Source organism: Bacillus sp. ISL-18 (assembly GCF_018613415.1).
Classification (GTDB): domain Bacteria; phylum Bacillota; class Bacilli; order Bacillales; family Cytobacillaceae; genus Neobacillus.
Map to the genome: position 1 here is coordinate 286,732 of NZ_JAGGQG010000002.1, position 461,373 is coordinate 748,104.

Genomic DNA, 461,373 nt, shown 5'->3' on the forward strand with positions numbered 1-461,373 from the left:
AACCAATTCATACCAGGGATTCCTGTAAGTAATTTCAAACATCCAGAGTATTCGCCGCTCCAAGTAAAAGAAAATGAAATCATGAAACAGAATGAAGAAATTGTTGTTCCAAATCCTGCTGCCTCCCTGATTTCTGATGTATACGCGCAAAAAGGACAGCAATTAGACAACATCATCAATGACGCCCGTATAAAATATATTGTTGGCCAAATTGATGATAAAGGATTTAAAGATGCCATTAAATTATGGCGCACTTCTGGCGGAGACGATTATGTTGCAGAAATAAATAAATTATACAAAGAAAACAAGTAATTATTGAGTTAAAAACAGGCAGTTTTCGAACTGCCTGTTCTAGCAAATGAAATAAAAACATAGAAGGAAAGGAGAAAATCAATAATGGAAAAAATCAGTGTACAAGTTGCTGAAACGGACCTATCACAACCGGCAATCGGATCAAAAACGAAAATAAAGTCAGAGCTTTCTCCGATTCAACGAATTATTAGAGATAAATGGCTCTATATCTTGCTGCTTCCGGGGTTGGTATATTTTATTGTTTTTAAGTATCTTCCGATGTGGGGCATTGTGATAGCCTTCCAAGATTATTCGCCTTTTACGGGAGTGCTTGGAAGTAAATGGGTTGGATTTGATAACTTTATAGACTTCTTTAAAAATCCGGATTTCTTTCGACTATTAAAAAATACAGCGATCTTTGCAGTGTTAAACTTGGTATTTTTCTTTCCGGCACCGATTATTTTATCAATCCTGTTGAATGAATTACGGGTTGATTCGTATAAGAGAGTTATGCAAACGTTTATTTATGTACCTCACTTTATGTCATGGGTAATCATTGCGAGTATTACGTATATCTTTTTTACGACAAGCGGTGGCATTGTAAATGAAATTGTCTCCCATATTTACGGGAAACAGATTGATTTTCTATCATCACCAAATTGGTTCCGCCCGTTAATGATGCTGCAAATTATTTGGAAAGAGACTGGCTGGGGAACGGTTATCTTCTTAGCTGCACTTACATCTGTTGATAAAGAACAGTATGAAGCGGCAATTGTTGACGGTGCAGGACGATTTAGACGATTATGGCATGTCACTCTGCCTGCCATTAGAAGTACAATCATCGTTATGCTTATCCTCCAACTTGGCCGTTTTCTGGACACTGGCTTCCAACAAATTTATTTGATGTCCAATTCATTAAACCGTGGGGTTGCTGATGTATTTGATACGTATGTTTATTTTGTTGGGATTACACAGGGGGCGTATAGCTATAGTACGGCTGTTGGGCTCTTTAAGTCTGTTATTGGGATCATTCTTGTTTTAGGCTCAAACAAATTAGCCAAGAAAATGGGAGAGGAAGGAATCTTTTAATGTTCAATGTTCAAGGAGGTGCAGAATATGGCAAATCTTAAAATGCATAATACACGTGGCGGGCGCATATTTGATGGCTTTAACGTTGTTATGTTAGCCATTATCGGGATTATTATGATTCTGCCATTTCTTTATATAATCGCAGGATCGTTTGCTACAGAGGCTGAGTTAACGAGGAGAAACTTTTTTATCTGGCCGGAAACGTTTACGCTGAGTGCCTATAAATATATTTTCTCAACTGCAACATTCTCGCGCAGCATTCTGGTGTCGATAGGTGTGACCTTAGTTGGTACACTGGTTTGTCTATTCTTTACATTTACAATGGCTTACCCCTTATCGAGAAAGAAATTATTGGGACGCAACGTATTTATGAATATGATTGTATTTTCGATGTTATTCAGCGGGGGAATGATCCCGACGTATATCGTAGTAAAATCACTGGGATTGTTAGATTCCTATTGGTCATTAATCTTACCAGGTGCAATCAATCCATTTAATTTAATCATTGTCAAAACTTTCTTTCAAGGTATTCCTAATGAATTGGAAGAAGCAGCGAAGATTGATGGTTGTACAGAAATGGGGATTTTTTGGAGAATTATCTTACCATTGTCAAAACCTGTCCTTGCTACATTTGCCTTGTTTTACGCTGTCGGGATTTGGAACGATTTCTTTCATGCCCTATTGTATATTAGTGACAACACCAAGTGGCCAGTCCAAGTGCTGCTCCAACAAATTATTATTCTATCGCAAGGAAACCTTACTGATGCCGCTTCTCAAGGAGCAGCTTATGTTGAGCCTCCTGCACAATCATTAAAATTAGCAGTTGTGGTTGTAGCTACTTTGCCAATTTTAATTGTTTATCCATTCCTGCAAAAACACTTTGCTAAGGGGATGCTATTGGGGTCAGTCAAAGGATAAAGTCAAACATTTTAATCTTAAGAGTGCAGGCGGTGAGATGACTGATAATCACCGTCTTTTTTTCCGACTTTATTTACGGAAAGAAAAAACACTAATCTGGAAGATTACCAAAATGTAGAACAGCCTGTAGTATATTATCAAAATTGAAGGTGAGCAAATGAACAATTTAACTCAACTAAAACATGATTTTAATAATCCCTCTGCAGAATATTCCATTTTTCCATTTTGGTTTTTAAATGGAAATCTTAACAAAGAGGAGATTTCGAGACAACTGAGAGATTTTAAAGCAAAAGGGGTTTTGGGTGTTGTTGCCCATCCACGTATTGGTATTCCAGCGGATATTGAATATTTAGGCCTGAAATTTATGGATCTAATGCGATTTATTATGGAAGAAGCTACAGAATTAGGCATAAAAGTGATCATTTATGATGAAGGCATGTATCCATCAGGATCCGCCCATGGTAAGGTAGTTGAAAACAATCCGGAATATGCCGCCCGTGGACTGCGAATGTCTATGCATTCGGTAAACGGTTTTACACAAATTGAAGAAAGATTGGAAGAATACGAGGAGATTGTCCTTGCGGTTGCTGGAAAGGTTACAGGGGAATTGATAATTGATCCTCTCTCCTGTATTTCATTAGAGGTTGAAAACAATACAGTTTCATTTGAATCGAAAGATACGGGAAATTGGTCCATTGTTTTGCTTATTTCTACTTTTTCAAAAGGAACCATTCGCGGTCTCCATTTTGGAGAAGACGATGGCGAGCCAGGAGCACCGCCTGCAGGAGATTTGTTAAATTCAGAGGCAATGCAAAAGTTTATCCGTGTAACCCATGATGTCTATTATGAACATTTTAAGGAATACTTCGGAAATACCATAACAGCGCTTTTTACAGATGAACCGAGTGTTGTCGGGCGTTGTGTTGACACGGAAAAAATCAAGCCATGGACGATTGGCTTTATGGAATATTATAAGAACCATGGAAATGTTCCTACGGACTTGTTATCACTATGGTTTGACGTCGGCAGTGACACAAATGTCAAAAGAAAAAAATTTAAAAAAACAGTCAATAAACGCCTCCAACAAACGTATTACCGCCCCATCTCCGAGTGGTGTGAAAGTCATGGTATTCAACTGACAGGGCATCCGGAAACAAGCGATGATATTGGATTTTTAAAATATTTTCAGCTGCCTGGCCAGGATCTGGTGTGGAGATGGGTAGGCCCGGAAGATGATAAGGGAGTTACAGGGCGTGACAGTACGCTGGGGAAATGTACCTCTGATGCGGCAAGGCATCGCGGATTGCCTCGTAATGCCAATGAATGTTTTGGCTGCTGCGGACCAGATGGACATCAATGGCAATTTTCAGTAGCTGATATAAAATGGTTTGTCGATTGGCTTTTCGTCAGGGGGGTTAATAAACTTTATCCCCATGCATTTTATTATTCCATTGAAGGAGAAAGATTAAATGAGCGGGCACCTGACAACGGTCCCCATAACTCGTGGTGGAAATATTATAAATTGATCGCTGATTATGAAAAACGGATGTCCTGGTTGCTGAGTGATTGTACAAACGTTACGGATATTGTCATTTTATGTGAAGAGGATCATATTCCCTGGAAAATTGCTAAGCCGTTATTTACGAACCAAATCGAATTTAATTACCTGGAAGAAGATCTGTTTCTTCACGATTGTATAATTGAAGAAGGTAAAGTGAAAATTCAAAAACAGAATTATCGTGTGATCATTATTGAAAATCTTGAACAACTCGTTTCCAAAGAGCTCGTCCGTAAACTAAATCTATTTCTTGAAAACGGAGGTACAGTGATAGTTAATAATCCCGAAAAGAAAAATCTCCCCTTAAAAGGCAATATCGTCCACATTTATAACTATAACAGCGTAATAGAGGCGATCGATCATGTAGAATCCCGGGATGTTTATGTAATACCGCATAATCCTGGGCTGCGGGTGACACATATCGTCAAAGAAGGCATTGATTTTTATCTATTGGTCAATGAGGGCGATCATGCCATTGAGGGAGAATTTGCTCTTAAATGTAAAGGTGCTCTAGAAAAGTGGGATGCATGGCACTCTGATATAGAAACAATTGAAATTAATGAAGTGGATCATGAGTATACAAAATTCAATCTTTCACTAAAACACCGGGAATCCTTAATTATTTGCGTAAACCGGAATGAATCACCAACTTTTGTAAATCCAAGCAAAAAATCACAACAAGTTATCGATATTAATGTAAACAGTTGGACGATCACAAATCCATTTCGCGATAATGAACCAATCGAAAAATTGGTTCCATTGACTGAGTTTGACGATATGAAATATTTTTCCGGTGAATCTATTTATCAAGCGATCGTTACACTAGATCCCATAGATTGTTATAAAAAGGCTGAGTTAGACTTAGGCGAAGTTTGCGAGCTCGCAGAAGTTGTCGTCAATGGAAAAAGTGCAGGTGCCAAGCTCTGGAGTCCATATTTATTTGATATAACACCAAATTTGGACACAGATACCTTGAATATAGAAGTAATAGTTACTAACAGTAAGGCGAACGAATATGCCAAGGAACCGGTAAAGTCCGGTCTGATTGGCCCAGTAACCTTAAAGCTTTATCAATAATATGGGCAGCTATGCAAAAAAGTATGGTTGTAGGAAAAGAATTAGAAATTTATATTGTAAGGTAAATAAGTATAGATAATCATCTTTAAGGGAGGGCGAGCTTAGTGATATTTAAACAATTTGAAAAAGGAGAATGCCTCTACGCTAATCCTCTTGCAGTTCAAGAAAATATAGCGGATTGGAAATTAGAGGGAAGAGCAAAGATAAGCTTCGAACATAACCGCTTGCACTTAGAAAATGAACTAGATCCAGTTATTTATGGGGACCGGGCACACTGGGTTTATTGGTGTCCAGTGGATTTTCCAGACAAAGTTATGATCGAATGGGACTTTTACCCTGTTAGGGAACCTGGTCTCTGTATGTTCTTTTTCGCGGCGGCCGGAAGAAATGGCGAAGATCTCTTTGATCCAACATTGCCGGTAAGGCAGGGGCGATATCCGGAGTACCATTCAGGTGCTATTAATGCACTGCACTTGTCCTATTTCAGGCATAAGTATGCAGATGAGCGGGCGTTTCGCACCTGTAATTTACGAAAAAGTTATGGCTTTCACCTGGCCGCCATTGGTGCTGACCCACTTCCACCCGTAGAGGATGCCGTATCACCCTATCATATGAAATTAGTAAAGTATGAAGAGATTGTTCAGTTTTCCATTAATGAATTGGTTGTACTTGAATGGGAAGATGACGGACAAACATACGGTCCTATTTATGGAGGCGGGAAAATAGGTTTCAGGCAGATGGCGCCAATGAAAGCAGCTTATGCTAATTTAGTTATTCACCAGGCAATATTAAACTAGATTACACTTATTAGATACATAGGAGGGATAAGCATGCAGATGAAAGGGGCAATCGGTGGATTTTATAAACTTTGTGATTGGATCATGAAGCTTGCCTTTACTAATCTCTTATGGATGGTTTTTTCCATTTTTGGTTTAGTTGTTTTTGGGTTTTTTCCTGCAACGATCGCAATGTTTGTCGTTATCAGAAAAATGCTAATGGGTGACTTTGATACACCCGTATTTAAAACTTTCCTGGAGTCTTTTAAAAAAGACTTTTTTAAAAGTAATCTGCTGGGTCTTATTTTGTTCATACTAGGGTACTTCTTATATGTCGATATTCATTTAATAAGAACCACGGGAGGTTTGCTTACTTTACTCTATTATCCTGCACTAATTATCTGTCTAGGGTTTGTGTTAACTGTATGTTATGCCTTTCCTACTTTTGTCCATTATGATTTGAAGGTACATCAGGTATTAAAAAGTTCTTTTATTATCATGTTACTGAATCCGCTTTCTACAATTTTAATAGGGATAGGGGGGAGTGCGGTCTATCTTTTAATGTCGACAGTACCTGGACTAATCCCATTATTTTGCGGCAGCACGCTAGCAGTTGTTCTTATGTGGTCTTCTTTCTTTGCCTTTTCAAGAATCGAGAGAGCCGAACGGGCTGCTTCAGGGGCTACAGAGGAAGCACTATTCAAAAGGCATATATAAAGGTTTACTTATGGTTATACCGAAATTCATGGAAAGTCAAAGAGCCCTTTAATAAAAGAAAGATTAAACTTGGTATGCATGCTGCTGCCAAGTTTTTTTTGAAAATATAAAATTTTGAAATTAAAGCGCCTTCATTTTTTTGATAAGTTATGCAATAATAGAACTTATCCTATCATGGTTATACTTTATGTTTGGAGTGTTCTTAATGCCATTTAAAAACATTGATATAAATAAAGTAAAACGTCCCCGTTGGAAAGGAAACTTTCATCGCAATAGCTTTGTTCTTATTTTGCTTATTGCTAGCATTCCAGGACTGATCACTGGTCTAGGTATCTATTGGTTTGGTGTCGGAAAAGTAGAAGATGAGCTTAGAGCATCCAATGACAGCCAAATTATTCAACGGGCAAATAATATGGATGAACAATTTCAATATATAGAGGAATATACAACCCATTGGGTGTTTGAACCTAGATTTGGGGAATCTTTAAAAGATATTGATTTTGTTAAGCAGTTTAATGAAACCTACGATATAACCAAAACGTTATCCTTATTGCAAGGAAGCCATAATTTGATAAGTGATGACGAATTGTTTTTAAATTTGGATAAACCAATCTTATTTAAGCCTCAATACAATATATTAGATGAAAAACAGAAAGTTTTTTATAATAGCTTACTTTCAAAAGGAATGGAACATCATTGGGTAGAGTATTCCCCAAGTAAGGGGAGGAAATCACCAACTCTGGCTTTTGTCAGTCCGATTCCAATAACCAGTAAAGACCCATTTGGCGCTTTAATTGTAACAATTGATCATAATAAAGCACTTCAACTATTAAAGACATTAACCCCTTACGAAAATGGAGCAACTATCCTATTAAATGAAGAAAATAAGGTAATACTATCCTCGAACAGTACTAATCAATCTAATTTTATAAATGCCTTAAAAGGAGAAATTGGTAAACACAAGCAAAGCAGTGGGTCTTTTCCATTTGAGTTTAATCATATAATGTATTCCATTTCATTTGGTCATTTTACTAGGATTAATTCTAATTGGACTTATATTTCTGCAGCGCCGATGACATCAATTACAGCACCAATTGTTTTTGTGTCAAGGTTAATTATTATTATCAGTGCATCCGCTCTTATTTTAGCGATTATTTTGTCATGGTTCACTTCAATAAAAATATATGCACCTGTCCGAACATTAGTCAGAAATTTAGTTGGCAATGAAACAGAAAGATGGAATCAAGTCGGTAAAGATGAATTTTCTATTATCGAACAGCAGTGGAAGGAAATGTCTCAAAAAAGTAATTTGTTGCAAAATCGACTTACCGAACAACTAACAGAACTAAAAAATAGTTTTATCTATCAATTAGTCCAAGGGTATTTTTTTCAGTATCATGAAGATGATTTACGTCAGCGAATGGAGACATACGGGTGGAATTTAAAAAATCGGTCTTTTATTGCTTTGGATCTTCAACTCACTGGATTAACCGATTCCAAGGAAATTTTCTCTACGAATGATGATGGGTTAGTTACATTCATGGCGACAAATATTATGGAAGACTTTGCAAAGGAAATGTTTGAACAATTTAATGTTATTAACTTTTCAGATTTATCTGCAGGGATGTTAGTTATTTATCGTCCTGATCATTCGGCCCGAGAAAAATTGCATAGGTTTGCAAAGAATGTGACAGAGGCTGTGAATAGGATTATAAAATTACAGGTAACGATTACAATAAGCGAAAAAACCGAAAGTGTAAAGAAAATACCTTATATTTTTGAAGAAGTAAGGACGGGCAAGCGGTTCAGAACGTTTGAAAACATTAACCAGGTTATTGATTTAGAGGAGCACAAAAATAGCAGAAACGATATTGAGTTCCATTATCCATTTGCAACAGAAAAAGAAATTATTCAAGCTATTCGTATGGGACAACTTGATCAAATTGAAGTGTTGATTAAAAAATTCACCCAGGAATTAACATGTAAAGAAATTAGTGAAATCTATATACAACAGGCTGTCATTCAACTATATAGCAGTATTCAGCATGAGATATTACATTCAGGGATCCATCCGAATGACTTATTTGAAGGGAAAAATATGTTTGAGGAACTCTCTCAAATACGTGATGTTGATAGAATTAATCTTTGGTTTATAAATGATGTAATCAGTCCATATATTCAGAGACTAGAAGGTCGTATGAATATAGAATTAAAGAGAATAATAGAAAAGGTAGTTACAAAAATTCATGAGAATTACATGAACGATATTTCTTTAGAAAGTTGTGCGGATGAAGTCAGTACAAATCCTTATTCTCTTAGTAAAGCATTTAAACAAATTGTTGGAATCAATTTTATTGATTATCTAACACAACAAAGGATTGAGAAGGCAAAAGAACTATTGATCCACTCAGATATGAAAATCAATGACATTGCAGAGGGAGTAGGTTACAGGCATAGTTATTTTAATCGGATATTTAAAAAACAAATAGGAATTCCACCTAGTCAATTCAGAAAGCTTAACCAAGACACAAATAAATTAATAGTAAAAAATGATGATTAATTTAGTTAATCATCATTTTTTTTTTTTTTTTATAGAAAAAAGCCTCCATTGAAAGCTCGATCTAACAATGGAGGTACAGTTTAAATCATTCTCATTTTATTCATTCGAAGCTTGACCATTCCAAGCTTTGATTAATTGGCTGGCATCCGCAGTTAATTTTGTTTTTAGAGCTTCGTTCAGCTTAGTTTCTCCACTAAGCTGATTAACAAAAACCCCCATTAGTTTTGCAGCCTGTTCAGGTCTGCCTTTGTCCAATTGATGCTGTGCTTGATCTAAATTATTTTTTAATACTGAAAACGCTGGGTCATTTAGCTCAAGCCCTACTGTATGTTTCATCGCTTGCAGATTGGCTGTATAGTCGACATCCGGTGCTTTTAAATTACCCGCTAGGACAGAATCTTTTCTATCTTCGCCGAGGTAGAATCCGAGATGAGGAGGCTGATTATAGCCGCTGTTTTGGAAGCCAATCCCGTTTCGATATAAAGGATCCTGCATGAGCGTATAGAGTCTGTATGGTGTAGAAATCGTTGTGCTAAAGATTCTAAGTTCGGAATCGTCGGTTGTCGGCAGAAGAACTTCTTCACGCCAGTCACCCAGAATATCAGCTTGCAGTGTTGGCGTAGCCTTTGTTCCATTATTACTATGAACGTCTGCAAATTTCTTTAGAAGATCGACTTTACCTGTTGTTTCATTGTATTTTGTAATGGAGGTATCATCCAGTAATTCCTGCAATAGGTCGCCATCCCAATACAGTGCGAAATTAGTCGAAAGTCCAGTAGGTTTTTTCGTTAATTCCACATTGCCTTGGACGTTATAAACGCCTCCGCCTGTTTCAGGAGTGTTTCCGGCAGCTCCCCAGAACTCATAACCCGGGCTTGAGGTAATGTTGGCAGCTAATCCACGTCCTGCGTCCGTATAGGCATAATAAGACATCAAAGTTTCCCCTGTTGCAGCATCATGGAGCTCCTCAGAAGCAACAGCTGGAATTTCATGTACCTCCATTGCACTAAGTCCTTCGCGGTCAGGATCAAAAGCACCTAAATGTTGGGCATCACCATGGGAGCCCTGTTCACGTCCCATCTCGCCATCCATAGCATAAAGAATGCTGCCATCCTGATCGAGTGTTAATGAACCGGCAACAATTTCATCACAGCCATCATTGTCGACGTCGCCAACTGACAGATTGTGGAAGCCTAAGGCGCCACCTTTGCCTGCTTTGTCAGAATCAAAAGTCCATTCTTGTTTAAGTTTGCCATTCTCAAGAGTATAGGCTGCAAAAGTTGTACGTGCATAATAGCCTCTTCCAAAGATCGCACTTGGATGTTTACCATCCAAGTATGCCAATCCTGACAGGAATCGGTCAGAACGGTTATACCATGAGTCACCCCAAGAAAGGCCGCCTTCTCCCACTGGGAATGCATAATCAATGGTATCAATCACTTTTCCGGTTTCCCCATTAAAAACGGACATATATTCAGGTCCTCCAATGATATGGCCATTCGTGCCAACATATTTTCCATCATCTGCCGGGTTGCCAATTTCACTGATTACCTTGCTCTTGTCGAACTTTCCGTTTGTCGCTCCGTATGTTTTTGTACCGTCAGCCGTTTTAATCATGAATTCATCTTTGCCGTCACCATCGAAATCGGAGATGACAAATTGATTGTAGTGGGCACCGGAAGTAAGGTTATGTCCCATATCCATCCGCCAAAGAAGAGTCCCATCCAATTTATACGCATCAAAAATGGTTGGGCCTGTGTAACCAGTAAAAGAGCTGTCGATCGCGTTGGATGGGTACCATTTTACAATAACCTCATACTTGCCATCACCGTCTATATCGCCTACACCTGAATCATTCACCGAATAGGTATAAGACTCTCCGGTAGGAGTTGTCCCGCCTTCAGGCTTTTGCATTGGGATCGATAAATAATCCTTATCGGTTGCTTTTACGTCATTTTTCTCTGTCGATTTGCCATTTATAAGCGTTTCAACCGTGTAAGTATCACCTGGGGCACCTTCAGAATCCTTATAGTTTGTAACCTCTAACGGTTGCTTATTTAATTTTTCTCCATTACGGTAGATATTGAATTTTACATCTTTATTATATTCATCGGCAAGCAAACGCCAGCTAACGAAATTACCTGCATCTGATTTAAGAGCAATTAAACCCCTGTCAAGAAACTCCGTCTGTCTGTCGGATTCCGAAGGAGTCAGACGATTATAGACATAGATTTTTGCAGATTTATTAAAGGTGTTGTCGATCCCGTCTGTTTCAGCAAGGGTCCCTTTAAACTCATAGACTCCTGGTTTACTAGGATCCCAAGCTTTATCACCAACGTTTTCCCACTTGCTTACTGCCACTTCTTTTTTACTATTATCTGCAAGCGTTACTCCAACTGTATTAGGAAGACCGATGGAAGAGATGTCCGTTTTCGTTTGATTCACATAAACACGGTGATATGGTAATTTATCTACCAAATAAAGTGTGTTATCTGGAACAGATACATTGGAGACCTCGAAATTATCAAGGAACGTATCCCATGTTTCATTATTGCCGGCTGTACGAACCCCGACCAATTTAATAGCTGCGATCGAACCATCAAAGGATGAGCCCTCTAATGAAAAGGTATGGTCTTCAAGAGGATTACCTTGTTGATCTGCAATATTGGTTGTGACGGAGTTGTTTTTTATATCAAAATGAATGTCAAATTGATACCATGCTTCCGTATTTGAAATACTTGATACTACTGTAGGTTGACCTTTTGCAAAATAGCTCAATTTAGAATTATGGGTATCGTTTATTGTAAAGACGATATTACCGGAACTGTCAATAAGTCTAAACTCGCCGCCATTTTCATCGGGATTAGTGCCTTTATCATTAATCTTGCCTGGATACCAGTCAAATTTCACACGGATATCGCTTCCTTTAACCGCCGTGGCAAAATTCTTTGTCGCAACACGGCCTCCTTTTTGATCAACGATGCTGTATTCAAGCTTTGGTGTAGTATTTCCACCTACATTATTATTGTTTATGGATACGGTAGCACCCGTTGTGGAAAATCCCCATAGATCATTATTGTCAAAATTCGTACTGGATAACACGTTATAAGGACTCGATGCAGTTTCTGCTGCCGCGTATGGCAGGCATGAAAAAACCAAACCTACTGTCGCAGCAATCGAAGCGATTCGCTGTTTCTTTTTATTTTTTCCCACTTTTCATTTCACTCCTTTGTTTTTTGGACCAAGGATTTTAGTTTTTCATGCTGAAAGTATTCCTTTGAAAAAAATTGAATTTTCTGTTTCTATTTTTACATGGGACACGTTCACTCTGATGCATTGGTCAAGCATGTATGTCCCTTCTTTAAACCTCATTTGACCGTTCAAAAATTCCCCCTTTTAGAAAAGCATATACATGGCTCCAGTTGTTCCTTCGGACAAGTTCGCGAATAGTGGTAAGACACTACTGTTTTCAGAAATGCACCCGTATGAGCGTTTACAATTCTGTGTGAAAAAATGTAAAATGCTCTCTTCTATTTTTGAACGTCTTTAAAACAAGGAATCCATTTTGAGTTTATAGTAACTTCCTTTGGACAACCCGTATATCATACATTTTTGCATAACAAAAAATAAGCATTTTGGATTAAGACTTTTACAGTGAAAACAATTTTTGTCCTTAATCGGCAAAAAAGTATTAATTGGTTATGAAAGCGAATTAAAAATGTTTCATTGTTGGAAACGCCTTCATTGATTAAAGTAGAAGGAAAAGGGGGGAAAGCAGTTTTCCGTGTCTTTGATGGGCTTTCCAAAGCGGGCATTGATCATCATGGAAATGTCTACAGTGTATGCCAAGGCTCTGGTTATGCATTTACAAATGATTATTACAAACATGACCTGACATGGATCCTAATTGATACACATGGGATCGGCATCGTTTTACTTTCAGGTATTGAAACATTAAAGTTGAAAAAATGGCTGCATGAATCATCCAATAATCAAATCGAAGGGAGAGTTTTAAATGGCTAATCAAGTAAAGAATGTGCAAATAGCATATATTGGAGGAGGCTCTCGAGGCTGGGCTTGGGGGCTGATGAGTGACCTTGCCTCGGAGCAGAGTATTTCAGGAACTGTTAAATTGTATGATCTCAATTATGAGGCGGCACAGCAAAATGCTATTATTGGAAATCGATTACTTGACCGTGATGATGTAGTCGGACACTGGGAGTATGAGGCAGTAAAAACATTAAAAGAAGCCTTAAATGGTGCCGATTTTGTCATTATCTCCATCTTACCCGGGACATTTTTGGAGATGAAATCAGATGTCCATACTCCAGAACAATTTGGCATCTATCAATCTGTCGGGGATACAGTAGGGCCAGGAGGCATGGTCAGGGCGCTGCGGACTATTCCGCTATTTGTGGAGATTGCTAACCAAATTAAAGAACATGCACCAAATGCTTGGGTGATCAATTATACAAACCCAATGAGTCTCTGTACAAGGACCCTCTATCATGTTTTTCCGGAAATAAAAGCGATCGGCTGCTGTCATGAAGTATTTGGCACACAAAAATTGCTTGTTTCCATATTAGAAGACTTAGAAGGAATTAAAAAAATAGATCGTAGTGACATTAAAGTCAATGTTCTGGGAATTAATCACTTTACATGGATTGACCAGGCATCCTACCAAAATATTGATTTATTTCCTTTATACCAAAGGTTTGTAGATAAATACTATGAGTCTGGATTTGAAGGGAAAAATACAGGAAATTGGTTGAATGATCATTTTGCATCGGCACAGAGAGTAAAATTTGATTTGTTTGAAAAATTTGGGATGATTGCAGCTGCGGGTGATCGGCATTTAGCAGAGTTTATGCCGAATACTTGGTATTTACATAGTCCTGAAAAGGTGAGGGAATGGAAATTCGGCTTGACTCCGGTAGATTGGCGGATAGAAAAAGGTAAGGAACTTTATGAAAAAGGCAAGCGCTTGGCCTCAGGGGAGGAGTCCTTCGTCTTAAATCCTACCGGTGAAGAAGGCGTTCAAATGATGAAAGCTCTTCTCGGATTAGGGGAGATCATTTCAAATGTAAACTTCCCAAATAGGGGACAAATGACTGGGGTACCGGAAGATGTAATTGTCGAAACGAATGCTGTGTTTCGTTACAATAGTGTGCAGCCAATTCATTCGGGAGAATTGCCAACATCGATAAATAATATGGTCTTGCGCCATATTCATAATCAGGAAATGACACTTAGGGCAGCCATAGACCGTGATAGACCATTAGCTCTGAGCGCATTTAAACAGGATCCGCTTTTAAGCTCGATTACGCCGGAGGAAGCGGAAGAACTTTTTGAAAAAATGTTGTTTAATACGAAAAATTATTTACCAGGCTGGGAGTTTGAAACCGTAAAAAAATAAGAATAATAGAAAGAATCCCTTGTTTATAGAAAGAACCTTGCAGGGGTTCTTCATTTATAACTTACAAAAAAATGAAGAGGTGAGTAAAATGCCAAAAGTAATCATGACTTTTCCCGAGGGAAAACATAAAGTGTTAACGATGAGCTATGACGATGGCAGGGCGGCTGACAGAAAGCTGGTGGAGATTTTCAACCGGCATGGAATTAAAGGCACTTTTCATATTAATTCTGGTTTATTAGGGACTGGCGATCGTATTCCTGGCGAGGAGATTGCACAGCTTTATACGGGACATGAAATATCGACTCATACTCTTACGCATCCGACTATTGCCAGGTCACCGAAAGAGCAAATTGTTGAGGAAATAATAGAAGATCGAAGAAACTTGGAGAAAATAGCCGGTTACACCGTAAGAGGCTTATCTTACCCTAATGGCTCCTATAACCAATTAGTAAAAGAAATGCTTCCCTATTTAGGGATTGAATATGCAAGGACGGTAAATAGTACAGGCAACTTCTCTATGCCTGATGATTTTTTAGAATGGAATCCAACCTGTCATCATAAAAGAGATTTGCTTAGGTTTGCCGAGGAATTTGTAAATCTTCATAAAAAGCAATATTTATATATGATGTATGTTTGGGGTCATAGCTATGAGTTTGAGGATGATCTAAATTGGGATTTAATAGAGGGTTTTTGCAGAAATATAGGGAACAGAAGTGATATTTGGTATGCGGCCAATATTGAAATTGTCGACTATATCAAGGCATTTCAAAACCTAAAGTTTTCTGCAGACAGCCATTTTGTTTTTAATCCAGCTGCCATTTCAGTTTGGCTAAGTGTAGACAATGAAATTGTTGAAGTAAAAGGGGGAAACCAAGTTCATTTAGTAGAAGACTAACTGGGCTGTTTTACAACCTAGAAGTTGGAGTATAGTTAGAGAAAATTACATAAAGAACGATTTAATCATATCAGTGCAGTTACTGATATGGTTTTTTTATAGTTTTTAATTTACTTATAACCAACCAAATTTCTATTGAATCGGTGGTTTAAAAAAATTGTAGATTGATATACAATAAAGAAATATGATTACGTTTACAGTGTGCTGAATATTTTTAATATTCATATTAATCAATTGGAGAAAACTCTAATGGAGAAAACTTTAGATTTATTGAAAAGAAATTATGCAAACCTCAAAATTAAATATAAACTGTTTATTTTAGTATCATGGATTATGATTATTTCGTTTTTATTTACCTTTTTTGGATTACAATACGCCTTTCATATTTACGATGAACAAATCTACAGTAAATCTTCGCAAGTGTTGAGTACCTCTTCCAATATCATTGAAAATGAATTACAAAAAATTGAAGATGTTTCATACGATATCTTGACCGACCCGCAAATTCAACAGTACTTAGCTGCAACCGATGACGAGAGGACAGAGTACGAGAAATACCGGATTCATTCCAATATGGTCGATAAATTATTAAGCTATGTTAACAACGAAAAACACATACAATCCGTCATTCTTGTAGATACAAGCGGGGAAGAGTACGTTGCTGGCCCTAGGTCCTTTAAATTACCATCTGTTTTAAAAAAGGAAATCATGCGGGAAGCAATAGTAGCGGATGGGAAAAATGTCTGGCTAAATCCCAAAGGTAACAATTTTACTATTGTCACGGCCAGAGAAATAAGACAATATAAAAATTTGAGTTTTGAACCGCTAGGTACATTAATCATTAATATGAACATGGACAAACTTGTCAGCAGTCTATTCGAGGGATCTAGTAAAATAGATGGCGAATTTTTAATTACGAATGGCCATGAACTTATTTATCCAAAAGAATCTGCTAGTGCTTTGAAGAAAATAGCCCTGTCTATAAATGAAAAACCAGGTTATCAGATAAAAACAATTGGAGGCAAAAATTATTTCCTCGTTCACCTAAACTCCCGTTACTTTGAATGGAGCTATGTGAATGCTATTCCATTTAATCAAATCTTTAAGAATATTGGTATGATAAAAACAATATTAATCTTCCTTTTTATTTTAATGTTTTTTATTGTCACGATCCTTGGAATCAGGTTCGCTAGAAATATAACCATTCCACTAGAAAATTTAGTTGAAGGTATGCAGTATGTACAAAACGGCGATTTTAAAGAAGCACAAAAGGGATTTTTAGAGTCTTCTGATCTCTCCGATGATGAGGTAGGCATGCTGCACAAAAACTTTCAAACCATGACACAACAAATCGATGAATTGGTAAATGAAAACCTCTCCAAGCAGCTTACGATTAAAGAAACTGAGTTTAAAGCCTTACAAGCCCAGATTAATCCTCACTTCTTATACAACACTTTGGAGTCAATCAACTGGCTCGCTAAAATGAATGACCAAGACCAAATATCCAAAATGGTTGAAGCACTAGGTTTTCTGCTGCGAAATTCTATCAGTCTAAAGAAACGGCTCATCCCGATTGAAGATGAGTTAAACATTGTCAAGAATTATATTGTCATTCAAAAATACAGGTTTGAAGAAAGATTGGATTTCAATATGCACGTTGACCCAAATCTATATGATGTTTATATTCCTAAACTTATACTGCAGCCTTTGGTGGAAAATGCTATCCATTATGCACTGGAGAATATGGTAGATGTATGTAAAATAAGAATATATTCGATCGTAAATAAGGAAAATTTTCAGCTAATCGTGGAAGATAATGGTCCTGGAATGGAGCCGGCTTTTTTGGAAAAGTTAAGGAACGGTGAAGTAAAGACAAGAGGGCAAGGTATTGGCTTAGCCAATATTATTGATCGGATTCAACTTTCATTTGGCAGCGAATACGGAGTGGAAATTGACAGTGAGCCAAATAAGGGAGCTAAAATCATTCTAATTCTGCCATATGACAGGGGGGAAGAACATGTACAAAGTATTGTTAGTTGACGATGAAAGAATCATAACTGACGGGATGTCAAAAGTGATTAAATGGGAGTCAATCGGGACTCGTTTAATTGGGACGGCAAAAAATGGATTAGAGGCCTTTGAAAAAATTAGACAGAATAAACCTGATATTGTGATTAGTGATATAAAAATGCCAGGAATGAATGGACTTGAATTGGTAGCAAAAGTTCATGAACATGATCCTGACATTCGGTTTATCTTGTTATCTGGCTTCAGTGAATTTGATTATGCCAAGCAGGCTATGGTGTATGGGGTAAAGCACTACCTGCTTAAACCGTGTAATGAGAATACAATTATAGAAGCGTTAGATGAATTAAGTAAAGAGTTAGATTTAGAGAAAGAGCGTAAACAATTTGTTGAAAATATGAAAGAAACGCTTGAAAATGTTCTTCCCTATGCAAAGGAACAATGGTTGAAGGAATATATCACAAATAGGTATGAAAATAACAACGATACTTACTATCAAAAACTTCTTCAATTAGATGTAGAGATACCCGATGTTCGTCTGTTATTATTCCAAATCGAAGGCCAGTTTGAATTTGAGCAATTGTTTGCTTTAAAAAGTATTGCGGAGCAGATTTTCAAACAATATACCCTTAGTTGTTCAGTGGGAGAATTAATTTTAATCCTTGTAAACGGTGAGGTTGGAAGTAAACAGTTGCACACCAAAATAGAGCAGATTAGAAAAACATTTTTTCAATATTATCAACTAGATTGTACAATTGCAATAAGTGAGTCTGGAAAAACTAGCCATGCCAATAAGTTATATAGGGAAGCGCTAGATTGCTTAAATCATCGATTTTATTTAGGTGAAGGCAGCATAATAACCAAAGAAGACATTAATCATCAAAATGAAAAGTACCGAGGCGAATTTTATTATGATGATCAGAAATTCTGCAGACTCGTCAAAACGGGCTGCTGGGATGAGGTTGAGGAAGAGATGACGGTCTTTTTCACTTATTTAACTAATTTAAGATTCGATATAAATTCAACCAAATCATATGTAATTCAGCTATTTAATAATATGATTCGTTTATTGGACTCCAATAGAATTAACTCATACTTAACCAAACTGCCCATCTTATTGGAATTAGATACCATTCAAAGTATGAAATCTTTTTTCAAAGAAATAGCTATGGAAATAACAAATGACTTTTTTCAACAAAATAAAAATAAGCACTCCGCGATCATTCGAAAAGTCCTTGAAGTGATTGAAAACCATATAGCAGACCCCCAGCTAAGCCTGCAATGGGTTGCAAATGAGATGTTGTACATGAATGCAGATTACCTTGGAAAGCTGTTTAAAAAAGAAACGGGAGAGAAATTCTCTAATTATCTCACTCGGGTTCGAATTGATAAGGCAATTTGTATGATTGAAAAGGAAAGTGATGTAAAAATCTTTGAGTTAGCTGAAAAAATTGGGTTTGGGGAAAACGCACAATATTTTAGTCAGGTTTTCAAAAAGCAAACAGGTTTTACGCCATCAGAATACAAAAGAGAATCTGTCCAAGGTATGTAAAATGAGACAAAAGGGGAATAAACTGATGAAAAAACTATTAATCTCCATTTTACCCCTGGTAGTAATGTTAGCCTTCACCGGTTGTTCAAAAAGCAGCAGTGCCATTTCTTCCAAGAATAGTGAAGAGAAAATCACACTGAGAATTGCCTGGTGGGGAGAACAGCCTAGACACGATTATACACTGAAGGTTATAAAATTGTTTGAAGAAAAGAACCCAGACATTCATATTGAATTTGAATTTTCCAATTGGGACGATTATTGGAAGCGATTAGCTCCTATGGCAGCTGCAAACCAGTTGCCAGACATTATTCAAATGGATCTTCTCTATTTAAAAGCTTATAGCAAGAACAATTTACTAGTAGATTTAACGCCCTACATCGAAAATAACACCATTAATACCAAATACATTGATGAAAAGGTCCTATCAGGAGGGAGAGTGGGGGCCCAGTTATATGGTTTTCCCTTAGGATTAAATGCTCCGGCTGTTATCATGGATACCAACTTAGTAGTCTCCACCACAAATCAGCCTCCTAAACAGAATTGGACATGGGTTGATTTTGAAAAAATAGCACTGGAGGTCCATCGGCAAAAAAATATATATGGAACCAATGGGATGAAACCGCCCGAGGTATTTTTCCCATACTTTCTACGAACGAATGGAAAAAATTTATACAATCAAGAAGGGACAGCCTTAGGATATGATGATGACCAATTATTTGTTGATTATTTTAATAGGCAATTAAGATTATTAGATAAGGACGCATTTCCAAGAGTAGATGTGACGGAACAAATTAAAGGGATAGAGGACGAACTTCTTGTAAACAAACAATCTCCGATGACTTGGGCCTATTCAAATCAATATTATGGTTTTTCTAAATCAGCTGGGCGGCCGCTTGAGATTATGGCTCCTCCAGGGCCAAATCAACAAGATAGTATGTCTGTAAGACCAAGTATGCTCTTTTCCATAACCAAAAGTTCCAAACATCAGGGGGAAGCTGCAAGATTTATTAACTTTTTTGTTAATAATATCGAAGCTAACCAGCTAATAAAAGGAGAAAGAGGTGTACCGGTTTCATCTAAAGTAAGCGTGGCCGTAAAAAATGGTCTATCAACTGAAGAGAAAAAAGCTTTTGACTACGTATTCCATGTTGAAAAAACTAGCAATCATGTTGAGAAAGCAGATCCACTAGGAGGGATTGAAGTAGTCAATTTGTTACAGGATATATCTGAGCAAATCCTTTTTAAAAAAATTACTCCCCTACAAGGGGCGCAGAAATTTAGAAAAGAGGCCGATGAAATTCTACAGAAAAATAAATAAGTTATTTTTAGAAAGAGACATCATCTTGTTTTGAAAAAAACACGATGATGTCTTTTTTTATATCATTCCAAAATAAATGTCTGATTTTTAAACAAACTGCTCGGTTATTTATATTCAGACAATTCTAACAGTGAAGGTATAATTACTAATGTAAACACTTACAAAAAGGACCAAGGGGGATTCAATTAATGAAAAAGTTCATGATTCTGCTGTTTTCACTTATTCTATTATTCTCATTAGCAGCATGTAGCGGAAGCAGTACAACAAGCAAGAGCGAATCTGATGGGAAAGAAAAAGCTGCAAGTAAAGATGAAAAGGTTACACTTCGTATTGCTTGGTGGGGGTCACAGCCAAGACATGATTACACATTAAAAATCATTGATATGTATGAGAAGCAAAACCCTAATGTGAAGATTGAAGCAGAATATGCCAGCTGGGATGATTATTGGAAAAAGCTTGCACCACAAGCAGCTGCCAACCAATTACCAGATATTATTCAAATGGACCTTTCTTATTTCTCCCAGTATGCAGAAAACAATCAAATCGCTGATTTAACTCCATACTTAGGCAAACAAATCGACACCAAAGATACCAATCAAAATATTATTGATGGAGGAAAACTTGGTGACAAATTATATGGACTCAATGCAGGGGTAAACGTTCTTGGTTATCACTATGACCCCGCATTACTTAAAAAAGCAGGTGTAGAATCTCTTGATGAAAACTGGACATGGGATGATTATAAAGAAATCGCCAAAAAAGCAAAGGCTGCAGGTCTATTTGTAGATACTGGTGTTAAGGCAGATGTATTTTTTAATTACTATTTAAGAACACAAGGAAAGTCTCTTTATAGCAAGAATGGTACTGGTTTAGGATATAAGGACGATAAATTGTTTGTAGACTTCTTCAAAATGACTTCTGGTTTAGTAAAAGACAAAGCTGTTCCAACTCCAGACTATATGGCACAGGTAAAAGGAATCGAAGATGATCCAGTTGTTAAACAAAAAGCAATCGGTATTTGGCAATGGTCTAATCAGTTTGTTGGCTTACAGCAAGTTGCAAACCGACCGCTTAATATCAGCAACATGCCAGGGCCAAATAGTGATAAAGGATTATTCTTAAAGCCAAGTATGTTCTGGTCAATTGGGAATAACTCTGAGCATAAAACAGAGGCAGCAAAGTTTATTAACTTCCTGACAAATGATATTGAAGCAAACAAATTAGCGCTTGGAGATCGTGGCGTACCAGGATCTGCAGCAGTCAAGGAAGCCTTAAAGCCGCTGCTTTCTCCAGCACAGCAACAAGTATTTACTTATGTGGAATGGGCTGAAAAACATAGTTCAGCATTTAATGGTCCAGATCCAGTTGGAGCAGGGGAAGTCATCGAGCTTTTTGACAGCTTGAATGAGCAAATGAGCTATGGAAACCTAAAAGTAGAAGATGCAGCAAAACAATTTAGACAACAAGCTGAAAGCATTTTGGCTCAAAATAAGAAATAATTTTAATCCGATAGCTGGTCCTTTCTCGGATCAGCTATCGCCCTTTCAATTTTAGGGTGATGGTCCGGAGAAAAGGAGATGGCAAAATGGCTACACGCGTCGTGAAGGAACACGTTCAAGAAAGTATTTATATCCCACCTGTGACTGCACGTAAACGGGCAATGAAGGAAAATATAAAAGGCTATTTATTTATTAGCCCTTTTGTGGTTGGATTCCTTGCCTTTACATTCATACCTATACTCGTTTCATTATACTTATCATTTACCAAATATAATCTATTTTCCGCGCCACAATGGATTGGTTTAGAAAACTATAAAAAAATGTTTACGGCTGATCCAAGGTATTGGCAATCATTAAAAGTTACCCTCATTTATGTATTTGCTGGTGTACCGCTAAGACTAGCATTTGCACTTCTAATAGCAGCGATTTTAAATACAGCATCTCGGGCCGTTGGCTTATACCGTTCCTTATTTTATCTGCCATCATTGATTGGCGGCAGCGTGGCTGTCGCAATTATGTGGCGTAACATCTTTGGAGATAAAGGGATTATTAATCTCTTATTAGAACTGCTAGGTATCCCTAGTGTCAGATGGTTCGGTGACCCGACAGCTGCGTTATGGATGTTAATCTTTTTGTCAGTGTGGCAGTTTGGTTCTTCGATGTTAATCTTCTTAGCCGGATTAAAAGGAATTCCAAAAAGCTATTATGAAGCTGCAAGCGTGGACGGTGCTAACGGATGGCATAAATTCATCAAAATTACCCTTCCAATGTTAAGCCCAGTCATCTTATTTAATGCAGTCATGCAGACGATTGGTGCCTTTATGACATTTGTTCCAGCGTTTATCATTTCAAAAGGTACCGGGGGACCTCTGGATGGAACACTTTTATACTCTCTCTATTTATTCTTACAAGGTTTCGAATTTTTCAATATGGGCTATGCAGCTGCAATGGCTTGGATCATGCTCATTATCGTAGGGGTTTTAACGGCCATCATTTTTGCAACATCAAAATTCTGGGTTCACTACGAATCAGAAGGAGGGAAATAACCTATGCGGATAAAATCAGTAAAATGGTGGACGTATCATATCCTTGTAGGTGGATTTGCCGTTCTAATGCTTTATCCAGTTATTTGGCTCCTGATGAGTTCGTTTAAAGAAAGTAATGCCATCTTCGTAACAGCCAAATCACTCATACCTGATCCATTTATTTTGGATAACTTTGCGGAAGGCTGGAAGGGGATTGGCGGCAATTCCTTTGGAGTTTTTATAAAGAATACTGCGGTTCTGGTTATCGTAACTTTAATTGGCCAAGTAATTTCATCGTCGTTAATTGCCTTTGGCTTTGCTAGATTAGAATTTAAAGGTAAAGCCATCTGGTTTGGGCTTATGATGGTAACATTGATGCTGCCTTATGAGGTTGTCATGGTTCCACAATATATCATCTTTTCAAAACTTGGATGGCTTAACTCGATTAAACCAATTGCCATACCAGCATACTTTGGCCATCCATTCTTTATTTTCTTACTAGTACAATTTATCCGCACAATCCCAAGAGAGTTGGATGAAGCGGCAACCATTGATGGCTGTAATACCTTTAATATTTTCTATAAGATCATTTTGCCATTAATTAAACCAGCTTTGGCAACTGCGGCGATTTTCTCCTTCTATTGGACTTGGGATTCCTTACTAGGACCGGTATTATACTTAAATAGCCCGGCAAAATATACCGTTTCAATGGCATTAAATATGTTCTTAAGTAATGAGACCGTTTCTAACTGGGGTGCCATGTTTGCGATGTCCGTAGTGACCTTGGTTCCTGTCTTTGTCATTTTCTTTATCTTCCAAAGATATGTAGTAGAAGGAATTAGCACAAGCGGATTAAAAGGTTGATGATTCGTGCCACTCCTTACTATCGGAGTGGCAGGGCTTGATCAACTTTTTAACTATCTGAAGGAGGATGCGTATGGAAACTTCAAGTATTTTGGGCGGTATATATAAACTGATGGATTGGATCTCGAAACTAGCGTTATTAAATCTTTTATGGATTGGCGCTACTATTCTTGGTCTGGGTGTTTTCGGTTTTTTTCCTTCTACTGTGGCGATGTTTGCAGTTGTACGAAAATGGATGCTTGGCGAAGATGAGGTTTCGATTGTTAAAACCTTCTGGGCTTCTTATAAAAAGGAATTTGTAAAAGGTAATCTTCTGGGTGTATTTATTGTAGCTGCGGGATTGGTGTTATATGCAGATCTGTTATTCATTCAAAATGCAGGAAAAGATATGGCCGCATTTCTCTATATACCATTTTTCATCATCACTTTTATTTTTGTATGTACACTTTTTTATCTCATTCCAATATTTGTCCATTATGAGATGAAATTAACCGAAGTAATCAAGAATTCATTTTTTGTTATGATTATGAATCCACTTTCCACTCTATATATGCTGATAGGAAGTTTTGGTATTTGTTTTGTTCTTTCCTATGTCCCGCCTATCTGTATCCTATTTAGCGGAAATTTATTAGCCATGCTATTCATGAAACCTGCATGTAACTCGTTTAATAAGATTCAGCGTAAGCATGAGGTGTATTTACAGGAACAAGGTATATAGAATCGGGTCACCTTAACGGCTGCCCGATTTTTTATATAAAAATTTACGAACAAGGAGGACAGACAAAACTACATCTATGAATCTTTCATAAAGAAATTATTCACTATTCTTTAATTGGAGGAAAATAATGATTAAAAAGTTTTCAAAAAAGTTGCCGGTTGTCGTTAGTTCTGCCATGGTCTTATCAATGTTTGCCGGGGCAGGAGTAGTGCCGACAAAACAAACCCATGCTGCTGAGTTAAATAGTCTAAAATTTGATTTCGGTTCTAGTTCAAGCCCAGTGGCACAAGGATATACCCAAGTTACCAACACTATGCTTTATAGCAGTGATAGAGGTTTTGGATTAAGCAAATCGGTAGATTTTAGGGATAGAGGGGTACCTGATGACCTCCGAAGGGATTTTATTAATGGATCAAATTATACCTTCTCAGTGGACGTTGCAAATGGAGAATATTATGTGAATGTAATAACGGGGGATCAAACAGCTAGTAATAAAACTAGTTTTACCGTGGAAGGACAATCACTAGGTACGATATCCTCAAGTGCAGGCAACTTTGCAGAAAAGTCAAAAATAGTGACGGTTAAAGATGGCCAGTTAAACGTTGATATTGGAGAGAATGGACGGGTCAATGCGATAGAAATTATCCCAATGGCGGCTCCAACTGGATTAGCACTCACAGAAAAGAATCTTTATCCTGATACATCTGTTTCATTAAAATGGACTGAGGTAAATGGGGCACAAAGTTACAATGTTTATCGAAAAGCCGAAGGAGAAACAGCGTCAATTAAAGTAGGAAGCACAAGCACCCCAGAATATAAAGATGAAACGGTTCAACTTGGTTTGAAATACGAATATTCTGTTACTCAAGTAAATGAAAAGGGAATTGAATCAGCAGCAAGTAATCCAATTAATGCAGCTCTAGTAGATGAAACAAAGGAAGTGCCAAAAACTCCTGCAGGTACAACACTCACCCATGCAACAGACACATCGCTCGCTTTCCATTGGAATACTTCGGATGAAGCATTGATGTATTATGTCTACCGGGCAAAATCTCCACAAGGGCCATTTGAAAGAGTGGGGATTTCCAAAAATGGGGAGTTCAATGATCAGTCCGTTTCACCAACAAGACATTATTACTACAGAGTCTCAGCTGTTAACCTAGGAGGTATTTCTGATCCTTCAAACACAATTGAAACACCTATAACAAAGGTGGTTCAACGCCAAATGGAAAAGCTTGATCGGGGCTTAGTTGCTGTAAAAGTTGAAAACGGTGTTTATGTGGGCTGGCGTATGTTAGGGACAGATCCTGAAGGAGTCGCGTTTAACGTTTACCGGGACGGACAAAAGGTAAATAAAGAGCCGATTACATCAAGCACTAACTTTTTAGATAAAAATGGGGAAAAAGATTCGCAATACGATGTTCGTGCCGTTTTTAATGGAAATGAGGAACCGCTCGCGGAAGCTTCAGCTGTTGTGTGGGGCCAAAATTATTACGATCTCCCAATACAAAAACCAGTGGGAGGAACGACTTCTGATGGAAAATCCTATACATATAGTGCCAATGATGCAAGTGTGGGGGATGTGGATGGAGATGGTCAATACGAGATTATTATAAAATGGTACCCATCTAATGCCAAGGATAATTCCCAATCAGGCTATACTGGAAATACCTATGTGGATGCATATAAGTTTGATGGGACAAGACTGTGGCGGATTGATTTAGGCAAAAATATTCGTTCCGGGGCCCATTATACCCAAATGATGGTTTATGATTTAGATGGAGACGGTAAAGCGGAAGTAGCGATGAAAACAGCTGATGGAACCGTCGACGGTCAAGGGAACGTTATCGGTGATGCCAATGCAGATTACCGTAATTCCAGCGGCTATATTTTAAGCGGACCAGAATTTTTAACTATTTTTGATGGCTTAACAGGGAAAGCGCTGACAACGACTGATTATGATCCGCCAAGAGGCAATGTCGCTGATTGGGGAGACAGCTATGGTAACCGGGTAGACCGCTTCCTTGCGGGTATTGCCTATTTGGATGGGGAAAGACCGACCCTTCTAATGGCACGCGGCTATTATACAAGAGCCGTCATAGCTGCATATAACTGGCGTGATGGCAAGTTAACAAAGGTGTGGACGTTTGATAGTAATAAAGAAGGCAATGGAGGGTACGCCGGACAAGGGTACCATAACCTAAGTGTTGCTGATGTAGATCAGGATGGTAAGGATGAAGTCGTCTATGGTGCAGCGGTCATCGATGATAATGGAACGGGTCTCTATACAACCGGTTTAGGTCATGGAGATGCCCAGCATGTCGGTGATCTAGATCCAACCCGACCTGGTTTAGAGATGTTCGCTGTTCATGAGGATAAAAACTCAAAGTATGGGATTGAATTTAGAGACGTCGAAACTGGTGAGGCCATTTGGGGTCAATTTACCGGAAGAGATACCGGAAGAGGATTATCGGCGGATATCGATCCTAGATATCCGGGAGAAGAGTCGTGGGCGGTTAAGGGGGCATGGAATGACCCTACCGGAGATATGTTTACGGCTCAAGGAGAAAAAATTTCGTCGGACATCCCTGGTGCCAACTTTGCCATTTGGTGGGACGGTGACCTGCAGCGTGAAATACTAGACCATGGCAATTTTAATGATGCCGATCAAGTCGGGGTAGGAACAATTGGTAAGTGGGACTACGAGAATAAAAAACTAGTAAATATCTTAACTGCAGATGGAACTTTCTCTAATAATGGTACGAAAGGTAACCCGAGCTTACAAGCCGATCTATTTGGTGACTGGAGAGAAGAAGTCATTTGGAGAACGGAAGATAGCAGTGCATTACGAATCTATACCACTACAGATATGACAGAGAAGCGTATTCGCACATTGATGCACGATCCTGTGTACCGTGCCGGTGTTGCTTGGCAAAACGTCGGGTATAATCAGCCGCCGCATACTAGCTTCTTCTTAGGCTATGATATGCCAACGACGCCTGTTCCAAGTTTATACTTAAATAAGGTGATTTCTGCTGCAGCCGATGTTAATCCAAATGTAATCGATAGAAAACAGACTAATGGTAATGTTCCATTGACTGTCACTATTGAATTGGATAAAGAACATAAAGTTTCAGAGATTAATTCTGCAACTGTTAAAATGGTTGTTAACGGAAAAACAATTTTTGCAAAAGCACATCCGTCTGAAAAGGGCGAGAAAACGAATAAATTAATGGTTAAATTTGATAGACAGCAAGTTTCGGAAGCTTTAAAAGGTTATACAGGAACTGTTCAGGTCCATATTAATGGGTTCTTACAGGATGGGGTAAGCTTTAATTCGAAGGCTGAACTAACTTTGAAATAATGTAAAAAATGGGAGAGACAGCCGTGTAATCGGCTTTCTCTCCCATTTGAATTCTATTAAAAGTGGAGGATAAAAGAATGACGGAAATTTTGCCGCTTTGGAATGATATAAATCTAGAAGTAAGTGGACCAAACGAAAATGCGCCAAGCATCCAGCCTTTCTTACTTGAAGGAACTGGGCCCTTTCCGGTTATTATTGTAGCGGCGGGCGGTGCATACGCAAGACGCGCAGAACATGAAGCATATCCAGTTGCAAAATGGTTAAATTCAATCGGAATCTCATCGGTTGTACTCAATTATAGGGTCGCGCCTTACAAGCATCCTATTCCGTTGAATGATGCAAAACGGGCCATTCGAATGGTTCGATCACTTGCTGGAGACTGGAATCTAGATCCGAGCCGTGTGGGAATCCTTGGATTTTCTGCTGGGGGGCATCTAGCATCCAGTGCTGGGACTCATTATGATCTAGGGAACCCGGAGGCCGAAGACCCTGCTGAGCGGTATAGCAGCCGTCCGGATCTAATGATTCTTTGTTATCCTGTAATCTCGATGGGGGAAGTTGCACACGTAGGCAGCAGAACAAATTTATTGGGAGAATTTCCTGACGCTGAGCTAGTGGAACTTTTATCGAATGAAAAACAAATTACAGGGGAAACACCACCGGCCTTTTTATGGCATACAGCCGATGATGCTTCTGTACCAGTTGAGAATAGTTTACTGTTTGCAGCGGGGTTAGGCCGCCATAAGGTTCCATTTGATTTACATGTCTTTGAGAGCGGCAGGCACGGATTAGGTTTGGCGGAGGAACATTCTGAGGCAAGCGAGTGGACGAGACTATGTGAAAAATGGTTAAGGAAACAGAATTTTTAGCTTGCTGTTTGTAGGGTTGCTTTTTTTGAGAAGTCAGTGGTTTTATGGAAAGTGCCGATAACTGCTGGAAAAGTGTCGATAAGTTGATAAAAAGTGCCGATAAATCCCCAAAAAGTGCCGATAACTGCTCGAAAAGTGCCGATAAAGTAAAAAATTAAAAATCGATAGTTGCTCTCGGGCACCTGTCGATTTATTTTTTTATTAAAAGATTACTATTCAAAAGTAAACAAACATGTAATATAATAAAAACAAAAATAAATAAAAATCTAATTGAGGTATTTAAGATTTTTAGCTTCATTTAAAGGGGATGAAGATTCATGAAGGTCAGCTTATTTGCAACCTGCCTTGTAGATATGTTCCAAAGTAATGTCGGAAAAGCAACCGTTGAATTACTAGAAAGACTCGGTTGTGAGATTGAGTTTCCAGAGTCACAAGTATGCTGCGGCCAGCCGGCATATAACAGCGGTTACACAAAAGAATCAAAAGAAGCAATGAAGCGGATGATTGATACCTTTCAGAATGCTGAATATGTGGTGTGTCCATCAGGATCATGTGCCTTTATGTTCCACGAATATCAACATGTATTTAAAGGAGATCCAGTATGGGAACCAAAGGCCAAAAAACTGGCAGCGAAAACATTTGAACTCACTCAATTCATTGTCGATGTATTAAAGGTTGAAGATGTAGGGGCAAAATTTGAGGGGACAGCCACCTATCATACCTCTTGTCATATGACGAGATTACTAGGTGTTAAAAGAGCACCCATGATTCTCTTAAATAATGTCAAAGGATTAGAATTTACTGAACTGCCAGGAAAAGAACAATGCTGCGGATTCGGGGGAACCTTCTCTGTTAAAATGACACAAATTTCTGAACAGATGGTCGATGAAAAGGTTTGCCATGTGGAAGAAACAGAGGCCGATTATTTAATTGGTGCGGATGCAGGCTGTTTGATGAATATCGGCGGCAGGATTGATCGCAAAGGTAAACCGATCAAGGTTCTTCATATTGCCGAAGTATTAAATAGCCGCTAATAGATTTTGGCGACCAATACGAGATTGCTTGGAATGGGGGAAAAAATAGATGGCAATGAAGATCAGCGACCAGCAATTTAAGGAACGCGTTGATAAAGGAATTCACGATTCCTTTATGCGCGGGGCCGTAGCTGGCGCTCAAGACGGAATGGGTATAAAGAGGCGTGTTGCCGCTGAAGAGCTTGGAAATTGGGAAGACTGGCGTTCACATGGGGAAGAAATCCGCCAGCATGTCTTAGAACATTTGGATTATTATTTAGAACAATTAAGTGAAAATGTGGCCAAAAGGGGCGGGCATGTCTTTTTTGCCCAAACAAAAGAAGAGGCCAATGACTATATTAGGGGCGTCGTTCAGCAAAAAAACGCCCGAAAAATTGTTAAATCGAAGTCGATGGTGACCGAGGAAATCAGTTTAAACGCCATGTTGGAACAAGAAGGGTGCCAGGTTATTGAAACCGATCTTGGAGAATACATCCTTCAGGTTGATGACCATGATCCGCCGTCACATATAGTGGTACCAGCGTTACACAAAAATAAAGAACAGATTCGCGATGTATTCACGGAAAAGCTTGGCTATACAAAGACCTCCAAACCAGAAGAACTAGCTTGGCATGCAAGGGAAACACTCCGTCAGGAATATCTAACGGCAGATATCGGGATTACCGGCTGTAACTTTGCAGTTGCTGAGACAGGGTCTTTCAGTTTGGTTACGAATGAAGGGAATGCTGATTTAGTTACCGCCTTACCGAAAACACAAATCACCGTAATGGGAATGGAGCGAATTGTTCCAACTTTTGAAGAGATGGAAGTGCTCGTCTCTCTATTAACAAGAAGTGCGGTCGGACAGAAGCTAACCAGTTATATCACTGTTTTGACTGGACCTAGAGAAGAATTGGACGTAGATGGTCCTGAAGAATTCCACTTAGTTATCGTCGATAATGGCAGGTCCAATATCCTTGGCGGAGAATTTCAATCCGTTCTCCAATGTATCCGCTGTGCAGCATGTGTCAATGTTTGTCCGGTTTACCGTCATGTTGGGGGCCATTCGTATGGATCGATTTATGCAGGACCAATTGGTGCTGTCTTGTCACCTTTACTGGGCGGCTATGATGATTACAAAGAGCTTCCGTATGCATCGACACTTTGCGGAGCCTGTACAGAAGTTTGCCCGGTGAAGATTCCGTTGCACAATCTTCTTCATAAGCATCGAGAAGTAATCGTAGAAAAAGAAGGAAAAGCACCAATCTCAGAAAAATTAGCCATGAAGGCATTTGGACTAGGCGCAGCATCACCAACCCTCTATAAAATTGGTTCAAAAATCGCTCCAACGGCGATGAATCCTTTTACAGTGGGAGATAAAATTTCTAAAGGACCAGGACCATTAAAAGCCTGGACTGATATCCGTGAGTTCCCAGCCCCAAATAAAGAGAGATTCAGAGATTGGTTTAAAAACAGAGAACAAGGGGGCAAGTGATCATGGCAGGAACTATACAAAATCGTGAAGCCTTTCTTAATCAAATTTCCACTAGACTTGGGCGCCCGCGTATCTCTAATCCAGTGGAAAGGCCAAACTGGAAATTCCGCCCTCAGGATGAGGTATTAAAAGGTGCTAATCAAGATGAGTTGTTAGATGTATTAAAAGAACATTGTAAAAAGACTCATACAACTATTTATACGACGGATCTTAGCGAGCTGTCATCAACCCTAAATGAAGTCGTCACAAATTACGGCGGCGGTCCAATTGTAACATGGAAGGATGAGCGCTTTTCCCAATGGGGACTCGATCCTTTAATGAAACAAGAATGGCCAAATCAAAATATCGATGTGTACGAATGGGATCATACAAAAGGCGAAGAAAACATCTCCAAAGCAGAGCAGGCTAATGTTGGAATAACCATTAGTGAAATCACCCTGGCTGAATCGGGAACTGTGGTTTTATTCAGTGATGAGAATAAAGGACGTACGGTCAGCTTTTTACCTGCTACCTATATTGCTCTAATTCCAAAGAGTTCAATTGTTCCTAGAATGACACAAGCCGCTCAAAAAATGAGAGAAATCCACCAAAAAACAGGCCATGTTGCATCCTGCATTAATTTTATTACAGGACCAAGTAATTCAGCCGATATTGAATTAAATCTAGTTGTCGGTGTACACGGACCGGTAAAAGCGACTTATATCGTCATTAACGATCTTTAAAATGTATAGATTAGCTGTTCTAATGATCAGATTGATCTTTTAGAACAGCTTTTTAATATATGAGAAAGGCCGTTATTTTTTAAAATAATGAAAGCGTTTGATTGCTAAAGGAGGAATTTCCATGAAGATAGGTTTTGTTGGAACCGGATGGTTTACAAGAACACATGCAAGTATTTTAAAAGAAATAGAAGGAGTAGACATTACAGCATTTTGCGGGACTAGTTTGGAAAAAGCGGAAAAAGAGGCAAGGAATTGGTCAAATGCCACTGGCTATTCAAATGTAGAAGAGATGTTGGATAAGCAGAAATTAGATGCAGTCTATATTTGTGTACCACCCCATGCACATGGAGAAATTGAAGCTGCCTTAATTGATCGAAACATCCCATTTTTTGTGGAAAAGCCGCTTGGGAATAATGAAGAACCAAATGATCTTGCTAGAAGAATAGAGGAAAAGGGTCTTATTACTTCTGTAGGCTACCATTGGCGGTATAAGGATACGACTAATAGAGTTTTATCATTACTGAATGAATGTCGAGTTGGAATGGCATTGGGTTATTGGATGGGTTCGATGCCAATGGTTCCCTGGTGGAGAGATGTAAATAAATCAGGTGGGCAATTTGTCGAACAGACTACACATATTGTGGATCTACTACGTTACTTATTTGGTGATGTTAATGAGGTATATGCAGCCTTTAATAACCAGATAATGCGGTCAAAGGTTGAAGGAACGACAGTACCCGATGTAGGAAGTGTGACGATGAAACTTAAAAATGGCATGATTGCCACGATATCCAATACCTGCATTCTAAAAAACTCAAGTAAGGTTGGTCTTGAAATCTATTCAGATGAAGGGATTATTGAACTGAGTAATGATTTATTACGAGTGGTAAGCGGTAATCAAGTAGAGGAATACAAGGAAGAAACAAATCCTTATCTTGCAGAGAATAAGATTTTCCTTAATGCTGTCCAAACTGGAGATTCATCTAAAATATTATCAACCTATCAAGACGCTTTAAAAACGCATCGTGTAACAATTGCTGCTAATCAATCTGCCATCAGCGGCCAGCCAATATATTTGGGGTAAATCCAATAAAACAAAAAAAATGAAAGATTTTTGAACTTTTTATTCAAAAATAAACAAACATATATTATAATAAAAACAGAAGATAACAAACATAAAAACAAAACAAACGGAGGATTTCGGATGGTACAGAATCTTTGGAATCAAGAAACAGCTTCACAGGTAACAAAAGGGGTAGAGGAATTAGTTTACCGTTCCAATTTAATTGGGTCTGATCGTGCGGTATGTAACTATGGCGGTGGTAACACTTCCATGAAGACAATTGAAAAGGACTTCCGCGGCCGTGATGTGGAAGTGATGTGGGTAAAAGGAAGCGGTTCCGATTTAGCAACAATGAAAGCTAGTAATTTTACTGGTCTTAATCTAGAAGACATTCGTCCATTATTCGAACGCGACGAAATGCCAGATGAAGAAATGGTTGCTTATCTTTCACATTGTATGATCGACAGCAAGCACCCAAGAGCATCAATTGAAACATTATTACATGCTTTCTTGCCTTTCAAACATGTAGACCATACACATCCAGATGCAATCATCAGCCTTTGCTGTGCGGACAATGGCAAGCAATTAGCTGAAGAAATTTTTGGAAATCGTTTTGTTTGGGTTCCATATATCCGCCCAGGATTCACTCTTTCAAAAATGATCGCGCAGGGAGTATTAAATAACCCTAATGCAGAACTAGTCTTAATGGAAAAACACGGTCTGGTAACATGGGGAGAAACTTCTGAAGAGGCTTATGCAAAAACGATTGAAATTATTAATGAAGCAGAAGCTTATATTAATGAAAGAATTGAAGAAGCATCTGCATTTGGCGGTCAAAAATATCAATCTCTTACTGATGAAGAAGCAACTAGTATTCTAGCTAAAGTAATGCCAGTTATCCGCGGTGCAGTAAGTGATGAGAAGAAAATGCTTTTAACTTTCGACCGTGGTGAGGATGTACTGCAATTTGTGAACAGCCACAACGCTCCAGAACTTTCACAAATTGGCGCTGCATGTCCAGACCATCTTGTTCATACAAAAATGATTCCACTTTATGTGAACTGGGATCCACAATCCAAAGATGTGGAAGCTTTGGTTGCCAGCGTGAAAGAAGGAGTAGCTAGCTTTAAGCAATCTTACCAGGAATATTTTGAGCAAAATAAAAACGAAGGCGACAAAATGTTTGAACCTGCACCACGTGTTATTTTAATTCCAGGTGTTGGTATGGTGAACACTTGTAAGGACGTTAAAAATTCAAGAATCAGCGGCGCATTATACCATCGCGCGATCGCTGTTATGAAGGGCGCTACAACATTAGGAAACTTTGTTTCTCTAAGTGCAAACGAGTCTTACAATGTTGAATACTGGCCATTAGAATTATATAAATTATCCCTTGCTCCAGCTGAAGCAGAATTCTCTAGAAAAGTAGCATTCATTACTGGGGGAGCTGGCGGAATTGGAAGTGCAACAGCACGCCGTCTTGTATCAGAAGGAGCTGCCGTTGTACTAGCTGACTTAAACCTTGAAGGTGCTGAAAAAGTAGCGGCTGAAATTAATGAACAATTTGGTGGAGATCGTGCGCTTGCTGTAAAAATGGATGTTACAAGTGAAGAACAGGTTCAAGCTGCATTTGATCAAACTGCATTAACATTTGGCGGTGTCGACATTATTGTTAACAATGCAGGTCTTGCTACATCAAGTCCATTTGAGGAAACAACACTTAAAGAGTGGAATTTAAACATGAATGTGTTAGGAACAGGCTACTTCTTAGTTGCCCGCGAAGCATTCAAGCAAATGAAAGATCAAGCTATTGGCGGTAACATGGTATTTATCGGTTCTAAAAACTCGGTTTACGCTGGTAAAAATGCGGCTGCATATAGCTCTGTTAAAGCGCTTGAAACTCACTTGGCAAGATGTATTGCAGCAGAAGGCGGCGAATATGGCATTCGCGTTAACTCTGTCCTTCCAGATGCCGTTCTTCAAGGTTCAGCAATTTGGGGTTCAAGATGGCGTGAAGAGCGTGCCGCAGCATACGGCATTGAACCAGATCAATTAGAAGAGCACTATCGTAAACGTACTACGTTACTAGTAAACATTTATCCTAGTGATATTGCAGAATCGATTGCATTCTTTGCTTCATCAAAATCAGATCGAACAACTGGCTGTATGCTGACAGTTGATGGCGGGGTTCCTGCTGCGTTTACAAGATAATAAGAGTAAAAAAAGTCTGTCATTGACAGGCTTTTTTTATGGCTTTGAAAAGCAAGGTATAAAGAGAACAGTCTAAAGGACAAATTTTTCCTATAGTGGCTGGATTTGTCCAATAGAATTGTTCTATTGGACAAAAATTCGGTAAAACCCAAGCAAACTGTCCAATAGAGAGCTTCTAAAGGACAGATTTGCTGTTTGTGATAGGGGATTTGTCCAATAGAGTTCAATCTATTGGACATTTTACCTACTAGCATTTTTTAAAATTCATTGTTTTCGAATTACTTTCAGCCAACACATCCAAAAACATGGAGATGGACGGATTCAAATTGTTTTTCTTCCAAGCCATAACCAGTTCAAAATCATGCCCCTCCATGCCATCAATTTCGATAAACCGAAGCGATGGGCTTGATACCGCCTCAAAGCTTTTTGGCAGGATAGAGATACCTATTTCAGATTCAACCAGTACTGGAACCGTATCAACAAATCGGGGTTGACTCACAATTCTTGGAGTCAGCCCATTTTGTTCACATAAATGGACGATAAAATCATAGGAACCTATTGGTGAATCATGACGGTTATGGATAATGAATGGCTCTGTTTCCAGATCAACAAGCTTGATTGTTTTGCGACTAGCAAGAGGGTGATTTTCATTCATAACAATACAATATCGTTCTTTTGCTACCGTTCGAATCTCAATTTCTTCAATTCTATGTAGTCCAGTCGGCTGGGTAAGAGCAATGTCTATTTCTCCTTCTTCTAACGCTTCCTTTAACATTTTACTAGGAAAATGGTTTAAATGAAGTTCTACCTTTGGATAAAGCTCACGGAACCGCTTAATGACTCCTGGCAAAAAACTACGTACATGGACACTCAAAAAGCCAATCGACAGATTCCCAATCACACCTGCATCCGTTTGTTTAGCTTTTTCAATCGCCCCAGATGTTTTTTCTACAATCTCCATTGCCTCTTTTAAAAAGACAGCCCCTGCAGGTGTAAGCTGGACGGAGCGTTTATTTCGTATAAAAAGTTTAACACCCACTTGTTCTTCCAAGTCGGCAATTTGATGGCTGATCGCAGATTGAGCGACATAGAGTTGATTGGCTGCTTTTGTAAAATTTAAATGCTCAGCTACAGTTATAAAATAGCGCAATTGTCGAATATCCATAGGATCCTCACTTGTTATTTAGTTATCATTATTTTATCATAAGAAGCAGAAAGTAGTCGAAATTGTGGGAGTATTCTATATTAAACAACCTTTAAAGATTACATACTCAAAAAACATTAATGCAAAAACGTGATTACAGAAATCGAATACCTATATTTCCAATTTTTCTTCATTCGTATTATGGTTAATTTGGAAGCGCTTAATTTAAAATGGAATTTTAGATAAGGAGTGGGGATGATGGTTCTAAATGTCGTTGGCAAATTACCTACCGAGAAGAAACCATATTTTATTAAAAATGGCGAGGGAGAACGATATCTTTTCGGTACCCAAGTTGCCTCCCTGGTTGCTACAACTGAAAGCACCGGTGATATGATGGAGATCGTTCAATTATGGGGAGGAAAAGGTGATAGTTTCCCAGCACATGTTCATGAACAAGCTCACGAGGGCATCATTGTGCTCGACGGAAGATTAGAAGTCGAATTGGATGGACAATTGTATTTATTAACGGCAGGGGACTATGTAAGTATTCCAGCAGGAACTGTTCATGCTTACCGGATGCAAAGTCATCGAACACGTTTTTATTCATTTACTGTGAATGGTCACGTTGCAAAAATATATTCGATTATTGGAGAGCCATTTTCTAAGTTTGAACGCCCTCCTGTTTCTACGAACCTCTTAAACTTTGATATTTTAAACCAACATCCCGCTGGCCTAGATATTAAATTCGTAACTAGTCATCCAACAGAAGGATTATCTCAAATGATTAGAGGCAATGCCATTCCGCAAGAAGTTCAACCTTATGTACTTGAATCAGGTGAAGGGGTCCATCTTCTTAGCGGCGATACGGTTCATACACTCCTAACGACTAAAGCAGCAACAGACAGCAAGTTTCTTGTACTTATTTCTGAAGGACCTAAAGGACAAGCTATTGGTGAACATGCGCATGAATTAACGAATGAGACCTTTATGTGTTTACAAGGAGAAATGACTCTCTGGGTGGATGGTGAAGAGTTGCATTTATCACCAGGTGATTTTGCCTATGTGCCGGCAAATACACCACATCGCTTCCGCTGTGACGCTCATTATACAAAGTTCTTTGGATTATTGACTCCAGGGGAATTTGAAGATTTCTTCCGCATTCTTGGAGATCCTTACGAACATTCAATCTTCCCAAGTGAACCTGCTCCATATCGATTTGACCGAGTGATTCAACGAATCAGTGAGCTTGATTTAAAATTATTAGGAAAGCCGCCAGGTGCTCCGCCAACTGAAGTTGAAGAGGTTCATGGATAATGAGTGAACGTTTTGAAGTAAAGGTGATACCAGATCTTGAATTTGCTGCTCCAAATGGGAAACCCTTACTATTGGATCTTTATTTGCCTATTGGTACAGAAGGGCCTGTGCCTGTCATTGTCTGGCTACATGGCGGCGGCTGGCGAATTGGTGACCGAAAGCTTGGACCGGATTTCCGTGTAAGATTTGCAGAACGGGGTTTTGCCATGGCCAGCATTGAGTATCGATTAAGCAGTGAAGCAACGTTTCCTGCACAGATTCATGATGTAAAGGCGGCCATCCGCTGGCTTCGTTCGGCTGCAAAAGAATATGGGCTTGATAGTGGAAATATTGGTCTTTGGGGCTCTTCAGCAGGAGGACATCTGGCAGCGTTGGCCGGTACGACAGGTTTTGGTAGACTTGAAGGTTTAGAGTTGGGAAATCAAGAATTTTCGAGTGAGGTTCAAGCTGTTGTTGATGGGTATGGTCCGATTGATTTCTTGCAGTTGGATGTGCATTCAGAGTTTACACCTTCTGATGATCCGGAATCCAATCGTTTAAATTCCGTTCAGCGACATACTGACCCGGATTCTCCAGAGTCAAAATTGCTTGGAGCACCCATTGAAATTGTTCCTCACCTTGTTCGTGAAGCAAATCCAATCACGTATATTGATAAGAAAGCACCGCCATTTCTTATTTTGCATGGAATGAGTGACTTAGCCGTTCCTGTTAGCCAAAGTGAGCTGCTGTATAAAGCGTTAAGTGAACAGGGAAATGAGGCAACACTCTGTTTAATTGAAGAACTGGGACATGCATTTTTTAATAAAAATGATCTTGATGACCAGCCTCTCGAAGTTACCCTTCGCAAGGCTGGAAGAGGAGAACCTAAGCAGATAGAGACTGGCAGTAAGAGGATATTTGAGTTAGTAGAAACATTTTTTCGCAAACACCTTATTGAAAAAGGGTAAAAGTCGAATCGATACTCCGTTTAGACGGGGTATTTTTTTTGTTTTACCAAGGAAATGGAAAATAATTTCAATTAATGTAGAATCGAGGCCAGGATTTGTAGAATAAATAAAATATTTGTAAAATTGCTTGTTTATTTCGTTGAATTCCGCATTTACTTTGTAGAATTCCTATGAAATTAACTAAATTCTGGCGCTATGAGGACGAGCAGAGTAGAAAATCATAAGGTTTTGTTCGCATGAAGGGATCGAGTAAGGAAATTATGTTCAATGTTCGTGATTTATAAATTATGAACAATCAACTATGGAAAAGAAAAGTACTAAATTATCGAAAATCATGATTACTCAAATGCAATATGTGTATTTCAAAAAATTTTTAATGTAGCTTATCATTAATTTAAGAGAAAAACACATTATTGTGTTTGAAAAACGAGGAGGAGATCCCATGAAATTACTAACCTATTCCATAAATAATCAACCGTTACGACTCGGAATTCTAGTCGACGAAAATACCATTGTAGACCCGCAGCAAGCCTATATCGAGCTTTTAACTCAAAATGGTCAGCAAAGAGTAAATGAAATTGCAACCGCTTTATTACCAGCTGATCCAACAGAATTTATTGCAAACGGTGACCTCGCCGTAAAGAATGCACAAGAAGCGATTGCCTTTGCCCTTGAGAATGCAGAACAGTCATCTGCTATTTTAAAAAAAGAAAATGTGCAAATTGGAGCACCTGTCCTAAAGCCAAATAAAATTATCTGTGTAGGACTAAATTACAAGAATCATATTCTCGAAATGAAACGTGATCTTCCGGTTCACCCAGTGATTTTTGCCAAGTTTGCTACAGCAATAGCCGGTCCAAATGATAAATTTCCACTAAATTCAAATTTGACCAAAAAGCTAGATTATGAGGCAGAATTGGCGTTTGTCATTGGAAAAGAAGGAAAAGACATTCCGTATGAAAATGCATTGGACTATGTGTTTGGTTACACTGTTGCTAACGATATTACAGCACGTGACATGCAAAAACGGACGATTCAATGGCTGCAAGGCAAGACATTGGATAAGAGTCTTCCACTCGGCCCTGTTTTAGTAACAAAGGATGAAATTCCAAATCCACACAGTCTCGACATTTCGTTAACCGTTAACGATGAATTAAGACAACAATCTAATACTGAGCAGCTTTTGTTCAATGTAAATCATCTAGTTGAATTTTTATCAGGCATCGTAACGTTGGAGCCAGGGGACATTGTCCTTACCGGTACACCTGGTGGCGTCGGTGAAGCACAAAACAAGTTCTTACAGGATGGTGACATAGCAAAAGTTGAAATTGCAGGGATTGGCGCAATCGAGACAACAATCGTGGAGGTGAATAAAGAATGACTATGAATCTTGAACCAATACGAGATGTAGCTCACTTGGCTCATATTGAACTATTAACTCCTAAACCAACCGAGAGTCTTGAATTTTTTTGCGATTTACTTGGAATGGAAGTAGTCCACCGTGAAGGGAAATCAGTCTTTCTCCGCGGCTGGGGGGATCAGCAGTTATACAGCTTGAAGCTGACGGAAGCAGCTCAGGCAGGTTTAGGTCATGTGGGGTTACGGACCTATTCGGAGCAGGCACTTGAGCGGCGTGTGATTGATTTGGAGAAAAGCGGACATGGAATAGGATGGACAGATGGAGATTACGGGCATGGCCGTTCCTACCAATTTAACGATGTAGATGGGCACGTATTGGAAGTATTTTATGAAGCAGATAAATATGTGACACCGCAACATTTAAAACCGGGCTTAAAAAACCAACCTCAAAAATTTTCAGCAAGAGGCGCAAGTGTAACACAACTGGACCATATTAATTTGTTCAGCTCAGATGTTGATGCAGATAGCACATTCTTCCGAAATCAGCTTGGTTTCAGGCTGAGTGAACAAGCAATAACCGATGAAGGCAACCAAACGACGGCATGGCTCCACGTCACCAATAAATCCTATGACCTAGCTATTTCTCTCGATACATCAGGTGCCCAAGGACGTTTTCATCATGCCGCATTTAAAGTGGAAAGTGCAGAAATGGTGCTCCGCGCCGCAGATGTATTTTTAGATAATGGGATATTCATTGAAGCACCGCCTAATAAACATGTGGCCGGTCAAACGATGTTTGTTTACGTCTATGAGCCGGGAGGAAATCGGATTGAGGTGTGCTCAGGAGGTTTTCTCATCTATACACCAGATTGGGAAACAGTTACCTGGACACCGGAGGAACGGAAAAAAGGGTTAGCGTGGGGAACACCGCTTCCATCTACATTTCACACATACGGAACACCAAACTTAGACAAATAAACCAGAGGAGGTTGAGCACATGAATGAAGTGTTAAAGAAGTTTTCTTATGAAGAAGCGATTGACCGTGCAAAAGAGTTGGCTGTTACTTTACAATCCCAGCCAAACCTTGGAGAAGAATTAAGACATCAGCCAGCTGAAACCATCCAGAAAATTATTTCATCAGGCTTAGTTCGATCCTTAGTGCCAAGCCGCTGGGGCGGGCATGAACTAAATTGGAAGACGTTAGCTGATACAGCGATTGAGGTCTCTAAAGGAGATGCTTCTACAGGCTGGTGCTATTCACTGCTTCTCTTGCATAATTGGATGCTGGCTTTTTTTCCAAATCAAGCTCAGTCAGATGTTTGGGGGGATAATCCAGATGCTTGTCTTGCTACATCGATTAATCCTAGTCCTGATTCATCCATCTCCCGTGTGGATGGAGGATATAAGCTAAGCGGTAAATGGGGATTCTCATCAGGGATCAATCACTGTGATTGGGTAATGATTAGTGCTCCAGCTCCAGTTTCGGAAGATGAAACCAAAGCTTTATACTTCCTCGTGCCAAAAAGTGACTTAAAAGTGATTGATGTTTGGCACGTCATTGGGATGAAAGGAACAGGCAGTAATTTATTGCAGCTAACGGATGTTTTCGTTCCGGACTACCGAACAATGGAATTAGAGCCTTGGAATTTACAAGGGATCTCTCCTGGGATGGACCTGAATACTGCACCACTTTACCGTATCCAATTGTCGGCTGTTATGCCAGTTACACTTTTATCCGTTATTCTTGGAGCAACGAAAGGTGCATATGCAATTTGGCGTGACCAGGTCATTGGGAAAAATAAATCAAGGGGCGGCGTGGCAGTCGCGAACTTAACTCATCAACAGATTCGCCTGGCAAAAGTAGCAGCGAAAATCGAAGCGATCGACGCACTTCTCCATAAATCTTTGGAATTAGTTGAGTCTGGCCGGGTACTTGATTATCCAGAGCGTGTACGTTTGCGCTGTAATTATGCCTATTGTGCAGAAATGTGTACAGAGGCAATGGAGACCATATATACTAGTAGCGGTGCGGCTGCTTCTAGTGAGAGGCATCCTCTACAACAGTTTTGGCGTGATATTCATGCTGGCGCACAGCATACCGCTTTCAATTTTGACTGGGTCGGAGAACTCTTCGGAAAGCTTGAGCTCGGTCTTCCAGTAAAAGTGGAATATTAATAGAGAGAAGGAGAGAAACATAATGACTAAAACTCTAGATCGTCTGAGCCCAGCGCTCGCATCTTCTTTACAGGGAGAAAAGATGGTTTCCTTGATCACCGTCGATGCGGAAACAAAACTACCGCAATTGAGTGTGGTTTCTTGGGTAAATGCGAATCCAGATGGTACACAGATAAAGTTAGCCCTTGGTAATAAAGCATCCAGTATTACTAATATCCAAAGCAATCCTACTGTAATCGTTGGAATGATTGGGGAAGGAAGCTGTTATTCTGTCCGTGGAAAGGCTGCTGTTTCTGAAGTAATCGAGAAGACAATGAAGTTTTGTGTGGTTACCATTGATGTAGAAGAAGTGGAAAATGTGATGTTTTACGGTGGTAAGGTGACCGTTGAACCCGAATACGAAAAAACGTATAACCCGGAACTTGCTAAGAAGTTAGATATAGAAGTTTACGAACTTCTTAGGTAGAGGGAAATTATGGATACCAGCACGTTGTGGAAAAATAAATTAGAGAAACAAATAGTTTAAAGAATGAAACAGCAGACAGAATTTTATTTCTGTTTGCTGTTTTTTTATAAAATGAATATATTTTCTTGTTAAAACAGTTTTCTTTTAAAAAGTTACGCGTATCATCAGTTGGCAGAAAATATCATTCACATTAACGTGGGATTTTTCCCAGTCTGCTTGTATCAGCAATTCGTAAAAGCAAGCTACCACTTTTAATTAAACATTAAGTACTTCTTCTTTAGATAAGTTTCTAGCTATATCGTCTTTTACAGTAATACCTGCTGCAACTAATTCTTCAATTTTTTTAGCAAATTGTGGAAGATATTCTTTATGTGCAATTAAAAGCTCATCTAGAACACGCTTTGCCGTTTCACCACTAGGAATGAGCGGATTTATCGTAAATGCTTGCAACGCTAATCCGTAATCACCGGTTATGGCTGCCTCCTCTACACATAGTTCCATATTCTTCATTACTTGAAGCCAGCCTCTTTCGGATGGTGGCAGAGATCCAAAAGCAATTGGCCTTGCACCTGCAGCACCAATAAGTTTGATGTTGTTAAAGTTGAATAAAATCTTTTTTGGTTATACGATCATGAATAGTGCATACGGGCTCATCTAAGTTTGGATACCTATCATAGAGATATCCCTGTTTTAAGGAGCGAAGTTCACACATGATTATGTGTAACATGACAATGTCCCGATCTAATTGTTTGCTGAGTTTTAGGACATCAGGATCAGAGGGTCCCTTATTCCTTTTCAATTCAACCAAACTCTGGCGGTATGAATTGATACGCTTACTTAATTCTATGGCATTCTTTAGAATCATGAGCTTCATCTCCTTTCTATAGTCATCAAATTTTTTTAATCTATATCCTTAATAACTAACCACTATTTGATAAAAGAAATAGTTTAAAAGAAAAGAATACATAACCTTGTGAATTTTACTTTTAGTTATCATGGAAAGATAGGAACAGCGCCTAATGCTAAACAAAATCATTAAAGTAAACAATGTATGAAAGAATCTTGTATCCTTCTAGGTCTTTGAAAGCTTCTTTTGCTTCTTTTTCTGTGTTATATTCATACATGGTTATATTTAAATTTGAATAAAGAGTGATAACCCACATAAAAATTTCCTCCAATTAAAGGCAAATTTCCTTGTTTCACAAAATAATAAATATAAAGTTAAAAGCAAATATAAATTTTCCTCATAAATGGAATCTACTTTTTTTATTGCCATCAAAATTTTAAAATTATAGATTTCTGAACCCCAATCATATCAATCATGAGATGTGTCGATCCTAGGGCTGATCCATTGTTAAAAATGCAGCTAATTCTTTACTTTTTTGTTTTCTTTCTTTACGCATTCTTGCCCGCTCGGGGGCGGTTTCATGTAATTTTTTCTCTTCTTCTGTTTCTGGGATGACATCCGGAACCCATGTTGGGCGCTTATGCTCATCAAGTGCGACAAATGTTAAGAGGGCAGTCGCCGCGATTTTACGCTTACCGCTTTTTAAATCTTCCGCGATAATTTTCACAAATACTTCCATTGATGATGTGCCTTTCCATGTCACATAAGATTCAAAACAGACAGAATCGGTAGGGCGTACTGGATGTAAAAAATCGACGGAATCCGTTGAAGCAGTTACACATTCGCTTCGACTATGGCGCGCTGCGGAAATAGAGGCGACTTGGTCTATATCACTCATTAACCGGCCGCCAAATAATGTATTATGATTATTCACATCGTTTGGGAATACACGACTTGTTCGTATCACTCTTGATTCTTTACAATATTTAGCCTCCATTGATAGATCTCCCTAAAGTTTTAGCTTTCTAATAATAAGGTTTCTGGATCTTCCAACAATTCTTTTACCATAGCCAGGAAGCTAACGGCTTCTTTCCCATCCACAATTCGATGATCGTAAGACAGTGCGATATACATCATCGGACGGTTTGCCATTCGTTCACTATCAATTGCTACTGGCCTTGTTTGGATCTTATGCATACCGAGAATGCCTACTTGCGGACTATTCAAAATCGGCGTAGACATTAAAGATCCAAAAACTCCACCATTTGTAATCGTAAAGGTTCCACCTTGCAAATCATTCAAAGTGAGGGCATTATCACGAGCCTTTTTACCAAGATTACTGATTTCTTGTTCGATCTCAGCAAAATTTTTCTGGTTCGCATTGCGTACAACTGGAACGACCAAACCTTCTGGAGCTGCAACCGCAATTCCGATATCGTAAAACTTCTTAATCAGCAAATCATCTCCTTGAATTTCGGCATTTAAAAGAGGGAATTGCTTTAAGGATGAAACTACCGCTTTTGTAAAAAACGACATAAATCCAAGACGAACACCATGTTTATCAAAAAAGGAATCCTTCCGCTTATTGCGTAACTCCATAATGGCTGACATGTCAACTTCGTTAAATGTGGTTAACATTGCTGCTGTTTGTTGGACCTCTACGAGGCGTTTAGCGATGGTTTGACGTCTGCGGGACATTTTTACACGTTCTACAGGTTTATCAAACTCCACATCTTTTTGTTGTTCCATTCGTTTTGGGCTTGCCTTTTCCAATTTTGGTTCTTCTTCTACCGGAGGTGCAGGTGAATAGGCTTTGACATCATTTGACATAATTCTGCCTAGTGGGTCGCTGCTGTTTACCCGGTTTAAATCAATTCCCAGTTCTCTTGCCCATTTTCTTGCAGCTGGAGAAGCAATCGGACGGTTGGCTTTCGGAACTTCTTGCTCTGACGGGATGCTTTGTTGGTTTAAGGTTTCTTCTACCGGGTGTTCCGGATCCGTTGTTGGCGCAACGGATCCCTCAGCTGTGCTCTCCTCAATAATGGCAATGACATCACCTACCTCTACCGTATCGCCTGTTTCTTTTAATACTTTAGTAACTACACCCGAGTATTCAGTATTTAATTCAATATTGACTTTATCTGTTTCCAGTTCTACTACACTATCTCCTTTTGTAACTTTGTCACCAATTTTAATAAGCCATTGTGAGATCGTTCCTTCTGAAATGGATTCTGCCAACTCTGGTACTTTAATTTTCATCAAGTTTCATATCCTCCTAAGTATATTAAGTAATATTTTTATCTTGGTATTTGCTGTTGATCATTGTTAGCTTCTAACTAAATCTCTTTCTTGTATCTGCGTATCTATTAAAATATGAAAATTCAAAGCCTGTTGGACAATATGTTCTTGTTCCTTTTTATGAACGATTGAATCGCCTACTGCCGTGCTTGAACGCGCCTGTCGTCCAATGTAACCGACTGTCAGTTTGCCGGAAGCAAATTCAAAGAGGGTAGGGGCAATATAATGCCATGCTCCCATATTCTTTGGTTCTTCCTGTACCCAAACGATTTCCTTCAGGTTCGGATAGCGCATTAAAATATCTTCTACTTTTTCCTTCGGGAATGGATACAATTGTTCAATACGAATGATGTGTATTTCGTCTAATTTTTGAATTTCTTTACTTGAGTCAATTTCAGCAGCCAGATCAATGGCCATCTTACCAGTCGCTAACACGAGCCGCTTCACTTTTTCTCTCCTTTTTCCGAGCTCTGGTTGTTCCACAACCGTTTGGAAACTGCCATCGCTTAGAGCAGTGCCAGGAGAAGAGACCAGCGGATGACGAAGCAGACTTTTTGGTGTCATAATGACCAGCGGCCTGACGAATTCTGTTCCTAAGATGGATGCTTGCCGGCGCAAAATATGAAAGTATTGGGCAGCACTAGTCAAGTTTGCTACTGTCCAGTTGTTTTCTGCCGCCAACTGTAAAAAGCGTTCAAGACGTGCGCTGGAGTGCTCTGGACCCTGGCCTTCATAACCGTGAGGCAAAAGAAGAGTAAGCCCTGACTTTTGTCCCCATTTAGCTCTAGCGGATGAAACAAATTGATCAAACAGAGGTTGTGCTGTGTTAGCAAAATCACCGTATTGTGCTTCCCATATGACAAGTGTTTCAGGAGCAAAGACATTATAGCCATATTCAAAACCTACAACAGCCGCTTCAGACAGTGGGCTATTATGCACCGCAAACGAAGCGCGGGCTTGCGTTAGATGATGCAAGGGTGAATAGGTTTCGTTGGTTTCTGTGTCATGCAGCACAATGTGACGCTGAGCGAACGTTCCACGCTCAGAATCCTGTCCTGTTAGCCGGATCGGTGTGCCTTCTTTTAACAATGTCGCGAATGCCAGCACTTCTGCTACCGCCCATTCTACTTTCCCATTTTCCTCCAGTGCTAGTTCACGGCGTTCCAGAATCCGCTTTAATTTTGGATAAACGTGAAAGTTTTCCGGCCATTTCAGCAATTCATGATTTAATTCACAAAGGGTGTTAAGCTGTATATTTGTTTCCAATTGCGGAATTCCTTTCGTGATAACCTTAGGAACCTCTACAACTGCCGTTCGCTCATCATTCTTCGTCTCTGACACTTGGTCATATTCCGCTTGGAGCTTTTCTTGCACGCTACGATTGATTTGTTCGACCTCTTGTTCATTCAAAATACCTTTCTTTCTCAACTGTTCGGAATATAAGGCTTTTACCGTTGGATGGCCCGTAACTTTCTTGTAAACCTGGGGCTGGGTGACCGCAGGGTCGTCCATTTCGTTGTGGCCAAATCGGCGGTATCCGACTAAATCAATCAAAAAATCCTTGTGGAAACGGGCACGGTATTGATAGGCAAGACGAACAGCTGCCAGACAAGCTTCTGGATCATCCGCATTTACATGCACAATTGGGATCTCAAAGCCTTTTGCCAAGTCACTCGCATATCTCGTAAAACGAGAATCATGGCTATCTGTCGTAAAGCCGACCATGTTGTTCGTGATGATATGAATGGTCCCGCCCGTTTGATATCCTTTTAATCCACCTAAATTTAAAGTCTCCGATACAATTCCCTGGCCTGGAAATGCAGCATCGCCATGGACCAGTATCGGAAATGCTTTCTTAACATCTTGCTTGGGATATCCTGCTTTTTGACGTTCTTCTTGGGCTGCTCTTGTAAACCCTTCGATTACTGGATCGACAAATTCAAGATGACTCGGATTATTCGCTAAGGTAATCCGTGTACGAAGGGGACTGTCACACTCGACGAACCGGTTGCACCCTAAGTGGTATTTCACATCTCCTGTCCAACCCTCACTAATATCGACTAAATCTTCCGATGGTCCTTGTTGTTTGGCGTAAGAGTGCTGAAACTCAGAGAAAATCTTGTTGTATGGTTTATTTAAAACATGTGCCAAGACACTTAAGCGGCCACGATGAGCCATTCCAATGAGGATATTTTGTACTTGATCCCCGACACCTTCGCGAATCGCTTCATTTAGCATAGGTACAAGCATGTCTACACCTTCAATAGAAAATCGTTTTTGACCGACAAAGGTTTTATGTAAGAATTGTTCAAATCCTTCCACCTCCGTCAAACTCTTTAATAGGTTTGCTTGTTCTTCTTTCGATAAGGAGCGGTGTATACTCCCTGTCTCCACGATCCTAGTTAACCATGCTTTTTCGTCCATATTATCAACATGGTTAAATTCGTAGGCTAGTGTAGAGGTATAAAGATTCTTTAAATGGTTTATCGCATCCCAAGCGGTTTGAACGCCTTCAGGTGTATCCTTCCAAACGAGTTTAGTTGAAATCGCTTTCAAGTCGTAGTCACTTATCCCATGTTTTTCAGGGTTGAACAAGTCACGGTGTTTTTCATTCCCTTCTAAAGGGTTCATATTTGCCGCTAAATGTCCATGTGAGCGAATGTCTTCTAGAAGTTTTACAACTTTGATCACTTTCTCTATATCTGCTGAATTATCTGGAATAACAGATCCATGTTCGATATTTTCTTTCAATTGACTTGTCTCAAAAGACAAGGGTGATCCCCATGTATTAAATAACTCTATTAATTTTGGCTCGACAGTATCTATACCGTTCATATAGCGCTCATATTGTTCGATTACATAGCCAAGGTTTGGACCATTCAATTTCCTCCATGGATTTCGTTGATTTTCCTGTTCTCCCATTCTGGAATACCCCCATGATTGAGTTTTCGTATAATAATATTTGGATAGGTTATAGAAGTAATTAACATTGATTAAGGATAAGGATAATGCAATAATGAAAATAAATAAAATTGAAAAAAATTATTTTTACTTATAAAAAATCTTTATATCATTACAGGGTGGGACAATGGATTACCGTGACTGGGAAATACTGAAGGTACTTTATAATCAAAAAAATCTTACAAAAACAGCTCGATTATTATTTCTTACTCAACCTGCATTAACGAGTAGATTAAAGCATATGCAGGAAGAGCTGGGGGTTACAATCGTAACCCGTGAAAGTCGTGGCGTGCATTTTACCCCACAAGGAGAATATCTTGTCCAATGTGCTGAGGAGGCCCTTGCTCATTATGAGAAGATAAAAGAAAATGTCCAAAATATGAGTAATAACGAAAGTGATAAAGTGGTAGGTACGTTGAAATTGGGGGTATCTAATTTTTTTGCGAATTATGAACTTCCTTATATTTTGAAACTGTTTAAAAGCCAATTTCCCCATGTGGAATTCAAAGTGATTACGGGGTGGAGCAGAGACGTAACCCAACTTATACACAATAAAGATGTTCATATCGGTTTTGTTCGGGGAGACTATGGGTGCAGGGGGTTATCGACACATCAATTATTTGAGGAAACCATTTGCATTGCTTCAAAGGATGAGATTGAAATTAGGGATCTTCCTCGTCTTCCTAGAATTGAATATAGAGGGGATTACTTATTAAAATCAACCATTGATCATTGGTGGGCTGAAAATTATGCACAAGCACCCTTTATCGGTATAGAGGTCGACCAAGTTGATACGTGTAAGGAAATGGTGATAAATGGTTTAGGATATGGTATCCTTTCCAGCAGGGTACTTAATGGCATAGAAGACTTATCCAAAGTCCTTATAACAGATCAAGAAGGAAATCCTATATTGCGCAGAACGTGGATGTATTATCATAAGGAATCCCTAGAATGGAATGTCGTTAAGGCATTCGTACATTTTATCGAAAATTTTGATTGGAAATATACTGGTACAAAGATAAAATAAAAGTGAATATCCCTAGTAGAATCGCTTCAGACCGACCAGCGTTTTATTTTAAATCAACTAAAATAAAACGCTGGTCGTTATTTTTGTAATAAGTGTTTCCTTCCTCTTTTAGAGTTTTCAATAGTTTTTTTTGGATATTTAACAATGAACCTAAACTACCTTCATCGAGGGGGCTCTGATAGCCCGCCTAATTTAAATACAGAATTATTGTGCTCCATTTATAGCTATTAAAGGTTTTCCTTTTAAAACAAGCACTAGTTTTTAGATGCTTGTTTTTTCTTTAATGAAATGACCTTTCCCTTTTGCAGGAATACTATTGAACTGGATATCTAATATAAAATGCACAGCTCTTGATATATCGTAATATTCAAAAAAATGATCTATTAAGAAATTCTCTCAGCTTTCATTAGCAGTGTTAATTCGCTGATTGCATTTTACGAATTACCACTAGGGTAAGATAGTATTCTAAAATAGGCAGTTTCACTGCGAACGATTCCATCTGTTTTCTTTTAGATGGTATCTATGCTGGTGTTTTTTCAAGCACTATAATATAATCTCGAATTTAAACCCATATTTCCCAATATTTTATTCACAGAAAAAGTTCTAATAAAGTTATGGAAGAAGTTAAACACGATGATGTTTATTTCGGAAATTAAAACCCGAATTACTACTTTAATTTATAGATATTGGATTAATAACCAAAAAGACCCTAAAAAGGGTCTTTGATTAGCCATTCTGACGTGAAGGGTTTAAAAGGTAGTACCAAGCTGGCTGAGAATATCATTTACATCAACATGTGATCTTTTCTCTATGATTTTGCCGTTTTTGAACCGTAAAAACATCATAAGAGAGAACCTAACGGTACTACCGGTTGAAGTAATACTGAAAAATGGGATACCTGTGTGAGTACCTTCAAATATAAAATACACTGCTTCTTGATCACCTAGCCTAAATCGACACGGTTTTCTCTTCTTTCTAGCTTGTCTATTATTTATTGAATGTGTATGATTCTCCGTCTTCTGGCACTAAAACATTAGAAGTAATTCCTTTTTGAGTAATAAAGCTCTTTAATTCTTCTCTGGTTAATCCCCAATGGTTTACAGCTTCCATATGGACACAAATTATTTTTCCATCTGGAGCAGCTTTGTACACTTCATAGACATCATTTTTCCCCATGACTAGGGAACCGCCTTGAAAGAATTGATTATCACCGGCATTTACGACAATAATTTCTGGTTTTTGTGAGTCGATTACTTCTTGAACTGCTTCATACCATACTGTATCACCGGCAACATACAAAATTTTCTCCGATGGGTGTCTGAAGACAACACCACATACTAGACCAGCATGTTTTAAGATTTCGCCTCTCCCATGCTCGCCTTTTGTTTTAACTAATTGGATACCTTCAAAGACTGTATCCTGTTGTAAAACCTCTACATTTTGGAAACCAGTATTTCGAATTTCTGTTGCATCCTCTTCATTTTGTGCAAATACTTTGATCTCTTTTGGCAATGCTTCTTTAGCAACATCATCCCAGTGGTCTAAATGCAGATGAGTGACAATGACAGCATCAATATTTTGAATAATATTGTCAATGGATGTTGGTAAACTTACCAATGGATTATTTTGATCGTGTCTTGATGAATTTGGAAAAGGTGGGTAACTCCCTTTTTCTGCTAACATTGGATCAATTAGAAACTTTTTCCCCGCATATTCAACAACTATTGTTGCATTACGAATTTGTTGTATATTCATATTTTATAACCCCTTTATCTTTGAAATTTCCTTTAAACAATGTATAGTCTAAACTATGGACCCAAGAGGATACATAGATTAAATAAAGTCTTTTGGAGGTTTGACTTTATTTATGAAAGGAATTAAATATATGTTAGATAACACGGATATGAAAATCTTGAAGGAACTAACTAAAAACAGTCGGATTACAATGAAAGAATTGGGTGAGAAAGTACATTTGACTGGACCAGCTACGACGGCAAGAGTGGCAAAATTAGAGGATAATGGAATTATTGAGGGTTATACCATTAAAGTGAACCAAGTCAAATTGGGATATTATATACAAGCTTTTATTACTATCATGACACAAAGCACTAATCATCAGCCATATTTGACGTTTATAAAAACACAAGAGAACTATCTAATAAATAACTATAAAATCAGTGGAGATGGTTGTTATCTCCTCGAATGTAAATTTCCATCCAATGAACTAATGAATCAATTTTTAGAGGAATTAAACGAGCATGCAAACTATAAATTATCGATTGTTATTAGTAAATAGCTATAGTAGTATATCGGTTATGCATGAAAAAGGACCTCCCATTCATGCTTCAGGATGTCCTCTGCCAAACTTTTTTAATGCAGTAATTTGGACGTAGATAAACGATCAAATTCTAATGTTGGTTTTAACACACCGTTTACTCTCTCTAATATAATATCTTGTCCACTTTAAATGCAGCAGTTCCTTTAATATTTGTAGAAGAAGCCCCCACTTTTATTTATTAAGTCTAAATTTGTCCTACTAATTGTCCTCACTGTTTTTTATATCTTCTGGACATTTAACTCGCACTTTTACAGAAATTTCATTTAGTCTATCTCCTGAAATTGCAAGAAATATATTATTGACATCGTTTTCAGATAGATATAAAATAGCACTATCAAAATTATTTGGATAGTTACTGTAAGGCAGGCTATACCATTTATGATATTATTTTTTAGATTCATTATTGTATAACCTTGGAGGAAGATGGTTTTTATGAAGATAGATAAGGTTATTAACAATAATTTAGTACGTTCCTATAAAGATGGTAAAGAAGCACTAGTCATGGGAAAAGGTCTTGGTTTTAAAAAGCAGAAAAATCATTTCATTGATGAATCATTAATTGAAAGAATTTATGTGATTGAAGGAGAAGAAAATGGTAATTATCTAGAGGTGTTACTATCTAATATTCCTTACACATATGTTCAAACAACCAATGAAATTGTTAAATTTGCAACTAATTCCTTGGATAAAAAGTTAGATGATACCATTTGGTTGGGTTTAACAGATCATATTTACCATGCAATTGATCGTGCTAAAAAGGGGAAGACAGTAAGAAACGCTTTGTTATGGGAAATTAGTAGGTTTTATAATCATGAGTATCTAATCGGTAAAGAAGCATTGAAAATTATCGAAAAAAGACATGATGTAAAACTTAATGATTCTGAGGCAGGGTTTATTGCATTACATCTAGTTAATGCGCAAATGGATGATACAGTAAAGATTCAAGAAACAATGGAACTAGTTCGGAGACAAAAAAAAATAATGGATATAGTGAAATACCATTATGGTACAGAACTTAATGAAAGTTCCATACACTATGACAGGTTTATGACACATTTAAAATACTTTGTTAGAAGATTATCTAAAGGAAAAGAAGTTATCAAAGATGACTTAGGATTTTTAGATGTGATCAAAACAAAATATCCGAATGAATATAAATGTGCGAAACGAATTGATGAATATGTTCAAAAAGAACTCAATTGTAAATTGACAGAAGATGAAATTATTTATCTTGCTGTTCACATAAGAAGAGTAATTGCGGAAAGTGTTTAACATTAAACAGGCTTCGCATGTGGGATTGTTACGCAAGGCGGCTATACCCACCAGTTAAGGAAAGAGATCCTATTTTGATTTCCTTAACTGGTGGGTTTTATTTTTGAAAAAAAAGGAAAATTAATAAATAGCGATTTGCTATGTGGGATTGTTACGCGATGCGGCTATACCCACCAGTAAACGAAAGGAATCATTTGTTGATTTCTTTCCTTTGCTGGTGGGTTTTATTTTGGGAAAATCTATCAGGAAATTAAAACAGGGGGAAAAAAATATGGAGTTTAAAAATCTAGCAGCTACTATTTTAGAAAAAGTTGGCGGGAAAGAAAATATCTCATCAGTAGGACACTGTGTGACACGTTTACGATTTAATTTAAAAGATAGTACAAAGGCCGATACTCAGACGCTTAAAAATATGAAAGGTGTTGTTGGTGTTGTTGATCAAGGTGGACAATATCAGGTCGTTATTGGAAACAATGTCCAAAATGTGTATAAAGAGCTTGTAGCATTAGGAGATTTTGATGATTCAAGCAATAATCATGAAAAAGAAAAAGAAAAAGGAATAATCAGCAAAGTATTAGATACAATTGCCGGTAGTTTTTTCCCTATCATACCAGCTCTTGCGGGTGCTGGTATGTTAAAAGCAGTACTTGCATTGTTAATGGCATTTAAATGGGTGACAGTTGAATCACAAACTTATCTGTTTTTAAACTTTATGGCAGACGCAGCTTTCTATTTTCTTCCTATCCTATTAGCAGCCTCTGCAGCTAAAAAGTTTAAAGTCAATCAATTTGCGGCAATGGCTATCGGTGCGATTCTAGTGCATCCAACGTTCATTACCATGACGAATGCTGCAAAAACTGCAGGAACCGATTTGCATTTTTTAGGAATTCCAGTTCCTCTTGTCTCATATGCATCATCAGTTATTCCGGTTCTTTTAGCTATCTGGTTTATGTCTTATGTTGAACCCTTTGTGGAAAAGATTATACCAAATTCTATTAAGACTGTTATTGCTCCGTTATTTACTTTAATTGTCGTAGCTCCAACAACATTAATCGTTATTGGACCATTAGGAAATTATCTGGGTCTAGTACTTGGAATGGGCATTACTTTTCTGAATGCTCATGTGAGCTGGTTAGTCCCAACGTTAGTGGGTACATTTACGCCGTTTTTGGTTATGACAGGGATGCATTACGGTATTATTCCTATCGGTATGAATATGCTTGCAACAAAAGGCTTTGATACAGTTGCAGGCCCAGGAATGATGGTTTCAAATATTGCTGAGGGTGCAGCATCATTGGCTGTCGCCCTTCGTACAAAGAATTCAGATATTAAACAATTAGCTTCTTCGGCTGGTATTACAGCGGTTGTTGGTGTTACAGAACCTGCAATGTATGGTATTAGTTTAAGATTCAAAAGACCATTAGTTGCTACCATGATTGGTGGCGGAGTTGGAGGTCTGTTTATCGGTATCATGGGTGTAGGAAGATACGCTCAAGTTTCTCCAGGTATTTTCTCATTACCTAGTTATATTGGACCGGGCGGTTTTACAAATTTAATTTATGCAGCTATTGGTTGTTCCATAGCATTTGCTACATCATTTATTGTTTCATATATTCTTGGTATTGAGGATCCAGTTGAAGAATCCATAGCGAACAAAACAGAAAACAAAAAAGATGTTATTTCAGATAATGTAATCTATTCACCTCTCAAAGGAAAAGCAGTTGAACTGAAAGAAGTAGATGATGCTGTATTCTCGGAGGGGATTTTAGGGAAAGGTGTAGCGATTATACCGGAAGAAGGAAAAGTTTTTGCTCCTATTGATGGCACTGTAACAGCCTTTTTTGATACACATCACGCAATAGGCATTACTGGTGAAAATGGATCAGAAATTCTAATTCACGTCGGAATCGATACAGTTAAATTAGGAGGTCGCCATTATTCGCCAAAAGTGACAAAAGGACAAACAGTTAAAAAAGGTGACTTAATATTAGAGTTTGATATTGATGCAATTAAAAATGAAGGTTATCAAGTCATTACGCCATTTATTGTAACAAACTCAGCCGATTATGCCGATATTTTAAGTATCACAGGAAAAGATGTACAACCAGGAGAAGCTTTACTTAAATTAGCTTAATAATGGTGGGGATTGGTTGCTCGTAAGGGCACCCAATCCCAATATATAAAGAGAGGAAGTTAGAATAATGGGTTTTCCAAAAGAGTTTTTATGGGGCGGAGCCACTGCCGCTAACCAATGTGAAGGAGCTTACTCAGCAGGTGGTAAAGGATTAAGCACTGCAGATGTGATGACAGCAGCGGCTCATGGTGTTCCTAGAGAGATTACAGACGGTGTTGTGGAAGGAAACTATTATCCTAGCCACAATGCAGTCGATCATTATAATCGTTTTAAGGAAGATATCGTATTGTTTGCTGAAATGGGGTTCAAATGTTATCGCATGTCCATTGCTTGGTCAAGAATTTTTCCAAATGGCGATGAAGAAACACCAAATGAAGATGGATTAAAGCATTATGACGAGGTCTTTGATACATGCCTTCAAGCAGGAATAGAGCCTGTAGTAACAATTTCCCATTTTGAGACACCATTAGGATTATTAAAATACGGTGCATGGGAGAATCGAAGAGTAGTAGATTTTTATTTACGTTATTGCGAAACTCTGTTTAAACGTTATAAAGGAAAAGTGAAATATTGGCTTACTTTTAATGAAATTAATGTCATGTCAACAAAACCTTGGATGGCTGGCGGAGTCAATTCTGATGATGAGCAAGTGCGTATGACAGCTGCCTATCATCAATTTTTAGCCAGTGCAAAGGCTGTCCAAATGGCGCATGAAATTGATTCTAATAATAAAGTAGGGATGATGTATAACGGACACGTTGCCTATCCAGCTAGTTGTGATCCGGAAGATATGCAGAGAACGAATGATTTTATGCATAAAATGCTATTTTATAGTGATGTTCAATGTCGCGGTTATTATCCAGCCTATAAATTAAAGGAATTTGAACGTGAAGGAATCGTTTTACCTATCGAAGACGGTGATTTCGATGATTTGAAAAAAGGAAAGGTTGATTTCCTATCCTTCAGTTATTACATGACTCACGTGGTAGGAAAAAATACCCCTTTAGTTTTTAAAGGGCTGAATGGTGTCAAAACAGGTTACAAGAATCCCCATCTACAAATGAGTGATTGGGGTTGGGGAATTGATCCGATGGGTCTCCGTTATTTATTAAATCTTTTATACGATCGTTATCAAATTCCTTTAATGATTGTAGAGAATGGTTTAGGAGCAGCTGATGAAGTTGAAGAAAACGGAGGAATTCATGATTCCTATCGTATTGACTATTTAAGAGACCACATTAAAGAAATGAAAAAAGCCATTGAAATTGATGGTATTCCTGTGATGGGATACACAATGTGGGGACCAATCGATATCATTGCTGCTAGTACAGGTGAAATGAAAAAACGATATGGCTTTATTTATGTGGATGTTGATGATAAAGGAAATGGGACCTTTAAGCGGATAAAAAAAGATTCCTTCTATTGGTATAAAAATGTTATAGAGTCAAATGGGGAAAATTTATAGTTTATTACTATTAAAAAGAGATTGAGATACTATTTAATCAAATAGTATCTCAAAAGGAGATTGTATGATTTATGTTAGTAACAAAAAATGTTTCATTAGTTAAAAGTCAAAATTTATTAATTGCTGCTATCGCGTTTGGGATAATATTAAACCCATTAAATACATCCATGATAACGGTAGCAATGCCAGAGATCAAAAGTGAGTTTTCTCTTACATCACAGGATATCACATGGTTAATCGCTTCCTATTTCATCGTTTGTGCAATTTTCTTACCGCTTATTGGAAAATTGAGCGACTTTTATGGCAGGAAAAAAATTTTTCTGTCTGGACTACTATTAGTAAGTATATCTTCCTTTGCTGCCCCATTATCACAAAATATGCCGTTTTTGCTGGCAATGCGATCCATACAAGCAATTGGTACATCCGCTCTATATCCTACCGGAATGGGAATTGTTCGATCCTATATCGAAAAAAATCAAAATAGAGTAATCGGATCACTAACTGTATGTGCTACCACCTCGGCAGCATTTGGACCGACAATCAGCGGGCTGCTAATTCACCTAGGCGGATGGCATGTAATCTTCTACGTTAATTTTCCGATTATCATTATTTCTGCCATCTTGGGTTTCTTTTTTATTCCTAAAGATGAAACGATGGCTGTCAAAACTTTCAAGTGGGATGGAATTGGGATTATTATTTTCGGTTGTCTCATCTCTTTATGGATTTATTTTTTGCAAACATTAAAAAGTGGTTTAAGCTTATGGGCATTAATTGGCTCTTTAGCGTTAACATTTTTATTTTACTTCTTTGAAAAAAGAAAGGAAGATCCTTTTATAGATGTAATGCTTTTAAAGAAAAATCTTAACATTTCATTTGTGTATATTCAATATATTTTGGCAACATTGATTTTCTTTGCCATGCTGCTTTCGATGCCAATGTATTTACAATCAGAATTGATGCTCAGTTCAAAGCTTACGGGTTTCATTATGCTTTCACTTTCCATCTTTTCAATTATTAGTACACCACTTGCGACGCGTTGGATAGAAAAGTCAGGGTTTACATCTCCATTACTAATTGGAGTGATTATTGGAGTAATTGGTGTTGCCCTTTTAATGACAATCAAACATAGCTCACCACTTTATTGGATTTTTATTGTGTTATCCATCATTGGATTTAGTAATGGTATGTTAAATATAGGTTTACAAACGCTGCTCTATTCATTTGTTTCTAAAGCGGAAACGGGAACGGCTTCGGGTCTATTTTTGACATCAAGATTTATGGGGAATATTTTGGCTTCCAGCGTATTTGGTCTTATGTTTGCGACCGGAGTCAATGATACGAACCTTAATTTGATGACCATCATTTTAATTGGGGTGTCCATTCTTTTATTATCAGGAATATTATTGATAGCAAAAAACAAAGTTGGAAAGGGTACTAGTGGACTTAAAAAAATGAATGCTTAAAATGTTCGGTAAGTAATAGCAAAAAAATAGCTACACCGTAGCTATTTTTTGATTTTAGTAAACGTACTTATTATTGATATTTCTTCATTAGATTTTTTTAGGTTTATATAAGGAGGTTAGATAGGTGGAAGCTTTAAAAATAAGCAAAGGAAAACAAGATGACAATATAAAATATGCTCAGCAGCATTTAGCAAATGAAAGGACTTATCTTGCTTGGATTCGTACTGCTATATCCATTACAGGCGTTGGTTTTCTAACAACTTCGTTACATTTTACCATAAAGATCAGTTCTAATTCTGCAATTAATACGTTAGCCATACTTCTTGGAATCTTTGCTTGTCTTGTTGGTTTCATCACTGCTGTCTTGTCAACAATCCATTACACCAGGAAAAGAAGGGAAATCCAAGATGGACTTTTTAATCCGTCAAACTACTCTATCATATTTGTTTCTATTTTATTTTCACTCCTAGTTTTTTTGATTTTTATGTATCTGTCTTTCTTATTATTTAATTCATAAAATGAGGGTAAATTAATAGTAATGACCTTTCTTTTTCTATATTAGAAATTAATTTAAGAACTATTTTAAACCTCTTGACATACTATAGGGGGGTATAGTAAATTGAAGATGGAGGTGAGGATAAATGGATGAAAACATGAATCATAGTTGTCATCTTCCTGAAGAAAGAAAGAGTCATCATTCTGATAAAGTAAAGAAAAATTTAGTTACTCGTTTAAACAGAATTGAAGGTCAAATCCGCGGAATAAAAGGATTAATTGAAAAAGATACTTATTGCGATGATGTTATAACACAAATTTCTGCTACACAGTCTGCTTTAAATAGTGTGGCAAAACTTCTTCTAGATGGACATTTAAAAACCTGTGTATTGGAACGAATAAACGAGGGTGATACAGAGGTTTTAGACGAGGTTCTTTTGACAATAGAAAAGTTAATGAAAAAATAAATAGGAGTGATTATTGATGGAAAAGGTTACTTTAAAGGTTACTGGAATGTCTTGTGGCCATTGTGTAAAATCGATTGAAGGAAGCGTCGGAGAGTTACAAGGTGTTAAATCGGTAAAAGTTCAATTGGAAGCAGGAAATGTAGATGTAGAATTTAACCCTGCTGAAGTTCCCTTAAGCAAGATCAAAGAAACAATTGATGACCAGGGCTATGATGTTGAATAGATTGTAAAGATAACGTGCACTAAAAAGGCACGTTATCTTTAACGACAAAGTATACCCCCCATCCGTATAAAAGAGGTGAATATTGATGAGTAATGATATAAAAGAAACCGTTTTTCAAATTACAGGAATGACCTGTGCGGCATGTGCTTCGAGAATTGAAAAAGGGCTTAAAAAAATGGATGGTGTAAAAGAGGCGAATGTTAATTTAGCACTTGAAAAGTCCACCATAAAATATGACCCTGATGTTGCATCTGAATACACTTTCCAAAAGAAAATTCAGGATTTAGGCTATGATGTTGTAAAGGAAAAGGCGGAATTTGATGTTACAGGAATGACCTGTGCAGCTTGTGCAAATAAAGTGGAAAAAAGATTGAACAAATTAGATGGAATAGAAAAAGCCAATGTCAACTTCGCGCTAGAGACAGTCCTTGTGGAGTATAACCCACAACAAGTCTCTGTTCCTGAAATGAAAGAGGCTATTAAAAAGTTAGGATATTCCCTTGAACAAAAGAAAGAAAATACAGAAGGGCAGGTTGACCATCGTCAAAAGGAAATTGAAAAGCAGCAAGGTAAGTTTATTTTCTCTCTTATCCTGTCATTCCCACTATTGTGGGCGATGGTTAGCCACTTTGAATTTACACGGTTTATTTGGCTGCCAGATATGTTAATGAATCCTTGGGTTCAATTAGCGCTTGCTACACCCGTTCAATTTGTAGTTGGTAAACAGTTTTATGTAGGAGCCTATAAGGCGTTAAGGAACAAGAGTGCCAATATGGATGTGCTTGTTGCACTTGGTACATCAGCAGCCTATTTCTATAGTTTATATTTAAGTATTACCTCCATTGGATCCGGCGCTCATATGTTAGAACTCTACTATGAAACAAGTGCTGTTTTGATTACCTTAATACTTTTAGGGAAATTGTTTGAAGCAAAGGCTAAAGGACGTTCATCTGAGGCGATTAAGAAATTAATGGGACTACAGGCGAAAAACGCAACCGTTTTTCGTGATGGTCAAGAAATGATAATCCCAATCGAAGACGTTTTAGAAGGGGATATTGTTTATGTCAAACCAGGTGAAAAGGTGCCGGTTGATGGTGAAATTGTTGAAGGCAGGTCAGCCGTTGATGAATCGATGTTAACGGGAGAAAGTATTCCGATTGATAAAACGATTGGAGATCACGTTATTGGTTCAACGATTAATAAAAATGGATTCCTGAAAATTAAAGCAACAAAAGTTGGAAAAGATACAGCGTTAGCTCAAATTATTAAGGTGGTTGAAGAAGCACAAGGTTCTAAAGCACCGATCCAACGCTTAGCTGACGTGATTTCAGGAATATTTGTGCCGATCGTAGTAGGAATCGCTATTGTCACGTTCCTTGTATGGTATTTCGCAGTAAATCCTGGCGATTTTGCGGACGCTCTTGAGAAATTTATTGCGGTATTAGTTATCGCTTGTCCTTGTGCACTTGGTTTGGCAACACCAACTTCAATTATGGCGGGCTCGGGTCGTGCAGCCGAATTTGGAATTTTGTTTAAAGGCGGAGAACACCTTGAAACCACTCATCGCTTAGATACGATTATTTTGGATAAAACTGGTACAGTTACAAACGGAAAACCATCTTTAACCGATGTTATTTTAGCAGAAGGTATGGATGAAAGGGAATTTCTAATGCTGGTTGGTACGGCTGAGAGAAACTCAGAGCATCCACTTGCCGAGGCAATTGTGGAAGGTATAAAGGAAAAAGGAATGAACCTTGGCTCATCTGATACCTTTGAAGCGATTCCTGGTTTTGGTATCCAATCAACGGTAAATGGTAAGCAGTTATTAATCGGGACACGTAGACTCATGGCGAAATATAGTGTTAATGTTCACGTTGTACTAGCCAATATGGAGAGCTTGGAGAAGCAAGGGAAAACAGCGATGTTAGTAGCCATCGATGGGTGCTATGCAGGGATGGTTGCCGTTGCCGACACCATTAAGGATACATCGAAAGAAGCGATTGCTCGATTACACAAAATGGCCTTTGAAGTAGTAATGATAACAGGGGATAATACTCAAACAGCCCAAGCCATTGCAGCCCAAGTGGGAATTAAGAAAGTCATTGCAGAAGTTTTACCCGAAGGAAAGGCCGAAGAAGTGAAAAAGCTTCAGCAAGCAGGTAAAAAAGTGGCTATGGTAGGGGATGGAATAAATGACGCTCCGGCACTTGCGACAGCTGATATCGGGATGGCAATCGGTACAGGTACGGATGTGGCAATGGAAGCAGCAGATATTACTCTTATTCGCGGCGATTTAACTAGTATTGCGGACGCGATTTTCATGAGTAAGAAGACAATCACAAATATTAAGCAAAATCTGTTCTGGGCACTGGCATATAACGTCATAGGAATTCCAATCGCAGCAGCAGGTTTCTTGGCACCGTGGTTAGCAGGGGCAGCGATGGCATTTAGCTCCGTATCAGTTGTTCTCAATGCACTAAGACTTCAAAGGATTAAGTTAAAGGCTTAAATGGAGAGGAGGATGCTTATATGAAAAAAGGTATAATAATCTGGGCTGTTTCGGCTATTCTTTATCTTGGAGTAGTCATTGCAGGTTATAGTGTGTATGCCAATAACAATCCAAAATCAGAGGAACACGATCATCATACAACTACTACTGAACAGGGGGAAGAAAGCATGAATCATCAATATAGTGATCAAGAGCACGGGAATCATGGTTCAAACACTACCAGTGAGATTACACCCAAAGTATCCTATGCAAATGGGGTAATCACAATTGAATTAAAAGATCATAATAATCATGCTCCGGAACTGGAAGTCTCTCATGAAAAATATATGCATTTGATTGTCGTTAGCTCAAATTTAAAAGAGTACCATCATTTACATCCAGAAAAAAAGGGCGATGGAATATATCAAGTAAAGATAAGTTTGGCAGATAATTCTTATAAAGCTTTTGTTGATATCAACCCAAAAGGGCTTCAATATGCGGTAAGACCTATTGAGCTGCAGGTTGGTGCAACGCATCATGTACATGGAGAAAACAAGCTTATTACTGATAAAGATTTTACCAAGACACTAAACGGTCAAACAGTTGAATTAACCCCTCATTCCTTTGAAGTCAACAAAGAGATTACCCTGAATTTTAATGTAAAGGGTGAGAAACCTGAAGAGTATTTAGGTGCATTAGGTCATGTGGTCATCCTGGACGAAGCAGGAGAGAAATATATACACGTCCATCCAGTTTCGAATGATCAAACTGTATTTGATACACAATTTGATAAACCGGGGATTTATAAGCTTTGGGCTGAATTCAAGTTTCACGGACAGGTCAATATCTACCCATTTGTTATAGAAGTTAAATAATAAAGAATATGGTGAAATAAAATGCGGATAAAATTTCAGACAATTTCAAACATTAAAAGCCGATAGTTCCTGACGCATTATGTAGCGCCAGGTGTATCATTTCAACATTCATATACCTTACCGGCGTATAGTAAATGAATAGACAAAAGGGAGAAAGTATATGATGAATAGTTTAAAAAAATTAAAATCGCCGTAAATGGCGGAATAGGATTTGGGGCTAAACTCAATTCAAAGCAACTTATAACGCTTTCGAAATATATGAAAGAAGATGATGAACTTGAGTTAACAACATTCCAACAACTCTATTTAGTAATTTCAGAAGATAAAAAGGAAGAAATCATAAAAGAATTCGAAAGTGTTGGCTTAGCCTGTTATCCAGTTGGAAACTACGTAAAGAGTTTGAGAACCTGTAATTTTTGTAAAGGGGAAGAGGAGGAAGGAATGCTAGTGGCGAAAGAATTAAATCGCCGAATAGCAGGGAAAGCCGTACTGTTTACCCTAAAGATTGCTTACACAGGGTGTCCCGTAGGCTGTGGTGAACCCATGTTAAGCGACATAGGTATTATGAAAGTTATAGATTACTACAATTTATATGTTGGAGGAAAAGCAAAAGGCAAAGACGCTGAAGTTGGTTCCTTGCTGATGGAGGATCTTACACCAGAGGATTTGTAAGATATGGTAGAAAAGATTATTACTGTATATTCACAAATGGGTAAAAAGCGGGAGACATTCAATAAATTTTTGAAGCGAATAGATAGAGAACAATTATAAGTTAACAAAAATTCCTGAGACCTTGATCGCAGTTATCAATGTTCATATCACTGTTCTAAACTACGTATCTAATTTTAAATTTTGAGGAGGTTTTATTGTGTCTACAAAGTCACAAACGATTTTACACGCTGACCCGAATCGTTGGAAGGCATTGGCTTTATTGGGATTTGCAAATTTTATAGTAATGATGGATTCAGCTGTTGTTCAAGTTGCCTTACCATCTATTAAAGGTGCACTTGGATATACAGAGGCGAATTTACAATGGGTTATGAATGCCTTTCTTATTATGTTTGGGGGATTACTACTTTTAGGAGGAAAACTATCTGATTTGTTTGGTCACCGACGCATTTTTATGTGGGGTGTTTCAATCTTAACTGTTTCGTCTTTATTAGCTGGATTAGCTTGGAATGAAATGTCATTGAACATAGGAAGAGCAATCCAGGGTGTTGGATCGGCTTTAATTGCACCATCAGCACTTTCAATTGTTATGATTTTATTTTCTGCCAATAAGCAAGAAATGGGGAAGGCACTTGCAATCTGGGGGCTTTCTGGTGCAGCAGGCGGTGCGATTGGTATCGTTCTTGGAGGTGTTTTGACGCAATTACTTAGTTGGCGATGGACTTTACTATTTTACGTTCCTGTCGGTATGATCGTTTTACTATTAGCACCAAAGCTTCTACAAAAAGGCATGCCAAAAACAGGCCGTATTGATTATGCAGGTGCTATTGCTGTTACAACAGCACTCGTTTTAATTGTTTTTGGTATCGTAAATGTAGAACATAATGGCTGGCAAGCACTTTCAACTGTATTACCTTTAGGACTTGGTATTGTTTTATTCATCATCTTTATCCTTATTCAAGTGTTTAGGAAAGAGCCATTAGTTCCGCTTAGCATCTTTAAGACTCCCAATTTGGCAGCAGGGAACATTTCGCTTATTTTATTATCGGCATCTTGGTTCCCTTTAGTTTATTTCCTTATTTTATACGTGCAACAAGTATTGAAATTTGAACCTTTTAAAGCGGCAATGGGTATGCTACCGGCGCCGATTCTGATGGCTATATTCATGATTGTTCTAGCTGAAAGGGTTATGAATAAATTGGGTATGAAAATAACAATGATGATCGGATTTATCATACTCGGTATTGCAGGACTATTATTTTCAGGTAATACAGTGGATGGAACTTATTGGGGTGATGTATTTGTCCCACTGGTATTAGCAGCACTTGGGAATGCTCTTACCTATCTGCCAGCAACGACAGCCGCTGTGGCAGAGTCAAAATCAGAGGATTCTGGTCTTGCATCAGGCCTGTATAATACGACCTATCAGGTTGGATCTGCAGTTGGTTTAGCGATTATGGTTTCGGTTGCAGCGGCAGCAACAGCTAGTGTTACAGGAGCGATAGCAGTAAGTCTTAATGAAGGCTATCAACAAGCATTTTTCTGGTCCGGTATGGAGGCTTTTGGTGGCGCAGTATTAGCCCTTCTGTTTATCCGTTCACCCAAGCAGTGAGAATCGAAAATTACAAATAATCTCATTTCCTATTTGTTTTTAGGGATATTGTATTAGGAGTAGGTGAACAATGATTGAAAGACAATATATTTTATCGAGTACGGGATTTGCCCGTCCAGCAAGAATGTTAATAGGTATTTCTAATAAATATTTATCAAAACTAGTTCTTGAATATAAGGGGATTTCTGTTGAATTAAATTACTCACTCGATTCGATAATGGATGTTATGTCCTTGGGAATTATACCTGGTGCTCAATTTATTATCAGGGCTGAAGGGATTGATGAGGATCAAGCTTTACAATTAATAGACGATCATTTTAGTAAAATGAAATTAATTAGTTTGTAGGATGAACAACATAAGTGGAATTGGGGTAACACAGGCTTAGATGTATCTAAAAATCCTAAAAATAGACTATCTGACAATAAATCAATTAATCTTTTATCTGCCACTTCTCTTTCGTTTACGGGACAAATGCAAAAGATAAGTACTATAAATCAGCATTTATTGTCTAGAGGAGTGAATTATAGTACAAAAGAATACTAGTGGTTATTGGATTAGTTGGAATGATTGGTTGGGCAATTTATGATTCTGCTTCAACATCAAAGAAACAAAGAAAAAGCCATTCAGGAGACTCAATCTATTAGTAATAAGTCTGAGGTTCTTGGGATTGAAGAAGGGGATAGAGCGCCAAATTTTTAATTAGACCTTAGATGGCCCAAATGTAAAATTGTCAGATATGCAAGGTAAGAAAGTGATCTTGAATTTATGGGCGACTTGGTGTCCCCCATGTAAAGCGGAAATGCCTCATATGCAGGAATTTTATCAATCCCAAAAAGGAAAAAATATAGAAATCCTAGCAGTGAATTTAACGACTGCGGAAAAAGATGTTTCTAATATTAAACCATTTGTTCAGGATTATGATTTAACCTTCCCTGTTTTATTGGATCATGATGGATTGATAGGAGATACATATCAGGCCTTAACTATTCCTACTAGTTATATCATTGATACGAAAGGGATTATCCGAAAAAGAATCGTAGGTCCAATGGATAAAGAAAGGATGACTGAACTAATCAACAGTATTGAATAAAAGTCGGATTCTTTCATAATTTCACTATCGTCATCGATAGTATGCGTCAAGAAAGTGCATACTTGTTTCGGGATTCATCTGACTATATAATACGTTCAAAACCAAGTAAAGGCGGGAGAAGAGAAGGAGAAAAAATAGGCATCTTTGGATTATCGACAATTCCGGATACGATTACCCATAATCAATTTAAAGTGTATATCACCATTAGTTTAAGCAGTTTATGTTTAGAAATAATAGGATTATAGGGGGAGATTTATTGACTGAAATTACAATATGGGTCGCATTGCAGGGGGATTATTAGCATTTACCAAGTTTTTTAATGAAAGAGCACCGCTTCCAATATACCAAAAAGACAGTGGGATTTTTAAATTCAGTTATTGTGGGAATTATTTTTGGGGCAGGGTGGTCCCCTTGCATTGGACCTATTTTTGGGGCAATTATGTATGCTAATATTATGTATCCTACTCAAACCTTTTTTAATATTGCTGCCTATTCATTGGGGTTCTGCATCCCATTTATAATAATGGCGTTTTTCATCAGCAAGACAAAAATAATATTAAAATATTCAGCGTTACTAATGAAAATCGGTGGCGTTTTAATGATTCTCATTGGATTAATGATATTTTTTAATAAAATGACATACATAACTATATGGGGTTCCCAAATACAGCATTTTTTTGAGGAAATGTTCAGCAAATAAACATATGAAACTCGCAACTAATTAACGAGTATCAATGCGGCCAAATTTAGCCAGCAAAAAGGGAGCTTGTTATTAAAACAAACTCCCGTTTATATTTATTGGTTCTACGAGGTAGTTTTAACTTTTTGCTGCAGGAATTCGTCGGTCGTAATTATATTAGCATAGATACCGTTAAGTGCACTGACAAACGCATAGTGAACCTGTTCAGCTGGTACGACCTTATCTTGATAAGATAAGTCCCTTGTTGCACATGCATCTTCTATAAGTGTGGTTTCAAAGCCTAAATCCACTGCAGCTCTAACAGTTGCATCAATACACATATGTGTCATCATACCTACAACCACTACCTTGGTTACTCCTTTTTCTTTTAATTTGCTTTCTAATTCAGTCTTTAAAAAGCTGTTAGGAAAATGTTTTCTAATAAGACTTTCGTGTTCTAATGGTAGAACACTTTCATGTAGTTGAACTCCCTCGGTATCTGGAAGAAAGAAACCTAACTCTGGGTTAATTGCGATATGCTGGACATGAAAAATATGATCTTTGTTATTCTGTCTAAACCATTCAAGAACTTTTGCAGCATTAGCGGCTGCTTTTTCAGGGTTGCTTAATTCCATCTTTCCATTTGGAAAATAGTCATTTTGAATATCGACAATGATTAAAGCTGTGCTCATTTGTTTCACCTCATTTAAAGATTAAGTACAATAAAATAATAAATAATATCTTGATTTTTATCGATACTTTGATGAAACACTTTTTGATTAAATGATTTCACGGTGAAAGGAATTTATAATGGATATCGATCAAATTGATTTTCAGATTCTCCGGTTACTAACCGAAAATTCACGTGTCCAATGGAAGGACTTAGGCGAAAAAATTCATATGACGGGTCAGGCAGTAGGAAACCGTATTAGAAAACTTGAAGATAGTGGTGTCATTAAAGCCTACTCACTAATAATCGATGAAATGAAGTTGGGGCTGATCTTTACAGCGTTTGTCATTGTTCATATGAAATCAGCAAATCATGATGCTTTTATTTGGTTTATTAAAGATCGAAAAGAGGTAGTTGAAGCTCACCGAGTATCTGGGCAAGGCTGTTACCATTTAAAACTAAAAGTTAAATCCCAAGAACAATTGAATCAAATTCTTAATAAACTTCTCGATCATGGGAACTATAGTTTAAATCTGTCCATACAAGAGATTAAACAACAACACTCTTGGACTAGCACATTACAATAAATGTTTGCTCCGTTAATATGAAAACCAACCAACTGAATGATAAAAACAGCAAAATTCCGTTTTCGCCAACAGGACAATCAAGTAATGGTAAAACGATTGAATGATTCCAAAGTTAAAGTCACTTTCCACGAATCCATTCGGTCCATAACGCCTGGACAAGCAGTTGTCTTCTATCAGGGAGAAGAATGCCTCGGTGGAGGAACGATTAACCAAGTATATCGTGGCGACAAACAATTAACGTATTTAGGGTGAAGAAGAATCGAAACTAAAAACGGTCTCCTGTTATGATTTTATTAAAATTTTACAAAAGTAATTTAATTAGGAGATGATGTTTATGACATGGACAATAATTTCAATCATTCTTATAAGTCTTCTTAAAATATTAGTAACTTGTCTTCCAACCGGTACAGTCGAATGGTTAATGAAGAAATTTGAGACTCATTCAAAACTTAATGTCGAAAATATCACTTTAACCATTGACGGAAAACAACTTGAAGTTGAAGATAAAATCAAAGTGATTAATGATTTTAATGAGGCAATTTTTACAAAGAAACACTATATATTCCCGGGAACAGAAGATGCTTTTTTAAGTCTGGAGGATAGTGAAACACCCATAGTTATTGATACTAAAATAGGAAAAAAAGATGTTAGGTTATTATTGTATAGATACAATGACCGCGTCGATGTTGTTAAACAGTATAAAAAGAAATTGGTGGCATATAGTTTGCTTTCCGAAAACCTTCAAAAACTGTCGTAGCCACTGACATTACACAGGGGATGAAGAAAATCCACGCTTTTTAGGGTGTGGATTTTTTAGTTTTAAAAATGAGTCCATCTTCGTGTCTATTTATAAAGTACTCAAATTCCTTAGTAAATAAAGAGATTAAAGGATTAAGATTATTTTTATTCCAGGCAATAATGAAATCAATTTCCTCTATTTTTTCTTCTAGTTCAATAAAACGAAGTGTTGGAGGGGGATTGACCATTGCAACGGGAAGAATGGAAATACCAATACCGGCTTCAACCATGAGTAACACGGTTTCAAAGTGAGAACATTCCTGTATGATGTTTGGAGAGATACCATACTTAATAAAGAGTTCCGAAATATGTTTGAATCCATCTGGGGACACTTCTGGATTAATAACGATGATCGGCTCAGAGGCAATCGAAGTTATACTAATTTTTCTATGATTCGCAAGAGGATGTTCACTATTCATAACAACTTTAATGGGGATTTTGGATATTTTCCTAGAGATAATTTCGGGGAATTTTTCAATTGTTAACGATAGAGTAAAACCAATATCAATTTCTCCTAGTTTTAAGGAGGCATTAAGTGTATCCCGCGTGTATTGAATTAACTCAATGTTAGTATCCGGATATTTCTTGGTAAATTGATGAATTAATCTTGGTAAAAAGAGTTTCTCAAGTCCCAAATACCCAATTTTTATTCTTCCCGACAATCCGCTTCCTCTAAGTCTGGCATTACTGATCGCTTCTTCATAATGGGCTATAACGTTTTTGGCATCTTTTAATAATTGGGATCCAGCCTTCGTTAATTGGACAGTTCTTCTATTTCTTATAAATAATTGAACTCCAATAAGTTCTTCAAGATTAGCGATTTGTTTACTAATAGCTGATTGAACAACAAAATGTTCCGCTGCTGCCTCGGTAAAATTCAACCGTTCCGCGACGGAGACAAAGTATCGTAATTGTTTAAGATCCATAAGCTAGGCAAAAGCTCCTTTCTTGATGATTATGTACTGTAGACTAATTACCTATATGAAAAAAAGGGATAACTGTGAACGATTAGTTATATTTCTCTCTCGTGTCATTCTAACATATACTATGTTTTGAAGTTAGCGATATGGAAAAGGTAACTTAATAATTAACTAGATTATTAAAGTTAAAAATAAAGGAGGATCACAATGAGTAATTTGTTTACCAATAACCTGCCAAATCATAAGATTCCTTATTTGTTAAGAAATGGAGAAGGAGATCGTTATCTATTTGGCAGACAATTGGCTACTATTATTGCGAGTGGAAAGAGTACGGAAAACTTAGTTGAAATGGTCATTCTTTCAGGAGGAAAGGGAGACTCATTCCCATCGCATAAACATTTACATAGTCATGAAGGAATTTACATCCTTCATGGGCGGCTTGAGCTTGCGATTGCTAATAAAAAATATTTACTGACAGAAGGAAACTATGCTTATATTCCTGCTGGTACGGAACACAGCTATAAAATGCTCAGCCATCGAACTCAGGTTTTATCTTTTACTTCAAAAGGAGCGGTGTCACAACTTTATTCCATTATTGGTGAGCCTTACGACAAGTTTGTTCACCCTCCAAAAGCCGTGAATGAACCATCCTTTGAGAAATTTAAGGCAGCCTCACTTTCAGCAGATGTAGAGTTTTTCTTTGAACATCAAGATCTTGGTCCATCACAACTTGTAGAAAATGGGGAAGTATCTGAGGAAGCTGCGCCATATGTCCTTGAAACAGGAGAGGGGATTCGCTTAGTTACAGGGGATCAACTTCATACCTTGATGACCACTCAAGCCAATTCTAATGGTGAATTTATTTTTGTTGTTTCAGAAGGTCCGAAAGGTGAAGCGATTCCTGAACATTATCATGAAGAGCATACGGAAATTTTCTTCTGTATTGAAGGCCAAGTTACATTGTGGGCAATCGGAGAAGAAGTGGTTCTACACCCTGGTGATATTCTTCACGTGCCTGCTAACACCGTTCATTCTTATCGAATGGATTCTCATTACACAAAAATGATTGGTATCCTCGCCACTGGTCTATTCGAGCCATTTTTCCGTACTCTTGGAGATGTTTATGATGAATATATATTCCCGAGCGAGCCGGCTTCACTCCGTTTTGATCGAGTACTGCAAAATTTAGATATTCTTGACCTCAAAGTACTTGGCGGTCGTCCAGAAAAAGATTAAAGTGACAAGAACATTATTTTCGGTTTGGAGGAATCTCATTGGAAAAGTTAGTCGTTCATTCTGTTGAAATCATAACAGATCTCGTTTATGCGGAGATAAATGGAAGACAGTTATTCGCTGATTTATATTTACCCAAGGGGAAAAATGAACCTCTGCCTGTGATTATTTGGCTCCATGGCGGGGGATGGCGCTTTGGGGATCGAAAATTGGGTCCTGATTTTACCCGTTTTTTTACCAGTAAGGGCTATGCGATGGTAAGTATTGATTACCGATTAAGTGATGAAGTAATTTTTCCAGCACAAATTCAGGATGTAAAAACAGCCGTTAGATGGGTTAAAACCATCGCAGGGGAGTATAGTTTAGACCGTAATAAACTAGGACTCTGGGGTTCATCGGCAGGAGGGCATCTTGCTGCGCTTGCCGCAGCAACTGAACCTAACGAATTTATCGGAGAAAATCCTCTCTATCCTGAGAAGAAAAGTGACGTTCAAGCTGTGGTAATCGGTTATGGTCCAGTTGATTTTCTCAAAATCGATGAACAACGGGAATTAGATGGGATTATTGAAGAAGACCCTGAATCAGTCCAAATTCCGAAAGATAAAAAAACCTCCGATCCTGATTCGTTTGAATCGTTGTTTTTAGGAGCACCAATATTAACATGTCCGGAAAGTGTAAAGGAAGCCAATCCGTTGACGTATGTAAAAGCAGGGCTGCCGCCATTTCTAATTATGCATGGTTTAAGTGATGTAGCTGTACCTGCACATCAAAGTAGGTTATTATATCAGGAATTAGCAGATAAAGAGAATGATGTATCTCTTTATCTAATAAAAGGGCTCGGCCATGGATTTCTGAATCGTACAAATTTAGATGAAAGTGGTCCAAGGGCAGCGGGCTATCATGCTTCATTGAATGGGGAAGAGGAGACTTCTGAAGAAATGACTCTTTTCATTTTTGATAAAATCGAGGAGTTTTTCCGAACACATCTTTCATAATAAAATATGTTTAAAATTTCTATAATTAAACGAAGGGCCATCGGTGGCTCTTTTTTCTTGTTTGAAATGGATAGTTTTTTGTCAGATATCGCTATGGTGATCAGGAAGAGACTCATATAAACTAAAAGTACAAGCGTTTTCATTTGACCGTCAGATACGCATTTTTATTTTTCTATATGAATTTTTTGGAGAGTGAAATTTTATGAAAGAATATAAAGATTGCCACAATCCAGTTTTACCATCAGACTTACAATTCCTGACCCAGAAGCACATGTAATAGAAGCTAGCGGTAGTGGTGAAATTTATATTTATCTAGATTATGAGAAGCAGGCAGCCGGAAGTATCACCTTAGAAGAGGGGGAATGCTGCTTCTTCCTTCCAAGGCCCTTCTGGGAAGCATGAAATTAAATTGCAATTTCAAAGCGTAAAAGAATTAGAGATTTATTCATTGTACTTTAGATAAACTCTTTTTAATCCATATCAAATGTTTGGCTAAATCCACACAGATAATTGTGTGGAATTTTCATAAAAAAGATGATTTCATCATATTTATCATTAATAAGAGGTTAAAGGGGTGAAATTATGTTACACAATGTTGGCAGAAGATTCATCTGGTTTCTGATCGGAAGTACAATCTTTGCTACCTTTATTGGATATGCCCTGATGAAGGCTGGTCTCATATCATTTCCTGATACTCCTAAATCCCAAAGAACACTAAATAATAAAGATTTTAATCTGAATAGAAGAGTGGGTAAAATTCGAGTAACTTAGAGATTCTAGATCAACACTGTGTAATTTAGTTGCTCAAATAGAATTATCCTATAGTTATCACTAAATCCTGTTCAACTATCAAAGAATTCGACAAAGGCAACCTAATCGACACATTTGGTTGCCTTTTGTCTATTATTTGAAGTTTTTTTACGAATCTAAGTGGTATGTTATTCGGCCTTATTGTTTAATTTTAACTAAAGAATTTATTTGATTATGTTTTTAAATTTCTAGTAATTGTTCCGCCATATAACTTGAACTATATTTAAATCCACCTGTGACCCATTCTATGATTAGCCCTAATATAGCATATGCTTGATAACTGGCATACAATTCTGGGTTAATAGACCTATTAGGGGAACAATCAATTAAGTCATTCAAGGCAAGATCCTTTAATACAGCACAGAGCTTACGTTCAAATCCATTTAATGTATCGGATTGAAAAATAAGTGAATAGAAATTGGCATATTTACTAACATGATCAAAAATCTTAATCGCCGAAGTTGTCAGGTTATTCACCTCAAACATATCAATGTTTTTATATGGTTCACGGTAGGATTCGATTAAATTAGTAATTACTTCATCAATTATTTCATTCAATATGTCCTCTTTATACTGATAATGCTTATAAAAGGTCCCTCGGTTCAAATCAGCTGATACCACAATATCCGATATGGTTATATCCTTGAAATCTTTCTCTTGCATTAATGATACCAAGGCGTCCTTCATAGCCTTCTTTGATTTAATAATTCTTCTGTCAAAATAATTAATAGACATATAACTCCTCCAATGTTCATTAATAATTTTTAACACTCATATGAACCTATTTATGTTGATTAATAAACATTTACAAGCTTATTTGCTGATTGAACCGATTAATTAACAACTATTATACTATACATATGTTAATAAACAAATGTTGAATAAAACTGAATATTATAAGTGAGTGGAGGGATTTATATGAGACTTCAAAATAAGGTAGCGGTGGTAACTGGAGCAGGTTCAGGAATGGGAAAAGCAATTGCGAATTCTTTTACAAAAGAAGGGGCAAAAGTAGTAGTTTCTGATATTAACATAGAAGCAGCAAATTCGACAGTGGAAGACATAAATTCTAATGGTGGACAGGCAATCGCGGTTTTGGCCAATGTTGCGAAAGAAGATGATATTCAAAACCTTATTAATACTGCAGTTGATACCTTTGGAACATTAGACATCCTAGTCAACAATGCAGGAATCATGGATAACTTTGAACCTGCGGGTGATATTGAAGATGATAAGTGGGAGAGAGTTTTTGCTATAAATACGACGAGTGTCATGCGAACAACACGTAAAGCTTTACCAATCTTTTTAGAAAAACAATCTGGTGTTATTATTAATGTGGCGTCAGCTGGCGGACTTCAAGGTGCTAGAGCAGGTGCTGCTTATACAGCTTCAAAGCACGCCGTTGTTGGTTTTACAAAAAATACTGGATTTATGTACGCAACAAAAGGTATTCGTTGCAATGCCATTGCCCCAGGTGGAGTTGAAACAAACATTGGTTCATCGATGACGGGTATTAACGAATTTGGTATAGGACGCATTCAAGCAGGATTAGCGATCAATCCACGTGTAGGTAAACCAGAAGACATTGCAAATATAGCACTTTTTCTTGCCTCTGATGAATCAAGCTTTGTGAATGGAACCGTAATTAGGGGGGATGCAGGTTGGACAGCTTATTAATTTATGCATTGTTAAAGTGATAATACCATCGGAATTTATTTGAAAGTTATGCAAACCACGCTTTTACCTGCGTGGTTTTTTTATATATTATTCCAAATCGGAACTATTCCCATGGGACAATCATTAAGCAGGTAACTATTAAAAGCGAAATTCAGACTTTTTTAACAACTTATGTTTGAAATGGATAGGAAATATGTCGCATATGGCTATAGTTAACTAATAACAACTCCCTTAAACTAGGGATAGAAGCGCTTTCAAATAATAAAAGGAAAGAAGGTTGAACAATGAATTCGAATGCAATCAAAACACCTTTTCCTCGTTTAATCACTGGTATTTCGATTGGTAGCTTTGGTTATAATCTTGCTCTTATTACACCAATAGCCTTCCTGCTCACTGTAAAGCTGGCCATGCTCGATCCAGCAAACGTTACCAAGAACTTCAGTATAATTGGTTTAACAACCGGTATTATTGGTATTTTTAGTCAATATTTGGCTGGCGTGATTAGCGATAGAACTACATGGAAATTAGGACGCAGACGTCCTTGGATTTTAATTGGCTCAATAGGTGGAGCGGCTGCACTTTATGGAGTTGGATCTGCTAAATCTTTTACCGTGGTCTTATTGTTTTGGGCTTTAGCTAAACTCTTGTTAAGTTTTATGAGTACGGCTCTAACCGCATTGATTCCTGACCAAGTTCCGGAAAATAAGCGTGGTACTGCTTCAGGAATATATGGTCTTGTCAGTCCACTTGCCATTATGTTTGGAATTAACTTAATGTTTATTTTAAATAGCTTGGCGATCGAAAAGAAATTTTTATTACTTGGAATGATTTGTGTTGTTTTTGCCATTATTACTAGTTTATTGATAAAGGAAGATAAGGTAGAGTATCAAAAAGAACGTGGAAACAACAATGCATTATCATTCGGAGAAAAAATGTCTCGGATTTATCCAAGTCCTAGAAAATATCCAAATTTCACCTTTGGAATGTTAACAAGATTTTTCATGGGGATTGCCTATACAGCTTCTTCTTTTACTAGTGTTTATTACCTAGAGCATTTTCATGTATCGCAGCAAGATCTAGCCGGAATTGTTTCGACTAGCATGAATATAACGATTCCAATCTTAGCAATCGCCAGTATCATCGGTGGTAGTCTTTCTGATAAATTTGGCCGTCAAAAACCATTTGTCTTTCTTGCCGCAGTGGTAACGGCAGTTGGGATTTTAGGCTATGGCTTTGCTCCAAGTATCGGCATTTCCTATGTTTGTGGTTCAATCATTTCCCTTGGCTTTGGAATGTTCCTAGCAGTAGATATTGCCCTTATGTCAAGAGTCCTGCCACATCCTGAAGATGCAGCAAAAGATATGGGAATCGTTAACATTGCCAATGATATTGGCGGATCGCTTGCTAACTCAGCAGCAAGCCCAATTGTTGCGGCAGGAGGTTATCCACTGTTCTTTGGAGTTCTGGCCGTCTTTGGAATTCTAGCTGGAGTCATGGTTAAACCAATCCCTGAATTGGAAAGAAAAGATCCAGCTAATATTGAATTGGCTCAATAAGATGGATAAATCCTCGCTGTGACTAGCGTGGATTTTATCCATATTTGTGGGAGGTTTCAGATGAGTATTACCTTAATGATCATCGCAGCGGCAACGATTCTTTTTGAATTATTCTTAACGCCTCTAATTGTTAACAACATGAGAAGTCGACGGAATTTAAGGAGGAAATAACTTGGTACAGGTCATCAAATTAACAATCGAAAATCAAGAAAGTCTGTTTGGAACGGACATCTTACACCCACGGTTTAGCTGGATACTAGAAAGTGAAAATAAAGGAGTTTTCCAGTCTGCCTATCAAATTAATGTGTTTGAAAAAGAATCCTCTGAGATTAAAAGGTTGATTTGGGATTCTAATAAAATACATTCACAAGTTTCAGTGAACATCGCATACGAGGGTCCCCTATTGAAGAGTAAAGCCATCTACACCTGGAAAGTCCGTGTTTGGTGTTCTAATGGCGAGGAATCGGCTTGGAGCAATGAAGGTCAATGGGAAATGGGGCTTTTACACGAGAGTGAATGGATTGCGAAATGGATTGAGCCACAGCAAGAAAATGTAATCGAAGAACCGGAACTGACCTTAGAGGACATGTTCATTAAAAAGAAGAAGGCGGACCAGCCTTCACCGGAACAGAGATTGCATCCACCTAAATTGGTTCGTAAATCCTTCCAGATCGACCAAAAGAAAATAGAGAAGGCCCGCCTTTACATTACGGCTCATGGTCTTTATCATGCTAAAATTAATGGTCAAAAAATTACCGGTGCAGAATTCACACCTGATTATACATCCTATTCCAACTACTTGCAGTACCAGACTTACGATGTTTTGCCCTTTTTTCGAGAAGGTGAAAATGTATTGGGCGTCATTCTTGCAGACGGCTGGTATGCAGGAAGAATCAGTGTTCCAGGAGGAAGCGCCCAATTTGGAAATAGATTAGGGCTGTTAGCTCAATTGGAGATCACTTATTCTGACCAAACAAAACAAATCATTGCAACAGACGATTCCTTTGTATCATCAAATAGTCACTATGTTTACAGTGATCTTTTTATTGGCGAAAAACAGGATAAAAATCTTGAAAAGACCGGATGGGACCAGCCAGGATATGATGAGTTATCCGATGAATGGGCGCTCGTTACAGTCGTTGGCTATAAGTTTAATAACTTACGAGCCCAATATGGTGAATTCGTAAAACCGGTTAAATCTCTGCCCTCGATTAATATTTGGAGGGATCAAACCCAGGCTTATATTATCGACTTTGGCCAAGTTATTGCCGGACGAATCCGGCTCCATGTACATGGTCCAAGCGGACAGGAACTTAAATTTGAACATAGTGAAGTCTTAAATGAAAATGGAGAGTTTTTTAATAATATAGTAGGAAGAAATAAGGACCAAACCGATTATTATGTAACAAGCGGTGAAAATGGAGAAGTTTTCGAGCCAACATTCACTTTCCATGGTTTCCGTTATGTTCGTCTATCAGGCTACCATTCTGTACTTCAACCAGAGGATATAACAGCAATTGTTTTATATTCAGATATGAAGCTCACAGGTCAGTTCACAACATCTGATCCAGAGATTAATCGACTCTGGAAAAATATTCAATGGAGCCAAAAAGGCAATATGCTATCGATTCCAACAGACTGTCCGCAGCGCGAAAAAGCAGGCTGGACCGGTGACATCCAGGTTTTTGCTCCAACGGCTGCCTTTAATATGGATGTTCAAGCCTTTCTGACAAGATGGCTGTGGAATTTGCAGCTGGAACAAACCGCAGAAGGTGAAATTCTAAATTACTGCCCTGCACCAAAGGATATCTGGAACGATAAGAAATTTACGGGAACCATTTCCTCAGCAGGCTGGGGGGATGCCATTTTGATTGTTCCTTGGGTACTTTTTCAGAGGTACGGAGATAAACGGATCCTTGAACAATCCTTCCAAGCGATGGAAAAATGGCTTGATTATGTCCAAAAAAGTGCAGCGGAGAACAAAGAAAATGCTGAAAATGATTATACTAAATACTTATGGGATACAAAGTTCCATTTTGGAGACTGGATGATTCCTAGTTTTATGCTTGGTCAAGAACCACAAGGACCGATTGCTTCTGCGGTTGCAACAAAGGATCCGATTGCGACAGCCTTTTATGCGCATTCAGCTGGTTTATTAGCTGAAATAGCTAAGATTATTGGAAAACAAGACAAGGCTGATTATTACGATAACCTTCATGCTAAGGTGAAGGAAGCATTTGGAATGGCCTATGTAAACGAGTCAGGGCTAATGACAGCAGATTACCAAGGCGTATACACAATTGCTCTTGCATTTAACCTACTCTCAGGAGAGAAAAAGAAAAAAGCAGTAAAAAGATTAATAGTGTTAATCGAGAAAAATGATTATAAAATCGATACAGGATTTTTATCAGTTCCTTTTATTATGGATGTTTTATGTAAGAACGGCTACGAGGAAATCGCCTATAAGCTGCTCTTCCAAACTGCCTGCCCATCTTGGCTATATGAAGTGGAAAATGGGGCAACAACCATTTGGGAATCATGGGAAGCGATTAAACCAGATGGGAAAGTCGGTGCCTTTTCATTTAATCACTACGCATTCGGTTGTATCGGGGATTGGCTCATCCGTCATATTGGCGGTTTAACTCCAATTGACCCAGGATACAGTAAGTTTAAGGTCGAGCCGCATTATGATGACAGATTAAAATATGCTGAAACCCAATTTGAATCCATTTATGGTGATATTAAGGTGAAATGGGATATACAAGAAGAAAAGAAAATGATCTTACAGGTCTTGGTACCAGCTAATACAATTGCTGTTATTTCACTAACAAATGTAGATCCCGGCTGCCTTCAGGAACTAAATGATTATGTGACTGAGATGGAATATTCAAATTATCAATATGATGAAAAGGAAAGAAGAGTTGAATTCACTGCACCCTCCGGGAAGATTAATATTGAATACCAATTAAATTTAATTTTGTAAAATAAACGGTTAGTGAGTTAAAACTTGGAACCAAGTATAGTAGAAAGCAAAAGGGACCGCCTTTATCATAAGTGGTCCCTTAACTCTACTATAGAATAATAGGTTATTTATGGCTTAACCGTTGACTAAATTTGCTGCCCGAAGCTCTTTCCGTGCGACACCTGTTTCATGGGCGGCTTTGACAACAGCAGCACGAACTTTTTCTACTACTCTTTCATTGAAAACACTCGGAATAATATACGATTCACTCAGTTCCTCGTCCGTCACAACAGAAGCAATGGCTTTAGCGGCAGCGACCTTCATAGCTTCATTAATTTCACTAGCACGACAGTCGAGGGCACCGCGGAAAATTCCTGGGAAACAAAGAACATTATTGATTTGATTTGGATAATCAGATCGGCCAGTAGCTAAGACCCTTACGAAGGGTTCCGCTATTTCAGGATCGATTTCAGGTTCTGGGTTTGCCATGGCGAACACGATTGGATCCTTTGCCATGTTTTTAATATCTTCCACCGTTAAGATTCCAGGTGCTGATACACCGATAAATACGTCAGCTCCTTCAATAACTTCGGATAATGAGCCTTTAAGATTATCCGGATTGGTTATCTCAGCATAGTGATTCCAATACTTATTGTCATAATGAACATCACGGTGAATAGCACCATTTCTGTCAACACCAATTATATTGCGGACCCCTGCGGACAGGAGGATTTTTGTGCAGGCAATTCCAGCTGCTCCAATTCCGGTGAAGACGACTTTGATATCTTCAATGTTTTTGTTAGTGATTCTTAGCGCATTTAACAGCCCGGCAAGTAGAACAACTGCTGTTCCATGCTGATCATCATGAAAAACTGGGATATCAAGCTCTTTCTTTAATCTTTCTTCTATTTCGAAACACCTTGGTGCTGAAATATCCTCTAAATTGATTCCTCCAAAAGCAGGCGCAATCGTTTTAATGGTACGGATTATTTCTTCCGTATCTTCTGTATCAAGGCAGATTGGAAAGGAGTCAACATTTGCTAATTGCTTAAAAAGCATGGACTTTCCTTCCATCACTGGCATTGCTGCAGCTGGTCCAATATTACCGAGACCAAGGACGGCCGTACCATCTGAAATGACCGCAATGGTGTTCCGCTTGATTGTTAAAGAGTAGGCTTTCTCTGGTTCCTCTGCAATTGCCGTGCAGACATTAGCGACACCAGGAGTATAGACCCTTGCCAAATCCTCACGATTTTTAATCCTAGTTTTAAGCGCTGTCTCAATTTTTCCGCCTAGATGCATGAGGAAGGTACGATCGGAGATTTGGATTACCTTGACGCCTTTAAGCTTGGCAATCAATTCTCCAAGAAGCTGGCTATGTTTTAGTCCATGGACATTGACGGTTATGTCGCGTATCGTATGTGTTTTATTTGATGAAATCACATCGACCCCAATGATATCGCCGCCTGCATTACTGATGCAGCTGGCAATGTCAGCGAATGAAAAAACTTCAACATCCAACTGTAAGCGCATAATAATGTGTGTACTCGTACCAGTTCCGATTGACAAATTAACCCACTCCCTAAATTCATATATTTTATATAATCGTTAATTCTCCCTTTAGTAGTAGGGGAGAGTAACAGTAAATCTCGTTCCTTTACCTGCCTCTGCTGACAGTTCAATTTGGCCGTTTAGCTTTTCTAAGCTGGATTTAACTAGAGATAATCCAATCCCTCGATCATTCCCTTTTGTAGAAAACCCTTTCAAAAATACCTGTTCAACCATATCCTTGTCTATCCCAGGACCAGTATCGGCTACCTCAATTAAAAGCTCATGATCGTAATAGTCAAAGTGGATAAATACCTTTTTATTCTCTTGGCCTGAAAGAGATTCTAAAGCATTATCAGTTAAATTTCCGATAATCGTGATTAATTCATGAGTGATTTCAGGCAAAGAAGGTTCTGGTAAAATATCTTCAACTGAAAAAATAAGATCTGCACCAATTTCTCTCGCATAGCTCATTTTTCCAAGAATGAACCCTGCTAGAGCGGGATCCTTTATTTTATTGACAATATAACCGACTTCATTTTGAAGATGATCGGAGATCTGGTCAATATAATCGGCAAGTTTTCCATATTGCTGGAGGTGAACTAATCCTAAAACAACGTGAAGCTTGTTCATAAATTCATGGGACTGTGCCCTTAAGGCTTCAGCATAGAGCTTAATCCCAGTTAATTCCTCTGCTAGCTTATTAATTTCGGTTTTATTTCGAAAAGTAGTAATGACACCAACCATCTGATTACCAACAAAAATCGGTAATTGGTTTGCGAAAAGGGTAATACCTGATAAATCAATTTCTAGGTTTAGTCTTGGTTTTCCTGTCTCCAAGACATTTTTCAATTGAAGTTGAGGCAGGTATTGATCAACTAAGCGGCCAACAGGATTGTCTTTGATTCCCGCTTCATCAAATAAACGAAGCGCTTCATTATTAATGAGGGTAATACGGGCCTCTTGGTCAACAGCTAGAATTCCTTCTTTAGTAGATTGAAGCATGGCACTTCGCTCTTCAAGTAATTTTCCAATTTCAAACGGTTCAAGACCAAACATACTTCTCTTTATTTTTTTTGCTAGAATAATAGCGCCAATTACTCCTATTATAACGCCAAAAATAACAGCAAGATAAATGATTTTTTTGCTATTTTTAACATCCTGTTTGACCTTGTTGAGAGAAATCCCCACTGCAACAGCGCCGATTTGTTTTCCATTGTCTGAGAACACTGGAGTAAAGGCCCTTAAAGAATACCCTAATGTTCCTTTGGCAATGGAAGTCTTCTCATGACCATGGAGAACAGGGCCTTCATCACCACCAACAAATCGTTGACCGATTTTATCTGGGCTAGGATGAGATTTCCGAATCCCATTCATATCCATAACAACAATAAATTCAACGTTAGTGATTTTTACCATTTCGTTTGAATATTTCTGAATAGCAGGCTCATCCTTTTTTTGTTGCAGCGCTTCCAATACAAGGGGAGAATGAGCAATCATTCTTGCAATATTCATTGCTTTTTCTGTTTGATTTTTTTCAGTTGTTTGTCCAATTTCATTACTTATAAGTAAATCGGTGACAAATAAAGCTAGAGCCACAACCCCGCAGACTAAAATGGTTATAGTCGTTTGAAGACGAAACTTAGGTCTTTTATTTCGCACAGGAACACCTCTTTTCTTTTTATTTAAAGGCTATAACCTGTACTTATTCATTGGACGGCCAACGGAACCATATTGAATTTCCATTACAATCTGACCTTTTTTCTCTAGATAATCCAAATAACGGCGAACAGTAACACGTGCTAAGCCAATTCCTGCGGCCACATCTTCAGATGAAAGAGGTTCGGCTTGTCTTTTTAAAAATTGTACTATTTGCTGGAGGGTTCTGTCATTTAGCCCTTTTGGCAAATATTCAGACTCGTCTCCTGTGAGTTTAACTCCCATCAACGCATCCAAATCTGCTTGCTCAAAGGGCTTATTTTCCTTGTATTTTTTAAATGTTTGCCGATATTGCTCAAGTGCTGTTTGAAAACGGTCAAATCGGAATGGTTTTACAATATAATCCATTACACCTGCCCGAAAAATCTCCTGAATATGCTGTGGATCGCGATTGGCTGTTAAGAGTATGACGTCTAAAGGATAATGGTTATTTCTAATGGTTTGTAACAAAGTAAGTCCATTTGTGTCTGGTAAAAAGAAATCTAGTAAAACGAGATTAGGCTTTTCTTTGTTGATGCAGTAAATGGCTTCTTTACCAGTGAAAGCTTTTCCAGCTAATTTAAAGCCAGGAAGCTTGGAAACGAATTGAGCATTAATTTCCATGACCATCGGGTCGTCCTCGACAATCAAGACTTTGATTGGCTCCATGACTTTTCTCCTTAGATATCTTTTCTACCATTATAACCTACTTTTTTTCCTATCCTCAAAGAAACAGCCACGATTTTCGTGGCTGAAGACTTTTTTCTAGTTTTGCAGGAGGTTAGGCTGTTTGACTAATAGATTGCTTAGCCGTACCATTCTCATCGAATTCATTTTCCATTTTCGATACAACCACTGTGGCCACCCCGTTGCCAATTAGATTTGTTAAAGCACGAGCAGTTGACATAAAGCGGTCAACCCCTAGAAGAAGGGCAATTCCTTCAACAGGCACGCTTGGGAATGCAGCTAGTGTTGCTGCTAAGGTGACAAAACCGGAACCTGTTACACCAGCAGCACCTTTTGAAGTAAGCATTAAAACACCAAGTAGTGTAGCTTCCTGACCAAAGCTTAAATGAACCCCAAATGCCTGAGCAATAAATAGAGCAGCCATAGAAAGATAGATTGATGTTCCGTCTAAATTAAAGGAGTATCCAGTAGGAACAACTAGGCCAACAACCGACTTGGAGCAGCCGTATTTCTCCAGCTTCTCCACCATTTTAGGAAGAGCGGATTCTGATGAAGATGTTCCTAGGACCAAGAAGATTTCATCTTTAATATAATTAATAAATTGAAAGATATTAAATCGATAGAACTTAGCAATGCTGCCTAACACCACAACAATAAACACTACCATCGCTAAAACAGTTAACCCGAACAATTTTCCAAGAGACACGAGGGAACCAATACCGAATTCGCCAATTGTATAGGAAATCGCACCAAAGGCTGCAATTGGTGAATAGTACATAATAAGATTTACAATCCGGAAGAAAGTATCCGACAATTTCTCGAACAGGTTAAGGACGACTTTTCCATGTTCACCGAGGCCAGATAAAGCAATTCCGAATAAAACAGCTAAAAAGAGAATCGGTAACAGCTGCCCATTTACCATTGCACCCAGAAAATTATCGGGAATAATTCCCATGATAAAATCCAAGAAACTATGACTTCCTTCGGCTGCTTGTTTCGTGAATTGGGTAATGTCCCCTTTTGCACTGTGAGCATTTACACCTGAACCGGGTTTGAAAATGGTAGCAAAGAGTATCCCAATCGCCAACGAAATAGTGGAAACGATTTCAAAGTATAGTAAAGCTTTTCCACCGATTCTGCCGACTTTTTTCATATCCCCCATGCCAGCAATTCCGACGACGATCGTTAAGAAGATGATTGGTGCAATCACCATTTTAATCATTTTGACGAAGATATCCGATAAAACTTTTAAATCAGCACCTGCTTTTGGAAATATAGCACCAAAAATAATACCAAGAATGATTGCGATTACAACCTGTGTTGTGAGACCTTTAAAATTAATTTTCATTTAACAAACCTCCTATAATAATAAAAATGTAAACACTTACAAAAGTCAATTAAACTAAGATGTAAACTCTAATTGAAAGTATAGATTTTAAAGAATAGTCTGACAATGTTTTGGTTATATCGTTCTTTTTGGTGATTTTGGTCACAATTTGTTCACAAAATAATTCGTAACAAAAAACCACGAAAGTCTACTAAGGAGTAGGCCTTTAGTGGTCTTTTTTGCGATATTCCGCTGGAGTAACAGCATGAATTTTTTTAAATGATTTATAGAAGAATGTAATATTGGTATATCCGACTTTATTAGCAATTTGGTCAATCGTTAAATCGGTGTTCTCGAGCAGCGTACAGGCATTTTTTATTTTTAATTGATGGGATAGTTCAATAAATGTTTTGCCTAAATTGGTTTTTAGTAATCTAGTTAGATGATTCGGATGAAAGTGGAACTTCTCGGCCGTTTGTTCAAGGGTCATTGTCTGATAATTTTGTTCCATAAAACTTAGAATCTCCGAGATAAACGCTTTCTTAAAGGTTGGTTCTTCTTTGTCTTTAGAATAGCTATTATAAATCCTTAAAAGCTCTGTAAAAATTAATAGCATATAAGAATTGATCGCCTCATTCGAGCAAAGCTGTGGATGAAAGAATTCTCCCAATGCTTGGATAATGATTTCTTTGAGTCGATTGTTAGAACCTTTAGGAAATATGATATACCGGCTATTTTGCTTTTGTTGGTAAATGGCATTCACGAAAAAATCGGTTAATAAATCATTTCCTGACAGCCTTTGAAGCAGTGCCGAATCAAAATAACTGGTCCGAATCATAATGTTAATAATAATATCATTCTCAGAGGCGCTTTCAATTCCGTGCAGAACATTTGTATCAAGTAAACAGAGGTCACCTTCTTTGAGAATTACCTCTTTGCCATTTATATACTGTGTACAAGTACCTGAGTAAACATAATTCATTTCAATAAAAGAATGTCTATGTTCGGTGAAATTGATAAAACGAGGGTGTTTTAGAAAAACAACATTTTGCTCAGGTTTAAAAAAATATTCTACCGGTACAATGTCGGGTGCTTGAACATCTTTCGAAAAAGTAAGTTCTGAGTCTTCCAAGCGGGAGTAATGTCTAGGGTTTTCATGTGTTCCTGAATACTTTTTTTCAAAGACATTCATCTCCCTCAATTGTTTCTCGATACCATTTGTATCCATGTTCATCACCCTCCTTTGTTGTTTATCAAATTCTTATAAATATAGTTTATCAATTTCTTATTCTTTTATAAAGTAAGGGATGGCTGTAGGTATGGGTATCTAAACCATTTAACACTATGAAATAATGTTTTATAATCTTTCGCTATGCGAAATAGAATGCTATACTATTAAAAGTTTCCAATAATAACATCCTAGAGGGGTTGTTCATTTAATAATGTCTAGTACCATAAAAGCTTTTATTAGTCTCTTTTTGGTGTCTGTAATGTGGGGTTGTAATTATCCAGTCAGTTCCTATTTGCTGCAAGGATTTTCACCTGTTTTTTTATCAACTGTTCGAATTTGCTCTACTTCACTATTTTTGATTATCTGTGCCTTGATACATAAGGGGTTGAAGCGTCCAACCATTTTAGAGTGGAAATTCCTCATTGGTGTCGGGATATTTGGAACCCTGTTAAATCAAACTTTCTACTTTACGGGTCTTCATCATACAACACCAGCTAACGCCTCTTTAATTATAGCCTTGGCACCGATAGCAACTATTTTGTTGGAACGGATTATTTTTAAGGTCAAGTTTACAATTAAAAAATCTGCAGGAGCCCTGATTAGTTTAATCGGTGTTTTTTCCATTATCGGCATTGCAAATGGCGCTTTAGGAATCTCGTGGGGAGACTTTAACATACTAATCGCCATGCTTTGCCTCTCGATTAGTATTTTATTTATTCGAGGTTTAGCGAAAACCATGGACACCTTTATTATTACTGTTTATTCGACTGTACTAGGAAGTGTATTGATGATTCCTGCAGCCGGAGTTGAGAATTTGGTGAGCGGCTCTGTTATCAGTCATTCTCTGTTTATGTGGATATTGTTAGCTTGTGCTGGGATTATCGCTCAAGGAGTAGCCGGTTTTTGGTGGAATAAAGGGGTAGCGAAAGTCGGTGCAGGTACAGCTTCAATGTTCATGAATATCCAGCCATTTGTCGCCATTCTTGCTTCCCATTTTATTTTAGGCAGCCATATCTCGCTTAATCAAATCTTTGGAGGTATCTTGGTATTACTTGGCGTATTTATAGCGAATATGCCATCGGTTAAAACGGTCGTTTCTACAGGATCAAATAAAGCGGCATTGTAAAAAGTCCTCCTGTTTAGGGAAGACTTTTTTTATTAGTCTAAAAGGTCGCTTTTTCTAGTATCCTTTTTAGTAGTTTTTTGTATAAATCTATAAATTCGCAATAAAAGTCCCAACCCCCTAATAAAGCCTTAAATATGACAGAATGGGATTGGAAATAAGGAGATACAAATGACAAATAATTCTACAGGAATAGAAATGAATCAATCAAAAGGGAATAAATTAACAAAAGGTTTGGTTTTGTTAATGTCTATTACATGTGGTCTAGCTGTGGCCAATCTTTATTACAATCAGCCGCTTTTAGCCGATATGGGACGTACATTTCATGCGAACTCCCACCAAGTAGGAAACATTTCAATGTTTACACAAATTGGCTATGCAATCGGCATGTTTTTGTTTGTGCCGTTGGGAGATATGAAAGAACGTCGTCAACTAATAACTGTTTTATTAGCTTCCGTAACCATTTCACTGATTGGCGTTGCTACAGCACAAAGCCTGCTTGGGATCTATGTGGTTAGTCTGGCTGTTGGAATCACTACGGTCGTACCTCAGGTAATTATACCGTTGGCAGCACAGATGGCTGAGCCGGATGAACGAGGAAAAGTGATTGGAAGTGTGATGAGCGGATTACTTTTTGGCGTTCTCCTCGCACGAACCGTAGCTGGTTTTATTGGAGGCAACTTCGGTTGGCGGATGATGTATTGGGTTGCTGCAGTATTAATGTTAGCATTAGCATTCATTCTAAAACTATTCTTGCCTAAAAGTTATCCGGAGGCAAACTTGACCTATCGTCAAGTTTTAAAATCCATTGGTGAATTAATTGTCACTCAGCCAACCTTACGAGAAGCGTCCTTAGTTGGAGGATTGTTGTTTGGAAGTTTTAGCGTATTCTGGACATCACTAGCCTTTTATTTAGAGGGAGTGCCGTTTAACTTTGGGAGTGAAGTGACTGGTTTATTTGGTTTGGTTGGTGTTGTGGGGGCTTCGGCAGCGCCTCTTGTAGGACGATTAGCTGATCGGTTTAGCGCAAAGTCATTGGTGGGTATGTTCATTATCATTACATTGTTATCCTATCTTTTCTTTGGATTTTTAGGTTCTGCTGTCTGGGGAATAGTCGTTGGCGTTATTCTATTGGATTTAGGTGTTCAGGGAGCACAGATCTCAAATCAAACCAGAATCTATAGTTTAGTTCCGGAGGCAAGAAGCCGGTTAAATACCGTATTTATGGTGACCTATTTCCTTGGCGGTTCGCTAGGTTCCTCACTTGGCAGTTATGCTTGGAACCTATGGCAGTGGCAGGGCGTGTGCTTAACAGGAGGAGCGATGATTGTGTTAGGGTTCGTTGTTTGGGGGATCCACCAGCTAAAATATAAAATCTAATCAATTAACATCACAGGATGAATCTGTGGTGTTTTTTTTATAAAAAAAACAGAGGTAAATGCAAATAAGGACAATAAATTGGTTGAATCAAGTTATAGGAAAATCCTCATTTTCTAGTAAGATATTAATATATTAGTAAGCGTTTCCAACCGAGAGGTGATGTTAATGACAAAATACAGTATTGCTGTTGATATTGGTGCTTCTAGCGGCCGACTAATTTTAGGCTATCTAGAAAATGAGATATTAAAACTAGATGAAATACATCGATTTGAAAACCAAATTGTCAAAAAAGGGGACTCCTATTGCTGGGAAGCCAACCAGCTTTTTCAAGAAATCAAAAATGGATTAATAAAGTGCCATGAACTTGGCATCAAACCGGATAGTATCGGAATCGATACATGGGCCGTTGACTTTGTTTTACTAGATGAAAACGATCAACCATTAACAGAGGCTGTTTCCTATCGTGACCCTCGAACTGACGGGATGATGGAACAGGTTTTTGAGAAGATCATGAAGGAGCGTCTGTACTTAGAAACAGGCATTCAGTTCCAAAAGTTTAATACGATCTATCAATTATACTCGATTAAACAACAGTCACCGGAAATTTTAGATCAAGCTAAATCATTCTTAATGATTCCCGATTACTTTAATTATTTGCTTACAGGTAAAAAAGCTAACGAATACACGAACGCGACATCTACTCAGTTAGTCAATGCCTTTACGAAAAAGTGGGATCATGACCTGCTGGATGTATTGGGGGTTAATAAGGAAATGTTCCATGAAATTAAGACACCTAAAACTGTCTTGGGAACATTAACCGAAGAACTAGTTTCAGAGTTAGGCTTTGACCTTCAAGTCATTCTGCCGGCCACACATGATACAGGATCAGCTGTTATTGCCGTACCAGAAGAAAATGAAACGATATATATCAGTTCCGGTACATGGTCATTGATTGGAGTGGAAAACTACTTCCCAATTTGTGTTACCAAAGCATTAGATTACAATTTTACAAATGAAGGCGGTATCGATTATCAATACCGTTTCTTAAAAAATATTATGGGTCTTTGGATGATCCAAGAGGTAAGACGTAACTACAATAACGAATATTCTTTTGCTGAGCTAGTCGATTTAGCTAGAGAAGCGAAAGACTTTAATGCCATTGTTAATGTCAACGATGACCGTTTCTTAAAACCAGAAAATATGATCCAAGAAATCATGAATTATTGTGTGGAAACAGGCCAGCCTGTCCCTAGCACACCTGGAGAAGTCGCTAAATGCGTATATGATAGTTTAGCAGTCAGCTATCAGGATGCCGTAAATGAAATTGAAGAAATTTTTGAAAAGAGATTTGAAAAAATCAATGTCATCGGCGGAGGCTGTCAGAACGAAATGCTGAATCAATTGGTTGCTGATGTAACAAAGAAAGAAGTATATGCAGGACCAGTTGAAGCTACGGCCATTGGCAATATCGTGGCCCAGTTAATGGCTCTAGATGAGATCCAGGATATTAAAGAAGCTCGTACGATTGTTAAAAATTCATTTGAAGTGAAAAAATATTTGCCCACTGCACCGATTACAAACTAACAGATAGAGAGGAAGAATGACATGACTATTCAAGAAAACTATGAACTTGCGAAAAAGGCTTATGAAAAATGGGGAATTAATGTTGACGAAGTCATTGAAACTTTAAAAAATGTACCGATCTCGATTCATTGCTGGCAGGGCGATGATATCGGCGGATTTGAAGTGAATCAACAAGAATTATCTGGAGGGATTTCCGTTACAGGAAATTATCCTGGTAAAGCGTCAACACCTGAAGAATTACGAGCTGACTTAGAAAAAGCACTTTCCTTAATTCCTGGTAAACATCGTGTCAACTTACATGCCATTTATGCAGAAACAAATGGAGAAGTAGTTGAAAGAGATCAATTAGAACCAAAGCATTTCGAAAACTGGGTGAACTGGGCAAAGGAAAATGGTTTAGGATTAGATTACAATCCGACTTTGTTCTCCCATCCAAAAGCAGATGATGGTTTGACTCTTTCTCATCCAAACGAAGAAATTCGTGAATTCTGGATTAATCACTGTATTGGAAGCCGGAAAATTGGGGAGTACTTCGGTAAAGAACTTGGTACACCAGCCTTAACTAACATTTGGATTCCAGACGGCTACAAGGATATTCCAAGTGACCGCCTAACTCCTAGAAAAAGATTAAAAGAATCATTAGATAAGATTTTTGCTGTTGAGGTAGATGAGAAGTACAATCTTGATGCGGTGGAAAGTAAAGTATTTGGACTAGGCTCAGAATCTTATGTTGTAGGTTCTCATGAATTTTATCTCAACTATGCCATGAAAAATGATAAATTATGCTTGCTGGATACTGGACACTATCATCCAACCGAAACCGTATCCAACAAGATTTCATCCATGCTTTTATTTAGCGAAAAGCTTGCCCTTCACGTTTCAAGACCTGTACGTTGGGATAGTGACCATGTTGTTATTCTTGATGATGAACTAAAAGAAATCGCCTTAGAAATTGTACGCAATGATGCATTAGACCGTGTAATCATCGGACTTGATTTCTTTGATGCCAGCATTAACCGTGTGGCTGCATGGACAATTGGAACACGCAACATGATCAAGGCATTACTTTCTGCTATGTTGGTACCAAACGAATATTTGAAACAGCTTCAAGAAGAAGGAAACTTCACTGAAAGATTAGCGTTAATGGAAGAATTCAAAACGTATCCATTTGGGGCAGTTTGGGATTACTATTGCGAAAAAATGGGTGTTCCAGTAAGAGAGTCTTGGTTAGAAGAAGTAAAAGCTTATGAGCAAGAGGTTTTATTAAAGCGATAAATGAATTTTTTGGGGAAGACTCAAATAAGGAGGATAATAGACTCCTATTTGGGTCTTCTTTTTTAGGAAAAAGAAGGAATTCTACAAAAAATTGAAGAATTCAACGAAATAAAGGAAGAATTCTACGAAGTTTTAAGTTATTCTACAAATTAAAGATGGAATTCTACAAACTAGCGAAAGAATTCTACATTAATTGTAAATAGGTTTCCAGTTCGTTCAATTTGATAGGAGGGTTCATATGAATTGTATTGATTTGCATTCTTTCCTACAAGCTAATAACACCAGGGAGGCACCGGATTGGGAGGTTATAAAAAATACCTATCCACCAGAACAAGTTAATGTAATAAATGGTGAGCCTGTATATAATTTTTATATGATCTTTGATTCCACAATCAATCCGATTGAAGAGAACATTTTCATATCTCAGAGTCCCGTTGCTGCGTTAGTCCCAATGCATATTCATCAATATATTGAATTAATTTACGTCTACAAAGGGAAATGTACAGTTATTATGGAAGATCATGAAATTAACATTATTGAGGGCGGAACAATCATGATAGATAAGAACACCCCTCACACAATAAAAGAAATATCCAAATCAGATATTATCATTGAGATGAAACTCAAGCATGACTACTTGTCAACTGGATTTCTTAGTCGATTTACAAATAAGAGTATTATCTCACAATTTCTAATTGACTCCATAATCGATAGTCGAAGAGCCAATAACTATCTGTATTTTCCTTTTGAACAAAAATCCAAAGTGGTTAGTATGATGGAGCAAATTATGTGTGAGTATTATGATAAGGACGTTTTCACTTCGGAATTGATTGATGCTTATCTGTTCATATTGTTTACTGAACTAATCCGCCACAGTAACCATTCGAATCATGCGCAGAATGACGAAATCACGCAGAAGGATGCCATTGTCCTCGAGTTCCTAAAGTATATTGATGACCATTTCAAGGATTGCAGTTTAACGGAAATGGCAGATCACTATAAATATCACCCAAACTATATTTCTGCTGTCCTTAAAAAGGCAACCGGAAAATCATTCAAGGATCTTCTGCAAATCCAGCGATTGAACAAGGCAGCTCTATATCTAACTAACTCAGACCTCCCAATACCTGATATTGCAGAAGAAGTCGGGTACTCGAGTGTCTCTTTTTTCTATAAGAAATTTAACGAAGTCTACTTTCAGACACCTAAAGAATATCGAGAAGGAAAGTCGAGAAGTTTAATATAGAACTTGTAAACCTTTAAACCGCCTTTACCCGGCGGTTTTATTATTTTACAAAAATATATAAAATCTTTGATTCGAGCAATAAACCTCTTTGTTTTTAATATTAAATCTTTTGAAACCGCTTGCTACAATATAGGTAATCAGCAGGATATAAGTTTACAAGGAGTGTTTAAAATGGAATTACATTTTCCAGTCAATTTTCTTTGGGGATCAACAACAGCCGCTTATCAAGTGGAAGGGAATAATTATAACAGCGATTTCTGGGCAGAAGAGCATGCGGAAGGCTCGCCATATAAAGATAAATCCGGGGATACCATTGACCATTACCGGCTTTATCAAGAGGATATTGCCCTGATGGCCAGTCTAGGATTTAATACGTACCGATTTTCGATCGAATGGTCCAGAATCGAAACAGAACCAGGACAATATTCACGTTCGGCGATTGAGCATTATCGAGATGTTCTTAAAACTTGTCACAAACATGGAATCACGCCAGTAGTAGCGATGCATCACTTTTCTTCGCCTAAGTGGCTAATGAGAATAGGAGGATGGGCTAGCCCGGAGGTTCCCGATCGTTTTGCTAACTATTGTGAAGTGGTATTCCGTGAATTAGGGCATTTAATCCCATACGCATTGACAATGAATGAAATCAACCTACCAGTTATGCTGCGTGAGATTTTCTCGGAAATTGGCTTTATACCACCGGTTGGGATTGAAAGAGATGCTTGGGTGGCTCCAAAGTGGAGAGAGTCTGCCGCTAAATTGTGCGGAACCACCATCGAAAATTATTTTACGTTCCATATGATTTCGGATGAGTCTTCTATCAAAATATTAAAAGAGACTCATCAGAAGGCACGTAAGGCAATTAAGCGGACATCGCCAAATACGAAAGTCGGTTTATCAATGGCTCTATCAGATATTCAGTCTATTCCAGGTGGCGAGGATTTGGCGGAGCAAAAATGGCATAGTTATTTTAGACAATATTTACCGATGCTAGAAGGAGACGACTTCTTTGGACTTCAAAATTATACAAGAGAGGTATACGGACCTGAAGGACAAGTGAGACCTGCTGAAGGGGCAGATTTAACACAGATGGGGTATGAATTTTATCCTGAAGCTCTTGCTAACGTGATCCGAAAGGTTTCAAAAGATTTATCTATTCCAATTATGATCACAGAACACGGTATTGCAACAGATGATGACACGCGCAGGGTAGAATTCATCGGTAAGGCTTTAGAAGGTGTTCAGGCCTGTCTTAACGATGGAATTGACGTCAGAGGATACCTTCACTGGACCACCTTTGATAATTTCGAATGGCAATCTGGCTATTCTATGAGATTTGGTCTTATCGAGGTGGACCGTTCTACGCAGGAACGAAAGGTTAAGGAAAGTGCACGATATTTAGGAAGTATTGCACAATTGAATTCATTGGTTGCCAAATAACTTTCATGGCCTCCGGGTGCAGCTCGGAGGCTGAGCAAAATCTTTGAATCGAGCAAAAAAAAACATTGATTTTACTATTATATTCTTTGAAAACGCTTGCTATAATCGAAAATTAGATAGGTATATAGGAGTAGTCAATTTAAAAAGGATTAATTGTTTTAACCCAAAGCGTTCAGGTTATTTATTAAAGCGTTTATATTATAGGGGGTTAATAATATGGAAACTAATATGTTGAAAAAGACGCCTTTTGTAAGGCTGGTAATCGCCGCAATGCTAGGTGTTGGTACATCGATCGCACCATTAGTATTATTAAGTTTTGGACTTTCTACCTTTATTGTTATTAGAATTGTTGGACAAGAACATGCAACCGCTGCCTTTGCTACTGCAACTGGTATCTCTGGTATAGCTGTAGTTATTTTTGGTCTTTTTAGCGGGGTTATTGCAGATAAAACACGATTAAAGATGGGCAGAAGAAGATTCTGGATGATCGCGGGCAGTATCGGGGGAGCTCTTTCTATGTTAGCTCTTACTTATGCTACGTCCCTTCCTGTTTTTATCATTGCATTGTGCCTAACAAACTTCTTTTATGGTATGGTTTCCCTTTCTTGTTACGCGGTTGTTCCGGAACAAGTAGAACCGGAGAAGTTTGGCCGGGTTTCTGGCCTCATTGGGGCCTCCGCACCTATTTTCGGTATGACCGGACAGATGCTTATGGGAGCCTTTGCTAAATCAACTCTTGAAGAGAAAATGATTTCGATGATTATTGTTCAGGTGGTTTGTGGAATTTTAGCTGCCCTATTAATTAAGGACAATTATTTTGTCGGTGCAGCAAAAAGTGAGAAAAAATCATTTGGGATTCGTGGCTTTTATCCAAGCTTTAAAAAGTATCCTTCCTATACTTGGGCGCTGTTAACAAAGTTGTTTATTAACTTCTCAAATGCTGGAATGGGTATGTTAACCTTGTTCTATATTGCAAGATTTCATTTGAGTGAAACAAAGATTTTTCAGTTAATGGCACTTATGGCACCTGGTATCATGTTAATGGTCGTGGCTGGAATACTGGGGGGCTTTTTATCGGATAAAGTGAAAAAACAAAAGCCATTTGTTATCGGTGCAGCCCTTGTTACAGGCCTTTGTTTAATCGCCTTCGCCTTCTCGTCAAATATTACATGGGTTGTCGTTGGTAATTTTATCTTCAATTTTGGTTTTGGAATGTATAATGCAGTAGATAATGCTCTTGTAAACCGAATTCTTCCATCTAAAGAGAATGCAGCAAAAGATATTTCCATTATGAATACAACAACAAGTTTGTCATCCACATTAGTAAATTTTGCAGCACCTTCTTTAATTGGTTTAGGAGTGAGCTTTTTTGGTGGAGATGGTTATACATTCTTCTTCTTGGTGCTCGCTGCTTTCTCTATCCTTTCTGCTGTTGTAGTCCTGCCAATTCCTGAAATGGAATCTAAAAAGGATAGCGGACATGATTCTACAAGTGAATTAGTTATATAATGAATCATTGAAAAATAAAAAGGGGGGATGAATGTACGTAATATACATTCATCCCTATTGTCTTTATGTCATTTGCAAGTTTTTTTAGTAACAAAGTATAGATTGAAAGGAATATAAAAAATGACGTTATTAAAAGTAGAGGCATTAACATGCGAGTATCGTAGAATTCCACTTGGAATTGATATAAAAAGACCCCGTATTAGCTGGAAGATCCAATCAGATAGACGGGGAACAATGCAAAAGGCCTATCAAATTCAAGTGGCGTATCAAGCGGATTTTAATGAAATCATATGGGATACGGGGATTATTCGATCAGATGAATCTACTCAAATAGAATATTGCGGCGGTCGAGAATTAAAGCCTCGAACAAGGTATTTCTACAGAGTAAAAGTCTGGGACAATTTTGATTTTGAAACAGAGTGGAGTGAAACAGCTTGGTGGGAAACTGGACAGTTAACTTCCGATGAGTGGAAAGCAGAGTGGATTACACCCGATCCAGCCGGAATCGATCCACTGAGTGAGCCGGCATTTCTATTAAGAAAAGAATTTATTCTAAAACCCGGTATTACCTCGGCTCGTATTTATGGCACTGGTGTAGGGTTGTATGAATTATATTTAAACGGAGAACGCGTCGGTGATGAACTACTCGCTCCGGGTTGGACAAGCTATCATAGCCGTCTTCAGTATCAGACCTATGATGTAACTGAGCAGCTTCTAGCTGGCTCCAATGCGATTGGAATAATGCTGGCAGATGGCTGGTATAAAGGAAACCTTGTCAGGGAAAATAACCGTAATATTTATGGTGATAGACGGGCAGCATTTTTTCAAATTCATGTAACCTATATCGATGGGACAGAAGAGATTATTGTAACGGACAACACATGGAAAGCTTCCACAGGACCGATTCTTTTTTCAGAAATCTATCATGGTGAAACGTATGATGCAAGGCTTGAAAAAGAAGGCTGGAGCCAGTCCGACTTCAATGAGCAGGATTGGACCGGTACGATTATTCAAGAAATGCCAATTACCCAATTGGTGGCACAGGAAAACTATCCAACCCGTGTAACGGAAGTTTTGAAACCAATAGATACGTTTGTGACACCAGCGGGTGATACCATTCTAGACATGGGTCAAAACATGGTGGGAAGAATTCGATTTAAAGTGAATGCACCTGCAGGAACACGAATTATTTTACGCCATGCCGAAGTACTGGATAAAGACGGAAATATTTATTTTGGCAATCTAAAATTTGCCAAGCAAACAGTAGAGTATATAACAAAAGGGGAAGGGATCGAGTCCTATGCTCCATATTTCACATTCCAGGGGTTCCGTTATGTGAAAGTAGAAGGATATCCAGGACAGGAAAACGTTCTGCCACTTGAAAATTTTGTGGGAGAGGTTATCCACTCTGACATGGAGAGAACAGGCGAATTTGAGTGTTCCGATCCATTGGTGAATCGACTTCAGCAAAATATTGTTTGGGGACAAAGAGGAAACTTCCTCGATGTACCGACAGACTGCCCGCAACGCAGTGAACGGCTGGGATGGACGGCGGATGCACAAGTCTTCATACCAACTGCATTGTTTAATTATCATGGTGGTCCATTTTTTACAAAGTGGCTTAGAGATTTAAAGGCTGATCAGCTTCCAGACGGCAATGTACCATTTGTCATTCCGAATGTAGAGGGTGGAAAAGGATCTGCTGCTTGGGGAGATGCAGCGACGATTATTCCATGGACCGTTTATCAAACTTACGGAGATAAACGTGTACTTGCTGAGCAATTTGACAGTATGAAAGCATGGGTAGAATATATCCGCAGGCAGGGCAAGAACGAATATCTCTGGAATACAGGTTTTCATTTCGGCGATTGGTTAGCTCTGGATGCGAAAGAAAATAGCTTTGTTGGCGCCACGGCAAGAGATTTTATTGCCACCGTCTTTTATGCCCATTCAACTAGGATTGTAAGAGATGCAGCCGAGGTCCTTGGGAAAGCGGATGAAGTTCAGGAATATAGTTTCTTATTGGATAAAATAATTGAACAATTTAATGATGAATTTGTTTCTCCATTAGGCAGACTAGTGTCACCAACCCAAACGGCCCATGTCATTGCGCTAATGTTTGATATGGTGGAGGGAAAAGCCAAAGAACGGACAGCCTATGAGTTAAACCAGCTTCTCATACAAAATGACTATCATTTGAATACAGGATTTGTCGGAACACCGTATATCAGTTTAGCTCTTTCCAAAGGCGGATATCACGAAACAGCGGTCAAATTATTAATGAAGGATGATTTCCCGTCCTGGTTGTACCAAGTTAAAAAAGGAGCGACAACCGTTTGGGAGCATTGGGATAGCATTAAGCAAGACGGTTCGTTCTGGAGTGATCAAATGAATTCCTTCAATCACTATGCATATGGTTCAATTGGAAATTGGATGTATAAAGTCGTCGCAGGGATCGATATGGATCCAGCAATACCTGCCTATAAGAAGATAAAAATTGAACCAAAATTTGCAGGTATTTCGTTTACCCAAGCAAAAGCTGCCTTTGAATCCATGTATGGAAGGATTTTATCAGCCTGGAAATTGACGAATGAAACAGTAGAGATCGAGGTTGAAATTCCTGCAAATACAACGGCAGAGATTCTATTACCTAAAGCGCGTCTTGCTGATGTGTTGGAAGGAAATAAACCATTGGTTGCAGGGGATATTCATTCATACATGGAAACAAACGAGGGTGTGCGTCTCACTGTAGGTTCTGGATCTTATCATTTTAGGTATCGAAACGAGAGTGGATTGAGACCAAACTTTACTGAGGATACACCAATTATTGATTTCCTTGATTATCATGAAGCGGTTGCTATCTTAGAGAAATTTGCCCCTGGTATCACAAAACCACCTGCTATTTTTTCAACAAAAGCTAGAAGCTTGAAAGAATTGGCGGAATTACAAGAGGCGAATTTAACAGTTGATAAGGTTAAGTCCATTATTAACGAGTTAAAAATGCTGGAATTGGAAGCTGTTTTAGTAGAATAAATAGATGAAAGCCAATCGCTTATTGTGATTGGCTTTCTATAGCGGTTGTTGGATATTTGTTAATAAATTCTGGATTTTGTTAATATGGCCTCAAATTTTGTTAATAAATCCTGGAATTTGTTAGTATCTCTAAATTTTTGTTAATATAGCCCAAGAATTTGTTGATAAAGCGTTAAAGCAGTAAAGTAAAGCCAAAAGGAGCAACCAACTGAGGTGCTCTTTTTTGGCTTCTACTTAATTTCCTTACTATCTAGGTTTCTTTTTAAAGTCACTAGGGGATTTTCCCATGTATTTTTTAAATTGTCTTGAAAAAATAAAAGGATCATGATATCCAACATGGCCGGCTACAATTTTAACAGAATAGCCCTCTGTTAATAGACGTTCGGCTAAATAAAATTTGGTTTGTAGACGATACTGTTTCGGAGAAATTCCAACAGATTCTTTAAATAATTTTCTTAGTTTTTCATAACTCATATGAAAGGATGCCGCAATCTCTTCTAACGATTTATCCTCGTAAAGCATATGTTTTGCCCCTGAAATGATCGTTTCGATGTCTTTGCTTTGATTCACAATGTTTTCCCGGTGCAAATTAATTAATAGTTTTTGTGTATTAAACAGAACTTCGGGAAGCTCAGCCGTTGTGGTTGTCTTTAACTGGAGAATTAAATCAGTGAACCATTGCTCTAGATATGGTTTTAGGTTTAATTCAAAAACAGGAGCTACTAGATTTAGCAGTTCTAGAGAAGCTAGTGAATGAAAAGTGGATTCACCGATACTTACATGAAATTCATACCAAGGCTCGGATGAATCTATGATTAACGAATATCTTTTTCCTGGCAGTTGCTGACAAAGTGAATGTACTGAAAGTGGATAGACTTGTCCCCTTTCCAAATCTATCAAACGCCCTGAACCCTGAAGTAAAACAAAACAATTGTAATATTCATGACTAATCATTGTAGGTAATTCATTACTATTTCTAGTCACAAATCCGCAAGATAAAATGCCATTTTTTATATCATTTGTTAAGTAGCGAGTAAATGTATCTGTCTTTGTTGGTTTAATCAATTCTATTACTCCTCATATCGGTTCTCCAAAAATAACATGATAGTTAAAGATTACAACCTTATAAAATATAAATCAAATGGTTTTTTATAATGATTCATACCAAAAATAACATGAAATTCATGAGTAATGTTATGTGTTACAAAAGTAGTTGATGATAAGATTTTATTGTAAGAGGTCACTAAAAACTAACTAATGAAGGTGTAAAAATGAGGAAAAAAAATCTGGACTCAAATTGGAGATTTAGTTATTCCACAGGCAACTCTAGTAAGGATAAACGAGGAAAAGCATACAAAGATACGGTCAATCTGCCACATGACTTTTCTATTGGATTAGATCGATCAGAATCAGAGGGATCTAATGAAGCAGGAGGTTTTTTTCCAGGGGGAATTGGCACCTACGAAAAAGAGATCTTTATCAATGAAGAGGAGAAAGAAAAAGTATATATCCTGTTGGTAGAGGGCGCATACATGAATGCGGAGGTCTACATCAATGGTCATCTGGCTGCTTTGCATCCTTATGGTTACACCGAATTTAAAGTAGATTTAACCGAATACATTCGCTTTGGTCAAAAGAATAAGCTCCGTGTCGTTGTCAATAACAATGCCATGCCGAATTCCAGGTGGTATAGCGGTTCAGGATTGTACCGACATGTACAGCTTCTAACAGCGGAAAAACTTTATATTGATCCATGGGACCTACTTGTTGTTACTGAGGATTTTAATGAGGATAAAGCAATTGTAAAAATGGAGGCAACGGTTACAAATGCGCTTTCTTCAGATGAAAGCATAGAATTTCAGACTATTATTTATGACTCGCAGGGTAATGAGATAGTTACAGAAATAAAGAGTGGCATCGCTCGCAGAGAAGGAAAAACTAATTTTAGCTCTTTCATCCCTATGGAAGCACCTCAACTTTGGTCTACTGAGAAACCTTATTTATATAAGGCTCGAACAAAGGTTTATAAAAATGGCTCTTTGATGGATGAAACGGAAACAACCTTTGGAATTCGCTCTATTTCTTTTGATGCAAAGAATGGATTTCGTTTAAACGGTACTTCTTTGAAATTAAAAGGAGGGTGTATCCACCATGATAATGGTCCACTTGGGGCAGCTGCATTTGACATGGCGGAGTATCGAAAAATCCGTCTTTTAAAGGAACTGGGATACAACGCCATCCGTACGGCACATAATCCGCCATCACGTGCTCTGCTAGATGCATGCGATTATTATGGAATGCTAGTCATTGATGAGATGTTTGATTGCTGGCGTCAAAAGAAAAATGCCTATGATTATCATCTGTATTTTGAAGATTGGTGGAAACGAGATGTGGAGGCAACTATTTTACGAGACAGGAACCATCCTTCGGTTATCATGTGGTCCATTGGAAACGAAATCGGTGAACGGGATGGCAATTCAGATGGAGTACAGATTGCAGAGGAACTCTGTGCGTATGTCAAACAACTTGATCCTACAAGAGCTGTTACAAATGGTGTAAATGCAATCTTCTTGGATGCGGGTGAATTTGGAGGGATATTGGCCAACATCTTTAATGGCAGCGCTGGTGATCTTTCTGAACTGCCACCGGAAGTTCACGAACTTTTAAAAGAGTGTGATCGCGTGACGGCTGAGTGGGGAGAAATAACAGAACCCTTTTGTAAACCTTTAGATGTTGTCGGGTATAACTATCTTGATAGCCGGTATGAAGAAGATGGCCTAAAATTTCCAGACCGGGTAATTTGCGGAACAGAATCCTATCCCAAAATGATGGCATCTGTGTGGAAAATGGTGGAGGAAAATCCCCATGTCATTGGTGATTTTTCATGGACAGCGATCGATTATATTGGGGAATCCGGGATTGGACGCAGTTTTTATGATGAGACAGGAAACCTGTTTGGAGATTATCCGTGGCACTTGTCAAATTGCGGGGATTTAGATATTTGTGGGTTTATACGTCCACAGGGGGAATATCGAAAAATACTTTGGAATAAGCGGAAAGAACCATATTTAGCGATTCTAAAACCGGAACACTTTAGGAAAAAGGAAATTGTGTCTGCTTGGGGCTGGAGCGATGTCGTTCACAGCTGGAGTTTTCCAAAGCATGTAGGACAAAAGGTTCGCGTTGATATTTACAGTAATGCTGAAGAGGTTGAATTGCTTATTAATGGAAGCAGTATTGGAAGAAAAACAGTAAATGAGGAACTAAAGGCCAGTTTTGAAGTGGACTATACACCGGGTTCCATTGAAGCAATAAATTATAGAAATGGCAGGAAAGCTGAGATTGATAGAATAGAAACTTGCGAGGATCCGTATTCTTTACAACTAGAAGTAGAAGAAGAGAATTGGAATTCAATAAACACTGATGATTTGAAATACATTACCTGCAGTATTAGGGATAAAAATGGATTATTAGTTCCATATGCAGAACATTTGGTAAATATAGAAGTTAGTGGAGCAGGGGAGCTTGCCGCAATTGGTACTGGAAATCCCGTATCAGAAGAAAGTTATAAGGAGTTTTTTAGAAAAGCCTATAACGGGAAATTGTTAATTGTTATAAGAGGGAAAGCGGAGGGAAAAGCAATCATTTCGGCAAGTTCGGAAGGTATCAGAGAAAACTCTATCGAGATACAGATGAACCTTTTTTGGTGTTGTTAGAGGGGATTTGTTAATATATCCCAGATTTTGTTAATATGGTTTTGATTTTTGTTAATATCACTTGGAAATTTGTTAATATCGCAAAATTTTTGTTAATATTTTCCCGAAATTTGTTAATAAAGCGTTAAAGCAGTAAAGTGAAGCCTTCTTTTAGAGAAGTTAGCTCAATTTAAAGAGCCAGATTTAAATAAGATCGATTTCGGATAGGCGTTTGGGAGCGCCTGTCCTTTTTTGACTAAAAAACAAAAATATATGTGTTTGTTTTCCAAAAAAATATGGTATATTTATAATGATAATAAGTAAAAAACAAATATAAAACAACATAAATAAAAAGAAAAGGGGTGGAAGCAATGCTGGTAGCAGAAAGACAAAAAAAGATCGTTGAATTGGTTAATGAACGACTAAGCATACGGGTAACGGAGCTCAGTAAAATTTTCTCCGTGACGGAAGAAACCATTCGCCGGGACCTTGAAAAGCTTGAAAAAGAAAATTTATTAATGCGCTCTCATGGCGGTGCGGTTAGTATTGAGAAGGACCAGGGGGAAGTTTCTTATTTAGAAAGAGAAATAACGAATGCGGAACAAAAGAAGGCAATTGCTGCGGCAGCGGTGCGTTTAATTGAGCCAGCTGATCAAATCGTATTAGATGCTAGTACTACCGCATGGTATGTCGCAAAAGAATTGTCCGATATGCCGCTAACCGTTTTGACAAATTCGATTAAGGTTGCGATTGAACTTAGTAAAAAAGAACAGATTAAAGTGATTTCAACTGGTGGAACCTTACTCTCACAATCATTATCATATGTTGGACCGTTAGCAGAACGATCCCTAAGCATGTATCACGTCAATAAAGCGTTTCTTTCCTGCAAAGGGGTCCATTTAGAAAGAGGATTAAGTGATTTTAATGAATCACAAGCGTTATTAAAAAAACAGATGATGGAAATTTCTGATGAAACGATTTTAATGGTGGACTCAAGCAAATTTGGAACTCGTGCCTTTTCAAGAATCTCACCTGTTTCCAATCTCGACTGCATTATTACTGATTCAAAAATAGAGGAAGAAACTAAAAACGAGTTGGAAGACAAAAATATCAGATTATTAATTGTAAACTAACAGACCAATATCCGGTCTGTTTTTTACACTATTTGATACATAGATGTATACTAGATAAAATAAGTAATTCCATTAAGATGGGTGACCGAAATGAATTTTACCTACGAAATCATTGAAATGAATAAAGAACTCCCCTTGCATATTTTTCTAAACAGTGTGGATTATGTTTCAAACCATTGGCATGACAGCATCGAGATCATCTTTGTCCTTAAAGGAAAAGTGAATGTGTCTGTGAATGATAAACGGTTTGAGTTAAATGAAAAAGATGTAGTTCTCATTAATGCAAACGATATTCATGCGATTCAGCACCAAGATGAGAATTTATTACTTACGATTCAGCTGCCAATTCCCGATTTAAAAGAACATATTAAAGATGTCGATTCCTATGTTTTCTCTTGTAAATCTTTTTTGTATGATGAGCATCATCAAGCAGAGTTTAATGAACTGCGTTCAATGTTAGCTCAGATGATGTGGGTAATTAATAAAGAGAGTGAAGGATATGAATTACAAATAAAGTCCCTTTATTTTCAGTTAATTTATTTGCTAATGAAAAACTTTAAAGAAGAAACAGAAAAGGAAAGCAAGCTTTCAAGCCAAAAACATATTGAGAGGTTATTAAGGATTACCTCCTATGTAAAAGACAATTTTAAACAGCAGATTACTTTGAATGAGTTATCCCAGATTGAATTTTTGTCTGTCCATTATTTATCAAAGTTTATCCAAAAACACCTAGGGATGCCTTTTTCAAAATACGTGGATAGTATCCGGCTTGATCATGCAGTGAAAGATATTGTCTTTACTGATATTCCGCTCACGCAAATTGCCTTGGATAATGGATTTGCAAGTGTTAAGGCTTTTAATAGAGCCTTCAAGGAGTTTTATCAACAGACGCCAAGTGAATATCGCCGTGCGGTAGAGATGGAACCAAAGAAAACGGAAAGTAATAAGGTAACACTTGCTAACTATGTGGAAATTGATAAAACACAGGCCTTCGATCAGCTATTTGCTTTTTTACCGTCTAAAGAACAATCATTAGTAGTTGAAAATAAAGCCGTTTTGAAAAAAACAATCAAAATTAATGTGGAAGAAAAGGCGGATAAACTTAACCATACATGGAAGAATCTTATGACAGTTGGTAAGGCCAAAGAGTGCCTTTATACCGATATTCAAAACCAAATCAAGCAGGTGAAAAAAGCGACTAATTTTAAATACCTCCGTTTTCATGGGATCTTTGATGATGAAATGATGGTTTATGGGGAAAATGAGCAAGGGATTCCTGAATATAATTTTCTTTATACAGACAAGTTAATCGAATTTTTGCGGAGCATACATGTAAAGCCGTTTGTTGAATTAGGATTCATGCCATCAGAATTGGCCGCTAGCCATGAAACGGTATTTTATAAAGAAAGCAATGTAAGTAAACCAAAGGATATCGAGAAATGGAATAACCTTCTAATGGCGTTTATTCTCCGTTATGAGAATCTCTACGGGCAAGATGAAGTCCTTCAATGGTATTTCGAAGTGTGGAATGAGCCTGATTTTTATGTATTTTGGCGGGGGACGTTCGAAGAATATTGCCTATTATATAAAAATACTTACGAAACCATTAAAGGGATAAACCCCCTTTATAAAGTAGGGGGACCAAGTATTGTTTCCATTAATAATAGTGACTGGCTGCAGCAATTTTTAGATTTTTGTAAAAGAGAAAATTGTATTCCTGATTTTATCTCCTTCCATAATTACTCACATGACGAAATGGATATAAATAAGAAAAAAAATTTAACGAATGATCAAGCCATGGAATCCGGTTATATTTCAAGGGATGAACACTTCCTGAAAAACCGAATAGCTGTTCTGAAGAGGAAATTAGCAGAGAATCATTTAAACGACATTGAGGTTCACCTTACGGAATGGAACTCTACGGCCTATCACCGAGATTTAACAAATGATACTAGCTTCAAAGCCGCTTTTATAGTGAAAAATCTCGTGGAAAATATTGATGCCATTCAAAGCTTTGGCTATTGGACGCTAACCGATTTAATTGAAGAAAGAAGAGCTTCCACGAACAGTTTCCATGGTGGATTAGGTTTGATTACAAATAATAATATTCCAAAACCTGCTTTTTTTGCCTATCAGCTGCTTGGCAAATTAGGGAATCAACTGGTTTCTCAAGGCGATGGTTACATTTTAACGAAAAATTCTAAGGGGTATCAGCTGCTTCTATATCATTATTGTCATTATGACCGGCTGTATTGTATGAACCAGCATGCAAACATTGATTTAGAAAATCGATACAATGTATTTCTTAATCAGAATCCGATTGAAATGAAATTCATTATGAATGAATTGAAAAAAGGGACATACAAAGTAAGGCAGTACCAATTAAACAGACAACATGGAAGTTCTTTTGATCAATGGGTCGAAATGGGTGCCCCTGAACTTATGAATCAAGAGGATATCGATTATTTAATTCATTCTAGTATCCCTAAACTTCAAATAAGTGAAGTGCGTATTGAGGAAGATTACATTTTAAGCACCATTCTCGGGGCTCATGAAGTACAATTATTTGAGATTGTTCCCCAAAGAACTCTTTAGGCAGGAACCCTACCTGCCTTTTTTTGTTGCAGAAAACTAGTAAAAAGGAACCATAATAAATTGAAATGACAATTTAGGTACCTGCTTTGAACAAATATCGGATAGTGAAAAGGTTTTCACATCTCTATAATGAAGAACATAAGGAAGCGTTTCCAGCTTGGTTTAGGAATAACTAAGAGTTGTAAATTATAGGGAGGTAAGTAAGATGGAGAATACCGTGATAAATAAGACACCTTTTGGAAGATTGATCGTGGCATCAATCCTTGGGGTTGGAACTGCGATAGCACCGTTAGTACTTTTAGCATTTGGACTTATTCAATTTATTATTATTAAAATTGTTGGACCAGAACATTCAACTGCTGTGTATGGAACAGCATCTGGGATTACAGGTATAGCTGTTGTAATTTTTGGGCTGCTCAGTGGGGTAATTGCAGATAAAACCCGCGTAAAGATGGGGAGAAGGCGTTTCTGGATTATTGGAGGTAGTATCGGTGGAGCAATTTGTATGTTAGCCCTTGCCCATTCTACATCGATCCCGATGCTTGTCATTTCCTGGTGTTTAGCACAATTCTTTTATGGAATGGTTTCACTCTCCTGTTATGCGATTGTTCCGGAACAAGTGGAACAAGAAAAGTTTGGCCGTATTTCAGGCATAATCGGCGCAGCCGCACCTGCTTTCGTTATGACAGGGCAGATGTTAATGGGAGTCTTTGCAAAGTCTACCCAAAGTGACAAGATGATTACCATGATTATTGTCCAATTAATTGGTGGTATGTTAGCAGCACTTCTAATTAAAGATAATTATTTTGCTGGATCAGAAGCAAAAAGTGAGAAGAAGTCGATTGGTATTCGCGGTTTCTATCCAAGCTTTAAAAAGCATCCTTCCTATACATGGGCGTTATTAACAAAGTTATTTATTTATTTTACCAATGCTGGAATGAACATGTTGACTCTTTTCTATATCGCAAGATTTCACTTAAGCGAAACCAAGATTTTTCAATTAATGGGACTTACCGCACCAGCTATCGCTGTAATGGTTGTGGCAGGGCTGCTAGGTGGTTTCTTATCTGATAAAGTAAAGAAACAAAAGCCTTTTGTTATTGGAGCAGCAATTTTAACAGGGATTTGTTTAATCACATTTGCTTTCTCATCTAGCGTTACGTGGGTAATCATCGGTAACTTTATCTTCAATTTTGGCTTCGGGATGTACAATGCCGTAGACAATGCTCTTGTAAACCGAATTCTTCCTTCCACAGAGAATGCTGCAAAAGATATCTCGATTATGAATACAACAACAAACTTGGCTTCAACACTAGTAAACTTTGCAGCGCCTGCTTTAATCGGCTTAGGAGTAAGCTTGTTTGGAGGAGATGGATATACGCTCTTCTTCTTAGTTCTTGCTTGCTTCTCCATTCTTTCAGCAGTATTTGTTCTACCAATTCCAGAAATGGAATCAAAATTGAAAGTCACCAATGATCTAAATGAAAAAGTAGTTTAATAATAATAATTGGGATGAATTATACGAGAGTATGATTCATCTTATCGTTGTTTAAAAAGTATAATATAAACAAAAGGAATGTTATTAAAAGAGGGAGAGATAAGTACATGTTAATTGAAAAAATCCAGCTTTGGGATGAAAATGAAATGGTAACCTTACATACCTACATTCTTAATAACTCTATGGAATTTCAAAAGGACCAGCTCCGCCCTGCGGTTGTTATTTGCCCAGGAGGCGGATATTTAGGAACTTCAGATCGGGAAGCTGAACCCGTTGCGATGCGCTTTGCTTCTCTTGGATACCATACATTTGTCCTTCGTTACTACTTATTTTAAAGAATGGGTTCAAGATTTTCATAATCCTCCTGCTCCTAATGAGAAATCAGTTTATCCACAGCCATTGCTTGATCTAGCAAAAGCGATGTTAATCATCCGTGAAAATGCATCAAAGTGGTTAGTAGATACAGATAAAATTGCTGTATGTGGTTTTTCAGCAGGTGCACATTTATCAGCCAGCCTTGGTGTTCACTGGAATAGCAATTTATTAAATGAAAAGTTTAATGTCGATAACGAAGTGTTTAAGCCTAATGCAGTTATTCTTGGATATCCGTTAGTAGATTACCAGTTAATGAAGGAAAAAGTGGAAACAGAGGCTAATGAGTTTATTAAAGGGTTCTGGGAGATTTCGGGCAAAGCCGTATTTGGTTCTCCAACTCCTAGTGATGAACAACTTTCAGAGGCTAGTCCAGTGAATTATGTATCATCGCAAACACCGCCAACATTCATCTGGCACACGGCTGATGATGACCTAGTTTATGCCGAGAATTCTTTAAGATTTGCAACCATGTTGGCAAAGAATAAGGTTCCTTATGAGCTGCATGTTTTTGAAAGCGGTGTACATGGATTGTCGCTTTGTGATGAGACCACTGCCGGGGAGCCTAGCCATCTAAACGCAGAATGTAAAGTTTGGTTTGATTTAGCGCATAATTGGTTGAAAAAGCATTTTAAATAGAATATCAATATAAAACCATCTGCTTTTGGGATGGTTTTCTTCATTTTTTATGCTTTTCCGTTGTTAAAGTAAAGTAATTTTAATCGGGTGAAAACTAGGTTAAAAGAATTATAGTTTTTCTAAGATTACATTGACAAGACTCTATTATACTTTTACAATTGAAAATGATTATCAACGTCAATTAGGGGGAAGTTAGATGTCTAATACAATAAATAGTCGAAATTTTTTATTAACTTCTGTTTTTATTTTACTATTATCAACAGTATTACTAGGTTGTGCCAATTCTGGTGATAAGGATGGAACATCTGAAAATAAAAAGGATAACATGCTTACCATCGCTTGGGCGAGAGATGTGGGCGAAATGAATCCGCATGTTTATAATCCTTCACAATTATTTGCTCAGTCCATGGTATATGAACCGTTAGTAAGCTACGGAGAAGGTGGCGAGTTAAAACCTCATCTAGCAGAATCATGGGACATCTCTCAAGATGGAAAGGAATATACATTTCATCTGCGTAAAGATGTGAAATTTTCTGATGGAACAAGTTTTAATGCTGAAATTGTGAAAAAGAATTTTGATACCATTTTGAAACATATGGATTTACATGGTTGGTTGGGTTTTCTTTCAAAAATTCAAAGTACGGAAGTTGTTGACGATAATACGTTTAAAATGACATTAACTGAAGCCTATTATCCAACGATTCAGGAGCTCGCTGTTGTTCGACCCGTTCGTTTCTTAGGCGAAGCTGGATTCCCTGAAGATGGTGATACTTCAAAAGGGATTAAGAAACCAGTTGGAACAGGCCCATGGGTTTTGGAAGAGTATAAAGCGGATGAATATGCGATTTTCAAACGCAACGAAAACTATTGGGGTGAGCTTCCGAAAGTAGAAAAAATTAAAGTAAAAGTAATTCCTGATGCTGAAACGAGAGTACTAGCCTTTGAAAAGGGCGAACTAGATTTAATATACGGAGAAGGGGTTATTAGTTTAGACGCCTTTAACCAATTGAAATCAACTGGTAAATATAAAACTAGTATTTCTGAGCCAGTAGCGACAAGACAGCTGGTTATGAATACAAATAGAAAACAGCTTTCCGATGAGCGTGTCCGTCAAGCACTACAGTATGGATTTAATAAGAAAGCAATGGTAGAAGGGATCACTTCGGGACTAGAAGAAGCAGCCGATTTTATTTTACCAACAAACTTGCCTTACACTTCCAAAATCGATGTGAAATCAACTGATTATAATGTGAAAAAAGCAAAAGCGTTATTGGATGAAGCAGGCTGGAAACTTCCTAAAGGGAAAACAGTTCGTGAAAAAGATGGACAACCGCTAGAAATTCAGATGATGTACGATTCAGCCGAATCCATTCAAAAAGCAATGGCAGAAACACTACAGTCAGAATGGGCAGCCATTGGTGTTAAATTAAATATTACGGGGGTAGAGCTGGCGGATCAGGTTCAAAGATTTAAAGATAATGACTTTGATATTAATTTCTTTAGTAACTATGGGGCTCCATATGATCCGCATACATTTATAAACATTGTGGCAAAAGAAGGATTTGGATTTAATGAAGCAATTTCAGCCTATCCGAATAAAGCGGAATTACTAAAGCAAATCGCACTCATTCCGCAGACAACTGACGAAGCAGAACGTCAACAGCTTTACACATCTGTTTTAAAATCACTGCAAGACCAGGGAGCAATTGTTCCAATTTCTTATATTAAGAAAACAGCGGTTTATCAAAAAGATGTCACGAACTTCCATTTCTCTGCGAATCGTGACGAAAATCCATTTACAGGAATTACTATCAAGCAGTAAGAGGTAGGAGGCTTTTATGGGCACTTATATAATAAAACGAATAATGTCCATTATCCCGGTTTTTCTTTTGGCCGCACTTCTAACGACCGGGATGATCCACCTTTCTCCGGTGGATCCGGCCGAGGCCTATTTAACAGCAGCACATATCGAACCGACCGATGAGATTTTGGCTCAAAAAAGACATGAGTTTGGTTTAGATCAACCATTTTTTATGCAATATGTAAACACAATTAAAAAGATAGGCCAACTTGATTTTGGAAAATCTTATGTTTCAAATAAGTCCGTTTGGGACGAGGTTATATACCGAATTCCTGCAACGCTCCAGCTAGCTTTAGGAAGTTTATTCATAGCAGTGCTCATCAGTGTCCCACTTGGCTTTTTGGCAGGGATAAAAAAGAACAGTGCGATTGATCATTTTAGTCGTATACTTTCCTTTGTGGGGGCGTCCATTCCATCTTTTTGGTTAGGTTATCTATTAATTTTTTTCTTTTCTGTAAAACTAGATCTTTTCCCGGTTGAGGGGATTGGGACTTGGCAGCATCTTGTTCTACCTTCCGTTACACTAGCTCTTCCTTTAATTGCAATGTATACAAGATTGTTGCGTACGAGCATCCTCGAAAATCTACAAGAGCCCTATGTGCTTTTCGCAAGAACAAGGGGGATTAAGGAAAAAACGATAATGGCCAAGCATGTCTTAAGGATCGCCATTTCACCAATGATTACGGGACTAGGGATGAATCTGGGAAAACTGTTAACGGGAACGATTATCGTGGAGACCGTTTTTTCTTGGCCTGGGTTTGGTCGTTATTTTATTGAAGCGATTTTTAACCGTGATATACCTGTCATTCAATGTTATGTGTTTATTGCAGCTACCTTATTTATTTTTAGTAATTTGATTGTGGATCTAATTCAAATGTATATTGACCCGCGCATATCCAGGAAAGAAGGGAATCGCTTATGATAACCAGCATACGTAAGAAATTCATAAGTCAAAAAGTGATTCCTATATGTTCGATGATTCTCGCTATCCTTTTTATTATGGCGATATTTGCCCCCTGGCTGGCACCCAATGATCCGACTGCGGTCAATTTAGTATATAAACTACAGCCTCCTTCTTGGGAATTTCCATTAGGAACCGACCATTTAGGAAGATGTAACTTATCACGCCTTTTATATGGGGCACGAATTTCATTAGGTTTTGCCATGCTCATTTTCATTTCATCCTTAGTGATTGGTTTAGTCGTTGGAACCCTCTCAGGGTATAAAGGCGGCTGGGTCGATCATGTTTTGATGAGAATTTGTGATGGTGTGATGGCTTTTCCTAGTTTGATCCTTATTCTTGGTTTGGTTGGTATTTTCGGACCTGGACTTTCACAGGTCATCTTGGCGCTAATGCTTGTTCAATGGGTTTATTATGCAAGAATGTTCCGAGGAATGGTCCTAAGTTTGAAGGAACAGAACTTTATTGCAGCCGCGAAAATAAGTGGCTCCTCTCAATGGAAGATTATGAAAAGACATATTATCCCGAATGTACTCCCTCCATTAGTCGTAATGGGTACATTAGAAATGGGTTGGGCCATTATGGATATATCCGCTATGTCGTTCCTCGGCTTAGGCGTACAACCGCCAATACCTGAATGGGGAGCAATGATTCACGAAGGAAAGTCGTATATTCGTACAAACCCTGCCTTTATGATTTATCCTGGTTTAATGATTATGCTTGTTATTGTAACTTTCAATTTATTAGGAGAAGCGTTATCAGAACGTTACGGAGTCAAACGCGATTTTAAAAAGGAATGAGAATGATGGGTAATGAACAGTCGATTGTGCTACAAGTTAGGGATTTACATGTACAGGTAAAAACAAAGAATGGGGCTGCAACTCTTGTTCAAGATATAAATTTTGAACTGAAGCGTGGGGAGGTTCTTGGTCTAGTTGGGCAAAGTGGATGCGGTAAAACCGTTACGAGTATGTCCATTCTTCAGCTGCTCGATCTTAAAACTACTAAAGTGACAGGAAGCATAAAATTACAAGGACATGAATTGAACGGTTTAGGTGAGAAAGATATGTGTGGAATCCGTGGTAAGGATATAGCCTTTATTATGCAAAATCCAATGAATGCTTTTACGCCTGTTTTTACCATTGGTCATCAATTTATTGAGACGATTCGTTCACATACACACTGGAATAAAAAACAAGCAACAGAGCTGGCCATTGAGGCAATGCATCATGTCAACTTACCAGATCCTGTTAAACTATTAAAGCACTATCCTTTTCAATTGAGTGGTGGGATGCTTCAACGTCTTGTGATTGCGATGGCAGCATGCTTACATCCCGCGGTCATTATTGCCGATGAACCGACAACCGCGCTTGATGTAAATAATCAAAAGAAAGTACTGTATCATTTAGATAAAATTCGTTCTGAGTACGGATCAGCTATCTTATTAATTTCCCATGACCTTGGGGTCATTTCAGAAATGGCAGATGAAGTTGCTGTTATGCAGAATGGCCGAATCGTTGAAAAAGCGGACGTGTTCCAACTATTTGATGAGCCACAGCATGAATATACGAAAAAACTTTTACGTGCACGAACAGTTTTACCATTCGATCAGTCTATCATCCATTTGGCTTAAAGAAAGGCATTTTGTAAGGGGGGAGAAAATGAGTCTATTACAATTAAATGAAGTAACTCAAGCTTATAGATCCCGAAAGTTTATCAACTGGAAAGACCGTTCTAAAAAAATACTTTCCAACATTTCTCTCTCTCTTGAGGCAGGAACTTGTTTAGGTTTGCTTGGTATGAGTGGAGCTGGGAAAAGTACCTTAGGAAAAGTGATTCTTGGTTTGGAACGGCCGCAGTATGGACAGGTTCTGTTTCAGGGGCAAGATATTTATACAGCAGATAAGCATATTCGTCAAAAAATTCGCCGTGATCTCCAGGCAGTCTTTCAGGACTCCTATTCATCGGTTAACCCTCGAATGACGGCGGAACAAATTATATCAGAGCCGTTAGAGAACTTTGAAAAGCTTACTCTCTCTGAACAAAAACGGACCGTTATTGAATTATTGGAAAGGGTAGGGCTAACTGAAAAGGATATGAAAAAATATCCCAATCAATTTAGCGGCGGGCAACTGCAAAGAATCAATATTGCAAGGGCCATCTCACTTAAGCCAAAGCTGATTGTCTTGGACGAAGCTGTTAGTAGTCTTGATATGGTGAATCAAACCCTAATTTTGGAATTACTTAAGCAGTTAAAAGCGGATTTCGGACTATCGTTCCTTTTTATTACACATGATATTAAAGCTGCCTATACGATTAGTGATAGATTAGGTGTATTAGAAAAAGGAGAATTGGTGGAGCTATACGAAGATAAAAATCAGTTTTTTACTTCAGGACATCCTGTAGTAAAAGAGATGAGGGATTCAATGCTTGCTGAGTACCCACGTTTTCGATCGGTTAGACGTGCTTAAATTAATAAGTATCCGCAGTTTAAAGTGCCTCGATTTCCTTTACAAAATCGGGGCTATTGTTTTAATTTAAAGTAATAATAGGAGGTTATTACAAATGAATAATCGGGCGTACCTATCTTTGGCGATTCCCTTAACAATTTCGACAATGACAACGCCCTTGTTAGGTGCTGTAGATACAGCCGTTGTAGGGCAGCTTCCCGATCCAGCTTATATTGGAGGAGTTGCATTAGGGACTTTAATTTTTAATACATTATATTGGGTTTTCGGATTTTTACGGGTTAGTACATCTGCATTTGCTGCACAAGCGAACGGGGCAAGCGACCCAGATCAAGGAATATTTGCTTTGTCTCGTCCCTTTTTATTAGCGATAGTGGTTGGAATTTGTTTTATTCTACTACAATGGCCAATTGAATATTTAGCTCTGAAATTGTTTTCCGCTGATTCTGAGGTCAGTCAGTTTGCCGCAGAATATTTTCGAATCAGAATATGGGGGGCACCCTTTACATTGATGAATTATGTTATCCTTGGCTGGCTAATGGGGATGGCTAAGATTAAAGAATCACTATTTTTACAAGTGTTAATGAATGTTTTGAATATGATTTTGGCCATTCTTTTTGTCCATGTCTTTTCTTTTGCTGTAAAAGGGGTCGCTGCGGCAGCTTTGATTGCTGAAATAACAGCCACTATAGTAGGGTTAGTAATTATAATAAAGGCATCACCATTTGTGTGGCAATTCCCATCCTTTCAAAAACTAATAGATACACAGTCTATGAAAAAGATGTTTAACGTTAACAAGGATTTGTTTATTCGAACCATTAGTTTATTAGTCGTTATTAATATGTTTACAGCAAAAGGTGCTTCGTTTGGTACAGACTTGTTAGCTGCCAATGCGGTTCTATTTCAAATTCATTACATAATGGCATATTTCTTTGAGGGTTTTGCGAACGCCACGAGTATTCTCGTCGGTAAATCGGTAGGATCAAATGACAAGGAACTATATAAAAAGACACTTACTTTATCAAAAAAATGGTCGGTCATTATCGCTTTTGTTATAGCTTGTATTTATGGATTATTTCAAAATCAAATTATTGCGCTTTTTACCAATCTATCAAGTGTTATTGACCTTTCGATGACATATGGTAGATGGCTAATCCTTTACCCGTTTGCCGCATGTTTTGGCCTTGTCATTTATGGTGTTTTTACAGGAGCCACTGAAATTGTTCCTGTTCGAAACTCTATGATTTTCGCAATGATTGTCTATATCCTTTTACAAATGACGGTTACCCCTATCTGGCATAATCATGGCTTATGGCTGGCTTTCATTGTTTATACGGTTGGGAGATCTGGATTTCTAATCATGTATACTCCTAGATTAAATAAAAAATTGTTTGAATCCACAACATGAAAACAACAAACTTTGGTATTCGAAAGTTAACAATAAAAGAAATAGCAAGGGAGCCTTAATTTTCAATCCCTTGCTGTTTATGCTGTTCCTTATAACAATGCGGGGTCTCCTTAAACAGTTCTTTAAACTTTTTATAAAAAAAAGTAACACTGGAATATCCTACTTCTTGAGCGATTTCAGGTATAGGTAAATCAGTATTAGACAAATACAAGGCGGCCTGGTTCAGCCGTTGAATCTGGAGAAGTTCTTTAAATGATTTCCCAGTCCCTTTTTTTAGCAAAGTGGAAAGGTAACTCGGATTAAAGCCAAAGGTCTGTCCCATTTTATCCAGCGAACAATCGCGGTAATTGTCCTCAATATACTTCAAAAAACCTAGTAAAGAGACCATGTCTTTATTATCCTCAGATTTATATCTTGGCTGAATGTTGTTAGTTCGAATTACTGTGGAAAATAAAACGACTAAATAAGAATCGATAATTTCTGCAGAACAAAAGTCACGGTCAAAAAATTCACACATGATATTCTCCATAATTTCCGTAACCTTACTGCCCTCAGGTCTAAAAATCAAGAATTGATTTTGCTTCCGATGGCTTACAAGCGATTCAATCATAAATTGAGAGATAATGCTTTTCTGTGACATTCGTCTTAGAAAGCTTGGTGAAAGATAGTCCTGCTTCAGAATGGTATTGATTACAATATCATCTTTGGTGGTTGCAGCTACGCTATGAGGCACTTCTTTGTTAATGAAAATTAGCTCCCCTTTATGCAAATGAACCTTTTTTCCTCTAATTAAAACGGTGACTGTTCCCCGATAAACAAACATCATCTCTATATAATCATGCATGTGAAGAGGAATATCCGAGCCGTATGGCTGCTGAGAGATGGATATGTTCTCATCAATAGGTATATCGTTTATATCAAATGTTTTATTAAATAGATATACAAGTTCTCCATTTATTATTTCAGTAAAAGGATGATACTCCTTTAAAACTCTTTCTTTATCAATTGGCCCTAAATGATAGCTGTCTAAGTAGCCTTCAAGTTGTTGTCGGTCCATATGTGCTCCCTATGATTAATGATTGGAGTAATCAATTGCTAAATTTTATTATAAGTTGTTTCCTTCCATAAGTAAAAACAGTTGATAAAACGAGGTTTTAATTTAAAAAGTAAATAACTATGATTCGAGCAATCACTAACTCGTTTTTTAACATTATATCTTAAGTAATTGATTGTTACTATTATCTTATTAGGGTTGATTTTTCATTAAGATCAGGAGGTAACTTACAATGAACTATGTTTTTCCTAAATCTTTCCTATGGGGTACGGCTACATCTGCTTACCAGGTAGAAGGGAACAATGATAAATCGGATATGTGGGCTGAAGAATATTCAGAAGGATCACCTTACAGAGATTATTCAGGTGATGCTGTCGATCACTATAATCGGTACAAACAGGATATCGAACTCATGGCAAGTTTAGGTCTGAACAGTTACCGTTTTTCAATTGAATGGTCAAGAATTGAACCGGAGCAGGGGATATATTCTCAGGAAGAATTAGACCATTATCGAGATGTAATCAAAACATGTTACGACAACAACATTACTCCAGTCGTTACGATGATGCATTTTACTTCTCCACAGTGGCTGATGAAACTAGGCGGATGGAAAAATCCAGAGACAGCAGACCTATTCGCGAAATATTGTGAGGTTGTATTCAAGGAGTTTGGTGAGGATATTCCTTACGTCTTAACGATGAATGAAGTCAATTTGCCTGTCATGTTAAAAGAATTGTTTATTAATATGAACTTTATGCCGCCTGTTGGGATGGATGCCAAGTCATGGACAGCTCCAGGCTGGCGTGAATCTGCTGCTGCGAAATGCGGAACAACCATTGATCAATATTTTACCTTCCACATGGCATCTGATGAGGCTTCTTTAGATATTGTAAAGGATGCCCATAGGAAAGCTAGAGAAGTGATGAAAAAAGTGAATCCATCCACTAAGGTAGGACTTTCCTTGGCATTGCCTGAGATTCAAGTAATTCCTGGTGGAGAGGAGCAGGCTGCAAAAGTTTGGCATGATTACTTTGGGCAATTTAAATCTGTCATTGAAGGTGACGACTTTATTGGTATACAGAACTACACTCGTGAAGTGTATGGTCCAGAGGGACAAGTTCCGCTGCCTGAGGGAACAGAAGTAACCGCAATGGGATATGAATTTTATCCGGAAGCACTTGCTGGAACCATCAGAAATGTAGCTGCAGAGTTAGATATCCCTGTTTTGGTAACAGAGCACGGTATTGCAACAGATAATGATAGCCGCCGGATTGAGTTTATCCGGCGAGGACTTAGAGGGCTGCATGCGTGTATCGAGGACGGAATACAAGTGTTAGGTTATCTTTATTGGTCCACATTTGATAACTATGAATGGACATTTGGCTATGAACCGCATTTTGGGATTATTGGGGTCAATCCTGAAACACAAGAGAGAGTAGTAAAAGAAAGCGGCCGTGTTCTAGGAGATATTTCTAAAAATAATGGTGTAAATGAATAGAATTAAACAGATCCGATGAATTGTTTGGACAGGCTGGATGAAAAAGCTGGCGTACTCGTCCGAACCCGAAGCGACTTCGGACGGGTCTGAAGAAAAAAAGGTGTATTTGTCTGAAGCCGAGGCGACTTCGGACAGGCTGGAAAGAAAAGCTGGTGTCCTTGTCCGAACCCGAGGCGACTTTAGACAGGCAGGAAGAAAAAATAAGTGTCCTTGTCCGAACCCGAGGGGACTTCGGACAGGCTGGAAGAAAAAACAAGTGTCCTTGTCCGAAGCCGAGTGGACTTTGGACAAGGCGGTAGAAAAAACAAGTATATTTGTCCAAAGCCGAGGCGACTTCGGACAGGCCGGAAGAAAAAGCAGTCGTAATTGTCCGAACCCGAGGCGACTTTAGACAGGCCGGAAGAAAAAACAAGTGTCCTTGTCCGAACCCGAAACGACTTCGGACAGGCCGGAAGAAAAAGCTGGTATTCCTGTCCGAACCCGAGGCGACTTCGGACAGGCTGGAAAGAAAAGCTGGTGTCCTTGTCTGAACCCGAGGCGACTTCGGACAGGCCGGAAGAAAAAACAAGTGTCCTTGTCCGAACCCAAAGCCATTTCGGAAAGTTTTGAAGAAAATCTAGGATTCCTGTCCGAATTAAAGACTTGTAATAGTCATTGGTGTCTTGTAAGAAGGGTTATTATATATTCCCGCATAAACAAAAATCTATAAATAAGAAAGGGATTTCGGTTATGAAATATCAAAATCCAGTTATAAGCGGCTTCCACCCCGATCCAAGCATTTGTAAAGTAGGAGACAATTTTTACCTAGTCACAAGCTCTTTTGAATACTTCCCAGGTGTACCAATTTTTCACTCAAAGGATCTTGTCAATTGGAAACAATTAGGTCATTGTTTAACTCGTGATAGTCAATTACCTTTACACGAATCTAAGAGTTCCATGGGGATTTTTGCCCCAACCCTTAGATACAACAATGGCCGTTTTTATATGATTACTACCAATCTAACAATCGGAAAAAACTTTATCGTCTGGGCCGAAAATCCAGAAGGCCCGTGGTCAGAACCCATTTGGCTCGATTGGCCTGGAATAGATCCTTCACTTTTATTTGATGAAGATGGGAAGGTTTATTTAACAGGAACACAAGACATCTTCCGTGGGGAACCTTCAGGGATTTATCAGGCGGAAATTAATGTTGAAACCGGAGAGATTCTTACTGAGCGCCGCTTAATATGGCAAGGTACAGGCGGGGCCCATCCAGAGGGACCGCATCTCTATAAAATAAACGGCTTGTATTATTTAATGATCGCAGAAGGTGGAACAGAATATGGGCACATGGTAACGATGGCACGAAGCAAACAGCCTTTTGGTCCATTTGAAAGCCACCCTAATAACCCAATTCTTACCCATCGCAGCAGTGCCAGCCCAATTCAAGCAACCGGACATGCGGATTTAGTTCAATATATAGATGGCAGCTGGTGGACGGTATTTTTAGGAATTCGCCCTGCTCCCATTCCGTTTAGTGGAAAAAATCATCATCTTGGCAGGGAAACTTTTTTGGCACCAGTCGATTGGAACGACGAAGGCTGGCCAATAATTGGCGCTCAAGTCGAATTAGAAATGGACGGAAGAACACTTAAAATCGAGGACAAAGTATCATTGAAGCGTAAAGATGACTTTAATGAGACTACTTTAGATTTCACTTGGAATTTCCTGCGTAATCCAAGCGAAGAAAGCTGGTCCCTAACGGACAGACCTGGATTCCTTGCGTTATATGGATCTTCAAAAAGTTTAAATGACTTAGACTCTCAAGCATTCCTCGGCCGCAGGCAGCAGCATTTTGATTGCAAAGTTTCAACTCTCCTAGAATTCTCTCCAATTGATGAGGGTGAGGAGGCAGGGCTAAATGTCTTTATGAATGATAGATTTCATTATGAAATCGCATTAGGCATACGAGATGGTGTAAAGAAGGTTTTTGTAAGAAGAAGAATTGGTTCACTTTGGAAGGTTGAGGCTGATCATGAGTATGGAGAAGAAGCTATTATTCTAACTGTTCAGGCCGATGCAAAAAATTATACCTTTTCCTTTCAACAGCAAGGCGGAGAATCTACTATTTTAGGTTCGGGAGAATGTTCGCTCTTATCAACTGAAGTCGCCGGTGGATTTACTGGAATATATTTCGGACTTTATGCTGCCGGAAACGGAGAGAAAAGCGGTACCCCTGCATATTTTGAATGGTTTGAGTACAATGAGTGAAATGAAAATCAAAAAAATCTAACAAGACTTGTTTCAAAGAAACGGCAACAATGCCGTTTTTTTGTTTCTTCAACTTTCGTAGAAGATTTTCTTAAAAAAGCCTCCGATAATTTAAGAAGGAATTCGTAATCATTAAGAAGAAACATTTAAATGAATTTTAATAGTACACGTACAAAACAAAAGGAGAATGAATTATGAAATCAACAGATAAATTCACAGACAAAGCTGAGCTATATGCAAAATATCGTCCCAGCTACCCACTTGAATATATTGATTATTTAATTTCTGAAGCTGGTTTAAATGAGGATTGTATGATCGCGGATATTGGCTCGGGGACTGGAATATTAAGTGGCCAGCTGCTCGAAAAAGGATTTACTGTAATCGGAGTGGAACCAAATAATGATATGAGATTTGTTGCGGAACAAACTTTGAAGGCGAATTCCCGTTTTATTTCGTTAAAAGCCACTGCAGAAAACACAACTATAAATGATAATAGTATAGATTTAGTAACAGTAGCACAGGCATTTCATTGGTTTGACATGGAGAAGTTCAGATTGGAATGTCAACGGATTTTGAAACAGGATGCGAAAGTGGCCCTTGTATGGAATAGCCGGGATGGGTCCAGTGATATAAACAAGGAAAGTGCTGATATTTGCCAAAAGTACTGCCAAAATTTTAAAGGTTTTAGCGGCGGTATGGAGGAAACTCCGATTGCATTTCCTCAATTTTTTAAAGATGGAAAGTATGAACTAAAGTACTTTCGTAATGATTTGCCATTTGATTTAAGTGGGTTTTTGGGCAGGTATTTATCGGCCTCCTATGCTCCTAAAAAGACCGACAAGGAATATCATCCCTTCATTACTGCATTATCTAATTTATTTGAAAAATATAGCAATAATGGGAAATTAGTTATACCCAATATTACAAGAAGCTATTTCGGTAAAGTATAATTTTTTAATTACTGATTATTTTCTATTTATTTGGTCTACGTATTGAGACCGCTGTAACATAATGAAAATATAAGCATCTTAATTTTTCCAATACAACGATGTTTAAGACAAAATTTTGCCTATTTTGAGTCAAAAAAAGGGATGCATGATTAATAAAATATGTATATTATAAAAATTTATATAAGAAAGCGTTTTCTAGAAATGGATTCTACTTTAATACTACTAGGTTAATATGTTTTAAATTCATTGAGAAACCTGATGGATGATGTATTGTCTAGAACTTAAGAAAGGAAGGTTTTTATCATGCGCAAATATGATCCAAACGTCATTGACCAACTACAAAAGGAAACTACGATTATCGAAAATAACGGAGTTAAGGTTATCGTAAAACCAAGCCCTGGTGAAGATAGACCAGGATATCTAGATCCGATGGAATTAAGTCTTATGGATAATCATTGGGCAGGAAAGCTAGATGGGGAAGAACCTGCAGCAATTCCGCCAATGGAAGTATTAATTCCCATTATGAGAGACAACATGGGATTCCCCAACTATAATTTAAACACCGTAGAAATACATACAAAATATGAAGAAATTACAGATAGCGGAAATACAGTAGGCTTGTGGCGCTACTATCCCAGAAAATCAGTAAAGAATCCAAAACGGCCTGCATTGGTATTTTTTCATGGAGGCGGCTGGATTGGGGGCACCGTCTATACCGCTGAAAACTTCTGTAAATTGATAGCTGAATTAGCAGATGCTGTTGTGTTTAACGTAGATTATTCTTTAGCTCCAGAAAAGCCATTTCCAAATGGTTTTAATGACAATTATTATGCGGTAAAGCATGTTTATGATTATGCCGAAGCCTATGGAATAGACCCTGGAAAAATCAGTGTTGGCGGAGATAGTGCCGGTGGAAATTATGCAGCGGCAGTCTGTCTAAAAGCAAGAGAGGAAGGAACACCAAAAATTGCGATGCAAGTACTGATCTATCCAGCAGTTACACAAGCGGATGCCATGGTTGACGGATATGAGTGGAGTGAGAACTTCTTTGAAAAGTCAGAGGAGCACAAGGACATCATCAATGGGCTTATTTCACTTGGAAGACCTTCAAAATTTGAAGAGAACCTTTTTTTAGGAGCTTATATTGCAGACAAGGAAGATATCTGTAATCCATATGTTAGTCCAATGCTGGCCGAATCACATGCAGGTCTGCCAAAAGCCATTCTTTCAGGAGCCGAATTTGATGGTTTACGTGTTCATACAGAGTTTTATGCCAAGCAGCTTCAGGATGCAGGAGTAGAAACCACTTGTTTCCGTTATAAAGGGATGACCCATGCCTTTATTGATAAATTAGGCCATGTTCCCCAGGCAGAAGATCTGTGTATTGAGATAGCAAAGGCAATTAGGGAAATATAAATACAAAAAATATATATATGGTTTATTAAATAAACTATAAGAAAGCGTTGACAACTATCTTAGTATGATAGTATAGTATAAACATGAAAGCGATAACAGAATATTACTAGGATTGTTACTGGTCAGGCAGGCAAAACCTAAATCACATGATCGTCCCGAGCGCATTGCTCGAACGGTCCGTGCTTTTGGTTTTGCCTGCCTTTTTGTTATTCTTTCCGCGCGCGAAATTCTATTTTTCTTCTATTTTAAAATTTATGGAGGTTACTAACATGAAATATGAGAAGTTAGCAAAAGACATTCTCGAGTTAGTTGGCGGAAAAGATAATATTAATAGTGTTTTCCACTGTGTGACAAGACTTCGTTTCAAGTTGAAAGACGAAAACAAGGCAAAAACTGAGGATATTAAAAACTTAGATGGTGTTGTTACGGTCATGAAAAGTGGCGGACAATATCAAGTAGTTATCGGAAATCACGTGCCAGATGTGTATGCCGCAGTATTAGAAGTGGGCGGTCTTAGCGGAGTGAGTGAAAGCGCTTCAAATGATGATGATGGTAAAAAAGTCGGTCTAGGTGCCAAATTTATTGATATGATTTCAGGTGTTTTTACGCCAATCTTAGGTGTACTTGCTGCAACAGGTATGTTAAAAGGTTTGGCTGCTTTATTCTTAGCTTTGCATTGGGTGGAAGCGACTTCTGGAACGTATAACCTGTTAAATATCGCTGGAGATGGCTTGTTCAATTTCCTGCCGATCTTCCTAGGTTACACAGCCATGAAAAAATTTGGCGGTACACCGTTTGTCGGTATGGCCATCGCTGCAGCACTTGTTCATCCTGGATTGACAGCGCTGTCAGCAGGAAAGCCGCTTTACACTTTATTTAAAGGAACGTTATTCCAATCTGATATTCATATCACATTCTTAGGAATTCCCGTTATCTTAATGAGTTATGCTTCAAGCGTTATTCCGATTGTATTAGCAGCATTTTTTGCAGTAAAGGTAGAAAAAGGATTCAAGAAAATCATCCCAGATGTAGTAAAAACATTCTTAGTTCCTTTCTTAACCATCATGGTGATGGTTCCATTAACTTTCCTAGTCATCGGACCAATTGCAACATGGGCTGGCAGTTTACTAGGTGCAGCAACGATCTGGATTTATAATTTAAGCCCAATCGTCGCTGGTTTAATCCTTGGTGGTTTCTGGCAGGTATTCGTTATGTTTGGTCTTCACTGGGGACTTGTTCCAATTGCAATGAACAACATTACGTCAATGCATTTTGACCCAGTTTTAGCTACAGTCACTTTCGTATCATTTGCACAAACTGGTGCTGTTCTAGCTGTTCTGTTAAAGACTAAAAACAAGAAGTTGAAATCTCTAAGTATCCCAGCATTCATTTCAGGTATTTTCGGTGTAACAGAACCAGCGATTTACGGTATTACCTTACCGCTTAAAAAGCCTTTCATCATGAGCTGTATTGCTGGTGGAATCGGCGGCGGACTGATGGGTGCTTTTGGAAGTAAATTATGGATGTTTGGCGGCATGGGAATCTTCGCTATTCCAAGTTATATCAAACCAGGTACAGGACTTGATATGCCATTCTGGGGTGCAATGATCGCGATTGTCGTATCTTTCGTCCTAGGATTTGTTTTAGTTTATTTGTTTGGATTCAAAGACACAGCAAGCAAAGAAGAAACAAAAGTAGAAGCAACAAAAGTAGAAGTGAAAAAACAAGATGGACCAGTAGCCGTAGCTAGCCCAATCAAAGGTGAAATCGTTCCTTTATCTGAAGTAAAAGATCAAGTATTCTCAAGTGAAGCCATGGGTAAAGGTGTAGCGATCAATCCATCTGAAGGAAAAGTCTTCTCACCTGTTAATGGAGAAGTAACCCTTATGTTTAAAACATTACATGCGATTGGTCTAACATCTGAAGATGGTGCACAAATCCTCATTCATGTTGGAATGGATACGGTTGAATTAGATGGAAAACATTTCACTGCTCATGTAAATCAAGGTGATTTTGTAAAAGCTGGGGATTTATTAGTTGAATTTGATGTAGAAGCAATTAAAGCAGCTGGTTATCAAGTCGTAACACCGATTGTTGTTACAAACACTCCAGATTATAAAGAAATTAAGGTATTACAAGCAGGAAAAGTTGATAAAAATGAAGAGCTTTTAGTTCTTGTATAAATAATTCAGGTTCAATCTAAAAAGGATATGGTTCCGGTCTTAAAGCAGCTGGAACCATAATCCTACATATTATTGGAGGTAAGAAATAATGACAAACTTTAAATTTCCTAAAAACTTTTTATGGGGCGGCGCAACCGCAGCGAACCAATTAGAAGGTGCATATAATGAAGGCGGCAAAGGTTTATCCATTTTCGATATGGTTAAATTTGTGCCAAAAGAGGAACGCGGAAATGATCCAGAGATGGATGTTAAAAGCGAAAAAGAATTAGAAGAATTAGTATCCTTAGGGGATGGTGAAAACTTTCCAAAGCGACGCGGTATTGATTTTTACAACCGTTACCAGGAAGATATCGCCTTGTTTGCGGAAATGGGCTTTAAGGTCTTCCGTATGTCTATTTCTTGGCCGCGTATTTTTCCAAATGGAGATGAGCTGACTCCTAATGAAGAAGGTCTTGCTTTTTATGACAAGGTGTTTGCTGAATTACAAAAATATGGGATTGAGCCTTTAGTGACTCTATCACACTATGAAATTCCTCTTAATCTAGTTCAAAAATATAACGGCTGGGCAGATCGTCAAGTAGTGGAGTTCTTTGTCCGTTATGCAGAAACCGTTTTTAATCGTTACAAAGATAAAGTCAAATATTGGTTAACTTTTAATGAAATCAATATCTCACAATTTTCACCATATATCGGTTCTGGTCTTCTAATCGACCGCGTAGAGCATAAGGAACAAGCCGTTTATCAAGCACTTCACCATCAATTTGTGGCTAGTGCAAGAGCAGTTAAGGCTTGTCATGAAATCATTCCTGGTGCGCAAATCGGCTGTATGTTAGCTCGGATGGAAGTATATCCAGAAACCTGTAATCCACAAGATGTACTAGCTGCATTGGAAGAAGATCAAAAGAATCTATTCTTCACAGATGTTCAGGTTCGCGGCTATTATCCAAGTCATATGTTAAGTTATTTTGAAAAAAATAATATCCATATTGAGATGCTGCCTGGTGATGAAGAAATCTTGCTGCAACACCCTGTAGATTTCCTTTCTTTTAGTTACTACATGACGATGGTGGCGAGCGGTGATCCTGAAAAATTGAAACAAAAAGGAAACTTCTCCAGCGGGATTTTGAACCCTTATCTTGAAACATCGGATTGGGGCTGGCAAATTGACCCTACAGGATTAAGAATCACCTTGAAAAAATTGTATGACCGCTATGAAGTTCCTTTATTTATTGTAGAAAATGGCTTAGGTGCGTATGACAAGGTTGAAGAAGATGGTTCGATTCAAGATGATTATCGAATTGACTATCTGCGCGAGCACATCAAGGCAATGGGAGATGCCATTCAGGATGGAGTGGACTTAATTGGATACACCACTTGGGGCTGTATTGATTTAATCAGTGCGGGTACCTCCGAAATGTCTAAACGATATGGGTTCATTTATGTTGATCAAGATGATTATGGCAATGGTACATTAAAACGCACTCCTAAAAAATCTTTTCATTGGTACAAAGATGTTATTGCCACTGATGGAGAGAAGCTTTAACTAGAAAATGGATGATGGGGCCATGACATGAGGCCGCAAAAAGAATAACTTTGGTCTTATACAGGCGGGATAAAATTATAAAAGATGACTAAATACAATATGTAGTTGGCTAGAGCTCTTATTATTAAGGGCTCTTTTTTTCATTCTTCCCTAATCTAAGTAGACATCGAAAAAAAAATTAGAACAAATATCTGCCTGTTTTCAGCCAAAAAGGGGAAAGCGATTTAAGGCTGTTTTTTATATCATAATAATAGTGATAGGAAACGCTTTCAGGTGATACCACGATTGGTGGATACATCGCTTACTTTTTGATATAAGGATGGGAACTATGAAAATATCTGCAGTCATTTTTGATTTAGACGGTGTAATTGTTTCGACTGACGAATACCATTACCAAGCATGGAAACGAATCAGCGACCAAGAAAACATCTATTTTGATAGGAAAATAAACGAAAGACTTCGCGGCGTAAGCAGAATGGAAAGTCTTGATATTATTCTGAGTCATTCTGATAAAAACTATAGTGATACTGAAAAGCAATTTCTTGCTCAGCGAAAGAATACGATTTATTGTGAACTGCTAAACAACTTATCTCCAAATGACATTTTACCTGGGGTCATTTATCTATTATTGGCTCTAAAGGCAAGAGATATAAAGATAGCCATTGGCTCTTCTAGTAAAAACACGCCTTTTATTTTAGAACAAATTGGACTAGCTTCCAACTTTGACGCCATTGCGGATGGAAATAGCATCAAAAATAGTAAGCCAGATCCGGAGGTGTTTTTACTTGCAGCGGAGTTGCTAGGTGTACAGCCAGAAAAATGTGCTGTTATGGAAGATGCCCAAGCAGGAATTGACGCTGCAAAGGCTGCTGGGATGAAGGTGGTCGGGATAGGTTCCGCAGCTACTTGTTTAAATGCTGATATCAAATTACAAGATCTAACGAATGTAGATATAGACCACCTGTTAGAAGTTAATGAGATTAGGAGTTGGTAACAATGATAAAACTTAATGCCAGTCTGGCCCATTTAAAAAGTAACCCCTTCTTCCTAAGCGATAAAGACATCGAATGGGTAGAAGAAACCCTTCAATCGATGACCTTACATGAAAAAGTGGGGCAATTATTTTGTCCAATCGGCAGCTCAGACAAAAAACAAGAGTTAGAAGTCTTTATTAACGAATATCATCCTGGCGGCATTATGTATCGTCCCGATACGGGTGCAAAAATACAGGAAACACATCGGTCGTTACAAGAGTTATCTCCTATTCCTTTACTAATTTCTGCTAACTTGGAAGCCGGCGGAAATGGGATTGCTACGGATGGCACTTATTTCGGAAAACAGATGCAGGTGGCTGCAACAGACGATGAAGGTATGGCCTATAAACTGGGATTAGTAGCTGGCCGTGAAGGAAGGGCCTCCGGATGTAATTGGGCTTTTGCACCGATTGTTGATATTGATATGAATTATCGAAACCCAATTACAAACGTAAGAACGTATGGGTCTGATCCAATCAGAGTTGCGCAAATGTCTAAAGCTTTTATGAAGGGAATTCATGAAAGCGGCCTCGCAGCGGCTGTTAAGCATTTTCCAGGGGATGGAGTGGATGACAGAGATCAGCATCTTTTATCATCTGTAAACTCCTTATCTACCAAAGAATGGGACCAAACTTTTGGGATGGTTTATCAAGAACTGATAGACAGTGGGGCGAAATCGATTATGGCGGGCCATATCATGCTCCCTGAATATTCAAGAGAACTATTGCCGGGTATTGAAGATGAGCAAATTATGCCGGCCACACTAGCACCAGAGTTACTAAATGGCTTATTAAGGGAAAAGTTAGGTTTTAATGGTTTAATTGTGACTGATGCATCCCCAATGCTAGGGTTTACTACATCAGAAAGAAGAGAAGTTGCCGTACCTAAGGCAATTGCCTCAGGCTGTGATATGTTCCTCTTCAACCGTAATATAAAAGAAGATTATGAGTTTATGTTAAAAGGGATTGAAACAGGTATTCTAACTTCGGAAAGAGTAGATGAAGCCGTAACTAGAGTACTTGCTCTTAAAGCATCATTAGGTCTTCATGCACAAAAGGAAATGGGGACTTTAGTACCAGGAGCAGCGGAATTGTCCCTTTTACAGTGTGAAGAACATAAGGTTTGGGCAAAAGAATGTGCAGACCAGTCCGTCACATTGGTTAAGGATACTCAAAAACTATTACCTATTAATGCTGAGCAATACAAGAGGGTTCGTCTATATGTATTAGGTGATCAAGAAGGAGGACTAAAGGAAGGCGGCTCGGTAACCCTACCTTTTATCAACTCCCTTGAAAATGCCGGTTTTCAAGTGGAACTTTATAATGACAAGCAAGTAAATTTCCCGGAGCTGTTTATGAGTGTGAACGATTTTAAAGCGAAATATGATCTTATCATATACGTTGCCAACCTTGAAACAGCGAGTAACCAAACGACGGTAAGAGTTAATTGGCAGCAGCCGTTAAATGCAAACGCACCATGGTTTGTTAAAGATATTCCGACACTGTTTATTTCGGTTGCTAACCCATACCACCTGCAGGATGTTCCTATGGTGAGAACCTATATTAATGCCTATTCGTCTAATGAGTTTGTAGTAGAAGCAATCGTTGATAAAATTTTAGGAAAGGCAGCGTTTAAAGGGAAGAGTCCTGTCGATCCGTTTTGTGGCAAATGGGAGACTAGATTGTAAATGAGCAACAGCACTCCATTATCCGTATGGAGTGCTTCTCATCTATATAAACCTAATCTTTGATTCGAGCAATGTTTATATTTCATATGAATATTAAAATAAATTAAAGCGTTTGCTAAAATTAATAATTAGAAATCTACTTAATGGAGAGGAAAGCGAATAAATGAGAATAAAAAATATGAAAACCAACCGGATTACTAATCCACTAGGATTTGATTTAGGGAGACCTCGTTTATCTTATGTAGCCTATGACACCAATGCTGCCAAACAAACAGCTGCACAAATCCAGGTAGCACTCGATGAAGAATTCATAAATAGTGTGTTTGATAGCGGTAAAAGTACGGAGATTGACAGCCTTGCTTTTGAACTTCCGATTACTCTTGAATCATACACCCGATACTACTGGCGTGTTACTGTATGGGCTGATAATGGGGATGAGGCTGTAAGTGATACTGCTTGGTTTGAAACAGCAAAACTAGCTGAATCTTGGGATGCCAAGTGGATTACTTCAGATTTTGATAAAGAGATCCACCCTGTTTTAACAAAGGAATTTGGCCTGTCAAAAGAAGTGGTTTCTGCCCGTGCCTATGTATGTGGATTGGGTTTATATGAAATGGAGATTAACGGTGTAAAGGCTGGGGATGAATATCTTACCCCTAATTTCAATGCGTATGACAAATGGCTCCAATACCAGACCTATGATATTACCAATCTAGTTAGAGCGGGACAAAACTCCGTCGAAGTTAGTCTTGGAAATGGATTATACAAGGGCCGCTTTGGTTTTGAAGGCGGAGAAAATGAAATTTATGGTGATCAGTATGCCTTTTTATGTGAAATTGTTATTAACCATGCAGATGGAACAACTTCGAAAATCAGCTCTGATAATTCATGGAAAGCAAGAAAGAGTCCAATCTTATTTAGTGGTATTTATGACGGCGAAATTTTCGATGCTAATTCAAAAGACGCAATCACTTACGATGTAAAGGAAATTGATTTGGGATACGACAGATTAAAGGCAAGATTAAGTTTGCCAGTAGTCATAAAGGAAGAGTTAAAGCCAATTGAAGTGATTAAAACACCAGCTGGAGAAACCGTGCTTGATATGGGTCAGAATATGGTAGGCTGGGTTCAATTTAAAACCAATGCTCCAAAAGGTTCGGAAATAGTTTTACAGTATGGCGAACTCTTGCAGGAGGGAAATTTTTATCAGGACAATCTTCGGACAGCTAAGGCAGAATTTAGATATATTTCCAACGGAGAAGAATCTGTTGTAAGGCCTCATTTTACTTTCTACGGCTTTAGATATGTAAAAGTCTCCGGCTGGTCTGATGAACTGAATAAGGAAGATTTTACAGGCTGCGTTCTTTATTCTGATATGGACCAAACGGGAAGTATTGAAACAAGCAATCCATTGGTTAACAAATTATTCCTGAACGCATTATGGGGTCAAAAAGGTAATTTCTTAGATGTACCAACAGACTGCCCGCAGCGTGATGAACGAATGGGCTGGACTGGAGATGCGCAGGTGTTTTCAGGAACAGCTGCCTTCAATATGGATACCTATGCTTTCTTTAGCAAATACGGCTATGACCTTGCTCAGGAACAATCTTCACAAGATGGAATGGTTCCAATGGTAGTTCCGATGGCAACTGTTAAAGGCGGCGGTTCAAGTGCATGGGGAGAGGCGGCTACGGTAATCCCTTGGAATGTGTATCTGCATTATGGAGATAAAGCTATTCTCGAACAGCAATTCGATAGTATGAAGGGCTGGGTTGATTTTATCAAGAGAGCCGATGAGGCATCTGGTGCAAAAAGGCTGTGGACCACTGGGTTCCATTTTGGTGACTGGCTGGCATTGGATGGAGATGATCCAAATTCGCCAATGGGCGGAACTGAAACAGCCTTCATCTCTTCAGCCTATTATTGTTATTCCTCTATGTTAGTGGCAAAAGCAGCTAAGGTACTTGGCAAGAAGGAAATTGCCGAGGAATACGAAAATCTATCAAATGAGGTAAGAGCCGCGATCAGGGCAGAATACTTTACTTCAAATGGCCGTCTTGCCCTGAATAATCAAACAGCATTAGTTGTTGCCTTATTTATGGACCTTGTTCCAGACGAGCATCGAAAAAGACTATCTAATGATTTACGTGAAAGATTGAAGAAAGATAAGAACCACTTGAAGACAGGCTTTGTCGGGACACCTTATCTATGCAGAGTGCTTTCTGAGAACGGAAACAATGATTTAGCTTATACTCTACTATTAAATAAGGATTATCCAAGCTGGTTATATGCTGTAACAATGGGAGCCACAACAATTTGGGAGCGTTGGAACTCCGTACTGCCGGACGGTAAGATTAGCGGAACGGATATGAATTCTTTAAATCACTATGCCTATGGTTCGATTGTGGAATGGATGTATCGAAATGTCGCAGGCATCAACCCTGTGGAAGAACAGCCAGGTTTTAGACAGGTCAGACTAGCACCACAGCCTGATTATCGATTGAAGTATGCAAAAGCCACATTGGATTCAGCTGCTGGTTTATACGAGAGTCATTGGGAACTGAATGAAAATGGACAGTTGACATTTAAATTTGTTATTCCCTTTAATGCTACAGCTACAGTTGAATTGCCAGATGCAGACGTAAAAAACGTCCAAATGAACGGTAAATCTTTAAGCGAAGCAGAAGTTAGTGCAATTCAAATTGGGAAAAAAGCGCAAGTGGAGTTACACAGTGGAACCTGGGAATTCGAGTATTTACCTGAAGTTGACTATATTAAATACTACAGTACTCATATGCCTTTAAGTGAATTGGCGGCAAATGACGAAGTAAAAAATGTATTGGAGGAAACGGTTCCACATGCGGCTGCTTTACCTGAAGAGATGGTTACTAACTTAGGTCATCAATCGTTAAGAGAATTGTCCCATATGCCGTTCATGCCAATCCCTGCAGAGGTGTTAGACGATCTTGATTCCAAGCTTGAGAAAATAAAAGTAGTTGTTCAATGACTAGTAAATGTAGGGGAATGACAGATGAAAACAAATTGTTAAATGCTTGACACATAGAGTAAGTGAAATAGAAACCAAACACTAAAACGTGTTTGGTCTATTTCATCTTTACCATTTGATTCATTTTCAGTTTTAAAAAAAGTCGGAATTATGAAAGCAATAAGTCGTATTTACGGTAGGAAAGGATTTTTATTTGTTCTATACTTAAAGTAGAAAAGACTAATAAAAACCGTTGGAAGTAAAAAAAATCGGACGTGATATTGAAATGATCTATTCTAATCCAGTCATAAGTGGTTTTCATCCTGATCCAAGTATTTGCAGGGTGGGTAAAGATTATTATTTGGTAACCAGTTCGTTTGAATATTTTCCAGGCATCCCAATTTTCCATAGTACGGATCTAGTAAATTGGGAACAGATTGGCCATGTATTAACACGGGAAAGTCAATTACCGCTTACACGCATTCATAATATGGGACCTTCACAAGGAATTTTTGCTCCAACGATCCGTTATAATCATGGACATTTTTATGTAATTACAACGAATATATCAACATCGAAGAATTTTTATGTTTTTGCAGAACATTCTGAGGGTCCATGGTCCGAGCCTATCTTTATTGAGGGTTGGGGCGGAATTGATCCATCCTTATTTTTTGGTGAAAATGGAAGGGTTTACATAACTGGAACATGCGATTTTCGTGTTGGTGAACCAATAGGTATTTATCAGGCTGAACTAGATATTGAAACAGGGAAACTCCTAACTGAGCGTCAGTTAATTTGGAAAGGAACAGGTGGCAGCTCTCCGGAAGGACCACATTTATATAAAATAAATGGCTTTTATTACTTACTAATTGCCGAGGGCGGTACAGAATATGGCCATATGGTCACCATCGCAAGAAGCAGAAGTCCTTACGGGCCATATGAGAGCAATCCGAAAAATCCCGTTCTTTCAAATCGAAGTACGGATAAACCAATCCAAGCGACAGGTCATGCTGATTTAGTCCAAGCAGTCGATGGCAGCTGGTGGTCTGTGTTTCTAGGAATCAGGCCTGTCGGTTATCTCAAACGTCATCATTTAGGGCGCGAAACCAACCTAGTTTCAGTCCATTGGAAAGAAGAAGGGTGGCCTATTATGGGAGAAGAAGGGCAGGCAGAATTAGAGAATGATGCAAAATTACTTCCACTAGCCCCATCTCAGCCGTGGCAGGAGATAGAAGATTTTAATACTTCCTCCCTTCCACTAGAATGGAACTTTTATCGTAATCCAGATCCAACCTCATGGTCGTTAATGGAGAGATCTGGCTGGCTAACCCTTCATGGTCAATCATGTACATTGAATGATACAGGCTCCCCTGCATTTGTAGGGAGAAGGCAGCAGCATCTTAATTGTGAGATTTCTACCCTCATGGAATTTATCCCTAATGTGGAGGGAGAAGAAGCAGGCCTGACTGTATTTATGAACGAAAATTTTCATTATGAAATAGCTAAGACTCTTAAAAGTGGAAAAACCCTTATTCAATTCCGCCGCAGAATGGGGAGCATGTGGAAGGTGGAAAGAGAAGTGGAGTATGATTCGCCAAGGGTAATCCTTGGAATAAAAGCTGATGATTTTAGTTTTACCTTTTCCTTTATATCCTCAAAGGGTGAAAAGATTACCTTAGGTAAAGGTGAAAGTTCCATGCTCTCAACTGAAGTGGCCGGCGGCTTTACGGGCCTATTTTTCGGAATGTATGCGACTGGAAATGGTAAAGAATCCACATCTTCAGCGCATTTCGACTATTTTAGCTATAGACCAGATAATGATTCAAAACATGATTTATTAGCTGCTTTAACAGGTAGTAATACAGAGAATTCTTCTTTATAAACATTTTTATAGTTTGTAAATGATTAGAAATTTATAAAATATCAAGGGACTTTAACAGTGGTATTATAGTGAGCTAAAAAACTTGAAAAATCTCAGTTCGCAAAAAAAGTATAAGAAATGGGGTAGTTACGTGATGGAAATCGGATTAAATTTATTTTCAGTATTCAGAGAGTTAAATGAGGATTATTTCGGTACCTTAGAAAAGGTAGCTGAAATAGGTTACAAAAATGTAGAATTGATCTCTGCCAATTTTGCTACGGGTGAACGGTTTACTGATACCTTTACACTTCCCGTAATAAAACAGAAGTTTGACGATTTGGGATTAAAAGCATTCGCAGCACATGAAGGTGTGGCTCCAGGAAAAGCCATCCTTGATGCCAATTGGGATAAGATCATTGAAGAAAATGCATTACTTGGATGTGAGTCCATTGTTTTCCCTATGGCCTTCATATCAGGTCGTGAGGACACTCTTAGAACAGCCGAAGATCTTAATCAATTAGGAAAAAAATGCAAGGAAGCGGGCTTAAGTTTTTATTATCATAATCATGCACATGAGTTTAAAAGAGTAGGAGAAACTTCCTTATTTGACCTTTTAGTTGAAAATACAGATTCAGAGAACGTAAAATTTGAACTTGATCTTGTTTGGGTGATGAGAGGTGGATATGATCCCATCTCATTGCTTGAAAAATTGGGCAGCCGCTGCGATATGATCCACCAAAAGGATTTAGGTAAACATGTCAATCCGGTTAATCTATTTAGCGCTTTCAGCCAAGAGGATAACCCAGATACGATGAAATTATATACGGAGCTTGTGAAGCCAAATGATTTCGTTAATCTTGGTACTGGAATTGTTCCTTTTCATGAAACCTATCAAAAGTTGAATGAATTGGGATCCATCCGTTATGCAATAGTGGAAAACGAAGGACAGCTTGGAAATAAGATTACCAGCATTGCGGACGATTTAAACGTGATGAAGAATTACGTAAAAGGTGCTATCAAAAAATAATTCTAGGGGAGTGTTATTATATGGCTAACAAGTTGAAAATAGGAATTATCGGCTGTGGTGGGATTGCTAATCAAAAACATATGCCTTCATTGGCAAAACTAAGTCATTTAGGAGAAATGACTGCATTTTGCGACGTGGTTGAAGAAAGAGCGGTTAAAGCTGCACAGCAATTCGGCAGCGAAAAGTCAAAGGTTTATACCGATTATAAAGAGCTATTACAGGATGACTCGATTTATGTGGTGCATGTCCTTACCCCAAATTTGCAACACTCCTTTATTACGATTGATGCTCTAGAAGCAGGAAAGCATGTTATGTGCGAGAAGCCAATGGCCATTAATTCGAAAGAAGCACAGGAAATGATAGACGCAGCTAACCGCACGGGTATGAAGCTGACAATAGGATACCAAAACCGTTTTCGTGATGATTCAGAGGTATTGTATAAGGCTTCAAGAGAAGGTGAATTTGGTGATATTTATTTCGCAAAGGCACATGCGATCCGAAGAAGAGCGGTTCCTACATGGGGTGTATTTCTAGATGTAGAACAGCAAGGGGGAGGACCTTTAATTGATATTGGTACACATGCACTTGATTTGACTCTTTGGTGTATGGACAATTATAAACCACAATCCGTAACAGGTTCTGTTTTCTATAAGCTTGCAGATAAGCATGAAGGTAATTTATTTGGTCCATGGGATCCGGAAACATTTAAAGTAGAAGATTCGGCTTTTGGCTTTATTAAGATGCAAAACGGAGCCACGATCATTCTTGAATGTGCATGGGCACTAAATACCACGGATGTTCGTGAGGCGATGACTTCGTTATGTGGTACTGAAGGCGGCGCAGAAATGAAAGCATTACCAAAATCACCTACAAGTGAGCTCGTTTTCAATAGCACGAAATTTGGAAAGCTGGTGGAAACCAAACCTGCGACCGGCGGGGGGATTGCCTATTTTGATGCTGGAGCGGAAGACCCTGGTGTAAAAGAGGCCAGACAGTGGCTTGAGTGTATTATTCATGATACAGAACCACTAGTTAAACCAGAACAAGCATTAGTTGTCACACAGATTTTAGAGGCAATCTATACCTCGGCCAAGACAGGAAAAACAATCGAATTTTAACCGAAAATAGAAATGGGGGATTATTGAATCCTCCTTTTCTCATTAAAGAATGCATATAAAAGCCATAACAATTAAAGGGGAGGGTTTTTGAATGAAAGACCATAAAACGATAATAGAAACAGAAGATCACATTAAATATATAGAAAATAATGATGGACCAACGTTAGGTTATTCCGAAACCTCCGGGGTAACCATCATTGAAAAAGATGGTTATTTTTTTAAAGATTTAAACAAAGATGGAAAAATTGATAAGTATGAAGATTGGAGACTGACACCAGAGGAAAGGGCAAAGGACCTTGCGTCGAAAATGACAATTGAGCAAATTGCTGGACTCATGTTATATAGCAGGCATCAAGCGATACCAGCAGTAAGTCAGGGATGGTTTGCTGGTACGTATGGTGGTAAGTCCTACGAAGAAAGCGATGCAAAGCCATGGGATTTAACCGATGAACAAATCGAGTTTCTGTCTAAAGATAATTTGAGACATGTTCTGGTCACTACCTTAGAAAATCCTGAAACTGCTGCACGCTGGAATAACAATATTCAGGCATTTGCAGAAGGAACAGGACTTGGTATTCCAGCAAACAATAGCTCTGATCCACGGCATGGTTCAGATTCAAGTACTGAATTTAATGCGGGAGCAGGCGGTAAAATTTCCATGTGGCCTGAGCCGCTGGGTCTCGCAGCCACATTTAAACCAGATATAGCAGAAAGATTTGGAGAAATTGCTTCAAAGGAGTATCGGGCACTAGGTATAACAACCGCCTTATCACCGCAAATTGATATCGCAACCGACCCCCGCTGGTTCCGTTTTAATGGGACCTTTGGGGAAGATTCACAGCTATCTGCCGATATGGCTCGTGGGTATGTGAACGGTTTTCAGGATTCAGCGGGGAGTAAAGAAATTGCAGAAGGCTGGGGTTATGACAGCGTCAATGCCATGGTAAAACATTGGCCCGGAGGCGGCTCAGGCGAGAGCGGAAGAGATGCTCACTATGGTTATGGGAAGTATGCCGTTTATCCAGGAGGTAATTTTGCAGAACATTTAATACCATTTACAAAAGGTGCCTTTAACTTAAAAGGTAAAACAAAAATGGCTTCTGCTGTAATGCCTTATTACACCATATCCGTTGATCAAGACCCGGTAAATGGAGAAAATGTCGGGAATTCTTATAACTCCTACTTAATAAATGAGTTGCTTCGAAAAAGATACGGTTATGATGGTGTGGTTTGTACAGATTGGGTTATCACGGCTGATGAACCGGAGAATATTGATACCTTTGTCGGAGGAAAGCCATGGGGCGTCGAAAATCTGACCGTCGCTGAACGTCATTATAAATTAATCATGGCCGGAGTCGATCAATTTGGAGGGAATAATGAAGCCGGGCCCATTTTGGAAGCTTACCAAATGGGTGTCTCCGAACATGGTGAGGCATCTATGCGCAAGCGTTTTGAAGAATCGGCCGTACGATTATTAAAAAATATTTTCCGTCTAGGTCTTTTTGAAAATCCATATTTGAAAGTAGACCAAACTGTTCAAGAAGTCGGAAAACCTGAGTATATGCAGGAAGGATATGATGTACAGCTTAAATCCATCGTGATGCTGAAAAACAAGAATAGCATTCTGCCATTAACTAAGGAAAAGGTTGTCTATATTCCTAAAAAGTATACACCTGCAGGTAGTGATTGGTTTGGTCATCCAACCCCTGAAAAATTCGAATATCCAGTTAGTGTCGAAGTGGCAAAGAAATATTTCAAGGTGACAGATAACCCAGATGAAGCCGATTTTGGTCTGGCTTTTATTAGTACACCAAAATCCGGAACAGGTTATAGCCACGAGGACTTGAAGGACGGCGGAAATGGATATGTACCAATCAGTCTTCAGTACAAACCTTATACAGCGACTTATGCCCGAGAACAAAGTCTTGCTGGAGATGAGCGTCCGAGTGACGTTTTAAACCGATCGTATAAAGGAAAAACAGTGACCCCAAGTAATACAACGGACCTCGATATGGTGTTAGATACAGTGGAAGCCATGAATGGGAAACCGGTTGTAGTGTCGCTGCTGTTATCCAACCCGACCATCGTAGAAGAATTTGAAGGGAAAGTAGATGTGATTATTACGAATTTTGGGGTCCAAGATCAAGCGATTTTTGACATTTTAACAGGCAGAGCAGAGCCGTCTGGCCTTTTGCCAATGCAAATGCCTGCGAACATGAAAACTGTCGAAGAACAACTCGAAGATGTTGCACACGACATGGAATGTCATCTGGACTCTGAAGGACATATTTACGATTTTGCTTACGGTCTAAATTGGGCTGGTAAGATTCAGGATGATAGAACAGAAAAATATCAAATTACTAAATAAATCGTATGCTTTTTGTAAAATCTTGTGAAAATGGTTTCAGTGTTATATGAGCATTTTATTGTGAAATTAATAATTTTTTATCTTGAGGAGGAAATAAAATGGCCAAAAAATTCGTTTGTTCAACCACTGAACCTATCGTTCATACAAAAGCGGGAAAACTTCGAGGGTTTATTTTAGACGGTACCTACACCTTTCATGGAATTAAGTATGCAGATGCAAAGAGATTCCAGATGCCCGCCCCGGTTGAGCCTTGGGAGGGAGTGAAGGATGCACTTTCCTATGGGTACGTATGTCCCATGCTTTCGCAGGAAGTTCCATTAGGTGAAATTATGGTTCCACACCGTTATTGGCCGAAGGATGAAAACTGTCAGTATCTGAATGTATGGACACAGACTATAAGTCCTGATGCAAAAAAGCCTGTAATGGTTTGGCTTCACGGAGGAGGTTTCGCAGCTGGTTCGTCTATTGAGCAGGTAGCTTATGATGGCGAAAACATGAGCAAATACGGCGATGTAGTTGTTGTTTCTATTAACCACCGTCTCAATATACTTGGTTACATGGATTTATCCCCTTTTGGAGAGAAATATGCCAATTCAGCCAATGTGGGAAGTGCTGATATGGTAGCAGCCCTAAGGTGGGTACATGACAATATTGCAAACTTCGGAGGGGATCCGGAGAATGTCACCCTCTTTGGCCAGTCCGGCGGAGGTATGAAGGTGTGGTCCTTAATGCAGACACCAAGTGCAGAAGGATTATTCCATAAAGGGATCATCCAGAGTGGACTGCTTGACGGCTTTTTGAACTCTCCAAAAACTGACGGGACACATATCGTAAATGCCTTGCTGAAGGAACTTGGTTTTGCCGAAGGTGAGGTAGGAAAACTGGAAACAGTACCTTATGACCTTATGGCTTCAGCTTACAATAAAGTTTGTCCAGAAATTGCGAGACAGGGACTCTATGTGGGCGGTAATCCTGTTCCAAATGACTTTTATCTTGGAGATCCACGGGTTGTAGGCTTTACTGAGCATGCCAGGACCATTCCGGTTTTAATTGGAACCGTCTTTGGCGAGTTTGCTTTTGGACCTGGTGTACCACATAAATACGACCTCTTTGATGATGAGATTAAACCAATGATTGTTGAGAAATATGGAGAGTCTTCCGAAGAATTGATCAATTTGTTTAAGGCTGCTTATCCAAACAAGAACCTTACTGATCTACTTGCACTGGATTCCATGTTCCGTTCTCCAACCAAGGATTTTATTGAGAAGAAAGCAATTCATGAAGAAGCACCTATTTTCTCTTTCATGTTTGCCTTTGAGTTCCCTTATGATGATGGAAAACCTGCGTGGCATTGCTCTGAGATTCCTTTTGTATTCCACAATACAGATAAAGTTCCAATTTGCAATGTACCAGACTTTTCAGACAAGCTTGAGGATCAGATTTTCCAAGCATGGATTCATTTTGCCAAAAGCGGTAATCCCAATCATCAGGGACTTCCTGAGTGGTCAGCGTGCAAGCCAAGAGATGAAGCTACCATGATTTTCGACGAAAACTGTGAAGTAAAACATAACTATGATAATAAACTAATAGACTTACATCTTAAGGCAGCGCCTAAATTTATGTTTGGAGAGGAAACTGTGCTCCATTAATATTAAGATAAAAGTTGATCAACTGGTCCGTCGATATTAATAAAAATTTACATGTAACTAAAAATAAATTATTTGAAGAAGCAACATAATTGAATGACTTTTAATGAGGTTTATTGATAATAAAAAGACTCTTTCCATTTTTGTGGAAAGAGTCTTTTTATATGTGCGCTTGCATGGGTATTATCTTGGTGGTGAAAGTCCACTACAGGATTGGCAGTTTGAAAAGTTTATAAAAGATAAGATTATTAAGGAGAAGCAAAAACAATATGATAAGTGGTTGAAACTGCAATAATCCATAAAGGGCAAGGGGGCAATCGATTGCTCCCTTGCCTTTTTATGATATTAAAAGTATTAGAGAGAGGGATCTTATCTTTTAAAAAAAATATATCTGAATTTTTAAAACTGGTATTGCAAGAATATATTCCCTGTAGTAACATAAGAATGTAAATCATATATATGATTTACAATCACATATGTGATTTAAGAGAGGAGGGGGGATGGATGTCTGTCAAATCAGCAGAACGGGTGTTAAGGGTATTTGAGCTGCTTTCACTGTATCCAGAGGGATTAACAATCAAGGAAATAAGTGAAGCTCTTTCCATTCCACAAAGCAGCACCTCTGGGTTAATTGAAACATTGCTAACAAACAGGTACTTGACTGCAGATGCCTTTAGAAAATATAACCTGGGTCCCAAACTGGTTCAACTTGGGAATATAGCAATGGATTCCTTGGATATTTCTTCACAAGGAACGCCTTATCTTAAACAGTTGATGGAAGAAGTGCAGGAGACCGTCTTTATGGCAATGCTTGAGGGTTCCGAATTGGTTTATCTAGTAAAACTAAGCAGTAATCGTTCGATACGTACCACTGCAGAACCTGGAAAAAGCAAGCCTTTGTACTGTACTGGATTAGGAAAGGCTTTTTTATCATTTCTTCCACCGAATAAGAAGGAAGAAATGATTAGTCAACTGAAACTTGAGCCCATCACCCAAAAGACAATCACTAATAAAGAGTCCTTATTGCAGCAGCTGGAATTGTTTGCTCAACAGGGTTATTCCATTGATGACGAAGAGAATGAGGAAGGCCTGTATTGCCTTGCTGCACCTGTATATGGGGTGAACCATACCATTCAGGCAGCAATCAGTGTGGCAGGTCCGAAAGAAAGAATGCTAAAACAAAGGGGAATTATCCTAGAGAAGCTGTTGGAAACTTCTATCAAAATATCAAATAGTCTGGGTTACGGATCCATCTGAATCCAATAGTAGAAAATATTTCTGCAATATAATTATGGTTTATATCTAAACGAATTACAGTAAGAAATTTTTTTTGAAAAATTAATTACTACTAAAAAAATTTTTTTAAATCTATTGTAATTCGTTTTTCTCTAGCATATAATGAAAACGCTAACAAGGTTCACAATCTTTAGTATATTAAAAATAAGGGGGAAGATTATGAAAAAGAGTTTGGTAGGTTTTAAGAAGGCTGCTGGGTTTCTTGCGTTAGCGGTAGGGATTAGTGCTTCACTGGCGGGCTGCAGCGGAGGTTCGGAGACATCCTCTGGTTCAAATTCATCCAATAAGTCTGAGAAAAAAGTACAGGAAATTCGAGTAGTCGCAGCCAACCACCCATGGACAGAATCTATTAAAAAGATGCTGCCAGAGTTTGAAAAAGAGACTGGTATAAAAGTGAAAGTAGATAGCTACTTTGAGGACCAGCTAACACAAAAAACAGCTGTAGAGTTTGCTTCAAACTCTAAGAACATCGATGTAGTCATGTTCCGTCCGCTTCAAGACGGAAAGATGTTCCATAAGAGCGGGTACTTTGCCGATATGACAGGTTATGTTTCAAAAGAAAAGGGATACACGGATGATTTCATTCCGTCCTCTTTAGGCAGTGTAAAGGATGGCGAAAAGCTATTTGGATTACCGCTTGTAACGGAAACGGAAGTTCTTTACTACCGTAAGGACCTTTTAGAAAAGGCCGGTTTAGAGGTTCCGAAAACACTTGAAGAACTTGAAAAGGCAGCTAAGCAATTAAATGATCCTTCTAAAGGTGTATCTGGGTTTGTTGCACGTGGTAAAAGGGCTGCTGCTGTGACTCAGTTCTCCAGCTTCCTATATGGATTTGGCGGCGACTTCATGAAGGATGGAAAATCGTCACTGACTTCTCCTGAAGCGATCGAAGCCTTTAATTATTATGGAAATCTGTTAAATAAATATGGACCAAAAGGTACTTTAAACATGAGCTGGCCAGAGGCAATGGCGGTGTTTACTCAAGGAAAAGCAGCGTTCTATACAGATGCTTCCTCTTTATTCACAAATGCAACGGATCCAGCTAAATCACAGGTTGCAGACAAGGTCGGATTTGCTCCATTCCCAGCTGGACCAAATGGTGCCAAGCCTTATAATGTTACTTCTTGGGCACTTGGTATTGGTGCGAACTCTGAAAAGAAGGATGCGGCATGGCAGTTTATTAAGTGGGTAGAAAGCAAAGAAATGGTTATGAAGCTTCAAACAGAAGGAAATCCTGGTGCACGTATCTCTGTCTGGGAATCTTCAGAAGGAACGGCGAAATTCCCGAAAGATTTAGCAGAGGCGATTGCTGCCAATGGCGGGGAGAAAGGTGTGCCTTATGATCGTCCAGTTGTTATCAATGTAGGAAATGCACGAGACACCATCGGTGATGTTATTCTAGCAGCCATTGAAGGAAAAGATGTAAAGACAGCTGCAGAAAAAGCAGATGGAGAATTCCAAAAAATTCTTGAAAGCGAAAAATAAGTCGATGTAACCTAATTCTTAACGGCTTTCGGTGAGCCATCTGGGTTTTATCTACCGGAGGGCTCTCTGAGGCCGTTTGTCTTAGGTCCAGCCACGACCTGGTAAGGAGGAACAGAAAAATGACAAACTGGATTGATCGTAACATCAAGTGGGTTTTTACTATGCCAGCTGTGATTTTTGTAGCGCTCATGATGGTTATGCCTGTGGGCTATACCTTTTGGCTGAGTTTTCATGATTGGAATATGTCAAACATTACTCCCCCTTTGTGGGTAGCGTTTCAAAATTATACAGAGCTTTTTCATGACGAACTTTTTATAAAATCTTTGAAACTAATGTTCTACTTTACTATTGCCTCCGTCGCAATTGAAACGGTACTCGGAGTGGGCCTTGCCATCTTGATGAACCAGAATATTGTTGGAAAAGGAATTGTAAAGACCTTATTCCTGCTGCCAATGGTGGCAACCCCTGTTGCAGTAGGGTTAATCTGGGTATTGATATATGAGCCAAACATTGGGATTGCGAATGTTTTTTTACATAAGTTAGGGTTGCCAGGACAAGAATGGCTAACATCCCAAAATCTTGTCATGCCTTCGTTAATCTTCATTGATGTTTGGGAATGGACACCAATGATCGCATTAATCGTGCTTGCGGGTCTAGTATCCCTGCCGAAGGACCCCTATGAAGCAGCGATGATTGATGGAGCGAATACATGGCAATCGTTTAGCAAAATTACGCTTCCTCTTCTAAAGCCAACACTTTACTCTGCTATCTTACTTAGAATGATTGATGCGTTAAAAACCTTTGATATTATTTATGCAACCACACAAGGTGGACCAGGTACGTCATCGCAAACCATTAACATTTACGGATATGTCTTAGGGTTCCAATACTTTAAAATTGGTCAGGCTTCGGCCCTGCTGATGGTCTTCTTTGTGATTGTTCTATCCATCAGTATCTTTACAATCCTATTACGGAAAAGAGCGGGGGTAAACCTATGAGCGGAAAAAAACCTAAGAAAATCAGTGTCGTCCTTACTCATGTGGGGGTTTACTTTGCCCTGTTCTTGTTCTTGCTACCTTTTCTTTGGATGATTCTTGCGTCATTCAAAACGCAAGTACAAATATTGAATACCTCTAAAATCTTTGATATCACCGCGAATTTCAGTAACTACATCAGTATTTTTAAAGAATATTCTTTTCTTCAGTTTATTTGGAACAGCTTTGTCGTTGGAATAGGGGCGACCCTTTTCGGACTAATCCTTGGGCTTCCGGCCGCTTACGCAATTGCCAAATATAAGCAGCAGGGCCTGGGACTATTAATCCTTGTTGCCAGAATTGTACCGGGGATATCCTTCCTGATTCCCTGGTTTATTATTTTCTCGAAATTGCAGTTAATCGACACGTATACCTCATTAATATTAAGCCATATGCTAGTCACAATGCCATTTATTATTTGGGTAATGATTCCGTTTTTTGAAGGGCTTCCCCATGAACTGGAAGAATCCGCACGGGTAGATGGCTGTTCGATTCCTACTGCGTTTATCCGAGTAATGCTTCCGATCTCTGGACCGGGGATTGTCACCTCCTCGATTCTGGCGTTTATTTTTTCCTGGAATAACTTTATGTTCTCTTTAATTCTTGCAGGTGATAACACAAAAACATTGCCGATTGCGATCTTTAACTTCATTTCGTACTCTGATATAAACTGGGGAGGCTTAATGGCGGCATCGGTTACCATCACAGCACCGGTGCTGATATTGGCACTATTTGCCCAGCGCTATATTATTGCAGGTTTAACCGGCGGAAGTGTAAAGGGCTAAGGCTGTCGGCAGATATTTAGATGAGCAAATAGGAGATGAGCAGAATGATAACCTTGCCATTAGAAAAAATAAGACAAACAAAACTGGTGGCCATCATCCGCAGTCATTCTCTTGAAGGGCTGGAAAAGACGGTGGAAAGTCTTTATCGGGGGGGCATTCGTGCAGTTGAAATCACGATGAATACCCCTGGAGCTCTTGCCGGGATTGAACGGATGAAGGAGAAGTATCCAGAATTGCTGATGGGGGCAGGGACAGTACTAGATTCAGAGACGGCAAGACTTGCCATTCTGTCTGGTGCAGACTTTATTCTCACCCCAACATCGAAAAAAGAAACAATTGAAACAGCAAACCGTTATAATGTACCGATTATCCCGGGAGTCATGACCCCTACGGAGGCACTGACCGCCCATGAATACGGGGCTCAAATGGTAAAAATATTCCCGATTAGATCGCTTGGACCTAAATATCTATCAGACTTAAAAGGCCCGTTACCTTTTATCGAAACCATGGCTGTCGGAGGGATTTCGCTCGAGAATGCACCGGATTATTTACAGGCAGGAGCAAGCGCCTTGGGAATTGGCAGTTCACTCGTAGATGAAAAGCTTATGATGTCAGGTGATTTTGCAGAGATTGAAAGACGGGCAGCATGTTTCGCAGCCATTGCTCAAACATTTGATTAAGCATATATGAATTTCAAAAGAAAAGTGGTGCTGGCAATGAAGGTAATCCTGATTGATTCTGGAACGACCAACTCCAGAATAAGGCTTTACGATAGAACAACCAGCCAAGTCCTTGATGCTGAGAAGATTCGTGTGGGGGTAAGAGATACAGCGATTTCAGGGGACCATGACCATCTGAAAGCTAAATTAAGTGAGGGAATAGCACGATTACTAATGAAAAATCATTTAGCGGCCTCTGACATTGGATATATTATTGCATCAGGGATGATTACCTCGAATCTTGGAGTATATGAAATTCCTCACATTCCAAGCCCTGCTGGTGTAAATGACTTTGCGAGGTGTTCTAAAGCAGTAATACTCAAAGAATTTTTTGATATCCCTTGTATCTTTATTCCGGGGATGAAAAATTCGGTTATATACGACAGTTCAGATGATCCGATTCCTCCTATTAATGCTTTTGATGTTATGCGCGGGGAGGAAGTAGAAACATTTGGGTTATTGAAGCAATTGAAGGTAAAAGGCAAGGGAATGATGATCCTTCCAGGTTCTCATACCAAGTTTGTATCCGTCGACGAGCACAAGCAGTTGTTATACTGCTTATCCACTTTAGGGGGGGAAACACTTCAATCTCTTCAGAAGGAAACGATTCTTTCCAGCTCACTGGATCAAAAGTTAGTGGAAGTTATTGACGAGAGTATGCTTGAGAAGGGGTTTGAAGCTGCAAAGAAATATGGATTAACAAGGACGTTCTATCATGTTCGCTTGTTTCACTTATTTGCGAATCTGGATGCGAACCAGCGGGCTAATTATTTTACAGGTGCTGTGATCTATACTGACCTTCAGGCTCTTTTTCAATCATTGGAAATGTCTGATGATATCCAATGGTGTATTGTAGGCGGTTCCAATCCATTACGCAAGGTATTTGCCCACTTATTAAGGTATAGCAATAAGGACTGGAAAGTTATGGAGGCGAATGACCAGCAGGTTGAGTATTCCGTCGTTTTCGGGGCAGAAGAGATTGTTTCAAGATGCCCTGATGTTACCAGTTTAATAGATTAATTAGGGGTGTTTTGGATGAAAATACGCAGTTATGAGCTTTTTCAAGTCCCTCCACGGTGGTTATTTTTAAAAATAGAAACGGATGATGGAATCGTGGGCTGGGGAGAACCGGTTATTGAAGGAAGGGCCTCAACCGTTAAGGCTTGTGTGGAAGAATTAATGGAATATCTAATTGGCAAAGATCCCCTACGGATTGAAGATCATTGGAGTATGTTATATCGTTCCGGATTTTACCGCGGCGGCCCAATCCTGATGAGTGCCATTTCTGGAATTGACCAAGCGCTTTGGGATATTAAAGGAAAATACTTTAATGCTCCTGTATACCAGCTTTTAGGAGGGGCCTGCCGGGATTCCATCAGAGTCTATTCGTGGATTGGGGGAGACCGTCCATCTGAAGTTGGTCAGGCGGCCAAGAAGGTAGTCGACGCCGGCTTTACGGCAGTAAAGATGAATGGAACAGAAGAGCTTCAGTATGTTGATTCGTATGAAAAAATTGACCAGGTATTGGAGCGGATAGCAGCGGTTCGTGAATCGGTCGGACCATATATTGGAATCGGCATTGATTTTCATGGACGTGTGCATAAACCGATGGCCAAAATTCTAGCAAAGGAATTGGAACAGTTCCGTCCTATGTTTATTGAGGAGCCTGTGCTGTCTGAAAATAATGAAGCATTAAAAGAGATTGCTCAACATACTTCCATCCCGATTGCCACAGGAGAACGGATGTTTTCACGCTGGGACTTTAAAACTATTCTAGCAGATGGCCATGTAGACATTATTCAGCCAGATTTGTCGCATGCAGGCGGGATTACCGAATGCAAGAAAATCTCTTCAATGGCAGAAGCTTATGATGTTGCTCTAGCACCGCACTGCCCATTAGGACCGATTGCTCTTTCGGCTTGTCTTCAAGTTGATGCAACCGCACATAATGCCTTTATACAGGAGCAAAGTTTGGGGATTCATTATAATCAAGGTAATGACCTGCTGGATTATATTAAGGATAAATCCGTTTTTGAGTATAAAGATGGATATGTTTCGATTCCGCAAGGGCCTGGGCTAGGGATTGAGATTGACGAGGATTTTGTGAGAAAGCAAGCTGTTGTTGGTCACAATTGGCGAAATCCTGTTTGGCGGCATAAGGATGGAAGTATTGCCGAGTGGTAAGCAATTTGGGTTATCTTTTTGCTGGAAAGAGTGTTTTTTTATCATTAAGTAGTAAAGGGCTGTCAATATGATAGCCTTTTTGTTTTGTGTAAAGTTCCTCGAGGGTAATCGATATAGGAATTTAGAATGAATTTGCCGACAATTAATTTAAAATTTTTTCATTATTCGAAAAATAAATCGTGTATAATAAGATTTAGCAGTTTGTAAGGGATTACATCAGGAGGGCTACCTATGTGGACGATGAAGCCTATTTTTAACTCGTTGCTATTTAAACTCTTTTTTAGTGTGTTATTTATTATTGGTCCGCTAATCGTTGTTCATATTGTAAATAACTATTATGCGGTGGAAGTGATAAGGAGTCAGGTAGCCCAGTCAAACAAAAATATGCTGAATATTTATATGGACCAAATTGATAAAGGATTAGATGGTGCGGGGAAATATATCTTTCAAATGACCCAGAACAATACCGACTTATATTATCTTCAATATAATAACTCCTTTGATTCCAATGATTATGAAGAAGCAAAAATTCGTTTATTTAATACGATTACCAATCAATCTTATTTATACACTTCCATTGATTCCATTTTTATCTACTCAAAGGCCCATAAGGATTTATTATTTACCCAAAATTCTTCAGAAGATTATTTTAAGCGCTATGATGCAAGAGATGAAATTTATCAGTTACTTGAAAAGAATCCTAATGAACTTCGAGAAGGGACTTGGAATATCTGGAAGGGGAAACAAAATTATTACCTGATACAATATTATAACGTTAATGGAGTATATGTTGGTGCCTGGGTAAATATGGACAAACTGATTACTCCGTTTAAATATATTGATTTTGGTGATACAGGAAGGGCATTGCTGGCAACTTCTAACTTTGAACCTATTACTAATAAAGCCTTTATTAAGAAGGAAAAGATCGATTTAACCATTAAACAGAAAAGGTATGTCATAACTGGGGAAAAAGATCGGTTTGTATTAATGAAAAAGAAATCATCACAAGCTAATTTCTATCTTGCAGCTTTAATTCCCGAGAAGGAAATTCTCGAGAAACTTCCATTTTTACAGAGGATTTCGTCGTTAATCACTTTATTAGCCGTATTGTTTCTACTATTTTTTATCTTTATTATGAGAAAAGTTTTTCTACAACCTATCAATCAAATTGTTTCCGCTATGAAGAAACTGCGAAAAGGAGATCTCGATATTCGTCTTCCTGCCAATCGGAATTCGACGGAATTTCGGATGATGAATGGTACCTTTAACCATATGGTTTCGGAAATTAAGGATTTAAAAATTAATGTATATGAAGAAAAGCTAAATTTACAAAAGGCGGAATTAAAACATTTACAGCTGCAGATCAACCCGCACTTTTTTCTTAATTCATTGAATATCATTTATAATCTGGCTACAGTAAAGGATTTTTCTATCATTCAGGAGATGGCAAAATGTCTGGCCAACTATTTCCGGTTTATGTGTCGGAGTAATTCGTATTTTGTTAAATTGGAGGATGAATTAAAACACACGGAAAATTATTTGAAAATCCAACAGCTTCGATTCCCTGATTCCTTTAAATATTATATTGAATCACCGCCAGAATTTTTAAATTGCAAAATACCTCCATTAGTCATTCAAACCATTGTCGAAAACTCCATAAAACATGCCTTTAATCTTGATGACTCTCTTAATATTTTTATAGAGGTAATGAGAGAATCAGATTCTAAGTTTTTAAAAATTAAAATGCAAGATACAGGAGAAGGGTTCCCAGAGGATGTTTTACAAAGTTTAAATGAAGAGCAGTCTTTAACCAATGAGGAAGGGGAGCGGATGGGGATTTGGAATGTGAAACAGAGACTAAGTTTGTTATACGGAGAAAAGGCAGCGATACGATTTTTCAATGAACAGGGTAAGGGTGCGACGGTCCTAATACAAATTCCTAATGATTTAATTTAAATTAAAAGGTGGTATGGTTTATGAGTCAATTTCATGTTCTTATCGTAGATGATGAAATTCATTCCATTCGAGGTGTACAAGCTGGGGTAAATTGGGAAAAGCATGATATCACCTCAGTTTATACGGCGAATAACTTAAGACAAGCTCAAGAGGTATTCTTAAATCACAAAGTTGATTTGTTATTATGTGATATTGAAATGCCTAAAGGTTCCGGGCTGGACTTGTTAAAGTGGGTACGTGAACACTACACCGAAACGGAAGCGATTTTTTTAACCTGCCATTCAGATTTTATCTATGCGAAAAAGGCCTTGCAATTGAAAAGTTTTAACTATTTACTTAAACCAGTGGACTATCAAGAACTTGAAGCTGTGATTCATGATGCATTAGAGAAGATCAAAAAAGACCGAGAAACAAGAATGGTAGAGGAATCGTATCATCGATTAAAGGAATCCCACCATTCTGTTATGCAAGAACGGTTCTGGTTAGACCTGATCCAACAAGCTTTCCCAACAACAAAAGAAATAATTAATAAACAAATGATGAGGTATCATTTATCTTATACAGAGTCAGATACTTTTCTGCCTATTTTATTCCATGTTCAAGAATGGAAAGAGAAACTGTCGGTCTATGAAGAAAAAGTGAGCCAATATGCTCTAAATAAAGCTCTTACTGAAATTATCGGAGAATATAAAATGGATGGACATGTCCTTAATTTAGAAGTTGGTTATGTCTTAATGATTATTGCTTTGGAAACACCTATTAATTTAAAAGAGTTTCATGATAATTGTAACGAGTTTATTTTAGAATTTGCTCAGTTTTTTTTATGTGATCTTTGCGGCTATATTGGTAATCCAGTACCTATTGAGGATTTAGTCGGAATGGTCCAAAATTTGCAGGAATTTGATCGAAATAATGTAACCGAAAGTAATAAAACAATGATTTGTACCCGAAATAAAGAATGTTTAGGTTCTTCCCCATTACTGCCTACCACTGATTGGACAAATTTAATGAAAAGTGGTCCCAAAGATAAGTTTTTAAATGCTATTCATCTGTATTTTACCAATTGGAAAAAGTCAAATGAAAATCTAACTGCACAATCGTTGCATTTGTTTTATCAAGATTTTTTGCAATTAATTTTTTATGTTCTTCAGGTAAAAGGAATTCAAGCCAATCAAGTTTACTCACAAAACCTCCTGACTGAAAAGCCGAAACGAGTTTTGAAATCTTTAAACTCGCTCCGTGATTGGGTCATATATATAGCAGATGTAGCCATGGATCAACTACATTTGCCTCAAGAAAAAGGATCGGTCGTGGATATAGCCATCAAGTATATTCATGAAAATCTTGGTGAACAGCGGTTATCGCGTGAAGATATTGCCAATTTCGTTTATTTAAATCCAGACTATCTCACAAGACTTTTTAAAAAACAAACGGGATTTTCTATATCAGACTACCTTCAGCAGCAACGGATTGAATACGCTAAAAAACTATTAATAGAAACAAATTCACCTGTAAGTGAAGTGGCATTATCATCTGGGTATTCAAATTTTTCCTATTTTTCAACAATTTTTAAGAAAATGACAAAATTAAATCCAATGGAGTACCGAAAAAAGTCGATATTTTCGGAAAAGTCGTAATAACAAAAATAAAAAGTCGTATTTTTAGTAAGTGTTTTTTCTCCCATCCTCTATACTAAAAATTAGATCGGTGGTAACGCTTTCAAATAAACGTATCATGGATTCGACAAGATTATAAGGGGGAGAGAAAAGGATGAAGCACTTTAGGGCAATAACAAGGTTTTTACTGTTCGTCATGTCAGCTGTATTAGTTTTAGCCGGCTGCAGTTCAAAGGAAAGCAGTACAAGTAATAATGATGGTACGAACTCAAAGGGTCAGCCTTATCAGATTAACATGGCGTATATTACCTTTACAAAGATAGATGATCTTCCATTAGTGCAGGATGAAATTAATAAGATAGTTAAAAAGAAAATCAATGCAACCGTTAAACTAGTACCAATTAACGGAGCAAACTATCAGCAGCAATCGAATCTAATGCTGACAGGGAATGAAAAATTAGATTTGTTGGTTACCTCATCCTTTTTTGGCTACAGCACACAGGCGGCAAAAGGGCAGCTTCTTGCATTAGATGATTTGGTTCAATCAAAGGGCAAAGATATCTTAAGTACAGTGCCTAAACGGATTTTAGAAGGTAATAAAGTAAATGGTAAAATATATGGAATTCCAAGTATCCGGGACTGGGGTTCTTATTATGGATTTGTCATGAGGAAGGATATTGTCGATAAATATAATATCGATCTTTCACAGGTTAAAACATTTGCAGATTTGGAAAATGTATTTAAAGTGGTCAAAGAAAAGGAACCAACTTTAACTCCAATTGTCAACACTGGAATAACAACGACGGCAACAGTGCTTGCAGGTGGGAAATTTGATGTTTTAGGGGACAGCCTTGGGGTGGTATCCTTTAAAGACAAGAAAGTTGTCAATATGTTTGAAGAACCTGAATATGTGGATGCAGTTAATTTGACTAGAAAGTGGTTCAAGGCCGGCTATATCTTAAAGGATGCAGCGACATCACAAGACGCAGCTGCCAATATAGTTAAGGCTAATAAAGGGTTTGGCTACTTTTCCCATATGAAACCTGGTTTTGATGTTCAAGAAAAAGGAATTACAGGATATGACATGGTATCTGTGAAATTATCTGATGTGTATTCATACACGGATGCAGCAACAGGCTTTAACCTATCCATTGCCAGAAACAGCCAAAATCCAGAAAAAGCAATGGAATTTATTAATTTACTTTATTCTGATAAAGATATTATGAATTTACTTGATAACGGTATCGAAGGGAAGCATTATCAAGTTAAATCTGACGGAACGATTAAATTACCTGATAATGTAAAAGAATCCAAATATGTTTTTGGACAATGGCAAATCGGGAATAACTTTCTAACCTACCCATGGGAAGGAAATCCAGCAAACTACTGGGAAGTCATGAAGAAACATAATGATTCAGCTATTTTCTCTCCTGCCTTTGGTTTTACATTTGACCCAGATCCAGTGAAAACCGAAATGGCCGCTTCCACAAACGTAATTAATCAGTATAAAGTAGGTATTGAATCTGGTACTTTGGATCCAGGAAAGAGCCTGCCGGAGTTTAATAAAAAGCTAAAAGCAGCAGGACTCGATAAAATTATGGCCGAAAAGGAAAAACAGTTTGAAGCCTGGAAGAAAAAGCAATAAGGAACAGAAAAAGAGAGCTAGTGTGAAACTAGTTCTCTTTTTCATAGAATTGGAATCATGGGGACGGTTCTTCCGCTTCCACCCAATATATTGAATATATATTCTGAAAAGTCGGATAAACAAAAATAAGAAGTCGTATTTTGGATAGTTTCAATATTACTAGTTTTATAAAATAAAGATATAAGTTGGAAACGTAAATTGTAAGCGGAAACAAAACAAGATGACAAGGGGGAAAAGGGATGTCAGAAGTGACAGTAAAAAAGGTTGAAGCAGGAATCCAAGCAGTTCCTGCAAATAAAGTGAACACCAAGCTTATTAAATTTAAAAGGGCACTGCCATTATTGATTATGATGCTTCCAGGGTTAGTCTACTTATTGATTAATAACTATTTGCCCATGTTCGGTCTGATTATTGCTTTTAAGGATATTAACTATGCGAAAGGAATCCTCGGCAGTGATTGGATTGGCTTTAAAAACTTTGAGTACCTGTTTAGTACAAGAGATGCGTTTGTCATTACTCGGAATACCATTCTTTATAATGGCGGCTTTATTATCTTAAATACCATTATTGCTATTGCTGTAGCGATTATGCTGAATGAAATTAAAAATAAACTTGCAAAAGGCTTTTATCAAAGTGTCATTCTTTTACCGTTCTTAATCTCCATGGTAATCGTCAGCTATTTGGGATTTGCCTTCCTTAGCGAAGATGTGGGTTATTTGAATAAAACCATTTTACCAATGCTGGGGTTAGATGGGATCTCATGGTATAACGAAGCCAAATACTGGCCTTACATTTTAACTTTTATCAATTTGTGGAAAGGTGTAGGTTTCTTGTGTGTTATTTATTTAGCCGCTATTATCGGCATCGACCAAGAATACTATGAAGCAGCCACACTAGATGGAGCGAATAAATGGCATCAAATCATTCACATTACGATTCCTTCGATTATGCCAGTAATTATTATGATGACTTTATTGGGCATCGGACGAATTTTCTACTCTGATTTCGGATTATTCTATCAAGTACCAATGAATTCAGGGGCTCTCTATGATACTACCAATGTTATTGATACCTATGTTTACCGTGGTTTAATGCAGCTTGGAGATATCGGTATGTCGGCGGCTGCTGGTTTGTATCAGTCCATCGTCGGATTCGTTCTCGTCTTATTATCAAATTATCTTGTACGTAGAAAAAGTAAAGACAATGCTTTATTTTAAAATTGGAGGCGGTAAAGAATGTATAGATCAGATCGAATTACCCAATGGGTATCACATATCGTTTTAATTATACTTGCGGCAGGCAGCATTATACCTTTAATCATTCTTTTATCCTCCTCCCTGAGTGATGAGGCATCCATTCTGAAGGAAGGGTATTCCTTTTTCCCAAAAGAAGTAAGTTTTGCAGCCTATGATTATTTACTCTCTAATTCATCAAGTATTTTACGGGCCTACGGAATTACGGTATTTGTAACCATATTTGGAACTTTTGTAAGTTTGGTAATGACATCGTTTTTGGCCTATGGACTTTCACGACGCGATTTACCTTTTAAAAATGTTTTTGCTTTCATCGTTTTCTTTACCCTATTGTTTAACGGCGGACTTGTTCCTACGTATCTTGTATATACACAGGTGTTCGATATCAAAAATACCATCTGGGCCTTAATTGTACCAGGGTTACTCATGAATGGATTTAACGTTTTGTTAATGAGAACATTCTTTATGACTTCGATCCCGGAGCCGATAATCGAATCCGCACGCATGGATGGTGCTGGTGAATTTAGAACATTCTTTTCGATCATTCTTCCGTTATCTCTGCCAATCTTAGCAACAATCGGCCTGCTTCAAACAATTATTTATTGGAATGATTGGTTCAACGGACTTATCTATATTACAGAACCATCATTATTTAGCATTCAGAACATCCTAAACAGGATGCTGTCAGACATTCAATTCTTAGCAAGCAGCAATTTAGGATCGAACACAAGTACAGCGGCGGCACAAGTTCCTACTACAGCTGTACGAATGGCTATTGCGGTAATCGGTATCCTGCCAATTCTCATCGCCTACCCATTTTTCCAAAAGTACTTGGTAAAAGGAATTGCTTTAGGCTCAGTTAAAGGTTAATTCTATTGTTTTAGTAAAATGGAGGGCTGGGTTGACTATCGATCGCCCTCCTGTATTAATGTGGCAGCCTAGATAAGGAAGCAAAAACAAGAGAAACAAGCAAGGAGGAAATGTTAAATGATTGGTTTTATGCGGGGATTTTATAGTATTTCGGAGTGGATCCTAAGGTTTGCTTATGTGAATGTTCTTTGGATTGCATTTACCTTGCTTGGTTTTGTTGTTTTTGGTTTTTTTCCTTCCACACTGGCTATGTTCACGGTGGTGCGTAAATGGGTATTGAAGCAAACAGATATTCCAGTATTTCCAACGTTTTGGTTCACCTATAAAAAGGAATTTGTTAAAGGCAACCTATTAGGATTTTTCCTCGGCTTATCTTGTTTTCTCATGTACTCAAATATAAGGATAGTCGAAGCAACCACGGTACCCTTATTTAAATTACTTTATATCCCCAATGTTATTGTTATTATCTTGTTTTTCTTTACCCTATTATATATTTTCCCGGTATTGGTTCATTTTGATGTTCGTTTGAAAGAGGGCTTTAAGAACTCATTTATTTTAATGACCATAAATCCAATTCCAACCTTTTGCATGGCTACTTTGACTGGGTTCCTCTGTTTCATCTTTATGAAATTACCCGGAGTGATACCGTTTTTTAGCGGTAGTTTAATCGCATATTTACTGATGTGGCTAAGTAATTTTGTTTTTGTAAAAATGAATAGAGCCTCCGACCTCTCGGTAAAAAGGACCAAAACAGGAGCAATTTAAATCCAGGAGAGACGTTAAAAAAGAACGGAAAGGATCGTTTTCTTTTAAATGAATGGAATAGATCTAGTCTAATAGAACCTAATAATCCTTAGCGAAAGGGGTAACAGATGATATGAGTTATTCACCAAAAATGAAAATGGGTAAGATCCTAGCCAATAAAAAGGCCAAAGCAGTCTTGCTAAAATATGTACCGCAATTATTGGAACCTACTGAATTCCCAATTATGTTTATTAAATTAAGTACTTTGGAACAGCTAATTTCACGGCTGCCTGAGACCCTCCGTACAAAGGGGATTGTGGAAACACTGTATTCAGAGCTAGCTGCTGTAGAAGAGTTGGAAGAAGAAACTGGTTATATAGCACCGGTGTCTAATTACGAATCTGAGTCAGAAAATTTGGGATCGGCCAAGGTTAGTATCCCAAGTACAGTAGAAAAATGGTCTGTTTTTGAGGTTGAACTTGAGGGTCCAGATCACGGCAATCCTTTTACAGATGTCACGTTGCAAGCAGAATTTATCTGTAATGGAGAGAAACGCCGTAAAGCTCTTGGTTTCTATGACGGGAATGGTATTTATCGAATCAGATTCATGCCTGATGCTGAGGGAATCTGGACATTTCAAACAACGAGTAACGCCAGATCTATGGCAGGTATTGAGGGTAAATTCGAATGTATCAGTCCTTCTAAAGATAACCACGGTCCTGTCCGCGTTAAAAATACATATCATTTTTCGTATGAGGATGGCACCCCCTATATTCCTGTAGGAACGACATGCTATGCATGGATTCATCAGGAGGAAGAATTAATCCAACAAACCTTGGAAACTTTACAAACATCTCCATTTAATAAGATGCGAATGTGTATGTTTCCTAAATCCTATCAATTCAATTCTAATGAGCCTTTATATTATCCATTTGAAGGTTCTCTTGAGGAAGGCTTTGACTTTACACGCTTTAATCCTAAGTTTTTTCAGCACCTGGAACAAAGGATTATCGATCTTGGGAATCTAGGAATTGAAGCCGACCTTATCCTGTACCATGCCTATGACAGGTGGGGATTTGCGGAAATGAAAAAGGCGGAAGATGACCGCTATTTGAAGTATCTCACCGCTCGTCTCTCGGCCTATCGAAATCTTTGGTGGTCATTAGCGAATGAATATGACTTAATGTGGGCGAAAGAAATCGAGGATTGGGAGCGCTTTGCTCAGATTATCACGGAAAATGACCCCCACCAACACCTCATCTCCATTCATAACTGTTTTGGATTCTATGATTATTCACGGCCTTGGGTGACACACTGTAGTGTTCAACGAGTCGATGTATATCGAACAGCTGAGAATACGGATCAATGGAGAAAACAGTGGAATAAACCAATCGTGATCGACGAATGTGCCTATGAGGGAGATATTGACCAAGGCTGGGGAAATATCACCGGGGAAGAAATGGTCCGACGGTTTTGGGAAGGATCAGTTAGAGGCGGTTATGTGGGACATGGGGAAACCTATCTTCACCCAGAAGATATTTTATGGTGGTCCAAAGGCGGGAAGTTGTATGGAGACAGTCCAAAACGAATTGGCTTCTTGAAGCGGATCATGGAAGAGGGTCCGGAGGAAGGATTGAATCCTTTAGAATCGGATTGGGATGCGCCTTCTGCGGGAATTCCTGACCAATATTATTTATATTATTATGGCTTTAATCGACCTAGTTTCAGACAGTACCGGATGAAACCTGGCATTCAATATAAAGTGGCAGTCATCGATACTTGGGAAATGACGATTAATGAACTCGAAGGTGTTTATGAAGAGAAATTTAGAATCGACCTGCCTGGAAAACAGTATATGGCTGTTAGGATGACTAAAATTTAGTTTTATCAATAGGAGGAGAGTAAAAATGAATCGTTCTTACATGACTGTGACCGAAGTTACTGACTATGGCCCTTATATTACAAAAATCATTCTTCCGCTTCCCGAATCTATTAAATCAGAGGCACTCTCGGAAGATACTTTCAACGTTTATGTCGAGCGGCGAAGCAAAGAAACAGGCGAGGTGCTTCAACTAAGAAAAGATTGGAATTCGGAAGAACGTTATCCGTCAAAAGGCTATTGTCGTGTGACAAATACGTATGCATCAGATGGTGAAGGGAATAAAACCGAAATTGGCCAATTCGCCACGTTAGAACTTGAAGTTGAGGCGATCAACCGTTTAAACTCGGAAAATGCGTTTGTAAACGAACATAATGTTTATGTTTTCTGCGATTTTCGCATTACGCTGGTAAAAGAAATACAAGCCGATAGTGCTTCTATTTCAGGGCTAGTCTATGATCATTTCAGCGGCGGTCGTATGGAGCAAGTCAAAGGGTGGGTAAATAGTGAGTCATCCTATGCTGAGATGCCCTTACGGTTCGGCTATTTTACACCAAATATGAGCGAAGAAAAACGTCCATTGATTATCTGGCTCCATGGTGCAGGCGAAGGTGGATATGACACCTCGGTTGCCTATACTGGTAATAATGTTGTAAATCTATCAAGCGAAAAAGTACAGAAAATGTTTGGCGGTGCTTATGTCCTTGCTCCACAAGTGCCCACTATGTGGATGGACGACGGCAGTGGTGAGTATACGATTGAAGGAAAGTCAATGTACGTGAAAGCACTTAAAGCACTCATTGATGAGTTTATTCATTTACACCCAGATATAGATACAAATCGAATCTACATCGGAGGCTGTTCTAATGGAGGCTTCATGACGATGCGTATGATTATCGATTACCCTGGTTTCTTCGCAGCAGCCTATCCTGTATGTGAAGCACTCTACGATAATGTGATTACCGATCAAAACATTGATGAGATAAAGAATACCCCTATCTGGTTCACACATGCAAAAAATGATGAAGTTGTAAAACCCGAGATCACAGTGATTCCAACATATGAGCGTCTAGTAGAAGCCGGTGCTCCTAATGTTCATTTTTCCTATTTTGATAAGGTTGTAGATACTTCAGGCATTTTCAAGGATTCTGAAGGCAACCCATTTGAATTTTTTGGCCATGGCACCTGGATCTACATGCTCAAAGACGAATGTGTACTCGACTATGATGGCTCTCCAGTAAAAGTAAATGGAAAAGATGTAACGCTTCTCCAATGGCTGGCGTTGCAGACAAAACAAATAACAGTCACAAATCGATAGGGAAAAGTAAATAAAAAGGTTGTTCTTGTTCGCTAATATTGAGGAGGTATTTAAAGGATGGAAAGAGATATTAAAAAATTAATTGAACAAATGACCCTGGAAGAAAAGGCTAGTCTTTGCTCTGGGCTAAACTTCTGGCAGCTTAAAGGAATTGAGAGATTAGGAATTCCATCCATCATGGTCACAGATGGCCCGCATGGTCTGCGTAAACAGCAGCAAAGTGCCGATCACCTGGGAATATATGATAGTGTCCCGGCCACCTGCTTCCCTTCCGCAGTTGGTCTCGCAAGTACCTGGAATCGTTCCCTTATTAATAAGGTTGGAGTGGCTTTAGGTGAAGAGTGTCAGGCTGAGGATGTCGCTGTTTTACTAGGACCTGGTGCGAATATCAAACGTTCACCCCTGTGCGGGAGGAATTTTGAGTATTTTTCAGAAGATCCTTACCTTTCTTCAGAATTAGCGGCAAGCCACATTAATGGGGTACAAAGTCAGGGAGTTGGGACTTCTCTTAAACATTTTGCAGCTAATAACCAGGAACATCGCCGTATGTCCGTGGATGCAGTCGTTGATGAAAGAACATTTAGAGAAATCTATCTTGCTAGTTTCGAAAATGCGGTTAAAAAGGGCGAACCATGGACGGTTATGTGCTCCTATAACAAAGTAAATGGGGAATATGCTTCAGAAAATAAAACATTATTAACGGACATTTTAAAGGATGAATGGGGCTTTGATGGGTTTGTTGTGTCAGACTGGGGTGCAGTCAATGAGCGCGCAAAAGGGTTAGAAGCAGGCTTAGATTTAGAAATGCCTTCAAGTAATGGGATAGGCGATCGAAAAATAGTAGAAGCCGTAAAAAATGGCCAGCTTTCAGAACAAAAACTAGATAGAACAGTAGAGCGGCTATTAAAAATTATTTTCAAAGCAGTTGATAACAAAAAAGAAAATGCTGTCTATGATAAAGAGAATCACCACCAGCTTGCTAGAAAAGTAGCGAGGGAGGGTATGGTTCTATTGAAAAATGATGATGGTGTTCTTCCGTTAAAAAAGGATGGAACGATTGCCGTAATCGGAGAGTTTGCTGTTAACCCAAGATACCAGGGCGGCGGAAGTTCACATATCAAGCCGACCAAGCTGGATAATATATGTGAGGAAATAGAAAAGAGTGCTGGAAATGGCAGCGTTGTTTATGCAAAAGGCTATCATTTAAAAAATGATGATACAGATGGTCAATTAATTGCAGAAGCAAAGGAAAAGGCGCTCCAAGCTGATGTAGCTGTTTTATTTGTTGGTCTTCCTGATCGATATGAATCGGAAGGTTATGACAGAGAGCATTTAAGAATCCCAGACAATCATCGCATTCTTATTGAAGCAGTAGCAGAGGTACAGCCTAATATAGTGGTCGTCTTAAGCAATGGTGCTCCAATTGAAATGCCATGGCTTGGTAAAGTAAAGGGTCTACTAGAAGGATATTTGGGAGGTCAGGCGCTAGGAGGAGCAATCGCTGATTTATTATTTGGAGATGAGAATCCAAGTGGGAAATTGGCTGAAACATTCCCGAAGGAGCTGCGTCATAATCCTTCCTATCTTAACTTCCCTGGGGAAGGGGACAAGGTAGAATATAAGGAAGGGCTTTTTGTAGGGTACCGCTATTACGATGCGAAAGGAATAGAACCATTATTCCCGTTCGGTTATGGTCTGAGCTATACAAGTTTTGAATATTCCAATCTGCTCATTAACAAAGAATCCATTTTAGATAATGAGACAGTTGAAGTGACTGTTACAGTTAAAAATACAGGTGAGAGGGCTGGGAAAGAAATTGTACAGCTGTATGTTCGTGATACCGAGAGTACTGTGATTCGACCTGAGAAAGAATTAAAGGGCTTTGTAAAGGTTGATTTACAACCTGGTGAAGAGAAAGAAGTAACCTTCACCTTGGATAATAGAGCGTTTGCTTATTACAATGTAGACCTCAAGGACTGGCATGTGGAGAGTGGTTTGTTTGAGGTACTTGTAGGGAAGTCTTCAGCTGACATTATTTTAAAAGGGACACTGCAAGTAAACTCTACTGTTACCATAAACAAGTTAGTCCATCGAAACACGACAATTGGGGATCTTATCACAAATCCATTTCTAGCTCCATTTGTCCAGGAAACTCTTGCCAAGGCAAATGAAGGCAGTCCATTTGCTAATATGGGGGAAGACTCAGATGGTTTTGAAATGTTCGAGGCGATGATGAGATTTATGCCGTTACGAGCCATGGCCGCATTCAATCCAGATAATTTCACAGAAGAAATGCTTAATAGTCTTATAAAACAACTAAATGAAAGATTAGCAAATGCAACGAATGCCCAAACAATAATCAACTAAACATTTCATACTGTAGAGCTTATAACTAACCTAATTAGAAAAATTATTTTAGTTAATTATAACCCGGGTTTATTTCCGCAAAAAAACCTTAGCTTGGTATATATACCGAACTAAGGTTTTTTATTTTTTAGGCTTGTATTTCACTTTCGGTTAATGTGGAAACTACACATGATTTCCTTTCAATCAGTTCTGTATCCACAAACAATTTAATTTTATCAGTGTCATTATTTTCAATCTGTTTAATAAGTTTTTCAACAGCAAGTAAGGCAATCCTATCTTTTTTTACATGGATTGTCGTTAATTCAGGCGTTATCACTTGTGATTCAAAGATGTTATCAAAACCAATCACAGAAACGTCATCCGGAACTCTAACGCCTAATTCAGTGAGCGATTTAATAACGCTAATGGCCATATAATCAGCTTCGCAAAATAAGGCTGAAGGCAATTGGTTTAACCGGTTTTTGATTTTCTCTTTAAACACATCCTGGGATGAAATCACCGTCGGAGATACTGAAAAGTAATTGGTTTCGGCAATCATTAACCCGTTTTCACTTAGTGCTTGTAAAAAACCCTTTTTTCTCATATCAAAATTATACATTCTCGTATTTGATCCTACATAACCAATTTGCTGGTGTCCTAACTCCATTAAGTATTGTCCTGCCTGGTACCCACCATATACGTTATTCATGACGACAAAACTTACGTCCAGCGTCTCAAAACAGGTATCCAGCACAACCATATTTGGCTGTACACATGCAACGATATTAATTTGCTCCGGTGTTAAGTTTGTACCTAACAATAATATACCTGCGGACTTTTGTTCTTGCTCGAGTCGGGTTATTTCATCTTGGAGATTCTCTATACTAATGGAAGAAACCATAAGAGAATTACCACTAGTACCAATTTGTCTATCAAGATTGTGTATTAAATCCGTGAAAAACGGGAGTGATTCATATTGCTCTGTCACAATACCTGTATTCGTGACTGCTACAAATCTCAACAATTTTTTGTTCGGCTGAACAAATTGATCCGCTTTAATAATGGGGCGTGGAATATATCCATGTTCCTGAGCAATTCTAAGTACCTTCTCACGTGTTTTTTGGCTGACACCATTTTTTCCATTCAACGCCAGAGAAACAGCGGATTTCGAAACATTAGCTAATTTAGCAATATCATCTATTTTCATTAAAATATAAACACCTGCCTACATGATAAAAAGTTCTTTTCCGAAGTAACTTTTTTGTATATTTTATTATAGCATAAAATCAAATGGTTTAGTTTATTTTTAGTTGATGTTTAGTTTATGTTTAGTTTATTTTATATATATAAATTGTATTTATTTTGGGTAACAGTATATTTTTAATGATTTACATATAAAAAACACTAAAATTTATATAAACATTTAAATAAATAACTAAAATATTTTATAAAATTAATTGACTAATATTTTAATAGTTGTTATTATTGGTTCAAGAGTTAGGGGATAAACTAAATTTATTTAGTTTATTTAAAAAAACATTATTGTATACGCTTTTAGTATCTTGATGGTTATATTATGAAATTGTTTGGGAGGCGCTGGAAAATGGGGAAAATTAGACTTGGATTTGCTCCAACAAGAAGATTTGTATTTAGTAAAGAAGATGCATTGAAGTATAAACAATTAATTAGAGAAAAGATGGAGAGCTTCGGACTAGGCCTGGAAATTGTTGATTTAGAAGGGATTAATGAAGAAGGGTTGCTGCATGAGCGTTTAGAAGAACCAGCGATAATAAAGCGCTTTAGGGATGCTGAAGTGGATGCATTATTTTTCCCGCACTGCAACTTTGGTACTGAAGATATCGTAGCTCGTGTAGCCAAAGCAATCGGCAAACCTGTTTTGCTTTGGGGTCCGAGAGACGAAGCTCCATTGGAAGATGGGATGCGTCTCCGTGATACACAATGCGGAATTTTTGCCACAGGTAAAGTGCTAAGAAGATTTAATGTCAAGTTTACATATATCACTAACTGCACGGTTGATAGCCCTGTTTTTGAGCGGGGATTTAAGAACTTCATTGCTGCAGCGAATGTGGTAAAACAGTTTAATAATCTACGAATCTTGCAAATTTCCACAAGACCATCTGATTTTTGGTCAGTCATCTGCAATGAAGGGGAATTGTTGGAAACATTTGGAGTTCAAATTCACCCGATTACACTTGATGAGTTGAAGAAGGTCACGTTGAAAATTGAGAAGACTGATAGTCCAGAATTAGATGAAGCAATCGGCTATATAAAAGAAATGCTCGACTGGAGTGCAGTTACGGAACAGGATGTTCGACGGATCGCTTCCTTAAAAGTGGCAATGAAACAACTGGCTGCCGAGACAAGAAGTACAGCAATTGCTATTCAATGCTGGTCAACCCTGCAGGATATTATTGGCATCATGCCATGTCTAGCCAATGCGATTCTGACAGACGAACAGATCCCGGTAACTTGCGAAACAGACATTCATGGAGCGATTACCTCGATTATGGTTCAAGCCGCTACCATGAATACTAAGCCAACTTTCTTTGCTGATATTACGATTCGTCATCCAGAAAATCCTAATGGCGAATTGTTATTCCACTGTGGGAATTTCCCAGTATCGTTAAGTGTCGAAGAAAAGCCAAAGTTAAATAAACACTTTTTATTTGACGATCATTCTCCAGGTACACATGAGGGGGAAATTAAGGGTGGCGAAATGACGATTGCCCGTTTTGACGGAGACCATGGTGAATATTCGATTTTCCTAGGAAAAGCTAAAGGGATTGAGGGGCCGTTTTCAAGAGGATCATATGTATGGATAGAAGTAAATGACTGGCCATTATGGGAAGAAACACTAGTAAAAGGTCCGTATATCCACCATTCAGTAGGTGTCCATGCCAATGTAATCCCAGCCCTGTTTGAGGCGTGCGAATATATCCCAGGATTGAATCCTGACCCAGTTGATCCAACTGTAGATGAAATCAAAGCATGGCTTCGTGGCAGCGACCTTAATAAATAAAGCGAGGGGGCAAAGAGAATGAACAATATTGAATTTCTAAAACGGAAAGCAACTGAAATTCGAATGGAATTGCTAACAATGATTTATGAAGCGGGTACGGGGCATACAGGCGGCTCTCTATCCAGTGCGGATATCTTAACGGTTCTTTACTATCATATTATGAATGTTGATCCTAAGAATCCAAAGTGGGAAGATCGCGATCGTTATGTTCAGAGTAAGGGCCATTCAGTGGAAGCATATTGGGCAATCTTAGCCGACAAGGGATTTTTTCCAAAAGAGGAATTAAAGACATTCTCTCAATTTAATACTAGATTAATAGGTCATCCGAATAATAAAGTTCCTGGTGTGGAAATGAATACTGGTGCCTTAGGACATGGTCTGCCAGTTTCAGTTGGTATGGCCTTGGCTGCTAAAATGGATGGAAAATCGTATCGCGTCTTTACCTTAATGGGAGACGGAGAACAGGCAGAAGGATCAGTTTGGGAAGGGGCTATGGCCGCTTCACATTACAAGCTGGATAATTTAGTAGCTATTATTGATCGGAATAGATTGCAAATCACAGGAGGTACGGAAGATGTAATGTCCCTTGAACCATTCGGCGAAAAGTGGGGAGCGTTTGGTTGGGAAGTTGTTGAAGTAGATGGAAATGATATCGAACAGTTAGCAGAAGTTTTGGAGGGAGCTCCAAAAACTGCAGGAAAACCAACTCTTATTGTTGCCAATACAGTGAAGGGCAAAGGAATTTCATTTGCTGAAAATGTAGCAAAATGGCACCATCATGTCCCAAGTAAAGATGAATATCAATTAGCAATGGGGGAACTTTCTAAGCAATTGGAGGTGCTACAATGAGTATGGTTGCTCTAAAAAGTGCAAAAGGAAATAAGATTGCCAATCGTCAAGCGATCAGTGAGACTTTACTAGATTTAGCGAAGCAAAATAAAGATATTTTAGTCGTAACAAGTGATTCTAGAGGATCGGCCTCTCTTGTAGATTTTGGTAAAGAATTACCTAATCAAATCGTAGAAGTAGGTATTGCAGAACAAAATCTCGTTGGGATTGCTTCAGGTTTGGCTGCGTCCGGTAAAAAACCATTTGTCGCTTCACCAGCTTGTTTTTTAAGCATGAGAAGTATTGAACAAATTAAGGTAGATGTAGCTTACTCCAATACAAATGTTAAATTAATTGGCATAAGCGGCGGCATTAGTTATGGGGCGCTTGGTATGTCACACCATTCTCTGCAGGATCTTGCTGTAACCCGTGCGATACCAGGTCTGGATGTCATGATGCCAGCGGATCGGCATGAGGCCAAAAAGATGATCGAAGCATTAGTGGAATATGATCGACCAGTCTATCTTCGAATTGGCCGTAATCCTGTCGCAGATTCATATGTTTCTGAAGACTATGATTTCCAAATCGGTAAAGCTGTTACGATGAAAGAAGGTACAGATATTACGATTATTTCAACAGGGGAGACAGTCAGAATTGCTTTAGATTCCGCGGAAGTACTTCAAGCAGAAGGCATTGATTGCAGAGTGATTAATATGCATACCATCAAACCTTTAGATGAGGAAGCTATTCTGAAAGCGGCAGAGGAAACAAGAAGAATTATCACCATTGAAGAGCACAGTATTTATGGCGGTTTAGGTTCAGCTGTAGCTGAAGTTGTTTCACAAAATCACCCGGTTCCAGTTAAAATTATTGGTCTTCCAGACGAACCTGCTGTTGCCGGAAAAACAGCTGAAGTGTTCGAATATTATGGATTAAGTGTTGACAATGTCAAGAAGGTTGCCATAAGTATGGTAAATAAAGGATGAGGTGTTCCTAATGTCTCACGAGCAATATATCCTTGCTATTGATCAAAGCACGTCGGGAACAAAAGTTTTGCTTGTTAATTCGAAAGGACAAATCGTTCATAAATGTTCTGCAAGCCATACCCAGCACTACCCTCAAACTGGTTGGGTAGAGCATAACCCGGTTGAAATCTATGAAAATGTAAAAAAACTTTTAACAGAGGTGGTTCAAACTGCCTCTGTTCCAGAAGATGAGTTAGCAGTATTGGCGATAACGAATCAAAGAGAAACGATAGTGGTTTGGAATAAAGAAACAGGAATTCCAGTTTACAATGCGATCGTCTGGCAATGCCGAAGAACATCAGATATGTGTGAAGAATTGAAAGAACAAGGATATGAAACGCTTATCCAATCAAAAACAGGGTTAAAAGTAGATCCATACTTTTCCGGATCGAAGGTAAAATGGATCTTGGAACATGTGGATGGCGTTAAAGATAGAGCGAAAGAAGGTAAGCTCTTATTAGGAACGATTGATAGCTGGCTCATCTGGAAATTAACCGGCGGAAAGGTTCATGCAACAGATTATTCGAATGCAAGCAGGACGCTTCTATTTAATATCCATACTCTTCAGTGGGATGAAGAATTGCTGAACTTATTTGATATTCCAAAGGAGATGCTTCCTGAAGTAAAAGATTCCAATGAACTATTTGGATTAACGGAAGACTCATCTATTCCGTTTACACAACTTCCTATTTCGGGTGTCATTGGTGATTCGCAAGGTGCATTATTTGGACAAAAATGTTTTGAACCCGGAATGGCCAAAGCGACATACGGAACAGGTACTTCTGTTCTTATGCAAACGGGAGAAATGGTAGATGGTACCAATGGTTTGGTTACTTCCATTGCATGGGGAATGAATGGAAAAGTGAGCTATGCACTGGAAGGGATTATTAATAGTACCGGTGATACGATAAAATGGCTAAAGGAGCAGCTTGAATTAATCGATGAAATTGGCGAGGCAGAACAGTTAGCGTGTTCGATTTCAGATAATCAAGGTGTCTATCTTGTACCAGCTTTTGTAGGCTTGGGAGCTCCTTATTGGAAACCGTACACTCGGGCTGCCATTATGGGGATAAGCCGAAATACCGGGAGACCCCATATCGTACGTGCAGCTTTAGAAAGTATCGCTTATCAGGTAAAGGATGTTATTGAACTGATGCAAACCGAATCCAATATTCTGATTCAAAGTGTAAAAGTGGATGGAGGAGCAACAAGCAATCGTTTCTTAATGCAATACCAGGCTGATATGTTAGATATCGATGTAATCGCTTCAGAAGTAGCAGAATTATCTTCGATGGGCTCCGTTTATTTAGCGGGTTTAGGTGTAGGTATTTGGAAATCGACAGATGAGATCAACCAACTAAATCTAGAACACCAATTGTATCATCCTTTTATGACAAGTGATGTACGAAATAAAAATTATCTAGGGTGGAAACAGTCGGTGAATGGTGTTTTAGTATGCTAATAGCGTTTAACAAAGTAAACCCACTGCAATTTGAAAAGGAGAAAACATGGATAGATTAAAAATCTCAGAAAACAGAAGATTTTTTACTTATCAAAACGGGAAACCATTTATTTGGATGGCTGATACGGATTGGACCATCGCACATAGATTAAAATGGGACGATGCCGAATATTTGATGCAGAAGCGAAAATCACAAGGTTTTACTGTATTACAGATTGTAGCACTCGACCCGGAGCAGGATAAGGAAATGAGAAATCCTGCCGGAGAAAAGGCTTTATTAAATGATGATCTGAACACTCCTAATGAAAAATATTTTCAGTATTTAGACTGGATAATCGATAAAGCGGAAAAATATGGTTTTTATGTTTTGTTACTGCCTGTATGGGGAGAACTTGTAGTAGGCCATAACTGGATGGGGGAGTTTTCAGAAAAGATTGTTACAAAAGAAAATGCTTTTGAATATGGAAAATGGATTGGTAACCGCTATAAGGATAGAAAAAATATTATTTGGTGTCTAGGCGGGGACAGGCAGCCCATTCATTTAGGGGTCGATTACAAGGATGTTTGGCGGAAAATGGCGGAAGGGCTTGCAAAAGGGGTTCTAGATAAGGAACTTTCATATAACGTAAAAGACCCTGATTGGCAAAAGCTTTTGATGACCTATCACGCATGCCATGAAGCGGAGACCGGCGAGTGTTCAACTATGTCTTATTGGACTGATGATGAGGCTTGGATTTCATTTATTATGATTCAGTCTGGTCATGGATTAACACCTAGAAACTATGAATTGGTGAAAAATGATTACAATAGAAAAAGTCCTATGCCTGTTTTTGATGGAGAACCCGCATATGAACATATGCCAACATCATGGCCAATTGGAACTGATTTCCACGGTGGATGGATGGTAAGGAAACGTGCTTATTGGAGTTTATTTGCAGGGTCCTTTGGTCATACATATGGGCATCCATCGGTGTGTTGGATGATTTCCGAAAAGGAAAGAGACAGTTTCAGAGAATATTCTTGGTTTGAAGCTTTGGACCAGCCGGGCGCATGGCAGATGAAAATTTTGCGTGATTTTTTAGAGTCTAGAGATCTAAGTCAATGTATTCCTTGTCAGGAATTACTAATGGAACAGAATGATAAGATTGAAGATATTTTAGATGAACACATACAGGGATGTGTAGAAAAAGATGGGGAATTTGCTTGTCTATACTTCCCTTCAGGTGGAGAAGAAACGGTAGATTTAAGTAGATTGAAGAGTGAACAGTTACAAATGTGGTGGTTTAATCCTAGAGATGGACAGTGCTATACACAAGAAAATGTTATATCAGATCAAGCAATTAGTGTAGATGAAAAGGGAGGCGTTTTAAAAATAATAACACCTACTCGTGGAAATGAGCAGGATTGGATATGCTTAATAGAGAGAGGTAATAATTACTCAACTATTCCTGGCAAAGCAAAAATTTATGGAGAATTACCTGTACCTCCTGAAATCAAGAAAACATTTATGTGGTGATTTAAAAAAGAACGAATATGGGACACTTAAATCATTGTTTAACAAATACCATAGTCTTTTGGACTGTGGTATTTTTCATATATATAAAAGTCTATTAAGTGGATGCTGGTTAACGTTTTGTTTAAAAGTAAAAAAAATCTAAAAATTGTGCACTCAAATTACTAAATTAAATGTACTCTGAATTACGCTACAATAAAAATGCGCACAAGAAATAAATGGCCATTATATTAAAGATATAAACTCGTGGGGTGAATGTAATGAAAAAAATGAAAGCGTTTCTATCTGGTACCTTTGTTCTGATACTATCCATCGCACTTTTAGCCGGCTGTTCAAGCTCAAGCTCTAGCGAATCCAAAAGCAGCGGCTCATCTAATTCGAAAAAAGTTACCATAACCATGTTGGTTTCTGGAAATAAAGCGGCCTCAGGTCAAGATTTTGAAGTAGATATTTTACCAAAATTAGTTCATAAAAAGTTCCCGAACATTACATTAGAGGTACAAAAGCTTCCTGATGACCAATATACAACATCAATCAAGACGAAACTAGCTGTAAACCAAGCACCAGATATTTTCCGAGTATGGCCAAGAATGGCAAATGCAGCTTCAGTTATTGACCTTGGAAAAGGTGGATATTTAGCCGATCTTTCTGATCTGCCATTTATGGGAAATCTATCTCAAACAGTGAGAGATGATATGTCATATAATGGAAAGGTTTATGCTATTACTAAAGGATTTGATATGTTAGGTACTTATTACAATAAAGCCCTATTCCAAAAAGTTGGAATTACTGAAGTACCTAAGGATTGGAATGCCTTCCTAGCTGCTTGCCAAAAGTTAAAAGATGCAGGGATCACTCCAATTGTGATGGGGGATAAAGATCCTTGGGTCATTCAGTTTGGTTTATATCAAATTGCAGCAAATACTGTTTATTCGGACGACAAGGAATTCGATACTAAACTTCAAAATGGAAAAGAATCACTCAACGGTCCGAAATGGCAAAAAGCTGTTTCGATGTACCAAGAATTGTACAAAAAAGGTTACATTGCAAAGAATACTCTTGGGCTGGGCGGACCACAAGCAATTCAAATGTTTATCGATGGTAAAGCTGCTATGACCTTAGACGGTACATGGGACTACACCCCATTAACAGCGAAAGGTGCAACTGATTTTGAACGCGGTTTCTTCCCACTACCTGCTAATGAAAAAGGTCAGCCAGTATGGCAAGCAGCTTCAACAGCAGCTGGTTGGGCAGTTAATGCAAAATCCGAAAATGTCGAAGCTGTAAAGCAAATCCTAAACTATTGGTTTGATGGTAAGTCTGACTTATTTAAAGAATGGGTAAAAACCTCGTCTTCAATTGTTGCTTATAACGGAGTTCCGTTAACGAACGAATTATATAAAGATGCTTATGAACAATATAAAAGCACTGGTAATGCCATCTATTTTGCTAACCAAATGTGGCCAAGCGGTGTAGATGCAACGTTAGAAGCAAAATTTGCTGAGATTATTGGTGGACAAAAAACAACTCCAAAAGACGTAACAAAAGCGATGCAAGACAAATTTGACGAGCTTTGGAAAAAGTAAAAATTCATTAAATTAAATATTCGTGTTTGCGAAATAAAACAAATTGAGGTGGGGTGATTCCCCGCCTCAAGTAAATTTTTGAAAGGAATCAGATACCATGAATTCTACCGTCATGAAAAAATCGATGTATTTGTTTGTTTTGCCTGCATTGATTGTATATTTGACATTTTGGATCTTTCCCATTTTAAGACTTTTTCAATATAGTTTTTCAGATTACAACGGAGTACAGCAAAATCTAAATTTTGTTGGTCTAAGCAATTATGTGAAAATATTCCAAGAAGGGATTGCAGGTTCATCTATATCAAATACTTTGATTTATACACTGCTTTCAACAGTCCTTGGAAATATTATTGCTCTGTGTCTTGCGTTTGTTTTGGACTCTAAAATTAAAGGCTTAGGTTTTTATCGGACAGTAGCTTATATACCTACATTGTTTAGTACAATCGTTGTTGGTTATATCTGGTCATATGTTTACATGCCTGATTCTGGGCTTCTCCCAACTGTACTAAGTTGGTTTGGCATACACAGTGAAAATTTAAACATTCTTGGTAATTACAAGACAGCCCTATATGGAATTACCGCCGTAGATATTTGGAAAACCATTGGAACTAGTACAATTATTTTTCTTGCAGGGTTGCAGACTGTTCCACAAGAATTGATGGAGGCCGGTAAAATAGATGGTGCTAACGGTTGGCAATTAACAAGGTTTGTTCGTCTGCCGTTGTTAGCTACATCTATTACAATCAACGTTACGTTAAGTATTATCAATGGCCTTAAAGCTTTCGATTATTCTTTTATTATGACGAACGGTGGTCCAGGCAGATCGACCAGTACATTGGTTTACGAAATTTTTAGAATGGCATTTACAGAAGGGCAGTATGGTAAAGCTGCATCATTGGCAGTAGTCTCCTTTGCCATAATTATAGCCGTTACAGTATTCCTCGTGACGAAATTAAATAAGAGGGAGGTCAATGTATGATGAGTAAGACAATTGTTCAAGGTACTTCCTATGAAATAGGTATTAAACAGAATGAAGCTAAGAAAAAGAAAACATTTGTTAAAAAGACTTGTTACCACATAGGAATTACCGCACTAATGTTAATAAATCTTTTACCACTTTTAATTGCCCTTTCAAGTTCATTACGGACACCTGATAATATGACGAATCCGTTACATTTATTTACACAATTTAGTTTGGAAAGTTATAAGATCGCATTTGAGCGTATGCATTTTCTTCAGGCATTGATGAATAGCGTTCTGTTAACGGGGGTTTCCGTTATTGTAGTTGTCATTTTTACATCTATGGCAGCATATCCAATAGCAAGAATGAATACTCGATTAAGTAAGTTTCTTTATATCTTTTTTCTAGCTGGACTTGTTGTTCCAAGTCAGATGGTTATCATTCCAATAGTAAAAACATTCAATGCATTAAATATTCCAAGTGGGCAGCTAACATCAATCATCATGTTTATCACTTGTAGTATCCCTTTTTCTTCATTTTTATACTCTGGCTTTATTAAAAGCAGTGTACCTATTGAAGTAGAGGAGTCAGCTCTTCTAGATGGAGCCGGTTTATTTCGAAGGTTCTGGCAAATTGTATTTCCTCTATTAATACCTGTTACGGTTTCAGTAGTCATAACACAGGGTGTATGGATTTGGAATGATTATTTCTTTAACATGATTTTTATAACAAAAGCAGATCTGACTCCACTACCACTTGCCATGTTAGGCTTTATGGGTGACCAAACCAATCCAACCGCATGGAACGTTCTTTTTGCAGCATGTTTCCTTTGTGCTTTACCACTTTTGGTTATTTTCGCCTTTTTGCAAAAGTTTTTTATCAAAGGTTTAGCAGTAGGTTCTGTAAAGGGTTGATTATGCCAAATGAGAAGGATTCCATATTGTTATATTAAACATAGAAAAACGGACCATATTGCAAAGTGGTCCGTTTTTTTATATTGTTTTATTCAATCTTAGGAACACATATTTTAATTGTCGTTCCTTTATTAGGTTCACTATCAACGTTTAACCCATACTCTAACCCATAATAAAGTGCAATTCTAGAATGGACATTTTTAAGACCAATACTTTCTTTGCTCCGTTTTCCGAGCTCCTTAAATTCAGGTTGTTCTTGTAAAAAGTTTCTTATTTTATCTAACCCATCCTTATCCATACCTATTCCGTTATCTGAGATTTCAAAGACAATTCGATTTTGGCTAATTTCATATGCCTTTAACTTGACGTTTCCTTTCATTCTTTTCTTTTCAAGTCCGTGAAGAATGGAATTTTCAATAATAGGCTGAAGGATCAATTTTAGAATGCAGCATGAAGAAATTTTGCTTGGTATTTCAAGATTAAAATCAATGCTATTATCATATCTAATGTTTTGAATCGTTATATAATTTTTTACATGATCTATTTCATCACTTAAACGAACTAATTCACTTTCTGTTTTGATACTATATCTAAACATATCTCCTAAAGCTTTAGTCATAATTGAAATACTTTCTATTTCTTCAATTTCAGCAATACTATTAATAGATTCCAATGTGTTATATAAAAAATGCGAATTAATTTGTGCCTCTAATGATTTCATTTGTGAGTCTAACGTAATCAATTTATTTTGGAAACTTTCTTTTATATACCTGTTAATCTCTTCAATCATGTTGTTATATTCGGTATAGAGGATTCCGACTTCATCTTGGCGTTTTAGGTATTTTTCAATAGAAACTGGTTTCAGTTGTTTGTTAGTACGCATAATTTTACTTAACTCAATCGTGGGTCTTGTAAGTTGATTTGATAGGACCAAGGAAAGCAAAATAAAGATAACGGCACATGTTATTGATATATAAATGATTAATTTTTTCTGAAAGGTTATACGGTTTGTATAACTCATTAACGGGAATAGATGCTACAATATTCCAATCATTATCCGAAAATGACTTTATTACGGTTAAATTCCCATCTTGAACATCTTCAAAATGCCCTTGGGAGTTAGTTGAAATTATGTTTCTTAAGTAGCTGGGCAGTTTCTTACCGATATCGCTCATCCTATTATCATAAAGGATATATCCTGTATCATTTGCCAAATATAGATTTGTCATATTTGGAATAATATCGTTATCAAGAGCTTGAAAAATTTTAATGTCACAATCAAGCATTAAAACTCCAATTAATTTATGTGAATTAAAATCATAAATTGCACGTGCAAATGTGACGGAGGGCTGGGCATTAATAATGAAAGACTTTGTAGAGACATGACCAACATAAAGGTCACCTTTCTTATTAAGTGTTTGTTTATACCAATCATCACTAGAAGCTACATAGCCAAATTGGAGATCCGTATTGTTGTTAGTGTAACTGATTGAATTGCCATCTGGAAGGAATAGATAGATACCGTTGATATAGTCATTGCTTAAAATTAAATTATTAAAAAAGAACTGCATGTCCCGTCTGGCAAGATACAGATCGTATGGCCCGACGTTTTTATTGTTAATCAATTTGTACAATTGATCAGCAACTGTGGGGGATCCAGGTGCAGTCGAAAATTGTTGAAATGTTAACGTTATACGGTTGATATTTTGGTAGGTTCTATCTATTTTTTCTAGTGAATTGCTTATAGTATTTGATGTAACAACTGATACTTGCTGATTCACAAGCTTAGTATAGCTTCTATAGGAATTAATTGTGACGATGATGATGGGAATAATAGATATGGCAATAAAAACTAAGAACATTTTTGTTCGAGTAGTAAGTGAATTCATCGGTAGCCTCCATAAGAACAAAACCTAAATTAAAGTATACCTTAAATACTTTATAAAAATAATAGAAGAATGATCTAAAGGGATAGCCAATATTTAGGCTATCTCTTTAGATCATTCTATATTCTTCTGGGGTATATCCGGTCACCTTTTTAAAAACTCTGAAAAAATATTTCGTATTATCATAACCTAATGATTTAGCGATTTTATAAACTTTATCCGAAGAACTTTTTAAAAGGAGCTTTGCTTTTTCAATCCTGATTCTATTAACGTAATCATTGAAATTTTCACCGGTTTTTTCTTTAAATAAATAACTGCAATAACTTGGATTGATATAGAATAGCGTAGATAATTTATTAAGCGTTATTTCTTTGTTATAGTTTTTTGTAATATACGTCTTAATATTTTCAATGAGGTTTTCCGAACCATAAATATTCTTTTCTTTAAAAACCTCTGTTAAGCTAGGTAAAACTTGAAAAAAGTAAAACTTTATCGCTTCAATGTCAAATGCTGTTTCAAGCATAGAATCAAAGCTGGATGAATGAGAATCTCTTGTGATTGTGTCAAAGTAGTTTGAGAGCATATTTCTTACTTCATGGATCATATCATTACATAAATTTTTTAAAGATAAAATAGTCAAGGAAGGTATTTCACATATAAAATTAAAGTAGTCGGTAGTTAATTCAAGAACCTTGTCGTAGTTTCCTGACTCAATGTGGAAAAGTAATTCATCGGTTTTTTCCCAATTTAAAATATCAAATGTTGTTTGTCCTTCCTTATAAAATAATATCTGGTTTATATCCGTAACTAATCTATTATTTAATGCTGAAATGGTTTCTGTATATGCCTCATTTAACTGTAGTAACGTTTTTTTTGTTTTGCTGATTCCTAAAAATATAGAATTTTTAGGGATCACACTGCTAATGCCTTCGTAAAGCAAATTACATTTCAATGAGATTAATTGCTGCAGATCCCTAACATTCTTTTCATAGTAAAAAAGAAAGAAACAAATATTACGATTATCTGTATTCGGTATGTGAATAAAACCGTTAGACTTTATTTTTTGTATAAAAACTGGATCATTTAGATAGTCAACTAGACTGTTAGTTGAATAAAGTGTAAACAATGTAAATTTATGACCATCACCAAATTTTTGAAATATAGTAGATTTTGGCACGAAAATCTTCGAGATGCCTAAGATTACGTTATTTAAAACTTGTAAGTCAGACTGGTATTTTATCTCTTCCTTTTCCGTCTCCGTTGTTTCCAGCTTTTGTTGGTAGGCGCGTTCCTGATTAATCAAATTTATGGCCTTTTGTAAGGCTGAATGGATTTCTTCCCGATTAAAAGGTTTTAATAAGTAACCCACAACCTTTGCAGAGATGGCTTCTTGCATATATTCAAAATCACTGTAACCGCTTATGACGATAATCTTTTTTTCAGGATAATTATTTTGCAGGGTTTTTAAGAAAGTTTTTCCGTCCATTTCCGGCATTCTCATATCAGTAAATATAATATCAGGATCTACTTCGCGGATTAATTCCATGGCATCAACGCCATTGTCCGCCTCTCCAACAAATCGTGCTTCCTTTGAAAACGTTTTTAATTTTTTAAACATTCCTCTCCTGATTAGAGGCTCATCGTCAACGATGATATAGGTGTACATGGAATCAACCCCTTCCTTATCAATTACTACTTTCAATTATAATCTAAAAAAAGTATACCCAAAAGACAAAATAAAGTACACTGCTGTATACGTTATAATTTTTTTATAAATATTATTTTGGCCATTCATTTACTTTGCAAAGATCCAAAACTTAAATTCATCAAGGAGGTACAAGTATGTTATCTACAGAAGGCTTTTTATATAAGATCTGTATTTGGATTTATCAAATAACACTTTTAAACCTGCTATTTCTTATTAGCTGTATACCGATAATTACCGTATTTCCTGCTTTGGCGGCTGCTTTTGGGGTTTCGAGACAATGGGTTAAAAAGCAAGAACCCAATATTATATCAAGCTATTTTCATTTATTTAAAGAAAATCTTAGGCAAAGTATGGTCGTAGGCGTTTTTATTATTATATTGGGTTTGTTACTTTATGTTGATTTCCAAATTATTACACAAACTCGCTCCAATCTAAGTATTGCTCTCTATATATTTTTTTGCTTTATGATGGTGTTTTATATCGCTGCAATTTTACACGTTTTTCCTTTAATGGTTAACGGCTACTATACAATTAAACAGTTGCTGGTTAATTCTATAAAATTTAGTTTTTTTAAATTTCACTTAACTCTATTAAACATAATTTGTATTTATATGATATTTTTTATAGCTTATAAGTTTCCTGTAATATTCGTATTCTTTTTTTCAAGCATTTGTATATTCCTTACTTATTGGCATATCAATAAGAAATTTGTCATTTTGGAAGCTTTTCAGAAAAATTGATTTCCATAACGTAGGTTTCATACTTACCTTAATAATAACTTGGGTATGTAAACAGGGCTTAAAAACCAGTATAAAAAACTATTTTAATAAGACCTTACAGTATAAACAAGGGAGGTAGTTTGGGTGCTAAAACTGAAAACGTTGACATGTGAATACAGAGATTTTTTATTGGGGACAGATCTACCTCATCCGAGGTTTTCATGGAAACTCACTTCTGATAGAAATAATACGATGCAAGAATTCTACCAAATTCAAGTATCTTTATCGGAAAAGAGATTTGAAAACTCATTATTATGGGATACAGGAAAGAATAAATCCGAACAATCTATTCATTTACCGTATACCGGGCCTGATTTGAATCCAGGAACTCGTTATTATTATCGTGTTCGTGTTTGGGACAACTATGGATGTGAAACAGAATGGAGCAACATTCACTGGTTCGAAACCGGGTTAATGTCCTCAAAAAATTGGCAAGCGAAATGGATTACTCCTGACCCTAACTTCTTTGATTTAGACTCAAAGCCTATAACAGTATTCCGTAAACCGTTACAGATTGAAAAAAAGGTCCTGTCCGCTCGAATTTATGCAACATCTGCAGGGATATATGATATTTACCTAAACAATCAAAAAATCGGGGATGATTTATTTGCGCCTGGTTGGAGCAGCTACAAGCATCGTCATCAGTATCAAACATATGATATAACGGACATGATATCTCCTGGTGAATTTGTTATCGGAGCCATGGTCGCAGATGGTTGGTACAAAGGAGAATTAACCTGGCTTTCAAAAAGAAACATCTATGGTAAGGAACGAGCGCTTCTTTTGCAATTACACATTGTATTTGAAGATGGAACAGAAGAGGTGATCGTGACGGATTCAACATGGAAAGCATCGACTGGTCCGATTCTATTATCAGAGTTTTATGCGGGTGAAACTTATGATGCACGATTAGAGATAAGGGATTATCATAATGAGGATAATTCAGTCTGGAAAAAGGCAACTATTTGTGATCTCCCATTTAACCAACTTGTTGCCCAAGAAAACTGGCCGACAAAAGTAACAGAAATCATTACTCCTATTGCGGTTATTAAAACTCCTAACGGCGAAACCGTCCTCGATATGGGGCAAAATATGGTCGGAAGAGTTCGGATGGATATTAACATACCGGCAGGCGAAAAGATTGTTTTATATCATGCTGAAGTATTGGATAAAGAAGGTAATTTCTATACAGGTAATTTACGTAAGGCTAAACAAAAGGTTGAATATATTTCCAACGGAAATGGTCCAGTTTCATATGCAGCCCATTTTACCTTTCAAGGCTTTCGTTATGTCAAAGTAGAAGGTATTGATACCTTATCTGAGCAAGAATTGTTAAACTCCTTTGTTGGAGAGGTCATTCATACTAATATGCCACGAACAGGATATTTTGAGAGCTCAAATGAACTAGTCAATAAATTATATAACAACATTCTCTGGGGGCAGAGAGGAAACTTTATCGACGTTCCCACAGATTGTCCGCAACGCGATGAGCGTCTCGGATGGACGGGGGATGCACAAATTTTTATTCGAACGGCAGCCTACAACTATCAAGTAGCCCCGTTTTTTACTAAATGGGTGAGAGATCTAAAAAGTGATCAAACGTCCAATGGTACCGTTCCGTTTGTGGTCCCAGACGTTTTAGAAGACTACATTTCCGGTATGTGGGGGGATTATAATTATACTTCTTCAGCGTGGGGAGATGCTGTAACCATTTGTCCTTGGACTTTATATCGCACGTTTGGCGATGAAAGATTACTAGAGGAACAATATGAAAGTATGAAAGCTTGGATCGAATATATTCGAGCGCAGGGAGCTAACCCATATCTTTGGAATACAGGTTTTCACTTCGGTGACTGGCTTGCACTTGATGCAGAAGAAGATTCTTATTTTGGAGCTACACCTGAACATTTAGTAGCAACTGCCTACTACGCATATTCCACTCGAATCGTAAGAGATGCTGCACAAGTCTTACATATAGAGGAAGATGTAAGAAAATATGATCAGCTTTTGAGTGGTATTATACAGGAATTTGAAAGAACATTTATTTCAACTGACGTAAAAATGATAGCAAATACCCAAACAGCGCATATCCTTCCATTAGTATTTAATCTAATAGATGGGAAGGTTCGTGAACAAGTAGCTGCTGACTTAAATCAATTGATAAAAGAGAACAACTATCATTTATCTACAGGATTTGTTGGAACTCCTTATTTGTGTATTGCTTTATCTGAAAATGGCTATCATGAAACCGCTCTTCGTTTACTCTTACAGGAAAGCTATCCTTCTTGGTTATTTTCTGTTATACAAGGTGCCACTACGATTTGGGAACATTGGGATGGTATCAAACAAGATGGGTCTTTCTGGAGTGACGATATGAATTCCTATAATCATTACGCTTATGGGGCAATAGGGGAATGGCTGTACCGATATGTAGCTGGGATTGATCTTGAAGAAGCAGGCTATAGAAAAATAAAAATACAGCCACATATTTCTGATTATGGTCTGTCTTCAGCAAAAGCTTCATTGGAATCTCCTTATGGAACGATTCTTTGTTCATGGGAAAGAAAAGAAGCGATCATCAATATTAATGTGGAGATACCTGTAAACTCAAAAGCCGAGATTTTGTTAAAGGATATTAGTAAAGATAAGTTAAAGGTTCAAACTCTCACTCCGGGGGAAGAGAATATTTTGGTTTCAGACACACTAGATGGTTTAGTTTATCTAGTAGGATCTGGTTGTTACTCCTTCCAGCTTAAAACGGGAGATTTGCCTTCAAATTTGTATAGTGCACAAACACCGACATATTTAATTCACAAGTATAACTTGTAAGAGCATAAGAGGGCAATCATATACATAATGGTTGTCCTCCTTTTAATAATTTATTCCATCCCCCAAAAAAAGCATACATTAATCAGAAAAATCTGACACTATCAGACTGCCAAGTTGTACATTATGATATTTATATAGGTAACCGGTCCCTATTTATTTGTATAATGGAAGCGCTTTAAATTTTGGGGGAGGAAGTGTGAATTGGATGAAAAAATCCCAGCTCACTAAGATGGGAAAAAGAACTCTATCTATAATCCTTACTACAACACTTGCAGCAGGTTTAGTTGGTTTCCATGCACCAAAGAAAAAAGCAGAAGAAATTCCCGTATTTAAAAAACAAGTTGGCGGGGTTTTTGATGGGATGCCGTTGTTCGACGGAGTTCCAGCCCATCTAAATGAATATGTGGATGCTTATTTTGATTACACTGGTCTTGAAGGACCTGCTGTTTATGCCACAGGTTCAAGGAACCATTACACACTCCAGCGTGGAGCAAATGCCGGGAAAGTGATTCCTGGCGCTTTATCTGCAGCTGACAATGTTCAGGGGATTTCTACTGATTTCCCGGCGTTAACCGGTATGGGGGAAACTTGGAACAAAGAACTGCTTTCCGATATTGGAAAAGTGATGGGAAGCGAAAAAATCAGTACGTTAAAAGTAAAGCAAGGGGAATCAAACATACATGGTGGTGCAAATGCTTCCGCCACAGTTGCCTTCACAGTTGTCAGTGACATGCGGATCAATCCACTTAGTGGAAGATTTGATGAAGGATTTTCTGAAGATCCAAATATGGCTGCGACAATGGTTGATAACATGGCAGCAGGACTTAGCGGTACAGATCAAGCGAAAAGCGATGATGGATTCTGGATGCGTGCAGTGGTAGGAACAAAGCATTTTTCCGTTTATAACGCACAGTGGTTCCGTCAATCCAGCAGTAATAGTGCGAGTGCGCGTTCTATTTTCGAATATCAGACTAAGAGCCCTTTGAAAGCGCTTAGTTCTGGATCGGTTGGCGGGGTCATGACTTCGTTCGGCCGTACCAACGGAATTCCAAACATTCTTTCTCCTTATCAACGTCACGCAAATAATTTCTCGAAATATGGAGTCTACAGCTCTCCAGATTTTAATGCTGACCAACTGGTGTTCCAAGGTGCGGAAGGGAATGGGTACGATACTCAGTATGCCACTGACAGAACGAATGCTACTATTTTAATGGTTTTAGCCAAGGCAAACGCTGGACGTCCAGGTCCAAATGAGCAAAATGCAAAAGATGATGTTGCTGCATTAGTGAATGCCGTTGAACAAGGTAAATACGGTCTTACAAAAGAGGATTTAATTGAAGCAGCACGGCCTCATGTAAACCAAATGGTCCGCGTTGGTATTTTTAATGAAGTGGACGCAAACGGAATTCCTAAGAATTACCCATTTGCCCAAGAGGCTAAGGATGTAAGATCCGAGCCTGCAACATACAATACTGCTGAGCATCAGCAAGTTGCCTTACGTGCAGCAGAGGAAAGTATCGTATTGTTAAAAAATGATGGAACACTGCCGCTTACCAAAAATAAGAAGGCTACAGTTTCTGGAGTTTATGCAGATTCAAGGTTTAAAACAACTTACTCAGTTGGAACAACACCAAATATCGAGAACTCAGGGATCTCTCCTTTGCTAGCTATTATTAAAGCAAACGGGGCAAATAACGTGTCCTACTCGTCTGGTGCTAAAGTTGTCGCGTTGAAATCCAAACTAAACGGTCAAATGGTATCCGCTGATGTAAATGCTACGGATGTAACAAAAGGATCACAACTAATAACAACATCTGATTCCTTTGATGCAAATAATCCTGCCCAATTATTTGAGGTATTTGATTGGGGCCAAAAGGGTTATAGCATACGTTCTCAAAAGAATGGGCTTTGGGTTACTTCTCCGACTGCAGCTAATGCATCTGTTGGAAATACAAATAATACTGCCTTAAACCTAACAAATAATGATTGGGATCTTGCCCAAATGCTCGGTAGTACAAGTACAATCCCGCCTACAATTCGTGTGGAGGATAATTCAGATCACACTGTATCATTAATTGCTAATGGCTACAGAACAGGATTTTCAGGAGACTTTTCGAATTGGTATTACGCAAATGGACGCTTTATTACGACCAGTTCAGATGGAAAACTGAAAACCTCGTCATCAACACTGGAAAACAAAACAAAAGCTGCCAGTCGAAATGATGATGTGAAATTTGAACAAACCGTTGTTAAGGAAGTTGGCTCAGATGCTGTCAAACGAGCAGATACAGACGACTACGCTGTTGTCTTTGTCGGAGCTATCCCGCGTCATAGTGCAGGAGAAGGTACCGATCGCTCTGATTTAAATATGGGTGAAGCTGACTACCAATTAGTTGATAAAGTGTCATCTGCTTTTGCTGCAAGGGGTAAAAAGACGGTTGTTGTCATTAAATCCAGCTTCCCTGTAGGGATGGAAAAGATTCAAAACAATCCAAACGTGTCTGCGATTGTATACCAGCCATATGGCGGACAATACGATTCATATGCATTGGCGCAAGTGTTGTATGGTGACTATGCACCGACAGGTCGTTTAGCTTCAACATGGTATGCAGGTATGTCGGCATTCCCTAAAATCGATAAGTACTCCATTCCTGAAGGGAATACGAGCATTAAGTTGGATGATATTGATCCACGTTATTCGTTAGATATGACCAATGCTGACCCAGAGGAATCGAAGCTAACCTACATGTATACAAATGCAAAAGTAACCTATCCATTTGGTTACGGTTTGTCATACAGCAAATTCTCGTATAGCGATTTCAATGTACCAGCAACTGCTAACGGGAATTCACCTTTCAAAGTAACCGTAAAGGTGAAAAATGAAGGGAAGGTTAATACATCAGAAGTGGTGCAGTTATATGTCAAAAACAAAAAATCAGCATATGGCAGTCATGCTCCACAAAAACAATTAGCAGGATTCGATAAAGTTTCCTTAGCTGCTGGTGAGACAAAGACAGTTACCCTTACGGTTAATCCAAAAGATTTCTCTATCTGGGATGTAAATAAGGGTGATTTCATTGTTGAGGATGGAAGCTATGAATTGACGATTGGAAGCTCATCACAAGATATCCGTGCCAAGAAAGAAGTAGATATTTCAGGTGATTCACTTGCAGCGCTCCCTGCAAATAAGCCATTTAATGTTTTCGACCATGCATTCGCCGCTCATGAGGTTGTTTATAATGAAGTATCTAAAGCCCGAACAGCTGAAGACTTAAAAGAGAAGAAAGTTGTTGGTGGTTATTATGCAGTGCATTCAAAACAAAACGGTTCTTGGGTTGCCTTACCGAAGTTGGTATTGACTGGCTCGCAGAAAGTGACAGCTTCCGTTGCTTCTGATGCAGCTGGCGGAACAATAACATTGCATGCTGATTCTATAGATAGTGCTCCTTTTGCTACCATTAATGTACCAACTACTAGTAAGAATACGTACACTATCCAAAATGCAGGAGTAACTGTAAATGAGCTAGGGTACAAGGATGTCACAGTAGATTTAGGAAATAATGCGCCAAAAGGACAGCATACGATCTATGTTCAATTCCATGCACCAGATCTTCGAATTGATAGTCTATCCTTCAAGGTAAAATAAATTAGCCTGATGTGATGGAACGAACGGAGAGAGTACATTAAAATGAATGCGTGCCACAGCCCTAAGTAAAAGACAAGGGCTGTGGTATTTTAAATTTTTCATATTTAAATAAAAATCATTTATTTTTAAATACATATAGAAATCCATTTTATTTAGATTTATGATGACAATAAAAAGCAAAAAAGTTAAGTTGTGAAGGAAATAAATTTTTTCTAAGGCGGACAATTATGAGAAAAGTATTCAGAAGAGTTAGAAATTATTTTCATAGTGATAAAATTAGATTTAAATACTTTTTGATTATGCTCTGCCTTTCAATATTGCCCCTTTTATTATTAGGGTTTATCTCCTTTAATATTGCCAAAAATACATTAGTTCAAAATCAAGTAGAAACTACCAGTAATAATCTTCGCACCTCTAGTGAAGTGACAGACCTTTTGTTTCGAAATATTATTAATATGGAACGTGTTATTTCATGGAGCAATAGTGTCAGAGAAGAGTTAATTGACAGCGCAGCCTTTTCGGAAGTTGGTAAAAATGTATTGGACGAGAACACAACCAAACGAATGCAAGATTTAATATCTAGTTATTTTATTGATACGGAAGATATTGATTCGGTTTGTCTATTTGATGTTCATTTTCGCCCTGTATGTTACGGTAACCATAATAGTATAGGCAGTATTGAATTTAATAATAGGTACATGGAAATATCCAAATCAGCTTGGTATAAAAAGAGTGTTAATGCACAAGGAAGGCCGATTTTCTTCAGTTATAATGTCCTAGAAGGGGACAATACCACTTTTTCTTCAGTAAAACTATTACGGGATCCACAAAATGTTTTTAACCCAAAACAAATAGGTTTATTAGTTGTTAATATTAAAAAATCAATGTTTTCTAGAGTTTTAAATGATGACAGTAATAGTGTAATGGCCGTTATCGATTCTTCCAATCATGCGGTAAATACTGTATTTATTAATTCTTCAACACTGGATAAAGAGCTGTCGCAGGGTAAGCATACCTTATCGATTTTTCAAAACTTAGAACAAAAAGGTTATTTAATTAGCAGTTATACCAATAACACAACAGGATGGACATTCGCAAATATTACAAAAGAAAAGATCCTACTAAAACAGTCTAATAAAATAGGCATTATCACAGCTAGTATTTCTGCTATTATTGCGATCATAGCCTTATTAATCTCTTATTTTTTATCCGGAAAAGTTGCGCAGCCATGGGTGCAATTAAAGAAGATGACCGTGGATTGGGCGAAAGGGTTGTGGGGTTCAGGACAAGATAATGAATCTGCCACCATTGGAGTAATCGGCGAAACATTCCAAAGAATCACTGTTGAAAACAAAGAACTAAACGAGAGGCTTATTCATTCGCAGTTAAAAGAGCGGGAGGCCGAACTTCGTGCGTTGCAAGCCCAGATAAAACCGCACTTTTTATATAATACGCTGGACTCCATTTATTGGATGGCCATCTTGGAAAACAATAAGGATATTGCGGAGATTGCCATTGCCCTATCACAAAGTTTCAAGCTAAGTTTAAATAATGGAGAAGATTTAATTCCTATTTCAAAGGAATTAGAGCATATTCACCATTATATGACCATTCAAAACCTTCGTTATCAAAACCGGTTTCTTTATATAGAGGATGTTGACTCATCCTTAATGGAAAAACCTATTCTTAAGCTGTTACTGCAACCCTTTATCGAAAATGCAATCTATCATGGTCTTGAGACAAAAGTTGGAGAAGGGACCATTAAGTTAATAGGAAGAATCTCTGAGGGGTGGATTACCTTTACCATCAGGGATGATGGGGTGGGAATCGATGACATTCAGAAAACGGAAAGCGGCTATGGAATAAAAAATGTACGCGAGAGGCTTAAATTATTTTACGGTGAGGACAGTACCTTGTTTATTTCAAGTAAAGTAAATGAAGGAACTTGTATAGAGATTAGTTTCCGCGATAGCAAAGGGGGAGTAATGGGTGCTAAAAGCCGTGTTATTTGATGATGAATACATTGTTCTTCACGGGTTGCAAAAGATGATAGACTGGTCAAAATACGGAATTGAGCTGGTAGGTACAGCAAGTAATGGATTGGCAGCAATTGATTTAGTTGAAACATATTCCCCAGATATCGTTTTTACTGATATCCGAATGCCTGGAATGAATGGCTTGGAGGTTGTGGAAAAGATTTTAGAAGCTGCACCTGAGATAGTTTGTGTTGTTTTTAGTGGATTCAATGAATTTGAATATGTAAAAAAAGCTATAAAGTTAGGTGTTTCGGATTATCTGGAGAAGCCCATTACCATTCCAATGATAGAGGATACGATCCAAAGAATACTTGAAAAACTACATCATCAAAAAACAGTCCTTTCGTTAGAGGAGAAATGGGAAGATAGTAGAATTGAGCTTATCCAAAAAGCAACCTTGGATTTACTTCTTCAGGGTGATGAGGTATTGCCGAAGTGGAGGAAGAGTTTTGAGGAAGAAGTTAAGGACATTGTGGCGGTTACCGTCTTGGCTCTTTCTGAAAAAGGCCCTGACTTACCGAGCCACCCTACTTACTTTTCTGTATATATTCGCAATGGTGCAGAGCACCTGCTTGTTATTTTTCATCTGGAAGCAGATTCAACAGAACTGATGAATCAATTAATATATTGGCCGAATGAACATGGAATAACCATTGGTTCCGGACGAACCTATCCTGATCTTACTGAAGCACCGAAAAGCTACAAAGAAGCATTACAAGCATTACGATATGGACAGTTTATGGAACATGGAGAATGGACACGTTTTGAGGAAATAGGAGAAAACCCCAATATCCCTAGTGATTTATCGGAACTGGAAGAAGCGATCATTTTCTTTTTGCGAACGGGTAACAAGGCAGGACTTTACCAGCAGCTTGAGGAGTTTATAAGCAAAATTCAATTACAGCGCTTAAATCCAGACGTGATCGAGCGTGAAATATTAAAACTTATTTACCTCGGATTGGAAGTGGCAAAAGAAACAGGAGAAGATATCTCCCATTTAAGTCAGGGAAATTACTTGCCGCACGTAGACATTAGATTATTGAATACTAAAGAGCAAATGTTTAGTTGGCTAAAGCAGCAAATGGAAATGATCATGGATTGGTTCCTGCTAATTCGAAAGGATAAGAAGCATGATGCCGTAGAAAAAGCATGTGCATATATTGAAAAGAATTATTCTAAAGATTTGACGTTGCAGGATGTTGCGGAGAATGTGGGGATGAATCCAACCTATTTTAGTCTTTTATTTAAGGAAGAAATGAAGCAATCCTATATTAAATATTTGACTAAGCTGCGAATGGAGCGGGCCAAAGAACTTCTAAGGGAAGGGAAAAAGGTAGCGGAAGTTAGTGAAAAAGTAGGTTATCATACTTATCGACACTTCTCCGAATTATTCAAAAAACATGCAGGAGTTAATCCAGGGCAATATCGAGATTCTTTTTAATCCTTTTACAGATGAGAGAAAGAGCGGAAATGAGTATGTTGAAATATAGGAAAATATCTTCATTCATGGTAGGAATACTTCTACTATTTTCGTTATTGATAGCAGGTTGCAGCAATAACGATGAAAATGGTTCAACACATTCCAACACAAAGGAAGTTACCTTAAGCCTTTTAATTGATAATCAAGCAGATCAAACGGGAATTCGAGCAGTTGCTGCCAAAATTGAAAAGAAATATCATATAAAAACAGATATTGAAACACGTCCAAGCGGAGTGGAAGGTCATCAGGTCATGAAAACCCGATTGGCTACCGGTGATATGGCAGATTTGGTTATTTATAATTCTGGATCTCTTTTGCAATCACTTAATCCGGAGGAATATTTTGTTGATTTGAAAGATGAGCCGTTTATGCGGAAAATAGTACCATCCTTTAAGGATACAGTTACCGTAAACGGCAAGGTATTCGGGCTTCCAATCGGCAGTGCGATTGCAGGTGGATGGCTCTATAACAAAAAGGTTTATCAAAAGTTAGGCTTAACTGTGCCAAAAACATGGGATGAATTAATCACCAATAGTGAAAAGATTAAAGCCGCTGGTAAAACGGCAGTTATTGGTACTTATAAGGATGATTGGACTTCGCAGTTAATTGTTGTTGCTGATAACCATAATGTTATTTCTGCCGATCCTACCTTTGCAGAAGACTTTTCAGTGAATAAAGCTAAATTTTCTACTACACCTGCAGCATTAAGAAGCTTTGAAAAATTATCGGAGGTGTACCAAAGGGGTTTCTTAAACAAGGACTTTCAAATTGCTACCTTAAATGAGGGCTTGAAAATGCTAATAGATGGGACCGGGGTGCAATATCCAATGTTATCGTCTATGTTAATGGGAATTTCAAAGAAGTACCCAGATAAAATGAATGATATCGGATTCTTTCCTCAGCCTGGAGATAGCCCTGAAGGTAAGGGAGTAACGGTCTTTATGCCCGCTGCACTATATGTAAACAAGAATACACAGCATTTAGAAGCGGCAAAAAAGTGGTTATCTTTTATTGTATCTACTGAAGGGGTGAAAACGTTATATGGTGATAAGAGCCCTGTAGGACCGTTTGCCATAAAAGGGTTAATTGATCCCAAAAATGTTATCCCTGCTATAAAGGATATGTTACCCTATTTTGAAACTGGAAAAACCACGCCGGCCCTGGAATACCTGAGTCCTTTAAAGGGACCTAACCTGCCGCAAATTACCATACAAGTAGGCAGTGGAATCATTTCAGCAAAAGCCGGTGCGGAATTATATGATAAAGATGTTGAAAAACAAGCAAAGCAGCTAGGACTTAAAGGCTGGTAGCTATAACTTGAGAAAAAAGTCTTTCCTTCAATACAAAATTGAAAGAAAGATTTTTTTTATCTAAAAAAAACGGACGTATTTCCAAAAAAAGCACCACTTAAAATATGGTATGAAAGCGCTTAAAATGAAATTAATCACCCAGTATAAATGCCAGAGATATGTATTAGTAAGAACTACATTAAAAAGGGGGAAAAGAGATGATCAGGAATAAAAAGAAAAAGATCGCCTCAATATTGTTAAGTAGTGCACTAATGGCGGGAATATTAGCAGGATGCAGCAGCAAGGAAGAAGCCACTTCAGGTGGTGGCGGCAGTAAAAGTCAAGAAAAGGAAAAACTAACCTTCCTAATTGATAATCAGACACAATTAGATGGTATCAATGCGATTATCGCTGCATTTGAAAAGAAGAATAATATTAAAGTAGAAATTGAGACTCGTCCTGGCGGCTCAGAGGGTGATAATATCATCAAAACTCGCTTAGCAACCGGTGATATGACGGATCTAGTATGGAATAACTCAGGTTCACAGTTACAAGCACTGAACCCTGAACAAAATTTTGCCGACCTAAGTAAAGAGCCTTTCATGGGAAATATCATGGACGATTACAAAAAAGCCGTTTCTGCAAATGGAAAGGTGTTTGGAATTCCGGGGACACCAACCAATGCCGGAGGCTGGTTATATAACAAAAAGGTTTATGCAGAACTTGGTCTTTCCGTTCCTAAAACATGGGATGAGTTAATGGCTAATAATGAAAAAATTAAACAAGCTGGCAAAACGGCTGTTATCGGAACTTATAAAGATACTTGGACATCTCAAGTTATTGTCCTTGCAGATAACTATAATGTTCTTGCTGATGATCCGAATTTCGCAGATGATTTTACAGCTAATAAAGCAAAAATTGCGACAACCCCTGCAGCACTTCGAAGCTTTGAAAAGTTAGCCGAGGTTTATAAAAAGGGTTATATGAATAAGGATTTCCTTGCAACTGGTTATGATGCAGGATTAAAAATGCTAGCGGATGGTACTGGTGTCCAATATCCGATGATCACGTTCGCTTTAGCTAATATAGCAGCAACTTCCCCAGACAAAATGCAGGATATTGGATTCTTCCCACAACCAAGTGACAGTGCTGATAAGAATGGGTTAACAGTGTGGATGCCTGCAGGAATCTTTATCAATAAAAATAGTGAACATATCGATGCAGCGAAGAAATTTTTAGAATTCTATGTATCTCAAGAAGGTATTGATCTATATACATCCAAAATCAAACCAACTGGACCGGTTGCAATAAAAGGAATCACGCTTTCAGATGATGTTTACCCTGCAGTAAAGGATATGCAGCCATATTTTGAATCAGGCAAAACAGCTCCAGCTCTTGAATTCCTCAGCCCAGTTAAAGGGCCTAGCCTAGAGCAAATTACAACACAAGTGGGCAGTGGAATTAGCTCAGCTTTAGACGGGGCAAAGCTATACGACAAAGATGTTGAAAAACAAGCAAAACAACTAGGTCTTAAAGGTTGGTAAATATTTATTAATCTATTGATTTATTGGCCCTGACTAGTTTCTAGCAGGGCCAATCTATTAGAAAGAGTTGAAAGGAGGAGAGGAAGATGAATAAGTTAGCAAACAAAACGTATACCTATTACTTCCTTTTACCAGCAGGTATCGTTTATTTTGTCTTTTTCTTGTTGCCGACCATTATGTCACTTTTTTTCAGTATGACCTGGTGGACGTTAACAGATTGGAAGTTTATTGGTTTTGAAAACTTTAAGACATTCTTATCAGAACCATCATTGAATATTGGTTTTAAGAACACTCTAATATACGCAGTTGTAACATCAGGTTTGAAAGTCATTCTTGGTCTTTTACTAGGTGTCTTTCTTAGTTCTAAATTAAAAACTGTCGGGTTTATTCGTTCGATGATCTTTTTTCCTACATTGTTAAGTACGATTGCAGTGGGTATTGCGTTTACCATGTTAATGCATCCTTCTCAGGGGCTAATTAATATAGTCCTTAAAGGAATCGGAATTGTTGGGCCTGACTGGTTAGGGAATACGAAAATTGCTCTTGTTTCTGTCGCCTTGGTTGATGTTTGGAAAGGGGTCGGAATGGCGACCGTTATTTTCATTGCAGGAATTATGTCTATTCCAGAAGATTACTATGAAGCACTTATGATGGATGGTGGAAATGCATGGCATAAATTTAAGAGCATCATTTTACCTCTTAGCAGACCAGCGATGAACACAGTTATCATTCTTTCCTTTATTGGAGGCCTGCGTTCGTTTGATTTAATCTGGACCATGACAAAAGGAGGACCTGGTTTTAGTACTGACCTGATTGCCTCCATTATATATAAGCAATATCAGGCAGGTTTTTTCGGTCTTTCAACGGCTGGAAATGTTATTTTATTCATCCTCGTTTCTGCGTTAGCCTTTCCTCTTTATGCTTATCTCAATAGTAAAGAGGTGGACTTATAATGAGTAAAGTGGTCATAAGTGAAATCGAAACAAAACCAATAATGACAAAGAAAAGTAAGGTGAAGGTGCGTAAAAAACTTTGGAAAGTTCTAGTCGAATGCTTTGCTGTTATCGCCACACTGGGGATCTTTGGAATACCATTTTATTTTGTTCTTATCAATGCCTTTAAAGATGTAAAGGAATCATCATTATTAAATATGGATTGGCCAAGAACATTTCACATTATGGAGAATTTCCAGGCGGTTATTAGTGCTAGGGATGGAATGATTCTTCGTGCTTTTTATAATAGTGTGATGATAACAGGATTATCGATTATTCTTCTCATCTTACTAGGTGCTGCTGCTGGCTATGTATTACAGCGGAAAGTAACAAAAGTAACACCATTTATTAATTTTTTTATTCTCGCGGGGTTGATCATTCCTCCGGCAGTAGTCCCAACAATCTGGGTGCTTCAAGAAATTGGGCTATTTAAAACAATGCCAGGAATTGTCCTTGTTGAGGTAGCATTAAATCTGCCATTTACGATTATATTGTATCGAGGCTTTATGGTTACAATTCCTAGATCTCTTGATGAGGCAGCTTTAATAGATGGATGTGGAAGGTTCCGCTTATTCTTTAATATTATATTACCATTGCTAAAACCAGTATCCGCAACGGTAATCGTTTTAACAGCAGTAAGTGTCTATAATGATTTTGTGAATCCATTATACTTTTTTCCAGGAGCAGAGAACGCTACATTACAGTTAACACTTTATAATTTTATGAGTATGTACATTACGCAGTGGAATTTACTTTTTACTAATATTCTAGTGATCTCTATTCCACCGCTTATCCTATTTATTATTTTTAACAAGAAAATTGTTGCTGGAATGACGGCAGGATCGGTGAAATAAGGAGTTACAAAAAATTGAAGTTTGATTAAAGACCCGATTTCATCCTGTTCAAAGAATGATCGGGTCTTAACTTTGGAGGTAAATCTATGGAATGGAAAGCAAATTGGATATGGGATAATAGCGGGGACCATCCAAGAAATCATTGGATATGTTTCAGACGGACATTTAGTGTTAGTTCGGAATATGAATCAGCCATATTATCAATATCGGCTGATACTAAATATTCGGTCTATATTAATGGTCAACTAATCGGCTCTGGACCTGTCCGTGGCTGGACATCCGAATGGTATTATGATCGATATGAATTAAGCGGTCTTAAAAAAGGAGAAAATGTGATCGTTGTGTTAGTTAATCATTATGGAATGAGCACGATGCATTATATCGAAGGGCGAGGCGGCTTATTAGCGCAAATTGATTTCTACCATAGTGGCGAGGTGGTTGGTCAGCTGTTGACAGATGAAAGATGGAAGACTGCCACTCATGCTGGATTTATTAAAGAATCTGTCAAAATGTCTAATTGTTTATCATGGGCAGAAATTTATAATGCAACTCTATTTGATCGTGAGTGGGAACAGCTTCTCTTTGACGACTCTGGTTGGGATGATGCAGAAATAATCGGTCCTTATGGAATAAGCCCATGGAAGAGTCTGATTCCTCGGGATATCCCTCATTTGACCAATGAACCCATTTATCCCAAAAGTGTATTATCTTTAAAAGAAGTGAGACCTGTTTCACAACACTTTTCGATTGATTTAAAACCGACTTTTTTTCCTGGAGAATTGGATTGTAATTCGGGGAAAATTATGCAGGGTTATGTCTTGACTGAACTACACTCTAACGAAGATGCAACAGGAGAAATGACTCTCACCTTTGATGCACATGCAGAAGCCAAGTGGGAGTTCTCCCTTAATGGGGAGCAGTACAAAACGCAAAATGGAAAGTATGAAAAAGTAAGTCTAAGAAAAGGAGAAAATTTATTAATCATTGATGTGAGCGGGTTCTTTCACGAACCGACAATCCATCTGACCTTTAATTTCCCTAAAAATTTAAATTTAAAAGCACCATTTAATCAAGAAGAGTCTAAATTCATTGGCCTTGGACCTTTTTATTCAACTACTCAACTGCAAATTGGTAAACCAGTCGAATTTGAGATTCCTTCAGAAAATGAATACTTACAAATGAAGCAGTTATCATCCATTAAAGAATTAGAGCCCTTTAAAAAATGGACGAAAGCTATCCCGAATAACCATGTGTGTACTGATAATGTAAGCTTGCTTTCGATTTTTAAAGAGGATTTAAAAACTTACCCGATAGGATTTGAGCAGCAAAATATGGTCTTGCCTAATCATAGTTTTACACGTGTAGAACCGATGGGAAAAGGGGATCCGGAGTATCTAATTGATTTCGGTAAAGAATACCTTGGCCATATAGAATTTGAAATAGAAGCTAATAAAGGGACCATTTTTGACTTCTTTTTATTTGAAAGTATCCACCATGATGGAAGAATTGAGCATACTTTTTCATTGAATAACTCATTAAGATATGTTGCAAAGAACGGCCGGCAGGTTTATCGTTCGTTTATTCCTAGAGGTTTCCGGTATATGCTGCTTACAATCAGAAATTTAAAAACCCCTTGTAAAATTTTCAGTATGAAAGTAGATGTAACAACTTTCCCAACTGGAAATATAGGATTGTTTAGCAGCTCGGACTATCAATTAAACCAAATTTGGGAAATTTCTAAGCATACCGTTCGGATGTGTGCACAAGACACCATCATCGATTGTCCTGCCTACGAACAGGCCCTTTGGACGGGAGATTCGTATAATATTTCCTTAATGAATTATTATACATTTGGAAACTATGACTTAGTAAAACGATGTTTAAGGTTAATTTCTAAATCAGTGTATCGCTCGCCGCTGCCAGAATCCCATGTGCCTAGTGGATGGCAGAATGTCCTAACGGCTTGGTCAATTTTATGGATGAAGGCATGCCGAGAATATTATCGATATACGGGTGATGTTGAATTTATAAAAGAAGTTTATCCTGAACTAAAGCTTACCGTTCAACGTTTTCAAGAATTTATCAATCAAGATGGATTATTAGAAATTTCTGCTTGGAATATGTTAGATTGGGCACCGATGGATACAGAGCATAATATTGTCACGCATCAAAATGCACTCCTCGTTGATGCACTAAGGCAAACCGCTTACTTAGCGTCCATTATTGGGGAGAATGATGATGAAGTTACCTTTTTAACTTTATCAGATGAATTGAAACGAGCAATTAACAAATTCTTATGGGATGAAGAAGAAAAAGTATTTATTGATAGTATTTATGAGGATGGGACTCGATCTAAAACTCATAGTGTTCAAACAAACTTAATTGCCTATCTTACAAACTGTGTGGAAGGAAAGCGAAGAGATATTATCGAACAATATATAGTAAATCCGCCACAGGAGTTTGTCCAAATAAAAAGTCCCTTTGTCCTATTATTCTATTATCAAGCATTAATGGAATTAGGGAAAAATGATCTAGTACTCGATAATATTAAGAATGTATATGGTTATATGCTGGAAAATGATGCAACAACATGTTGGGAAGGCTGGGAATTAATTGAGGGAGACTTTAGCCGAAGCCATTGCCATGCCTGGTCAGCAGCACCTACCTATGTTTTTGGAGTTCTCTTCTTTGGTGTAAAACCATTGGAATCTGGTTGTACGAAAGTATCGATTGCACCAAATTTAAATGGACTTAAGTGGATAAAAGGCTCCGTTCCCATTCCACAAGGGAGGATTGATATTTATTGTAAAGATTTAGGTGATTATATTGATATGCAAATTACTCTCCCTGAAGAGGTTAAAGCAGAAATATCTTCCTCTAAGAATACAAGATTGCTTGTAAATGGTAAGAAAATATCATTAACAAAACAAGCCAAACTTCTTTAAGCATCCTGGTAAAAAGGATTGTACATTGCACTGGCAGACCGTTGGATTTCGGATTTATCACAAACTCTGCCTTATGAGAAGTCGGCAGAAATTTTTGAAAGGATATTTAATCCAGTCTATAAGAATCAGGAAATCGAGAGGGGACCAGAATTTGTAGTAGATACCACAAAGGCCGGTTATGTATGGCTTCCATTCCGCTTTGATGGAAAAATGGCTTATGTGGATTGGAAAGACGAATGGAGTATCGAAGATTATGATTGATTTTTAATTTTAATATGAAACAAAAAGAAAACAGACCTTAAAGGTCTGTTTTCTTTTGGTTAATGAGATTATCTGTGACGAAAATGTAACAAAACAAAAATAAACAAAAATATATTCTTTGTTTATGTTGATTTGATCGTTGTTTGGGGTTATTATAAACACATAAAGAAGATAACTAAAGGAATCAACATAAATCATTATTTTAAAAGGAGAGATTTGTACATGAGTTTGAATGTGAGAAATTTAATATATAGAGCACCATTTATCCAGGAAATGATGGAAGCCACCTCTAATTTGTATCGGTTGGGCTGGGATGAACGTAATGGAGGAAATATTAGTTATTTACTAAATGAATTTGAGGTTTTACCTTATCTGGATATAGATAGTGTAGTTAGAACAGTACCTATGAATTTTGATGCTTCAGCACTTGCAGGTAGATACTTTGCTGTTACCGGTTCTGGAAAATACTTTAAAAATGTAAAAGACGATCCATCCTCTAACCTGGGAGTTATCCGTATTGGAGAAGATGGAAGAAGCTACGAGATCCTTTGGGGACTTGAAGATGGCGGAGTGGCAACAAGTGAGCTTCCAACACATCTTATGAATCATATAAAGCGGTTAGCAGCTGATAAAAACCACCGTGTCATCATGCACTGCCACGCAACTAATTTGATTGCTATGACATTTTCACATAGCTTGAAGGAAGAAGACTTTACAAAAACGCTTTGGGAAATGTGTACCGAATGTATTGTTGTTTTCCCTGATGGTGTTGGTGTTATTCCTTGGATTATTCCTGGAACAAATGAAATTGGCGAAGCAACTGCAGAAAAAATGGAACATACACGCCTAGTCATCTGGCCGCACCATGGTATCTTCGGAGCAGGCACAACAATGGATGAAACTTTTGGTCTAATTGAAACAGCTGAAAAAGCGGCCCAGGTTTATACGTTTGTATGTGCTCAAGGTGGAAAAAAACAAACGATTACGGACCAACAGCTTCAAGACCTTGCTGACGCATTTCACGTTGTACCTAGACCAGGAATCTTAAATTTATAAAATGGATTTACGATTAGGGGACATAATGTCCCTTAATTTTAAAATAAATTTGTGAAATAGTGAACATACAAAAGGAGGAATAGCAGTGAGTGTTTATTATGTGCCAAGTACAAATTTAATGGGTAGAGGCTGTTTAAAGGAGTTAGCGCCGCTTGTAAAAGATCTTGGATTTAAAAAGGCAATGGTCGTTACAATTTTTAAATCAAAGCGGAGTAGCTGGCAAAGTTCTAGCAGAATTAGAATCAATTAATCTTGAATATATTGTATATGATGAAGTAAAGCCAAACCCAACCATTTAAAATGTCTATACAGGTGTAGATGTATTTAAAACAAATGAATGTGATGTACTTGTTTCCGTTGGCGGCGGTTCCCCACAAGATACAGCAAAAGCGGTCGGTCTTTACGTAACCAATGGTGGAGACATCCGAGATTATGAGGGAGTAAACAAAACAAAAAATAAATCTATCCAAATCATTGCCGTCAATACGACTGCAGGTACATCAAGCGAATTTACAATCAACTATGTGATTACCGATAAAGAACGTGAAGTTAAAATGGTTATGGTTGATAAAAATAGCCTAGTGACCATTTCAGTTAATGACCCTGAATTAATGCTCGATAAGCCAGCCGCCTTAACAGCTGCAACAGGTATGGATGCCCTAACACATGCAATTGAGGCAATTGTTACTCCAGGTGCATATGCAGTCACGGATGCGACTGCTCTTGCTGCGGTTGAAATTATCTTTAATTATTTACCTCGTGCTGTTAAGAATGGTCATGATATTGAAGCCCGTGAACAAATGACGTACGTTATGTTCCTAGGTGGAATTGCTTTTAATAATGCAGGTCTTGGTTTTGTGCATGCGATGGCCCACCAGCTTGGCGGTGTTTATGATTTACCGCACGGTGTTTGTAACGCAATGCTTCTTCCTATCGTAGAAAGAGAAAATGCTAAACGTGACCCAAGGAAATTCCGTGCGATTGCAAAGGCTGCTGGGCTTGAAGTTGCTGGTAAAACGGATGTGCAATGTGCAGAAGAGGTAATTGCAGCGATCAAAACTCTATCAAAAGAAGTTGGAATTCCCAGTAAGCTGGCAGAACTAGGCGTGGATGAAGTGGATTTAGACAAACTTGCTGTTAACTCTTTAAAAGATGCTTGTGCACAAGGAAATCCATTCCAGCCTACAAAGGATGAAGTCATTGCCATGTTTGAGGAAATACTATAGTAAGGAGACGCTTTATAATTGAATATAGTTAACTTAACCTGGGTTCAACATTTCGTTGGCCCAGGTTTTTAATTTTAAAGTTTCTGCATTTATTTTTCAGGTAGTTCGCCTTAATGTGATATGATTTGGCTTAAATAAGAAAAATTGTATTTAGAAAAAGGTGAGTCATATTGAACCAGGACCTTTTAGACGAGCTTCTCGAGGAAACGGATGAAGAAAAACTCATTCTCGATCAGCGCAAGAATGTAAGTAAAGAACTTTACACAAGTAAGACAAACTTTATTATAGAGAGTGAAAAATTCCTTAGTAAAGACAAAATGATCATGGTGCGAAAGCATACCCGTTTTGTGGATTTTCCTTTGCATAAGCACGACTATATTGAGATTAATTATGTCTATAATGGTGAACTGAACCAAACGGCCGGAGGCAGACCCATTACCTTGAAAAAAGGGGAATTGTTATTACTTAATCAGCATATTGAACATGAAATTAAAGCATGTGCCAAAGAAGATATCGTTATCAACTTTATCATTCGTCCTGCCTTTTTTGATTTTATTTTTTCGTTCCTAAATTCAGGCAACATTGTGAGTGATTTTCTAATCAGCGGTCTCTATAACAACACGCAAAATGGACAATTCCTGTATTTTAAAGTGGCTGATGTTGAGCCTATCCAGGATCTGATTGGGAAAATTATTTATGAAATCATGCATCCTTCTGCTTTTTCTGAATCCACCATTAAGCTTTATATGGGTCTATTGATGATTGAACTGATAAAGAATACGGACCTAGTGGAAAGAAAAGAGGATGCATCGATGAATCACTATTTAGTGGTGGAGTCGCTTCAATACATTGAAGAACATTACAAAAATGCCTCTTTATATGAGTTGGCTGAGAAACTTAACCAATCTCACTATGGGCTAAGTAAAACAATAAAAAAAGCAACATCGCACACCTTTAAAGAATTTCTACAGGAAAGACGGTTAGTAAAAGCAAAAGAATTATTAGAGACTACCGATATGTCCATTTCTTCCATTGTAGAAGAGGTAGGCTATGATAATATCAGCTATTTTTATCGTATTTTCAAAGGAAGGTATGGCCAGACACCAAAAGAATTCAGAGAAAAGGCAGGAAAAGAGAAAACCTAACTGACATTAATGAAAGTTTGAATAAATGGTACACGCTTTCATTGTGGGGTATAATGAAAGGAGAAGTAGAAGGGAGGATTTATAGTATGAAATACATAAGCATTGCAAATACAGATCTTCAAGCATCAAACATTATTATGGGGAATATGCGCTTGCCGCAACTTTCTATTGCTGAAGCAGAGACCTTAATACGTTCTGCCATGGAAGAGGGAATTAATTTCTTTGATCACGCTGATATCTATGGGAAGGGTAAATCAGAGGAGATTTTTTCTGAAGCCATTCAAATGAATTCTTCCATTCGTGAAAAGATGATTTTACAGAGTAAATGCGGCATTCGTAACGGCTACTTTGATTTTTCAAAAGAGCATATTATTGAATCAGTGGATGGAATCTTAAAGAGGTTAAATACCGAATATCTTGATATTCTCCTCCTTCATCGTCCTGATCCATTAATGGAACCTGCTGAGGTAGCAGAAGCATTTGAAGAACTCCACACGAGTGGGAAGGTAAGATATTTTGGAGTTTCCAATCATAATCCTGCTCAGGTAGAACTATTGCAAAAATACACTTCACATAAGTTAGTAGTGAATCAACTACAGTTGAGTATTGCCCACACACCAATAATTGACTCAGGGGTCACCCTTAACATGAAGGTAGACCAAGCGATTAACCGCGACATGAGTGTTTTGGAGTATTGCCGCTTAAACGACATTACCATCCAGGCCTGGTCGCCTTACCAGCATGGCTTCTTTGGAGGGTCTTTTTTAGGTGATTTAGAGCACTATCCGGAGCTGAACGAGTTAGTCGACAGTATCGCCGCAAAATATGGTGTGACCAATACAGCCATTGCGACGGCATGGATCACACGGCACCCGGCTAACATTCAGGTGGTGCTTGGAACCACTAAAGTTGAACGCCTCAAAGACGCGTGTCAAGGCTCTGATATCCGATTAACAAGAGAAGAATGGTATCAGATATATAAAGCTGCAGGCAATATGATCCCATAAGGTATAGAAGCAGAAAACGGGCTGAATCATTTCAGCCCGTTTTCAATGGAATCATCTTTTCCTAAGAAACCGATTTTTGGTGGAGTGGGGATGCAAGTTGAACTAGCTTTTTAATTTCAATGAATAAAATATGATGTTCTTCCATTTCCTTAATTTTAAATAAGTAACCATCAAATTCTATAAAGTCATCCATTTGAGCATCAAATTTCTCTGATAAAAACCAGCCGCCAATCGTATCTAAATCTTTATTTGAGATGGAAGTGCCTAAAATATCGTTTACTGTTTCAATTAGGACTTTACCACTGACAATATAGTGCTCATTGGCTACTTTACGTACATCAGGAACTTCGTCACTATCAAATTCATCTCGAATATCACCGACAATCTCTTCGATAATATCTTCTACTGTCACCAGACCAGATGTACCTCCAAACTCATCAATAAGGATCGCCATATGGGTCCTTTCCTTTTGCATTTTTAATAATAAGTGTTGAATAGGAATGGTTTCAATAACAGAGATGACCGGTTTTATGAAATAGGATAGAGATTTTTTCTCTTTCCAGTTCGTATCCAATTTAGTAGTTAAAATGTCCTTGATATTAATAATCCCAATAATATTATCTTTATCTCCATTCATGACGGGGTAGCGAGTATATTTTTGTTCCTTGATTAACGAGAGAATGTCATCACGATGATCATCGACAGATATACTTACCATTTCTGTTCTAGGTACCATAATTTCTTTGGCAATCCGAGTATTAAAATCAAATACGTTCGTAACATAGGTTAATTCCGATTCATTAATTTCTCCGCTTTGATAACTTTCTGAAAGAATAATTCGCAATTCTTCCTCTGTGTGTGCTAACTCATTTTCAGATGCAGGTTTTAAACCGAATAAGCCGACTAACAATCTAGACGAAGTATTTAAAATCCAAATGAACGGATAGAATATTTTATAAAACCAGATCAACGGATGAGCAAAGAGAAGCGTAATGGTTTCTGATTTTTGAATGGCAAAAGACTTCGGAGCTAATTCGCCCACGACTACATTGATATAGGTGACAAGAATAAATGCTAACACGATAGATAAGACATGTGTTACAGCACTATTTACGTGTAATAAGGAGAGGAGAGGCTGTAACAACTTAGAAACGGTTGGCTCTCCTAGCCATCCAAGTCCCAGTGCTGTTACAGTTATTCCGAGCTGACAAGCAGATAAATATTCATCTAAATGTGTAACGACTTGTTTAGCAGCTCTGGCTCCTTTTTTTCCTTCATTTAAAAGTTGATCAATACGTGTGCCTCGTACTTTAACAATTGCAAACTCTACAGCCACAAAGAAGGCTGTAAGGGCAATAAAAATGGCGATGATAATCAGGTTAACTATTTCCAAATGTATAGCCTTAAGAGTAAGGCCTACACCTCCAGTCTAAAACTATTAATCTATTATACATAAAAAAATGAACTATAGTTCAATTATGACATATTGTCATCTTGTTTGTCAACAAAACGTGAACCTAAGTTCATGTTTTGGATTTAGGGTTTAGGTACCAAAGGAGATATTTAACAGTTGTAAATTCTTGACGACTTACCAAAGTCATCAGGTGGAAAATTACTTAGAAGGGTGCTTCGAGATGAGGAAATGATGAAGGTTAAGGCATAAAAATAAACAGAGATAGGCCCGACTTTGTTCTAATCGGACCTTTCTTTATTAGATTTTTTTAAATTTTTTGTAAAAAGTCTAGTACTCTTTCATTTACAAAATCATTCGCCTCGGTTACATAAATGTGTCCGGCACCATTGATCGTCAAAAGTTCAGCGTTTTGAATGCTCTCAGCCAGGGTTACTCCGTTTTCATATGGCACCAGCCGGTCCGCATTCCCGTGAATGACCAAAACAGGAACTTTGATTTGATTAATTTCACTATAGGTATCATGGGCTAAACAGGCTTGAAGCTGCAGCAGGTAAGCATAGGGCATAATAGGAACTTCGACCCGCCTTTGAATATCTTCTGCAACCAAGTTTCGGTGGTTTTCAATAAAATCTCGACTGTAAAGGATTGGTACTGTAGCCCAGGCTATTTCTTCAGGTGTGGCGGTCGCAGATCCTCTTGACAGCATCATCATGGAAACTTCAGTATTAGGCTGGATATGTTGTACCCCTCCGGAAGTTGTACAGCCTAGGATTAACGAACGGGTCCGTTCTGGATATTTTATTACAAACCTTTGGGCAATCATCCCCCCCATAGAAATGCCGTAGACATGAGCAGAATCAATTCCAGCGGCATCTAAAACCGCACGTGTATCGTCTGCCATTAGTTCGATAGAGTAAGGTGTATTGGGCTTACCGCTCGACCCTGTTCCACGATTATCAAAAATAATGACCTTGTACTGTTTACTTAATGCCGGAAGTGTTCTAAACCAGGACTTTGAATTCAGTCCTAACCCCATGATTAATAATAACGGCTCGCCTTCCCCGTGGATCTCATAATAAAGGTCGATCCCATTGGCATTGGTTATTGGCATTCCCTACCACCCTTTCTCTTCCAAATAATAGTAAATAATATGTAGGAAAGTTCCATCGAAGACCTTTAAACAAGTTAGTCTTCCTAATTTTTTATTGTCCTGGCAGATGTAAACTCACAATCCCTTACTTTTAGTAAAAATCTTATAGAAGAATATTAATTATTAAATTTTTGATTCCTCATTTGACAAATAGGATTAAAAGCAGTAAATGTTCAGTCGTGTCGAAAACCTAACTAGAAAATAAAATATTTCGACAAATTTCATCAAGTTGTGGAAGATGTCAAAACCTTCGCATTTAAAAAGTTCTTATACCTAAAGGTTTGTTTATCACGAATATTAATGGAAGACTGGGGAAATTAGAAAAAACGAAGAAAAATGTCGATAAGGAAGGGTTTACAAAATAGCATTTTCCTACAATAATCGTAGTTATATCAATATTCTATTAATAAGTTGATTTACTTCTAAGGCATACGGCGTTATTAAAAGGAATAATTGCTAGGTTACTATAATTTCTTAGGAGGTATCTTTTTATGGTTTATCAGCAAAAGCCGTGGTTAAAAATCTATGATTCAAGGATCGATGAGCATGTGTTAATTGAACACCCATCCCTCTATGATTTTTTACAAGGAGCAGTTACCCAATATCATGATAAACCAGCCTTCACCTTTTACGGAAAGGTTTGGAGTTTTACTGACACCAAGGTGGTTACAGACCAATTTGCTGCAGGCCTATATAAGGAAGGCTTACAAAAAGGTGATCGCGTAGCCATTATGCTTCCAAATTCCCCACACTACATTTTTAGCTTATTTGGGATTTTTCGACTGGGCGGAATAGCAGTTCAGGTAAATCCTATGTACGTAGAAAGAGAAATCGAACATGTTTTAACTGATTCAGGTGCACAGTATATCGTTGTTCTAGATGCTCTATACAATAAAGTTAAAAAAGTCCAACCAAAAACAAGTTTGAAAAAAATGATTGTGGTCAGCCTTGGGGGCGAGAGAGCAGCTCTTGCAGAGGGGGACCAATACTTCGACGAATTCCTTCATGAACCTATAAACATCCCTGAAGTACATATTGAACGTGAAAATGATGTTGCATTGCTCCAATATACTGGAGGAACAACTGGCCCTTCTAAGGGAGTCATGCTTACTCATCTTAATCTACTAGCCAACTTTAATCAGGTTTGTGATTTTGCATATAAAACCTGTAAGAAACCAGATGATTTTAAAATGATAACGGTTCTTCCTATGTTTCATGTTTATGGACTGTCCAGTACGGCCCTGTGCGGGATACGAGAAGGGGCCAACCAGATTATATTACCGAGGTTTGATCCTATTGAAGTAATGGAAACCGTAAAACGAGAAAAACCTTTTCAAATGTCTGGAGTTCCAACCATGTATTTTGCTTTAAACAGCCAGCCAGGTTTGGAAGAATGTGATTTCGATCAGTTGTATTACGTAAGCTGCGGAGGGGCGCCACTGCCTGTAGAAGCAGCTAAATTATTTGAGAAGAGAACCGGGGTCAAATTGCTCGATGGGTACGGTCTTTCTGAATCGGCACCAACGGCTATCTTCAGTCCACCGTTTGTTCCTAGAAAATACGGCAGCGTTGGAATCCCTGTTCAAAGTACGATTGCTAAGATTGTTATTCAACAGGACGGAGAATATGTTGATGCACCTGTAGGTGTTGAGGGGGAACTAGTCATCAAGGGTCCTCAGGTGATGAAGGGTTATTGGAACCGTCCACAGGATACTGAAGAGACAATAAGGGATGGCTGGCTGTATACAGGTGATATCGCCAAGATGGATGAGGATGGCTATTTTTATATTGTTGACCGTAAAAAGGATATGATTATTGCAAGCGGATACAATGTATATCCTAGTGAAATTGAAGACGTCCTATATCAGCATGAAGCCATTGAAGAAGCCCTCGTAATTGGAGTTCCAGACACATACCGTGGTGAAACGGTAAAAGCTTATGTAAAGCTAAAAGGAGGATTTTCTGCTACGGAAGAGGAAATTAAACAATTTGGCAGGGAAAATCTCGCCCCCTACAAAGCACCAAAAGAAGTGGAAATCCGTTCGGACCTGCCGAAATCTTCCGTTGGAAAACTCCTTAGAAGGGTTTTACGGGAACAAGAACTATTAAAAGTATAAGAATACTAGAGAGAAGGAGAACTGATGAATATCCAAGAGCTTTTTAGTTTAAAAGGAAAAACAGCAATTGTAACCGGAGGCGGCAGAGGACTGGGCCAGCAGATTGCCGCGGCATACGCAGAAGCGGGAGCAAATATCGTTATCTGTTCTAGAAATTTAGATGCCTGCAAACAATTTACTGAAGCACTAAAGGAAAAGGGAGTTCATGCCTTAGCATTCAAATGTGATGTCTCTGACCCTGAGGATATTCAACATGTCGTGGACGAGACTCTAAAGGAGTTTGGACAAATTGATATTTTAGTTAATAACAGTGGGACGAGCTGGGGGGCACCGGCATTAGAAATGCCCGAAGATAAATGGGATAAGGTAATGGATATTAACCTTAAGGGTGTTTTCTTATTCTCTCAAGCTGTAGGAAAAATTATGGTAAAGCAAAGGTCCGGGAAAATTATTAATACTGCATCCATTGCTGGTGTAGGCGGCCAAGACCCATTGGTAATGGATGCGATCGGCTATTCTGCAAGCAAGGGTGCAGTAATTACCTTGACTAAGGACCTAGCGGTGAAACTTGCACCCTATAATGTCCATGTAAATGCCATTGCCCCAGGTTTCTTCCCAACTAAAATGGCAAAGGCTATCCTTGATTATTCAGGACAGAAAATACTCGAGCGGACTCCTGCAGGACGTTTTGGATCAGATGACGACATGAAGGGTCCGGCATTGTTTTTAGCCTCAGATGCGTCTAATTATGTATATGGTCATATTTTAGTCGTGGATGGGGGAACTACTGCAGCTGTCCAATAATTTTTCCAATAGGCAGGAATAGAAGAGGTCAAACATGAATTCTAAACAGCAAGATACCATTCAGTTTTATAAACAAATCGAAGCAGAGATAAATAAAAGAATTCATGCTAGTACCAATTCCCGAGCCTTTACAAAAGCAGTTGGCAAGGCAATGGATTCACATCTTCGAGAAGTAAGGATTTATAAGCGATTAACTACTAGATGGCTAAATCGTAGGAATCTCGCCACTAAGGATGAATTTGCTGCCCTTGCAAATAGAAAGATCGAGGTAGTGGAGGAGATTGATTCTTTGGATGAATCCATGTACCAAATTATTAACCTGCAAAAGGCAAACCAACAAAAACTGACAATGGTTCGAGGATCACTGGAAGAATGGTCCACTTTTTTAAATAGTGAGGTAAGCGATAAACGCAGCGATCCTATTAAAACATTAGAAAATGAACTACAGGAATTAAAGAAACTATTTGAAATGGATATTTATTAAGGAGGAAATCAATTATGAGCGAAAATAATCAAACCGTATTAGAAAATCAAGGAACAGAGGAATTAGATAAGGAGCTTTCGAGTCTGGACTTGCTATGGAAGCTTGGTTTTGATGAATTAGATGGATGGGCTGAAAGGTTTAATAAACAAGATGAGCGTTTTTTAGAGGCAGCAAGGAGCTACGTCGAAAAGGCCAAGCAAAATCAGGAAAATGTGATTACTGTTGCGGCCCAATTTGGTTTGGAGTTAAAAGAATGGGAACAGGCAACACGTGAAGAACTCTTAATGACTACTACAACGCTGCGAAGTTTCTTCCCTGTTAAATCCTATGAGGAAATCAATCGAGTAGTGGAAGATATTCAGAACAAATCGGCTCAACTTTTAATTACCCCTGTTCAAAAATTAACAACAGGCCAGATTCAGGCACTTGATAAGCTTTTAGAAACAGTAGAACAGTATATTTCAATCAGAAAAAAGGGACGCGAAAAGTATCTCGAGAGTGTAAAGAAAACAACGAATGTAATCTATGAAAATCAAAAATTATTTGTTGACGTCTTTACTAAACAGGTTAAATCAGCCATTTTACCTTTTCAAAAATATTTGAAAAAGTAAAAGAATAGACAAAATGATATGAGGTGAAGGTAGATGTCAGACAAAAAAAATTACGATCCATATGAATCCCTTCATAAATTTAGTTTATTGTGGGAAAAACAGATTAATGATTTTATCTTTCTATTAACCAATAATAAAGACTTTGTAAAAATGTCGCACAGAGGGACAGACCTGCATTCGCGCTATCTTGATACATTCAAAAAGAATCAAGAAGCATTGGCAAGTGTCCTTAATTTACCAACAAAAAATGATGTTACCAATGTGGCTAACCTAACCCTTCAAGCAGAAGAAAAAATGGAGGCTTTAGAGGAGCAAATTTGGGATTTACAGGATTCTGTAAAGTCACAAAATAAAGAGATTGAAAGTGTTGTCGAAGTCTCCAAAGAAATCATTAAACTCACCAAGCAATTAAAGACGGAATTAGTTAAGACGAAAAAAGAACTAGCAGATACGAAGGGCCTGCATGCCGAACTGCAGGAATTGAAATTTGAATTATTAAAACTGAATGATTTTAAACAGGAATTTGAGACGATTAAAGAGTTGATTAAAGAAGAAAAGTCTATCGAACCTGTGTTAACAGGTACAGCTTCAGGAAACTAACAGAAAGGGGAGAAAACTACATTGGCAGCAGATTCACCTTTAACAGAGTTCATACCCGATTTGGATTATGACAAGGAAAGGCAGCGCTGGGCTAACGTGTTTAAGATTCTAAGTGAACCCGAGCCCAAAATTGGCCATACTCCTAGGAATGAAGTGTGGAGGAAAAATAAATCGGTACTATGGCATTATCCAGCACAAAAAAAGAAATATGAAATCCCCTTATTTTTCGTTTATTCCTTGTTTAATAAACCATACATTTTAGATATCGCCCCTAAAGCTAGTGTCATTGAAGGGCTTACGAACATGGGCTACGAAGTGTATTTATTAGATTGGGGTTCACCGGGGTATGAAGACAAGCAGAAGGGGATTGACACTTACATTGAGAAATATTTACGGACTGCGGTTAAGCGGGCGATTCGTCATTCAGGCGCTAAGGAAATTACGCTAATCGGTTATTGCTTAGGCGGGACGATTGCTTCCATTTATGCGTCGATTGCAGAAGAGCCAATCAAGAACCTCATCGTCGCGACTGTTCCAATTGATTTTCAGCCATTTATGGGACCTGATAAGTGGGCAGAAGGGCTTAGGGAGGGAGATATTAACTTCGAACGCTTTATTGATACGTATGGGAATATTCCTCCTAAATTAGTGGAAGGTATGTTCCGAGCAATCGGTGCGCCAATCTATTTTACTAATTATACAAATCTTCTTCATCGAGCACACGATTCGAAGTATGTTGATAAATGGCGCAGGATGAATAAATGGACCCTTGATCAGGTTCCATTTGCGGGCGAAGCGTATCGTCAATTAGCAGCTGACCTCTTTAAAGAGAATAAGCTCATTAAAGGAGGAATGATGGTTGGCAATAAACAAGTAGATTTAAAAAATATTAAAGCCAACTTATTTGTCGTTTCTGGTTCACGTGACAATTTAATTCTTGAAGAGCAGAGTAAACCGATCATGGATTTAGCCTCTAGTAAGGATAAAACCTATATCACGGTTGAAGCTGGTCATGTCAGCTTGGCCTTATCAGGTTTGTTTGCAAAAATAGTCCATCAATGGGCTTCAAGCCGTTCAAATCCACTTTAAAATTAGTCATAATTTCGGGTACAAGTAAATATATAAAAGGTATAGGCAAAGGGAGGAGGATGCAATTCCCCCTCCTTCAACTTGCTGTTTTATGCTTGTTTAAAAAGCTTCTAAGTGTCCTATTAAAGCTTTCTTTCGCTTCGAGTTTAGCAATGTGCCCGGTATTTCTGAAGATCACAAATTCAGAGTGAGGAATTTGTTTATGCATCAGCAGCTGTACCCAGACAGGAATGACGGAATCATATTGTCCGCCAATGATTAAGGTAGGAACCTTGATCTTAGGAAGTAAAGTTAAATTATTTACTTCTAGGCATGCCTCCATCGATTTAAAATAATATTCTCTATTCGGACGGTAAAATTGGTGGAATTTCTCGAAATTATCTTTGTTCCATGAATAGAGGCAAATTTTTGCGGCCGTTTCTCTTAGTACATCTGGTGATTTATTTGCTGCATGTGCTTTTCGATATTTTAAAAAGAGTTTTCCAAGTGTTTCAGGCGCATAGTGAAAAGTACTGACCAGCATTAAGGAACGGCACATTTCAGGGGCTTGACGGTAGATTTCCTGGGCTACCATTCCACCCATTGACAAGCCGCATATGTGTGCGCTCTCAATCCCAAGACCATTTAATAGGCTAATGACATCCTCGGCAAAGTGTTTTATTGAAATCTCTCCAGGCATTTGATATTCACCATGACCACGTAAATCAGGTATGATTAAATCATACTGATCAGCAAATTCAAATTGGTTTGACCAGCCCTCTTTTACTTCTCCAAGACCATGAATAAAGACTAATGGTTCACCCTCACCAAATCGCAAATAAGGAATTTTGGAGCCGCCAATAAAAAATTCTCCCAATTTTGTTCCTCCTAAGTGTTTTTATAAACATATGTTGCCAATATTTGTAAGGTGTAAACATTTATAAAATTCTGACTAGTTAATTATATAGGGGTAAAAGTTTATTTATTACCAATATATGTAATTTACATATATAAAGAAAATTCAGTAATGCAGGTGCAATTTGTTTTAAGATGGGTGAATATCAGCTAAAATGAATTATTAAGATGATAAAAATCAGTGAGGCAGGATGTATGAAGCAAATGAGGAATTACAAATGATTAAAAAGTATTTAACGTTTGAAAAGAATAATGGTATTGCACCCTATATATGGACCGTACTTGGTATCCTTCCCTTTTACTTTATATTCCAGTCTACTTCGACCCTCGGGATTGTTTTAGGTATTTTACTGACCTTAGTATTCTTTATTCTCTACCGGATTGCGTTTATTTCTAAGGGATGGCCTGTCTATTTATGGACTTTGATTTTAATTGGTATATCAATAACAGCGTCGAGTCTCTATAGCTATGTTTATTTTGCTTTCTTTCTTGCTTATTTTATCGGAAATATTAAGGACCGGATTGCCTTTTTAACTTTATATTTTATTCATCTCATCAGTACGTCAGCATCGATTAATTATAATATTGTCATGCAAGAAAAGTTGTTTGTTCAGCAGCTGCCGTTTGTCATCATCATTTGGATTAGTGTGATCCTTCTCCCTTTTAGTATTCATAACCGGAAAGAGCGCGGACAGCTGGAGGAAAAGCTCGAGGACGCTAATAAGCGAATTTCAGAGCTTGTGAAACTGGAGGAACGAAACCGGATAGCCCGTGACCTGCATGACACGCTCGGGCAAAAACTTTCTTTGATTGGCTTAAAGACTGACTTAGCTCGGAAGTTAATTTTGAAGGACCCTGAGCAGGCACGAGATGAATTAAAGGATGTGCAGCAGACTGCCCGGACTGCCTTAAGTGAAGTAAGAAAGATGGTTTCTTCCATGCGGGGGATTCGGTTGAAAGATGAGATTTTAAGGGTTAAACAAATGATAAAAGCTGCCCAAATTAATTTTGAATGTAAGGGAGAGTTTGCCCTTCAACATGTTTCGCTGTTAACCGAAAACATTTTAAGTATGTGTTTAAAAGAGGCGGTAAATAATGTGGTGAAGCATAGTGGAGCAAAGACCTGTTCTATTTCTATCGCACAATTGTGGAAAGAAACGGTCATGACGATTCACGATGATGGTGTTTTTAAGGGCGATACAGATGAGCTGGCAGAGGGACATGGCTTAATCGGGATAAAGGAACGTTTGGAATTTATTAATGGCAATTTAGAGCTCTTAACAGAGGACGGCACTACTTTAATCGTAACCGTCCCGAATGATGTAAAGCCAATCGATAAGGAGGATGGCAGATGATTAAAATCGTAATTGCTGAAGACCAACAAATGCTGCTAGGAGCATTTGGTTCCCTGCTTAATTTGGAGGAGGATATGGAAGTGGTCGGAAAAGCTTCAAATGGTGAAGAGGCGGTATCACTTGTAAAGAAATATAAGCCTGATGTTTGTATCATGGACATTGAAATGCCTGGAAAAAGCGGGCTTGAAGCTGCAGAGGAACTAAAGGGTCTCGGGTGTAAAGTCATCATTCTAACGACCTTTGCGCGGACAGGATATTTCCAGCGGGCTTTAAAGGCAGGAGTATGCGGTTATTTGTTAAAGGATAGCCCAAGTGAGGAGTTAGCAAGTTCCATCCGAAATGTGATGGCGGGCCGGCGCATTTATGCGCCAGAATTAATGGATGATGTATATGGCGAAGAAAATCCATTAACGGACAGGGAAAAAGAAGTGCTCGAGCTTGTGGCGGATGGGAAAAACACCAAAGAAATTGCGGAAACCCTCAGTATCAAAACAGGTACTGTCCGTAACTACATTTCGATTATCTTAGACAAATTGGAAGTCAAAAACAGGATTGAAGCGATCACTCATTCAAAAGAAAAGGGCTGGTTTAAATGAGGTGTATTCCGAGGAATACACCTTTTTTGCGAGCTTCTAGCCTCTTACTCAATGGCGGTTTGAAATCTATCTAAAAAGTTTTTGATATACTCAAATACTTCAAATGGACGTTCCTCTGGTACAGCATGTCCGGTTTCTTTTAATACGATTAGCTCGGAATTGGCTAAATCTTTATGCAGCTGCTCTCCTACCTTAAGAGGCATGGATTTATCATGATCACCCCAAATTAATAAACATGGTGTTTTGATTTGCTGAAGCACTTCAACGGGAAGATCGCCTTCCCGATCTCTAATCATTCTGGTCAGAGCTCTGAATATTTCATCTTGTAAAAAAGGCTGAAGATAGCCGTTGATCATTTCCTCATTAATGATGGAATGATTATATAAGGCATCCTGCAGATTCTTCCTCACTCCCGTCCGCGCGAAATAGTATTTAACAAAGCGATGGAAATAAGGTAAATAGCTAGTTAAGATTAAAGGTAATTTAAATCGCTTTAAATAGGCGGAGCTGCAAAGGAGAATCGCTTTATCCGCAATATCCGGCATCATATGTAGGATATTGAGAACAATTTGGCCCCCCATTGAATGGCCGATAAAGGTCATTTTTTTAAGACCTAAAGATTCTGTTAATTGGATAACGGTTTGAGCAAGGTTTTTATAGGAATACACATACTGATTGCATTTCTCGCTTTTACCAAATGGAGGGAGATCGATAGATAAAACCTGAAAATCTTTTTTTAACAATGAAATTAAATGGCGAAAGGTAAAGGTGGAAGAAAGAAATCCATGTAATAAAACAAACGTTTTATTCGCTGTTTGATGGGGATAAAATTCATAATAAACATTAATATTATTTACGGTCTGATAACCGGTAAAAGCTGCCTGCTCCATACATCATTCCTCCTGCTCCACATAAAATAGTTGCCTTTAATTTTCCCCACACCCTGAAAGAAATACTACAAGATGCATGAAGAAAATATTAGGAAAACAGGTTAAAAGATTAAAAAAACAGTTGTCCACGATATGTATACAAATGTCTTTTGATGGTGCCTGACACCAAAAAATAAATTTTTTCGAAAAAGTGAAATAAAGTGTTTGAATTTTTAGAAAACTCCATGTATAATGAAAAAAAGCTCAAGGAGTTGATTTCCATGGAAAAGAAATTATTAAATTCACCACAACATTCGGATGAGAATCAAGATGCTGTTATTGCTGAGATGTTCCTAAACAATGCCCTGCTTGAATTTAAAAGGGAGAATATCCGAAAGGAAATCGACCAGACATTACAAAATGGGGATAAAGAATTGTTCCTTAAGTTAACAGAAGAGCTAAAGTTAATTTCTTAATTCATTACTAACGTAATCAAATATCACAAAGGGCAGCCCTATCCTTTAACTGGATAAGGGCTTCTTTCTGGTTTCTGATTAATATGGTATCGTTTAATGGATAGTTGTTTATAGGGATTAATTACAGATAAAATCTTTTCCTTTGTGTTAATTTGCAAAACCAATAAAAATAGAGCTGGGGGATACCATGGATACTAATTTCAATTTGTATTTAATAAGACATGGTGAAACATATTTAAATCGATATAAAAAAATGCAAGGCTGGGCGGACAGTCCACTAACTGAGGAAGGGAAAGCTGTTGCTGCCGAAACGGGTAAGAGATTAGCCGCTGTTCCTTTCGATCGTGTATATACAAGTGATTCCGGGAGAACGGTTGAAACTGCTGAATTAATCCTTCAACAAAATAATTACCAGAATCATTTGGTGATAAATAGGAGAAAAGCCTTTCGAGAGAGTTTTTTTGGAAGCTTTGAGGGAGAATATTCTGAAGTTGTTTTTCGAAAAATAGCCGAAGAAAATAACTGTTCAAGCACGAAAGAATTGTTTCAAAACCATAATCTAGAAGATGTAATGAATTTTTTTAAAAAGTCAGACCCATTTCATCATGCTGAAGATTACAAAGAACTGTGGGGACGGATAGAAAACGGCTTAAATGAGATTGTCTCTAGTAGTCAACGTCATAATGAAAACATTTTACTTGTAACACATGGCGTTATCATAAGAAATATCATTAGTAAACTTTCTAACGAATTTGATAAGGGAATGGATATTAAAAATTCGAGTGTTTCTGTATTAAAATATACAAATAACATGTTCGAAGTTGTTTCCTTTAATCAATAGTAGATTAAACAAAATCGAAAGAGACTGATTTATGGAGAAAGTATCGTGAAAGAAAGGATCATTGAGGAATTAAAAAGAATTGAGCAGGAATTCGATGTAAAAATATGCTTCGCCGTTGAGGCAGGAAGCAGGGCATGGGGCACTTCTTCACAGCATAGTGATTACGATATCCGGTTCATTTATATTCATAAAAAAGATTGGTATTTATCAATTGATCAAAAACGTGATGTCATTGAGGAGCCGATAAATGACCAACTTGATTTAAATGGATGGGATTTGCGGAAAGCCCTCCAGTTATTTAAAAAGTCAAATCCCTCCTTGTTGGAATGGCTTCATTCTGAAATCGTTTATTATCAAGCTTTTTCACTACTTGAAAAAATGAAGGTACTAGAAAATGAAATATTCCAACCCAAGGCGTCCCTATTTCATTATTTAAATATGGCCAAAGGGAATTATCGGATTGGTTCTCAAACTAAACCGATAAACAGTAAGCGCTATCTAAATATCATTCGCCCTATCTTAGCCGCCATGTGGATTGAAAAATATAACAACTTTCCTCCAAATGAGCTTCCACAAATAATGGAGGATTTGGTTAGGGAGAAAGAAGTAAAGTGGGAGATTCATAAACTGATCAAAAACAAAATAAATCAGGATGACCCCTATATTAAACTTAATTTCCCTATTATTCATGACTTCATTGATAAAGAAATGAACGATCTGGAGGAATATGCCGAGAATTTGATTGTAACAACAAGGGACTATACCGATAAGTTAAATGTGTTGTTTAGAAAAATGCTGGAGGAAGTGTGGTCCTAATCCTAGTCTGATTTTTACAACCCCCCCAATGAATGTCATAACTTAAGTCCATCATTTGATGGCTTTTTTTTGTAGGAAATTACATTTTGTGTGCTAACCCTTTCCTTTACTCCTTTAAAAATCTTAAGAGAACGCTGGAAAATAGGGCTTTGAATGAAGGTATAAATAAAAGTAGCCATAAAAACAGGGCCTCCTAGAAAAAGACCGATCACTAAAACAAAACTTTCAACAATGACCCTGGCCTTGCTGACAGATAACCCGGTTTTGTCTGATAACGACAGCATAAAGCCATCACGCGGACCGGCACCAATTCCCGCAGCAACATACATTCCTCCACCTATTCCAGTTATAATGATACCAGAGAGAAGAATTAGATAATCAATCCAAGTATTGGTTGCCTTTGGCAGGATGTCCAGCCAAAGGAAGAAATCCATAATGGGTCCAATACACAAGGCATTTAAGATTGTTCCAATGCTAATATAACTTCTGGCAATAAATAAGGAGATGAAGATTAGCACCAAACCACAAATAACACCCCAAGTCCCAATGGTTAAACCAAAATGCTGATAAAGGGCAACATTTAATACTTCCCACGGATGTAATCCAATATATTTTACTTTTACAGCTATAGCGTTGCCTAAGCCAAAAAAGGTTAATCCTAAAAAGAATAGACAATATTGAAATAATTTCAATTCCACAAACCTCCAGTAAATAACAATTCTGAATATTAAAAACCCACTCTAAAAATCTTAAGATATCTATCGAATATAATCAATGGTTAAATTTAAAATGATTACTATAATCAGAAATATGTTAAAATAATTAAAATTATAAAAAGTAAACAATTAGAGGGGATGTCTATGAATCTCATCGGTTCGGAAAAACTTCAAAAAATGTCAGCTAGTATCTTTCAGGAAGTGGCTGATCGGAAAATGGCGGCAATGAAAAAGGGCAAAGAGGTCATTGATCTTAGTGTCGGGAGTCCGGACTTTCCTCCACCGCCCTATGTCGTTGATGCATTAGTTGAATCTGTTCAAGATACCAGTAAATATGGCTATACATTGAAGGGAATACCGGAATTCAATGAGGCGGTATGTTATTTTTATAAGCAGCGTTATGGTGTTGAGTTAGACCATGCTACAGAAGTGCTGCAGTTGATGGGTTCACAAGATGGTTTAGCCCATTTGGCCACTGCGATTATTAACCCTGGGGACTATGTTTTAGTACCTGATCCCGGTTATCCAATTTACGAGGCGAGTGTCAATTTGGCGGGAGGAGTCATCTACCCAATGCCCCTGCTGGCAGAAAATCGATTTTTACCAAACTTAAATGATATTCCTCTAGAGGTAGTACAGAAAACTAAAATGATGATTATAAGTTATCCTGGAAATCCAGTTACCGCATTGGCGGATAAAGGATTTTTTGAAGATGTTATCTCGTTTGCAAGGACTCATAATATTTTAGTAGTTCATGATTTTGCCTATTCAGAATTGATTTTTGACCATCATCCACAGATTAGTTTTATGGCTGTTCCTGGAGCCAAAGAAGTAGGAATCGAGTTTAACTCACTTTCGAAAACATTTAATATGGCCGGCTGCCGGATTGGGTATGTGGTTGGTAATGAGGAAGCAATCAATTTATTAGCAACCTTTAAATCGAATATTGATTACGGAGTTTTTTATCCCATTCAACAAGCAGCTGTGAAAGCTTTAACTTCTGATTTCTCCTATTTACAGGAGCAGGTAAAGGAATATGAGCTTCGAAGGGAAGCACTGGTTGAAGGACTTAAGAAAAGCGGCTGGCAGGTCGCAAAGTCTCCAGCAACGATGTTTGTATGGGCAAAGATTCCGGAGGGTTGGACGTCCCGTCAATTTGCCTTTGAATTAATTGATCAAGCTGGTGTAGCTGTAATCCCGGGTGATGCTTTCGGTTCACTAGGAGAAGGCTATGTCCGCATTGCACTTGTTCAGCCGTCCGAGGTGCTTTCTAGAGCGGCTGAACGGATTGAACAATTTTTAGCGGATCGTTTAATTGAAAAATAGGATAGTTATCGTATCTAGCAATGCACATACTTTTTTACTTGTTGGTCAAAAAACTAATATTTCTTCTATAAACATCCATGTAAACATATATTTTTAAAAAAAGACCTTCAGCCCTTGAAGGTCTTTTACTTTGATAATGAAAGAGGGATACCGCCATGCCAAGTGAAATACAACATGTAGAATTAGCTATCCCGATTGAGGTCATATGGGACTTTATTCGAGATGAAAACAATTGGGCACCACTTGTCCCAGGGTATATTCAACATCAAAAAGTGAATGACCGGCAAATTAGCTGGGTGTTTAAAAGCGACCTTGGGATTGTCAAAAAAAAGGTCACTTTGCTAATTGATATTAAGGAGTGGAACGAACCAAGTAAGGTAAGCTTTGAATTAAGGCGAAAGAACGAAAAGTACCTGGGAGAAGGATACTTTGAAGCAAAAGCCCTCAACAAAAATAAAACCCTCCTGACAGGTTTTCTAGATATAAATGCAACAGGACCAATGGGTACACTGGCAAATACCCTGTTTAATAAAGCTGTTAATCTATCTGATGAAGAGGTAGCAGCCGCCATATCTTCCAAACTCGAAGAATTTAGCAATAAGTAGATACTAAAGCCTCATCCCTCTATGATGTTGTGGCTTTTTTTGATAAAACTTGGTTTTAATTACCGCTGAATGGGTAATTACTTTGAAGAGTGAACATCTCTCTTAAAAATTAAGATATTCTTAAGCATCCAATGGTAAAGTTAGTCCAAAATCACTTAGTTAAAAGTGGGAGGATTAACAATGCTAACAAAGATACCAAAAAAAGGCCGTAACGCGGTCTTAATTGTTTCATTACTTGGTCTGGGAACTGGATACAATCTGCCAGCAACCGTCTATGCTGAAGGGGTAACCCAAGTAACCCAAACAACAAATACACTCGCTAAATTAGAAATCGAAGGAGTCAAGCTCGACAAAGATTTCTCAGCAGAAAATAATCAATATACAGCTGCAGTAGATAACGAAACAGACTCGATTCATCTACTTGTTGAAGGAACCAATGACAATTCAATCATTAGTATAAATGGCAAAACCATTACAGGCGGCACCTTTGAGCAATACTCACTGCAAGCTGGGCAAAATATCTTCCTTGTCACTGTGAAGGATCCTATCAGCAATCTTACAAATACTTATACGTTAATGGTTACTAGAAAGCAAAATAACCAGAATCAGCTTAAAGATATTAAACTGTCAACAGGGAAGCTTTCACCTGCTTTTTCACCTACAGTGACTGATTATTCTGTTCAACTCCCGAATGCTGCCTCAACGATAACGGTGCTGCCAACTGCTGCTGTAAATTTAGCTGAAATTGAAGTGAATGGGGAAGAAGTGACACAAAAAGGCGTATTAGTAAATGTTCCGGTGGGAAAATCAGATATCCGTATCGTAGTAACCGCTGAGAATGGAGCAAAGTTAAGATATACAATTCATGTCGAACGCCAAGATACATCCACAGGAAATGGCACTGTTCCAGCGCAAACTGGAAGTAATGGATCAGCGCAAACTGGAAGTAATGGATCAAGACCAAATGGAAGTAACAGTATAACGAAAAATGGCAGCGGACTCTCAACTCAGACTGGCAGCACCTTTCCAACACCAACTGCCAGAACAAACACGAATTCTTCTCAACTTGCCTCTACCCAGCAGAGTACAGCAGGGACCGCCCAAAAAACAACCAGGGCTGCCCTTTCAAAACTAACCGTATCTGAAGGAACCTGGGACAGTTCATTTACTTCAAGCGAGTATACTTACCATGTGGCTGTTGCAAGTGATACTAAGACCGTTACGATAAATCCAACGGCAAGTTATAACAGTTCCGAAATTTCGATCGAAGGAGGCACTAGCAAAACCATCCAGTTAGATGACGACAATAAAACTGTTATATCAGTAGTGGTAACCTATAATAATACCGACCGGAAAACCTATGTATTAGTTTTTGATAGAGCAGAGAATTAATGGGAAACCTATTTCATGAATGGGAATAAACCTGAAAAAACTCCAGTCAGGTTTATTTTTTTTAGAAAAAATAGAAAAGCGAGAAAAAATATTTAACATGATTCGAAAAGATATGTTATATTTATATATAAAAAATTTAGTGAATCTTTTGAATAAGGGGAAGGTGATAGAATGACAACAGAATTGAAAGTAAATGACAGCAGTCTTCCATTGCGTCGTGATGTGAAATTACTGGGGAAAATGCTAGGTGATATTCTTGTCGATTATGGCGGTCCCGAGCTTTTTGATAAAGTTGAAAAAATAAGACTCATGTGTAAAACACTTCGGGAACATTACGACGAAGGAATTTACGAGGAATTAAAAGCGGAGATATCCAGCCTAAACTCACCAATGCGTAAACAGGTCATCCGGGCATTTTCTATGTATTTCCATTTGATTAATGCAGCGGAGCAAAACCATCGAATTCGCAGAAGAAGACAGTATCAGTTGAAAGATGATAAAATCGTCCAGCCTGCTTCGATTGAGAGTGCCATTTTAAAGTTCAAAGAACACGATATTAGTGAAGAGATTATCCAAAAATCCCTCAACACCTTATCACTCGAACTAATTATTACAGCACATCCGACAGAAGCAACAAAACGCTCCATTCTTGAAATACAGCAGCGAATTGCTGCCATTTTAAAGAATCTCGATCATCCACTTTTATCTGATCGTGAGCAAAAAAAGCTAGAAGATAGTTTATTCAATGAAGTAGCGATTCTATGGCAAACAGATGAATTGCGTGACCATAAGCCAACTGTGTTAGATGAAGTGCGTAACGGACTCTATTACTTTGATCAGACCCTTTTTGAAGTCCTTCCTGAAATACATCAGGAGGTAGCGGACTGCCTTGAAAAATATTATCCAAGCACAACTTGGAATGTTCCAAACTTCCTTCGTTTTGGGTCATGGATTGGCGGGGATCGTGATGGCAATCCTAACGTAACAAGTGATGTCACGTGGGAAACATTACAAAAACAGCGCAGACTTGTGTTAAGGAAATATAAAAATGTTTTGATTGACATCATGAAACGATACAGCCACTCGACTACAAGGGTAAATGTTAGTGAAGAAATTCTATTATTCCTAAAGGAAAAAGAAGACTTATACTTAGCAGATGATAAAAAGTGGCCAAACAAAACAGAGGCTTATCGACGTGTCTTAGCCGTTATTATTGAACGCGTAAGACAAGTGGGAAAATCCGAAATTGGCTACAAAACATCGGATGAATTATTAGATGATTTAAAGATGATTAACCGTAGTTTGAAAAAACATCATCCTAGTGATCATGAATTAAAGTCGATCCAAAAGTTAATCAGACAAGTGCAATTATTCGGTTTCCATTTGGCGACACTTGATATCCGAAACCATAGCGGAGAACATGAGGCGGCTATGACAGAAATACTTCGGAAAGTCCAAATGACAGATAACTATGCGGCTCTTTCTGAGCAGGAAAAATTACAGTTGTTACAAAATATCTTAATGGATCCACGTCCGCTGCTATTGTTAAATGAGGACTACTCTGCTGAAACGCAAGAAATAATAAAAGTGTTCCAAATGATTAAATCGGCTCATGAGGAGTTCGGCAAGCGTGCCATCACGGTTTATCTTGTCAGTATGACTAGATCAGCAAGTGACTTATTGGAGGTACTTGTTTTAGCAAAAGAAGCAGGTATATACCGTCTGCATGCGGATGGAACGCTGGAAAGCCACCTAAACGTTGCACCGCTTCTTGAAACGATTGATGACCTGACTGCAGGTCCAAAAATTATGGAAACTCTTTTTGAAATGCCAATCTACCGTAACCATCTTACTATTTTAGGGGATCAACAAGAAATAATGCTTGGCTACTCTGATGGTAGTAAGGATGGGGGAACACTAACAGCCAACTGGAAGCTATATAAAGCCCAAATCGAAATCCACGAAATGGCCAGCAGGTACAAAATAGGTCTTAAGTTTTTCCATGGCCGCGGCGGGTCGTTAGGACGGGGCGGCGGTCCATTAAATAAGAGCATCCTGTCCCAGCCAGCAGAAACAATTGGGGATGGAGTAAAAATCACTGAGCAGGGTGAGGTATTATCTTCAAGATATCTGCTTGAGGATATTGCATATCGGAGCTTGGAACAGGCAACATCCACTCTTCTACTTTCAGCTGCACACGTTTCTCAAAAAGAGCAGGGAACGTTACGTGAGCATGTTTGGGAAGAATCGATTGAGGAGATTTCTAGTTTTGCCTTATCAAAATACCAATCATTAGTATTTGATGATCCTGATTTCCTTACTTACTTTAATGAAGCCACTCCATTAAAAGAAATTGGTGACTTAAATATTGGTTCAAGACCAATGAGTCGGAAGAATCGTGGAAGATTTGAGGACTTAAGGGCGATACCATGGGTGTTTGCCTGGACGCAGAGCCGCCAGCTAATTCCGGCTTGGTATGCTGCCGGTACAGGTTTAGATAGCTTCGCATCAAGAAGCGCGCAAAATCTGCAGCTTTTGCAGCAGATGTATGCAAAATGGCCATTCTTCCAATCCACAATAGATAATTTAAATATGGCATTAATGAAGGCAGACATCACAACTGCTAAAGAATATTTAACACTTGTTGAAGACAAGACTATTGCCGACAGAATATTTACGAATATTCTTGAGGAATATGAAAAAACAAAAGCGATTCTCCTTAAAATAACAGGAGATAGCGAATTACTCGACCAGACACCAAACATTAAGGAATCAGTGTATCGACGGAATCCTTATGTGGATCCATTAAACTTTTTACAAGTTGAATTGATTAAAGAATTACGGAAGCAAGATGAGCCGAATGAAGAAATATTAACTGAAGTCCTGCTTACTATTAGTGGTATATCCGCAGGACTCCGTAATACAGGCTGATCAAATTGAAGAAGGTCTTAAACTCTTTTGAAACAGAGTTTAGGACCTTTTTTTATGCAGTCACAGTTATCTTTGAACATTTTGTGAATCTTTTAAAAATGAATGGTTATTCATTCATTTTTGCGCAAATTTCGACAAACTTCGAGAATCTCGCATGATATATTTTAGCCAGAAGAATCCAAGCTCTAAACCCATTGGCAGTCTGTCTTGGGCAGGCAGGAAATTGACAAAATATGAGGTGAACATAAATGGCTGTTGAAGAAAAAGTAGTTCAAGAAAAGCAATTAGTTACAGCAGCAATTGATCGGTTAGCCAATAATGCAGAAAAAGCATTGGGGGATTTTCGCGGCTATACACAGGAAATGGTCGATAAAATCGTAAAGGAAATGGCTTTAGCGGCGCTAGAAAATCATAAAAAACTTGCGAAGCTAGCGGTAACAGAAACGAGACGCGGAGTTTATGAAGACAAGGTTTTTAAAAATATGTTTGCAACGGAATTTATCTACAATAACATTCGAGATATGAAAACGGTAGGGGTAATTCGTGAGGATGAAAATGAAGGGATGGTTGAAATTGCAGAGCCAGTGGGAGTTATTGCTGGTGTTATCCCAATTACAAACCCCACATCTACAGTTATCTTTAAATCTTTAATTTCACTCAAAACAAGAAATCCAATTATTTTTGCCTTTCCGCAATATGGTCAACAATGCTGTACTGAAACAGCAAAAATACTTTTGGATGCTGCGCTTAGAGCAGGAGCTCCCGAAAATTGCATCCAGTGGATTGGATCTCCTTCGCATGAAGCTTTTCAAACCTTAATGAGACAGCCAAAGATTTCACTTATCTTAGCAACAGGAGGACCAAACTTGGTAAAGGCAGCGTATAGCTCAGGGAAACCGGCACTTGGTGTGGGGGCTGGTAATGTACCTTGTTATATCGAAAAAACAGCCAATATCAAGCGTGCTGTCAATGATGTAATTTTATCTAAAACCTTCGATAACGGAATGATTTGTGCTTCAGAACAAGCCTTAATTATTGATCAAGAAATATATAATGAAGTAAAACAAGAACTGCTTGAAAATAATTGTTATTTTCTAAGTAAAGATGAACGAAAAATGGTCGAAAAGGCAGTCATTTTTGAAAAAACAGGTTCCATAAACAATTTAATTGTGGGGCTGCCGGCATCTATGATTGCTAAGTTTGCTGGAATCAAGGTACCTGCTAATACAAAAATATTAATTGCAGAACTAGAAGGAGTAGGTCCGAATGAGCCTTTATCCTGCGAAAAATTAAGCCCGATTTTAGCCTGCTACAAGGTTAATAGTTTTGCAGAAGGCTTGAAAGTTGCTGAGGAGACATTAGAATACGGCGGGTTAGGACACTCCGTTGCGATTCATACCTCAAACCAAGATTTGGTAGATATTTTTTCACTACAGTTAAAGGCGGGCCGAATTATGGTTAATACGCCATCAACTCATGGAGCAATCGGGGATATTTATAATACATCGCTGCCATCCTTAACAATTGGATGTGGAACATATGGAGGGAATTCTGTGTCACAGAATGTCGGAGCCCAAAATCTGCTCAATATTAAAAAGGTTGCGAAAAGAAGAACGTTCACGCAATGGTTTAAAGTACCTTCTCAGGTTTTCTTTGAGAGAAATTCAGTGCAAACCCTCGCAGCCATTCCGGGTATTACAAAAGCTTTTATCATTACCAGCGGAAGTCCTTTGAAAAATGGCTATGTCGATAAGGTTCTCTATTATTTAAAAAAGAATCAAAACAGCATTCAATTTGAAACCTATTCAAATATTGAGCCAGAGCCAACGCTCGAAACCGTTATGGATGGAGCAGATAGAATGCGCAAGTTTCAGCCGGATTTCATTATTGCCTTAGGCGGCGGGTCGGTAATGGATGTGGCAAAAGCGATGTGGCTATTCTACGAACATCCCGATACAGATTTCCGGAGCTTAACGCAAAAATTCTTTGATCCAACAAAACGTGTCGTAAAATTTCCGGAAATGCGGACAAAAGCTAAATTTGTGGCGATTCCGACTACTTCCGGCACGGGTTCAGAAGTTACGGCATTCTCCGTTATAACAGATAAAAAAGCAAATATTAAGTATCCGCTTGCCGATTTTCAGCTTACACCTGATGTGGCAATCGTGGATCCACAGTTTGTAATGACGGTTCCTAATCATGTAACGGCTGATACGGGAATGGACGTCTTGACTCATGCCATTGAGGCCTATGTGTCGGTATTAGCCAATGATTTTACAGATGGACTTGCTTTAAAAGCGATTCAGCTTGTCTTTCAATATTTACCTAGGGCATATCGAGATGGGGTTGATGAACTGGCACGTGAAAAAATGCACAATGCCTCTACGATTGCAGGGATGGCTTTTGCTAATTCGTTCTTAGGAATCAATCATAGCCTTGCCCACGTGCTAGGAGCACAGTTTAAAATTTCGCACGGACGTGCCAATGCCATTCTATTACCACATGTCATCCGTTATAACGCTGCAAAACCAAATAAATTTATGACCTATCCTAAATATGAACACTTTATTGCGGATCAGCGCTATGCGGAAATTGCTAGAATGCTCGGTCTTCCTGCCTCCACTACAGAAGAAGGAATTGAGAGTTTAATAAAGGCAGTAGTATCCCTTGCACAAGAGTTGGATATTCCAATGAGTATTCAAGCGAATGGTGTAAAGAAGGAAGAATTTGAAAGTAAGGTAGCGGAACTCGCAGAACTTGCCTTTGATGATCAAGATACGATCGCAAATCCAAAACAGCCATTTATCAGCGAACTAGCTGAAATCTATCAACAGGCCTTCAAAGGAATTTAGAACGAAATGTTCTATATCAAGATTTCTTTTTTAAAACAATAATTCAAGAGATTACAACATCTTCCATGTAAAATTATAGGAATAAGGTCTAAAAAACTTTGAAAGGGTGAGTAAGGAATGGCTGACAGAAAAGAATCGGAAAAAGATTTATCCAAGCAAGTGGAAAATAGGGAGGAAAATCCAGAAGTGATGAAACAACCAATAGGAGAAGATGCTGTTAAAAAGGATGAAAGCGAAGAACAATTTTCAAGCTTAGACCTGCTATGGCACCATGCCTTTGGTGAACTAGACGAATGGGCGAAACGTGCCAATCAGCGAGATGGGTTATTTTTTAAAGCGGCAAAGCAATTTGCCGATGGTGTTCAGCGTAATCAAGGAAATCTTATTGAACTTGCATCTCGATTTTATCAAGAATTCTCCGCATGGGAGAAAACTGCCCGAGAAGAATTTTTAATGTCTACTACCAGTCTGCAGCATTTCTTCCCGCTTAGATCTTATGAAGATATTAATGCACAAATCGACCAAGTCCAAGAAAAAACATTAAATATTTTAGCGGCCCCATGCGAGCGGTTGGCCAGCACCCTGTCAATGGATAAATATATTGAAATGATAGAGAAATATATTGCGCTAAGAAAGAGAGGCAGAGAGCAGTATATAAAGACAGTCAAACAAGCAGGGAACTTAATTTATGAAAATCAAAAGAACTTTGTAAATCTTTTTGCCAGGCAGATTAAAACATTAATGTTTCCGTTAAGTAAGTACTTGGAAAAATCAGACGAGTTTATTAAATGATAAAACCGAGGAGTGATTTGAGTGACAAATGATAAGACATATCAACCATTCGAGGGAATCAAACGAATGAGCGAAATGTGGGAAAGACAAATAAATGGACTATTATACATGATGAGTGATAACAATGAATTCGTCAAACTTTTAAAGGCAGGCACAGAGGGTCATGCCCGTTATTTAGAACTGCTTAGAAAAAGACAAGAACTAGTGGCCGGTGTGATGAATCTTCCAACGAAAAAAGATGTGGCAAACGTTGCTAAGTTATCTATCCAAGCTGAAGAAAAAATCGATACCCTCGAAGAGCAAATTTGGAATCTCCAAGATAGCCTCGGCACGGTAAATAAAGGGAATCTAGAGATGTTCCAGGAAATGGTGAATATTGTTAAACAAATGAAAGATGACTTTCAACAAATAGAATTAAATCATGCGAACAAACTTTCAGCTGTTCAGGTTGAATTAAAAGAATTAAAGCAAAACTTAAGCCAATTAACTGATATCAAGACTGAACTTGAACAGATGAAAAACCTTTTTCAAGAGGAGAAACTCAAAAACAAAGATTTAGTGCTCGCTGTTGCTGGCACAACCGAGTCCTAATGGAAGGAGCAAATGCCGATGAGTGCAACAGTATCACTTAAAAACTTAATCCCAATAGTAGAATTAGAGAAGGAAAAAGTAAGGTGGAACCAAATCAATAAAGTCTTAACCGAACCTAAACCGGATATAGTTCCAACACCTAGGGAGATCATTTGGAAGAAAAATAAATCCACTTTATATTTTCACCCTGCAAAGGAAAAAAAATATCAGATTCCATTGTTTTTAGTCTATTCACTGCTAAATAAATCATATATTTTAGACATCGGGGAAGGGAGCAGTGTTGTAGGCGGTCTTACCGAACGTGGATATGATGTTTACTTTCTCAATTGGGGTTCCCCAGGCTATGAGGATCATGAAATTACCCTGGATAATTATATTATCGATTATTTGGAAAAAGCCGTAAAACGGGCTTTACGCCACTCGGGCGCAGGGGAAATTTCAATGGTCGGCTATTGCTTAGGTGGGACTATTTCAGCGATTTTTACATCAATCACAAAATTACCAATTAAGAATCTCGTTCTTGCAACCGTTCCAATTGATTTTAGTGTCGGGATTGTCCCTGACAAATTGTTAAAAGGGCTTCAAAATGGTCAAATCGACTTTGGTCGGTTTTCTGATGTATATGGTGTCATTCCATCCGAATATTTATATCTTATGTTTCGGGGGCTTTCACCGGTTTATGTTAGTCCATGGATCAATCTAATCACGCGTGCCCATGATGAAAAGTATGTCGAGAAGTGGCGTCGAATGGACAAATGGACAAAAGATACCGCCTCTTTTGCCGGGGCCGCTTTTAAACAGATGTTCAATGATCTATATAAAGATAACAAACTATTAAAGGGCGAACTTATAATCGGAGGCAGAAAAGTAGATTTAAAAAATATAAAATGCTCTGTTTTCGTTTTCTCAACATCAAGAGACACACTCGTTCTAGAGAAACAAAGCCTGCCAGTTATGGACATGATATCGAGTGAAGATAAAACCTATCAGGTATTCGAGGGCGGTCATGTTTCACTTGCATTAACCGGCAAATTTGCAGTGTTTGCTGACAATTGGCTTAAGTCTCGGTCCAATCAACTCGAGGAAGTGCCTGTTTAATTCTTTAAAAAAAGTAAGTGACGGGAAGAAGGGTGGGGACCCTTTTCTCCCCGTTACTATCATTTACACAGCAGTTTTTTGCTGATTGAGGAACCTGCGCAGCAGTTGGTTAAACCGGTCTTTTGCTTCAAGCTTGGCAAGGTGACCGGTATTCCTCAAAATAATAAATTCCGAATGGGGAATCAGTTTATGCATACAAGCTTGAATCCAAACCGGTAATACAGAGTCATACTGTCCTCCGATAATTAGAGTTGGAACCTTAATTTCGGGCAATAAAGATCGATTATTTACCTCAAGGCACTTTTTTAATGATTCGAGAAAAATAAAATGTTTTGGGCGGAAATAATGGCTAAAGGTAGCCATTGAGTTTTTATTCCAGGAGTAAAGTGCCATATGGGCGAGGAATTCCGTTTGTTTTCCTGCTCTGGTAACATCCTCAAATTTTTCTTTGCGATTATTAAATAAAAGTCTCTTTAATTTTTGGGGGAAGTAATGGAAAGTGCTAACGAGCATCAGTGACCGACAGAGGTCTGGGGCTTGGCGGTACATTTCTTGAGCAACCGCTCCACCCATTGACAAACCAAGAATGTGAGCGTTTTCAATATGCAGTTCCTTTAATAAACCTATTAAGTCTCTGGCAAAGTTGGGTATCGAAATCCCATCTGTTCTTGTACAATCCCCGTGTCCACGTAAATCCGGTATTATCAACTCGAATTGGTCAGCTAATTCATACTGGTTACTCCAGCCTTCTTTGACTTCTCCTAAACCATGAATGAGCACGAGTGGCTCGCCTTCTCCAAAATGTAAGTAGGGTACACCCAATTCACTAATACTAGTATTTACCATTTTACACCACCTTTTCCATTTTTATCAGTTTATAACCAACATAACAGAGTTGTAAATATCCAAATCGATTTTAATATATATTTATTTTAGTTATTGCCAAATATAACCTATAGGTGTAAAATACATATAGGTGAGGTGATAAAGATATGGTGAACCAAGATAACCAATCAGTCAATCCATCCAAAAATTTTGTGCTGCCATTTATTTTATTGCTTCTTAGTAAAGTATCTCTTCATGGTTATGAACTTAGCCAAAAGCTGGAGGCATTCGGTTTTAAAACTCTTGATCAAGGCAACTTATACAGGATGCTACGACAGCTTGAAAAGGATGAGCTAGTTTCATCTGAATGGGATACAACAGGCAGCGGGCCGGCAAAAAGAAGATATTCAATCACAAAAGCTGGGACTACATACTTAAAAGGATATGCTAATCAACTTGAGACGTATCAATCCATCCTAGATCAATTCTTCAAGATGTATTCTAGTTTACTTGAGCTCTATATTCCTTCTTTTCAGATGAAGGATCCGATAGAGAAGGTTAATAATACTAGGAGGAGGAAGAATGATGGTACAGAAAAAAAATGAAACGGTTCCTACTGAAGATTTAGTAGAATCGATACCTGTAGGTTCTTTTGTTGCTACTTTTTGGGATCAGTTTGAACAATCAGGTGAACGTGCACGACAGTTAAGAGAAAATCGAGAAGATGCTTATTTTAATGCGGTAAGAGAGGTTATTAAATTCAATAAGCAATACCGAAAGTCCATTACAGCATTATATGAACAAGCAAGAAAGACAAATAAAGAAGTTGTTTCTGACGTGATGCATCAAATTAACACGGGCATAGAGAAAGAGCAGGTAACATCAGAGGACCGTGAAGAGCTTAAGAACCAGTTTAAAGAAGTTACCGGACAAATGGAAAAATTAGCGTTAACACCAGTTCAGTCCATATTCCATATTATTGATCAATTTGAGGATAATTTTGAGAGGAATGCAGAAGCTGGTATTGCTTATAACCGTGAACGTCGAAATGCATGGGATGAAGTTCGCAAAGAATATGTTAAAAAAGCACGCAATACACAATTAGATTTTATAGATCGAAGTAAAAATAGTTTGAAAGAGCTTGTAAAAACTCGTTAAATTGATGTAACACAAAGGGGAAATAACACCAGTGTTGTTCAATTCTATATCAATGTTAGACCACATTCTCTTATGAAGGAAATAGAGAGTGTGGTTTTTTATCGTTTAAGAAATTATAATATTTTCGCTTGTGGATACCTGTTAATATAAGGACTATCGACGTCTAGCTCCAGCGCCTAGCCCCTCGATGGTCTACAGCCACTCTGGGAATGAAGGCAAGAACCTTATTCCCAGAGCGTCTTATGCTTGTCGGGGCTGTTCAAGGCGCTTGCGCTTTTGTTCTTTTCTAACTAGAAATTTGAACGTTCTGTTACTATAAACCATATTTTCCTTTTGAAATATAAATGTCATATATTCATAACTTATTTGACGAAATTAAATGATATACTTCTAATTGAGATCGTATAGGATGATAAAGGGAAATGCTGATGATACTGGCCTTACATATGGAAGTTAAAAATGAATGAAAAATAAACAGAAATTTTTATGGGTTCTGAAAATCCAGATATTATTACTAGTCTTCGATGCGCTATTTCTATTACTATAGGTAATTTGAAAAATGATGAAGGCAGGAAAAGAAAATGAAAAAGAGACTTGTAGTGCTTTCTACGACGATTATTTTGGGGATTGGCAGTATCTCTTTCCTTCCAGCAGTCCAAGCAGAGGAAACAAGCCTTAAAGGTATCCAGGAAGAGCGGACGGGAATCCAGACAGAGATAATGAAAACAGACCAGGAAATTTTTCAAGTCCAAGATGAATTGGCTAAATTATCAGAGCAAATAAAAAGAGTTGATCAAGCCATTATTGATAATAACAACATGATTACCCAGACGGAAGTAAAGGTTCAGGCTTCCGAAAAAGAAGTATACGGACTAGAACTAGAAATAACCCTTATTAGGGATAGAATCGATAAACGCAATCAACTACTGAAAAAACGTGCCTTAGCCTTACAAGAAAATGGAGGGAAGGTAAAATATATTGATGTTATTTTAGGTTCTGACAGTTTTGGAGACTTCGTCGGGCGTCTTCATGCTGTTGCTTCCATCGTTCAGGCTGATCAAGATCTTGTTAATCAGTATAAAGAAGACCAGAAAGAAGTTGTAAACAAACAAGCTAAAGTTGAAAAAAAGCTAAGTGATTTAAAAGCAATGAAAATAGAGCTTGAAGGGATGCAGGCACAAATTTTAGAACAAAAGGAAGAAAATGATGTCTTGCAAGAAGAATGGAAGAAAAAAGTGCAAGAAAAACTCGCTCAAAAGGAAAAGCTGCAACAACAAGATCTGTCACTTTCATTACAAGAAGGAGAGATTGGGGCAGTAAGCCAAAATACCCATACCATGAATTCAACTCCTATTAATACCGCAATTCCAACAACCACTAATGAAGCAATCAATATTGTTATTCATGCTGGTGAAAAATATATTGGGAATTCAGTATATGTATTCGGCGGAGGAAGGAATGCCTATGATGTTTCACAAGGAAGATTTGACTGCTCTGGGTTTGTAGCATGGGCATTTGCCCAAGCTGGGATTAAAGTTGGGGCCCATACAGATATATTGAAAAATTTGGGCAAAAGGGTATCATTTAGTGAAGTTCGGCCTGGTGATTTAGTTTTCTTTGATACTTATAAAATTGATGGACATGTCGGAATTTATTTAGGCAACGGGAAGTTTATTGGATCACAAAGCAGAACTGGAATTGCGATTGCGTATATGACGAATGAATATTACCTAAAAAAATTTAACGGACGGGTAATAAGAATTATCAATAGCTAAGTAAATAAAGAAGCGATTCTAATCGCTTCTTTTTATGGTTTTATAGTATTTAGAATCTGTTCCCAAGTGAACTACTATCTAAATTTATTGTAGCTGAGATCAAAAAGAGGGATTTGCCTATAGGAGAAGCTGTTTCCTTGTCCCCAAGGGAGACCGAAATCAATAAGCTTTTAGCCGATGGTGCATCCACAGCCGAGGCAGCCTTGAAGCTTTATTTAAGTGAGTTTACCGTTAGGGATTACATATCAAATATTATGAGAAGACTTAATGCTCAAAATAGAACTGAAGTGGCGGTCAAAGCCATTCGGATGGGGATTATCGATTAAACAAGGGCAGCTCTCATTAGGGAGATGCCCTTTTAGTGATTTAAAAAATCGGGGTAGTCACTAATGACCCCTTCAATATGAAATTGCATCAATAGATTTACTTCTTTTCTTTTTCTTATTGTCCATACCAGCGTTTTAAAGCCATGCTGGTGAATTCTTCTAATCAGCCGTTTGTTTACCATGGTGATTTTCGGATTGACATAGGAAGCGAAACTTAAGAAGGAAACCAATTCTTGGTTCGAAATTCCTTTACCGGTGACCCTCTTTAGTAAGACTCCTAGTTGGATGGAAGGAATTAGTTGGTGAAATTTTTTTAATGAGTTTTGATCAAAAGATTGAACGATCACTTGAGACCCTTCTGCGCTTGTAAGTCCTCTGTGTAAAAGCTCATCCGCAATTTTTTCCTCAATTCCAGGGTAAAGAGAGGGATTTTTGATCTCCAGCAATATCCCAACTTTACCTCCAAACTCGTCTAGAAATTCAGATAATGAAGGGATCTTTTCACCACCAAATTTAGGGTCAAACCAGCTGCCTGCATCTAGTGCTTGAATTTCTTTTAATGTAAAATCCTTCACTTTTCCTTTCCCGTTTGTTGTTCGATTAACCGTTGGGTCATGAATGACCACCAACTGGCCATCTTTTGTCATCTGAACATCCATTTCAATGAAATCCACACCCAGTTGCAGTGCTTTATGAAAAGAAACAAAAGTATTTTCAGGGCAGTATCCGGCTGCTCCTCTATGGCCAATTTTTAAAGGAGAACGATTATCAAAAGCATTTCTAATTCTCATTCTTTTTCGAGTTAACAATAAATTGACCCATCTCCAAATGGCTGTAGTAAATGTCAATAAGATTTACCTCCATCGCCTTATTGTGAACATGGTAAGAAAAACTAAACAATTTGTCAACTGGGTATCTGGCTACGTGTCTGCAGTTAAGTTGTTGGAAAAATATAGCTTGTGATCATATGGTGGGAGCTAAGAATGGGCTTATTCTTTTTATTGAGAAAAGCCTAATATGGATTGTGTCTATCGCACATTGATATCTAGGTGAATAGGATATATGGAAATCGATAAAGGAGGTAATGTAAATGTCTGGTGCAGTAGGTGGCTATGGCGGCGGATTTGCCCTGCTAGTCGTATTATTCATTTTATTAATTATAATTGGAGCTTCTTGGGGTTGCGGTTTCTATTAAGTTAGAAGGGAGGAAATAAAATGTTTGGATACGGTGGATTCGGCTATGGCGGCGGCTGTGGCTGTGGATACGGCGGTGGATATGGTTTTGGCGGCGGCTTTGCATTAATCGTCGTTTTATTTATCTTATTAATTATTGTAGGTGCTGCTTGCTTTAGATGGTAGATGAAAGTTAAAGCGTCCTACTTAAAATATCTAATTAGTCAACCCGCTTGGTTAATCAAGCGGGTTTTCGAGTGGAATCGAATTAGTGCTTTTCCATTGCTGAAATTGATCAAGTTCTTTGGCTAGTTTATTTAGTGTAAAACCAATAACAGCAGCGTCATCAAAGAGTCCAAGACCAATTATAAAATCAGGAACTAAATCAATTGGGGAAATAAAATAGAGCAGAGCACCAATTACGGTCACGATGGTACTTGGTTGAACATTCTTATATTCACCTTTAGAGTAGGCTTTTACTAAATCAACAAATAACTGCAGTTTATCCCAAGCATCCCCTAGATAGCCTTTTCGTTCAGTTGCTTTTTCGATCACCTTATGAAGTAAATCTTTTATCTTTTGGGGATTTCCAATAAATTCTTTAGCATTGTGAATGTATTTATGGTGCTCTTTTTCGATTAATTTATCATCGCTGTACATAGGGTTCACTTCCTTTAACGGAATTCAAACTTAGTTTACCACTAAAATTAAAATTCATTAGATATTTACCCCACAATAAAAAAACAAAACCAGGTGCAGAATGTGCACCTGGTACTTTTATGCAATAACAGCATCGTTTGTTAGACCTGTCACGATGGTTTCTACTTCCGTTCCTTCTAATGTTTCTTTTTTTAATAATGCTTCGACTAATTGTTGATACTGTGGTTGATGGTTCCTAATCAAGGTTTCTGCTATTTCTAAACCTTTTGCAAATAATTCCTGCATTTTGATTTCCTTATCTTGCTTGTTAAACGTTAATGTAAACCCATCTTCAAGCATTCCAATGTCGACCATTTGCTCAATCAAATGTTTTGCCTGCTGAACGTCACCGCTCACACCGATGCTATGTTCACCAAGAAACATTCTCTCAGCCACACCACCAGCTAAGACCATTGCGACACGGTCAAGCAAGTCACTAGTTGTTGATAAATGCAATTCTTTTGGAATCGGTGCTACATAACCAAGAGCCTCACCACGAGGTATAATCGTTGCTTTTCGAACGGAACCAGGTTTTGTTAAGGATGCAACAATTGCATGTCCCGCTTCATGGATGGCCACCCTTCGTTTTGTGTCCAGATCCTGTAAGGAACGAGAGGTACTGCCTAATATTGTCCGGTCAAGTGCGTAATCAAGGTCTTGCTTCGTAATTACCTCATGGCCATTTCTTACCGCACGTCTTGAGGCTGTTTCAAAAAGAGACTGCAGCTCAGCACCGGAGAATCCAGAGGTACTTTCTGCTAAATCATCAAGGGATGCAAACACATCTTTTCCAAGCGCCTTTCCATTCGTATGAATCTCGATAATTTCTCTTCTTCCTTTTGTATCTGGAAGGGATACATGGAACGAGAAATCAATACGTCCAGGACGAAGGAAGGCTTCATCCAGCATATCTTTTCTATTGGTAGCTGCTATAAATAAAATACCTTCGTTAGAATGGCCGCCATCAAGCTGAACAAGCAGTTCAGTTAAGGTTTTCTCTGCTTCTTCGCCTCCATGAGCCTTACGCTTGCCCGCTAGTGCGTCTACTTCATCAATAAAGATTACTGCGGGTGCTTGTTTGCGGGCTGCTTGAAAAAGAGAGCGAACCCGGCTCGCGCCAACGCCAACAAAAAGCTCATTGAATGCTGACCCACTTGCAGAGAAGAAGGCTGCATCTATTTCCCGCGCCATGGCTTGAGCTAATAGTGTTTTACCAGTCCCAGGGGGTCCATATAAAAGAATTCCTTTCGGGGGCTTTATTCCAAGTTTAAGCGCCCGTTCAGGTTCTTTTATAGTGGATAAAGTCTGAAGTATTTCCTCTTTCATTTCAGCTCCAATTCCTCCAACATCGTCTAAACTGATAGAAGGAAGAGGGCGTGACTTGGCGACACTATTTTTCATCGAGTTACCTAGGCCAAAGCCGCCCTTTGTTTTTTGCAGGGCAACAGCAGCACCGGCAAGTAAAACAATTACTCCGCCCAGCATCCACTTACCGTATCGGCTGCCGGTTGTATAGGTGTAATTAATATTGTACTTTTCAACAAGTTTCTCGATCACTTGACTGTTTGGAGGGATATGGGATACATATTCGTTACCGCCTGCTTTCATATACAGGCTGCCGTCCGCTTGTTCAGTGAGCGTAACGGCCTTTCCATTTTGCGCTTGAATCGTTTTCTCGACAGAAGAGAAAGGAATCGCGATTTCCTTATGAGTTGTTTGAATGTACCAAATTATACCTGAAATGACTATTATGAACGCTGTAATCAGCGGAATAAACTTTGAAACTATCTTTTTACTTTTATTCAACTCTCTTCATCTCCTCCAATAGAGTAATATAATTATTATAAAGCTATTTCCAGAAAAATGGATATGGGAATCAATGGAAGAAAGGAAATAGTTAATTGCCGATAAAAAGCACACCATCCTGAAAGCTGGATCGTGTGTATAACGTTAGGATAATAAGCGGAGTTGTGGAATGATGGGCGTAAGCACAGTTTGGGCCAAAGTGCCAATGCTCATTCCGACAGATGCTGCCTTACTCCATTTAAAAACATGAACCTTTTCTTCTTTTGTCTCATACAAAAATAATAATTGATCCCCTTCTTCGGCAATGCCAATTTTATGATAGGAGATATTATTTTGTTGAAGTACGATTTCGAAAGCTTTGTGTAATAAGCTTAAGGTTTTCTGATCAACTGGCTGATTTTCCATAGTTCCTCCTGAGGAAAATAAATATTTTTCATTATCTCCATTATATTCCTTTCGCCTCCATCATAAAAGAAAAATCTTAAGTAAACCATCTGAAATATTGCAAAGTTGGCCTTTGCGAGATAAGATTGAAGTTATGGATAAAAATTTCACGCTAAAATTGGTACACATGGCCGAAATTAGCGAAATCGGTTCCTTCCCCGCAGGTTTGAAGGGGCCTTATTTAAAGGAAGTATGATGACTTCTTTGTCAAAGAGAGGAAGACAAGATGGGTAACAATTTTAAAGAAGAAGTATTGTCACGCCGGACATTTGCGATTATATCCCACCCGGATGCCGGTAAAACAACATTAACTGAAAAATTACTATTATTTGGTGGAGCTATTAGAGACGCTGGTACTGTTAAAGCAAAAAAAACAGGAAAATTTGCTACAAGTGACTGGATGGAAATCGAGAAACAACGTGGGATTTCCGTTACCTCCAGTGTAATGCAATTTGATTATGATGGATTCAGGGTTAACATTCTTGATACACCTGGACATCAAGATTTCAGTGAAGATACGTACAGAACTTTGATGGCTGTTGACAGTGCAGTAATGATCATTGACTCAGCAAAGGGGATTGAAGAACAAACCCTAAAACTTTTTAAAGTATGCCGCATGCGCGGTATTCCAATATTTACGTTTATGAATAAGCTTGACCGCCAAGGGAAAGCACCGCTTGAACTTCTTGCCGAACTAGAAGAAGTTCTTGGAATTGAATCCTATCCAATGAATTGGCCAATCGGAATGGGAAAGGAATTCCTAGGCATTTATGACCGTTTCCATAAGCGGGTTGAACAATTCCGTGTAAGTGATGAGGAGAGGTTTATTCCACTAAATGACGAAGGAGAAATTGTTGGAGAGCACCCGATAAAAGATTCCGGTCTATATGATCAAACTCTAGAGGAAATTCTACTGCTTAATGAAGCTGGTAATGAGTTCTCAGCAGAAAGAATTGCGGAGGGGAATCTAATTCCTGTTTTCTTCGGAAGTGCCTTAACAAATTTCGGTGTTCAGACTTTCTTAGAGTCTTATCTGCAATTTGCTCCGCCGCCCAAAGCGCGTAATTCATCCATAGGTGAAATTGATCCATTAGGAGATCAATTTTCGGGGTTTGTGTTTAAAATCCAAGCGAATATGAATCCTGCTCACCGCGACCGGATTGCCTTTGTGCGTGTTTGTTCAGGTAAGTTCGAACGTGGAATGACGGTTAATATACCACGCTTAGGAAAACAATTAAAGCTTTCTCAGTCGACATCTTTTATGGCAGAAGAACGAAATACAGTCGAAGAAGCTGTTAGTGGAGATATTATCGGATTGTATGATACAGGGACTTATCAAATTGGCGATACCTTAACGACTGGTAAAAATGATTTTCAATACGAGCGGCTGCCGCAGTTTACACCTGAATTATATGTAAGGGTTTCTGCTAAAAACGTGATGAAGCAAAAATCCTTCTATAAAGGTATTCAACAGCTTGTTCAGGAAGGGGCCATTCAGCTCTTTAAGACAGTTAGGATGGAAGAATATTTATTAGGTGCGGTTGGTCAGCTTCAGTTTGAAGTATTCGAACATAGGATGAGAAATGAATACAATGCCGAGGTATTAATGGAGCGTATGGGTTCAAAAATTGCCAGGTGGGTTGAAAATGAGACTGTCGATGAAAACCTATCGAGTTCGAGAAGTTTGCTGGTAAAAGACAGATATGATCATTATGTCTTTTTATTTGAAAATGATTTTGCGTTAAGATGGTTCCAGGAAAAAAATCCAGATGTTAAACTTTATAACCCAATGGACCAAAACGAATAGTTCAGTTAGCAAAACAGCGGAGGCATCCGCTGTTTTTTTTCATTAAACAGTGCCTTTACATAAAATGGAAATTTATTGGAAAATATTCAGTGTATCCTCGTTAATTTGGCATAGGAATGGTTAAGCTAAGTGGAGAAGTTTTTCTTCTTAAATGCCATAATGAAACGGGATAGAATAATGAAAAAAATGAGCAGATTGGAAGCAGTTCTCTGGAATATTGCCTTCCCTGGTTTCAGCCAATTATTAACAGGGCAGTATATAAAAGGGGTCTTATTTGTTGTTTTAGAGTTTATTATGAATGTAAATAGTCATTTTAATCGGGCCATTATGCACAGCTTTTTAGGTGAAATAGAACAGGCTGAGATGTTGGTAAATTATCAATGGCTTATGTTTTATCCTTGTATTTACATGTTTTCGATGTGGGATGCCTATCGATTTGCAATGCCAGCGGAGGAAAAGTATTCTTATTTGCCTTTTGTATTCGGGGCTTACTTTGTAACAGTCGGATTAATGGTCTCTCCAAAGGTCACTTTTTTTGACATACATCCAGGACCTATTTTTTTACCAATGCTATTCCTCATCCCAGGTTTACTTGTAGGCGGCGGGATAAAAAGAATTTTAAAAGTAAGGGATAAAAGTCCCAATAGAGCGAATGAAAAGCTTTAAATCAATTATTTGATTTAAAGTTTTTTTTTATATCTGGAGCGTTTAGGTCCAGGTTGCAGCCCGAAAAGCACTTTAAGCACTCCCTCGAACCACAATAGGTGAATATGTTTTTCTGATTGGGAAAAATTTTTATTTTCCAACCCCCAGAAATAGTTCTTATAGAAACGTACCTATGTAGTAAAATGCGTGCATAAAGTTCTTGGGAAAAGATTGATAATGAGAGGAGAACAGTAATAATAAAAAACCTAAACAATAAACGTAAAGAAGCCTGCTGTACTTGGGGTTTTCTATACATGACTGCTTATTTCTACAAAGTCTTAAGTAACTATATATATGTTATAATGGGACGAATAGAGGTGAGCGCATGCTAAGTTTATTGTTTAAGACCAAGAAGAAAAAAAGAACTTTGGAAGAGACTGTTCTATTAATCCAGAATGGTGACCAAGAACTGCTGAATTACTTAATTGATTCCTATAAGCCCTTTATTGCTAAAACCGTTTCTTCTGTTTGCAGACGTTATATTTATGAATCCGATGATGAATTTAGCATTGGACTTATCGCATTTAATGAAGCAATCGAAAAATTTTCCCCAGACCGGGGAAGCTCGTTATTGAGTTTTTCCGAAGTCATTATAAAGAGAAGAGTAATTGACTATATTCGTAAACAAACGAAAGATCAACATGTTAGTATCGATATCACCAATCCATTACAAGAGGAAGAATCACCGGGAACGGTGATTGTCAATGAACTTTCCCTTGATGAATTTCATAAACAGAATGATGACCAATTAAGGAAAGAAGAAATACTTCATTTCCAAAAAGTGCTGACCTCTTTTGGTTTAAGTTTTAGTGACTTAGTGGAAAATTCACCAAAGCATACGGATGCCCGAATAAGTGCTATTCAAACAGCGAAAGTGCTTGTTGCCAATCCAGAGTTAAAAGAAATATTACTGGAAAAAAAACGTCTTCCTATCAAACAGTTAGAGACAATGGTAAATGTCAGCCGAAAAACGATTGAGCGGAATCGAAAATATATCATTGCCGTGGCACTTATTTTATCTAATGATTATGTGTATATGAAGAATTATATAAAGGGGGTCCTGGATATATGAAAAAAGGAATTATCATGGAAATAGACGATGCTTTCTTAACACTTTTAACCCCCGAGGGTGAGTTCCTAAGGACCAAAAAACAAGATCAACTCTATACGATTGGGGAGGAAATACATTTCTTTCCGATTACTACTTTTCAAGCAAGGGAATCATTTTTATTATTAAGGAAAATGTTTAAAGCGAGAAGTGTATGGGCCGTAATGGCTGCCCTTTTAATCTTACTTGGTTCCTTCCTTCCGCTCCATCAGAATAATAATAAAGCATACGCTTATATGTCAATCGATGCAAACTCGAGTATTGAACTTGGTGTAAATAAGAAGATGCAAGTTGTAAAATTAGCAGGGTTCAATAAAGAAGGGCAAGAGGTTATTTCAAAACTGAATGATTGGAAGAAAAAGGATGTTTCGGAAATTACTCAATCTATTTTAGAAGAGATGAAACAAGCGGGTCAGTTAGAAAATAACCAGGAGGTAATAATTGCAACTGTTCGTGCGAGAGAGCAGGATGAGCAATCTGAAAAGGAACTGCAAAAGAATATAGATGAGATTAAAGCGTCCGCGGGTAAGAAAGAGCTAGAGTTGACCGTGTTAAACGCAACCCAGGAAGATCGTAATAAGGCCCACAATCTAGGGATTACCACCGGGAAATATCAAGAGAATAAATATCAATCCAGCCTCCGCCAAAAGGAAAAACAGAAGAAGAGATATGAGAACCAGAAGAATGAGAACCACAAGAATGAGAACCAGAAGCTTAACACATTTCCCTTATCACCAAATGTTGTAAATCCACCGGGACAGCAAAAGAAGATTAATAATGAGAATCCAGCAGCACCTATACAGAAAAAGGCTATTAATTCAAATGCATCAGTGGGAAAGACAGTCCCGCCAGGACAACTAAAAAAAGCAGAAAATCAATTGAAACAAGAGCAGCGAAATAATAACCAACAGGTCAAACAAGAAATGAAACAACAGCCAAAACAACAGCCGCATTCTTTCGCAAAGAATCAATCGAATGCCCATGGGAAAGCTCCCAATCCTAATAACCATGAAAAGAAGCCAAATCAAAAAGAGCCAAATAAGAATAATAATCATAATCATAAATAAAAGTCCGGTCTAAACCGGACTTTTTTCCATATTTATTCAATTATTGGTTATTATTTTGCCCGGATAATTGAGCTTGTGCTTGTTGGACTAATCTTTTGGTGATTTCTCCACCCACAGAACCATTTGCTCTTGAAACGGTATCAGAGCCTAATTGAACTCCAAATTCTTGGGCAATTTCATATTTCACCTGGTCCAAGTACTGCTCGATTCCAGGCACTAACAATTTATTACTGTTATTTGCCATCATTGACACTCCTTTGTCTTATGAAAGTTGAGACTTTCCTTGTTAACTTTTTAAGCCTCGTCGCCACCTATGAGGTGTACGCAGTTGGTACAATTAGGATTCAGAGGAGGTATGTCCTCTGTATTCATAGTATCTATACCCTTTTAAATTTCTATAAGTGGTAATGTTTTTCGGATTTGGATAATTTCATTAATCAGACCCTTTACTAACATCCTTTGTCGGATGCATAAAGGGGTAGGCTTGTGGTTTTCTTTTGCTGTCAAGCAGTTCACGATTTTCAGATGTATTCCAACCGATGTCATTTGTCGGATGAACCCACTCGTCTCCAGACATTATTGCAGGGTCTGTTTCCTCAGACCAATTTTCTAACGGAGAGTTCTCTGAAGCGTATAAACTGTCACCAATGGTCACTCCAAATTCATTTACAAAGGGGACCTCCATTTTAATGCCTGTCCCTTCGAAACTTGGGGCATTTATTTGATGAGGCATGGTTTCATCAATCGTTACTTTTTCGGAGGACTGTTTATGATTTGATTTTTTCATGTTCTGTTCACTCCTTTTTCTTTTATTTTCTGTTTGAACATCAATTTTATTTAAGAAAAATAAGGAAAGGAATGAACCTTGGCACTTTGCTCAAACTAAAGATGTACTATCATATCTTTGGGAGGATGTTAAATGGCGAAACGTAAAGCAGAATTTAATGCAGTGGAAAAATATTCGAAAACCCCTCATAAAAATGTTCAGGAAAGTGAATTTTCTGCAGAGTTTACAGATAACAATAATGCCATTCGGTTCCAAAATCGTAATTCGAAACAAGGTAAAAAAGGTAGAAGCTAATGGTTAAGGAGAATCACAATCTAAGCCCCAAACCTATGGAAGAATTCAGTGTTGAAATAGGTGAGGTAAATGGGGTTAAGCTTTATGAAACGAAAAAGCATTTGAAGAAAATTGGAAAAAATAAATAAGCCGGGGGCTCCCGGCTTATTTAAGAAATTATAAGGGAAATGTTAGGGTTTGGTCATTGCTTGGATCGAAGAATACTAATAGGTAGCCTGTTTTACGTTTCAAGTGACCAGTTGTTAAATACTCACCTAAATCAAAGCTTAACTCCTCAAGCAGTGTATGCTTATATAAATCCTTTTCATCAAGCTGCAGTTGGCTAAAATGATCTCCCAGCATGGCTGGATTGTCCATTATTTGTTTATAAAGCTGGGACCGCTCACCCTTATCCAAAGAGGCCTCCCACCAAGGCTTTCTAGGCTTGTATTTGTGATTTCTTAAATAATCGTACTTCATTAATCCTCCAATAATTTCTAGGTCATCTACGGAGCGCTCCTTTAAAAATGAGTATAATCTCCGAAATAAGTCCTCTAGTTGATGACCAATTCGCGACCATCCTTTATTGTCCCAGTAAGAACCAAACTCTTGGAAAAAGTCAAAAGGGGATGGAAATACATGGTTGACAAGATATTCAACCGTATAATCCATTCGATGGTCATTCCAATATTTCTCTAATACGTCCTCCACCTGTTTAATTCTAACGATATCATCAAACGATAGGACATTATTACTTAATATTTCATATGGTGAATGGTCCATATATACATAGCGATGTTCGTCAGCGCGAAGACGAACCCCAGTCCCCCTCAGCATTTTTAAAAATCCTAATTGTAATTCTTCCGGTCTCATTTCGAATACATCATTGAATGTTTTTCGGAAGGATGAATAATCTTCTTCAGGAAGCCCGGCAATCAAATCAAGATGTTGGTCAATTTTGCGTCCTTCTTTGACCATTGTGACGGTTCTTGTTAGCTTTTCAAAATTTTGTTTTCGTCTTACCAGCTCATTCGTGTAGTCATTGGTAGACTGAACGCCAATTTCAAATCGAAAAAGTCCTTTTGGGGCTTCTTGATTTAAAAATTCAATGACCTCCGGACGCATAATATCTGCCGTTATTTCAAATTGAAAAACGGTTCCAGGCAGATGTTCATCAATAAGGAAACGGAACATTTCTAATGCGTAGCTTCTGCTGATATTGAATGTACGATCCACAAACTTAATGGTTTTAGCACCATGGTCCATAAGATAGCGAATGTCAGCTTTTATTTTTTCACGATCAAAATATCTAACCCCGACCTCGATGGAAGAGAGGCAGAATTGACAGCTAAATGGACAGCCTCTGCTTGTCTCAACATAAGTGACGCGCTTTCCTAAATCGGCAATATCCTCAGGAAAACGATAAGGTGATGGTAATTCTTTAAGATCTAGCTTATTCATTTGAGGGGTTATTTTTACTTCTCCATTTCCCCTATAAGCAATACCATGAACCTTTTGATAATCTTTGGCGCCACTGATTTCATGGAGAAGCTGTTTAAAGGTTTGTTCTCCTTCCCCAATTACAATAAAATCCACATCAGGGTATTTTTCCATCCATTCGACTGTATCGTAGGTTACCTCGGGTCCCCCTAAAACAATTAAAATCGAAGGATCAACCTTTTTAAGCATATTAACTACTTTGAGTGTTTCCTCTATGTTCCAAATATAGCAGCTAAAACCGATGACGTCCGGTTTTGCTTGATAAAGGTCCGACACAATATTTAGGACCGGATCTTTAATAGTATATTCTTTTAACTTAATGGGGAGTTCTGGGGCGGCATAGGCCTTTAAATATCGAATGGCAAGATTGGTATGAATAAACTTAGCATTCAGTGTGGAACAAATTACATTCATGTGAAAGCTCCTTTATAAATTATGACCAAATAATAATTATAGCCTATTTTTGACCAAAAGAGTATTAGCCAAACTTTAAATCGTCCAACTAGTAATATCCCTAGGGATTGTATCGGAAAGATTTATGCTGTTATACCACAGAATTTAATCTGTTATATAATTGAGCAAGCGTTTTAAAGTCTGAGCTAATAATGTTTTAAAAGAAATAAATAAAGTGTTCCAAAAATTTATGGCAGATGTTTGACTTTTATCACAGCTTAAACTTTCTAATTGTCCTACAATAATGGAAGGGAAAAGTGATTAATAGATTATTTCGTAATTTTTGGAACGAAATGGGGAGGGACATTATGTCTATTTTACCGAAAAAGAATGAACTTGGATTTTTTGAAGTCCGTTTGGAATCAATTGGCGGCCTGGGAGCAAACCTGGCAGGGAAAATGTTAGCCGAGGCAGGGGTCTTAAGTCTTGGGTTAAGAGGCTCGAATTTTTCATCCTATGGGTCCGAAAAGAAGGGTTCACCTGTAAAGAGCTTTATCCGTTTTTGTGATCCTGATGTTGAGATTAGGGACCATAGTCCAATTGAGCAGCCTCATATTGTAGGAGTTTTCCATGAAGCCTTATATAAAACGGTAAATGTGGTAAGCGGTTTGGCTGCCGATGGTATTGTTTTAGTTAATACAGCAAGAGAATTCGATGACGTAAAAAAAGATTTGCATTTAGAATATGGCTCACTTGCGATTGTCGATGCCTTAACGATCGCATTAGAGGAGAAAACGAAGGTAAATACAGCCATGCTTGGCGCTTTATATCGAATTTGTGATTTCCTAAATCCCGAATCAATGAGAGATATGATTCGGAAAACTTTTACGAAAAAATATCCCCACCTTGTTGAACCGAATATCAGGACATTTGACCGCGGCTATAATGAAGTTCTATTTAAAATCTACGAAGTGCCAGAAGGTGCTGAAGGAAAATCCTTTACACGTCCGCTTCCACCACTTGGGTTTTTGACACAAGAACTGGGCGGAGTGATGGTTTCTCAGGCAAATAGTATTTTAAAAGATTTAAGTGGATCAAGGCAAGGCTTCCTGCCTGAATTCAAACAGGACAAATGCATAAATTGTGCAGCATGTGATAATGTTTGTCCAGATTTTTGTTTTGTTTGGGAAGAAGGGGAAGATAAACGCGGCAGAAAGCAAATGTTCCTTAAAGGGATTGATTATCAATATTGTAAGGGCTGCTTAAAGTGTGTGGAAGCATGTCCAACAGACGCATTAGGCGATCTTCGTGAAATTTTGGGGTATGCGGGTGAAAACCGTGTGAAGCAAAACTTTCCTTATATTACAGGAGGGGTACAATAATGGCGATTTTAGAAGAGAAATTAACCAAGCAGGGTGTGGCAGAGCAAGTTTCTACCTTTGAATCAGGAAATGAAATGGCGGCAACGGCTGCAGCCCAAATTAATTATCATATCATGGGATATTTCCCAATTACACCTTCTACAGAGGTTGCCCAATTTTTAGATCAAATGAAAACACGCGGCCAGCATGATATAAAATTGATTCCAGCGGATGGGGAGCATGGTTCAGCAGGTATTTGCTACGGAGCCGCTGCGACAGGTGCACGTGTCATTAATGCGACTAGTGCGAATGGTTTCCTCTATATGCTTGAACAAATGCCTGTCCAATCAGGTACTCGCTACCCAATGGTTATGAATCTTGTCACTCGTGCTGTCAGTGGACCGCTAGATATTCGTGGGGACCACTCAGACCTTTATTATGCCTTAAATACCGGCTGGGTTATTTTGACTGCAAAAACACCTCAAGCAGTTTATGATATGAATATTATGGCACTTAAAATTGCCGAACATTCAAAAGTCCGCTTACCTGTTATTGTGGCCTATGATGGTTTTTTCACATCTCATCAAAAGCGCAGGGTAGAATACTTTAAGGACCGAACTGTAGTTCAACAATTTGTTGGTGAATGTCCAACAGATTATAACTTTGTCCGAGATTTGAGCAAACCTGTTACCATTGGTGCTCATATGAGCGGTGACGATTTTATAAATAACCATTACCAACAATCGGAAGCTATTTACAATGCGGGTGAAGTATTCAAAGAAGTAGCTGCTGACTATGCGAAACTATCCGGCAGAGATTATCAAGTACTCGATCTATATAGAATGGAAGATGCAGAAGTTGCATTATTTTTATTGAATTCTGCTGCTGAGTCAGCAAAAGATGTAGTTGATCAGCTTCGTAATAAGGGAATTAAAGCTGGAGTCATCAGCCCTAATATTATCCGCCCATTCCCGGCAAAAGAAATTCGTGAAGCCCTAAAAAATGTTAAAGCCCTATTAGTTGGGGAGCGCGCAGATTCCTATGGTGCCAACGGGCCGAATCTTACACATGAAGTGAAATCAGCTCTACAAGATGACAAGGAAAACAAAACCATTGTGTTAAGCCGTGTATTTGGTCTTGGCGGGAAGGACTTCTATGCGGATGATGCCCAGGATTTCTTTAATATGGCCATTGAGGCAATGGAAAAGGGCTATGCTGAAAAACCTTTTGATTATTATGGACATATTCCAGGTAACCCGGAAAACATTCTTAAGCCTGTGATTTTGCCTCAGCATGGTGATGTGTACAAAACAGGTTTGATTGACGTAAAAATGGATGAAGAAACAAATAAATTAAAGGTCAAAATTCCTCCGCTTCGTGCGCTTACAGGTAAGCCAAAACGCATCGCATCAGGACATGGTGCATGTCCAGGCTGTGGAATTTTTGCCGGCCTGGAGTTATTCTTTAAGGGGATAGAGGGAGATATTGTAACTTTATTCCAAACAGGCTGTGCATACGTAACAACGACTGGGTATCCAAGTACATCCCATAAACAAACGATGATTCATAATTTGTTCCAAAACGGTGCTGCTACACTGTCTGGAACTGTTGAAGCATTCATGGAATTAAAACGCCGCGGTGAAATAAATGTGTCTGATGAGGCAACCTTTGTCATGATTACAGGCGACGGTGGTATGGACATAGGAATGGGCTCGGCAATTGGAACAGCTCTTCGTGGGCATAAACTAATTATGCTTGAGTATGATAATGAAGGTTATATGAATACGGGGTCGCAAATGTCATACTCTACACCAATTGGACATATGACAAGTACATCCGGGGTTGGAAAAGTACAGCGCGGAAAAGCATTCCACCATAAGGATACTGCTCAAATCATGGCCGCAACTAATATTCCATATGTATTTACAGGTTCTGAAGCATTCCCGCAGGACTTAGTAAAAAAAGGTGCAAAAGCACAATGGTATGCACAGAATGTTGGACCAGTCTACGGAAAACTGCTGATCGCTTGCCCATTAAACTGGAAATCAGATGACCGCTATGGTACAAAAATTGTCGAAGAAGCTGTGAATTCCTGTTTCTTCCCACTCTATGAGATTGAACAAGGTGTAACCACTATTACGTACAATCCAGAAGAAAAGAACAAACGGGTTCCACTTTCTGATTGGTTAAAATATATGGGAAAAGCAAAACATCTTTTAAAAGAAGAAAATCTTCCAATTTTAGAAGAGTTTGAGGCGGAAGTTGAAAAAAGATGGCTGCGTCTCAAAGCAAAACACGAAAATCCACTTTTATAAAATACAAAGAAGGTGTCCCAAAAGTATAACTTTTAGGGCACCTTCTTTCTTATACTTTAAACTAGTCTGTTGATTTCCGCTCTATGCACTTCGCTTTCCGCGGGCGGTACGGACGGGGAGCCTCCTCGTCGCTTCGCTCCTGCGGGGTCTCCCCAGCCCCGTACTCCCGCAGGACTTTGAATTTTCATCTTCGAATCCGCCCACGCACGAAGGAAATGCGATAGCATTTTCGAGGAGTCTTCGCGCCTTCCGCTCCAATCAACAGAGTGTGTCAAAATTATTCATCAATCACCATTTGGGTCAGCCTCTTTGTATTTCCAAAAAGTCGGGTTAGTCTGTTTGGAATAGGAAAATTTGCTTGTCGACTAAAAAGGATTTTACTCGATATATGTAGAATATATGGTTTAATATAGTAGAGAGTGAAAAAGGATTTCGCGGGGTGTCTAACGTGGAGAAGCAGGACATAAACGATACTTTACCTATTGGTAATAGTGATAAACAGAATAAAACAGTCAACTTTCAGGACGGAGAACAAAGATATAGACGTATTTTTGAAGATTCAATCGATGGTCTCCTCCTTTGGGATAACGACCACCGTATTATTGATGTAAATCGTTTTGGTGAAAAAATGATAGGTCTACCAAAAGAACGTTTGATAGGTAACCGGATCTATGAGCCGCACACCATTTTGAAAGATGGTAAGCAAGAGATCTTGAGGCATATTGAACAAGTGCTTGAAAAAGGACAAACATGTACCACGATGATTTTCACGGATGAAGAAGGAAATACTAGATATTTTGACTGTTCTTCAAAACTTGATATCCTGAGCGGGATTAATTTTACTGTATTTAAAGATATAACTGAAAAGATGGAAATAGAGGAGCAGCTCCGCAAATCAGATACACTGAGCGTAATTGGTGAACTTGCGGCCGGAATTGCCCATGAAATTCGTAATCCTATGACGGCACTAAAAGGTTTTATTCAGCTGCTTGAGGAAACTATCACGAAAGAACATCCGATGTATTATCAGGTAATCACTTCGGAACTGTCCCGAATTGATTCGATTATAAATGAATTTTTGATTCTTGCGAAGCCGCAGGCTACTAAATTTCAGGAAAAGAATCTTAACCAGATTTTGAAGGAAACAGTCGATTTACTATCTGCTCAAGCTGTTCTTCATAATGTTCAATTTATTACAAACATTGAAAGCCATCTGCCGCCTGTATTCTGTGAACCGAACCAATTAAAAAAGGTATTTATCAATATTATCAAAAATGCAATTGAAGTGATGCCTTTAGGTGGTAATGTATCCATTACTACAAGGATGTTGGAAGAAGAACGCGTTCAAATCAGTATCCAAGATGAAGGGGCAGGAATTCCAAAAGAAAAAATAAAAAAGCTAGGTGAACCATTTTTTACGACAAAGGAACAGGGAACGGGCTTAGGGTTAATGGTTAGTCATCGAATTATAAAAGATCACCAAGGTGAAATTACAATCGAAAGTGTAGAAGGAAGAGGTACCACGTTTTATATCGAGCTGCCCTCTCAATTAAAAGATAAAAAAGAAATAATGTAAAAAAGCAATCCACGTAACCGTTCCGATTGCTTTTAATTATTTTCTTAAAAATTTTATTGATATGAGGTTGGTTTTCTATCTTCAAAAATCGGAATAAGTTTGCGTATTTCTTTGACTTGGTCCAAATCAATCTCAGCAGTGAGAACCTCTTCCTGCTCTGCAGCTTCAGCCACTACTTCTCCCCACGGATCAATAATGAGGGAATGTCCGGCAAATTGGTTATTTGGGTCACTGCCAGACCTATTACAAGCGATGACATAGCATTGATTTTCAATGGCTCTGGCAATCAAGAGAGCACGCCAATGCCCTAACCGTGCTGCCGGCCATTCCGCCACCACAAAAAGGGCTTCAGCGCCTTCTGATGTATGTGCACGAATCCATTCAGGAAAGCGAATATCATAGCAAATGACCCCTGCAAACAATTGACCATCCACTTGGAATAAGCCTTTTTCAGCCCCTGCCTCAAGGTATAGATGTTCATCCATTAATTTAAAAAGATGAAGTTTATCATATTGGTGGGTAACAGTGCCATCTTTTGTAATAATGAGGAGGGTATTCTTTACTCCTTTTTCGACTCGATTTGCAACCGACCCTCCCACAAAATGGACCTGATGTTTCTTTGCAGCTGCCTGGAGGAAGGCAATCGTTTGCTGGGCTTTTAGGTCCGCTATTTCAGCTAACCTGGTAAGGTCATATCCGGTCGTCCAAAGCTCCGGCAGGACAATAATATCCGGATGTGACTCCATGGCTTTTTCAATTAGATTTTCAGCAGCTTGATAATTCTTTTCAGGATCACCGAAGGCGATATCCATTTGGAGACAGGAAACTTTTAATTTCAAAAACCTTCACCTCATTAATTTTCTGAATTTTAACTTTACAAGTCGTTATAAAAGTTATACCATGTATCGATGGAAATTCAATAGGCTTTTAAATTCTATCATTAAATAGTTTAATATAAAGCAGTTGAGTCAATAGGCTGGGATGTGACTCCCCCTAAGGGCTGGTTTTTGCCTGTCTGAAAGATTTTCTTTCAATTTCAGACTATACAAGTAAATTCAACCTAGTTCTATCGTACTAAAAAATATTCCGCAAAAATTTTATTATATCTCTTTAAAGTAAAAAAGCCCCCAAAAATTTAACTTTTCTCTACTTTATTCTCCATACCTGGTTGTGGAGGTATTTGTCGTTTGTATTCGAAAAAAAGAGAAAAAGATGTCGAAAAACGAAAGAAATAGAATGTTTTGTCTACTTTTGCGATTGTATTTACTTTTAATAAAATTCTTGTCATAATTCTTCAAGTAGTCTACTTTTTGAGTAGTTTATAGTAAGTGTGTAAGGTAGGAGGATAAAATTGTACGAGGATAGTAATTATCAATCTGAAATGATTGAAAAGATAAAAGCGAAAAGAGAATTAATGATTAATAGTGCAAATAGGCACGGTTTTACAAGTGAACAAACCATTAAATACAGCCAGGAACTAGATGAATTAATCAATCACTATCAAAAAGTGATCGGACAAACATCTAAATTAAATGAAGAAGTAAAATTTGCTTTTAAACACATGATTATGATCTGGCCAAAGGTTCTTGTTTAAAATATGAAGGTCTTCAGTAACTAATTATATACCATTTCAACCAGAAGGCCTTCCAGTGTCTTTTTTTCTTCAATTATTTGTCAATAAAAACCCCGTTTATATTCAAAAGACCTTTAAAAACTCTAGTTAAAATCCCCCAAAAAAATTCTAATTATGATACCTAATATTTGCAATAATAGTGTCAAGCTGTGATTTTTATCATTGTTTATATCGTCATATTTAATATAGTTATATTAATAGCATTTTGTTGTAAATTCTAACATAGCAAACCCGATCTTCTACATCTAGTATTTCACTATGATTCCGTTAATCGACAAACTTCCTAGAATCCACATTATTCTTACCCATCATTTTACTTTTAAAAAAGGTACAAGAAAAAACTCGTATGTTTGGTACTATGCTTGTGTTGCGATACATATATCGTTAATAAAAGCATTTTTAATAACCAAAGAAAGCAAACGCTTTCAAATAGTATAGTTCATATGGAGGAGGGAAAGTCCTACATGCACATTGTCGTTTGTATCAAACAAGTACCTGATACAAAAATTATTAAAATTAACCCAAAAACAAACACACTTGATCGTCGAAGTGCACCAGCCATTTTGAATCCTTATGATGCCCATGCGGTTCAAGAGGCTGTCAAAATTAAGGAAAAAACGGGCGGAACCATTTCGGTATTGTCAATGGGGCCGCCGCAAGCAACGGCAATTATTAAAAAAAGTATTGAAATAGGGGCAGATAGAGGTTATTTAATTACAGATCGTGCTTTCGCAGGGGCAGATACATTAGCCACCAGTTACGCATTATCAAAAGCTTTAGAACGAATTGCAAAGGAACTCCCTGTTGATATGGTGATTTGCGGAAAACATGCCATAGATGGGGATACTGGTCAGGTGGGACCGGGGATAGCAAGAAGAATGGATATCCCGCCTGTAACAAATGTAATTGAGGTGGCAGAAGTCAATCAAGAGGAAAAAACCGTTTTAATCAAACGAAAATTAACCAATGGTTATGAATTAATTCAATCGGAGATTCCATGCCTGTTGACCGTTGAAAAGGAAATAAATCAAATCGAATATTCACCAATGCCTAACATGATTAGAGCTGCAAGATACGAACCCATTATCTGGGCAGTCAGCGATCTTGAAGATGTTGACCGGACACAGCTTGGTTTAAAAGGATCACCAACGATTGTAGGTAAAATGTTTACACCACCACGTCCTGAAGGCGGTAAAAGACTAGAAGGGTCAGCACATGAGCAAGTAAAACAGCTCATGGAAGTTTTATTAGATAAAAAGGACCTATTTACGATTCAGTCAGCTAAATAATCAAAGTTATTTTTCTGCTTTAGGGAGGGATTTATATGAATCTTGATGACTATCGGGGAGTCTGGGTATTTATTGAACAAAACGGTAATAAAATTGAGGGAGTTTCACTCGAACTGCTTGGTGCGGGGAGAAAATTAGCGGATAAATTACAAGTTCCATTAGCAGGTTTTTTACTGGGGCATGGAGTTAAGCAAATGGTCAACCAAGTGATTTCTTACGGTGCGGATGAAGTTTATGTTATTGATCAGCCGATCTTAACACATTACAGGACTGAATCTTATATGCAGGGCGTTATGCTGTTGGCAAGAAAATATAAACCGGAAATTATCCTATATGGGGCCACACCGAATGGGAAGGATTTAGCGAGTGCAGTTGCAACCGATTTATCGACCGGGTTAACTGCAGATACGACCATGCTGGATGTCGATGTATCAAACCGATTACTTGAGGCAAGCAGACCAGCGTTTGGTGGAAATATCATGGCAACCATTCTATGTAAGAAGCACCGGCCGCAGATGGCAACTGTTCGGCCAAAGGTTATGAAGGCATTAGAGCCGGATGCAGCAAGACTTGGTAAGGTAATTGAAGAGAAAATTGACCTAAAAGAAGAAGATATGCGTACAAAAGTGCTGCAAATTGTGAATGACGTAACAAAAAAGGCTAGCCTTGCTGAAGCTCATGTAATTGTTTGCGGTGGTAAGGGTATGGGGGATTTGCAAAACTTTCAGCTTATTCATGAGTTAGCTGAAACCATTGGTGCCAGTGTAGGCGGGACTCGCGATGTTGTGGAAGCAGGCTGGCTTCTGCACGAACAACAGGTTGGTCAAACTGGTGAAACGGTAACACCAAAGATTTATTTTGCGATTGGAATCTCTGGTGCGATCCAGCATGTGGTTGGGATGAAAAACTCAGAGTTTATCATCGCCATTAACAAAGATCCGAATGCGCCTATTTTTGATGTTGCAACATACGGAATTGTAGGAGACGCGATGGAAATTGTCCCTAAATTAATACAGCAATTTAAGCAGCTCAAGACGGAAAAGGGCGGTGAAATTAGTTATGCCTGAAAAATTTGATGTGATTGTGGTGGGAGCCGGGCCTTCAGGTACAGCATGTGCCCTCACTTGTGCACGAAATGGCCTGAAAACTTTACTAATTGAAAGAGGTGAATACCCAGGAGCAAAAAACGTTATGGGCGGTGTTTTGTACCGCAAGCAGATGGAAGAACTCATTCCTGAGTTTTGGAAGGAAGCCCCTCTTGAGAGACCGGTCATTGAGCAGCGTTTTTGGATGATGGATAAGGAATCGGTTGTGTCTTTTGGTTACAAAGGTCTTGAATGGGCGGTGGAACCATATAATAATTTCACCGTACTGCGTGCCCAGTTCGACCAATGGTTTGCCGGGAAGGCGGTGGAGGCCGGAGCTCTGCTGATCAATGAAACGGTAGTGCTAGAGTGTATTGTTGAAAATGGCAAGGTTGTTGGTGTCCGGACGGACCGTCCAGATGGTGAAGTATATGCAGATGTTGTGGTACTGGCAGATGGGGTAAACTCTCTTCTATCCAAACAATTAGGTTTCCATAAAGAATTTCGCCCTGATGAAGTAGCTTTAACCGTTATGGAGGTTATTAATCTTCCAAAAGAAAAAATTAATGACCGTTTTAATTTAGAGGATAATCAAGGCTGCACGATTGAGATATTTGGAGATTCAACAAAAGGCAACCTGGGAACAGCTTTTCTATATACGAATAAGGACAGTTTAAATATCGGGGTCGGAACAACCCTATCTAGTATGATTAAAGCAAAATTGAAGCCATACGATCTATTAGATTACTTGAAAAATCATCCGATGGTAAAACCGTTGATTGCTGGCGGGGAATCTGCAGAATATTTAGCCCATCTTATTCCTGAAGGAGGCTACCGTTCTGTTCCTAAGGTTGCTGGTAATGGAGTCATTGTGGTTGGCGATGCCGCTCAGCTAGTCAATGCCATCCATCGTGAGGGCTCCAATATGGCAATGCATTCAGGTTTATTAGCAGCTGAAACCGTTATTGAAGCTAAGACGAGAGGTGATTTTTCTGAGTCGAGCTTAAATCTTTACCGTGAAAAGCTGTATGATAGTTTTATTATAAAAGACTTAGAAAAATATAAAGATGCTGCCCATACCTTTGAGAAATACCCGCAATACTTCAATGAATATGTTCCAATGATGAATAAGGCAATGAGTAAATTCTTTACAGTCGACGGAACACCGAAACGGGAAAAACAAAAACAAATCATGAAGAGTGTGACAGCAGAAAAAGGAACTATTCGAGTTATTCAGGATATTTATCGTGCCTGGAAGGCGGTGAAATAATGTCAACGAAGAATATCGAAGAAAAACAGTATCTTCTCCGTTTTAAGTGTGACACGAAATCGCATCTAACTGTACTTGATCATGATGTATGTATGACAAAATGTCCCGATAAAATTTGTACAGTATTTTGCCCTGCTGAAGTGTATAAGTGGGAAGGAACTAGGATGCAAGTAGGTTATGAAGGCTGTCATGAGTGCGGCAGCTGCCGAATCGGCTGCCCCTATCAAAATATAAAATGGGAATACCCAAAAGGCGGTCACGGAATTGTTTTTCGGTTAGCCTAAAAATAAAAAGAAGTGCTGGTTGGCTTGGAGCAACTAGCACTTCTTTTTATGCAGGAAAAAAGTATTTTATCATTCTTGGATTGGTGATAAAAGACATTTGCACGTTTATTACGATATGTAAGTTTTTTCACAAATAGGAGTAAAAAGAAGGTGAAGCAGAGGGTTAGGCTGAAGAGGATTTAGCTGATTTTCTCTAAAAGAGTGGCGGAGGAAAGTTCATCCTTTTTGCTTGATTGAACTAATGAGGAAGCCAATGTATTCGCAGAATCGATTAATTCCAAATGGGGTGAACAATAATAGGGTGCCTTCCAATTAAAGTCTCCCTCGTCTGTTGCAGGATAAATACTGACTTTCCAGTGATAATATATTTTGGGTTGTGGAAGCTGAACTCCTTCAACTGCTATCAGCCAATGGGTATAGGGTTGGTCAGTACAATAAGCTTCGGTATTTTTTAACGACTGCAGGTCATTTAATCCGATGGGAATTAAAGCCTTTTCATAAAAATCATGATAATTTGGAGTTTTCATCTATATCACCCTCCCGAATTAGGTATATCTATATTATATGAAACGATAACCCCTTAATTGTGTGATAATTGTTAAAACTGTTCAAAAAATTTTTAACTTCCTCATAAAATTTTCACAATTACACCCATTTGTAAAAAATGGCTTCTAAAAGTGACCTCCGTCACTACATGGCTAATCGGATATTTATATACTTAAATCACAGGAACGATATAGAGGTGAATGGAATATGAGTAGCTGCATGAGTGGTTTTGGCGGTATGGACCAAGGGGAGTTAAGTGAGGGTCTTGCCCGTTTAAAAGGTGAACATCCTGCTTTAAGAGCTCAAATGGAAGGATTATATAGTTTAACGAAAAAAATGGATCAAGAAATTGATGTGGAAGCAAATTTTAAAGAATTAATTATAAAGGTCAAAGAATTTAAAGGTGCCTTAGATCCGCATTCTGAGAGAGAAGAAGGTGTTCTATTTCCTATGATGGGCGTTTATATTGGTACCACTTCTGGGCCCATTGCCGTAATGGAATATGAACATGAACAGGCAAAGTCAAATATCGGTGCCTTTCTTCAACGGGCTGAAGTTGGGGAATCGACTACTGAGGAAAAGAAGAAATTAGCTGAACTAGTGCAAAATGCTTACTTTATTTTAACTGACCATTTTAACAAAGAGGAAAATGTGTTATTTCCAATGGCTGAAAGAATGCTGTCAGATGAGGAAAAAAAGGAGTTATTACGGAAGATACAAGATATTTAAACGAAAAAAGGATGGGCAGCGCTCATCCTTTTTTCGTTTTTTGATCCATGTAATACTTAAGAAAATTAACCTTGTTGATTCCATTCCGTGACCTTTTGATCACTTGGAAGCAGGAAGGCGATTAGACCAAGTAGCGGAAGAATACCGAGCCAAGTGATCATGGATTGCAAGCCTATCCAGTCAGCAATCGACCCAAGTCCAACAGAACCTATAGCTCCCATTCCGAACGCAAGGCCGACAGTTAACCCGGACATAGTACCAATCTTTCCTGGAACTAACTCCTGGGCATACACAACCGTAACCGAAAAACTAGTCATGAGGATAAACCCTGCAAGAATAAGAAAGATAAAGGCAAATGTTGGCGGTACATGCGGAATAAGAATCGAAAAAGGAACAGTTGCTAACATTGAAAAGGAGATAATGTTTTTCTTTCCAAATCGATCTGAGAGCGGTCCTCCAAAAAAAGTCCCAACCGCACCTGCTACTAAGAATGCAAATAAAAAGAGCTGAGATTCCTTTATAGATAATGCATATTCTTTAATAGCATAGAAGGTATAGAAGTTTGTCATCCCAGACGTATACCAGGTTCTTGCAAAAATTAACAGTAAAATGAATGCGAGCGTGTTTTTAACTTCTTTCGATAATCCCGCGCTCACATTAGCACTTGTTTTCTTTTTCACTTCCCGAGGGGCAATTAGTAATCTTTGTTGATACCAATTTGCGATATATATGAGTAATATAACCGCTATTGCGGCAACGATGGTAAACCACGATGCACCAATTTGCCCGAGTGGAACCAATAGCAGGGCAGTAATAACAGGTGCCAATGCCTGCCCTGTATTGCCGCCTACTTGATAAATAGATTGTGCGAGCCCCCGTCTGCTCCCAGCGGCCATATAAGCCACCCGGGAACCTTCAGGATGGAACACGGCAGAGCCAAGACCAATGAATATAACCGATAGTACAATCAGTACAAAATTACCCGCAAATCCTAAGCCGAGAATTCCAAATAGTGTAAAAGACAGACCGATGGGCAGGGCAAAGGGCATTGGCTTTTTGTCTGTAACAAAACCAACGACCGGCTGCATAACGGATGAAACCATATTTAACGAAAAAGCTATGATACCTAACTGGGTAAAGCTTAAGCCCATTGATTTTTCTAATATGGGGAACATTGCAGGTACAACCGCTTGAATGGCATCATTCAATAAATGGCAGAGGCCGATAATAAGCAGAATTTTAAACATAGTTGATTCCGAAGCCTTCGAAGCTTTTGTTGATAAAGCAGCTGGTTGATTCATATTATCCCTTCTTTTTTGTATTGTTTTTCCTATCTTACTACTTATTTACTAAAATAAAAAACAATTATTTCTATTTTCGAAATTAAAAAATAAAAATATAAAAAAAGAGATGGTTAAAAGGGGGATTTATGGAAAAGTCGGTTGAAGTTTTATTTACCCAGACTATTTTGGATAATTTCTTAGGTTGTTTTCAATTGGAAGATAAGGTTAGAAAGCTGGGGGACTTTGAAAATTATGTATTTGAGGTTTATCAGGATGGAAAACCGCTGGTATTAAGGATTACACATAGTTCACATCGAAAACGAACAGAAATTGGGGCAGAACTCAATTGGATGGATTTCCTTTTTAAAAATGACGTAAATTGTCCAGAGGTCATACCTTTGCCTACTGGAGATTTCATACAAACTGAAAAAGCGGCAGATGGAACTTCTTTTTATGCCTGTCTTTTTTCAAAGGTCAGGGGAGAACCTGTAAAAATAAATTCTCACACCTTCAACGAGGAATTGTTTTATGCCTGGGGGAGAGAAATCGGTAAAATGCACCGGATCACAAAACGGTATCAACCAAAAAAGGGCGATAGCATGCGTCCTTATTGGTACGAAGAGGAATTGCTCCGGGGTGAAGACTTTTTTTCACATGAACCTGAAATAATTGAAAATACACAGCAGCTAATTTGCGAGTTACGAGAGCTGCCGCAGAACCTAGATAATTTTGGTCTCATCCATTCGGATATCCATTCCGGGAACTTTTTCTACGATGGGAAAGAGGTCCATGTGTTTGACTTTGATGATTCCAGTTATCATTGGTTTGTATCTGACATAGCCATTCCGTTATATTATTCGATACTTTATGGATGCAGTAAAGCAAAAGAGGGGGAAAGGAAAACATTTTCTAAGTTTTTCTTAAGTCATTTTACGAGGGGCTATGAAGTATATCATCCTCTTCCGGAGAACTGGAAAGAGCAGCTGTCACTTTTTCTAAGACTGAGGGACATAACGCTTTACTCTGTGTTTCATAAAAAGATTTCTCCGCAGGACCGGAACGACCGGTTAAATCACCTATTGTTGGAATTAAGGAAGAGAATCATTCAAAAAGAGGCAATCGTCCAAAACCCCTTATAAAATAAGGGAATTTGACAGACATAAAAAAATTTTTTATAATTAATTTTGAAATCAAGATAATTTTCTTAATTGAATCCTTCCAGATTTTATTAAAACTTAAAAGGATGAGTTTCTTATGGACAATCAATCAGTAGAAAAGTCATTAAAGTTATTTATAGTCCTTTCTAGAGCATATAAAGCGATTAATGAACATGTAAATAAAGCTATTCAAACAAAAGGCTTGAATCCAACGGAATTTGCAGTGTTAGAGCTTCTATATCATAAAGGTGATCAGCCAATGCAGCAGATTGGCGGAAAAATTCTTCTGGCTAGCGGCAGTATTACCTATGTAGTTGACAAGCTCGAACAAAAGGGACTACTCAGACGAATTGCTTGTCCGAATGACCGCCGGGTCACATATGCCCAAATTACAGAACAAGGAAAAACATTTATTGAGGAAATTTTTCCTGAACATGCCAAACAAATTGATACGCTGATGTCTAGCCTGTCCGATTCGGAAAAAACGTTAGCCATAGACTTACTGAAAAAATTAGGTATACCGGCAGGGAAATTTTAATACGGCCAATGGTCGTATTTTTTTTATTAAAGGAATACTATTAGAAAGTGTCGAATTGATAGACTTGAAAAAATGGAAAGGGGTTCTGACATGAGCTTTGAAAATTATACATATAAAAGGCCAAATCTCGACGAAGTTACAGCCAAGTTTGATGAAGTATTAGAGGGCTTTAAAAATGCGGATACAGTTGAGGCACAAAGCGGGTTTATGAACGAAATTAATCAACTTCGAAATGATCTTGGCACCATGTTTAATCTTTGTTATATTCGCCACTCAATTGATACCACTAATGAGTTTTATAAAGAAGAACAAGATTTTATGGATGAAATTCAGCCTGAGGTAGAGGGCTTGGTAACTAAGTATTACCAAGAATTAGTTGAATCGAAGTTTCGCGCCGAGTTAGAAAAAAAGTGGGGAACGCAACTTTTTGCCTTAGCGGAGGGACAGTTAAAAACCTTTAAGCCTGAAATTGTTTCCTTACTACAAAAGGAAAACCGCCTGTCAACGGAGTACACAAAACTGCTTGCCTCAGCTAAGATCAATTTTGAAGGGGAGGAAAGAACACTTGCCCAATTAGACCCCTTCACCGAATCTCGGGATCGTGAGATGAGAAAAAGGGCAAGTGAAGCAAAATTTGGATTTTTTGCTGAACATGAAGAACAACTAGACCGAATTTATGATGATTTGGTCAAAGTAAGAACAGAGATTGCTCAACGTTTAGGGTTTAAAAACTTTGTTGAACTTGCCTATTATCGTATGATGAGAACCGATTATGATGCAAAAATGGTAGAAAATTTTCGTAATCAGGTAAAGGATTTCATTGTTCCTATAGCTACCAGGTTAAAAGAACGACAGCAAGAAAGAATTGGTGTAGATCAATTAAAATACTATGATGAAGGCTTTAATTTTCAATCCGGAAATGCTGTTCCAAAAGGCGATCCCGAATGGATTATTGAAAACGGTCAAAAAATGTACGAAGACCTTTCTAAAGAGACAGGTAGTTTCTTTAGCTATATGCAGGAAAGTAATTTAATGGATCTTGTTGCTAAGAAGGGAAAAGCTGGCGGAGGCTATTGTACATTTATTGAGAATTATAAAGCTCCATTCATATTTTCAAATTTTAACGGAACATCTGGCGATATAGATGTCTTAACACATGAAGCTGGTCATGCCTTCCAAGTGTATTCGAGCCGTCATTTTGAAATACCTGAATATTACTGGCCAACCTATGAATCCGCAGAAATCCATTCCATGAGTATGGAATTTTTCACATGGCCATGGATGGACTTATTCTTTAAAGAGGATACCGATAAATATAAGTTTACCCACTTAAGCAGCGCCTTGTTATTCCTTCCATACGGGGTTTCTGTAGATGAATTTCAGCACTGGGTTTATGAAAATCCTTCTGCCTCACCTGAAGAACGAAAACATAAGTGGCGGGAAATTGAAAAAAAGTATTTACCACATAAGGATTATGATGGCAATGTCTATTTAGAGAACGGCGGCTTTTGGCAGCGTCAGGGTCACATTTATAATTCACCCTTCTATTATATTGACTATACGCTTGCCCAAATTTGTGCCTTCCAATTCTGGAAGCGTTCGATCGAAAATAGCGAAGAGGCATGGGCGGATTATGTTAAGCTTTGTAAGCTTGGCGGGAGTCTTTCTTTTACAAAACTGGTCAAGGCAGCTAACTTAATTTCACCTTTTGAAGACGGCTGTGTTGAGTCGGTTGTAGGTGTGATTGAAGAATGGCTAAACTCTGTTGAGGATCAAAAACTATAAAAAAAAGCGAAGCCGCTAAAATCGCGGCTTCGCTTTTTTTAGAATTGACATGAGACAGTTTCAGAAACGACCATTAATTCCCCATTTTCTAGGACAGCGACTAATTTTTTAGCGTCAGGTTCTTCTAAAATAAAGTCAGCAATCTTATCCTCGAGCTGCTCTTGAATTACCCTGCGAAGTGGACGTGCGCCAAAAGCTGGGTGATAGCCTAGCTCAGCTAATTTTTCTTTTGTCTCTTTGGTAATACTGAATTCAATGTTTTGCTCAGTTAATGTTTCCTGTAAATCTTGGACCATTAATTCGACGATTGATAAGATATGCTCCTTATCAAGGGCATTAAATTCAATAATGCTGTCGAATCGGTTTAAGAATTCCGGCTTAAAGAAGCTGCCAAGGGAGTCAAGGATGCTTGCTTCCTCAATTGCATCACTAGCTCCAAACCCTACGTGAATGGTTTTGTGACTTACTCCTGCATTACTTGTCATAATAATGACTGTGTCTTTAAAGCTTACCACTCTTCCTTGACTGTCTGTAAGACGACCATCTTCAAGTATTTGCAGGAACATATGCTGAACATCTGGATGGGCCTTTTCAATTTCATCTAATAAAATAATGCTATAAGGGTTCCTGCGGACCTTCTCTGTTAACTGTCCTGCCTCATCGTGGCCAATATAACCTGGAGGGGAACCGATTAATTTAGATACGCTGTGCTTTTCCATATATTCGCTCATATCTAGACGAACCATGGCATCCTTGCTGCCAAATAATTCTTCGGCAAGTGTTTTAGTTAGCTCCGTTTTACCAACTCCAGTCGGACCAACAAACAGGAAGGAACCAATTGGACGATACTTCGATTTTAAGCCAGCACGGCTTCGTCTGATCGCCTTCGCTACTTTTTTAACCGCCTTTTCCTGCCCGATAACCTTTTTATTGAGATTAGCTTCTAATTCTCGCATTTTAAGCTGTTCATCTTGCTGTAGTTTACCAACTGGAATTTTTGTTTTTTCTTCAATGATTTCTTGAATATGAGAGACGGTAACAACAGGTCGGATTCCAGATGGGGCGGCATTTACTGTCTTTTCTAATTTTGCTTCCTCATCACGAAGTACAGCTGCCTTTTCGTATTGTTCATTTTTGAGTGCTTCTTCTTTTTCGTGTGCAATCTCTTTTAAGCGTTGTTCCACTTGTTCCGTGTTTATGTCCTCTAAAGTAAGGTTTAATTTAGAGCCGGCTTCGTCTAGTAAATCAATGGCTTTATCCGGTAAAAAGCGGTCTTGGATATAACGTTGGGACAACTGTACACAAGCGTGAATGGCTTCCTCAGAATAAGTGACGTCGTGATAGTCTTCGTATTTCTTTTGAATACCTTTTAAAATTTCAATTGCTGCTTCTGGTGTAGGCTCAAGAACATGAACGGGCTGGAAGCGGCGTTCTAATGCAGAGTCCTTTTCAATTTGACGGTATTCTTTCAATGTGGTAGCACCGACTACTTGTAATTCACCTCTTGCAAGGGCTGGTTTTAAGATATTCCCTGCGTCCATTGAACCTTCAGCTGAACCGGCGCCAACAAGTAGATGAATTTCATCAATGAAGAGAATGATATTTTTTCGATTCTGTAGTTCTGAGATTAACTGTTTCATTCTTTCTTCAAATTGACCACGGATACCGGTATTTGCAACAAGTGAGGCAACATCTAATAAATAAATTTCTTTATTGCGTAATTTAGCAGGGACATCACCGCTTGCAATTTTCAACGCTAAACCTTCTGCAATTGCCGTTTTTCCGACACCTGGTTCACCAATCAAGACCGGATTATTTTTATTTCTTCTATTTAGAATTTCAATTACTCGGTTAATTTCTTCATCACGACCAATGACAGGATCAATTAAACCTGCCTTTGCCATTGTGCTAAGATTTCTTCCAAACTGATCGATAAAACCGTTATGACTCTTATGCATGTCCCCGTCAGGAGATGGCTGGTCCATCATCGCATCTTTTTGTGGGAATCCTTTAGCGGTAAAAAAGTTATCAAATGGGAAGTTAGAAAATGAATTCATATTTGAACCAAATCCTGCTCCTAGGGATTGCTTTTCTTTTGCATAGCATTCGTGGCAGAGTTTCATTTCCTTACGTTGTCCATTGAAATTTAAGTTTATTTGTACATTGGCCTGATTTTGCTGGCATTGTTGACAAAGCATAAGCAAATTACCTCCTAGTATCGATAAATTATTTATAAGTTTGACTTTGACTATATTTGACCTTATGAACATAGTATACTCTGACCTTTTTTGACTTTCAAGTAGTTTGTTTATAGAAATGATTACCAAAGACAACGTAAATCTCTTTCCTTAAACATAAAAAAGCTCGTCTTTGTTTGTTCCTTGTCACATATATTGATGATAAGGGGGAGATGAGGTGAAGAAGAGTTGGACTCAAGCTTTTCAAATTGCTGCAGTTTATGTGGGAACTGTAGTAGGGGCCGGATTTGCGACAGGAAAAGAAATTGTTGAGTTTTTTTCTCGATTTGGTTTCTTCGGTTTACTCAGTATAATCATAAGCGGATATCTTTTCATTGCTTTGGGTTCGAAGCTTATGAGGATGGCCGCCTATATAGATGCAAAATCCTATCAAGAGTTCAATGCGTATTTATTTGGAAAATGGCCAAGCCGAATTATCAATGTTTTTATGCTCTTTATGTTACTTGGTGTTAGTGCTGTGATGCTTTCAGGAGCAGGAGCAGTATTTGAAGAACAATTGGGTCTATCAAAGAACGTCGGTGTGTTTCTGACCATTATTCTTTCAATACTAGTGATGTTAGTAGGTACAAAAGGGCTATTTGCGGTGAATACGTTTGTAGTTCCCTTAATGATTAGTTTTAGTTTAATCCTGATGGTATTTTCAATACAGTTACCGAATTTTATCGATCAATTATTATTTATCCCTCATGCTGACGATGGCTGGAAAAGTGTAGTAGCGCCTTTTTCTTATGTTGCATTGAATCTTGGGCTTGCTCAGGCCGTTCTAGTACCAATTGCAACGGAGGTCAAAGATGATTGGACGATTAAATGGGGGGGGATTCTCGGAGGTGCTGCGTTAACATTAATCTTATGTGCGAGTCATTTTACCTTAATCATGCTGCCTGATCTTGACATGTACAATATTCCAATGGCGATTGTCATGAAAAATTTGGCACCATTCCTTTATTGGATTTATGTTCTTGTGATTTATGGGGAAATTTTCACATCAGTAATTGGAAATGTCTTTGGGCTTGATCGTCAATTGAAGCAATATTTATCCATTCCTACTATTGTTTCCGTTGCGGCGATTTTTTTAGTTTCCTATCTGATAAGTCTTGTGAACTATGGTACGTTACTATCCTATTTATATCCGTTGTTTGGCTATATCTGCATGACCTTTTTTATATTACTGTGGATGAAGCCTTTTCACATGGATAAAAAAAAATAAACAGCTGTAACGGACAGCTGTTCTTATGTTAATGGCATAATCATAAAAATCATCATATCAAAAATGAGATGTGAGACAATGACAAGCGGCATGCTTCTTTTCCAATAATATAGTCCTCCCCAGGCAGCTCCCGACAGAAAGGCTGCAAAAACCAATAAGAAAGAACCTGAATACATATGAACGGATGCGTAAAGAGCAGCACCAAGTAAAATGCTCCAAATAGGTTTGAAATACTTTAACAGACTTTTTTGAATAAATCCGCGCCAGAAAAGTTCTTCTCCTGGTGCAGCAACCAATATAAGGGCAATATACTGCCAAAAAGCGTTCGGGGCATACCAACGGTACAATCTCTTAATAGATTTTTCAAAAGGAAGATCCATTATTTGGATAGATTTAAATCCAAACCAAAAAATAAAATATAATAAGAAACCTGATAAAGCTCCGAAAAATATATATTTGGCAAATGATGCCTCATCATCCACTTCTCCTTGGAACATGGCATAGGCTATGAGAATAAGGATTGATCCTGTGAAAATATACCAAAATATTGTTTTATCATGGAATGAAAAATAAATAAGTGCATGTGCGATGATGAAACCAAAAATAAGTCGTATATCTAGGAAGCGTTTTTCCATCCTAACTAGCTCCTTTTTTTACAATCAATAAAATTCATTTTAACAAAGATGTTTTTTAAAAGGAAATGATTTCTTTAAACATTTTATCTAATTTTGCTGATAAGAACGTATCCCCAGGTAAAAATAATGAGGAAAGGAGTGAGTTAGTTGAGTAAATCTAAAAGCCAACAAGAACGGGAATGGACAGTTCGGAAACAGGATCAGAATCCCCATGGTAAAGTGAAGTCTTTAAAGCAGATTTCTAAAGAAACGGATCAGGGAAGATAAATAAAAAATCTCGCCATTTGGCGAGATATCTGATGTCTCACAGTAGAAATGGCAGTAAATCGCTGCCATTTCTACCAATCTATTACTTAATAAGCGCTTTCTTTTATCACTTTATAGTTTTTATGATTTACCACTGTACGCTGATCCAATTCGAGGTCACGATAATTATCCATAAGTGTTAGGTCGACTATAACAGAGTTTTCATTTACCTTTTCAACTATCCCTTTCAGGCCACCGCGAAATTCAATGATATTTCCTACTTCTGCTTTTTTCATTAGTCTCTCTCCTTTGCTCTTAAAAACTATTAATGAATGTTTATATAACAGTTTGCACTAACTTTTTCATTTCGTAAAGGCTTTTATTTGTAAATTATGTTAATTATTTTGAATTAATATAGTTTATGAAGTTTCGGTAAAAAAAGAATCGGAAACGCTTACAAAATCTGGGTGGAGAATAAGTATTATTTCCATTAAAATATAGGGTGAAGGTGGTGCTTATAATGAAGGAAGATTTAGTAAAAGAAATATTAGATAAACTTATGACTGGGGAACTTTCTGAGTATTATGTGAGCAATCAAGAGTTTATGGATTTTAGAAAGGTATTAGTGGGCAGGAAGGATTTTAAACATTTCCGTGGAATCGGGCAGCGTGGTGGAGATGTCCTTTATCAATATCTTAAAGAACCAAGAAGTTAGTGAGCCCTGAAGAAAGCTTTAAAGATCGTAGAGGGGACACGTGAAAAGGCGGGCTCAAGGAAAACTGCTATTTGGAACGATTGATACATGGCTCATTTGGAAGCTTTCTGGCGGCAAGGCACATGTAACCGATTATTCAAATGCCTCACGAACGTTAATGTTTAATATCTTTGAGCTAAAGTGGGATGATGAATTATTAACGATTTTAGACGTCCCTAAATCGATGCTGCCAGATGTACGTCCCTCGTCAGAAATTTATGCCACTACCATAGATAGTCATTTTTTTGGTAAAGAGGTGCCAATCGCTGGAGTGGCAGGTGACCAGCAGGCAGCACTATTTGGCCAGGCGTGTTTTGAAAAGGGGATGGCGAAAAATACCTATGGCACAGGCTGGTTTATGTTAATGAATACCGGCAGTAAGGCGGTTCGTTCGGAACATGGGTTATTAACTACCATCGCCTGGGGGATCAATGGGACGGTGGAATATGCACTTGAAGGCAGTATATTTGTAGCGGGGTCAGCCATCCAATGGCTTCGGGACGGATTAAGAATGATAAAAGAAGCAAAAGAAAGCGAAAGATATGCTGAGACAGTAGAATCAACCGACGGGGTGTACGTAGTGCCGGCATTTGTCGGGCTGGGCACACCTTATTGGGATAGTGATGTAAGAGGGGCTGTTTTTGGTTTAACCCGTGGGACCTCGAAAGAACACTTTGTCCGGGCAACACTCGAATCACTTGCCTATCAAACAAAAGACGTATTATCCGCAATGGAGGCGGATTCCGGGATTGAATTGACAACACTTAGGGTTGATGGCGGAATCGGAGCGGCGGAGCATGTTAACCGTAGCAGAAACGATGATCAAGGAACCTCTGATTAGGACGTCTGGTTTAAAAGGAGGAGGGTATTATGTTGAATATCGCACGGACGACGCGCGGTTAACAATAGAGGTAATAAAAACGGCATTTGAAAAAGGCGCAATCGCGTGTAACTATACTAAAATAGAAGAACTTGTATATAAAAATAATAAAATTTGCGGGGCTGTAGCAAAGGACCTAATTAGTGGTGAAACATCTAAGATTAGAGCCAAAAAAGTGGTCAATGCAGCTGGTCCATGGGTGGTTAACAATCCAAGAAGGAGAGAAATTAACCAGATTGTACCGAGCGAACGCTGGAACTGTGTCCTTTATTGGAAAAAATCAGGAGGATGTAAACAAATATGGGCTTCCTCCGTCATTATTTGCTAAGCTGGTCTATGGAATCGAGGAGGAAATGACAGTTACACCAATTGACTTCTTTTATCGTCGGACCGGAGCAATCCTGTTTAATATCGATTTGGTGAACAAGTGGAAAAAGCAAGTTATAGCCTATATGGGAATGCGTTTTAATTGGACAGATCACGATAAGAAGAACTATTCTCAAGAGTTAGAAGAAGCTTTAAGGGCTGCAGTATTTCCTGAAGATAGAGAAGAAGTTTAAAAATATATAAGTATACTTTTCCAGCTGTCTGTGCTTTTGACAGCTTTCTTCATTTTCACCAATAAAATCTTTAAAAGAATGCGGAGGTTTTTGGCAGATTATAAATGTTTTTGACAGATTTGTGAACATTTCAAAAAACTAAACATAAGTATTGTCTGAAAAAGGAGAAAATGTTATTCTAGCATGTATGAAATATTCGCTTATCTAAAATAAAAATACTGTATGATTGTTTTTATATTTGGAAAAATAAAGCGAAATGAACTAAATTTACTTACTAGTCGTTTAGCTTCTTAGTTGACTAAATGATTAGAAATGTTTATTTTAGTTAAGGCAAGTTTTATTCTTACTATTTATAAAGGAGTTTGATTGAGCATGGCAGAAAAACAATTTAAAGTAGTTGCAGAAACAGGGATTCACGCAAGACCAGCGACTTTATTAGTACAAACAGCTAGCAGATTTGATTCTGAAATCACTTTAGAATATAAAGGGAAAACCGTTAATCTAAAATCTATTATGGGTGTTATGTCTCTAGGTGTAGGCCAAGGCGCAGACATTAAAATTGCAGCAGAAGGCAACGATGCTAACGATGCATTACAAGCACTTGAAGATACAATGAAAAAAGAAGGATTGGCTGAATAATGACTTTTTTAAAGGGTATTGCTGCTTCAAACGGTATTGCAATCGCGAAGGCATACCGTCTTGTTGAACCGGATTTATCGTTTGAAAAAAAATCAGTTGAGGATGTAACAGCTGAAATAGAACGATTCCGAAAAGCGATGGAAATTTCAAAATCTGAACTTGAAGCAATTCGTGATAAGGCTCGAGTAGACCTTGGCGCCGACAAAGCAGCGATTTTTGAAGCGCATCTTCTGGTTCTAAGCGATCCGGAACTAAATGCACCGATTGAAGACAAAATTCAATCTGATCAAGTAAATGCGGAATCTGCTTTAAAAGAAACAGCAGATATGTTCGTTATGATGTTTGAACAAATGGATAACGAATATATGAAAGAGCGGGCAGCTGATATTCGTGATGTAACCAAGCGTGTACTTGCGCATTTGTTAGGCGTTCAGCTTGTTAATCCAAGCATGATTGCCGAAGAGGTTATTATTATTGCAGAGGATTTAACTCCTTCTGACACAGCCCAATTAAATCGTAATTTTGTAAAAGGATTTACAACAAATATCGGCGGACGTACATCACATTCAGCTATTATGGCACGTTCACTTGAAATTCCAGCTGTTGTCGGTACAAAAACAGCGACAGAGGAAATTAACAATGGCGATCTTGTGATTGTTGATGGACTTACAGGGGAAGTACATATTAATCCAACCCCTGAACTTGTAGATCAATATCGTAAAACTCATGAAGAATATGAACTACAAAAAGCGGAATGGGCTAAGCTTGTCAATGAGCCAACTATCTCTGCCGATGGCCATCACGTTGAATTGGCGGCTAATATTGGTACACCTAACGATTTGAAGGGTGTTATTTCTAATGGCGGCGAGGCTGTTGGTTTATATCGAACAGAATTCCTTTATATGGGCCGTGACCAGCTTCCAACTGAGGAAGAACAGTTCGAATCTTATAAAGCTGTCCTAGAAGGTATGGCAGGCAAGCCTGTCGTTGTTCGGACATTGGACATTGGCGGGGACAAAGAACTGCCATATTTAGACTTACCAAAAGAGATGAATCCATTCTTGGGCTTCCGGGCGATTCGTCTATGTTTGGAAGAGCAAGATATTTTCCGGACACAGCTTCGTGCACTTTTACGAGCTAGCAGCTATGGGAATTTAAAAATTATGTTCCCAATGATTGCTACTTTAGACGAGTTCCGCTCTGCAAAGGCCATTCTTGAAGAGGAAAAAGCTAAGCTTCTATCAGAAGGTCAAACAGTAGCTGAAAAAATTGAGCTTGGAATCATGGTAGAAATTCCTTCTACTGCTGTTCTAGCTGATCAATTCGCTAAAGAAGTAGATTTCTTTAGTATTGGTACCAATGATTTGATTCAGTACACGATGGCTGCAGACCGTATGAATCAGCGTGTGTCCTACCTTTACCAGCCATACAGTCCATCCATCTTAAGACTAGTCAAGATGGTGATTGATGCTTCACATGCTGAAGGAAAATGGACAGGCATGTGCGGTGAAATGGCTGGAGATGAAACGGCCATTCCAGTCCTTCTTGGTTTAGGGCTTGATGAGTTCTCTATGAGTGCAACTTCTATTTTGAAGGCTCGTTCTCTTATTAGGAACTTGAAGAAATCCGATATGGAAAAATTGGCTCAAGAAGTATTAAACATGCAAACCACGAGCCAAGTTATCGAAGCTGTTAATAATGCAACAAAGTAAATAATGATAGAAAAAAGACCAACTACATGCAGTTGGTCTTTTTTTGATATAAACATTTTGAATTATTTAAAATTAGTAAATATTATATTTTTATAATGGGAAAAATAAGGTATTATAAAGGGTATTAGGACCTTTAATTTCTATTTTTTTATCTGTTTTGTAGGTATAAAGAAGTAAAAATGTTTGATAAGTAAATGGGCCTAAAAGTACATATGATAATGATATGAGTTGATGGAGGTGAATGGGAATGGAACAAAAACCGGTACACTATGATGGAAGTTCACAACTTAGCCAAGCAGCGGAGGCATTGGTTAATGAACCCTTTCAAATGACTGATGAAATGAGACTTAACATTGGTCGTAACCCTTTCTCTTTGGATACACTCGAATAATGTATGGTTAAAAAGGAATTTGCCGGATTTGGTAAATTCCTTTTTTGATTATAATCAGCCTTTTTGATTCATACTAAAATGACTTAAAAATTAACATGAAAGGTGAATGAAAATGGCTAAAGTATTGTATATTACAGCTCACCCGCATGATGAAACACAGTCCTATAGTATGGCAGTAGGTAAGGCATTTATCAATGAATATAAACAAGTGAATCAGAATGATGAAATAATCCACATAGATCTTTATAAGGAAAATATCCCACATATTGATGCTGATGTCTTCAGTGGCTGGGGCAAACTTCGTTCAGGGCAGGGATTTGATCAACTTTCTGCTGATGAAAAAGCAAAAGTGGGAAGATTAAATGAACTAAGTGATCAGTTTGTATCAGCTGATAAATATGTATTTGTTACTCCGCTTTGGAATTTCTCTTTTCCGCCTATTATGAAAGCTTACCTTGATTCTGTTGCAGTAGCAGGAAAAACTTTTAAATATACTGAAAATGGACCAATTGGACTCTTACCGGATAAAAAGGCATTACACATCCAAGCACGTGGCGGTTTTTATTCTGAGGGACCTGCTGCACAACTTGAAATGGGTCATCGCTACATCAGTGTTATGATGAGTTTCTTTGGTGTACCAAGTCTTGAAGGGTTATTCGTTGAGGGGCATAATGCCATGCCGGAAAAGGCGCAGGAAATAAAAGAGAATGCCATTAACCGAGCAAAGGATTTAGCACACACATTTTAATCTGGATATGAAAATGAGACAGAAAACTGTCTCATTTTTCTATTGTTTTTCCAAGGGTTTCCTCCTAAAATCTTGTATAATAAAAATAGATCTATTTAAAAGGAGGGATGGAAGTCTTATGGAATCCCATTCATATAAGACAGGAAATGCCTATCTTGTATTCGGTGGTATGGTAAACGGAAGTTAAGTAGATATATTTTTCCACGAAACGACCTTCTAAATGTTTATTACCAATGTATTATGGCTAGGGTAAGAATAAAAGGGAGTGTTATGGATGAACAAGAAAATCCGACTAATAGGTACCTTTATCATAGGAGTCGTTTGTATTGGATATTTAAGTGGCTGCGGCTTACTTTATTCAAATGAATTGATTGTCAACCGCTATGCAGACGCCCTGCTTACAAAAAATAATGAACTTCAATTTCGATTCCGGATTAATAATGAAATATTAGATGGGCACCAATTATATAAGGTGAAGGTAACCATTCATGATGATAAACTAGCACGTGCTATTGGTAAAAGAGAGATTATTTATGGTGAAGAGCAAGTTCAAAACGGGGATTATTTAGAAACAAAAGGGCTTAGTGAGAAGTACATATTTATGGACCCGCTTCCGTTAAAAGAGGATCTAAATATACAGGAACTTCGCAATTTGATTGAGCAGGATCAGGCTGTTTCAATTGAAGTATTTAATGATAAAGAAGTGTTGGGGCGTGCTTATTTAACAAATTTTTCTTCGGAGTTATAAACATGTTTAAGAACTATTTATATGGGACAATCTTAGTATGTGCATAAATTTGGAGATGGAGCACTAAGACCGGACGTTTAACGTACCGGTCTTATTTATGCTAATTTTGCGGAGAAATGGTAAAATGGAGAGAATTAGTTAAGGGAGGATGAGTTGATTTGTTAGTACCGGAAAATACAGTAATCGGTTTTATTGGAACAGGTGTAATGGGGAAAAGTATGGCAGGGCATTTATTAAAAGCTGGATATCCGTTAGTCGTCTATTCTAGAACAAAGGGAAAGGCTAATGAACTATTAGAAAACGGTGCCGAGTGGGCAGAAACCCCAAAAGCGGTCGCAGAAAAGGCCAATGTTATTTTTACCATCGTTGGTTACCCAACAGATGTCGAGGACATTTACTTAGGTGAAAACGGGTTAATTCCAAATGGTAAAGCCGGTAGTTATTATATCGATATGACTACATCATCCCCGTCACTAGCAGGGACTATTTTTGAAGCGGCCAAAACAAAAGGAATTCAGACCATTGATGCTCCGGTTTCTGGCGGAGATGTGGGTGCTCGAGAGGCAACGCTCTCAATTATGGTCGGAGGTGAAGAGGAAGCTTTTGAAGCCGTTAAACCTTTATTTGAGCTTATTGGCAATAATATTGTTTATCAAGGGAAGGCCGGAGCTGGCCAGCATACCAAAATGTCTAACCAAATTGCCATAGCATCAAACATGATTGGGGTTTGTGAAGCCATCATTTATGCAGAGAAAGCGGGATTAGATCCTGAAACTGTATTAAAAAGTATTTCCACTGGAGCTGCAGGAAGCTGGTCTCTAAGCAACCTTGCTCCGAGAATGTTAAAGGGTAATTTTGAACCTGGATTTTACATAAAACATTTCATTAAAGATATGAAAATTGCTTTAGCGGAAGCTGAGAGAATGGATATGCAAGTTCCTGGTTTGTCTTTGGCGAGATCATTGTATGAGCAATTAGCAGAAATGGGTGAAGAGGATAGCGGTACACAAGCACTATATAAATATTGGAAAAACGAATAGTTTGCGGCCATTTTTTGGCTCGAATAAATTAAACCTGACTTCAAGAAACTAATTCTTGATAGGAGGGATTATGATGGCTAAACGGACCAAAAAGAATGATCCGCAGCAAAAAAATAAAAAAGGCTTTGACTCGGCAGTATTAAATGAAGAATTCGCCCATGAAATGGGTTCTGCTGCTACTAATAAAATCCACAAAGATAAAGCGAAGAAAGAAAAAGCCTCTAAAAATAACGGTAAATATAAAGGACAGTAATCAAACAAGTAAAACCCTCACAAGTCTTGTGAGGGTTTTATACAGTAACCTTATTTCCATTGTTTAAAGAAGGATTCCATTTTGTTGAGTCCTCGTTCTAAATCAGCCATCGAACAAGCAAACGATAATCGGAAGAAACCCTCTCCATATTCAGAAAATGCACTGCCCGGAACGACGGCAACCTTGGTCTCAAGAGCAAGTTTTAGGGCAAAGTCAAAACTGTTTAATGGAATAGCGTCGGGGATTCTTACAAAAAAGTAAAAGGCCCCATCAGGCTTCACAACCTCCAGTCCCATACCGGTTAAACGGTTATGAACATACTCTCTTCTTTTACTATACTCTTCTTTCATTATATCGGCATCATTGATACCAGTCGTCAAGGCCTCATACGCGGCTTTCTGGGCAATGGAATTGGCACAGGACACATTATACTGGTGAACCTTTAAAATATGTTTGGTGAGGTATTCAGGGGCAAATAAAAAACCAATTCTCCAGCCTGTCATCGAATGTGATTTAGATAAACCGTTAATGACAATCGTTTTCTCTTTTATAAAGCTGGCGATTGAAGTATGTTTTTGCTCAAAGGTAAGTTCACTGTAGATTTCATCTGCAAGGATGAAGATGTCCTTCTCTTTTATAAACTCGGCAATCTCTTTTAATTCACTGCTAGATAGACTCACGCCGGTAGGATTAGAGGGATAAGGCAGGACTATACAGCGCGTTTTGTCTGTAATAAATGGTTTAATCATTTCTAATGTAAAACGGAATTGGTTCTTCCGAATATCAACGTGTACTGGGACGGCGCCCATCATCCGAATAATCGGCTCATAGCCTGGATAAATAGGTCCGGGTAATAAAACCTCCGCTTCTTCTCCAAGAATCGTCCGGAAAGCAATATCAATTGCTTCACTAGCACCCATTGTAACGATGACTTCTGAATCTGCTTTGTAGTGTAAATTATATTTTTTTTCAACGAATTCGCATGCTGCTTTTCTTAATTCAAGCGTGCCAGCATTATGAGTATAGGAGGTAAAGTCTTCTTCGATTGCCCGAATTCCCGCTGCTTTTACATGGCCAGGGGTAGGGAAATCTGGCTGTCCAATTGTAAAGGATATAAGGTCTTCTATATCTGCGACGAGATTAAAAAATTTTCTAATTCCAGAGATTTCAATATTCTTAACGCTTTTATTTATTAAGTGCTCCATTATGTACATCCTTCCGCGATACAATAATTATCATGATTATAGACTATTTTGAGGGTGAATTTCTACCATTCCAGTTTTTACATTAATCCAAAATAAAAAAACGGTCTGAATTGTTGATCAAGACCGTTTTTTGTTGGTTATATATGAACTTTTTACTTATCAATATCCGTATGCCCAATCGATTTCATCTTCGTGCCAAAAAACAGGTGACACAGATCCGAAATCTACTGTTTTGTTATTAAGTTTACATATGCAATTATTGCAATCACATTGTTCTTTGATGTTTTCGAAAAAGGAATGTTCAACATCTTCAATAAACGTAATATTCCGTTCCTGAAAAAGGATAGCTGTTCCCTTCATTGTAAAGCACCTCTTTATTAGTTTAATCCTGCTTAAATTTTAGTACGTCATTATTGTAAGTCGAATTCATTAAGTAGTCTATGAGTCGCAACAGTTGTTCACAAAATTCTCAAGAAGATGTAACAAAAATAAGAAAGCGTTTTCGCAAGACAGTTGCTCGGCGTGGAAATTAGGCAGCAAATCGATACTATTAGCAAAAAATTAAAAAAAGCCAGAACACCTCCTGGCTTTGGTTGGATTCATTAGTAACGTTCACCTAATTTTTTGAATATAGGTTTTTGGTAGGTCCGTTGGTTTGTTCGAGGGGAAGAAGCTTGATTCTCCCATTCAGAAATTCCTGTATAGGATTGAAGTAGGGCTTTAGCTGCACTAAGAGAGATATGAGCCTTGGGATTTCTAACACTGCCATCTAGTTTTCCGAGATGGGGAAGATCCTGAAAATCTGATTTTGTAGGGGGAATATGAAAAGTATATTTTCCACACTCAACTAGTACATCGGATTGCTGCTGGCTATTTCGCGGATGATCGGAAAAATGGAGACCAATTTTCTTGGCCTTTCCTTCATCAATCAATTTTTTTAATGATTCTTGTTTTAATTTGTATAAAAATTTGGGGTTTATGGCTGTTTTTGCATGGCGATTCACGATAAAAACAGCTTGGGAGAGGTTCTCAATCGTTAGGTTTAATTTAGTTCGAGGATAACTCTGATCATGATTCAACATATGGACTCCTTTCATTCTGTAAAAACATCTATATTATACCTTCTTTTTAGGAAAATAGAAATAAGTTGAAAATATTTTCCCCCTCTTCGTGCAACTTACCCAGATGATTTAAGTGTAAAAATCGTCAGCTCAGGTTTAGCCATAAACCGAAATGGCAAACGTGTTGTCCCTATCCCTCGATTAACATAGAGAGTCAAGGGATATTTCCCTTCGACCGTATAGAGACCCTCAGGGTACATTTGCGCAAATGGGGGGATTATCAATGCCCCTAGCATGGGCAGTTTAACTTGTCCACCATGACTGTGCCCGCTAAGCTGCCAATGAATAGGATAGCGTGAAACTGCCTCGGCAAGGTCAGGTGCATGAGATAACAAAAGGTTAAAGTGATTGGTTTGCACATTTTTCAAGGCTAATGGTAAGTCAGGATTTCCTAACATCGCATCATCAATTCCAATCAGGTAAAAGCTGCTTCCATCCTTTACTTTAATAGCAATAGACTGGTTTAAAAGAACTTTAAAATTGGTAGATTCCATAATATTCCGATATATTTCTGAGCCATAGCCGCCGTGATCATGGTTGCCATAAATGCAATACTTCCCAAGAGGTGCATGTAATCGCTCTAAAAGTGGGACTAAATCCTTTAATTTGGAATATTTATTGGGTTCATCCATTAAATCGCCCGTAAATAAAATAATGTCCGGATTCAAGTCGTTTATTTTGTTCACTAACTTTTTAAATTGTGCTAAATCGTATTGAAAACCAAGATGAGTATCGCTAAATTGAATAATTTTTATTCCTTCAAAACTCTTTGGGATTAAGGGGTGGTTCATATCCAATTCGTTTATTTCTAGCAGGGAGGGCTCAATGCGATTGGCATAAAAATAGCCCCCTGAACTTAATCCGAGAACCGTCAGGAATGAACCGATTATTCGTTTTAAAAACGTTCTTCTTGTTTGCTTTTTAATCATAGTATAACCATCCTGCCTTTTTAACGATAAAAGTATATCTCTGTCTAATAAAAAGGTTGTTTGTATGTGTTTATTCAAAAAAAGTGAAAAAATGCTAAAAAGCAGCCAAAAAGACTGCTTTCTATTTGTAACTAACCGCCCGCGATTGTAATGCCTTCCATGATCGAATAAATTGTACCTTGTTTACCCTTACTTGTTTTCTTCCTGATAATGGATCATTTAAATATACATGATTGGTATCATAGCCTACTAATACCACTGCGTGCAAATCAAGGGGGGTTTTGATAAATTGATTCCCATGATACCAGCCTTCCCAGCGGTCAGGCAGACGGTAATCTCCAGTTGTCCAGACCACAACTGGATAACCGCTTGAAACATGCGCTAAAACGCTGTCAAAGGGCTGATTTGTTAGATTTACAGCTCTCCCGGGGAGTTTTTGATTGATTAACGTAACCATGGGCTGATCAAATACGGCATAGCCTGCCCGTCTTCCAGTCATGTCTCCAACAAATCCATCGGCAGGGTTCCCCCAGCGTAATATATCGCCTCTAGCCGATTTAATGAGCGGGTCCGGGTCTTTCTGAATCCTTCGGTACAAATCCATTTTATCTGTTTTGGCGCCGGCGTAATGTAAGACCATTGCTAGACTGGTCACTTCGCAGCCATATCTTAATTCAGGGTTTTGTTTAATTAACACCACATTTAGTAAGGTGGATGATTTTCTTGGAATGGTACTAACCGTCTGATTAACTTTTTTCTGCCCCTCTACATTCATTACCTGATCTGTTACATCATTAAGGGTGTAAGATTTCCGGCTATTCCTGTCAGGTGCCGGTTCCTGTTTACTGTTACTTTTTATGTTTGTAGTTTGTTCAACTTTTACTTTTTGGGACTCCTGCTGGTTTGAAACAGTATTGGAGTGGCTGCAGCCAATCATAGTCAGTATAGAAGTTAATAAGTATAACCCTTTCACAAAACACTCTCCTTTGGGAAGCACTGACTATAGGTTATGATTGTATCATGGATGCTATAATGGTATCCTTTTGGAAAAGAACGAGATGGGGAAATTAAGCGTATGGTATAATGAGAAAAATTAGATGGAGGAAGTCGGATGGATGCATTGGAAATCTTATCGGATCTTGAAAATGTTTTTCCTTATTTTCAACCGATATTTAATGCGGATGAGCAAAGTGTAATTGCTTACGAAGTATTGGGACGATACCAATCAAAGGGAACTGTCATTAGTCTTGGACCATTTTTTCATGATGATCAAATCCCTGATGAATATAAATATGAAGTGGACTTATTAGTAGTAAAGAAAGCACTCGAAAAGGTTTTAGAGCTTGACGAGGATATCCTGATTTTTTTAAACCGAAATGCAGAGTTATTGATGTACGGACATGGGGAACCATTTTTACAAGAGTTGTTAGAGTTTGAAAAAAAGGGACTTCGTTTAAGCCGGATTATTTTAGAAATTTCTGATCGGAATTATCAAGGGGATTTAGATCAATTCGATCATCTCCTTCACTATTATCGAACATATGGGTTAAAGATTGCGATGGCCAGTATTGGTGATGAAAGTCATTACTTTGAGCGGATTGGACAGCTTGAACCTGATATTCTTAAAATAAACCTTCAAGCACTAAAATCAACAGCTGTTGGGGTGAATTTTAATGATGTCTTGTTCTCCTTGTCATTCTTGGCAAGGAAAATAGGGGCAACTCTTCTGTTTGAGAATATTGAAATGAATTATCAGCTCCAGTTTGCATGGAAAAACGGAGGACACTATTATCAAGGTTTTTATTTACATCCCCCCACAGATGAATTTATTAACCGGGATCTTCTTAAGTATCGCTTAAAAGAGAAATTTCATGATTTTATTGCCTATGAGAAGCGAAAATTAGAGGCTGTTTATACCACAGTTGAGTATTTTCAATCCATGGTTCAGGACATTGTAAGTAAGAACAAAAAGGCAGGATATGAGGCCTTATTTCAGGCGTTAATTAAGGAAATGGATGACATAGCTTTTCGGATGTATGTATGTGATGAAGATGGATTTCAGAAATCAGCCAATATTTTTAAAGGGGAAAATGGCTGGATGACCCAATCCGTATACTTAAATAAAAATTGGAGTTGGCGGCCGTATTTCTTGGAAAATATCATCAAGATGCGGCATGAACAAAAAGGCAGATTATCCGATTTATATGGTGATATTGAGACAGGCGAAACGATTCGGACCTTTTCTTTCCCAATGAACGACACAGAATATTTATTTATTGATATTTCCTATCGATATTTATTTGAACATGACCAATTATTGTAAGGATTGGGCGGGTATAGAATGATTTATGAAGTGGAATTTTAATGATAACGTTCATTAGAAGGAGTCTTGCTCATGAATCTTTTTGAAAATATCCTTTCCATTGTGATTATTGTCGTCCTTGCCTTTTCACTCATCCACACCTTTTCCGTTGCCAGACAGCATAAAGCAGTCGAAGGAAACGTAGATGCAAAAATTTCAGAACATGTCCAAAAGAGTCCATATACAAAAAACCCAATTTTCCTCGCATATGGAATCTTTTTTGCTCTAGCACTGTTTATCATTCTTTTTTTTGCCATGAAATTTTATTGATAGGTCTCCTGTTAAAGGGGCCTATTTTTCACTGTTTGATAAAAAAATCATGATTTCTTGATTTTTATTTGGACAAATGTGGTCTATTATCTTATTCTTTTAATATTGGCATAAAAACTTGGCTGTCAAATTTTGAAATCAATTGACTGGGATAGAAAGATGCCAAATGAGAAACATAACTGTAGACAGTTTGTTTGTGTTAAAAGGAGGATAATTTAATGTCACAGCTACAAGGTATATTAACTAGGTTAAAAAACCTTCAGGAACAATCAACGAGTGGGGAACCAGCCCAACGTTATTTTGAGGTAAATGGTGAAAGAAAATGTCAGGTAACCTTTCATCCAAAAACGGAAACATTTGAATTGGAAATCTATAACGAGAAGGAAAAACCAAAAAGATACCAATTTGATAACATTGATATGATTACAATTGAAATCTTTGATTTAATTCAGTAGGAGCCTTTCAAGGTTCCTTTTTTTCTGTAGAAAACGGTTTTAAAATTAACCCGGACCCCTGGAAACTGTGATAAAATAGGTCTGTAGAAAAACATAATTGAGGAGTATTCGACGTATGATTAGTCTTCCTAGCGGGGAATTCTTAGAATTAACAATCAAACAATTAATGATTCCATCTGAGCGCGTTGCTCATGTGCAAGTCGGCAACAATCTGGAGCATGCCCTATTGGTGCTAACGAAAAGTGGTTATACCGCTATACCTGTCCTAGATCCACATTATAAGCTTCGTGGGCTGATCAGCACCCCTATTATAATGGATTCTATTCTTGGGCTTGAACGAATAGAATTTGAACAGCTGGAGAACAAACGGGTTGAAGAAGTGATGAAAAGCTCTATTCCGCGCGTGGGAATATCAGCATCTATCAGTCAATGTTTAGACTTATTAGTCAACCAACCATTTCTTTGTATTGAAAATGAAGAAGGCTTTTTTGAAGGAATTTTACCAAGAAGCACTGTATTAAATCAATTAAGTAAAGTCGTTAAGAGATATAAGAAATAGCCGTTAGCGCTCTGCTCCCATTTGGGGGCTCTATTTTTTTACGATAAGAGGTGGGAAATGAGTATGGATATGGAAGCGTTTGGAACTCCGAAAAGAAAGCAAACCAAAAAGCCACTAGTACTAGCTTCGGTAATGCTCGCCATGTTTATGGGGGCAATTGAAGCAACGATTGTTTCGACAGCGATGCCGGCAATTGTTGCGGATTTGGGTGGGTTTACCTTATATAGTTGGGTTTTCTCTGCATACCTTTTAATGAACTCGGTTACAGTTCTGATTTATGGAAAACTATCTGATTTATTTGGGCGAAAACCCATTTTAACTATTGGGATTATTATTTTTTTAGTTGGTTCGATTCTTTGCGGGTTTGCGGGTTCCATGAAAACTCTGATTATTTTTCGGTTGATTCAGGGCTTTGGGGCAGGGGCTGTTACACCCATTGCTACCACCATTGTAGGGGATATTTATACTACTGAGGAACGAGCTAAAATTCAAGGCTATCTTTCTATCGTTTGGGGGATATCTGCCATTACAGGGCCTGCTGTCGGCGGCTTACTGGTTCAATATGTTAGCTGGCATTACGTATTTTGGATTAACATTCCGCTTGGACTGTTATCCTTGGCGGGTCTTTGGTTATTCCTTCATGAAGATATTGTCAAGAAAAAGCACGAAATTGATTATTTTGGGGCGATCCTTTTAACCGTCACGATTTCAACCCTCATGTTTATTCTTATTGAAGGGGAGAACCGCTGGTCATGGGGGTCATGGCAGTTAATCGGGCTGCTGCTTGTAACGGCATTCGCTTTAATAGCCTTTGTCATTCAAGAAGGCAAAGCTGCTGAACCAGTTATGCCATTTTCCATTTGGAAGGAACGATCCATCTTTATCGCCAATATTACATCCCTGACATCTGGGATTATCTTAATTGGGATATCAAGCTTTTTACCAACCTTTGTGCAAGGTGTGATGGAACAAACACCCATTGTGGCAGGATTTACCTTAACTACGATGTCAATCGGCTGGCCGATTGCTTCCACTCTTTCTGGAAAAATGCTTATTACCATCGGATATCGAAAAACTTCTATTATCGGCGGTGCATTTTTAGTACTGGGAAGTGTTGCTTTTGTAACGATGTCTGCTTCAGCAGGACCGATTTGGGCAGCTGTCGGCTCTTTTCTTGTAGGGGCCGGAATGGGATTTACTTCAACCGCCTTCATTGTTTCGATTCAAAGCACTGTTGAATGGCAGCAGCGGGGAATCGCAACAGCCGCTAATATGTTTATGCGGAATTTAGGGAATACCATTGGTGCCGCTTTGCTAGGTGGTATTTTAAATAACAGAATGACTCATTTCTTTACTGAAAATAATAAGTCTTTAACCGTTGAGGATGCCAATAAGCTTTTAAAGGTTGGCGAACGAAATCAATTGCCTGCTTCTGTGAAAACGATTTTACAGGAAGGGCTGACCTTCTCTTTACACTCTGTTTATTATGTTGTATTAACCTTTGCCGCCATCAGTATGCTGTTAATTTTATTTATTCCTAAAAAGAAAGTGGTATCATAGTTCTTTAGACAAAAAATAATAAGGAGGTTGTGACCTTGTCCTCCCTATCAGAATTTCAGTTATTATCGGTTTTAGCTCAGGAAATGAATATGAGAAAGGCCTCAGAACGGCTGTTTGTATCGCAGCCGGCTCTTTCCCAACGTTTACAAACGATTGAAAAGGAATGGGGAACCAAATTGTTTATCCGCTCACAAAAGGGGTTATCCTTAACACCTGCCGGGGAGCATGTAATTAGCTTTGTAAATGAGATTATAACAAAACAGGAAAAGGTTCGTGAAACAATCGATTCCCTTCAAGAAGGTGTTTCTGGTACATTAAAAATTGCTGTTGCCTCCATCGTAGGACAAAATTGGCTTCCAGAGGTTCTAAAGAAATTCATTGATAAATATCCACAAGTGAAAATCTCACTAGTAACAGGCTGGAGCAGTGAAATTCTAAAATGTTTATACGATGATCAGGTACATATTGGGATTATCCGCGGTACTCCAGATTGGAAAGGGATTAAAGTGCATCTTTTTAATGACCCTCTCTATCTTGTCGATCGAGAAATTACCAAGCCGGAGCAAGTTTTAAAAACGGACAGACCTTTTATCCAATTTAAAAGCGATTCTAACTACTATCAAGAAATCCAAGATTGGTGGATGCAAAAATTTAAAACATCTCCAAAAAGAACGGTTGTCGTCGACCAAATCGAAACGTGTAAACAGATGGCTTTTAATGGAATAGGTTACGCTATATTACCATTAATTACTCTTAGAAAAGCGGATCGGGGTATTTTTAAAATCCCTCTAGTGGATGAGAATAATCAACCGCTAAAACGAGATACTTGGTTATTAGGATATGAGTCGGCATTCCAGCTAAAACAAGTTTCTGCCTTTATGGAACTAATTAAGGAATATATCGCTGAATCTTCTGAAGAATAAGGTTGTTTTTTTCTTGTTTTCAGTCCTTTTGTTTGTTAAAGTATTTTTTAGTACATGAATAGGGGGCAAGTTAGAAAAATGATGGATGCACATGAAATTATTTCTTTTATAGCAAATAGTAAAAAATCTACACCTGTTAAGGTTTATTTAAAAGGTGATTTAGAAGGTATTGAGTTCGGAAACGATGCAAAAGCCTTTATTAATGGAAATACAGGTGTTGTCTTTGGTGAATGGTCTGAAATAAATGCAGCATTAGAAGCGAACAAAGGTAAAATTGAGGATTTCGTGGTCGAAAATGACCGACGTAATTCAGCCATCCCATTGTTAGATACAAAGCACATTAATGCAAGAATCGAGCCAGGTGTCACTATTCGTGACCAGGTAGAAATTGGTGATAATGCTGTTATTATGATGGGAGCCGTCATCAATATTGGAGCCGTTATCGGCGAAAAAACAATGATTGATATGGGGGTAGTTCTTGGCGGAAGAGCAACTGTCGGAAAGAACTGTCATATTGGAGCAGGAACGGTATTAGCTGGAGTAATAGAGCCGCCTTCCGCACAACCTGTTATCATTGAAGATGATGTTCTAATTGGTGCCAATGCAGTCGTGCTAGAAGGTGTAAAAGTTGGGAAAGGCTCTGTTGTTGCTGCAGGAGCAGTAGTAACAAAGGATGTACCGCCTTATACAGTTGTTGCGGGCACACCAGCAAAGAAAATTAAAGATATTGATGAAAAGACAAAATCAAAAACAGAAATCATGCAAGAGCTTCGTCAATTATAGGCGGACAAGCATGGAATAATGAAAGCAAAGCGTGGACCTAAATCCACGCTTCTTCTATAGAGATAGAAAGGCAGGTATCTATATGAAATCATTAATCGATATACGCAGGGATCTACATCAAATACCGGAACTTGGTTTCCAAGAATTTAAAACTCAGAGCTATCTTTTAGCAACAATAGAATCTTTTCCGCAAGACCGCATCTCGATAAAAAAGTGGAAAACGGGATTACTAGTAAAGGTTGATGGATTGAGCCCCTCAAAAACCATAGGTTATAGGACAGATATCGATGGTCTGCCCATCACCGAAGAAACGGGTTTAGAGTTTTCCTCTTCACTCAAAGAAAGGATGCATGCCTGCGGTCATGACTTTCATATGACGATTGCTTTAGGCGTGCTGTCTCACTTCATTCATAACCCTATAAATGACAATCTGCTGTTTCTGTTTCAACCTGCCGAGGAAGGCCCTGGGGGAGCAGAGCCTATGTTAAAATCGGAAGAATTGCAAGAATGGATGCCCGATTTAATATTTGCCCTTCACATTGCACCTGAGTATCCTGTTGGTACAATCGCTTTAAAAGAAGGTTTATTATTTGCCAATACGTCTGAATTATTCATAGATCTAAAGGGCAAAGGCGGACATGCTGCCTACCCGCATCAAACAAATGATATGGTTATCGCTGCCTGTTCTCTTGTTAGCCAGCTGCAAACGGTGATTTCAAGAAATGTTGATCCATTAGATAGTGCTGTGATCACGATTGGAAAAATAACCGGCGGGACCGTCCAAAATGTTATTGCTGAGAAGGCAAGACTTGAGGGAACGATTAGAACATTATCTCCTGAAGCCATGAAAAGGGTAAAACATCGAATAGAAGCCCTTGTTAAAGGGATTGAGACAGGCTATGAGTGTGAAACGAGGATTGATTATGGCTCGATGTACCATCAAGTTTACAATAGTGAATCGGTTACAAGGGAATTTATCGAATATATTAGAAACAAAACGGATGTAACAGTAGTTGAATGCAGGGAGGCCATGACAGGTGAGGATTTTGGCTATATGCTTAAAGAAATACCTGGTTTAATGTTTTGGCTCGGTGTAGATTCCCCGTATGGACTTCACCATGCCAGACTTAATCCAAATGAAGAAGCAATTGATGTAGCTGTAAGGGTATTGACAAGCTATATCTCATTTAAGGGTAATTAAACTTGCCTTGCTGGTAAGTCAGATTACTTTCTTCAAATTGGTAAATCGTGCTAAAATAAAAAGGAATAATGTTACATATTGTCGATTATTCTCACGGAAATAGGAAAAACTGACTAAGGGGAATTTTTAGATTGTAATTAATAATAAGTTCTTATTTTAAATTAATTATCATCTAATTTTGCTCGCATGAAGGATTTTTCTATAATGAGAATTGTAAAGGATGGCCCCTATAAATGGCTGTTCATAATCTCATTTAAATAATTTTTTGGAGGGATTTCAATGCCAGAACGCATGGTAGGTAAACAAGCACCTCGCTTTGAAATGGAAGCCGTATTACCAAACAAAGAATTTGGAAAAGTTAGCCTAGAAGAAAACATGAAAAACGATAAATGGACTGTATTGTTCTTTTATCCAATGGATTTTACTTTTGTATGTCCAACTGAAATCACTGCCATGTCTGATCGTTTTGAAGAATTCGATGACCTGGATGCAGTGGTTGTTGGAGCTTCTACTGACACTATTCATACCCACCTCGCTTGGATTAATACAGACCGTAAAAACAATGGTCTTGGCCAATTAAATTATTCATTAGCTGCTGATACGAATCACGTAGTTTCTCGTGATTATGGCGTGTTAATTGAAGAAGAGGGTGTAGCCCTCCGTGGTCTATTCATCATCGATCCAGAAGGTGAATTAAAATATTCCGTTGTTAACCATAACAATATCGGCCGTGATGTAGATGAAACATTACGTGTCCTTCAAGCATTACAAACTGGTGGTCTTTGTCCAGCCAACTGGAAACCAGGACAAGCTACATTGAATGCTTAATTGATTAAGGGCAGACCTAACCTAATGCGTTAGGTCTTTTTTAAAACAGGGGGTCTTACCATGAAATTACGAGAACAAATGCCAGAATTAGCTGGTGCGACCGAATGGTTAAATGGCCAGGTAACAAAAGAAGACTTAGTTGGTGAGAAGCCAACTTTAATTCATTTCTGGTCCATTAGCTGTCATTTATGTAAAGAAGCAATGCCTCAAGTAAATCAATTTAGAGATGAGTATAAAGAAAAATTAAATGTAATCGCAGTTCATATGCCTCGTTCAGAAGATGATTTGAACCTTGAGGAAATTAAAAAAGTGGCTGCAGAACATGGAATTACACAGCCGATTTTTGTTGACAGTGAACATAAACTAACGGAAGCTTTTGAAAATCAATATGTACCTGCCTACTACGTTTTTGACCGTGAAGGTAAACTCCGTCATTTTCAAGCAGGAGGAAGTGGAATGAAAATGCTTGAAAAGCGTGTCAATCGCGTACTCGATGAACTGGAAAAAACAGAATAAATTTACGGAAGAACTGTCCCTTAACGGATAGTTCTTTTTTTGTCGCGTAACCATGTAACCTTCGAAATAAATAAACGTCGATATGATTAAATAGAGAAGCAGGGGGTCAAGCAGATGATAATCTCTAAAAGTACCATATCGATCTTGATAATGGTTTTGTTAATGGGTCTGGCTGGATGCAGCAGTTCTGGGAGTAAGGATGAAAGTGCAAAATTGAGTATGGAAAGTAAACGAGTAATGGACTCCGGCCAGCCAGAAAAAAATGAAGAATCATTGACCTCGGCTGATAGTAAAACAGAAAAATCGCTGGATGCAGTAAAATCCAAGGTGGATGATCAGATGGTCATTTATCAGGCGGAGCTAGAGCTGCGTGTAAAAAAATTTGATCAAACACTGCAAAACCTAGAGAGTAAAGCAAAATTATACGGTGGTTATATAGCGGAATCGACTGTAACCAAAGATGGAAATGAACATGTAAGCGGCAGTTTGAAATTGAGAATCCCTCAAGAACATTTTCAGGACTTCTTAACAGATGCTGAGGGGCAGGCCGCTGAGGTACTGCAAAGGAATATTAACGGGCAGGATGTTACGGCGGAATATGTAGACCTAGAATCGCGTTTGAAGTCTAAAAAGGCAGTTGAAGAGCGTCTGCTTAGCTTTATGAAAAATGCAGCCAAGACAGAGGATTTACTTAAGATTTCTGCGGATTTAGCGACTGTTCAAGAAGAGATAGAGATTATCGAAGGTAGGATGAAGTATTTAAAAAATCAGACGTCCTTTTCAACCGTGAACATTACCCTATACGAAAGGAAAGTAGTGATTCCTAATCTGGATAAGGATCAACTAAATACGTGGGAAAAAACAAAAAAACAATTTATGAAAAGTACAAACCTGTTATTAGCAGGACTATCGGGGTTAGTTGTGTTTATTTTCGGGAACCTGCCTATTATGATTATTTTCATCCTATTGGGCATTCTTATTTATCTATATTATAATAAGAAAAAAAGCCACAACAGGCAGGAGTAAATGTTTTAAGCAATCGTGTTTTTAAGATGCATACTGATTTGATTCATATGGGGGAGTTTTTCTACATGAAAAAGAGTTTTGCAGTAATCGGGCTTGGAAGGTTTGGTGGAAGCATATGCCAAACATTAAGTGAAGAAGGAATGGAAGTACTGGGTATTGATATTAATGAAGAACGAGTCAATCAATATAGCATGATTGCTTCCCATGCAGTAGTTGGTGATACAACAGATGAGAATGTCTTGAAAAGTTTAGGGATTCGTAATTTCGATCATGTGATTGTCGCCATCGGTGATGACATTCAAGCGAGTATCTTAACCACCCTAATTTTGAAAGAATTGGGTGTGGCACGTATTACAGCCAAAGCACAAAATGATTATCATGGTAAAGTACTTAAGAAAATTGGGGCTGATCAAGTCGTTCACCCTGAAAGGGATATGGGAAAACGGATAGCAAACAATATGGCTTCTAATAGTGTGCTGGACTATCTTGAACTATCTGCTGAACATAGTATTGTGGAAATTGTTGCAAATAGAAAACTAAGCGGCAACACAATTATGGATTTAGATATACGTAAGAAGTACGGGTTAAATATCGTTGCGATTAAAAGAGGAGAAGAGATTATCGTTTCACCTCAAGCAAAAGAAACCATTCACAGCAACGATATCTTGATCGTCATAGGCAATGATCAAGATATCGACCGGTTTGAGAAACGAGTATTAGTATAGAAAAAAGCGGAAGGCCTTGGCTCTTCCGCTTTTTTCTATACTTCCATAATGATTGGTAAAATCATTGGTCTGCGCTTTGTCTTTTCATAAAGGAAAGGTGCAAGTGTATCAGTAATCTCATTCTTAATTTCAGACCATTGGCTCGTTTTTCGTTCCATTACTTTATTTAAGTGTTTGGTGATCAGGTTCTGAGCGTCATTAATTAAATCGCCTGATTCCCTCATGTAGACAAATCCTCGGGAAATAAGGTCAGGGCCTGATGAAATTTTAAATTCTTTCATATTGATACTAACTACTACCACGACTAAGCCTTCTTCTGAAAGAATACGGCGATCCCTTAAAACAATATTGCCGATGTCGCCTACACCACTTCCATCAATATAGACGGAACCGGAAGGGATTTTTCCAGCAACTTGTGCTGTACTGTCAGATAAAGCCAGTACTTCACCATTGTCCATAATAAAACAATTTTCTTCCTCAACCCCACAATCAATCGCAAGCTTGGCATGCATTTTTTGCATCCGATATTCACCGTGAATGGGCATAAAGAATTTAGGCTTAATCAAGCGCAGCATTAATTTTTGTTCTTCTTGTCCACCGTGTCCAGAAGTATGGATATTGCTTAACTTACCGTGGATTACTTCAGCCCCGGCGCGGTATAACATATTTATAGTCCTACTTACGCTAATAGTATTCCCGGGAATCGGAGAGGACGAGAAGACCACAGTATCACCAGGGATAATTTGAATTTGTCTGTGGGTTCCATTTGCAATCCTCGATAAGGCCGCCATTGGTTCGCCCTGACTGCCTGTACAAAGTATTGTCACTTTATCGGCAGGTAATCGGTTAATTTGATTGGATTCTATAAATGTTTCTTTAGGGGCAACAATATAGCCTAATTCAAGCCCGATATTAATAGCTGCTTCCATGCTGCGGCCAAACACAGCAACCTTTCTTCCATTCACAACTGCTGCTTCTACTACTTGCTGTAGTCTGTGAATGTTTGATGCAAAAGTTGCAAAGATAATCCGGCCATCCACTTTTCTGAAAATGTCATGGATGCTTTCACCCACACGGCGCTCGGACATTGTGAAATCAGGAATTTCACTGTTTGTGCTATCCGATAGCAGGCATAGAACCCCTTCCTTACCTATTTCAGCCATTTTGGTTAAATTAGCTGGTTCACCTACGGGGGTAAAATCAAATTTAAAATCACCTGTATGGACGATTTGTCCTGGAGGGGTTTTTACAACAATACCATAGGAATCAGGAATACTGTGGGTGGTACGGAAAAACGTTACGGATGTTTTGCGGAACTTAATGATATCGTCTTCTTTAATTTCAATCAGTTTAGCATTTCGTAATAATCCGTGCTCTTCTAATTTATTTTTAATTAACCCAAGGGCAAGTTTGCCGCCATAGATCGGAATATTTATTTCACGAAGTAAATAAGGGATACCGCCAATGTGGTCTTCGTGTCCGTGGGTTACAAATAATCCTTTGATTTTTTCTTCGTTTTTAACTAAATAAGTGTAATCAGGGATAACATAATCGATCCCTAATAATTCATCCTCCGGGAATTTAATGCCGGCATCGATTAATATAATTTCATCTTGGAACTGAACTGCATAGGTATTTTTGCCTATTTCCCCTAAACCACCCAAGGCAAAAACAGCAGTTTGATCATTTTTTACAAATTTCATAAATTATCCAATCTCCAATACTTTAAAGTCTTCATTTTGTTGTTCGTATTCTAAATAAGCTCCGTTAACTTCTTGTACATGTTCCACATTATAACCGCGGTCGGCGATTTTTTTTCGTACATCTCTTACCGATTCACCTTCAACAAAAATAGTTTTAGTGTTTTCTCTAACGGGAACTTCTGTAACTTTTTCTTGATAATACACTTTAAATATCATGACAAATTCGCTCCTTATTGAATCATAACTTTTTCTATTATATAAAATATTTTCATCTTTTTCATTTATTTTCTTTGGGGACGCCGTGGACTATATATGAAAAGTATGTAAATTTAATGCGTATTACTACAATTTACAATAATGAAGGAGCCCTTCGCAAGTTTGAAGGGCCCTTTAAAAAATTTAGGCAATAGATTTTTTTCTAAGTAAATCGTTCCACTGTTTTAAGAGCTTCTTTCTTAGCTTCTTTAACATAGTGGATCATCTCCTTACCTTTATTTTATACGAACCTTGTCCAAAGTAAAGCAGGCTATGGCAGATAATTGAAATTTTTTTACTGTTGATATTTTTTTACTATTATTATATGAGTAAAATAGGTATTCTTTCATGGTATAAGATGGAAGAATAGTGAACAAAAAAACACTGGCCTAATGAAAAGGCCAGTGTCCTATCTTTCGATGGAGATTGCTCCTTCGATTGGTTTATAAGGATCCTTTTTATCGATATAGTCATAAAACATGATGCCATTAAGGTGGTCAATTTCATGCTGGAAACACATTGCCGGCAGACCCTTTAGACGAAGTTTAACTTCTTCTCCCTCAAGAGTCACTCCTTTTACAGTAATCCGAGCATACCTTGGAACATATCCAGGAATGGCTTCGTCCACTGACAAGCAGCCCTCTCCGGATTGAAGGTAGGCCTTCTCAACCGAATGACTGACGATTTTGGGGTTAAATAATGCATAGCTGTATAAAGTTCCTTTATCGTCTGTGAGATGTACAGCAATCATCCTTTTTGACACATTTATTTGTGGAGCAGCTAAACCAATCCCCGGACGAAGGCTATATTTTGCGGCAATTTCACTGTTTTGACTGTTTATTACGTATTCTAAAAGACTGGCTAAGGTTTTTTTATCCTCTTCGGATGGCGGCAAAACTACCTCCGCTGCCACTTTCCGAAGGGTTGGATGCCCGTCTCGAATGATATCCTCCATTGTTAACATGAACATTTCACTCCTATAGTTCCATAAAGTTAAGTCACTAATTAGTCTATCAAACAATAGACAAAAAGTTAATAAGTGTTTACTTTTGTAATTTTGCCCGACTTTCGGTGTTTTGGATATTGTCAAACAAACTTTATACAGATATAGTAGGAATTGCAATAATAAGGAGGTTTGAACTTGTTAGTCAAAGGAAGAAGCAGCATTCTTTTAATTGTCACGGCTATTATTTTTATTTTATCAGGATGTGCAGAAAAAAAGACCACGGTAGAAAAAATGTATGATGTATTGGAAAATGTTGTTAATAAAGAAAAGGTTTTTGAGGAACAGCAAGAACCGTTAGTTACTTTAGAAAAACAAGAAAAAGAAGTATATGACCAAATTATAAAACAAGGTATGAAGGAATATGATCAGATTGTCAAACTCTCAGATGAAGCTCTCGCCTTAGCAGATAAACGAAAAGACCGTCTAGAGAAAGAAACGACAAGCCTAAATGAATCAGAGCAAGAATTTTCAAAAGTTACTGAACTAAAAGGGCAATTAGAAGAACCTGCACTAAAGGAACTAGCTAATGACCTTACTACTATAATGATGAAAAGATATGAAGCACATAGAGAACTGTATAAGCAATACTCTTTGGCTCTTCAATATGATAAAGAATTATATCAAATGTTTAAAAATAAAAATCTGCCTCTAGAAGATTTAGAAGCCCAAATCAATAAGCTAAATGAATCTTATAAAAAGGTATACGCTGCAAATGAGCAGTTTAATAAATATACGGAACAATATAATGAAAAAAAACTTTCCTTTTATAAAAAGGCAGGACTAAAAACGAAGTAAGATTTTAAATCGGCTGACTAACAGCCGATTTTTTCTATATTATAACAAGTGTCTAAAATGTGACATTATATATAACAGTTAGCGTAATTTAGTGATACAGTTATTTAAGAAAATGGATTTTAAGGATAAGTTATTTTTGTAAAAAATAATAAAACTTAGTATTTGACGATATAAAGTAAAAGTTGTAAACTCAGAAGTGTGATAAAAGTTGTACTAATGATGTTACATAAAATAGTGATACAGAATATTGTATTATGGAAGTTGAACTTTTCGTTTTTATCTTACCTTTTCTGTGAAACACTAGTTCATAGTATGTATCCATCCAATTCAGGCCTCAAATCTTATGTAATATCAATCAGATGACCAATTACAAGTTGCTTTCAACTTATGTTTAATCGCAATTTTTGGGTAATCTAAAATAGTGGATTTAATTTTTTAAAAAAAGGCCCCTAAAATAGAAAGGAAGAGATGACACAATGGCTTCTAAACTTAAGAATGCCCAGCTTGATGCCAAGAAAGCACTCGAAGCTGTAGAAGAACAATTCCAAACGCTTCAAATCCTTAATGAACAAGGTGAGGTTGTGAATGAGGCAGCAATGCCTAACCTAACTGACGAACAGCTTCAAGAATTAATGCGTCGCATGGTCTACACTAGAATCTTAGACCAGCGTTCCATTTCTTTGAATCGTCAAGGAAGATTAGGTTTTTATGCGCCAACAGCAGGACAAGAAGCATCCCAGCTTGCCTCTCAATTTGCGCTTGAAACAGAAGACTTTATCTTACCTGGATACCGTGATGTACCGCAAATCGTTTGGCACGGGTTACCTTTATCACAAGCCTTTTTATGGTCTAGAGGACATTTTGAGGGTATGAATATCCCTGAAGGTGTTAACGTACTTCATCCACAAATTATCATTGGTGCTCAATATGTGCAAACTGCCGGGGTTGCCCTTGGAATGAAAAAGCGTGGAACAAAAGCTGTTGCGATTACCTATACAGGTGATGGTGGGACATCGCAAGGGGATTTCTATGAAGGAATTAACTTTGCAGGTGCTTATAAAGCTCCAGCAATCTTTGTTATCCAAAATAACCAGTTTGCCATTTCTACTCCACGTGAAAAGCAAACTGCTGCAAAAACATTAGCACAGAAGGCTGTGGCAGCAGGTATTCCTGGTATCGTGGTAGATGGTATGGATCCGTTAGCAGTATATGCTGCAACACGCGAAGCACGTGAGCGTGCGGTTAATGGTGAAGGACCTACACTTATTGAAACGTTAACTTACCGTTATGGCCCACATACCATGGCAGGGGATGACCCAACTCGTTACCGTACAGCAGATCTTGATAATGAGTGGGAAAAGAAAGATCCACTTGTACGTTTCCGTAAGTTCCTTGAGAACAAAGGGCTATGGAGTGAAGAAAAAGAAACTGCAGTAATTGAACAGGCAAAAGAAGACATTAAAGAAGCGCTTAAACAAGCTGATGCTGCACCAAAACAAAAAGTGACAGACTTAATGTCTATTATGTATGAAGAAATGCCGCAAACTTTAAAAGAACAATATGAACTATATAAAGAAAAGGAGTCGAAGTAAGCCATGGCTCAAATGACTATGATTCAAGCAATAACAGATGCATTACGTACGGAACTGCGAAATGATCCGAATGTGTTAGTTTTCGGGGAAGATGTTGGCGTAAACGGTGGTGTATTCCGTGCAACTGAAGGGCTGCACCAGGAATTTGGCGAAGATCGTGTGTTTGACACGCCTCTAGCTGAATCAGGGATTGGCGGTTTAGCAGTAGGTCTAAGCTTACAAGGCTTCCGTCCAGTACCGGAAATTCAATTTTTTGGATTTGTGTTTGAAGTAATGGATTCCATTGCTGGTCAATTAGCTCGTCAACGCTATCGTTCAGGTGGAAGATATAGTGCTCCGGTTACAATCCGCTCACCATTTGGTGGAGGAGTTCATACTCCAGATATGCACGCGGACAGCTTAGAAGGACTTATGGCTCAAACTCCAGGAGTAAAGGTAGTTATTCCTGCCACTCCTTATGATGCAAAAGGGCTGCTTATTTCAGCAATTCGTGACAATGACCCGGTTATTTTCCTTGAGCATATGAAACTATACCGTTCATTCCGTCAAGAGGTTCCAGAAGAGGAATATACTATTCCACTAGGAAAAGCTGAAGTTAAGCGTGAAGGAACAGATGTATCCATTATTACTTACGGTGCCATGGTACATGAATCTTTAAAAGCTGCGGAAGAACTAGAAAAAGAAGGCTTTTCTGCAGAGGTTATTGACCTGCGTACTGTAAGCCCAATTGATATTGAGACCATTATTGCGTCTGTAGAGAAAACTGGACGTGCAATCGTCGTTCAAGAAGCACAAAAACAAGCAGGTGTTGCAGCTAATGTTGTCGCTGAAATTAATGATCGTGCTATTCTTAGTTTAGAAGCGCCTGTTTTACGTGTTGCTGCACCAGATACAGTATTCCCATTCCCACAAGCTGAATCAGTTTGGCTTCCAAATTATAAGGACGTTATGGAGACAGCTAAAAAAGTACTAACTTTCTAAAAATTGCAGGTTGAGCTGAAAGATAAATAACATAGATAACATAATAATTGGGAAAAGAATCATCTTTTCCCAACTCTAAAGTGAATCGTTCAAAATACATGAAAAATAGGAGATGAATCTCTGTGTCATTTCAATTTAAAATGCCTGATATCGGTGAAGGTATTCACGAAGGTGAAATCGTCAAATGGTTTGTAAAGCCAGGTGATAAGGTCCAAGAAGATGATGTCCTATGTGAAATCCAAAATGATAAAGCTGTAGTTGAAATTCCATCCCCAGTAGAGGGTACTGTTCAAGAAGTGTTAGTTGGAGAAGGAACGGTAGCAACAGTTGGTCAAGTTCTAGTTACATTTGATGCTCCAGGATATGAAAACTTACAATTTAAAGGCGATGATCATGCCGAGGAAGCTCCAAAACAAGCTGAGGCTCCAGCGGCAGTAGAACAAGAAGCGGCAGCTCCAGCAGCTCAAGGTGAAGTGGACCCAAATCGTCGTATTATTGCTATGCCTTCTGTCCGTAAATATGCGCGTGAAAAAGGTGTGGAAATTCGTTTAGTAACAGGTTCTGGGGATAACGGCCGTGTACTAAAGACTGATATTGATGCGTTCGTAAACGGCGGTGCAGCTGCTCCTGCTGCAGATGTAACAGTCCCTGCGGCTGACGAAGCTAAGACAGAAGCACCAAAAGCTGCTGCCCCAATTCCACAAGGTGAATATCCAGAAACGCGTGAAAAAATGAGCGGTATCCGTAAAGCAATTGCAAAAGCAATGGTAAACTCTAAGCACACTGCTCCACACGTAACCTTAATGGATGAAATTGATGTAACTAAGCTTGTAGCACACCGTAAGAAGTTCAAAGAAGTGGCTGCTGCTAAAGGCATTAAGCTTACATTCTTACCATATATCGTAAAAGCATTAACTAGCGCATTAAGAGAATTCCCTGTATTAAATACATCTCTTGACGATGCAACTAGTGAAATTATCCATAAGCATTATTACAACATTGGTATCGCTGCTGATACTGAAAAAGGTCTTTTAGTTCCTGTAGTTAAAGATGCTGACCGTAAATCTGTATTTACAATTTCTAATGAAATTAACGAATTAGCTGGTAAAGCACGTGATGGTAAACTTGCTCCAAATGAAATGAAGGGTGCATCTTGCACAATTTCTAACATTGGATCTGCAGGCGGACAATGGTTCACTCCTGTTATTAACCACCCAGAAGTAGCGATCTTAGGTGTAGGCCGCATTGCCGAGAAGCCAATCGTCCGAAACGGTGAAATTGTTGCTGCACCAGTATTAGCATTATCTTTAAGCTTTGACCACCGCATGATTGATGGTGCGACTGCTCAAAATGCAATGAATCATATTAAACGTTTATTAAACGATCCAGAACTATTGTTAATGGAGGCGTAAGAAAATGGTAGTTGGAGATTTCCCAATTGAAACAGATACTATAGTCATCGGTGCGGGTCCTGGAGGATATGTAGCAGCAATCCGTGCCGCTCAATTAGGACAAAAAGTAACAATCGTTGAAAAGGAATATGTTGGCGGCGTTTGTTTAAATGTAGGCTGTATCCCTTCTAAAGCATTAATTGCTGCTGGACATCGTTATGAAACAGCGGTTCACTCCGAATCATTCGGAATTACAGCTGAAAACGTAAAAGTTGATTTTTCTAAGGTTCAGGACTTTAAAGCTGGAATCGTTAAAAAATTAACAGGCGGTGTTGAAGGTCTTTTAAAAGGAAATAAAGTAAACATTGTTCGTGGTGAAGCATTCTTTGTTGATGCGAATACACTTCGTGTAATGGATGAAAATTCCGCACAAACTTATACATTTAAAAATGCAATTATTGCAACTGGTTCTCGTCCAATTGAATTGCCAACTTTTAAATATACAAAACGTGTTTTAAATTCTACAGGTGCCTTGAATTTAAATGAAGTTCCTGAAAAAATCGTTGTAATCGGCGGCGGTGTTATTGGGATTGAGCTTGGCGGCGCTTATGCAAACTTTGGCAGCCAAGTAACTGTCTTAGAAGGTGCAGACGAAATTTTAGGTCTTGGTGTATTTGATAAGCAAATGGCTTCACTTGTTAAGCGAACTATGCAAAAGAGAGGCGCAGAATTCTTTACAAATGCATTGGCTAAAGGTGTAGAAGAATCTGAAAATGGTGTAGTGGTTACATTTGAAGTAAAAGGCGAAGAGAAGAAAATTGAAGCTGACTATGTATTCGTCATGGTTGGACGCCGTCCAAACACAGATGAAATGGGCTTAGAACAGGCTGGAGTTAAATTAACCGAACGTGGATTAATTGAAATTGACAAGCAATGCCGTACTAATGTTAGCAATATTTATGCAATTGGTGATGTTGTGGCAGGTCCTCAATTAGCACATAAGGCGTCTTATGAAGCAAAAATTGCTGCAGAAGCCATTTCAGGTCATCCATCAGAAATCGATTACCTCGGTATTCCTGCGGTTGTATTTTCAGATCCTGAATTAGCTTCTGTTGGCTATACGGAAGCACAAGCGAAAGAAGAAGGAATTAAGGTTAAAGCTGCGAAATTCCCATTCGCTGCAAATGGCCGTGCATTATCATTAGACAGCAGTGAAGGATTCATGAAATTAATCACTCGTGCAGAAGATGGTGTAGTTATTGGTGCTCAAATTGCTGGAGCAAGTGCTTCTGATATGATCGCTGAATTAGGCTTAGCAATTGAGACAGGGATGACAGCAGAAGATTTAGCACTTACGATCCATGCTCACCCAACTCTTGGAGAAATTACCATGGAAGCTGCTGAAGTTGTTCTTGGAACTCCAATTCATATTATTAAGTAATTTATATTTAAAGTCCTTTCCTAATTTGGGAAAGGACTTTATTTAGTAAGCTCGAATTATTTAGTAGACAATAAATAAAAAGGGAAGGATGATTCGAAAAGAATCCGGAAAGTATCTCTAACTGCCCAGGAAGGAACATATATTTATAACACTAGCTAATGTCTTTGCTCTTCTTGAAAAGATCAATGTATTTTGCGTGGTGATAAAAAATGAAGGTCTATCTTGTTGTCATATTACAATTTATTATTTGGAGCGGCTATACATTAATTGAATGGCTTTCAAAGCATGATCAACTCATTTATAAGGTGATAATGTTTTTTGTTTTTTTTTACTTAGCTTATATGCTGGGAAATTACGTAACCAAATCTCGCAGAAAAACATTATTTATTACTGCTCTAAGCTTGGTAATCTATACCTCGATTCATTATACTCTGGCTCTCTTTGTACATTAAAAAAGCCCCCATGTATTAGGAGCCTTTTCTGTGTTATTTTCTTGGATAATAGTACATGACTCTGTCATTAAAAAGGTGGAGCTCTCCTTGCAGTTTTTTGGCAAGGAACTTGCAAAATTCATTCGCTTTTCCTTTATCACCGTGTGTCGATTGTTCCGGTAATGTAACTTGTATGTATTGCTGCTCTCTTTCTGTGTTATCTTCCTCTATTACGGTTTCCTTATCAACGCCAATTAAAATGGCATAGTAGCGTTCGTTGTCAGAATGCAAATAAAATGCTTTTCCTTTACTTCCTTCTGTTTCTTTAATGTCATATGGAAATGCCGATTCCCCATACTGCCAGTTCAATTGGTTGCCCGTTTTAGCAGTTATATCTTTATAGTAATGAAATAATTCTTTTACTTCTTCGATTGTGATTGTTTGTTTAACAGATGAGGGCACGAGTTTAATAAATGCATTTACAGCCATCACCATTCCCCCTTTTTCGTTCATTTTCTATGTCAATTCTATTCTAGCACTGATTAAAAAGTACTGACAACATTAATTACATTAAAATAAATGATCAATTGTTCTATATATTTTAAAAAGAGTAATAAATGTTCAAAAAGGTCATTTATTATAAAAAATTTAATTAATGTGACATACAATTTAAACTTGAAAAGTTCAATGTGATATATTATTATTAAGTTAAGGATATTAGAAAGCGCTTTAAGATGATTATCATTCAATAAGAAAAGGGGATGGAACAAATGGGTACTCTTGTATGCCAAACATGTAATTCAACTATTGATCACTTTGAAGATGAAAAAGTTACCGTGCTCTATTCTAAATGTAATTGCTGCGAAGATCACAAACACGACGACGAACTATAATAGGATAAAATAAAAAGGATTCCTTTTCTGGAATCCTATTTTTTATCGCTTCTATTGAATTGCTTTATATTCTTTTATCACACGGATTGTTTTAATTTCATCATCCTCAGGACCTTGAACAGGCAAGCCGGCTTCAAGATTTTCACGAATGTAATGGAGATTTTCTTTTGTGATAATTTCGCCTGGAATGAAAATTGGAATCCCAGGAGGATATACCATAATAAATTCAGCTATAATCCTGCCTTCAGATTCTTCAATCGGAACAACCTCTGTTTCTGCATAAAAGGCATCTCTTGGTGTTAAAGCAAGAACCGGAATTTCAGGCAGGAGAACTTCTAATGGTTTAATCTGCCCAACACGATGCTCACATTCGCTTGCAAGCTCTTTTAAAGCATTCACTAAAAGATCTCCTTCAGCTTCCGTATCTCCTAGTGAGATGATGCACAGAATGTTATAAAGGTCTGATAGTTCAACCTCAATATTATGTTTTTCTCTTAGCCATTTTTCTACTTCATAGCCGGACAGGCCTAAATTTTTAACCGAAATAATGAGTTTAGTCGGGTCGAAATCAAAAGTCGCTTTAGAACCAAGGATCTCCTCACCAACACAATAAATGTGGTCGATTTCATTAATTCTTTTCCGAATAGATTGGGATAACCTTATGGTTTTGTCAATTAACTCTTTGCCCTTTGTTGCAAGCTGCTTACGTGCTACATCCAATGAAGCAAGCAGCAAATACGATGTTGATGTAGTAGTAAGCATGCTTAAAATGGATTGAACGTGCTTTGCCGAAACAAGTCCTTCTCTTACATTAAGGATAGAACTCTGGGTCATGGAGCCACCTAATTTATGAACACTAGTCGCTGCCATGTCTGCTCCTGCCTGCATAGCTGAAAGTGGCAGCTGATCATGGAAATGGATATGGACACCATGGGCTTCATCGACAAGTACGGGAACATGATGTGAGTGTGCAATTTCAACAATTTTCTTTAGGTCTGCGGAAATCCCGAAGTAAGTAGGATTAATCACTAAAATCGCTTTAGCATCAGGGTGCTGAGTTAAGGCTTTTTCCACTGAATCAGTTGTAATGCCATGTGAGATACCCAAGTCTTTATCAATTTCGGGATGAATAAAGACTGGAATGGCCCCAGAAAAAACAATTGCTGACATAATGGATTTGTGAACATTTCTTGGGACAATAATTTTATCGTCAGGTCCGCAAACCGCCATAATCATCGCAATAATTGCGCCGCTGGTTCCCTGAACGGAAAAAAAGGTACGATCCGCACCAAAGGCTTCTGCCGCTAAATCTTGGGCTTGTTTGATGATCCCCTTTGGCTGATGTAAATCATCAAGAGGACCGATATTGATTAGGTCTATGGACAAAGCATTATCACCAATAAATTGGCGGAATTCTGTATCCATTCCAGCGCCTTTTTTATGGCCGGGAATGTGGAATTGAATTGGGTTTTTTTTAGCATGTGCTACTAAACCGCTAAATAACGGTGTTTGTTCTTGTGACAATGGTAAATACACCTCTTTATAAAAATGCTCGGAATATTCGTCAGTATTCGACATAAAACAAAAGAATTATATCATTATTCCTTTGTATTTTAAAGGATATATATATAACTTTACTGATAAATTTTAACTATCGTTAGTTTCCCTTAAAGAAAGGAAAATTAACCCGTAAAGACGAATTAACATTTAATAAACGTGAAGGAGGGGTTCAATTGAAATGGAATACACGTATTACTGACCTATTACACATCCAGTTTCCGATTATCCAAGGGGGATTGGCATACTTAGCTTATTCAGAGTTAGCTGCTGCTGTATCAAACGCAGGGGGGCTTGGTCAAATTACTGCGATGTCACTTGCCACACCTGAATTGCTGAGAGCTGAGATTAGAAAAGTTAAGCAATTAACGGATAAGCCATTTGGGGTGAATTTTGCCATTGGACAGCAAGGAAGACCGTTTTCAGATTATCTTCAGGTTGCCATCGATGAAAGAGTTCCAGTTGTTTCCATGACTGGCGGAAATCCAACACCTATCTTTGAACAATTAAAGGGGACAGATATTAAAACCCTTGTACTCGTAGCTGCAAGGAGACAGGCAATAAAGGCCGAGGAGCTGGGAGCCGATGCGGTTATGGTTGTTGGCCAGGAAGGCGGTGGCCATCTGGGCAGGGACGATACCGGTACGTTTGTTTTAATACCACAAGTAGTAGATGCTGTCTCGATCCCTGTGATTGCGTCGGGAGGAATAGGGGATGGAAGGGGATTAATGGCTGCTCTAAGTTTAGGGGCAGAAGGGATTGAAATGGGGACTAGATTTATCGCAACAAAGGATTGTGTACACGCGCATGAAGTCTACAAACGAGCGTTAGTAGAAGGAACTGAATGTGATACAGTCGTCATCAAAAGAACCCTAGGAGCACCTGGTAGAGCCATTGCTAACAATTGGACAGAAAGAATCCTAGAGATTGAGAAGAATCATGGTGATTATCAACAGCTCAAAGACTTTATTAGTGGAAATGCCAATAAACGGTACATATACGATGGAGAAAATGCAGGGGGTTTTGCCTGGGCAGGGCAGGTTATGGGCCTCATAAAAGATGTACCAACTGTCGCTGAGCTCTTTACCCGGATGGTAAATGAGGCTGAACAAATTCGTGCAAAATGGGGAGAATAGAGGTATCATACACAATAGCATAGTAAAGCAGGTGAATGGATGGAATATCAGTACCCCATTGATTACAGTTGGTCGACGGAAGAAATTGTCGATGTGATTAAATTTTTTGAATCCATTGAGAGGGCTTATGAAAAAGGGATTGAACGAGATGAGGTCATGATGGCCTATCGTCGATTCAAAGAGATTGTTCCGAGCAAAGCAGAGGAAAAAACGCTTTGTGGAGAATTCGAAGAAATAAGTGGATATTCTTCTTATCGGACTATTAAAAAAGCAAAAGAGGCCTCTGCTGGAGATAAAATTATCATGAAATAAAGAAGAAAACTCCCGTCGCTGATGTCGGGAGTTTTCTTCTTTATTTCATATTTTGAGCAATTTTATATAGTGGTGCAACTCTGGTAAACACTTCGTCAATTTGTGTTAATAAACCCTCAGCCCCTAATTCGATCACTTTTTTCCCGTTCAATAATATAACCACATAATAATTCAGCCTTTTTAATGGTCTTCAATCGCTCGAATTGAGCAAGTAAATTCGCTTTAGTTAATTGCTAATGTTTAATTGACAGCAAACCAACTAAACAAATGAGTATTCCATAATCCAATTTGGAAATGTGGGGCATTTTATAGCCCGGGGATTATTGGCAAAAGCTACCCATGTATGCTTTGTTCACAAAATACGATAGCCATAAACCTTGATTAGAACATAAAAAGAAGGTCGGTTACTGCGCCTTCTTTCTCCGATAGACTTTATAGATTGTTGCTATTTATATTTTTTCTATTCCAGGGGATATTATTCTTGATGGATGGAATAGGAGGTTGCATAAATGAAACATTCAAAATCATTACTACTGCTAATGGTAATTCTTTCATGGTCGACTGTTCCTTTGCTAGGGAAAGGAGCTTTTAAACGATTTTTACCTGCGGCTATTCTCATAAGTATCGTCTCAAAAGTAATCCACTTATTTGCTCAAAAAAGAAAATGGTGGAAATTTGTAAGATTAAATTCCAAGATAAGTGGTGACACAGCGTTTGTATTCGGCCCTTTCTTAGTCGCAGCACTCTGGATTCTTAAATTTACATACAATAAACTTTTTTTGTATTTGATTACAAATACTATAGGTCATATTTTGTTTGATATTTGGGGGTTAAAATTTTTAAAACGCTCAGGAATAGTTTCGTTAGTGCGTATAAATCCATTCCAGCATTTTTTGTTACTTCAATTTAGAGCGCTGCTTTTATATGGCATTCAGACTTTACTGGATAAAATGAATTTTTTTACTGAAAGACATAAATCATAATGCTTTATATGTGTTTTTTAGCGGTGGATGATTTGTTATTGGCCATTTATCGAAAAGCAATTGAGGAAAAGAGATTTCCTTTTTGAATCTTTGAACCGCCGTTCTAATGAAAATGGTAAATAAGCGGGATTCTAAAGACCAGTGAAATGCTGGTCTTATTTTTTGGTTACATACAGAACGTTAGTTCGTGTATAATAATACCGAAGGGGATGATTCGAAATGGCGATTCGAGACCGTGGTAAAATGAAATGGCAATCGGCTTCATTTTTACCTCTAGCATTCGAAATGACAAGAGAAATGTTCAAGGATCAAGCTCGTACTGCTAAGCCAATATTAGACGAACATCAGACGGAAGAGTTCGACCTTCGTATAGCATACGCAACAGAATATAATCATGAGGTAAAGCTAACTGTATGGGATGACGGTTTTACTCACGACATTACTGGTCGTGTTTAATTACGTAGATCCTTTAACTCATCAGCTTCGGATTGAGGTGAAGCCTGGAGAATTTGAACGAGTGGCATTCGAAAGTGTAGTCGGAGTGAAGGTTTTGAATTAAGCTAACATCTCATGACTAGAGTCAACCTTAAAAGGTTGGTATTTTTTATATCCAACTAAATGGAAGGTTAGTTAAAAAATGACCGCTAAAGATTTTTGCTTATTTTAAATAATCTGGGGATTATATTAGTATTAACAATTTAAAAGAAGGTAAATCGATTGAGTATTGAGAAAAAGAAAGAAATAGTAAGAACTTTTTATAAAGAAGTGGATGCTGCTAACGATAAATATTTTAACTTTTGGAAGGAAAATACCCTATTCCATTGGGATTGGTGGTTATCATTTGGATTAACAATCATTCCCTGGATTTTATGGTGGAAACTTAGAGAGAAAGAAACTACTGCACGTTATATGTTTTCTTCATTTTTTATTATTATAATTACTTCTTGGTTAGACTTTATTGGTGTAGTGTCGGGGCTATGGTACTACCCAAGTAAACTTATACCTACAATTCCCTCCTATGTTCCTTGGGATTTTTGGATGTTTCCTGTATCGATGACATTGTTAATGCAATTTAAACCGCATTTATCGCCATTTAAAAAGGCAATAGTGTACAGTGCCTTTGTATCATTCGTGGGAGAACCATTATTTCAACTCATAGGATTTTATACAATGATACATTGGGAGTATATATATTCTTTTCCGATCTATTTAATAATTTATCTATGTGCGGATTGGATAAGTAAACGTAAAACATTTTAACCATTATCAATTTTTACATAGGATGATTTTAATGGTGTTATTTTTTTATCGATTTTATTTTTCAATACGGTTGCTTATAAAATGAATAAACATCTGACCAAAAATCAGATTGTTCATATTTGGGCATTTTCAATGATATTGGAAATAATTTTTGATATTTTCATTGATGAAAAAACACTTGGCTACTGGTATTTTTGGAAAGGAATTGATTGGACAAATATATTAGTATATACGGTACTAATACCACCTGTATGTGTTATATTTTTAAACTGGTATCCCTTTAATCAATCCTGGAATAAAAGAATTAGTTATATTTGTGCCTGGGTGTTATTTATTTCGGCTTATGAGTTACTATCGCTGCAACAACCTTGGGGGTACTTTCATTACGGTTGGTGGAAATTTATTTATTCGTTATTTCTTGATCCAATTTTACTTTTAACTTTACTGGCATATTATAAATGGATATGTAAAATTGAAAAAATGAACTAACAAAGCTTTCTTAAATAAGCTAGGCAATTTTCTTATTCAAGTAATCTGGAGAGTATTTCTCCAAAGTGAAATAACTGAATAGATAAAAAAAGATTGCAATATAATACCGTTAATATCATTCAATAATGAGGGATTAATTTATGTACAGTCAAACAGATAAAATGGGAAGCAAATATCATTCACTTCAAACAGATATATGGCTTCATCACGATTTGTTTAGTCTTGGGTGGTGGAGTATTATCATTATAAATGTATTATTTCTTATTCTGTTCTTTCTCTTAATTGACCGTTATAGGACGTTGTTAATATCTTTTGCTTTTGTAGTATTACCGTTTTAATGTTTTTTATATTAAAAATTATTGCTAATTTTGTAAGGGATAAATCAAAAAGATATTCGTAGTAAAATTTCGATACTAAAGGCAACATCTTCTCTTTACTCTTCGAATAAATCCTTCAAATCAATTTCAGACCAACGCTTCATTCGTTCTTTTTTCTTCACTTCGTCAATGAATTCATTGGATTGGGATAATCGTTCAACTTCTTTTTCCGCTGCTTTCATTTTTTGTTCTTCGGTGTTTTTCCTTTTTTCGAATTCCTTTCGGTCTATCATTCCGTCAATAAATAATTCCTTTATTCTCTCAATCCGTTGGCTTGCTTTTTCGATCACTTCCATTTGAAGTGCAATCAACGCCTTACCGCCCCCATTTTTGCGTTTTGGAGCGTCTAGGGTCTTATTGTATAATCTTGCTGCAAAGTCTTCCATATCCGCCCGTAGTGCCCTCAGAATGACATCTTCTTGACAACCTTGATTCTTATTACAGCGGTGAATCCCGTCGGGAAGGATATGACGGTACTTTTTCAAATAAACACGATTCTTCGTGTCACGATACCATGATATTCCGTGACCACAAAAGGCACACTTCGATAATCCCGATAGAATGTATTCTCCTTTTCGGGCACGTGGAGGAAGAAGACGGGTTTCTTCTAGTCGTTGGACTATTGTCCAGTGGTGTTCTTCGGTCTTTAACGGTTCATGCAGCCCTTTGACTTTGATTACCTTTGACGGGTCGTTTTCACGGTAATGATGACCGTTCACACGCCGAAATTTGCCGTGAAAAACATAACCAAGATGAAATTCGTGTTTTAAAAGTCTTGCCGTTTGTGATTGTCGCCAAACCGCATTCGGCTTCCCCGAAATTGTTGGGATTCCTTCGACGTTGAAGCGTTGGGCGATTTCTTCCGTTGAAAGCCCTTCTTCAAGAAATAACGTCAACAAGTAGTTGTAAATTTTCCGCCCGTTTTCGTCAACCTTGACCGTTCTTGGATTGCGATCGTAGTAATAAGGAAAGGGAGGCTTTCCGTTGGTGAATTTTCCTTCCTTAGTCCCGTTGATTTTGCCTTGCTTCAAGCTTTTCTTTATTTGGCGATATTCTTGACGGGCAATCAACGATTCGAATTCTGAAAGCATTTCGGAAGATTCTTCGTTCAAATCATAGGATCGATTTGGCGTCATGATAAGCGTATCGGATTCCTTAAAAATTTCGTTAATGATACCAGCGTCTTTTCGACTTCCACGTGTCAAACGGTCAAAAGCAACGACAAGAACAGCATCAAATGCTCCAGCCTCAACTTTATCCAATAGTTCCATAAAAACGGGACGCCTTGAAATGGAATCCGCCGAACCGATTTCTTCATAAAATTCAACGTTCTTGTATCCATTCTTCGCAATGAAGGGAACACACCCGCAACGATTGAACCGAAATTTAGGGGCGACGTTGGAATTGTGCTTTATAATACAAGATTTCTTCCGTTCAAAGTCAAGGTTGGCGACCGAATCGCACAAGCCGTTTTCAAGAAATACGAAGAAAAAATCGAAACCGAAGTTGTTGATGAACTCGACGCTTCGGAACGTGGAACAAGCGGCTTCGGGTCAACGGGTGTGCAAGTCATGGCAAAAGGGGGAATTCGAATGATTAACGAAAAACAAAGTGAATTGAAAGTTGAATTGTTAGCAAGTACACCTAATGCAAGGGAAATCGCATTTACGGCGATTAGAACTTGTTATTCTCACAATAAACCTTCCGATTTGTTTGAAGGTGTGGAATACGAAAAGTATCAACAAAAGACAGCTTCGGATGGGAAGGGCGGAACTGACGCCGATCGATTGTTTCGTCACATTGTATCAAGCGGACACACTTCAACACTGGAACACATTTCTTTTACATTTGCAATCGAAGGCCTTTCCCGTTCGGCATTGGCACAATTGACTCGACACCGTGTAGGTTTTGGATATTCCGTTCAATCGCAGCGTTATGTTTCGGACGCTTCCGATAAGAAGAAAGGTGGATTCCAGATCGTTATTCCGCCGAAAGTTAAAGAAGATCCCGAAGCATTAAAGATATTTCTTGAAACAATGGACGTAATTCAAGCCGCATATGATAGACTTCGAGAAACAAAGATTCCGACGGAAGACGCCCGCTTTGTCCTTCCGAATGCTGCCGCAATCAATTTGACAATGACTTGCAACCTTCGAGCATTACTTGGGTTTTATTCCAAACGTCGGAAAGGTCGTGGGGCACAATGGGAAATCGCCGAACTTGCGGAAGAACTTCATCGTGTTGTCGTTGATAAAGAAATTTGGCTTGACCCTTATTTTGAATTGGAATAAAATTGTAAACAAGTAAACGAATATTAAAAGGGGCTGCTACAAATGAAGAAATTCTTGGGTTGGATTTTTGGAATTTTAGCTGCTTCGGCTGCTTTAACAGTCGTTATGATTTTTGGTTTGAATAGTTTTGAAGGAAAAGCGGAAGCTGACGAAATAACAGTTATGGAGTCAGTACCGACAATTTCGCAAGTTCGTGAAGATGCTTTGGACGAAGAAACTTATCAAAAAATACTACACGCAATGACGCACCAAAAGGTTGCAGCAGACGAAAAATGGGGTGGGTATCGGATTACCGAAGAAGATATTAACCTAATGCTTCGAACGCTGGAAGTTACTAATTACGATCATGAAGATTATTATAGAAAAGTATTGACGTCTTGGAAAAGGGGCGATTTCTCAAACGCAGTTGAAGTTCACAATAAAATTTGGGAATGGCAAGGCGGAAATATTGGAAAAGCGACAAGATTGTTGACACCACAAGAAGAAAAAGAATATATCAAGAAAAACTTCAAATAAGAAGCGGAAAATCCTAACGGGTTCCGTTAGTCTCGTAAAACTTGAAATTGTATTCGAGGATGCACCCCGAATTTGTAATTTTAAAAATGGCTTAGTAAAGTGTTTACTCAGCCATTTTATATTTTATTGTATTAAAACAAATGAAACTAAAGCACCCGTTCTTTAAGTGAGGAATTTCACAATATTCTTAACCCCTACCGAATATTAAAACGTGAATTACCAATTAATATTTTGGCGATTCCTAAAGAATTCACCATTTGGTCCATCTTCACCCAATGTTGCCAACCAAACAGCAGTATCAGCTCCTTCAACGACTGTACTTGGAGCGTTTTCTCCTCCCATATCAGTTTGAACACTGCCAGGGCATACTGCATTTACTTTTATATTTGGTTCTGTAATTTCCAGAGCGACTAGACATGTTAAAGCGTTTAACATTGTTTTGGATATACGGTAAGCTCCCGATGATCCTTTCAAACCTCCAAATCCTTGAAGAATTTCAAATGCTCCTAAACCAGAGGATAAATTTACTATCCTCCCATAACCATGCTCTTTCATTAAAGGGACACTTGCTTGAATCAACCTTAGGGCTCCAAAGAAATTTGTTTCAAAAGTTTCTTTTACCACTAACTCTTCTAATTCTAAAATAGAAATCCCCCTATCAAGGATAATTCCAGCATTATTCACAAGTACATCCAATCGACCATACTCATTCCTTACTCGTTTCATCATTTGTTCGACACTGACTACATTATTTACATCGACTACTTGTAGATCAACAGTCAGTCCATTTTTATACATTTCTGTAACAGTATTTTCCCCTTTTTCTGTATCCCGACATCCAATTAGCACATGGTATCCTTTTAAAGCCAACTGCCGTGTAATTTCTTTTCCGATCCCACGATTTCCACCCGTGACTAAGGCAATCCTTTGATTGATTGAGCTTATTTTATTACTCATTTTAAATATCTCCTTATTTGGTTCTGTTTTTTAAATCTGTTACCACGTCCATCAGCTGGGATTCAGCTCTTCGTAAGATTGCAATTTGTTCTCTGATTTCAGTAAGTTTCATTTCCCCTTTTTTAATTCCATTTTGTATACATGCGTCTTTGATTCGTCCTTCGCTCGCACAATGAAGCAAATCAGCTATCTCATTTGTTTTCAAACCCATGCTTAAATAAAGTTGAATCATTCGAATCTGTTCAATATCAATTTCACTATACTGACGATAGCCATTTTCTAAACGAATTGGATTCAAAAGGTCTTTTTCTTCATAGTACCGTAATGAGCGAATGCTTACTCCTGATCTTCGAGCTAATTCACTAATATGCATTTAAAAGCACCTCTTTTAAATTTCTTCTTGCCTTGGTTTAAATATAAACCATCACATCATGTGAAGGTCAATATCATTTATTCTATTAAACAGTCCGTTATTTGAGAATACTTCAATTACTTACGAATAATTCCTTCTCTTATTAAAGAATATGACCCTATTACTGAATTGTTGTTGAACTAAACTGCCCGTTTGTTCAATAAGGCTTTTCGAAACTGTATTCCAAAAGGTTTGGGTCTAAAGCAACTAAATGGGGTTGCCAGCAATCTGACATTTCTGACACATCCATTTTTTCCGCAACAACGTTTAACCTACTTATGTCTTGATAATATCCAGAATGAATAAGGTCTTTTCGATTTACTATTATTCGATTTCTTATACGAGTTGGAAAAACATCATCACCATTTATTATAAAAAAGCCTTGGGGAATGAAATCTTCTCCATAAGCATCGAGGTTTAATTTTGTTACATCCTCCAATGCATTTAACTCATTTGAAAAACCGTTCTTAAAGGATTTACAGAGTATTCTCAAATAACCACCTTTAACTTTGTCTTGTTCAACTAACCTGCTTAGTTAGCCGAATTGGAACTTTCTCTAATATTTTTCTTCAGTTAATCAACAAAAAATTAAACCTTTTATATTCTACTAGGTTTAAAATATCACAAAAAGGGTATATGTTATTTGTTATGTATCTATAAGGTAGTTAAATTGGGGGCATAAATATGGAGACAAAACTCATCTTAAAGACAGAGATAATGGATTATATATACCAAAACGGCGAAATTTTTGATAATATGCTATTGTCGGAAGCAACAAACGTTTCAGGAAAAATTAAAGAAATATTAGATAAGGGAAATATTGATTTATTAAAAAATGCAAGAAAATTAATTTTTTATGTAGTTGAACAGAATGATTCAGAACTAGTAGCTTTTGCTAAACAGGAGGGAATTGCCTGGGCGACTTACTCTTTAACACTGGCATTAAAATTAGAATGGGTACAAGCGATTAGAAGAACGGTATGGCAGATTATAAATTCAATAGATGAAAAACAGGCTATAATAACAGGAAAAACGGAATATTCAAAACTTGAAAAACTAATAAATGACAGAGTCGATCAATTCCTAAACAACTTTTTCCTTAGTTATTCAGATTACAAAGATAAAATGATCCTTCAACAAAGAGAAATGGTAGAACATTTGTCAGTTCCGATTATTCCTGTAAATTCAATGCTTTCTGTTTTGCCTTTGATTGGTACCATTGACTCGTACAGGATTATAATAATTGAGGAAAAAATTTTAAATGATATAGCTAAATCTAGAATCCAGACACTTGTTATCGACCTTTCAGGAATAGCAATGATGGAAATGGATGTCATAGGTTACTTTGAAAAAATATTAGCTGGTATTTCTATGATGGGATGTAAAGCTATACTTACTGGAATCAGACCTGACCTTGTGAAGAAAATGGTTCATTCTGGAATACGTTTTCAACATGCTGAAACTAGAGGTACGTTACAAGAAACATTAAAGAGATACCTTTAATTTCAGTAACCCCTAATGAGGAAGTAGATCATTCAGATGAAAAATAAGTGGGTTGGGTTTTAGTGGGATATTTAGCTGTTAGGAAAGGACAATAATGAAAATACAAAGGAAGCTAGCACTACGGTACAGATTAGTCATTGTATTAATAGTAAATATAGCTTCCTTTGGGTTGAAACTCGACCAAATCAGCATGCCAAGGGGAATTGCTATGGCATTAATATTAATTTGTTTAATTTTCAGGAATTTAGTCTTACATTATTTATTGTTTTAATGTAAAAAAGACCCTTGATTCTTTGATCAAAGGTAAGGTAGGGGCTTAGTGGTCTAGGCTAAGCCTCATGATTAGGAGGTCTAAACTCCGAAGAATTTAAACATGTGTATATAATACCATTGTCTGAAAATTGTTTCAATGGTTTAAAGCACTAATGCATAAAAATAGTGATTAAAGATTTAAATTTGTTTCCTTATTAATTTATTTTCACTTTACATCTTTGATTCAGATCGTGCCCCCAAACTTTTATAATCCTTTAGTTGAAATAACTTAAAATCTTAAGTGTTTATTAATCATTCACATACAAAAAAGCACAGCACGAATATTTCTGTACTGTGCCTTTTTAATATTTATGCGGAAAAGGTAATTATGAAATACTTAAGCTAAAGTTTGCGTTCTTAAAGAAACAGATTTTAACTTTTTGTCAATCCTTTCAAGTAAGAAGGATAACCTAATCAACAAATTAAGTAGAGTTGATAATAAGCTTTTAATTGAAGTATTCATAATATAATATATCCCCCCACATTGTAATTAAGTGTTATAAACTAACACCATTCTTATATTTTCCTTTAATAACTTATTAATTCAATTACCTTTTATTATTTGTGCCCTATCCTCCATTTGTGGTGGTTCTTCAAACCATCCATGTTTAATCATAATCTCAAGACCTTCTTGTCCATAGAAATAAACATCTTTGACAAGTAATAAAGATCTCATAGTAATATCATTTCTAAGTGTAAAAAATGTACCAAAACTATTTCCAACAATGCTGAAGCCGTTGAGAAAATGTACACATACCATCATAAGCCTTTCAGAAAAGGGGGCTACAGTTGAAGTAGTAACGGTGCTTCCAGAAGTAGCAGAAAATTGAACATCATTATCCAAAAGAATATCTGTCAATACTTTTATTTGTTTTTTCGCAAGTTCTTTACCTTTTACAAAATATTTCTTCACATCTTTATTTTTTGCACATTGGGCAAATCCTGTAATGAGTTGCATACCAATATTATTTGTTTCAATGCCATGATGTAGAAAACCAAGTTCAATATCATTTAAAGCCCTCTTATCACTTAAAGGTTTAAAACCACTCATATAGCTTTTACTTTCTACAAACTCCGTTGTTTTTGGCATTGTTACCTTTGGTGGAAGAGTAAGAACTCCTTTTCTAAGTAAATATTCAGTAGATAACATATAAAAATCTTGGGTTACGTTAGTAAGCCCTTTGTAAATCTTTGCTACATCGTCATTGTAAGCCATATTCATATTAATCGTATACAAGCCCATACTTACCTCTTTTAAAATACGGACAAACATAATATCAAATGCATTGTCGAATAACTTAGGCGCTTCTAAATTTACATCTTCTTTTGTGAATCCTATAGGATAAGCAATTCCTTGTTGTTTAAAGGTTTTTTCAATTTCTAAAACGAAATAATTTAGATGTTGCCATAACCCACCCAAAATATTTCTAGCTTCATCGTCGTCTGTTGTTTTTATAAAATACTCCAGCATTCTCATAATAAGAGTTTTTTCTTGGTATGTAAGCCAAAGAGTTCCTATTTCTGATGAACTTATAGGATTAGTTAAAGACAAAATAATTTACCTCCATAAACCTTTTGGTTATAGTATGCTTCTTTTAAAAGAGGAATTATTCCAAATCAAAAAAACTAGTAAGTAAATAATAATCCAATCATTTTTTTATAAGGCTAGAAGAAATACCTTTTCCCTTCCTTCAAATTAAAAAACTTTTTTCCCTTTCAAGCTTTATTAAACAAAGTGCTACCAAGAATAGTTAAAGAGTTTTATTGAATTAACATTTGTAATAACCACAAATAAATAAAGTTCAGCTAATGGATAACCAATTTAAAAACAACAAGAGACCATCGAAAGATGGTTTTTTTATAAATTTTATATCTATAAATGCAGTTGCTTCTTCAACAAACCTGCCCCGTTAGTTTAGCAAGCCCCTTCTCATTTACCGCACATTTTCATCGAAGTGCTACATTAGCAAAGATTGTCGAACTTTTTGGCTTATATTTTGTTCAATATAATGAACATTTGTATTACAATTGTTTCATAGCATTAACAAAATTTAGAAAAAGGCAAACCTTTCGAAAGATTGGGACGCAAAGCTACAGGTCTAAAGTTATAAACAGCAATGACGGCTGGGCTGCCTAGAATAATACATATTTTAGGAGGGTAACATGTTGAGTGAAAATGATTTAGATATAGAATGGATTGAACTCATTATTAAGGCTCGTAATTTAGGACTTTCTGTTGATGAAATCAAAGAATTTCTAAAAAAATCTTCTTGACCTCATTGAAGGTCTATTTTTTATGTGGTTCGTTATTTGGGTCAAAAAAGTCCTAAAAAAATATCCCTTCTTAAACTATCTGCCCTTTAGCTCAATAAGGAAAGGAGCTGCAGAAGCAGCCCCTTTTTAAATTCTTGCCCGCCGTTAGTTTAGTACACTCCTTCACAATCTACTTAATATTTTAATGGAGAGTAGCCGTTGGTGTATGCGACTTAGGATTAACTCGACGTTTCTTGAAAAAAAAGAAGTAACATTATTTCCTGATTTAAATAATAGTTTTACAAACTCTTTTTCTACACGTCTATACACCAAGAATTAGTATCCACGAGAACTGATATTATTTAAAATTGAATTATATTCTTGGTCACTAATAATACCTAACATTTTACATAGGGAGGAATTTAATAAGATCCTTTTCTTTATTCGTTTAGATGGATACATTCTTATCAACTCCTTTATTTTCATTATATTTTACTCCTCTAAAAAGTTTCCTTCAACCAAAAAAAATTCATAAAGGAAAAAATATTGCCCATAAAATAGAAAAAAACTTACCTGACATTAGGGGGGCGGTATTTTAACTGTTACTAAGCTAAACTGCTATGTTTGTTTAAGTGCAACCTTTCACAATCTTTATTTTAATAAAATATCCATCTGCAACGAAAGTCGCCAATTGAACGGAGGCTTTTTATTTTGCCGTCACAAAACGTTGATTCCAGACCACAAGTTCAAGTGTAACGCAAAACACTTTCGGAAGGGGGAATCACGTTGGGAACTATTAACGGTAAATTAGTCGTCAAAATTGCCTTGTGTGGTAAAATGCGAAGCGGCAAAGACACGGTTGCCAATTTCCTTCGTGAAAAGCACAAGTTCACAGGTTTTCGTTTTTCCGAAGGGATTTGGGAAACGATTCGTCTTTTATATCGGCAAGTTTACGCAAAGCGGCATGAAGAAAAACCACGCAAATTGCTTCAAGATATCGGGCAAAAAATGCGGGAAGTTGACCCGGACGTTTGGGTCAATTACACGTTCAACAAAATCGAAGAAGTCAGGGCAAATCGGGTCGTTGTGTCCGACCTTCGGCAGCCGAACGAATTTAACGAATTGAAGCAACAAGGATTCTTTATTGTCCGTGTAAGTGCGGAAGACAGGATTCGTTTGAACCGTATTCTTGCGGAGAACGACAACTTCGATATTCAAGACTTATATCATGAAACCGAACGTTACATTGACGGGTTCAAGGTTGATTTCGAAATTCAAAACAATGGAACTATCGAAGAACTACTTCAACAATCACAAGCGGCATTTGATAAGGCCGTTCAATATGTGAAAGGGGGAAAACCAGGGGGGCGAATATAATGGGTGCTGCTTCAATTGATTTGAAGTCAAACGAACACACAGAATATCCGATTGAAACGCCGCAAGGGGTGAACGCCTTATTATCAAACATTCATCACGTTCGAAGTGCTGCAATTGATAAAGGCGATTTCGACGCTATTAATTTGTTGATAGACTTCCAAATTGCATATTCAAAAATAAACGTGACCCCACGCCAAAGACAAGCGATTCAGTTAGTCTATTTCGCAGATTTGACGCAAAGGGAAGCGGGCGAAATCATGGGAATTTCACAGCAAGCGGTTCAACAATTGATTCAATCGGTCGTGAATAAAATTGCCGAACAATATAAGAAGGATTTGAACGACGTCAAAGGGGGAAGCAATCATGAATCTATTCCAAGCGATTACAAATAAACACTATTTTGACGGTATGTTTATCGCCAATTACAAGGTTCGTATGGATAAGGAAGTATCGAAATTATTGTCGCTGCTGAACGTGAACGGGCAACCGCCTTCTTTGGATATCCGCAAGCAAGCGATCGAAGCGATATGTGAAGCCTATATCGAACAAACGGGTGAAGTCCCAGACGGCGTTCAAGTTCAACGATTGGGAAATTGGTTATTGCTCGAAGATATGACGAATAATCACCCTGACAAAGTAACCCGTGAAGAATATCCATTCTTGACTAAACGGCAGCTTCGAACCCGGTACAATCGGGAACGGGCAGACGAAACAATCGAAGAAAAACTGACCCGTCAAAATTATCTTGGTGGTAAAAAGCAATCAATGTAAAAAGGCTGAATAATATTCGAGCGTGTCCCAATAGGGGTGGCGTTTTTAATTTGGCAAGAAAAAAAGACCTTCGGCAAAAGGTCGTAAGAAAAAATAACAGAAATTTTCAAAACAATTATAAAAAATTTTTTGTTGCGTCACAATCCCCGATATTCAAACCACAAGTCACGGTGTAACAACGACAAACCGAAAGGGGAAATCGTACGTGACTTTATTGAAAGAACAAACGACGCTAACAAACCAAGCAAAGGAATTCGAAAGTTTCCTTCAAGTAAGTGAGGGATTCAAACGGGGAACAGCTGCATTTTTCGCAAAACAAATCCAAGATTTCGTTCAAAGCGAATTGACTCCGAAGGCATACTTCGAAGCTATTAATCCAAACGACGAGAGGGCAGGAGAAACGTTCTTGATGAATTTCCGACACTTCGTTCAATTCCAGCAAAACCAATATTTCGAAGATTTCCATGAACTTCGTTGGGAACTTGTTCGAAAACATGTAAGGGGGGTCTTTCTAATATGGTAATTCTTCCACAAAACGCAATTATGTTTTCTCACAATGATCTGGACGGAATCGGGGGCGGAATTCTTTTCAAAGCCGCACTTGGTTCACACGCCGAAGTTCATTATTGTTCCTATCAAAATGTGGACGACAAAATCAATCAACGCTTGGACGAATTAGAAAACTCGGCCGACTTTCCGTTTATTCTGATTGCGGACTTGGGAATCAAGGAACAAACGGCGAAACGTCTTGACCGGTATCAAGGCGGAAAACGTTGGCTCGATCATCATAAAACGAATATCGAACTTGTAAGCCGCTTTGATTGGGCGACGATTGACGTTGAAGCAAGCGGAACATTGTTGGTCTTTGATGAATTCGAAAACATTCCAAGAAGTTTCCGTGATTTTGCAATTCTTGTGGAACTCTTGACCAAATAATTCTTGATAGAATTGCCGATCATTCGCAATCCCTTCCGTTGAATCTTATCCTTGAAGCCCGCTTCAATGAACTAATGAAGAAGGGAATCACATTACAAGGTGAAATCGCCTATTTACAAGAGGAAGAAGATTATCAATTCGTTGAAGGTCAAATTGAAGTAAAGAAACGCCGTCTGGATATGATAAAAGGTCAGCTTTCTGAACTTCAAAACGTCGGAGAAATGCTATCAAAATATAATGCATTCGAACGGGAATTCGAAATCTTGGTAATGTAAAATGGCAATTGAAAAATCATTGTCACGAGAAGATATAGCTGAATTGATAACGAGACGGCGAAGACAAATCCTTGTTCATTCTGTGATTTATTATCGTTGGAACGACGGATATGATTGAAGACCATACCTTCGATTTATGGTAGAAAGAACTTGCCGAACTTCAAGGGAAATATCCGGGTATAGCCGCTGAATGTGAATGGCATGAAGCGTTTGCTGATTTCGACGGGGCAACGGCTGCTTTCCTTCCACTTGCAGACCCCGACGCATTGAACATGGCTGGTCGAGTCTTGAACGCCGTGAAAGTTATAAATAGATATCAATAATTGGACGCCGTTCTGTAAAAGTTGGTGAACTTACAGTTGTAGTTCGAAGTAACACACCAAGTGAAGAAGCAATTATAATTTTCAATACTTGGATAAATAAAAAGGGTTACGAAATAGTGAGAAGTGTTCCATCAAATAAATCGAATAAACACTACTGCAACTAGGCAATGTTATAAAAACATTGCTCTTTTATTTAAATTAAATTAACGAAAAAGCCGACAACTTTAATTCCCCGACCATAAATATTATAAACTTTATAAAGATAAAACACCTTGTCTACAAATACGGAAAGGTCTGTGACAGCGCTAATTTCTTTTCCGTTATTGGACACATTAAAAAATACATGCAATATTCCTAGTAGAGGTGAAATCCACGCATGACTTCAAAGAAGCACAAAGTTTTTAATTTAATTTTAATAATGATTCCCTGGTTATCATTATTATTTATAGGTAAAAAGACTTTCAAACGATATTCATTTGCTGGTGTTTTTATATCTATTTTTGAAATTATTAATCATATATATGGACATCAGAGGAAGTGGTGGAAGTTTTATGATAAACCGAAATCATTTTTAAGGGATGAGCTTCCCTTTGATATTGGACCATATATGCCTCTATCTTTGTGGATTCTTAAATTTTCGTATGGATACTTTAAAAGGTTTGTATTAGTTAATGTTTTTGCTAATGCTTTCTTTGCTTTTCTCTTCATGCCTTTCCTTAAAAAATTTAAAATTGTTCGATTAAATCGATTAAACTACTTTCAATTCTTTTTTTACATACACTATAAAGCCTATATATTGTATGGAGTACAGTATTTATTTGAAAAAGTGAGAATAAATAGACCATTTTGATACAATTTATTAGATACCTTTTCTTAACAGCAGAATATGAAAAAGCGTCCGAACCCGTTTCCGCATAGCGGGGGAAAGACGCTTTTTTCTATTTATACGCTAATTTATATAATGGGATAAGTGCTTCAAACGTATTTCTTACAACGTCCAAGAATTCGCTGCCGTTGGTTAAAATCGGGTCATTAGCTGCAATTTGTCGTCCAATAAGGAATTCCGCTTTTTTGACGTCCCGAAAACGTTCAAGTGTAGCTTTTAAGTTGATTTCCTTCATTGAAGTTGCGTCTTTTTTCATATGGTCTTGGGAAACAACAAAATCTTTTGGAACGGTCGTTTTGATCGTTTTCAAGTTCTTCAAAAACGTCTTTGCCATTTCCTCTTTGTTCGGTAACTCGTAAATGAACGCCAACCAAATGAATACATGGTCGTCAAATAAACCAACTTGAAAATGCGGGTGTTGTTTATATCCACGTTTGTTCCCCGCTATTGCCAACCAAGTATCTTTCGGGGCATTTACAGTTCGACGGGCATGTTTTGCTATATGCAAAAACATTTCTTGTCCAAGGTTAACCGAAAGTTCGTCCGTTAATACTTGACCGATTTCACGGAACTTTGGTCGAATCCGTTCTTCAATTGCTTCCATTCTTGCGTCAAGACCTTCTATATTAAAAGTGTCAAAATCAGTCTTTGTAAATCCTTGAAATTGCATTTTTTAGGTACTCCTTCATCAAGTTTAATCGTTTTATTATGGGGGTAAAAGATAGAGACGGAGGGCTTGTAATCAATCATACTTTGCGAACAACCCATGTATCCTTGGGCGGATTAATTGTACGACGAGCATGTTTGGCCACATGGATGAACATTTCATCTCCCGTTAGAGCAGATAGCGTTGGTGCGAATATTCCCCTAATTGTTCTAGTTTCGGGCGAACCGTATTTTTTAAAGCCTCCATCCGTGGTTCTAATCCATCTATTAGAAATACATTGAAATCCTCAGTTGTAAAGCCGCCAAAATCCATTTTGTTACCTCCAACAATTGTTTGTCCATCATTGTAGCATAAGAAAGAAAAACGAAGAAGTTTGTTGCTCGTATGGGTTAACGCACATATTTGTTGCAACATATCTAGGTGGCTCATAGTATACATTAAAACAAAAAAATCAGAAAAGTTAGTATAAAAATGGAAGGGGGAAGGAGTAATGAAGCAGCTAATGAATACATCTCTAAAAAAAGCAAGTGAAAAGGAAAGAACAGCCGTATTAAGATTAGAAATGGATTATGAATTGGCCACATTATTCGAGGCAATTGAAGAGAAGAATGAAAAGAAAATGAAAGAGTGTAAGCAAAAATTAGAAAAAATCCGCATGGAATTGTTACGCTTAAAGGCTTTTTGATCGATTTATAACCTAAGGAGTATACAGAGGGAATGAAACGTGGAGAGATAATAGATCGCTTGTTTTGAACGAACTCCAAATGGGAATAAGGGGAGTTCGTTTATTATTGTGCCCTTATGTGTGATGAGTTGAACGATCTGCTGGTGATGACTAAAAGTTGCTGTTAAAGCTCAATTTGATTAAGCTAGAAGTACATCAAATCATAAAAGGTGCATCATACTACATACATTGAAATAAATGCACGAATGGAGGAAAGGTATGAATTGGGAAACCATAGATGCCAACGCAAAACAATGGGTTAAAGAAGCAGGCGAAAAAATCCGGTTATCCTTTAAGTCCAAGTTAAATATTGAAACGAAATCAAATCCCAATGATTTGGTTACAAACATTGATAAAGAAATTGAACAGTTTTTTATCCAACATATAAGAGCGGTCTATCCTGAACATAAGATTATGGGTGAAGAGGGGTTTGGAGATGAACTTCAAGACCTTGGGGGAATTGTTTGGTTAATTGATCCAATTGACGGAACGATGAATTTTATACACCAGCAAAGGAATTTTGCCATTTCTATCGGGATCTATGAAGATGGAGTAGGTAAAATTGGCCTCATTTATGATGTAGTCCATGATGAGCTGTACCACGCATTTCGGGGAAAAGGTGCTTACATAAATGAAAATCCTCTACCAAAGCTTAAAGAAGCAACCATTAAGGAGTCCATTCTTGCTATTAATGCCACTTGGGTTATTGAAAATAAAAGAATTGATCATAATTTAATGATTCCCTTGGTCCGAGATGCTCGGGGGACAAGATCATATGGAACAGCTGCTCTTGAAATGGTATTTTTAGCAGCGGGCAGGGTAGACGCCTATTTTTCAATGAGGCTTGCACCATGGGATTTTGCCGCAGGAGCAGTTATTATTGAAGAACTTGGTGGAGTGGTGACCAATTTACGTGGTGAAAAACTTGATTTTCTTTCAAGAGATTCTTTGTTCGCAGCTAAACCAGGGCTTCACCAGACCATTTTAAAGGATTATTTAAAAAGTGGGCAATGGTAGAAAAGATGGCTGCCTGCTTAGTGATTAGCAAAAAAGAAGCCCGGGTCCGCCGAGCTTCTTTTATAATTCTCCATTCTGCCGCATTTTTCTTTTGGTTTTAAACCCCATCCCCATAATAACAATCACAGCCGCAATACAGACAATTCCCCCAATTACACTGTGTTCACTAATTGATATTCCAATTCCGACAATACTGACTGCTGCAAGGATTGCATAAATAAGTAAAGGCCATTTCACATTGTTCATCAGCACATTCCCCTTCTGTTCATCTGCGTTTTTGCTTTTTATTTCTATATTACATAAAATCATTTCAGGTTTCCACTTTATTTGTGGTATAATGTTTTAGTTGTATATGAAAAACTATAATTAAAAACAATTTCTTGAATAAAGGTAGGAGTGGAATTTTTTGAATATAAGAAATGATATACGTAATATAGCGATTATTGCCCACGTTGACCATGGTAAAACAACGTTGGTGGACCAGCTGCTAAAACAATCTGGAACATTTCGTTCCAATGAGCATGTAGAAGAACGTGCAATGGATTCTAATGATTTAGAAAGAGAACGCGGAATCACGATCCTTGCAAAAAATACAGCGATTCAATATAAAGATACTCGTATCAACATCTTGGATACGCCAGGCCATGCTGATTTTGGCGGCGAAGTAGAACGGATCATGAAGATGGTTGATGGAGTACTGCTTGTTGTTGATGCCTATGAAGGCTGTATGCCGCAAACACGTTTTGTCTTAAAGAAGGCTTTAGAACAAAACTTAACTCCAATTGTTGTTGTCAATAAAATTGACCGTGATTTTGCCCGTCCATTAGAAGTAATTGATGAAGTATTAGATTTATTTATTGAGCTTGGGGCGAATGAAGACCAGCTTGAGTTCCCAGTTGTTTATGCCTCTGCGATCAATGGTACGGCAAGTACTGATCCTGAGAAACAAGACGAAAACATGAAGTCATTATATGACATGATTGTAGAACATATCCCGGCACCAGTTGATAATAGTGATGAGCCGCTTCAATTTCAAGTAGCATTGCTTGATTATAATGATTATGTAGGCCGGATTGGAATCGGACGTGTATTCCGCGGTACAATGAAGGTTGGACAGCAGGTAGCTCTAATGAAGCTTGATGGTTCTGTTAAGCAGTTCCGTGTTACCAAAATCTTCGGATTCTTTGGCTTAAAGCGTCAAGAAATTGAAGAGGCAAAAGCAGGAGACCTGATTGCCGTTTCTGGTATGGAGGACATTAATGTTGGTGAAACGGTTTGTCCTGTTGAACATCAAGAAGCGCTGCCGATCTTACGAATTGATGAACCTACTTTGCAAATGACATTTGTAGTCAATAACAGTCCATTTGCCGGTAGAGAAGGTAAGTATTTGACTTCTAGAAAGATTGAAGAAAGACTTCGTTCTCAGTTGCAGACAGATGTCAGCTTACGCGTAGATAATACAGATTCACCAGATGCTTGGATTGTTTCTGGTCGTGGTGAGCTCCATTTATCGATTCTAATCGAAAATATGCGTCGTGAAGGCTACGAGCTACAGGTTTCTAAACCAGAAGTAATTGTAAAAGAAATTGATGGTGTTCGTTGTGAGCCTGTAGAACGTGTGCAAATTGATGTTCCTGAAGAGCATACAGGTGCCGTAATGGAATCAATTGGAGCCCGCAAAGGTGAAATGCTTGATATGATTAATAATGGCTCAGGTCAAGTTCGCTTAATCTTTAATGTACCTGCGCGAGGATTAATTGGTTACACAACAGAATTTTTAACGATGACTCGTGGTTATGGAATTATTAATCACACGTTTGATAGTTACCAGCCTATGCTTCAAGGACAAGTCGGCGGAAGACGTCAAGGTGTTCTTGTTTCAATGGAATCAGGAAAAGCTTCTACTTATGGAATTATGCAGGTTGAGGACCGTGGTACGATTTTCGTTGAACCTGGTACTGATATATATGAAGGAATGATCGTTGGGGAGCACACTCGTGAAAACGATATTACCGTTAATATCACGAAGGTAAAGCATGCAACTAACATTCGTTCTGCAAACAAAGATCAAACGTCTGTCATTAAAAAACCTAGGATTATGACATTAGAAGAATCATTAGAATACTTAAATGACGATGAATATTGTGAAGTCACACCTGAGTCGATTCGTTTAAGAAAGAAAATCCTTGACAAAAATGAACGGGAAAGAATGGCTAAAAAGAAAAAAATTGCTGAATTGAGTTAACAATTGAGAGGTGCAAACCCGTGGAAGAATTAAAATCTTTCTCTCCCAGTTTAAGATTTTTTATTGAACTTACGAACGATATTGAAACTGGTGTTATTTTACAATATATCTTTATTGTTATTTTATCAGTCATTGTTTATCGTTTAGGTTTTGCAAAAAAGCTGCCCCTTGGCAAAAATATTGTAATCTATTTCAGCCTATGTATTGGATGCTTAATGTTGCTGTTTTTCTCTTACGCATTACCAATTGCGGAAGGTTTGGGTGTCGCGGCGGTATTATTAATCATTTATAAAATCCGTCTCCATCAATCGAAAAAACAGGCGAATAGTGAAGCAGCAGGGGGGGAATAGAATGCAATCCTTACAGGATGCACTTTATAATTGGCTCACGATAAAAGTGGTTTGTGATGCCCGCCCTGATGACAGAGCAGCGATTGAAACACTTGATTTCTTTGAGGAAATGCTCACTACACAGCATTCTGTCTCCACTATCGAAATAACAAAAGATGATCTGATGTATTATATTTCGTATCAACAGGGAGAGGAAACGAAAAAGGGTCGTTATCCCCGCGAATTAATTGAAATCATGATCAACCAAATTAATCAAGAGCCCGAAAAGTATAAGGACTATCCGAATGATTAAAGCTGCAGAACTGTAGAGCTGCAGCTGGATATTTAAAATAAGTTGTGTTAAGGTTATTGTTGATTTTTAGCATGTTGATTGGAGCGGAAGGCGGCGAAGACTCCTCGAAAATGCTATCGCATTTCCTTCGTGCGTGTGCGGATTCGAGGATGCAAATTCAAAGTCCTGCGGGAGTACGGGGCAGGGGAGACCCCACAGGCGCACATGCGCCGAGGAGGCTCCCCGGCACGCCCGCGGAAAGCGAAGCCGCCTGGAGTGGAAATCAACATTCAAGATTAACACAGCCTAAAATAAAGAACGCTTGTATACGTTGGTATACAAGCGTTTTATATTTGATTCACTAACTAATACTCACCATTCATCCTTATCAGATTTGGGACGGTATAAGTGGAAATTACCTGAATCCCTTCGTGCATTTGTTTTGTCAGCAATTCTAACACTGCAGTCATTACACATATATGTATGAATGGGACGATTCCGAAGTCGTTTAGCAATTAAGGATTCATCGTCTATAGGTTCGATCTTATCGCAAATCACACATTTGACTCTCATTCAAGCACCTCTTTCATTCTTCTTTCGAATAACAGAATGTTTGTATTATAGTATACCATGACAATTCAACTACTGGTAAATCAATTGGTTAGAGTTGATGAAAAATAGGGATAGTAGTAATATGAGAATATCTGTTTTTTATAGGAATAATTAAAGGGGTTGTGTAATATGGCAAATCAAGTAGAACCAAAGCTAATTCAGCCATTATTTGATGAACTGCAAAAAGAACGCTTCGTCACTTTGGCTACGATTGATTATGAAACAGGCGGTCCGAATGTGAGTGCAATATCCTGGGTGCTGGCTAAAGACGAAGGCACCATTTATTTTGCGGTTGATAATCGTTCTAGGATTTTAGAAAATATCAATAAAAATAATCAAGTAGTGATTAATTTAATTGCAAATGAATCTACTTACTCGATTCAGGGGCAAGCGCGTGTTAAAGAAGAACGATTACAAGATGTTCCATTGAAATTGGCAATGGTAGAAGTTTTAATTAATGAAGTGAGAGATGTTATGTTTTACGGATCCAAAATTGTGACAGAAGTTCAGTATGATAAAACCTATGATAAGAAAGCGGCTGAAAGACTTGATAAGCAAGTCATGGATGCAATGAAAAAAGCTTAGTGAAAACTAAGCTTTTTTGTATATGATGGGTGAATGCTGCATGTTTTACTTGTAGTGATTGGATTGGTCCTCTTGTTCTTCATTGAGTTTCTTTTCTTCCTTACCTTTAAGCTTTCGGTCCGGTTTTTCAGTTGCGTTTTTCGGACTTGGTGTGATTAAATCGCCAGGTACTTCAGGTATTAATCGACCTGCTACATCGGCCAGTTCCTCCATAATCCCGCGTATGGGCCTTCCTTTTTTAATATCGGCTTGTATTTCCCGTAAACGCTGATTGGTGTCGGCATCTGCCACAACAATCGCATTGGCCCCATATGGATCCTTTCTTAAACTTTCTGCAACAGAATACTTAATGGAGCCAACCTGTGAACGATCAATTTTCGCATCGACATCAATTCCAACAATGGCATATTTTCCCAAAACTACTGCCGTTGCATCCGACACGTTTGGAATACTAGTTGCAAGCTCAACGAGACGTTTGGAAATTTCCTGCCCGGATTTCCGGTCTACGTGGTTAATATAACTGTTCTTAACGTTCACTAGTTGATTGCCGCTATTGGCATTCTCCTTATGATCCGCAATGCTGCAGCCTGTTAAAAGTAAACTGATGGCAGTTATTAAAAGATTTTTTTTCAATATAATCCACCTCCTAGATGACTTATTGCTGGTTAAATGGGCTTGAACAGTAGACTCTCATACAAGTTATATTGTCCTAATAACAATTATTGTGCGGAACGTCTTCTATCTTTATTCCAATAAACATATATTTTACCAAAGTCCAATCTAGCAAAGGGTTGTTGAAACTAATTTAACAAGCCATACACCAGTGAACCAGGAGGCGTTGCTTTGAGTAAAATATACGTGTTAGATACAAATGTCTTGCTCCAAGACCCGTATTCCATTTATTCGTTTGAAGACAATGAAGTTGTGATTCCCGCAGTGGTCCTTGAAGAAGTGGACTCAAAGAAAAGATATATGGATGAAGTTGGCAGAAATGCCCGGCAGGTTTCGCGTTTGATTGATGGTTTACGGGCCGAAGGAAAACTTTATGAAAAAATTCCTCTTGAGAATGGGGGAACCATTAGGATCGAGTTAAACCACCGATCTTTCCACGAACTACAAGATATATTTGTAGAAAAAACAAATGATAATCGGATCCTAGCAGTGGCAAAGAATTTATACTTAGAGGAACAAGCAAAAGAAAATGGTAAGCCAGTAATAATCGTTAGCAAGGATGCGTTAGTACGAGTAAAAGCAGATGCGATTGGGCTAACAGCAGAGGACTTTTTAAATGACAGAGTGGTTGAAGTGGAACATATTTATACAGGTTTTTTTGAATTACAGCTTCCGATTGAATTATTAGGCCGTTTTTATGAAAAAGGCGAGTTATCACTTTCTGAGGTAGCTAACCATCCGTTCTATCCAAATCAATTCCTAATCATGAAGGATATCCTTGGCAGTTCTGCTTCCGCAATCGGAATGGTTGATAAAACCAGTAAGAAAGTAAAAAAGTTAACATTAAATCAAGAGCATGTATGGGGAATACACTCACGTAACGTGCAACAGACGATGGCGATTGAATTATTGTTACGAAAGGATATCCCGCTTGTTACCTTAACTGGTAAAGCTGGAACAGGGAAAACCTTGCTTGCACTTGCATCTGGTTTGATGCAAACGGAGGATTTTAGAGAATACAAAAAGCTTTTGGTGGCAAGACCGATTGTGCCTGTGGGAAAAGATCTTGGATTTTTGCCAGGAGAAAAACAAGAAAAACTCAGACCTTGGATGCAGCCCATTTACGATAACTTAGAATATCTATTTAATACGAAGAAGCCAGGAGAGCTTGATGCAATTTTAGCCGGCATGGGCTCCATTGAGGTAGAGGCATTAACCTATATCCGCGGTCGAAGCCTGCCAAAGCAGTTTATTATTATCGATGAGGCACAAAACTTAACCAAGCATGAAGTGAAAACCATTTTAACAAGGGTAGGAGAAGGCAGTAAGATTGTATTAATGGGGGATCCTGAACAGATTGACCATCCATATCTTGATGCCTATAACAATGGATTAACGTATGTAGTAGAGAAATTTAAAGACCAGGAAATTTCGGGACACGTTAAGTTGCTAAAAGGGGAACGCTCAGGCTTGGCACGCTTGGCAGCTGATTTGCTTTAGGAGAGAGCTGCACCTATTATAAACGGGTGCCAATTGGCACCCGTTTATGCAGGAATTACAAAATGTGCTTATTTAATGGTAAATCTGGTTACATTTGTAATGGGGGTATCTTTATTAGAGCCATCACCATAATAAATATGGACGGGGCCATTAGAAGTTAATGGTTTCCCATTTTTTGAGTAACCTAATATAAGGTTATATGCCGTTTCCAGTGGAAACTCAATTTCCTCCGTTGTGGTGTGAACAATCAAGCTTTTCGCTTCAGGAGCTGGCTCCGAATTTAACAAAAAAGGTTTAAATGGAATTCCGAAAGTACCTGTCAATACCTTTTCTTTTTCAAATTTCTTTTCGGTCTTTAATGTTGGCGGATAAATTGCCCCTTCCATTATTTCACGGTCCCAGTGTTTAGAGACTGCCTTTGTGTAGGCCTCGACGGAATCGGAAGTCTCCTTTACTTGTGAGAAGTAAGTGGTTAAATCAACCCGGCGGTCGTCAAAAATCCAAACTCCGGGATCAAGCGTAATTGTAAATTTTACATTCCCTGTTATAGTTAAAATGTTTTCCATCATCCATCCCCCTCAAATCTTGCCTTTTGGGCGTTTGTCTTTCCATAACCACTAACTTTTACGAAAAAACCTATATTTGAATATCAATCATTATAATACCGCTTTCTTAGTATAGCTTTTTTTTGCTTTATTGTCATAAAAGTAACTCCTTTTGTCATTGTTCTTGCAATTTCGTGGTGTAAACGGTAAAATTTATAGATAAGTTGAATTATCGCTCTGAAATGGGGGGATCAATGTTGGCGTCTGAAATGATCGTGAATCACCATGAAAAAGCCTATGCCTTGCTCCAGGCTGACGCTGAAAAGATATTAAAGCTTATCAAAGTGCAAATGGACAATCTCACGATGCCTCAATGCCCTCTTTATGAAGAGGTATTGGATACACAAATGTTTGGCCTTTCAAGAGAAATAGACTTTGCTGTACGATTAGGCTTAATAGATGGTAAGGATGGGAAGACAATTTTAGATCAATTAGAGAGAGAATTGTCTGCTCTTCATGATGCGTCCTTAAAAAAATAATGTATAAATAAGAACTCAAACAATACATAGTAATGTTTGGGTTTTTTATTATACATAACAGAAATAATATTTTAACTCTTCATTATTAAAATATTGTAACAAAGGAGAATTTCCTCAAGTATTGCCGCGTATTTTCTATTATAATAGAATGGTATTCTATCAATTTTTGAAAATGAGGACGTCTTAAATGCTGAAAAAAATAGTAAAATCATATGATTATACGTTGATTATTGCCATAATCCTTTTGTGTGCGTTTGGACTTGTGATGATCTATAGTGCAAGTATGGCCTACGCAGTCCAACGGTACCAAGTAAAACCTGACTTTTTCTACCAAAGGCAAAAAATATTTTTATTATTCTTTGCTGTAATCTTTCTCATAACAGCATTAGTTCCTTATAAAATAATGAATTTTACGAAATGGTTTCAGGCACCAATGGTCATTGCCTCAATTGTTTCATTACTAGGCCTTTTTGTTTTTGGACAAGTAAAGAACAATGCCCAAAGCTGGTATCAAATTGGCTCCTTTCTTTTACAGCCATCTGAATTTGTAAAACTGGGTGTCATCATCTATTTGGCATCAGTTTATGCAAAAAAACAACCGTATATTAACCAGTTCAATAAGGGGGTACTTCCGCCTTTAGTATATCTATTTATTGTCTGTGCTATGATTGCCGCTCAGCCAGACTTTGGGACAGCTGTGATTATTGCAGCGATTGCCTGTACCATTATTATCGCCTCTGGTATGAATTTAAAAACCATCTCGAAATTAGCTTTAATGGTTCTTATCGTTGCCCTGCCGCTTATTCTTGTCTCCTGGGGAAAACTATTTTCACCGGAACAAATGAGCCGTTTTGAAGTAATGGGCAATCCTTTTGATGAAAAATATGTAAAGGATGCCGGCTTCCATTTGGCGAATTCATTTATTGCGATTGGCTCGGGCGGAGTAAATGGACTCGGTCTGGGAAAAAGTATTCAAAAACTAGGGTATCTGCCAGAGTCCCATACGGACTTTATTATGGCTATCATTGCCGAAGAATTAGGTATTTGGGGTGTGGGTTTTGTTATTCTCCTCCTCTCCTATATTGTTTTACGCGGAATTCATATCGGGATGAAATGCAAAGACCCGTTTGGCAGTTTATTAGCATTTGGTATCTCTAGTATGATTGGCATTCAGTCTTTTATTAACTTGGCAGGGGTATCTGGTGTTATTCCACTGACCGGTGTACCGCTTCCTTTTATCAGTTATGGCGGGTCATCGCTGTTAATGCTTGCAGGGGCTACTGGCATACTTGTAAATGTTTCGATGTTTGTGAAATATGAAAGTAAATATAAAAATAAACAAGGCCAAACTGACAAAAAGCTTAAGACTGAGGATGGAAAGGTTTATTATCTTTAATGAAAACGCTGGGGAATTAAGTTCCCTTGCGTTTTTAAAAATACATAGAATACGAGGTGCGTTTCATGACTAGACAGATTAATAAAATATTGGTTGCTAATCGTGGGGAGATTGCGATTAGGGTTTTTCGTGCTTGTACTGAACTGAATATTCGGACAGTTGCTATTTATTCGAAAGAAGACTCGGGCTCTTATCATCGATATAAAGCAGATGAGGCCTATTTAGTAGGTGAAGGAAAAAAACCAATCGATGCCTATTTAGACATTGATGGGATTATTGCCATTGCTAAAAAAAGCGGTGTGAATGCGATTCACCCTGGTTATGGCTTCTTATCAGAAAACATTCATTTTGCTAGACGCTGTGAAGAAGAGGGGATTATATTTATTGGACCTGCTTCTAACCACTTGGATATGTTTGGGGACAAAGTAAAAGCAAGAACCCAGGCCGAACTCGCCCATATTCCTGTCATTCCAGGCAGTAACGGTCCTGTAAATGAGACTAGCGAGGTGGAGGAATTTGCTGCTGCACACGGCTTCCCTATTATTATCAAAGCCTCATTAGGCGGAGGCGGACGCGGGATGAGAATTGTTAAAAACAGTGCGGATGTGCGTGATGCCTTTGAACGAGCAAAATCTGAGGCTAAAGCTGCTTTTGGAAATGATGAAGTGTATGTGGAAAAATTCATTGAAAATCCCAAGCATATTGAGGTTCAAATCATCGGGGACCAGCATGGGAACATGGTGCATCTCTACGATCGCGACTGTTCGGTTCAAAGGCGGCACCAAAAAGTAGTGGAGGTAGCTCCAAGTGTATCGATTTCTGAAGACCTGCGGAACTCGATCTGTCAAGCAGCAGTAAAATTAATGAGCAACGTACAATATTTAAATGCAGGTACAGTTGAATTTCTTGTTTCTGGTAATGATTATTATTTCATTGAGGTGAATCCGCGCGTACAAGTGGAGCATACTGTAACGGAGTTAGTTACTGGAGTTGATATCGTTCAAACGCAAATATTAATAGCCGAAGGGCATGAACTGCATGGCCCTATTATAGGTATTCCTGCACAAGAGAAAATAAAGTTGAATGGTTTTGCTATTCAATCAAGGGTTACCACAGAAGACCCGCTCAACAATTTTATGCCTGATACAGGAAAAATCATGGCTTATCGATCAGGCGGGGGATTTGGCGTACGTCTGGATGCGGGGAATGGTTTTCAAGGAGCAGTAATCACACCTTATTACGATTCTTTGCTTGTGAAGCTATCAACATGGGCATTAACGTTTGAACAAGCAGCAGCAAAGATGGTTCGTAATTTACAGGAGTTTAGGATAAGAGGAATCAAGACCAATATTCAATTCCTAGAAAATGTCGTCAAGCATGAGAAGTTTAGAAATGGTGAATATGATACTTCGTTTATTGATACAACACCGGAATTATTTATTTTTCCCGTTAGTAAAGATAGAGGAACTAAATTATTAAGCTACATTGGAAATGTTACAGTAAATGGTTTTCCTGGGATTGAAAAAAAGAAAAGACCTGTTTTCACTCAACCTAGAATTCCGGCGCTAAAATTTGATGTCCCCTATCAAGATGGGACAAAGCAGATTTTGGATAAAGATGGACCTGATGGACTTGTCCAATGGATAAAAAATCAAAAGCAAGTATTATTAACAGATACAACCTATCGGGATGCCCATCAGTCCCTATTAGCGACGAGAATGCGGACAACTGATATTGTGCATATTGCCGAGGAAACAGCCAAATTATTACCGAATTTATTTTCGTTTGAGATGTGGGGCGGGGCCACCTTTGATGTTGCCTATAGGTTCCTAAAGGAAGACCCGTGGGACCGCTTATTAACGCTTCGAGAAAAAATTCCCAATGTTCTTTTTCAAATGTTGTTCCGCGGTGCAAATGCAGTGGGTTATAAGAACTATCCAGACAACTTAATCCGTGAATTTATCAATCAATCCGCTGCAGCAGGCATTGATGTTTTCCGGATTTTTGACAGTTTAAACTGGGTGAAGGGGATGGAAGTTGCCATTGATGCAGTCCGCCAGTCCGGAAAAATTGCCGAGGCAGCGATCTGTTATACAGGAGATATCTTGGATCCAACAAGAGTAAAGTATAATCTTGACTATTACCGAACATTAGCAAAAGAGTTGGAGCAGCAAGGTGCACATATACTGGCAATAAAAGATATGGCTGGTCTGTTAAAGCCGGAGGCAGCGTATCGGTTAGTATCCGAATTAAAAGCAACTGTCGATATCCCAATCCATCTCCATACCCACGATACAAGTGGAAATGGAATTTTTACGTATGCACGTGCAATAGATGGCGGAGTTGATATTGTTGATACGGCTCTAAGTACAATGGCTGGATTGACATCGCAGCCAAGTGCTAACTCCTTATTTTATGCACTTGAGGGAAATACGAGAAAACCACAAGTAAACATTGAGGCCCTTGAGAAGCTTTCCTATTACTGGGAGGATGTTCGCAAAGTGTATCATGATTTTGAAAGCGGAATGATGTCTCCTCATTCAGAAGTGTACCAGCATGAAATGCCGGGCGGGCAATATAGCAATCTTCAGCAGCAGGCTAAAGCAGTTGGGCTTGGGGATCAATGGGATGATGTAAAAGAAATGTATTCCCGAGTTAATAAAATGTTTGGGGACATTGTCAAAGTTACCCCTTCCTCAAAGGTTGTCGGGGATATGGCCTTATTTATGGTGCAAAATGAAATAACGGAGGAAGATGTCCTCTTAAAGGGGGACAGTCTTGATTTCCCTGACTCTGTTGTTGAATTATTTGAAGGATATTTGGGGCAGCCATACGGTGGATTTCCTGAAGAACTTCAAAAAGTCATCCTAAAAGGAAAGAAGCCATTAGAAGTTCGACCTGGTGAATTGCTTGAGAATGTAAATTTTGAAAAGCTTAAGGAAGAGCTGTTTGAAGAACTTGGCAGACAAGTTACTGATTTTGAAATTTTATCTTATGCCCTCTATCCAAAGGTATTTATAGAGTATATCAGGGCAATCGAACGTTACGGAAATATTTCCATGCTGGATACACCCACTTTCCTTTATGGGATGAGACTAGGTGAAGAAATCGAGGTGGAAATTGAAAAAGGTAAGACCCTGATTGTTAAGTTAGTTTCGATTGGTCAGCCCCAGGCTGACGGGACAAGAGTGGTTTATTTTGAACTAAATGGACAGCCGCGCGAAGTATCGATCAAAGATGAGAGTATTAAAGCGACGGTTGTATCAAGATTAAAGGGAGATATGAAAAACGATGAACATCTCTCCGCCTCAATGCCGGGCACTGTCATTAAGGTTTTAGTAGAACGAGGAGAGAAAGTAGAACGTGGAGATCATTTACTGATCACAGAAGCGATGAAAATGGAGACAACTGTACAAGCGCCATTTTCAGGTATTGTAAAAGACCTTTACGTGAAAAGCGGAGATGCTATTCAGACAGGAGATCTCTTACTAGAACTGACAAAAGCATAAATTAAAGAAATAAAAAAGTTGCCGGTAGCTACCGGCAACTTTTTTTAATGCTGATTCCGACGTGATCGCGAATACAAAAGAAGGAAATAACTTAATACTCCAAATAAACAGGTGATAAAAAAAGCATGCAATAGTGCAATATACAAGTTTAACAGGCTAAAGATGATAAACGCACCAGCAATCACTTGTAAGGTAACAAGGATGAATGCAATCATCCAGCCCCAATAAAGCACCTTCTGCTCTTTATAGTGACGTACGGCAAGGTAAAATATATAAGCAATCCAGATAAAAATTAACCCTGCTGCAGTGCGGTGCCCCATTTGCACCCATTGGTATATGTCTGAGGGTAATGAAAATTTGTCATTTGAACAGAAAGGCCAGTCAAGGCAAACCAGACTCGCTTTCATATGGCGGACTAATGCCCCTGTATAGATGACGAGATAACTGTAGATGGAGACCCCCAAAATATGAAAGCCCATTCTTTTATCGATGATTACCTTATCGGCATCAAATTTCTTATCGACTTCAAAGATAAGCAGAGTTAATAAGAATACAGCAGCAAAGGAAACAAGGGATATTCCAAAATGCAAGGCAAGGACAAAACCTGATTGCCCCCATAATACAGCAGCAGCTCCTATTAATCCTTGTAAGAGTAAAAAGATAACTGACAGCAATGAAAGAAATTTAGTCTCTCTAATATGCCCAATTGCCTTCCATGACCAAACCGAAAGGCCGAGAACCATTATACCTCCAACACCTGAGACAAGCCGATGAGCAAGCTCTATTACTAGTTGTGGAGTTATTTCCGAGGGAACAAATTTGCCCTCGCATAAAGGCCAGGATCTTCCACACCCCATCCCAGACCCAGTCTTTGTAACCAAGGCACCGCCAAGTAGAATAAAAATCATAACGATTGTGGTTGCAACCGCCAACCACTTCAAAGAACGCCGCAAAAAATTCACCTCTTAAAAAGTTCAATAATTTGTCATTGGTTAAACCTGACAGTATAATAAATAAAAACGTAACTAGATTTAAAAGTCCCTATTTATCATAACGAAAATAGTTAAAAAAGAACAGAATTTTAGCTGACAATAATTAAATAATAAATGGAAGATGAATAATAACTATATTTCCCTATTATTATAGTGAAAATAGTCAAAAGGCTTGAATCTAAATTTGAAGGTAGTAAAGTTGATGTATGAACAATGTTAAAAGTCCAAATAAAAGAACAAAAAACAAACAAATTGATCGGTTTTAATCTGCTTTCCTTAAGATGCCTCATACTAATAGAGAGTAAATGCTTAAAAGTGTCTGGAACCACGTTAACTTTTGTTTTTTCACAATTTAGTCTAAAATTATTCAAAAAAAGTTCACAAAAATACCAAAAAGTGTGATTTAATATACAGAGAAAGTGTTTTAGAAAATGAAGGATTTTAAAAGTGAAAATACTTTTTATGTTATAGAACTTACTAGAAGTAAAAGATTCCTTTCTTTAATTTTATATCAGTGCTATATATTTAAAAAATCAGGAAGGTATTTATGTCCCTTAATTGGTGAATATTTGTTAGTAGGATTAGGAGGAAAAGAAATGTCCAACTCTAAGACTTATGGTGATTCAGCCATTGAAAATGGTGCTGCAAGTCTGCATGGAACCATCGAAAAAACGACCGTCTGGAAGGACTTCATGGCCCTTATTAAAATAGGAATTGTTAATTCCAATTTAATTACCACATTTACTGGTCTATGGCTGGCGATTCATTTCTCAGGTCAAAGTTTTTTAGATAATTTAGATATTATGTTTTTTACAGTAGTTGGTTCTTCCCTCATTATTGCTGGTTCATGTGCCATTAATAATTATGTTGACCGGGATATTGACCATTTAATGGAGAGAACGAAAACAAGACCTACTGTCACAGGGAAGGTAATGCCTGTAAAAGTCTTAGTTCTTGGTATTTTGCTTATTGGACTGGGGACACTGTGTTTATTCTTTACTACAGTAACTGCAACAGTAATTGGACTGCTTGGAGTTTTTAGTTATGTTTTTCTCTATACACTATGGTCCAAGCGTCAACTGGTATCAAACACGATTATTGGAAGCATCTCAGGTGCAGTACCACCGTTAATTGGATGGGCAGCAGTGGATGCTAATCTAGATATTATGGCTTGGGCATTGTTTGTTTTAATGTTTGTTTGGCAGCCACCTCATTTCTATGCTCTTGCAATGAGAAGAGTCAAAGAATATAGAGCCGCAGGAGTTCCTATGCTTCCGGTGGTTAAAGGCTTTAAAACAACTAAGATTCACATTTTGGTTTGGGTGGCATTACTTCTGCCAATTCCGTTTTTTCTTACTAAGTTAGGAATCCCATTTCTGATTCTAGCTACCGCGCTTAATGTCGGCTGGTTAGCATTGGGGATTTATGGATATAAGGTCAAAGATGACATTAAGTGGGCGAAACTAATGTTTGTCTATTCTTTGCAATATTTAACGATTATTTTTGTGGCGATGGTTATAGTTACATTAATTTAGTTTTGCCCCTAGGTTCATTCCGGGAGATAGGAAGTCTTTACTTTCTTTTCCTATTAGATGATTGATGACGGTTACATATACTAAGATTTAAAGCTGTTACTGTCAGTCGCTAACGAAGGAGTGAACCATCCTACATACTTCTTTGACCAACAATATTTATTTGATTTTATCAGTGAAAGAGGGGATTGATTAAGCTATGAAAAGGCTTGCAAAGTGGCGTTTGATTTCGTTGTTTGCGATTTTAGCGCTTGTACTCTCCGGGTGTGGGAAACCATATTTATCAGCGTTAAATCCAGCTGGAGAAGTTGCAGACACAGAATATGATTTAATGAAGTTAAGTACCTATATCATGGTAGGAGTAATCCTAGTAGTAGTAGTAATCTTTGTTTTGGTATTTCTCCGTTTTAGAAGAAAAGACGAAAAAATCCCAAAACAAGTTGAAGGAAGTCATCGTTTAGAAATTATCTGGACTACGATTCCGATATTATTACTACTCATTTTGGCTGTTCCAACAGTTGCGTCCACATTTAAGCTTGCTGATGTGAGCCCGATGGACAAGAAGAATACAAAAGCACTTATTGTAAATGTACGTTCGCATTTATATTGGTGGGATTTTGAATATCCTGGTCAAAAAATTGTAACAAGTCAGGAATTAGTGGTTCCTACAGATGAAAAAGTTTATTTTAATTTAAAATCTATGGATGTTAAACACTCGTTCTGGATTCCGGCTGTTGGCGGCAAAATCGATACCAACACAGATAATGCCAATAAGTTTTGGCTGGAATTCGATGATAAACGTGCAAATGAAGCCGGTAATCTTTTCTATGGAAAATGTGCTGAGCTTTGCGGACCTTCACATGCTTTAATGGACTTTAAAGTGAAAGCGATGAGCCGTGATAAATTTGATGCTTGGGTTTCTGACATGCAGAATGTAAAAGAGCCGCAAAAAGCTACCAATGATTTAGCAGCTCAAGGTCAAGAAATTTTCAATAAAAGCTGTATTGGCTGTCATGCTGTTACACCAGCTAACAAAATGCCAGATACTGCACGTGTTGCACCTAACTTGACTAACTTTGGTGACAGATCTCGAGTTGCCGGTATTCTTGACCATAATAAAGAAGAGGTAAAGAACTGGATCAAAAATCCTGAAACCTATAAACCAGGTAATATGATGACTGGTAAATACGGAAACTTGACTGATGACCAAATTGATGCCGTTGCAGAATATCTAATGGGCTTAAAGGTTCAGGAATAATAGGGGAATTGGTTGAAAGGGAGGTAAAATTGTGAGTACCATTGCTCAAAAAAAGGGATTTGGCGCAACCTTATGGGATTATTTAACAACTGTCGACCATAAAAAAATTGCCATCCTATACTTTATTGCAGGCGGATTTTTCTTCTTAGTCGGAGGACTAGAGGCGGTTTTTATCCGTATCCAGCTTGCTGTACCTAATAATGATTTTGTTAGTGCAGGTGCATATAATGAAATTCTTACGATGCACGGAACAACAATGATTTTCTTAGCGGCTATGCCGTTGCTAATTGGTTTTATGAATGCTGTAATGCCATTACAAATTGGTGCACGTGACGTAGCGTTTCCTTTTGTTAATGCGGTAGGATTTTGGTTATTCTTCTTCGGAGGAATCTTTCTTAACCTATCATGGTTCCTAGGCGGTGCACCTGATGCGGGCTGGACCTCATACGCATCACTTGCTCTACATTCTAAAGGCCACGGGGTTGACTTTTATGTACTAGGACTACAGATTTCAGGTATCGGTACATTAATCGGTGGTATCAATTTCCTTGTTACCATTATTAACATGCGTGCTCCTGGTATGACCTATATGAGGATGCCATTATTTACTTGGACAACATTTGTTGCTTCTGCATTAATTTTATTCGCATTTCCTCCATTAACAGTTGGTTTGACTTTAATGATGTTTGACCGCTTGTTTGGAGGTAATTTCTTTGATGTAACAATGGGTGGAAATACCGTTATTTGGGAACATCTTTTCTGGATTTTCGGTCACCCAGAGGTGTATATCTTAATTCTTCCTGCATTTGGTATTTTCTCGGAAATCTTTCCGATTTTCTCAAGAAAACGTCTTTTCGGTTATTCATCGATGGTTTTTGCGACTGTGTTAATTGGTTTCTTAGGTTTCATGGTGTGGGCACACCATATGTTCACAACTGGTTTAGGACCTGTTGCCAATGCTATTTTTGCCGTGGCAACAATGGCAATTGGGGTACCAACGGGTATCAAGATTTTTAACTGGTTGTTTACAATGTGGGGAGGAAGTATCAAATTTACTACTCCAATGTACTGGGCTTTTGCCTTTATCCCTACCTTCCTTATGGGAGGGGTTACAGGTGTAATGCTCGCCGCTGCTACAGCAGACTACCAATATCATGATACTTACTTTGTTGTTGCTCACTTCCACTATGTTATTGTTGGTGGGGTAGTGTTCGGTATTTTTGCTGGCATACATCTTTGGTGGCCAAAAATGTTTGGAACGATGTTAAATGAAACGTTAGGAAAAATTACATTCTGGTTCTTTTTCATTGGGTTCCATTTAACTTTCTTTATCCAGCATTTCCTAGGTTTATGGGGCATGCCACGTCGTGTCTTCACATACCTTCCAGGTCAAGGTTTTGAAACTGCCAATATGATCAGCTCTGTTGGAGCCGGATTTATGTCAATTGCAGTAATCATCATGCTTATTAATGTTGTAATGACTTCTGTGAAAAATGTTAAAGTGGGTAATGATCCATGGGGTGACGGCAGAACGCTTGAATGGGCAATTCCATCACCACCGCCATTTTATAATTTTAAACAGCTTCCATTAGTTCGTGGTTTAGATGCTTATTGGATTGAAAAAATGGAAGGGAAAAAAGGCATGACACCTGCAGAGCCGCTTGGTGATATTCATATGCCTAACGCTTCATTTATCCCATTTGTAATTGCATTAGGATTGTTCATTGCAGCATTTGGTGCAATGTATCATGTTGATAAAGTGTCCTGGGCATTACCAGTGATGATTATTGGGCTTCTAATCACTTTTGGTTCATTATTTACTCGTTCGGTTAAAGATGATCATGGATTCCATATCCATAAAGAAGAATTGCAGGAAGAAAAGGGGGCTAAGGCATAATGCACGCTGAAGAAAAAATGACTTTTGAAACATGGCCTGCTGAGCCGGAAAGATCGACCCTTGAGGCAAAAAATAAATTTGTTGGTTTTTGGTTATTCTTAGGGGGAGAGACCGTTTTATTCGCCTCTCTCTTTGCCACCTACCTAGCGTTAAAGGATAAAGTTCCGAATACAAGTCAGCCGTTGGCAAAGGATCTATTTGAACTACCGCTCACATTTATAGCGACAATGCTGCTATTAACCAGCTCGATTACAAGTGTGTATGCGATGTATCACATGAAAAATTTTGCCTTCAAAAAAATGATGCTTTGGCTGGGCGTTACCGTTTTATTAGGTCTTGGCTTCCTTGGCAGTGAGGTTTATGAATTTACAAATTATGTCCATGAAGGTCATAAATTTACCAGCAGCGCGTTCGGTTCCGCTTTCTATTCACTTGTTGGTTTCCACGGAGGGCACGTTGCATTTGGTTTGTGTTGGATTCTAACATTGATGATTCGGAACTCTAAACGTGGGCTAAGTCTTTACAATGCACCTAAATTTTACGTTGCCAGCCTTTATTGGCATTTTATTGACGTAGTATGGGTATTTATCTTTACAGTAGTATATTTAATGGGGATGGTGGGATAAAATGACAAATCAGCCATTAAGCTCAAACAACCCAAGAGTGGACCTAGAATATCGACGTAAAAAAAGCGCAGAAGAAATGCGCTACCAAGTTATCTCGTTTGCATTGATGATCTTTTTAACCTTAGTGGCCTTCGCTTCAGTTGCCATGAAAGGTACAACGCAATGGTTTACCGTACCGTTTATCGTTTTATTAGCTGCAGTCCAAGTTGTGTTCCAATTATTTTATTTCATGCATATGAGTCATAAAGGGCACGAAGCACCGAAACTTTTCTTGTTTTCGGGATTATTTGTCGGACTAACTGCAATATTAGCTTTTAGCACCATTATTTGGTGGTAATGCTTAAAAGGAAAAATCGGCGTTTAGCCGATTTTTCTTTTTAAGGAAAACTCTTTGCGAGGTCTATTTTCTACGGGTATAATAACAATAATAAGATTCTTTTAATATTGAGGTGAGATCTGAGTGCTTTCATTAGATATTTTTGGCTTTGAAGCCCTTTGGAGCCCGTACTTTTTAATTATATTACTTGCCATAACGGTTGCTTACTTTCTAATAACAACAAAATTTAGAATGAAGTTTCAACAAAGTGAGCCTTTAACAGCTAAACAAGCAAGCTTATTTTTAACGGCAATGTTCTTATTATATGCAATCAAGGGATCACCGTTGGATTTAATGGGGCATCTAATGTTTTATATCCATGGCATTACAATGGTTCTACTAGTTTTCCTTGTTCCGCCCTTGTTTATTGTATCTATTCCTAATTGGCTCTGGAGAACAATTTTAAATTTGAAGGTAATTAAAACGGTATTCCAGTTATTTTCAAGACCTGTGATTGCGATCCTTTTATTTAATGCTTTCTTTTCCTTTTATCATATACCACTTGTTTTTGACCACGTTATGCAAAATAGATATTTACATGCGGGTTACTCAATTGTTTTGTTTGTATTTGCCATTGGCATGTGGTGGTCGCTGGTTTGCCCGCTGCCCGAATATAAAAATTTAACTGGAATAAAGAAGGTTGCTTATATTTTTGTAAACAGTATCCTAATTACTCCTTCATGTGCACTGATTATCTTCTCGGATAACTCCCTGTACGCCACATACCATGATCCCAAGGTATGGTCACAAGTGATGAGTTTATGTGTTGGTTCGTCGTTTGATAATCTCAATATAACGGGTCCAGAATTATTTAGTTCCATGTCTGCAGTGGAAGATCAAAGGCTGGGCGGGGTTGTCATGAAAATTCTCCAAGAGATTATTTTTGCCGTTGTTTTAGGACAAGTTTTCTTTGAGTGGTATCGCAACGATCAGGAAGAATCAGAACGTGAAATGAAAAAACATCAATTAAATCCTACTCACTAAATACTCCCTTCATAAGGGGGTTTTTTAATGAGTATTAATTGAAATGAGTTGGGAACTACTCTAAAATAAGGGTAGTACATTTAGAAGAGAGGATCTACGATGAATTCCTTACCAATATTACCTACCATAAGTACGTCTTTTATTGTTTTAAGTGCTATTACGGTTGCCATTGGCTGGTACCAAATAATACAAAGAAAAATTGATGCCCATAGAAAGACCATGTTTACTGCTGGGATTTTTGCCCTTATCTTTTTTATCATTTATGCCACAAGAACCATTTTTATCGGAAACACTTCTTTTGGCGGACCAGCAGATATAAAAATTTATTACACCATTTTTCTTGTTTTTCATATTACATTAGCAACGGTAGGAGCAGTTTTTGGCATCATTTCTTTATTAACAGGATATAAAAACAACCTGCCCATCCATCGTAAGCTAGGACCGATAACCAGTTTTATCTGGTTTTTTACAGCAATAACGGGAGTGGCCGTTTACTTATTGTTATATGTTTTTTATAAAGGCGGAGAGACAACATCAATGATTAAAGCAATTCTTGGATTATAAACAATTTCCAAGAGCACTATGCTTAAGTCTAGCTAAATATCATGCTTAAAAATATAGGTGCTATCTTTGGCGCCTTTTTTTACATCGATCTTAGTTATCTGAATACTAGAAAAATGAGAATTCATTAGAAATCACATATGGAGGAAGAGGAATGGAGATTAAAATACTTAATGAAAACGATTATTTAGAGACATTACGGCTATCTGAGTATGCGTTCCAGTATCATGTCCCCGATGATAAGATTCCTAGCAGATTAGAAAAGTTAAAATCTCATAAATTATTAGGGATAAAAGAAGATAATGTTCTTGCAGCCAAATTACACATTATTCCACTCGCAGTTCATATGAATGGTGATGAGTGGGAAATGGGGGGGATCGCCGGGGTTGCTACCTTTCCGGAGTATAGGCGGAGTGGATATGTTAAATCTTTACTAATGGAAGCGTTATCACAGATGAGTCAAGATGGGCAAATTGTCTCTTTATTAGCCCCATTTGATTTTGCATTTTATCGTAAATTTGGCTGGGAAATTTTAAGTGATGTTAAGAAAGTAATGATTGAAAAAATAAATCTCCAATTCCTCAACCCACAGCCAGGTTTCATTAAAAGGTATGCTAAGTCTAAACACCATGAGGATATAGAGGATATTTATCGGAAGTATAGCCAGAACTATATGGGGCTGCTTGTTCGTGACACGGACTGGTGGAAAGAACATGTTTATGATGAGCAATCACATGCTGCGGTTTACTACAATTCCGCTAAAGAGGCAAGGGGATATATTTTATATACTATAAATGATAGAAAAATGGATATTCAAGAAGTAGTGGTGCTAGACCAGGAAGCAAGAGTGGGACTGTGGAATCTTATTTGTCAGCACGATTCAATGGTCGATCGCGTTACTGTAAATTTGCCAGTACATGATCCATTTTCCTATTTCCTAAACCAGCCGAAATTAAAAACAGAGGTAATGCCTTATTTCATGTGTAGAATTGTTAAGGCAAAAGAATGTTTAGAAAGGTTTCCGTTTGATCAGAAAGCAGAGCCTATATTTCTTCATCTAGAGGATCCTTTTGCTGCTTGGAATAACGCCACCTATCTTATTGGTAATGGTGAAGTAAAAGCGTATAAAGCGAAGCAGGGAAGCCAGTGTGTCAACCCGCCCAAGAAGGGGATCCGTTTGACCATCAATGAATTATCTGCGATTCTCTTTGGCTATAAAAGGCCTGTTGAGCTCTTTGAATTGGGGTTAATAAAGGGGGCAAAACAGGAAATTAACCAATTTGAAACGATGATCCCACAACTAAAATCGGCCTTCTATGACTTTTTCTAATCAAAAGAAAAGAACAAGGCGCATGAAACATTTCATGCGCCTGTTGCATTTTAAATTGCAAATTGACTGATTTCTTTTGTCACGGTTTCAATGATTTTTTTACATTGATTAACAAGGGAAGCAGGGAAGTTTTCCCCCTCACCATATTCTACCCCGTGAGGATAATAATGCTTTCCTAAAAGTGGTGTCAGCAATTGAATCGTTGCCTTAAACGTGTCCACATCGCCTTCAGTCGCTACGCCTTGAATGCGAAGATAGAAAATGCCTTCTTTTAGCTCGAATTTGCGGTCATATGTAACTCGGTCATAATCCCATTGACCGGCCCGGACTAAACCATATTCATGCATTACGTCATCTAAACGGTTTATGTCCGCTTTTAATTTTTCAATTCCAGTATTCTCGAACTTCATCCTAAATCCCTCCTAAAAACAGTTGCCATGCCCCTATGTTCCTAAATTGGTATTGAAGCAAAATATAATTCATTTTAATAATAGTTGAATTTTTAACAACTTGCAATGAATAGATTTGAGCGAATAAAACCGGTTGCATTGGTAAAGCCTAAACTATTGAAAAGGGGTATAAAAATACTTTTGGAGGAAATAATTATGGAAAAAATACGTGACATTATGACAGATGAGGTAGAATGTTGTACATTATTAGATAATATTTTTGAGGTTGCTGTTAAGATGAAGGAGCTAAACGTTGGAGCGATACCAATTGTTGATAAGGAAAAAATAGTAGGGATGATAACAGATCGGGATATTGTTATAAGAGGGGTAGCTGAAAAACATCCTGGGTCTACAAAAGTAGAAGATATCATGAGTAAAAAATTGATATCAGTAAGTCCAGACACTTCCTCAAGGGAAGCAGCAAAACTAATGGCTGATCATCAAATTCGCCGATTACCTGTTGTAGAAAATGAAAAATTAATAGGGATTGTTTCTCTCGGGGATTTTGCCATTCGTGAGCTGACAGATGACCAGGCAAAAGAAGCCCTAAGCGAAATCTCAGAACAGAATTATAATGACTTACAGCATTAGAAATTTAAAATTTTATTAATAACCATTTGAAACAGGTACATGATGTGCCTGTTTTATTTTTAATCAGGTAATAATTCTGAGATTTTTGCTTATCACTCTTACTAAACAGGATATAAATGATATAATTGTTTAATCAAAACATATAATGATAGAAATTGTTACAGAGAGGGTGAGTGCGACTGCGTACTCTAAGCAGAATCTTAATACTCTCAGTTGTTTTCCTAACAATTGGTTTTTACATTAGTATAAATGGAAAAAATGATGATAGTAAAGTACTGATTAAGGAAGATCATACGTCCGAGATGAAACAATCTACGCCACAGGATGCTGATAAAACAAATGAGAGTCCATCACCATTGGAAAAGCCAAAGGAAGGTTTAGCTCTTTTAATCGGACAAGATGTTTCTAATCTCGAAAAAGAGTATGGAGCACCGATGAGAATTGACGAATCGATGTATGGTTATCAATGGTATATTTATAATCAAAGCGACAGCCGTTACTTACAAGTAGGGGTTGAAAATAATCGGGTTGTCACTATTTTTGCCTTAGGGGAAAGTTTAGATGTTGCCCCCTTTGAAATTGGCCAGCCTGTCGAAGAAATATTTAATACGCAATTTTTTGATACAAATATTAATCTTAAAGTAAATGGGAATACTTATCGTTTCGAATTGAATGATACGGATTTAAATCTTCGTCCAATGGTTCGTATGGGGGATATTTATGTCCAGTTATATATAGATAAGTTTACTGGTAATCTTTCAAGTGTGCGTTTTCTCGATGCAGAAACCTTGGTTAAACAACGTCCATATGAACTAGTTTATCGCGGCCAGCTCATTACGCCACCTGCTCTTGATGAAGATAGGATGAAATTAGTAGAACAAAGTACAGAACAAGAAATTTTTGATATTACTAATGCTTTAAGAATTAGGCACAAAGTAAAACCCTTGGTCTGGGATGAAAAAACTGCTGAGGTTGCCTTTGAACATAGCAGGGACATGGCTCAAAACAATGATTTTTCCCATACGTCAAAAAAATTTGGTGATTTGGCCAATCGCCTAAAAACAGCTAAAGTTGCCTATCAAAATGCCGGGGAAAATATTGCTGCCAACTACACGGATGGACCTGCAGTAGTAGAGGGCTGGCTTAATAGTAAGGGACATCGAGATTCATTATTAAATAAAGATTTCTCTCATCTAGGTGTGGGAGTCTACGAAAAATATTATACACAAAACTTTATCCGTAAAACAGCGGAATAAATTGAAAAGAGGTGGCATAATGTCACCTCTTTTCAATTTCCCAGTTAGAAAATAAAAAATGGCTTTTTTCCCAACTGCCATATAAGCGAACGGTTTCCCCGATTATAAATGTGTCTTTTTTAGCGTCTGGAGTAAGGGGAGTTGTTTTTAATGCAGTAATCACCCTGTTGGAGGATTGAAGTTTAATGCTCTGAACCAAAACATACCGGTCATAATAGAACCGCTGCTTCTCTTCGGTGCTATCGATTATCTCACCTGTTACAACTGATTCCTGACGAACGTCCCCAGCCTTAAGCCATTTTCGATTTTGCTCTTTTCTCTCTTTTCTCGTTACCCAAAAAAAGTACAGACATATAATCGGGATCACTATGGCGGTAACCATCTCGATTAAACGCCTCCCTATCCCTTTTTAATGATAAAAAAAGTGCCAGTGGCATAGGCTATTTTTTTTCCATCACTGCGGAAGGCCTCACCAGAAATGACCATTGTTTTCGTGCCTTTATGAATAACCTCAGCTTTGCAGCGAAGTGTTTCACCAATACCCGGTGCTATATAATGAATATTTAATTGATTTGTTACGGCACCATATCCTTCCGGCACTAGCCGATTGACCAGAACCCCCATGGAAGTATCAAGAACCGTTGCGGTAATTCCTCCATGAACAATGTTTAGGTTATTATGAATAACAGGACTAATGGGAATCGTAATTTCATAGCATTCATTCTCGAAGCTTGTTTCCATATGCAAGATTCCATCAATATAGGTACGCCGATTACCTTTTATCTTATTTTGTACACCCTCAAGTAGCTGCTTGATCACACCGAGGTCTTCCTCAGACCCTTTTTGGAGAATGGATTCTAATAAATGACGTAATTCTTCCTTCATATTTTTACCTCTTTCATATCTTTATCTCTTGCCATCTTACCACTAAGAAGGCGAATAATAAATTAATTAACTGCGAAGGCATTTCACACTTCCTCTTTTTATACATATTGTATTATTGGCGATTAATATGGGCAGAGGTGAGAATAAAATGACGCAAAAGAAATTGCATCCTTCCGTGCTCCAATTTAAAGAATTTGTAAAGAACAATCCGCACATCATTAAGGAAGTTCGGAGTGGAAAGGCGACTTGGCAGGAATTATATGAGGATTGGTATTTATTGGGGGAGGAAGATACCCGCTGGCAGACGATGGGTACTGAGAAGGAACAGGAATCTAAAACAGACCAAGAGTCTAAAAATGACTGGTTATCCAATATCATGGGCATGGTGAAAAAAATGGACCCAAATCAAATGCAAGGCCATATAAATAACTTAAGTCAGGCTTTAGGGGCAATCCAAGGCGTTATATCCCAATTCCAAGGTGGTAATGTTAACTCTGTTTCAGGACCATTAAAGCCGCAAGAAGGACCGAAGCATCCATTTGCTTTTCGAAAAGACTAAATGGAAGGGACCCATACAAAATGCGAAGAGATGTACTAGATTATTTGGAACGTCAAAAGGATTTAAAACAATTTATACGAGAACAGCCGCTATGGTATAGAAAACTTACAAGAAACCCTTATGATTTACAAGCACTCGAAGTTGCTTCGTTACACTATTATAAAAAAACAATCCCCGATCATGTAGAGAAATTTTCAAATAGCGTGCAAATGGCTTCGATGATGTACCATATGTTTCAGGCAATGAAAACGCAAAATTAAGAAAAGACCACAGTATTCAATTGTGGCCTTTTTTCATGCTCTCGCTATTTTTAATAGGAGGTCTTAAACCTCGGATGCTGGTTTCCGCTTAGGACATTAGACTGATTAAAATATGAATGGTAAATATCCCTAGGGCAGCAGGAATTTTCGCTTTCTTCTTGTATATATGTTAAAATATCCTTGGAGGTGGGCGAAAAGTGCTTGCTACTTTAGAAAGAATTGAACTATTAGAATACGCCGAAGACTTAGCCAAGATGGTCTTAACGTCTGATATAGCAGAACAATATCAGATTAGTTTATATAAAATGCAAAACAATAAAGAAACACAACGGAAAATCAATCGATTTGCCAGTCTAAAAGAACTTTATGAGGAAGTTCAGCGGTTTGGTAAATACCATCCAGATTATAAAAGAGTGATGCTGCAAATTCGCGAGGCGAAACGGGAAATGGATTTGGATCCGCTTGTTGCAGATTTTAAGCTGGCTGAAAATGATTTGCAAACTCTCCTAGATGAGATTAGTAAATCCATTGGGGGAGCCGTATCAGAACATATTAAGGTGCCTAGTGGTAACCCATTTTTTGAAACGGGTCATAGCTGTGGCACGGGTGGAAGCTGCGGATGCAGTTAGTGAAGGAATCAGCTTTTCGTTAAGCTGATTTTTTCATTTCTTTTAAGCATATTATGATATTAAGAGCTAAAGTTTGAATTGAAATAATACGTTTTGATGTGCTAGACTTATTTTAAATGATGGTTTTGCTGAAGGGGAATATACAATGTTTGTTCAAAGACAAGGATTAGTAGTTTGGCTGTACTCTTTAAAACAAGCCAAAATGCTTAGGCGTTTCGGTAACGTTCATTATGTCTCAAAGAAGTTAAAATATGTTGTCTTATACTGTAATCAGGATGAAGTCGAGGGGATTATGGAAAAGTTAAATTCCTTTTCGTTTGTGAAAAAAGTTGAACCTTCCTATAAACCATTCTTGAGAATGGAATATGAAAATTCTGCCCCTGATAAAGCCAAGGAATATGATTACAAAATGGGAATTTAAAAGGTGAGGGATGCTCCCTCACCTTTTTGCTGTCTGAACTTTGCTCTTACAATCTTTATTGAAAGGGCAAAATATAATGGTTTAATCGCAGAATTCCTATCAAATACTGATAAAATAATTCTTTTTCATTAAAGGTGATAGATGGTTTTACCGTAAGTTCGATGATTTGTTTTCCAATCGATTGCGCTGTTTTGGAAAACAAATCAAATCTTTTATTTGGCAGACTAGCTGGATTTGGAATCCCTTCGCGACATATATATAGCGCTTGGAATTTTCCCGGGTCTGTTGGTTTTAAGATAACAACTAAGGAAGTCATATCTTTACCGTCAATGTGTGTGTGCAGTGCCATCATATGCTGGAGGCGGTGTTGATTGGCTTTTGCAAGTTCAAGCAGCTCATAAATATCTGAATATCCTTCCCCTAGTTCAATAAAACGCTGTATCAATTGACATTCTCCTTTAAGCTTGATTCATCCCTACTTTATCATTTAATGGCAGCCAAATAAAGAACAAAAGCGCAAGCGCCTTGGTTAGCCCCGACAAGCATAAGACGAGCCGGCTGAAAGGTTGCTCTTTAACCTTTTGGACGGATTGGCTTATGACCTCGAGGGGCTAGGCGCTGGAGCTGGACGTATCTAACCCTGAAAAATGTTATCCACAAGTAGTAAATCTATAATTTTCTAGAACATAAAAAAAAACCCTGCAGAATAATCCGCAGGGTCCTTCTATATCCTAAAGCAAAGGATAGAAGGCAAAGGGAGAGGAGAAACCGGAGGAAGAACTTATGGGGAAACGTAAGTCTTCTCCGCGGTTGGCAACAACATCCTCGAATTGATGTTGTTAATTACATTATCTCCACAACAGAAAAGCTTATACGTCATTTCAATAAATTTTCCAACTAGATCGTAAAAAGAGATGAAAAGATATTCGGAACAGATTGTCTTTTTTATAAATTATGATAGGATGTATTAAGAAAAATGATTTTCAAAAATGTGGTGATATGTCCATGAGAGTAGTTTCAGGTATATGTAAGGGAAGACCGCTAAAAGCAGTCCCTGGAAATACAACACGTCCGACAACAGATAAAGTTAAAGAAGCCTTGTTTAATATGATTGGACCTTATTTTGATGGCGGGGCGGGTTTAGATTTATTTGCAGGCAGCGGCGGATTAGGTATTGAGGGACTTAGCAGAGGCTTAGAAAAGGTTATTTTTATAGATCGAGAGTCAAAGGCGATACATGTTATCCAAGAAAATATAAAGGCCTGCAAATTTGAAGATCGATCAGAAGTTTATCGTAATGATGCTGACCGAGCATTAAAGGCCCTTATAAAAAGGGGAATTTCTTTTGATTACATATTTTTAGATCCGCCTTATAAAAAACAGCAGCTTGTCAGCCTGATGGAAAAAATGGACCAACAGGACTTGGTAAAACCAGATGGAGTTATTGTCTGTGAACATAGCTTTGATGTGGAATTACCTCAAATAGTAGGGAGATTTAACCAGATAAAACATGAAAAGTATGGGATTATTGCTGTGACGATATATTCGAATGGCAGTAAGGAGTAAGGAGGAGTCCAGTTGGCTAGAATTGCGGTATGTCCAGGAAGCTTTGACCCCATTACCTATGGTCACTTAGATATCATAAAGAGAGGTGCGAAGGTATTTGATATTGTATATGTGAGTGTGTTGAATAATTCCGCAAAAAGCCCTTTATTCACGCTTGAAGAGCGGATGGACCTGATTAAGACAGTTACAAAGGACCTTCCAAATGTAAAAGTGGATGTTCATTCAGGCTTACTTGTTGATTACGCGAAGTCCGTAAATGCCAATGCCATTATTAGGGGCTTACGGGCTGTATCAGATTTTGAATATGAGATGCAAATTACCTCCATGAACAGGGTTTTGGATGAAGATATTGAAACCTTCTTTATCATGACCAACAGCCAATACTCTTTCTTAAGTTCAAGTATTGTAAAAGAAGTAGCCAAGTATGATGGCGATATTTCTTCATTAGTTCCACCGATCGTGGAGAAACAATTACATAAAAAGTTTGGAAGATAAAAAAGCGGAAGTCCCGTATCGGTGTGACCGTTTTGTGGTATAAGGAAAAGAGCTGGGCTTAAGCCTAGCTCTTTTTTAACCGTGTAAACAATAGGACGGTATAGATTAAGAGTGAGAAGATCGTAATTAGCGGACCAACCTCGATCATTTTATGATAAACATGATTTGCCGTTGAACCATCGCCCAAAGAAACAACCGGTAAGGTATTGGAGGGTTGTTCGTTATGACTAAAACGGATGTAGAGAGGTTTCCATAATAGTAAGGCAAATAAGGCTGCAAAAATTCCTTGGAGAATCCTGGCGATAAAAAAGGGTTTAAATCTAATATCTGTTTGGGCGAGGATGCTTGCAACTTGAGCTTGAATACTAAAGCCGCTAAACGCTAAGATAAAACTAGTAATAATGGCTTTTTGCAAAAGGGTTGCATCTTGAACATGACTTATTAATTGGCTTCCCATTGTAATTTCAAATAGTCCCGAAATAAAGGGAATGCTCAACATATCTGGGAATGACAGAGACGAAAGCATCACTTCAACTGTTTTTGCCAGTATGGCTGTTATATGTAGTAAATAGAGTAATTTGTTAATCACAGAGAACAAAATGATAAAGCCGCCGATCATTAATAAGGTTTGAATCGATGAATTAACTGCATCACCTAAAAGTTTTCCGATCGGCCGATTATCTTTTATTCTCGTTTGATGGAGAACTGAGAGGGCTGTTCTAAATTTGAATTTTTTTCGTTCATGTGAAGTTTCAGGTGTCTCCTTTCCATAAAAACGCATGATGATTCCTACACATATATTTCCCAAGTAGTGTGCAGCTGCTAAGAGTAGTCCAATTTTAGGGTTATTAAAGAAGCCAACCGCAACAGCACTAAATATAAATAAGGGATTTGAGGAATTGGTAAAGGATACAAGCCTTTCTGCTTCTATTTGCGTTAAATGCCCTTCTTGACGTAACCGTGAAGAGAATTTGGCTCCGGCAGGCTGCCCAGTGGCCATCCCCATCGCCCATACAAACCCGCCAACGCCCGGAACTTTAAATAAGGGTCTCATCAGAGGTTCTAACATTACCCCGATAAATTTTACAACCCCAAATCCAATCAACATTTCAGAGACAATAAAAAAAGGCAAAAGGGAAGGAAAGACAATTTCCCACCACATAGTAAGGCCGCGAATGGATGCTTCGAATGACTCCCTTGGAAAGGAGATCAGCGATGCAGCTAAAATGGTAACAGAAACGGATAAAAAAACCGTTTTTAGTTTTGACAGAACCAATCAAGTTCCCTCCTTCCAAACGATTGCTCAAATTGTGCAAATCAATAGTATCAATGCTAAAATATAGATTAATCTTATGAGAAAATCGTTGACCTTGTCCCCATATACATCAAATATACTCATAGAAAAGCAATTTAGACCATAAGATTGAACGAGTTTAGCTTTAATTCTACACTCTTTTATGCAACAGTAATGGGAGGTCAGTTGTGATGGAGCACCCAAAAATTGGCTTGGCACTTGGTTCAGGTGGTGCACGCGGGTTTGCTCACTTAGGTGTAATAATGGCATTGAAGGAAGCTGGAATTCCGATCCATCTAATTGCCGGTAGCAGTATGGGGGCACTTGTGGCCAGTTTTTATGGTGCTGGACTTGATTTCGATCGTTTGTATAAATTGTCCACTGCTTTTAAAAGAAAGTATTTCTTAGACTTTACAGTTCCTAAAATGGGTTTTATATCAGGGAAAAAAATCAAAGAGTTTATACGGGTTTTTACCCATGGAAAAAACATTGAGGAACTTTCCCTCCCGATTGGGATTGTGGCAACCGATTTATTGACAGGTGAAAAAGTGGTTTTTCATAATGGACCTGTTGCTGAAGCTGTAAGAGCAAGCATCTCCATCCCAGGAATTTTTGTACCAGAAAAATATAATGGGAGAATTCTAGTCGATGGCGGTGTTGCCGATCGAGTCCCGATATCAGTCGCCAAAGAAATGGGGGCAGATATCGTTATAGCGGTAGATGTGTCAAGGGTAAAACGAAACGCTGAAATAACAACAATTTATGATGTCATCATGCAAAGTATTGACATTATGCAGACGGAAATTATCAGCCACAGGGAAACAACGGCAGATATCATGATCCGCCCCCCTGTTGAAATGTATAGCTCACGTGCCTTCACTCATACAGAAGAAATCATTACGATTGGCATGGAAGAAACTAAAAAACATATCAAACAGATCAAAACCGTCATCGAAAAGTGGAAGGAGTAACACGAGCAATGCGTAGGAAAATATACACAGGAACAATCATTTTGCTGGCACTTATCTTAATTGGCGGTATGTATTATTCACTGCCCTTTTATGTTTCAAAGCCAGGGATGGCCAAGGAGTTAGAGCCAATCATCACCGTAGATGACGGCTATAAAGAAGAAGGAAGCTTTATGCTGACAACCGTAAGAATGGGAAGGGCCAATATTTATTCCTATCTAGAAGCAAAAATGAGGAAGTATGAGGAAATTTATCCACTGAATATGATTCTAACTGATAAGGAAACAGAGGATGAATACAACGCCAGACAGCTTCATATGATGGCAGGCTCGAAACTAAATGCGATCGAGGTTGCCTATCGAAAAGCGGGCCTTCCAGTTAAATACAAATATAAAGGAATCTATGTGGTCCAAGTTGTTCCAGGAATGCCTGCAGAAGGAAAACTCCAGGCTGGGGACCGGATATTTAAAGTGGACGGGAATAGTTTTCCATCCTCTGAAAAATTCATTGAGTATGTGAGCAAAAAACAAGCGGGCGATAAAATTACCTTAACGTATTTAAGAAATAAGAAAACAAACACTGTTTCGGTTAGTCTGCAGAAATTCAAAGAGGATCCGACAAAAATTGGCATTGGGATCTCACTTGTAGACGACAAATCCATTATTGTTGATCCTAAAGTAAAAGTAAGAACAGATGAAATTGGCGGTCCATCGGCAGGGTTAATGTTTTCCTTAGAAATTTATAACCAGTTAACAAGTGAGGATTTAACAAGAGGATATCAAATTGCCGGTACAGGGACGATTGATGAACAAGGAAACGTGGGGCCAATTGGTGGAATTGAACAAAAGATAGTGGCTGCCGATAAAGCGGGTGCTGAAATATTTATAGCTCCTAACGAAAAAGGCTCTAAAACATCCAATTATCGAGATGCATTGAAAACTGCTCGGGATATAAAAACAAAAATGAAAATTGTGCCTGTGGATACATTTGACGAAGCCGTACAATATCTTGAAAAATTACCAGATAAAGAAAAAGGATGATGAGGCCATCATCCTTTTTTTAACCAGATCGGCTGTTGCGTAAATTCCTGATTCATTAATTCACTTCCTGAATGATTGGCAATACCAAGGGAATAAACGCGTGCAGCTTTTAGGTCAAGCTGAATTTCTTTCTCCTTATAAGAGGAGAGCTTCGAAACGAGGGGAAGGGAGAAGTCTTTTTTTCGCTTATTTAAATATTCTTTGCCTTTATTGGTCATGCCTAAAAGTCTTAAATACGTAGCTTGATCTGAAGGACCTGCCATTTGCCCTTTTTTTGTATTTGTTAAAATATGGACACATAATCGTTGCAGCCTCGTCCACGTGTATCGTTTTGTTTTAATCGTTTCCATAAATTCGTGGAAGCTGCCCGATGTTAAGACTGCGGCTAATAATCTATGTTCCAGTCCCTCTTCCATTTCATAAATATCTCTTAATTCAACGGGACTGCTTGTAAGCAGACGGAATTTGAGATAATCCCAGTAATTTTCCCATTGATGAAAAACCTTATATTCTTTTAGATATTCCATTAACAATTGGTTGGTTGGAGCAGGTACATATTGACTAATAGAATTCTGATTGCCACCCTTCGAAAAAATCGCTTTACGAATGCTTGTCGCACTCGCGATTGTTTCAGAGGCAAAGTGCTCATCGTGATAATCCGCGTTTTTTCTTGCTACTGTTAGAGTTTTAAGAGAACTTTGTTGGTTTCTAATCGCTTTTATGTATTCAATTCCCAAGATATTATTTGGCTTCGCTAAATCTAAATATGAGTTGGAATCGGATAATTGGTGATAGGCTAACGATACTGCTTTTGGATAACTTACTCCGGTAGTGATAAAACGGTGGATATTTTCTTCTAATTGCTGCTTTTGCTCATTTATAAAATCAATGGTCTGAATGAAAGAGGAAAGTTCACCGCTCTCACTTCCAAAACAAACGGAATCACAGCCTGCTGCATCTAAAATAGATATGGCACCACTCGCAAAGATTTCAGCTTTTTGAACGGCAAACATGTAGGGAAGTTCAAAGACAAGATCCACTCCGTTCAGCAGTGCCATCTTGGTACGATACCATTTTGAAACAAGTGCAGGTTCACCTCTTTGCAGAAAATTACCGCTCATTACCGCGATTACAACATCGGCGCCTGCCGCTTCTTTTGATGCATTTAAGTGGAAGGCATGTCCATTATGAAAAGGATTGTACTCCACAATTAAACCAACAGCATTCATATTATTCTCCTTACTAAAATAAATTCACTCCCATTCCATTTAGGAGTTTATATTTTTTTAACATTATAGCAAAATTTTAAGGAAACCAATCAAATAATATGATAAGATGTTCTAGATGTTTGTAAAGGACACATCTGGATACACTAGTAATGGAAATCTTTTTACCGTCAATTTATTTTTGCAGAAAAAATCACCATAATGGGTGTAAAGAAAAAACATTGACAAAAATATTATCGAAGGCTATAATTACCTTTGTTGCCTTGGGGTGATTCAATTGAAATGGACATTAAATCAATTACAAAAATATCGAAACAAGGATTTTATCATTGATGAGATCATTCGTGTGGATGAGATTAAACAAGTTGATCCCACGATTCGGGAAGTTTCTCCGATGCATATCACTGGTCGGGGAGATATTGATTCAACGAAAGTGACGTTTCATTTAAAAATTGAAGGTCATTTAATTCTTCCTTGTTCTCGTACTTTAGTGGATGTAAAACTTCCGATTAATGTCGAAACAACTGAAACTTTCCTCTTACAAGGATCAGTCTATGAAACTGAAGAGGAAACATATCAAGTAAAGGGTGACTTGATTGACGTTACGCCAATCATTAGAGAAATTCTTTTACTTGAGGTTCCAATGCAAGTGTTTTGTGAGGATGTCGATTCTGAAGAAGCTGCACCGCAATCCGGCAAGGATTGGGAAGTTGTTTCTGAAGAAGATCAATCCAAAAAGATTGATCCGCGACTAGCAGGACTTGCAAAGTTTTTTGACGAAAACAATTCTTCTTCCGAATCATAATCGGCAAAATCTAAGAAGCAAAGTGAAGAACCAGTATTCCTGGCCTTCATTACTTTCTTAATACTCTTTAAGGAGGTGGGAAGAATGGCTGTACCTTTTAGAAGAACTTCTAAAACTGCAAAAAGAAAACGTCGTACTCATTTTAAATTAAACGTACCTGGTATGGTAAGTTGCCCAAACTGTGGTGAAATGAAACTTGCACACCGCGTATGTAAAGCTTGCGGAACATACAAAGGAAAAGACGTTGTGAACGACTAATTTCCGTTATGATAAAAAGCACAAGGAGCTATATGCCCTTGTGCTTTTGTCGTTTATAATCAGTTATACAGCGATACATACATCCCAAATAAAAAAGATGAACTAGAGGCAAAGGGGGCGGGAAAAGGCTTTGTCATACACGATTGTTAAATCAAAGAAGGGCTATCTGGTCTTTACGATTACAAGAAAAGAAAAAAGAAATGCAATTAATTATGAAGTGATGAACGGTCTGGCCGAGGCGATAAAAAGGGCGGAAGATCCGGAAATAAAGGCACTTATAATAACGGGGACGGGTGAGACTGCCTTTTGTTCTGGGGGAGATCTATCCGTTTTTCATGCCCTCCATACAAAGGAGGATGCATATCCTATGCTATCTAAAATGGCTGATATCCTATATAAACTCCTGACTTTACCCATTCCTACGATAGCCCTTTTGAACGGAGTTGCTATTGGCGGTGGTTGCGAACTAGCAGCAGCTTGTGATTTCCGATTGGCAAGGAAAGGGATAAAAGCAGGCTTTGTTCAAGGGAAACAAGCAATCACTACAGGATGGGGCGGGGGTTCCATCCTAGCGGAGAAAATGACTGTCCCTAGTGCGATGAAGCTTTTGATGGAAGCAGAGCTGCAAACAGCGGAACAATTAAAAGAGGCTGGATTTATTCATGCCTTTTACGAGACCAGCCCGTTTCAAGCAGGTGAAGAATTTATTGAGAAAATACTAGGGACTGATTTGAAGGTCCTTCAATCCTATAAAAGAATCTGGGTTCGAAAGTGGGAAGAAACTAAACTTAAAGAAAGAATAGAGGAAGAAGTCCGTAATTGTTCCATCCTTTGGGAAAGTGATGCCCATATTGAATATGTAAAGAAGTTTATAAGCAAAAAAACTGTGAATAAAGATTAAAAGACAACTTCTGATTAAGTCTATCTTTTCTAGTAGATGCATATGTATTATAAAAACACTAGGAGGGATGAACAAATGTCACCAACTCGACAAGATGCATGGTCCCAAGACGAGGATTTGTTACTTGCTGAAGTGGTTTTAAGGCATATCCGTGAAGGCGGAACACAGCTCCAGGCATTTGAGGAAGTTGGCAAACAATTAACACGTACCTCGGCAGCATGTGGGTTTCGTTGGAATTCATATGTAAGAAAACAATATAAAACGGGGATTGAACTGGCGAAGAAACAACGCAAAGAATTAAAGAAACAAGATGTCTTGATTGAGGAGACGAATCAAATTGAGCTGGCGGCTGTAGAAACTATACAGTCGGCGCCTCCAGTGGAGCAGGTCGGCAAGGTTACATTTCCTGCTGTCATTCATTTTTTAGAGAATCTTCACAAACAGGCAGAATCTTCTTCTGGTTTTGAAGAAGAGAGGAAAAAGTCGGTCGAAAAAATCAAAGAGTTAGAAAAGAAGACTTACTATTTAGCGGCCGAAAATGAAAGATTGTCAAAAAACCTAAAAGCCATTGAAGAGGATTACCGTTCTTTAATCGAGATCATGGAAAGAGCACGAAAAATGGTTGTCTTGCAGGATGAGGACCGCCAGCAAAAAGTGAAGTTTCAGATGGACAAAAATGGTAACCTTGAAAGGGTGGAAAAATAGGAAAAAGCGGACTTCACGTCCGCTTTTTCCTATTTTAAGGTTAGTTCATTATTTTTAATGATGCTGTGCTTCGACGCCGTCTGGATACCAAACAAGTGGATTTTCGCCGCGGTCACGTTCCATTTCATATTCTACATTGGAGAAGCCCAATTTTTCAAAAAATCCACTAGATTGTACTCTTGGATTTGTCTTAATAGGCAGACCAAAGCTTTTAGCAAAATCCACTAAAGCTTTCCCAAATCCTTTTCCTTGATAGTCAGGCAAAACTTCAAGCTTCCACAATTCTAGGTAATTTTGTGGTGGGGAGAAATAACGGTCAAATTTTGCATCAATCTGATATAAACTCATTCTTGCTACTAGTTTGTCTCCGAAATAGACTCCGTAAAAAGGGGATTCACTATTATTATCTATCATATTTGCTTCTAAATCTTCAAACATCGATAATTCCTGAAGACCGTATTCTTTAAATTTTTTAAACTCTTCCAACGTTTTAAAATTTATTTTTAATTTCTCCACTTTGTACACCATAGCCTGCCTCCTAAATGTTGGTATCTTGTTCTTGTATATAATTATATGCTCTTGAATAATATGAAGAGAATCAAAATTTGCATTATTCAAAATCGATTACTATTATTATATAACAAATAGATAAAAAATTCTTCAATTAAGTTACGGAAGCGTTTACAAAATTTGCAGGAAATTTCTTGAATCGTGTAGAAACAGTTATGGAAGGCGTTAAAAGGGAATGAAAGGGGAAGAAAAGTGCAAAAAATTTTAATTGCCAATCGCGGAGAAATTGCCCTTAGGATTATTAAAACCTGTCAGATGATGGGAATTGAAACGATTGCTATTTATTCCGAAGCTGATCAGGATATGCCTTTTGTAAAAGAAGCAACTAAGGCAATACGTGTCGGAGAACCGCATGTTAGCAAGTCTTATTTGCGAGTTGACAAAATTTTGGAAATCGCCCGTGACGAAAAAGTGGATGCGATCCACCCTGGATATGGTTTTCTATCGGAAAACGCTGCTTTTGCGGAGGAGACCATCAAGGCAGGAATGATTTTTATTGGACCCGAGCCTAAAACAATTGAGTTAATGGGGGATAAAATTGCTTCCCGTCAAACAATGGTGAATGCAGGTGTTCCGGTAGTACCGGGAAGCAGCCATGGATTAAAAACAATTGAAGAGGCATGCAGTCTAGCGGAGACCATTGGTTACCCGATTATGCTGAAGGCGAGTGGCGGCGGGGGAGGAATCGGGATGGTCCTTTGTGAAAATGAGCAAGCGCTCAATAAGTCATATGAATCTACCAAGAAAAGAGCAATGACTTATTTTGGTTCTGATGAAGTTTTTATCGAAAAATATATTACAGAAAGCAGACATATTGAAGTTCAAGTTTTCGGTGATCGGCTTGGAAATATTATTCACCTGTTTGAAAGGGATTGTTCCATTCAAAGAAGACATCAAAAGGTTGTGGAAGAATCACCATCGCCCTTTTTATCTGAACAAGTAAAGCAAAAGATGTTTGACACAGCGATTAAAGCTGCTCGTGCCGTTAACTATACAAACGCAGGAACAGTAGAGTTTATTGTTGATCAAGAGGAAAACTTTTATTTCCTTGAAATGAACACACGCTTACAGGTCGAGCATCCGGTAACGGAAATGATTACAGGGCTTGATTTGGTGAAGTGGCAAATCTTAGTTGCTCGCGGTGAAAAGCTCCCGCTGCAGCAAGCTGAAATTTTATCGCACGGTCATGCAGTTGAATTTCGTCTTTATGCGGAAGACCCTGTCCGATTTTTACCTTCTCCTGGAAAAATTACCACTCTTCATTGGGATGTGGGAGAAGGGATCAGGATAGATTCCGGTTATAGTGAAGGCGGGACAGTAACTCCTTTTTATGACCCGTTGATTGCCAAGTGCATTTTTTACGGGGAATCGCGACAAAAAGCATTAGCTGCTGCCAAACGTTTTTTTAAAGAGATAAAAATTGAGGGCATTAAAACAAATGTGCCGCTTTTTTTAACGATTTTAGACTCTGACTCTTTCCAAAAGGGAGAGTATACCACCGATTTCTTAAATAAAAATCATGTGAAATAAGGGGAGAATTCAAAATGAAGGAAATCACAGCATCAATGGCGGGGACAGTCCTAAACATTTTCGTTGCAGCGGGAGCTAAAGTAAATCCTGGGCAAGAAGTTGTCATGTTAGAATCTATGAAAATGGAAATCCCGATTGAAAGCGGAATAGAGGGAGTTGTCCGAGAGGTAAAGGTAAACAGCGGGGATTTTGTAAATGAAGGGGATGTCTTACTGGTACTAGAATAGCATGTTTAGAAAAGGGGGAGCACGGGTGACGACAATTAATACGTTAGTTGATCAATTAAACGATAATCGGAAAAGGATCGAAGCCGGCGGCCAGCCTAAATATCATGAAAAGGCTAAGGAGCAGCAGAAACTTTTTGTACGTGAGCGGTTATCTCGATTATTTGATGAGGGTAAATATGAAGAGGATGGTAAATTTGCTAATTTCCAAGCCGGTGACCTGCCTGCTGATGGTGTGGTAACAGCAATTGGTAAAATTAATGGTCAGACGGTTTGTGTGATGGCAAATGACTCGACCATTAAAGCTGGTTCTTGGGGAGCACGGACAGTAGAGAAAATCATCCGAATCCAAGAAACAGCTGAAAAATTAAAAGTTCCGTTATTTTATCTGGTTGATTCAGCCGGGGCAAGAATCACGGATCAAGTCGAGATGTTTCCAAACCGGCGCGGTGCTGGAAAAATCTTTTATAATCAAGTAAAGCTTTCTGGTATGATTCCACAGGTATGTATTTTATTTGGCCCTTCTGCGGCTGGTGGAGCCTACATCCCCGCCTTTTGCGATATTGTCATCATGGTTGACCAAAATGCTTCTATGTATTTAGGTTCGCCAAGGATGGCTGAAAAGGTTATCGGGGAAAAAGTAACACTCGAGGAAATGGGCGGTGCCCGGATGCATTGTACGGTCTCGGGCTGTGGCGATATACTCACCTATAGTGAGGAAGAAGCCATTGACTCTGCAAAAAAATACCTCAGCTTTTTTCCTGCCAGCTTTAAAGAAATAACGAAAAAGATTACGGGAATCCAAGCAAAACAAGGCCGAGATTTAGAAACGATTATTCCGGAAAACCAAAATGCACCATTTGATATGCTGGAATGTATTGAGCAATTAGTAGACAATGGCAGTTTCTATGAGATCAAGAAGCTATTCGCTCCGGAAATTATTACTGGTTTAGCTCGCATCGATGGCAGGGCCGTAGGGATTATCGCCAATCAGCCTAAGGTAAAAGGAGGCGTGCTATTTGTAGATTCTGCAGATAAAGCAGCCAAATTCATCCAGCTCTGCGATGCCTTTCATATCCCATTATTGTTTTTAGCGGATGTTCCTGGCTTTATGATTGGAACAAAAGTGGAACGGGCCGGGATTATCCGTCATGGCGCTAAGTTAATTGCCGCAATGAGTTCGGCCACTGTACCCAAAATTTCCGTTATTGTGAGAAAGGCATACGGTGCAGGGCTTTATGCCATGGCAGGTCCCGCCTTTGAGCCGGACTGCTGCATTGCCTTACCTACTGCTCAAATAGCGGTCATGGGTCCTGAAGCTGCTGTAAATGCCGTTTACTCTAATAAAATCAATGACATTGCCGATCCAAAAGAAAGGACCGCTTTTGTCCAAGAAAAGCATAAAGAGTATAAAGAGCAAATTGACATTTATAAATTAGCTTCTGAGTTAATTGTCGATGAAATTGTTGCGCCTTCCGAACTAAGAGAGGTTCTGATTCAGCGGTTTGCTTACTATGAAACGAAAGAGCTTACCTTTAGTGTCAGGAAACATCCAGTCTATCCTGTATAAAAGATGGAACCTTTTCGACAGATATTCGAAAAGGTTTTTTTGTATCTACTAACAAATGGCATCATCTGATAGAATATTAGCAAGCAGTATGACAATGCAGATTTTAAAAAAAGGGGTAAACATCCATGAGGGTTGGGATTATTGGAGCGGGGTCGATTGGATTATTGTTTGCTGCCTACCTTAGCCGAGTATTTGATGTAACTGTATATACAAGGTCACAGGAACAAGCAAATGAAATAAATTTACATGGAATCTCATTGCTTAACAGGATGGACAGAACAGTGGCCGTGGTTAAAGCAGTTCCGATAACGGACTGGCAGGGGTCAGAAGAGTTAACGATTATAGCGGTAAAACAATATCAGCTATTTTCATTTTTGGAGAGATTAAAACAAATACCGGTAATGCCTGAAAACCTTTTATTTTTACAAAATGGGATGGGGCATTTAAAACTGCTTAACGATCTTAAGGGAACGAATGTGTATGTCGGTTCAGTGGAACATGGAGCCCTTCGAGAGAATCTTTATACTGTTCGGCACAATGGTGCAGGTACGACTAACGTAGCCGTTTATAAGGGGGATTCTGAGTTCTTGCAATGGTTGACGGGTGTCGTATCTAAAGTGTTTCCGATGACTTATCAAGAAGAATATTTTGCCATGCTGGAAAAAAAGTTAATTGCCAACGCCATGATTAATCCATTGACGGCAATCCTTCAAGTGAAAAATGGGGTACTAGTTGATAATCCATTTTATTATAAGATATTACAAAATCTATTCGGTGAAATTACTGCCATATTAAACCTTCAGGATCCGGAAGAATATTGGGGACAAGTGATTAAGATTTGTCAACAAACAGCGGATAATCGTTCGTCTATGTTAAAAGATATAGAAGCTAACCGACAGACAGAGATAGACGCCATTTTAGGTTATTTACTTGAAGAAGCTTGCCGCAAAGGGATAACATCTCCTCAACTAGAAACGCTTTTTTATCTTATTAAAGGAAAAGAAAGCCAAGGGGAGAGGTAGCATGAGCACTATTTTTTCGTCTATTCTAACCATATTCTTTGCGATACCGGTTTTAGGGACCATTCTTGTCTATACTGTAATAAAGCTATTATTAAAATCTACAAAAAAAGCACTGCATAGGGCTCTTGATTATACAACTATTTTGTATATTATTTCCGTTCACTTTTTAATTGTCACTCTATGGGGAAAATCGTTTTTTTGGTTAATAATACTAGTAATGCTTTTAATCGCAATGGTGTTTGTTTTCGTTCATTGGAAGGTTAAGGAGGAAATCATCGTCAAACGAGTATGGAAAGGTTTTTGGCGTTTTAATTTTATCTTATTTTTTTTCGCCTATTTTGTCCTTACCTTTTATGGTTTAGTATCCCGAGCCATCACCTTTAGTTTTTCATCCTAATTAGAGCAAAAGTTTTCTTTAATTAGGGATGATAATGGTATACTCGTTTAAGAATGAATCATGGTAACAGAAAGGAAGTACATGGATGGAGATTTTAAATCTCTCTTTGCCGGCAACAAATCGATTTGCATCGAATTATTTGGAACAATCTATGGAAATCCAGCCTTTTTTTCATTATCGCTATAATGACGTCCAAGAAGATAAGAAAAGAATGCTTGAGTTAAACGATAGACCATTTCCACGCATCGAGGTTGCTCAGCATATTGAGAGCTTTATGGAGAGTTTTCCCTCTTCAGAAGCTGTGAAGAAGTCAATTAATAAACTTAAACAACCTGATAGTCTTGTCGTAATTGGCGGTCAGCAGGCAGGAATCCTTACAGGACCCCTCTATTCTATACATAAAGTAATTTCGATTATAAAGCTGGCAGAACAAAAAGAAAGACAGCTTGGTGTTCCGGTTATTCCTGTTTTCTGGATTGCAGGAGAGGATCATGATTTTCAGGAAGTTAATCATGTGTATGTCCAAACAGAGCAGAAGGCAGATAAATGGGTGTATCCTGAAAAGGTCCTTCAAAAGAAAATGGTATCTGATATTGGGTTGGATAAAGACATTTGTCTGTCATGGGTCCAGAACTTAATAAAAAATTTTGGTGAAACCGAATACACCAATGGACTGTTAGCATTTGCGGAAAAGCAAATAGTAAAATCAATCAATTTTGTTGATTTCTTTGCCAACCTTATTATGGAACTGTTTAAGGATTATGGGCTGCTGATCGTTGACTCTGGTAACAAGGAATTTCGTGAGTTACAAAAGGGTTTTTTCGAGCAGCAGATTAACCATCACGACGTGATCACTTTCTCTTTGTTAGAGCAGCAAAAGCAAATAGAAAAGAAAGGATTTCCAAATGCGATTGATGCATCAGAGAAAGCCGCCAATCTCTTCTATTATCATCAACGGTTAAATGAGAGGATTCTGCTGGAGTTTGATCGTGAGAACGATTGCTTTGTGGGTAAAAGTGGGGCAATTTCCTTTTCAAAAGAGGAATTACTTACATTAGCAAATGAAAATCCTGCTGTATTAAGCAACAATGTGGTAACACGTCCCTTAATGCAAGAATGGCTTTTCCCGACCATTGCCTTTATTGCTGGTCCAGGCGAAATCGCTTATTGGGCGGAATTAAAACTTGTGTTTGAGCATTTTCATATAAAAATGCCGCCGATTGTCCCGCGTTTAAATATCACCTTCTTAGATCGATCAATAGAAACGGATTTAGCCGAATTAAATCTAAATCTGAGTGATGTGTTAAGCAATGGTACTAAGCAGGAAAAAGAAAGGTTTTTAGAAGCGATTAAAGACCAAGAACTTGAACAGTTATTTACAAGTACAACAGATCAGTTACTGAAGCAGTACAAACTAATCGAGGCGAAAACGGAGCAGTTAGACCGTGGTCTTTTGCCAATGCTCAAGAAAAATGAAGATTATTTGTTAAAAGAGATTGGTTTCATGCAATCGAAACTTGAAGAGTCCGTAAAACAAAGACACGATACGATCTTAAAAAAATATGCTCGTGTGGATCTTGCTTTACGGCCAGATGGTTCCCCCCAAGAGCGGGTTTGGAATATCTTTTATTATTTAAACCAATATGGTCCACACTTTATAGCAGATATTATGACTGGCAGCTACGAATTCGATGGCAGGCATAAGGTCATAAAACTATAAATTATAACTCCACCTTTAGCGGTGGAGTTTTTCTTTTTTTTTCTAAAAAATCGCGGCTAAAAAAGGATTTTTTTGAAAGTGGGGCGAATAGTTAAAAAATAGGTGGTGGAAAGTGGGGGATTGTGGTACATTTTTAATAGAAAGTGGGGGTAATGGGTATGTTCATGGGTGAGTACCATCACAGCATTGATACAAAAGGCCGTTTAATTGTGCCCTCCAAATTCCGTGATGAACTTGGTGACATGTTTATCATCACGCGAGGATTGGATCAATGTTTGTTTGGTTACCCAGTTTCTGAGTGGGGGCTGATTGAAGAGAAATTAAAAGGCCTGCCGCTTACAAAAAAAGATGCCCGTGCTTTTACTAGATTCTTCTTTTCCGGAGCGACAGAAAGTGAACTGGATAAACAAGGAAGAATTAATATCCCTGCACCACTATTGCAATATGCTAAATTAGAGAAAGAATGTGTTATTTTGGGTGTTTCCAATCGAATTGAAATCTGGAGCAAGCAGATTTGGGAGGATTATTTTACACAATCTGAAGAATCTTTTGCTGAAATAGCAGAAAATATGATTGGCTTTGATATATAATGGGAAAAGTTATATTAATATATTACTCATATATATCGTTCGATTGGAAAAGGAAGGTACGTAAATGTTTGAACATACAACTGTGTTATTAAATGAAGCTGTTGACGGATTAAATATTAAGTCAGATGGCATCTATGTAGATTGTACGCTGGGAGGGGCAGGTCACAGCTCTCTCATTCTTTCACGACTAGGCGCGGGTGGAAGACTCTATGCATTTGACCAAGATGAAATAGCGATTGCTAATGCGAAAGAGAAATTAGCCGAATACGGTGATCAATTAATTATTATTAAAAGTAATTTCTTAAACTTAAAAGAAGAGCTTGAAAACCGTGGAATTGAAAAGGTAGATGGAGTTTTATATGACTTGGGAGTTTCTTCACCGCAGCTCGATACACCGGAGCGGGGGTTTAGTTACCACCATGATGCCCCGTTGGATATGAGAATGGATAATGAAGCTGATATCTCCGCATACAACGTGATTAATCATTGGTCATATGAAGACCTCGTTCGAATCTTTTTTCGTTATGGGGAAGAGAAATTTTCCAAACAAATCGCCCGAAAAATTGAAAGTGCCAGAGCGATTAAGCCAGTTGAGACAACTGGAGAGCTGGTGGAGTTAATTAAGGACGCCATTCCAGCGCCTGCAAGACGAAAGGGCGGACATCCTGCCAAACGAGTTTTTCAAGCGGTCAGAATCGCTGTTAATGATGAACTGGCTGTATTTGAACAGTCTCTCAATCAAGCCATTGACTTATTAAATCCTGAGGGGAGAATAAGTGTGATTACCTTCCATTCCCTTGAGGATCGAATTTGTAAGGCAGCCTTTAAAAAGGCAAGTGAGACACCCCCATTACCACATGGTCTACCCATCATTCCAGATGAGTATAAACCTATTTTAAAACTAGTTTCGCGTAAACCGATTCTCCCATCTGAAGCAGAATTGGAGCAAAACAACCGGGCACGATCAGCAAAACTTCGGATTGCTGAAAAATTATAAAAACTTATATGCGCACGTTTTCCGTGCGCTAAAGCTGACATTTTTGGAGAAAACGAAGATTAGATGATAGAATCTGGAGGGGAAGTATTTGAGTAATCTTGCCAGGAAAGTATTAGAACAGCAACAAGCCGAGCAATCCGTTCAAATTAAACGACAAGTAAAAATTAAAAAGTCCTGGCTGACTCCGGGGGAAAAAATCATTGGAGTGGTCTTTGCTGGAATGGTTTGTTTTGGGGCAATCCATCTTGTCTCCAATCAATCCAAAATCTATGAAGCGAACAAAGACCTCCAATCTGTTCAGGATAAGATAACTGAACAGGAAAAAGTGAATGGGGATCTCAAGGTTCAAGTAAGTGAACTAAGTTCTTATGACCGAATATTCGCAAAAGCAAAGGAAATGGGTTTAGTAAAAGATGAAAATAACATCAAGGTCGTGCAGCAGAAATGAATAGGAAACAGCCATATATGAATGTGGGAGCAGCGATATTGTTTGTGATATTCGGCCTGCTCTTTTTTGTATTGATTTGCCGGTATTTTTCAATTGAAATAACAGGAGAAGTAAATGGACAGCCTCTTGCTGCCAAGGCACAGCAGAAATACAATCGCGAGGGAACCTTGCAGGCTAACAGGGGAATGATCTACGACCGTAATGGCGTAGCGGTTGCTGAGGATACAGCCTCCTATAAACTCATTGCCATCTTAGATAAGAAGATGACAACCAATCCTAAAAAACCGCAACATGTCGTGAATCTTAACAAAACGGCAGAAGAACTATCGAAATATATAAAATTAGATGAATCTGAGATTTATAGTATCTTATCAAATGGGAAAAAGAAGAAAAAGTTTCAAGTAGAGTTTGGTAAGGAAGGCCGGGATATCGATTTCAATACAAAGAAAAAAATTGAAAACTTAAAACTCCCTGGTATTACTTTTTCTCGTGATTCAAAACGCTTTTATCCAAATGGAATTTTCGCCTCGCATGTAGTCGGCTATGTAGACCGGACTGAGGAAAATGACGGAACCTATAAAACTGTCGGGAAAATGGGAATTGAAAAAACCTTTAACAAACAATTGACAGGAAAAAATGGCAGTATTAACTATGAGAGTGACTTATGGGGATATATCCTGCCTGACGGTAAAGAAAAAATATCCGCAGCGCAAAATGGTAATGATATTTATTTAACGATTGATCAAAAGATTCAAACCTTCCTAGAAGATGCGATGGATCAAGTGGTAAAGAATTATAAACCAAAAAAGATAATTGCGATTGTTGCAGACCCTAAAACAGGGGATATTTTAGCGATGGGCCAGCGTCCGTCATTTCAACCGGAAACAAAAGAAGGAATTACGGATAGCTGGCATAATGAAGCGATTGAAACATCCTACGAACCAGGTTCAACCATGAAAATCTTTACTCTTGCAGCCGCTGTTCAGGAGGGAGTATTTAATCCAAATGAAAAGTATCAATCTGGATCATTTAAAGTAACAGAAAAAAGTCAAACGATTCATGATCACAATTATTCAGGCTGGGGATCGATTACCTATCTAGAAGGAGTTCAACGCTCGTCCAATGTGGCGTTTGCTAAAATAGCAAAAGAAAAGTTAGGTTTCGAGAGATTTAGGGAATATTTAACCAAATTTGGTTTTGATAAACCGACAGGAATTGAACTTCCTAATGAGACATCAGGAAAAATTCAATATCACTACCCAATTGAAAAAATCACCACAGCCTATGGACAAGGTACGGCGATTACCGCCATTCAACAAATTCAAGCGGCAACCGCAATTGCAAATGATGGAAAAATGTTACAGCCCCATGTTGTAAAGAAAATTGTCGATCACGATACAGGAAAGACGATCGAGAAAACCTCACCGAAAGTCGTTTCAACACCGATTTCGGCTGGGACGGCTAAAGAGGTGCGGGATATTCTAGAAACGGTTGTGACCTCGCCTAAAGGCACAGGAGCACGTTACAAAATTGACGGTTATAGTGTTGCTGGTAAGACAGGGACAGCTAACATTCCTGGGCCTAATGGTAAATATTTATCAGGTGTGAATAATTACGTCTTTTCCTTCTTAGGGATGGCACCAAAAGATGACCCGAAACTAATTGTTTATGTAGCCGTACAACAGCCTGAGCTTCAAGGGATTGAGGCGGGGCAGGGGGCGATTCCAGTCTCTGAAATTTTTAATCCGGTGATGAAAAGTAGTCTAAATTATTTAAATATCCAACCCTCCAAGGTTGAAGTGGCGTCGATTAATAAACTGCCTAAAATGGTGGGAGAGCCTGTTCAGGATACTGTTAAAAGTTTAAAAGCAGATGGATTTGAAACGGTTGTACTAGGTAATGGTAAAAAGGTAACTGAACAGCTGCCTAAGGCTGGAACCACCATTTTAGAAGGTGAAAAGGTAATTATTAAAACTTCCGGCAAAATGACGGCACCTGATATGGCCGGCTGGTCGCTCCGTGATGTCATGAAGGTTGCTAATCTGGCCAATTTAAAATTGAATTCCAAGGGCAAGGGCTTTGTCACCTATCAAAATATTAAGCCGGATGAACCTTTAAAAAGCGGGGAATACCTCAATATCGAATTAAAAACCCCGGAAGAACAAACGACCACTAATAAGGATCAAGATGCAAATGAACAATCTAATGGTGAGCAAACCGTTCAAGACTAGTAAATGAGGTTGACCCAAAAGATTGTGATGAATAATTTTTGTACACTCTGTTGATTGGAGCGGAAGGCGCGAAGACTCCTGCGGGAGTACGGGGCAGGGGAGACCCCGCAGGAGCGAAGCGACGAGGAGGCTCCCCGTACCGCCCGCGGAAAGCGAAGCGCCTGGAGTGGAAATCAACAGACTAGTTTAATGTATAAAAAAGAAGGTGCCACTAAAAGTTTTACTTTTGGGACACCTTCTTTTACTTTACTACAAAGGTTGTCCCGTTCTATTTAGATAAGTACAAGCATATAAATGAACGATACTGAAAGTGAATGTGGAATAAAGGAGGATCATTCATTATATGCGTGTTTCTAATGTTACTGTTCGAAAGCGGCTAATGATTGCACTATTCGTTGGATTCCTTGCCTTCTTAATTATTGATGTTCGCCTTGGATACGTTCAGTTTGTTCTTGGTGATATGCTGACCGATAAAGCAAAAGGTTCGTGGAGCCGGAATATCCCTTTTGAACCGGAGCGGGGCAAAATTGTAGATCGGAATGGGGTGGCGTTAGCAACCAATATTAGTGCGCCCACCGTCTATGTAATTCCACGGCAAATTAAAGACCCGGCGACCACAGCTGAGAAGCTTGCGTCCGTATTAAATATGTCTAAAGAAACAGCCTACCGAGAAATTACGAAAAGAGCCTCATCAGTCCGGATAAAAGAAGGCCGCAAAATCTCCCATGAAAAAGCGAAAGAAATTAGGGCTCTTGGACTAGAAGGAGTCTATGTTGGTGAAGATTCCAAACGGTATTATCCAAATGGAAGCTACCTCTCTCATGTTCTGGGCTTTACAGGAGTGGACAACCAAGGATTAATGGGTCTTGAGCAGTATTATGATAAAGAATTGAGTGGTGAAAGAGGTGCTGTGAAATTCTATGCCAATGCTAAAGGGGAAAGAATGAATGACATGGCAGATGACTATGAACAGCCCACGAAAGGGCTTGATTTACAATTAACCATTGATTCAAAAATACAAACAATCGTTGAAAGAGAGCTAGATATCGCACAAGCAAAGTATAATCCCGATGGTATCGTTGCCATCGCAATGAATCCGAATAACGGCGAAATATTGGCGATGTCGAGCCGGCCGACGTTTGATCCCGCTAATTTTCGAAATGTTTCTCAAGAGGTCTACAATCGAAACCTCCCAGTTTGGTCGACCTATGAACCTGGGTCAACCTTTAAAATAATCACTCTTGCTGCTGCCTTGAATGAAGGAAAGGTCAACTTGGAGAAAGAGCATTTTCATGATTCAGGCTCTGTGCAGGTAGCCGGGGCAAGGTTAAAGTGCTGGAAAAGAGGCGGCCACGGTGACCAAACCTTTCTCGAGGTTGTCGAAAACTCTTGTAACCCGGGTTTTGTAGAGCTGGGAGAACGGTTAGGAAAGGATAAGCTCTTTAAGTATATTAAGGATTTTGGATTTGGCCAAAAGACTGGTATTGATTTGCAAGGCGAAGGAACAGGAATATTATTTAATTTAAACCGGGTTGGTCCAGTTGAACAAGCGACGACGGCTTTTGGACAGGGTGTGTCTGTTACACCAATCCAACAAATTACCGCGGTATCTGCCGCCATCAATGGCGGGATTCTATACAAGCCATATATAGCCAAAGAGCTTATTGATCCGGTTACAAAAGAAGTCGTGATGAGAAATACGCCTGTAGTAAAGAGACGGGTTATTACAGAAAAAACATCGAAAGAAATCCGTAGTGCATTAGAAAGTGTTGTGGCAAAGGGTTCAGGTGGAAGGGCGTTTATTGAAGGGTATCGAGTTGGAGGAAAGACAGGAACAGCGCAAAAAGCACAGAATGGAAGATACCTTGAAAATAACTTTATTGTTTCCTTTATGGGGTTTGCGCCTGCAGACGACCCGCAAATTGTCATCTATGTAGCAGTTGATAATCCGAAAGGGGTTACTGCCTTCGGGGGTACCGTCAGTGCTCCGATTGTTGGTGCGATTATGAAAGACAGCTTAAGTGCAATGGGAGTGAAACCGCGTAAGGATCAAATAGAGAAAGAAATCAAATGGCCTGATGTACCTTTGGTGAAGTTACCAGACTTTGTTGGCATGTCAAAAAGTGAACTTCAAGAACAGCTTATTAATCTTTCAATTGATTCTAGCGGCGAAGGGGATGTGGTGGTGAGACAATCTCCGGATCCGGGCACGAAGGTAAAAGAAGGCTCGAAAGTAAGACTTTACTTTGGTAAAGGGGACTAAATAAATCAATAACATAAAAATTTTAGGCGGCCGGAATGTTTTCCGCCGCCTAAAATTTTTATTACGGATTCATTACTAAATGGTAAAATAAAATATTTTAATGTAAAATAAGATGGAACTTTCGTAAGGATTTACGTTTAGGCATAAACTACTGATAATAGTTATGCGCAGTAATGAGAGGATTTGAGATAACATGAAGCTACAAAAGCTGCTTGAAAATTTGCACGCCATTTTTCCTTATAACGGGGAAAACCCAGAAATTACATCAATTGAAAACGATAATAGGAAAGTGCAAAAAGGGAGCTTATTTATTTGCATTAAAGGATATACCGTGGATGGACATGATTTCGCGGAATCAGCAGTTAAGAATGGAGCAGCTGCCGTTCTTGCTGAAAGACCATTAGAGTTAGACGTTCCGGTTGTGCTAGTTAACGATACAACGAGGGCGATGGCCGTCCTTGCTGATGCTTTTTACGGACAGCCGACTAAAAGTCTTTATTTAATCGGAATAACGGGAACGAATGGGAAGACGACCACTAGCCATTTAATTGAAAAAATATTTGCCGATGCCGGGAAGAAGACGGGCTTAATTGGCACGATGTATACAAAAATCGCTGACCAGATCATTGAAACTAAAAATACCACCCCGGAAAGTCTGACGCTCCAAAAAACCTTTAATCAAATGGTGGATGCTGGCGTTAATACGGCTGTGATGGAGGTCTCATCGCATGCCCTTGATTTAGGAAGGGTTCATGGCTGTGAGTATAATGTGGCGGTTTTTACTAACCTTACACAAGACCACCTTGACTACCATCAAACAATGGAAGAATATAAGCGGGCAAAGAGCTTATTATTTGCACAGCTCGGCAATACATTTGACTTAAATAAACCAAAATATGCTGTCCTAAACGCGGATGATGAAGCTTCAGAAATGTATAGCCGTTCAACTGCTGCACATGTTGTTACATACGGAATTGAGCAAAAGGCAGATCTCAAGGCGAAAAATATTCAGATGACACCGAAGGGGACCGTCTTTGACCTTGAAATAATGGGCATTACATATCCAATCCGCATGCAGTTAATTGGCAAATTCAGTGTCTACAACGTACTGGCCAGTATTGCAGCTGCATTAGTTTCCGGGCTTGGAATGGAACAAATTATTCATTCCATTGAAAGTGTGGAGGGGGTTGCAGGAAGGGTTGAACTTGTAAATGCAGGCCAAGATTTTACCGTCATTGTTGATTATGCACATACACCGGATAGTTTAGAAAATGTATTAAAAACGATCCAGCAATTTGCTGAGAAAAAGATTTTCGTTATTGTTGGCTGCGGAGGGGATCGCGACCGCACAAAACGCCCATTAATGGCGCAGATTGCCTGTCACTTAGCAACAGACGTGATCTTGACATCAGATAATCCTCGAAGCGAGGATCCGCTAGAAATCTTGAAGGATATGGAAGCAGGAGTAAAAGGGGAAACCTATCAAGTCATTCCTGACCGGAGAAAAGCCATATATACAGCTGTGAGTCAGGCATCAGCTGGAGATATCATCTTAATCGCCGGTAAAGGGCATGAAACCTATCAAATTATTGGTAAAGAGGTTCATGATTTCGATGACCGGCTTGTTGCAAGGGAAGCGATTGAGGGGAGATAGTTATGTTTTTAGCTTTAAAAGATTTGGCACGATTGTTTACCGATAAACGGGGAACTCAAGATGAAATACTGTTCCGTACAGTGTCTGACTCAGCGGCCTTGGAACAGTCAAAAGGATTATTTGTGCCGATAAACAAAGAGTCAGGGGAACTCTTAGAGGCCATTTCCAATGGGGCTGTAGCTGCCATTTGGGAAAAAGATGTTACACTTCCGCACTACCTGCCCAACCAGTTTCCAATTTTTTTAACAAAGGATCCGGCGGAAGCATTAAGAGATATCATTAATCTTTATATAGAAAAAATAGATGGAGAAACGAACAAGCATATGGAGAGAACAATTTTTAAAATTTCAAACAAAAAACTTCTTAATAAAAATAACCAAACATATGATATTGCTGGGCAACTGGCAATGCTAAAATCAGAAAATAATCAGGAAAGGAGGGGATAAAATGAAGGAGCAAGTTATTTTTTTCACAATAATAATGGGGTTTTTGATCTCAGTTTTGCTTTCTCCCATTTTTATTCCCTTCTTGCGAAGATTGAAATTTGGACAAAGTATTCGAGAGGAAGGTCCTAAATCGCACCAGAAAAAATCTGGTACCCCGACAATGGGGGGAGTAATGATTTTATTTTCAATTATCATAACTACGCTGGTCATGATTGCCAAATTTGCAGACCATACACCAGTAACAGCTTTTTTACTCTTGTTTGTCACATTTGGATTTGGCCTGCTAGGGTTTTTAGATGACTTTATTAAGGTTGTATTAAAACGTAACCTCGGACTTACATCAAGGCAAAAATTATTAGGGCAAATTATTATATCTGTCATCTTTTATCTAATCTATAAACATACTGGTCAGTCAACAGAAATCAAGTTTCCTTTTGGGGATTTTTCGATTGATTTGGGCTGGGGATATGTGTTATTAATTATTTTCTGGCTAGTCGGCTTCTCAAATGCGGTCAATCTAACAGATGGTCTCGACGGTTTGGTGTCAGGCACCGCAGCGATTGCTTTTGGAGCTTTTGCTGTGCTCGCTTGGAATCAAAATCAGTTTGAAATCGCCGTGTTCTCGGTAGCCGTTGTTGGAGCGGTGTTAGGTTTCTTGGTATTTAACGCTCATCCTGCCAAAGTGTTTATGGGTGATACAGGATCATTAGCGTTAGGAGGGGCGATTGCCGCGATTGCCATCTTAACAAAGCTGGAAATCCTGCTGATTATCATTGGCGGTGTATTTGTAATTGAAACCTTGTCGGTCATTCTTCAGGTAGCTTCTTTTAAGACTACCGGGAAACGGATCTTCCGAATGAGCCCCTTGCATCATCATTATGAACTAGTGGGCTGGTCGGAATGGCGCGTTGTGGTAACATTTTGGAGTGTTGGATTAATATTAGCGATACTAGGAATCTATATTGAGGTGTGGTTGTAAGTGAAACAGATCGAATCTTATCGTTATAAAAAAATTCTTGTACTGGGTTTAGCTAAAAGTGGTGTGACGGCAGCCTCTTTGTTACATAAGCTTGGAGCGTTTGTTACTGTAAATGATAAAAAGCCATTATCTGAAAATCCCGAGGCTCAAGGATTACTAGAGCAGGGGATAAAGGTAATATGTGGTGAGCACCCAATCGAACTATTGGATGAGGGTTTCGAACTGATTGTGAAAAACCCTGGTATTCCTTATCATAATCCAATGATTGAAGGGGCAATTGAAAAGGGGATTCCTGTCATTACTGAGGTGGAGCTCGCGTATGAAATTTCTGAAGCTCCCTTTATAGGGATTACCGGTACGAATGGGAAAACAACAACGACTACCCTTGTCTATGAAATGATGAAGGAAGGGAACAAGGAGCCGTTAATAGCAGGTAATATTGGTACGGTTGCTTCTGGTGTTGCCCAAAAGGCGACAGAGGACAATACCATTGTCATCGAACTCTCGTCTTTTCAATTAATGGGAATTAACAACTTTACTCCGAAAATAGCGATCATTACTAACCTTTATGATGCCCATCTGGATTATCATGGCACCAGAAAGGAATACATTCAGGCGAAGGCCAATATTACGAAAAACCAGTCTGAACTTGACTATTTAGTCATTAATGCCGACCAAGAAGAAACAATGGAAATTGCTCGCAATTCAAAAGCGACAATCATTCCTTTCTCTACTAAGAAGGAACTCTCAGAGGGAGCTTGTATTAAGGATGGCTGGTTAATCTTTAATCGTGAGCCGGTTATGGAAATAGGTGAAATCGTACTGCCGGGGCTACATAACCTCGAAAATATCTTATCTGCCATGGCCGCTGCCAAACTATCAGGCGTAGAAAACAGCGCAATCCAAACCGTCCTCAAAACCTTTACGGGTGTCAGGCACCGTTTGCAATATGTCGCTGAGGTAAATGGCAGGAAGGTTTATAATGATTCGAAGGCTACGAATATCTTAGCCACCATTAAAGCTTTATCGGCGTTTAAGGCACCGACGATTTTACTTGCAGGCGGACTTGACCGCGGTAATGAGTTTGATGAGCTGCTTCCGTATTTAACCAATGTAAAAGCGTTAATCACGTTTGGTCAGACAGCTCCTAAGCTTGAACGGGTTGGAAAGCTTGCCGGAATAAATTCTATCAGCCGTGTCGATAATGTTGAAAAGGCAGTGCCGGAAGCTTATCGATATTCAGAACCTGGCGACATCATCCTTTTATCACCTGCTTGTGCAAGCTGGGATCAATATAAAAGTTTTGAAGTCCGGGGAGACATTTTTATCGAAGCGGTGCATAAGCTTAAGTAAGGGCTTGTCCAAAGAAAAGCTCAAAGCGCCGCTCGCGCGCTTTGAGCAGGACACTTATCGAAGTTAAGCTTATAACTTTTGATCTAGCGGCCCTAAAACACGTGGTTTGAGGTGGATAGTGGTGCCGACAAAGAGAACAACTCCCGACTTTATCTTAATGATTGTAACGTTCACACTGCTGGCAATCGGGCTCATCATGGTATACAGCGCTAGTGCCGTCTGGGCCGAATATAAATTCCAAGATTCCTTTTTCTTTGCAAAAAGGCAAACCCTCTTTGCTGGGGTGGGAATCGTTGCGATGTTTTTTATTATGAACGTAAATTACTGGACGTGGAGAACTTATGCCAAAACAATCCTCATTGTTTGTTTTGTTCTGTTAGTACTCGTGTTAATTCCCGGGATCGGGAATGTTCGAAATGGTTCAAGAAGCTGGATTGGGGTAGGGGCATTCTCCATCCAGCCATCCGAATTTATGAAACTTGCCATGATCGCTTTTTTAGCAAAATATTTATCAGAACGCCAAAAATTCATTACCTCCTTTAAAAAGGGCCTTATGCCTTCCCTGGGTCTTGCCTTTGTTGCCTTTGCTATGATTATGCTTCAGCCAGACTTAGGAACAGGAACAGTAATGATGGGGACTTGTGTGGTTATGATCTTTATTGCGGGCGCTCGAACCAGTCATTTTGCTTTTTTGGGTCTTCTGGGAGTAGCAGGGTTTGTTGGGCTAATTGCTTCTGCACCCTATCGGATTAAGCGGATCACCTCTTTCCTTGATCCTTGGTCGGATCCATTGGGGAGTGGATTTCAAATTATTCAATCCCTTTATGCGATTGGTCCGGGGGGGCTATTCGGCTTAGGACTTGGGGAGAGCAGGCAGAAGTTTTTTTACTTACCAGAACCGCAGACAGACTTTATCTTTGCGATCCTATCAGAAGAACTTGGCTTTATTGGCGGCTCCTTCATATTGCTTTTGTTTGCCCTTTTGTTATGGCGGGGCATTCGGATTGCTCTTGGTGCACCTGATCTATATGGAAGCTTCCTTGCTGTTGGAATTATTGCGATGGTGGCCATTCAAGTTATGATAAATATTGGTGTTGTTACCGGGCTAATGCCGGTTACAGGTATTACTCTGCCATTCTTAAGTTACGGAGGATCCTCATTAACATTAATGCTAATGGCAATCGGTGTTCTCCTGAATATCAGCCGATATTCACGCATCTAAATTGAATTGATACCCTGTTCACTCGGCAGGGTTCTTTTTATGTTTTAACTGTTATTTAAAAAGGCAGCATTTTAGTCTATCGTTAAATAGATAATGAATACATCTCTAAAATCGGGGTGTACTTTCTTTATTACAATTAAATAACATTATATTTAATGGCATATTTTCTTTTGTTTTTATAGTAGAATGTGTTTAGCAACTTTTTAGAGGTGAGAAAATGAAAGTAGTAGTAAGTGGCGGAGGGACCGGTGGACATATATATCCTGCTCTCGCACTCATTAGAGAAATTCAAAAAGAAAACAAACAAACAGAATTCTTATATATTGGAACAACAAATGGCTTAGAAAGCAAGCTTGTCCCAAGGGAAAAGATCGAGTTTAAATCGATTCATATTACTGGTTTTAAAAGGAAACTATCGTTTGATAATGTAAAAACCATTATTAGATTTATAAAAGGTGTTCAGGATAGTAAGAGAATTCTAAAAGAGTTCCAACCCGATATAGTAATCGGTACGGGTGGTTATGTATGCGGTCCTGTCGTTTATGCTGCAAAGGGACTTGGAATTCCAACCATTATTCACGAGCAGAATAGTGTACCCGGTTTAACGAATAAATTTTTAAGCCGATATGTAAACAAAATCGCTATTTGTTTTGAAGAAGCAAAGGAATATTTTCCAAGTGAAAAAGTTGTTTTTACGGGAAATCCGAGAGCTTCCGAGGTGCTTGGTAAGGATGGAATTAAAGGACGTCTATCAGCGGGACTTAGTGCTACGAAACCAGCCGTTCTTATTTTTGGCGGGAGCCGTGGGGCTCGGCCGATTAATGAAGCCGTTGTAAAAGCACTCGCTGAACTAGCAGAAAAACCATACCAAGTTCTCTATATTACGGGTGACGTCCATTATGAGGCTGTCCAAAAAGAAGTAGAGCTAGTGGGAAATCCAAAAAATGTGGTGATAAAGCCATTTATTCATAACATGCCAGAGGTGCTGGCGGGAATTGATTTGGTTGTATCAAGAGCGGGAGCCACCACACTTGCCGAATTAACTTCATTAGGAATTCCAAGTATTCTAGTCCCAAGTCCCTATGTAACCAATAACCATCAAGAAAAAAACGCCAGGTCTTTAAGTGATCATGGGGCAGCACAATTACTGTTAGAGAAGGATTTAAATAATAAAAGTCTGGTCAGCCAGATTGATCGCATTCTCTTAAACAATGAACATTTAAAAGATATGAAAGCTAAAGCTAAAAAAATGGGCGTTCCTGATTCAGCCGGACGGCTTTATGAGGTAATGAAACAACTTGTAAAAACAAATCAGAAGTCGCCCAAATAAATTTCTTGCATAAACTGAAAAAAACGCATCTAGGAAAGTTAGGTGGTATAGATGGACGCAATTGTAACAGAATTACAAAACTTAAATATTGGAAAAGTGAAGACAAATGAACCATTGTTAAATCATACGACAATAAAAATTGGTGGTCCTGCCGACCTTTTTATTGAACCTTCATCAATTGATAACTTAAAAAAGGCCATGGCAGTAATTGAAAAGAATGGCCTTAAATGGCGGGCCATTGGCAGAGGGTCTAATCTGTTAGTCTCGGATAAAGGGATAGAAGGGGCAGTTATAAAGCTAGGCTCGGGATTAGACCACCTCGAAATCAATGAAACTGAAATTACCGTCGGCGGTGGATATTCCCTTGTCAGTCTGGCTACTTCCATTAGTAAAAAAGGGCTTTCTGGCCTTGAGTTTGCCAGCGGCATTCCTGGTTCGGTTGGCGGGGCAGTATATATGAATGCTGGTGCACATGGATCAGATATTAGCAAAATCTTAACGAAAGCCCATATTTTGTTTGATGACGGGTCGATGGAATGGCTGACAAATCAAGAAATGGAATTTTCGTATCGAACGTCTATTCTTCAAAAGAAACGCCCTGGAATCGTATTAGAAGCAGTTTTTAAGCTTTCCCAAGGTGACCGTGCAGCAATTGTTGCGCAAATGCAAAAAAATAAGGATTATCGAAAAGAAACACAGCCATGGAATTTTCCTTGTGCAGGCAGTATTTTCCGCAATCCCCTTCCGAATTATGCTGGTAAATTAATTGAGGATGCTGACTTAAAGGGCTATAGCATCGGTGGGGCAAAAATATCAGAAATGCACGGGAATTTCATTGTGAATGCCGGCAATGCAACTGCGGAAGATGTCCTATCATTAATACAATATGTAAAGGATACAATCTTTCGTTTATATCAGATTAAAATGGAAACAGAAGTGGAGATTATCGGTAGATAACCTTACTATTCCTGTAAGAAATTTCTTACGAATGACAAAAATTGTGATATAATTACAAATAATAATAATACGTGGATACTAGCAAGAAAATCAGTGACGGCATGAATTTTCGTGCCGTTGTTTCTCTTTATAGTGGCCGTTATGTAAAATGGACAAGCCTTGGGGCAACTGCTTATAGTTTTAAAGTTTCATACATATTTCAAAATTGTACTCACGCTTTTCTTTTGGAGGAGAGTTTAGGGATGGAAAATGGTAAAATCGTTGCTCTTGAGGATCGTATACCAAAACTGAAGGAGCAAAGACGACGAAAGGCAAATAGACGTCTTGTACTCCTGCTGATTTTGTTTTTTACAGTAATAGTCGTTGTTGCCTATTCCCAATCTCCATTAAGTCATGTAAAACATATTATTGTGACAGGGAATGAAGTATATTCTGATCAGGAAATCATGAAGGCGAGTGGTATTACAACACAATCGAATATTTGGAAGGTAAAAAAAAGTAATGTTGCTTCAAAACTTGACCATTTATCAGAAATCAAAAAGGCAACAGTTCAGATTAAATGGCCTAATTCTATTCAAATCCAAGTGAAAGAACATATAAGAGTTGCTTACCTTAAAAATGGTAAAAACTACCTTCCTATTATGGAAAACGGTAAGATTTTAAAGGACAGAAAAACGGAAATAATCCCAGTTAATTCTCCGATTCTTTTCGAATTTAAGGAAGGTTCGGTTCTTAACCTAATGGTAAAAGAGTTAGAAAAACTTCCAATTGAAATTACAAACTCCATTTCCGAAATACATTATACTCCGAAAAAAACTGATCAGTATCATATTTCCTTATTTATGAATGACGGGTTTGAAGTGAGCGCAACGCTAAGAAGTTTTTCAGAAAAGATGGTACATTATCCTTCCATTATTAGCCAATTAGACCCAGCAAAGAAAGGATTAATTGACTTGGAAGTAGGTTCCTATTTTAAGGCTTTTGGATCGGATGTGGAGGGAAAAAACGGTGAATAAGATAAAGGTAAAAGGGAAGTACTTTATCTTGTCACTCGTTTGCTTGGTTTTGGGGTTTATGGTTGCCTTTTCGTATCACCTTACCCAAATTAAACTTCAAAATGAAAAACGGAATCTTTCAGGTACTCAGTATGAAGAAACCCTAGGATTAAGAAACCAATTAATTGTTCAAGAGGAAACAAATCGCAAACTGCAAAAGGAATTAAATCAGAAGCAGGGCGAGGTCCTGAAAAATGAGAAAAATCTTTCGAAGGAGACTGAAAGTTTCCTTAATCTTGCAGAAGATGCAGAGAAATATCGGATGTTTCTTGGAAAAGTAGAGGTAAAAGGGAAGGGTGTGCGAGTGACTCTTTCTGATGGAGCCTATGACCCAAAAGAAGATAATGTGAACAATTACCTTGTTCATGAACAGCATGTTTTTAAAGTAATCACCGAATTGTATATCTCTGGAGCTGCAGTTGTAGCCATTAACGGACAGAGGCTGACCAGCCATTCCTATATTGTCTGTAATGGACCGGTTATTACAGTTGATGGGATGCCGTATCCAGCACCGTTTGTCATTACGGCGATAGGTGATCCGGATGTTCTTTCTTCTTCATTAAACCTTACAGGTGGAGTGAAGGATCAATTAGTAAATGACAATGTCGTTTTTTCGATGGAAAAGGAGGATGAAATCGTCCTTAATCCAATCTTAGGCAGCTAATTTTTGTCCACATGAAATGAATGGAGAAGGTCAGGTGAAAAAAGTGGACAAGCGAAAGATCAATATAAGCTTTACCTTAATAGCGACTTTGGTTGGATTTATGATCGCGATTCAATTTCAAACAGTGAAGAAACCAGTAGAACGTGATACACGAGATATATGGCAGCTTCGAGATGCGCTCCTAAAGGAAAAAGAACTACAATCTAATTTACTAAGTGAGATTCGTTCTAACGAAGAAAAACTATCAGCCTATGAATCTAAGCGACAGCAAAGCAAGGAACAAGCGTTAAATGATACGTTACAGGAGTTAAAAAGGGAGGCAGGATTAACGGACATCACCGGTCCTGGGATCACCCTCTTGATTGAACCGGTAATGGAAGATGTTCAACTGGGAGCCCCGGTGAAAGATTCGGTTTCCCCCGAGCTTTTAAAAAGGTTATTAAACGAACTGAATATGTATGAAGCTAAATATGTGGCGATAGATGGTCAAAGGGTCATTAATACCACTGTCATTAGAGATATAAATGGAGAAACAAAAATTGATGGGCATACCATAAAAGGACTGCCAATTGAGATTAAAATAGGCGTAGATGATATGAATACGGCGGAAAATTTATCAAATCGAATGAAGGTATCAAAAGCCAGGGATGAGTTTTTCACTGAAAGCTTAAGACTTGAGGTGTCGGCATCACATCCCGACATAACGATACCTGCCTATGATAATTCGATCCGGGTGAAGTACATGGAGCCGATTAAAGAAGGAGGCGGTTCCTGATGTGGCTTCCGTTTATGGGACTGGTAATTGGTATCATTCTTGGATTACTAACGGAACTTCGAATCCCTGAGGAGTATTCCAATTATTTGTCGATTGCTATTTTGGCAGCTTTTGACACACTTTTCGGAGGAATTCGAGCATACCTGCAAAATATTTATGATGAAAAGGTGTTTGTTTCAGGATTCTTTTTTAATATTGTTCTAGCAGCAAGTTTAGCTTTTCTCGGTGTTCATCTTGGTGTAGACTTGTATTTAGCAGCAGTTTTTGCGTTTGGTGTCAGATTGTTTCAAAATATTGCCGTGATACGGAGAATATTATTGACAAAATGGTCAACAAACAAAGAAAAAATAGAAAAAAGTTGAATTTTTTAAAGGGAAATATGTAGTTGTGACGAATAATTTTATAAGATATGACTATGAAACTAGTATAGGACGAAAAAGGAAATTGTTGTTCTTCCCAAGGAGATTAAAAGGAGGTGCCATAGAATGAACAGCAATGAAATATATGTTAGTCTTGACATCGGTACATCCAGTGTAAAAGTAATCATTGGTGAAATGGTCAATGACTCTGGAAAAGACACGTTAAACATAATTGGTGTTGGAAATGTGAAATCAGAAGGTTTGCGTAAAGGGTCGATTGTTGACATGGATGATACCGTTCATTCTATTAAGCGGGCAATTGAACAGGCAGAAAGAATGATCGGAATGGAAATCCGCGAAGTAGTGGTCGGTATATCAGGCAGAGACATCATGCTTCATAACTGTCACGGTATTGTAGCTGTTTCAAGCCAAAACCGGGAAATAACAAACGAAGATGTTATTCGTGTAATTGAGGCATCTCACGTCGGTTCTATACCACCGGAAAGAGAAAATATTGGCGTTATTCGAAAACAATTTATTCTTGATGGTAAGGATGAAATTAATGATCCTCGCGGGATGATTGGTGTTCGTCTAGAAATGGAAGGAACGCTGATAACTGGTTCTAAATCGATAATCATCAACACTTTACGCTGTGTGGAACGCGCAGGCTTAGAAATTTTAGATATTATCCTGCAGCCTTTGGCAGCAGGAGATTTTGCCTTATCAAGGGATGAGAAGAATCTGGGTGTTGCCATGATCGATATCGGCGGAGGGTCCACTACGATTGCTGTGTTCGAAGAAGGATTCTTAAAAGCAACCAGTGTGATTCCAGTTGGCGGAGATCTGCTTACAAATGATCTTTCTAAAGTTTTGCATACCTCAACAGAGGATGCTGAAAATATTAAGATAAAATATGGACATGCCTTCTATGATAATGCCTCGGAAGATGAATTCTTCAGCGTACCAATCATCGGCAGTGACCAGCATCAGCAATTTAACCAACTCTATGTGTCTGAAATTATTGAAGCTAGAATGGAAGAAATTTTTGAACTAATCGCAAATGAATTGAAACGTATGGGTGTAATGGATTTACCTGGTGGTTTTGTCTTAACAGGCGGATCAGCAAAAATGCAAGGTTTGTTGGAACTTGCTCAAGATATGTTCCAAAATCCAGTCCGTATTGCCTCACCTGACTATATAGGTGTAAGAGAACCTCAATATACAACAGCGGTTGGCTTAATTAAGTATGCTTACAAGAATGCTAGATTACCTGGGGGAACCAATGGATCAACAACCTCAGCGGTGTCGGTTTCGGAGCCAATCGAAAAAAGAATACCAAAACAACATCAACCTAAAACTAAGGTAGAAAAACAACCTGAAGAAAAAATGTCATCAAAAGTAAAAAAATTCCTTGGTTACTTTTTCGAATAGGAAAAAGTAAATCAACGAATTAGGAGGATTTGTCATGTTAGAATTTGATACAAATTTAGATTCTCTTGCAACAATAAAAGTAATCGGAGTTGGCGGCGGAGGCAATAACGCAGTAAACCGAATGATTGAGCATGGAGTTCAAGGCGTAGAATTTATCGCCGTTAATACAGATGCACAAGCCTTAAATCTATCAAAAGCAGAAGTTAAAATGCAAATTGGTGCCAAACTTACCCGCGGTCTTGGAGCAGGTGCTAATCCAGAGGTAGGTAAAAAGGCTGCAGAAGAAAGCAAGGAACAAATTGAAGAGGCGCTAAGAGGTGCCGATATGGTCTTTGTTACAGCTGGGATGGGTGGAGGAACCGGTACTGGAGCAGCGCCGGTTATTGCACAAATCGCCCGTGATTTAGGTGCCTTAACTGTAGGTGTTGTCACTCGGCCATTTACCTTCGAGGGTAAAAAGCGTTCGAACCAGGCATCAGGTGGAATTGGGTCAATGAAAGAAGCGGTTGATACACTCATTGTGATTCCAAATGATCGTCTTCTTGAAATTGTTGATAAAAGTACGCCTATGCTTGAAGCATTCCGTGAAGCAGATAATGTATTGCGTCAAGGTGTTCAGGGTATCTCCGATTTAATTGCTACACCAGGATTAATTAATTTAGACTTCGCTGACGTAAAAACGATTATGTCTAATAAAGGTTCCGCTTTAATGGGTATCGGAGTTGCTGCCGGTGAAAATCGTGCAACGGAAGCGGCTAAAAAGGCAATCAATTCTCCTCTGCTAGAGACATCTATCGATGGTGCTCAAGGTGTCCTAATGAATATTACCGGTGGATCTAACTTAAGTCTTTATGAGGTTCAAGAAGCGGCCGATATCGTTGCCACAGCAACCGATCAAGAAGTAAATATGATCTTCGGTTCTGTTATCAATGAAACTTTAAAAGACGAAATTATTGTTACGGTTATTGCAACGGGCTTTAATGAAGAAGTGGCCCAGCCAAAAGTTACACGACCATCTTTTGGACAAGTGAAAACGACTGTTAACCCTGTTAAGAGAGAACACAAACGTGAAGAAGCTCCGCAGGAACCAGTCCGCAACAATACCAATGTTTCTCAAGAGGATGCACTAGATATCCCAACATTCTTACGCAATCGCAATAGAAGAAGATAATTTTTTTAGATGAAAGAGGCGCAGTTCCACTAGGGACTGCGCCTTTTCATATTTACAACTATATAAATATGACAAATTCCGTAGGCTTTTGTGAAAATTTCTGATTTTTTGATTACAGAAAGTGACACACTTCCGCTAGTAAAGTACGTTATACTTTTTCGTAAACAGAAGAATAGAAACATAAGCCAATAGCTGAATTAAGGAGGAAGCTGGCTTGACAGTTTATCTTGATGTAATTTGGTCTCTTAATTTGTTATTCGATAGCCTTCTCCTGTACTTAACGGCTATATTTCTTAAAAGAAGAATACAAATCTGGAGATTACTTGCCGGTGGATTTATAGGTTCATTGATCATTTTATTATCGTTTACACCACTAAATGCCTATACCAGCCATCCGATCTCAAAACTTATTTGTTCGATGTTAATGGTACTATGCACTTTTGGATTTAAACGGTTAACCTTTTTCTTTAAAGCCTTAATGACGCTATATGTTTCTACTTTTTTGATTGGCGGAGGCTTGATGGGTGCCCATTATTTCATTCAATCCGATTCAGAGCTGTCCGTAAAGGTTCTGGCTTCCAGTGTGAAGGGATTTGGTGACCCGATCAGCTGGCTGTTTGTACTGATTGGCTTTCCGCTGGCCTGGCACTTCGCAAGAAAAAATGTAGAAGGTATGGAAATGACAAAAATCCAATTTGAACAAATTGTCAGTGTTCAACTCCATATTGCCGACGAAAGGATGCATTTCAAGGGATTGGTTGATAGTGGAAATCAACTGTATGATCCGTTGTCTAAACTCCCTGTTATGATTGTCTCTCTTCAAAATCAAAGTGAAGCTGTTCCAGAATCCATTAGCAGGCTGGCAGCGGCCGATCCAGAACAGTTCATATTAGGAAGTCAGGATGTGGCTAATGATTGGCAGAATAGGCTAAGAATCATTCCGTGCCGAGTCGTTGGACAAGAGCACCAGCTGATTGTTGCCATTAAACCCGATCTCATTTTAATCGAACATAACGGTGATCAATATGTATGTGAAAAGGGTCTTGTTTCGTTTACGTTGCAGCAGCTCTCGGCTGATGATGCTTTCCAATGCATTGTTCATCCCAAAATGCTGACGGGACCTAAGCGGCAAGGAGGGGCTGTGAAGGTAAGTTAATATAACTATACTCAATCAGAACATTTTTTAGAAGGAGGAACATACATGAAAAAATGGAGATTTCGCTTAACTTACTATTGGTATAAATTGCTACTAAAACTAGGTCTTAAAACAGATGAAGTTTATTACATCGGCGGAAGCGAAGCTTTACCACCTCCTTTGAGTAAGGATGAAGAAGAGGTTTTGTTGAAAAAGCTTCCTGGTGGTGATAAGGCTGCAAGATCAATCCTAATTGAACGAAATCTACGACTCGTTGTGTACATTGCGAGAAAATTTGAGAATACAGGCATCAATATTGAGGATCTGATTAGTATTGGAACAATTGGATTAATCAAAGCAGTCAATACGTTTAATCCTGAAAAGAAAATAAAACTAGCTACATATGCATCGCGATGCATTGAAAATGAAATTCTTATGTACTTAAGGCGGAATAATAAAATACGATCAGAAGTATCGTTTGATGAACCGTTGAACATCGATTGGGATGGTAACGAGCTGCTCTTATCAGATGTTTTAGGAACAGACGATGATATTATTACAAAAGATTTAGAAGCAAGTGTCGATCGCAAGCTGCTGACCAAAGCATTGCATCAGCTTACTGACCGAGAAAAGCAAATTATGGAGTTAAGGTTTGGTCTGACAAATGGAGAAGAAAAAACCCAGAAGGATGTGGCCGATATGCTCGGGATATCTCAATCCTATATATCCAGACTAGAAAAAAGAATTATCAAAAGACTGCGGAAAGAATTCAATAAAATGGTTTAGAAACGGACAGGACGTGAGAACAGACTATTAGCAATTACTCTAAGTTTTATCTTTAAAAGAAAAATTTTTCCATCCCAAAAAACCTATTCAATTCATGATATCATCGCATTTTTCGACATTTATGCACCTGTCCGCTGGTAAGGACAGGTGCATATTTTTCCTTCTCGGGGAGATACTGTTTTTTGTACAGCAGCTCCTGTGAGGAGGGAAAAGGATTGACTCGAAATAAAGTTGAAATTTGCGGTGTAGACACATCAAAACTTCCTGTTTTAAAGAACGAAGAAATGAGAATACTCTTCAAGCAAATGCAAGAGGGCGATATAAGTGCTCGTGAAAAGCTTGTCAACGGTAATTTACGTCTTGTCCTTAGCGTCATTCAGCGGTTTAACAATCGTGGCGAGTTTGTTGATGATTTATTTCAGGTTGGCTGTATTGGACTCATGAAATCAATTGATAACTTCGATTTAGGTCAAAACGTAAAGTTTTCCACTTATGCCGTACCAATGATCATAGGAGAAATTCGAAGGTATTTGCGTGATAATAATCCAATTCGTGTGTCGCGTTCCTTACGAGATATTGCCTATAAGGCGCTACAGGTGAGGGAACGATTGATGAGCGAAACCTCACGTGAACCAACTGCAGAGGAAATTGCAAAGGTCTTGGAAGTACCGCATGAGGAAATCGTTTTTGCATTGGATGCAATCCAAGATCCGGTCTCCTTATTTGAACCCATCTATAATGATGGCGGTGACCCCATTTATGTAATGGACCAGCTAAGTGATGAAAAAAATAAAGATATTAATTGGATTGAAGAAATCGCCCTTAAGGAGGGCATGCGAAGATTAAACGAACGTGAAAAACTAATCCTTAGAAAGCGATTCTTCCAAGGGAAAACACAAATGGAAGTCGCTGATGAAATTGGTATTTCTCAAGCCCAGGTCTCACGCCTTGAGAAAGCAGCGATTAGACAAATGAACAAAAACATTCAAAGCTAAAGCTGTCCAACCGGACAGCTTTATTTTTTATAGATAAAATAGCCCGTGCTGACATATAGTGATAATAGTATGGGAGCGGGAGTGGTAATGTGGTAAAAATTTCGGAATTCCAAATAAAAGATGTTGTAAATGTATCGGATGGTAAAAGGCTGGGAAATATTGGGGATATTGAGATTAATTTAACAACTGGGAAAATTGAGGCAGTAATCATATCTGGAGGCGGCAGGGTTCTTGGTTTTTTTGGTAAAGATGAAGATATCATCATACCGTGGAAAAATATCCTTAAAATAGGTCATGACGTCATTTTGGTTAGATATAAAGGCAGCACTGAATTGATAGGGGAGCAGACAGAAGTTTAATATCTTTCATTTGCGGTGACCAAAGTTTCTTTTCATGGTAAACTATAGAAAAACAAAAGAGGTAATTGGATGGAACCCTTTGTTAAAAATAATCAATCCTATTTATCCATTGATAGTTGGATGAGACGTTTCCCGAAGTTGACGGCCGGCTTCACAACCAAAAATGGCGGGACGAGCAAGGGAGACTTTAAGACCTTAAACCTTGGATTTCATGTTGGTGATGACCTAACCGTTGTTTGCTCAAATAGAGAAAAAGTCGCTGAATTGCTGGAGTTCCCGTTAAGCAGCTGGATTGGTGCTGAACAAACACACGATACGATCCTCAAGAAAATAACAAAAACAGATCGTGGAATTGGATCCGATTCATACGAAAATGCCTTTAAAGGTACTGATGGATTTTATACAGATGAAGAGGGAATCCTGTTAACACTTTGTTTCGCTGACTGTGTCCCTCTTTTTTTTATGGCCCCAGAGAGAAGGATGATTGGCATTGCTCACGCTGGCTGGAAAGGGAGCGTTGGTCAAATCGCCAAAAAAATGATAGACACATGGGGCCAAGAGGGAATTAGGCCAGAGGAAATTTATGTCGCAATTGGACCTTCCATTTGCGAAAAATGTTATATGGTGGATCAACATGTTATAAACTTTGTAGAAAAATCACTAGTAGAAGGCGCGGCATTCACCTATAATTTAATTAGTGAAGGGCAATATTCCCTGAATCTACAGGAACTAAATAAACAGATTCTTCTTGGATCCGGTGTTCCGGAACAAAATATTCTTCAAACAGGCTTATGTTCTAGCTGCGATCAAGAGGAATTTTTCTCTCATCGCCGTGATAAAGGCAGAACAGGAAGAATGATGAGTTATATTGGCTGGAAGGAGTAATTATTCACGATGAAAGTAGCTGAAAACCTAAAGCGCATTAACCTGCAAATAAATGAGGCCTGCCATAAAGTAAATCGAAGCAGTGAAGAGGTAACTTTAATTGCAGTGACTAAATACGTCAGCATTGAACGAGCCGAAGAAGCACTGGGGGCAGGTATTCATCATCTTGGTGAAAACCGTGATGACAGTCTTTTAGAAAAGTGGGAAGTATTACAGGACAAGCCTACATGGCATTATATTGGATCATTGCAAACACGCAAAGTTAAAAATATTATTGATAAAGTTGACTATATTCATTCATTGGACCGCTTATCACTTGCAGAAGAAATAAATAAGCGTGCAAACCATCAAATGAAATGCCTTGTTCAAGTCAATGTTTCTGGTGAAGAATCGAAACATGGCCTTTCTTTAGAAGAAGCTATTCCTTTTATCAAAGCACTTTCAAGCTTTGAACACATTGTGGTGGATGGACTCATGACAATGGCTCCATTAACAGATGATGAACAAATTCTTCGGGATTGTTTTCGGAAGTTAAGAGAGCTTCGCGGGCAAGTTCAGAGCCTGCAGTTAGAGTTTGCACCATGTTCAAATCTTTCAATGGGAATGTCCAATGATTTTGCGATCGCCATTGAAGAAGGGGCAACCATGATTAGAATTGGCACGGCACTTGTCGGTGAAGACGGTTAAGGAGAGAAGAAAATGACGATTAAATCAAAACTAAAAACATTTTTCTTTTTAGATGACGAATATGATAATAACAATGATGAATTTGTAGAGAAGACCGCTCCAGTTAAACAAAAACAACAGCCTGTTAAAAGTCAAAACGTTGTTAGTTTTCAAAGTATCCCAAAGCCTGCCGGTACAACTAATGCGACAAATGCAACTAATGCAGCAAAATCCTCAAAAGTGATCATACTGGAGCCAATAACGTATTCAGAATCAACAGAAATTGCCGATCATTTAAAAAATCGTCGCGCTGTGGTTGTGAACCTGCAAAGTATTGACCAGACCGAAGGCCGCCAGATCGTTGATTTCTTAAGTGGAGTCGTTTACGCGATAGGGGGAGACATTCAAAAAATTGGCTCAAGTATTTTTTTATGTACTCCCGATAATGTAGAAGTCACTGGGAATATTACTGATTTCCTTCCTGAACACCATAACCCTAATACAAGGTGGTAATGTGAATGGCTTTTATCTTTACCTTATTAATAAAATTAATCAATATTTATTCATGGGCGTTAATTATATATATATTAATGTCTTGGTTTCCAAATGCAAGAGAAACGTTGATTGGAAGATTTTTGACGAGAATTTGTGAACCTTATTTAGAGCCATTTAGAAAAATCATTCCCCCAATTGGAATGATGGATATTTCTCCGATTGTGGCGTTCCTTGTTTTGAATTTTGCCACCACCGGTTTAGGCAGTGTCTACAGGTGGCTTGTATAACAATGAAAAATAGGTTGTGTTAAAAGGGATGAATATTTATCAGCATTTCCGTCCAGAGGAACGGGAATTTATTGATCAGGTCTTACAATGGAAAAGCAATGTGGAGCAGCAATACGCCCCTAAACTAACCGATTTCCTCGACCCTAGAGAGCAGCATATTCTCAAAATGCTCCTCGGTGAGCATGGCGAGGTAAAATATAAGTTTTTTGGCGGGATATCTGGTTTAGAAAGAAACAGGGCCCTCATTTATCCGGATTATTTAATTCCGAATGAAGATGATTTTCAAATTAGTTTATTTGAGATTCAATACCCGCGAAAATTTGTTGCGATTGAACACCGGCAGGTACTAGGGACGCTCATGTCTGTAGGTCTCAAACGCGGAAAATTTGGTGACATTCTTATAAGTGAGGGGCGAGTTCAATTTTTTGCTGCTAAAGAGATAAGTCAATATATAAAGAACAATGTCGAATCAATAGGCAGGGCAGGAGTAAAATTAGTTGAAACAGGTATCGAAAATGCCGTTACTGCTGCTGCAGTTTGGGATGAGAATGAGTTAACATTGTCATCCTTACGACTCGATACGGTTATATCTGGAATTTATCATCTATCCAGGCAAAAATCCCTTGCCTTAATTCAGCATGGACTAGTCAAAGTGAACTGGACTTCGATCGAGAATCCTTCTTTTCCATGTGAAGCAGGTGATATGCTCTCAGTAAGAGGACACGGACGAGCTAAAATTATCGGTTTGGATGGCAAAACAAAAAAAGAAAAATGGCGAATTACTGTAGGGAAACAAAAATAATCGTAAATGCAGCAGGATTTCCGGAAAAACTTGTCGAATATTTGCTTATACATATGGAAGTACAGAATGCATGGAGGTGGCTTTAATGCCGTTAACGCCGTTAGATATTCATAATAAAGAGTTTAATAAAGGATTTCGCGGGTATGATGAAGATGAAGTAAATGAATTTCTTGACCAGGTAATCAAGGATTATGAACTTGTTCTTAGAGAAAAAAGAGAATTGGAAGAACGCCTCAATGAGATGAATGAGCGTCTAGGCCATTTTGTAAATATTGAAGAAACACTCAATAAATCAATCATTATTGCCCAAGAGGCTGGGGAAGAAGTAAAACGCAATGCCCAGAAGGAAGCGAAACTGATCATCAAAGAAGCCGAGAAAAATGCCGATCGGATTGTGAATGAATCTCTTTCTAAAGCAAGAAAAATTGCTCTAGAAATTGAAGATTTAAAGAAACAATCAAAAGTATTCCGGACTCGTTTTAAAATGTTGATTGAAGCACAGCTCGATATGCTGAATACAGATGATTGGGATCATTTATTAGAGTATGAAGTCGATGCTACAGAATTAAAGATTCATGAAGAAGAAGATTCATTAGCTTGACGAAATGCATTTTATTAGCATATAATTTTTAGACATAGTAAATAGAATGGAAATTGACGATGAAAGGGATAGTACAATTTTTCTCGAGACTTTTCTAGCGAGTCGGGGGTGGTGAAAGCCCGATAAAGTTGAAAAATTGGAAGATCACCCTCGAGTTCCAAGTTGAAACCCCAATCGGGATAGTAGGCTTAGGCGTGTTATTCACGTTACGAATGGTAAAGAGGATAGTACGAATGGGTATTATCTATCAGGGTGGTACCGCGGGAAAAAACCTTCTCGTCCCTATTTGGGATGAGAAGGTTTTTTTATTTGTCTATTCCCGATTCTGATTATGAACAAGGATTTAGGAGGAAAAGGAAAATGGAATATAAAGACACGCTTTTAATGCCAAAAACGGAATTTCCGATGCGTGGCAACCTTCCCCAAAGAGAACCTGACTTACAGGCTAAATGGGAAGAAATGAACATTTATCAAAAGGTACAAGATCGGACGAAGGGACGTCCAATATTTGTTCTACATGATGGGCCTCCATACGCAAATGGAGATATCCATATGGGGCATGCTTTAAATAAGATCTTAAAAGACATGATTGTCCGTTACAAATCAATGAGCGGCTTTCATGCTCCGTATGTACCTGGCTGGGATACACATGGTTTACCGATTGAACAGGCTTTAACCAATAAAGGTGTTAAACGGAAAGAAATGACGATTGCTGAATTCCGGGAACTTTGTACAAAGTATGCCCTTGAACAAATTGATAATCAGCGGACTCAATTTAAGCGTCTTGGTGTTCGGGGGGATTGGGAGAATCCATACATTACCCTCAAACCTGAATATGAGGCACAGCAAATTAAAGTGTTTGGCGAGATGGCAAAAAAAGGCTACATTTATAAAGGTAAAAAGCCTGTTTATTGGTCTCCATCAAGTGAATCAGCTTTGGCTGAAGCTGAAATTGAATACCAAGATAAAAAATCTGCGTCTATCTATGTTGGTTTTAAAGTGAAAGACGGCAAGGGTGTTCTAGATACTGATACACAAATTGTTATCTGGACAACAACACCTTGGACGATTCCGGCTAACCTTGGTATTTCTGTACATCCTGATTTAAACTATGTGGTGGTTGCCGTAAACGGTGGGAAATACCTAGTCGCAGAGGCATTGTTAGAGGCTGTTACAAAAGAGGTAGGTTGGGAAGAAACAGAAGTCGTTCAAAAGCTCAAAGGTTCAGAACTAGAATATATCATCGCTGCTCATCCCTTATACGGTCGTGATTCTCTAGTGATGTTAGGGGAACACGTTACTACGGATGCCGGTACTGGATGTGTTCATACTGCTCCAGGTCATGGTGAAGATGACTTCTATGTTGGACAGAAATATGGTCTAGATGTGTTATGTCCAGTAGATGATAAGGGCGTGATGACAAGTGAGGCCGAAGGGTTTGAAGGTTTATTTTACGATACAGCTAATAAGCCAATTGCCCAAGCCTTAGAAGAGGCAGGAGCATTATTAAAGCTATCATTTATCACGCACTCTTATCCGCATGACTGGAGAACCAAGAAGCCGGTTATTTTCCGTGCGACAGCCCAATGGTTCGCATCCATTAAAGATTTCCGGGATGAACTGCTAGAAGCAGTAAAAGAAACCAAATGGGTTCCTGCCTGGGGAGAAACAAGATTATTTAATATGGTTCGCGACCGCGGTGATTGGTGTATCTCTCGTCAACGTGTTTGGGGTGTTCCTATTCCAGTATTCTATGCGGAGAATGGCGAGGAAATTATTACGGATGAAACAATTGAACATATTTCTAACCTATTCCGTGAGAATGGTTCCAATGTTTGGTTCGAACGGGAAGCAAAAGATTTACTTCCTGAGGGATTTACACATCCAGGAAGTCCGAATGGAACATTCACTAAAGAAACGGATATCATGGATGTTTGGTTTGATTCTGGTTCATCTCATCAGGCCGTACTGCTTGAGAGGGAAGATTTAGTAAGACCAGCAGACCTTTATCTTGAAGGTTCAGACCAATATCGCGGCTGGTTTAACTCATCATTATCAACGGCTGTTGCTGTTACGGGTAAGGCTCCATACAAAGGTGTACTTAGCCACGGCTTTGCGCTTGACGGAGAAGGAAGAAAGATGAGTAAATCAATTGGAAATGTCGTCGTTCCAGCAAAGGTTATGAATCAATTAGGTGCCGATATTTTACGCCTTTGGGTAGCATCGGTTGACTACCAGTCAGATGTTCGTGTATCGGATGCCATCCTAAAACAAGTGGCAGAGGTTTACCGGAAAATCCGGAATACTTTCCGTTTCTTGTTAGGAAACTTAGCAGACTTTGATCCGACTGTAAACAAAGTAGAATACGCAAACTTACGTGAAGTAGATCAGTTTATGCTTGTAAAACTGAATAAATTAATCAATTATGTACGAAATGCTTATGAGAACTATGAGTTTGCGGGCATTTATCATGCTGTCAATAATTTCTGTACGTTAGATTTAAGTGCATTCTATCTTGATTTTGCTAAGGATGTTCTTTATATTGAGGCTACCGATAATCACGAGCGCCGTGCTATTCAAACGGTGTTATATGAATCGCTGCTAGCGTTAACTAAATTGGTTTCTCCAATTCTTTCGCATACAGCTGATGAGGTTTGGCAGTTTATTCCGGCAGTAAAAGAGGAAAGTGTCCAATTAACAGACCTGCCGGAATACCAAGAGTTAGCAGGGGCAGAAGCTCTCGAGGAAAAATGGTCCGCTTTCATGTCGCTTCGGGACGATGTGTTAAAAGCCCTTGAAGAAGCCCGTAATCAGAAAGTAATCGGTAAGTCTTTAACGGCTAAGGTAACATTATATGTAAATGAAAAATCAAAAGCACTGTTGGATTCTATTAGTGAAGATTTAAAGCAGTTGTTTATTGTCTCCGGTTTTGAAGTGGCTGGATCGTATGATCAGGCACCTGAAGATGCTGTGAAATTAGAAACAGCGGCGATTGTAGTGACAAAAGCTGATGGTGAAACATGTGAACGCTGCTGGATTGTTACACCAGAGGTGGGTCAAGATCCAGAGCATAGTACCCTTTGCCCGCGATGTGCCAATGTGGTTAAAGAAAATTATTCACATCTAGCATAATGTTTAGCCTCTTGCCAACCACAGGCAAGGGGCTTTTTCTATATTGTTATACCCTATTCGAGAAAATCAGTATTTTTAAAATTTACCTTTTTCGCTAATAGTTGTAGTCGTTGTCAATTGTTTTACCGTGTCAGGAATGATTCTGCGGAGATAATAGTACAAATGACAAATAACGGAGGTAACAACTATGAATGCCATGCAGGAAAAGCTGTTTTTAGAACTCCGTCAAACGAAGGAAGAAATTGAGAACTCTCTTAAGAAACAAAAGCAACAGTGGCTCACCTCTATTTTAATGGCAGAGCTTAAAGACATTAATACCGCTATTCAAAAGGTCGAGGATGGGAAATTTGGCCAATGTGAAATTTCTGGTGAATTGATCCCTGATGATTTACTTAACATGCTTCCTACCATCAGGTCGGTTAAGGACTCAAAGGAATTAGAACACTATTACAAAAAGCCCCTTTCAACTGCTTTTTTATAATGTTACATTGTCGTTATGCGATTAAGTATGCTAAAATGCAAAGGAGATTAGAAAAGCTTATTGCTGACTCTAGTCAGCTTAATGTGGAGGTATTTTTAAGTGTTTTATTACTTAATCGCAATTTTTGTAATTTTATTAGACCAATTTACAAAATGGCTAATCGTAAACAACATGTTTTTAGGGGAAAGTATTACAATCATTAATAATGTTTTGTATATCACCTCTCATCGCAATCGTGGAGCTGCGTGGGGAATTCTCCAAGGCCAAATGTGGCTTTTTTATGTTATTACTATTGTGGTTATTGTAGCCATTATGTTCTATCTGCACAAAGCTGCACGAGGAAAGATGCTATTAGGAGTTTCTTTAGCCTTAATGCTTGGAGGTGCGATTGGTAATTTTATTGATCGTGTCTTGAGAAAAGAAGTAGTTGACTTTATCCATGCGTATATTTTCAACTATAATTTTCCAGTCTTTAATATTGCTGATTCAGCATTAGTTATTGGTGTCATTTTGTTAATGATTCAAATGCTGCTAGATGAGCGGGGATCAAAGGAGAAATCATATGGAGAAAATGGAACACACCATTCTTGAAGATCAAAAAGGCGACCGAATTGATAAGGTCATCTCAGGTTTAGACGAAGAATGGTCACGAACACAGGTTCAGCAATGGATTAAAAATGGGAATGTCTTGGTTAATGGACAACCTGTTAAAACGAATTATAAATGCAGCTTAAATGATGAAATCGAAATTAATATCCCAGATCCTGAAGAACTGGATGTCATTCCAGAGGAGATGGATTTAGATTTTTATTATGAAGATAAAGATGTATTAGTGGTTAATAAGCCGCGGGGAATGGTAGTTCATCCGGCCCCGGGGCACATGTCTGGAACACTTGTAAATGGACTAATGGCACACTGTAAGGATCTATCCGGGATTAATGGAGTGCTGCGCCCGGGGATTGTTCATCGTATTGATAAAGATACATCTGGACTATTAATGGTTGCGAAAAATGATATGGCACATGAGAGCCTTGTCAATCAATTGGTGGAAAAGACAGTTACACGTAAATATAAAGCGATTGTTCACGGAGTCATTCCTCATGATTTTGGTACCATTGATGCGCCCTTAGCGAGGGATACAAAGGATAGACAAAGTATGGCGGTTGTTGATAACGGCAAACATGCAGTCACTCATTTTCATGTGATCGAACGATTTAAGGATTTTACCTTTGTGGAATGTCAATTAGAGACAGGCAGAACGCATCAAATTCGTGTCCATATGAAATATATTGGCTATCCGCTTGCTGGTGATCCAAAGTATGGTCCGAGAAAAACGTTAGATATTGACGGTCAAGCCTTACACGCCGGTATACTTGGATTCACCCATCCAAGAACAAAAGAATATTTAGAATTTGAGGCTCCCCTGCCAGAAGATTTTGAACGACTTCTTGAACAACTTCGTAAATAATAATTGACGCTAGCCCAAATATAAGGTACTATGAGTATAGTTTAATAAGCCTTTAAATCAGTCCCGTGAGGCTGAGAAGGAGACGGTTAAGTTATAGGCCCGCTATGCCTTTAACTAAAATTAACTTATCTACCTCTCGCCAAAAACGGTGAGAGGTTTTTTATTTTAAGATAATAAAGTAGGTGTAAAATGAACCAAAAAGCTCTGGTCCTTGATGAACAAGCCATTAATCGGGCACTTACGAGGATTGCTCATCAAATTATCGAAAAAAATAAAGGGATTGAGGAATGTGTGCTTGTAGGTATTCGTACAAGGGGAATCTATTTGGCAAAACGCCTAGCCTCAAGAATAGAGGAAATTGAAGGAAATCCAATCCCAGTCGGTGAAATTGATATAACCCTTTATCGGGATGATTTAACCAAAAAAACAGACAATCAAGAGCCGCTTGTAAAGGGTTCAGATATCCCAGTTGATATCAGTGATAAGATTGTTATTCTGGTTGATGATGTATTATATACAGGCAGAACGGTCAGAGCAGGACTTGATGCGCTGATGGATTTTGGCCGGCCGGCAGCAATTCAGCTGGCAGTCCTTGTAGACCGAGGGCATCGTGAACTTCCTGTAAGAGCTGATTATGTAGGTAAAAATGTACCGACATCCAGTGACGAAAAAATTGTCGTTGAACTAGTGGAAGTAGATAAAATTGATCAAGTAGGTATTTTTGACAAATAAATAGCACGCCCTTTTAAAAGGCAGTCCAGTGAGGCTGACAAAGGGGAAAAGCCATGAAACTATTGGCATTTCTATACCCTCTTTGTACCCTCATGTACACAAGAGGGTTTTTTTATAGTCATAAAGCAGACAATATAGATTAACTAAATAAAATTAGGAGTAAACAGAAAATGAAAAATACACCGGTCTTAGATGTTTCGGATATCCCAAAATCATCACAATGGCTCACTTTAAGCTTACAGCATTTATTCTCTATGTTTGGGTCAACGATTCTTGTACCATACCTGGTTGGCTTAAGTCCAGCCCTTGCGTTAATTTCAAGTGGACTTGGAACGCTTGCATTTTTGTTAATTACAAAAGGTAAAGTTCCAGCGTATCTAGGCTCATCATTTGCCTACATCATACCAATTAAATTACTAAATGAAACAGGCGGACCAGGTGCCGCCATGGTTGGAACATTTATAGCAGGAATTCTTTATGGTATTGTTGCCTTAGTTATTAGTAAGTCAGGGCACCGTTGGGTAATGAATTTATTACCTCCAATTGTGGTCGGTCCTGTTATTATTGTTATCGGCTTAGCATTATCATCCACTGCTGTGGGAATGGCAATGAATAACCCTGCTGGAAAATACAGCATGCTACATTTCTCTGTTGGTCTTGTTACTTTGGCTGCTACAATTATTTTCTCCATTTACGCAAAGAAAATGTTAAGTATTATCCCAATTTTGGCAGGTATTATTGTAGGTTATATTTATGCACTAGTGGTAGGAGTTGTTGACTTCACACCGGTTGTAAAAGCACATTGGTTTGAGATGCCAGAATTCGTCATTCCATTTGTAAGCTATAAAGTCAAATTTACTTGGGACATAGTCACACTAATTATCCCAATTGCGGTTGTTACATTGTCAGAGCATATCGGTCATCAGCTAGTTCTTAGTAAGGTTGTAGGACGTGATTACATTAAAAATCCGGGGTTACATCGATCGATTCTAGGTGATGGAACAGCAACTATCATTTCATCTTTAATTGGCGGACCTCCAAAAACCACTTACGGTGAAAACATCGGGGTCTTAGCCATTACTCGCGTATACAGTGTCTACGTCATTGCAGGTGCAGCAGTATTCGCGATTATCTTCGGATTTATCGGAAAGGTAACAGCATTAATCCAAACGATTCCGACACCAGTCATGGGTGGTGTATCCATCCTGCTATTCGGAATTATTGCTTCATCTGGGCTAAGAATGCTTGTGGATAGTAAAGTTGATTTCGGTGACAAACGAAACCTAGTGATCTCATCCGTAATCCTGGTTCTAGGGATCGGCGGAGCGATTGTAAAACTTCCTTATAATATTCAAATCCAAGGAATGGCATTAGCAGCCATTATCGGAGTACTGTTAAACTTAATTCTGCCAGGAAGACAAGAGGCCGATGAGAATATGTTTGGTACAGAAGAAGAAGAAAATAGTAAAACTGCATAGTTGTTAGAACAGAACCTTTTAAATGAAGTCCAGTGAGGCTTCTAAGGGTGTAAAGCTTGAACAAAGAGACGGTTAGGATTTTCGTATCTTTGTGAAAGTACGGTCGTTTACACCCTGATCACAAGGTCAGGGTGTTTTTATTATCTTTGAAAGGCGGAAATTGGATGTTACAACATTTATTAACCACAAATGAATTAAAGGTGGAAGAGATTTATCAAATCTTAAATGATGCTCACAACTTTAAAAAAGGAATGGAGTGGCATCCAGAGGGAAAAATTTTCGCTGCCAACTTATTTTTTGAACCCAGTACAAGAACAAAAAGCAGCTTTGAAGTAGCTGAAAAAAGGTTAGGTCTTGATGCAATCCACTTTGAAGTACTGACATCTAGTGTTCAAAAAGGTGAAACACTTTATGATACAGTGAAAACATTAGAATCCATTGGTGTAAAAACAGTTGTAATTCGACATGATCAGGACCGTTACTTTGATGAATTAGTAGGGAAGGTAAATATACCAATCATCAATGGTGGTGATGGCGTCGGCCATCATCCTACACAATCACTTCTAGATTTAATGACGATTCATGAGGAGTTTGGCCAATTTGCCGGGTTGAAAATTGCGATTATTGGAGATATTCGTCATAGCCGAGTTGCCCGTTCTAATGCGGATGTATTGACAAGACTTGGAGCAGAAGTGATTTTTTCTGGCCCTGAAGAATGGTTCGATTCCCGCAGTGCAGATATTTCGAAATATAGACCGATTGATCAAGCCATTCAAGAAGTGGATGTTGTTATGCTGCTAAGAGTTCAACATGAACGGCATCAAGAAAAAAGCAGTTTCACAGCGAATGAGTATCACAAACAATATGGACTCACACTTGAAAGAGAAAAGATGATGAAGCCGGGCAGCATAATTATGCACCCTGCACCAGTTAATAGAAATGTAGAAATTGCCGATAGTCTTGTAGAGTGCAAGAGATCAAGGATTTTTAAACAAATGGAAAACGGTGTGTATGTCAGAATGGCAGCCATTAAGAGATCAATTGAAAGTCTAGAAGGAGGAAACCAAAATGAAACTACTTATTCAGAACGCGTGCTACATAGCATCTAATGGAGAAACGAAACAAGCTGATTTATTAATAGAGGATGGCATTATTACTAAGATTGAAACTCAAATTGATGCGATTGCAGATCGCACAATTAAGGCGCAAGGAAAATTAGTTTCACCAGGATTTATTGATTTACATGTCCACCTCCGCGAGCCAGGCGGCGAGAAAAAAGAAACCATTGCAACCGGAACAGCAGCAGCAGCAAGAGGCGGATTTACAACTATTGCCAACATGCCAAACACAAGACCGGTGCCTGACACCATTAACAATATGGAGGACTTGCAAAACCGAATTAAGGCGACAGCAAAGGTTAGGGTGCTTCCATATGCGTCTATCACCATTCGCCAGTTAGGTCAGGAGTTAACAGATTTTGAAGGTCTAAAAGCTAACGGAGCGTTTGCCTTCACGGATGATGGTGTAGGAGTTCAGTCTGCAAGCATGATGCTTGAAGCGATGAGAAAAGCTGCAGCACTTGATATGGCGATTGTCGCTCACTGTGAAGAAAACACATTGATCAATAAAGGCTCTGTCCATGATGGTTCATTTGCGAAGAAACACGGATTGAATGGAATCCCATCTATCTGTGAATCTGTTCAAATTGCTAGAGATGTTCTGTTAGCAGAAGCAGCTGATTGCCATTATCATGTCTGCCATATCAGCACGAAGGAATCTGTCCGAGTGGTTAGAGATGCGAAACGAGCAGGAATTAAAGTAACGGCAGAAGTAACTCCGCATCACCTATTGTTATCCCAAGATGACATTCCTGGCCTTGATGCAAACTTCAAAATGAATCCGCCGCTTCGTGATACAGAAGACCGCACAGCTTTAATCGAAGGACTTTTAGACGGTACGATTGATTTTATTGCAACCGATCATGCACCACACACAGCAGAAGAGAAGCTTGAGGGAATGACTTTAGCACCATTCGGTATTGTCGGGCTCGAGACCGCGTTCCCGCTTTTATATACTCATTTAGTATTGAAGAACATCATGACACTTGAACAGTTGATAGACTACTTAACAGTCAAACCAGCAGAGGCATTTGGTCTGCCTTATGGAAAAATTGAAGTGGGGGCACCGGCAGATTTAGTCCTCTTAGACTTAGAAGAAGAATGTGAAATAAACCCAGAAGAATTCTTATCAAAAGGAAAAAATACACCATTTGGCGGTTGGAAATGTAAAGGATGGCCGGAAATCACAATCGCTGGAGGAGAAATTGCTTGGGAAAAAGGAAGTGTGTTGGTATGAAAAAACAGCTTATTTTAGAAGATGGAACGATATTTATTGGAAAAGGGTTTGGCAGTGATACGGAAACAATTGGTGAAGTTGTTTTTAATACAGGAATGACCGGTTATCAAGAAATCATCTCCGATCCTTCCTATTGCGGGCAGCTTGTAACCTTAACCTATCCATTGATCGGAAATTACGGAATCAACCGAGACGATTTCGAATCAATCAATCCTGCAATAAAGGGTTTAATTGTAAAAGAAGCAGCGGATTTTCCATCCAACTGGAGAAATGAGTACACTTTAGATGAATATTTTGACATGAAAAAGATCCCGGGAATTGCGGGGATTGATACCCGTAAATTAACACGGATCATCCGCCAATACGGGACACTGAAAGGGGCAATCTGCAGCATTGAAAAAGATCCAAACGAGGTGATCGCGCAGCTGCAAAAAGCGCCGCTTCAAACGAATCAGGTAAAACAAGTGTCTACAAAAAATGCTTATCCAAGTCCAGGTCGCGGCAAACGGGTAGTCCTTGTTGATTTTGGAATGAAGCACGGAATCTTACGGGAACTAAACCAGCGGGATTGTGATGTTGTCGTTGTCCCGTACCATACAACAGCAGATGAGATCCTGCAGTTACGTCCAGACGGAATCATGCTATCAAATGGACCTGGGGATCCAAAGGATGTTCCAGAAGCAATTGATATGTTAAAGGGAGTATTAGGCAGGGTTCCATTGTTTGGGATTTGCTTAGGACATCAGTTGTTTGCATTAGCGTGCGGAGCTAATACTGAAAAAATGAAGTTCGGTCACCGCGGTTCGAACCATCCAGTCAAAGATCTTTCAACAGGGAAAGTAGCGATTACCTCGCAGAACCACGGTTATACAGTCGAAGAAGAGTCGATTAAGAATACTAGATTAGAAATTACTCATATAGCAGTAAACGACGGAACAGTCGAAGGGCTGAGACATCTTGATTATCCAGCTTTTACAGTACAATACCATCCAGAAGCATCTCCGGGACCTGAAGATGCAAACGGCTTATTCAACCAATTTTTTGCATTGATGGAGAAGAACAAACAGGAGGTTACAGCAAATGCCTAAACGTACAGATATCCAATCCATTTTAGTAATCGGTTCAGGACCAATTGTTATTGGTCAGGCAGCAGAATTTGATTATGCCGGTGCCCAGGCATGTATTGCTCTGAAAGAAGAAGGTTATCGTGTTATCTTGGTTAACTCCAATCCGGCTACCATTATGACCGATACAGAGATGGCAGATGCCGTTTATATCGAGCCGCTAACCGTTGAGTTTGTCAGCAGAATTATTCGCAAAGAACGTCCAGATGCGCTGCTTGCAACACTCGGTGGACAAACAGGCCTTAACCTAGCTGTTGAATTAACTAAATCCGGTGTCTTGGCAGAATGCGAGGTAGAAATTCTTGGTACGAAACTTTCAGCGATTAACCAAGCAGAGGACCGCGACCTTTTCCGCAGCCTGATGAATGAATTAAACGAGCCGGTACCGGATAGTGAAATTATCCATGAATTAGCTGAAGCGAAAGCATTCGTTGAAAAAATTGGTTTCCCAGTGATTGTTCGTCCGGCGTTTACATTAGGAGGAACTGGCGGCGGTATCTGCCATAACGACGAGGAACTCGAGGAAATTATCACCAGCGGACTAAAGCACAGCCCTGTAAATCAATGTTTGCTAGAAAAAAGTATCGCTGGCTTCAAGGAAATTGAATACGAAGTAATGCGGGATAAAAATGACAATGCGATTGTTGTGTGTAATATGGAAAACATTGATCCGGTCGGCGTCCACACTGGAGATTCCATTGTAGTTGCACCAAGCCAAACATTAAGTGATCGTGAATACCAGCTGCTTCGAAATGTTTCGTTAAAAATCATTCGTGCTTTAGGAATTGAAGGGGGCTGTAACGTTCAGCTTGCTCTAGATCCAGATAGCTTCCATTACTATATTATTGAAGTAAATCCACGTGTTAGCCGTTCTTCGGCACTAGCTTCAAAAGCAACTGGATATCCAATCGCGAAGCTTGCAGCTAAAATTGCAGTCGGTTTAACACTTGATGAAATGTTAAATCCGGTTACAGGAAAAACGTATGCAAGCTTTGAACCGGCGCTAGATTATATCGTAACCAAAATCCCAAGATGGCCATTTGACAAGTTTGAATCGGGAAACCGTTCCCTTGGAACACAAATGAAAGCAACGGGAGAGATTATGGCGATTGGCCGTACATTTGAAGAATCCTTATTAAAAGCCATTCGTTCCCTTGAAGCAGGCGTTTATCATTTCGAATTAAATGGCGCAGCGGGGATTGATGATGAATTACTCGAGAAAAGGATTCGCAAAGCTGGAGACGAACGGCTCTTTTACATTGCAGAAGGGCTAAAACGTGGATTAACGATTGAAACGATTCATGAGTGGAGTAAAATTGATTTGTTTTTCTTAAAGAAGATGGAAGGGATCATTGAACTCGAAGCAGCCCTGGCTGACCATCCTTTTGATACTGAAATTTTAATTGAAGCAAAACAAAAAGGCTTTACGGATCAAAAAATTGCTCAAATTTGGAACGTGCCGGAAAAAGAAATTAATAATACCAGGAAAAATCTCGGGATCATCCCAGTTTATAAAATGGTTGATACTTGTGCTGCCGAATTTGAATCGGCTACACCATACTACTATGGCACATACGAAGATGAAAATGAGTCGATTGTAACAGCGAAGAATAGTGTTATTGTTCTAGGGTCAGGTCCCATCCGTATCGGACAGGGAATTGAGTTTGATTATGCGACTGTACATTCAGTAAAAGCGATCAAAGAAGCAGGCTATGAAGCCATTATTATTAATAATAATCCGGAAACGGTATCTACGGATTTCAGTATTTCCGACAAGCTCTACTTCGAACCACTTACTATCGAAGATGTAATGAGTATTATTGATTTAGAGAAACCTATTGGGGTGGTCGTCCAGTTTGGCGGACAAACCGCAATCAACTTGGCTGCTAAACTTGAAGAAAACGGCGTAAAAATTCTCGGTACAAGCTTGGAAGATTTAGATCGGGCTGAAAACCGTGATAAATTTGAACAGGCGTTAGAGCAGTTAAACATCCCGCAGCCACTAGGAAAAACGGCCATGTCAGTAGAACAGGCACTAGTGATTGCCGAGGATATCGGTTATCCGGTTCTAGTCCGCCCTTCCTATGTTCTTGGTGGAAGAGCAATGGAAATTGTTTATCGTGAAGAAGAACTTCTTTACTATATGAAAAATGCTGTAAAAGTGAATCCAGAGCATCCGGTCTTGATTGATCGATATTTAACAGGAAAAGAAATTGAAGTGGATGCTATCTGTGACGGCACCAATGTCTTAATCCCAGGAATCATGGAACATATCGAACGGGCTGGAGTCCACTCAGGTGACTCGATTGCCGTTTATCCGCCGCAAACGCTAAGTGAACAAGTAAAACAAACACTTGTAGAGTACACAGAGAAATTAGCGAAGGGGCTAAATATTATTGGACTTTTAAACATCCAATATGTGCTCGCAGGAGATCAAGTATACGTATTAGAGGTAAACCCAAGATCGAGCCGGACAGTTCCTTTCTTAAGTAAAATTACTAATGTTCCAATGGCCAAAATTGCGACTAAAGCGATTCTTGGGGTATCAATTCTTGACCAAGGCTACATCCCAGGTCTTGTTACCGAAAAAGAAGGGGTATATGTCAAAGTTCCGGTCTTCTCTTTCGCGAAGCTGAAGAGCGTCGATATTACGCTTGGACCTGAAATGAAATCAACTGGTGAGGTAATGGGCAAGGATATTACCCTTGAAAAAGCCCTCTACAAAGGCTTAGTTGCTTCAGGCATGAAAATTCAACAGTTTGGTACTGTATTGTTTACCGTCGCCGATAAGGATAAACAGGAAGCTTTAAAATTGGCAAAACGATTCTCGGCAAATGGCTATCGCTTAATGGCAACAGGCGGTACAGCGGCTATTTTAGAAGAAGCAGGCCTAAGAGTGAAGGTTGTCGGTAAAATTGGTTCAGAAGGAAAAACGTTATTAGATGTCATTCATCATGGTGAGGCACAGTTCATTATCAATACATTAACAAAAGGGAAACAGCCGGAACGGGACGGGTTTAGAATCCGCCGGGAAGCGGTTGAAAATGGAGTTCCATGCTTAACTTCACTTGACACGGCTGATGCAATCTTAAAAGTAATTGAATCAATGAATTTTTCAGCAGAACCAATGACAGCAATGAAAAAGGAGGCCGTGTTTGCATGATCCAAAAAGAGTTATGCAAAATTCTAAGCCAAAACGAAATTGCTTCAGATATCTATGAACTGACCATACAAGGAGAATTGGTAACGCAAATAACTTCTCCTGGCCAATTTGTCCATATCAAAGTTTCAAATGGCTTGGATCCGCTTCTACGCCGGCCCATTAGTATTTCTTCGTTCAATCAAGAACAAAAAACGTTGACAATGATTTACCGTAAAGAGGGAAGAGGAACCACCATGCTGTCAGAATTACGGCCGGGGATGCACGTCGACATCCTTGGCCCACTGGGCAATGGTTTTCCTGTTGAAGAAGTCAGCAAAGGAGATACTGCCTTACTTGTCGGTGGTGGAATTGGTGTGCCGCCACTATATGAATTATCAAATCAATTAGTTGAAAAAGGTGTAAAAGTCATCCATGTGCTTGGCTTTCAGACCGTATCAGCCGTTTTTTACGAAGAGGAATTTTTAAAAAATGGCGAAACGTACGTAGCGACTGTTGATGGTTCTTATGGAAGAAAAGGCTTTGTCACAGATATCATGAAAGATTTGCAGTTTGATTGTATTTATACCTGCGGTCCAACTCCGATGTTACGAGCAATTGAACAGAATTATCAAGATAAAAAAGTATTCTTATCGCTTGAAGAGCGAATGGGCTGCGGTATCGGTGCCTGCTTTGCTTGTGTATGTAAAAAGAAGGATGATCCAACAGGAGTTTCTTATAAGAAGGTCTGCAGTGATGGTCCTGTATTTCGAGCCGGGGAGGTATTGATATGAGGCGATTAAACATTGAATTACCAGGCTTACACTTAAAAAACCCAATCATGCCTGCATCCGGCTGCTTCGGGTTCGGCAGAGAATACAGTCAGTTTTATGATCTGAGTGTACTCGGCGCTATTATGATAAAAGCTACAACTGTAGAGCCAAGGTTCGGAAACGCAACACCACGTGTCGCGGAAACTTCTGCCGGCATGTTAAATGCAATTGGCTTGCAAAATCCTGGACTAGATAAAGTTCTTGGCGAAGAGCTGCCTTTCTTATCTCAGTATGATGTACCAATTATTGCAAATGTGGCCGGATCGCTTGAAGAGGATTACGTGGAGGTAGCCCGTCGAATTTCTAAGGCACCAAATGTACATGCGCTTGAACTAAATATTTCCTGCCCGAACGTAAAAACAGGCGGGATTGCGTTTGGAACCATTCCGGAAACAGCAAAACAATTAACCCGTAAGGTTAAAGAGATATCAGAGGTACCCGTATATGTGAAACTGTCGCCCAATGTAACCAACATTGTAGAAATGGCAAAGGCCGTTGAAGCAGGCGGTGCGGATGGGTTGACGATGATTAATACCCTTATTGGAATGAGGCTTGATTTAAAAACAGGCAAACCGATTCTTGCCAATCGAACTGGTGGATTGTCCGGCCCAGCAATTAAGCCAGTAGCGATTCGGATGATTCACGAAGTCAGCCAGGCGGTCGGAATTCCCATTATCGGTATGGGCGGCGTGGAGACGGCTCAAGATGTCGTTGAATATTTTTATGCGGGGGCTAGTGCAGTCGCAGTGGGTACAGCAAACTTTGTAGATCCGTTTGTTTGCCCAACAATCATAGAAGAATTACCAGGATTACTTGAAGAATTAGGGTTTGAACACATCAGTGAATGTACAGGAAGGAGCTGGAAGCAACATGGACAACTCGCTTATCATCGCGCTTGATTTTCCCGGCATGAACGAAGTTAATCAATTTCTGAAGCCGTTCACGGGTAGAGAGCTATTTGTAAAAGTTGGGATGGAGTTGTTTTACCAAGAAGGTCCCTCAATCATTCATCAGCTTAAAGAGCAAGGCCACCGTATTTTTCTAGATTTAAAACTTCATGATATTCCGAATACAGTTAAAAGTGCGATGAAGGGTCTTGCCCGTCTAGAATGTGATTTGGTTAATGTTCATGCAGCCGGTGGCATAGATATGATGCAGGCGGCCTTGGAAGGTCTTGAAGCAGGTACTCCGGCAGGACGGAAACGACCTTCCTGTATCGCAGTAACACAATTAACAAGTACGTCTGAGGAACAAATGCATAAAGAACAGCTTATTCCGGTTTCCTTAAAGGAATCGGTGCTTCATTATGCCTCGATTACGAAACAAGCTGGTCTGGATGGAGTTGTGTGCTCTGCATGGGAAGCAGCATTGATAAAGGAAAAGGCTGGACAATCGTTTCTGACGGTATGTCCGGGGATTCGAATGGCGTCAGACCAGGTTGGAGATCAAAAACGTGTCACAACCCCTGAAGCAGCACGGACAATGGGGGTAAGTTCGATTGTTGTAGGCCGGTCGATTACCCGTTCACAAGACCCGCTAACAAGTTATCAACAATGGATGGAAGCATGGAAGGGAGTACAACAATGAAAAAAATAATTGCTGAAAAATTACTAGAAATTAATGCGGTTGCCTTGAAGCCCGAGGCACCGTTTACATGGGCGTCAGGACTTCGTTCGCCAATCTATTGTGATAATCGGCTAACTCTTTCCTACCCTGAGGTGAGGAACGCAGTTGCAGCAGGACTGCAGCAGCTGATTCAGGAACATTTTCCAGGAACTGAAGTAATTGCTGGAACCGCAACCGCTGGGATTCCTCATGCTGCATGGGTCAGCGGTCTTATGGACCTCCCGATGTGCTACGTACGATCAAAAGCAAAGGGACATGGTAAAGGGAACCAAATTGAAGGGAAAGCCGAAGCAGGCCAAAAAGTAGTCGTAGTGGAAGACCTAATCTCTACCGGCGGCAGTGTAATCACAGCGGTTAATGCCTTAAAAGAGGCTGGCTGTGACGTGCTAGGGGTCGTATCGATCTTTACATATGGCCTTGAAAAAGGGAAACAATTATTTGAGGAAGAAAATATTAAGAGTTTTTCTTTAACCGATTTTACAACCTTAATTGAAGTAGCCATTTCAAAGGGCTATGTTAGTTCGGAAAATCAGGAAAGCCTGCTTTTATGGAGTAAAGATCCTGCTGCATGGAGTAAAAAGTTCGAAGAGGAAGAATCGGTTATAAAATAAATTTTTCGCTGAGTTAAGAAACCGCCGATAAATGACAGAAAACTGCCGATAAGTGCTGAGAAATCGCCGATAAGTAGCAAAAAACCGCCGATAAACCAAAACGGGGAGCCAAATCAATATGATGGCTCCCCGCTTTTAGTTATGATTTCTTCAATTTTAAAACCATTTCCTCATCCGGAGTCACATAAACCGTTTGTTGATTATCATAAATAACAAATCCCGGCTTTGCCCCATTCGGTTTTTTTACATGGCGGACTTTTGTATAGTCAACTGGCACCGAACCGGAATTACGTGCCTTGCTATAATAGGCTGATAAATTTGCAGCTTCGAGAATCGTTTGATCAGAAGGCTCCTTGCTTCGAATTACTACATGTGACCCGGGAATATCCTTTGTATGAAGCCAAATTTCATCCCGCGCTGCCAGTTTATTAGTTAAATAATCATTTTGTTTATTATTTTTTCCAACAATAATTTCTGTTCCATCGGAAGCAACAAAATGATCCAGTACCGGCTTGCTATTCTGAAGTTTTTTCCCATTCCTTTTTTGGCGTTCACGAATATATCCGCCCTCAACTAGCTCTTCGCGGATTTCCTGAAGATCCTTAGGCGATGCTGCTTGCACCTGCTGAAGTAAATTATCAAAATATGCTGCTTCCTCACGTGCCTTGTCAATTTGTTCAATCACAATCGAGATCGAATTTTTAGCTTTTTGATATTTGGAAAAATACTTTTGAGCATTTTCAGATGGTGTCTTTCTAGGGTCGAGTGGAATGACAAGCATTCCGCCGTTTTCATCATAATAATTAAGAACCTCGATTTCTTTTATCCCTTTTTTGGCCGCATATAGATTGGCAGTTAACAACTCCCCGTATAGTTGAAACTCTTCTGCTTTCTCTGCTTCTTCCAATGTACGTTGGAGTTTGTCAATTTTCTTTTCGTTCTTTTCTTTTTCATTGATGATAAATCTCTCAATATCATGTCCCTGCTGCTTCACCCGGTCGCGTTCTGCCTTGCCGAAATAAAAACGGTCGAGCATTTCACTAAGGGTTGAAAAAGTTTTTACCTCTCCTTTTATATGGTCAAGCGGGAATAAATAAAATAACTCTTTTCCATTAGAAGTCATGATAGAGGGAGCAATATCCCCAGAGCTTATTTTTTTCATTAGTCTTACAAATGTTGCTGGCACTGTTGAACGATTAGCTAATCCGCTCTCAAATATAACTTCCTTTGCCAAAAGGGGTGAAATACCTCCGAAATGTTCAACGATCTGGCGGTCCAGTTTACCGCCCATAAAATCAATCTTCTTTAATACATCCTCTTCAACCGCAGTAAACGGATTGAGTTTATGTTGTTCGGGCGGGTTAATATAAGGCTGCCCAGGAAGAATTGCTCTATGGCTGTTTACCGCAAAAGAAACGTGTTTAATACTGTCAAGAATGATATTGCGTGTCTTATCTACTAAAACGATATTGCTATGCCGCCCCATAATTTCGACAATAAGTTGTTTATAGCTGATATCACCAATTTCATTTCTTCCTTTTATTTCAAACACAATGATCCTGTCATTGTTAACCTGATACAAATCCTCTAATATATGTCCTTCAATATGTTTTCTAAGCAGCATACAGAACATCGGCGGTTCACTAGGGTTATCGTAGGCTTCATTGGTGAATTGGACTCTAGCGTAGCTTGGGTGAGCCGATAATAATAGTTTTTGATTAACTCCGTTTGCACGGACCGTGAGAATGACCTCATTTTTATAAGGCTGATGGACTTTGTTAATCCGTCCGCCCTTAAGGGAACGAACTAATTCATCCACCATTGCTTTTGTAAATAAACCATCAAATGACATGGAAAACATCCTTTTCTAGAAGCTATGTTTCAATTATATCCTATCTGGCTAAAATCTGTCTTAATTTACCCATCAATCACATTTTCATCTAGCATTTTTTTGGACGACCCTGAATAAGCTTTTCTTAGAGCAAGTCTATAAAAGGGGGAAGTGAGATGGTCGGATGAAATTCCATGAAATGAAGATAGATCAAGTAGAAGAGGCTCTAGAAACCGACTTTTCTTCTGGATTATCGCAGGAAGAAGTAAAGCAAAGGGTAAAACAACACGGACTAAATGAATTAGAAGAGGGAGAAAAGCAATCGGCTTTACTCTTATTTTTCAGCCAATTTAAAGACTTTATGGTATTAGTGCTATTAGCCGCGACGCTGATTTCAGGCTTGTTGGGTGAGTATATCGATGCGATAGCGATTATAGCCATTGTCATTATTAACGGATGTCTTGGTTTCTATCAGGAACGCCGGGCAGAAAAATCACTCCAGGCTTTAAAAGAGCTTTCGGCACCACAGGTGTCTGTACTTCGTGGTGGCGAGTGGATCAAGATTCCTTCAAAAGAGATTGTAATTGGCGATGTAATTAAGTTTGCAAGCGGAGATCGAATTGGTGCAGATGTGCGTGTTATTGAATCGAAAAGTTTAGAAATTGAAGAATCAGCATTAACGGGTGAGTCCGTTCCTGTTGCTAAACATATTGATCCGTTAAGCAACCCAAATCCCGGCATCGGTGATATGGAAAATATCGCCTTTATGGGAACGATGATTACAAGGGGCAGTGGACTAGGTGTGGTCATTGCAACCGGTATGAAAACAGCGATGGGGCAGATTGCCGATCTACTGCAAAATGCAGAGTCGCAGGACACTCCGCTGCAGCGGCGCCTAGAGCAGCTTGGAAAAATATTAATTACTGTTGCCTTGGTACTGACGGTCCTAGTGGTGATTGTCGGGGTAATCCAAGGACATGAATTATATGAGATGTTTTTGGCAGGTGTTTCGCTAGCGGTGGCAGCGATACCGGAAGGGCTCCCAGCGATTGTAACCGTGGCTTTATCATTGGGCGTTCAAAAAATGATCAAGAAAAATGCCATTGTCAGGAAATTGCCGGCTGTTGAAACATTAGGCTGTGCATCGGTCATTTGTTCGGACAAAACCGGAACGATGACACAAAATAAAATGACCGTTACCCATCTATGGAGCGGCGGAAATACCTGGACCGTCGACGGGGTCGGCTATCAGCCGCAGGGGAATTTTTACCGAGATGAACAAAATGTCCAGCCTAGGGATGAGAAGGCATTACAGCAAATGTTAATCTTCGGGATGTTATGCAATCATTCAGAACTGGCCATAAAAGATGACGATTATATCCTAGACGGCGACCCAACTGAAGGAGCACTGCTTGTTAGTGCGATGAAAGCAGGGTTTGACCGTACCAAATTATTGGAAGAATTTACGATTGTTAATGAATTTCCGTTCGACTCGACGAGAAAAATGATGAGTATCCATGTAAAAGACAAACAAGGACGCAACTTTATCGTAACCAAGGGAGCACCAGATGTCGTGTTAGGTATCTGTGAGTCGATTCTATGGGATGAGAGAACACAATACTTAAGCAGGGAATCACAAAGTAAGGTACAGGATGCGATTAATGGACTGGCCTCACAGGCACTAAGAACGATCGCGATTGCTTTTAAGCCTATCCCTGCCAATACATTAATCTTGAGCGACCATGAAGCAGAGAAACAATTAACCTTTATCGGCGTCCAAGGCATGATTGATCCGCCAAGACCTGAAGTAAAAGCGGCTGTAAAAGAATGTAAAGAGGCCGGCATTAAAACCGTGATGATTACGGGTGACCACGTCATTACCGCCAAAGCAATTGCCTCACAGCTTGGTATTTTGACTAGGAAGAGTAAGGTACTCGAAGGAAAGGCATTAGCAGAAATGTCTGTAGAAGAATTGGAAGCTGTGGTGGAGGATGTCTCGGTATTTGCAAGGGTGTCTCCGGAGCATAAATTAAAAATTGTTAAAGCCTTGCAAAACAGAGGGCATATTGTTGCCATGACAGGTGATGGAGTGAATGACGCTCCCGCCATTAAAGCCGCTGATATCGGTGTTGCCATGGGGATCACCGGCACGGATGTCGCGAAAGAAGCTTCAGCACTCGTGTTATTGGATGATAATTTTGCTACCATTAAAGCGGCTATTAAAGAAGGAAGAAATATTTACGAAAATATCCGTAAATTTGTCCGCTACCTGCTTGCATCCAATGTCGGTGAGATATTGGTTATGCTGTTTGCCATGTTATTGGCTTTGCCGCTGCCACTTGTCCCGATTCAGATCCTTTGGGTCAACTTAGTGACGGACGGACTGCCGGCGATGGCATTAGGACTTGATCAGCCTGAGGAAAATGTAATGAAGCGGGGTCCACGCAGTCCTAATGAGGGGGTATTCTCACGTGGTCTTGGCTGGAAAGTGGTCTCGCGCGGATTCCTAATCGGGCTAGTTACACTATTGGCGTTCATGATTGTGTACCATAATGATCCAAGTCAACTTCCATACGCACAGACTGTTGCATTCGCAACCCTTGTTATGGCGCAGCTGATCCATGTTTTTGATTGCCGGAGCGAACGATCAGTCCTATCAAGAAATCCGTTTGGGAATCAATATCTTGTCTGGGCGGTTGTTTCATCCTTATTACTAATGCTAGTAGCTATTTACTATCCGCCATTACAGCCTATTTTTCACACACTTCCGATTGCAGGAAAAGATTGGTTGTTAATTTTAGGATTATCCGCCGTTCCAACTTTTTTATTAGCAGGATCATTTTTGTTAAGAAAAACAAAATAAAGTGTGTTATAATCCAAAAGGTGATAGAATTCAGTTCTATTACCTTTTGTTATTTTAAAAAAACAAAGAGCCGATCATTATCTAAGATTGGATGTGTACGTGATGGTTATTAGTATGACAGGCTTTGGCAGAGGGAAGACAGAGTCAGGAGAATTTTTAGTGAATGTCGAAATAAAAACAGTCAATCACCGATTCTCTGAAATGAATATCCGGATGCCAAGACAACTTTTAAAAATAGAAGATAAAATGAAAAAAATATTGAGCTCTCATATTCGCCGCGGCCGAGTAGAAGTGTATGTAAGTGTTGATGGTGAAGGGATTGTCTCAAGGAAGATCCAGCCAGATTGGAAGCTGATTGAGGAATATTTTCAATTCATTAGTGATGCGAAAGGTAAATACGGGATCGAAGGAACCATTACTCTTCAGGATTTACTTAATCGAACCGATCTTTTACATATTGAAGAAAGTGAAGCAGGCAATGAAGAAATCGAAAAACTTGTCCTTACAGCCATAGAAGAGGCTGTAATATTGTTAAAGCAAATGCGGATGGCAGAAGGAGAAGAATTAAAAAAAGATTTACTTGCAATCACTGCCCAAATTGAAAACAATGTATCAGAGCTCCAAAAATTTGCTCCTCTTGTTGTTCAAGCTTTTAAGGAGCGCTTGACGAAAAGGATGCAGGAGTTTGTTAATGGGCAGCTGGATGAAACGAGAATTTTAACAGAGGTAGCTGTTTTTGCTGACAAAGCAGATATCAATGAAGAAATTACACGGTTAAGAAGCCATATCCAGCAATTCTTACAAACCTTAAATGAGTGTGAGCCAATTGGCAGGAAGCTGGACTTTATTGTTCAGGAAATGAACAGAGAGGCCAATACCATCGGTTCAAAAGCAAATGATTCAAATATTGCAAAAAAAGTCGTTGACATCAAAAGTTTACTTGAAAAGCTGAAAGAACAGGTACAGAATATCGAGTAGGATTTGTTTAGAAACTGTTTAACACGGTCAAAATATATTATTAATGATTGGATGAGTAACCATGTCAATTAAATTAATCAATATTGGATTTGGAAATATTGTATCTGCCAATCGCATTATTTCCATTGTCAGCCCGGAATCTGCGCCAATTAAACGAATCATTCAAGATGCCAGGGATCGGGGTTCGCTGATTGACGCTACTTATGGCAGACGGACACGTGCTGTAATTGTAATGGATAGTGACCATGTCATTCTTTCAGCTGTACAGCCGGAGACGGTTGCCAATCGCTTAACTGACCGTGATGATATTATTGATGAAGGGTAGGATTTTCATAATATGCAGGAAAAAGGGTTGCTGATTGTATTATCCGGACCATCTGGTGTTGGGAAAGGAACGGTTCGAAAAGAGATTTTTTCTCATCCAGATACCGCTTTTGAATATTCCATCTCCATGACCACCCGGCTTCCACGTGAAGGGGAAGTGGACGGGGTCGATTATTTCTTTAAGACACGCGAGCAGTTTGAACAGTTAATCGAGCAGGGGAAGTTATTAGAGTACGCCGAATTTGTTGGCAACTATTATGGAACACCTGTTGATTATGTTCGGCAAACATTGGACGCCGGAAAAGATGTTTTTTTAGAAATTGAGGTTAAAGGTGCCCGTCAGGTACGCGAGAAGTTTCCGGAAGGATTATTCATTTTCCTCATGCCGCCAAGCTTGACTGAACTCAAGAACAGGATTGTAACGAGAGGAACAGAAACAGAAGATATCATCCATAACAGGATGTTAACGGCACGTGAGGAAATTGAAATGATGGAATTATATGATTATGTGGTGGAAAACGATCAGGTGGAGAATGCCTGTAAACGCGTGAAAGCCATTGTAACGGCAGAGCATTGCCGCAGAGAAAGAGTCGAACATCGCTATAAAAAACTTCTGGAGGTTGATTAATATGTTATATCCGTCTATTGACTCATTATTAGAAAAAATTGATTCAAAATATTCACTTGTTTCTGTTGCTGCAAAGCGCGCCCGCGTGATGTCGCAGGTAAAAGATGAAAGACTTCCTAAATATGTTTCTTATAAATATGTGGGAAAAGCATTAGAGGAAATTTATAGTGGTGAACTAACATATCGAGTTTCAAAAAAGGCAGAAACATCTGCTGAGTAATGACCCAGCCCACAGGCACAATATATAAATGAAACAAGGTCTGACAAAAGGGAGATTCGCCTGTATGTCAGCCTTTTTATTTTGCTTTAAGTGAATCGCGTGAATTTCATAAGGTAATAGATGAAAAAAAAGATTTTTTCTAGCATAATAAAACTAAAAAGTAATGGACTAGAGTGGGGGCTTAAACAATGAGTAAGGAACGCAACATCCTATTGTGTGTGACAGGAGGGATCGCTGTTTATAAAGCTGCAGCACTAACAAGTAAGCTTGTGCAAGCAGGTTTTAACGTAAAGGTCATCTTAAGTGAATCGGCAGAAAAATTTGTTACCTCCTTAACCTTTCAGGCCTTATCCCGCAATGATGTATATACGGACACCTTTGATGAGAAGAATTCACAAGTGATTGCTCATATTGATTTGGCAGATTGGGCCGATTTAATTCTTGTTGCTCCAGCTACTGCTAATACAATTGGCAAATTAGCAAATGGAATCGCAGATAATATGATTACCACTACATTGCTTGCGGCAACTTCACCTGTGTGGATTGCCCCTGCCATGAATGTACATATGTATGACCATCCAGCTGTAAAAAGAAATCTTGAGGTATTGACCCAGTTTGGCTGTCAATTTATTGAACCTAGCGAAGGATACCTTGCCTGTGGCTATGTAGGAAAAGGGCGCCTCGAGGAGCCGGAAAAAATAGTGTTATTAATTCAAAACCACTTTAATCGACAAAGACAAGAAAAGTTAAAGGGGAAGACAGTCATGATCACGGCCGGACCAACGCGAGAAAAAATCGATCCAGTTCGATTTATTTCCAATCATTCATCAGGAAAGATGGGGTACGCCTTGGCAGAAGAGTCTGCTAAACAAGGAGCGCGCGTGATTTTGGTTTCTGGTCCTGTCTCACTTTCCGCTCCACAGGGGGTAGAACTCGTAAAGGTTGAGAGTGCAGAGGAGATGTACCACGAGGTCTTGAAGCACTATGATGAAGCCGATGTGGTCATCAAGACTGCGGCGGTTGCAGATTACCGCCCGAAAGTGACTTTTGACCATAAGGTGAAAAAGCAGACAGGCGATACTACCATTGAGTTAGAAAGAACAAGTGATATTCTTTTTGAACTAGGAAAGCGAAAAGTCAATCAACTTCTGATTGGCTTTGCAGCAGAGACCGATCATTTAGAAGAATATGCGAAAACTAAATTAAGCAAAAAAAATGCTGATATGATTGTCGCCAATAATGTAAAAGAAGAAGGAGCGGGCTTTGGCACCGACACAAACATTGTCACTCTGTTTAAGCGCTCAGGAGAGATCATTCGTTTACCGCTGCTGTCAAAGAACGAAGTGGCCGTAAAAATTATTGAAGAAATCACTTCACTTTTGAAGGATATGGATGAAAATGGAAATAGCTAGTGTGATCGTTGATGTACCGACTAAACAAACGGACCGGGCCTTCGATTATTTGATCCCTGAACAGTGGAGGGGCACCATTCATCCGGGCATGAGGGTTATTGTCCCCTTTGGTCCACGGCATATCCAAGGCTTTGTCGTGGGATTAAAAGCAGAATCAGACGTAGATGTAAACAAGCTTAGAGAGATCATTGAGCCCATGGATCTAAAGCCTGTGTTGAATAACGAATTATTAAACCTTGGTAACTGGCTGACTGAAAACACGCTTTGTTTTAAAATCTTTGCCTACCAAGTAATGCTGCCGGCAGCTTTAAAAGCAAAATACGAAAAAAAAGTCAGGCTTGCAAACAGGGGGGCTGTCATGGAGTTACCCTCAAAAGTGCAAGTCTACTTTGAGAATGACGGCGAACTCGATTGGGAAGAAGCACTACAAATGGGGATCGGTCCTTTATTACAGCGCGAAGCTGCAAACGGTCATTTAGAAGTCGTTTATGTGGTGAAAGAACGTGTACGGAAAAAACAACGGAAGTTTGTTCGGCCAACTGTCACCAAGCATGAATTAGAAGAGGCGATTCGAACCATTCCGGCCAAGGCGGAAAAGCAAAGGCAGGTTTTGCACTATTTTCTTGAGCATGAGGATGAAGTTGAATTAAAAACCTTACTTGCTGAGCTAAAAACTTCAGGATCGACCATAAAAGCCCTTGTTGATAAAAGGTTATTGACAGAGTTTGATAAAGAAGTTTACCGTGACCCATTTGAAAATCGAACATTCGAGCGGACTAAGCCACTGCCGTTAACAGACTCCCAGCAGAAGGCCATTGCTCCTATTCTTCATTCGATTGAATTGGATCAACATGAGGTGTTTTTGCTGTATGGCGTTACTGGGAGCGGCAAAACGGAAATCTACTTGCAGTCGATCCAAGAAGTTATTGAAAAAGGTCAAGAAGCGATTGTTCTAGTACCCGAAATTGCTCTAACTCCGCAAATGGTCCATCGATTTAAAGGGAGATTTGGTGATTTAGTAGCCGTTTTACACAGCGGTTTATCTGCCGGGGAAAAGTATGATGAATGGCGCAAGATTCAGCGGAAGGAAGTAAAAGTAGTTGTCGGAGCTCGCTCTGCTATTTTTGCTCCGTTTGAAAATATTGGCATTATTATTATCGATGAGGAGCACGAAACCAGTTATAAACAGGAAGAAATGCCGCGCTATCACGCCAGGGATGTGGCAATAGAAAGAGCGAAGACTTATAACTGTCCAGTTGTGCTCGGAAGTGCCACCCCATCGCTTGAGTCTTTTGCAAGAGCGCAAAAGAAGGTCTATCAGCTGTTATCATTACCAAGCCGGATGAACAATCAAGAGCTTCCATCCGTTGAAATCATTGATATGCGCGAAGAACTTCGTGATGGCAATCGTTCAATGTTTTCCCGAAAACTTTTCGAACTGTTAAAGGACCGGATCGAAAAGAAACAACAATCTGTCTTATTTTTAAATAAGCGGGGGCACTCATCATTTGTGATGTGCCGAGACTGTGGGTATGTGGTAAACTGCCCTAACTGTGATATCTCCCTTACCTATCATCGCGTGAACGAACAAATGAAATGCCATTATTGCGGTTATGAAAGTTATGTACCAAAGAATTGTCCTGAATGTACTAGTGAATATATTCGTTATTTTGGCACCGGAACACAAAAAGTGGAAGAGGAATTAGGGAAAATTCTCCCTGAGGCAAGAGTCATTCGGATGGATGTAGATACTACGGGACGGAAAGGGGCACATGAGAAGCTCCTAACTGATTTTAAAGATGGAAAAGCTGATATTTTACTTGGGACGCAAATGATTGCTAAAGGTCTGGATTTTCCCAATATCACCTTAGTAGGTGTGCTTTCTGCTGATACAATGCTCCATTTACCTGATTTCCGCGCATCAGAAAAGACATTTCAATTATTGACTCAAGTCAGCGGGCGGGCTGGCAGACATCAGCTGCCCGGTGAAGTCGTGATTCAAACCTATACACCAGATCACTATAGTATTGAGCTGGCTGGACGTCAGGACTATGATTTATTTTATCAGCGGGAAATGTTGATTCGTAAACTGCATCATTATCCCCCATTTTTTTATCTGGCACTGATCACCGTGAGTCATGAAAACCTGATTAATGTCGTTTCGGCTACTGAGAAAATGGTAAACTATGTCCGCACACAAGTGTCAAATAAAGCGGTCGTTTTAGGACCTGCAGCCTCCTCCATCCCTAGGATAAATAATAGATATCGTTATCAATGTCTGATAAAATACAAGCGGGAACCGAACTTGATCAAAGCACTAAAAACCATCCTTGATCAATACCAAAAGGATGCCAAAAGTGGGTTGCTGGTGTCGATTGATGTCAATCCCGTTATTTTAATGTAACCAATCCTTAATTTAGATTGGAAAAGGTTATGAATGTCGTTTTTGGGTGAAAATGATAAGAAAAGCGGAAGCGCCTTGACCAGGGGCGACAGGCAAAAGTCGAGCCTTCTTGACGGATTGGCTTATGACCCCGAGCCCCTAGGCGCTGGAGCCAGACAATTAGAAAAGCGGAAGAAAAGCGCAGCCTTCAGCTAGACATATCTCGAAGATTAACAGAAATATACAGCTAACTAGATTTGGCATATGGGAGGAACAAAATTGGCAATTAGAAAAATCGTAATGCACCCTGCAGAGATTCTTGAACAATCCTGCAAGGAAGTAGTAAAGTTTGATAAAAAATTAGCACGTATTCTGGATGATATGTATGACACAATGATTGAATTCGACGGGGTCGGACTAGCTGCTCCGCAAATAGGACTCGATGCCCGAATTGCGATCGTGGATATAGATGATGACTTCGGCACAATTGAAATGATGAACCCGCGTATTATCGAAACATCAGGAGAACAAACCGATCCAGAAGGCTGTCTCAGCTTTCCTGGATTATATGGTGAGGTTACCCGTCCTAATTATGTAAAGATTAAAGCGTTTGACAGAAAAGGGAGAGAGTACACACTTGAAGCCGAAGGTTTTTTAGCAAGAGCCATCCAGCATGAAATCGATCATCTAGACGGCATTCTATTTACCACCAAGGTTTCTAAATATCTTAAGGAAGAAGAGTTAGAAGGAGTAGAAAGTGAATGACCAAAATCGTTTTTATGGGGACACCGGATTTTTCAGTTCCAGTTTTACAGCAAATCATTAAGGATGGTTACGAGGTGATCGGGGTCGTAACTCAGCCTGACCGTCCAGTAGGGCGGAAGAAAGTATTAACACCGCCGCCTGTAAAGGTAGAAGCAGTCAAACACGGAATCCCTGTCTATCAACCGGAAAAAATCCGCCAAGAAGAAGAACTAGCCAAAGTGCTGGCCTTAGAGCCGGATTTAATTGTTACAGCAGCTTTCGGGCAAATTTTACCTAAGAAGCTGTTAGATGCACCAAAATTTGGCTGCATTAATGTACATGCTTCATTGTTGCCGGAGCTTCGCGGCGGTGCGCCAATTCATTATGCTATTATGCAAGGGAAAAAGAAGACGGGCGTTACCATTATGTATATGGTCGAAAAATTAGACGCAGGTGACATTTTAACAAGTGTGGAAGTACCGATTAGCGAAGAGGATAATGTGGGGACCCTGTTTGAAAAATTAAGTGCAGCGGGTGCGGAACTGTTATCCGAAACCCTGCCGCTTTTATTAGCCGGACATCTTACCCCTAAGCCTCAAAACGAGGCGGAAGCTACATTTGCCACCAACATTAAACGTGAGCAGGAAAAAATTGATTGGGAGAAAACGGGAGAAGAAATCTATAACCATATCCGCGGGTTAAACCCATGGCCCGTTGCATTTACGACAATGGAGGGTCAGGTTTTAAAAATTTGGCAGTCTGAAAAAGTAACGGGATTAACAAGTGAACCCGGGAAGATTTTAAAAATAGAATCAGATGGCTTCACGGTTGGAACAGGAAATAACACAGCCATTAAAATAATTGAACTACAGCCTTCGGGTAAAACCAAAATGCTCAGTGAACAATTTTTAAGAGGTGCTGGTTCTAAAATTACATTGGGCAGTAAGCTGGGAGAATAAGATGACCTCTACGAAAAAAAATGTACGTGCAATCGCTATGGACCTTTTAGTGACCATCGAGAAAAATCAATCATATAGCAACTTGCTTCTTAACAGCACAATTGAAAAGAATCAATTGTCCGCTGTCGATGTTGGATTATTAACAGAACTGACATATGGAACATTACAGAGACGAACGGTACTTGACTTCTATTTAACGCCTTTTGTCAAAGACAATAAAAAATTAGCTAACTGGATTCATCATTTACTTCGATTAACGCTCTATCAAATGGTTTATCTCGATCGGATTCCGGATCGGGCTGCAATTTTTGAAGCAGTAGAAATCGCCAAAGAACGCGGGCATAAAGGGATTGCCAGTTTGGTGAATGGGGTGCTCAGAAATATCCAGCGGCAAGGACTTCCATCCTTGGAGGAAGTGTCTGATCCAGTTGAAAGATTAGCAATTGAAACCAGCCACCCTTTATGGCTAGTTACTAGATGGGTTAACCAATTTGGGTATGATAAGACAAAAGAAATGTGTGAAATTAATTTAACGGCACCACTGCAAACAGCAAGAGTAAATCTCACGAAAATTTCTAGAGATGAGTGTGTTGCCTTATTAGAAGAGGATGGGTTTCAGATTGAGAAAAGTCCCATTATTCCTGAAGCCATCAGGTCATTAAAGGGAAACTTAGCCTCGACCATTTCTTTTAATTATGGAATGTTCACCATTCAAGATGAAAGTTCAATGCTTGCTGCTTATGCATTGGGGGCAAGGGAAGATGAATATATTCTCGATGCTTGTGCGGCACCGGGCGGAAAAAGTACCCATATTGCAGAAAAAATGAAAAATACTGGCGAAATCATCTCGGTTGACCTCCATCAGCACAAAGTTAGATTAATCAATGATAATGCCAAGCGATTAGGATTATCAAATATTATCACAAGTGTAGCGGATTCTCGCCATTTACAGGAAAAGTTCAAGCTTGAATCATTTGACCGGATCCTTCTTGATGCCCCTTGTTCAGGACTTGGAGTGATGAGAAGAAAGCCCGATATGAAATATACAAAGACCGAACAAGACATCGAACGGTTGAGCACTATTCAGCAAAACCTATTAGAGTCGGTTACCCCGCTCCTAAAAAAAGGTGGTATTCTTGTCTACAGTACTTGTACAGTAGATAAAGGGGAAAATGAACATACGGTTAAAAAGTTTTTGGAGAACCATCCTGAATTCGAAGGGGACACTACCTTAAAAGGCAGGATGCCAGAAGCGGTTCAACCCTTAATTACAAATTTTGATTTACAAATTTTCCCTCAGGATATTGGATCTGATGGGTTTTATATAGCAGCTTTAAGAAAGAAGGTGTAACAGTTGGAACAATTAAATACAACTGAGACAAAAACAACAATGGACACTAAAAAAAAATCAATCTATTCTCTTCAGCTTGATGAATTAAAAAACTGGTTATCGGAGAATGGAGAAAAAGCATTCCGGGCTGAGCAAATTTTCGATTGGCTTTATAAAAAAAGAATTACCTCGTTTGAAGATATGAGCAACCTGCCAAAGGGCTTGCGTGATAAGCTTGATGGTCATTTTCAGATTACGACATTGAATACGATTATCCAGCAAACATCAACTGATGGAACCATTAAATTCTTATTTGAGCTCCATGACGGCTACTCAATCGAAACGGTGCTTATGCGCCATGATTATGGAAATTCCGTTTGCGTCACCACACAGGTAGGCTGCCGAATCGGCTGTACCTTCTGTGCCTCAACTTTGGGCGGTTTGAAGAGACACCTAGAAGCCGGAGAAATTGTGGCGCAAGTGGTTAAGGTGCAACAGGCCCTGGATGAAACAGATGAGCGGGTAGACTCTGTCGTCATCATGGGGATTGGTGAGCCATTTGATAATTACGATAACATGCTTGCCTTTTTAAAAATCATCAATCACGATAAAGCATTGAATATTGGAGCACGCCATATTACCGTTTCGACTAGTGGAATCGTTCCAAAAATCTATCAATTCGCAGATGAAAATACGCAAATTAATTTTGCTATTTCCCTTCATGCACCTAATACCGAACTCAGGTCTAGATTAATGCCGATTAATAAGGCCTATAAACTTGATGACTTAATGAAAGCAGTACGGTATTATATCGATAAGACAGGTCGACGTATTAGTTTTGAATATGGCCTATTTGGCGGTGTAAATGATTCAACAGAACATGCTGAAGAATTAGCAGCGCTCTTAAAAGGACTAAAATGTCATGTGAATTTAATTCCTGTTAACTATGTACCAGAAAGAGATTATGTTCGTACACCACGGGATAAAATTTTTGCTTTTGAAAAAACACTGAAAAACTTGGGTATTAATGTAACAATCCGCCGAGAGCAGGGGTCAGATATTGCTGCAGCATGTGGACAACTTCGTGCAAAGGAGCGGAAGGAAGAGACGAGGTGAAGGGATGAAAGCAGTATTTCAGACAGATAGAGGGAGAGTGCGTCTTCACAATGAGGATGCCGGAGGTGTATTTAGAAATAAGGACGGTTACCGCCTTGCCATTGTTGCAGATGGCATGGGCGGACACCGTGCGGGTGATGTAGCAAGTGAGATGACGATCACGGCATTAAAAGCAGAATGGGAAGCAGCTAATGGGATTACGAGAGCCGGTGATGCGGAGAGTTGGCTTCAGGAGCAAATTAAGAAAGTAAATCTTTTACTATTAGATCATGCAACCAATAATTCTGAATGTGACGGAATGGGGACCACGATTGTTGCTGCAATCATCACGGATACGTTTGCAACCATTGCCAATATTGGTGATAGCAGGGGTTACTTGCTGAACGAATCTGGCTTTAAACAGATCACCGAAGACCATTCCCTTGTCAATGAACTTGTTAGATCAGGACAAATATCAAGAGAAGATGCCGAACATCATCCACGAAAGAATGTCTTATTGAGGGCATTAGGGACTGAAAAAACAGTCGAAATGGATATCAAAACGATCATTTTTGAAGAAGGAGATATCCTTTTACTATGCTCCGATGGTCTATCCAATAAAGTCAATGAAGCAGAAATGATGGAAATACTGCAAAATGATGAAAATTTACAACAAAAAGCAGGCACACTTATCTCACTTGCAAATGAAAATGGCGGAGAGGATAACATTACACTGGCTATTGTCGAGTTTTCTGAACCACGCGAGGATGATGTTTAGATGTTGATTGGAAAAAGATTAAGTGGCCGCTATAAAATATTGGATATGATTGGCGGAGGCGGCATGGCTAATGTCTACTTAGCTCATGATATGATCCTTGATCGTGATGTTGCGGTGAAAATGCTGCGACTTGATTTTGCAAATGATGAAGAATTTATCCGCAGGTTCCGGCGGGAGGCACAATCTGCAACCAGTCTTGCCCATCCGAACATTGTAAGTATTTATGACGTTGGCGAAGAAAATGACCTTTATTACATCGTAATGGAATTTGTAGATGGTCAAACATTAAAGCAATACATACAGCAAAATTCCCACCTTAGAGTGGAGGACGCGCTTGGAATCATGAGACAGCTTACCTCGGCGATCTCACATGCTCATCAAAATCATATTATCCATCGCGATATAAAGCCGCATAATATTTTGGTCGATCACGATGGAAATGTGAAAATTACGGACTTTGGTATTGCCATGGCACTTAGTGCCACGAGTATTACCCAGACAAATTCTGTCTTAGGATCCGTCCATTACCTATCACCCGAACAAGCTAGGGGAGGCATGGCAAATAGAAAGTCGGATATTTATTCATTAGGAATTGTCATGTTCGAGCTGTTGACAGGCAGGCTTCCTTTTTCTGGTGAGTCAGCTGTGTCAATCGCATTAAAGCATCTCCAATCGGAGACACCTTCTGTCAGAAGGTGGAATCCAAGCATCCCGCAAAGTGTTGAAAATATTGTCCTAAAGGCAACTGCCAAGGACCCATTTCATCGCTATAATAGTGTTGATGAAATGGAAGAGGACTTGCGAACAGCCCTTGATCCTGAGCGAATGAATGAACCAAAGTTTATTATTCCGGTTGATGATGATGCCACAAAAGCGATTCCAGTTATTACAGTGAACCAGCCCCTGAAAAATTTGGACGAAACATTGGTTCATAATAATGAAAAAGCAATAAATAATCAGAAAGATACATCAAATAAAGGTCATTCAAATGAGAAAAAACGGAAAAAGTGGCCCATCATTTTAATATCCACTTTTTTAGTTCTTGCCATTCTCGCCATACTTACTTTTACCCTTTTACCTAGTTTGTTAGTTCCTAAAGATGTTAAGGTTCCAGACTTAAGCGGTATGACCTTAGATGATGCCATTTCCAAACTGAAGTTAGAAGGGTTAACAGTCGGTAATCAAATTGAAATGACGGATGAAGAGGTAATTGAGGGGAATGTAATAAAGACAGACCCCGAAAATGGCAGTACGGTTAAAGAAAATTCAAAGGTTACCATCTATGTCAGCACAGGTAAGGAGAAATATGAAATATCCGATTATGTTGGCCGGCAATATGACGATGTTATTCGTTTGCTAGCAGACCAGGGATTTAAAGATATAAAGAAAATAGAAACGAATGATGACAGTGTACCCGGCACAATTATCAGTCAAAATATTGCAAACGGCGAAAAGGTTGTTCCAGATGAGACTAGTCTAGAGTTTGAAGTTAGTAAAGGGCCTGAAAAAATTGTTCTTAAGGATTTAACCCAATACAATTTGAAAGGTGCTCAAGTTTACGCATCCTTGGTAGGCCTAACTTTAGACTCCTCAGAAGAGAAATATGATGACAATATTGCTGCTGGAATGGTGATTTCTCAAGATCCAGCACCAGGAACAGAATTAGAAAAAGGTGACAAGGTTAAGGTCGTCATTTCTAAAGGGAAAGAAGATAAACCGCCAAAAGAAGTAATAATTGAATTGCAGATTCCATATGAACCGGCTGTACCTGGAGAACCTGGGCAAAAACAAAAGGTGACCATATTAATCGAGGATATGAACCACAGTATGACCGAACCTGCTGAGACCTTCGATATTACGGAAAATACGAAAAAGCAAATTAAGTTAATGATTCCTTATGGCAAGAAGGCTGGCTACAAAGTCATTCGTGATGACAAGGTGATTATCGATGAAAATAAAAACTATTCCGATATAGATGCTGACACTGGCACCGATACCACAACAGAAACAAATACACCTTCGAATAATTAGAATTGTTCTAGTCCTGTATAAGAAGGACGGAAATCGCGTAGATTTTAAAAGGAGAAAATTAATTATTGGTAAGTAAAAGGGCAAGGAGTGTAGCTATGCCTGAAGGAAAAATTGTCAAAGCATTAAGCGGTTTTTATTATGTTCTTCACAATGATAACCTGATCCAGTGCCGAGGACGAGGGGTTTTTCGGAAGAATAAAATTACCCCGCTTGTTGGTGATGAAGTTGTATTTCAAGCGGAAAATGATCTAGAGGGATATATTTTAGAAGTAAAAAAGCGTAAAAATGAATTAATTCGTCCGCCAATCGCCAATGTAGAACAGGCAATCCTAGTGTTCTCAGCCGTCGAACCTGATTTTAGCACCGTGCTTTTAGATCGTTTTCTCGTCTTGGTAGAGTTTAATCAAATTGAACCATTAATTTGTATTACCAAGATGGACCTCACCAATCATGAGGAAAGGGCTAGGATTGAAGAATATGCATCCCGATATCGGGATGCTGGATATGAGGTAATTCTCACCTCATCTGAAACAGAAGCAGGAATCGAACGGCTAAATCCACATATTGAAAACAAGATATCAGTTTTTGCTGGTCAATCGGGTGTCGGAAAATCTTCATTGCTGAACGTATTAAGGCCTGACCTTGAATTGAAAACAAATGATATATCATCACACCTAGGCAGGGGGAAACATACCACTAGGCATGTTGAGCTTATAAAGGTTGGGAATGGACTAATTGCTGATACCCCTGGCTTTAGTTCGTTAGAGTTTACGAACATTGAAGTGGATGATTTAACATCTTGTTTTCCGGAAATCCAAAAAGCTAGTGAAAATTGTAAATTTCGCGGCTGTCTACACGTAACGGAGCCTAAATGCGGGGTAAAAGCAGCCGTTGAATCAGGTGAAATTGCGTCCTATCGGTATGAGCATTATCTAGACTTTTTGCAGGAAATTAAAGATAGAAAGCCTAGGTATTAAGATAATAAAATTAACCCTCTATACTTTCAGCTGATTTTTCAAACTACTAGGAGGATAAAGCCAGGCTTCTAAAGCTGGCTTTTTTCCTTTATCGGAAAGGAAATGTGTCATGATCATCAATATACTTGCAGGGGGACCTGAAGAATTACTGCCTGATTTAAGCAGTTATCAAGGAGATGAGACAATCTGGGTGGGGGTTGACCGGGGGGTTTATCATCTGATTAACAGAGACATTATCCCTTCAATGGCATTTGGAGATTTTGATTCGGTAAGTGAAGAAGAATTATCAGCCATTGAACATCAGGTAACCGGCATAAAAAAGTATAAACCCGAGAAAGATGAAACCGATATGGAACTTGCCCTTAATTGGGCGCTTGAACAAAAACCTGATACTATTCATTTGTTTGGGGCCACCGGCGGCAGGCTTGATCATTTGCTCGCCAATGTCCAGCTGCTGCTCAATCCCATTAAAACGAAAAACCCAGCCAATGTTTACTTAATTGATGAAAAAAATATTGTTTTTTTAAAAGAGGCGGGGCACTATACCATTGAAAAAGTCGCCGCCAAAAAATATATTTCATTTGTCCCTTTATCCTTTGACGTTACGGATCTCACGCTTGAAGGCTTTAAATACCCGCTTAAAAACCGTCATATTTATCTCGGTTCCACACTATGTATTAGTAATGAACTTATTAGTGATTATGGTACTTTTTCATTTTCCAAAGGCATATTAATAGTGGTAAGAAGTAACGATTAATATGCACTTCAAAAATGGTACTGATTTCGTTCGTTTGAATACTATGTAGGGGCGTGCGGAAAAAGTGGCTTAAAATAAGCTGTGGGAGATTTGTGAGGAGGGACAGTATGAAATTTTATACAATTAAACTGCCGAAATTCTTAGGCGGACTTGTCCGAGCGATGATTGGGGCATTTAAAAAAGGCGAATAGAAACAGACTTTTTAACATGGGCACCCTTCAATTGGGTGCTTTTTATTTGCCATTTTGGTCATACTAAAAAGCGTAGTATAAAATTGTTCTTTTTTGTTCAAATATCATATAATGAGGCCCGTTTTAAAAAAAGGCTGTGTTAATCTTGAATGTTGATTTCCGCTCCAGNNTCCTCGGCGCTTAAGCGCCTGTTGAGTCTCCCCAGCCCCGTACTCCCGCAGGACTTTGAATTTGCATCCTTGAATCTGCCCACGCACGAAAGGAAATGCGATAGCATTTTCGAGGAGTCTTCGCCGTCTTCCGCTCCAATCAACGTGATAAAAAATCAACTATAACCCTTAACACAGCCTAATAAAAAAGAAAAAGCATCCAATAATTGGATGCTCGCATGTTTTATACGCGTTCTACTTTACCAGATCTTAACGCTCTTGCAGAAACCCAAACACGCTTAGGCTTTCCGTCAACAAGAATACGTACTTTTTGTAGGTTAGCACCCCATGTACGCTTGTTAGCGTTCATAGCGTGAGAACGTGCGTTACCAGTGGTTGTTTTTCTTCCAGTTACTACACATTTACGTGGCATTATGATTTCCCTCCTTAACTACCAAAAGCTTAGAACAACAGCTATAGATGTTCATTTGGATATAGAAAATTGTTATAAAAATTTTCTAGACTTGAGATACTTTAATAATTTATCACACAACGTATCTGATTGCAATACTTGTGGACAAACCTTTCAAGAAAAATTCCTTGACATAGATATTTGGTGAAAGCTCTTATAGTATAAGGCAAGTATCGCTTTCAATATTGGATTGACTATAGTAAAATGACTGTAGTCAAAGAGCAATTATCCAAAGGGGGAACGATTCATGTCCATTGAATTGAAAACAAAGTACGGACAAATTGATATTTCAAATGAAGTAATTGCAACAATTGCCGGAGGAGCAGCAATTGAATGCTACGGAATTGTCGGTATGGCCTCTAAAAACCAAATTAAAGATGGAATAACGGAAATACTACGAAAAGAAAACTTTACTCGCGGTGTAATTGTACGCCAAGAAAACGAGGCATTACATATTGATATGTACATTATTGTCAGCTATGGAACGAAAATTTCCGAAATTGCCCACAACGTGCAATCAAAGGTTAAATACACCCTCGATCAGACAGTTGGACTTGCCGTTGACTCGGTTAATATTTACGTTCAGGGAGTTCGTGTGACGAACACGTAATGAGGAGGAAAGTTTGTGTCAATAACTGTATTAGATGGAAAACGTTTCGCTGAGATGGTGATCCAAGGTGCCAACCATTTGTCTGCAAATGCCAAAATGGTTGATGCATTAAACGTTTTTCCTGTACCCGATGGTGATACTGGTACCAATATGAATCTATCCATGACTTCCGGTGCAAAGGAAGTAAAAAATAATCGTCAAGAACATATTGGTAAAGTAGGATCAGCCCTTTCAAGGGGTTTGCTTATGGGAGCACGTGGAAATTCCGGGGTTATTCTCTCGCAATTATTCCGTGGTTTCTCAAAGGCAGTGGAGTCTAAAGCCGTCATTTCGGGAAGTGATTTTGCCCATGCCTTAGAAGCAGGAGTAGAAACAGCCTATAAAGCTGTTATGAAACCTGTTGAGGGGACCATTTTAACAGTGGCAAAAGATTCGGCAAAGAGCGCTGTAGCAGCTGCTCAAAAGTCAGAAGATATTATCTATATAATGGAAGAAGTTCTTAAAGAAGCTAAGGCATCGCTTAAACGGACACCAGATTTACTACCGGTCCTAAAGGAAGTGGGCGTTGTGGATAGCGGCGGGCAGGGCCTTGTCTTTGTTTATGAAGGCTTTCTATCCCAATTAAAAGGGGAGAGTCTTCCTGAATCATCGGACTTACTGCCTTCCATGACGGAGCTGGTCAGTGCGGAACACCATAAAAGTGTTCAAGGACATATCAACACTGAAGATATTGTCTTTGGTTATTGCACTGAATTCATGGTTCGGTTTGAAGAGGAAAAGATCGCAAACCATCCGTTTAATGAAACGGCATTCCGTAATGATTTAAGTGAGTATGGTGATTCCCTGTTGGTGATTGCAGATGAAGACGTGGTTAAAGTCCACATTCATTCGGAACAGCCTGGAGAAGTGCTCACCTATGGCCAGCGGTACGGCAATTTAATCAACATGAAGATTGAAAACATGCGCCAGCAGCATACAAATATTGTTGGTGAGACACATGTGGCAACGAAATCTGAAGCTAGCCAAGCACCTAAAGAAATGCAAGAATATGGAGTCGTTACAGTATCGATGGGCTCAGGGATTGCCGAGTTGTTCAAAAGTATTGGCGCACATGCTGTAATTGAAGGCGGCCAAACGATGAACCCGAGTACAGAGGACATCGTGAAAGCGGTTAAAGATGTTCATGCGAAAAAGGTTTTCATTTTACCAAACAACAAGAACATTATCATGGCTGCTGAACAAGCTAAAGACGTTGCCGATGAAGAGATCTATGTTATTCCTTCTAAGACGGTACCACAAGGATTAGCTTCGCTCTTAGCCTTCAATCCATCTGCAGCGGTTGACGAAAATGAAGCAGCAATGAAGGAAGCCTTAAATCACGTTAAATCCGGGCAAATCACTTTTGCTGTCCGTGATACCTCTATTGATGGCTTAGAAATTGAAAAAGATGATTTCATGGGAATCTCCGAGGGGAAAATCGTGGTCAAAAGCAAAGATAAGGGAAAAGTAGCCGAAGACCTATTAGCGAAAATGCTTGATGAGGATTCAGAAATTCTAACCATTATATACGGTGAAGATGTGACCGAAGAAGAAGTGGCTGTACTATCTTCATTTGTGGAAGAACATTATGAAGATGTTGAAATTGAAATCCATGATGGCGGGCAACCATTATATTCATATATCTTTTCAATTGAATAAGAAACAGCTAAAATAGAAGGGGGGCCATTTTGGTCTTTCCCTTCTTTTTTTGCCTAAAAACGGATTCGTTTTCCCAAGGGAAACCGTAATATAAGATAGAACGACACTAAGGGAGAGAAACCTAATGAAATATAGAAGTGTGTTCGATATCATTGGTCCGGTTATGATTGGACCATCCAGTTCTCATACAGCTGGTGCTGCGAGAATCGGAAGAGTGGCAAGAAGCTTATTCGGCAGAGAACCGAAATGGGCCAATATTTCGTTATATGGCTCATTTGCTAAAACATATAAAGGCCATGGTACAGACGTAGCCCTAGTTGGCGGACTACTTGATTTTGATACAGACGATACGAGAATTATTGATGCTATTGATATCGCTAAACAAAAAGGAATGAAGCTTCGTTTTATTGAAGAAGATGCTGTAACAGATCACCCAAACACAGCAAGGGTTATTATTGGAGATCATAACGGCGAATTGGAATTGGTAGGGATCTCAATTGGTGGTGGGAAAATTGAGATTATTGAACTAAACGGCTTTCAATTAAAGCTTTCAGGAAACCATCCAGCGATTTTAGTTGTTCATAATGATCGTTTTGGGGCGATAGCCAGTGTGGCGAATATCCTCGCTAAATACGAACTTAATATCGGTCATATGGAGGTTGCCCGCAAAGATGTTGGTAAAATGGCGCTGATGACAATTGAAGTAGACCAAAATATTGATAATAAAATTCTTACAGAACTCGAACAGCTTCCGAACATACTAAAAGTAACAAAGATTGTAGAATGATGCAAAAGCGGGAAGTCTAGGCGTTAATGCTTGCTGTGAGATTATATAAAAGTGAGAGGGGATTGTTTGTGTTTCGTAATGTCGCTGAATTAGTGGAATTGGCCAATAGTCAAAATAAAAAAATATCAGATATCATGGTTGAGCAAGAAGTGACTGTTACTGGCCGGACAAGGGAAGAAGTTCTTTCGTTTATGGACCGGAATTTAACAGTTATGGAGCAAGCAGTCGAGAGAGGCTTAAAAGGGGTTACTTCTCACTCAGGCTTAACTGGCGGAGATGCGGTTCTTATGCAAGCCTACATCGAAAAGGGCAATTTTTTAACGGGTGAAACGATTCTTGATGCGGTAAGTAAAGCGGTAGCTACAAATGAAGTGAATGCAGCTATGGGGACTATTTGTGCTACGCCGACCGCAGGCTCAGCAGGAGTGGTTCCAGGAACCTTGTTCGCCGTGACAAAAAAGCTCAACCCAACCAGAGAGCAAATGATTGCCTTTTTGTTTACCGCTGGTGCTTTCGGATTTGTGGTCGCTAATAATGCGTCCATTTCAGGAGCAGCCGGGGGCTGTCAAGCAGAGGTTGGATCCGCTGCAGGAATGGCGGCGGCGGCAATCGTTGAAATGGCAGGCGGTACTCCAAACCAGTGTGCGGAGGCAATGGCCATCACCCTAAAGAACATGCTTGGATTGGTCTGTGATCCGGTAGCTGGTCTTGTCGAGGTTCCTTGTGTGAAACGGAATGCGATGGGAGCAGCCAATGCAATGGTAGCGGCAGATATGGCTTTAGCTGGAATAACAAGCCGTATCCCATGTGATGAAGTAATCGACGCTATGTATCGAATCGGGCAATCAATGCCGACAGCCTTAAAAGAAACAGCGCAGGGAGGGTTGGCGGCTACACCGACAGGTCGTAGGCTAGAGGCTAAAATCTTCGGTATACCGCTCAAAGAAAAGTGAGTTCAGAACTAAATCAATCCATAACCGCCTTAAAAGGAATAGGGCAAGAAACGGCTGAATCTTTTGCGGAAATGAGGATCTATACAATCCGTGATTTATTAGAATACTTTCCATACCGATATGAAGATTACTCCCTTAAGGATTTAACCGAAGTACAGCATGATGAGAAAGTGACAGTAGAAGGGAAGGTTCATAGTGAGCCTTCTCTTAACTATTATGGAAGAAAAAAATCGAAGCTGACTATTCGGCTTTTTGTCGGTGCATATCTAATAAAAGTAGTCTTTTTTAATCAGCCCTATTTAAAAAATAAAATCAATATGAATGAAACGATTACGGTAACAGGAAAATGGGATGCCCATCGGCAAACGATAACAGCCAATGAAATGCAAACAGGCCCTAACACAAAAGCAAACGACTTTGAACCTGTTTACTCATTAAGAGGCAAAGTGACCACCAAAGGAATGCGAAAATTTATCCATCTTGCCTTCCAACAATATGGACAGCAGATCGAGGAGACCTTACCGGAAACGTTTCTGAAAAAATATCGCCTGATGGGCAAACGGGATGCGCTAAAAATCATGCACTTTCCGAATAGTCCAGCGGAAGTTAAGCAAGCAAGAAGGCGGTTTGTTTATGAAGAATTTCTTTTGTTTCAGTTGAAAATGCAGGCATTAAGGAAATTTGAACGCGAGCATTCACCAGGGATCAAACAAAAATATGATTTGGCCAAATTAATGGAGCTCATCGATAGTCTTCCTTTCCCATTAACAAATGCCCAAAAGAAAGTGGTTAATGAAATATTAGCAGATTTAAAATCTCCCTACCATATGAATCGGCTGCTCCAAGGCGATGTAGGCTCCGGTAAAACGGTTGTAGCCGCCATCGGTCTTTTTGCAACGGTTACAGCCGGCTATCAGGGAGCATTGATGGTGCCAACGGAAATACTGGCAGAACAGCACGCAGAATCGTTAAAGACTATGTTAGAACCCGTTAAGGTAAGATGTGAGCTATTAACCAGCTCCGTTAAAGGTAAGCAGAGACGAGAAATCCTTCAAGAACTAAAAGAAGGAAAGGTAGATATCTTAATTGGAACCCATGCACTAATCCAGAATGAGGTAACATTTAACAAGCTTGGCTTTGTGATTACAGATGAGCAGCACCGCTTCGGGGTTGAGCAGCGGAGAATTTTACGTGAAAAGGGTGAAAATCCTGATGTCTTGTTTATGACTGCTACCCCAATTCCTCGGACCCTTGCCATTACGGTTTTTGGAGAGATGGATGTTTCCATCATTGACGAAATGCCGGCAGGAAGAAAATCAATCGAGACCTATTGGGCAAAACCAGATATGCTAGAAAGAGTCCTTGGGTTTATTGAAAAGGAATTGAGGAAAGGTCATCAGGCCTATGTGATCTGTCCGCTCATAGAGGAGTCAGAAAAGCTGGACGTTCAAAATGCGATTGATGTTCATACCACTTTAAGCCACTTTTTTCAAAATCGCTTTCAAGTCGGCCTGATGCATGGCCGTTTATCATCAGAGGAGAAAGATTCAGTGATGAAGGCATTTAGTGAAAATGTGGTTCAAGTCCTTGTTTCTACCACTGTTGTCGAGGTGGGAGTCAATGTTCCTAATGCGACCATGATGGTTATTTATGATGCTGAGCGGTTTGGTCTTTCGCAATTGCATCAGCTGCGGGGCCGTGTTGGCCGTGGGAGTGCGCAATCCTATTGTGTACTGCTGGCAAATCCAAAAACAGAAGTTGGCCAGGAAAGAATGCGGATTATGACCGAAACCAATGATGGGTTTGTTTTAAGTGAAAAGGATTTAGAGCTAAGAGGCCCTGGCGACTTCTTTGGCAAAAAACAAAGTGGGGTCCCCGAGTTTAAGGTGGCCGATATGGTCCATGATTATCGGGCCCTAGAAACAGCCAGAAGTGATGCGAGTATGTTGATTAGTTCAGAGCTTTTTTGGACAGACCTCGAATATCAATATCTAAGAGATCAAATTAAAGAATCTGGTGTATTAGAAGGGGAAAAACTAGATTAAATCTGTAGAATTTTCTGGCTGCCTCCTAACCGTATCCTAGTGCCCGGCAACACGGTGCGATCCTTTGTAAATCGGGCACTTCTGAAACTTCTTTGAACATATCCAGCTCCGGCGCCCGGCGACTAGTGTACTTCACTAAACGGGCGCTTCCCTTTTCTTTTGTATTTTAATCTTGCAATCTGCTTTTTTAAATTTTATACTACTCTTAGTACCTAGTCATAAGAGCTCGGACGGTGTGAAAAATCATGAGAAGAAGCAAAAAGGATCGACAACAATTATTGACTTCTACAATTAAAGAGAATCCATTTATTACAGATGAGGAATTAGCGGAAAAATTTCAAGTTAGTGTACAGACCATTCGTCTGGATCGTTTGGAGCTATCGATACCGGAATTGCGGGAACGAATTAAAAACGTTGCTGAGAAACGGTTTGAAGATGAAGTCCGTTCCTTACCGTTAGAAGAAGTAATTGGGGAAATTATTCATATAGAATTAGACCAGAATGCCATCTCTATTTTTGATGTAAAAAAAGAACATGTGTTCAAGCGCAATAATATTGCACGCGGACATCATGTTTTTGCTCAAGCGAATTCTCTTGCCGTTGCTGTCATTAATGATGAATTGGCCTTAACAGCAAAAGCCAATATTCAATATATCCGGTCGGTAAATTTAAATGAACGGGTAATTGCCAAAGCAAAGGTAGCCAAAATAGAGGATACAGGGAGAACGTTTGTAGAAGTACATAGTTTTGTCAATAATGAACTGGTTTTTACCGGAGAATTTGAAATGTACCGTTCGAAAAATAATTAAGGGATGAGACATATGAAAATAGCAATCGATGCAATGGGCGGAGATCATGCCCCAAAAGAAGTAGTATTAGGTGCAATGAAGGCTGTTCAGTCCTTTTCTGATATACATATTACCCTTGTTGGGGACGAAAACAAAATCAATGAAACACTTAACGGACACGAAAGAATCTCTGTTATACATACCACGGAAGTGATTCTTGGCACAGATGAGCCAGTAAGAGCAGTTCGCCGGAAAAAAGATGCCTCGATGGTGTTAGCAGCTAAACAAGTGGTTGATGGATTAGCTGACGCATGCATCTCAGCGGGGAATACGGGAGCATTAATGGCAGCGGGATTATTTGTAGTCGGACGAATAGAAGGAATTGACAGGCCGGCCCTAGCGCCGACTTTACCAACCATTGGAGGGGAAGGCTTTCTCCTTTTAGATGTTGGGGCAAATGCCGACGCCAAGCCGGAACATTTAGTACAATATGCGATTATGGGTTCCATTTATAGTGAAAAGGTTAGAGGTATTAATCAGCCAAGAGTCGGGCTTTTAAATATCGGAACAGAAGAAAAAAAAGGTAATGAACTGACAAAAAACACGTTCGCTTTATTGAAAAACAGTAATCTGAATTTTGTTGGTAATGTCGAGGCACGTGATTTACTAGATGGCGTTGCGGACGTTGTGGTGACGGATGGCTTCACAGGTAATATGGTGTTAAAAACACTTGAAGGTACTGCACTATCAATGTTTAAAATGCTAAAAACGGCTTTAATGGGCAGCTTTACAAGTAAACTGGCTGCAGCCGTTCTAAAACCGAATCTAAAGACTTTAAAAAATACAATGGACTATTCAGAATATGGCGGGGCTGCCCTTTTTGGGTTAAAAGCACCTGTCATTAAGGCACATGGCTCTTCAAACGCCCAAGCCATCTTTAGTGCAATTAGGCAGACAAGGGAAATGGTCGGAAACGATGTGGTCCAATTAATTCAAAAAGCAGTTGAACAGTCAGATGCTGTTAAATAATAACGATTGAGGTGTTGAAATGAGTAAAATAGCCTTTGTTTTTCCTGGACAAGGTTCACAAACAGTTGGAATGGGGAAAGAGTTAGCGGAAAAACATTCAGAAATTATGGCGTATTTTTCAAAAGCTGATGAAAGATTGAATGTCCCTTTAAGCAAGCTAATCTTCGAAGGTCCAAAAGAAGAGTTGACGCTGACCTATAATACACAGCCTGCTTTGTTAACAACAAGTATCGCTATCTTAGACTTTTTTCAGCAATCTGGAATCAAAGCTGATTATGTTGCCGGACACAGCTTAGGAGAGTATACAGCTCTTGTTGCTGCCGGGGTGCTATCTTTTGAAGATGGAGTCTACGCTGTTCGCAAACGGGGCGAGTTTATGGAACATGCCGTGCCAAATGGCGAGGGATCGATGGCCGCAGTCCTTGGATTAGATCGAGATGCACTGCAAAAAGTAACAGAAGAGGTTAGTGGAACTGGTTTACCCGTTTCATTAGCAAATTTAAATTGTCCTGGCCAGATTGTTATCTCAGGTTCAAGGGAAGGTGTCAAGATCGCCGGGGAGAAAGCGAAAGAAGCAGGAGCAAAACGAGTACTCCCACTCGAAGTAAGTGGACCGTTCCATTCGACATTAATGAAACCCGCAGCTAATCAATTGCGTGAAGTTCTAGATGGACTTGAAATGAAGAATGCCGAAATTCCTGTCATAGCAAACGTTACCGCCGAACCAATCCGTACGAGTTTGGAAATTAAAGATAAGTTAATTGAACAACTATACTCTCCAGTATTATGGGAAGATTCCGTTGAAAAAATGATCAGCCTTGGGGTTGATACATTTATTGAAATTGGACCTGGTAAGGTGCTTACAGGCCTAATTAAAAAAATTGATAAGACAGTCAAAACATATTCTGTATCGGATGAGGCGAGCGCCCAAGCAGTATTGGACGCCTTAAAGGAGGAAAAACTATGATTTTAGCAGGGAAATTTGCTCTTGTTACAGGAGCATCCCGAGGAATCGGCAGAGAAATTGCGCTAGAATTGGCGAGACAAGGTGCGAATGTTGCTGTCAATTATGCTGGCAGTGAAGCAAAAGCAAATGAAGTTGTCGATGAGATTAAGGCCCTTGGCAGAGATGCCTTCACTGTGAAATGTAATGTAGCTGATTCCGAAGAAGTGATTGAAATGGTTAAAACCACAGTTGACCGCTTTGGAAGACTAGACATCCTCGTCAATAATGCAGGGATTACCAGAGATAATCTTTTAATGAGAATGAAGGAAGAGGAATGGGATGATGTCATCAATACCAACCTAAAGGGTGTGTTCCTCTCTACAAAAGCCGTGACCAGACAAATGATGAAGCAGCGTGTAGGCCGGATCATTAATATTGCTTCTGTTGTCGGGGTAAGCGGCAATCCAGGTCAAGCCAACTATGTGGCGGCAAAGGCTGGTGTGATTGGCTTAACGAAAACAACTGCCAAAGAACTGGCTTCCCGTAATATTACCGTAAACGCTATTGCGCCTGGGTTTATTACCACTGATATGACAGATCAAATATCGGAAGAAGTAAAGGCAGAAATGTTAAAGCAAATCCCTCTAGCACGTTTAGGAGAACCGAAGGATATTGCTAAAATTACCGCTTTTATCGCATCAGATGATTCCGCTTATATTACTGGGCAAACTTTCCATGTTAATGGCGGAATGGTAATGTAATTAGAAAAGCCAAAGCTCCCTGACAGGGCCGCTTGTGCTGGACATTTCTTAGAGTAAAAAATTTCTTATAAAAGATTATGTATTATTTTAATGAAATACTCTATAATAGCTTGAGGGGAGGTGAACAAGCATGGCAGAGGTATTAGAACGTGTTACAAAAATCATCGTTGACCGCTTAGGCGTTGATGAATCTCAAGTTAAGCTTGAAGCTTCATTTAAAGATGATCTTGGCGCTGATTCCCTTGACGTAGTTGAACTAGTAATGGAATTAGAAGATGAGTTCGATATGGAAATTTCTGACGATGATGCTGAAAAAATCAGTACAGTTGGTGATGCTGTTAATTACATAAATAGCAGTAAATAATCCCGTTAGATTTATTCAAAAGCTCCGTTTTCAAACGGAGCTTTATTATGTCTAGCGACGGCGCCAAGGGGCTCAGAGGTCTAAGCCAATCCGTCGAGAAGGCTAAAGAGCAGCCTTCCCGCCGGATTGGCTTATGCCTGTCGCCCCTGAGCATGGCGCCTTTGCTTTTCTTAATGTATGATAGAACTTGGCAGTGAGCTTGGCAAAACTATCTGCCAAGTTTCTTTGCGTTTTCATAAAAACTTTTTTAAACTCATAGTAAGTAGTTTGTAAATTTGATGCAAGGTGGAGAAATTCATGCGCAAGAATGGTAAAGAAAATGAAGTCAATCGCGCAAAAGAAAATCAATTTAAGGATTTTCAAACTTCAATCGGTGTGACGATTGAAAACGAAAAATTATTAAAACAAGCATTTACTCATTCATCCTATGTGAATGAGCATCGCAGAAAGCCATTCGAAGATAATGAAAGGCTTGAATTTTTAGGAGACGCTGTCCTCGAATTAACGGTTTCACAATTCCTATTTAAAAAATACCCTACGATGACGGAAGGAGAATTAACGAAACTGCGTGCTGCCATCGTGTGTGAACCTTCACTGGTAGCCTTTGCAAATGACCTGAATTTTGGTAGATACATTTTGCTTGGCAAAGGGGAAGAGATGACTGGCGGCAGGGAACGTCCAGCACTGCTTGCAGACGTGTTTGAAGCCTTCATTGGTGCGTTATATTTGGATCAGGGAATTGAAAAGGTTGTTGAATTTCTAGAGAGAGTGGTCTTTCCTAAAATAAATGCCGGTGCTTTTTCTCATGTGATGGATTTTAAAAGTCAATTGCAGGAACTTGTTCAGCGCGATGGAGCTGGTATGATTGAATATCGTGTTCTTCAGGAAAAAGGGCCTGCCCATAATAAGGAATTTGTTTCGAGAGTATCACTTAATGGAGCAGAACTGGGTGTGGGTTCAGGAAAATCCAAGAAGGAAGCGGAGCAGCATGCGGCTGAAATGGCCCTTAAGGTATTAAAAACAAAAACAACCTAGAAATGACATGTTGGCAGGAGTAATCCCCGTGCAGCATAGGGAGGATAAAGAAATGTTTTTAAAACGGTTGGACATTATTGGCTTTAAATCTTTTGCTGAACGCATTGAAGTTGATTTTGTTCCTGGAGTAACGGCTGTAGTGGGTCCAAATGGCAGCGGCAAAAGTAATATTACCGATGCCATTCGCTGGGTATTAGGGGAACAATCAGCAAAGTCTTTAAGGGGCAGCAAGATGGAAGATATCATTTTTGCCGGAAGCGATTCTAGAAAAGCCCTTAATTTTGCTGAAGTCACCCTGACATTAGACAATACCGATCAAGGATTAGGGATTGATTTTAATGAGGTTAGTGTGACTAGAAGAGTTTCCCGCTCGGGTGATAGTGACTTTTTCATAAATAAACAGTCATGCCGTCTTAAGGATATTATTGATTTATTTATGGATTCAGGTCTTGGCCGGGAAGCCTTTTCGATCATCAGCCAAGGAAAAGTAGAAGAAATTTTAAATAGCAAGGCAGAGGACCGCCGCACCATTTTTGAAGAGGCTGCAGGAGTCTTAAAATATAAAAACCGTAAGAAAAAGGCAGAAGTGAAACTGTTTGAAACACAGGATAATTTAAATCGTGTCCATGATATCCTCCATGAACTGGAAGGACAGGTGGAACCGTTAAAAATTCAAGCTTCCATGGCAAGGGATTTTCTAGAGAAAAAAGAAGAGCTTGAATCGATTGAGGTGGCCTTAACGGTTTTTGAAATTGAAGACCTTCACCAAAAATGGGAACAACTTTCCAAACAGTTAGAAGAGCACCAACAGGAAGAACTTAAGCTGTCCTCAGAATTACAAGTTAAGGAAGCGGCGATTGTAGAAACAAGGGACAAAATGGCTGCCATGGATGAGTCTATCACAGACTTACAGAATGTACTCTTACATGCCAGTGAAGAGCTTGAAAAGCTTGAAGGCAGGAAAGAGGTACTCAAAGAACGGAAAAAGAACGCATCGCAAAATAAAGAACAGTTAAGAAGTAATATTACAGAACTAACCGAACGCATTAATCAGTTAAAGAATAATCGGGATATACAGGCTGAAGCAGTAAAGGATTTAAAAATCCAGGTTGAAAAACTGCAATCCGAATTAAAAGAGCGCCAAGAGAAGCTGCCTCTCTATTCGGAGAATATCGAAGAAAAAATTGAAGCGTTAAAAAGTGAATATATTGATTTATTGAACGATCAAGCTGGTGCAAAAAATGAACTAAAATATATCGAGCAGCAATTGGAGCAGCAGGCACGTAGAGGAACACGTCTTGATGCTGAAAATGAGAAATATCTCGAAGAGCGTCAAATCACGCAAAACAACAAGATGGAAGTTCAAGCTGCCTTAGAAGAGGTACAAAAGAAACTAGCTAGTCAATTGGTATCGTATCGTGAGGGACAGCGTGAGCTTGAAACCGTTAAAAATAATTACGAGAAACAAGAAAAAACGTTATATCAAGCCTATCAGCTTCTTCAGCAGGCAAAGTCTCGAAAAGAAATGCTTGAAGAGATGGAAGAAGACTTTGCGGGCTTTTTTCAAGGTGTAAAAGAGGTATTAAAGGCTCGTGACCAAAAGTTAAAGGGAATTGAAGGGGCAGTTGCTGAACTTGTAACCGTTCCAAAGAATTATGAAACGGCTTTAGAGACAGCCCTTGGCGGTGCCCTTCAGCATATTGTTGTGGATAACGAGCAGAATGCCAGAACGGCTATTCAATATTTGAAGCAGAATTCATTTGGACGGGCTACATTTTTACCGTTGAGTGTGATTAAAGGGCGGTCGTTATCAACAGCCCAGCTTTCTTCCATTCAAAACCATCCTTCGTTGATTGGACCGGCTGTCAGTCTCGTAACATTTGATTCAAAGTATGCAGAGGTTATGAATAACCTGCTTGGGAATGTGGTCATAACAAAGGACTTAAAAGGTGCAAACGAATTAGCCAAAATCCTTCAATACCGCGCAAGAATGGTAACATTGGACGGCGATATCGTTAACCCGGGCGGATCGATGACTGGAGGAGCGCTTAAGCAAAAAACGACGTCCCTGTTATCGAGAAAAGGGGAGCTTGAAAACTTAAAAGAAAAGCTCACCATGATGGAAGAAAAAACAGCAGGCTTGGAGACGGCTGTTAAAAGGCTAAAAGCAGAGGTTCAACAGGCTGAAAGCCAAGTAGAGGAGATTCGCCAAGATGGGGAGTCCTTAAGAGTAACGGAGCAATCTGTCAAGGGGGAGCTTCGTGAGGCAGAGATGCAGGAGAAGAACCTGAATGATCGATTAGCCCTTTACGACCTTGAAAAAGGGCAATTGACAGAAGAAAGAGAGTCACTTTTAAAAAGAAAAAATGAATTAGCGGACGCTTTCGAGTCCTATAAGGTAACAATTGCCGAACTAGATGCCCAAATTGCGAAACTAACAGAACAAAAGACAAGTGATCTGAGCTCGAAAGAAACGTTGACGAACGAAATTAATGAATTGAAGGTTGAATTTGCTTCAAAGAATGAACAGCTTACACATGCAAAAGAACGCTTAACGATGCTCAATGCTGATTTAAACGAGAGTGAGCAAAAACTTGTTGTTTTTACAGAAGATCTTAACCTGTTAACATCGGAAATGACGAATAGTTCCTCAGGTGAAGAACAATTAGAAGCAGCTGCCAAAAGGAAGCAACAGGATAAAGAAGCAACACTACAGTTAATCACCGAACGAAGACAAGAACGGTTAACCATGCAGGACTCTCTCGAAGATACAGAACTAGATGCCAAAGAGTTAAAGAGACTTCACAAAGGGATGATCGTGGTTCTAAAGGATGAAGAAGTAAAGATTAACCGCTTAGATGTGGAACTCGAAAATCGGCTTGCGCAGTTAAGAGAGGAATACCTCTTATCCTTTGAGGGGGCGAAGGAACAATATCCATTAACCGTTCCCGTAGAAGAAGCAAGGAAAAGGGTCAAATTAATCAAGCTTGCCATTGAAGAGCTCGGCAATGTCAACTTAGGCGCCATTGAAGAATATGAACGCGTGTCTGAACGTTATGAGTTCTTAAATGAACAAAAGACAGACCTGCAAGAAGCTAAAGATACCCTCTATAAGGTGATTGGGGAAATGGATACAGAAATGAAGAGACGTTTCGAACATACCTTTGAGGGGATTCGCGAACATTTCGAACCGACATTTCGGACTCTGTTTGGCGGCGGAAGGGCTGACTTAGTTTTAACCATGCCGGATGATTTATTAAATACTGGTGTAGAAATTGTTGCGCAGCCGCCTGGAAAGAAACTTCAGAACCTTGGACTTTTATCCGGAGGAGAGCGTGCCCTTACGGCAATTGCCTTATTATTTTCGATTTTAAAAGTACGTCCGGTTCCATTCTGTATCCTTGATGAAGTGGAAGCAGCCCTGGATGAAGCCAATGTTCACCGCTTCAGCCAATATTTAAAAAAGTATAGTCAAGAAACACAATTTATTGTCATTACGCACCGAAAAGGTACGATGGAAGAGGCCGATGTCCTTTACGGAGTAACGATGCAGGAATCGGGTGTTTCAAAACTAGTATCTGTCCGTTTGGAGGATACAAAAGAATTAGTTAAATCTTAATATGAAGGAAGTGAAGAGATGAGTTTTTTTAAAAAATTAAAAGAAAAAATTTCAAAATCTACGGATTCGGTGACGGAAAAGTTTAAGGAAGGGTTAAGCAAAACACGAGATAATTTTTCCGGAAAAGTAAATGATTTAGTCGCGAGGTACCGTAAAGTCGATGAAGACTTTTTTGAAGAATTAGAGGAAATCCTGATTCAGGCGGATGTCGGTTTTGATACCGTCATGCAGTTAATCGATGAGCTTAAAATGGAAGTAAAACGGCGTAACATTCAAGATCCGCAAGACGTGCAAAGTGTCATCTCTGAGAAGCTGGTTGACATATATAATGCGGGTGAAGAACAATCCTCAAAAATAAACATCCAAGAAGATGGTTTAACTGTCATATTATTTGTTGGGGTTAATGGAGTTGGAAAAACAACTACGATTGGAAAGCTCGGTCATAAGTTCAAGAGTGAAGGGAAGAAAGTGTTAATGGCAGCAGGTGATACCTTCCGTGCCGGTGCCATTGAACAGCTAGAAGTATGGGGCGAAAGAGTTGGAGTGGAAGTCATTAAGCAGGCAGAAGGATCTGATCCGGCCGCTGTGATGTATGATGCCATTCAAGCAGCTAAATCACGCCGTGCCGACATTTTATTGTGTGATACAGCAGGCCGTCTGCAAAACAAAGTGAATTTAATGAAAGAATTAGAAAAAGTGAAACGGGTAATTGAACGCGAGATCCCTGGCGCCCCGCATGAAGTGATTCTAGTACTGGATGCAACAACCGGTCAGAATGCACTCATCCAGGCAAAGACGTTTAAAGAAGTAACAAATGTTAGCGGAATTGTTCTATCTAAACTAGATGGTACGGCAAAGGGCGGGATTGTTTTAGCCATTCGCAATGAATTAAAAATCCCTGTCAAATTTGTTGGTCTCGGCGAAAAAATGGATGATCTGCAAGAATTTGATGCTGAAAAATATGTATATGGACTATTTGCTGATCAAGTCGAAAAAACAGAATAGGTTGTAAAGGTATTATCTTGACAGATAGGACAGGAGCCTGTAAACTACTTTTGTAAAGGCTTTTCACTTAACAATAGTATCGGAGGGATGACTGGCATGATGCTTGAAAAGACAACGCGAATGAATTATCTATATGATTTCTACTATTCGCTGTTAACTCCAAAGCAACAAAGCTATATGTCTCTCTATTATTTAGATGATTACTCTCTAGGAGAAATTGCTGAAGAGTATGACGTAAGCAGGCAAGCTGTTTATGATAATATAAAACGGACTGAAGCAATGCTCGAGGAGTATGAGGAAAAGCTGTTATTATTTCAGAAATTTCAAGAGCGTACAAGATTAATCAGGGACATGAAAGAATTGCTTAATGAGGAGAACCCATCAAAAGCAGCATTATTAAAAATGGCTACTGAGCTTGAGAAATTAGATTAGGAGGCGGCATAAATGGCATTTGAAGGATTAGCCGACCGACTGCAAAATACGATCCAAAAAATCCGCGGAAAAGGAAAGGTCTCGGAAGCGGACGTCAAAGAAATGATGCGTGAAGTTCGTCTTGCTCTACTTGAAGCAGACGTTAACTTCAAGGTTGTCAAAGATTTCGTAAAAAAAGTCAGTGAGCGGGCTGTAGGACAAGAGGTCCTCAAAAGTTTAACTCCAGGGCAGCAAATTATAAAAATCGTTAACGAAGAACTAACAGCGTTAATGGGGGGCGAGCAAAGCAAAATTGCTGTTTCTAATCGTCCACCGACGGTTATTATGATGGTTGGACTGCAAGGTGCCGGTAAAACAACGACAACAGGCAAGCTGTCGTTGTTACTTCGTAAAAAGTATAACCGGAAACCATTGCTGGTTGCGGCTGATATTTATCGTCCAGCGGCAATTAAGCAGCTCCAAACCTTGGGGAAACAATTGGATATGCCCGTATTCTCGCTTGGTGACCAAGTGAGTCCTGTCGAAATTGCTAAGCAAGCAATTGCCAAAGCAAAGGAAGATCATCATGATTATGTGTTGATTGATACAGCCGGACGTCTCCATGTGGACGAAGCTTTAATGGACGAGTTAAAGGACATTAAAGAACTAACAAAACCAGACGAAATTTTCCTTGTTGTGGATGCAATGACTGGACAGGATGCTGTTAATGTCGCTCAAAGCTTTAACGAACAGCTTGGCTTAACAGGTGTAGTTCTAACGAAGCTTGATGGCGATACCCGTGGCGGGGCAGCCCTATCTATTCGGGCAGTGACCCAGACACCGATTAAATTTGTCGGTCTTGGCGAAAAAATGGATGCACTTGAGCCATTTTATCCTGAACGAATGGCATCGCGGATCTTAGGCATGGGTGATGTGCTGACACTGATTGAAAAGGCACAAGCCAATGTTGACGAAGAGAAAGCCAAAGAGTTAGAACAGAAAATGCGGACGGCTTCGTTTACGCTCGAAGACTTTTTAGATCAACTTGGCCAAGTTCGAAACTTAGGTCCACTGGATGAATTGTTGAAGATGATGCCTGGGGCTAATAAAATCAAAGGTTTGAATAATATTCAAATCGATGAAAAGCAAATTGCCCATGTGGAAGCAATTATCCAATCGATGACAAAGGCCGAGAAAAATAATCCGGAAATTCTAAATGCTAACCGCAAGCGGAGAATTGCCAAAGGAAGCGGACGACCAGTAACGGAAATTAACCGCTTATTAAAGCAATTCGAGGACATGAAGAAAATGATGAAGCAAATGTCCGGAATGCAGATGAAGGGCAAGAAAAAGGGCGGATTTAAATTTCCTTTTAAGTTTTAGAGTTAAAAAAATTGGTAATAATGGTTGTAAAGAAAAAACACTTTACAAACTATAAAAGAATTGATATTATACTATCTTGTGTGAAACTATTCGGAGGTGCTTATTTAAAATGGCAGTAAAAATTCGTTTAAAGCGTATGGGAGCTAAGAAAACTCCTTTCTATCGTATTGTAGTAGCAGATTCTCGTTCACCACGTGACGGACGTTACATTGAAATCGTTGGAACTTACAATCCAGTTGCAGAACCAGCTAAAGTTGACATCAACGAAGAATTAGCTCTTAAATGGTTAAAAGACGGTGCGAAGCCATCTGATACAGTTCGTAACCTTTTCTCAAACCAAGGCATCATGGAAAAATTCCATAATGCAAAATTAAACAAGTAATTGTTAAAACGATTATGAAACAATTAATCGAAACAATTGTTAAGCCTCTTGTTGATTTTCCTGAAGATGTTCATGTGGATGTCTTGGAAGATGACTCGCGTATTACTTATCAACTATCCGTTAATAAAGCGGATATGGGGAAAGTAATTGGGAAACAGGGGCGCGTTGCAAAGGCCATTAGAACTGTTGTTTATGCAGCAGGATCATCACAACAAAAGAAAGTTTTTCTAGAAATTGGTGAATAGCTTTTTGCATCTAGATAAAAGGGAGGGATTGATTCCTCCCTTTTTTGCTACTCGAAAAGCGGAAGCGCCTAGGCGCTGAAGCTTGACAAATTCTCATAGTTCCTATTAAGAACACAGGGAGGCGGATCTATGTGCAGCTGATTCAAACTGTTGTGGTGAAGCAAGTGTTAACGGAGAAAAGTAAGGAAGACCTTTACGAAAAGTTCCATGGGAAAATGCTGCAGTTGAAAAAGGAATGTGATCAGCTTTTATTCGAGCTAAAGCGATTGGAAAAAACTAAAAGCTTTTCTCCGGAGGCACTAAAGAAAAAATTTGAAACAGAAATTCAAACGCGTAAAGAAAAAATCAAGCTTCTTGAGTTTCAAATCGAACAATTACATAACCTACCCTTAGGAAGTGAAATACAGGAAAGAGAAGTTCAGGCCCTCGTGGAAGTAAACGTTGGTGATAGATGGAATGAGAGCATCGAGCAATCAACAATCATTATCGAGGACGGAATTATTAAGGAAATTAAATAGAAGGTGACGTAATATGGAAAAATGGTTTAATGTTGGTAAAATCGTGAATACACAAGGGATTAAAGGCGAAGTGAGGGTAATATCTAAAACAGATTTCCCTGAAAAGCGCTACAAAGCCGGTAATGTTCTCTATCTATTTATGCCAAACTCGAAAACACCGATTGAACTAACGGTGAAAAGCCACCGAACACATAAGAATTTCGAGTTACTAACTTTTGAAGGATACAATAATATTAATGAGGTAGAGAAATTTCGAGATGGGATTTTAAAGGTACCTGAAACCCAACTCGGGGAATTAGAAGAAGACGAATTCTACTATCATGAAATTATCGGCTGCCTTGTTGCAACTACCAAGGGAGAGGAAATCGGAAAAGTGATTGAAATCCTTTCACCAGGAGCAAATGACGTTTGGGTGGTTAAAGGCCAGGGCGGCAAAGAAGTCCTTATCCCGTATATTCATGATGTCGTAAAAAAAGTAGATGTAAAAGAACAAGTCATCATTATCGAACCAATGGAAGGGTTACTTTCATGATGCAAATCGATATTCTGACATTGTTTCCAGAGATGTTTTCTGGGGTCTTTGGTCATTCTATTTTACAAAAAGCGGCTGAGAAATCTGCTGTTCAGTACAATGTCGTAAATTTCCGTGATTTTGCGGATAACAAACACTCTACTGTCGATGATTATCCATATGGCGGCGGTGCCGGCATGGTACTCAAACCGCAGCCGATATTTGACGCTGTTGCCTCTCTTCGAGAACAAGCAAAAAGTAATAATCCAAGGGTCATCCTGCTTTGCCCGCAAGGAGAGCGTTATGATCAGCGAAAAGCGGAGGAATTGGCTAAAGAAGAGCACTTAATTTTCATTTGCGGTCATTATGAGGGGTATGATGAACGGATCAGAGAACATGTCGTAACGGACGAAATATCGATTGGCGATTATGTCCTGACAGGTGGAGAACTGGGCGCGATGGTCGTCGTCGATAGTGTTGTCCGCTTGCTGCCAGAAGTACTAGGAAACGCGGAATCACATCAGAAGGATTCTTTTAGTACCGGTTTACTTGAACATCCTCACTATACAAGGCCGGCAGATTTTCGAGGGTTAAAGGTTCCAGATGTTCTTATGTCAGGTAATCATAAATTAATCGAAGAATGGCGCAATAAAGAGGCATTACGCCGAACACTAGTAAGAAGACCTGATTTATTAGATAAGATCGAACTAACACACGAACAAGAAAAGTGGCTAAAAGAAGTAAAAAAAGATTACGAGTAATATTGCAGGCTCGATATAATTATGTTATGATACATCTTGTGACTTGAGAACTGATCTTTTTTCAGTCGTAGTCTTATAACGATGTTCCGCTGCAATGGAATCGAAAGTAGATATGCATGAGCATCTGTTGGAAGGAGTTGAAAACGATGCAACAATTAATTAAAGAAATCACACAAGAACAACTTCGTACTGATCTTCCTAGCTTCCGTCCTGGTGACACTGTACGTGTACACGTAAAGGTTGTCGAGGGTACTCGTGAGCGTATTCAGTTATTTGAAGGTGTTGTGATTAAGCGTCGTGGTGGTGGAATTAGCGAAACTTTTACAGTACGTAAAGTTTCTTACGGAGTAGGCGTTGAACGTACTTTCCCAGTACACACACCAAAAATTGCGAAGCTAGAAGTAATTCGCCGCGGTAAAGTTCGCCGTGCTAAGCTTTACTACTTGCGTAACCTTCGTGGTAAAAAAGCTAGAATTAAAGAGATTCGATAATACGAAAAGAAAAGGGCTTGCTTGGGCAGGCTCTTTTTTTATACATAACCTTTCATTTTATGGTAAATGATATGTATCGAATTGTTTCACTGCAGGCTGTTTTTTATAATAAATTATTAAAGTTTGGTTAAAAAAATCATCCCATCGTGATAAAAAGGTTTAACTTATGTAAAATAGGCTTGATAAGACATTTTTTAATAGTGATTGGTGGGGAATTGAATGACAAAAAAGAAAAATGAATTGTGGGAATGGACGAAAGCGTTATTGATTGCGGTGGCACTTGCTGCAGTCATTCGATATTTTCTTTTTGCTCCAATCGTAGTGGACGGGCTTTCCATGATGCCGACATTAAAAGACCAAGATAGGATGATTGTGAATAAATTCAGCTACGAAATCGGGGCGCCTAAGCGATTCGATATTATCGTTTTTCACGCACCGGAGGGGAAAGATTACATAAAACGTGTTATTGGTCTTCCAGGTGATACACTTGAGTATAAGGATGATATCCTCTATATAAATGGAAAAGCGTATAAAGAGCCATATTTAGATGAATATAAGAAACAAGTAGAAGATGGTCCGCTAACAGGTTCATTCACCCTTGAAGAAAAAATAGGCCGTAAAACAGTGCCAAAAGGTGAATTGTTTGTAATGGGGGATAATCGCCGCTTCAGTAAGGATTCAAGGCATATTGGAACGGTTCCGTTGAGTAAAGTCATCGGGAAAACCAGTGTTGTATACTGGCCTTTAAAGGATGCCCACATTGTAACCGTTAAGGGGCAATAGTTTAAGCTTTAAAAAGGAGGTGGCGCTTTGACGATCCAATGGTTTCCGGGCCATATGGCCAAGGCTCGCAGAGAGGTCACGGAAAAATTAAAGCTGGTTGATATTATTTTTGAATTGGTGGATGCAAGAATTCCATATTCTTCAAGGAATCCAATGATAGATGAAATTATCCAGCATAAACCAAGACTAGTCTTATTAAATAAGGCCGACATGGCTGATAAAGAAGTTACCAGACAGTGGATTGCGTACTTTGCTGAAAAGGGAATTAAAGCTCTGGCCATTAATTCACAAGCAGGCGAAGGAATGAAAAATATTGTCCAGGCCTCAAACGAAATTCTAAAAGAGAAGTTTGATCGATTAAAGGCAAGAGGGGTAAAACCACGTGCGATTCGCGCGATGATTGTCGGTATTCCAAATGCAGGAAAATCTACGCTAATCAACCGTCTCGCCAAGAAAAACATTGCAAAAACGGGAAATACTCCGGGTGTAACGAAGGCGCAGCAGTGGATAAAAGTAGGAAAAGAACTGGAGCTGCTCGATACGCCAGGAATCTTATGGCCTAAATTTGAGGATCAGGAAGTTGGCATGAAGCTGGCAATCACAGGGGCAATCAAGGATACTTTATTAAATCTGCAGGATCTGACGGTTTACTCACTGCGATTTTTAGAAAAGACCTATCCAGAACGGTTAAAAGAACGCTACAAGCTCACAGAGATACCTGAGGATGTTGTAGCATTATTTGATCATATTGGGACGCTTAGAGGCTGTTTAATGGGCGGAGGCATGGTCGACTACGATAAAGTAGCTGAATTAGTAATCAGAGAAGTGCGATCAGAGAAATTTGGTCCACTCACTTTTGAAAGCCCAAAAGATATTACAGAACCAGTGGAAAACAAAAAATAAGCTCTCCCTTGGGAGGGCTTGATTTTTTTAATTTATAGACAAGGTGACTACATATGAAGAAGCTTTCAATTGCCCAAATAGAAGAAAAGCTGGCTGCTATTTTAGTAGAAACGGATTCCTTTATTGCTGAGCTCAAAAACGATGAGCGAAAAGGTGTCCAACAATGCTTGGCCAAATGGAAAAAACAGCGGGAGCAAGAAAAACGCCTGCAAGAAAAGTTCTTTGAAATGAATCATTTTGAACGAAAGGTACGGTCACAAGGCTTCAAGCTCATTGCAGGGGTGGATGAGGTAGGCAGGGGACCGCTCGCAGGCCCAGTTGTGACAGCCGCTGTTATTTTACCTGAAGACTTTTTCTTAGCTGGGATTGATGATTCGAAGAAACTAACTGAAAAAAAGCGTCAGGAATTCGCTGCCATTATAAAAAAAGAGGCAATCGCGTACAGCGTTGCGATGGTTCATGCCGAAGAAATTGATGAGATTAATATTTATGAAGCCACTAAGAAGGCTATGTATGCAGCAATTGTCTCCCTTGAGCCAAAACCTGATTTTTTACTGATTGATGCAATGAAGCTTGAAACCCCGTATCCGACAGAATCCATTATTAAAGGAGATGCCAAAAGCATCTCGATAGCGGCTGCTTCGATTGTTGCAAAGGTAGCAAGGGATACGTTAATGAAGGAACTATCGTTAAAATATCCTGTCTATGGGTTTCAACAAAACATGGGTTATGGGACAAAGGAGCATCTGCAAGCGATTCAACAGTACGGCATCACTCCGTACCATCGAAAAAGTTTTGCACCGGTAAAGGACTATATCAACATAATAATTTAAACGAACAACAGGTTCCGGCTTTTTTTTTTTATTATCGTGAAAAAATTGAAAAGTAGGGAAAAACCTGTGAAATCGGTTTCTTTCTCGTGCTCTTTTCAGAATATTTTAAAGATGAATATAATTTTAGTACGAAAAGGTAGACAAGGTTTGTATCATTATATAAAATGAAAACGGAGTCAATTTTTTGAAGAGTTTGATAGGAGGATGGGAAATGAATATCCATGAGTATCAAGGAAAAGAGATCCTCAAGCAATTCGGGGTATCTGTTCCAAACGGAAAAGTGGCATTCACGGTTGAAGAAGCAGTAGAAGCTGCTAAAGAACTAGGCACACAGGTATGTGTAGTTAAAGCGCAAATCCATGCGGGCGGACGGGGAAAAGCCGGTGGAGTAAAAGTTGCGAAAAACCTTGATGAGGTTCGTACATATGCAAATGAAATCCTCGGAAAAACTCTAGTTACACACCAAACTGGTCCTGAGGGTAAAGAAGTAAAACGCCTCCTAATTGAAGAGGGCTGCGACATTAAAAAAGAATACTATGTTGGTCTAGTACTAGACCGTTCCACTTCACGTGTCGTGTTAATGGCCTCTGAAGAAGGCGGTACTGAGATTGAAGAAGTAGCAGCGAATACACCGGAGAAAATTTTTAAAGAGGAAATCGACCCAGCTATTGGCTTACAGCCATTTCAAGCACGTCGGATTGCCTTTAATATTAATATTCCAACCGAATTAGTCAACCAAGCTGTTAAGTTCATGATGGGCTTATATAATGCCTATATTGAAAAAGATTGCTCAATTGCCGAAATTAACCCGTTAGTAGTAACAGGTGACGGCAAGGTTATGGCATTGGATGCTAAATTAAACTTTGATTCGAATGCTCTATATCGCCAAAAAGATGTCTTAGCCTATCGTGACCTTGAAGAAGAAGATGCAAAGGAGATCGAAGCATCTAAATATGACTTAAGCTATGTTGCCCTAGATGGAAATATCGGCTGTATGGTTAACGGTGCAGGACTAGCGATGTCCACAATGGATATCATTAAACATTACGGCGGCGATCCGGCCAACTTCCTTGATGTTGGGGGCGGCGCAACTGCTGAAAAAGTTACAGAAGCATTCAAAATTATCCTTTCAGATCCAAATGTAAAAGGTATTTTTGTAAATATCTTTGGTGGAATCATGAAGTGTGACGTCATTGCTGAGGGTGTTGTAGAAGCAGCTAAGCAGGTTGGACTATCGGTTCCGCTTGTTGTTCGTTTAGAAGGAACCAATGTTGACTTAGGTAAGAAAATTCTTGCTGAGTCAAGCGTTGAAATTATTGCTGCTGAATCCATGGCTGACGGTGCACAAAAAATCGTTTCATTAGTCAAATAGGATCTAAAGAAAGGGGAATTCACGTGAGCGTTTTTATTAATAAAGATACAAAGGTTATTGTACAAGGTATTACAGGCGGAACGGCCCGTTTCCATACAAAGCAAATGCTTGAATACGGTACGAAAATTGTCGGCGGTACATCACCAGGTAAGGCCGGTCAAGAAGTCGAAGGTGTACCTGTTTTTAACACAGTAAGAGATGCGGTTGACGCGACAGGTGCAAATGCTTCTGTTATCTATGTTCCAGCTCCATTTGCAGCCGACTCTATTATTGAAGCGGTTGATGCTGAACTAGATCTTGTTATTTGTATTACAGAGCATATTCCAGTATTAGACATGGTAAAAGTTAAACGTTACATGGAAGGCAAAAAGACTCGTTTAGTTGGTCCAAACTGCCCAGGTGTGATTACAGCTGATGAATGTAAAATTGGGATTATGCCTGGATATATTCATACAAAAGGCCATGTCGGTGTTGTTTCCCGTTCGGGTACCTTAACATATGAGGCTGTTCATCAATTAACGCAAGCTGGTTTAGGTCAAACGACAGCAGTCGGAATCGGCGGAGACCCAGTAAATGGTACCAACTTCATTGATGTTTTAAAAGCATTTAATGAAGACCCAGAAACCTATGCTGTTATTATGATTGGTGAAATTGGCGGTACGGCAGAGGAAGAAGCAGCTGAATGGGTAAAAGCGAACATGACTAAACCTGTTGTTGGCTTCATCGGCGGTCGTACAGCACCTCCAGGAAAAAGAATGGGCCATGCAGGTGCAATCATTTCAGGTGGGAAAGGTACAGCTGATGAAAAGATTCGCATCATGAACGAATGCGGTATTAAAGTTGCTGATACCCCGTCTGTTATGGGTGAAACTTTAATTGAAGTATTAAAAGAACAAGGTCTATACGAAAAGTGTAAGACTCACTAAGATGGTTAGCAGATAGTCCCTCAAATTTTGAGGGACTATTTATGATAAATTAATAATATGGAGGTTTTTAATTATGGATGAGTTTAAAGAAAAATTTATTCATTTACTGCATTACCCCAATATCTCCTGGAAAACCGTCTTTCAAATGTTGAAAAAAGATCCATCACTCCAGCCAGTTTACCGAGCACCCTTTTCAACCATGCCTTCTAACCCAATCTACCCAGCGGTTTCCCACGATTCCCCGTTAACTTCGGTTACTTCTTTTTCTTCTGAAAGCATTCACGAACAAATCCGACAATACAAAACCAATGACATTGATGTCATCACGATTTTTGATAAAGAGTATCCTCGTATCTTAAAAGAAATCTATCAGCCGCCATGGGCCTTATACGCAAAGGGTGACATTGCCCTATTAGAAAAAGAACCGAAACTTGCGGTTGTTGGATCCCGTCAGGCCACACCATACGGTAAAAAAGCAATCCGGCACATTTTTCCTGACTTGATCCATCAGGATATTCTGATTGTCAGCGGACTGGCAACCGGAATAGACGCCCTAGCCCATGAAGAGACCATTAAACTAGACGGAAAGACCATTGGCGTTATTGCCGGAGGGCTTTACCATATCTATCCCAAAGAGAATTTGCCTCTCGCTGTAAAAATGATGCAAACGCAGCTAGTACTCTCGGAATACCCCCCTGATACCAAGCCGCTAAGATGGCATTTTCCGGCACGCAATCGAATTATTAGCGGATTATCCACTGGAACGTTTATTATAGAAGCAAAGCGGAAAAGTGGGTCGCTGATTACCGCTAACTATGCCGTCCATGAAGGAAGAGATGTATTTTCATTACCTGGAAGCATTTTTAATCCCTGCTCTGAAGGGGCGAATGAATTGATTCAGCAAGGTGCAAAACTGGTTAGCTGCGCAAAGGACATCTTGGAAGAGTTAAAATATAACCCTATACAGTAGGTGAGAAACTTACCAATAATAAAGCCGTATTAGCAGGTATTTTTAATTAAATGGAGAAATTACCTAAAAAAGGTTGCAAAAATTTCTATTATGTTATACATTTTCCAACAGATGTTAAAATACTAATAAATACATCCATTTTTAAAAAAATGAATAGAATAAAAAATGTCAAATACTATGATAATTACCATATGGTTTAAAAATTTTGGGATAAGGCAGTTTTGTAAAGTATTTTCTCCGGTTAAATGTGTAAAAACTGGAATTTAGGAAAACTTCTCAAATAGTAAGCATCTTAGAATCAGGCTTTTGCCGTATTCAAGGCGCTTTTACACTTTCCCTCTTAAGGAGGATATAGAATGGCAGCAGAATTTCTAGTAATTGTTGAGTCGCCTGCAAAAGCGAAAACAATAGAACGCTATTTAGGAAATAAGTATAAAGTAAAAGCTTCGATGGGACATGTCCGCGATTTGCCGCGCAGTCAAATGGGAGTAAATGTTGAAAATAGTTATGAACCAAAATATATAACCATTCGGGGGAAGGGACCGGTATTAAAGGATTTAAAAACAGCGGCCAAAAAGGCAAAAAAAGTCTATCTCGCAGCTGACCCGGATCGTGAAGGGGAAGCAATTGCCTGGCATTTAGCTCATAGTTTAGACGTAGATGTCCATTCCGATTGCCGCGTCGTTTTTAATGAAATTACCAAGGATGCGATTAAGGAATCTTTCAAGCATCCACGTCCCATTAATATGGACCTTGTTGATGCCCAGCAGGCCCGAAGGATATTAGACAGACTTGTCGGATACAATATCAGCCCGCTATTTTGGAAAAAGGTGAAAAAGGGGCTAAGTGCAGGTCGAGTTCAATCAGTCGCAGTCCGGTTAATTATCGATCGTGAAAAGGAAATCAAAGATTTCAATCCGGAAGAATATTGGACGATTGAAGGAGAGTTCTTAAAGGGCAAGGACCAGTTTAGCGGAGCTTTCTACTCATTAGCAGGACATGAAAAAAATGAACTAAAGTCCGAAGCGGATGTTCAAGCCGTCTTGAAAGAGATGAAGGGGAATAAGTTCAAGGTCAACTCAGTGAGCAAGAAAGAACGACGCAGAAATCCTGCACCGCCTTTTATTACTTCCTCCCTTCAGCAGGAAGCAGCCCGAAAGTTAAACTTTCGTGCCAAGAAAACAATGATGCTCGCTCAACAGCTGTATGAAGGGATTGAGCTTGGCAAGGAAGGTACTGTTGGTCTTATTACCTATATGAGAACGGACTCCACACGAATTTCAGAAATAGCTCAAGCAGAGGCTGCGGGCTATATCAAAGCAGAATTCGGTGAAGAGTTTTTAAAGAATGACCAAAGAAAAGAAAAAAAACAAACGAATGCTCAGGATGCCCATGAAGCGATCCGCCCGACAAGTACCTTACGCGACCCCAACAGTTTAAAAGAATATCTCTCTCGTGACCAGCTGAGATTATACAAGTTAATTTGGGAGCGGTTCCTTGCCAGTCAAATGGCACAAGCTGTTATGGATACTATGAGTGTTGACCTGCAAAATGGCAATGTCATCTTCCGGGCTACAGGCTCTAAGATCAAGTTTCCAGGTTTTATGAAGGTCTATGTCGAAGGCACGGATGACCAAGTGGATGGTCCGAATAAAATGCTTCCAGACCTAAAAGAAGGCGATGAGGTGTTTAAGAAGGATATTGATCCAAAACAACATTTCACTCAGCCGCCTCCGCGTTATACAGAAGCAAGACTTGTAAAAACCTTAGAAGAACTGGGGATTGGCCGTCCATCAACATATGCACCAACATTGGATACGATTCAAAAGCGAGGCTATGTTGCATTGGATAATAAACGTTTTGTACCAACAGAACTCGGCGAAATTGTTCATGAATTAATGGTCGAGTTTTTCCCAGAGATTCTTGATGTAGAATTCACGGCCAAAATGGAGCAGGGATTAGATAATGTCGAAGAAGGTAAAGTCAAATGGGTACAGGTTATAGATGAATTTTACCGGGATTTCGAGGTCCATCTAGAAAAAGCAGAAAAAGAAATGCAATCCGTCGAAATTAAAGATGAGCCTGCGGGTGAGGATTGCGAAAACTGTGGCAGTCCAATGGTATTCAAAATGGGCCGTTACGGAAAATTCATGGCATGCAGTAATTTCCCTGATTGCCGCAATACAAAGGCGATTGTGAAAGAGATCGGTGTAACGTGTCCAACCTGTAAGGAAGGACAGATCATTGAACGGAAAAGTAAGAAAAAAAGATTGTTTTACGGCTGTACGAATTATCCTTCATGTGAATTTATCTCATGGGATAAGCCGCTTCCGAGACCTTGCCCGAAATGTGAAGGCTTGCTAGTGGAAAAGAAATTAAAAAAGGGCGTTCAAGTGCAGTGTGTTAATTGTGATTATAAGGAAGAGCCGCAAAGCTAAGAGTGGGGAAAACCCACTCTTTTGTTTTGGTACGTGGTTGATTGAGTTCCATATGTCCTCAAGTGGTCGTGAGGTTAGTAGAAGGTTGGATGGGTGGGGAATTGTCCTCATGTAGCGGTCATGGGGACAAATAAAGGTCGATTACCGTAAAAAATTGTCCTTATAAAGTGGTCATGGGGACAGATGAAAGCCGATTGCTGTAAAAGCTGTCCACATGAAGCGGTCATGAGGACAGAAGAAGGGCCGAATGGGGTAAAAGCTGTCCACAAAAAGAGGTCATGAGGACAGAAGAAAGCCGAATGGGGTGAAAATTGTCCTCATAAAGCGGTCATGAGGACACATAAAGGTTGGATGGGATAAACATTGTTCTCATATAGCCATAGCCCAACAAACGTGTCGGATCCCCTATTTTTCATAATCCAATCGTTGTGGTAGATAAAAAGCCGCCTTCTAACTTCTTGTTTGTCTCTCTACTCGATTCGAAAAGTGGTTTGAAATTTTTTTACAAAAACAAAAAACTTTTTTGTTCCTCAATCGTATAGTACAATGCAAGATGGACTTATCATGAGGGCAAGGTATATTTATAGTACTTTTTAATCCAAAATGGTTACTAGTATAAATATTGCAGGAAATTGAGGAGGTACTTATTTGAAAGATGTAACGATCAATGTGATTGGCGCTGGTCTAGCTGGAAGTGAAGCAGCTTGGCAGATCGCTAAACGCGGAGTAAAAGTAAGACTGTATGAAATGCGGCCAGTGAAGCAAACACCGGCTCACCATACCGATAAATTTGCCGAGTTAGTTTGCAGTAATTCGCTCAGGGCCAATACTTTAACGAATGCGGTCGGAGTTTTAAAAGAAGAAATGAGAAAACTTGATTCAGTGATTATCGCCGCCGCTGATGCATGTTCGGTCCCAGCTGGAGGAGCATTGGCAGTAGACCGTCATGAGTTTGCCGCAAAAGTAACAGAGATGGTGAAGAATCATGAAAATGTAACGGTAATTAATGAAGAAGTGACTGAGATTCCTGAAGGTCCAACCGTTATTGCAACAGGCCCGCTAACGAGTGAAGCTCTATCAGGACAATTAAAGGGTTTGACAGGCGAAGATTATCTGTACTTTTATGATGCTGCAGCCCCAATCCTAGAAAAAGACAGCATTAATATGGACAAGGTTTATTTAAAGTCACGCTATGATAAGGGGGAAGCCGCTTATTTGAATTGTCCGATGACAGAAGAAGAATTTAATACCTTCTATGAGGCCCTTATCACAGCAGAGACTGCTCCTACAAAAGAATTTGAAAAAGAAGTCTTTTTTGAGGGCTGTATGCCAATCGAAGTAATGGCGTCCAGAGGGAAAAAAACGATGCTATTTGGTCCATTAAAACCTGTCGGACTAGAAGATCCAAAAACTGGCAAGAGACCATTTGCGGTGGTCCAACTTCGACAAGATGATGCTGCCGGGACGCTTTTCAATATTGTTGGTTTTCAGACACATTTAAAGTGGGGGGCCCAAAAGGAAGTTATCCGCCTGATTCCGGGTCTAGAAAATGCTGAAATCATCCGCTATGGTGTTATGCACCGAAACACGTTTATTAATTCACCTAAAGTTCTAAAGGCTACCTATCAATTCCGAAATCGGGAGGATTTATTTTTCGCCGGTCAAATGACAGGGGTTGAAGGCTATGTTGAATCTGCTGCCAGCGGCTTAATAGCTGGAATTAACGCGGCTCGGCTAGCAATCGGAGAGGAGACAGTTGAGTTTCCTGCCGACACAGCGATTGGCAGCATGGCACGTTATATTACAACTGCTAATCCTGAAAATTTCCAGCCTATGAATGCAAACTTTGGTCTATTTCCGGAACTGCCAGTGAAAATAAAAGGTAAACAGGAAAGAAATTTACAACATGCCAATCGAGCGTTAGAAACAATTCAGAACTTTGTGAAAGTTTTGTAAAATTTATTGCAAGGGCTATAGAAGTATGTTACGATTTACTAGCCCTTGTCAGTTTAAATAGTATGTTAATTGTGAATGTTTTATTAAACATATTTACGGAGTGTTTACAAATTGTAAGCTATTCCGCAAAATGACAATTGAACCATTAATAACTTGTTTTCAGTGACTTTCTTTATTCTCATCAATAAGTGGGATTAGGTACCCAGCTCTTACATATCACTCAAACTTTTTAACGGAAATTACTCCAAAGGGAGGAAAATTTAATGAATCAATTTCATGCGACTACAATATTTGCAATCCACCATAACGGTGAATGCTCTATGTCCGGTGATGGCCAGGTGACTTTTGGCAATGCAGTTGTAATGAAACACACTGCCAGAAAAGTAAGAAAGATATTTAATGGTAAGGTATTGGCGGGATTCGCTGGTTCTGTTGCTGATGCGTTCACTCTTTTTGAATTGTTTGAAGGAAAGTTAGAGGAATATAACGGCAATCTTCAAAGAGCTGCAGTCGAGCTTGCTAAAGAATGGAGAAATGATAAGATGCTTCGCAAATTGGAAGCGATGTTAATTGTCATGAATCGTGAAAGCTTGCTATTAGTTTCCGGAACCGGTGAAGTGATTGAGCCTGACGATGGGATTCTTGCGATCGGCTCAGGTGGGAATTATGCATTGGCCGCTGGCCGTTCATTAAAGAAATATGCAGGCGAACATTTGTCTGCAAAAGAAATTGCAAAAGCTTCTTTAGAAATAGCTGCGGAAATATGTGTATATACCAATCACAACATTATCGTTGAAGAGCTGTAACCGGAAGGAGACGGAAAAAATGGTAAAAACTACGGATTTAACTCCCCGACAAATTGTTGAGAAACTTGATCAATATATTATTGGACAAAAGGATGCTAAGAAAGCTGTTGCTGTTGCATTAAGGAACCGTTACAGAAGGGGCCTTTTAAATGATAAGCTTCGTGAAGAAATCATACCAAAAAACATTTTGATGATCGGTCCTACCGGGGTAGGTAAAACGGAAATTGCCAGACGCATGGCTAAACTTGTCGGTGCTCCGTTTATTAAGGTGGAAGCAACTAAATTCACAGAAGTTGGTTATGTTGGGCGTGATGTAGAATCTATGGTGCGCGATCTTGCGGAAACCTCTGTTCGTTTAGTGAAAGAAGAGCGTATGCAAAGTGTCAAGGAACGAGCTGAAGAGAATGCAAACAGCAGGCTAGTTGATTTACTTGTTCCGTCAGCTAAAAAAGCAACGAACTATAAAAATCCACTTGAAATGTTATTCGGCGGCGGCAATTCTTCGTCTGAGCCGGACACACAGCAAGAAGATTTTTCAGCACAGGAAAAGCGGAAGATTGTCAAAGAAAAGCTTGCTCTTGGACAATTAGAAGATGAAATTGTAACAGTTGAGGTAGAAGAGCAAACGCCTTCGATGTTCGATATGCTGCAAGGTTCAGGAATTGAACAAATGGGTATGAATATGCAAGATGCCCTAAGTAGTTTTATGCCGAAAAAACGGAAGAAGAGAAAACTTACCGTTCGTGAAGCTAGGAATGTATTAACAAGTGAAGAAGCTGCAAAGCTGATTGATATGGATGAAGTTTCATCCGAGGCAATCTATCGCGCCGAACAAACAGGAATCATTTTTATAGATGAAATCGATAAAATTGCCAGCAAAAATTCTGGCGGTTCATCGGCAGATGTTTCGCGTGAGGGTGTCCAACGGGATATCCTGCCAGTGGTTGAGGGCTCAACGGTTGTTACAAAATACGGCTCCATTAAAACTGATCATATTTTGTTTATAGCAGCAGGTGCTTTTCATATTGCGAAGCCATCGGATTTAATTCCGGAACTTCAAGGACGTTTTCCAATTCGTGTTGAACTCACTAAGTTAACAGTGGAAGATTTCTTTAGAATTTTAATTGAACCTGATAATGCTTTAATTAAACAATATCAAGCATTATTGGAAACAGAAGGTATACAAATTGAATTTTCTGACGATGCTATTCGTAGAATAGCTGAGGTAGCGTTTGAAGTGAATCAAAATACCGATAATATTGGGGCTAGACGTCTTCATACCATACTGGAAAAGCTGTTAGAGGATTTATCCTTTGAAGCTCCAGACATTACGATGGAGAAAATTATGATCACGCCGCAGTATGTGGATGATAAGCTTGGGGCTATTTCGAAGAATAAAGATTTAAGCCAATTCATTCTTTAGGAATGCTGCTTTTTTGAATTTTTCAGGAGATGCCATTCTTAAATGATACTCATACTAGAAAAATGTTTTACTAAAAAATTTAATAATGGTTGTAGTTACTAGGAGGAAGAAACAGATGGATTTACTTACAAAAACTAGACGTATTAATGTTTTACTACAGAAGGCAGCAGGCAAGCCTGTTAATTTCAAAGAAATGTCGGAAACGTTAAGCGAGACGATTGAAGCAAATGTTTACATCGTAAGCCGCCGCGGTAAGCTTTTAGGTTTTTCAATTTATCAACAAATTGAGAACGAACGAATGAAAAAAATGTTTGAGGATCGTCAATTTCCAGAGGAATATACAAAAGGCTTGTTTAATATTCAAGAAACTTCTTCAAATTTGGATATTGAAAGCCAATATACTGCATTCCCTGTAGAAAATAGAGATTTATTTAAAGAAGGTTTAACAACGATTGTTCCAATTATTGGCGGTGGGGAACGCCTGGGTACATTAATTCTTGCAAGACTGCAAGAAAAATTCCATGACGATGATTTAATTCTCGCCGAATATGGTGCTACTGTTGTAGGGATGGAGATTCTGCGTGAAAAGTCCGAAGAGATTGAAGAAGAGGCAAGAAGCAAAGCGGTTGTACAAATGGCAATCAGTTCATTGTCTTATAGTGAATTAGAGGCAATCGAACATATTTTTGAAGAATTAAATGGCCATGAGGGCTTGTTGGTTGCTTCAAAAATTGCTGACCGGGTTGGAATCACACGTTCAGTTATTGTAAATGCCCTAAGAAAGCTTGAAAGTGCAGGGGTTATTGAATCACGTTCTCTTGGTATGAAAGGTACGTATATTAAGGTCCTTAACGATAAATTCCTTGTAGAGCTTGATAAATTAAGACAACACTAATCAACGATCCCCAATTTGAAAGAATTGGGGTTTTTATTTTTTTAAAAGTATTTCTTGATTGTTAAAGTTACTTATGCTATATTATTTCATGGTGTTAATACACACGCTTGTTGATTTAAATGGATGGTGCTGATTCTTTCAGTTTCTATTTAAAAATGAGATGAGCGGAGGAAAACAAAAACCACTAGGAGGAAAAAACACATGTCAGTTATTTCAATGAAACAATTGCTTGAAGCTGGTGTACATTTCGGACACCAAACTCGCCGTTGGAACCCTAAGATGAAGAAATATATCTTCACTGAGCGTAACGGTATTTACATTATCGACCTTCAAAAAACAGTTAAAAAGGTTGAAGAAGCTTATAACTGGGTAAAAGATCTTGCTGGTAACGGCGGAACGATTCTTTTTGTTGGTACTAAAAAACAAGCTCAAGATTCTGTTAAAGAAGAAGCAGCTCGTTCTGGTATGTACTATGTTAACCAACGTTGGTTAGGTGGTACATTAACAAACTTCGAAACAATCCAAAAGCGTATTGGCCGCTTAAAAGATATTGAAAGAATGTCAGAAGACGGTACTTTTGAAGTATTACCTAAGAAAGAAGTTGTTCAACTTAAGAAAGAACAAGAGCGTCTTGAAAAATTCCTAGGCGGAATTAAAGACATGAAACAACTTCCTGATGCACTTTTCATCATCGACCCTCGTAAAGAGCGTATCGCAGTTGCAGAGGCTAAAAAGTTAAACATTCCTATCGTAGGTATTGTTGACACGAACTGTGATCCAGACGAAATCGATGTTGTTATCCCAGCTAACGATGATGCAATTCGTGCAGTTAAACTATTAACTGGTAAAATGGCGGATGCAATCCTTGAAGCGAAACAAGGCGAAGAAGTAGCACAAGAAGCGTAAGATTCAAAAGGTGATAAGAGGGAGACCCTTTATCACCTTTTTTTAAGAAATGTTTATCTTGAGAATGAATGGCTAAGATATAGTATAGTACATAGTTTAAAAGGAGGAATTTTAAATGGCAGTTACTGCTCAAATGGTTAAAGAACTTCGTGAAAAAACAGGCGCAGGCATGATGGACTGTAAAAAAGCACTTACTGAAACAGACGGTGATATGGACAAAGCAATCGACTTCTTACGTGAGAAAGGGATCGCTAAAGCAGCTAATAAGGCAGACCGTATTGCAGCTGAAGGTTTAACTTCAGTTGTAACAGCAGGAAACGATGCAGTTATTCTTGAAGTAAACTCTGAAACAGACTTCGTTGCGAAAAATGAAGGCTTCCAAACTCTTGTTCAAGAGCTTGCGTCACACTTATTAAAAAACAAGCCAGCTACTGTTGAAGAAGCATTAGCTCAAACAATGGAAAACGGAGCAACTGTTGCTGATCACATCAACGCTGCTATCGCAAAAATCGGAGAAAAGCTTTCCCTTCGCCGTTTTACAATCGTATCTAAGACTGACAATGATGCTTTTGGTGCTTACATCCACATGGGCGGCCGAATCAGCGTATTAACCGTTCTTGAAGGTACTACAGAAGAAAGTGCTGCGAAAGATGTTTCTATGCATATCACTGCGTTAAGACCTAAATATGTATCTCGTGATCAAGTATCTTCAGAAGAAGTTGAGCATGAGCGTCAAGTATTAACACAACAAGCACTTAACGAAGGCAAGCCAGAAAACATTGTAGCAAAAATGGTAGAAGGCCGTCTTGGCAAATACTTTGAAGATGTATGTCTTCTTGATCAAACTTTCGTTAAAAACCCTGACCAAAAAGTTCGTCAATTCGTTGAGTCTAAGGGCGCAACTGTACGTGAGTTCGTACGTTACGAAGTAGGCGAAGGTATTGAAAAGAAAGAAGACAACTTCGCAGAAGAAGTTATGAATCAAGTAAATAAAAAATAAGTCAAATATTCTCTAGCTTAAAAACAAATGCTATATGGGAATGGTACTGTTATAGTTTTTTAATAGGGGACACGGTGTGTTCCCTATTTTTAAAGGGAAATATATAATAAAAATATCTAGCTCGAGCCCCTAATCAAGGCGCTTACGCTTTAAAATAATACATACGGAGGTTTATATGAGCGGTCCAAAATACAAAAGAGTGGTTTTAAAATTAAGTGGGGAAGCACTTGCTGGAGAGTCCAGTTTTGGAATTAAACCTTCTGTTATTAAGTCAATTGCTGAACAGGTAAAAGAAGTAGCAGAACTAGGTGTTGAAGTAGCTGTTGTCGTGGGCGGAGGTAATATATGGCGCGGTAAAATTGGCAGTGAAATGGGAATGGATAGAGCCACTGCTGATTATATGGGCATGCTTGCAACAGTGATGAATTCTTTAGCTTTACAAGATAGCTTAGAGCAATTAGGAATACAATCCCGTGTCCAAACATCAATTGAAATGCGTCAGGTTGCTGAACCATATATCAGACGCAAGGCGATGAGACACTTAGAAAAACAAAGGGTTGTGATCTTTGCAGCAGGTACAGGTAATCCTTACTTCTCCACAGATACAACAGCAGCATTAAGGGCAGCGGAGATTGATGCGGAAGTGATTCTCATGGCCAAAAACAATGTTGATGGTGTTTATTCAGCAGATCCTAGAATTGATCCAAATGCCACTAAGTATGAAGATCTTACCTTCTTAGATGTCATTAAGGAAGGATTAGCGGTTATGGATTCAACAGCTTCTTCACTATGTATGGATAATGATATTCCGCTCATTGTTTTCTCCATTATGGAACAAGGAAATATAAAAAAAGCTGTTATGGGTGAAAAAATTGGAACAATCGTTAGGGGGAAAAATTAATGCCAAAACAAGTCATCGCTTCAACTAAAGATCGTATGACCAAAGCAATCCAAGCTTATACTCGTGAGCTTGCAAGTATTCGTGCCGGACGGGCGAGCGCCTCATTATTAGATCGTATTACAGTTGATTATTATGGAGCGCCTACACCCGTCAATCAAGTTGCGGGGATTAGCACTCCAGAAGCACGTTTACTTGTAATTCAGCCATACGATAAGTCAATTCTAGGTGATATTGAAAAAGCAATCTTAAAATCTGATTTAGGTTTAAATCCAACGAATGATGGTTCGATTATTCGCATTGCGATTCCACAATTGACTGAAGAACGTCGGAAAGAACTCGTCAAGGTGGTAAAAAAAGAAGCAGAAGAAGCAAAAATAGCGATTCGTAACATTCGACGTGATGGAAACGATGATTTGAAAAAGCTAGAGAAAAATGGGGAAATTACAGAAGATGCGCTTCGTGGTTACTCTGATGATATCCAGAAGCTTACGGATGAGTTCATTCAAAAAGTCGATCAAATCACGAAAGATAAAGAAAAAGAAATTTTAGAAGTGTAATTAATCGGTGATGGCAGTTAAAAGACCCTCTTTAAAAGGGGGTTTTTTCTCTATTTTTTTATGATTCCAGACTGTCCCTAAAATTTTCTGAACATTATTCTTAATTACTGTTATTTTACATAGGTTATTATTAGAGATATCTTTAAGGTTTTTTGGTATGATAATATCATCTAACCAGAAGATACTTTTACATATTTGGATAAGTGAATCCATGGTTTATTATCGGAGGATATGATTAATTAACCTGAGGAGCAATGTTATGTTGAATAAATTTGGGCTTTGGAAGAAGCCGGCTAACTCTTCCACACTCCGAGATAAAATAGAAGAAATAAAAGAATCACCTGTTCCTGAACATGTTGCTATTATTATGGACGGTAATGGACGCTGGGCTAAAAAAAGGGCTTTACCACGTATTGCAGGTCACCACGAAGGCATGAAAGTTGTTCGAAAGACAACCATGCTTGCGAACAATCTCGGAATCAAGGCCTTAACCTTATATGCCTTTTCTACTGAGAACTGGAAACGTCCAAAAAATGAAGTGGAATATATTATGAAGCTTCCGGAAGAATTTTTAGGTACTTTTCTTCCTGAACTGATTGAAAATAATGTTCAAGTTAAAATGATGGGATATAAAGATCAATTGCCGTCACATACACTCCGCGCAATCGAGAAAGCGGTCGAAGAAACAAAAGATAATACAGGCCTGGTCCTGAATTTTGCCTTAAATTATGGAAGCAGGGCGGAAATCCTCGATGCTGTAAAACAAATTATAAATGATAGCAAAAATGGCATACTGAAGGATACAGAACTAGATGAACAAGTCTTTTCCTCCTATTTAATGAGTTCCGATTTTCCAGATCCCGATCTGTTGATCCGAACAAGCGGGGAAATCCGCTTAAGTAACTTTATGCTTTGGCAATTAGCATATTCGGAATTTTGGTTTACAGACGTATTATGGCCTGATTTTAATGAAGAGTATTTCCTGGAAGCAATTGAAGCTTATCAAAAACGTCAGCGCAGGTTTGGCGGAATCTAAAGTATACCTCTCTTTAAAACATAAAAGGTGTTGAACTAGTAGATGAAGCAAAGAGTTATTACTGGAGTGGTAGCAGCGGCATTATTTTTGCCCATTGTATTTTATGGCGGACTTCCTTTTGTTCTGTTAACGTACATTCTTGCTACAATAGGGTTATATGAACTATTGA

At 38.6% G+C, this 461,373-nt stretch carries 423 protein-coding genes, 8 pseudogenes, 1 riboswitch and 1 other annotated feature (2 of these 433 cut by a window edge); of the genes and pseudogenes, 357 read left to right on the plus strand and 74 right to left on the minus strand.

Annotated features, from left to right (window positions below; genetic code table 11):
• The 7 genes from J7E81_RS01620 to J7E81_RS01650 all read left to right on the plus strand — a co-directional run.
• A protein-coding gene (locus J7E81_RS01620; protein WP_215040348.1) for an extracellular solute-binding protein crosses the window boundary here: on the plus strand, positions 1 to 312 show its final stretch. The gene continues 1,209 nt to the left of window position 1, outside the view; only the last 312 of its 1,521 coding nucleotides appear in the window; the start codon falls outside the window, past its left edge; it ends in the stop codon at positions 310 to 312.
• An 84-nt stretch (positions 313 to 396) separates the two neighbouring features.
• Positions 397 to 1,380, plus strand: coding sequence for an ABC transporter permease (locus J7E81_RS01625; RefSeq protein WP_215040349.1), 984 nt, complete (start codon positions 397 to 399; stop codon positions 1,378 to 1,380).
• Positions 1,381 to 1,407: 27 nt separating this feature from the next.
• A complete protein-coding gene (locus J7E81_RS01630) occupies positions 1,408 to 2,298 on the plus strand; it encodes a carbohydrate ABC transporter permease (protein ID WP_215040350.1) in 891 nt (296 codons plus the stop codon).
• Between the two features lie 157 nt (positions 2,299 to 2,455).
• The gene (locus tag J7E81_RS01635; RefSeq protein ID WP_215040352.1) at positions 2,456 to 4,933 is read left to right on the plus strand and encodes a glycosyl hydrolase; all 2,478 of its coding nucleotides are present in this window, start codon (positions 2,456 to 2,458) and stop codon (positions 4,931 to 4,933) included.
• Positions 4,934 to 5,037: 104 nt separating this feature from the next.
• A complete protein-coding gene (locus tag J7E81_RS01640; protein WP_308162115.1) occupies positions 5,038 to 5,730 on the plus strand; it encodes a DUF1961 family protein in 693 nt (230 codons plus the stop codon).
• 33 nt (positions 5,731 to 5,763) lie between these two features.
• Positions 5,764 to 6,426, plus strand: coding sequence for a YesL family protein (locus J7E81_RS01645; protein WP_215040354.1), 663 nt, complete (start codon positions 5,764 to 5,766; stop codon positions 6,424 to 6,426).
• 205 nt (positions 6,427 to 6,631) lie between these two features.
• Positions 6,632 to 8,986 (plus strand): AraC family transcriptional regulator, encoded by a 2,355-nt coding sequence (locus J7E81_RS01650; protein WP_215040356.1) that lies wholly within the window; start codon positions 6,632 to 6,634, stop codon positions 8,984 to 8,986.
• 96 nt (positions 8,987 to 9,082) lie between these two features.
• Here the strand turns inward: J7E81_RS01650 and J7E81_RS01655 are convergent, their stop codons facing one another.
• Positions 9,083 to 12,199, minus strand: a complete 3,117-nt coding sequence (locus J7E81_RS01655; protein WP_308162116.1) for a rhamnogalacturonan lyase family protein — start codon at positions 12,197 to 12,199, stop codon at positions 9,083 to 9,085.
• Positions 12,200 to 12,730: 531 nt separating this feature from the next.
• Between J7E81_RS01655 and J7E81_RS01660 the strand changes: the two genes are divergently transcribed.
• The 17 genes from J7E81_RS01660 (at position 12,731) to J7E81_RS01740 (ending at position 35,035) form a co-directional block, all read left to right on the plus strand.
• The gene (locus tag J7E81_RS01660) at positions 12,731 to 13,009 is read left to right on the plus strand and encodes a hypothetical protein (RefSeq protein WP_215040358.1); all 279 of its coding nucleotides are present in this window, start codon (positions 12,731 to 12,733) and stop codon (positions 13,007 to 13,009) included.
• Entirely contained in the window at positions 13,002 to 14,402 is a 1,401-nt protein-coding gene (locus tag J7E81_RS01665) for a family 4 glycosyl hydrolase (RefSeq protein WP_215040360.1), read from the plus strand. Before J7E81_RS01660 ends, J7E81_RS01665 begins: the two co-directional genes overlap by 8 nt.
• An 88-nt stretch (positions 14,403 to 14,490) precedes the next feature.
• Positions 14,491 to 15,297 carry a polysaccharide deacetylase family protein gene (locus J7E81_RS01670; protein ID WP_215040362.1) on the plus strand — a complete coding sequence of 269 codons (807 nt, stop codon included), beginning with the start codon at positions 14,491 to 14,493 and terminating at the stop codon, positions 15,295 to 15,297.
• Between the two features lie 249 nt (positions 15,298 to 15,546).
• Complete coding sequence (locus J7E81_RS01675; protein ID WP_215040364.1) at positions 15,547 to 17,337, plus strand: cache domain-containing sensor histidine kinase; 1,791 nt, start codon at positions 15,547 to 15,549, stop codon at positions 17,335 to 17,337.
• Entirely contained in the window at positions 17,315 to 18,874 is a 1,560-nt protein-coding gene (locus J7E81_RS01680; RefSeq protein WP_215040366.1) for a response regulator transcription factor, read from the plus strand. Before J7E81_RS01675 ends, J7E81_RS01680 begins: the two co-directional genes overlap by 23 nt.
• A 25-nt stretch (positions 18,875 to 18,899) precedes the next feature.
• The gene (locus tag J7E81_RS01685) at positions 18,900 to 20,192 is read left to right on the plus strand and encodes an ABC transporter substrate-binding protein (protein WP_215040368.1); all 1,293 of its coding nucleotides are present in this window, start codon (positions 18,900 to 18,902) and stop codon (positions 20,190 to 20,192) included.
• Positions 20,193 to 20,380: 188 nt separating this feature from the next.
• Positions 20,381 to 21,691 carry an ABC transporter substrate-binding protein gene (locus J7E81_RS01690; protein WP_215040370.1) on the plus strand — a complete coding sequence of 437 codons (1,311 nt, stop codon included), beginning with the start codon at positions 20,381 to 20,383 and terminating at the stop codon, positions 21,689 to 21,691.
• 161 nt (positions 21,692 to 21,852) lie between these two features.
• Positions 21,853 to 22,737: a carbohydrate ABC transporter permease gene (locus J7E81_RS01695; RefSeq protein WP_235744273.1), complete on the plus strand. Its 885-nt coding sequence runs from the start codon at positions 21,853 to 21,855 to the stop codon at positions 22,735 to 22,737.
• A 3-nt stretch (positions 22,738 to 22,740) separates the two neighbouring features.
• Positions 22,741 to 23,580 carry a carbohydrate ABC transporter permease gene (locus tag J7E81_RS01700; RefSeq protein WP_215040374.1) on the plus strand — a complete coding sequence of 280 codons (840 nt, stop codon included), beginning with the start codon at positions 22,741 to 22,743 and terminating at the stop codon, positions 23,578 to 23,580.
• A gap of 73 nt (positions 23,581 to 23,653) precedes the next feature.
• On the plus strand, positions 23,654 to 24,298 hold the full coding sequence (locus J7E81_RS01705; RefSeq protein WP_215040377.1) for a YesL family protein: 645 nt from the start codon (positions 23,654 to 23,656) through the stop codon (positions 24,296 to 24,298).
• A gap of 127 nt (positions 24,299 to 24,425) precedes the next feature.
• Entirely contained in the window at positions 24,426 to 27,662 is a 3,237-nt protein-coding gene (locus J7E81_RS01710) for a rhamnogalacturonan lyase family protein (protein ID WP_285291980.1), read from the plus strand.
• A gap of 77 nt (positions 27,663 to 27,739) precedes the next feature.
• On the plus strand, positions 27,740 to 28,531 hold the full coding sequence (locus tag J7E81_RS01715) for an alpha/beta hydrolase (protein WP_215040378.1): 792 nt from the start codon (positions 27,740 to 27,742) through the stop codon (positions 28,529 to 28,531).
• A gap of 317 nt (positions 28,532 to 28,848) precedes the next feature.
• Complete coding sequence (locus tag J7E81_RS01720) at positions 28,849 to 29,565, plus strand: (Fe-S)-binding protein (RefSeq protein ID WP_215040379.1); 717 nt, start codon at positions 28,849 to 28,851, stop codon at positions 29,563 to 29,565.
• A gap of 49 nt (positions 29,566 to 29,614) precedes the next feature.
• The gene (locus J7E81_RS01725) at positions 29,615 to 31,039 is read left to right on the plus strand and encodes a LutB/LldF family L-lactate oxidation iron-sulfur protein (protein ID WP_215040380.1); all 1,425 of its coding nucleotides are present in this window, start codon (positions 29,615 to 29,617) and stop codon (positions 31,037 to 31,039) included.
• Between the two features lie 2 nt (positions 31,040 to 31,041).
• Positions 31,042 to 31,761, plus strand: a complete 720-nt coding sequence (locus tag J7E81_RS01730) for a LutC/YkgG family protein (protein WP_251028392.1) — start codon at positions 31,042 to 31,044, stop codon at positions 31,759 to 31,761.
• Between the two features lie 121 nt (positions 31,762 to 31,882).
• The gene (locus tag J7E81_RS01735) at positions 31,883 to 32,845 is read left to right on the plus strand and encodes a Gfo/Idh/MocA family protein (protein ID WP_251028393.1); all 963 of its coding nucleotides are present in this window, start codon (positions 31,883 to 31,885) and stop codon (positions 32,843 to 32,845) included.
• A gap of 120 nt (positions 32,846 to 32,965) precedes the next feature.
• On the plus strand, positions 32,966 to 35,035 hold the full coding sequence (locus J7E81_RS01740; protein WP_215040381.1) for a bifunctional aldolase/short-chain dehydrogenase: 2,070 nt from the start codon (positions 32,966 to 32,968) through the stop codon (positions 35,033 to 35,035).
• Positions 35,036 to 35,282: 247 nt separating this feature from the next.
• Here J7E81_RS01740 and J7E81_RS01745 read toward each other — a convergent pair whose 3' ends face one another.
• Entirely contained in the window at positions 35,283 to 36,200 is a 918-nt protein-coding gene (locus tag J7E81_RS01745; RefSeq protein ID WP_215040382.1) for a LysR family transcriptional regulator, read from the minus strand.
• A gap of 237 nt (positions 36,201 to 36,437) precedes the next feature.
• On the opposite strand from J7E81_RS01745, the gene J7E81_RS01750 reads away from it, so the two are divergent.
• From J7E81_RS01750 to J7E81_RS01775, 6 genes are all read left to right on the plus strand, one after another.
• Positions 36,438 to 37,493, plus strand: coding sequence for a quercetin 2,3-dioxygenase (locus tag J7E81_RS01750; protein WP_215040383.1), 1,056 nt, complete (start codon positions 36,438 to 36,440; stop codon positions 37,491 to 37,493).
• Entirely contained in the window at positions 37,493 to 38,440 is a 948-nt protein-coding gene (locus J7E81_RS01755) for an alpha/beta hydrolase (protein ID WP_215040385.1), read from the plus strand. The genes J7E81_RS01750 and J7E81_RS01755 overlap by 1 nt, the downstream gene beginning before the upstream one ends.
• Before the next feature lie 442 nt (positions 38,441 to 38,882).
• Entirely contained in the window at positions 38,883 to 39,821 is a 939-nt protein-coding gene (locus tag J7E81_RS01760; protein ID WP_215040386.1) for a fumarylacetoacetate hydrolase family protein, read from the plus strand.
• Positions 39,818 to 40,777, plus strand: a complete 960-nt coding sequence (locus J7E81_RS01765; protein ID WP_251028394.1) for a VOC family protein — start codon at positions 39,818 to 39,820, stop codon at positions 40,775 to 40,777. Before J7E81_RS01760 ends, J7E81_RS01765 begins: the two co-directional genes overlap by 4 nt.
• A 19-nt stretch (positions 40,778 to 40,796) precedes the next feature.
• Positions 40,797 to 41,975, plus strand: a complete 1,179-nt coding sequence (locus J7E81_RS01770) for an acyl-CoA dehydrogenase family protein (RefSeq protein WP_215040387.1) — start codon at positions 40,797 to 40,799, stop codon at positions 41,973 to 41,975.
• 22 nt (positions 41,976 to 41,997) lie between these two features.
• A complete protein-coding gene (locus J7E81_RS01775) occupies positions 41,998 to 42,441 on the plus strand; it encodes a PNPOx family protein (RefSeq protein ID WP_215040388.1) in 444 nt (147 codons plus the stop codon).
• A gap of 255 nt (positions 42,442 to 42,696) precedes the next feature.
• On the opposite strand, the pseudogene J7E81_RS01780 reads toward J7E81_RS01775, so the two are convergent.
• From J7E81_RS01780 to J7E81_RS01800, 5 genes and pseudogenes are all read right to left on the minus strand, one after another.
• Positions 42,697 to 43,026: pseudogene (locus J7E81_RS01780) on the minus strand (family 4 glycosyl hydrolase); the annotation flags it as partial.
• 10 nt (positions 43,027 to 43,036) lie between these two features.
• The gene (locus tag J7E81_RS01785) at positions 43,037 to 43,306 is read right to left on the minus strand and encodes an aspartyl-phosphate phosphatase Spo0E family protein (protein ID WP_215040389.1); all 270 of its coding nucleotides are present in this window, start codon (positions 43,304 to 43,306) and stop codon (positions 43,037 to 43,039) included.
• Between the two features lie 472 nt (positions 43,307 to 43,778).
• Complete coding sequence (locus J7E81_RS01790) at positions 43,779 to 44,285, minus strand: acyl-CoA thioesterase (protein WP_215040391.1); 507 nt, start codon at positions 44,283 to 44,285, stop codon at positions 43,779 to 43,781.
• Between the two features lie 20 nt (positions 44,286 to 44,305).
• A complete protein-coding gene (gene odhB, locus J7E81_RS01795; RefSeq protein ID WP_215040393.1) occupies positions 44,306 to 45,550 on the minus strand; it encodes a 2-oxoglutarate dehydrogenase complex dihydrolipoyllysine-residue succinyltransferase in 1,245 nt (414 codons plus the stop codon).
• A 63-nt stretch (positions 45,551 to 45,613) separates the two neighbouring features.
• The gene (locus J7E81_RS01800; protein WP_215040395.1) at positions 45,614 to 48,508 is read right to left on the minus strand and encodes a 2-oxoglutarate dehydrogenase E1 component; all 2,895 of its coding nucleotides are present in this window, start codon (positions 48,506 to 48,508) and stop codon (positions 45,614 to 45,616) included.
• Between the two features lie 166 nt (positions 48,509 to 48,674).
• Between J7E81_RS01800 and J7E81_RS01805 the strand changes: the two genes are divergently transcribed.
• A complete protein-coding gene (locus J7E81_RS01805; RefSeq protein ID WP_215040397.1) occupies positions 48,675 to 49,574 on the plus strand; it encodes a LysR family transcriptional regulator in 900 nt (299 codons plus the stop codon).
• A 749-nt stretch (positions 49,575 to 50,323) separates the two neighbouring features.
• Here the strand turns inward: J7E81_RS01805 and J7E81_RS30400 are convergent.
• Positions 50,324 to 50,569, minus strand: coding sequence for an ester cyclase (locus J7E81_RS30400; protein ID WP_215041181.1), 246 nt, complete (start codon positions 50,567 to 50,569; stop codon positions 50,324 to 50,326).
• Entirely contained in the window at positions 50,562 to 51,329 is a 768-nt protein-coding gene (locus tag J7E81_RS01815) for an MBL fold metallo-hydrolase (protein WP_215040398.1), read from the minus strand. Before J7E81_RS01815 ends, J7E81_RS30400 begins: the two co-directional genes overlap by 8 nt.
• A 130-nt stretch (positions 51,330 to 51,459) precedes the next feature.
• On the opposite strand from J7E81_RS01815, the gene J7E81_RS01820 reads away from it, so the two are divergent.
• The 14 genes and pseudogenes from J7E81_RS01820 (at position 51,460) to J7E81_RS01885 (ending at position 66,166) form a co-directional block, all read left to right on the plus strand.
• Positions 51,460 to 51,870 (plus strand): Lrp/AsnC family transcriptional regulator, encoded by a 411-nt coding sequence (locus tag J7E81_RS01820; protein WP_215041182.1) that lies wholly within the window; start codon positions 51,460 to 51,462, stop codon positions 51,868 to 51,870.
• Between the two features lie 474 nt (positions 51,871 to 52,344).
• Positions 52,345 to 53,184: a BglG family transcription antiterminator LicT gene (gene licT / locus J7E81_RS01825; protein WP_215040400.1), complete on the plus strand. Its 840-nt coding sequence runs from the start codon at positions 52,345 to 52,347 to the stop codon at positions 53,182 to 53,184.
• 271 nt (positions 53,185 to 53,455) lie between these two features.
• Entirely contained in the window at positions 53,456 to 55,318 is a 1,863-nt protein-coding gene (locus J7E81_RS01830) for a beta-glucoside-specific PTS transporter subunit IIABC (RefSeq protein WP_215040402.1), read from the plus strand.
• Positions 55,319 to 55,385: 67 nt separating this feature from the next.
• A complete protein-coding gene (locus J7E81_RS01835) occupies positions 55,386 to 56,783 on the plus strand; it encodes a glycoside hydrolase family 1 protein (RefSeq protein WP_215040403.1) in 1,398 nt (465 codons plus the stop codon).
• A 71-nt stretch (positions 56,784 to 56,854) separates the two neighbouring features.
• Positions 56,855 to 58,246, plus strand: coding sequence for an MFS transporter (locus J7E81_RS01840; protein ID WP_215040404.1), 1,392 nt, complete (start codon positions 56,855 to 56,857; stop codon positions 58,244 to 58,246).
• 124 nt (positions 58,247 to 58,370) lie between these two features.
• Positions 58,371 to 58,763 (plus strand): YidH family protein, encoded by a 393-nt coding sequence (locus J7E81_RS01845; RefSeq protein WP_215040405.1) that lies wholly within the window; start codon positions 58,371 to 58,373, stop codon positions 58,761 to 58,763.
• Positions 58,764 to 58,887: 124 nt separating this feature from the next.
• Entirely contained in the window at positions 58,888 to 59,208 is a 321-nt protein-coding gene (locus tag J7E81_RS01850; RefSeq protein WP_251028395.1) for a metal-sensitive transcriptional regulator, read from the plus strand.
• 16 nt (positions 59,209 to 59,224) lie between these two features.
• Complete coding sequence (gene copZ, locus J7E81_RS01855) at positions 59,225 to 59,431, plus strand: copper chaperone CopZ (RefSeq protein WP_215040406.1); 207 nt, start codon at positions 59,225 to 59,227, stop codon at positions 59,429 to 59,431.
• 85 nt (positions 59,432 to 59,516) lie between these two features.
• Positions 59,517 to 61,940, plus strand: coding sequence for a heavy metal translocating P-type ATPase (locus J7E81_RS01860; RefSeq protein ID WP_215040407.1), 2,424 nt, complete (start codon positions 59,517 to 59,519; stop codon positions 61,938 to 61,940).
• A 20-nt stretch (positions 61,941 to 61,960) separates the two neighbouring features.
• Positions 61,961 to 62,794, plus strand: coding sequence for a hypothetical protein (locus J7E81_RS01865; RefSeq protein WP_215040409.1), 834 nt, complete (start codon positions 61,961 to 61,963; stop codon positions 62,792 to 62,794).
• A gap of 180 nt (positions 62,795 to 62,974) precedes the next feature.
• Positions 62,975 to 63,565: pseudogene (locus tag J7E81_RS01870) on the plus strand (nitrite reductase).
• Between the two features lie 97 nt (positions 63,566 to 63,662).
• On the plus strand, positions 63,663 to 65,075 hold the full coding sequence (locus J7E81_RS01875; protein WP_215040411.1) for an MFS transporter: 1,413 nt from the start codon (positions 63,663 to 63,665) through the stop codon (positions 65,073 to 65,075).
• 70 nt (positions 65,076 to 65,145) lie between these two features.
• On the plus strand, positions 65,146 to 65,421 hold the full coding sequence (locus J7E81_RS01880; RefSeq protein ID WP_215040413.1) for an HPr family phosphocarrier protein: 276 nt from the start codon (positions 65,146 to 65,148) through the stop codon (positions 65,419 to 65,421).
• A gap of 391 nt (positions 65,422 to 65,812) precedes the next feature.
• Positions 65,813 to 66,166: a TlpA disulfide reductase family protein gene (locus J7E81_RS01885; protein WP_251028454.1), complete on the plus strand. Its 354-nt coding sequence runs from the start codon at positions 65,813 to 65,815 to the stop codon at positions 66,164 to 66,166.
• 804 nt (positions 66,167 to 66,970) lie between these two features.
• On the opposite strand, the gene J7E81_RS01895 is transcribed toward J7E81_RS01885, so the two are convergent.
• Entirely contained in the window at positions 66,971 to 67,537 is a 567-nt protein-coding gene (locus J7E81_RS01895; RefSeq protein ID WP_215040417.1) for a cysteine hydrolase family protein, read from the minus strand.
• Positions 67,538 to 67,655: 118 nt separating this feature from the next.
• On the opposite strand from J7E81_RS01895, the gene J7E81_RS01900 reads away from it, so the two are divergent.
• The 3 genes and pseudogenes from J7E81_RS01900 to J7E81_RS01910 all read left to right on the plus strand — a co-directional run bounded on the left by J7E81_RS01900 (position 67,656) and on the right by J7E81_RS01910 (position 68,859).
• Complete coding sequence (locus J7E81_RS01900) at positions 67,656 to 68,102, plus strand: Lrp/AsnC family transcriptional regulator (protein ID WP_215040419.1); 447 nt, start codon at positions 67,656 to 67,658, stop codon at positions 68,100 to 68,102.
• A 45-nt stretch (positions 68,103 to 68,147) separates the two neighbouring features.
• Positions 68,148 to 68,354 (plus strand): annotated as a pseudogene (locus J7E81_RS01905) (aminomethyltransferase beta-barrel domain-containing protein); the annotation flags it as partial.
• Between the two features lie 82 nt (positions 68,355 to 68,436).
• Complete coding sequence (locus J7E81_RS01910) at positions 68,437 to 68,859, plus strand: YfmQ family protein (RefSeq protein ID WP_215040422.1); 423 nt, start codon at positions 68,437 to 68,439, stop codon at positions 68,857 to 68,859.
• 40 nt (positions 68,860 to 68,899) lie between these two features.
• Here J7E81_RS01910 and J7E81_RS01915 read toward each other — a convergent pair whose 3' ends face one another.
• Complete coding sequence (locus tag J7E81_RS01915; protein WP_215040423.1) at positions 68,900 to 69,826, minus strand: LysR family transcriptional regulator; 927 nt, start codon at positions 69,824 to 69,826, stop codon at positions 68,900 to 68,902.
• 201 nt (positions 69,827 to 70,027) lie between these two features.
• On the opposite strand from J7E81_RS01915, the gene J7E81_RS01920 reads away from it, so the two are divergent.
• The 4 genes from J7E81_RS01920 to J7E81_RS01935 all read left to right on the plus strand — a co-directional run bounded on the left by J7E81_RS01920 (position 70,028) and on the right by J7E81_RS01935 (position 72,819).
• Positions 70,028 to 71,056, plus strand: a complete 1,029-nt coding sequence (locus J7E81_RS01920) for a quercetin 2,3-dioxygenase (RefSeq protein ID WP_215040424.1) — start codon at positions 70,028 to 70,030, stop codon at positions 71,054 to 71,056.
• A 38-nt stretch (positions 71,057 to 71,094) separates the two neighbouring features.
• Positions 71,095 to 72,048, plus strand: a complete 954-nt coding sequence (locus J7E81_RS01925; RefSeq protein ID WP_215040425.1) for an alpha/beta hydrolase — start codon at positions 71,095 to 71,097, stop codon at positions 72,046 to 72,048.
• 219 nt (positions 72,049 to 72,267) lie between these two features.
• The gene (locus J7E81_RS01930) at positions 72,268 to 72,450 is read left to right on the plus strand and encodes a hypothetical protein (RefSeq protein WP_215040426.1); all 183 of its coding nucleotides are present in this window, start codon (positions 72,268 to 72,270) and stop codon (positions 72,448 to 72,450) included.
• Between the two features lie 180 nt (positions 72,451 to 72,630).
• Positions 72,631 to 72,819 (plus strand): hypothetical protein, encoded by a 189-nt coding sequence (locus tag J7E81_RS01935; protein WP_215040427.1) that lies wholly within the window; start codon positions 72,631 to 72,633, stop codon positions 72,817 to 72,819.
• Positions 72,820 to 73,038: 219 nt separating this feature from the next.
• Here J7E81_RS01935 and J7E81_RS01940 read toward each other — a convergent pair whose 3' ends face one another.
• Positions 73,039 to 73,593, minus strand: coding sequence for a TetR/AcrR family transcriptional regulator (locus tag J7E81_RS01940; RefSeq protein WP_215040428.1), 555 nt, complete (start codon positions 73,591 to 73,593; stop codon positions 73,039 to 73,041).
• A 183-nt stretch (positions 73,594 to 73,776) separates the two neighbouring features.
• On the opposite strand from J7E81_RS01940, the gene J7E81_RS01945 reads away from it, so the two are divergent.
• From J7E81_RS01945 to J7E81_RS01955, 3 genes are all read left to right on the plus strand, one after another.
• The gene (locus J7E81_RS01945) at positions 73,777 to 74,535 is read left to right on the plus strand and encodes an SDR family oxidoreductase (RefSeq protein ID WP_215040429.1); all 759 of its coding nucleotides are present in this window, start codon (positions 73,777 to 73,779) and stop codon (positions 74,533 to 74,535) included.
• 284 nt (positions 74,536 to 74,819) lie between these two features.
• Entirely contained in the window at positions 74,820 to 76,091 is a 1,272-nt protein-coding gene (locus J7E81_RS01950) for an MFS transporter (RefSeq protein ID WP_215040430.1), read from the plus strand.
• A gap of 172 nt (positions 76,092 to 76,263) precedes the next feature.
• Entirely contained in the window at positions 76,264 to 79,074 is a 2,811-nt protein-coding gene (locus J7E81_RS01955) for an alpha-L-rhamnosidase (protein ID WP_215040431.1), read from the plus strand.
• 114 nt (positions 79,075 to 79,188) lie between these two features.
• On the opposite strand, the gene J7E81_RS01960 is transcribed toward J7E81_RS01955, so the two are convergent.
• From J7E81_RS01960 to J7E81_RS01980, 5 genes are all read right to left on the minus strand, one after another.
• Positions 79,189 to 80,586, minus strand: a complete 1,398-nt coding sequence (locus J7E81_RS01960; RefSeq protein WP_374103984.1) for an NAD-dependent malic enzyme — start codon at positions 80,584 to 80,586, stop codon at positions 79,189 to 79,191.
• An 87-nt stretch (positions 80,587 to 80,673) separates the two neighbouring features.
• Positions 80,674 to 82,263: a DcuS/MalK family sensor histidine kinase gene (gene dcuS / locus J7E81_RS01965; RefSeq protein WP_215040433.1), complete on the minus strand. Its 1,590-nt coding sequence runs from the start codon at positions 82,261 to 82,263 to the stop codon at positions 80,674 to 80,676.
• Between the two features lie 30 nt (positions 82,264 to 82,293).
• On the minus strand, positions 82,294 to 82,968 hold the full coding sequence (locus J7E81_RS01970) for a response regulator (protein WP_215040435.1): 675 nt from the start codon (positions 82,966 to 82,968) through the stop codon (positions 82,294 to 82,296).
• 112 nt (positions 82,969 to 83,080) lie between these two features.
• Complete coding sequence (gene dctA, locus J7E81_RS01975; RefSeq protein ID WP_215040436.1) at positions 83,081 to 84,334, minus strand: C4-dicarboxylate transporter DctA; 1,254 nt, start codon at positions 84,332 to 84,334, stop codon at positions 83,081 to 83,083.
• Positions 84,335 to 84,539: 205 nt separating this feature from the next.
• Positions 84,540 to 85,541 carry an AraC family transcriptional regulator gene (locus J7E81_RS01980; protein WP_215040437.1) on the minus strand — a complete coding sequence of 334 codons (1,002 nt, stop codon included), beginning with the start codon at positions 85,539 to 85,541 and terminating at the stop codon, positions 84,540 to 84,542.
• Between the two features lie 214 nt (positions 85,542 to 85,755).
• Between J7E81_RS01980 and J7E81_RS01985 the strand changes: the two genes are divergently transcribed.
• The 8 genes from J7E81_RS01985 to J7E81_RS02020 all read left to right on the plus strand — a co-directional run bounded on the left by J7E81_RS01985 (position 85,756) and on the right by J7E81_RS02020 (position 98,134).
• The gene (locus J7E81_RS01985; protein ID WP_215040438.1) at positions 85,756 to 86,670 is read left to right on the plus strand and encodes a DMT family transporter; all 915 of its coding nucleotides are present in this window, start codon (positions 85,756 to 85,758) and stop codon (positions 86,668 to 86,670) included.
• 168 nt (positions 86,671 to 86,838) lie between these two features.
• Complete coding sequence (locus tag J7E81_RS01990) at positions 86,839 to 88,047, plus strand: MFS transporter (RefSeq protein ID WP_215040439.1); 1,209 nt, start codon at positions 86,839 to 86,841, stop codon at positions 88,045 to 88,047.
• Between the two features lie 165 nt (positions 88,048 to 88,212).
• Positions 88,213 to 89,631: a rhamnulokinase gene (gene rhaB, locus J7E81_RS01995; protein WP_215040440.1), complete on the plus strand. Its 1,419-nt coding sequence runs from the start codon at positions 88,213 to 88,215 to the stop codon at positions 89,629 to 89,631.
• A 21-nt stretch (positions 89,632 to 89,652) separates the two neighbouring features.
• Positions 89,653 to 90,906: an L-rhamnose isomerase gene (rhaA, locus tag J7E81_RS02000; RefSeq protein WP_215040442.1), complete on the plus strand. Its 1,254-nt coding sequence runs from the start codon at positions 89,653 to 89,655 to the stop codon at positions 90,904 to 90,906.
• A 238-nt stretch (positions 90,907 to 91,144) separates the two neighbouring features.
• Positions 91,145 to 92,152, plus strand: coding sequence for an AraC family transcriptional regulator (locus J7E81_RS02005; protein WP_215040443.1), 1,008 nt, complete (start codon positions 91,145 to 91,147; stop codon positions 92,150 to 92,152).
• A 171-nt stretch (positions 92,153 to 92,323) separates the two neighbouring features.
• On the plus strand, positions 92,324 to 93,592 hold the full coding sequence (locus J7E81_RS02010; RefSeq protein ID WP_215040445.1) for a glycoside hydrolase family 1 protein: 1,269 nt from the start codon (positions 92,324 to 92,326) through the stop codon (positions 93,590 to 93,592).
• A 216-nt stretch (positions 93,593 to 93,808) separates the two neighbouring features.
• Positions 93,809 to 95,101, plus strand: a complete 1,293-nt coding sequence (locus J7E81_RS02015; protein ID WP_215040447.1) for an MFS transporter — start codon at positions 93,809 to 93,811, stop codon at positions 95,099 to 95,101.
• 120 nt (positions 95,102 to 95,221) lie between these two features.
• Positions 95,222 to 98,134: an alpha-L-rhamnosidase gene (locus tag J7E81_RS02020; RefSeq protein ID WP_215040449.1), complete on the plus strand. Its 2,913-nt coding sequence runs from the start codon at positions 95,222 to 95,224 to the stop codon at positions 98,132 to 98,134.
• 246 nt (positions 98,135 to 98,380) lie between these two features.
• On the opposite strand, the gene J7E81_RS02025 is transcribed toward J7E81_RS02020, so the two are convergent.
• Positions 98,381 to 99,199, minus strand: coding sequence for a helix-turn-helix domain-containing protein (locus tag J7E81_RS02025; protein WP_215040451.1), 819 nt, complete (start codon positions 99,197 to 99,199; stop codon positions 98,381 to 98,383).
• A 206-nt stretch (positions 99,200 to 99,405) separates the two neighbouring features.
• On the opposite strand from J7E81_RS02025, the gene J7E81_RS02030 reads away from it, so the two are divergent.
• From J7E81_RS02030 to J7E81_RS02085, 12 genes are all read left to right on the plus strand, one after another.
• The gene (locus J7E81_RS02030; protein WP_215040453.1) at positions 99,406 to 101,850 is read left to right on the plus strand and encodes a glycoside hydrolase family 2 TIM barrel-domain containing protein; all 2,445 of its coding nucleotides are present in this window, start codon (positions 99,406 to 99,408) and stop codon (positions 101,848 to 101,850) included.
• A 350-nt stretch (positions 101,851 to 102,200) separates the two neighbouring features.
• Positions 102,201 to 102,962, plus strand: a complete 762-nt coding sequence (locus tag J7E81_RS02035) for a DeoR/GlpR family DNA-binding transcription regulator (protein ID WP_215040455.1) — start codon at positions 102,201 to 102,203, stop codon at positions 102,960 to 102,962.
• Between the two features lie 90 nt (positions 102,963 to 103,052).
• Complete coding sequence (locus J7E81_RS02040) at positions 103,053 to 105,557, plus strand: GH39 family glycosyl hydrolase (RefSeq protein ID WP_215040457.1); 2,505 nt, start codon at positions 103,053 to 103,055, stop codon at positions 105,555 to 105,557.
• A 205-nt stretch (positions 105,558 to 105,762) separates the two neighbouring features.
• Complete coding sequence (locus J7E81_RS02045; RefSeq protein ID WP_215040459.1) at positions 105,763 to 107,055, plus strand: MFS transporter; 1,293 nt, start codon at positions 105,763 to 105,765, stop codon at positions 107,053 to 107,055.
• Between the two features lie 107 nt (positions 107,056 to 107,162).
• Positions 107,163 to 107,390, plus strand: a complete 228-nt coding sequence (locus J7E81_RS02050) for a hypothetical protein (protein ID WP_215040460.1) — start codon at positions 107,163 to 107,165, stop codon at positions 107,388 to 107,390.
• Positions 107,365 to 108,066: an alpha/beta hydrolase gene (locus tag J7E81_RS02055; protein WP_215040461.1), complete on the plus strand. Its 702-nt coding sequence runs from the start codon at positions 107,365 to 107,367 to the stop codon at positions 108,064 to 108,066. Before J7E81_RS02050 ends, J7E81_RS02055 begins: the two co-directional genes overlap by 26 nt.
• A gap of 196 nt (positions 108,067 to 108,262) precedes the next feature.
• Positions 108,263 to 109,888 carry a nickel ABC transporter substrate-binding protein gene (gene nikA / locus J7E81_RS02060; RefSeq protein WP_215040462.1) on the plus strand — a complete coding sequence of 542 codons (1,626 nt, stop codon included), beginning with the start codon at positions 108,263 to 108,265 and terminating at the stop codon, positions 109,886 to 109,888.
• A 16-nt stretch (positions 109,889 to 109,904) separates the two neighbouring features.
• Positions 109,905 to 110,849, plus strand: a complete 945-nt coding sequence (gene nikB, locus J7E81_RS02065; RefSeq protein ID WP_215040463.1) for a nickel ABC transporter permease subunit NikB — start codon at positions 109,905 to 109,907, stop codon at positions 110,847 to 110,849.
• A complete protein-coding gene (gene nikC / locus J7E81_RS02070) occupies positions 110,846 to 111,688 on the plus strand; it encodes a nickel ABC transporter permease subunit NikC (protein WP_215040464.1) in 843 nt (280 codons plus the stop codon). Before nikB ends, nikC begins: the two co-directional genes overlap by 4 nt.
• Before the next feature lie 5 nt (positions 111,689 to 111,693).
• Entirely contained in the window at positions 111,694 to 112,521 is an 828-nt protein-coding gene (nikD, locus tag J7E81_RS02075) for a nickel import ATP-binding protein NikD (protein WP_215041184.1), read from the plus strand.
• Positions 112,522 to 112,549: 28 nt separating this feature from the next.
• Complete coding sequence (gene nikE, locus J7E81_RS02080; protein ID WP_215040466.1) at positions 112,550 to 113,359, plus strand: nickel import ATP-binding protein NikE; 810 nt, start codon at positions 112,550 to 112,552, stop codon at positions 113,357 to 113,359.
• Between the two features lie 94 nt (positions 113,360 to 113,453).
• A complete protein-coding gene (locus J7E81_RS02085; RefSeq protein WP_215040467.1) occupies positions 113,454 to 114,764 on the plus strand; it encodes an MATE family efflux transporter in 1,311 nt (436 codons plus the stop codon).
• 55 nt (positions 114,765 to 114,819) lie between these two features.
• On the opposite strand, the gene J7E81_RS02090 is transcribed toward J7E81_RS02085, so the two are convergent.
• Entirely contained in the window at positions 114,820 to 115,821 is a 1,002-nt protein-coding gene (locus J7E81_RS02090) for an AraC family transcriptional regulator (RefSeq protein WP_215040469.1), read from the minus strand.
• 229 nt (positions 115,822 to 116,050) lie between these two features.
• Between J7E81_RS02090 and J7E81_RS02095 the strand changes: the two genes are divergently transcribed.
• The 32 genes from J7E81_RS02095 (at position 116,051) to J7E81_RS02250 (ending at position 160,536) form a co-directional block, all read left to right on the plus strand.
• Positions 116,051 to 117,316 carry a glycoside hydrolase family 1 protein gene (locus J7E81_RS02095; protein WP_215040471.1) on the plus strand — a complete coding sequence of 422 codons (1,266 nt, stop codon included), beginning with the start codon at positions 116,051 to 116,053 and terminating at the stop codon, positions 117,314 to 117,316.
• Positions 117,317 to 117,416: 100 nt separating this feature from the next.
• Positions 117,417 to 117,707: a hypothetical protein gene (locus J7E81_RS02100; protein WP_215040473.1), complete on the plus strand. Its 291-nt coding sequence runs from the start codon at positions 117,417 to 117,419 to the stop codon at positions 117,705 to 117,707.
• A 338-nt stretch (positions 117,708 to 118,045) separates the two neighbouring features.
• Positions 118,046 to 119,566 carry a glycoside hydrolase family 43 protein gene (locus J7E81_RS02105; protein WP_215040475.1) on the plus strand — a complete coding sequence of 507 codons (1,521 nt, stop codon included), beginning with the start codon at positions 118,046 to 118,048 and terminating at the stop codon, positions 119,564 to 119,566.
• Between the two features lie 194 nt (positions 119,567 to 119,760).
• Positions 119,761 to 120,516: a class I SAM-dependent methyltransferase gene (locus J7E81_RS02110; RefSeq protein ID WP_215040476.1), complete on the plus strand. Its 756-nt coding sequence runs from the start codon at positions 119,761 to 119,763 to the stop codon at positions 120,514 to 120,516.
• Positions 120,517 to 120,819: 303 nt separating this feature from the next.
• On the plus strand, positions 120,820 to 121,932 hold the full coding sequence (locus J7E81_RS02115) for an alpha/beta hydrolase (RefSeq protein ID WP_215040478.1): 1,113 nt from the start codon (positions 120,820 to 120,822) through the stop codon (positions 121,930 to 121,932).
• A 269-nt stretch (positions 121,933 to 122,201) separates the two neighbouring features.
• Positions 122,202 to 124,115, plus strand: a complete 1,914-nt coding sequence (locus J7E81_RS02120) for a beta-glucoside-specific PTS transporter subunit IIABC (protein WP_215040480.1) — start codon at positions 122,202 to 122,204, stop codon at positions 124,113 to 124,115.
• Positions 124,116 to 124,203: 88 nt separating this feature from the next.
• Positions 124,204 to 125,658: a glycoside hydrolase family 1 protein gene (locus tag J7E81_RS02125; protein ID WP_215040482.1), complete on the plus strand. Its 1,455-nt coding sequence runs from the start codon at positions 124,204 to 124,206 to the stop codon at positions 125,656 to 125,658.
• 328 nt (positions 125,659 to 125,986) lie between these two features.
• Positions 125,987 to 126,652, plus strand: a complete 666-nt coding sequence (gene pgmB / locus J7E81_RS02130; RefSeq protein WP_215040484.1) for a beta-phosphoglucomutase — start codon at positions 125,987 to 125,989, stop codon at positions 126,650 to 126,652.
• 2 nt (positions 126,653 to 126,654) lie between these two features.
• Positions 126,655 to 128,379, plus strand: coding sequence for a glycoside hydrolase family 3 protein (locus tag J7E81_RS02135; RefSeq protein WP_215040486.1), 1,725 nt, complete (start codon positions 126,655 to 126,657; stop codon positions 128,377 to 128,379).
• 163 nt (positions 128,380 to 128,542) lie between these two features.
• Positions 128,543 to 131,386, plus strand: coding sequence for an alpha-L-rhamnosidase (locus J7E81_RS02140; protein WP_215040488.1), 2,844 nt, complete (start codon positions 128,543 to 128,545; stop codon positions 131,384 to 131,386).
• A 265-nt stretch (positions 131,387 to 131,651) separates the two neighbouring features.
• The gene (locus J7E81_RS02145) at positions 131,652 to 133,247 is read left to right on the plus strand and encodes a glycoside hydrolase family 43 protein (RefSeq protein WP_215041185.1); all 1,596 of its coding nucleotides are present in this window, start codon (positions 131,652 to 131,654) and stop codon (positions 133,245 to 133,247) included.
• Between the two features lie 133 nt (positions 133,248 to 133,380).
• A complete protein-coding gene (locus tag J7E81_RS02150; protein ID WP_215040490.1) occupies positions 133,381 to 134,253 on the plus strand; it encodes a sugar phosphate isomerase/epimerase family protein in 873 nt (290 codons plus the stop codon).
• 20 nt (positions 134,254 to 134,273) lie between these two features.
• Positions 134,274 to 135,371 carry a Gfo/Idh/MocA family protein gene (locus tag J7E81_RS02155; RefSeq protein WP_215040491.1) on the plus strand — a complete coding sequence of 366 codons (1,098 nt, stop codon included), beginning with the start codon at positions 134,274 to 134,276 and terminating at the stop codon, positions 135,369 to 135,371.
• Between the two features lie 91 nt (positions 135,372 to 135,462).
• Positions 135,463 to 137,739 carry a glycoside hydrolase family 3 protein gene (locus tag J7E81_RS02160; protein ID WP_215040492.1) on the plus strand — a complete coding sequence of 759 codons (2,277 nt, stop codon included), beginning with the start codon at positions 135,463 to 135,465 and terminating at the stop codon, positions 137,737 to 137,739.
• A gap of 98 nt (positions 137,740 to 137,837) precedes the next feature.
• Entirely contained in the window at positions 137,838 to 139,388 is a 1,551-nt protein-coding gene (locus tag J7E81_RS02165) for a carboxylesterase/lipase family protein (RefSeq protein ID WP_215040493.1), read from the plus strand.
• Between the two features lie 103 nt (positions 139,389 to 139,491).
• Positions 139,492 to 139,680 carry a hypothetical protein gene (locus J7E81_RS02170; protein ID WP_215040494.1) on the plus strand — a complete coding sequence of 63 codons (189 nt, stop codon included), beginning with the start codon at positions 139,492 to 139,494 and terminating at the stop codon, positions 139,678 to 139,680.
• Between the two features lie 209 nt (positions 139,681 to 139,889).
• On the plus strand, positions 139,890 to 140,642 hold the full coding sequence (locus tag J7E81_RS02175; protein WP_215040495.1) for an IclR family transcriptional regulator: 753 nt from the start codon (positions 139,890 to 139,892) through the stop codon (positions 140,640 to 140,642).
• Between the two features lie 198 nt (positions 140,643 to 140,840).
• Positions 140,841 to 142,166 carry an ABC transporter substrate-binding protein gene (locus J7E81_RS02180; RefSeq protein WP_215040497.1) on the plus strand — a complete coding sequence of 442 codons (1,326 nt, stop codon included), beginning with the start codon at positions 140,841 to 140,843 and terminating at the stop codon, positions 142,164 to 142,166.
• A gap of 119 nt (positions 142,167 to 142,285) precedes the next feature.
• On the plus strand, positions 142,286 to 143,164 hold the full coding sequence (locus tag J7E81_RS02185) for a carbohydrate ABC transporter permease (RefSeq protein ID WP_215040502.1): 879 nt from the start codon (positions 142,286 to 142,288) through the stop codon (positions 143,162 to 143,164).
• Entirely contained in the window at positions 143,161 to 143,985 is an 825-nt protein-coding gene (locus tag J7E81_RS02190; RefSeq protein ID WP_215040503.1) for a carbohydrate ABC transporter permease, read from the plus strand. Before J7E81_RS02185 ends, J7E81_RS02190 begins: the two co-directional genes overlap by 4 nt.
• A 44-nt stretch (positions 143,986 to 144,029) precedes the next feature.
• On the plus strand, positions 144,030 to 144,665 hold the full coding sequence (locus tag J7E81_RS02195; RefSeq protein ID WP_215040506.1) for a bifunctional 4-hydroxy-2-oxoglutarate aldolase/2-dehydro-3-deoxy-phosphogluconate aldolase: 636 nt from the start codon (positions 144,030 to 144,032) through the stop codon (positions 144,663 to 144,665).
• A gap of 36 nt (positions 144,666 to 144,701) precedes the next feature.
• Positions 144,702 to 145,724: a 2-dehydro-3-deoxygalactonokinase gene (locus tag J7E81_RS02200; RefSeq protein WP_215040507.1), complete on the plus strand. Its 1,023-nt coding sequence runs from the start codon at positions 144,702 to 144,704 to the stop codon at positions 145,722 to 145,724.
• A gap of 15 nt (positions 145,725 to 145,739) precedes the next feature.
• Entirely contained in the window at positions 145,740 to 146,888 is a 1,149-nt protein-coding gene (gene dgoD, locus J7E81_RS02205) for a galactonate dehydratase (RefSeq protein ID WP_215040508.1), read from the plus strand.
• A 231-nt stretch (positions 146,889 to 147,119) separates the two neighbouring features.
• Positions 147,120 to 148,844 carry a sensor histidine kinase gene (locus J7E81_RS02210; protein WP_215040509.1) on the plus strand — a complete coding sequence of 575 codons (1,725 nt, stop codon included), beginning with the start codon at positions 147,120 to 147,122 and terminating at the stop codon, positions 148,842 to 148,844.
• Between the two features lie 20 nt (positions 148,845 to 148,864).
• Positions 148,865 to 150,481, plus strand: a complete 1,617-nt coding sequence (locus J7E81_RS02215) for a response regulator transcription factor (RefSeq protein WP_215040510.1) — start codon at positions 148,865 to 148,867, stop codon at positions 150,479 to 150,481.
• 133 nt (positions 150,482 to 150,614) lie between these two features.
• Positions 150,615 to 152,105 (plus strand): ABC transporter substrate-binding protein, encoded by a 1,491-nt coding sequence (locus tag J7E81_RS02220; RefSeq protein WP_215040511.1) that lies wholly within the window; start codon positions 150,615 to 150,617, stop codon positions 152,103 to 152,105.
• A gap of 347 nt (positions 152,106 to 152,452) precedes the next feature.
• Entirely contained in the window at positions 152,453 to 153,322 is an 870-nt protein-coding gene (locus tag J7E81_RS02225) for an ABC transporter permease (RefSeq protein WP_215041186.1), read from the plus strand.
• 18 nt (positions 153,323 to 153,340) lie between these two features.
• Complete coding sequence (locus J7E81_RS02230; RefSeq protein WP_215040512.1) at positions 153,341 to 154,228, plus strand: carbohydrate ABC transporter permease; 888 nt, start codon at positions 153,341 to 153,343, stop codon at positions 154,226 to 154,228.
• Positions 154,229 to 154,345: 117 nt separating this feature from the next.
• Entirely contained in the window at positions 154,346 to 154,993 is a 648-nt protein-coding gene (locus J7E81_RS02235; RefSeq protein ID WP_215040513.1) for a YesL family protein, read from the plus strand.
• A gap of 112 nt (positions 154,994 to 155,105) precedes the next feature.
• The gene (locus J7E81_RS02240; RefSeq protein WP_215040514.1) at positions 155,106 to 156,854 is read left to right on the plus strand and encodes a DUF5605 domain-containing protein; all 1,749 of its coding nucleotides are present in this window, start codon (positions 155,106 to 155,108) and stop codon (positions 156,852 to 156,854) included.
• A 25-nt stretch (positions 156,855 to 156,879) separates the two neighbouring features.
• Positions 156,880 to 158,169 (plus strand): prolyl oligopeptidase family serine peptidase, encoded by a 1,290-nt coding sequence (locus J7E81_RS02245; protein WP_215040515.1) that lies wholly within the window; start codon positions 156,880 to 156,882, stop codon positions 158,167 to 158,169.
• Positions 158,170 to 158,226: 57 nt separating this feature from the next.
• Positions 158,227 to 160,536 (plus strand): glycoside hydrolase family 3 C-terminal domain-containing protein, encoded by a 2,310-nt coding sequence (locus J7E81_RS02250; RefSeq protein ID WP_215040516.1) that lies wholly within the window; start codon positions 158,227 to 158,229, stop codon positions 160,534 to 160,536.
• Between the two features lie 127 nt (positions 160,537 to 160,663).
• Here the strand turns inward: J7E81_RS02250 and J7E81_RS02255 are convergent, their stop codons facing one another.
• Complete coding sequence (locus J7E81_RS02255) at positions 160,664 to 161,722, minus strand: LacI family DNA-binding transcriptional regulator (protein WP_215040517.1); 1,059 nt, start codon at positions 161,720 to 161,722, stop codon at positions 160,664 to 160,666.
• Between the two features lie 396 nt (positions 161,723 to 162,118).
• Between J7E81_RS02255 and J7E81_RS02260 the strand changes: the two genes are divergently transcribed.
• From J7E81_RS02260 to J7E81_RS02295, 8 genes are all read left to right on the plus strand, one after another.
• Positions 162,119 to 163,555, plus strand: a complete 1,437-nt coding sequence (locus J7E81_RS02260; RefSeq protein ID WP_215040518.1) for an L-fucose/L-arabinose isomerase family protein — start codon at positions 162,119 to 162,121, stop codon at positions 163,553 to 163,555.
• Between the two features lie 18 nt (positions 163,556 to 163,573).
• Positions 163,574 to 164,404, plus strand: a complete 831-nt coding sequence (locus J7E81_RS02265; RefSeq protein ID WP_215040519.1) for a transketolase — start codon at positions 163,574 to 163,576, stop codon at positions 164,402 to 164,404.
• A complete protein-coding gene (locus J7E81_RS02270) occupies positions 164,401 to 165,369 on the plus strand; it encodes a transketolase family protein (protein ID WP_215040520.1) in 969 nt (322 codons plus the stop codon). The genes J7E81_RS02265 and J7E81_RS02270 overlap by 4 nt, the downstream gene beginning before the upstream one ends.
• 10 nt (positions 165,370 to 165,379) lie before the next feature.
• Complete coding sequence (gene glpK / locus J7E81_RS02275; protein ID WP_215040521.1) at positions 165,380 to 166,870, plus strand: glycerol kinase GlpK; 1,491 nt, start codon at positions 165,380 to 165,382, stop codon at positions 166,868 to 166,870.
• Between the two features lie 46 nt (positions 166,871 to 166,916).
• On the plus strand, positions 166,917 to 168,386 hold the full coding sequence (locus tag J7E81_RS02280) for a glycoside hydrolase family 140 protein (protein ID WP_215040522.1): 1,470 nt from the start codon (positions 166,917 to 166,919) through the stop codon (positions 168,384 to 168,386).
• Between the two features lie 257 nt (positions 168,387 to 168,643).
• Positions 168,644 to 169,969 (plus strand): ABC transporter substrate-binding protein, encoded by a 1,326-nt coding sequence (locus tag J7E81_RS02285; protein WP_215040523.1) that lies wholly within the window; start codon positions 168,644 to 168,646, stop codon positions 169,967 to 169,969.
• Positions 169,970 to 170,066: 97 nt separating this feature from the next.
• Positions 170,067 to 170,948, plus strand: a complete 882-nt coding sequence (locus tag J7E81_RS02290; RefSeq protein ID WP_215040524.1) for a carbohydrate ABC transporter permease — start codon at positions 170,067 to 170,069, stop codon at positions 170,946 to 170,948.
• Entirely contained in the window at positions 170,945 to 171,844 is a 900-nt protein-coding gene (locus tag J7E81_RS02295; RefSeq protein ID WP_251028396.1) for a carbohydrate ABC transporter permease, read from the plus strand. The genes J7E81_RS02290 and J7E81_RS02295 overlap by 4 nt, the downstream gene beginning before the upstream one ends.
• Before the next feature lie 88 nt (positions 171,845 to 171,932).
• Here the strand turns inward: J7E81_RS02295 and J7E81_RS30405 are convergent, their stop codons facing one another.
• The 3 genes from J7E81_RS30405 to J7E81_RS02305 all read right to left on the minus strand — a co-directional run bounded on the left by J7E81_RS30405 (position 171,933) and on the right by J7E81_RS02305 (position 175,396).
• Positions 171,933 to 172,727: a sensor histidine kinase gene (locus J7E81_RS30405; RefSeq protein WP_251028397.1), complete on the minus strand. Its 795-nt coding sequence runs from the start codon at positions 172,725 to 172,727 to the stop codon at positions 171,933 to 171,935.
• A 13-nt stretch (positions 172,728 to 172,740) separates the two neighbouring features.
• On the minus strand, positions 172,741 to 173,733 hold the full coding sequence (locus tag J7E81_RS30410; RefSeq protein WP_251028398.1) for a cache domain-containing protein: 993 nt from the start codon (positions 173,731 to 173,733) through the stop codon (positions 172,741 to 172,743).
• Positions 173,734 to 173,839: 106 nt separating this feature from the next.
• Positions 173,840 to 175,396, minus strand: coding sequence for a response regulator transcription factor (locus J7E81_RS02305; RefSeq protein ID WP_215040525.1), 1,557 nt, complete (start codon positions 175,394 to 175,396; stop codon positions 173,840 to 173,842).
• A gap of 176 nt (positions 175,397 to 175,572) precedes the next feature.
• Between J7E81_RS02305 and J7E81_RS02310 the strand changes: the two genes are divergently transcribed.
• The 15 genes and pseudogenes from J7E81_RS02310 to J7E81_RS02380 all read left to right on the plus strand — a co-directional run bounded on the left by J7E81_RS02310 (position 175,573) and on the right by J7E81_RS02380 (position 198,527).
• Complete coding sequence (locus tag J7E81_RS02310) at positions 175,573 to 176,178, plus strand: YesL family protein (RefSeq protein WP_215040526.1); 606 nt, start codon at positions 175,573 to 175,575, stop codon at positions 176,176 to 176,178.
• A gap of 123 nt (positions 176,179 to 176,301) precedes the next feature.
• Complete coding sequence (locus J7E81_RS02315) at positions 176,302 to 179,046, plus strand: family 78 glycoside hydrolase catalytic domain (protein ID WP_308162118.1); 2,745 nt, start codon at positions 176,302 to 176,304, stop codon at positions 179,044 to 179,046.
• A gap of 205 nt (positions 179,047 to 179,251) precedes the next feature.
• The gene (locus J7E81_RS02320; RefSeq protein WP_251028456.1) at positions 179,252 to 182,692 is read left to right on the plus strand and encodes a glycoside hydrolase family 3 protein; all 3,441 of its coding nucleotides are present in this window, start codon (positions 179,252 to 179,254) and stop codon (positions 182,690 to 182,692) included.
• Between the two features lie 227 nt (positions 182,693 to 182,919).
• The gene (locus J7E81_RS02325; RefSeq protein WP_215040528.1) at positions 182,920 to 184,704 is read left to right on the plus strand and encodes a sensor histidine kinase; all 1,785 of its coding nucleotides are present in this window, start codon (positions 182,920 to 182,922) and stop codon (positions 184,702 to 184,704) included.
• Entirely contained in the window at positions 184,682 to 186,169 is a 1,488-nt protein-coding gene (locus tag J7E81_RS02330; RefSeq protein WP_215040529.1) for a response regulator, read from the plus strand. The genes J7E81_RS02325 and J7E81_RS02330 overlap by 23 nt, the downstream gene beginning before the upstream one ends.
• A gap of 65 nt (positions 186,170 to 186,234) precedes the next feature.
• Complete coding sequence (locus tag J7E81_RS02335) at positions 186,235 to 187,518, plus strand: ABC transporter substrate-binding protein (protein WP_251028399.1); 1,284 nt, start codon at positions 186,235 to 186,237, stop codon at positions 187,516 to 187,518.
• A gap of 197 nt (positions 187,519 to 187,715) precedes the next feature.
• Positions 187,716 to 189,041, plus strand: coding sequence for an ABC transporter substrate-binding protein (locus tag J7E81_RS02340; RefSeq protein WP_215040531.1), 1,326 nt, complete (start codon positions 187,716 to 187,718; stop codon positions 189,039 to 189,041).
• A gap of 86 nt (positions 189,042 to 189,127) precedes the next feature.
• Positions 189,128 to 189,994 carry a carbohydrate ABC transporter permease gene (locus J7E81_RS02345; protein WP_215040532.1) on the plus strand — a complete coding sequence of 289 codons (867 nt, stop codon included), beginning with the start codon at positions 189,128 to 189,130 and terminating at the stop codon, positions 189,992 to 189,994.
• Positions 189,995 to 190,035: 41 nt separating this feature from the next.
• Positions 190,036 to 190,887, plus strand: a complete 852-nt coding sequence (locus tag J7E81_RS02350; RefSeq protein ID WP_215041189.1) for a carbohydrate ABC transporter permease — start codon at positions 190,036 to 190,038, stop codon at positions 190,885 to 190,887.
• Positions 190,888 to 190,973: 86 nt separating this feature from the next.
• Complete coding sequence (locus tag J7E81_RS02355) at positions 190,974 to 193,832, plus strand: family 78 glycoside hydrolase catalytic domain (protein ID WP_215040533.1); 2,859 nt, start codon at positions 190,974 to 190,976, stop codon at positions 193,830 to 193,832.
• Positions 193,833 to 193,850: 18 nt separating this feature from the next.
• Positions 193,851 to 194,093, plus strand: coding sequence for a hypothetical protein (locus J7E81_RS02360; protein ID WP_215040534.1), 243 nt, complete (start codon positions 193,851 to 193,853; stop codon positions 194,091 to 194,093).
• Positions 194,094 to 194,315: 222 nt separating this feature from the next.
• Positions 194,316 to 195,149 (plus strand): rhamnulose-1-phosphate aldolase, encoded by an 834-nt coding sequence (gene rhaD, locus J7E81_RS02365; protein WP_215040535.1) that lies wholly within the window; start codon positions 194,316 to 194,318, stop codon positions 195,147 to 195,149.
• A gap of 118 nt (positions 195,150 to 195,267) precedes the next feature.
• Positions 195,268 to 196,375, plus strand: a pseudogene (locus J7E81_RS02370) (iron-containing alcohol dehydrogenase).
• A gap of 170 nt (positions 196,376 to 196,545) precedes the next feature.
• The gene (locus J7E81_RS02375; RefSeq protein WP_215040536.1) at positions 196,546 to 197,520 is read left to right on the plus strand and encodes an AraC family transcriptional regulator; all 975 of its coding nucleotides are present in this window, start codon (positions 196,546 to 196,548) and stop codon (positions 197,518 to 197,520) included.
• Positions 197,521 to 197,606: 86 nt separating this feature from the next.
• Positions 197,607 to 198,527: an aldo/keto reductase gene (locus tag J7E81_RS02380; protein ID WP_215040537.1), complete on the plus strand. Its 921-nt coding sequence runs from the start codon at positions 197,607 to 197,609 to the stop codon at positions 198,525 to 198,527.
• Positions 198,528 to 198,588: 61 nt separating this feature from the next.
• Here the strand turns inward: J7E81_RS02380 and J7E81_RS02385 are convergent, their stop codons facing one another.
• Positions 198,589 to 199,920, minus strand: coding sequence for a hemolysin family protein (locus J7E81_RS02385; RefSeq protein ID WP_215040538.1), 1,332 nt, complete (start codon positions 199,918 to 199,920; stop codon positions 198,589 to 198,591).
• 328 nt (positions 199,921 to 200,248) lie between these two features.
• Complete coding sequence (locus J7E81_RS02390) at positions 200,249 to 201,052, minus strand: alpha/beta fold hydrolase (RefSeq protein ID WP_215040539.1); 804 nt, start codon at positions 201,050 to 201,052, stop codon at positions 200,249 to 200,251.
• 530 nt (positions 201,053 to 201,582) lie between these two features.
• On the opposite strand from J7E81_RS02390, the gene J7E81_RS02395 reads away from it, so the two are divergent.
• From J7E81_RS02395 to J7E81_RS02420, 6 genes are read left to right on the plus strand one after another with little or no spacing between them, the layout of a single operon-like run.
• Positions 201,583 to 203,208, plus strand: a complete 1,626-nt coding sequence (locus tag J7E81_RS02395) for a long-chain-fatty-acid--CoA ligase (protein ID WP_215040540.1) — start codon at positions 201,583 to 201,585, stop codon at positions 203,206 to 203,208.
• 24 nt (positions 203,209 to 203,232) lie between these two features.
• On the plus strand, positions 203,233 to 204,012 hold the full coding sequence (locus J7E81_RS02400) for an SDR family oxidoreductase (RefSeq protein ID WP_215040541.1): 780 nt from the start codon (positions 203,233 to 203,235) through the stop codon (positions 204,010 to 204,012).
• A gap of 34 nt (positions 204,013 to 204,046) precedes the next feature.
• Positions 204,047 to 204,496, plus strand: coding sequence for a hypothetical protein (locus tag J7E81_RS02405; RefSeq protein ID WP_215040542.1), 450 nt, complete (start codon positions 204,047 to 204,049; stop codon positions 204,494 to 204,496).
• Between the two features lie 14 nt (positions 204,497 to 204,510).
• Complete coding sequence (locus J7E81_RS02410; RefSeq protein WP_215040543.1) at positions 204,511 to 205,107, plus strand: hypothetical protein; 597 nt, start codon at positions 204,511 to 204,513, stop codon at positions 205,105 to 205,107.
• 33 nt (positions 205,108 to 205,140) lie between these two features.
• Positions 205,141 to 205,707 (plus strand): polyhydroxyalkanoate biosynthesis repressor PhaR, encoded by a 567-nt coding sequence (locus tag J7E81_RS02415; protein WP_215040544.1) that lies wholly within the window; start codon positions 205,141 to 205,143, stop codon positions 205,705 to 205,707.
• 21 nt (positions 205,708 to 205,728) lie between these two features.
• Positions 205,729 to 206,796 carry an alpha/beta fold hydrolase gene (locus J7E81_RS02420; RefSeq protein ID WP_215040545.1) on the plus strand — a complete coding sequence of 356 codons (1,068 nt, stop codon included), beginning with the start codon at positions 205,729 to 205,731 and terminating at the stop codon, positions 206,794 to 206,796.
• 76 nt (positions 206,797 to 206,872) lie between these two features.
• On the opposite strand, the gene J7E81_RS02425 is transcribed toward J7E81_RS02420, so the two are convergent.
• Positions 206,873 to 207,652 carry an alpha/beta fold hydrolase gene (locus J7E81_RS02425; RefSeq protein WP_215040546.1) on the minus strand — a complete coding sequence of 260 codons (780 nt, stop codon included), beginning with the start codon at positions 207,650 to 207,652 and terminating at the stop codon, positions 206,873 to 206,875.
• A gap of 256 nt (positions 207,653 to 207,908) precedes the next feature.
• Between J7E81_RS02425 and J7E81_RS02430 the strand changes: the two genes are divergently transcribed.
• On the plus strand, positions 207,909 to 209,045 hold the full coding sequence (locus J7E81_RS02430) for a sensor histidine kinase (RefSeq protein ID WP_215040547.1): 1,137 nt from the start codon (positions 207,909 to 207,911) through the stop codon (positions 209,043 to 209,045).
• Positions 209,042 to 209,641 carry a response regulator transcription factor gene (locus tag J7E81_RS02435; protein WP_215040548.1) on the plus strand — a complete coding sequence of 200 codons (600 nt, stop codon included), beginning with the start codon at positions 209,042 to 209,044 and terminating at the stop codon, positions 209,639 to 209,641. Before J7E81_RS02430 ends, J7E81_RS02435 begins: the two co-directional genes overlap by 4 nt.
• A 44-nt stretch (positions 209,642 to 209,685) precedes the next feature.
• Here J7E81_RS02435 and J7E81_RS02440 read toward each other — a convergent pair whose 3' ends face one another.
• The gene (locus tag J7E81_RS02440) at positions 209,686 to 210,531 is read right to left on the minus strand and encodes an alpha/beta fold hydrolase (RefSeq protein WP_215040549.1); all 846 of its coding nucleotides are present in this window, start codon (positions 210,529 to 210,531) and stop codon (positions 209,686 to 209,688) included.
• 260 nt (positions 210,532 to 210,791) lie between these two features.
• On the opposite strand from J7E81_RS02440, the gene J7E81_RS02445 reads away from it, so the two are divergent.
• The 3 genes from J7E81_RS02445 (at position 210,792) to J7E81_RS02455 (ending at position 212,643) form a co-directional block, all read left to right on the plus strand.
• Positions 210,792 to 210,986: an IDEAL domain-containing protein gene (locus tag J7E81_RS02445; protein WP_215040550.1), complete on the plus strand. Its 195-nt coding sequence runs from the start codon at positions 210,792 to 210,794 to the stop codon at positions 210,984 to 210,986.
• 187 nt (positions 210,987 to 211,173) lie between these two features.
• Positions 211,174 to 211,827, plus strand: a complete 654-nt coding sequence (locus J7E81_RS02450) for a histidine phosphatase family protein (protein WP_215040551.1) — start codon at positions 211,174 to 211,176, stop codon at positions 211,825 to 211,827.
• Between the two features lie 45 nt (positions 211,828 to 211,872).
• The gene (locus J7E81_RS02455; RefSeq protein ID WP_215040552.1) at positions 211,873 to 212,643 is read left to right on the plus strand and encodes a nucleotidyltransferase domain-containing protein; all 771 of its coding nucleotides are present in this window, start codon (positions 211,873 to 211,875) and stop codon (positions 212,641 to 212,643) included.
• A 35-nt stretch (positions 212,644 to 212,678) separates the two neighbouring features.
• Here the strand turns inward: J7E81_RS02455 and J7E81_RS02460 are convergent, their stop codons facing one another.
• Positions 212,679 to 213,341: a YczE/YyaS/YitT family protein gene (locus J7E81_RS02460; RefSeq protein ID WP_215040553.1), complete on the minus strand. Its 663-nt coding sequence runs from the start codon at positions 213,339 to 213,341 to the stop codon at positions 212,679 to 212,681.
• 162 nt (positions 213,342 to 213,503) lie between these two features.
• On the opposite strand from J7E81_RS02460, the gene J7E81_RS02465 reads away from it, so the two are divergent.
• The 8 genes from J7E81_RS02465 (at position 213,504) to J7E81_RS02500 (ending at position 224,946) form a co-directional block, all read left to right on the plus strand.
• Positions 213,504 to 214,685 (plus strand): LL-diaminopimelate aminotransferase, encoded by a 1,182-nt coding sequence (locus tag J7E81_RS02465; protein ID WP_215040554.1) that lies wholly within the window; start codon positions 213,504 to 213,506, stop codon positions 214,683 to 214,685.
• A gap of 155 nt (positions 214,686 to 214,840) precedes the next feature.
• Positions 214,841 to 215,290, plus strand: a complete 450-nt coding sequence (locus tag J7E81_RS02470; RefSeq protein WP_215040555.1) for an SRPBCC family protein — start codon at positions 214,841 to 214,843, stop codon at positions 215,288 to 215,290.
• Between the two features lie 180 nt (positions 215,291 to 215,470).
• A complete protein-coding gene (locus tag J7E81_RS02475; RefSeq protein ID WP_215040556.1) occupies positions 215,471 to 216,682 on the plus strand; it encodes a cadherin-like beta sandwich domain-containing protein in 1,212 nt (403 codons plus the stop codon).
• Between the two features lie 171 nt (positions 216,683 to 216,853).
• Positions 216,854 to 219,613 (plus strand): phosphoenolpyruvate carboxylase, encoded by a 2,760-nt coding sequence (gene ppc / locus J7E81_RS02480; RefSeq protein ID WP_215040557.1) that lies wholly within the window; start codon positions 216,854 to 216,856, stop codon positions 219,611 to 219,613.
• Between the two features lie 248 nt (positions 219,614 to 219,861).
• A complete protein-coding gene (adhE, locus tag J7E81_RS02485; RefSeq protein WP_215040558.1) occupies positions 219,862 to 222,465 on the plus strand; it encodes a bifunctional acetaldehyde-CoA/alcohol dehydrogenase in 2,604 nt (867 codons plus the stop codon).
• 117 nt (positions 222,466 to 222,582) lie between these two features.
• A complete protein-coding gene (locus tag J7E81_RS02490) occupies positions 222,583 to 223,257 on the plus strand; it encodes a hypothetical protein (protein ID WP_215040559.1) in 675 nt (224 codons plus the stop codon).
• 21 nt (positions 223,258 to 223,278) lie between these two features.
• Positions 223,279 to 223,848, plus strand: coding sequence for a polyhydroxyalkanoate biosynthesis repressor PhaR (locus tag J7E81_RS02495; protein WP_215040560.1), 570 nt, complete (start codon positions 223,279 to 223,281; stop codon positions 223,846 to 223,848).
• A gap of 18 nt (positions 223,849 to 223,866) precedes the next feature.
• On the plus strand, positions 223,867 to 224,946 hold the full coding sequence (locus J7E81_RS02500; protein WP_215040561.1) for an alpha/beta fold hydrolase: 1,080 nt from the start codon (positions 223,867 to 223,869) through the stop codon (positions 224,944 to 224,946).
• A gap of 63 nt (positions 224,947 to 225,009) precedes the next feature.
• On the opposite strand, the gene J7E81_RS02505 is transcribed toward J7E81_RS02500, so the two are convergent.
• Complete coding sequence (locus J7E81_RS02505) at positions 225,010 to 225,792, minus strand: alpha/beta fold hydrolase (RefSeq protein ID WP_215040562.1); 783 nt, start codon at positions 225,790 to 225,792, stop codon at positions 225,010 to 225,012.
• Positions 225,793 to 225,938: 146 nt separating this feature from the next.
• On the opposite strand from J7E81_RS02505, the gene phaQ reads away from it, so the two are divergent.
• The 4 genes and pseudogenes from phaQ to J7E81_RS02525 all read left to right on the plus strand — a co-directional run.
• Complete coding sequence (phaQ, locus tag J7E81_RS02510; RefSeq protein WP_215040563.1) at positions 225,939 to 226,376, plus strand: poly-beta-hydroxybutyrate-responsive repressor; 438 nt, start codon at positions 225,939 to 225,941, stop codon at positions 226,374 to 226,376.
• Positions 226,354 to 226,929, plus strand: a complete 576-nt coding sequence (locus J7E81_RS02515) for a hypothetical protein (protein WP_215040564.1) — start codon at positions 226,354 to 226,356, stop codon at positions 226,927 to 226,929. The genes phaQ and J7E81_RS02515 overlap by 23 nt, the downstream gene beginning before the upstream one ends.
• Positions 226,930 to 227,510: 581 nt before the next feature.
• Positions 227,511 to 228,704, plus strand: coding sequence for a coiled-coil domain-containing protein (locus J7E81_RS02520; RefSeq protein ID WP_215040565.1), 1,194 nt, complete (start codon positions 227,511 to 227,513; stop codon positions 228,702 to 228,704).
• A 68-nt stretch (positions 228,705 to 228,772) separates the two neighbouring features.
• Positions 228,773 to 229,030: pseudogene (locus tag J7E81_RS02525) on the plus strand (response regulator transcription factor); the annotation flags it as partial.
• A gap of 32 nt (positions 229,031 to 229,062) precedes the next feature.
• Here J7E81_RS02525 and J7E81_RS02530 read toward each other — a convergent pair.
• Positions 229,063 to 229,878 carry a glycerophosphodiester phosphodiesterase gene (locus tag J7E81_RS02530; protein WP_251028402.1) on the minus strand — a complete coding sequence of 272 codons (816 nt, stop codon included), beginning with the start codon at positions 229,876 to 229,878 and terminating at the stop codon, positions 229,063 to 229,065.
• A 242-nt stretch (positions 229,879 to 230,120) separates the two neighbouring features.
• On the opposite strand from J7E81_RS02530, the gene J7E81_RS02535 reads away from it, so the two are divergent.
• Together J7E81_RS02535 and J7E81_RS02540 are read left to right on the plus strand one after the other, a co-directional pair.
• Positions 230,121 to 230,225 (plus strand): YjcZ family sporulation protein, encoded by a 105-nt coding sequence (locus J7E81_RS02535; protein WP_144562660.1) that lies wholly within the window; start codon positions 230,121 to 230,123, stop codon positions 230,223 to 230,225.
• Positions 230,226 to 230,245: 20 nt separating this feature from the next.
• Positions 230,246 to 230,389, plus strand: coding sequence for a YjcZ family sporulation protein (locus J7E81_RS02540; protein ID WP_215040566.1), 144 nt, complete (start codon positions 230,246 to 230,248; stop codon positions 230,387 to 230,389).
• A 51-nt stretch (positions 230,390 to 230,440) separates the two neighbouring features.
• Here the strand turns inward: J7E81_RS02540 and J7E81_RS02545 are convergent, their stop codons facing one another.
• From J7E81_RS02545 to J7E81_RS02555, 3 genes are all read right to left on the minus strand, one after another.
• Positions 230,441 to 230,863, minus strand: a complete 423-nt coding sequence (locus J7E81_RS02545; protein WP_215040567.1) for a YkvA family protein — start codon at positions 230,861 to 230,863, stop codon at positions 230,441 to 230,443.
• Positions 230,864 to 230,980: 117 nt separating this feature from the next.
• The gene (locus J7E81_RS02550) at positions 230,981 to 232,708 is read right to left on the minus strand and encodes an AAA family ATPase (protein ID WP_215040568.1); all 1,728 of its coding nucleotides are present in this window, start codon (positions 232,706 to 232,708) and stop codon (positions 230,981 to 230,983) included.
• A gap of 144 nt (positions 232,709 to 232,852) precedes the next feature.
• Positions 232,853 to 233,113, minus strand: a complete 261-nt coding sequence (locus J7E81_RS02555) for a hypothetical protein (protein ID WP_215040569.1) — start codon at positions 233,111 to 233,113, stop codon at positions 232,853 to 232,855.
• 265 nt (positions 233,114 to 233,378) lie between these two features.
• Here J7E81_RS02555 and J7E81_RS02560 point away from each other — a divergent pair, with 265 nt between their 5' ends.
• The 4 genes from J7E81_RS02560 to J7E81_RS02575 all read left to right on the plus strand — a co-directional run bounded on the left by J7E81_RS02560 (position 233,379) and on the right by J7E81_RS02575 (position 237,839).
• Positions 233,379 to 234,959 carry a peptide chain release factor 3 gene (locus J7E81_RS02560; RefSeq protein ID WP_215040570.1) on the plus strand — a complete coding sequence of 527 codons (1,581 nt, stop codon included), beginning with the start codon at positions 233,379 to 233,381 and terminating at the stop codon, positions 234,957 to 234,959.
• A 177-nt stretch (positions 234,960 to 235,136) separates the two neighbouring features.
• Entirely contained in the window at positions 235,137 to 235,625 is a 489-nt protein-coding gene (locus J7E81_RS02565) for a hypothetical protein (protein ID WP_215040571.1), read from the plus strand.
• A 364-nt stretch (positions 235,626 to 235,989) separates the two neighbouring features.
• Positions 235,990 to 236,736 carry an RNA polymerase sigma factor SigI gene (sigI, locus tag J7E81_RS02570; protein ID WP_215040572.1) on the plus strand — a complete coding sequence of 249 codons (747 nt, stop codon included), beginning with the start codon at positions 235,990 to 235,992 and terminating at the stop codon, positions 236,734 to 236,736.
• Positions 236,733 to 237,839 carry an anti-sigma factor domain-containing protein gene (locus J7E81_RS02575; protein ID WP_215040573.1) on the plus strand — a complete coding sequence of 369 codons (1,107 nt, stop codon included), beginning with the start codon at positions 236,733 to 236,735 and terminating at the stop codon, positions 237,837 to 237,839. Before sigI ends, J7E81_RS02575 begins: the two co-directional genes overlap by 4 nt.
• A gap of 40 nt (positions 237,840 to 237,879) precedes the next feature.
• Here the strand turns inward: J7E81_RS02575 and J7E81_RS02580 are convergent, their stop codons facing one another.
• Together J7E81_RS02580 and J7E81_RS02585 are read right to left on the minus strand one after the other, a co-directional pair.
• On the minus strand, positions 237,880 to 238,083 hold the full coding sequence (locus J7E81_RS02580) for an alpha/beta-type small acid-soluble spore protein (RefSeq protein WP_215040574.1): 204 nt from the start codon (positions 238,081 to 238,083) through the stop codon (positions 237,880 to 237,882).
• 189 nt (positions 238,084 to 238,272) lie between these two features.
• Positions 238,273 to 238,626: a DUF3905 domain-containing protein gene (locus tag J7E81_RS02585; protein WP_215040575.1), complete on the minus strand. Its 354-nt coding sequence runs from the start codon at positions 238,624 to 238,626 to the stop codon at positions 238,273 to 238,275.
• A 132-nt stretch (positions 238,627 to 238,758) separates the two neighbouring features.
• On the opposite strand from J7E81_RS02585, the gene J7E81_RS02590 reads away from it, so the two are divergent.
• Positions 238,759 to 238,920, plus strand: coding sequence for a hypothetical protein (locus J7E81_RS02590; RefSeq protein WP_215040576.1), 162 nt, complete (start codon positions 238,759 to 238,761; stop codon positions 238,918 to 238,920).
• On the plus strand, positions 238,920 to 239,048 hold the full coding sequence (locus J7E81_RS30805; protein WP_285291981.1) for a hypothetical protein: 129 nt from the start codon (positions 238,920 to 238,922) through the stop codon (positions 239,046 to 239,048). Before J7E81_RS02590 ends, J7E81_RS30805 begins: the two co-directional genes overlap by 1 nt.
• Before the next feature lie 28 nt (positions 239,049 to 239,076).
• Here J7E81_RS30805 and J7E81_RS02595 read toward each other — a convergent pair whose 3' ends face one another.
• The gene (locus J7E81_RS02595) at positions 239,077 to 240,813 is read right to left on the minus strand and encodes a B12-binding domain-containing radical SAM protein (protein WP_215040577.1); all 1,737 of its coding nucleotides are present in this window, start codon (positions 240,811 to 240,813) and stop codon (positions 239,077 to 239,079) included.
• Positions 240,814 to 241,160: 347 nt separating this feature from the next.
• Here J7E81_RS02595 and J7E81_RS02600 point away from each other — a divergent pair, with 347 nt between their 5' ends.
• The 3 genes from J7E81_RS02600 (at position 241,161) to J7E81_RS31050 (ending at position 246,044) form a co-directional block, all read left to right on the plus strand.
• Positions 241,161 to 242,174: a 2-oxoacid:acceptor oxidoreductase family protein gene (locus tag J7E81_RS02600; RefSeq protein ID WP_215040578.1), complete on the plus strand. Its 1,014-nt coding sequence runs from the start codon at positions 241,161 to 241,163 to the stop codon at positions 242,172 to 242,174.
• Positions 242,174 to 244,468, plus strand: a complete 2,295-nt coding sequence (locus J7E81_RS02605) for a thiamine pyrophosphate-dependent enzyme (RefSeq protein ID WP_215040579.1) — start codon at positions 242,174 to 242,176, stop codon at positions 244,466 to 244,468. The genes J7E81_RS02600 and J7E81_RS02605 overlap by 1 nt, the downstream gene beginning before the upstream one ends.
• A gap of 448 nt (positions 244,469 to 244,916) precedes the next feature.
• On the plus strand, positions 244,917 to 246,044 hold the full coding sequence (locus J7E81_RS31050; protein WP_215040580.1) for an ATP-binding protein: 1,128 nt from the start codon (positions 244,917 to 244,919) through the stop codon (positions 246,042 to 246,044).
• A 53-nt stretch (positions 246,045 to 246,097) separates the two neighbouring features.
• On the opposite strand, the gene J7E81_RS02615 is transcribed toward J7E81_RS31050, so the two are convergent.
• A complete protein-coding gene (locus J7E81_RS02615; RefSeq protein WP_215040581.1) occupies positions 246,098 to 246,883 on the minus strand; it encodes a carbon-nitrogen family hydrolase in 786 nt (261 codons plus the stop codon).
• A 512-nt stretch (positions 246,884 to 247,395) separates the two neighbouring features.
• Between J7E81_RS02615 and J7E81_RS02620 the strand changes: the two genes are divergently transcribed.
• From J7E81_RS02620 to J7E81_RS02640, 5 genes are all read left to right on the plus strand, one after another.
• A complete protein-coding gene (locus J7E81_RS02620; RefSeq protein WP_215040582.1) occupies positions 247,396 to 247,638 on the plus strand; it encodes an aspartyl-phosphate phosphatase Spo0E family protein in 243 nt (80 codons plus the stop codon).
• A 503-nt stretch (positions 247,639 to 248,141) separates the two neighbouring features.
• Positions 248,142 to 248,966 (plus strand): electron transfer flavoprotein subunit beta/FixA family protein, encoded by an 825-nt coding sequence (locus tag J7E81_RS02625; RefSeq protein WP_215040583.1) that lies wholly within the window; start codon positions 248,142 to 248,144, stop codon positions 248,964 to 248,966.
• A gap of 35 nt (positions 248,967 to 249,001) precedes the next feature.
• The gene (locus J7E81_RS02630; protein WP_215040584.1) at positions 249,002 to 250,033 is read left to right on the plus strand and encodes an electron transfer flavoprotein subunit alpha/FixB family protein; all 1,032 of its coding nucleotides are present in this window, start codon (positions 249,002 to 249,004) and stop codon (positions 250,031 to 250,033) included.
• Positions 250,026 to 251,321, plus strand: coding sequence for an FAD-dependent oxidoreductase (locus J7E81_RS02635; RefSeq protein WP_215040585.1), 1,296 nt, complete (start codon positions 250,026 to 250,028; stop codon positions 251,319 to 251,321). The genes J7E81_RS02630 and J7E81_RS02635 overlap by 8 nt, the downstream gene beginning before the upstream one ends.
• Complete coding sequence (locus J7E81_RS02640; protein WP_066252392.1) at positions 251,321 to 251,605, plus strand: ferredoxin family protein; 285 nt, start codon at positions 251,321 to 251,323, stop codon at positions 251,603 to 251,605. The genes J7E81_RS02635 and J7E81_RS02640 overlap by 1 nt, the downstream gene beginning before the upstream one ends.
• A gap of 179 nt (positions 251,606 to 251,784) precedes the next feature.
• Here the strand turns inward: J7E81_RS02640 and J7E81_RS02645 are convergent, their stop codons facing one another.
• A complete protein-coding gene (locus tag J7E81_RS02645) occupies positions 251,785 to 252,132 on the minus strand; it encodes a hypothetical protein (RefSeq protein WP_215040586.1) in 348 nt (115 codons plus the stop codon).
• A gap of 226 nt (positions 252,133 to 252,358) precedes the next feature.
• Between J7E81_RS02645 and J7E81_RS02650 the strand changes: the two genes are divergently transcribed.
• The gene (locus J7E81_RS02650) at positions 252,359 to 252,880 is read left to right on the plus strand and encodes a hemerythrin domain-containing protein (RefSeq protein WP_251028403.1); all 522 of its coding nucleotides are present in this window, start codon (positions 252,359 to 252,361) and stop codon (positions 252,878 to 252,880) included.
• Between the two features lie 65 nt (positions 252,881 to 252,945).
• On the opposite strand, the gene J7E81_RS02655 is transcribed toward J7E81_RS02650, so the two are convergent.
• Positions 252,946 to 254,181, minus strand: a complete 1,236-nt coding sequence (locus J7E81_RS02655) for an MFS transporter (RefSeq protein ID WP_215040587.1) — start codon at positions 254,179 to 254,181, stop codon at positions 252,946 to 252,948.
• Between the two features lie 128 nt (positions 254,182 to 254,309).
• On the opposite strand from J7E81_RS02655, the gene J7E81_RS02660 reads away from it, so the two are divergent.
• The 3 genes from J7E81_RS02660 to J7E81_RS02670 all read left to right on the plus strand — a co-directional run bounded on the left by J7E81_RS02660 (position 254,310) and on the right by J7E81_RS02670 (position 257,643).
• Positions 254,310 to 255,302 carry a phosphotransferase enzyme family protein gene (locus J7E81_RS02660; RefSeq protein ID WP_215040588.1) on the plus strand — a complete coding sequence of 331 codons (993 nt, stop codon included), beginning with the start codon at positions 254,310 to 254,312 and terminating at the stop codon, positions 255,300 to 255,302.
• Between the two features lie 115 nt (positions 255,303 to 255,417).
• Positions 255,418 to 255,858: a MarR family winged helix-turn-helix transcriptional regulator gene (locus J7E81_RS02665; protein WP_215040589.1), complete on the plus strand. Its 441-nt coding sequence runs from the start codon at positions 255,418 to 255,420 to the stop codon at positions 255,856 to 255,858.
• Between the two features lie 90 nt (positions 255,859 to 255,948).
• A complete protein-coding gene (locus J7E81_RS02670; RefSeq protein WP_215040590.1) occupies positions 255,949 to 257,643 on the plus strand; it encodes a M3 family oligoendopeptidase in 1,695 nt (564 codons plus the stop codon).
• Positions 257,644 to 257,681: 38 nt separating this feature from the next.
• Here the strand turns inward: J7E81_RS02670 and J7E81_RS02675 are convergent, their stop codons facing one another.
• Positions 257,682 to 259,841 (minus strand): ATP-dependent Clp protease ATP-binding subunit, encoded by a 2,160-nt coding sequence (locus tag J7E81_RS02675; RefSeq protein WP_215040591.1) that lies wholly within the window; start codon positions 259,839 to 259,841, stop codon positions 257,682 to 257,684.
• A gap of 217 nt (positions 259,842 to 260,058) precedes the next feature.
• Between J7E81_RS02675 and J7E81_RS02680 the strand changes: the two genes are divergently transcribed.
• The gene (locus J7E81_RS02680) at positions 260,059 to 261,108 is read left to right on the plus strand and encodes a YkvI family membrane protein (protein WP_215040592.1); all 1,050 of its coding nucleotides are present in this window, start codon (positions 260,059 to 260,061) and stop codon (positions 261,106 to 261,108) included.
• Between the two features lie 23 nt (positions 261,109 to 261,131).
• On the opposite strand, the gene J7E81_RS02685 is transcribed toward J7E81_RS02680, so the two are convergent.
• Positions 261,132 to 261,743 carry a CPBP family intramembrane glutamic endopeptidase gene (locus J7E81_RS02685; protein ID WP_215040593.1) on the minus strand — a complete coding sequence of 204 codons (612 nt, stop codon included), beginning with the start codon at positions 261,741 to 261,743 and terminating at the stop codon, positions 261,132 to 261,134.
• A gap of 147 nt (positions 261,744 to 261,890) precedes the next feature.
• On the opposite strand from J7E81_RS02685, the gene J7E81_RS30425 reads away from it, so the two are divergent.
• The gene (locus J7E81_RS30425) at positions 261,891 to 262,010 is read left to right on the plus strand and encodes a DUF6254 family protein (protein ID WP_235743018.1); all 120 of its coding nucleotides are present in this window, start codon (positions 261,891 to 261,893) and stop codon (positions 262,008 to 262,010) included.
• An 86-nt stretch (positions 262,011 to 262,096) separates the two neighbouring features.
• On the opposite strand, the gene J7E81_RS02690 is transcribed toward J7E81_RS30425, so the two are convergent.
• Positions 262,097 to 262,285 (minus strand): YkvS family protein, encoded by a 189-nt coding sequence (locus J7E81_RS02690; protein WP_215040594.1) that lies wholly within the window; start codon positions 262,283 to 262,285, stop codon positions 262,097 to 262,099.
• Positions 262,286 to 262,509: 224 nt separating this feature from the next.
• Here J7E81_RS02690 and J7E81_RS02695 point away from each other — a divergent pair, with 224 nt between their 5' ends.
• The 11 genes and pseudogenes from J7E81_RS02695 (at position 262,510) to J7E81_RS02745 (ending at position 269,714) form a co-directional block, all read left to right on the plus strand.
• The gene (locus J7E81_RS02695) at positions 262,510 to 262,704 is read left to right on the plus strand and encodes a hypothetical protein (protein WP_215040595.1); all 195 of its coding nucleotides are present in this window, start codon (positions 262,510 to 262,512) and stop codon (positions 262,702 to 262,704) included.
• Between the two features lie 18 nt (positions 262,705 to 262,722).
• Positions 262,723 to 263,524: pseudogene (locus tag J7E81_RS02700) on the plus strand (FGGY-family carbohydrate kinase); the annotation flags it as partial.
• Between the two features lie 16 nt (positions 263,525 to 263,540).
• On the plus strand, positions 263,541 to 263,951 hold the full coding sequence (locus tag J7E81_RS02705) for an FAD-dependent oxidoreductase (protein WP_215040596.1): 411 nt from the start codon (positions 263,541 to 263,543) through the stop codon (positions 263,949 to 263,951).
• Positions 263,884 to 264,183 carry a glycerol-3-phosphate dehydrogenase/oxidase gene (locus J7E81_RS02710; protein WP_215040597.1) on the plus strand — a complete coding sequence of 100 codons (300 nt, stop codon included), beginning with the start codon at positions 263,884 to 263,886 and terminating at the stop codon, positions 264,181 to 264,183. Before J7E81_RS02705 ends, J7E81_RS02710 begins: the two co-directional genes overlap by 68 nt.
• 372 nt (positions 264,184 to 264,555) lie before the next feature.
• Positions 264,556 to 264,822: a phosphocarrier protein HPr gene (locus J7E81_RS02715; protein WP_215040598.1), complete on the plus strand. Its 267-nt coding sequence runs from the start codon at positions 264,556 to 264,558 to the stop codon at positions 264,820 to 264,822.
• Positions 264,822 to 266,534, plus strand: coding sequence for a phosphoenolpyruvate--protein phosphotransferase (gene ptsP / locus J7E81_RS02720; RefSeq protein WP_215040599.1), 1,713 nt, complete (start codon positions 264,822 to 264,824; stop codon positions 266,532 to 266,534). Before J7E81_RS02715 ends, ptsP begins: the two co-directional genes overlap by 1 nt.
• A gap of 247 nt (positions 266,535 to 266,781) precedes the next feature.
• The gene (locus tag J7E81_RS02725; RefSeq protein WP_215040600.1) at positions 266,782 to 266,925 is read left to right on the plus strand and encodes a hypothetical protein; all 144 of its coding nucleotides are present in this window, start codon (positions 266,782 to 266,784) and stop codon (positions 266,923 to 266,925) included.
• A gap of 112 nt (positions 266,926 to 267,037) precedes the next feature.
• The gene (locus tag J7E81_RS02730) at positions 267,038 to 267,673 is read left to right on the plus strand and encodes an FMN-dependent NADH-azoreductase (protein WP_215040601.1); all 636 of its coding nucleotides are present in this window, start codon (positions 267,038 to 267,040) and stop codon (positions 267,671 to 267,673) included.
• 274 nt (positions 267,674 to 267,947) lie between these two features.
• Entirely contained in the window at positions 267,948 to 268,421 is a 474-nt protein-coding gene (locus J7E81_RS02735; RefSeq protein ID WP_215040602.1) for a hypothetical protein, read from the plus strand.
• 158 nt (positions 268,422 to 268,579) lie between these two features.
• Positions 268,580 to 269,461: an NAD(P)-dependent oxidoreductase gene (locus tag J7E81_RS02740; RefSeq protein ID WP_215040603.1), complete on the plus strand. Its 882-nt coding sequence runs from the start codon at positions 268,580 to 268,582 to the stop codon at positions 269,459 to 269,461.
• Positions 269,462 to 269,534: 73 nt separating this feature from the next.
• Entirely contained in the window at positions 269,535 to 269,714 is a 180-nt protein-coding gene (locus J7E81_RS02745) for a hypothetical protein (protein ID WP_215040604.1), read from the plus strand.
• A gap of 50 nt (positions 269,715 to 269,764) precedes the next feature.
• Here the strand turns inward: J7E81_RS02745 and J7E81_RS02750 are convergent, their stop codons facing one another.
• The 5 genes from J7E81_RS02750 to J7E81_RS02770 all read right to left on the minus strand — a co-directional run bounded on the left by J7E81_RS02750 (position 269,765) and on the right by J7E81_RS02770 (position 273,942).
• Positions 269,765 to 270,919 (minus strand): aminotransferase A, encoded by a 1,155-nt coding sequence (locus J7E81_RS02750; protein ID WP_215040605.1) that lies wholly within the window; start codon positions 270,917 to 270,919, stop codon positions 269,765 to 269,767.
• A 159-nt stretch (positions 270,920 to 271,078) separates the two neighbouring features.
• Complete coding sequence (locus J7E81_RS02755; protein ID WP_215040606.1) at positions 271,079 to 271,279, minus strand: hypothetical protein; 201 nt, start codon at positions 271,277 to 271,279, stop codon at positions 271,079 to 271,081.
• A 242-nt stretch (positions 271,280 to 271,521) separates the two neighbouring features.
• Positions 271,522 to 272,001, minus strand: a complete 480-nt coding sequence (locus J7E81_RS02760; protein WP_215040607.1) for a YkyB family protein — start codon at positions 271,999 to 272,001, stop codon at positions 271,522 to 271,524.
• Between the two features lie 95 nt (positions 272,002 to 272,096).
• Positions 272,097 to 272,969 (minus strand): metallophosphoesterase, encoded by an 873-nt coding sequence (locus J7E81_RS02765; protein ID WP_215040608.1) that lies wholly within the window; start codon positions 272,967 to 272,969, stop codon positions 272,097 to 272,099.
• Positions 272,970 to 273,090: 121 nt separating this feature from the next.
• The gene (locus J7E81_RS02770; protein WP_308162120.1) at positions 273,091 to 273,942 is read right to left on the minus strand and encodes a C39 family peptidase; all 852 of its coding nucleotides are present in this window, start codon (positions 273,940 to 273,942) and stop codon (positions 273,091 to 273,093) included.
• A gap of 138 nt (positions 273,943 to 274,080) precedes the next feature.
• Between J7E81_RS02770 and J7E81_RS02775 the strand changes: the two genes are divergently transcribed.
• From J7E81_RS02775 to J7E81_RS02830, 12 genes are all read left to right on the plus strand, one after another.
• Positions 274,081 to 275,292: an EAL domain-containing protein gene (locus J7E81_RS02775; RefSeq protein ID WP_215040609.1), complete on the plus strand. Its 1,212-nt coding sequence runs from the start codon at positions 274,081 to 274,083 to the stop codon at positions 275,290 to 275,292.
• Between the two features lie 72 nt (positions 275,293 to 275,364).
• Complete coding sequence (locus J7E81_RS02780; protein WP_215040610.1) at positions 275,365 to 275,601, plus strand: hypothetical protein; 237 nt, start codon at positions 275,365 to 275,367, stop codon at positions 275,599 to 275,601.
• A gap of 218 nt (positions 275,602 to 275,819) precedes the next feature.
• The gene (locus tag J7E81_RS02785; protein WP_098526949.1) at positions 275,820 to 276,056 is read left to right on the plus strand and encodes a YkuJ family protein; all 237 of its coding nucleotides are present in this window, start codon (positions 275,820 to 275,822) and stop codon (positions 276,054 to 276,056) included.
• 115 nt (positions 276,057 to 276,171) lie between these two features.
• Positions 276,172 to 276,615 carry a cyclic-di-AMP-binding protein CbpB gene (gene cbpB, locus J7E81_RS02790; protein WP_215040611.1) on the plus strand — a complete coding sequence of 148 codons (444 nt, stop codon included), beginning with the start codon at positions 276,172 to 276,174 and terminating at the stop codon, positions 276,613 to 276,615.
• A 63-nt stretch (positions 276,616 to 276,678) separates the two neighbouring features.
• Complete coding sequence (locus J7E81_RS02795; RefSeq protein WP_374103985.1) at positions 276,679 to 278,175, plus strand: MDR family MFS transporter; 1,497 nt, start codon at positions 276,679 to 276,681, stop codon at positions 278,173 to 278,175.
• A 35-nt stretch (positions 278,176 to 278,210) separates the two neighbouring features.
• Entirely contained in the window at positions 278,211 to 279,098 is an 888-nt protein-coding gene (locus tag J7E81_RS02800; protein WP_215040612.1) for a transcriptional regulator CcpC, read from the plus strand.
• A gap of 54 nt (positions 279,099 to 279,152) precedes the next feature.
• Complete coding sequence (gene dapD, locus J7E81_RS02805; protein ID WP_215040613.1) at positions 279,153 to 279,881, plus strand: 2,3,4,5-tetrahydropyridine-2,6-dicarboxylate N-acetyltransferase; 729 nt, start codon at positions 279,153 to 279,155, stop codon at positions 279,879 to 279,881.
• A gap of 82 nt (positions 279,882 to 279,963) precedes the next feature.
• Positions 279,964 to 281,082 carry an N-acetyldiaminopimelate deacetylase gene (locus J7E81_RS02810; protein WP_215040614.1) on the plus strand — a complete coding sequence of 373 codons (1,119 nt, stop codon included), beginning with the start codon at positions 279,964 to 279,966 and terminating at the stop codon, positions 281,080 to 281,082.
• Positions 281,083 to 281,361: 279 nt separating this feature from the next.
• Positions 281,362 to 281,910, plus strand: coding sequence for a peroxiredoxin (locus J7E81_RS02815; RefSeq protein WP_215040615.1), 549 nt, complete (start codon positions 281,362 to 281,364; stop codon positions 281,908 to 281,910).
• Positions 281,911 to 281,970: 60 nt separating this feature from the next.
• Complete coding sequence (locus J7E81_RS02820) at positions 281,971 to 282,426, plus strand: TlpA disulfide reductase family protein (RefSeq protein WP_215040616.1); 456 nt, start codon at positions 281,971 to 281,973, stop codon at positions 282,424 to 282,426.
• A gap of 114 nt (positions 282,427 to 282,540) precedes the next feature.
• Positions 282,541 to 283,452, plus strand: a complete 912-nt coding sequence (locus J7E81_RS02825) for a DUF4349 domain-containing protein (RefSeq protein WP_251028406.1) — start codon at positions 282,541 to 282,543, stop codon at positions 283,450 to 283,452.
• Positions 283,453 to 283,517: 65 nt separating this feature from the next.
• Positions 283,518 to 284,177 (plus strand): potassium channel family protein, encoded by a 660-nt coding sequence (locus tag J7E81_RS02830; RefSeq protein ID WP_215040617.1) that lies wholly within the window; start codon positions 283,518 to 283,520, stop codon positions 284,175 to 284,177.
• Positions 284,178 to 284,212: 35 nt separating this feature from the next.
• On the opposite strand, the gene rnjA is transcribed toward J7E81_RS02830, so the two are convergent.
• The 3 genes from rnjA to def (J7E81_RS02845) all read right to left on the minus strand — a co-directional run bounded on the left by rnjA (position 284,213) and on the right by def (J7E81_RS02845) (position 287,099).
• Positions 284,213 to 285,880 carry a ribonuclease J1 gene (gene rnjA, locus J7E81_RS02835; RefSeq protein WP_215040618.1) on the minus strand — a complete coding sequence of 556 codons (1,668 nt, stop codon included), beginning with the start codon at positions 285,878 to 285,880 and terminating at the stop codon, positions 284,213 to 284,215.
• A 3-nt stretch (positions 285,881 to 285,883) separates the two neighbouring features.
• On the minus strand, positions 285,884 to 286,096 hold the full coding sequence (locus J7E81_RS02840) for a DNA-dependent RNA polymerase subunit epsilon (RefSeq protein ID WP_215040619.1): 213 nt from the start codon (positions 286,094 to 286,096) through the stop codon (positions 285,884 to 285,886).
• A 448-nt stretch (positions 286,097 to 286,544) separates the two neighbouring features.
• Entirely contained in the window at positions 286,545 to 287,099 is a 555-nt protein-coding gene (def, locus tag J7E81_RS02845; RefSeq protein ID WP_215040620.1) for a peptide deformylase, read from the minus strand.
• Between the two features lie 177 nt (positions 287,100 to 287,276).
• Here def (J7E81_RS02845) and J7E81_RS02850 point away from each other — a divergent pair, with 177 nt between their 5' ends.
• The 5 genes from J7E81_RS02850 to lpdA all read left to right on the plus strand — a co-directional run bounded on the left by J7E81_RS02850 (position 287,277) and on the right by lpdA (position 293,341).
• Positions 287,277 to 287,936 carry a YkyA family protein gene (locus J7E81_RS02850; protein ID WP_251028407.1) on the plus strand — a complete coding sequence of 220 codons (660 nt, stop codon included), beginning with the start codon at positions 287,277 to 287,279 and terminating at the stop codon, positions 287,934 to 287,936.
• Between the two features lie 476 nt (positions 287,937 to 288,412).
• Positions 288,413 to 289,528, plus strand: a complete 1,116-nt coding sequence (gene pdhA, locus J7E81_RS02855; protein WP_215040621.1) for a pyruvate dehydrogenase (acetyl-transferring) E1 component subunit alpha — start codon at positions 288,413 to 288,415, stop codon at positions 289,526 to 289,528.
• Positions 289,529 to 289,531: 3 nt separating this feature from the next.
• Positions 289,532 to 290,509, plus strand: a complete 978-nt coding sequence (locus tag J7E81_RS02860; protein ID WP_215040622.1) for an alpha-ketoacid dehydrogenase subunit beta — start codon at positions 289,532 to 289,534, stop codon at positions 290,507 to 290,509.
• Positions 290,510 to 290,631: 122 nt separating this feature from the next.
• A complete protein-coding gene (locus tag J7E81_RS02865) occupies positions 290,632 to 291,921 on the plus strand; it encodes a dihydrolipoamide acetyltransferase family protein (protein WP_215040623.1) in 1,290 nt (429 codons plus the stop codon).
• Between the two features lie 4 nt (positions 291,922 to 291,925).
• Positions 291,926 to 293,341 (plus strand): dihydrolipoyl dehydrogenase, encoded by a 1,416-nt coding sequence (gene lpdA, locus J7E81_RS02870; RefSeq protein WP_215040624.1) that lies wholly within the window; start codon positions 291,926 to 291,928, stop codon positions 293,339 to 293,341.
• A 485-nt stretch (positions 293,342 to 293,826) separates the two neighbouring features.
• On the opposite strand, the gene J7E81_RS02875 is transcribed toward lpdA, so the two are convergent.
• Positions 293,827 to 294,261 carry a DUF1885 family protein gene (locus tag J7E81_RS02875; RefSeq protein WP_215040625.1) on the minus strand — a complete coding sequence of 145 codons (435 nt, stop codon included), beginning with the start codon at positions 294,259 to 294,261 and terminating at the stop codon, positions 293,827 to 293,829.
• A gap of 281 nt (positions 294,262 to 294,542) precedes the next feature.
• On the opposite strand from J7E81_RS02875, the gene J7E81_RS02880 reads away from it, so the two are divergent.
• A complete protein-coding gene (locus J7E81_RS02880; RefSeq protein ID WP_215040626.1) occupies positions 294,543 to 294,665 on the plus strand; it encodes a GapA-binding peptide SR1P in 123 nt (40 codons plus the stop codon).
• A gap of 51 nt (positions 294,666 to 294,716) precedes the next feature.
• Here J7E81_RS02880 and J7E81_RS02885 read toward each other — a convergent pair whose 3' ends face one another.
• Positions 294,717 to 296,189: an aminotransferase class I/II-fold pyridoxal phosphate-dependent enzyme gene (locus J7E81_RS02885; protein ID WP_215040627.1), complete on the minus strand. Its 1,473-nt coding sequence runs from the start codon at positions 296,187 to 296,189 to the stop codon at positions 294,717 to 294,719.
• Positions 296,190 to 296,398: 209 nt separating this feature from the next.
• Here J7E81_RS02885 and J7E81_RS02890 point away from each other — a divergent pair, with 209 nt between their 5' ends.
• The gene (locus tag J7E81_RS02890) at positions 296,399 to 297,358 is read left to right on the plus strand and encodes an NAD(P)H-dependent flavin oxidoreductase (protein ID WP_215040628.1); all 960 of its coding nucleotides are present in this window, start codon (positions 296,399 to 296,401) and stop codon (positions 297,356 to 297,358) included.
• Between the two features lie 39 nt (positions 297,359 to 297,397).
• Positions 297,398 to 297,670, plus strand: a complete 273-nt coding sequence (locus J7E81_RS02895; protein WP_215040629.1) for a UPF0223 family protein — start codon at positions 297,398 to 297,400, stop codon at positions 297,668 to 297,670.
• A gap of 240 nt (positions 297,671 to 297,910) precedes the next feature.
• Here J7E81_RS02895 and J7E81_RS31235 read toward each other — a convergent pair whose 3' ends face one another.
• Entirely contained in the window at positions 297,911 to 297,958 is a 48-nt protein-coding gene (locus J7E81_RS31235) for a hypothetical protein (protein WP_374103986.1), read from the minus strand.
• Between the two features lie 221 nt (positions 297,959 to 298,179).
• Here J7E81_RS31235 and J7E81_RS02905 point away from each other — a divergent pair, with 221 nt between their 5' ends.
• From J7E81_RS02905 to J7E81_RS02920, 4 genes are all read left to right on the plus strand, one after another.
• A complete protein-coding gene (locus J7E81_RS02905) occupies positions 298,180 to 298,653 on the plus strand; it encodes a hypothetical protein (protein WP_215040630.1) in 474 nt (157 codons plus the stop codon).
• A 219-nt stretch (positions 298,654 to 298,872) separates the two neighbouring features.
• Entirely contained in the window at positions 298,873 to 299,109 is a 237-nt protein-coding gene (locus J7E81_RS02910; protein ID WP_251028409.1) for a YolD-like family protein, read from the plus strand.
• Positions 299,110 to 299,370: 261 nt separating this feature from the next.
• Positions 299,371 to 299,913, plus strand: coding sequence for a CBO0543 family protein (locus J7E81_RS02915; RefSeq protein ID WP_215040631.1), 543 nt, complete (start codon positions 299,371 to 299,373; stop codon positions 299,911 to 299,913).
• 81 nt (positions 299,914 to 299,994) lie between these two features.
• A complete protein-coding gene (locus J7E81_RS02920; protein ID WP_215040632.1) occupies positions 299,995 to 300,402 on the plus strand; it encodes a CBO0543 family protein in 408 nt (135 codons plus the stop codon).
• 433 nt (positions 300,403 to 300,835) lie between these two features.
• Here J7E81_RS02920 and J7E81_RS02925 read toward each other — a convergent pair whose 3' ends face one another.
• Complete coding sequence (locus J7E81_RS02925) at positions 300,836 to 302,245, minus strand: recombinase family protein (protein ID WP_215040633.1); 1,410 nt, start codon at positions 302,243 to 302,245, stop codon at positions 300,836 to 300,838.
• On the opposite strand from J7E81_RS02925, the gene thyX reads away from it, so the two are divergent.
• Both thyX and J7E81_RS02935 read left to right on the plus strand, forming a co-directional pair.
• Positions 302,153 to 303,070 carry an FAD-dependent thymidylate synthase gene (gene thyX, locus J7E81_RS02930; protein ID WP_308162145.1) on the plus strand — a complete coding sequence of 306 codons (918 nt, stop codon included), beginning with the start codon at positions 302,153 to 302,155 and terminating at the stop codon, positions 303,068 to 303,070. The two genes, J7E81_RS02925 and thyX, sit on opposite strands and share 93 nt — an antisense overlap.
• Positions 303,071 to 303,112: 42 nt before the next feature.
• Positions 303,113 to 303,586: a DUF6241 domain-containing protein gene (locus J7E81_RS02935; RefSeq protein WP_215040634.1), complete on the plus strand. Its 474-nt coding sequence runs from the start codon at positions 303,113 to 303,115 to the stop codon at positions 303,584 to 303,586.
• A gap of 216 nt (positions 303,587 to 303,802) precedes the next feature.
• On the opposite strand, the gene J7E81_RS02940 is transcribed toward J7E81_RS02935, so the two are convergent.
• The 3 genes from J7E81_RS02940 to J7E81_RS02950 all read right to left on the minus strand — a co-directional run bounded on the left by J7E81_RS02940 (position 303,803) and on the right by J7E81_RS02950 (position 305,394).
• Positions 303,803 to 304,543: an SDR family NAD(P)-dependent oxidoreductase gene (locus J7E81_RS02940; protein WP_215040635.1), complete on the minus strand. Its 741-nt coding sequence runs from the start codon at positions 304,541 to 304,543 to the stop codon at positions 303,803 to 303,805.
• Positions 304,544 to 304,556: 13 nt separating this feature from the next.
• Entirely contained in the window at positions 304,557 to 304,916 is a 360-nt protein-coding gene (locus J7E81_RS02945) for a MerR family transcriptional regulator (protein ID WP_215040636.1), read from the minus strand.
• 196 nt (positions 304,917 to 305,112) lie between these two features.
• Positions 305,113 to 305,394 carry a hypothetical protein gene (locus J7E81_RS02950; RefSeq protein ID WP_215040637.1) on the minus strand — a complete coding sequence of 94 codons (282 nt, stop codon included), beginning with the start codon at positions 305,392 to 305,394 and terminating at the stop codon, positions 305,113 to 305,115.
• Between the two features lie 245 nt (positions 305,395 to 305,639).
• On the opposite strand from J7E81_RS02950, the gene J7E81_RS02955 reads away from it, so the two are divergent.
• Positions 305,640 to 306,458 carry an STAS domain-containing protein gene (locus J7E81_RS02955; RefSeq protein WP_215040638.1) on the plus strand — a complete coding sequence of 273 codons (819 nt, stop codon included), beginning with the start codon at positions 305,640 to 305,642 and terminating at the stop codon, positions 306,456 to 306,458.
• 856 nt (positions 306,459 to 307,314) lie between these two features.
• Here J7E81_RS02955 and J7E81_RS02960 read toward each other — a convergent pair.
• Positions 307,315 to 308,322, minus strand: coding sequence for a DUF3231 family protein (locus tag J7E81_RS02960; RefSeq protein WP_215040639.1), 1,008 nt, complete (start codon positions 308,320 to 308,322; stop codon positions 307,315 to 307,317).
• Positions 308,323 to 308,820: 498 nt separating this feature from the next.
• A riboswitch (cyclic di-GMP riboswitch) is annotated at positions 308,821 to 308,907 on the plus strand.
• Between the two features lie 29 nt (positions 308,908 to 308,936).
• Between J7E81_RS02960 and J7E81_RS02965 the strand changes: the two genes are divergently transcribed.
• From J7E81_RS02965 to J7E81_RS03000, 10 genes and pseudogenes are all read left to right on the plus strand, one after another.
• Complete coding sequence (locus J7E81_RS02965) at positions 308,937 to 309,044, plus strand: anti-repressor SinI family protein (RefSeq protein ID WP_374103972.1); 108 nt, start codon at positions 308,937 to 308,939, stop codon at positions 309,042 to 309,044.
• 765 nt (positions 309,045 to 309,809) lie between these two features.
• A complete protein-coding gene (locus tag J7E81_RS02970; protein ID WP_215040641.1) occupies positions 309,810 to 310,400 on the plus strand; it encodes an AAA family ATPase in 591 nt (196 codons plus the stop codon).
• Positions 310,400 to 310,792, plus strand: a complete 393-nt coding sequence (locus J7E81_RS02975) for a sigma factor-like helix-turn-helix DNA-binding protein (RefSeq protein WP_215040642.1) — start codon at positions 310,400 to 310,402, stop codon at positions 310,790 to 310,792. The genes J7E81_RS02970 and J7E81_RS02975 overlap by 1 nt, the downstream gene beginning before the upstream one ends.
• Positions 310,764 to 311,171, plus strand: coding sequence for a hypothetical protein (locus tag J7E81_RS02980; RefSeq protein ID WP_215040643.1), 408 nt, complete (start codon positions 310,764 to 310,766; stop codon positions 311,169 to 311,171). Before J7E81_RS02975 ends, J7E81_RS02980 begins: the two co-directional genes overlap by 29 nt.
• A 205-nt stretch (positions 311,172 to 311,376) precedes the next feature.
• Entirely contained in the window at positions 311,377 to 311,694 is a 318-nt protein-coding gene (locus tag J7E81_RS02985) for a hypothetical protein (RefSeq protein WP_215040644.1), read from the plus strand.
• Positions 311,688 to 312,107, plus strand: a complete 420-nt coding sequence (locus J7E81_RS02990) for a hypothetical protein (RefSeq protein ID WP_215040645.1) — start codon at positions 311,688 to 311,690, stop codon at positions 312,105 to 312,107. The genes J7E81_RS02985 and J7E81_RS02990 overlap by 7 nt, the downstream gene beginning before the upstream one ends.
• A 38-nt stretch (positions 312,108 to 312,145) precedes the next feature.
• Positions 312,146 to 312,382: a hypothetical protein gene (locus tag J7E81_RS02995; RefSeq protein WP_215040646.1), complete on the plus strand. Its 237-nt coding sequence runs from the start codon at positions 312,146 to 312,148 to the stop codon at positions 312,380 to 312,382.
• A 1-nt stretch (position 312,383) separates the two neighbouring features.
• A complete protein-coding gene (locus J7E81_RS31240; protein ID WP_374103973.1) occupies positions 312,384 to 312,500 on the plus strand; it encodes a DNA ligase LigA-related protein in 117 nt (38 codons plus the stop codon).
• A gap of 37 nt (positions 312,501 to 312,537) precedes the next feature.
• Positions 312,538 to 312,705: pseudogene (locus tag J7E81_RS31245) on the plus strand (hypothetical protein); the annotation flags it as partial.
• Between the two features lie 376 nt (positions 312,706 to 313,081).
• On the plus strand, positions 313,082 to 313,555 hold the full coding sequence (locus tag J7E81_RS03000) for a hypothetical protein (protein WP_215040647.1): 474 nt from the start codon (positions 313,082 to 313,084) through the stop codon (positions 313,553 to 313,555).
• Between the two features lie 88 nt (positions 313,556 to 313,643).
• Here J7E81_RS03000 and J7E81_RS03005 read toward each other — a convergent pair whose 3' ends face one another.
• Complete coding sequence (locus J7E81_RS03005; protein ID WP_215040648.1) at positions 313,644 to 314,261, minus strand: YktB family protein; 618 nt, start codon at positions 314,259 to 314,261, stop codon at positions 313,644 to 313,646.
• Positions 314,262 to 314,352: 91 nt separating this feature from the next.
• Positions 314,353 to 314,570, minus strand: a pseudogene (locus J7E81_RS03010) (DUF1054 family protein); the annotation flags it as partial.
• Between the two features lie 178 nt (positions 314,571 to 314,748).
• Here J7E81_RS03010 and J7E81_RS03015 point away from each other — a divergent pair.
• Both J7E81_RS03015 and J7E81_RS03020 read left to right on the plus strand, forming a co-directional pair.
• Positions 314,749 to 314,943, plus strand: a complete 195-nt coding sequence (locus tag J7E81_RS03015; RefSeq protein WP_215040649.1) for a hypothetical protein — start codon at positions 314,749 to 314,751, stop codon at positions 314,941 to 314,943.
• A 258-nt stretch (positions 314,944 to 315,201) separates the two neighbouring features.
• Entirely contained in the window at positions 315,202 to 315,999 is a 798-nt protein-coding gene (locus tag J7E81_RS03020; protein WP_215040650.1) for an inositol monophosphatase family protein, read from the plus strand.
• A gap of 60 nt (positions 316,000 to 316,059) precedes the next feature.
• On the opposite strand, the gene J7E81_RS03025 is transcribed toward J7E81_RS03020, so the two are convergent.
• The gene (locus tag J7E81_RS03025; protein ID WP_215040651.1) at positions 316,060 to 316,245 is read right to left on the minus strand and encodes a YlaF family protein; all 186 of its coding nucleotides are present in this window, start codon (positions 316,243 to 316,245) and stop codon (positions 316,060 to 316,062) included.
• A 160-nt stretch (positions 316,246 to 316,405) separates the two neighbouring features.
• Here J7E81_RS03025 and typA point away from each other — a divergent pair, with 160 nt between their 5' ends.
• The 3 genes from typA to J7E81_RS03040 are packed head-to-tail and all read left to right on the plus strand — an operon-like array spanning position 316,406 to position 318,886.
• Positions 316,406 to 318,244, plus strand: coding sequence for a translational GTPase TypA (typA, locus tag J7E81_RS03030; protein WP_215040652.1), 1,839 nt, complete (start codon positions 316,406 to 316,408; stop codon positions 318,242 to 318,244).
• 20 nt (positions 318,245 to 318,264) lie between these two features.
• Positions 318,265 to 318,594, plus strand: a complete 330-nt coding sequence (locus tag J7E81_RS03035; RefSeq protein ID WP_215040653.1) for a YlaH-like family protein — start codon at positions 318,265 to 318,267, stop codon at positions 318,592 to 318,594.
• Between the two features lies 1 nt (position 318,595).
• On the plus strand, positions 318,596 to 318,886 hold the full coding sequence (locus J7E81_RS03040; RefSeq protein ID WP_215040654.1) for a hypothetical protein: 291 nt from the start codon (positions 318,596 to 318,598) through the stop codon (positions 318,884 to 318,886).
• Positions 318,887 to 319,237: 351 nt separating this feature from the next.
• Here J7E81_RS03040 and J7E81_RS03045 read toward each other — a convergent pair whose 3' ends face one another.
• Positions 319,238 to 319,438 carry a YlaI family protein gene (locus J7E81_RS03045; protein WP_215040655.1) on the minus strand — a complete coding sequence of 67 codons (201 nt, stop codon included), beginning with the start codon at positions 319,436 to 319,438 and terminating at the stop codon, positions 319,238 to 319,240.
• A 168-nt stretch (positions 319,439 to 319,606) separates the two neighbouring features.
• Between J7E81_RS03045 and J7E81_RS03050 the strand changes: the two genes are divergently transcribed.
• A complete protein-coding gene (locus J7E81_RS03050) occupies positions 319,607 to 320,062 on the plus strand; it encodes a pyridoxamine 5'-phosphate oxidase family protein (RefSeq protein WP_215040656.1) in 456 nt (151 codons plus the stop codon).
• Positions 320,063 to 320,107: 45 nt separating this feature from the next.
• Here the strand turns inward: J7E81_RS03050 and J7E81_RS03055 are convergent, their stop codons facing one another.
• Complete coding sequence (locus J7E81_RS03055; protein ID WP_215040657.1) at positions 320,108 to 320,695, minus strand: YhcN/YlaJ family sporulation lipoprotein; 588 nt, start codon at positions 320,693 to 320,695, stop codon at positions 320,108 to 320,110.
• A 210-nt stretch (positions 320,696 to 320,905) separates the two neighbouring features.
• Between J7E81_RS03055 and J7E81_RS03060 the strand changes: the two genes are divergently transcribed.
• Positions 320,906 to 322,234 (plus strand): PhoH family protein, encoded by a 1,329-nt coding sequence (locus J7E81_RS03060; protein WP_215040658.1) that lies wholly within the window; start codon positions 320,906 to 320,908, stop codon positions 322,232 to 322,234.
• 68 nt (positions 322,235 to 322,302) lie between these two features.
• On the opposite strand, the gene J7E81_RS03065 is transcribed toward J7E81_RS03060, so the two are convergent.
• Positions 322,303 to 322,800 (minus strand): peptidyl-prolyl cis-trans isomerase, encoded by a 498-nt coding sequence (locus J7E81_RS03065; RefSeq protein ID WP_215040659.1) that lies wholly within the window; start codon positions 322,798 to 322,800, stop codon positions 322,303 to 322,305.
• A gap of 236 nt (positions 322,801 to 323,036) precedes the next feature.
• Here J7E81_RS03065 and J7E81_RS03070 point away from each other — a divergent pair, with 236 nt between their 5' ends.
• The 3 genes from J7E81_RS03070 (at position 323,037) to pyc (ending at position 328,223) form a co-directional block, all read left to right on the plus strand.
• Complete coding sequence (locus J7E81_RS03070) at positions 323,037 to 323,318, plus strand: Fpa/YlaN family protein (protein ID WP_215040660.1); 282 nt, start codon at positions 323,037 to 323,039, stop codon at positions 323,316 to 323,318.
• A 187-nt stretch (positions 323,319 to 323,505) separates the two neighbouring features.
• The gene (locus J7E81_RS03075) at positions 323,506 to 324,714 is read left to right on the plus strand and encodes an FtsW/RodA/SpoVE family cell cycle protein (protein WP_215040661.1); all 1,209 of its coding nucleotides are present in this window, start codon (positions 323,506 to 323,508) and stop codon (positions 324,712 to 324,714) included.
• A 65-nt stretch (positions 324,715 to 324,779) separates the two neighbouring features.
• Entirely contained in the window at positions 324,780 to 328,223 is a 3,444-nt protein-coding gene (gene pyc / locus J7E81_RS03080; RefSeq protein WP_215040662.1) for a pyruvate carboxylase, read from the plus strand.
• A 44-nt stretch (positions 328,224 to 328,267) separates the two neighbouring features.
• Here the strand turns inward: pyc and J7E81_RS03085 are convergent, their stop codons facing one another.
• Entirely contained in the window at positions 328,268 to 329,176 is a 909-nt protein-coding gene (locus J7E81_RS03085; RefSeq protein WP_215040663.1) for a COX15/CtaA family protein, read from the minus strand.
• A gap of 635 nt (positions 329,177 to 329,811) precedes the next feature.
• On the opposite strand from J7E81_RS03085, the gene cyoE reads away from it, so the two are divergent.
• The 8 genes from cyoE (at position 329,812) to J7E81_RS03125 (ending at position 337,779) form a co-directional block, all read left to right on the plus strand.
• Complete coding sequence (gene cyoE, locus J7E81_RS03090) at positions 329,812 to 330,750, plus strand: heme o synthase (protein ID WP_251028410.1); 939 nt, start codon at positions 329,812 to 329,814, stop codon at positions 330,748 to 330,750.
• Positions 330,751 to 330,946: 196 nt separating this feature from the next.
• Positions 330,947 to 332,005, plus strand: coding sequence for a cytochrome c oxidase subunit II (gene coxB, locus J7E81_RS03095; RefSeq protein ID WP_215040664.1), 1,059 nt, complete (start codon positions 330,947 to 330,949; stop codon positions 332,003 to 332,005).
• A 28-nt stretch (positions 332,006 to 332,033) separates the two neighbouring features.
• The gene (gene ctaD / locus J7E81_RS03100; RefSeq protein ID WP_215041199.1) at positions 332,034 to 333,902 is read left to right on the plus strand and encodes a cytochrome c oxidase subunit I; all 1,869 of its coding nucleotides are present in this window, start codon (positions 332,034 to 332,036) and stop codon (positions 333,900 to 333,902) included.
• Positions 333,902 to 334,528 carry a cytochrome (ubi)quinol oxidase subunit III gene (locus J7E81_RS03105; RefSeq protein ID WP_215040665.1) on the plus strand — a complete coding sequence of 209 codons (627 nt, stop codon included), beginning with the start codon at positions 333,902 to 333,904 and terminating at the stop codon, positions 334,526 to 334,528. The genes ctaD and J7E81_RS03105 overlap by 1 nt, the downstream gene beginning before the upstream one ends.
• A 1-nt stretch (position 334,529) precedes the next feature.
• Positions 334,530 to 334,865: a cytochrome c oxidase subunit IVB gene (gene ctaF, locus J7E81_RS03110; RefSeq protein WP_215040666.1), complete on the plus strand. Its 336-nt coding sequence runs from the start codon at positions 334,530 to 334,532 to the stop codon at positions 334,863 to 334,865.
• 123 nt (positions 334,866 to 334,988) lie between these two features.
• Positions 334,989 to 335,888 carry a cytochrome c oxidase assembly factor CtaG gene (gene ctaG, locus J7E81_RS03115; protein WP_215040667.1) on the plus strand — a complete coding sequence of 300 codons (900 nt, stop codon included), beginning with the start codon at positions 334,989 to 334,991 and terminating at the stop codon, positions 335,886 to 335,888.
• Between the two features lie 99 nt (positions 335,889 to 335,987).
• Positions 335,988 to 336,452 carry a DUF420 domain-containing protein gene (locus tag J7E81_RS03120; RefSeq protein WP_215040668.1) on the plus strand — a complete coding sequence of 155 codons (465 nt, stop codon included), beginning with the start codon at positions 335,988 to 335,990 and terminating at the stop codon, positions 336,450 to 336,452.
• 151 nt (positions 336,453 to 336,603) lie between these two features.
• On the plus strand, positions 336,604 to 337,779 hold the full coding sequence (locus J7E81_RS03125; protein ID WP_215040669.1) for a GNAT family N-acetyltransferase: 1,176 nt from the start codon (positions 336,604 to 336,606) through the stop codon (positions 337,777 to 337,779).
• A 50-nt stretch (positions 337,780 to 337,829) separates the two neighbouring features.
• On the opposite strand, the gene J7E81_RS03130 is transcribed toward J7E81_RS03125, so the two are convergent.
• Positions 337,830 to 338,189: a YugN family protein gene (locus J7E81_RS03130; protein WP_215040670.1), complete on the minus strand. Its 360-nt coding sequence runs from the start codon at positions 338,187 to 338,189 to the stop codon at positions 337,830 to 337,832.
• Between the two features lie 195 nt (positions 338,190 to 338,384).
• Between J7E81_RS03130 and J7E81_RS03135 the strand changes: the two genes are divergently transcribed.
• Positions 338,385 to 338,819: a CBS domain-containing protein gene (locus tag J7E81_RS03135; RefSeq protein ID WP_215040671.1), complete on the plus strand. Its 435-nt coding sequence runs from the start codon at positions 338,385 to 338,387 to the stop codon at positions 338,817 to 338,819.
• A 173-nt stretch (positions 338,820 to 338,992) separates the two neighbouring features.
• Positions 338,993 to 340,075 carry a CAP domain-containing protein gene (locus J7E81_RS03140; RefSeq protein WP_215040672.1) on the plus strand — a complete coding sequence of 361 codons (1,083 nt, stop codon included), beginning with the start codon at positions 338,993 to 338,995 and terminating at the stop codon, positions 340,073 to 340,075.
• 22 nt (positions 340,076 to 340,097) lie between these two features.
• Here the strand turns inward: J7E81_RS03140 and J7E81_RS03145 are convergent, their stop codons facing one another.
• Complete coding sequence (locus tag J7E81_RS03145) at positions 340,098 to 340,457, minus strand: hypothetical protein (RefSeq protein WP_215040673.1); 360 nt, start codon at positions 340,455 to 340,457, stop codon at positions 340,098 to 340,100.
• 17 nt (positions 340,458 to 340,474) lie between these two features.
• Positions 340,475 to 340,960, minus strand: coding sequence for a PaaI family thioesterase (locus J7E81_RS03150; protein ID WP_215040674.1), 486 nt, complete (start codon positions 340,958 to 340,960; stop codon positions 340,475 to 340,477).
• 148 nt (positions 340,961 to 341,108) lie between these two features.
• Here J7E81_RS03150 and J7E81_RS03155 point away from each other — a divergent pair, with 148 nt between their 5' ends.
• The 4 genes from J7E81_RS03155 (at position 341,109) to J7E81_RS03170 (ending at position 342,829) form a co-directional block, all read left to right on the plus strand.
• Positions 341,109 to 341,519, plus strand: coding sequence for a YlbD family protein (locus J7E81_RS03155; RefSeq protein ID WP_215040675.1), 411 nt, complete (start codon positions 341,109 to 341,111; stop codon positions 341,517 to 341,519).
• A 20-nt stretch (positions 341,520 to 341,539) separates the two neighbouring features.
• The gene (locus J7E81_RS03160; RefSeq protein ID WP_215040676.1) at positions 341,540 to 341,779 is read left to right on the plus strand and encodes a YlbE-like family protein; all 240 of its coding nucleotides are present in this window, start codon (positions 341,540 to 341,542) and stop codon (positions 341,777 to 341,779) included.
• 197 nt (positions 341,780 to 341,976) lie between these two features.
• The gene (locus tag J7E81_RS03165) at positions 341,977 to 342,408 is read left to right on the plus strand and encodes a YlbF/YmcA family competence regulator (RefSeq protein WP_215040677.1); all 432 of its coding nucleotides are present in this window, start codon (positions 341,977 to 341,979) and stop codon (positions 342,406 to 342,408) included.
• A 145-nt stretch (positions 342,409 to 342,553) separates the two neighbouring features.
• Entirely contained in the window at positions 342,554 to 342,829 is a 276-nt protein-coding gene (locus tag J7E81_RS03170) for a YlbG family protein (RefSeq protein WP_144562585.1), read from the plus strand.
• A gap of 55 nt (positions 342,830 to 342,884) precedes the next feature.
• On the opposite strand, the gene J7E81_RS03175 is transcribed toward J7E81_RS03170, so the two are convergent.
• Positions 342,885 to 343,274, minus strand: a complete 390-nt coding sequence (locus J7E81_RS03175; protein WP_215040678.1) for a DUF7147 family protein — start codon at positions 343,272 to 343,274, stop codon at positions 342,885 to 342,887.
• 560 nt (positions 343,275 to 343,834) lie between these two features.
• Between J7E81_RS03175 and rsmD the strand changes: the two genes are divergently transcribed.
• The gene (gene rsmD, locus J7E81_RS03180; protein ID WP_215040679.1) at positions 343,835 to 344,395 is read left to right on the plus strand and encodes a 16S rRNA (guanine(966)-N(2))-methyltransferase RsmD; all 561 of its coding nucleotides are present in this window, start codon (positions 343,835 to 343,837) and stop codon (positions 344,393 to 344,395) included.
• Positions 344,396 to 344,407: 12 nt separating this feature from the next.
• On the plus strand, positions 344,408 to 344,890 hold the full coding sequence (coaD, locus tag J7E81_RS03185) for a pantetheine-phosphate adenylyltransferase (RefSeq protein WP_215040680.1): 483 nt from the start codon (positions 344,408 to 344,410) through the stop codon (positions 344,888 to 344,890).
• 64 nt (positions 344,891 to 344,954) lie between these two features.
• Here coaD and ylbJ read toward each other — a convergent pair whose 3' ends face one another.
• Complete coding sequence (ylbJ, locus tag J7E81_RS03190; RefSeq protein WP_215040681.1) at positions 344,955 to 346,166, minus strand: sporulation integral membrane protein YlbJ; 1,212 nt, start codon at positions 346,164 to 346,166, stop codon at positions 344,955 to 344,957.
• A 209-nt stretch (positions 346,167 to 346,375) separates the two neighbouring features.
• Between ylbJ and J7E81_RS03195 the strand changes: the two genes are divergently transcribed.
• Both J7E81_RS03195 and J7E81_RS03200 read left to right on the plus strand, forming a co-directional pair.
• Complete coding sequence (locus tag J7E81_RS03195) at positions 346,376 to 347,155, plus strand: patatin-like phospholipase family protein (protein ID WP_215040682.1); 780 nt, start codon at positions 346,376 to 346,378, stop codon at positions 347,153 to 347,155.
• Between the two features lie 8 nt (positions 347,156 to 347,163).
• Positions 347,164 to 348,192 (plus strand): SepM family pheromone-processing serine protease, encoded by a 1,029-nt coding sequence (locus tag J7E81_RS03200; RefSeq protein ID WP_215040683.1) that lies wholly within the window; start codon positions 347,164 to 347,166, stop codon positions 348,190 to 348,192.
• An 8-nt stretch (positions 348,193 to 348,200) separates the two neighbouring features.
• Here the strand turns inward: J7E81_RS03200 and J7E81_RS03205 are convergent, their stop codons facing one another.
• Complete coding sequence (locus J7E81_RS03205; protein WP_215040684.1) at positions 348,201 to 349,421, minus strand: nucleotidyltransferase; 1,221 nt, start codon at positions 349,419 to 349,421, stop codon at positions 348,201 to 348,203.
• 274 nt (positions 349,422 to 349,695) lie between these two features.
• On the opposite strand from J7E81_RS03205, the gene J7E81_RS03210 reads away from it, so the two are divergent.
• From J7E81_RS03210 to J7E81_RS03225, 4 genes are all read left to right on the plus strand, one after another.
• On the plus strand, positions 349,696 to 350,223 hold the full coding sequence (locus tag J7E81_RS03210) for a YceD family protein (RefSeq protein WP_215040685.1): 528 nt from the start codon (positions 349,696 to 349,698) through the stop codon (positions 350,221 to 350,223).
• A gap of 84 nt (positions 350,224 to 350,307) precedes the next feature.
• Positions 350,308 to 350,481, plus strand: a complete 174-nt coding sequence (rpmF, locus tag J7E81_RS03215; RefSeq protein ID WP_024029176.1) for a 50S ribosomal protein L32 — start codon at positions 350,308 to 350,310, stop codon at positions 350,479 to 350,481.
• A gap of 130 nt (positions 350,482 to 350,611) precedes the next feature.
• Positions 350,612 to 351,382: an enoyl-CoA hydratase/isomerase family protein gene (locus J7E81_RS03220; protein WP_215040686.1), complete on the plus strand. Its 771-nt coding sequence runs from the start codon at positions 350,612 to 350,614 to the stop codon at positions 351,380 to 351,382.
• Positions 351,383 to 351,457: 75 nt separating this feature from the next.
• Positions 351,458 to 352,087 carry an RsfA family transcriptional regulator gene (locus J7E81_RS03225; protein ID WP_215040687.1) on the plus strand — a complete coding sequence of 210 codons (630 nt, stop codon included), beginning with the start codon at positions 351,458 to 351,460 and terminating at the stop codon, positions 352,085 to 352,087.
• A gap of 54 nt (positions 352,088 to 352,141) precedes the next feature.
• Here J7E81_RS03225 and J7E81_RS03230 read toward each other — a convergent pair whose 3' ends face one another.
• Positions 352,142 to 352,615, minus strand: a complete 474-nt coding sequence (locus tag J7E81_RS03230; RefSeq protein ID WP_215040688.1) for an N-acetyltransferase — start codon at positions 352,613 to 352,615, stop codon at positions 352,142 to 352,144.
• Between the two features lie 234 nt (positions 352,616 to 352,849).
• Here J7E81_RS03230 and J7E81_RS03235 point away from each other — a divergent pair, with 234 nt between their 5' ends.
• The 48 genes from J7E81_RS03235 (at position 352,850) to pyrE (ending at position 403,035) form a co-directional block, all read left to right on the plus strand.
• Positions 352,850 to 354,187, plus strand: a complete 1,338-nt coding sequence (locus J7E81_RS03235) for an acetyl-CoA carboxylase biotin carboxylase subunit (protein WP_215040689.1) — start codon at positions 352,850 to 352,852, stop codon at positions 354,185 to 354,187.
• A gap of 14 nt (positions 354,188 to 354,201) precedes the next feature.
• Entirely contained in the window at positions 354,202 to 354,414 is a 213-nt protein-coding gene (locus tag J7E81_RS03240; protein ID WP_215040690.1) for an acetyl-CoA carboxylase biotin carboxyl carrier protein subunit, read from the plus strand.
• Between the two features lies 1 nt (position 354,415).
• Complete coding sequence (locus tag J7E81_RS03245) at positions 354,416 to 355,981, plus strand: acyl-CoA carboxylase subunit beta (protein ID WP_215040691.1); 1,566 nt, start codon at positions 354,416 to 354,418, stop codon at positions 355,979 to 355,981.
• A gap of 125 nt (positions 355,982 to 356,106) precedes the next feature.
• Positions 356,107 to 357,003, plus strand: coding sequence for a 2-dehydropantoate 2-reductase (locus J7E81_RS03250; protein WP_215040692.1), 897 nt, complete (start codon positions 356,107 to 356,109; stop codon positions 357,001 to 357,003).
• Between the two features lies 1 nt (position 357,004).
• On the plus strand, positions 357,005 to 357,400 hold the full coding sequence (locus J7E81_RS03255; protein ID WP_215040693.1) for a DUF3397 domain-containing protein: 396 nt from the start codon (positions 357,005 to 357,007) through the stop codon (positions 357,398 to 357,400).
• An 85-nt stretch (positions 357,401 to 357,485) separates the two neighbouring features.
• Positions 357,486 to 359,120 carry a bacillithiol biosynthesis cysteine-adding enzyme BshC gene (gene bshC / locus J7E81_RS03260; protein ID WP_215040694.1) on the plus strand — a complete coding sequence of 545 codons (1,635 nt, stop codon included), beginning with the start codon at positions 357,486 to 357,488 and terminating at the stop codon, positions 359,118 to 359,120.
• 158 nt (positions 359,121 to 359,278) lie between these two features.
• Complete coding sequence (mraZ, locus tag J7E81_RS03265; RefSeq protein ID WP_215040695.1) at positions 359,279 to 359,710, plus strand: division/cell wall cluster transcriptional repressor MraZ; 432 nt, start codon at positions 359,279 to 359,281, stop codon at positions 359,708 to 359,710.
• 64 nt (positions 359,711 to 359,774) lie between these two features.
• Positions 359,775 to 360,707 (plus strand): 16S rRNA (cytosine(1402)-N(4))-methyltransferase RsmH, encoded by a 933-nt coding sequence (gene rsmH / locus J7E81_RS03270; RefSeq protein ID WP_215040696.1) that lies wholly within the window; start codon positions 359,775 to 359,777, stop codon positions 360,705 to 360,707.
• An 88-nt stretch (positions 360,708 to 360,795) separates the two neighbouring features.
• On the plus strand, positions 360,796 to 361,155 hold the full coding sequence (gene ftsL / locus J7E81_RS03275; RefSeq protein WP_215040697.1) for a cell division protein FtsL: 360 nt from the start codon (positions 360,796 to 360,798) through the stop codon (positions 361,153 to 361,155).
• The gene (locus J7E81_RS03280) at positions 361,152 to 363,386 is read left to right on the plus strand and encodes a penicillin-binding protein (RefSeq protein WP_215040698.1); all 2,235 of its coding nucleotides are present in this window, start codon (positions 361,152 to 361,154) and stop codon (positions 363,384 to 363,386) included. The genes ftsL and J7E81_RS03280 overlap by 4 nt, the downstream gene beginning before the upstream one ends.
• A gap of 343 nt (positions 363,387 to 363,729) precedes the next feature.
• The gene (locus J7E81_RS03285; RefSeq protein WP_215040699.1) at positions 363,730 to 365,649 is read left to right on the plus strand and encodes a stage V sporulation protein D; all 1,920 of its coding nucleotides are present in this window, start codon (positions 363,730 to 363,732) and stop codon (positions 365,647 to 365,649) included.
• A 193-nt stretch (positions 365,650 to 365,842) separates the two neighbouring features.
• Complete coding sequence (locus tag J7E81_RS03290; RefSeq protein WP_215040700.1) at positions 365,843 to 367,303, plus strand: UDP-N-acetylmuramoyl-L-alanyl-D-glutamate--2,6-diaminopimelate ligase; 1,461 nt, start codon at positions 365,843 to 365,845, stop codon at positions 367,301 to 367,303.
• A gap of 2 nt (positions 367,304 to 367,305) precedes the next feature.
• The gene (locus tag J7E81_RS03295) at positions 367,306 to 367,749 is read left to right on the plus strand and encodes a hypothetical protein (RefSeq protein ID WP_215040701.1); all 444 of its coding nucleotides are present in this window, start codon (positions 367,306 to 367,308) and stop codon (positions 367,747 to 367,749) included.
• Between the two features lies 1 nt (position 367,750).
• Positions 367,751 to 368,728, plus strand: coding sequence for a phospho-N-acetylmuramoyl-pentapeptide-transferase (gene mraY, locus J7E81_RS03300; protein WP_215040702.1), 978 nt, complete (start codon positions 367,751 to 367,753; stop codon positions 368,726 to 368,728).
• Positions 368,729 to 370,081 (plus strand): UDP-N-acetylmuramoyl-L-alanine--D-glutamate ligase, encoded by a 1,353-nt coding sequence (murD, locus tag J7E81_RS03305; protein ID WP_215040703.1) that lies wholly within the window; start codon positions 368,729 to 368,731, stop codon positions 370,079 to 370,081.
• A 121-nt stretch (positions 370,082 to 370,202) separates the two neighbouring features.
• The gene (gene spoVE, locus J7E81_RS03310) at positions 370,203 to 371,303 is read left to right on the plus strand and encodes a stage V sporulation protein E (RefSeq protein WP_215040704.1); all 1,101 of its coding nucleotides are present in this window, start codon (positions 370,203 to 370,205) and stop codon (positions 371,301 to 371,303) included.
• A gap of 217 nt (positions 371,304 to 371,520) precedes the next feature.
• Positions 371,521 to 372,633, plus strand: a complete 1,113-nt coding sequence (gene murG / locus J7E81_RS03315; protein WP_215040705.1) for an undecaprenyldiphospho-muramoylpentapeptide beta-N-acetylglucosaminyltransferase — start codon at positions 371,521 to 371,523, stop codon at positions 372,631 to 372,633.
• Positions 372,634 to 372,684: 51 nt separating this feature from the next.
• Entirely contained in the window at positions 372,685 to 373,590 is a 906-nt protein-coding gene (murB, locus tag J7E81_RS03320) for a UDP-N-acetylmuramate dehydrogenase (protein ID WP_215040706.1), read from the plus strand.
• Positions 373,591 to 373,832: 242 nt separating this feature from the next.
• Positions 373,833 to 374,606: a cell division protein FtsQ/DivIB gene (locus tag J7E81_RS03325; RefSeq protein WP_215040707.1), complete on the plus strand. Its 774-nt coding sequence runs from the start codon at positions 373,833 to 373,835 to the stop codon at positions 374,604 to 374,606.
• Positions 374,581 to 375,309: a DUF881 domain-containing protein gene (locus tag J7E81_RS03330; protein WP_215040708.1), complete on the plus strand. Its 729-nt coding sequence runs from the start codon at positions 374,581 to 374,583 to the stop codon at positions 375,307 to 375,309. Before J7E81_RS03325 ends, J7E81_RS03330 begins: the two co-directional genes overlap by 26 nt.
• Before the next feature lie 43 nt (positions 375,310 to 375,352).
• Positions 375,353 to 376,084, plus strand: a complete 732-nt coding sequence (locus J7E81_RS03335; RefSeq protein WP_215041200.1) for a DUF881 domain-containing protein — start codon at positions 375,353 to 375,355, stop codon at positions 376,082 to 376,084.
• Positions 376,084 to 376,446: a small basic family protein gene (locus J7E81_RS03340; protein ID WP_215040709.1), complete on the plus strand. Its 363-nt coding sequence runs from the start codon at positions 376,084 to 376,086 to the stop codon at positions 376,444 to 376,446. The genes J7E81_RS03335 and J7E81_RS03340 overlap by 1 nt, the downstream gene beginning before the upstream one ends.
• A gap of 123 nt (positions 376,447 to 376,569) precedes the next feature.
• Complete coding sequence (gene ftsA / locus J7E81_RS03345) at positions 376,570 to 377,874, plus strand: cell division protein FtsA (protein WP_215040710.1); 1,305 nt, start codon at positions 376,570 to 376,572, stop codon at positions 377,872 to 377,874.
• A gap of 34 nt (positions 377,875 to 377,908) precedes the next feature.
• The gene (gene ftsZ / locus J7E81_RS03350) at positions 377,909 to 379,045 is read left to right on the plus strand and encodes a cell division protein FtsZ (RefSeq protein ID WP_215040711.1); all 1,137 of its coding nucleotides are present in this window, start codon (positions 377,909 to 377,911) and stop codon (positions 379,043 to 379,045) included.
• A 214-nt stretch (positions 379,046 to 379,259) separates the two neighbouring features.
• Positions 379,260 to 380,201 carry a sigma-E processing peptidase SpoIIGA gene (spoIIGA, locus tag J7E81_RS03355; protein WP_215040712.1) on the plus strand — a complete coding sequence of 314 codons (942 nt, stop codon included), beginning with the start codon at positions 379,260 to 379,262 and terminating at the stop codon, positions 380,199 to 380,201.
• A gap of 45 nt (positions 380,202 to 380,246) precedes the next feature.
• On the plus strand, positions 380,247 to 380,966 hold the full coding sequence (gene sigE, locus J7E81_RS03360; protein ID WP_215040713.1) for an RNA polymerase sporulation sigma factor SigE: 720 nt from the start codon (positions 380,247 to 380,249) through the stop codon (positions 380,964 to 380,966).
• Positions 380,967 to 381,181: 215 nt separating this feature from the next.
• Positions 381,182 to 381,961 carry an RNA polymerase sporulation sigma factor SigG gene (gene sigG, locus J7E81_RS03365; protein ID WP_215040714.1) on the plus strand — a complete coding sequence of 260 codons (780 nt, stop codon included), beginning with the start codon at positions 381,182 to 381,184 and terminating at the stop codon, positions 381,959 to 381,961.
• Between the two features lie 89 nt (positions 381,962 to 382,050).
• Complete coding sequence (locus tag J7E81_RS03370) at positions 382,051 to 382,320, plus strand: YlmC/YmxH family sporulation protein (protein WP_215040715.1); 270 nt, start codon at positions 382,051 to 382,053, stop codon at positions 382,318 to 382,320.
• A 69-nt stretch (positions 382,321 to 382,389) separates the two neighbouring features.
• Entirely contained in the window at positions 382,390 to 383,205 is an 816-nt protein-coding gene (gene pgeF, locus J7E81_RS03375; RefSeq protein WP_215040716.1) for a peptidoglycan editing factor PgeF, read from the plus strand.
• 9 nt (positions 383,206 to 383,214) lie between these two features.
• Positions 383,215 to 383,892: a YggS family pyridoxal phosphate-dependent enzyme gene (locus J7E81_RS03380; protein WP_215040717.1), complete on the plus strand. Its 678-nt coding sequence runs from the start codon at positions 383,215 to 383,217 to the stop codon at positions 383,890 to 383,892.
• 12 nt (positions 383,893 to 383,904) lie between these two features.
• Positions 383,905 to 384,384: a cell division protein SepF gene (locus tag J7E81_RS03385; protein ID WP_215040718.1), complete on the plus strand. Its 480-nt coding sequence runs from the start codon at positions 383,905 to 383,907 to the stop codon at positions 384,382 to 384,384.
• Between the two features lie 5 nt (positions 384,385 to 384,389).
• Positions 384,390 to 384,653, plus strand: coding sequence for a YggT family protein (locus tag J7E81_RS03390; RefSeq protein WP_215040719.1), 264 nt, complete (start codon positions 384,390 to 384,392; stop codon positions 384,651 to 384,653).
• Between the two features lie 28 nt (positions 384,654 to 384,681).
• A complete protein-coding gene (locus tag J7E81_RS03395; protein ID WP_215040720.1) occupies positions 384,682 to 385,455 on the plus strand; it encodes a YlmH family RNA-binding protein in 774 nt (257 codons plus the stop codon).
• An 85-nt stretch (positions 385,456 to 385,540) separates the two neighbouring features.
• Positions 385,541 to 386,056 carry a DivIVA domain-containing protein gene (locus tag J7E81_RS03400; RefSeq protein WP_101647372.1) on the plus strand — a complete coding sequence of 172 codons (516 nt, stop codon included), beginning with the start codon at positions 385,541 to 385,543 and terminating at the stop codon, positions 386,054 to 386,056.
• Positions 386,057 to 386,106: 50 nt separating this feature from the next.
• Positions 386,107 to 386,343: a binding site (T-box leader), on the plus strand.
• A gap of 73 nt (positions 386,344 to 386,416) precedes the next feature.
• Entirely contained in the window at positions 386,417 to 389,188 is a 2,772-nt protein-coding gene (ileS, locus tag J7E81_RS03405) for an isoleucine--tRNA ligase (RefSeq protein WP_215040721.1), read from the plus strand.
• A gap of 187 nt (positions 389,189 to 389,375) precedes the next feature.
• Positions 389,376 to 389,669, plus strand: coding sequence for a hypothetical protein (locus tag J7E81_RS03410; protein WP_215040722.1), 294 nt, complete (start codon positions 389,376 to 389,378; stop codon positions 389,667 to 389,669).
• A 99-nt stretch (positions 389,670 to 389,768) separates the two neighbouring features.
• Positions 389,769 to 390,260, plus strand: a complete 492-nt coding sequence (gene lspA / locus J7E81_RS03415; protein ID WP_215040723.1) for a signal peptidase II — start codon at positions 389,769 to 389,771, stop codon at positions 390,258 to 390,260.
• A complete protein-coding gene (locus J7E81_RS03420) occupies positions 390,232 to 391,137 on the plus strand; it encodes an RluA family pseudouridine synthase (RefSeq protein WP_215040724.1) in 906 nt (301 codons plus the stop codon). Before lspA ends, J7E81_RS03420 begins: the two co-directional genes overlap by 29 nt.
• Before the next feature lie 189 nt (positions 391,138 to 391,326).
• Positions 391,327 to 391,869: a bifunctional pyr operon transcriptional regulator/uracil phosphoribosyltransferase PyrR gene (gene pyrR, locus J7E81_RS03425; protein WP_215040725.1), complete on the plus strand. Its 543-nt coding sequence runs from the start codon at positions 391,327 to 391,329 to the stop codon at positions 391,867 to 391,869.
• A gap of 170 nt (positions 391,870 to 392,039) precedes the next feature.
• A complete protein-coding gene (locus tag J7E81_RS03430; RefSeq protein ID WP_215040726.1) occupies positions 392,040 to 393,347 on the plus strand; it encodes a solute carrier family 23 protein in 1,308 nt (435 codons plus the stop codon).
• Between the two features lie 164 nt (positions 393,348 to 393,511).
• Complete coding sequence (locus tag J7E81_RS03435) at positions 393,512 to 394,456, plus strand: aspartate carbamoyltransferase catalytic subunit (protein WP_215040727.1); 945 nt, start codon at positions 393,512 to 393,514, stop codon at positions 394,454 to 394,456.
• A complete protein-coding gene (locus J7E81_RS03440; protein WP_215040728.1) occupies positions 394,416 to 395,702 on the plus strand; it encodes a dihydroorotase in 1,287 nt (428 codons plus the stop codon). The genes J7E81_RS03435 and J7E81_RS03440 overlap by 41 nt, the downstream gene beginning before the upstream one ends.
• Entirely contained in the window at positions 395,699 to 396,790 is a 1,092-nt protein-coding gene (locus J7E81_RS03445; protein WP_215040729.1) for a carbamoyl phosphate synthase small subunit, read from the plus strand. The genes J7E81_RS03440 and J7E81_RS03445 overlap by 4 nt, the downstream gene beginning before the upstream one ends.
• The gene (carB, locus tag J7E81_RS03450; RefSeq protein WP_215040730.1) at positions 396,783 to 399,989 is read left to right on the plus strand and encodes a carbamoyl-phosphate synthase large subunit; all 3,207 of its coding nucleotides are present in this window, start codon (positions 396,783 to 396,785) and stop codon (positions 399,987 to 399,989) included. The genes J7E81_RS03445 and carB overlap by 8 nt, the downstream gene beginning before the upstream one ends.
• Entirely contained in the window at positions 399,986 to 400,759 is a 774-nt protein-coding gene (locus tag J7E81_RS03455) for a dihydroorotate dehydrogenase electron transfer subunit (RefSeq protein ID WP_215040731.1), read from the plus strand. Before carB ends, J7E81_RS03455 begins: the two co-directional genes overlap by 4 nt.
• The gene (locus tag J7E81_RS03460; RefSeq protein WP_215040732.1) at positions 400,756 to 401,697 is read left to right on the plus strand and encodes a dihydroorotate dehydrogenase; all 942 of its coding nucleotides are present in this window, start codon (positions 400,756 to 400,758) and stop codon (positions 401,695 to 401,697) included. Before J7E81_RS03455 ends, J7E81_RS03460 begins: the two co-directional genes overlap by 4 nt.
• Positions 401,669 to 402,385 (plus strand): orotidine-5'-phosphate decarboxylase, encoded by a 717-nt coding sequence (gene pyrF / locus J7E81_RS03465; RefSeq protein WP_215040733.1) that lies wholly within the window; start codon positions 401,669 to 401,671, stop codon positions 402,383 to 402,385. The genes J7E81_RS03460 and pyrF overlap by 29 nt, the downstream gene beginning before the upstream one ends.
• Entirely contained in the window at positions 402,382 to 403,035 is a 654-nt protein-coding gene (gene pyrE, locus J7E81_RS03470) for an orotate phosphoribosyltransferase (protein WP_215040734.1), read from the plus strand. The genes pyrF and pyrE overlap by 4 nt, the downstream gene beginning before the upstream one ends.
• 139 nt (positions 403,036 to 403,174) lie before the next feature.
• Here pyrE and J7E81_RS03475 read toward each other — a convergent pair whose 3' ends face one another.
• Positions 403,175 to 404,887: an Rqc2 family fibronectin-binding protein gene (locus J7E81_RS03475; RefSeq protein WP_215040735.1), complete on the minus strand. Its 1,713-nt coding sequence runs from the start codon at positions 404,885 to 404,887 to the stop codon at positions 403,175 to 403,177.
• 163 nt (positions 404,888 to 405,050) lie between these two features.
• Here J7E81_RS03475 and J7E81_RS03480 point away from each other — a divergent pair, with 163 nt between their 5' ends.
• From J7E81_RS03480 to spoVM, 16 genes are all read left to right on the plus strand, one after another.
• A complete protein-coding gene (locus tag J7E81_RS03480; RefSeq protein WP_215040736.1) occupies positions 405,051 to 407,729 on the plus strand; it encodes a calcium-translocating P-type ATPase, SERCA-type in 2,679 nt (892 codons plus the stop codon).
• Positions 407,730 to 407,831: 102 nt separating this feature from the next.
• Positions 407,832 to 408,707, plus strand: a complete 876-nt coding sequence (locus J7E81_RS03485; protein WP_215040737.1) for a YicC/YloC family endoribonuclease — start codon at positions 407,832 to 407,834, stop codon at positions 408,705 to 408,707.
• 61 nt (positions 408,708 to 408,768) lie between these two features.
• Positions 408,769 to 409,032 (plus strand): extracellular matrix/biofilm regulator RemA, encoded by a 264-nt coding sequence (remA, locus tag J7E81_RS03490; protein WP_098528797.1) that lies wholly within the window; start codon positions 408,769 to 408,771, stop codon positions 409,030 to 409,032.
• Between the two features lie 12 nt (positions 409,033 to 409,044).
• A complete protein-coding gene (gmk, locus tag J7E81_RS03495; RefSeq protein WP_215040738.1) occupies positions 409,045 to 409,659 on the plus strand; it encodes a guanylate kinase in 615 nt (204 codons plus the stop codon).
• A gap of 1 nt (position 409,660) precedes the next feature.
• The gene (gene rpoZ, locus J7E81_RS03500) at positions 409,661 to 409,879 is read left to right on the plus strand and encodes a DNA-directed RNA polymerase subunit omega (protein WP_215040739.1); all 219 of its coding nucleotides are present in this window, start codon (positions 409,661 to 409,663) and stop codon (positions 409,877 to 409,879) included.
• A 188-nt stretch (positions 409,880 to 410,067) separates the two neighbouring features.
• A complete protein-coding gene (coaBC, locus tag J7E81_RS03505; protein WP_215040740.1) occupies positions 410,068 to 411,291 on the plus strand; it encodes a bifunctional phosphopantothenoylcysteine decarboxylase/phosphopantothenate--cysteine ligase CoaBC in 1,224 nt (407 codons plus the stop codon).
• Positions 411,278 to 413,695, plus strand: coding sequence for a primosomal protein N' (gene priA, locus J7E81_RS03510; RefSeq protein ID WP_215041201.1), 2,418 nt, complete (start codon positions 411,278 to 411,280; stop codon positions 413,693 to 413,695). Before coaBC ends, priA begins: the two co-directional genes overlap by 14 nt.
• A 258-nt stretch (positions 413,696 to 413,953) precedes the next feature.
• The gene (def, locus tag J7E81_RS03515) at positions 413,954 to 414,439 is read left to right on the plus strand and encodes a peptide deformylase (RefSeq protein WP_251028411.1); all 486 of its coding nucleotides are present in this window, start codon (positions 413,954 to 413,956) and stop codon (positions 414,437 to 414,439) included.
• On the plus strand, positions 414,436 to 415,377 hold the full coding sequence (gene fmt, locus J7E81_RS03520; RefSeq protein WP_215040742.1) for a methionyl-tRNA formyltransferase: 942 nt from the start codon (positions 414,436 to 414,438) through the stop codon (positions 415,375 to 415,377). The genes def (J7E81_RS03515) and fmt overlap by 4 nt, the downstream gene beginning before the upstream one ends.
• A gap of 1 nt (position 415,378) precedes the next feature.
• A complete protein-coding gene (gene rsmB, locus J7E81_RS03525; protein WP_215040743.1) occupies positions 415,379 to 416,728 on the plus strand; it encodes a 16S rRNA (cytosine(967)-C(5))-methyltransferase RsmB in 1,350 nt (449 codons plus the stop codon).
• Positions 416,729 to 416,731: 3 nt separating this feature from the next.
• Complete coding sequence (gene rlmN, locus J7E81_RS03530; protein ID WP_215040744.1) at positions 416,732 to 417,823, plus strand: dual-specificity RNA methyltransferase RlmN; 1,092 nt, start codon at positions 416,732 to 416,734, stop codon at positions 417,821 to 417,823.
• A gap of 4 nt (positions 417,824 to 417,827) precedes the next feature.
• Positions 417,828 to 418,580 (plus strand): Stp1/IreP family PP2C-type Ser/Thr phosphatase, encoded by a 753-nt coding sequence (locus J7E81_RS03535; protein WP_215040745.1) that lies wholly within the window; start codon positions 417,828 to 417,830, stop codon positions 418,578 to 418,580.
• Positions 418,581 to 420,611, plus strand: a complete 2,031-nt coding sequence (pknB, locus tag J7E81_RS03540; RefSeq protein WP_215040746.1) for a Stk1 family PASTA domain-containing Ser/Thr kinase — start codon at positions 418,581 to 418,583, stop codon at positions 420,609 to 420,611.
• A gap of 95 nt (positions 420,612 to 420,706) precedes the next feature.
• Positions 420,707 to 421,588 carry a ribosome small subunit-dependent GTPase A gene (gene rsgA, locus J7E81_RS03545; protein WP_215040747.1) on the plus strand — a complete coding sequence of 294 codons (882 nt, stop codon included), beginning with the start codon at positions 420,707 to 420,709 and terminating at the stop codon, positions 421,586 to 421,588.
• A 109-nt stretch (positions 421,589 to 421,697) separates the two neighbouring features.
• Positions 421,698 to 422,345: a thiamine diphosphokinase gene (locus tag J7E81_RS03550; RefSeq protein ID WP_215040748.1), complete on the plus strand. Its 648-nt coding sequence runs from the start codon at positions 421,698 to 421,700 to the stop codon at positions 422,343 to 422,345.
• Positions 422,346 to 422,452: 107 nt separating this feature from the next.
• Entirely contained in the window at positions 422,453 to 422,536 is an 84-nt protein-coding gene (spoVM, locus tag J7E81_RS03555) for a stage V sporulation protein SpoVM (protein WP_098528769.1), read from the plus strand.
• 393 nt (positions 422,537 to 422,929) lie between these two features.
• Here spoVM and rpmB read toward each other — a convergent pair whose 3' ends face one another.
• Positions 422,930 to 423,118, minus strand: a complete 189-nt coding sequence (gene rpmB / locus J7E81_RS03560; protein WP_053475625.1) for a 50S ribosomal protein L28 — start codon at positions 423,116 to 423,118, stop codon at positions 422,930 to 422,932.
• Between the two features lie 286 nt (positions 423,119 to 423,404).
• Here rpmB and J7E81_RS03565 point away from each other — a divergent pair, with 286 nt between their 5' ends.
• The 38 genes from J7E81_RS03565 to J7E81_RS03750 form a co-directional block, all read left to right on the plus strand.
• Positions 423,405 to 423,767, plus strand: a complete 363-nt coding sequence (locus J7E81_RS03565; RefSeq protein WP_215040749.1) for an Asp23/Gls24 family envelope stress response protein — start codon at positions 423,405 to 423,407, stop codon at positions 423,765 to 423,767.
• 15 nt (positions 423,768 to 423,782) lie between these two features.
• Entirely contained in the window at positions 423,783 to 425,465 is a 1,683-nt protein-coding gene (locus tag J7E81_RS03570; RefSeq protein ID WP_215040750.1) for a DAK2 domain-containing protein, read from the plus strand.
• Positions 425,466 to 425,589: 124 nt separating this feature from the next.
• Positions 425,590 to 426,252, plus strand: coding sequence for an L-serine ammonia-lyase, iron-sulfur-dependent subunit beta (gene sdaAB, locus J7E81_RS03575; protein WP_215040751.1), 663 nt, complete (start codon positions 425,590 to 425,592; stop codon positions 426,250 to 426,252).
• A 68-nt stretch (positions 426,253 to 426,320) separates the two neighbouring features.
• Entirely contained in the window at positions 426,321 to 427,205 is an 885-nt protein-coding gene (gene sdaAA / locus J7E81_RS03580) for an L-serine ammonia-lyase, iron-sulfur-dependent, subunit alpha (RefSeq protein ID WP_215040752.1), read from the plus strand.
• Positions 427,202 to 429,250 carry an ATP-dependent DNA helicase RecG gene (recG, locus tag J7E81_RS03585; protein ID WP_215040753.1) on the plus strand — a complete coding sequence of 683 codons (2,049 nt, stop codon included), beginning with the start codon at positions 427,202 to 427,204 and terminating at the stop codon, positions 429,248 to 429,250. The genes sdaAA and recG overlap by 4 nt, the downstream gene beginning before the upstream one ends.
• Before the next feature lie 245 nt (positions 429,251 to 429,495).
• The gene (gene fapR, locus J7E81_RS03590) at positions 429,496 to 430,059 is read left to right on the plus strand and encodes a transcription factor FapR (protein ID WP_215040754.1); all 564 of its coding nucleotides are present in this window, start codon (positions 429,496 to 429,498) and stop codon (positions 430,057 to 430,059) included.
• Between the two features lie 12 nt (positions 430,060 to 430,071).
• On the plus strand, positions 430,072 to 431,067 hold the full coding sequence (gene plsX, locus J7E81_RS03595; RefSeq protein ID WP_215040755.1) for a phosphate acyltransferase PlsX: 996 nt from the start codon (positions 430,072 to 430,074) through the stop codon (positions 431,065 to 431,067).
• 19 nt (positions 431,068 to 431,086) lie between these two features.
• On the plus strand, positions 431,087 to 432,034 hold the full coding sequence (fabD, locus tag J7E81_RS03600; RefSeq protein ID WP_215040756.1) for an ACP S-malonyltransferase: 948 nt from the start codon (positions 431,087 to 431,089) through the stop codon (positions 432,032 to 432,034).
• Positions 432,031 to 432,774 (plus strand): 3-oxoacyl-[acyl-carrier-protein] reductase, encoded by a 744-nt coding sequence (gene fabG / locus J7E81_RS03605; RefSeq protein WP_215040757.1) that lies wholly within the window; start codon positions 432,031 to 432,033, stop codon positions 432,772 to 432,774. The genes fabD and fabG overlap by 4 nt, the downstream gene beginning before the upstream one ends.
• A gap of 130 nt (positions 432,775 to 432,904) precedes the next feature.
• A complete protein-coding gene (gene acpP / locus J7E81_RS03610; protein WP_098528750.1) occupies positions 432,905 to 433,138 on the plus strand; it encodes an acyl carrier protein in 234 nt (77 codons plus the stop codon).
• A 297-nt stretch (positions 433,139 to 433,435) separates the two neighbouring features.
• The gene (gene rnc / locus J7E81_RS03615) at positions 433,436 to 434,173 is read left to right on the plus strand and encodes a ribonuclease III (RefSeq protein ID WP_215040758.1); all 738 of its coding nucleotides are present in this window, start codon (positions 433,436 to 433,438) and stop codon (positions 434,171 to 434,173) included.
• Positions 434,174 to 434,225: 52 nt separating this feature from the next.
• Positions 434,226 to 437,792: a chromosome segregation protein SMC gene (gene smc, locus J7E81_RS03620; protein WP_215040759.1), complete on the plus strand. Its 3,567-nt coding sequence runs from the start codon at positions 434,226 to 434,228 to the stop codon at positions 437,790 to 437,792.
• Between the two features lie 18 nt (positions 437,793 to 437,810).
• Positions 437,811 to 438,797, plus strand: coding sequence for a signal recognition particle-docking protein FtsY (gene ftsY, locus J7E81_RS03625; protein ID WP_215040760.1), 987 nt, complete (start codon positions 437,811 to 437,813; stop codon positions 438,795 to 438,797).
• A 99-nt stretch (positions 438,798 to 438,896) separates the two neighbouring features.
• Complete coding sequence (locus J7E81_RS03630) at positions 438,897 to 439,229, plus strand: putative DNA-binding protein (RefSeq protein WP_215041202.1); 333 nt, start codon at positions 438,897 to 438,899, stop codon at positions 439,227 to 439,229.
• Between the two features lie 12 nt (positions 439,230 to 439,241).
• Complete coding sequence (gene ffh / locus J7E81_RS03635) at positions 439,242 to 440,591, plus strand: signal recognition particle protein (RefSeq protein WP_215040761.1); 1,350 nt, start codon at positions 439,242 to 439,244, stop codon at positions 440,589 to 440,591.
• A 109-nt stretch (positions 440,592 to 440,700) separates the two neighbouring features.
• On the plus strand, positions 440,701 to 440,973 hold the full coding sequence (gene rpsP / locus J7E81_RS03640; RefSeq protein ID WP_215040762.1) for a 30S ribosomal protein S16: 273 nt from the start codon (positions 440,701 to 440,703) through the stop codon (positions 440,971 to 440,973).
• 14 nt (positions 440,974 to 440,987) lie between these two features.
• Positions 440,988 to 441,218, plus strand: coding sequence for a KH domain-containing protein (locus J7E81_RS03645; RefSeq protein WP_215040763.1), 231 nt, complete (start codon positions 440,988 to 440,990; stop codon positions 441,216 to 441,218).
• A 131-nt stretch (positions 441,219 to 441,349) separates the two neighbouring features.
• Complete coding sequence (locus J7E81_RS03650; RefSeq protein ID WP_215040764.1) at positions 441,350 to 441,736, plus strand: YlqD family protein; 387 nt, start codon at positions 441,350 to 441,352, stop codon at positions 441,734 to 441,736.
• Between the two features lie 13 nt (positions 441,737 to 441,749).
• Positions 441,750 to 442,268, plus strand: a complete 519-nt coding sequence (gene rimM, locus J7E81_RS03655; protein WP_215040765.1) for a ribosome maturation factor RimM — start codon at positions 441,750 to 441,752, stop codon at positions 442,266 to 442,268.
• Positions 442,268 to 443,008 carry a tRNA (guanosine(37)-N1)-methyltransferase TrmD gene (gene trmD / locus J7E81_RS03660; protein WP_215041203.1) on the plus strand — a complete coding sequence of 247 codons (741 nt, stop codon included), beginning with the start codon at positions 442,268 to 442,270 and terminating at the stop codon, positions 443,006 to 443,008. Before rimM ends, trmD begins: the two co-directional genes overlap by 1 nt.
• Before the next feature lie 146 nt (positions 443,009 to 443,154).
• Complete coding sequence (gene rplS / locus J7E81_RS03665; protein ID WP_098528730.1) at positions 443,155 to 443,499, plus strand: 50S ribosomal protein L19; 345 nt, start codon at positions 443,155 to 443,157, stop codon at positions 443,497 to 443,499.
• A 219-nt stretch (positions 443,500 to 443,718) separates the two neighbouring features.
• The gene (lepB, locus tag J7E81_RS03670; RefSeq protein ID WP_215040766.1) at positions 443,719 to 444,282 is read left to right on the plus strand and encodes a signal peptidase I; all 564 of its coding nucleotides are present in this window, start codon (positions 443,719 to 443,721) and stop codon (positions 444,280 to 444,282) included.
• 27 nt (positions 444,283 to 444,309) lie between these two features.
• A complete protein-coding gene (gene ylqF, locus J7E81_RS03675; protein ID WP_215040767.1) occupies positions 444,310 to 445,185 on the plus strand; it encodes a ribosome biogenesis GTPase YlqF in 876 nt (291 codons plus the stop codon).
• A gap of 53 nt (positions 445,186 to 445,238) precedes the next feature.
• Positions 445,239 to 446,018, plus strand: coding sequence for a ribonuclease HII (locus J7E81_RS03680; RefSeq protein WP_215040768.1), 780 nt, complete (start codon positions 445,239 to 445,241; stop codon positions 446,016 to 446,018).
• Positions 446,019 to 446,229: 211 nt separating this feature from the next.
• A complete protein-coding gene (gene sucC / locus J7E81_RS03685) occupies positions 446,230 to 447,390 on the plus strand; it encodes an ADP-forming succinate--CoA ligase subunit beta (RefSeq protein ID WP_215040769.1) in 1,161 nt (386 codons plus the stop codon).
• Between the two features lie 23 nt (positions 447,391 to 447,413).
• Positions 447,414 to 448,316 (plus strand): succinate--CoA ligase subunit alpha, encoded by a 903-nt coding sequence (sucD, locus tag J7E81_RS03690; protein WP_215040770.1) that lies wholly within the window; start codon positions 447,414 to 447,416, stop codon positions 448,314 to 448,316.
• Between the two features lie 73 nt (positions 448,317 to 448,389).
• A complete protein-coding gene (gene dprA / locus J7E81_RS03695; RefSeq protein ID WP_215040771.1) occupies positions 448,390 to 449,286 on the plus strand; it encodes a DNA-processing protein DprA in 897 nt (298 codons plus the stop codon).
• A 356-nt stretch (positions 449,287 to 449,642) separates the two neighbouring features.
• Positions 449,643 to 451,724 carry a type I DNA topoisomerase gene (topA, locus tag J7E81_RS03700; RefSeq protein WP_215040772.1) on the plus strand — a complete coding sequence of 694 codons (2,082 nt, stop codon included), beginning with the start codon at positions 449,643 to 449,645 and terminating at the stop codon, positions 451,722 to 451,724.
• A gap of 648 nt (positions 451,725 to 452,372) precedes the next feature.
• On the plus strand, positions 452,373 to 453,680 hold the full coding sequence (trmFO, locus tag J7E81_RS03705; protein ID WP_215040773.1) for an FADH(2)-oxidizing methylenetetrahydrofolate--tRNA-(uracil(54)-C(5))-methyltransferase TrmFO: 1,308 nt from the start codon (positions 452,373 to 452,375) through the stop codon (positions 453,678 to 453,680).
• Between the two features lie 263 nt (positions 453,681 to 453,943).
• Complete coding sequence (hslV, locus tag J7E81_RS03710) at positions 453,944 to 454,486, plus strand: ATP-dependent protease subunit HslV (RefSeq protein WP_101647429.1); 543 nt, start codon at positions 453,944 to 453,946, stop codon at positions 454,484 to 454,486.
• Positions 454,487 to 454,505: 19 nt separating this feature from the next.
• Positions 454,506 to 455,909 carry an ATP-dependent protease ATPase subunit HslU gene (gene hslU / locus J7E81_RS03715; protein WP_215040774.1) on the plus strand — a complete coding sequence of 468 codons (1,404 nt, stop codon included), beginning with the start codon at positions 454,506 to 454,508 and terminating at the stop codon, positions 455,907 to 455,909.
• 115 nt (positions 455,910 to 456,024) lie between these two features.
• The gene (codY, locus tag J7E81_RS03720) at positions 456,025 to 456,804 is read left to right on the plus strand and encodes a GTP-sensing pleiotropic transcriptional regulator CodY (RefSeq protein WP_215040775.1); all 780 of its coding nucleotides are present in this window, start codon (positions 456,025 to 456,027) and stop codon (positions 456,802 to 456,804) included.
• 201 nt (positions 456,805 to 457,005) lie between these two features.
• A complete protein-coding gene (gene rpsB / locus J7E81_RS03725) occupies positions 457,006 to 457,710 on the plus strand; it encodes a 30S ribosomal protein S2 (protein WP_098528709.1) in 705 nt (234 codons plus the stop codon).
• Between the two features lie 115 nt (positions 457,711 to 457,825).
• Complete coding sequence (gene tsf, locus J7E81_RS03730; RefSeq protein WP_215040776.1) at positions 457,826 to 458,710, plus strand: translation elongation factor Ts; 885 nt, start codon at positions 457,826 to 457,828, stop codon at positions 458,708 to 458,710.
• Positions 458,711 to 458,885: 175 nt separating this feature from the next.
• On the plus strand, positions 458,886 to 459,611 hold the full coding sequence (pyrH, locus tag J7E81_RS03735; protein WP_215040777.1) for a UMP kinase: 726 nt from the start codon (positions 458,886 to 458,888) through the stop codon (positions 459,609 to 459,611).
• On the plus strand, positions 459,611 to 460,168 hold the full coding sequence (frr, locus tag J7E81_RS03740) for a ribosome recycling factor (RefSeq protein WP_215040778.1): 558 nt from the start codon (positions 459,611 to 459,613) through the stop codon (positions 460,166 to 460,168). The genes pyrH and frr overlap by 1 nt, the downstream gene beginning before the upstream one ends.
• A 259-nt stretch (positions 460,169 to 460,427) precedes the next feature.
• Positions 460,428 to 461,204 carry an undecaprenyl pyrophosphate synthase gene (locus J7E81_RS03745; RefSeq protein ID WP_215040779.1) on the plus strand — a complete coding sequence of 259 codons (777 nt, stop codon included), beginning with the start codon at positions 460,428 to 460,430 and terminating at the stop codon, positions 461,202 to 461,204.
• Between the two features lie 42 nt (positions 461,205 to 461,246).
• Positions 461,247 to 461,373: the beginning of a phosphatidate cytidylyltransferase gene (locus J7E81_RS03750; RefSeq protein WP_215040780.1), read on the plus strand. The gene runs 668 nt beyond the window's last position; only the first 127 of its 795 coding nucleotides appear in the window; it begins with the start codon at positions 461,247 to 461,249; its stop codon lies beyond the right edge, outside the window.

What these genes read in the sequence shown, in the direction of transcription:
- J7E81_RS01645 (WP_215040354.1), top strand. Translation starts at nt 5,764, where the DNA reads ATGCAGATGAAAGGGGCAATCGGTGGATTTTATAAACTTTGTGATTGG.
- J7E81_RS30410 (WP_251028398.1), bottom strand. Translation starts at nt 173,733, where the DNA reads ATGAATTCACTTACTACTCGAACAAAAATGTTCTTAGTTTTTATTGCC.
- J7E81_RS03145 (WP_215040673.1), bottom strand. Translation starts at nt 340,457, where the DNA reads ATGGTTACCGCCATAGTGATCCCGATTATATGTCTGTACTTTTTTTGG.
- J7E81_RS01690 (WP_215040370.1), top strand. Translation starts at nt 20,381, where the DNA reads ATGAAAAAGTTCATGATTCTGCTGTTTTCACTTATTCTATTATTCTCA.
- rnjA (WP_215040618.1), bottom strand. Translation starts at nt 285,880, where the DNA reads ATGAAATTTGTAAAAAATGATCAAACTGCTGTTTTTGCCTTGGGTGGT.
- J7E81_RS02555 (WP_215040569.1), bottom strand. Translation starts at nt 233,113, where the DNA reads ATGGAAAATCAGCCAGTTGATCAGAAAACCTTAAGCTTATTACACAAA.
- copZ (WP_215040406.1), top strand. Translation starts at nt 59,225, where the DNA reads ATGGAAAAGGTTACTTTAAAGGTTACTGGAATGTCTTGTGGCCATTGT.
- J7E81_RS01750 (WP_215040383.1), top strand. Translation starts at nt 36,438, where the DNA reads ATGGTTCTAAATGTCGTTGGCAAATTACCTACCGAGAAGAAACCATAT.
- J7E81_RS02635 (WP_215040585.1), top strand. Translation starts at nt 250,026, where the DNA reads ATGCCTGAAAAATTTGATGTGATTGTGGTGGGAGCCGGGCCTTCAGGT.
- codY (WP_215040775.1), top strand. Translation starts at nt 456,025, where the DNA reads ATGGATTTACTTACAAAAACTAGACGTATTAATGTTTTACTACAGAAG.
- J7E81_RS02945 (WP_215040636.1), bottom strand. Translation starts at nt 304,916, where the DNA reads ATGCATATTAGTGAATTAGCTCGAAGATCAGGAGTAAGCATTCGCTCA.
- J7E81_RS01800 (WP_215040395.1), bottom strand. Translation starts at nt 48,508, where the DNA reads ATGGGAGAACAGGAAAATCAACGAAATCCATGGAGGAAATTGAATGGT.
- J7E81_RS03280 (WP_215040698.1), top strand. Translation starts at nt 361,152, where the DNA reads ATGAATAGGAAACAGCCATATATGAATGTGGGAGCAGCGATATTGTTT.
- J7E81_RS02295 (WP_251028396.1), top strand. Translation starts at nt 170,945, where the DNA reads ATGATGAGTAAGACAATTGTTCAAGGTACTTCCTATGAAATAGGTATT.
- J7E81_RS03205 (WP_215040684.1), bottom strand. Translation starts at nt 349,421, where the DNA reads ATGAATGCTGTTGGTTTAATTGTGGAGTACAATCCTTTTCATAATGGA.
- smc (WP_215040759.1), top strand. Translation starts at nt 434,226, where the DNA reads ATGTTTTTAAAACGGTTGGACATTATTGGCTTTAAATCTTTTGCTGAA.
- J7E81_RS03000 (WP_215040647.1), top strand. Translation starts at nt 313,082, where the DNA reads ATGACTTCAAAGAAGCACAAAGTTTTTAATTTAATTTTAATAATGATT.
- J7E81_RS03630 (WP_215041202.1), top strand. Translation starts at nt 438,897, where the DNA reads ATGCTTGAAAAGACAACGCGAATGAATTATCTATATGATTTCTACTAT.
- topA (WP_215040772.1), top strand. Translation starts at nt 449,643, where the DNA reads ATGGCAGCAGAATTTCTAGTAATTGTTGAGTCGCCTGCAAAAGCGAAA.
- J7E81_RS01820 (WP_215041182.1), top strand. Translation starts at nt 51,460, where the DNA reads ATGTTAGATAACACGGATATGAAAATCTTGAAGGAACTAACTAAAAAC.
- J7E81_RS02785 (WP_098526949.1), top strand. Translation starts at nt 275,820, where the DNA reads ATGTCACAGCTACAAGGTATATTAACTAGGTTAAAAAACCTTCAGGAA.
- J7E81_RS03120 (WP_215040668.1), top strand. Translation starts at nt 335,988, where the DNA reads ATGAATTCCTTACCAATATTACCTACCATAAGTACGTCTTTTATTGTT.
- J7E81_RS02935 (WP_215040634.1), top strand. Translation starts at nt 303,113, where the DNA reads ATGAAGAAATTCTTGGGTTGGATTTTTGGAATTTTAGCTGCTTCGGCT.
- J7E81_RS01945 (WP_215040429.1), top strand. Translation starts at nt 73,777, where the DNA reads ATGAGACTTCAAAATAAGGTAGCGGTGGTAACTGGAGCAGGTTCAGGA.
- J7E81_RS01785 (WP_215040389.1), bottom strand. Translation starts at nt 43,306, where the DNA reads ATGATTCTAAAGAATGCCATAGAATTAAGTAAGCGTATCAATTCATAC.
- J7E81_RS02575 (WP_215040573.1), top strand. Translation starts at nt 236,733, where the DNA reads ATGAAAAAAGGAATTATCATGGAAATAGACGATGCTTTCTTAACACTT.
- nikA (WP_215040462.1), top strand. Translation starts at nt 108,263, where the DNA reads ATGTCTAATACAATAAATAGTCGAAATTTTTTATTAACTTCTGTTTTT.
- J7E81_RS02605 (WP_215040579.1), top strand. Translation starts at nt 242,174, where the DNA reads ATGGCGATTTTAGAAGAGAAATTAACCAAGCAGGGTGTGGCAGAGCAA.
- J7E81_RS03420 (WP_215040724.1), top strand. Translation starts at nt 390,232, where the DNA reads ATGGAGAAAATGGAACACACCATTCTTGAAGATCAAAAAGGCGACCGA.
- pgeF (WP_215040716.1), top strand. Translation starts at nt 382,390, where the DNA reads ATGGAACCCTTTGTTAAAAATAATCAATCCTATTTATCCATTGATAGT.
- J7E81_RS02325 (WP_215040528.1), top strand. Translation starts at nt 182,920, where the DNA reads ATGAGAAAAGTATTCAGAAGAGTTAGAAATTATTTTCATAGTGATAAA.
- J7E81_RS02645 (WP_215040586.1), bottom strand. Translation starts at nt 252,132, where the DNA reads ATGAAAACTCCAAATTATCATGATTTTTATGAAAAGGCTTTAATTCCC.
- J7E81_RS02165 (WP_215040493.1), top strand. Translation starts at nt 137,838, where the DNA reads ATGGCCAAAAAATTCGTTTGTTCAACCACTGAACCTATCGTTCATACA.
- J7E81_RS01770 (WP_215040387.1), top strand. Translation starts at nt 40,797, where the DNA reads ATGAATGAAGTGTTAAAGAAGTTTTCTTATGAAGAAGCGATTGACCGT.
- J7E81_RS02470 (WP_215040555.1), top strand. Translation starts at nt 214,841, where the DNA reads ATGCCAAGTGAAATACAACATGTAGAATTAGCTATCCCGATTGAGGTC.
- ileS (WP_215040721.1), top strand. Translation starts at nt 386,417, where the DNA reads ATGGAATATAAAGACACGCTTTTAATGCCAAAAACGGAATTTCCGATG.
- J7E81_RS03380 (WP_215040717.1), top strand. Translation starts at nt 383,215, where the DNA reads ATGAAAGTAGCTGAAAACCTAAAGCGCATTAACCTGCAAATAAATGAG.
- J7E81_RS02195 (WP_215040506.1), top strand. Translation starts at nt 144,030, where the DNA reads ATGATAACCTTGCCATTAGAAAAAATAAGACAAACAAAACTGGTGGCC.
- licT (WP_215040400.1), top strand. Translation starts at nt 52,345, where the DNA reads ATGAAGATAGATAAGGTTATTAACAATAATTTAGTACGTTCCTATAAA.
- J7E81_RS02830 (WP_215040617.1), top strand. Translation starts at nt 283,518, where the DNA reads ATGAAAAAGAGTTTTGCAGTAATCGGGCTTGGAAGGTTTGGTGGAAGC.
- J7E81_RS02625 (WP_215040583.1), top strand. Translation starts at nt 248,142, where the DNA reads ATGCACATTGTCGTTTGTATCAAACAAGTACCTGATACAAAAATTATT.
- J7E81_RS02440 (WP_215040549.1), bottom strand. Translation starts at nt 210,531, where the DNA reads ATGGAGCAGGCAGCTTTTACCGGTTATCAGACCGTAAATAATATTAAT.
- def (WP_215040620.1), bottom strand. Translation starts at nt 287,099, where the DNA reads ATGTTAACAATGGAGGATATCATTCGAGACGGGCATCCAACCCTTCGG.
- J7E81_RS02160 (WP_215040492.1), top strand. Translation starts at nt 135,463, where the DNA reads ATGAAAGACCATAAAACGATAATAGAAACAGAAGATCACATTAAATAT.
- J7E81_RS02110 (WP_215040476.1), top strand. Translation starts at nt 119,761, where the DNA reads ATGAAATCAACAGATAAATTCACAGACAAAGCTGAGCTATATGCAAAA.
- J7E81_RS01710 (WP_285291980.1), top strand. Translation starts at nt 24,426, where the DNA reads ATGATTAAAAAGTTTTCAAAAAAGTTGCCGGTTGTCGTTAGTTCTGCC.
- J7E81_RS01830 (WP_215040402.1), top strand. Translation starts at nt 53,456, where the DNA reads ATGGAGTTTAAAAATCTAGCAGCTACTATTTTAGAAAAAGTTGGCGGG.
- J7E81_RS02745 (WP_215040604.1), top strand. Translation starts at nt 269,535, where the DNA reads ATGGCTAAACGGACCAAAAAGAATGATCCGCAGCAAAAAAATAAAAAA.
- J7E81_RS02940 (WP_215040635.1), bottom strand. Translation starts at nt 304,543, where the DNA reads ATGAGTAATAAAATAAGCTCAATCAATCAAAGGATTGCCTTAGTCACG.
- dprA (WP_215040771.1), top strand. Translation starts at nt 448,390, where the DNA reads ATGGATGAGTTTAAAGAAAAATTTATTCATTTACTGCATTACCCCAAT.
- fapR (WP_215040754.1), top strand. Translation starts at nt 429,496, where the DNA reads ATGAGAAGAAGCAAAAAGGATCGACAACAATTATTGACTTCTACAATT.
- J7E81_RS01880 (WP_215040413.1), top strand. Translation starts at nt 65,146, where the DNA reads ATGATTGAAAGACAATATATTTTATCGAGTACGGGATTTGCCCGTCCA.
- J7E81_RS02240 (WP_215040514.1), top strand. Translation starts at nt 155,106, where the DNA reads ATGAGTTATTCACCAAAAATGAAAATGGGTAAGATCCTAGCCAATAAA.
- J7E81_RS01760 (WP_215040386.1), top strand. Translation starts at nt 38,883, where the DNA reads ATGAAATTACTAACCTATTCCATAAATAATCAACCGTTACGACTCGGA.
- J7E81_RS02750 (WP_215040605.1), bottom strand. Translation starts at nt 270,919, where the DNA reads ATGGAGCACTTAATAAATAAAAGCGTTAAGAATATTGAAATCTCTGGA.
- J7E81_RS01990 (WP_215040439.1), top strand. Translation starts at nt 86,839, where the DNA reads ATGACAAATAATTCTACAGGAATAGAAATGAATCAATCAAAAGGGAAT.
- J7E81_RS31240 (WP_374103973.1), top strand. Translation starts at nt 312,384, where the DNA reads ATGGCAATTGAAAAATCATTGTCACGAGAAGATATAGCTGAATTGATA.
- sucC (WP_215040769.1), top strand. Translation starts at nt 446,230, where the DNA reads ATGAATATCCATGAGTATCAAGGAAAAGAGATCCTCAAGCAATTCGGG.
- J7E81_RS02600 (WP_215040578.1), top strand. Translation starts at nt 241,161, where the DNA reads ATGTCTATTTTACCGAAAAAGAATGAACTTGGATTTTTTGAAGTCCGT.
- J7E81_RS02155 (WP_215040491.1), top strand. Translation starts at nt 134,274, where the DNA reads ATGGCTAACAAGTTGAAAATAGGAATTATCGGCTGTGGTGGGATTGCT.
- plsX (WP_215040755.1), top strand. Translation starts at nt 430,072, where the DNA reads ATGAAAATAGCAATCGATGCAATGGGCGGAGATCATGCCCCAAAAGAA.
- J7E81_RS02260 (WP_215040518.1), top strand. Translation starts at nt 162,119, where the DNA reads ATGGGGAAAATTAGACTTGGATTTGCTCCAACAAGAAGATTTGTATTT.
- hslV (WP_101647429.1), top strand. Translation starts at nt 453,944, where the DNA reads ATGAATCAATTTCATGCGACTACAATATTTGCAATCCACCATAACGGT.
- J7E81_RS02340 (WP_215040531.1), top strand. Translation starts at nt 187,716, where the DNA reads ATGATCAGGAATAAAAAGAAAAAGATCGCCTCAATATTGTTAAGTAGT.
- J7E81_RS02980 (WP_215040643.1), top strand. Translation starts at nt 310,764, where the DNA reads ATGAATCTATTCCAAGCGATTACAAATAAACACTATTTTGACGGTATG.
- J7E81_RS02200 (WP_215040507.1), top strand. Translation starts at nt 144,702, where the DNA reads ATGAAGGTAATCCTGATTGATTCTGGAACGACCAACTCCAGAATAAGG.
- J7E81_RS01635 (WP_215040352.1), top strand. Translation starts at nt 2,456, where the DNA reads ATGAACAATTTAACTCAACTAAAACATGATTTTAATAATCCCTCTGCA.
- murG (WP_215040705.1), top strand. Translation starts at nt 371,521, where the DNA reads ATGAAAGTAGTAGTAAGTGGCGGAGGGACCGGTGGACATATATATCCT.
- J7E81_RS02545 (WP_215040567.1), bottom strand. Translation starts at nt 230,863, where the DNA reads ATGTACAGCGATGATAAATTAATCGAAAAAGAGCACCATAAATACATT.
- J7E81_RS02015 (WP_215040447.1), top strand. Translation starts at nt 93,809, where the DNA reads ATGGAAACTAATATGTTGAAAAAGACGCCTTTTGTAAGGCTGGTAATC.
- J7E81_RS03230 (WP_215040688.1), bottom strand. Translation starts at nt 352,615, where the DNA reads ATGGTGTACAAAGTGGAGAAATTAAAAATAAATTTTAAAACGTTGGAA.
- rhaD (WP_215040535.1), top strand. Translation starts at nt 194,316, where the DNA reads ATGAGTTTGAATGTGAGAAATTTAATATATAGAGCACCATTTATCCAG.
- J7E81_RS02860 (WP_215040622.1), top strand. Translation starts at nt 289,532, where the DNA reads ATGGCTCAAATGACTATGATTCAAGCAATAACAGATGCATTACGTACG.
- J7E81_RS02565 (WP_215040571.1), top strand. Translation starts at nt 235,137, where the DNA reads ATGAAAAAAATGAGCAGATTGGAAGCAGTTCTCTGGAATATTGCCTTC.
- J7E81_RS01680 (WP_215040366.1), top strand. Translation starts at nt 17,315, where the DNA reads ATGTACAAAGTATTGTTAGTTGACGATGAAAGAATCATAACTGACGGG.
- J7E81_RS03250 (WP_215040692.1), top strand. Translation starts at nt 356,107, where the DNA reads ATGAGGGTTGGGATTATTGGAGCGGGGTCGATTGGATTATTGTTTGCT.
- J7E81_RS02465 (WP_215040554.1), top strand. Translation starts at nt 213,504, where the DNA reads ATGAATCTCATCGGTTCGGAAAAACTTCAAAAAATGTCAGCTAGTATC.
- J7E81_RS02030 (WP_215040453.1), top strand. Translation starts at nt 99,406, where the DNA reads ATGAGGAAAAAAAATCTGGACTCAAATTGGAGATTTAGTTATTCCACA.
- pyrR (WP_215040725.1), top strand. Translation starts at nt 391,327, where the DNA reads ATGAACCAAAAAGCTCTGGTCCTTGATGAACAAGCCATTAATCGGGCA.
- J7E81_RS03330 (WP_215040708.1), top strand. Translation starts at nt 374,581, where the DNA reads ATGTGGAGGGAAAAAACGGTGAATAAGATAAAGGTAAAAGGGAAGTAC.
- J7E81_RS02085 (WP_215040467.1), top strand. Translation starts at nt 113,454, where the DNA reads ATGAATAATCGGGCGTACCTATCTTTGGCGATTCCCTTAACAATTTCG.
- J7E81_RS02695 (WP_215040595.1), top strand. Translation starts at nt 262,510, where the DNA reads ATGAAGGAAGATTTAGTAAAAGAAATATTAGATAAACTTATGACTGGG.
- J7E81_RS02655 (WP_215040587.1), bottom strand. Translation starts at nt 254,181, where the DNA reads ATGAATCAACCAGCTGCTTTATCAACAAAAGCTTCGAAGGCTTCGGAA.
- J7E81_RS02630 (WP_215040584.1), top strand. Translation starts at nt 249,002, where the DNA reads ATGAATCTTGATGACTATCGGGGAGTCTGGGTATTTATTGAACAAAAC.
- J7E81_RS02730 (WP_215040601.1), top strand. Translation starts at nt 267,038, where the DNA reads ATGGCTAAAGTATTGTATATTACAGCTCACCCGCATGATGAAACACAG.
- J7E81_RS01950 (WP_215040430.1), top strand. Translation starts at nt 74,820, where the DNA reads ATGAATTCGAATGCAATCAAAACACCTTTTCCTCGTTTAATCACTGGT.
- ptsP (WP_215040599.1), top strand. Translation starts at nt 264,822, where the DNA reads ATGACTTTTTTAAAGGGTATTGCTGCTTCAAACGGTATTGCAATCGCG.
- J7E81_RS01940 (WP_215040428.1), bottom strand. Translation starts at nt 73,593, where the DNA reads ATGTCTATTAATTATTTTGACAGAAGAATTATTAAATCAAAGAAGGCT.
- rsmH (WP_215040696.1), top strand. Translation starts at nt 359,775, where the DNA reads ATGTTTGAACATACAACTGTGTTATTAAATGAAGCTGTTGACGGATTA.
- J7E81_RS02595 (WP_215040577.1), bottom strand. Translation starts at nt 240,813, where the DNA reads ATGAATGTAATTTGTTCCACACTGAATGCTAAGTTTATTCATACCAAT.
- J7E81_RS02775 (WP_215040609.1), top strand. Translation starts at nt 274,081, where the DNA reads ATGGATGCATTGGAAATCTTATCGGATCTTGAAAATGTTTTTCCTTAT.
- J7E81_RS03050 (WP_215040656.1), top strand. Translation starts at nt 319,607, where the DNA reads ATGGCAAATCAAGTAGAACCAAAGCTAATTCAGCCATTATTTGATGAA.
- J7E81_RS02140 (WP_215040488.1), top strand. Translation starts at nt 128,543, where the DNA reads ATGAGAATAAAAAATATGAAAACCAACCGGATTACTAATCCACTAGGA.
- fmt (WP_215040742.1), top strand. Translation starts at nt 414,436, where the DNA reads ATGACCAAAATCGTTTTTATGGGGACACCGGATTTTTCAGTTCCAGTT.
- J7E81_RS02150 (WP_215040490.1), top strand. Translation starts at nt 133,381, where the DNA reads ATGGAAATCGGATTAAATTTATTTTCAGTATTCAGAGAGTTAAATGAG.
- J7E81_RS02815 (WP_215040615.1), top strand. Translation starts at nt 281,362, where the DNA reads ATGCCAGAACGCATGGTAGGTAAACAAGCACCTCGCTTTGAAATGGAA.
- J7E81_RS30405 (WP_251028397.1), bottom strand. Translation starts at nt 172,727, where the DNA reads ATGCGTACTAACAAACAACTGAAACCAGTTTCTATTGAAAAATACCTA.
- gmk (WP_215040738.1), top strand. Translation starts at nt 409,045, where the DNA reads ATGCAGGAAAAAGGGTTGCTGATTGTATTATCCGGACCATCTGGTGTT.
- murB (WP_215040706.1), top strand. Translation starts at nt 372,685, where the DNA reads ATGGACGCAATTGTAACAGAATTACAAAACTTAAATATTGGAAAAGTG.
- J7E81_RS02540 (WP_215040566.1), top strand. Translation starts at nt 230,246, where the DNA reads ATGTTTGGATACGGTGGATTCGGCTATGGCGGCGGCTGTGGCTGTGGA.
- J7E81_RS02955 (WP_215040638.1), top strand. Translation starts at nt 305,640, where the DNA reads ATGGAGACAAAACTCATCTTAAAGACAGAGATAATGGATTATATATAC.
- J7E81_RS03435 (WP_215040727.1), top strand. Translation starts at nt 393,512, where the DNA reads ATGTTACAACATTTATTAACCACAAATGAATTAAAGGTGGAAGAGATT.
- J7E81_RS03240 (WP_215040690.1), top strand. Translation starts at nt 354,202, where the DNA reads ATGAAGGAAATCACAGCATCAATGGCGGGGACAGTCCTAAACATTTTC.
- ffh (WP_215040761.1), top strand. Translation starts at nt 439,242, where the DNA reads ATGGCATTTGAAGGATTAGCCGACCGACTGCAAAATACGATCCAAAAA.
- J7E81_RS01985 (WP_215040438.1), top strand. Translation starts at nt 85,756, where the DNA reads ATGTCTAGTACCATAAAAGCTTTTATTAGTCTCTTTTTGGTGTCTGTA.
- J7E81_RS02535 (WP_144562660.1), top strand. Translation starts at nt 230,121, where the DNA reads ATGTCTGGTGCAGTAGGTGGCTATGGCGGCGGATTTGCCCTGCTAGTC.
- pyrE (WP_215040734.1), top strand. Translation starts at nt 402,382, where the DNA reads ATGAAAAAAATAATTGCTGAAAAATTACTAGAAATTAATGCGGTTGCC.
- dctA (WP_215040436.1), bottom strand. Translation starts at nt 84,334, where the DNA reads ATGAAAATTAATTTTAAAGGTCTCACAACACAGGTTGTAATCGCAATC.
- J7E81_RS03005 (WP_215040648.1), bottom strand. Translation starts at nt 314,261, where the DNA reads ATGCAATTTCAAGGATTTACAAAGACTGATTTTGACACTTTTAATATA.
- bshC (WP_215040694.1), top strand. Translation starts at nt 357,486, where the DNA reads ATGGAGATTTTAAATCTCTCTTTGCCGGCAACAAATCGATTTGCATCG.
- pyrF (WP_215040733.1), top strand. Translation starts at nt 401,669, where the DNA reads ATGGACAACTCGCTTATCATCGCGCTTGATTTTCCCGGCATGAACGAA.
- J7E81_RS03170 (WP_144562585.1), top strand. Translation starts at nt 342,554, where the DNA reads ATGTTTGTTCAAAGACAAGGATTAGTAGTTTGGCTGTACTCTTTAAAA.
- rnc (WP_215040758.1), top strand. Translation starts at nt 433,436, where the DNA reads ATGCGCAAGAATGGTAAAGAAAATGAAGTCAATCGCGCAAAAGAAAAT.
- J7E81_RS01935 (WP_215040427.1), top strand. Translation starts at nt 72,631, where the DNA reads ATGTTACACAATGTTGGCAGAAGATTCATCTGGTTTCTGATCGGAAGT.
- J7E81_RS02660 (WP_215040588.1), top strand. Translation starts at nt 254,310, where the DNA reads ATGGAAAAGTCGGTTGAAGTTTTATTTACCCAGACTATTTTGGATAAT.
- J7E81_RS02395 (WP_215040540.1), top strand. Translation starts at nt 201,583, where the DNA reads ATGGTTTATCAGCAAAAGCCGTGGTTAAAAATCTATGATTCAAGGATC.
- J7E81_RS02250 (WP_215040516.1), top strand. Translation starts at nt 158,227, where the DNA reads ATGGAAAGAGATATTAAAAAATTAATTGAACAAATGACCCTGGAAGAA.
- frr (WP_215040778.1), top strand. Translation starts at nt 459,611, where the DNA reads ATGCCAAAACAAGTCATCGCTTCAACTAAAGATCGTATGACCAAAGCA.
- J7E81_RS02450 (WP_215040551.1), top strand. Translation starts at nt 211,174, where the DNA reads ATGGATACTAATTTCAATTTGTATTTAATAAGACATGGTGAAACATAT.
- J7E81_RS03130 (WP_215040670.1), bottom strand. Translation starts at nt 338,189, where the DNA reads ATGAAGTTCGAGAATACTGGAATTGAAAAATTAAAAGCGGACATAAAC.
- J7E81_RS01775 (WP_215040388.1), top strand. Translation starts at nt 41,998, where the DNA reads ATGACTAAAACTCTAGATCGTCTGAGCCCAGCGCTCGCATCTTCTTTA.
- J7E81_RS02780 (WP_215040610.1), top strand. Translation starts at nt 275,365, where the DNA reads ATGAATCTTTTTGAAAATATCCTTTCCATTGTGATTATTGTCGTCCTT.
- J7E81_RS02020 (WP_215040449.1), top strand. Translation starts at nt 95,222, where the DNA reads ATGACGTTATTAAAAGTAGAGGCATTAACATGCGAGTATCGTAGAATT.
- ppc (WP_215040557.1), top strand. Translation starts at nt 216,854, where the DNA reads ATGACAACAGAATTGAAAGTAAATGACAGCAGTCTTCCATTGCGTCGT.
- J7E81_RS01895 (WP_215040417.1), bottom strand. Translation starts at nt 67,537, where the DNA reads ATGAGCACAGCTTTAATCATTGTCGATATTCAAAATGACTATTTTCCA.
- tsf (WP_215040776.1), top strand. Translation starts at nt 457,826, where the DNA reads ATGGCAGTTACTGCTCAAATGGTTAAAGAACTTCGTGAAAAAACAGGC.
- J7E81_RS02640 (WP_066252392.1), top strand. Translation starts at nt 251,321, where the DNA reads ATGTCAACGAAGAATATCGAAGAAAAACAGTATCTTCTCCGTTTTAAG.
- J7E81_RS02280 (WP_215040522.1), top strand. Translation starts at nt 166,917, where the DNA reads ATGGATAGATTAAAAATCTCAGAAAACAGAAGATTTTTTACTTATCAA.
- J7E81_RS02725 (WP_215040600.1), top strand. Translation starts at nt 266,782, where the DNA reads ATGGAACAAAAACCGGTACACTATGATGGAAGTTCACAACTTAGCCAA.
- J7E81_RS02355 (WP_215040533.1), top strand. Translation starts at nt 190,974, where the DNA reads ATGGAATGGAAAGCAAATTGGATATGGGATAATAGCGGGGACCATCCA.
- rsgA (WP_215040747.1), top strand. Translation starts at nt 420,707, where the DNA reads ATGCCTGAAGGAAAAATTGTCAAAGCATTAAGCGGTTTTTATTATGTT.
- J7E81_RS02335 (WP_251028399.1), top strand. Translation starts at nt 186,235, where the DNA reads ATGGTAGGAATACTTCTACTATTTTCGTTATTGATAGCAGGTTGCAGC.
- J7E81_RS02590 (WP_215040576.1), top strand. Translation starts at nt 238,759, where the DNA reads ATGGCGAAACGTAAAGCAGAATTTAATGCAGTGGAAAAATATTCGAAA.
- J7E81_RS03125 (WP_215040669.1), top strand. Translation starts at nt 336,604, where the DNA reads ATGGAGATTAAAATACTTAATGAAAACGATTATTTAGAGACATTACGG.
- J7E81_RS02650 (WP_251028403.1), top strand. Translation starts at nt 252,359, where the DNA reads ATGAGTAGCTGCATGAGTGGTTTTGGCGGTATGGACCAAGGGGAGTTA.
- glpK (WP_215040521.1), top strand. Translation starts at nt 165,380, where the DNA reads ATGTCTCACGAGCAATATATCCTTGCTATTGATCAAAGCACGTCGGGA.
- J7E81_RS02215 (WP_215040510.1), top strand. Translation starts at nt 148,865, where the DNA reads ATGAGTCAATTTCATGTTCTTATCGTAGATGATGAAATTCATTCCATT.
- J7E81_RS02445 (WP_215040550.1), top strand. Translation starts at nt 210,792, where the DNA reads ATGGAAAAGAAATTATTAAATTCACCACAACATTCGGATGAGAATCAA.
- pgmB (WP_215040484.1), top strand. Translation starts at nt 125,987, where the DNA reads ATGAAAATATCTGCAGTCATTTTTGATTTAGACGGTGTAATTGTTTCG.
- J7E81_RS03410 (WP_215040722.1), top strand. Translation starts at nt 389,376, where the DNA reads ATGAATGCCATGCAGGAAAAGCTGTTTTTAGAACTCCGTCAAACGAAG.
- nikC (WP_215040464.1), top strand. Translation starts at nt 110,846, where the DNA reads ATGATAACCAGCATACGTAAGAAATTCATAAGTCAAAAAGTGATTCCT.
- J7E81_RS02035 (WP_215040455.1), top strand. Translation starts at nt 102,201, where the DNA reads ATGCTGGTAGCAGAAAGACAAAAAAAGATCGTTGAATTGGTTAATGAA.
- J7E81_RS02190 (WP_215040503.1), top strand. Translation starts at nt 143,161, where the DNA reads ATGAGCGGAAAAAAACCTAAGAAAATCAGTGTCGTCCTTACTCATGTG.
- J7E81_RS01850 (WP_251028395.1), top strand. Translation starts at nt 58,888, where the DNA reads ATGGATGAAAACATGAATCATAGTTGTCATCTTCCTGAAGAAAGAAAG.
- J7E81_RS02185 (WP_215040502.1), top strand. Translation starts at nt 142,286, where the DNA reads ATGACAAACTGGATTGATCGTAACATCAAGTGGGTTTTTACTATGCCA.
- acpP (WP_098528750.1), top strand. Translation starts at nt 432,905, where the DNA reads ATGGCAGAGGTATTAGAACGTGTTACAAAAATCATCGTTGACCGCTTA.
- J7E81_RS02690 (WP_215040594.1), bottom strand. Translation starts at nt 262,285, where the DNA reads ATGAAAAAAGCAGAAGTAGGAAATATCATTGAATTTCGCGGTGGCCTG.
- J7E81_RS03045 (WP_215040655.1), bottom strand. Translation starts at nt 319,438, where the DNA reads ATGAGAGTCAAATGTGTGATTTGCGATAAGATCGAACCTATAGACGAT.
- rpsP (WP_215040762.1), top strand. Translation starts at nt 440,701, where the DNA reads ATGGCAGTAAAAATTCGTTTAAAGCGTATGGGAGCTAAGAAAACTCCT.
- J7E81_RS02050 (WP_215040460.1), top strand. Translation starts at nt 107,163, where the DNA reads ATGTTAATTGAAAAAATCCAGCTTTGGGATGAAAATGAAATGGTAACC.
- J7E81_RS02410 (WP_215040543.1), top strand. Translation starts at nt 204,511, where the DNA reads ATGAGCGAAAATAATCAAACCGTATTAGAAAATCAAGGAACAGAGGAA.
- J7E81_RS03155 (WP_215040675.1), top strand. Translation starts at nt 341,109, where the DNA reads ATGACGCAAAAGAAATTGCATCCTTCCGTGCTCCAATTTAAAGAATTT.
- J7E81_RS02180 (WP_215040497.1), top strand. Translation starts at nt 140,841, where the DNA reads ATGAAAAAGAGTTTGGTAGGTTTTAAGAAGGCTGCTGGGTTTCTTGCG.
- J7E81_RS03285 (WP_215040699.1), top strand. Translation starts at nt 363,730, where the DNA reads ATGCGTGTTTCTAATGTTACTGTTCGAAAGCGGCTAATGATTGCACTA.
- J7E81_RS02345 (WP_215040532.1), top strand. Translation starts at nt 189,128, where the DNA reads ATGAATAAGTTAGCAAACAAAACGTATACCTATTACTTCCTTTTACCA.
- J7E81_RS02580 (WP_215040574.1), bottom strand. Translation starts at nt 238,083, where the DNA reads ATGGCAAATAACAGTAATAAATTGTTAGTGCCTGGAATCGAGCAGTAC.
- J7E81_RS03390 (WP_215040719.1), top strand. Translation starts at nt 384,390, where the DNA reads ATGGCTTTTATCTTTACCTTATTAATAAAATTAATCAATATTTATTCA.
- priA (WP_215041201.1), top strand. Translation starts at nt 411,278, where the DNA reads ATGGAAATAGCTAGTGTGATCGTTGATGTACCGACTAAACAAACGGAC.
- J7E81_RS02910 (WP_251028409.1), top strand. Translation starts at nt 298,873, where the DNA reads ATGGCGATTCGAGACCGTGGTAAAATGAAATGGCAATCGGCTTCATTT.
- J7E81_RS03225 (WP_215040687.1), top strand. Translation starts at nt 351,458, where the DNA reads ATGTCACCAACTCGACAAGATGCATGGTCCCAAGACGAGGATTTGTTA.
- pknB (WP_215040746.1), top strand. Translation starts at nt 418,581, where the DNA reads ATGTTGATTGGAAAAAGATTAAGTGGCCGCTATAAAATATTGGATATG.
- J7E81_RS03340 (WP_215040709.1), top strand. Translation starts at nt 376,084, where the DNA reads ATGTGGCTTCCGTTTATGGGACTGGTAATTGGTATCATTCTTGGATTA.
- J7E81_RS01670 (WP_215040362.1), top strand. Translation starts at nt 14,491, where the DNA reads ATGCCAAAAGTAATCATGACTTTTCCCGAGGGAAAACATAAAGTGTTA.
- J7E81_RS02380 (WP_215040537.1), top strand. Translation starts at nt 197,607, where the DNA reads ATGAAATACATAAGCATTGCAAATACAGATCTTCAAGCATCAAACATT.
- J7E81_RS02810 (WP_215040614.1), top strand. Translation starts at nt 279,964, where the DNA reads ATGAAATCATTAATCGATATACGCAGGGATCTACATCAAATACCGGAA.
- J7E81_RS01720 (WP_215040379.1), top strand. Translation starts at nt 28,849, where the DNA reads ATGAAGGTCAGCTTATTTGCAACCTGCCTTGTAGATATGTTCCAAAGT.
- J7E81_RS01745 (WP_215040382.1), bottom strand. Translation starts at nt 36,200, where the DNA reads ATGGATATTCGACAATTGCGCTATTTTATAACTGTAGCTGAGCATTTA.
- J7E81_RS01700 (WP_215040374.1), top strand. Translation starts at nt 22,741, where the DNA reads ATGCGGATAAAATCAGTAAAATGGTGGACGTATCATATCCTTGTAGGT.
- J7E81_RS02090 (WP_215040469.1), bottom strand. Translation starts at nt 115,821, where the DNA reads ATGGACCGACAACAACTTGAAGGCTACTTAGACAGCTATCATTTAGGG.
- J7E81_RS01900 (WP_215040419.1), top strand. Translation starts at nt 67,656, where the DNA reads ATGGATATCGATCAAATTGATTTTCAGATTCTCCGGTTACTAACCGAA.
- J7E81_RS02670 (WP_215040590.1), top strand. Translation starts at nt 255,949, where the DNA reads ATGAGCTTTGAAAATTATACATATAAAAGGCCAAATCTCGACGAAGTT.
- pdhA (WP_215040621.1), top strand. Translation starts at nt 288,413, where the DNA reads ATGGCTTCTAAACTTAAGAATGCCCAGCTTGATGCCAAGAAAGCACTC.
- sigI (WP_215040572.1), top strand. Translation starts at nt 235,990, where the DNA reads ATGCTAAGTTTATTGTTTAAGACCAAGAAGAAAAAAAGAACTTTGGAA.
- J7E81_RS03475 (WP_215040735.1), bottom strand. Translation starts at nt 404,887, where the DNA reads ATGTCATTTGATGGTTTATTTACAAAAGCAATGGTGGATGAATTAGTT.
- J7E81_RS01705 (WP_215040377.1), top strand. Translation starts at nt 23,654, where the DNA reads ATGGAAACTTCAAGTATTTTGGGCGGTATATATAAACTGATGGATTGG.
- J7E81_RS03645 (WP_215040763.1), top strand. Translation starts at nt 440,988, where the DNA reads ATGAAACAATTAATCGAAACAATTGTTAAGCCTCTTGTTGATTTTCCT.
- J7E81_RS02010 (WP_215040445.1), top strand. Translation starts at nt 92,324, where the DNA reads ATGGAATTACATTTTCCAGTCAATTTTCTTTGGGGATCAACAACAGCC.
- lpdA (WP_215040624.1), top strand. Translation starts at nt 291,926, where the DNA reads ATGGTAGTTGGAGATTTCCCAATTGAAACAGATACTATAGTCATCGGT.
- rsmB (WP_215040743.1), top strand. Translation starts at nt 415,379, where the DNA reads ATGACCTCTACGAAAAAAAATGTACGTGCAATCGCTATGGACCTTTTA.
- J7E81_RS02520 (WP_215040565.1), top strand. Translation starts at nt 227,511, where the DNA reads ATGAAAAAGAGACTTGTAGTGCTTTCTACGACGATTATTTTGGGGATT.
- J7E81_RS03160 (WP_215040676.1), top strand. Translation starts at nt 341,540, where the DNA reads ATGCGAAGAGATGTACTAGATTATTTGGAACGTCAAAAGGATTTAAAA.
- J7E81_RS02675 (WP_215040591.1), bottom strand. Translation starts at nt 259,841, where the DNA reads ATGCTTTGTCAACAATGCCAGCAAAATCAGGCCAATGTACAAATAAAC.
- J7E81_RS01970 (WP_215040435.1), bottom strand. Translation starts at nt 82,968, where the DNA reads ATGGAGCCAATCAAAGTCTTGATTGTCGAGGACGACCCGATGGTCATG.
- ctaF (WP_215040666.1), top strand. Translation starts at nt 334,530, where the DNA reads ATGACAAATCAGCCATTAAGCTCAAACAACCCAAGAGTGGACCTAGAA.
- J7E81_RS03325 (WP_215040707.1), top strand. Translation starts at nt 373,833, where the DNA reads ATGGAAAATGGTAAAATCGTTGCTCTTGAGGATCGTATACCAAAACTG.
- J7E81_RS02175 (WP_215040495.1), top strand. Translation starts at nt 139,890, where the DNA reads ATGTCTGTCAAATCAGCAGAACGGGTGTTAAGGGTATTTGAGCTGCTT.
- J7E81_RS02765 (WP_215040608.1), bottom strand. Translation starts at nt 272,969, where the DNA reads ATGATTAAAAAGCAAACAAGAAGAACGTTTTTAAAACGAATAATCGGT.
- J7E81_RS03290 (WP_215040700.1), top strand. Translation starts at nt 365,843, where the DNA reads ATGAAGCTACAAAAGCTGCTTGAAAATTTGCACGCCATTTTTCCTTAT.
- J7E81_RS02500 (WP_215040561.1), top strand. Translation starts at nt 223,867, where the DNA reads ATGAGTGCAACAGTATCACTTAAAAACTTAATCCCAATAGTAGAATTA.
- J7E81_RS02220 (WP_215040511.1), top strand. Translation starts at nt 150,615, where the DNA reads ATGAAGCACTTTAGGGCAATAACAAGGTTTTTACTGTTCGTCATGTCA.
- nikE (WP_215040466.1), top strand. Translation starts at nt 112,550, where the DNA reads ATGAGTCTATTACAATTAAATGAAGTAACTCAAGCTTATAGATCCCGA.
- adhE (WP_215040558.1), top strand. Translation starts at nt 219,862, where the DNA reads ATGGCTGTTGAAGAAAAAGTAGTTCAAGAAAAGCAATTAGTTACAGCA.
- J7E81_RS01885 (WP_251028454.1), top strand. Translation starts at nt 65,813, where the DNA reads ATGCAAGGTAAGAAAGTGATCTTGAATTTATGGGCGACTTGGTGTCCC.
- J7E81_RS03135 (WP_215040671.1), top strand. Translation starts at nt 338,385, where the DNA reads ATGGAAAAAATACGTGACATTATGACAGATGAGGTAGAATGTTGTACA.
- J7E81_RS01980 (WP_215040437.1), bottom strand. Translation starts at nt 85,541, where the DNA reads ATGGATACAAATGGTATCGAGAAACAATTGAGGGAGATGAATGTCTTT.
- J7E81_RS02715 (WP_215040598.1), top strand. Translation starts at nt 264,556, where the DNA reads ATGGCAGAAAAACAATTTAAAGTAGTTGCAGAAACAGGGATTCACGCA.
- J7E81_RS02320 (WP_251028456.1), top strand. Translation starts at nt 179,252, where the DNA reads ATGAAAAAATCCCAGCTCACTAAGATGGGAAAAAGAACTCTATCTATA.
- J7E81_RS01740 (WP_215040381.1), top strand. Translation starts at nt 32,966, where the DNA reads ATGGTACAGAATCTTTGGAATCAAGAAACAGCTTCACAGGTAACAAAA.
- J7E81_RS02115 (WP_215040478.1), top strand. Translation starts at nt 120,820, where the DNA reads ATGCGCAAATATGATCCAAACGTCATTGACCAACTACAAAAGGAAACT.
- J7E81_RS02560 (WP_215040570.1), top strand. Translation starts at nt 233,379, where the DNA reads ATGGGTAACAATTTTAAAGAAGAAGTATTGTCACGCCGGACATTTGCG.
- J7E81_RS03040 (WP_215040654.1), top strand. Translation starts at nt 318,596, where the DNA reads ATGCAATCCTTACAGGATGCACTTTATAATTGGCTCACGATAAAAGTG.
- J7E81_RS30805 (WP_285291981.1), top strand. Translation starts at nt 238,920, where the DNA reads ATGGTTAAGGAGAATCACAATCTAAGCCCCAAACCTATGGAAGAATTC.
- ftsY (WP_215040760.1), top strand. Translation starts at nt 437,811, where the DNA reads ATGAGTTTTTTTAAAAAATTAAAAGAAAAAATTTCAAAATCTACGGAT.
- J7E81_RS02795 (WP_374103985.1), top strand. Translation starts at nt 276,679, where the DNA reads ATGGATATGGAAGCGTTTGGAACTCCGAAAAGAAAGCAAACCAAAAAG.
- cbpB (WP_215040611.1), top strand. Translation starts at nt 276,172, where the DNA reads ATGATTAGTCTTCCTAGCGGGGAATTCTTAGAATTAACAATCAAACAA.
- J7E81_RS03065 (WP_215040659.1), bottom strand. Translation starts at nt 322,800, where the DNA reads ATGGAAAACATTTTAACTATAACAGGGAATGTAAAATTTACAATTACG.
- J7E81_RS02045 (WP_215040459.1), top strand. Translation starts at nt 105,763, where the DNA reads ATGGAGAATACCGTGATAAATAAGACACCTTTTGGAAGATTGATCGTG.
- phaQ (WP_215040563.1), top strand. Translation starts at nt 225,939, where the DNA reads ATGGTGAACCAAGATAACCAATCAGTCAATCCATCCAAAAATTTTGTG.
- J7E81_RS02735 (WP_215040602.1), top strand. Translation starts at nt 267,948, where the DNA reads ATGAACAAGAAAATCCGACTAATAGGTACCTTTATCATAGGAGTCGTT.
- dgoD (WP_215040508.1), top strand. Translation starts at nt 145,740, where the DNA reads ATGAAAATACGCAGTTATGAGCTTTTTCAAGTCCCTCCACGGTGGTTA.
- J7E81_RS02210 (WP_215040509.1), top strand. Translation starts at nt 147,120, where the DNA reads ATGTGGACGATGAAGCCTATTTTTAACTCGTTGCTATTTAAACTCTTT.
- J7E81_RS03075 (WP_215040661.1), top strand. Translation starts at nt 323,506, where the DNA reads ATGCTGAAAAAAATAGTAAAATCATATGATTATACGTTGATTATTGCC.
- nikB (WP_215040463.1), top strand. Translation starts at nt 109,905, where the DNA reads ATGGGCACTTATATAATAAAACGAATAATGTCCATTATCCCGGTTTTT.
- J7E81_RS01865 (WP_215040409.1), top strand. Translation starts at nt 61,961, where the DNA reads ATGAAAAAAGGTATAATAATCTGGGCTGTTTCGGCTATTCTTTATCTT.
- J7E81_RS02285 (WP_215040523.1), top strand. Translation starts at nt 168,644, where the DNA reads ATGAAAAAAATGAAAGCGTTTCTATCTGGTACCTTTGTTCTGATACTA.
- J7E81_RS02505 (WP_215040562.1), bottom strand. Translation starts at nt 225,792, where the DNA reads ATGGTAAATACTAGTATTAGTGAATTGGGTGTACCCTACTTACATTTT.
- J7E81_RS01685 (WP_215040368.1), top strand. Translation starts at nt 18,900, where the DNA reads ATGAAAAAACTATTAATCTCCATTTTACCCCTGGTAGTAATGTTAGCC.
- J7E81_RS02430 (WP_215040547.1), top strand. Translation starts at nt 207,909, where the DNA reads ATGATTAAAAAGTATTTAACGTTTGAAAAGAATAATGGTATTGCACCC.
- J7E81_RS02245 (WP_215040515.1), top strand. Translation starts at nt 156,880, where the DNA reads ATGAATCGTTCTTACATGACTGTGACCGAAGTTACTGACTATGGCCCT.
- J7E81_RS01695 (WP_235744273.1), top strand. Translation starts at nt 21,853, where the DNA reads ATGAAGGAAAATATAAAAGGCTATTTATTTATTAGCCCTTTTGTGGTT.
- sdaAB (WP_215040751.1), top strand. Translation starts at nt 425,590, where the DNA reads ATGAAATATAGAAGTGTGTTCGATATCATTGGTCCGGTTATGATTGGA.
- J7E81_RS01915 (WP_215040423.1), bottom strand. Translation starts at nt 69,826, where the DNA reads ATGGATCTTAAACAATTACGATACTTTGTCTCCGTCGCGGAACGGTTG.
- J7E81_RS02350 (WP_215041189.1), top strand. Translation starts at nt 190,036, where the DNA reads ATGACAAAGAAAAGTAAGGTGAAGGTGCGTAAAAAACTTTGGAAAGTT.
- J7E81_RS02405 (WP_215040542.1), top strand. Translation starts at nt 204,047, where the DNA reads ATGAATTCTAAACAGCAAGATACCATTCAGTTTTATAAACAAATCGAA.
- J7E81_RS01735 (WP_251028393.1), top strand. Translation starts at nt 31,883, where the DNA reads ATGAAGATAGGTTTTGTTGGAACCGGATGGTTTACAAGAACACATGCA.
- J7E81_RS02390 (WP_215040539.1), bottom strand. Translation starts at nt 201,052, where the DNA reads ATGCCAATAACCAATGCCAATGGGATCGACCTTTATTATGAGATCCAC.
- J7E81_RS03295 (WP_215040701.1), top strand. Translation starts at nt 367,306, where the DNA reads ATGTTTTTAGCTTTAAAAGATTTGGCACGATTGTTTACCGATAAACGG.
- J7E81_RS02125 (WP_215040482.1), top strand. Translation starts at nt 124,204, where the DNA reads ATGACAAACTTTAAATTTCCTAAAAACTTTTTATGGGGCGGCGCAACC.
- J7E81_RS01630 (WP_215040350.1), top strand. Translation starts at nt 1,408, where the DNA reads ATGGCAAATCTTAAAATGCATAATACACGTGGCGGGCGCATATTTGAT.
- J7E81_RS02875 (WP_215040625.1), bottom strand. Translation starts at nt 294,261, where the DNA reads ATGGCTGTAAATGCATTTATTAAACTCGTGCCCTCATCTGTTAAACAA.
- J7E81_RS03255 (WP_215040693.1), top strand. Translation starts at nt 357,005, where the DNA reads ATGAGCACTATTTTTTCGTCTATTCTAACCATATTCTTTGCGATACCG.
- J7E81_RS02825 (WP_251028406.1), top strand. Translation starts at nt 282,541, where the DNA reads ATGATAATCTCTAAAAGTACCATATCGATCTTGATAATGGTTTTGTTA.
- J7E81_RS02290 (WP_215040524.1), top strand. Translation starts at nt 170,067, where the DNA reads ATGAATTCTACCGTCATGAAAAAATCGATGTATTTGTTTGTTTTGCCT.
- J7E81_RS01625 (WP_215040349.1), top strand. Translation starts at nt 397, where the DNA reads ATGGAAAAAATCAGTGTACAAGTTGCTGAAACGGACCTATCACAACCG.
- rhaB (WP_215040440.1), top strand. Translation starts at nt 88,213, where the DNA reads ATGACAAAATACAGTATTGCTGTTGATATTGGTGCTTCTAGCGGCCGA.
- J7E81_RS01920 (WP_215040424.1), top strand. Translation starts at nt 70,028, where the DNA reads ATGAGTAATTTGTTTACCAATAACCTGCCAAATCATAAGATTCCTTAT.
- J7E81_RS01860 (WP_215040407.1), top strand. Translation starts at nt 59,517, where the DNA reads ATGAGTAATGATATAAAAGAAACCGTTTTTCAAATTACAGGAATGACC.
- J7E81_RS02905 (WP_215040630.1), top strand. Translation starts at nt 298,180, where the DNA reads ATGAAACATTCAAAATCATTACTACTGCTAATGGTAATTCTTTCATGG.
- J7E81_RS03200 (WP_215040683.1), top strand. Translation starts at nt 347,164, where the DNA reads ATGCGTAGGAAAATATACACAGGAACAATCATTTTGCTGGCACTTATC.
- pyc (WP_215040662.1), top strand. Translation starts at nt 324,780, where the DNA reads ATGACTAGACAGATTAATAAAATATTGGTTGCTAATCGTGGGGAGATT.
- J7E81_RS03550 (WP_215040748.1), top strand. Translation starts at nt 421,698, where the DNA reads ATGATCATCAATATACTTGCAGGGGGACCTGAAGAATTACTGCCTGAT.
- J7E81_RS02755 (WP_215040606.1), bottom strand. Translation starts at nt 271,279, where the DNA reads ATGAAGGGAACAGCTATCCTTTTTCAGGAACGGAATATTACGTTTATT.
- J7E81_RS03150 (WP_215040674.1), bottom strand. Translation starts at nt 340,960, where the DNA reads ATGAAGGAAGAATTACGTCATTTATTAGAATCCATTCTCCAAAAAGGG.
- J7E81_RS02705 (WP_215040596.1), top strand. Translation starts at nt 263,541, where the DNA reads ATGTTAACCGTAGCAGAAACGATGATCAAGGAACCTCTGATTAGGACG.
- trmD (WP_215041203.1), top strand. Translation starts at nt 442,268, where the DNA reads ATGCAAATCGATATTCTGACATTGTTTCCAGAGATGTTTTCTGGGGTC.
- J7E81_RS02975 (WP_215040642.1), top strand. Translation starts at nt 310,400, where the DNA reads ATGGGTGCTGCTTCAATTGATTTGAAGTCAAACGAACACACAGAATAT.
- J7E81_RS01790 (WP_215040391.1), bottom strand. Translation starts at nt 44,285, where the DNA reads ATGGAGGCTAAATATTGTAAAGAATCAAGAGTGATACGAACAAGTCGT.
- J7E81_RS03385 (WP_215040718.1), top strand. Translation starts at nt 383,905, where the DNA reads ATGACGATTAAATCAAAACTAAAAACATTTTTCTTTTTAGATGACGAA.
- J7E81_RS02990 (WP_215040645.1), top strand. Translation starts at nt 311,688, where the DNA reads ATGGTAATTCTTCCACAAAACGCAATTATGTTTTCTCACAATGATCTG.
- J7E81_RS02255 (WP_215040517.1), bottom strand. Translation starts at nt 161,722, where the DNA reads ATGAAAATAGATGATATTGCTAAATTAGCTAATGTTTCGAAATCCGCT.
- dapD (WP_215040613.1), top strand. Translation starts at nt 279,153, where the DNA reads ATGAATAGGGGGCAAGTTAGAAAAATGATGGATGCACATGAAATTATT.
- J7E81_RS03400 (WP_101647372.1), top strand. Translation starts at nt 385,541, where the DNA reads ATGCCGTTAACGCCGTTAGATATTCATAATAAAGAGTTTAATAAAGGA.
- J7E81_RS03455 (WP_215040731.1), top strand. Translation starts at nt 399,986, where the DNA reads ATGATCCAAAAAGAGTTATGCAAAATTCTAAGCCAAAACGAAATTGCT.
- J7E81_RS02400 (WP_215040541.1), top strand. Translation starts at nt 203,233, where the DNA reads ATGAATATCCAAGAGCTTTTTAGTTTAAAAGGAAAAACAGCAATTGTA.
- J7E81_RS02585 (WP_215040575.1), bottom strand. Translation starts at nt 238,626, where the DNA reads ATGAAAAAATCAAATCATAAACAGTCCTCCGAAAAAGTAACGATTGAT.
- J7E81_RS01960 (WP_374103984.1), bottom strand. Translation starts at nt 80,586, where the DNA reads ATGCGCTTACAGTTGGATGTTGAAGTTTTTTCATTCGCTGACATTGCC.
- J7E81_RS01715 (WP_215040378.1), top strand. Translation starts at nt 27,740, where the DNA reads ATGACGGAAATTTTGCCGCTTTGGAATGATATAAATCTAGAAGTAAGT.
- J7E81_RS03745 (WP_215040779.1), top strand. Translation starts at nt 460,428, where the DNA reads ATGTTGAATAAATTTGGGCTTTGGAAGAAGCCGGCTAACTCTTCCACA.
- coaBC (WP_215040740.1), top strand. Translation starts at nt 410,068, where the DNA reads ATGAGTAAGGAACGCAACATCCTATTGTGTGTGACAGGAGGGATCGCT.
- lepB (WP_215040766.1), top strand. Translation starts at nt 443,719, where the DNA reads ATGACAAAAAAGAAAAATGAATTGTGGGAATGGACGAAAGCGTTATTG.
- J7E81_RS02040 (WP_215040457.1), top strand. Translation starts at nt 103,053, where the DNA reads ATGAATTTTACCTACGAAATCATTGAAATGAATAAAGAACTCCCCTTG.
- rsmD (WP_215040679.1), top strand. Translation starts at nt 343,835, where the DNA reads ATGAGAGTAGTTTCAGGTATATGTAAGGGAAGACCGCTAAAAGCAGTC.
- J7E81_RS01755 (WP_215040385.1), top strand. Translation starts at nt 37,493, where the DNA reads ATGAGTGAACGTTTTGAAGTAAAGGTGATACCAGATCTTGAATTTGCT.
- J7E81_RS02135 (WP_215040486.1), top strand. Translation starts at nt 126,655, where the DNA reads ATGATAAAACTTAATGCCAGTCTGGCCCATTTAAAAAGTAACCCCTTC.
- coxB (WP_215040664.1), top strand. Translation starts at nt 330,947, where the DNA reads ATGAAAAGGCTTGCAAAGTGGCGTTTGATTTCGTTGTTTGCGATTTTA.
- J7E81_RS01675 (WP_215040364.1), top strand. Translation starts at nt 15,547, where the DNA reads ATGGAGAAAACTTTAGATTTATTGAAAAGAAATTATGCAAACCTCAAA.
- J7E81_RS03485 (WP_215040737.1), top strand. Translation starts at nt 407,832, where the DNA reads ATGGTTATTAGTATGACAGGCTTTGGCAGAGGGAAGACAGAGTCAGGA.
- J7E81_RS02230 (WP_215040512.1), top strand. Translation starts at nt 153,341, where the DNA reads ATGTATAGATCAGATCGAATTACCCAATGGGTATCACATATCGTTTTA.
- J7E81_RS03680 (WP_215040768.1), top strand. Translation starts at nt 445,239, where the DNA reads ATGAAGAAGCTTTCAATTGCCCAAATAGAAGAAAAGCTGGCTGCTATT.
- J7E81_RS01765 (WP_251028394.1), top strand. Translation starts at nt 39,818, where the DNA reads ATGACTATGAATCTTGAACCAATACGAGATGTAGCTCACTTGGCTCAT.
- J7E81_RS03460 (WP_215040732.1), top strand. Translation starts at nt 400,756, where the DNA reads ATGAGGCGATTAAACATTGAATTACCAGGCTTACACTTAAAAAACCCA.
- J7E81_RS03025 (WP_215040651.1), bottom strand. Translation starts at nt 316,245, where the DNA reads ATGAACAATGTGAAATGGCCTTTACTTATTTATGCAATCCTTGCAGCA.
- J7E81_RS02685 (WP_215040593.1), bottom strand. Translation starts at nt 261,743, where the DNA reads ATGGAAAAACGCTTCCTAGATATACGACTTATTTTTGGTTTCATCATC.
- J7E81_RS02105 (WP_215040475.1), top strand. Translation starts at nt 118,046, where the DNA reads ATGAAATATCAAAATCCAGTTATAAGCGGCTTCCACCCCGATCCAAGC.
- cyoE (WP_251028410.1), top strand. Translation starts at nt 329,812, where the DNA reads ATGTCCAACTCTAAGACTTATGGTGATTCAGCCATTGAAAATGGTGCT.
- J7E81_RS02490 (WP_215040559.1), top strand. Translation starts at nt 222,583, where the DNA reads ATGGCTGACAGAAAAGAATCGGAAAAAGATTTATCCAAGCAAGTGGAA.
- J7E81_RS02005 (WP_215040443.1), top strand. Translation starts at nt 91,145, where the DNA reads ATGAATTGTATTGATTTGCATTCTTTCCTACAAGCTAATAACACCAGG.
- remA (WP_098528797.1), top strand. Translation starts at nt 408,769, where the DNA reads ATGTCAATTAAATTAATCAATATTGGATTTGGAAATATTGTATCTGCC.
- rplS (WP_098528730.1), top strand. Translation starts at nt 443,155, where the DNA reads ATGCAACAATTAATTAAAGAAATCACACAAGAACAACTTCGTACTGAT.
- J7E81_RS02820 (WP_215040616.1), top strand. Translation starts at nt 281,971, where the DNA reads ATGAAATTACGAGAACAAATGCCAGAATTAGCTGGTGCGACCGAATGG.
- J7E81_RS02515 (WP_215040564.1), top strand. Translation starts at nt 226,354, where the DNA reads ATGATGGTACAGAAAAAAAATGAAACGGTTCCTACTGAAGATTTAGTA.
- J7E81_RS02265 (WP_215040519.1), top strand. Translation starts at nt 163,574, where the DNA reads ATGAACAATATTGAATTTCTAAAACGGAAAGCAACTGAAATTCGAATG.
- J7E81_RS01805 (WP_215040397.1), top strand. Translation starts at nt 48,675, where the DNA reads ATGGATTACCGTGACTGGGAAATACTGAAGGTACTTTATAATCAAAAA.
- J7E81_RS02305 (WP_215040525.1), bottom strand. Translation starts at nt 175,396, where the DNA reads ATGTACACCTATATCATCGTTGACGATGAGCCTCTAATCAGGAGAGGA.
- mraY (WP_215040702.1), top strand. Translation starts at nt 367,751, where the DNA reads ATGAAGGAGCAAGTTATTTTTTTCACAATAATAATGGGGTTTTTGATC.
- J7E81_RS02895 (WP_215040629.1), top strand. Translation starts at nt 297,398, where the DNA reads ATGGAATATCAGTACCCCATTGATTACAGTTGGTCGACGGAAGAAATT.
- J7E81_RS03430 (WP_215040726.1), top strand. Translation starts at nt 392,040, where the DNA reads ATGAAAAATACACCGGTCTTAGATGTTTCGGATATCCCAAAATCATCA.
- J7E81_RS02170 (WP_215040494.1), top strand. Translation starts at nt 139,492, where the DNA reads ATGAGGTTTATTGATAATAAAAAGACTCTTTCCATTTTTGTGGAAAGA.
- J7E81_RS01815 (WP_215040398.1), bottom strand. Translation starts at nt 51,329, where the DNA reads ATGAATATACAACAAATTCGTAATGCAACAATAGTTGTTGAATATGCG.
- J7E81_RS01910 (WP_215040422.1), top strand. Translation starts at nt 68,437, where the DNA reads ATGACATGGACAATAATTTCAATCATTCTTATAAGTCTTCTTAAAATA.
- rpmF (WP_024029176.1), top strand. Translation starts at nt 350,308, where the DNA reads ATGGCTGTACCTTTTAGAAGAACTTCTAAAACTGCAAAAAGAAAACGT.
- fabG (WP_215040757.1), top strand. Translation starts at nt 432,031, where the DNA reads ATGATTTTAGCAGGGAAATTTGCTCTTGTTACAGGAGCATCCCGAGGA.
- J7E81_RS01665 (WP_215040360.1), top strand. Translation starts at nt 13,002, where the DNA reads ATGGCTAATCAAGTAAAGAATGTGCAAATAGCATATATTGGAGGAGGC.
- J7E81_RS02270 (WP_215040520.1), top strand. Translation starts at nt 164,401, where the DNA reads ATGAGTATGGTTGCTCTAAAAAGTGCAAAAGGAAATAAGATTGCCAAT.
- J7E81_RS02415 (WP_215040544.1), top strand. Translation starts at nt 205,141, where the DNA reads ATGTCAGACAAAAAAAATTACGATCCATATGAATCCCTTCATAAATTT.
- rpmB (WP_053475625.1), bottom strand. Translation starts at nt 423,118, where the DNA reads ATGCCACGTAAATGTGTAGTAACTGGAAGAAAAACAACCACTGGTAAC.
- J7E81_RS03015 (WP_215040649.1), top strand. Translation starts at nt 314,749, where the DNA reads ATGAAGCAGCTAATGAATACATCTCTAAAAAAAGCAAGTGAAAAGGAA.
- J7E81_RS02145 (WP_215041185.1), top strand. Translation starts at nt 131,652, where the DNA reads ATGATCTATTCTAATCCAGTCATAAGTGGTTTTCATCCTGATCCAAGT.
- J7E81_RS03440 (WP_215040728.1), top strand. Translation starts at nt 394,416, where the DNA reads ATGAAACTACTTATTCAGAACGCGTGCTACATAGCATCTAATGGAGAA.
- J7E81_RS02310 (WP_215040526.1), top strand. Translation starts at nt 175,573, where the DNA reads ATGTTATCTACAGAAGGCTTTTTATATAAGATCTGTATTTGGATTTAT.
- J7E81_RS02225 (WP_215041186.1), top strand. Translation starts at nt 152,453, where the DNA reads ATGATGCTTCCAGGGTTAGTCTACTTATTGATTAATAACTATTTGCCC.
- nikD (WP_215041184.1), top strand. Translation starts at nt 111,694, where the DNA reads ATGGGTAATGAACAGTCGATTGTGCTACAAGTTAGGGATTTACATGTA.
- J7E81_RS01650 (WP_215040356.1), top strand. Translation starts at nt 6,632, where the DNA reads ATGCCATTTAAAAACATTGATATAAATAAAGTAAAACGTCCCCGTTGG.
- J7E81_RS02120 (WP_215040480.1), top strand. Translation starts at nt 122,202, where the DNA reads ATGAAATATGAGAAGTTAGCAAAAGACATTCTCGAGTTAGTTGGCGGA.
- mraZ (WP_215040695.1), top strand. Translation starts at nt 359,279, where the DNA reads ATGTTCATGGGTGAGTACCATCACAGCATTGATACAAAAGGCCGTTTA.
- J7E81_RS02235 (WP_215040513.1), top strand. Translation starts at nt 154,346, where the DNA reads ATGATTGGTTTTATGCGGGGATTTTATAGTATTTCGGAGTGGATCCTA.
- J7E81_RS01725 (WP_215040380.1), top strand. Translation starts at nt 29,615, where the DNA reads ATGGCAATGAAGATCAGCGACCAGCAATTTAAGGAACGCGTTGATAAA.
- J7E81_RS03565 (WP_215040749.1), top strand. Translation starts at nt 423,405, where the DNA reads ATGTCCATTGAATTGAAAACAAAGTACGGACAAATTGATATTTCAAAT.
- J7E81_RS02760 (WP_215040607.1), bottom strand. Translation starts at nt 272,001, where the DNA reads ATGTTGAATCATGATCAGAGTTATCCTCGAACTAAATTAAACCTAACG.
- J7E81_RS03245 (WP_215040691.1), top strand. Translation starts at nt 354,416, where the DNA reads ATGTTTAGAAAAGGGGGAGCACGGGTGACGACAATTAATACGTTAGTT.
- rimM (WP_215040765.1), top strand. Translation starts at nt 441,750, where the DNA reads ATGGAAAAATGGTTTAATGTTGGTAAAATCGTGAATACACAAGGGATT.
- J7E81_RS02095 (WP_215040471.1), top strand. Translation starts at nt 116,051, where the DNA reads ATGAACTATGTTTTTCCTAAATCTTTCCTATGGGGTACGGCTACATCT.
- fabD (WP_215040756.1), top strand. Translation starts at nt 431,087, where the DNA reads ATGAGTAAAATAGCCTTTGTTTTTCCTGGACAAGGTTCACAAACAGTT.
- J7E81_RS01835 (WP_215040403.1), top strand. Translation starts at nt 55,386, where the DNA reads ATGGGTTTTCCAAAAGAGTTTTTATGGGGCGGAGCCACTGCCGCTAAC.
- J7E81_RS02840 (WP_215040619.1), bottom strand. Translation starts at nt 286,096, where the DNA reads ATGATATTTAAAGTGTATTATCAAGAAAAAGTTACAGAAGTTCCCGTT.
- ftsZ (WP_215040711.1), top strand. Translation starts at nt 377,909, where the DNA reads ATGTTAGAATTTGATACAAATTTAGATTCTCTTGCAACAATAAAAGTA.
- J7E81_RS02475 (WP_215040556.1), top strand. Translation starts at nt 215,471, where the DNA reads ATGCTAACAAAGATACCAAAAAAAGGCCGTAACGCGGTCTTAATTGTT.
- ftsA (WP_215040710.1), top strand. Translation starts at nt 376,570, where the DNA reads ATGAACAGCAATGAAATATATGTTAGTCTTGACATCGGTACATCCAGT.
- rpsB (WP_098528709.1), top strand. Translation starts at nt 457,006, where the DNA reads ATGTCAGTTATTTCAATGAAACAATTGCTTGAAGCTGGTGTACATTTC.
- hslU (WP_215040774.1), top strand. Translation starts at nt 454,506, where the DNA reads ATGGTAAAAACTACGGATTTAACTCCCCGACAAATTGTTGAGAAACTT.
- carB (WP_215040730.1), top strand. Translation starts at nt 396,783, where the DNA reads ATGCCTAAACGTACAGATATCCAATCCATTTTAGTAATCGGTTCAGGA.
- rhaA (WP_215040442.1), top strand. Translation starts at nt 89,653, where the DNA reads ATGACTATTCAAGAAAACTATGAACTTGCGAAAAAGGCTTATGAAAAA.
- pyrH (WP_215040777.1), top strand. Translation starts at nt 458,886, where the DNA reads ATGAGCGGTCCAAAATACAAAAGAGTGGTTTTAAAATTAAGTGGGGAA.
- J7E81_RS01840 (WP_215040404.1), top strand. Translation starts at nt 56,855, where the DNA reads ATGTTAGTAACAAAAAATGTTTCATTAGTTAAAAGTCAAAATTTATTA.
- J7E81_RS03195 (WP_215040682.1), top strand. Translation starts at nt 346,376, where the DNA reads ATGGAGCACCCAAAAATTGGCTTGGCACTTGGTTCAGGTGGTGCACGC.
- J7E81_RS02435 (WP_215040548.1), top strand. Translation starts at nt 209,042, where the DNA reads ATGATTAAAATCGTAATTGCTGAAGACCAACAAATGCTGCTAGGAGCA.
- J7E81_RS03020 (WP_215040650.1), top strand. Translation starts at nt 315,202, where the DNA reads ATGAATTGGGAAACCATAGATGCCAACGCAAAACAATGGGTTAAAGAA.
- J7E81_RS01730 (WP_251028392.1), top strand. Translation starts at nt 31,042, where the DNA reads ATGGCAGGAACTATACAAAATCGTGAAGCCTTTCTTAATCAAATTTCC.
- J7E81_RS02880 (WP_215040626.1), top strand. Translation starts at nt 294,543, where the DNA reads ATGGGTACTCTTGTATGCCAAACATGTAATTCAACTATTGATCACTTT.
- J7E81_RS02665 (WP_215040589.1), top strand. Translation starts at nt 255,418, where the DNA reads ATGGACAATCAATCAGTAGAAAAGTCATTAAAGTTATTTATAGTCCTT.
- J7E81_RS03395 (WP_215040720.1), top strand. Translation starts at nt 384,682, where the DNA reads ATGAATATTTATCAGCATTTCCGTCCAGAGGAACGGGAATTTATTGAT.
- J7E81_RS03480 (WP_215040736.1), top strand. Translation starts at nt 405,051, where the DNA reads ATGAAATTCCATGAAATGAAGATAGATCAAGTAGAAGAGGCTCTAGAA.
- spoVM (WP_098528769.1), top strand. Translation starts at nt 422,453, where the DNA reads ATGAAATTTTATACAATTAAACTGCCGAAATTCTTAGGCGGACTTGTC.
- J7E81_RS03105 (WP_215040665.1), top strand. Translation starts at nt 333,902, where the DNA reads ATGCACGCTGAAGAAAAAATGACTTTTGAAACATGGCCTGCTGAGCCG.
- J7E81_RS03535 (WP_215040745.1), top strand. Translation starts at nt 417,828, where the DNA reads ATGAAAGCAGTATTTCAGACAGATAGAGGGAGAGTGCGTCTTCACAAT.
- J7E81_RS02920 (WP_215040632.1), top strand. Translation starts at nt 299,995, where the DNA reads ATGAATAAACATCTGACCAAAAATCAGATTGTTCATATTTGGGCATTT.
- rpoZ (WP_215040739.1), top strand. Translation starts at nt 409,661, where the DNA reads ATGTTATATCCGTCTATTGACTCATTATTAGAAAAAATTGATTCAAAA.
- J7E81_RS03445 (WP_215040729.1), top strand. Translation starts at nt 395,699, where the DNA reads ATGAAAAAACAGCTTATTTTAGAAGATGGAACGATATTTATTGGAAAA.
- sigE (WP_215040713.1), top strand. Translation starts at nt 380,247, where the DNA reads ATGAAAAAATGGAGATTTCGCTTAACTTACTATTGGTATAAATTGCTA.